Source organism: Marinicauda sp. Alg238-R41 (assembly GCF_947331485.1).
Classification (GTDB): Bacteria; Pseudomonadota; Alphaproteobacteria; order Caulobacterales; family Maricaulaceae; genus Marinicauda; species Marinicauda pacifica.
In genome coordinates this window covers 110,220-563,771 of sequence record NZ_CAMZOJ010000001.1, presented here as the reverse complement: position 1 = coordinate 563,771, position 453,552 = coordinate 110,220, and the positions used below count along the sequence as shown (strand labels likewise).

Annotated in this window: 408 protein-coding genes, 5 tRNA genes and 1 pseudogene; 219 read left to right on the top strand and 195 right to left on the bottom strand. The window is 65.1% G+C overall.

What is annotated here, in order from left to right; translation table 11 throughout:
- Positions 1–10: 10 nt before the first annotated feature.
- From PGP17_RS02625 to mnmE, 5 genes are all read right to left on the bottom strand, one after another.
- Positions 11–934 (bottom strand): ParB/RepB/Spo0J family partition protein, encoded by a 924-nt coding sequence (locus tag PGP17_RS02625; protein WP_270374140.1) that lies wholly within the window; start codon positions 932–934, stop codon positions 11–13.
- Complete coding sequence (locus PGP17_RS02620) at positions 931–1,761, bottom strand: ParA family protein (RefSeq protein WP_135945613.1); 831 nt, start codon at positions 1,759–1,761, stop codon at positions 931–933. The genes PGP17_RS02625 and PGP17_RS02620 overlap by 4 nt, the downstream gene beginning before the upstream one ends.
- Positions 1,754–2,389 carry a 16S rRNA (guanine(527)-N(7))-methyltransferase RsmG gene (gene rsmG / locus PGP17_RS02615; protein ID WP_270374139.1) on the bottom strand — a complete coding sequence of 212 codons (636 nt, stop codon included), beginning with the start codon at positions 2,387–2,389 and terminating at the stop codon, positions 1,754–1,756. Before rsmG ends, PGP17_RS02620 begins: the two co-directional genes overlap by 8 nt.
- 2 nt (positions 2,390–2,391) lie before the next feature.
- Positions 2,392–4,281 carry a tRNA uridine-5-carboxymethylaminomethyl(34) synthesis enzyme MnmG gene (mnmG, locus tag PGP17_RS02610; protein ID WP_270374138.1) on the bottom strand — a complete coding sequence of 630 codons (1,890 nt, stop codon included), beginning with the start codon at positions 4,279–4,281 and terminating at the stop codon, positions 2,392–2,394.
- A gap of 141 nt (positions 4,282–4,422) precedes the next feature.
- A complete protein-coding gene (mnmE, locus tag PGP17_RS02605) occupies positions 4,423–5,784 on the bottom strand; it encodes a tRNA uridine-5-carboxymethylaminomethyl(34) synthesis GTPase MnmE (protein ID WP_270374137.1) in 1,362 nt (453 codons plus the stop codon).
- A 141-nt stretch (positions 5,785–5,925) separates the two neighbouring features.
- On the opposite strand from mnmE, the gene PGP17_RS02600 reads away from it, so the two are divergent.
- Both PGP17_RS02600 and PGP17_RS02595 read left to right on the top strand, forming a co-directional pair.
- Positions 5,926–6,606 carry a dienelactone hydrolase family protein gene (locus PGP17_RS02600; protein WP_270374136.1) on the top strand — a complete coding sequence of 227 codons (681 nt, stop codon included), beginning with the start codon at positions 5,926–5,928 and terminating at the stop codon, positions 6,604–6,606.
- A gap of 23 nt (positions 6,607–6,629) precedes the next feature.
- On the top strand, positions 6,630–7,598 hold the full coding sequence (locus PGP17_RS02595) for a glycerophosphodiester phosphodiesterase family protein (protein ID WP_270374135.1): 969 nt from the start codon (positions 6,630–6,632) through the stop codon (positions 7,596–7,598).
- 60 nt (positions 7,599–7,658) lie between these two features.
- Here the strand turns inward: PGP17_RS02595 and PGP17_RS02590 are convergent, their stop codons facing one another.
- The 7 genes from PGP17_RS02590 to hemE form a co-directional block, all read right to left on the bottom strand.
- A complete protein-coding gene (locus tag PGP17_RS02590; protein WP_270374134.1) occupies positions 7,659–8,282 on the bottom strand; it encodes a glutathione S-transferase family protein in 624 nt (207 codons plus the stop codon).
- A 123-nt stretch (positions 8,283–8,405) separates the two neighbouring features.
- Positions 8,406–8,972 carry an HAAS signaling domain-containing protein gene (locus PGP17_RS02585; RefSeq protein WP_135945620.1) on the bottom strand — a complete coding sequence of 189 codons (567 nt, stop codon included), beginning with the start codon at positions 8,970–8,972 and terminating at the stop codon, positions 8,406–8,408.
- A complete protein-coding gene (locus tag PGP17_RS02580) occupies positions 8,962–9,303 on the bottom strand; it encodes a PadR family transcriptional regulator (RefSeq protein ID WP_270374133.1) in 342 nt (113 codons plus the stop codon). The genes PGP17_RS02585 and PGP17_RS02580 overlap by 11 nt, the downstream gene beginning before the upstream one ends.
- A 130-nt stretch (positions 9,304–9,433) precedes the next feature.
- Positions 9,434–10,690: a transcription termination factor Rho gene (gene rho / locus PGP17_RS02575; RefSeq protein ID WP_135945717.1), complete on the bottom strand. Its 1,257-nt coding sequence runs from the start codon at positions 10,688–10,690 to the stop codon at positions 9,434–9,436.
- A gap of 386 nt (positions 10,691–11,076) precedes the next feature.
- Positions 11,077–11,526, bottom strand: coding sequence for a protoporphyrinogen oxidase HemJ (gene hemJ, locus PGP17_RS02570; RefSeq protein ID WP_135945622.1), 450 nt, complete (start codon positions 11,524–11,526; stop codon positions 11,077–11,079).
- Between the two features lie 25 nt (positions 11,527–11,551).
- Positions 11,552–12,595, bottom strand: a complete 1,044-nt coding sequence (gene hemH, locus PGP17_RS02565) for a ferrochelatase (protein WP_270374132.1) — start codon at positions 12,593–12,595, stop codon at positions 11,552–11,554.
- Positions 12,596–12,634: 39 nt separating this feature from the next.
- The gene (gene hemE, locus PGP17_RS02560; RefSeq protein ID WP_135945624.1) at positions 12,635–13,666 is read right to left on the bottom strand and encodes a uroporphyrinogen decarboxylase; all 1,032 of its coding nucleotides are present in this window, start codon (positions 13,664–13,666) and stop codon (positions 12,635–12,637) included.
- A 504-nt stretch (positions 13,667–14,170) separates the two neighbouring features.
- Between hemE and PGP17_RS02555 the strand changes: the two genes are divergently transcribed.
- The 5 genes from PGP17_RS02555 to dnaQ are packed head-to-tail and all read left to right on the top strand — an operon-like array spanning position 14,171 to position 17,727.
- A complete protein-coding gene (locus PGP17_RS02555) occupies positions 14,171–15,007 on the top strand; it encodes a pyruvate, water dikinase regulatory protein (RefSeq protein ID WP_135945625.1) in 837 nt (278 codons plus the stop codon).
- A complete protein-coding gene (locus PGP17_RS02550) occupies positions 15,004–15,585 on the top strand; it encodes a Maf family protein (protein ID WP_135945626.1) in 582 nt (193 codons plus the stop codon). Before PGP17_RS02555 ends, PGP17_RS02550 begins: the two co-directional genes overlap by 4 nt.
- Entirely contained in the window at positions 15,585–16,445 is an 861-nt protein-coding gene (locus PGP17_RS02545; RefSeq protein WP_135945627.1) for a shikimate dehydrogenase, read from the top strand. The genes PGP17_RS02550 and PGP17_RS02545 overlap by 1 nt, the downstream gene beginning before the upstream one ends.
- A complete protein-coding gene (gene coaE, locus PGP17_RS02540) occupies positions 16,442–17,038 on the top strand; it encodes a dephospho-CoA kinase (protein ID WP_270374131.1) in 597 nt (198 codons plus the stop codon). The genes PGP17_RS02545 and coaE overlap by 4 nt, the downstream gene beginning before the upstream one ends.
- A complete protein-coding gene (gene dnaQ / locus PGP17_RS02535) occupies positions 17,035–17,727 on the top strand; it encodes a DNA polymerase III subunit epsilon (protein WP_270374130.1) in 693 nt (230 codons plus the stop codon). Before coaE ends, dnaQ begins: the two co-directional genes overlap by 4 nt.
- 173 nt (positions 17,728–17,900) lie before the next feature.
- Here dnaQ and secB read toward each other — a convergent pair whose 3' ends face one another.
- Positions 17,901–18,398 (bottom strand): protein-export chaperone SecB, encoded by a 498-nt coding sequence (gene secB / locus PGP17_RS02530; RefSeq protein WP_135945630.1) that lies wholly within the window; start codon positions 18,396–18,398, stop codon positions 17,901–17,903.
- Between the two features lie 193 nt (positions 18,399–18,591).
- Here secB and PGP17_RS02525 point away from each other — a divergent pair, with 193 nt between their 5' ends.
- The 5 genes from PGP17_RS02525 to PGP17_RS02510 all read left to right on the top strand — a co-directional run bounded on the left by PGP17_RS02525 (position 18,592) and on the right by PGP17_RS02510 (position 23,903).
- Positions 18,592–19,251, top strand: coding sequence for a Tim44/TimA family putative adaptor protein (locus tag PGP17_RS02525; protein ID WP_135945631.1), 660 nt, complete (start codon positions 18,592–18,594; stop codon positions 19,249–19,251).
- A complete protein-coding gene (gene mltA, locus PGP17_RS02520; protein WP_270374129.1) occupies positions 19,199–20,449 on the top strand; it encodes a murein transglycosylase A in 1,251 nt (416 codons plus the stop codon). The genes PGP17_RS02525 and mltA overlap by 53 nt, the downstream gene beginning before the upstream one ends.
- Positions 20,446–21,030: a Smr/MutS family protein gene (locus PGP17_RS14930; protein ID WP_135945633.1), complete on the top strand. Its 585-nt coding sequence runs from the start codon at positions 20,446–20,448 to the stop codon at positions 21,028–21,030. Before mltA ends, PGP17_RS14930 begins: the two co-directional genes overlap by 4 nt.
- Before the next feature lie 728 nt (positions 21,031–21,758).
- Entirely contained in the window at positions 21,759–23,114 is a 1,356-nt protein-coding gene (locus tag PGP17_RS02515; RefSeq protein ID WP_370371640.1) for an ammonium transporter, read from the top strand.
- A 93-nt stretch (positions 23,115–23,207) separates the two neighbouring features.
- Entirely contained in the window at positions 23,208–23,903 is a 696-nt protein-coding gene (locus PGP17_RS02510) for a TorF family putative porin (protein ID WP_270374127.1), read from the top strand.
- A gap of 73 nt (positions 23,904–23,976) precedes the next feature.
- Here PGP17_RS02510 and hslU read toward each other — a convergent pair whose 3' ends face one another.
- On the bottom strand, positions 23,977–25,281 hold the full coding sequence (gene hslU, locus PGP17_RS02505) for an ATP-dependent protease ATPase subunit HslU (RefSeq protein ID WP_270374126.1): 1,305 nt from the start codon (positions 25,279–25,281) through the stop codon (positions 23,977–23,979).
- An 82-nt stretch (positions 25,282–25,363) separates the two neighbouring features.
- Here hslU and PGP17_RS02500 point away from each other — a divergent pair, with 82 nt between their 5' ends.
- Positions 25,364–25,798 (top strand): VOC family protein, encoded by a 435-nt coding sequence (locus tag PGP17_RS02500; RefSeq protein ID WP_135945637.1) that lies wholly within the window; start codon positions 25,364–25,366, stop codon positions 25,796–25,798.
- 186 nt (positions 25,799–25,984) lie between these two features.
- Here the strand turns inward: PGP17_RS02500 and hslV are convergent, their stop codons facing one another.
- On the bottom strand, positions 25,985–26,533 hold the full coding sequence (gene hslV / locus PGP17_RS02495) for an ATP-dependent protease subunit HslV (RefSeq protein WP_135945638.1): 549 nt from the start codon (positions 26,531–26,533) through the stop codon (positions 25,985–25,987).
- A gap of 89 nt (positions 26,534–26,622) precedes the next feature.
- Positions 26,623–27,141 carry a L,D-transpeptidase family protein gene (locus PGP17_RS02490; protein ID WP_270374125.1) on the bottom strand — a complete coding sequence of 173 codons (519 nt, stop codon included), beginning with the start codon at positions 27,139–27,141 and terminating at the stop codon, positions 26,623–26,625.
- Between the two features lie 416 nt (positions 27,142–27,557).
- Between PGP17_RS02490 and PGP17_RS02485 the strand changes: the two genes are divergently transcribed.
- Entirely contained in the window at positions 27,558–28,241 is a 684-nt protein-coding gene (locus PGP17_RS02485; protein ID WP_270374124.1) for a response regulator transcription factor, read from the top strand.
- On the opposite strand, the gene xth is transcribed toward PGP17_RS02485, so the two are convergent.
- The 4 genes from xth to PGP17_RS02465 form a co-directional block, all read right to left on the bottom strand.
- The gene (gene xth / locus PGP17_RS02480) at positions 28,238–29,050 is read right to left on the bottom strand and encodes an exodeoxyribonuclease III (RefSeq protein ID WP_270374123.1); all 813 of its coding nucleotides are present in this window, start codon (positions 29,048–29,050) and stop codon (positions 28,238–28,240) included. The genes PGP17_RS02485 and xth overlap by 4 nt on opposite strands.
- Positions 29,051–29,076: 26 nt before the next feature.
- A complete protein-coding gene (locus PGP17_RS02475) occupies positions 29,077–29,706 on the bottom strand; it encodes a hypothetical protein (RefSeq protein ID WP_270374122.1) in 630 nt (209 codons plus the stop codon).
- Between the two features lie 327 nt (positions 29,707–30,033).
- Positions 30,034–32,100, bottom strand: coding sequence for a putative bifunctional diguanylate cyclase/phosphodiesterase (locus PGP17_RS02470; protein WP_270374121.1), 2,067 nt, complete (start codon positions 32,098–32,100; stop codon positions 30,034–30,036).
- A gap of 195 nt (positions 32,101–32,295) precedes the next feature.
- A complete protein-coding gene (locus PGP17_RS02465) occupies positions 32,296–33,309 on the bottom strand; it encodes an adenosine kinase (protein WP_135945642.1) in 1,014 nt (337 codons plus the stop codon).
- Positions 33,310–33,514: 205 nt separating this feature from the next.
- Between PGP17_RS02465 and PGP17_RS02460 the strand changes: the two genes are divergently transcribed.
- Positions 33,515–34,411 (top strand): ATP-grasp domain-containing protein, encoded by an 897-nt coding sequence (locus PGP17_RS02460; protein WP_270374120.1) that lies wholly within the window; start codon positions 33,515–33,517, stop codon positions 34,409–34,411.
- On the opposite strand, the gene PGP17_RS02455 is transcribed toward PGP17_RS02460, so the two are convergent.
- Positions 34,408–35,043, bottom strand: coding sequence for a hypothetical protein (locus PGP17_RS02455; RefSeq protein ID WP_270374119.1), 636 nt, complete (start codon positions 35,041–35,043; stop codon positions 34,408–34,410). The genes PGP17_RS02460 and PGP17_RS02455 overlap by 4 nt on opposite strands.
- 74 nt (positions 35,044–35,117) lie before the next feature.
- On the opposite strand from PGP17_RS02455, the gene PGP17_RS02450 reads away from it, so the two are divergent.
- The 18 genes from PGP17_RS02450 (at position 35,118) to infB (ending at position 52,628) form a co-directional block, all read left to right on the top strand.
- Positions 35,118–35,591 carry a universal stress protein gene (locus tag PGP17_RS02450; protein WP_135945645.1) on the top strand — a complete coding sequence of 158 codons (474 nt, stop codon included), beginning with the start codon at positions 35,118–35,120 and terminating at the stop codon, positions 35,589–35,591.
- 73 nt (positions 35,592–35,664) lie between these two features.
- Positions 35,665–36,225 (top strand): NifU family protein, encoded by a 561-nt coding sequence (locus PGP17_RS02445; RefSeq protein WP_270374118.1) that lies wholly within the window; start codon positions 35,665–35,667, stop codon positions 36,223–36,225.
- Positions 36,226–36,336: 111 nt separating this feature from the next.
- Complete coding sequence (locus PGP17_RS02440) at positions 36,337–36,987, top strand: malonic semialdehyde reductase (protein WP_270374117.1); 651 nt, start codon at positions 36,337–36,339, stop codon at positions 36,985–36,987.
- A gap of 26 nt (positions 36,988–37,013) precedes the next feature.
- On the top strand, positions 37,014–37,664 hold the full coding sequence (tsaB, locus tag PGP17_RS02435; protein ID WP_270374116.1) for a tRNA (adenosine(37)-N6)-threonylcarbamoyltransferase complex dimerization subunit type 1 TsaB: 651 nt from the start codon (positions 37,014–37,016) through the stop codon (positions 37,662–37,664).
- The gene (gene rimI, locus PGP17_RS02430; protein ID WP_233342176.1) at positions 37,661–38,110 is read left to right on the top strand and encodes a ribosomal protein S18-alanine N-acetyltransferase; all 450 of its coding nucleotides are present in this window, start codon (positions 37,661–37,663) and stop codon (positions 38,108–38,110) included. Before tsaB ends, rimI begins: the two co-directional genes overlap by 4 nt.
- Positions 38,111–38,266: 156 nt before the next feature.
- Positions 38,267–38,641, top strand: coding sequence for a Fur family transcriptional regulator (locus PGP17_RS02425; RefSeq protein WP_135945721.1), 375 nt, complete (start codon positions 38,267–38,269; stop codon positions 38,639–38,641).
- Positions 38,642–38,784: 143 nt separating this feature from the next.
- Positions 38,785–40,200, top strand: coding sequence for a tRNA (N6-isopentenyl adenosine(37)-C2)-methylthiotransferase MiaB (gene miaB, locus PGP17_RS02420; protein ID WP_270374115.1), 1,416 nt, complete (start codon positions 38,785–38,787; stop codon positions 40,198–40,200).
- Complete coding sequence (locus PGP17_RS02415) at positions 40,197–41,186, top strand: PhoH family protein (RefSeq protein ID WP_135945650.1); 990 nt, start codon at positions 40,197–40,199, stop codon at positions 41,184–41,186. The genes miaB and PGP17_RS02415 overlap by 4 nt, the downstream gene beginning before the upstream one ends.
- The gene (ybeY, locus tag PGP17_RS02410; RefSeq protein WP_270374114.1) at positions 41,186–41,653 is read left to right on the top strand and encodes an rRNA maturation RNase YbeY; all 468 of its coding nucleotides are present in this window, start codon (positions 41,186–41,188) and stop codon (positions 41,651–41,653) included. Before PGP17_RS02415 ends, ybeY begins: the two co-directional genes overlap by 1 nt.
- Entirely contained in the window at positions 41,650–42,528 is an 879-nt protein-coding gene (locus tag PGP17_RS02405) for a hemolysin family protein (RefSeq protein ID WP_135945652.1), read from the top strand. The genes ybeY and PGP17_RS02405 overlap by 4 nt, the downstream gene beginning before the upstream one ends.
- 2 nt (positions 42,529–42,530) lie before the next feature.
- Positions 42,531–44,114, top strand: a complete 1,584-nt coding sequence (gene lnt / locus PGP17_RS02400; RefSeq protein ID WP_333485394.1) for an apolipoprotein N-acyltransferase — start codon at positions 42,531–42,533, stop codon at positions 44,112–44,114.
- Positions 44,115–44,211: 97 nt separating this feature from the next.
- Positions 44,212–44,649 (top strand): helix-turn-helix domain-containing protein, encoded by a 438-nt coding sequence (locus PGP17_RS02395; protein WP_135945654.1) that lies wholly within the window; start codon positions 44,212–44,214, stop codon positions 44,647–44,649.
- Between the two features lie 82 nt (positions 44,650–44,731).
- Entirely contained in the window at positions 44,732–45,904 is a 1,173-nt protein-coding gene (gene metK, locus PGP17_RS02390; protein WP_135945655.1) for a methionine adenosyltransferase, read from the top strand.
- A 108-nt stretch (positions 45,905–46,012) separates the two neighbouring features.
- Entirely contained in the window at positions 46,013–46,702 is a 690-nt protein-coding gene (trmB, locus tag PGP17_RS02385; protein WP_270374112.1) for a tRNA (guanosine(46)-N7)-methyltransferase TrmB, read from the top strand.
- A gap of 177 nt (positions 46,703–46,879) precedes the next feature.
- On the top strand, positions 46,880–47,440 hold the full coding sequence (gene rimP, locus PGP17_RS02380; RefSeq protein ID WP_135945657.1) for a ribosome maturation factor RimP: 561 nt from the start codon (positions 46,880–46,882) through the stop codon (positions 47,438–47,440).
- Between the two features lie 23 nt (positions 47,441–47,463).
- Positions 47,464–49,239, top strand: a complete 1,776-nt coding sequence (nusA, locus tag PGP17_RS02375; protein ID WP_135945658.1) for a transcription termination factor NusA — start codon at positions 47,464–47,466, stop codon at positions 49,237–49,239.
- 23 nt (positions 49,240–49,262) lie between these two features.
- Positions 49,263–49,889, top strand: coding sequence for an RNA-binding protein (locus PGP17_RS02370; RefSeq protein ID WP_270374111.1), 627 nt, complete (start codon positions 49,263–49,265; stop codon positions 49,887–49,889).
- A 144-nt stretch (positions 49,890–50,033) separates the two neighbouring features.
- On the top strand, positions 50,034–52,628 hold the full coding sequence (gene infB, locus PGP17_RS02365) for a translation initiation factor IF-2 (RefSeq protein ID WP_135945660.1): 2,595 nt from the start codon (positions 50,034–50,036) through the stop codon (positions 52,626–52,628).
- A gap of 61 nt (positions 52,629–52,689) precedes the next feature.
- Here the strand turns inward: infB and PGP17_RS02360 are convergent, their stop codons facing one another.
- Both PGP17_RS02360 and PGP17_RS02355 read right to left on the bottom strand, forming a co-directional pair.
- Positions 52,690–53,538 (bottom strand): phytanoyl-CoA dioxygenase family protein, encoded by an 849-nt coding sequence (locus tag PGP17_RS02360; protein WP_135945661.1) that lies wholly within the window; start codon positions 53,536–53,538, stop codon positions 52,690–52,692.
- The gene (locus PGP17_RS02355; protein WP_135945662.1) at positions 53,535–54,170 is read right to left on the bottom strand and encodes a TetR/AcrR family transcriptional regulator; all 636 of its coding nucleotides are present in this window, start codon (positions 54,168–54,170) and stop codon (positions 53,535–53,537) included. Before PGP17_RS02355 ends, PGP17_RS02360 begins: the two co-directional genes overlap by 4 nt.
- A 138-nt stretch (positions 54,171–54,308) precedes the next feature.
- Here PGP17_RS02355 and PGP17_RS02350 point away from each other — a divergent pair, with 138 nt between their 5' ends.
- The 5 genes from PGP17_RS02350 (at position 54,309) to pnp (ending at position 58,920) form a co-directional block, all read left to right on the top strand.
- Entirely contained in the window at positions 54,309–54,770 is a 462-nt protein-coding gene (locus PGP17_RS02350; protein WP_135945663.1) for a DMT family transporter, read from the top strand.
- Positions 54,771–54,868: 98 nt separating this feature from the next.
- Positions 54,869–55,255, top strand: coding sequence for a 30S ribosome-binding factor RbfA (gene rbfA, locus PGP17_RS02345; protein ID WP_135945664.1), 387 nt, complete (start codon positions 54,869–54,871; stop codon positions 55,253–55,255).
- 2 nt (positions 55,256–55,257) lie between these two features.
- Entirely contained in the window at positions 55,258–56,211 is a 954-nt protein-coding gene (gene truB, locus PGP17_RS02340; protein ID WP_135945665.1) for a tRNA pseudouridine(55) synthase TruB, read from the top strand.
- 221 nt (positions 56,212–56,432) lie between these two features.
- Complete coding sequence (gene rpsO / locus PGP17_RS02335; RefSeq protein ID WP_135945666.1) at positions 56,433–56,702, top strand: 30S ribosomal protein S15; 270 nt, start codon at positions 56,433–56,435, stop codon at positions 56,700–56,702.
- Positions 56,703–56,793: 91 nt separating this feature from the next.
- Positions 56,794–58,920, top strand: coding sequence for a polyribonucleotide nucleotidyltransferase (pnp, locus tag PGP17_RS02330; RefSeq protein ID WP_270374110.1), 2,127 nt, complete (start codon positions 56,794–56,796; stop codon positions 58,918–58,920).
- A gap of 123 nt (positions 58,921–59,043) precedes the next feature.
- Here the strand turns inward: pnp and PGP17_RS02325 are convergent, their stop codons facing one another.
- The 3 genes from PGP17_RS02325 to PGP17_RS02315 form a co-directional block, all read right to left on the bottom strand.
- The gene (locus PGP17_RS02325) at positions 59,044–59,640 is read right to left on the bottom strand and encodes a hypothetical protein (protein ID WP_270374109.1); all 597 of its coding nucleotides are present in this window, start codon (positions 59,638–59,640) and stop codon (positions 59,044–59,046) included.
- Between the two features lie 48 nt (positions 59,641–59,688).
- A complete protein-coding gene (locus tag PGP17_RS02320) occupies positions 59,689–60,330 on the bottom strand; it encodes a hypothetical protein (protein WP_270374108.1) in 642 nt (213 codons plus the stop codon).
- Between the two features lie 400 nt (positions 60,331–60,730).
- A complete protein-coding gene (locus PGP17_RS02315) occupies positions 60,731–61,558 on the bottom strand; it encodes a LytTR family DNA-binding domain-containing protein (RefSeq protein WP_270374107.1) in 828 nt (275 codons plus the stop codon).
- Between the two features lie 216 nt (positions 61,559–61,774).
- On the opposite strand from PGP17_RS02315, the gene PGP17_RS02310 reads away from it, so the two are divergent.
- Positions 61,775–62,968 (top strand): acyltransferase family protein, encoded by a 1,194-nt coding sequence (locus tag PGP17_RS02310; protein WP_270374106.1) that lies wholly within the window; start codon positions 61,775–61,777, stop codon positions 62,966–62,968.
- A gap of 18 nt (positions 62,969–62,986) precedes the next feature.
- On the opposite strand, the gene PGP17_RS02305 is transcribed toward PGP17_RS02310, so the two are convergent.
- On the bottom strand, positions 62,987–63,811 hold the full coding sequence (locus PGP17_RS02305) for an enoyl-ACP reductase FabI (protein ID WP_270374105.1): 825 nt from the start codon (positions 63,809–63,811) through the stop codon (positions 62,987–62,989).
- Between the two features lie 284 nt (positions 63,812–64,095).
- On the opposite strand from PGP17_RS02305, the gene PGP17_RS02300 reads away from it, so the two are divergent.
- Positions 64,096–65,022 carry an acyl-CoA desaturase gene (locus PGP17_RS02300; protein ID WP_270374104.1) on the top strand — a complete coding sequence of 309 codons (927 nt, stop codon included), beginning with the start codon at positions 64,096–64,098 and terminating at the stop codon, positions 65,020–65,022.
- 122 nt (positions 65,023–65,144) lie between these two features.
- On the opposite strand, the gene fabB is transcribed toward PGP17_RS02300, so the two are convergent.
- The 3 genes from fabB to PGP17_RS02285 form a co-directional block, all read right to left on the bottom strand.
- Positions 65,145–66,359, bottom strand: coding sequence for a beta-ketoacyl-ACP synthase I (fabB, locus tag PGP17_RS02295; protein ID WP_270374103.1), 1,215 nt, complete (start codon positions 66,357–66,359; stop codon positions 65,145–65,147).
- A complete protein-coding gene (gene fabA / locus PGP17_RS02290) occupies positions 66,356–66,898 on the bottom strand; it encodes a 3-hydroxyacyl-[acyl-carrier-protein] dehydratase FabA (protein WP_270374102.1) in 543 nt (180 codons plus the stop codon). The genes fabB and fabA overlap by 4 nt, the downstream gene beginning before the upstream one ends.
- Positions 66,899–67,007: 109 nt before the next feature.
- Complete coding sequence (locus PGP17_RS02285; protein ID WP_270374101.1) at positions 67,008–67,571, bottom strand: SH3 domain-containing protein; 564 nt, start codon at positions 67,569–67,571, stop codon at positions 67,008–67,010.
- 114 nt (positions 67,572–67,685) lie between these two features.
- On the opposite strand from PGP17_RS02285, the gene PGP17_RS02280 reads away from it, so the two are divergent.
- From PGP17_RS02280 to PGP17_RS02265, 4 genes are all read left to right on the top strand, one after another.
- Entirely contained in the window at positions 67,686–68,588 is a 903-nt protein-coding gene (locus PGP17_RS02280) for an MBL fold metallo-hydrolase (RefSeq protein WP_270374100.1), read from the top strand.
- A 31-nt stretch (positions 68,589–68,619) separates the two neighbouring features.
- Entirely contained in the window at positions 68,620–68,778 is a 159-nt protein-coding gene (locus tag PGP17_RS02275; RefSeq protein ID WP_270374099.1) for a hypothetical protein, read from the top strand.
- Positions 68,778–68,996, top strand: coding sequence for a hypothetical protein (locus PGP17_RS02270; RefSeq protein ID WP_135945679.1), 219 nt, complete (start codon positions 68,778–68,780; stop codon positions 68,994–68,996). The genes PGP17_RS02275 and PGP17_RS02270 overlap by 1 nt, the downstream gene beginning before the upstream one ends.
- A gap of 105 nt (positions 68,997–69,101) precedes the next feature.
- On the top strand, positions 69,102–69,611 hold the full coding sequence (locus PGP17_RS02265; protein WP_135945680.1) for a hypothetical protein: 510 nt from the start codon (positions 69,102–69,104) through the stop codon (positions 69,609–69,611).
- Positions 69,612–69,770: 159 nt separating this feature from the next.
- On the opposite strand, the gene PGP17_RS02260 is transcribed toward PGP17_RS02265, so the two are convergent.
- Positions 69,771–70,523: a HesA/MoeB/ThiF family protein gene (locus tag PGP17_RS02260; protein ID WP_270374098.1), complete on the bottom strand. Its 753-nt coding sequence runs from the start codon at positions 70,521–70,523 to the stop codon at positions 69,771–69,773.
- A 134-nt stretch (positions 70,524–70,657) separates the two neighbouring features.
- On the opposite strand from PGP17_RS02260, the gene PGP17_RS02255 reads away from it, so the two are divergent.
- Entirely contained in the window at positions 70,658–71,959 is a 1,302-nt protein-coding gene (locus PGP17_RS02255) for an ATP-dependent DNA helicase (RefSeq protein ID WP_270374097.1), read from the top strand.
- On the opposite strand, the gene dut is transcribed toward PGP17_RS02255, so the two are convergent.
- The 9 genes and pseudogenes from dut to PGP17_RS02205 all read right to left on the bottom strand — a co-directional run bounded on the left by dut (position 71,956) and on the right by PGP17_RS02205 (position 82,481).
- Positions 71,956–72,420 (bottom strand): dUTP diphosphatase, encoded by a 465-nt coding sequence (dut, locus tag PGP17_RS02250; protein WP_135945682.1) that lies wholly within the window; start codon positions 72,418–72,420, stop codon positions 71,956–71,958. The genes PGP17_RS02255 and dut overlap by 4 nt on opposite strands.
- A gap of 70 nt (positions 72,421–72,490) precedes the next feature.
- Positions 72,491–72,964 carry a hypothetical protein gene (locus PGP17_RS02245; protein WP_135945683.1) on the bottom strand — a complete coding sequence of 158 codons (474 nt, stop codon included), beginning with the start codon at positions 72,962–72,964 and terminating at the stop codon, positions 72,491–72,493.
- A 68-nt stretch (positions 72,965–73,032) separates the two neighbouring features.
- A pseudogene (gene coaBC / locus PGP17_RS14925) lies at positions 73,033–74,240 on the bottom strand (bifunctional phosphopantothenoylcysteine decarboxylase/phosphopantothenate--cysteine ligase CoaBC).
- Between the two features lie 93 nt (positions 74,241–74,333).
- Positions 74,334–75,887, bottom strand: a complete 1,554-nt coding sequence (ubiB, locus tag PGP17_RS02230) for a 2-polyprenylphenol 6-hydroxylase (RefSeq protein WP_270374094.1) — start codon at positions 75,885–75,887, stop codon at positions 74,334–74,336.
- A gap of 1,189 nt (positions 75,888–77,076) precedes the next feature.
- Entirely contained in the window at positions 77,077–78,072 is a 996-nt protein-coding gene (locus PGP17_RS02225; RefSeq protein ID WP_270374093.1) for a hypothetical protein, read from the bottom strand.
- 91 nt (positions 78,073–78,163) lie between these two features.
- Positions 78,164–78,592, bottom strand: a complete 429-nt coding sequence (locus PGP17_RS02220; protein ID WP_270374092.1) for a hypothetical protein — start codon at positions 78,590–78,592, stop codon at positions 78,164–78,166.
- Between the two features lie 9 nt (positions 78,593–78,601).
- Positions 78,602–81,022, bottom strand: a complete 2,421-nt coding sequence (gene gyrB / locus PGP17_RS02215) for a DNA topoisomerase (ATP-hydrolyzing) subunit B (protein WP_270374091.1) — start codon at positions 81,020–81,022, stop codon at positions 78,602–78,604.
- Positions 81,023–81,031: 9 nt separating this feature from the next.
- Positions 81,032–81,652, bottom strand: coding sequence for a LysE family translocator (locus PGP17_RS02210; protein ID WP_270374090.1), 621 nt, complete (start codon positions 81,650–81,652; stop codon positions 81,032–81,034).
- A 64-nt stretch (positions 81,653–81,716) separates the two neighbouring features.
- Positions 81,717–82,481: a 2OG-Fe(II) oxygenase gene (locus PGP17_RS02205; RefSeq protein WP_270374089.1), complete on the bottom strand. Its 765-nt coding sequence runs from the start codon at positions 82,479–82,481 to the stop codon at positions 81,717–81,719.
- 189 nt (positions 82,482–82,670) lie between these two features.
- On the opposite strand from PGP17_RS02205, the gene PGP17_RS02200 reads away from it, so the two are divergent.
- Entirely contained in the window at positions 82,671–82,961 is a 291-nt protein-coding gene (locus tag PGP17_RS02200; protein ID WP_270374088.1) for a DUF2061 domain-containing protein, read from the top strand.
- Here the strand turns inward: PGP17_RS02200 and PGP17_RS02195 are convergent.
- The 3 genes from PGP17_RS02195 to PGP17_RS02185 form a co-directional block, all read right to left on the bottom strand.
- Entirely contained in the window at positions 82,958–83,428 is a 471-nt protein-coding gene (locus PGP17_RS02195) for a thermonuclease family protein (RefSeq protein ID WP_270374087.1), read from the bottom strand. The two genes, PGP17_RS02200 and PGP17_RS02195, sit on opposite strands and share 4 nt — an antisense overlap.
- Positions 83,429–83,521: 93 nt before the next feature.
- Entirely contained in the window at positions 83,522–83,881 is a 360-nt protein-coding gene (locus tag PGP17_RS02190; protein ID WP_270374086.1) for a hypothetical protein, read from the bottom strand.
- An 83-nt stretch (positions 83,882–83,964) separates the two neighbouring features.
- On the bottom strand, positions 83,965–84,171 hold the full coding sequence (locus tag PGP17_RS02185) for a DUF1674 domain-containing protein (RefSeq protein ID WP_270374085.1): 207 nt from the start codon (positions 84,169–84,171) through the stop codon (positions 83,965–83,967).
- A 96-nt stretch (positions 84,172–84,267) separates the two neighbouring features.
- Here PGP17_RS02185 and htpX point away from each other — a divergent pair, with 96 nt between their 5' ends.
- The 5 genes from htpX to PGP17_RS02160 all read left to right on the top strand — a co-directional run bounded on the left by htpX (position 84,268) and on the right by PGP17_RS02160 (position 88,418).
- Positions 84,268–85,218 carry a zinc metalloprotease HtpX gene (gene htpX / locus PGP17_RS02180; RefSeq protein WP_270374084.1) on the top strand — a complete coding sequence of 317 codons (951 nt, stop codon included), beginning with the start codon at positions 84,268–84,270 and terminating at the stop codon, positions 85,216–85,218.
- A 69-nt stretch (positions 85,219–85,287) separates the two neighbouring features.
- Positions 85,288–85,716 carry a DUF4149 domain-containing protein gene (locus PGP17_RS02175; protein WP_135945078.1) on the top strand — a complete coding sequence of 143 codons (429 nt, stop codon included), beginning with the start codon at positions 85,288–85,290 and terminating at the stop codon, positions 85,714–85,716.
- 105 nt (positions 85,717–85,821) lie between these two features.
- Positions 85,822–86,562, top strand: a complete 741-nt coding sequence (locus PGP17_RS02170) for an extensin-like domain-containing protein (RefSeq protein ID WP_270374083.1) — start codon at positions 85,822–85,824, stop codon at positions 86,560–86,562.
- A 78-nt stretch (positions 86,563–86,640) separates the two neighbouring features.
- Entirely contained in the window at positions 86,641–86,964 is a 324-nt protein-coding gene (locus PGP17_RS02165) for a hypothetical protein (RefSeq protein WP_270374081.1), read from the top strand.
- Complete coding sequence (locus PGP17_RS02160; protein WP_270374080.1) at positions 86,961–88,418, top strand: methyl-accepting chemotaxis protein; 1,458 nt, start codon at positions 86,961–86,963, stop codon at positions 88,416–88,418. The genes PGP17_RS02165 and PGP17_RS02160 overlap by 4 nt, the downstream gene beginning before the upstream one ends.
- A 68-nt stretch (positions 88,419–88,486) precedes the next feature.
- Here the strand turns inward: PGP17_RS02160 and PGP17_RS02155 are convergent, their stop codons facing one another.
- The 4 genes from PGP17_RS02155 to PGP17_RS02140 form a co-directional block, all read right to left on the bottom strand.
- The gene (locus tag PGP17_RS02155) at positions 88,487–89,032 is read right to left on the bottom strand and encodes a host attachment family protein (RefSeq protein ID WP_270374079.1); all 546 of its coding nucleotides are present in this window, start codon (positions 89,030–89,032) and stop codon (positions 88,487–88,489) included.
- Positions 89,033–89,239: 207 nt separating this feature from the next.
- Positions 89,240–89,731 carry a hypothetical protein gene (locus PGP17_RS02150; RefSeq protein ID WP_270374077.1) on the bottom strand — a complete coding sequence of 164 codons (492 nt, stop codon included), beginning with the start codon at positions 89,729–89,731 and terminating at the stop codon, positions 89,240–89,242.
- Positions 89,732–89,839: 108 nt separating this feature from the next.
- A complete protein-coding gene (locus PGP17_RS02145; RefSeq protein WP_270374076.1) occupies positions 89,840–91,015 on the bottom strand; it encodes an SO2930 family diheme c-type cytochrome in 1,176 nt (391 codons plus the stop codon).
- Positions 91,012–92,232: a parallel beta-helix domain-containing protein gene (locus PGP17_RS02140; RefSeq protein WP_375282682.1), complete on the bottom strand. Its 1,221-nt coding sequence runs from the start codon at positions 92,230–92,232 to the stop codon at positions 91,012–91,014. The genes PGP17_RS02145 and PGP17_RS02140 overlap by 4 nt, the downstream gene beginning before the upstream one ends.
- 308 nt (positions 92,233–92,540) lie before the next feature.
- On the opposite strand from PGP17_RS02140, the gene PGP17_RS02135 reads away from it, so the two are divergent.
- Positions 92,541–92,933, top strand: a complete 393-nt coding sequence (locus PGP17_RS02135) for a hypothetical protein (RefSeq protein WP_270374073.1) — start codon at positions 92,541–92,543, stop codon at positions 92,931–92,933.
- Positions 92,934–93,088: 155 nt separating this feature from the next.
- Positions 93,089–93,475, top strand: a complete 387-nt coding sequence (locus PGP17_RS02130; RefSeq protein ID WP_270374071.1) for a hypothetical protein — start codon at positions 93,089–93,091, stop codon at positions 93,473–93,475.
- Positions 93,476–93,508: 33 nt separating this feature from the next.
- On the opposite strand, the gene PGP17_RS02125 is transcribed toward PGP17_RS02130, so the two are convergent.
- From PGP17_RS02125 to acnA, 3 genes are all read right to left on the bottom strand, one after another.
- The gene (locus PGP17_RS02125; protein WP_270374069.1) at positions 93,509–94,105 is read right to left on the bottom strand and encodes a hypothetical protein; all 597 of its coding nucleotides are present in this window, start codon (positions 94,103–94,105) and stop codon (positions 93,509–93,511) included.
- Between the two features lie 40 nt (positions 94,106–94,145).
- Complete coding sequence (polA, locus tag PGP17_RS02120) at positions 94,146–96,920, bottom strand: DNA polymerase I (RefSeq protein ID WP_270374068.1); 2,775 nt, start codon at positions 96,918–96,920, stop codon at positions 94,146–94,148.
- A 154-nt stretch (positions 96,921–97,074) separates the two neighbouring features.
- Positions 97,075–99,750, bottom strand: a complete 2,676-nt coding sequence (acnA, locus tag PGP17_RS02115; RefSeq protein ID WP_270374067.1) for an aconitate hydratase AcnA — start codon at positions 99,748–99,750, stop codon at positions 97,075–97,077.
- 301 nt (positions 99,751–100,051) lie between these two features.
- On the opposite strand from acnA, the gene ccmA reads away from it, so the two are divergent.
- The 5 genes from ccmA to PGP17_RS02090 are packed head-to-tail and all read left to right on the top strand — an operon-like array spanning position 100,052 to position 102,882.
- Complete coding sequence (ccmA, locus tag PGP17_RS02110; protein WP_270374066.1) at positions 100,052–100,651, top strand: heme ABC exporter ATP-binding protein CcmA; 600 nt, start codon at positions 100,052–100,054, stop codon at positions 100,649–100,651.
- The gene (locus PGP17_RS02105) at positions 100,648–101,316 is read left to right on the top strand and encodes a heme exporter protein CcmB (protein WP_270374065.1); all 669 of its coding nucleotides are present in this window, start codon (positions 100,648–100,650) and stop codon (positions 101,314–101,316) included. The genes ccmA and PGP17_RS02105 overlap by 4 nt, the downstream gene beginning before the upstream one ends.
- 56 nt (positions 101,317–101,372) lie before the next feature.
- Entirely contained in the window at positions 101,373–102,125 is a 753-nt protein-coding gene (locus PGP17_RS02100) for a heme ABC transporter permease (RefSeq protein WP_442915129.1), read from the top strand.
- Positions 102,122–102,352: a heme exporter protein CcmD gene (ccmD, locus tag PGP17_RS02095; RefSeq protein ID WP_135945064.1), complete on the top strand. Its 231-nt coding sequence runs from the start codon at positions 102,122–102,124 to the stop codon at positions 102,350–102,352. Before PGP17_RS02100 ends, ccmD begins: the two co-directional genes overlap by 4 nt.
- Positions 102,349–102,882 (top strand): DsbE family thiol:disulfide interchange protein, encoded by a 534-nt coding sequence (locus PGP17_RS02090; protein ID WP_270374060.1) that lies wholly within the window; start codon positions 102,349–102,351, stop codon positions 102,880–102,882. The genes ccmD and PGP17_RS02090 overlap by 4 nt, the downstream gene beginning before the upstream one ends.
- Positions 102,883–102,904: 22 nt before the next feature.
- Here the strand turns inward: PGP17_RS02090 and PGP17_RS02085 are convergent, their stop codons facing one another.
- The gene (locus tag PGP17_RS02085) at positions 102,905–103,447 is read right to left on the bottom strand and encodes a MarR family winged helix-turn-helix transcriptional regulator (RefSeq protein WP_135945062.1); all 543 of its coding nucleotides are present in this window, start codon (positions 103,445–103,447) and stop codon (positions 102,905–102,907) included.
- A 122-nt stretch (positions 103,448–103,569) separates the two neighbouring features.
- Between PGP17_RS02085 and PGP17_RS02080 the strand changes: the two genes are divergently transcribed.
- A complete protein-coding gene (locus PGP17_RS02080; RefSeq protein ID WP_135945061.1) occupies positions 103,570–104,109 on the top strand; it encodes an NUDIX hydrolase in 540 nt (179 codons plus the stop codon).
- A 75-nt stretch (positions 104,110–104,184) separates the two neighbouring features.
- On the top strand, positions 104,185–104,913 hold the full coding sequence (locus tag PGP17_RS02075; protein WP_270374059.1) for a DUF1223 domain-containing protein: 729 nt from the start codon (positions 104,185–104,187) through the stop codon (positions 104,911–104,913).
- On the opposite strand, the gene PGP17_RS02070 is transcribed toward PGP17_RS02075, so the two are convergent.
- From PGP17_RS02070 to PGP17_RS02055, 4 genes are read right to left on the bottom strand one after another with little or no spacing between them, the layout of a single operon-like run.
- Complete coding sequence (locus tag PGP17_RS02070; protein WP_270374058.1) at positions 104,910–105,938, bottom strand: DUF4340 domain-containing protein; 1,029 nt, start codon at positions 105,936–105,938, stop codon at positions 104,910–104,912. The two genes, PGP17_RS02075 and PGP17_RS02070, sit on opposite strands and share 4 nt — an antisense overlap.
- Positions 105,935–107,779 carry a GldG family protein gene (locus tag PGP17_RS02065; RefSeq protein WP_270374056.1) on the bottom strand — a complete coding sequence of 615 codons (1,845 nt, stop codon included), beginning with the start codon at positions 107,777–107,779 and terminating at the stop codon, positions 105,935–105,937. Before PGP17_RS02065 ends, PGP17_RS02070 begins: the two co-directional genes overlap by 4 nt.
- Positions 107,776–108,516: an ABC transporter permease gene (locus PGP17_RS02060; RefSeq protein ID WP_270374054.1), complete on the bottom strand. Its 741-nt coding sequence runs from the start codon at positions 108,514–108,516 to the stop codon at positions 107,776–107,778. The genes PGP17_RS02065 and PGP17_RS02060 overlap by 4 nt, the downstream gene beginning before the upstream one ends.
- Complete coding sequence (locus PGP17_RS02055; RefSeq protein WP_270374052.1) at positions 108,513–109,283, bottom strand: ABC transporter ATP-binding protein; 771 nt, start codon at positions 109,281–109,283, stop codon at positions 108,513–108,515. Before PGP17_RS02055 ends, PGP17_RS02060 begins: the two co-directional genes overlap by 4 nt.
- Positions 109,284–109,675: 392 nt before the next feature.
- Between PGP17_RS02055 and PGP17_RS02050 the strand changes: the two genes are divergently transcribed.
- Positions 109,676–110,011 (top strand): DUF2794 domain-containing protein, encoded by a 336-nt coding sequence (locus PGP17_RS02050; RefSeq protein ID WP_135945055.1) that lies wholly within the window; start codon positions 109,676–109,678, stop codon positions 110,009–110,011.
- Positions 110,012–110,089: 78 nt separating this feature from the next.
- Here the strand turns inward: PGP17_RS02050 and PGP17_RS02045 are convergent, their stop codons facing one another.
- The gene (locus PGP17_RS02045; protein ID WP_135945054.1) at positions 110,090–110,851 is read right to left on the bottom strand and encodes a Bax inhibitor-1/YccA family protein; all 762 of its coding nucleotides are present in this window, start codon (positions 110,849–110,851) and stop codon (positions 110,090–110,092) included.
- Between the two features lie 176 nt (positions 110,852–111,027).
- Between PGP17_RS02045 and thpR the strand changes: the two genes are divergently transcribed.
- The gene (gene thpR / locus PGP17_RS02040) at positions 111,028–111,588 is read left to right on the top strand and encodes an RNA 2',3'-cyclic phosphodiesterase (RefSeq protein WP_135945053.1); all 561 of its coding nucleotides are present in this window, start codon (positions 111,028–111,030) and stop codon (positions 111,586–111,588) included.
- 3 nt (positions 111,589–111,591) lie between these two features.
- On the opposite strand, the gene PGP17_RS02035 is transcribed toward thpR, so the two are convergent.
- Positions 111,592–112,059, bottom strand: a complete 468-nt coding sequence (locus PGP17_RS02035) for a low molecular weight protein-tyrosine-phosphatase (protein WP_135945052.1) — start codon at positions 112,057–112,059, stop codon at positions 111,592–111,594.
- Complete coding sequence (locus PGP17_RS02030) at positions 112,056–112,685, bottom strand: histidine phosphatase family protein (protein WP_270374046.1); 630 nt, start codon at positions 112,683–112,685, stop codon at positions 112,056–112,058. The genes PGP17_RS02035 and PGP17_RS02030 overlap by 4 nt, the downstream gene beginning before the upstream one ends.
- Positions 112,686–112,849: 164 nt before the next feature.
- On the opposite strand from PGP17_RS02030, the gene PGP17_RS02025 reads away from it, so the two are divergent.
- The gene (locus PGP17_RS02025; RefSeq protein WP_270374044.1) at positions 112,850–114,313 is read left to right on the top strand and encodes an SLC13 family permease; all 1,464 of its coding nucleotides are present in this window, start codon (positions 112,850–112,852) and stop codon (positions 114,311–114,313) included.
- 2 nt (positions 114,314–114,315) lie between these two features.
- Here PGP17_RS02025 and PGP17_RS02020 read toward each other — a convergent pair whose 3' ends face one another.
- From PGP17_RS02020 to PGP17_RS02015, 3 genes are all read right to left on the bottom strand, one after another.
- Complete coding sequence (locus PGP17_RS02020; RefSeq protein ID WP_270374042.1) at positions 114,316–115,176, bottom strand: DUF4231 domain-containing protein; 861 nt, start codon at positions 115,174–115,176, stop codon at positions 114,316–114,318.
- Complete coding sequence (locus PGP17_RS14920) at positions 115,173–115,571, bottom strand: TIR domain-containing protein (RefSeq protein ID WP_442915116.1); 399 nt, start codon at positions 115,569–115,571, stop codon at positions 115,173–115,175. Before PGP17_RS14920 ends, PGP17_RS02020 begins: the two co-directional genes overlap by 4 nt.
- A 557-nt stretch (positions 115,572–116,128) precedes the next feature.
- On the bottom strand, positions 116,129–117,355 hold the full coding sequence (locus PGP17_RS02015) for an argininosuccinate synthase (protein WP_135945049.1): 1,227 nt from the start codon (positions 117,353–117,355) through the stop codon (positions 116,129–116,131).
- Positions 117,356–117,487: 132 nt separating this feature from the next.
- Here PGP17_RS02015 and PGP17_RS02010 point away from each other — a divergent pair, with 132 nt between their 5' ends.
- Complete coding sequence (locus PGP17_RS02010; protein ID WP_270374040.1) at positions 117,488–117,973, top strand: GAF domain-containing protein; 486 nt, start codon at positions 117,488–117,490, stop codon at positions 117,971–117,973.
- Between the two features lie 80 nt (positions 117,974–118,053).
- A complete protein-coding gene (gene glsA, locus PGP17_RS02005; protein WP_270374039.1) occupies positions 118,054–119,367 on the top strand; it encodes a glutaminase A in 1,314 nt (437 codons plus the stop codon).
- 8 nt (positions 119,368–119,375) lie between these two features.
- Here the strand turns inward: glsA and PGP17_RS02000 are convergent, their stop codons facing one another.
- Positions 119,376–120,074: an SdpI family protein gene (locus tag PGP17_RS02000; RefSeq protein ID WP_270374038.1), complete on the bottom strand. Its 699-nt coding sequence runs from the start codon at positions 120,072–120,074 to the stop codon at positions 119,376–119,378.
- Positions 120,071–120,355, bottom strand: a complete 285-nt coding sequence (locus PGP17_RS01995; protein WP_270374036.1) for a metalloregulator ArsR/SmtB family transcription factor — start codon at positions 120,353–120,355, stop codon at positions 120,071–120,073. The genes PGP17_RS02000 and PGP17_RS01995 overlap by 4 nt, the downstream gene beginning before the upstream one ends.
- A 54-nt stretch (positions 120,356–120,409) precedes the next feature.
- On the opposite strand from PGP17_RS01995, the gene PGP17_RS01990 reads away from it, so the two are divergent.
- The 3 genes from PGP17_RS01990 to pyrF all read left to right on the top strand — a co-directional run bounded on the left by PGP17_RS01990 (position 120,410) and on the right by pyrF (position 123,407).
- Positions 120,410–121,747: an alpha/beta hydrolase family protein gene (locus PGP17_RS01990; protein ID WP_270374034.1), complete on the top strand. Its 1,338-nt coding sequence runs from the start codon at positions 120,410–120,412 to the stop codon at positions 121,745–121,747.
- Between the two features lie 66 nt (positions 121,748–121,813).
- Positions 121,814–122,659 carry an SDR family NAD(P)-dependent oxidoreductase gene (locus tag PGP17_RS01985; protein WP_135945046.1) on the top strand — a complete coding sequence of 282 codons (846 nt, stop codon included), beginning with the start codon at positions 121,814–121,816 and terminating at the stop codon, positions 122,657–122,659.
- A gap of 61 nt (positions 122,660–122,720) precedes the next feature.
- Positions 122,721–123,407 (top strand): orotidine-5'-phosphate decarboxylase, encoded by a 687-nt coding sequence (gene pyrF / locus PGP17_RS01980; protein WP_270374031.1) that lies wholly within the window; start codon positions 122,721–122,723, stop codon positions 123,405–123,407.
- Between the two features lie 76 nt (positions 123,408–123,483).
- On the opposite strand, the gene trxA (PGP17_RS01975) is transcribed toward pyrF, so the two are convergent.
- The 6 genes from trxA (PGP17_RS01975) to tsaE form a co-directional block, all read right to left on the bottom strand.
- Positions 123,484–123,804: a thioredoxin TrxA gene (gene trxA / locus PGP17_RS01975; RefSeq protein ID WP_135945044.1), complete on the bottom strand. Its 321-nt coding sequence runs from the start codon at positions 123,802–123,804 to the stop codon at positions 123,484–123,486.
- A gap of 96 nt (positions 123,805–123,900) precedes the next feature.
- Positions 123,901–127,548, bottom strand: coding sequence for a double-strand break repair helicase AddA (gene addA / locus PGP17_RS01970; protein WP_270374029.1), 3,648 nt, complete (start codon positions 127,546–127,548; stop codon positions 123,901–123,903).
- Positions 127,545–130,601 (bottom strand): double-strand break repair protein AddB, encoded by a 3,057-nt coding sequence (addB, locus tag PGP17_RS01965; RefSeq protein WP_270374028.1) that lies wholly within the window; start codon positions 130,599–130,601, stop codon positions 127,545–127,547. Before addB ends, addA begins: the two co-directional genes overlap by 4 nt.
- Positions 130,579–131,325: a nucleotidyltransferase family protein gene (locus PGP17_RS01960; protein WP_270374027.1), complete on the bottom strand. Its 747-nt coding sequence runs from the start codon at positions 131,323–131,325 to the stop codon at positions 130,579–130,581. Before PGP17_RS01960 ends, addB begins: the two co-directional genes overlap by 23 nt.
- Positions 131,322–132,428: an aminoglycoside phosphotransferase family protein gene (locus PGP17_RS01955; RefSeq protein ID WP_270374025.1), complete on the bottom strand. Its 1,107-nt coding sequence runs from the start codon at positions 132,426–132,428 to the stop codon at positions 131,322–131,324. Before PGP17_RS01955 ends, PGP17_RS01960 begins: the two co-directional genes overlap by 4 nt.
- A complete protein-coding gene (tsaE, locus tag PGP17_RS01950; RefSeq protein ID WP_270374024.1) occupies positions 132,415–132,864 on the bottom strand; it encodes a tRNA (adenosine(37)-N6)-threonylcarbamoyltransferase complex ATPase subunit type 1 TsaE in 450 nt (149 codons plus the stop codon). The genes PGP17_RS01955 and tsaE overlap by 14 nt, the downstream gene beginning before the upstream one ends.
- Before the next feature lie 126 nt (positions 132,865–132,990).
- Here tsaE and PGP17_RS01945 point away from each other — a divergent pair, with 126 nt between their 5' ends.
- The 3 genes from PGP17_RS01945 to gdhA all read left to right on the top strand — a co-directional run bounded on the left by PGP17_RS01945 (position 132,991) and on the right by gdhA (position 136,057).
- Positions 132,991–134,214 (top strand): NAD(P)/FAD-dependent oxidoreductase, encoded by a 1,224-nt coding sequence (locus PGP17_RS01945; protein ID WP_270374023.1) that lies wholly within the window; start codon positions 132,991–132,993, stop codon positions 134,212–134,214.
- A gap of 70 nt (positions 134,215–134,284) precedes the next feature.
- Positions 134,285–134,605: a 2Fe-2S iron-sulfur cluster-binding protein gene (locus PGP17_RS01940; RefSeq protein ID WP_270374022.1), complete on the top strand. Its 321-nt coding sequence runs from the start codon at positions 134,285–134,287 to the stop codon at positions 134,603–134,605.
- A gap of 99 nt (positions 134,606–134,704) precedes the next feature.
- Positions 134,705–136,057, top strand: coding sequence for an NADP-specific glutamate dehydrogenase (gene gdhA / locus PGP17_RS01935; RefSeq protein WP_270374020.1), 1,353 nt, complete (start codon positions 134,705–134,707; stop codon positions 136,055–136,057).
- Positions 136,058–136,200: 143 nt separating this feature from the next.
- Here gdhA and PGP17_RS01930 read toward each other — a convergent pair whose 3' ends face one another.
- Positions 136,201–136,953, bottom strand: coding sequence for an SDR family NAD(P)-dependent oxidoreductase (locus PGP17_RS01930; protein WP_270374019.1), 753 nt, complete (start codon positions 136,951–136,953; stop codon positions 136,201–136,203).
- 105 nt (positions 136,954–137,058) lie between these two features.
- Here PGP17_RS01930 and PGP17_RS01925 point away from each other — a divergent pair, with 105 nt between their 5' ends.
- Positions 137,059–137,970: a LysR family transcriptional regulator gene (locus PGP17_RS01925; RefSeq protein ID WP_270374018.1), complete on the top strand. Its 912-nt coding sequence runs from the start codon at positions 137,059–137,061 to the stop codon at positions 137,968–137,970.
- Between the two features lie 112 nt (positions 137,971–138,082).
- Positions 138,083–138,724 (top strand): hypothetical protein, encoded by a 642-nt coding sequence (locus tag PGP17_RS01920; RefSeq protein WP_270374016.1) that lies wholly within the window; start codon positions 138,083–138,085, stop codon positions 138,722–138,724.
- A gap of 378 nt (positions 138,725–139,102) precedes the next feature.
- Here the strand turns inward: PGP17_RS01920 and rplT are convergent, their stop codons facing one another.
- The 7 genes from rplT to PGP17_RS01885 form a co-directional block, all read right to left on the bottom strand.
- Complete coding sequence (gene rplT, locus PGP17_RS01915; protein WP_135945034.1) at positions 139,103–139,459, bottom strand: 50S ribosomal protein L20; 357 nt, start codon at positions 139,457–139,459, stop codon at positions 139,103–139,105.
- 32 nt (positions 139,460–139,491) lie between these two features.
- Positions 139,492–139,695: a 50S ribosomal protein L35 gene (gene rpmI, locus PGP17_RS01910; RefSeq protein WP_135945033.1), complete on the bottom strand. Its 204-nt coding sequence runs from the start codon at positions 139,693–139,695 to the stop codon at positions 139,492–139,494.
- A 221-nt stretch (positions 139,696–139,916) separates the two neighbouring features.
- On the bottom strand, positions 139,917–141,746 hold the full coding sequence (locus PGP17_RS01905) for a hypothetical protein (RefSeq protein ID WP_270374014.1): 1,830 nt from the start codon (positions 141,744–141,746) through the stop codon (positions 139,917–139,919).
- A gap of 246 nt (positions 141,747–141,992) precedes the next feature.
- Complete coding sequence (locus PGP17_RS01900; protein ID WP_270374012.1) at positions 141,993–142,934, bottom strand: hypothetical protein; 942 nt, start codon at positions 142,932–142,934, stop codon at positions 141,993–141,995.
- A 144-nt stretch (positions 142,935–143,078) separates the two neighbouring features.
- On the bottom strand, positions 143,079–143,618 hold the full coding sequence (gene infC / locus PGP17_RS01895) for a translation initiation factor IF-3 (RefSeq protein ID WP_270375001.1): 540 nt from the start codon (positions 143,616–143,618) through the stop codon (positions 143,079–143,081).
- A 204-nt stretch (positions 143,619–143,822) separates the two neighbouring features.
- Positions 143,823–144,812: a glycosyltransferase family 9 protein gene (locus PGP17_RS01890; protein WP_135945031.1), complete on the bottom strand. Its 990-nt coding sequence runs from the start codon at positions 144,810–144,812 to the stop codon at positions 143,823–143,825.
- Positions 144,809–145,939 carry a glycosyltransferase family 4 protein gene (locus PGP17_RS01885; RefSeq protein WP_270374009.1) on the bottom strand — a complete coding sequence of 377 codons (1,131 nt, stop codon included), beginning with the start codon at positions 145,937–145,939 and terminating at the stop codon, positions 144,809–144,811. Before PGP17_RS01885 ends, PGP17_RS01890 begins: the two co-directional genes overlap by 4 nt.
- Positions 145,940–146,057: 118 nt before the next feature.
- Here PGP17_RS01885 and PGP17_RS01880 point away from each other — a divergent pair, with 118 nt between their 5' ends.
- Positions 146,058–146,825, top strand: a complete 768-nt coding sequence (locus PGP17_RS01880; protein WP_270374008.1) for an alpha/beta hydrolase — start codon at positions 146,058–146,060, stop codon at positions 146,823–146,825.
- On the opposite strand, the gene PGP17_RS01875 is transcribed toward PGP17_RS01880, so the two are convergent.
- Complete coding sequence (locus PGP17_RS01875) at positions 146,822–147,679, bottom strand: SDR family oxidoreductase (protein ID WP_270374007.1); 858 nt, start codon at positions 147,677–147,679, stop codon at positions 146,822–146,824. The genes PGP17_RS01880 and PGP17_RS01875 overlap by 4 nt on opposite strands.
- 82 nt (positions 147,680–147,761) lie before the next feature.
- Between PGP17_RS01875 and PGP17_RS01870 the strand changes: the two genes are divergently transcribed.
- Together PGP17_RS01870 and PGP17_RS01865 are read left to right on the top strand one after the other, a co-directional pair.
- Positions 147,762–148,424 (top strand): tetratricopeptide repeat protein, encoded by a 663-nt coding sequence (locus PGP17_RS01870; protein WP_270373995.1) that lies wholly within the window; start codon positions 147,762–147,764, stop codon positions 148,422–148,424.
- A 159-nt stretch (positions 148,425–148,583) separates the two neighbouring features.
- Positions 148,584–149,102: a CC0125/CC1285 family lipoprotein gene (locus tag PGP17_RS01865; protein WP_233342084.1), complete on the top strand. Its 519-nt coding sequence runs from the start codon at positions 148,584–148,586 to the stop codon at positions 149,100–149,102.
- 97 nt (positions 149,103–149,199) lie between these two features.
- Here the strand turns inward: PGP17_RS01865 and PGP17_RS01860 are convergent, their stop codons facing one another.
- The 4 genes from PGP17_RS01860 to PGP17_RS01845 form a co-directional block, all read right to left on the bottom strand.
- On the bottom strand, positions 149,200–151,458 hold the full coding sequence (locus tag PGP17_RS01860) for a TonB-dependent receptor family protein (RefSeq protein ID WP_270373993.1): 2,259 nt from the start codon (positions 151,456–151,458) through the stop codon (positions 149,200–149,202).
- A gap of 160 nt (positions 151,459–151,618) precedes the next feature.
- Positions 151,619–152,005, bottom strand: a complete 387-nt coding sequence (locus PGP17_RS01855; protein WP_270373991.1) for a hypothetical protein — start codon at positions 152,003–152,005, stop codon at positions 151,619–151,621.
- Positions 152,006–152,132: 127 nt separating this feature from the next.
- Positions 152,133–152,507 carry a hypothetical protein gene (locus PGP17_RS01850; RefSeq protein ID WP_270373990.1) on the bottom strand — a complete coding sequence of 125 codons (375 nt, stop codon included), beginning with the start codon at positions 152,505–152,507 and terminating at the stop codon, positions 152,133–152,135.
- A gap of 157 nt (positions 152,508–152,664) precedes the next feature.
- On the bottom strand, positions 152,665–153,438 hold the full coding sequence (locus PGP17_RS01845; RefSeq protein WP_135945023.1) for an SDR family NAD(P)-dependent oxidoreductase: 774 nt from the start codon (positions 153,436–153,438) through the stop codon (positions 152,665–152,667).
- Between the two features lie 146 nt (positions 153,439–153,584).
- On the opposite strand from PGP17_RS01845, the gene PGP17_RS01840 reads away from it, so the two are divergent.
- Positions 153,585–154,454, top strand: a complete 870-nt coding sequence (locus PGP17_RS01840) for an isoaspartyl peptidase/L-asparaginase family protein (protein WP_270373989.1) — start codon at positions 153,585–153,587, stop codon at positions 154,452–154,454.
- A gap of 16 nt (positions 154,455–154,470) precedes the next feature.
- On the opposite strand, the gene ptsN is transcribed toward PGP17_RS01840, so the two are convergent.
- The 8 genes from ptsN to PGP17_RS01800 form a co-directional block, all read right to left on the bottom strand.
- Positions 154,471–154,932, bottom strand: a complete 462-nt coding sequence (gene ptsN, locus PGP17_RS01835) for a PTS IIA-like nitrogen regulatory protein PtsN (RefSeq protein ID WP_135945021.1) — start codon at positions 154,930–154,932, stop codon at positions 154,471–154,473.
- A 28-nt stretch (positions 154,933–154,960) separates the two neighbouring features.
- Complete coding sequence (gene hpf / locus PGP17_RS01830; protein ID WP_270373987.1) at positions 154,961–155,593, bottom strand: ribosome hibernation-promoting factor, HPF/YfiA family; 633 nt, start codon at positions 155,591–155,593, stop codon at positions 154,961–154,963.
- A gap of 174 nt (positions 155,594–155,767) precedes the next feature.
- Positions 155,768–157,279 (bottom strand): RNA polymerase factor sigma-54, encoded by a 1,512-nt coding sequence (gene rpoN, locus PGP17_RS01825; RefSeq protein WP_270373986.1) that lies wholly within the window; start codon positions 157,277–157,279, stop codon positions 155,768–155,770.
- A gap of 8 nt (positions 157,280–157,287) precedes the next feature.
- On the bottom strand, positions 157,288–158,043 hold the full coding sequence (gene lptB / locus PGP17_RS01820) for an LPS export ABC transporter ATP-binding protein (protein ID WP_442915128.1): 756 nt from the start codon (positions 158,041–158,043) through the stop codon (positions 157,288–157,290).
- 210 nt (positions 158,044–158,253) lie between these two features.
- Positions 158,254–158,859 (bottom strand): LptA/OstA family protein, encoded by a 606-nt coding sequence (locus PGP17_RS01815; RefSeq protein ID WP_135945018.1) that lies wholly within the window; start codon positions 158,857–158,859, stop codon positions 158,254–158,256.
- Positions 158,856–159,545: an LPS export ABC transporter periplasmic protein LptC gene (lptC, locus tag PGP17_RS01810; protein WP_270373983.1), complete on the bottom strand. Its 690-nt coding sequence runs from the start codon at positions 159,543–159,545 to the stop codon at positions 158,856–158,858. The genes PGP17_RS01815 and lptC overlap by 4 nt, the downstream gene beginning before the upstream one ends.
- 90 nt (positions 159,546–159,635) lie before the next feature.
- A complete protein-coding gene (locus PGP17_RS01805; RefSeq protein ID WP_135945016.1) occupies positions 159,636–160,250 on the bottom strand; it encodes a ribonuclease D in 615 nt (204 codons plus the stop codon).
- 151 nt (positions 160,251–160,401) lie between these two features.
- Positions 160,402–160,824: an organic hydroperoxide resistance protein gene (locus PGP17_RS01800; RefSeq protein ID WP_270373982.1), complete on the bottom strand. Its 423-nt coding sequence runs from the start codon at positions 160,822–160,824 to the stop codon at positions 160,402–160,404.
- A 120-nt stretch (positions 160,825–160,944) separates the two neighbouring features.
- On the opposite strand from PGP17_RS01800, the gene PGP17_RS01795 reads away from it, so the two are divergent.
- The 7 genes from PGP17_RS01795 (at position 160,945) to PGP17_RS01765 (ending at position 167,357) form a co-directional block, all read left to right on the top strand.
- Positions 160,945–161,400 carry a MarR family winged helix-turn-helix transcriptional regulator gene (locus PGP17_RS01795; protein ID WP_270373981.1) on the top strand — a complete coding sequence of 152 codons (456 nt, stop codon included), beginning with the start codon at positions 160,945–160,947 and terminating at the stop codon, positions 161,398–161,400.
- 108 nt (positions 161,401–161,508) lie between these two features.
- A complete protein-coding gene (locus tag PGP17_RS01790; RefSeq protein ID WP_270373979.1) occupies positions 161,509–162,723 on the top strand; it encodes a hypothetical protein in 1,215 nt (404 codons plus the stop codon).
- A gap of 94 nt (positions 162,724–162,817) precedes the next feature.
- A complete protein-coding gene (locus PGP17_RS01785; RefSeq protein WP_270373977.1) occupies positions 162,818–163,897 on the top strand; it encodes a YaiO family outer membrane beta-barrel protein in 1,080 nt (359 codons plus the stop codon).
- A gap of 89 nt (positions 163,898–163,986) precedes the next feature.
- The gene (locus PGP17_RS01780; protein ID WP_270373975.1) at positions 163,987–164,364 is read left to right on the top strand and encodes a response regulator transcription factor; all 378 of its coding nucleotides are present in this window, start codon (positions 163,987–163,989) and stop codon (positions 164,362–164,364) included.
- Between the two features lie 13 nt (positions 164,365–164,377).
- Entirely contained in the window at positions 164,378–165,436 is a 1,059-nt protein-coding gene (locus PGP17_RS01775) for a HEAT repeat domain-containing protein (RefSeq protein WP_270373973.1), read from the top strand.
- Entirely contained in the window at positions 165,433–166,875 is a 1,443-nt protein-coding gene (locus PGP17_RS01770) for a glycosyltransferase family 2 protein (protein ID WP_206751083.1), read from the top strand. The genes PGP17_RS01775 and PGP17_RS01770 overlap by 4 nt, the downstream gene beginning before the upstream one ends.
- A gap of 101 nt (positions 166,876–166,976) precedes the next feature.
- A complete protein-coding gene (locus PGP17_RS01765; RefSeq protein ID WP_270373970.1) occupies positions 166,977–167,357 on the top strand; it encodes a response regulator in 381 nt (126 codons plus the stop codon).
- Positions 167,358–167,466: 109 nt separating this feature from the next.
- Here PGP17_RS01765 and PGP17_RS01760 read toward each other — a convergent pair.
- Positions 167,467–167,553, bottom strand: a tRNA-Leu gene (locus PGP17_RS01760).
- A 231-nt stretch (positions 167,554–167,784) separates the two neighbouring features.
- Between PGP17_RS01760 and PGP17_RS01755 the strand changes: the two genes are divergently transcribed.
- On the top strand, positions 167,785–168,783 hold the full coding sequence (locus PGP17_RS01755) for a complex I NDUFA9 subunit family protein (RefSeq protein ID WP_270373968.1): 999 nt from the start codon (positions 167,785–167,787) through the stop codon (positions 168,781–168,783).
- A gap of 70 nt (positions 168,784–168,853) precedes the next feature.
- Here the strand turns inward: PGP17_RS01755 and PGP17_RS01750 are convergent, their stop codons facing one another.
- A complete protein-coding gene (locus PGP17_RS01750; RefSeq protein WP_270373965.1) occupies positions 168,854–169,654 on the bottom strand; it encodes an undecaprenyl-diphosphate phosphatase in 801 nt (266 codons plus the stop codon).
- Between the two features lie 85 nt (positions 169,655–169,739).
- Here PGP17_RS01750 and PGP17_RS01745 point away from each other — a divergent pair, with 85 nt between their 5' ends.
- The 3 genes from PGP17_RS01745 (at position 169,740) to queG (ending at position 172,907) form a co-directional block, all read left to right on the top strand.
- Positions 169,740–170,750: a cation diffusion facilitator family transporter gene (locus tag PGP17_RS01745; protein WP_270373963.1), complete on the top strand. Its 1,011-nt coding sequence runs from the start codon at positions 169,740–169,742 to the stop codon at positions 170,748–170,750.
- A gap of 32 nt (positions 170,751–170,782) precedes the next feature.
- Complete coding sequence (gene fzlA, locus PGP17_RS01740; RefSeq protein ID WP_270373960.1) at positions 170,783–171,460, top strand: FtsZ-binding protein FzlA; 678 nt, start codon at positions 170,783–170,785, stop codon at positions 171,458–171,460.
- Between the two features lie 310 nt (positions 171,461–171,770).
- Entirely contained in the window at positions 171,771–172,907 is a 1,137-nt protein-coding gene (queG, locus tag PGP17_RS01735; protein ID WP_442915127.1) for a tRNA epoxyqueuosine(34) reductase QueG, read from the top strand.
- Here the strand turns inward: queG and recF are convergent.
- From recF to mutM, 7 genes are all read right to left on the bottom strand, one after another.
- Entirely contained in the window at positions 172,900–174,030 is a 1,131-nt protein-coding gene (recF, locus tag PGP17_RS01730; protein ID WP_270373955.1) for a DNA replication/repair protein RecF, read from the bottom strand. The genes queG and recF overlap by 8 nt on opposite strands.
- A 53-nt stretch (positions 174,031–174,083) precedes the next feature.
- Entirely contained in the window at positions 174,084–175,202 is a 1,119-nt protein-coding gene (gene dnaN / locus PGP17_RS01725) for a DNA polymerase III subunit beta (protein WP_135945002.1), read from the bottom strand.
- Between the two features lie 128 nt (positions 175,203–175,330).
- On the bottom strand, positions 175,331–176,773 hold the full coding sequence (gene dnaA, locus PGP17_RS01720; RefSeq protein ID WP_270373950.1) for a chromosomal replication initiator protein DnaA: 1,443 nt from the start codon (positions 176,771–176,773) through the stop codon (positions 175,331–175,333).
- Between the two features lie 523 nt (positions 176,774–177,296).
- The gene (gene rpsT / locus PGP17_RS01715) at positions 177,297–177,566 is read right to left on the bottom strand and encodes a 30S ribosomal protein S20 (RefSeq protein ID WP_135945000.1); all 270 of its coding nucleotides are present in this window, start codon (positions 177,564–177,566) and stop codon (positions 177,297–177,299) included.
- Positions 177,567–177,680: 114 nt separating this feature from the next.
- Entirely contained in the window at positions 177,681–178,457 is a 777-nt protein-coding gene (locus tag PGP17_RS01710) for an enoyl-CoA hydratase (RefSeq protein WP_135944999.1), read from the bottom strand.
- Positions 178,458–178,612: 155 nt separating this feature from the next.
- On the bottom strand, positions 178,613–179,557 hold the full coding sequence (locus PGP17_RS01705) for a TraB/GumN family protein (RefSeq protein ID WP_270373946.1): 945 nt from the start codon (positions 179,555–179,557) through the stop codon (positions 178,613–178,615).
- A 106-nt stretch (positions 179,558–179,663) separates the two neighbouring features.
- Positions 179,664–180,527 carry a bifunctional DNA-formamidopyrimidine glycosylase/DNA-(apurinic or apyrimidinic site) lyase gene (mutM, locus tag PGP17_RS01700; RefSeq protein ID WP_270373945.1) on the bottom strand — a complete coding sequence of 288 codons (864 nt, stop codon included), beginning with the start codon at positions 180,525–180,527 and terminating at the stop codon, positions 179,664–179,666.
- 131 nt (positions 180,528–180,658) lie between these two features.
- Between mutM and PGP17_RS01695 the strand changes: the two genes are divergently transcribed.
- The gene (locus PGP17_RS01695; protein ID WP_270373944.1) at positions 180,659–181,441 is read left to right on the top strand and encodes a class I SAM-dependent methyltransferase; all 783 of its coding nucleotides are present in this window, start codon (positions 180,659–180,661) and stop codon (positions 181,439–181,441) included.
- Here the strand turns inward: PGP17_RS01695 and PGP17_RS01690 are convergent.
- The 7 genes from PGP17_RS01690 to tsaD form a co-directional block, all read right to left on the bottom strand.
- Positions 181,438–181,824: a DUF302 domain-containing protein gene (locus PGP17_RS01690; RefSeq protein ID WP_270373943.1), complete on the bottom strand. Its 387-nt coding sequence runs from the start codon at positions 181,822–181,824 to the stop codon at positions 181,438–181,440. The genes PGP17_RS01695 and PGP17_RS01690 overlap by 4 nt on opposite strands.
- A 48-nt stretch (positions 181,825–181,872) precedes the next feature.
- Positions 181,873–182,859 (bottom strand): alpha/beta fold hydrolase, encoded by a 987-nt coding sequence (locus PGP17_RS01685; RefSeq protein WP_233342079.1) that lies wholly within the window; start codon positions 182,857–182,859, stop codon positions 181,873–181,875.
- Positions 182,856–183,797, bottom strand: coding sequence for an EamA family transporter RarD (gene rarD / locus PGP17_RS01680; RefSeq protein ID WP_135944991.1), 942 nt, complete (start codon positions 183,795–183,797; stop codon positions 182,856–182,858). The genes PGP17_RS01685 and rarD overlap by 4 nt, the downstream gene beginning before the upstream one ends.
- A 73-nt stretch (positions 183,798–183,870) precedes the next feature.
- Positions 183,871–184,206 carry a Rieske (2Fe-2S) protein gene (locus PGP17_RS01675; protein WP_135944990.1) on the bottom strand — a complete coding sequence of 112 codons (336 nt, stop codon included), beginning with the start codon at positions 184,204–184,206 and terminating at the stop codon, positions 183,871–183,873.
- Positions 184,203–184,508, bottom strand: a complete 306-nt coding sequence (locus tag PGP17_RS01670; protein ID WP_270373941.1) for a YciI family protein — start codon at positions 184,506–184,508, stop codon at positions 184,203–184,205. The genes PGP17_RS01675 and PGP17_RS01670 overlap by 4 nt, the downstream gene beginning before the upstream one ends.
- Positions 184,509–184,517: 9 nt before the next feature.
- Positions 184,518–185,519, bottom strand: coding sequence for an NAD(P)H-dependent glycerol-3-phosphate dehydrogenase (locus tag PGP17_RS01665; RefSeq protein ID WP_135944988.1), 1,002 nt, complete (start codon positions 185,517–185,519; stop codon positions 184,518–184,520).
- 38 nt (positions 185,520–185,557) lie between these two features.
- Positions 185,558–186,703, bottom strand: coding sequence for a tRNA (adenosine(37)-N6)-threonylcarbamoyltransferase complex transferase subunit TsaD (tsaD, locus tag PGP17_RS01660; protein WP_135944987.1), 1,146 nt, complete (start codon positions 186,701–186,703; stop codon positions 185,558–185,560).
- A 75-nt stretch (positions 186,704–186,778) separates the two neighbouring features.
- Between tsaD and hemC the strand changes: the two genes are divergently transcribed.
- The 6 genes from hemC to PGP17_RS01630 all read left to right on the top strand — a co-directional run bounded on the left by hemC (position 186,779) and on the right by PGP17_RS01630 (position 192,274).
- Positions 186,779–187,747: a hydroxymethylbilane synthase gene (gene hemC / locus PGP17_RS01655; RefSeq protein ID WP_270373940.1), complete on the top strand. Its 969-nt coding sequence runs from the start codon at positions 186,779–186,781 to the stop codon at positions 187,745–187,747.
- Complete coding sequence (locus tag PGP17_RS01650) at positions 187,737–188,459, top strand: uroporphyrinogen-III synthase (RefSeq protein ID WP_270373939.1); 723 nt, start codon at positions 187,737–187,739, stop codon at positions 188,457–188,459. The genes hemC and PGP17_RS01650 overlap by 11 nt, the downstream gene beginning before the upstream one ends.
- Before the next feature lie 69 nt (positions 188,460–188,528).
- Positions 188,529–189,872 carry a COG4223 family protein gene (locus PGP17_RS01645; RefSeq protein WP_270373938.1) on the top strand — a complete coding sequence of 448 codons (1,344 nt, stop codon included), beginning with the start codon at positions 188,529–188,531 and terminating at the stop codon, positions 189,870–189,872.
- Positions 189,869–191,425 (top strand): heme biosynthesis protein HemY, encoded by a 1,557-nt coding sequence (locus tag PGP17_RS01640; protein ID WP_270373936.1) that lies wholly within the window; start codon positions 189,869–189,871, stop codon positions 191,423–191,425. Before PGP17_RS01645 ends, PGP17_RS01640 begins: the two co-directional genes overlap by 4 nt.
- Positions 191,426–191,433: 8 nt before the next feature.
- Positions 191,434–192,156 (top strand): uridine kinase, encoded by a 723-nt coding sequence (gene udk / locus PGP17_RS01635; protein ID WP_270373933.1) that lies wholly within the window; start codon positions 191,434–191,436, stop codon positions 192,154–192,156.
- 42 nt (positions 192,157–192,198) lie between these two features.
- A tRNA-Thr gene (locus PGP17_RS01630) sits at positions 192,199–192,274 on the top strand.
- Between the two features lie 126 nt (positions 192,275–192,400).
- On the opposite strand, the gene PGP17_RS01625 is transcribed toward PGP17_RS01630, so the two are convergent.
- The 5 genes from PGP17_RS01625 to PGP17_RS01605 form a co-directional block, all read right to left on the bottom strand.
- The gene (locus tag PGP17_RS01625; protein WP_270373930.1) at positions 192,401–192,817 is read right to left on the bottom strand and encodes a DUF1330 domain-containing protein; all 417 of its coding nucleotides are present in this window, start codon (positions 192,815–192,817) and stop codon (positions 192,401–192,403) included.
- 91 nt (positions 192,818–192,908) lie between these two features.
- Entirely contained in the window at positions 192,909–193,655 is a 747-nt protein-coding gene (locus PGP17_RS01620) for an SDR family NAD(P)-dependent oxidoreductase (protein WP_270373928.1), read from the bottom strand.
- 48 nt (positions 193,656–193,703) lie between these two features.
- Positions 193,704–194,111: a response regulator gene (locus PGP17_RS01615; RefSeq protein WP_135944977.1), complete on the bottom strand. Its 408-nt coding sequence runs from the start codon at positions 194,109–194,111 to the stop codon at positions 193,704–193,706.
- 89 nt (positions 194,112–194,200) lie between these two features.
- Positions 194,201–195,133, bottom strand: coding sequence for a bifunctional methylenetetrahydrofolate dehydrogenase/methenyltetrahydrofolate cyclohydrolase FolD (folD, locus tag PGP17_RS01610; protein ID WP_270373927.1), 933 nt, complete (start codon positions 195,131–195,133; stop codon positions 194,201–194,203).
- Between the two features lie 22 nt (positions 195,134–195,155).
- The gene (locus PGP17_RS01605; RefSeq protein WP_135944975.1) at positions 195,156–195,467 is read right to left on the bottom strand and encodes a YggT family protein; all 312 of its coding nucleotides are present in this window, start codon (positions 195,465–195,467) and stop codon (positions 195,156–195,158) included.
- Between the two features lie 183 nt (positions 195,468–195,650).
- Here PGP17_RS01605 and PGP17_RS01600 point away from each other — a divergent pair.
- Positions 195,651–195,726: transfer RNA gene (locus tag PGP17_RS01600), tRNA-Ala, on the top strand.
- A 123-nt stretch (positions 195,727–195,849) separates the two neighbouring features.
- Here PGP17_RS01600 and PGP17_RS01595 read toward each other — a convergent pair.
- The 3 genes from PGP17_RS01595 to PGP17_RS01585 all read right to left on the bottom strand — a co-directional run bounded on the left by PGP17_RS01595 (position 195,850) and on the right by PGP17_RS01585 (position 197,871).
- Entirely contained in the window at positions 195,850–196,389 is a 540-nt protein-coding gene (locus tag PGP17_RS01595) for an alpha-ketoglutarate-dependent dioxygenase AlkB (RefSeq protein WP_270373926.1), read from the bottom strand.
- Between the two features lie 93 nt (positions 196,390–196,482).
- Positions 196,483–196,989: a CC0125/CC1285 family lipoprotein gene (locus PGP17_RS01590; protein ID WP_135944972.1), complete on the bottom strand. Its 507-nt coding sequence runs from the start codon at positions 196,987–196,989 to the stop codon at positions 196,483–196,485.
- A 78-nt stretch (positions 196,990–197,067) separates the two neighbouring features.
- Complete coding sequence (locus tag PGP17_RS01585) at positions 197,068–197,871, bottom strand: MipA/OmpV family protein (protein ID WP_270373924.1); 804 nt, start codon at positions 197,869–197,871, stop codon at positions 197,068–197,070.
- A 114-nt stretch (positions 197,872–197,985) separates the two neighbouring features.
- Here PGP17_RS01585 and PGP17_RS01580 point away from each other — a divergent pair, with 114 nt between their 5' ends.
- Entirely contained in the window at positions 197,986–198,426 is a 441-nt protein-coding gene (locus PGP17_RS01580; protein WP_135944970.1) for a hypothetical protein, read from the top strand.
- Between the two features lie 25 nt (positions 198,427–198,451).
- Here the strand turns inward: PGP17_RS01580 and PGP17_RS01575 are convergent, their stop codons facing one another.
- Positions 198,452–198,733: a 4a-hydroxytetrahydrobiopterin dehydratase gene (locus PGP17_RS01575; RefSeq protein WP_135944969.1), complete on the bottom strand. Its 282-nt coding sequence runs from the start codon at positions 198,731–198,733 to the stop codon at positions 198,452–198,454.
- A gap of 131 nt (positions 198,734–198,864) precedes the next feature.
- Here PGP17_RS01575 and PGP17_RS01570 point away from each other — a divergent pair, with 131 nt between their 5' ends.
- Together PGP17_RS01570 and PGP17_RS01565 are read left to right on the top strand one after the other, a co-directional pair.
- Positions 198,865–199,137: a histidine kinase gene (locus tag PGP17_RS01570; RefSeq protein ID WP_270373923.1), complete on the top strand. Its 273-nt coding sequence runs from the start codon at positions 198,865–198,867 to the stop codon at positions 199,135–199,137.
- Positions 199,138–199,204: 67 nt separating this feature from the next.
- On the top strand, positions 199,205–199,912 hold the full coding sequence (locus PGP17_RS01565) for an NAD-dependent deacylase (protein WP_270373921.1): 708 nt from the start codon (positions 199,205–199,207) through the stop codon (positions 199,910–199,912).
- Here PGP17_RS01565 and PGP17_RS01560 read toward each other — a convergent pair.
- On the bottom strand, positions 199,909–200,316 hold the full coding sequence (locus PGP17_RS01560; RefSeq protein ID WP_270373918.1) for a metallopeptidase family protein: 408 nt from the start codon (positions 200,314–200,316) through the stop codon (positions 199,909–199,911). The genes PGP17_RS01565 and PGP17_RS01560 overlap by 4 nt on opposite strands.
- Positions 200,317–200,430: 114 nt before the next feature.
- Here PGP17_RS01560 and mmcB point away from each other — a divergent pair, with 114 nt between their 5' ends.
- Positions 200,431–200,874 (top strand): DNA repair putative endonuclease MmcB, encoded by a 444-nt coding sequence (gene mmcB / locus PGP17_RS01555; protein ID WP_135944966.1) that lies wholly within the window; start codon positions 200,431–200,433, stop codon positions 200,872–200,874.
- A gap of 96 nt (positions 200,875–200,970) precedes the next feature.
- Here mmcB and PGP17_RS01550 read toward each other — a convergent pair whose 3' ends face one another.
- On the bottom strand, positions 200,971–201,522 hold the full coding sequence (locus PGP17_RS01550) for an ActR/PrrA/RegA family redox response regulator transcription factor (protein ID WP_270373914.1): 552 nt from the start codon (positions 201,520–201,522) through the stop codon (positions 200,971–200,973).
- 103 nt (positions 201,523–201,625) lie between these two features.
- On the bottom strand, positions 201,626–202,987 hold the full coding sequence (locus PGP17_RS01545) for an ActS/PrrB/RegB family redox-sensitive histidine kinase (protein WP_270373912.1): 1,362 nt from the start codon (positions 202,985–202,987) through the stop codon (positions 201,626–201,628).
- A gap of 339 nt (positions 202,988–203,326) precedes the next feature.
- Here PGP17_RS01545 and PGP17_RS01540 point away from each other — a divergent pair, with 339 nt between their 5' ends.
- Positions 203,327–203,974 carry an SCO family protein gene (locus PGP17_RS01540; RefSeq protein WP_135944963.1) on the top strand — a complete coding sequence of 216 codons (648 nt, stop codon included), beginning with the start codon at positions 203,327–203,329 and terminating at the stop codon, positions 203,972–203,974.
- A gap of 53 nt (positions 203,975–204,027) precedes the next feature.
- Positions 204,028–205,287, top strand: a complete 1,260-nt coding sequence (locus tag PGP17_RS01535; RefSeq protein WP_270373910.1) for a polyhydroxyalkanoate depolymerase — start codon at positions 204,028–204,030, stop codon at positions 205,285–205,287.
- Between the two features lie 39 nt (positions 205,288–205,326).
- Here PGP17_RS01535 and PGP17_RS01530 read toward each other — a convergent pair whose 3' ends face one another.
- A complete protein-coding gene (locus tag PGP17_RS01530) occupies positions 205,327–206,928 on the bottom strand; it encodes a hypothetical protein (protein ID WP_270373908.1) in 1,602 nt (533 codons plus the stop codon).
- A gap of 141 nt (positions 206,929–207,069) precedes the next feature.
- Complete coding sequence (locus tag PGP17_RS01525; protein ID WP_270373906.1) at positions 207,070–209,001, bottom strand: transglycosylase domain-containing protein; 1,932 nt, start codon at positions 208,999–209,001, stop codon at positions 207,070–207,072.
- Between the two features lie 176 nt (positions 209,002–209,177).
- Between PGP17_RS01525 and PGP17_RS01520 the strand changes: the two genes are divergently transcribed.
- Together PGP17_RS01520 and PGP17_RS01515 are read left to right on the top strand one after the other, a co-directional pair.
- Positions 209,178–209,396: a hypothetical protein gene (locus tag PGP17_RS01520; RefSeq protein ID WP_135944959.1), complete on the top strand. Its 219-nt coding sequence runs from the start codon at positions 209,178–209,180 to the stop codon at positions 209,394–209,396.
- Positions 209,397–209,493: 97 nt separating this feature from the next.
- Positions 209,494–209,730 carry a hypothetical protein gene (locus PGP17_RS01515; protein WP_270373905.1) on the top strand — a complete coding sequence of 79 codons (237 nt, stop codon included), beginning with the start codon at positions 209,494–209,496 and terminating at the stop codon, positions 209,728–209,730.
- Here PGP17_RS01515 and PGP17_RS01510 read toward each other — a convergent pair.
- Positions 209,727–210,302: a hypothetical protein gene (locus PGP17_RS01510; RefSeq protein WP_270373904.1), complete on the bottom strand. Its 576-nt coding sequence runs from the start codon at positions 210,300–210,302 to the stop codon at positions 209,727–209,729. The genes PGP17_RS01515 and PGP17_RS01510 overlap by 4 nt on opposite strands.
- 65 nt (positions 210,303–210,367) lie before the next feature.
- On the opposite strand from PGP17_RS01510, the gene PGP17_RS01505 reads away from it, so the two are divergent.
- Complete coding sequence (locus tag PGP17_RS01505; protein ID WP_270373903.1) at positions 210,368–211,378, top strand: glycerophosphodiester phosphodiesterase family protein; 1,011 nt, start codon at positions 210,368–210,370, stop codon at positions 211,376–211,378.
- A gap of 150 nt (positions 211,379–211,528) precedes the next feature.
- On the opposite strand, the gene ccoS is transcribed toward PGP17_RS01505, so the two are convergent.
- Genes ccoS through ccoN form a run of 8 tightly spaced genes read right to left on the bottom strand, consistent with a single transcriptional unit; the run spans position 211,529 to position 219,479 of the window.
- Positions 211,529–211,699 carry a cbb3-type cytochrome oxidase assembly protein CcoS gene (gene ccoS / locus PGP17_RS01500; protein WP_270373902.1) on the bottom strand — a complete coding sequence of 57 codons (171 nt, stop codon included), beginning with the start codon at positions 211,697–211,699 and terminating at the stop codon, positions 211,529–211,531.
- Entirely contained in the window at positions 211,696–213,876 is a 2,181-nt protein-coding gene (locus PGP17_RS01495; protein WP_270373901.1) for a heavy metal translocating P-type ATPase, read from the bottom strand. Before PGP17_RS01495 ends, ccoS begins: the two co-directional genes overlap by 4 nt.
- On the bottom strand, positions 213,864–214,358 hold the full coding sequence (locus PGP17_RS01490; RefSeq protein ID WP_270373900.1) for a FixH family protein: 495 nt from the start codon (positions 214,356–214,358) through the stop codon (positions 213,864–213,866). The genes PGP17_RS01495 and PGP17_RS01490 overlap by 13 nt, the downstream gene beginning before the upstream one ends.
- Positions 214,359–215,834 carry a cytochrome c oxidase accessory protein CcoG gene (ccoG, locus tag PGP17_RS01485; protein WP_270373899.1) on the bottom strand — a complete coding sequence of 492 codons (1,476 nt, stop codon included), beginning with the start codon at positions 215,832–215,834 and terminating at the stop codon, positions 214,359–214,361. It lies immediately after the preceding gene.
- Positions 215,835–215,883: 49 nt separating this feature from the next.
- Positions 215,884–216,843 carry a cytochrome-c oxidase, cbb3-type subunit III gene (ccoP, locus tag PGP17_RS01480; RefSeq protein WP_270373898.1) on the bottom strand — a complete coding sequence of 320 codons (960 nt, stop codon included), beginning with the start codon at positions 216,841–216,843 and terminating at the stop codon, positions 215,884–215,886.
- Complete coding sequence (locus tag PGP17_RS01475; RefSeq protein ID WP_270373897.1) at positions 216,836–217,042, bottom strand: cbb3-type cytochrome c oxidase subunit 3; 207 nt, start codon at positions 217,040–217,042, stop codon at positions 216,836–216,838. The genes ccoP and PGP17_RS01475 overlap by 8 nt, the downstream gene beginning before the upstream one ends.
- A gap of 5 nt (positions 217,043–217,047) precedes the next feature.
- Positions 217,048–217,809 carry a cytochrome-c oxidase, cbb3-type subunit II gene (gene ccoO, locus PGP17_RS01470; protein ID WP_270373896.1) on the bottom strand — a complete coding sequence of 254 codons (762 nt, stop codon included), beginning with the start codon at positions 217,807–217,809 and terminating at the stop codon, positions 217,048–217,050.
- Between the two features lie 11 nt (positions 217,810–217,820).
- Positions 217,821–219,479, bottom strand: a complete 1,659-nt coding sequence (gene ccoN / locus PGP17_RS01465) for a cytochrome-c oxidase, cbb3-type subunit I (RefSeq protein WP_270373895.1) — start codon at positions 219,477–219,479, stop codon at positions 217,821–217,823.
- A 226-nt stretch (positions 219,480–219,705) separates the two neighbouring features.
- On the opposite strand from ccoN, the gene PGP17_RS01460 reads away from it, so the two are divergent.
- The 10 genes from PGP17_RS01460 to PGP17_RS01415 all read left to right on the top strand — a co-directional run bounded on the left by PGP17_RS01460 (position 219,706) and on the right by PGP17_RS01415 (position 230,598).
- Positions 219,706–220,371, top strand: coding sequence for a sulfite exporter TauE/SafE family protein (locus PGP17_RS01460; RefSeq protein ID WP_270373893.1), 666 nt, complete (start codon positions 219,706–219,708; stop codon positions 220,369–220,371).
- A gap of 190 nt (positions 220,372–220,561) precedes the next feature.
- Positions 220,562–221,143 (top strand): polysaccharide biosynthesis/export family protein, encoded by a 582-nt coding sequence (locus tag PGP17_RS01455; RefSeq protein WP_270373892.1) that lies wholly within the window; start codon positions 220,562–220,564, stop codon positions 221,141–221,143.
- Positions 221,144–221,164: 21 nt separating this feature from the next.
- Positions 221,165–222,997 carry an O-antigen ligase family protein gene (locus PGP17_RS01450; protein WP_270373891.1) on the top strand — a complete coding sequence of 611 codons (1,833 nt, stop codon included), beginning with the start codon at positions 221,165–221,167 and terminating at the stop codon, positions 222,995–222,997.
- A 181-nt stretch (positions 222,998–223,178) separates the two neighbouring features.
- On the top strand, positions 223,179–223,607 hold the full coding sequence (locus PGP17_RS01445; RefSeq protein ID WP_270373890.1) for a hypothetical protein: 429 nt from the start codon (positions 223,179–223,181) through the stop codon (positions 223,605–223,607).
- Between the two features lie 114 nt (positions 223,608–223,721).
- Positions 223,722–224,957 (top strand): outer membrane beta-barrel protein, encoded by a 1,236-nt coding sequence (locus PGP17_RS01440; RefSeq protein ID WP_158291262.1) that lies wholly within the window; start codon positions 223,722–223,724, stop codon positions 224,955–224,957.
- A gap of 70 nt (positions 224,958–225,027) precedes the next feature.
- Positions 225,028–227,259, top strand: a complete 2,232-nt coding sequence (locus tag PGP17_RS01435; RefSeq protein ID WP_270373888.1) for a GumC family protein — start codon at positions 225,028–225,030, stop codon at positions 227,257–227,259.
- A gap of 121 nt (positions 227,260–227,380) precedes the next feature.
- Positions 227,381–228,097, top strand: a complete 717-nt coding sequence (locus PGP17_RS01430) for a sugar transferase (protein WP_270373886.1) — start codon at positions 227,381–227,383, stop codon at positions 228,095–228,097.
- A gap of 84 nt (positions 228,098–228,181) precedes the next feature.
- Positions 228,182–229,174, top strand: a complete 993-nt coding sequence (gene galE / locus PGP17_RS01425) for a UDP-glucose 4-epimerase GalE (RefSeq protein ID WP_270373885.1) — start codon at positions 228,182–228,184, stop codon at positions 229,172–229,174.
- An 85-nt stretch (positions 229,175–229,259) separates the two neighbouring features.
- Positions 229,260–229,538, top strand: coding sequence for a hypothetical protein (locus PGP17_RS01420; protein ID WP_135944939.1), 279 nt, complete (start codon positions 229,260–229,262; stop codon positions 229,536–229,538).
- A 241-nt stretch (positions 229,539–229,779) separates the two neighbouring features.
- Positions 229,780–230,598, top strand: a complete 819-nt coding sequence (locus PGP17_RS01415; protein WP_270373884.1) for a transglutaminase-like cysteine peptidase — start codon at positions 229,780–229,782, stop codon at positions 230,596–230,598.
- A gap of 14 nt (positions 230,599–230,612) precedes the next feature.
- Here PGP17_RS01415 and PGP17_RS01410 read toward each other — a convergent pair whose 3' ends face one another.
- The 3 genes from PGP17_RS01410 to amaB all read right to left on the bottom strand — a co-directional run bounded on the left by PGP17_RS01410 (position 230,613) and on the right by amaB (position 234,212).
- Positions 230,613–231,506 (bottom strand): tetratricopeptide repeat protein, encoded by an 894-nt coding sequence (locus PGP17_RS01410; protein ID WP_270373882.1) that lies wholly within the window; start codon positions 231,504–231,506, stop codon positions 230,613–230,615.
- 102 nt (positions 231,507–231,608) lie between these two features.
- Positions 231,609–232,598 (bottom strand): tetratricopeptide repeat protein, encoded by a 990-nt coding sequence (locus PGP17_RS01405; protein ID WP_270373881.1) that lies wholly within the window; start codon positions 232,596–232,598, stop codon positions 231,609–231,611.
- Between the two features lie 36 nt (positions 232,599–232,634).
- Positions 232,635–234,212 (bottom strand): L-piperidine-6-carboxylate dehydrogenase, encoded by a 1,578-nt coding sequence (gene amaB, locus PGP17_RS01400; RefSeq protein WP_270373880.1) that lies wholly within the window; start codon positions 234,210–234,212, stop codon positions 232,635–232,637.
- Positions 234,213–234,532: 320 nt separating this feature from the next.
- Here amaB and PGP17_RS01395 point away from each other — a divergent pair, with 320 nt between their 5' ends.
- From PGP17_RS01395 to PGP17_RS01380, 4 genes are all read left to right on the top strand, one after another.
- The gene (locus PGP17_RS01395) at positions 234,533–235,156 is read left to right on the top strand and encodes a helix-turn-helix domain-containing protein (RefSeq protein WP_270373879.1); all 624 of its coding nucleotides are present in this window, start codon (positions 234,533–234,535) and stop codon (positions 235,154–235,156) included.
- Between the two features lie 70 nt (positions 235,157–235,226).
- Complete coding sequence (locus PGP17_RS01390) at positions 235,227–236,300, top strand: dipeptidase (RefSeq protein ID WP_270373878.1); 1,074 nt, start codon at positions 235,227–235,229, stop codon at positions 236,298–236,300.
- Positions 236,301–236,508: 208 nt separating this feature from the next.
- On the top strand, positions 236,509–238,995 hold the full coding sequence (locus PGP17_RS01385) for a TonB-dependent receptor plug domain-containing protein (protein WP_270373876.1): 2,487 nt from the start codon (positions 236,509–236,511) through the stop codon (positions 238,993–238,995).
- A gap of 226 nt (positions 238,996–239,221) precedes the next feature.
- Positions 239,222–239,968: a metallophosphoesterase family protein gene (locus PGP17_RS01380; protein ID WP_270373874.1), complete on the top strand. Its 747-nt coding sequence runs from the start codon at positions 239,222–239,224 to the stop codon at positions 239,966–239,968.
- 46 nt (positions 239,969–240,014) lie between these two features.
- On the opposite strand, the gene PGP17_RS01375 is transcribed toward PGP17_RS01380, so the two are convergent.
- Both PGP17_RS01375 and PGP17_RS01370 read right to left on the bottom strand, forming a co-directional pair.
- Positions 240,015–244,685, bottom strand: coding sequence for an Ig-like domain-containing protein (locus tag PGP17_RS01375; protein WP_270373873.1), 4,671 nt, complete (start codon positions 244,683–244,685; stop codon positions 240,015–240,017).
- A gap of 732 nt (positions 244,686–245,417) precedes the next feature.
- Positions 245,418–246,440: a helix-turn-helix domain-containing protein gene (locus tag PGP17_RS01370; protein ID WP_270373870.1), complete on the bottom strand. Its 1,023-nt coding sequence runs from the start codon at positions 246,438–246,440 to the stop codon at positions 245,418–245,420.
- 213 nt (positions 246,441–246,653) lie between these two features.
- Here PGP17_RS01370 and PGP17_RS01365 point away from each other — a divergent pair, with 213 nt between their 5' ends.
- From PGP17_RS01365 to PGP17_RS01345, 5 genes are all read left to right on the top strand, one after another.
- Complete coding sequence (locus tag PGP17_RS01365) at positions 246,654–247,739, top strand: efflux RND transporter periplasmic adaptor subunit (RefSeq protein WP_270373868.1); 1,086 nt, start codon at positions 246,654–246,656, stop codon at positions 247,737–247,739.
- Positions 247,736–250,843, top strand: a complete 3,108-nt coding sequence (locus PGP17_RS01360; protein WP_270373866.1) for an efflux RND transporter permease subunit — start codon at positions 247,736–247,738, stop codon at positions 250,841–250,843. The genes PGP17_RS01365 and PGP17_RS01360 overlap by 4 nt, the downstream gene beginning before the upstream one ends.
- Positions 250,840–252,204 (top strand): efflux transporter outer membrane subunit, encoded by a 1,365-nt coding sequence (locus tag PGP17_RS01355; protein ID WP_270373865.1) that lies wholly within the window; start codon positions 250,840–250,842, stop codon positions 252,202–252,204. Before PGP17_RS01360 ends, PGP17_RS01355 begins: the two co-directional genes overlap by 4 nt.
- 154 nt (positions 252,205–252,358) lie before the next feature.
- Positions 252,359–253,582 carry an MFS transporter gene (locus tag PGP17_RS01350; protein WP_270373864.1) on the top strand — a complete coding sequence of 408 codons (1,224 nt, stop codon included), beginning with the start codon at positions 252,359–252,361 and terminating at the stop codon, positions 253,580–253,582.
- Positions 253,583–253,881: 299 nt separating this feature from the next.
- Positions 253,882–254,685, top strand: a complete 804-nt coding sequence (locus tag PGP17_RS01345) for a class I SAM-dependent methyltransferase (RefSeq protein ID WP_270373863.1) — start codon at positions 253,882–253,884, stop codon at positions 254,683–254,685.
- 181 nt (positions 254,686–254,866) lie between these two features.
- Here the strand turns inward: PGP17_RS01345 and PGP17_RS01340 are convergent, their stop codons facing one another.
- Both PGP17_RS01340 and PGP17_RS01335 read right to left on the bottom strand, forming a co-directional pair.
- Positions 254,867–255,622 carry a LytR/AlgR family response regulator transcription factor gene (locus tag PGP17_RS01340; protein WP_135944931.1) on the bottom strand — a complete coding sequence of 252 codons (756 nt, stop codon included), beginning with the start codon at positions 255,620–255,622 and terminating at the stop codon, positions 254,867–254,869.
- 3 nt (positions 255,623–255,625) lie between these two features.
- Complete coding sequence (locus tag PGP17_RS01335; RefSeq protein WP_270373862.1) at positions 255,626–257,362, bottom strand: sensor histidine kinase; 1,737 nt, start codon at positions 257,360–257,362, stop codon at positions 255,626–255,628.
- Positions 257,363–257,512: 150 nt separating this feature from the next.
- On the opposite strand from PGP17_RS01335, the gene PGP17_RS01330 reads away from it, so the two are divergent.
- From PGP17_RS01330 to PGP17_RS01320, 3 genes are all read left to right on the top strand, one after another.
- The gene (locus tag PGP17_RS01330) at positions 257,513–260,599 is read left to right on the top strand and encodes a TonB-dependent receptor domain-containing protein (protein WP_270373861.1); all 3,087 of its coding nucleotides are present in this window, start codon (positions 257,513–257,515) and stop codon (positions 260,597–260,599) included.
- 540 nt (positions 260,600–261,139) lie between these two features.
- Complete coding sequence (locus PGP17_RS01325; protein WP_270373860.1) at positions 261,140–261,634, top strand: anthrone oxygenase family protein; 495 nt, start codon at positions 261,140–261,142, stop codon at positions 261,632–261,634.
- Positions 261,635–261,728: 94 nt separating this feature from the next.
- Positions 261,729–262,991 (top strand): serine hydrolase domain-containing protein, encoded by a 1,263-nt coding sequence (locus tag PGP17_RS01320; protein WP_270373859.1) that lies wholly within the window; start codon positions 261,729–261,731, stop codon positions 262,989–262,991.
- Between the two features lie 147 nt (positions 262,992–263,138).
- Here PGP17_RS01320 and PGP17_RS01315 read toward each other — a convergent pair.
- Positions 263,139–263,215: transfer RNA gene (locus tag PGP17_RS01315), tRNA-Arg, on the bottom strand.
- Positions 263,216–263,305: 90 nt separating this feature from the next.
- Here PGP17_RS01315 and PGP17_RS01310 point away from each other — a divergent pair.
- Positions 263,306–265,264 (top strand): potassium/proton antiporter, encoded by a 1,959-nt coding sequence (locus PGP17_RS01310; RefSeq protein WP_270373858.1) that lies wholly within the window; start codon positions 263,306–263,308, stop codon positions 265,262–265,264.
- Here PGP17_RS01310 and PGP17_RS01305 read toward each other — a convergent pair.
- Complete coding sequence (locus PGP17_RS01305) at positions 265,261–265,632, bottom strand: hypothetical protein (protein ID WP_270373857.1); 372 nt, start codon at positions 265,630–265,632, stop codon at positions 265,261–265,263. The genes PGP17_RS01310 and PGP17_RS01305 overlap by 4 nt on opposite strands.
- 62 nt (positions 265,633–265,694) lie before the next feature.
- A complete protein-coding gene (locus PGP17_RS01300) occupies positions 265,695–266,666 on the bottom strand; it encodes an ABC transporter ATP-binding protein (RefSeq protein ID WP_135944924.1) in 972 nt (323 codons plus the stop codon).
- Positions 266,667–266,827: 161 nt separating this feature from the next.
- Between PGP17_RS01300 and PGP17_RS01295 the strand changes: the two genes are divergently transcribed.
- A complete protein-coding gene (locus PGP17_RS01295) occupies positions 266,828–267,064 on the top strand; it encodes a zinc-finger domain-containing protein (protein WP_135944923.1) in 237 nt (78 codons plus the stop codon).
- Between the two features lie 226 nt (positions 267,065–267,290).
- Here PGP17_RS01295 and PGP17_RS01290 read toward each other — a convergent pair whose 3' ends face one another.
- From PGP17_RS01290 to PGP17_RS01280, 3 genes are all read right to left on the bottom strand, one after another.
- Complete coding sequence (locus tag PGP17_RS01290; protein ID WP_135944922.1) at positions 267,291–268,064, bottom strand: DUF2189 domain-containing protein; 774 nt, start codon at positions 268,062–268,064, stop codon at positions 267,291–267,293.
- 143 nt (positions 268,065–268,207) lie between these two features.
- A complete protein-coding gene (locus PGP17_RS01285) occupies positions 268,208–268,687 on the bottom strand; it encodes a methyltransferase family protein (RefSeq protein ID WP_270373852.1) in 480 nt (159 codons plus the stop codon).
- Entirely contained in the window at positions 268,684–269,322 is a 639-nt protein-coding gene (locus PGP17_RS01280) for a cation transporter (RefSeq protein WP_135944920.1), read from the bottom strand. The genes PGP17_RS01285 and PGP17_RS01280 overlap by 4 nt, the downstream gene beginning before the upstream one ends.
- A gap of 76 nt (positions 269,323–269,398) precedes the next feature.
- Between PGP17_RS01280 and PGP17_RS01275 the strand changes: the two genes are divergently transcribed.
- Positions 269,399–269,800: a MerR family transcriptional regulator gene (locus tag PGP17_RS01275; RefSeq protein WP_174234999.1), complete on the top strand. Its 402-nt coding sequence runs from the start codon at positions 269,399–269,401 to the stop codon at positions 269,798–269,800.
- A 36-nt stretch (positions 269,801–269,836) separates the two neighbouring features.
- On the opposite strand, the gene hemN is transcribed toward PGP17_RS01275, so the two are convergent.
- Positions 269,837–271,222 (bottom strand): oxygen-independent coproporphyrinogen III oxidase, encoded by a 1,386-nt coding sequence (gene hemN / locus PGP17_RS01270; protein ID WP_270373850.1) that lies wholly within the window; start codon positions 271,220–271,222, stop codon positions 269,837–269,839.
- A 94-nt stretch (positions 271,223–271,316) separates the two neighbouring features.
- On the opposite strand from hemN, the gene PGP17_RS01265 reads away from it, so the two are divergent.
- From PGP17_RS01265 to PGP17_RS01210, 12 genes are all read left to right on the top strand, one after another.
- Positions 271,317–271,904, top strand: a complete 588-nt coding sequence (locus PGP17_RS01265) for a phosphoribosyltransferase (RefSeq protein ID WP_270373849.1) — start codon at positions 271,317–271,319, stop codon at positions 271,902–271,904.
- Positions 271,905–271,991: 87 nt separating this feature from the next.
- The gene (locus PGP17_RS01260; RefSeq protein ID WP_270373846.1) at positions 271,992–276,878 is read left to right on the top strand and encodes an alpha-2-macroglobulin family protein; all 4,887 of its coding nucleotides are present in this window, start codon (positions 271,992–271,994) and stop codon (positions 276,876–276,878) included.
- Positions 276,875–278,971, top strand: a complete 2,097-nt coding sequence (pbpC, locus tag PGP17_RS01255) for a penicillin-binding protein 1C (protein WP_270373843.1) — start codon at positions 276,875–276,877, stop codon at positions 278,969–278,971. The genes PGP17_RS01260 and pbpC overlap by 4 nt, the downstream gene beginning before the upstream one ends.
- Positions 278,972–279,094: 123 nt before the next feature.
- The gene (locus PGP17_RS01250; protein WP_270373841.1) at positions 279,095–280,540 is read left to right on the top strand and encodes a circularly permuted type 2 ATP-grasp protein; all 1,446 of its coding nucleotides are present in this window, start codon (positions 279,095–279,097) and stop codon (positions 280,538–280,540) included.
- The gene (locus PGP17_RS01245; protein ID WP_333485397.1) at positions 280,494–281,474 is read left to right on the top strand and encodes an alpha-E domain-containing protein; all 981 of its coding nucleotides are present in this window, start codon (positions 280,494–280,496) and stop codon (positions 281,472–281,474) included. Before PGP17_RS01250 ends, PGP17_RS01245 begins: the two co-directional genes overlap by 47 nt.
- An 81-nt stretch (positions 281,475–281,555) precedes the next feature.
- Positions 281,556–282,488, top strand: a complete 933-nt coding sequence (locus tag PGP17_RS01240) for a transglutaminase family protein (protein ID WP_206751081.1) — start codon at positions 281,556–281,558, stop codon at positions 282,486–282,488.
- A 93-nt stretch (positions 282,489–282,581) separates the two neighbouring features.
- Positions 282,582–284,624 (top strand): S9 family peptidase, encoded by a 2,043-nt coding sequence (locus tag PGP17_RS01235; protein WP_270373839.1) that lies wholly within the window; start codon positions 282,582–282,584, stop codon positions 284,622–284,624.
- A 166-nt stretch (positions 284,625–284,790) separates the two neighbouring features.
- Positions 284,791–286,836 carry a S9 family peptidase gene (locus tag PGP17_RS01230; RefSeq protein WP_270373837.1) on the top strand — a complete coding sequence of 682 codons (2,046 nt, stop codon included), beginning with the start codon at positions 284,791–284,793 and terminating at the stop codon, positions 286,834–286,836.
- 132 nt (positions 286,837–286,968) lie between these two features.
- Positions 286,969–287,745 (top strand): glucose 1-dehydrogenase, encoded by a 777-nt coding sequence (locus PGP17_RS01225; RefSeq protein WP_135944912.1) that lies wholly within the window; start codon positions 286,969–286,971, stop codon positions 287,743–287,745.
- Between the two features lie 13 nt (positions 287,746–287,758).
- Positions 287,759–288,982 (top strand): kynureninase/PvdN C-terminal domain-containing protein, encoded by a 1,224-nt coding sequence (locus PGP17_RS01220; protein WP_270373836.1) that lies wholly within the window; start codon positions 287,759–287,761, stop codon positions 288,980–288,982.
- 63 nt (positions 288,983–289,045) lie between these two features.
- Positions 289,046–290,107 carry an SMP-30/gluconolactonase/LRE family protein gene (locus PGP17_RS01215; protein ID WP_270373835.1) on the top strand — a complete coding sequence of 354 codons (1,062 nt, stop codon included), beginning with the start codon at positions 289,046–289,048 and terminating at the stop codon, positions 290,105–290,107.
- Between the two features lie 267 nt (positions 290,108–290,374).
- Entirely contained in the window at positions 290,375–291,856 is a 1,482-nt protein-coding gene (locus tag PGP17_RS01210; protein ID WP_270373834.1) for a methyl-accepting chemotaxis protein, read from the top strand.
- 43 nt (positions 291,857–291,899) lie between these two features.
- Here the strand turns inward: PGP17_RS01210 and PGP17_RS01205 are convergent, their stop codons facing one another.
- Positions 291,900–292,319, bottom strand: coding sequence for a MerR family transcriptional regulator (locus PGP17_RS01205; RefSeq protein ID WP_270373833.1), 420 nt, complete (start codon positions 292,317–292,319; stop codon positions 291,900–291,902).
- Positions 292,320–292,458: 139 nt separating this feature from the next.
- Here PGP17_RS01205 and PGP17_RS01200 point away from each other — a divergent pair, with 139 nt between their 5' ends.
- From PGP17_RS01200 to PGP17_RS01165, 8 genes are read left to right on the top strand one after another with little or no spacing between them, the layout of a single operon-like run.
- Positions 292,459–293,343: an SDR family oxidoreductase gene (locus PGP17_RS01200; protein WP_270373831.1), complete on the top strand. Its 885-nt coding sequence runs from the start codon at positions 292,459–292,461 to the stop codon at positions 293,341–293,343.
- Positions 293,343–294,953: an acyl-CoA carboxylase subunit beta gene (locus PGP17_RS01195; protein ID WP_270373830.1), complete on the top strand. Its 1,611-nt coding sequence runs from the start codon at positions 293,343–293,345 to the stop codon at positions 294,951–294,953. The genes PGP17_RS01200 and PGP17_RS01195 overlap by 1 nt, the downstream gene beginning before the upstream one ends.
- A 24-nt stretch (positions 294,954–294,977) precedes the next feature.
- Complete coding sequence (locus tag PGP17_RS01190) at positions 294,978–296,153, top strand: acyl-CoA dehydrogenase family protein (RefSeq protein WP_135944905.1); 1,176 nt, start codon at positions 294,978–294,980, stop codon at positions 296,151–296,153.
- Positions 296,146–296,943, top strand: coding sequence for an enoyl-CoA hydratase/isomerase family protein (locus PGP17_RS01185; protein ID WP_270373829.1), 798 nt, complete (start codon positions 296,146–296,148; stop codon positions 296,941–296,943). Before PGP17_RS01190 ends, PGP17_RS01185 begins: the two co-directional genes overlap by 8 nt.
- Positions 296,944–296,947: 4 nt before the next feature.
- Entirely contained in the window at positions 296,948–298,909 is a 1,962-nt protein-coding gene (locus tag PGP17_RS01180; protein WP_270373828.1) for an ATP-binding protein, read from the top strand.
- Positions 298,910–298,913: 4 nt separating this feature from the next.
- Positions 298,914–299,819 carry a 3-keto-5-aminohexanoate cleavage protein gene (locus PGP17_RS01175; protein WP_270373827.1) on the top strand — a complete coding sequence of 302 codons (906 nt, stop codon included), beginning with the start codon at positions 298,914–298,916 and terminating at the stop codon, positions 299,817–299,819.
- Entirely contained in the window at positions 299,779–301,572 is a 1,794-nt protein-coding gene (locus tag PGP17_RS01170; RefSeq protein WP_270373826.1) for an AMP-dependent synthetase/ligase, read from the top strand. Before PGP17_RS01175 ends, PGP17_RS01170 begins: the two co-directional genes overlap by 41 nt.
- Positions 301,573–301,587: 15 nt before the next feature.
- Positions 301,588–303,090: a flavin-containing monooxygenase gene (locus PGP17_RS01165; RefSeq protein ID WP_270373824.1), complete on the top strand. Its 1,503-nt coding sequence runs from the start codon at positions 301,588–301,590 to the stop codon at positions 303,088–303,090.
- On the opposite strand, the gene PGP17_RS01160 is transcribed toward PGP17_RS01165, so the two are convergent.
- On the bottom strand, positions 303,066–303,995 hold the full coding sequence (locus PGP17_RS01160) for an alpha/beta hydrolase (RefSeq protein WP_270373823.1): 930 nt from the start codon (positions 303,993–303,995) through the stop codon (positions 303,066–303,068). The two genes, PGP17_RS01165 and PGP17_RS01160, sit on opposite strands and share 25 nt — an antisense overlap.
- A gap of 65 nt (positions 303,996–304,060) precedes the next feature.
- Entirely contained in the window at positions 304,061–305,026 is a 966-nt protein-coding gene (locus tag PGP17_RS01155; protein WP_270373821.1) for an alpha/beta fold hydrolase, read from the bottom strand.
- Positions 305,027–305,113: 87 nt separating this feature from the next.
- Between PGP17_RS01155 and glpK the strand changes: the two genes are divergently transcribed.
- Positions 305,114–306,604: a glycerol kinase GlpK gene (glpK, locus tag PGP17_RS01150; RefSeq protein WP_442915114.1), complete on the top strand. Its 1,491-nt coding sequence runs from the start codon at positions 305,114–305,116 to the stop codon at positions 306,602–306,604.
- 218 nt (positions 306,605–306,822) lie between these two features.
- Here the strand turns inward: glpK and PGP17_RS01145 are convergent, their stop codons facing one another.
- The 5 genes from PGP17_RS01145 to PGP17_RS01125 form a co-directional block, all read right to left on the bottom strand.
- Positions 306,823–307,116: a GIY-YIG nuclease family protein gene (locus tag PGP17_RS01145; RefSeq protein WP_270373819.1), complete on the bottom strand. Its 294-nt coding sequence runs from the start codon at positions 307,114–307,116 to the stop codon at positions 306,823–306,825.
- Between the two features lie 269 nt (positions 307,117–307,385).
- On the bottom strand, positions 307,386–307,556 hold the full coding sequence (locus tag PGP17_RS01140; RefSeq protein WP_270373818.1) for a hypothetical protein: 171 nt from the start codon (positions 307,554–307,556) through the stop codon (positions 307,386–307,388).
- Between the two features lie 22 nt (positions 307,557–307,578).
- Entirely contained in the window at positions 307,579–307,863 is a 285-nt protein-coding gene (locus PGP17_RS01135) for a TFIIB-type zinc ribbon-containing protein (RefSeq protein ID WP_270373816.1), read from the bottom strand.
- Between the two features lie 79 nt (positions 307,864–307,942).
- Entirely contained in the window at positions 307,943–308,812 is an 870-nt protein-coding gene (locus PGP17_RS01130; protein WP_270373815.1) for a universal stress protein, read from the bottom strand.
- 14 nt (positions 308,813–308,826) lie between these two features.
- Entirely contained in the window at positions 308,827–310,332 is a 1,506-nt protein-coding gene (locus PGP17_RS01125; RefSeq protein ID WP_135944893.1) for a SulP family inorganic anion transporter, read from the bottom strand.
- A gap of 296 nt (positions 310,333–310,628) precedes the next feature.
- Here PGP17_RS01125 and PGP17_RS01120 point away from each other — a divergent pair, with 296 nt between their 5' ends.
- A complete protein-coding gene (locus tag PGP17_RS01120) occupies positions 310,629–312,806 on the top strand; it encodes an alpha/beta hydrolase (RefSeq protein WP_270373814.1) in 2,178 nt (725 codons plus the stop codon).
- 595 nt (positions 312,807–313,401) lie between these two features.
- On the opposite strand, the gene PGP17_RS01115 is transcribed toward PGP17_RS01120, so the two are convergent.
- Positions 313,402–315,468, bottom strand: coding sequence for a protein-L-isoaspartate(D-aspartate) O-methyltransferase (locus PGP17_RS01115; protein ID WP_270373813.1), 2,067 nt, complete (start codon positions 315,466–315,468; stop codon positions 313,402–313,404).
- A gap of 193 nt (positions 315,469–315,661) precedes the next feature.
- Between PGP17_RS01115 and PGP17_RS01110 the strand changes: the two genes are divergently transcribed.
- Positions 315,662–315,886 (top strand): hypothetical protein, encoded by a 225-nt coding sequence (locus PGP17_RS01110; protein WP_270373811.1) that lies wholly within the window; start codon positions 315,662–315,664, stop codon positions 315,884–315,886.
- Positions 315,887–316,417: 531 nt separating this feature from the next.
- Here the strand turns inward: PGP17_RS01110 and PGP17_RS01105 are convergent.
- The 4 genes from PGP17_RS01105 to PGP17_RS01090 are packed head-to-tail and all read right to left on the bottom strand — an operon-like array spanning position 316,418 to position 323,903.
- Complete coding sequence (locus tag PGP17_RS01105) at positions 316,418–318,328, bottom strand: acetyl-CoA hydrolase/transferase C-terminal domain-containing protein (protein WP_270373810.1); 1,911 nt, start codon at positions 318,326–318,328, stop codon at positions 316,418–316,420.
- Positions 318,325–320,379, bottom strand: a complete 2,055-nt coding sequence (locus PGP17_RS01100; protein WP_270373809.1) for a 3-hydroxyacyl-CoA dehydrogenase NAD-binding domain-containing protein — start codon at positions 320,377–320,379, stop codon at positions 318,325–318,327. Before PGP17_RS01100 ends, PGP17_RS01105 begins: the two co-directional genes overlap by 4 nt.
- Positions 320,380–320,388: 9 nt before the next feature.
- Entirely contained in the window at positions 320,389–321,693 is a 1,305-nt protein-coding gene (locus PGP17_RS01095) for an acetyl-CoA C-acetyltransferase (protein ID WP_442915126.1), read from the bottom strand.
- Positions 321,657–323,903, bottom strand: coding sequence for an acyl-CoA dehydrogenase (locus PGP17_RS01090; protein ID WP_270373808.1), 2,247 nt, complete (start codon positions 323,901–323,903; stop codon positions 321,657–321,659). The genes PGP17_RS01095 and PGP17_RS01090 overlap by 37 nt, the downstream gene beginning before the upstream one ends.
- Before the next feature lie 198 nt (positions 323,904–324,101).
- Here PGP17_RS01090 and PGP17_RS01085 point away from each other — a divergent pair, with 198 nt between their 5' ends.
- From PGP17_RS01085 to PGP17_RS01060, 6 genes are all read left to right on the top strand, one after another.
- On the top strand, positions 324,102–325,454 hold the full coding sequence (locus PGP17_RS01085; protein ID WP_270373807.1) for an OmpP1/FadL family transporter: 1,353 nt from the start codon (positions 324,102–324,104) through the stop codon (positions 325,452–325,454).
- A gap of 197 nt (positions 325,455–325,651) precedes the next feature.
- Positions 325,652–326,365 carry a 7-cyano-7-deazaguanine synthase QueC gene (gene queC / locus PGP17_RS01080; RefSeq protein WP_270373806.1) on the top strand — a complete coding sequence of 238 codons (714 nt, stop codon included), beginning with the start codon at positions 325,652–325,654 and terminating at the stop codon, positions 326,363–326,365.
- Positions 326,362–326,991 (top strand): 7-carboxy-7-deazaguanine synthase, encoded by a 630-nt coding sequence (gene queE / locus PGP17_RS01075; RefSeq protein ID WP_135944884.1) that lies wholly within the window; start codon positions 326,362–326,364, stop codon positions 326,989–326,991. Before queC ends, queE begins: the two co-directional genes overlap by 4 nt.
- Before the next feature lie 239 nt (positions 326,992–327,230).
- Entirely contained in the window at positions 327,231–327,740 is a 510-nt protein-coding gene (locus PGP17_RS01070; RefSeq protein WP_135944883.1) for a hypothetical protein, read from the top strand.
- A 35-nt stretch (positions 327,741–327,775) separates the two neighbouring features.
- On the top strand, positions 327,776–329,818 hold the full coding sequence (locus tag PGP17_RS01065) for a TonB-dependent receptor plug domain-containing protein (RefSeq protein ID WP_270373804.1): 2,043 nt from the start codon (positions 327,776–327,778) through the stop codon (positions 329,816–329,818).
- A gap of 131 nt (positions 329,819–329,949) precedes the next feature.
- The gene (locus PGP17_RS01060) at positions 329,950–331,653 is read left to right on the top strand and encodes a methyl-accepting chemotaxis protein (protein ID WP_135944881.1); all 1,704 of its coding nucleotides are present in this window, start codon (positions 329,950–329,952) and stop codon (positions 331,651–331,653) included.
- Here the strand turns inward: PGP17_RS01060 and PGP17_RS01055 are convergent.
- Positions 331,631–332,122 carry a hypothetical protein gene (locus tag PGP17_RS01055; protein ID WP_270373803.1) on the bottom strand — a complete coding sequence of 164 codons (492 nt, stop codon included), beginning with the start codon at positions 332,120–332,122 and terminating at the stop codon, positions 331,631–331,633. The genes PGP17_RS01060 and PGP17_RS01055 overlap by 23 nt on opposite strands.
- 281 nt (positions 332,123–332,403) lie before the next feature.
- On the opposite strand from PGP17_RS01055, the gene leuS reads away from it, so the two are divergent.
- A complete protein-coding gene (leuS, locus tag PGP17_RS01050; protein ID WP_270373802.1) occupies positions 332,404–334,932 on the top strand; it encodes a leucine--tRNA ligase in 2,529 nt (842 codons plus the stop codon).
- 53 nt (positions 334,933–334,985) lie between these two features.
- Here leuS and PGP17_RS01045 read toward each other — a convergent pair whose 3' ends face one another.
- The 8 genes from PGP17_RS01045 to PGP17_RS01010 all read right to left on the bottom strand — a co-directional run bounded on the left by PGP17_RS01045 (position 334,986) and on the right by PGP17_RS01010 (position 341,308).
- Positions 334,986–335,597 (bottom strand): sigma-70 family RNA polymerase sigma factor, encoded by a 612-nt coding sequence (locus PGP17_RS01045; RefSeq protein WP_270373801.1) that lies wholly within the window; start codon positions 335,595–335,597, stop codon positions 334,986–334,988.
- Positions 335,594–335,806, bottom strand: coding sequence for a NepR family anti-sigma factor (locus PGP17_RS01040; protein WP_135944876.1), 213 nt, complete (start codon positions 335,804–335,806; stop codon positions 335,594–335,596). The genes PGP17_RS01045 and PGP17_RS01040 overlap by 4 nt, the downstream gene beginning before the upstream one ends.
- A gap of 140 nt (positions 335,807–335,946) precedes the next feature.
- Positions 335,947–336,534 (bottom strand): sigma-70 family RNA polymerase sigma factor, encoded by a 588-nt coding sequence (locus PGP17_RS01035; RefSeq protein WP_270373800.1) that lies wholly within the window; start codon positions 336,532–336,534, stop codon positions 335,947–335,949.
- Positions 336,521–336,727: a NepR family anti-sigma factor gene (locus PGP17_RS01030; protein WP_158291274.1), complete on the bottom strand. Its 207-nt coding sequence runs from the start codon at positions 336,725–336,727 to the stop codon at positions 336,521–336,523. Before PGP17_RS01030 ends, PGP17_RS01035 begins: the two co-directional genes overlap by 14 nt.
- A gap of 120 nt (positions 336,728–336,847) precedes the next feature.
- Positions 336,848–337,960, bottom strand: coding sequence for a lycopene cyclase family protein (locus PGP17_RS01025; protein ID WP_270373799.1), 1,113 nt, complete (start codon positions 337,958–337,960; stop codon positions 336,848–336,850).
- A gap of 176 nt (positions 337,961–338,136) precedes the next feature.
- Positions 338,137–339,096, bottom strand: coding sequence for a GDP-L-fucose synthase family protein (locus PGP17_RS01020; RefSeq protein WP_270373798.1), 960 nt, complete (start codon positions 339,094–339,096; stop codon positions 338,137–338,139).
- A complete protein-coding gene (locus PGP17_RS01015; RefSeq protein ID WP_270373796.1) occupies positions 339,093–340,274 on the bottom strand; it encodes a glycosyltransferase family 4 protein in 1,182 nt (393 codons plus the stop codon). The genes PGP17_RS01020 and PGP17_RS01015 overlap by 4 nt, the downstream gene beginning before the upstream one ends.
- 44 nt (positions 340,275–340,318) lie before the next feature.
- A complete protein-coding gene (locus tag PGP17_RS01010; protein ID WP_270373795.1) occupies positions 340,319–341,308 on the bottom strand; it encodes an NAD-dependent epimerase/dehydratase family protein in 990 nt (329 codons plus the stop codon).
- Positions 341,309–341,455: 147 nt separating this feature from the next.
- Between PGP17_RS01010 and PGP17_RS01005 the strand changes: the two genes are divergently transcribed.
- The 5 genes from PGP17_RS01005 (at position 341,456) to PGP17_RS00985 (ending at position 346,417) form a co-directional block, all read left to right on the top strand.
- Entirely contained in the window at positions 341,456–341,716 is a 261-nt protein-coding gene (locus PGP17_RS01005) for a spike base protein, RCAP_Rcc01079 family (RefSeq protein ID WP_270373794.1), read from the top strand.
- Positions 341,713–342,432 carry a hypothetical protein gene (locus PGP17_RS01000; protein WP_270373793.1) on the top strand — a complete coding sequence of 240 codons (720 nt, stop codon included), beginning with the start codon at positions 341,713–341,715 and terminating at the stop codon, positions 342,430–342,432. Before PGP17_RS01005 ends, PGP17_RS01000 begins: the two co-directional genes overlap by 4 nt.
- 139 nt (positions 342,433–342,571) lie before the next feature.
- A complete protein-coding gene (locus tag PGP17_RS00995; protein ID WP_270373792.1) occupies positions 342,572–343,861 on the top strand; it encodes a hypothetical protein in 1,290 nt (429 codons plus the stop codon).
- Positions 343,858–345,180 (top strand): O-antigen polymerase, encoded by a 1,323-nt coding sequence (locus PGP17_RS00990; RefSeq protein ID WP_270373791.1) that lies wholly within the window; start codon positions 343,858–343,860, stop codon positions 345,178–345,180. Before PGP17_RS00995 ends, PGP17_RS00990 begins: the two co-directional genes overlap by 4 nt.
- Before the next feature lie 7 nt (positions 345,181–345,187).
- Positions 345,188–346,417 carry a polysaccharide pyruvyl transferase family protein gene (locus PGP17_RS00985; protein WP_270373790.1) on the top strand — a complete coding sequence of 410 codons (1,230 nt, stop codon included), beginning with the start codon at positions 345,188–345,190 and terminating at the stop codon, positions 346,415–346,417.
- On the opposite strand, the gene PGP17_RS00980 is transcribed toward PGP17_RS00985, so the two are convergent.
- The 5 genes from PGP17_RS00980 to PGP17_RS00960 all read right to left on the bottom strand — a co-directional run bounded on the left by PGP17_RS00980 (position 346,409) and on the right by PGP17_RS00960 (position 356,702).
- Positions 346,409–347,461 (bottom strand): glycosyltransferase family 4 protein, encoded by a 1,053-nt coding sequence (locus PGP17_RS00980; protein WP_270373789.1) that lies wholly within the window; start codon positions 347,459–347,461, stop codon positions 346,409–346,411. The genes PGP17_RS00985 and PGP17_RS00980 overlap by 9 nt on opposite strands.
- Positions 347,462–347,475: 14 nt before the next feature.
- Positions 347,476–348,270: a glycoside hydrolase family 16 protein gene (locus PGP17_RS00975; RefSeq protein WP_270373788.1), complete on the bottom strand. Its 795-nt coding sequence runs from the start codon at positions 348,268–348,270 to the stop codon at positions 347,476–347,478.
- Entirely contained in the window at positions 348,249–349,331 is a 1,083-nt protein-coding gene (locus PGP17_RS00970; protein WP_270373786.1) for a polysaccharide pyruvyl transferase family protein, read from the bottom strand. The genes PGP17_RS00975 and PGP17_RS00970 overlap by 22 nt, the downstream gene beginning before the upstream one ends.
- 27 nt (positions 349,332–349,358) lie before the next feature.
- Positions 349,359–351,539 (bottom strand): AGE family epimerase/isomerase, encoded by a 2,181-nt coding sequence (locus PGP17_RS00965; RefSeq protein ID WP_270373785.1) that lies wholly within the window; start codon positions 351,537–351,539, stop codon positions 349,359–349,361.
- Positions 351,540–351,785: 246 nt separating this feature from the next.
- Positions 351,786–356,702: an NAD-glutamate dehydrogenase gene (locus tag PGP17_RS00960; protein ID WP_270373784.1), complete on the bottom strand. Its 4,917-nt coding sequence runs from the start codon at positions 356,700–356,702 to the stop codon at positions 351,786–351,788.
- A 331-nt stretch (positions 356,703–357,033) separates the two neighbouring features.
- Here PGP17_RS00960 and PGP17_RS00955 point away from each other — a divergent pair, with 331 nt between their 5' ends.
- Positions 357,034–357,729, top strand: a complete 696-nt coding sequence (locus tag PGP17_RS00955; protein WP_270373783.1) for an SDR family oxidoreductase — start codon at positions 357,034–357,036, stop codon at positions 357,727–357,729.
- 502 nt (positions 357,730–358,231) lie between these two features.
- Here PGP17_RS00955 and PGP17_RS00950 read toward each other — a convergent pair.
- Positions 358,232–358,306 (bottom strand) — tRNA-Gly (locus tag PGP17_RS00950).
- A gap of 142 nt (positions 358,307–358,448) precedes the next feature.
- On the opposite strand from PGP17_RS00950, the gene PGP17_RS00945 reads away from it, so the two are divergent.
- The 5 genes from PGP17_RS00945 (at position 358,449) to PGP17_RS00925 (ending at position 361,395) form a co-directional block, all read left to right on the top strand.
- The gene (locus PGP17_RS00945; RefSeq protein WP_270373782.1) at positions 358,449–358,991 is read left to right on the top strand and encodes a prolyl-tRNA synthetase associated domain-containing protein; all 543 of its coding nucleotides are present in this window, start codon (positions 358,449–358,451) and stop codon (positions 358,989–358,991) included.
- Between the two features lie 95 nt (positions 358,992–359,086).
- Positions 359,087–360,040: a thioredoxin gene (gene trxA, locus PGP17_RS00940; protein WP_270373781.1), complete on the top strand. Its 954-nt coding sequence runs from the start codon at positions 359,087–359,089 to the stop codon at positions 360,038–360,040.
- Positions 360,041–360,134: 94 nt separating this feature from the next.
- Positions 360,135–360,770, top strand: a complete 636-nt coding sequence (locus PGP17_RS00935) for an LON peptidase substrate-binding domain-containing protein (RefSeq protein ID WP_270373780.1) — start codon at positions 360,135–360,137, stop codon at positions 360,768–360,770.
- A gap of 41 nt (positions 360,771–360,811) precedes the next feature.
- The gene (locus PGP17_RS00930) at positions 360,812–361,033 is read left to right on the top strand and encodes a Trm112 family protein (RefSeq protein WP_270373778.1); all 222 of its coding nucleotides are present in this window, start codon (positions 360,812–360,814) and stop codon (positions 361,031–361,033) included.
- Between the two features lie 2 nt (positions 361,034–361,035).
- The gene (locus PGP17_RS00925) at positions 361,036–361,395 is read left to right on the top strand and encodes a gamma-butyrobetaine hydroxylase-like domain-containing protein (protein WP_270373777.1); all 360 of its coding nucleotides are present in this window, start codon (positions 361,036–361,038) and stop codon (positions 361,393–361,395) included.
- On the opposite strand, the gene PGP17_RS00920 is transcribed toward PGP17_RS00925, so the two are convergent.
- Positions 361,392–363,164, bottom strand: coding sequence for a hypothetical protein (locus PGP17_RS00920; RefSeq protein ID WP_270373776.1), 1,773 nt, complete (start codon positions 363,162–363,164; stop codon positions 361,392–361,394). The genes PGP17_RS00925 and PGP17_RS00920 overlap by 4 nt on opposite strands.
- A gap of 142 nt (positions 363,165–363,306) precedes the next feature.
- Between PGP17_RS00920 and PGP17_RS00915 the strand changes: the two genes are divergently transcribed.
- The 4 genes from PGP17_RS00915 (at position 363,307) to PGP17_RS00900 (ending at position 366,426) form a co-directional block, all read left to right on the top strand.
- A complete protein-coding gene (locus PGP17_RS00915) occupies positions 363,307–364,011 on the top strand; it encodes a response regulator transcription factor (protein ID WP_135944841.1) in 705 nt (234 codons plus the stop codon).
- Positions 364,012–364,024: 13 nt separating this feature from the next.
- Positions 364,025–365,650 (top strand): stimulus-sensing domain-containing protein, encoded by a 1,626-nt coding sequence (locus PGP17_RS00910; protein ID WP_270373775.1) that lies wholly within the window; start codon positions 364,025–364,027, stop codon positions 365,648–365,650.
- 102 nt (positions 365,651–365,752) lie between these two features.
- The gene (locus PGP17_RS00905) at positions 365,753–366,157 is read left to right on the top strand and encodes a PTS sugar transporter subunit IIA (protein ID WP_135944839.1); all 405 of its coding nucleotides are present in this window, start codon (positions 365,753–365,755) and stop codon (positions 366,155–366,157) included.
- Positions 366,154–366,426, top strand: a complete 273-nt coding sequence (locus PGP17_RS00900; RefSeq protein WP_135944838.1) for an HPr family phosphocarrier protein — start codon at positions 366,154–366,156, stop codon at positions 366,424–366,426. The genes PGP17_RS00905 and PGP17_RS00900 overlap by 4 nt, the downstream gene beginning before the upstream one ends.
- Here PGP17_RS00900 and PGP17_RS00895 read toward each other — a convergent pair.
- The gene (locus PGP17_RS00895) at positions 366,423–367,916 is read right to left on the bottom strand and encodes a hypothetical protein (protein ID WP_270373774.1); all 1,494 of its coding nucleotides are present in this window, start codon (positions 367,914–367,916) and stop codon (positions 366,423–366,425) included. The genes PGP17_RS00900 and PGP17_RS00895 overlap by 4 nt on opposite strands.
- A 334-nt stretch (positions 367,917–368,250) precedes the next feature.
- Between PGP17_RS00895 and ahcY the strand changes: the two genes are divergently transcribed.
- From ahcY to PGP17_RS00865, 6 genes are all read left to right on the top strand, one after another.
- On the top strand, positions 368,251–369,669 hold the full coding sequence (gene ahcY / locus PGP17_RS00890; protein ID WP_270373773.1) for an adenosylhomocysteinase: 1,419 nt from the start codon (positions 368,251–368,253) through the stop codon (positions 369,667–369,669).
- 149 nt (positions 369,670–369,818) lie between these two features.
- On the top strand, positions 369,819–370,259 hold the full coding sequence (locus PGP17_RS00885; protein WP_270373772.1) for a TonB family protein: 441 nt from the start codon (positions 369,819–369,821) through the stop codon (positions 370,257–370,259).
- A 146-nt stretch (positions 370,260–370,405) separates the two neighbouring features.
- Positions 370,406–372,874: a sensor histidine kinase gene (locus PGP17_RS00880; RefSeq protein ID WP_270373771.1), complete on the top strand. Its 2,469-nt coding sequence runs from the start codon at positions 370,406–370,408 to the stop codon at positions 372,872–372,874.
- Between the two features lie 46 nt (positions 372,875–372,920).
- Complete coding sequence (locus PGP17_RS00875) at positions 372,921–374,228, top strand: hypothetical protein (RefSeq protein WP_270373770.1); 1,308 nt, start codon at positions 372,921–372,923, stop codon at positions 374,226–374,228.
- A gap of 60 nt (positions 374,229–374,288) precedes the next feature.
- A complete protein-coding gene (locus PGP17_RS00870; RefSeq protein ID WP_270373769.1) occupies positions 374,289–376,688 on the top strand; it encodes a DNA translocase FtsK in 2,400 nt (799 codons plus the stop codon).
- Positions 376,689–376,921: 233 nt separating this feature from the next.
- Complete coding sequence (locus PGP17_RS00865; RefSeq protein WP_270373768.1) at positions 376,922–378,106, top strand: hypothetical protein; 1,185 nt, start codon at positions 376,922–376,924, stop codon at positions 378,104–378,106.
- Positions 378,107–378,110: 4 nt separating this feature from the next.
- Here PGP17_RS00865 and PGP17_RS00860 read toward each other — a convergent pair whose 3' ends face one another.
- Positions 378,111–378,548: an acyl-CoA thioesterase gene (locus PGP17_RS00860; protein WP_270373767.1), complete on the bottom strand. Its 438-nt coding sequence runs from the start codon at positions 378,546–378,548 to the stop codon at positions 378,111–378,113.
- 206 nt (positions 378,549–378,754) lie between these two features.
- Here PGP17_RS00860 and nth point away from each other — a divergent pair, with 206 nt between their 5' ends.
- The 16 genes from nth to PGP17_RS00780 all read left to right on the top strand — a co-directional run bounded on the left by nth (position 378,755) and on the right by PGP17_RS00780 (position 397,337).
- Complete coding sequence (gene nth / locus PGP17_RS00855) at positions 378,755–379,441, top strand: endonuclease III (RefSeq protein WP_270373766.1); 687 nt, start codon at positions 378,755–378,757, stop codon at positions 379,439–379,441.
- A 446-nt stretch (positions 379,442–379,887) separates the two neighbouring features.
- Entirely contained in the window at positions 379,888–382,737 is a 2,850-nt protein-coding gene (locus PGP17_RS00850) for a hypothetical protein (protein WP_135944826.1), read from the top strand.
- A 78-nt stretch (positions 382,738–382,815) separates the two neighbouring features.
- On the top strand, positions 382,816–385,518 hold the full coding sequence (locus PGP17_RS00845; protein ID WP_270373765.1) for a TonB-dependent receptor domain-containing protein: 2,703 nt from the start codon (positions 382,816–382,818) through the stop codon (positions 385,516–385,518).
- 152 nt (positions 385,519–385,670) lie between these two features.
- Entirely contained in the window at positions 385,671–386,525 is an 855-nt protein-coding gene (locus PGP17_RS00840; protein ID WP_135944824.1) for a type II secretion system protein N, read from the top strand.
- Position 386,526: 1 nt separating this feature from the next.
- A complete protein-coding gene (gspD, locus tag PGP17_RS00835) occupies positions 386,527–388,545 on the top strand; it encodes a type II secretion system secretin GspD (protein ID WP_270373764.1) in 2,019 nt (672 codons plus the stop codon).
- Positions 388,542–390,038, top strand: coding sequence for a type II secretion system ATPase GspE (gene gspE, locus PGP17_RS00830; protein WP_270373763.1), 1,497 nt, complete (start codon positions 388,542–388,544; stop codon positions 390,036–390,038). The genes gspD and gspE overlap by 4 nt, the downstream gene beginning before the upstream one ends.
- A complete protein-coding gene (gene gspF, locus PGP17_RS00825) occupies positions 390,025–391,254 on the top strand; it encodes a type II secretion system inner membrane protein GspF (RefSeq protein WP_270373762.1) in 1,230 nt (409 codons plus the stop codon). Before gspE ends, gspF begins: the two co-directional genes overlap by 14 nt.
- 32 nt (positions 391,255–391,286) lie before the next feature.
- A complete protein-coding gene (gene gspG, locus PGP17_RS00820) occupies positions 391,287–391,739 on the top strand; it encodes a type II secretion system major pseudopilin GspG (RefSeq protein WP_270373761.1) in 453 nt (150 codons plus the stop codon).
- A gap of 25 nt (positions 391,740–391,764) precedes the next feature.
- Complete coding sequence (locus PGP17_RS00815) at positions 391,765–392,289, top strand: GspH/FimT family pseudopilin (RefSeq protein ID WP_270373760.1); 525 nt, start codon at positions 391,765–391,767, stop codon at positions 392,287–392,289.
- Complete coding sequence (gspI, locus tag PGP17_RS00810; protein WP_270373759.1) at positions 392,286–392,651, top strand: type II secretion system minor pseudopilin GspI; 366 nt, start codon at positions 392,286–392,288, stop codon at positions 392,649–392,651. Before PGP17_RS00815 ends, gspI begins: the two co-directional genes overlap by 4 nt.
- Positions 392,648–393,322, top strand: coding sequence for a type II secretion system minor pseudopilin GspJ (gene gspJ / locus PGP17_RS00805; protein WP_270373758.1), 675 nt, complete (start codon positions 392,648–392,650; stop codon positions 393,320–393,322). The genes gspI and gspJ overlap by 4 nt, the downstream gene beginning before the upstream one ends.
- A complete protein-coding gene (gene gspK, locus PGP17_RS00800; RefSeq protein ID WP_270373757.1) occupies positions 393,319–394,341 on the top strand; it encodes a type II secretion system minor pseudopilin GspK in 1,023 nt (340 codons plus the stop codon). Before gspJ ends, gspK begins: the two co-directional genes overlap by 4 nt.
- Positions 394,338–395,615 carry a type II secretion system protein GspL gene (gene gspL / locus PGP17_RS00795; RefSeq protein ID WP_270373756.1) on the top strand — a complete coding sequence of 426 codons (1,278 nt, stop codon included), beginning with the start codon at positions 394,338–394,340 and terminating at the stop codon, positions 395,613–395,615. Before gspK ends, gspL begins: the two co-directional genes overlap by 4 nt.
- Positions 395,612–396,115, top strand: coding sequence for a type II secretion system protein M (locus PGP17_RS00790; protein WP_270373755.1), 504 nt, complete (start codon positions 395,612–395,614; stop codon positions 396,113–396,115). Before gspL ends, PGP17_RS00790 begins: the two co-directional genes overlap by 4 nt.
- Positions 396,112–396,843, top strand: coding sequence for a type II secretion system protein N (gene gspN / locus PGP17_RS00785; RefSeq protein WP_270373753.1), 732 nt, complete (start codon positions 396,112–396,114; stop codon positions 396,841–396,843). Before PGP17_RS00790 ends, gspN begins: the two co-directional genes overlap by 4 nt.
- The gene (locus tag PGP17_RS00780; RefSeq protein ID WP_270373752.1) at positions 396,840–397,337 is read left to right on the top strand and encodes a hypothetical protein; all 498 of its coding nucleotides are present in this window, start codon (positions 396,840–396,842) and stop codon (positions 397,335–397,337) included. The genes gspN and PGP17_RS00780 overlap by 4 nt, the downstream gene beginning before the upstream one ends.
- 17 nt (positions 397,338–397,354) lie before the next feature.
- Here the strand turns inward: PGP17_RS00780 and PGP17_RS00775 are convergent, their stop codons facing one another.
- The 6 genes from PGP17_RS00775 to cysG are packed head-to-tail and all read right to left on the bottom strand — an operon-like array spanning position 397,355 to position 403,630.
- A complete protein-coding gene (locus tag PGP17_RS00775; protein WP_270373751.1) occupies positions 397,355–398,188 on the bottom strand; it encodes a ferredoxin--NADP reductase in 834 nt (277 codons plus the stop codon).
- A gap of 16 nt (positions 398,189–398,204) precedes the next feature.
- Positions 398,205–399,224 carry a cysteine synthase A gene (locus PGP17_RS00770; RefSeq protein ID WP_270373750.1) on the bottom strand — a complete coding sequence of 340 codons (1,020 nt, stop codon included), beginning with the start codon at positions 399,222–399,224 and terminating at the stop codon, positions 398,205–398,207.
- Positions 399,221–400,315, bottom strand: a complete 1,095-nt coding sequence (locus tag PGP17_RS00765; RefSeq protein ID WP_270373749.1) for a phosphoadenylyl-sulfate reductase — start codon at positions 400,313–400,315, stop codon at positions 399,221–399,223. Before PGP17_RS00765 ends, PGP17_RS00770 begins: the two co-directional genes overlap by 4 nt.
- On the bottom strand, positions 400,305–401,936 hold the full coding sequence (locus PGP17_RS00760) for a nitrite/sulfite reductase (RefSeq protein ID WP_270373748.1): 1,632 nt from the start codon (positions 401,934–401,936) through the stop codon (positions 400,305–400,307). Before PGP17_RS00760 ends, PGP17_RS00765 begins: the two co-directional genes overlap by 11 nt.
- Before the next feature lie 6 nt (positions 401,937–401,942).
- Positions 401,943–402,221 (bottom strand): DUF2849 domain-containing protein, encoded by a 279-nt coding sequence (locus PGP17_RS00755; protein ID WP_270373747.1) that lies wholly within the window; start codon positions 402,219–402,221, stop codon positions 401,943–401,945.
- A complete protein-coding gene (gene cysG / locus PGP17_RS00750) occupies positions 402,218–403,630 on the bottom strand; it encodes a siroheme synthase CysG (RefSeq protein WP_270373746.1) in 1,413 nt (470 codons plus the stop codon). The genes PGP17_RS00755 and cysG overlap by 4 nt, the downstream gene beginning before the upstream one ends.
- A gap of 110 nt (positions 403,631–403,740) precedes the next feature.
- Here cysG and PGP17_RS00745 point away from each other — a divergent pair, with 110 nt between their 5' ends.
- Both PGP17_RS00745 and PGP17_RS00740 read left to right on the top strand, forming a co-directional pair.
- On the top strand, positions 403,741–404,634 hold the full coding sequence (locus PGP17_RS00745; protein ID WP_270373745.1) for a LysR family transcriptional regulator: 894 nt from the start codon (positions 403,741–403,743) through the stop codon (positions 404,632–404,634).
- 137 nt (positions 404,635–404,771) lie between these two features.
- On the top strand, positions 404,772–405,266 hold the full coding sequence (locus PGP17_RS00740; protein ID WP_135944804.1) for a DUF892 family protein: 495 nt from the start codon (positions 404,772–404,774) through the stop codon (positions 405,264–405,266).
- Positions 405,267–405,302: 36 nt separating this feature from the next.
- On the opposite strand, the gene PGP17_RS00735 is transcribed toward PGP17_RS00740, so the two are convergent.
- Positions 405,303–406,502: an NAD(P)/FAD-dependent oxidoreductase gene (locus tag PGP17_RS00735; protein WP_270373743.1), complete on the bottom strand. Its 1,200-nt coding sequence runs from the start codon at positions 406,500–406,502 to the stop codon at positions 405,303–405,305.
- 119 nt (positions 406,503–406,621) lie between these two features.
- Between PGP17_RS00735 and PGP17_RS00730 the strand changes: the two genes are divergently transcribed.
- A complete protein-coding gene (locus PGP17_RS00730; protein WP_270373742.1) occupies positions 406,622–407,047 on the top strand; it encodes an OsmC family protein in 426 nt (141 codons plus the stop codon).
- Positions 407,048–407,209: 162 nt separating this feature from the next.
- Positions 407,210–408,421, top strand: a complete 1,212-nt coding sequence (locus PGP17_RS00725; RefSeq protein WP_135944801.1) for an ammonium transporter — start codon at positions 407,210–407,212, stop codon at positions 408,419–408,421.
- Here the strand turns inward: PGP17_RS00725 and PGP17_RS00720 are convergent.
- The 7 genes from PGP17_RS00720 to PGP17_RS00690 form a co-directional block, all read right to left on the bottom strand.
- Positions 408,418–408,696 carry a YrhK family protein gene (locus PGP17_RS00720; protein ID WP_270373741.1) on the bottom strand — a complete coding sequence of 93 codons (279 nt, stop codon included), beginning with the start codon at positions 408,694–408,696 and terminating at the stop codon, positions 408,418–408,420. The genes PGP17_RS00725 and PGP17_RS00720 overlap by 4 nt on opposite strands.
- 70 nt (positions 408,697–408,766) lie before the next feature.
- Positions 408,767–409,606, bottom strand: coding sequence for a 16S rRNA (cytidine(1402)-2'-O)-methyltransferase (gene rsmI / locus PGP17_RS00715; protein WP_270373740.1), 840 nt, complete (start codon positions 409,604–409,606; stop codon positions 408,767–408,769).
- 54 nt (positions 409,607–409,660) lie between these two features.
- Positions 409,661–410,008 (bottom strand): hypothetical protein, encoded by a 348-nt coding sequence (locus tag PGP17_RS00710; protein ID WP_135944798.1) that lies wholly within the window; start codon positions 410,006–410,008, stop codon positions 409,661–409,663.
- A gap of 14 nt (positions 410,009–410,022) precedes the next feature.
- Positions 410,023–410,316: a DUF883 family protein gene (locus PGP17_RS00705; protein ID WP_270373738.1), complete on the bottom strand. Its 294-nt coding sequence runs from the start codon at positions 410,314–410,316 to the stop codon at positions 410,023–410,025.
- Between the two features lie 97 nt (positions 410,317–410,413).
- Positions 410,414–410,554, bottom strand: a complete 141-nt coding sequence (locus PGP17_RS00700; protein WP_174234997.1) for a hypothetical protein — start codon at positions 410,552–410,554, stop codon at positions 410,414–410,416.
- A gap of 52 nt (positions 410,555–410,606) precedes the next feature.
- Positions 410,607–410,777 (bottom strand): DUF1328 family protein, encoded by a 171-nt coding sequence (locus PGP17_RS00695; RefSeq protein ID WP_135944796.1) that lies wholly within the window; start codon positions 410,775–410,777, stop codon positions 410,607–410,609.
- Positions 410,778–410,841: 64 nt separating this feature from the next.
- Positions 410,842–411,147, bottom strand: coding sequence for a hypothetical protein (locus PGP17_RS00690; protein ID WP_135944795.1), 306 nt, complete (start codon positions 411,145–411,147; stop codon positions 410,842–410,844).
- Between the two features lie 254 nt (positions 411,148–411,401).
- Between PGP17_RS00690 and selD the strand changes: the two genes are divergently transcribed.
- Positions 411,402–413,612, top strand: a complete 2,211-nt coding sequence (gene selD, locus PGP17_RS00685) for a selenide, water dikinase SelD (RefSeq protein ID WP_270373736.1) — start codon at positions 411,402–411,404, stop codon at positions 413,610–413,612.
- Here selD and mnmH read toward each other — a convergent pair.
- The 3 genes from mnmH to putP all read right to left on the bottom strand — a co-directional run bounded on the left by mnmH (position 413,593) and on the right by putP (position 419,558).
- On the bottom strand, positions 413,593–414,654 hold the full coding sequence (mnmH, locus tag PGP17_RS00680; RefSeq protein WP_270373735.1) for a tRNA 2-selenouridine(34) synthase MnmH: 1,062 nt from the start codon (positions 414,652–414,654) through the stop codon (positions 413,593–413,595). The two genes, selD and mnmH, sit on opposite strands and share 20 nt — an antisense overlap.
- 10 nt (positions 414,655–414,664) lie before the next feature.
- Complete coding sequence (ileS, locus tag PGP17_RS00675) at positions 414,665–417,823, bottom strand: isoleucine--tRNA ligase (RefSeq protein WP_270373734.1); 3,159 nt, start codon at positions 417,821–417,823, stop codon at positions 414,665–414,667.
- Positions 417,824–418,004: 181 nt separating this feature from the next.
- Entirely contained in the window at positions 418,005–419,558 is a 1,554-nt protein-coding gene (gene putP / locus PGP17_RS00670) for a sodium/proline symporter PutP (protein WP_135944791.1), read from the bottom strand.
- 344 nt (positions 419,559–419,902) lie between these two features.
- Between putP and PGP17_RS00665 the strand changes: the two genes are divergently transcribed.
- Complete coding sequence (locus tag PGP17_RS00665; protein ID WP_270373733.1) at positions 419,903–422,053, top strand: penicillin acylase family protein; 2,151 nt, start codon at positions 419,903–419,905, stop codon at positions 422,051–422,053.
- A 238-nt stretch (positions 422,054–422,291) separates the two neighbouring features.
- Here the strand turns inward: PGP17_RS00665 and PGP17_RS00660 are convergent, their stop codons facing one another.
- Entirely contained in the window at positions 422,292–423,815 is a 1,524-nt protein-coding gene (locus tag PGP17_RS00660) for an aminoacyl--tRNA ligase-related protein (protein ID WP_270373732.1), read from the bottom strand.
- Between the two features lie 385 nt (positions 423,816–424,200).
- On the opposite strand from PGP17_RS00660, the gene PGP17_RS00655 reads away from it, so the two are divergent.
- From PGP17_RS00655 to PGP17_RS00635, 5 genes are all read left to right on the top strand, one after another.
- Positions 424,201–426,321, top strand: a complete 2,121-nt coding sequence (locus tag PGP17_RS00655) for a M3 family metallopeptidase (RefSeq protein WP_442915125.1) — start codon at positions 424,201–424,203, stop codon at positions 426,319–426,321.
- Between the two features lie 150 nt (positions 426,322–426,471).
- Positions 426,472–428,175, top strand: a complete 1,704-nt coding sequence (locus tag PGP17_RS00650; RefSeq protein WP_270373730.1) for a carboxylesterase/lipase family protein — start codon at positions 426,472–426,474, stop codon at positions 428,173–428,175.
- Between the two features lie 127 nt (positions 428,176–428,302).
- Positions 428,303–429,820 (top strand): flavin-containing monooxygenase, encoded by a 1,518-nt coding sequence (locus PGP17_RS00645; protein WP_270373729.1) that lies wholly within the window; start codon positions 428,303–428,305, stop codon positions 429,818–429,820.
- Between the two features lie 99 nt (positions 429,821–429,919).
- Entirely contained in the window at positions 429,920–430,714 is a 795-nt protein-coding gene (locus PGP17_RS00640) for a thioesterase family protein (RefSeq protein WP_270373728.1), read from the top strand.
- Positions 430,715–430,803: 89 nt separating this feature from the next.
- A complete protein-coding gene (locus PGP17_RS00635; protein WP_270373727.1) occupies positions 430,804–431,883 on the top strand; it encodes a DUF2855 family protein in 1,080 nt (359 codons plus the stop codon).
- On the opposite strand, the gene PGP17_RS00630 is transcribed toward PGP17_RS00635, so the two are convergent.
- Positions 431,880–433,694 carry an ATP-binding cassette domain-containing protein gene (locus tag PGP17_RS00630; protein ID WP_270373725.1) on the bottom strand — a complete coding sequence of 605 codons (1,815 nt, stop codon included), beginning with the start codon at positions 433,692–433,694 and terminating at the stop codon, positions 431,880–431,882. The genes PGP17_RS00635 and PGP17_RS00630 overlap by 4 nt on opposite strands.
- Before the next feature lie 259 nt (positions 433,695–433,953).
- Here PGP17_RS00630 and PGP17_RS00625 point away from each other — a divergent pair, with 259 nt between their 5' ends.
- Positions 433,954–434,565, top strand: a complete 612-nt coding sequence (locus tag PGP17_RS00625) for a class I SAM-dependent DNA methyltransferase (RefSeq protein WP_135944782.1) — start codon at positions 433,954–433,956, stop codon at positions 434,563–434,565.
- 49 nt (positions 434,566–434,614) lie between these two features.
- Positions 434,615–435,280 carry a DUF599 domain-containing protein gene (locus tag PGP17_RS00620; protein ID WP_270373724.1) on the top strand — a complete coding sequence of 222 codons (666 nt, stop codon included), beginning with the start codon at positions 434,615–434,617 and terminating at the stop codon, positions 435,278–435,280.
- 45 nt (positions 435,281–435,325) lie between these two features.
- On the opposite strand, the gene PGP17_RS00615 is transcribed toward PGP17_RS00620, so the two are convergent.
- Entirely contained in the window at positions 435,326–436,525 is a 1,200-nt protein-coding gene (locus tag PGP17_RS00615) for a hydroxymethylglutaryl-CoA reductase (RefSeq protein WP_270373723.1), read from the bottom strand.
- 201 nt (positions 436,526–436,726) lie between these two features.
- Between PGP17_RS00615 and PGP17_RS00610 the strand changes: the two genes are divergently transcribed.
- Both PGP17_RS00610 and PGP17_RS00605 read left to right on the top strand, forming a co-directional pair.
- Positions 436,727–439,309, top strand: a complete 2,583-nt coding sequence (locus PGP17_RS00610) for a valine--tRNA ligase (protein WP_270373722.1) — start codon at positions 436,727–436,729, stop codon at positions 439,307–439,309.
- A gap of 7 nt (positions 439,310–439,316) precedes the next feature.
- Positions 439,317–440,039, top strand: coding sequence for a PepSY domain-containing protein (locus PGP17_RS00605; RefSeq protein WP_270373721.1), 723 nt, complete (start codon positions 439,317–439,319; stop codon positions 440,037–440,039).
- Here the strand turns inward: PGP17_RS00605 and PGP17_RS00600 are convergent.
- A complete protein-coding gene (locus PGP17_RS00600) occupies positions 440,036–443,005 on the bottom strand; it encodes a PAS domain-containing protein (protein ID WP_270373720.1) in 2,970 nt (989 codons plus the stop codon). The two genes, PGP17_RS00605 and PGP17_RS00600, sit on opposite strands and share 4 nt — an antisense overlap.
- A 146-nt stretch (positions 443,006–443,151) precedes the next feature.
- Here PGP17_RS00600 and PGP17_RS00595 point away from each other — a divergent pair, with 146 nt between their 5' ends.
- From PGP17_RS00595 to PGP17_RS00565, 7 genes are all read left to right on the top strand, one after another.
- Positions 443,152–445,008 (top strand): ABC transporter ATP-binding protein, encoded by a 1,857-nt coding sequence (locus PGP17_RS00595; RefSeq protein ID WP_270373719.1) that lies wholly within the window; start codon positions 443,152–443,154, stop codon positions 445,006–445,008.
- Positions 445,009–445,091: 83 nt separating this feature from the next.
- Complete coding sequence (locus PGP17_RS00590) at positions 445,092–448,076, top strand: M16 family metallopeptidase (RefSeq protein ID WP_270373718.1); 2,985 nt, start codon at positions 445,092–445,094, stop codon at positions 448,074–448,076.
- Between the two features lie 110 nt (positions 448,077–448,186).
- Complete coding sequence (locus PGP17_RS00585) at positions 448,187–448,888, top strand: FKBP-type peptidyl-prolyl cis-trans isomerase (protein ID WP_270373717.1); 702 nt, start codon at positions 448,187–448,189, stop codon at positions 448,886–448,888.
- Positions 448,885–450,039 carry an acetylornithine deacetylase gene (argE, locus tag PGP17_RS00580; RefSeq protein WP_135944774.1) on the top strand — a complete coding sequence of 385 codons (1,155 nt, stop codon included), beginning with the start codon at positions 448,885–448,887 and terminating at the stop codon, positions 450,037–450,039. Before PGP17_RS00585 ends, argE begins: the two co-directional genes overlap by 4 nt.
- Before the next feature lie 141 nt (positions 450,040–450,180).
- The gene (gene gap, locus PGP17_RS00575; protein WP_270373716.1) at positions 450,181–451,191 is read left to right on the top strand and encodes a type I glyceraldehyde-3-phosphate dehydrogenase; all 1,011 of its coding nucleotides are present in this window, start codon (positions 450,181–450,183) and stop codon (positions 451,189–451,191) included.
- A gap of 37 nt (positions 451,192–451,228) precedes the next feature.
- A complete protein-coding gene (locus PGP17_RS00570; protein WP_270373715.1) occupies positions 451,229–452,419 on the top strand; it encodes a phosphoglycerate kinase in 1,191 nt (396 codons plus the stop codon).
- 65 nt (positions 452,420–452,484) lie between these two features.
- Positions 452,485–453,516, top strand: coding sequence for a class I fructose-bisphosphate aldolase (locus PGP17_RS00565; RefSeq protein WP_270373714.1), 1,032 nt, complete (start codon positions 452,485–452,487; stop codon positions 453,514–453,516).
- Positions 453,517–453,552: the final 36 nt, after the last annotated feature.

Below are 453,552 nucleotides of genomic sequence, written 5' to 3'. Positions count from 1 at the left end.
TTTTCGCCGGTTACGACTTTGAGAGCTGGCTCAGTCGCCGGCACAACTCGTCGAGCTGTTCCAGCGTCGAGTAGCGAATGCGCAGCTCTCCGGCGTCGCCCTGGTGACGCAGATCGACCGCCAGGCCCAGGCGCTGGGAGAGATCGGTTTCCAGCGCGCGCGTATCGGGATCTTTCTCCGCGGGCGCTCCCCCCGTTTTCGGACCGGAGCCCGGCCGGGTCGATGCCCCGGCACTGCGTGCCGCCGCTTCGGTCGCGCGCACGGACAGACCTTCCGCGATGACGCGGCGAGCCAGTGCCTCGGGATCGGGCGACGCCGCGACGGCCCGGGCATGACCCGCGCTCAGCTCGCCGGCTTCAAGATGGGTCAGCACGCTGTCGGGCAGCGAGAGCAGCCGCATCGTGTTGGCGATGTGCACGCGCGACTTTCCGACCGCGCGCGCCACCTCGTCCTGGGTATGACCGAATGTGTCGATCAGCTGGCGGAAGGCCCGCGCTTCCTCCACTACATTAAGATCGGCCCGCTGGACGTTCTCGACAATGGCGATTTCAAGCGTTTCGCGGTCGGTAAATTCGCGCACGATGACCGGCACTTCATGCAGGCGCGCACGCTGTGCCGCCCGCCAGCGCCGTTCCCCGGCCACGATCTGGTAGCGCTCGGCACTACCGGGCATCGGCCGGACCAGGAGCGGCTGAAGCACGCCCTTGTCGGCAATGGATTCGGCGAGTTCGGATAGCTCGGCTTCGCTGAAGCTCTTGCGCGGCTGGCTGGCATTCGGTTCGATCAGCTCGACCGGCAGGCTGCGTACGCCCGTGCCGCCACCGCCCGAGCCGGACTCATGACCGCGGGCCGCATCGGCCTCGTCACCCTCGTCGAACAGGGCCGAGAGCCCACGGCCGAGACCGCGGGTGCGCGCTTCCTTCTCGCCACTCATGCGCTGACAGCCTCAGGCGTGCTGCGCTCCTGGCGCACGACTTCCTTGGCCAGGCTGATATAGGCCTGCGCGCCGGTGCACGCCATATCGTAGAGGAGGACCGGCTTGCCGAAGGACGGCGCTTCGGAAACGCGCACATTACGCGGGATCATCGTGTCATAGACCTTGTCGCCGAAATGCTCGCGCACATCGGCCGCGACCTGGCCGGACAGATTATTGCGCTTGTCATACATGGTCAGCACCACGCCCTGGATCTGCAGGTCCTTGTTCAGATTGGCGCGCACCAGCTCGATCGTGCGCATGAGCTGGGACAGACCCTCCAGCGCAAAGAACTCGCACTGCAGCGGCACCAGCACCGAATCCGCGGCGGTCATCGCGTTGACAGTCAACAGGTTGAGCGAGGGCGGGCAATCGATCAGCACGTAGTCGCACTGCGCCTGACGCGCGCTGAGTGCCCGGCGGAAGCGGTCGATCGCATGGCGCAGCCGGTAGGACCGGCGTGGCGCATTCGACAATTCCAGCTCCGCCCCGGACAGGTCGGCGTCGGACGGGATGATGGACAGGCCCGGCACCGCGGTATCGATCAGCGCGTCTTCCATCGCGCGTTCGGAGACCAGCACGTCATAGGAGGTCGCCCGGCGCGCGGCGCGGCCGACGCCCAGCCCCGTAGAGGCGTTGCCCTGCGGGTCGAGATCGAGGACCACCACCTGCTTGCCGATCGCGGCCAGCGCCGTGGCCAGGTTGATCGCCGTGGTCGTCTTGCCCACACCGCCCTTCTGGTTGGCGATGGCAATCACTTTGGGCGGGCCGTTTTTAAGATCAGACACGGGTCACATCCTCGATGCGCAGAATTGCGGCGTCAGGCGACGTCAGGCTGGGTATGACGTCCAGATTGAAGGTCCAGCTTTTACGGGCCTCGGTCAATTCCTCACCGTAGCGCGCCCCCTTGGGAAACAGACAAATCGCGCCGTTATCCACAAAGGGTTTCGCATACTCGATAAGGCGCGTCAGCGATGTAAGCGCACGCGCGGTTACGACTTGGTAGCGCGAATGCGGGTCCAGGCTTTCCGCGCGCACCGGCTTGACGATGGCCGGCGCCTTCGTTGCGTCGGCGACATCGCGCAGGAAGCTCGCCTTCTTCTGCACCGATTCCACCAGCGTGACGCTGCCCTCCCCGTCCCGCTCCATCAGGGCAAATGCAATGGCGAAACCCGGAAAGCCCGCACCGGCCCCGAGGTCGAGCCAGTGATCGGCCTCGGGCGCATGGGTCTGGATTTGCCAGCTATCGAGCGCATGGCGGTGCCAGAAATCGGGCAGGGTCGAGCGCCCCACCAGATTCATCACCGCGTTGCGCTCTTCCAGCATGGACCGCCAGGTCTCGTAGCGCGCCAGTGTTTCACGTGAAACACCGGTGCGTTCGCGAAAGCCGTCTGCGTCCAGTCCTTCGTTCAGCATCGTCAGGATACTTTCTGCCGTGAGGCACGTTTCAGGTGAGCCAGCAGCGCGGTCAGCGCCCCGGGCGTCACGCCCTCCACCCGGCCGGCCTGGCCCAGCGTCGCCGGGGCGGCCGATTTCAGCTTCTCGCGGACCTCGTTGGACAAGCCGCCCACCTCGCCATAATCGAAATCGCCCGGGATCCGGACTCCCTCATCGCGGCGGAAAGCCAGGATGTCGGCCTCCTGCCGGTCGAGATAGCCATGATAGACCGAGTCAATCTGGATCTGCTCGGCCACGGCCTTGGGCAAGGCGTCCAGCTCCGGCCAGATCCGCGTTATCTCGGCCCAGCCGACGCTCGGGTGGGCCAGAAGCTCGAAGACATTCCGGCGCCGGCCATCCTGGTTCACCGTCAGGCCGGCCTTGGCCGCCTCGTTCGGCGTCAGGGTCAGTTCGGTCGCGCGCGCCCGTGCCGCCGCCAGGGCCGTCTGCTTCTCGCGCCAGGATGTTTCACGTGAAACACTCGCAATCCCCAGCTCGATGGCCCGGTCGGTCAGGCGTTGATCGGCATTGTCGGCACGCAACGTCAGCCGGTATTCGGCCCGCGAGGTGAACATGCGGTAGGGCTCACTCACCCCCCGTGTCGTCAGATCGTCGATCAGCACACCGATATAGGCCTCGGAGCGGTCCAGGATGAAAGGCGCGGACTCGCCCGCCGCCCGCGCCGCATTGAGGCCGGCCATCAGGCCTTGCGCCGCCGCTTCCTCATAACCGGTCGTTCCGTTGATCTGCCCAGCCAGGTAGAGCCCCGGCAGGCGGCGCACTTCCAGCGCGGCGTTCAATTCTCGCGGATCGACATAGTCATACTCGATGGCATAGCCGTAGCGCTTGACCTTTGCCCGCTCCAGACCGGGCAGCGTCTTCAGAAAGGCGTCCTGCACGTCCGCCGGCAGGGAGGTCGAGATCCCGTTGGGATAGACCGTGTCGTCGTCCAGCCCCTCGGGCTCCAGGAAGACTTGATGGCTCGTCCGGTCGGCAAAGCGCACCACCTTGTCCTCGATGGACGGGCAATAGCGCGGCCCCTTGCCGGAGACATGTCCGCCATACACGGCCGACTGGCCTAGATTGTCGGCAATGATCTTGTGCGTCGCCTCGGTCGTCCGGGTAATACCGCAGGCAATCTGCGGCACGGTGATCCTCCCGGTCAGAAAGGAGAACGGCACCGGCTCTTCGTCCGCCGCCTGCATCTCCAGCGACGCCCAGTCGATGGAGGCGGAGTCCAAACGCGCGGGCGTGCCCGTTTTCAACCGGCCCATATCCAGACCCAGCCCGTACAGCCGGTCGCCCAGCCCGTTGGCCGGCGCCTCGCCATCGCGGCCAGCGGGAATCCGCTCCTCGCCCCGATGGATCATGCCTTTCAGGAAGGTCCCGGTGGTCAGCACCACTGCCCCTGCCCGGAACGCCCGACCCTGCGCGTCGACTGCCCCGGTGCACCGATCCCCCTCGACGATCAGATCCTCGACCGCCGCTTCGCAGATGGAGAGATTGGGGGTGGCGACCATTTCCGCCTGCATCGCCTCGCGATAGAGCTTGCGGTCCGACTGCGTGCGCGGGCCGCGCACAGCAGGTCCCTTGGACCGGTTCAGCAGCCGGAACTGGATGCCGGACGCATCCGCGATCCGGCCCATCACCCCGTCCAGCGCATCGATCTCGCGGACCAGATGGCCCTTGCCCAGACCGCCAATGGCCGGGTTGCAGCTCATCTCGCCAATCGTGGAAAACCGGTGCGTCAGCAGCAGCGTCGCCGCACCCGCGCGCGCCGAGGCCGATGCGGCTTCACAGCCGGCATGGCCTCCACCGATAATGATGACGTCCCAGCGCCGGGCTGAGGCGGTAGCTGCATCGAGAGTCATGGGAAAATCCGTCGACGGCCCAGGGCGCGCCCGCGGCGCGCATTCCGTTGGGGTTCAGATAAGCGAAGACGGGGCAAAAGTCGAGATGCCGCGCTGACCGCCTTCATGTTTCACGTGAAACATCCCGCGCGGCCGCGCCCCCTATTTCCCGATGCAGAACTGGCTGAACACCCGGTCCAGCACATCTTCGACATCGACCCGCCCCGTCAGGCTTTCGAGCGCCCTCACCGCCAGATGCAGATCGGCCCCCGCGAGCTCGGGATGCACGCCAAGTTGAGCCCGCGCCCGCTCCAGCGCTTCCAGGGCTTCGCCCACCGCCCGGCGATGGCGCGCCCGCGACAGCGCCGGGGTTTCGCGCGACCCGAGACGCTCGAACACGATCTCGTCGATCAGACCTTCCAGTGCGTCGAGGCCCGCGCTGGTCTTCGCCGAAACCCGAACCATCCGCGCCGCATCGGCATCGCTCAAACCGGCGCTGGCATCACCCGGCTCCAGATCCGCCTTGTTCAGGGCAATGAGATCGCCCGCCCGGAGTCTCGGCTGCAAGGCCCGCCATTGTTCGGCTGTTTCACGTGAAACATCGATCACCGCGATACGCAGATCGGCATCTTCGGCACGCGCCAGGGCCCGGCGCACACCTTCGGCCTCCACCGCATCGGCGGCCTCGCGCAGCCCGGCCGTGTCGGCCAGGATGACCGGGAAGCCGGACCGGACCTGGCGCACCTCTACCACGTCCCGGGTCGTCCCGGGAATGTCGGTCACGATCGCGGCCTCACGCCGCGCGAGCGCATTCAGGATGGAGGATTTGCCGGCATTGGGCTCGCCGATCAGGGCGATGGTGAAGCCCTCGCGCACCCGCTCCCCGCGACGCTCATCGGCCAGGTGATCACGCAGCGCCTCGATCAGCGCGCCCAGCGGCGCGGCCCCGGTGTGCGACAGCGCATCGGGAACATCGTCTTCATCGGGAAAATCGATCTCGCCCTCGATCGCGGCCAGTATGGTGATGAGCTGCTCGCGCCAGTCCTCGTAGAGGCTTTTCAGCGCGCCGGTCATTTGCGACAGGGCCTGGGCGCGCTGGCCTTCGGTTTCGGCATCGACCAGGTCGGCAAGCCCCTCCGCCTCGGTCAGATCCATCTTGTCATTCTCGAAGGCCCGCCGGGTGAACTCGCCAGGCTCCGCCGGACGCGCACCGGCGGCCAGAAGCGCCTCGCTCATCGCCGAGACCACGGCCGGTCCGCCATGCACGTGAAACTCCGCGCAGTCCTCGCCGGTAAAGCTCGCCGGTCCGGGAAACCACAGGACCAGCCCGCGGTCGATTATCGTCGCATCCGGCGTCGTCGCGTCCGGCGCGCGCAGATCGCGCAGGGCCGCAGCGCGCGGCGCGGGCCGGGTGCCGGATATCAGACCATCCAGAACGGCGCCGGCCTGCGGGCCGCTCACCCGCAGCACCGCGACCCCGGCGCGGCCGGGTGCGGAGGCGAGCGCAAAGATGGTGTCACTCATCGTCTATACTCTCCTGTATCCGGCCTCGAACCGGATACAATCGAATGGCACATGGCACAAATGGACCGGTCATGTGTTGTGCCCAGGGAAGGCATGGCCTTTCCCTTCGTCAGTCCGCAACCGATCACAGGAGAGTCCCGCATGGCTGGTCAGACCGTCACCATTACCACGCCCGATGGCAGCTTCGAGGCCTATCAGAACGGCACCGGGCCCGGCCTGGTCGTGATTCAGGAGATTTTCGGCATCAACCAGGTCATGCGCGATCTGTGTGACGACTTTGCGGACCAGGGCTACACGGCGATCTGCCCGGACCTGTTCTGGCGCATGAAGCCTGGCGTCGAACTGACTGACAAGACCGAGGAAGAATGGAATCAAGCCTTTGAATATATGAATAATTTTGACATAGACAAAGGCGTGGACGACATCGCGCAGACCATCGATTACGCCCGCCGGACGGGCACCGGCAAGGTCGGGGCCGTCGGCTACTGCCTCGGTGGCCTGCTCGCCTATCTCACCGCCTGCCGCACCGACAGCGACGCGACCGTCGGCTATTACGGCGTCAATATCGACAAATATCTCGACGAAGCCTCGAAGATCGAGCGCCCCCTCACCCTGCACATCGCCGCGGAAGACCGTTTCGTGGCCAAAGACCAGCAGAAGGCGATGATCGACGGGCTGGAAGATAATCCGAATACGACGCTTTTCCGGTATGAGGGCGTCGATCATGCCTTTGCACGCGAGGGCGGAGAGCATTATGACGCGGAAGCCGCCGGTCTCGCGAATACGAGAACGCGCAAATTTTTCCAGGATCATCTCGGCTAACCTGTCGCAAAGGCCCACCCATCATGACGTCTTCCTCCCTGCTGCGCTTGATCGCGGCCGCCCCGCTGCCCCTTCTCGGGGCGCTGACCCTTGCCGCTTGCGGGCCACGCGGGGAGAGCTACGAGGCCGCACGCGCCGAGACCGACCAGTCGGCCATCGAAACCCGCTGGCTGGACGGCGTGTCCCTGGGTCCCTGGCTCGATTGCACGCGCGAGAGCGGGGCGACTTTGGTTCAGGCCCATCGCGGCGGGCCGCGTCCGGGCTATGCCGAAAACGCGATCTCGACCTTCGAGCGTTCGATCGAGGACGGTGCGGTGTTTCTGGAAATGGACGTTGCGCGGACCCAGGACGGCGTCCTGGTGCTGATGCACGACGACACGGTGGACCGCACGACCACCGGGACCGGGCGGGTCGATGCGATGACGCTGGAGGAATTCCAGGCGCTGCGCCTCGTCGATGAGACCGGCCAAGCGCTGGACGAGGCCCCGCCCACCTTTGCCCAGGCCCTCGCCGCGCTCGACGGGATCGGAATCGCCCAGGTCGATCTCAAAGACATCACGCTGGACCAGGCCATCTCCGGACTGGAAGAGGGCGGCGCCATCGATCGCGCCGTCCTCATCACCTACTCGCTCGATGACGCCATCGCCGCGCACCGGCGCGCGCCCGAGCTGATGGTCTCGGCCGGACTGTTCAGCCAGGCCGATTTCGACCGGCTGCGCGAAAACGATGTCGACCTGACCCGCATCGTAGCCTGGCTCGGCCTCGGCAGCGGCGAGCCGGAATTCGACGCATGGCTCGCCGGGCAGGGCATCGAGACCAGCTTTGGCGACTTCCGCGCCGAGGCAGCCGGCACGGCCGATTATCTCGAAATGTCCGACAACGGCGCGGAGGTCATTTCCGTGAACGATGTCGAGGCCGCCGCCCGGGCCTTGCGCGCCGCACAGACCGCCCGCGGCGTCCTGGCCAGCTGCCCGCTGAGACGTTTCACGTGAAACATGACACGGCCGCCCGCGGACACTCTCCGGGGCGGCCGTTGCATGAGGGGGCTCGTCCTAATCGGTGCTGGCGGTCTTCCAGGCCGGGCGCTCCCGGATGCGGTCGAAATACGCCGCCACGCTGTCCGGCGCCCCGTCGAACTGCTTCACGATCTTCAGAAGGTAGAGCATGTAGGCCACCGACAGGTCTGCCGCGGTGAGACGGTCTGCGGCCAGGAAGCTCTTGCCGCCCTTCAGGCCGCGTTCGGCGATCATGTTGAGATGCTTTTTCACTTCCGCCTTGGCCCATTTGGCCAGGCCCGGATTGCGGTGCGCTTCCGGCAGCAACGTCGTATGAGCCAGCACCAGATTGGTGGCCATCGACATCGTCGCCTCGCCAAAATGCAGCCATTCGAGATAGGCCGCGTAGTCCGGCTCGTCCGGCGTCACCGCCAGCGGGGTCGGGCCGTACTTGGTGATCAGGTATTGCACGATGGCCAGCGATTCCAGGATGACCGTGTCGCCATCCTTGAAGGCCGGGATTTTCTGCAGCGGATTGACCTGGCGGAATTCGTCGCCGCCCACATCGCCGCGCGTGAACGCCACCGATTCCAGCGTGTAGGGCAGGCCCATCTCCTCGAGCGCCCAGCGCACGCGCACCGAGCGCGTCATCGGAGCATGGTAGAGCGTGAAGTCTGGCATGAAGCATCCTTTTCCCGAAGACAGGGCGCAGAGCCTATCCCGTTTGCGCGTCGAGAAAAGAGCGAACCGGCAGAGCCCGGGCGAAAAACGCCGCCCTGCCGGGTCTCAACAGCCCGGAGGCGGTCAGTGCTTGCGCAGCAGGTGCCGCACCGTGGCCTGCGAGATCGCATAGCCCAGCGCCAGAGCCAGCGGTGCGGCCACCAGCATGAGCGGGATGAGCGCGGGGCCGAGAAGCTCGGCCGTGTCCGGTCCGCGCGAGGCAGGATTGATGACGCCCAGCACGAACACGTCCGGGCCGATCCACATCCCGGCGAGATCGGGCCGGATGACTTCCACAGCGGCAATCAGCACGAACGCCCCGGCGAACAGATAGGCCACCGCCGCCAGCACGAAGCCGAAGCAGGCGGTCACACGCCGCGTCGCCTGCCCGAGCAGGACTCCGGCGAGTTCCAGCGGTCCGCCCCCCGCGCTCGCAGCGCGCAGGCGGTATTCGTCCACGAAGGCGCCGGCATAGGCTTCGGCCGGTCCGAAGGCGCGCAGCGCCGCCTCCACGCCCGCCTGACCGTCCGCCTCCTCGCGCTCGCGCAGATGAGAGCGGGTCTCGGCGAGGATTTCCTCGCGCTCGGCCTCGGGCAGGGACCTCAGGGCGGCACGAAGCCGGCGCAGGTAAAGATCGATGTCATGCGTCATGTGAGGCTCCCACAATTTCATCCATGCGTTGGCGAAAGCTTGTCCAGGCATCGCGCATGGCACGCAGTGCATCCTGGCCCTCGCCCGTGAGGCGGTAGTATTTGCGCGGGGCGGCAGCCCCGTCAGGCTCCGACCAGTAGGACTGGATCCGCCCGCCGGTCTCCAGACGCTTTAAAAGCGGGTAGAGCGCGCCTTCCGACACCCCCACCCCGTCCCCGCTCTCGATCGTGTCCAGTATGGCCACGCCGAACGCGTCCCCCTTGTCGAGGACCGCCAGGACCGCCAGCTCGGCAGCGCCTTTTCGCAATTGAGATTTCCACGCGTCGATCATGGGCACGTCCCTGCATAACCATTGACCCTGTTATGCATGGTACGACCCTGCATAGCAAGCCACCTTGCAAAGAAAAGCCGGCACGCTGGGAGCGCACCGGCTTTCAATCGTCACAAGGTATTGAACTTGCTCAGGTATTCATGCTGTCGAAGAATTCGGAATTGGTCTTCGTCTCTTTCAGCTTGCCGAGCAGGAACTCGACCGCGTCCTGCGCCCCCATCGGGTTGAGGATACGGCGCAGCACATAGGTCTTCTGAAGCTCTTTCTTGTCGACCAGCAGCTCTTCTTTCCTTGTGCCCGACTTGAGGATGTCGATGGCGGGGAAGACGCGCTTGTCGGCGACCTTGCGGTCCAGCACGATTTCGCTGTTACCCGTGCCCTTGAATTCCTCGAAGATCACCTCGTCCATGCGGCTGCCCGTATCGATCAGCGCGGTGGCGATGATGGTCAGCGAGCCGCCCTCCTCGATATTGCGCGCTGCGCCGAAGAAGCGCTTGGGACGCTGCAGGGCGTTGGCGTCGACACCCCCGGTCAGCACCTTGCCGGAGCTGGGCACCACAGTGTTGTAGGCACGCCCGAGGCGGGTGATGGAGTCCAGCAGGATGACCACGTCGCGCTTGTGTTCCACCAGGCGCTTGGCCTTCTCGATCACCATCTCGGCGACCTGCACGTGACGCGTCGCCGGCTCGTCGAAGGTCGAGGCGATGACCTCGCCCTTCACCGTGCGCTGCATGTCGGTGACTTCCTCCGGGCGCTCGTCGATCAGCAGCACCATCAGGAAGCATTCGGGGTGGTTGGTCTCGATCGCGCTGGCAACGTTCTGCAGCAGCACCGTCTTGCCGGTCCGCGGCGGCGCGACGATCAGCCCGCGCTGGCCTTTGCCGAGCGGGGCGACGATGTCGATAATCCGGCCCGAGCGATCCTTCACCGTGGGATCGGGCAGCTCCATGTTGAAGCGCTCGTCGGGATAAAGCGGCGTCAGATTGTCGAAATGGACCTTGTGGCGGACGTTTTCCGGCTCTTCGAAATTGACCGACGCCACTTTGAGCAGAGCGAAATAGCGCTCGCCGTCGCGCGGGGAGCGGATCTCGCCCTCGACCGTGTCGCCGGTGCGCAGGCCCAGCCGGCGGATCTGGGTCGGGGAGACGTAGATATCGTCGGGACCGGCCAGATAGTTGGATTCCGGGCTGCGCAAAAAGCCGAACCCGTCCTGCAGCACTTCCAGCGTGCCGCCGCCGTAAATCTCGGCGCCCTCTTCGGCCAGCGCCTTGAGGATGGCGAACATCATGCCCTGCTTGCGCAGCGACGAGGCGTTTTCAAGTTCCAGGCGCTCGGCCAGCTGAAGCAGCTCGGCCGGCGATTTTTCCTTCAGCTCCTGAAGGCTCATCCGTTCGACATTGATCGGATTGCGCTTTCGCACCGGAGCATCGGACTCGTCGTCCTGATCGAAATCGTCGTCATCGTCGTCGTAATCGTCGTCGTGTATGTCGGTCATGGGGAAAATTCGTTTTTTAAGGTCAGGGTGAACAGGGCCGGACAGGCCCGCCGCCGTCCTTCGCAAGGAGGGCTGGCGCGCCGCTTCAAAACTCGCTTGCTCGCGAGACTGCCCGTGTTCTGGTTATGAGTCGGACAGCTATGGACGTGTCTTGAGGGGTCCCGGCGCGCTCTATGGCAGGCGAACACCAGGATTTTTGGAGGGCTGTCCGCGAATGCGGACATCTCGGATAACTGCTGACACAAGCCGTCTTCGCCGTCAAGCGCGCTGGCGCCTGCTCAGGCGAAAGGTTTCAGGATGGCCAGCAGGACGATGGCGACCACCATCAGGGCGGGCCCCTCGTTCAGGATGCGCCAGAATCGCTCGGTGCGCGGACGCTCGCCCCTGGCGAATTTCTTCTGCGCCCCGGCATAATAGCCGTGAATGCCCGACAGCACGACGACCAGCAGCAACTTGATGTGGAACCAGCCCGCGCTGAACAGGCCCGGATTGGCGATCAGCATCAGCACGGCCAGTGTCCACACCGCAATCATGGCCGGATTGACGATGATCTTCAAAAGATTGCGCTCCTGGATCAGGAGCGAGCCTTCCAGCTCTCCGCCCGCCTCGGCCGTGTGATGATACACGAACAGGCGCGGCAGATAGAGCATCCCGGCCATCCAGAAGATGACCGCGATGATGTGAAACGCTTTCAGCCAGAGATAATGGGCGGCCAGAAAATCGATCATGTCGCGTCCTGCAAGGCGTGTGTGTCTAGTTGCCGGCCAGTCCGGCCTCGCGGCACGGGCAGCGGCCGAACTCGGCCGGGCAGATCGGGCGTCCGTTCGGCGGCTTCAGTCCCACCGGACCGTCCAGCGCGCCCAATGTCAATGATTTCAGCGCCTCGATGAAGCCCTCCGCAGCGCCAAGCGCGGGCACGCGTGTATATCCGACCGCACCGTGCTCTTCGGCCACCAGGCGGTATTCCTCGTCCAGCTCGACCAGCGTCTCGATGTGTTCGGAGACGAAGGCGATGGGCGACAGGATGATATGCCTGCCCTCCTTCGCGCTCTCTTCCACGACCTCCTCGGTGGACGGCTTGATCCATTCCAGCGGGCCGACCTTGGACTGGAAGCAGGTGATGTGATCGGCAATCTCGGGCAGGCTGGCGGTTACCGCGGCCACCGTCTGTTCGACCTGCCAGCGATAGGGATCACCGCGCGCAATGGTCACTTCGGGCAGGCCATGGGCGGAATGGAGCACGCGCACATTCTGCGGCCGGCCAGCCTCCTCCCAGGCCGTGCGGATCGCATCGGCATGGGCTTTGACGAAATCGGGCTGGACCGGATAGCAGCACACTGTGCGCGCCTCGCCGCCTCCGGCATCGCGCCAGGCTTTCAGCGAAGATCCGGTCGTCGTGGTGGAAAACTGCGGATAGAGCGGCAGAAGGATCACCTCGTCCGCGCCCCAGGCCTTGACCTCTCTCACCGCTTCCTCGGTGAAGGGATGCCAGTAGCGCATCGCCAGGAAGCAGGCGAACTCGTCGTCCGGGCTGGCCGCCTTCAGCGCGGCCGTCAGCGCATCGGCCTGGCGCTCTGTTTCGGGGATGATCGGCGAGCCGCCGCCCATCTTGGCGTATTCCAGCTTCGCCTTGGGGCCGCGCGTACGCGAGATTAGCTCGGCGATCAGCGGGCGCACCGGCCAGGGCGCGTAGATGATGGCCGGATCGTTGAACAGGTTGCGCAGGAAGGGCCGCACGCTCTCCGGCCCGTCCGGCCCGCCCAGATTGAACAAGACGACGGCAATACGACGGCTCATGGCCCTTTGTCCTTCTTCGCTGCGATCCGGCGCGCCTGCCTACAGGCCCCGCACCCGGTTGACGAGGCGGGTCACATGATCGGGCGGCACGTCCGGATTGATCCCGTGACCGAGATTGAACACATAGGGCCGCCCCGCCCACGCGGCGAGGAGACGATCCACCTCGCGGTCCAGCGCATCGCCGCCGGCCTTCAGCACCGCGGGATCGAGTTGTCCCTGCACCGGCATGTCCCGGGGCAGGGCCTTCACCGCCCAGTCGGTGTCCAGCCCGTGATCGAGCGCGATCGCGTCGATCCCCGTCTCCGCCGCATAGCGCGGCACCAGCGGGCCCGCGCCCTTGGGAAAGCCCATGATCGGCGCCGTGATTCCGGCGCCACGCACCTGGTCGACAATGCGGCGCGTCGGCGCGATCACCACGCGCTCGAACAGCGGCGCCGGCAGACCCTCGGCCCAGGATTCGAAAATCTTCAGCACTTCTGCCCCGGCCCGCGCCTGCGCGATCAGATAGCGCGCCGTGGCATCGGCCAGGACGTTCATGAAACGGTCGAAGGCGGCGGGGTCTTCCCAGGCGGCGGTGCGCGCTTTCCAGCGATCCTTCGATCCCCCGCCCTCGATCATGTAGGTCGCGACCGTCCAGGGGGCTCCGGCAAACCCGATCAGCGTGCACGCATCGGGCAATCCCGCGCGCACCAGGCGCAGCGTCTGGCAGACCGGGGCCAGGCGCTCCTCGACCCCGTCCACGGTCAGCATGCCGGCATCTTGCGGCCGCATCGGTTCCAGCTTCGGGCCTTCGCCCTTCACGAACCAGACCTTCTGGCCCAGGGCCCACGGGATCAGCAGGATATCGGCGAAAACGATGGAGGCATCGAAATCGTACCGGCGGATCGGCTGCAGGGTCACTTCACTGGCGGCATCCGGGTTCAGGCAGAAGGCGATGAAATCGCTCTGCCTGGCGCGGATCTCGCGATACTCGGGCAGGTAGCGTCCGGCCTGGCGCATCAGCCAGATGGGCGGCGGGGTGCGCGTTTCGCCTCGAAGAACCGCAAGAAGGGCTGTGTCTCGATCGGCCAATGAAATGCTCCGGTCAGATGAGGGGCTGCGATTGAAAGACCGGGCTTGTCCACCGCAGGCGGCGCTACCCGGTCATACCTCTATATTTCTATATATATAGAAGGAAGGAGTCGTCGAGGCGGGGATAGTGTGGATAGTCGGGTTGAAGGGCCGGTCATACCCGTTTTCCACGGGCCGGGAAAACTTAAACCCACATGTGAAGTGCACAGTTTCAGGACCCGTGGTTAATCTCTCGTTAACCATAGTTTATAAAGCATTAACGCGGTAACCCGGGCGTTCGCGAGCCGGAGTCCGGTGCCCGGCCGGCTCTCGATCGTCCACAGCGCGCCGGTTGTGAACACCGCTCCGGCCGTGCCGGGGGAGAGCGCGGGTGAACGCACCGCAGAACTTCTGCTTGACCGCAAAACCGTCCTGCGTCCCCGGGAAAACACGCCTGCTTATTCACAGAACTTCCCAGGCAAGCTAGGTCTTGTCCCAAGTGATTTGGATGGACCCCTCACCCTCATGACCACCCGCTCCTCCGATATGCGTGTCTTCTACCACGTCCACATGATCTCCGATTCCACCGGGGAAACCCTGATGGGCGTGATGCGCGCCTCGGCCGCCCAGTTCGAGCGCGCCGAACCGATCGAGCATCTGTTTGCGCTGGTGCGTTCGCCGCGCCAGCTCGAACGCGCGCTCGAACATGTCGCCGACTATCCCGGTATCGTCATGTTCACGATGGTCAATTCGGACATGCGCCGGGCCATCGAGGATCGCTGCGCGGACCTGCGCATCCCGGCCATCGCCGTGCTCGATCCGATCCAGGCCACGCTGTCGGGCTATCTGGGCGCGCCGCTCATGGGCAAGGCCGGGGCGCAACGCGCGCTGGACGCCGAATACTATGCCCGCATCGAGGCGATGAATTTCTCCATGGCCCATGATGACGGGCAGGGCGACAACCTGGCCGGCGCCGAGGTCATTCTTCTGGGCATCAGCCGCACCTCGAAAACTCCGACCAGCATCTATCTGGGTCACCGCGGCATCCGCACCGCCAATATCCCCCTCGTGCCGGGCGCGACCCTGCCCGAGGAGCTCTTCACCCTGAAGAAGCCGCTCATTGTGGGGCTGACCGCCTCGCCCGAACGCATCGTCCAGATCCGCCGCAACCGATTGCTCAATCTGAGGGAAGACCGCTCGACCGATTATGTGGACGAGGAAAACGTGCGCGACGAGATCGTCTACGCCAAGCGGCTCTTCGCCAAGCATGGCTGGCCCAGCATCGATGTGACACGGCGCTCCATCGAGGAAACCGCCGCCAAGGTCATCAACCTCCTTACCGAGCACCGCAACACGATATGAGTTTCATCCTGGCTTCGGGCTCGGCCTCGCGCCGCGCCATCCTGAACAATGCCGGCCTCGATTTCGAGGTCGATCCCGCCCACGTCGATGAGGACGCCCTGAAAGAGGGGTTTTCCGGCGATCTCGGCGATCTCGCCCTCGCCCTGGCCGAAGCCAAGGCGCTGGCGGTCTCGGCCAGGCGCGACGGTCTGGTGCTGGGCGCCGATCAGGTTCTCGATCTGGACGGCGAACTGCATGACAAGGCGCGCTCGGTTCAGGAGGCCGAAGCCAAGCTGCGCGCCCTGCGCGGGCGCACGCACTGGCTGAAGGGCGGTATCGCCGCGGCCCGCGGCGGCGAGATCGTCTGGCGCCACAAGAGCGCCTGCCGCATGGTGGTGCGCGATTTCACCGACGCCTTCCTCGACCGGTATCTGGACGAGGCCGGCGACATTCTCACCCAGGGGGTCGGCGCCTACGCGTTCGAAGGGCTCGGCGCGCAGCTCTTCGAGGAGGTCGAGGGCGATTACTACGCCGTGCTCGGCCTGCCCCTGCTTCCAGTGTTGTCCATGCTGCGCGACCAGAACGCGGCGCCGGTCTGATGCTGGCCGCCTCGCGCCTTTCCGGTCTTCTGCCTCTGGCCGGTGTCGCCGGCTATCCGGTCGCCCACTCGCTGTCTCCGGCCATGATGGCAGCCTGGCTCGAGACCAGCGGCCTGCCAGGGCGCTATACCGCCTTCGAGATCGCGCCCGAACAATTTGAGACCGCGATCCGGGCCCTGCCCGCCCTCGGCATTACCGGGCTCAACATCACCCTGCCGCACAAGCGGGCCGCGTTCGAGATTGCCGACACGCTCGGCGATGCTGCGCGCGCGGTCGGCGCGGTCAACCTTCTGGTCCGCAGGGATGACGGCGGACTGCACGGGGATAACACCGACGTCATCGGGATCGCCGCCGCGCTCCGGCAGGGCGGCGTGGACCGCGCCGAGGGTCCGGCCGTTATCCTCGGCGCCGGCGGTGCCGCCCGGGCCGCGCTCTACCAGTTGCGGCGCGAAGGCTATGACGACATCCGGATCGTGAACCGGACTCCCGATCGCGCCCGGCAGCTCGCCGAAGACTTCGAAATCGATGTTCTGGTCCGCAATTGGGACTCGGCGAACGGGGCGCTCGACGGTGCGGCGCTCATCGTGAACGCCAGTAGTCTGGGAATGGCCGGACAACCGAATCTGACATTGGATCTGTCGCCGAGTAGCCGCAACGCGCTGGTCTTCGACATGGTCTACGTGCCGCTTGAGACTCAGTTACTGCGCCAGGCCCGGCAAACGGGCCGCCGCAGCGTGGACGGGCTCGCCATGCTCATCGGCCAGGCGCGTCCAAGCTTCGAAGCCTTCTTCGGCGCCCCGCCTCCCGACACCGCCGCCGTGCGTGACCTGCTCGTGTCGATTCTGGAGATAAGGTCATGAAAATCATAGGCTTGACCGGATCCATCGGGATGGGAAAATCGACCACGGCCATGCTTCTGGCCGACGAAGGCGCGACGGTTTTCGACGCCGACGCGGTGGTGGCCGACCTCTACACGCATGGCGGCGCCGCGGTCGAGCCGGTCGGGAAGGCCTTCCCCGGCGTGGTGCGCGAGGGGCAGATAGACCGCGACGCGCTGAGCGCGGCCCTGCGGGCAAACCCTTCAGAATTCAAGCGGTTGGAAGCGCTCGTGCATCCGCTGGTGGCGGCCGCACGCGCGGATTTCTTCGCCCAATCCGAAGCGCGCGGTGCCCGGTTCGCCGTGCTCGACGTGCCGCTCCTTTTCGAGACCGGCCTGGACGATCATGTCGATGCGGTCATCGTGGTCACGGCGCCAGAAGACGTGCAACGTCAACGGGTTCTGGCCCGCGCTGGAATGAATGGCGAGAAGCTGGACGCCATCCTTGCGCGCCAGCTCCCCGACGGTGAAAAGAGGAAGCGCGCCGATTTCGTCGTCGACACTTCGCGCGGCATCGACGATGCCCGCAAACAAGTGCGTAACATACTGAAGCAACTGGAAGATCAGGCCCGATGAGAGAGATCATCTTCGATACGGAGACGACCGGCTTCCATGCGCTGGAAGGCGACCGGATCACCGAAATCGGCTGTGTCGAAGTGGTCGATCTGATCCCGACCGGGCGGGAGCTTCAGCATCTGGTCAATCCGGAACGCGACATCCCCAAAGAAGTCACCCAGATCACCGGCCACACCGTCGAGATGCTACGCGACAAGCCGAAATTTCGCGAAATTGCCCAGGAGTTTCTGGACTTTATCGGTGACGCGACGCTGGTCGCCCACAATGCCCGCTTCGACATGAGCTTCATCAACATGGAGCTTGAGCGCTGCGGCAAGACTCCCATTGCCGGCAACCGGTTCAAGGACACGGCCGTGATGGCGCGCGAGCGCTTCCCCGGCAGCCCGGCAAGCCTGGATGCGCTTTGTAAACGCTTCGATATATCGCTTGGCAGCCGCATCAAGCACGGCGCGCTGATCGACGCCTATCTGCTGGCCGAGGTGTATCTGGAACTCAATGGCGGGCGCGAGCAGGGCCTGTCCTTCGACGATCATTCCGGTCCCGGCCACACCGTCGTCTTTCCCGCCCGTCCGCCGCGTCCCGAACCGCTCCCGGCAAGGGTCAGCGAGGAAGAGCGCGCCGCCCACGAGGCCTTCCTGGAGACGATTGGCGGCGACAGGACGCTGTGGAAAACCCTGGGTCTTGTTTAGCGCTTGTTCTCCGGGGGGCAGCGGCGCGAAATAGCGCCGGCAAGCCTGCCAAGACAGTTCAAAGCAAGACGGCCGGGCCCTTTCAGGCCCGGCCGTTTCATCTCTGTTACCCTCACCCGGGCAATACAGCCTGATAGTGGTGGTAGTCGTAGTAGTAGGAGCCGGTGGTCCGCCTAGGCGGTACCGCCTTCGCTGGACCCCTGCTGTTGCTGCTGACGAGCCAGCTGCTGACGGTACAGGCCGGCAAAATCGACCGGTTCGAGCATGAGCGGCGGGAAGCCGCCGTCGCGGGTCGCGTCCGAGAGGATGCGGCGGGCGAACGGGAACAGGATTCGCGGGCATTCGATCATCAGGAAGGGATCGCGCGCGCGGTCGTCCAGATTGCTGAGCTGGAACAGGCCGCCATAGATCAGCTCCGCGATGAAGACCGTGTCCTGCTCGCGTTTGGCATTCGCGGTCAGGTGCAGCTCGACTTCATAGGCCCCGTCTTCGAGTGCGCGGGCCCGGACATCGATCCCCATGTCGATCTGAGGCTGGCCGCCGCCGCCGCGCAATGTGCCCGGCGCACCCGGGTTTTCGAAGGACAGGTCCTTCACATACTGGCCCATCACACGCAGCTGGGGCACTTGGGCGTTGCTGTTCGGCTCGGGGGTTGCGGGAGCGTCGGTCATTGAAGTCTCTTCCTGGATAAGTGGCGCACAGGCGCAGCAGGCTTGGCCTGCACGACAGAACAGGCAGCGGCGCGTAGCATGGGCCGCTCGCAACGGCAAGGCGAGGCGGCGCAGGAGAAAGGCTGACGCGAGCGCCGCGACACCCTATATATCGGTCAGTATCCCAATCGACCTCAGGCCGTTCGGACCCGTCATGCAAATTCTACAGATCCTGTTCTTTGCCGCCCTGGCCGTCTTTCTGGGAGTGCGGCTTTACATGACACTCGGCAAGTCCACCGGACGAACGCCGGAAGAGCACGCACGCGAGGCCAAGCAGTCAAAATCCCCATCCGAACCCGCACCGGTATCACAGCCGGCCGGTCAGTCGGCGGCTCCTGAGGCGATTGCCGCTCATTACGCCGGACCGGCGGGGCCTGGGCTCACTGATATTGCCGAGGCCGATCAGAGCTTCGACCCGGAAACCTTCATCCAGGGCGCGCGCCAAGCGTATCGCATGGTGGTCGAAGCCTATGCCAAAGGTGATCGCGAAACACTGTCGACGCTTCTCGGTCCGCGAGTCTACGACGCCTATGACCGCGCGATTTCCGAGCGGGAAGAAAAGGGCCAGACCCAGATCACCGAATTCGAACGTCTGCGCGAAGCCCGGATTGATGAAGCCTCTCTTAACGATAACCGGGCCAGAATAAAGGTGGCCTTCGCCGCCGAGCTTGCGACCGAAACGCGCGATGCCGAGGGTGAACGTCTTTCAGGCGACTTGTCTCGTCTGAAAACAGTCAGCGAGGTCTGGAGTTTTGAGCGCGATGTCACCTCTTCCGATCCGAACTGGAAGCTTGCGGGGGTCAAACCCGTCTAGCCTCCTTCTCGCGCTTCTTTTCTGTCTGGTCGCGGCTGGGTGTGCCAGTCAGGATACAGGCCCACGGCACTTGCCTGCGGTTAGTGTCGCTACGCCGGTTGCCCCTGCCCACTCTACTGCGACCACATTTGGCGCCCTGCCCGGGTGGTCGGGGACTGACCCGCGCGGAGCACTATCTGCGCTGGTACAAAGTTGCCAGCGAATCGCGGCCCGGCCCGACCACGCTCCCATGAGCGAGCGCGTGACCTATGCTGGGGCTGCCGGGGATTGGCGCGGCGTTTGCGCTGAAGCTGTGCGCCTTCACCAAAGTGCTACTACTGCCGCGGCGGCCCGGAACTTCTTCGAACGGGCTTTTACTCCGCTCGCCCTCTCGGGAACCGGCCAGCTCACGGCGTACTATGAACCCTTGGTCGAGGTGCGGAGCCGGCCGGATGAGGAGTTTTCCATGGCGATCCGGGCGCGCCCCGGAGACCTCCTGACCGGGGATCTGGGACAGTTCATTGCCGGGCTTGAAGGTCAGCGTATTGTCGGGCGCGCCAGCGCCGAGACTTTCGAGCCCTATCGCCCGCGCGAAGAGATCGAGCGCTATGACCTTGGCGTCCCGCTCGCGTGGGGACGTCCGGTCGATATCTTCTTTCTTCAGGTCCAGGGCTCGGGACGGCTTGTCTATCCGGACGGAAGCCAGGCCCGCGCGGCTTTCGCCGCCCACAATGGCTTGCCTTACGTCTCGATCGGGCGGGTATTGATCAATCGGGGGGCCCTCTCGCCTCATAACGTATCCAAGGACGATATCGAGGCCTGGCTCAACGCGCGCGGCCCACAGGCGTGGACCGAGCTTTTCAACGAGAACCCGCGCTATGTCTTCTTCCAGCTCCAGCCCCTTGGCGACAGCTCGGTTGGCCCAGCCGGCGCACAAGGCGCGCCGTTGACGCCGATGGCAAGCCTTGCCGTGGATCCTGCCTATCACGCGTGGGGTGTCCCCATCTTTCTCGACGCAGCGATCTACGGCGATCCTGATTGGTCGGGGCTTGTCGTCGCACAGGACGCAGGCGGAGCCATTCAGGGTCCGCTGCGCGGTGACCTGTTTGTGGGTTGGGGCGACGAGGCCGGATTCCGGGCCGGGCGTCAGAATGCTCAAGCGCGCTGGTTCGTGCTATTGCCAAACGCACTGGCTGCCCGGATTGCCCGCACGTCATGAGCCGGCGCGACCGAGGCCGCGGCTTGAACCCTGATGACGAGTCTGTCTGGCGCTCGGTCACGAGGACGGTACGGCCGCTGGAGGGTCGAACTGCTCCGCCTGAAATCAATTCCGTGCAAGGTCCAGCCGAACGTCCCGCGCCTACCGGCGTTTCACGCCAGGCTTTCGCACAGTTCATCGATCAGGGTCCGCCTCATGAAGCGCCGCGTCGTCCTGCTGAACGGGGAAATGAGAAGCGTGTCCGCCGGGGTCGTATCGAAGTCGAAGCGCGTATCGACCTGCACGGGATGACCGAAGCCTCGGCCCGCAGGTCGCTCCTTTCCTTCCTTCGCCGTTCTCGCGACGAGGGCTGCCGGACAGTGCTCGTCATCACCGGTAAAGGTGCTGGTCAGCGCGCGCTGGATGCGCGTCGTTTCCAGGCCTGGACTCCGGATGAGCGCAAATTGCCGGGTGTCCTGCGCCGCTCCTTCACCGGTTGGCTTGGCGAGTCGGCGTTCGCTTCCATCGTCTCAGGGTACGCAAGCGCAGCCCCCCGGCACGGCGGATCTGGAGCCTTTTACGTGATGCTGAGACGGCCTTAGAACACGGGATCTGCGGATATCGGGGTCGTACGCTCGTCTTCATGCGGTGCCACCTCAGTTTGGCGTCAGATTGTGTTGCTGCGACGCAACATAAATCTTAAGAAATTGCCTTCAAAGCGGCCGGATCCGGCCCGATTTTTCGTCGTGATACGGACGATCTGTGTAGGGAATAAAACTCTGTCGGGTCGACAAAAAGCCGAGATAACAAAGTATTGCCCCAAAAAAATCGGAACAGTTTAGGCTCTGTTGGTAATGCCCTTCAAACGAGACAACTCTATGCCAATCGATATATTTTTCTTGGCAGAATTAGATCGCTATGGAAGCGTCTAGTCGCGGCCGAATGGCTGTGTCTGGAACCTTTGGCGGCTCACGAGCCGCCATTTTTTTTGCCTATCCTAAATCACGCCATTGGCGCGGCCTGCTCTCGGATATTGTGGGTTCGCAGTTACAAAAGTGTAAGAAATTTGTTGCGACGCACAAATTTTCCTGCAACCGTTTACTCCGATGCCTGACGGGACCGTTCAGAGTCCCTAGGACCAGATACACGTCAAAGGCCGTCGCACCGCAAACGGGAGACGGTCATGATTGCAAGACAGCATCGCGGCGACGCGTCGATACCGGCGTCAGACGTCAGGCCTCCCCGTCCATTTTCAGCGTCATCCGGTTCGCGCTCACATCGCCTGCATGGACGACGGGCCGCAACCGCAATCGAATCTCGGGGGAGTTTCATGAGACATCGCGACCTCTTTCAATCTGTCCGGAAGCGGCCAGTCCTAACCGGCCTCATCTCGCTGAGTGCTCTGGGCGTCGGCGCAGCGCCGGCTCATGCCGCGATCGCGCCGGATGTGAGTTACGTTTTCAATACGCTGCTCTTTCTGATCGGCGGATTCCTCGTGATGTGGATGGCTGCCGGCTTCGCAATGCTTGAAGCGGGACTTGTCCGATCCAAGCACGCAGCGGTCATCTGTCTTAAAAACATTGGCCTCTACTCGATCGCCGGCCTCATGTTTTTCCTCATCGGGTACAATCTGATGTACCTCAATGTCGACGCCTCGGGAGGCTATTTCGGGGTCCCGATACCCTGGTCGCCGAGCGAGCTGACCGGAGACGAATCGATCGATTTGTCGACCGGTTATGCGAGCGCGTCCGACTGGTTTTTCCAGATGGTGTTCGTCGCAACGGCGGCGTCCATCGTCTCCGGCGCGGTTGCTGAACGTGTCAGAATTGCCCCTTTCTTCCTTTTCGTGGTGGTTCTGACCGGCGTGATCTACCCGATCCAGGGCTCTTGGGAGTGGGGAGCGGGCTGGCTCGATTCCCAGTTCGGGTTCTCTGACTTCGCCGGTTCCACTCTCGTTCACTCCACCGGAGGCTGGGCGGCGCTGGCGGGCGTGATTCTGCTCGGTGCGCGCACAGGCCGCTTCGTCGACGGCAAACCTGTCCCGATGCACGGCTCCAGCCTGCCCATGGCAACGCTCGGTGTATTCATTCTCTGGATGGGCTGGTTCGGCTTCAATGGCGCATCCCAGCTGGCCCTTGGAAGCGCAGCCGATGCGACAGCAGTGGCTCAGATATTCGTGAACACGAACATGGCCGCCGCCGCAGGTGTCGTGGTCGCCTACTTGCTGTCCATGGTGGTCAATAGGGGCAAGGCCAATCTGGTTATGACACTGAACGGCGCCTTGGCCGGCCTGGTGTCGATTACCGCTGAGCCGCTGACACCCACCGTGATCGAAGCGATCGTCATCGGGTCCGTCGGTGCGGCCATCGCCACCTACGGCACCATCCTCATGGAGAAAATTCGGCTCGACGACGTGGTGGGTGCGATCCCGGTCCACCTCTTCGCCGGAATCTGGGGCACGATGGTCGTTCCCTTTACGAACGATTCCGCGAGCTATTTCGGACAGTTCGTCGGTGTTGTCGCCATCGGCGCTTTCGTCTTCGCGACCAGCTTTGTCGTGTGGCTGGTGTTGAAGATGCTGCTTGGAATTCGCCTGGACCGGGCCAGCGAAGCGGCTGGCGGCGATCTCAGCGAGCTGGGCCATCCGGCCTATCCAGAATTCGTGGAACCAGAGCCGGCTGAATAGGCGGAGCGATTTGCCCGGGGTGTCACGCCACGTCACACCCCGGCGCCGCCAACACTAACAACCTTAGACACTTAAGTATGGGGAGTTTCAATCATGCGTACACATCTCGCACTCCTGGCGACAGCTGCCAGCTTCGTGCTTCTTCCGGCCGCTCAGGCCCAGACCGCGCCTGAGGTGGAAGCCAATGTCGCCTTCGTTTCCGACTATCGCTTCCGCGGTGTCTCTCTGAGCGATGAGACACTGGCGCTCCAGGGCGGGCTCGATCTCGGCTTTGACAGCGGCCTCTACGTGGGGGCCTGGGGCTCGAGCATCGAACCGGTCGGCGATTCTGAGGTAGAGATTGATCTCTATGCCGGATATGGCGCAGAGCTCACCGAAGGGCTCAGCTTCGATGTCGGCGTGCTGGCTTATGTCTATCCCGGCCAGGAAGACACGGCCTATGGCGAAGTCTACGCCAGTCTCACGGGCGCCACGGGTATCATGGAGTCCTCTGTCGGCGTTGCCTACGCACCGGAGCAAGACAATATCGGCAACGATGACAATCTCTATGTCTTCTATTCCGGCAGTGCCCCGCTGGGTGGGTCCGGGCTCGGGCTCGTCTTCGGCGTGGGGTATGAAACCGGCGCTTTCGGAGATCCGGACGGCGATGGTGACGACAAGATCGACTGGACGCTCGGGCTGACAGCCTCGGGCTACGGACTCGACTGGGGTCTTGCCTATGTCGACACGAGCGAAGAGGGCGAGGGAGTGGAATCCCAAGTCGTCCTGTCTGTGGGCAAATCCTTCTGATCGACGCTCTCGGACGGACAGAATTGGCGCAGCCGCTGGCTGCGCCTTTTCTGTTTCTCACCGCTGCCTGGAGCTAAAGAATGAATTTCGAGAGGTCGGCATTCTTGGCGAGGCTGTCGACGCGTTCGCGCACATAGTCGGCATCGATCGTGATCGTTTCACCGGCCCGGTCCGACGCGGTGTAGCTGATCTCTTCAACCAACTTTTCCATGATGGTCTGAAGACGGCGCGCGCCGATATTCTCCACGCTTGCATTCACTTCGGCGGCGTAATCGGCAACGGCATCGATGGCGCTGTCCTCGATGATCAAAGAGACCTCCTCGGTCTTGATCAGCTCGATGTATTGCGTAACGAGGCTGGCTTCAGGCTCCGTCAGGATGGCGCGGAAATCATCTCGCGTGAGCGCCTTGAGCTCGACGCGTATGGGCAGGCGGCCCTGCAGCTCTGGGAGCAAATCGCTCGGCTTGGTAACGTGGAACGCGCCGGAAGCGATAAACAGCATGTGGTCGGTTTTCACCGGTCCGTACTTTGTCGCCACGGTGGCACCCTCGATAAGCGGGAGAAGATCGCGTTGAACGCCTTCCCGGCTGACATCGGCACCGCGTCCTTCCGCGCGCGCAGCAATCTTGTCGATCTCGTCGAGAAAGATGATCCCTTCGTTTTCGGCCAGGCGTAGCGCCTCCTGCTGGATCTGGCTCTCGTCGATCAGCTTGTCGGCCTCCTCCGCGATCAGCGGCTCATAGGCCTGCTTGACCGTTGTGCGCAGCGTCTTCTTCTGCTTGCCGAAACCCTTGCCCAGAAGGTCTGACAGATTGATCATCGAGACCGAGCCGGGCATTCCGGGGATGTCGAGGCCGGGACCGCTGGCGGCGTCATCGGTGACCTCGATCTCGATCTCCCGGTCGTCGAGTTCGCCGGAAAGGAGCTTCTTGCGGAAGCTTTCGCGGGTGGACTCGCCGGCATTGTCACCCACCAGAGCCTCGATCACGCGGCGTTCGGCTGCCGAGTGAGCCTTGGCGCGAACCTCCTCCCGTTTCCTGTCGCGGACGATCCCGATGGACACCTCGACCAGATCCCGGGCAATGGAGTCCACATCCCGGCCTACATAGCCGACCTCGGTGAACTTGGTGGCTTCCACCTTGAGGAAGGGCGCGCCGGCGAGCTTGGCGAGGCGGCGGGAGATTTCCGTCTTGCCGACCCCGGTCGGGCCGATCATCAAGATATTCTTCGGCGTGACCTCTTCCTGAAGGGACTCCGGCAGGCGTTTGCGGCGCCAGCGATTGCGCAGGGCGATCGCCACGGCCTTCTTCGCCTCGTGCTGGCCGATAATGTGCCGGTCGAGTTCGTGGACGATTTCGCGCGGGGAAAAGTCGGTCATGGGTCAGTCAATCACATTTTCTGGCAAGGACGCATTCATGTAGTCTCGCGCTTCGCCGCACAAAAGACCGGAGCTGCCCCTTATGACGAACCAACCTGCCCGTCCCCGCTTCCACCTGGCCTTTCCGGTTCACGATCTTGAAAGTGCCAGGCGCTTCTATGCCGGGACGATGGGCTGCGAGACCGGCCGGGAAAGCGAGCACTGGATCGACTTCGATTTCTACGGCCATCAGGTCGTCGCTCACCTGTCTCCGGAAGAGTGCGGGCGCGGCGAGACCAATCCGGTGGACGGCAAGGCGATCCCGGTGCGCCATTTCGGCCTGATCCTGGACTGGACCGATTGGGAAGAGCTGTCGGAGCGTTTGAAGCGGGCCGGGGCCGACTTCCTGGTCGATCCGCATGTGCGCTTCCAAGACCAGCCGGGTGAGCAGGCTACGATGTTCGTGCGCGACCCCAGCGGAAATGCTCTGGAATTCAAGGCCTTTCGGGATGAGGGGCAGATTTTCGCCAGCGAGTAGCGCCCTTACGTGCCAATGCGTGAGAAAATTCCCTGGGCCGAGCCGATGCGACTCCTACTACTATCACGACTACCACGCCCCCTCAGCCCGGGCGGGTGATGCGCGTCTTTCCGCTGGCGGTTGGTGGGCTGTCCTGTCGAGAGTGAATAAGTCTACAGCCCGCACCGCCTCGGGTGGAGACATTCGCTACAATGTCTCCACTGTCAGGTTCTCGTTGGAGAAGACGCAGATTTCGGCTGCGATCTTCATCGCCTTGCGGGCAATGGTCTCGGCATCGGACTCGTAGTCCATGAGGGCGCGAGCCGCCGACAGGGCGAAATTGCCGCCCGACCCGATCGCGGCGATGCCATGTTCGGGTTCGAGCACGTCGCCGGCACCGGTCAGGATGTAGGTTTCATCCTTGTCGGCCACGATGAGCATGGCTTCGAGCCTGCGCATGTAGCGATCCGTGCGCCAGTCCTTGGCAAGCTCCACGCAGGCGCGTGCGAGCTGTCCGGGGTGGCTTTCAAGCTTGGCTTCGAGACGCTCGAACAGGGCAAACGCGTCGGCTGTGGTGCCGGCAAATCCGGCCACGACCGAGCCACCCGCCAGAGGGCGCACCTTGCGTGCCGTCGCCTTGACGATCGTATTGCCGATGGAGACCTGGCCGTCGCCCACCAGGGCAAGCGCCCCGTTCTTGCGTACGCACAGAATGGTCGTGCCGCGCCATCCGGGAAACTGGCGTTCTTCGCTCATCGCGCCTGTCCTTTTATCCTACTGTTTTCAAATGCCAGCCTCGATGTGGCCGGTCGCCGTGCCCGCTTCAAGTCGGACAAGCCCGGCTTTCACACCGTGATCTCGAGCCGGTCGCCGGGCGAAACCTTGCCCAGCACGTCGATCAGGTCCTCCTTTGCGAGCGCCACGCACCCCAGTGTCGGCGGATAGCCGGGCTTCGCACAGTGCAGGAAGATCGCCGATCCCAGCCCGGGTACCGGCGGATCGTCGTTATGACCGAGAATCACGACGATGTCGTAGAGCTCGTCCTGACGCTGGAGCGTCTCGCAACTGGCCGCATAGGGCAGGCGTACCGGACGGTTATAGGCGGGATCTTCGGGAGAATCGCACCAGCCATCCTCCGGCTGTGTCGGATCGATCACGAGCCGGGTATGGGGCCGGGCCAACCGATCGGGCCGGAAGAGCGCGCGCCGGATTGGCCAATGGCCGACGGGCGAGGCGCCATCGCCCTCGCGCTTGTCTTCGGCAGCGACCAGCCCGTTCTTCCCGAGTGCGCACCGCACGCGGGTCAGCTTATCGGGTGCGGGTCCGCATTCGAACCAGCCGTCTTTGGTGGCGCGCAGAATCATGAGCGACAGGCTTACACGCGCGCGTCCGGCAAGGCGAGATCGTAAGCTATGCCATTCGGCGGGTCTGGTCGCAGCGAAGTTTCAAAAAAGAAGAAGGAGACCGCGGTCCAGGCCTGCGCGAGCTGCCGCTCGCTCTTCAGACAGAGCGGGTCGGCGCGGGACGCCCGGCTCGCCGGCGCGAAACCGCCGATTCCGCGGATGTCCCGCCACCGCCCCCACCACGGGGTGTTGCCCTTTCACGATGGGCTCACAATCTTTTCAAGCAAGTCCGGGGCCGAGTTGGTGCTAGAAGCAGGTCTCGCATAATCGAGCAATTTGATGCGGCGCCATCCTCGACGCGGCAAGAATTGCCCGGCAATTTTGTCTCGACGGGAAAACTCTGCCTGGCCAAGGCCGGCAAGATCACAGGAGCTGACATGGCGGCCAAGCGAACGGTGCTGATCGTGGACGACGACGCGGACCTGCGCGACGCCCTGGCCGATCAATTTTCTTATGACGACGAGTTCGCCGTGCTGACGGCCGATTCGGCAAAGCCTGGGATCGAGCTGGCACAGGACGAACAGGTCGATATCGTGATCCTGGATGTCGGTTTGCCGGATATGGACGGGCGCGAGGCGTGCCGCATCCTGCGCAAGAATGGCGTGACCAAGCCGGTTATTCTCCTGACCGCGCAGTCGGGCGATGCAGATCACGTGCTGGGCCTGAGGTCGGGCGCGAGCGATTTCATCGCCAAGCCGGTCAGCTTTGTCGTCCTGCTGGAACGTCTGAACACGCATCTGCGCCGCCACGAACAGAGCGAGGATGCCGTGCTCCAGCTCGGCCCGTACCAGTTCAAGCCCTCCATGAAACTGCTCCTGGAGGGCGACCGGAAGGTCCGCCTGACCGAGAAGGAAACCAATATCCTGAAATATCTGTACCGGGCGGGCGGCGAGACGATCGCGCGCGAGGAATTGCTCGACAAGGTCTGGGGCTATCACCGCGAGGCCAACACGCACACGCTGGAAACCCATGTCTACCGGCTGCGCCAGAAGATCGAGCCGGAGGGATCGAAGGCCCGGCTCCTGGTCACGGAGAGCGGCGGCTACCGCCTGCAGCTTTAAAGGTGCAGGCGCAGCGTGACCGGGGCATGGTCGGACGGCTTTTCCCAGTCGCGCGTATGGTCCCAGACGGTGAAGGCCGATCGTCCCGCTGACAGCGCGGCTGCGCGGAGCGGCGGGGTCACCCAGATATGGTCGAGGCGGCGGCCGCGATTGGATTTACGCCAGTCGCGGTTGCGATAGCTCCACCAGGTGAAAATTTTCTCATCCTCGCCAGCAAGGGCGCGGGCCACGTCGATGAAATCAGCCGCCGCTCGAACCCGCTCCAGCCCTTCCGTTTCTACCGGGGTGTGGGAGACGACTTTGAGTAGTTGCTTGTGAGACCAGACATCGTTTTCGTGCGGCGCGATATTGAAATCTCCGACGGCGACGATGTCTGGATCCTCCCGGGAGCGGCGCGCAAAATAGGCTTCAAGCTTCTCCAGAAAATCCAGCTTGTGCGCGAAGCGCGGGTTGATCTCCGGGTCCGGCTCGTCGCCACCCGCCGGGATGTAGTAATTCTGGATCTCGATCCCCTGGACGCGCACGCGCTGGGCCCGGGCCTCCAGCCTGGAGCAGATCTCCTGACCGTCGAGCGTCTCCATCGGCAGGCGCGAGACCGTGGCCACGCCATGCATGCCCTTCTGGCCGGTGACGTGGACATGCGGGTAGCCCATCTGGGCGAATGCCTTGTAGGGGAATTGATTTTCCTGGCACTTGATCTCCTGCAGGCAGATCACGTCAGGATCGGCCTGCTCGGCGAAATTGGCGACGAGCGGCGCGCGCAGGCGTACCGAATTGATGTTCCAAGTAGCAATGGTCAGCCCGCTCACGACCGGCCTCCTTCTGGACTATTTGATCAGAGAATATTGAGGGTGGCGCCGGCCAGGCCCACCGGCCAGCGTCCGCGTACATAGAGACGCCAGCGCGCCAGGAAGGGGTGCGGGGGTTCCTGGTCCTCGGCTTCGGCCAGAAGCACGAGCACCGCGCCATTGGCGGCCTGGACCAGCCCGCCCGCTGCTGCGTTGATGACGGATTCGTCGAAGACGTCGTCAATTGCGCCGGCCGTCTCTGCGGCCTCGCGCGCTATTTCTCCGATCTTCGACGCCACCAGCATCTGCGCGGCCTGTAACGCTTCTTCGTCCAGCCGCGCCAGCGCGGCTTCGACAAGACCGGTGCGGATCATTTCTTCGGCTTCCCAGGCGCCGCCATCGACGTCGCCGGCTTCCGCGGCTGCGATCGCGTCCTCCCAGTCGCCCAGGCTGGCCGGCTCGGCCTCGGGAAAGCCCAGCCCGTCGAGATAGGCGCGGGCCAGTGTCACCTCGCGCCGGTCGAGCGGCTCGCCGAGGCGGGAAAAGAAGGCGGGGTCCTTGATGCTCTCGGCAAAGGCGCGAGCCTTGTAGAGCAGGGGTATTTCATCGAGCAGACGGGCCACGATGTCTTCGCTGCCCGCTGCGCCGCCGTCGCTGGAAGGGTCGAAATCACTCATGCCCGCTATGTAGCGTGCCAGATCGCCGGACCCTAGCGCAAAGCTGCGATCCTCGGCCGTCTGGCTTCGGGACGTCTTCTGCAAGAGCGCTTCAAGGGGGAGCGGGGTATGCCCGGCGGCGGAAGGGGGAGGCCCGCCGCCGGGCACTTTACCGCGAAGGGGATCGCGGCTGCGGGCAAAACATCTGAGCGCGCAGCGGGGGGACGGCGCCGCGTCAGAGCTTCAAGGCCTGCAGCGACATTTATGACACGGACCAGCGCGTTTGTTCAATTAAATTCGAGAAAGGATTTGTAAGTGTGATTTTTGACACAGGTGGCGCGCGTCGGCCTATTGCGCGATTCGCGCCGCCGCTGCGTTTTCCGGCTCGGCAAAGCGCACCAGGTCGGGCAAGGGCATCGGGCGTCCGAACAGATAGCCCTGGGCCAGGGTGGCGCCCTGTCCGCGCAGGAAAGCCAGCTGTTCGGTCGTTTCTACGCCCTCGGCAACCGTTTTCAGTTTCAAAGACTTGGCCATGGCCAGAATGGTTTCCACCACGATCTTCGCGTGCGGGTCGCTTTCCATGTGACGCACGAAGCTCTGGTCGATCTTGAACACGTCGAATGGCATGCGCGTCAGATAGGAGAGGGAGGAATGGCCCGTGCCGAAATCGTCGATGGCGAAGGTCACGCCCAGCTGGCGCAGCGGTTCGATCTGGTGAATTACGCGCTCGGGATCGCGCATCGCCGTGGATTCGGTCAGTTCCAGCTCCAGCAGGTGAGGCGGCAGACCGCTGGAGTTGAGCGCGTCGAGCACGGTGTCGGCAAAGCCTTCGCTCTCGAACTGCATCGCCGAAACGTTGACCGCGACCGGATAGGCCATGCCCTGCCTGTAGAGCTCGGCAAACTGGGTGCACGTCCGGCGCAGGACATAATCGCCGATTTCCCCGATCAGGCCGCACTCTTCGGCAGCCTGGATAAAGGCGCCCGGGGACAGCAGGCCCGCGGTCGGGTGCTGCCAGCGCACCAGCGCCTCGCAGCCGGCAAAGCGGCCGTCAGTCATGAAGACTTTGGGCTGGTAGTAGACGACCAGCTGCTCCTCGCGCACGGCTTCGCGCAGCTCGTTCTCCAGCACCAGACGCTCGAATGCGCTCTGGTTCATCTTAGATTCGAAGAATTCGTAGGCATTCCCGCCTGACCGCTTGGCGGTGGCCATGGCAAGATCGGCGTGGCGCAGAAGCGTTTCGGGGTCGGAGCCATCGCGCGGGAAAAGCGCGACACCGACCGACAGGCCGAGGAAGACCTGGTGACCGGAAATCTCGAACGGGCGGCGGATCGCATCCACGACCCGATGGGCAACCCGGGCCGCATCGGCCGGGTCGGAGAGGGTGGGCAGGAGCAGGGTGAACTCGTCCCCGCCCAGGCGCGCCACCATGGAGGGCTCGCGCCCCTCGCCGTTGGAAAGATCCCAGGCGCGCGCCGCTTCACGCAAGCGGCGGGCGACCGCTTCGAGCAGCCGGTCGCCCTCGCCGATACCCAGCGAGTCGTTGACCCGCTTGAACCGGTCGAGATCGAGGAAAAGAACCGCGCCGCCATCGGCATCGTCATCCTGGGCCTGCGCGCAAACGCGCTCAAGCTCCTTGCGGAAGCGTTCACGGTTGGGCAGCTCGGTGACCATATCGACATAGGCCAGACGCTGGATGCGCTTCACCGAGGCTTCGAGGCGGCCGAACATGCGGTTGAAGGAGTTTGCGAGCACTTCCAGCTCGTCGCCGGTATGCACGTCGATGCGCAGATCCAGCTTGCGCGAGGAGGCCAGGCGCGCCGCTTCGGTGAGCGTCTTGATCGGGCCGAGGGCCTGACGCACGGCCAGGGCGACCAGCGGCAGGAAGATGAGCATGGATCCCAGGCCGATGATCGCCTGACGCAGCAGGAGCTCGCCGGCGGGGCGGGCCACGGCTGCGATGGGAACGGTCACATGGGTCGCGCCAGCCAGACGGCCGTCGGCGAAGATGGGCGCGGCGACCTGAATGGTGCCGTCGGCGATCATCATGCGGCTGTCGACCGCGCCGATCGCGCTCTGCAACAGGTTCTCGCTAGCGCGCACGCCCAGCGCGGGCACACCCGGCCCGGCCGCGCCGATCACTTCGCGCATCGCGTCGACCACATAGACAGAGGCGACATCCTCACGTCCGGCAAATTCGCGCAGCCGTCCGTTGAGGCCGGCGCGATTATCTGCGCCCAGCTGACCGGAAATGCCGTTGGCGAACAACTCGGTGATCAGGCTCGCATGGACCTGGCTGGAGCGGTGATTGTCCCGCACCGTGGACTGGTACTGGATGACCACCAGCATCGAGATCGCGGCTATCAGGATAATCCCGCACAGCACCGTGAACTTCGCTACGAGTGAGCGCATCATCCTTGAAACGGCATGTCGAATCGGAGCCATGCAGGACCCATCGGGCAAGACTGGTTAGGACTGCACGGACGACAAAATCGGCCCACGCACGTCACGCTGGACGTGGACAATCGGACAATGTGCTGAAAATCGCGTTAAGGCTGGCGCTACCCGTCGTTAACACTTTGACGGGCACGCCAGATTCGCATTTCGAGCCTAGTCGAGGGGGGCGGGAATCTCGATCCCGTGCCTGGTGGCGAGCGTCTTCAATTCGACCTCGGGGCGCGCGCCCATGTGGGAAATGATCTCTGCTGCGGCGATCACGCCAAGCCGGCCGCAGGTTTCAAGATCGGCGCCGCGCGCCATGCCCAGAAGGAAGCCAGCGGCGAACTGGTCGCCCGCCCCCGTAGTGTCGACCAGCTGCGCGACGGGTTCAGCCGGGACCTTCACGGTCGTCTCGCCAGAGACGATGACGGCGCCCTTTTCAGAGCGCGTGACAGCGGCAACGGCAGCTTCCTCGCGAACGCGGGAGAGCGCGGTATCAAAATCGTCGGTCTCGTAGAGCGATTTGAGCTCGTCCTCGTTGGCAAACAGAATGTCGATGTGGTTGTCGACGAGCTGGCGGAAGCTTGCCCGGTGGCGATCGACGCAGAAGCCGTCGGACAGGGTCAGCGAGACCTTGCGGTTGGCCGCCTTGGCGATCTCAGCCGCGCGGACAAAGGCGCGCTTGGCTTCTTCCCGGTCGAACAGATAGCCCTCGAGATAGGTGATGTGGGCAGCCTCGATGCGCGACTTGTCGAGATCCTCGTCGGAAAAAAAGGTCGATGCGCCCAGAAAGGTGCACATCGAGCGCTGCGCGTCTTCGGTCACATTGACCAGACAGCGCGCGGTGGCCGCCCCGCCGACCAGGCGCGAGGTCTGGTAGTCCACGCCGATGGTCCGGATCTCGCGGTCGAACGTGTCGCCCAGCGCGTCCTCGGCCACCTTGCCGATATAGGCGCCGCGTCCGCCGAAGCTGGCGATGCCGGCGAGCGTGTTCGCGCCAGAGCCCCCGGAAATTTCGGTACCTTCGCCCATCGCGGCATAGAGCGAGGTCGCCTGGTCTTCATCGATCAGGGTCATGCCGCCCTTTTCGATGCCGTGCTCGACGAGGAAGTCGTCGGAGCAGCGGGCGATCACATCGACAATGGCGTTGCCGACGCCAAGCACGTCGTAGCGGGTCTCGGTCATGGTGGGTCTCGGTATCCTGACAGAAAGAAGGAAAAGGCGTGAAAGCGCAGCTGGACTTAGCGTGCTCCTTCCATGACCTCAACCGCACCGGTCCCGGCCGGGCTGTCACCGCGCGCATCGGATGGACGAAGGCGTTTGACTTTCAAGGCCGATTGCCAGAGCAAGCCGGGGCAGTTTTTTATCCTCGGTGTCCGGGAGCGTTGCGGTGACGCGTATTGCCTTTCTCATATCCGGCGACATGGTCGCGGGCCATGCCCAGGAGCGCGGCGACCAGTATGAATTCGAGCTCGAGTTTGCAGAACTCGAGCCGGCCTGCCGGGCCCAGGGCTATCACCTCGAGCCGGTCGTGTGGGACAGCGGTTTCGACGTGTCACAGTTCACGGCCATCGTCATCGGAACGGTGTGGAATTACACATCCAGGCCGGAAAAATTCCTGCGGGCACTAGGCGACTGGGAAAGCCAGTGCCGGGTGCTGAACAGTTCGCGGACCGCAGAATGGAATATGGACAAGCGCTATCTTCAGGCGCTGTCAGAGGCTGGCATTCCGGTCATCGACACGGTCTGGGCCGACCGTGCCGACGAGACGGCCATCACGCAGGCATTCGCGACGCTCGATTGCGACGAGATCGTCGTCAAACCGCTTGTGGGCGCCGGCGCCTGGCGCCAGGCTCGGATCAAGCGCGCGGACCCGCTGCCGCCGGCCGAAGACCTGCCGCCGCGGGAGGCGATGATCCAGCCCTTCCTGCCGAGCATTGCAGAGGAAGGCGAGTACTCGCTGATCTTCTTCGAAGGCAGTTTCTCGCATGCCGTTCTCAAACGGCCCCGGTCCGGCGATTACCGCGTCCAGTCGGTTTATGGCGGCGTAGAGCAGACCCATACCGCCACCCCGGATCAGATCGCGGTGGCAAGCGACATCCTGGCTGCCGCGCGCGAGCTCTGCGGCGAGCCCGGTTTTCTCTACGCCCGGGTGGACATGGCCCGCGGTCTGGACGGCTTGCTGAAGCTGATGGAGCTGGAGCTGATCGAGCCCTATCTCTACCCTGAACAAGGTCCGGGCATGGGCGCGCGGTTCGCTCAGGCACTCAAGGCCCGGCTGGGCTAGTCTGGAGATGCCCGACCGGCATCCGGCTCCGGCGCGCGTTCGAACCGGGCGATGAGCTGATCGGGATTGTAGGGTAGCGGTACCCCGGGCCGGAAGACCCAGGCCAGATAGCCGCCGATGACGATGAAGGGCAGAGCCGCCGCCGCCAGCATCGCACTTCCGGCCACACTCAGCATGTAGCCGGCAAAGACCACGCCGCCCGTTGCAAGGCTCAAACCTGCCGCGCCCATGATTAGCCGGAACCCCAGCGTCTGGCCTTCCACGAAGCGCACAGCGAGCTTTCTCGGCTGCAGCGCCTTGTGAAGCGCGAGAACCAGGCCGCGAAATTCGACCGCGTTATTCTGCCAGCTGCCCGGTCCCGACAGGCTCCGGCTTCCGAACACGATCTGTGTGGATTTGGAGGCGACCCGGCACACGACCTGAGTATCGCGGCCGGCCATCTCCACCGACATGCGAACCTGCGTCACGGAGTCCAAGCGGATGCGCTGAAGGCTTTCCCCAGGTTCGCAAACCTCGATCCGGTCGCCATAAAGGCGCACTGAGCGAGTCTTGCCGGTGAGGCTGCGCCGGTCTTCGAGTTTGGCCAGCGCCCGGTCTTCTGCGCCTGTCTCGTCCAAGGTTGGTGCGCTCATTGCAGCCTCGTTTTGCTCTTCGGTCTGCTTCGCGCCCTCTTGCAGAAGCGTCAAGAAGCAGTCACCGTCCCGTCATGGACGATATCCGCAAATTTCTGGTCATTGCCGACACCAGTGAAGAATCAGCCAACGCGGCCTACTTCGCGGCGCGCCGGGCCAAACATAGCGGCGGCCGGGTCACATTGCTGACCGTGGTGGAGCCGACGAATTTCGAGCACTGGCTGGGCGTTGGCGAAACGATGCGGCGCGAGGCGACCGACGCGGCCGAAGCCGCTCTGGAATCGCTGGCCGAGGACGTGGAGGCCGAAACCGGTACCCGGCCGGAAATGCTGCTGCGCGAGGGCGAGCTTCTGGTCATGTTGCGAGACGTGATCGAGGCCGATCGCCAGATTGCGGTGCTGATCCTGTCGAGCTCGAAAATCGATGACACGCCCGGACCGCTTATTTCCACAATGGCGCGCGGGCGGGGCTTGTTCACCGGACGCAAAATCCCGGTCACAGTGGTCCCCGGAACGCTGTCTCGTGAGGAGATCGACCGGCTGGCCTAACCTGCGCGCTTGAACCGGACGGTGAAAACCGCCACCTGAGGGACAAGGAACGATACAGAGAAGGCCCGGCCCCATGTTCATCCAGACCGAAGAAACGCCCAATCCGCACACGCTGAAATTCCTGCCTGGCCAGGACGTGTCAGCTGACGAGCCGCGCGACTTTCCTACGCCCGAAGATGCCGAGAACTCCCTGCTGGCCCGGGAGTTGTTCCGCGTTGATGGCGTCACACGCGTCTTTGCCGGCGCCGATTATGTGTCCGTGACCAAAGACCCCGCAGTCGAGTGGATTCACATGAAGCCGGCAGTTCTCGGCACGATCATGGATGTGATCCAGTCGGAGAAGCCGCTGTTCAGCCGCGAGGAGTCCGGCGGCCACACCGAATACACCGGTGAAGCGGCCGGGGTGGTCCGCGAGATCAAGGAAATCATCGACACGCGGGTGCGTCCCGCCGTGGCCCAGGATGGCGGCGACATCACATTCCACGATTATGACGAGGCGTCCGGGACGGTCCGCCTGACCATGCGCGGCGCCTGTGCCGGTTGTCCCTCCTCGACCGCGACCTTGAAACAGGGCATCGAGAACCTGTTGAAGCATTATGTGCCCGAGGTCAGCTCGGTCGAAGCGGTTCTTTAGACCGGCCGGTCCGGCTTCAGCCTGCAGCCACCCTTTCGCGGCCTGTTCGCTGTGCCGCGTCGACATTCAATCTATTCTTGTCCCCTGAACGGCTTGATCGAAGGAGTTCCCATGCCAGAAACCGCTCATGCAGACAGCGCCCCGCTCGCTCTGGAAGATCGTCACGGCGTCCTGCCCGACCATGCGCTCGACCAGCTGTTTCGCGGCGCGCGGACCTTCTATTCCTGGGAAGAACGCGATGTCCCGGATACAACGCTCTACGCGCTCTACGACCTGCTCAAGTTTGCGCCGACCAGTGCAAACCAGAGCCCGGCGCGTTTCGTCTTCCTGAAGGGCGAGAGCCAGGAGCGCCTGCGCGAGCACCTGATCGAGTCCAACGTGGACAAGACGCTGTCGGCGCCGGTGACGGTCATTGTGGCCTGGGACTGGACCTTCCACGAGAAGGTGCCCGAGCTCTTCCCCCATGCGCCTGAGGCCAAGGACTGGTTCGAGAGCGAAGATGCACGCTTTGAAAACGGCTTCCGCAATGGTTCTCTGCAGGGTGCCTACCTGATCATGGCCGCGCGTTCGCTCGGGCTCGATTGTGGTCCGATGTCTGGCTTCGACAAGTCCGGCGTCGACAAGGAATTCTTTGAAGGCGATCCGGAAATGGGAAGCTGGCGCTCCAACTTCCTGTGCAATCTGGGGTATGGCACGACCGAGAAGCTGTTCCCGCGCTCTCCGCGCCTCACCTTCGACGAGGCCGCCCGGCTGATGAAATAGCCGGCAGAGATGAGCACCATGACGCCATGACAGTTCTGGTGATCGATACCACAGGCCCGTGGTGCGCCGCGGGCCTCGTCGGGCCGGATGCAGCCTGGCACGAGGCTGGAGAACCGATCGGCCGCGGCCATGCCGAACGTCTGGCGCCAATGGTCCAGGCTCTGCTCAAGCAGGCCGGGATAGTGCCGGGTGCGCTGGACCGGATCGGTGTCGCAACCGGCCCGGGCAGCTTTGCCGGAACACGCGTGGGCGTGGCGTTCGCGCGGGGGCTGGCGCTGGCGACGGGCGCCAAGGCCCTCGGCATTTCCTCCCTGCAGGCCTGGGCGCGGCGGGCGGACCCGGATCGTCACTGGAGCGTCGCCGCCATTCACGATGCCCGCCGGGGCGACCTGCTGTGGCAGGTATTCACCGACGGGGCGCCGGTCAGCAGGGTCGAACGGGGCGGGGTTGAGGATGCGCGTGTGGCCCTGAGCGCCTATGGCGATATTCACATGACCGGCTCGGGGGCCGTCCTTCTGGGTGCGGACCCGGCTCATTTCATCGTGGAGCCGCCCCTGAAGGCGCTTTCTGCGTTGACCGGGGAGGCGTCGCATGACGCTCCGCCGCCGGCACCGCTCTACGCGCGCCCGCCCGATGCCAAGCTGCCGGGTGGACGCGATCCGGAACCGGTAGCGTGAGCGCGCCGGTGAAACCTTCATTCGACACCGGCCTTGAGGGTGCTGCCCTGCTCGCAGCGCTGCACGAGACCAGCTTCGACCGGCCGTGGAGCCAGGCCGAGATGCGCGATCTGCTCGCCTCGCCCGGCGTCAGGGCGTTGGTCATGAGCGAAGAGGGCGAGCCGGCCGGATTCGCGCTGGTGCGTGCCGTTGCCGGGGAGAGCGAGCTTTTGACCCTGTGCGTGCGCCCGCAGTTTCGCCGGACCGGGCTGGGCCAGTCGCTTCTGGAGGGGGCTGAAGCGTTTGCGGCGGCTCAAGGGGCGGAGCGGATTTTTCTTGAGGTTTCAGAGCGCAACAATGCCGCCATCAGACTGTACGAGGCTTGCGGCTACACCACGTGCGGGCGACGCAACGCCTATTACCCGGACGGGGCCGACGCCCGGATTCTCGAGAAGATGCTGGGCTGAACGAGGACGGGTGGCTGACGCGGCTATGGACAGAGCATCGCGCGTGCCGGTATCACTCTAAACCAATTGACGATCGGCGTGACGCCTGCCTGCTCTTCAACGGAGGACACCTTGCCAGACCGGATTGAGAAGCTCTGCATCGACAAGGGTCTGCGCATGACCGAGCAGCGCCGCGTTATCGCGCGCGTCCTGTCGGTGTCTGAAGACCACCCGGACGCGGAAGAACTTCACCGGCGGGCCTCGGCCGAAGATCCGCGAATCTCGCTCGCCACGGTCTACAGAACGGTGCGCCTGTTTGAAGAGGCCGGGATCATCGAGCGGCATGATTTCCGCGACGGACGCTCCCGCTATGAGGAAGCGACCGAGGACCATCACGATCACCTGATCGATCTGAAATCGGGCGAGGTGCTGGAATTCGTCGACGAGGAGATCGAGCGTCTGCAGGAAGCGATCGCCAAGAAGCTTGGCTACAAGCTGGTCGATCACCGTCTCGAACTGTACGGCGTTCCTCTCAAGAACGACGAGGCTTGAGCGCGGAGACCGCGTCTTGCACCTGCGCCCCCTTTCGCAGGACGCGCGTTATCGTTAGATATTGAGCTGTGGATAAGCCCGCGCGACCTCCGTGCGGGCTTTTTGGCCTTTTGACATGCCGGCAGGGAGGCCGGCCCGCACGCATGACCGATAGCTCGACGTCCGAACCCGAAATGTCCGCTGCGGCCCGCCCGCGCAAGAAGCTGTTCATCAAAACCTACGGGTGTCAGATGAACGTGTACGACTCAGACCGCATGCGCGATGTCCTGACCCCGCTCGGCTACGAGCCAGCGGACCGACCGGACGATGCCGACCTGGTCATTCTCAACACCTGTCATATCCGCGAGAAGGCTGCCGAGAAAGTCTATTCCGAGCTTGGCCGCCTGAAGCCGATGAAGGAAGAGAAGGCGGCGGCCGGATCTTCGATGACGGTCGCAGTAGCAGGTTGCGTGGCCCAGGCCGAGGGCGCGGAAATCCAGCGCCGGGCGCCTGTAGTCGATCTGGTGGTCGGTCCGCAAACCTATCACAAACTGCCTGAGCTCATTGCCAGCGTGCACCGTGGCCGGGGCGAGGGTCTCGATACCGAGTTCGAGGTCGAAGACAAGTTCGACGCGCTCGCCATTCCCGACCGCCAGATCGAGGGCTATTCAGCCTTCGTCACCGTGCAGGAAGGCTGCGACAAGTTCTGCACCTTCTGCGTGGTCCCCTATACGCGGGGCGCGGAGTGGTCGCGTCCGGTCGACCAGATCGTGGCGGAGGTGCGGGCCCTCGCGGCCAAGGGCATCCGCGAAGTGACCCTGCTGGGTCAGAACGTCAATGCGTATCACGGCGCGGCGCCGGGCGGCCGCGATGCCGAGGGTAGCTGGGGGCTGGGCCAGCTCGTGCGTCACCTGGCGCTGATCGGCGGTATCGAACGTATCCGCTTCACCACCTCGCATCCGCGCGACATGGATGACGACCTGATCGCCGCCTTCGCGGACGAGCCCAAGCTGATGCCCTACTTCCACGTGCCGGTGCAGTCGGGCTCGGACCGGATCCTGCGCGCGATGAACCGCAAGCACAGCGCGGCGGAGTATCTCGACGTGATCGCTCGCATGCGCGAGGCGCGCCCGGGCATCGCCATTTCCGGTGACATGATCGTCGGCTTTCCCGGAGAGACCGAGGCGGATTTCGAGGCGACGATGGATCTAGTCCGCCAAGTGGACTACGCGGCCTGCTTCTCGTTCAAGTATTCGCGCCGGCCGGGCACGCCAGCCGCCTCGCTTGGGGGTCAGGTGGACGAGGCCGTGGCTTCGCAGCGCCTGCTCCAGCTCCAGGCCCTGCTCAACGAGCAGCAGGAAGCGTTCAACCGGTCCACGATCGGCCGCACCTTGCCGGTCCTGTTCGAGCGCAAGGGCCGGCGCGACGGCCAGATCGGCGGGCGCAGCCCCTACCTGCAGGCCGTTCACTGCGACGGTCCGGCCGAGCTTATCGGCCAGATCGCCGAGGTCGAAATCGTGGCCGCATCCAGGAATGCCCTGGCGGGCCGCCTGTCGGGCGGGAAACGGAGCGCCGCGTGAGCCGTTCAGCCAAACCGCGCAGACCCCGCCGCGCCGCAGCCGAGACCGTGCACTTTGAGGACGGAGAGCAGGTGCGCGCTGTCGCCGGGCCCGGACACGAGAACTTCGCCATTATCGAGCGCGAGATCGGCATCCGCCTGGAGGCGCCAGGCGGCGGCCAGATCGTGATTACGGGCGACGATGCGCGTGCGCGCACGGAAGCCAAACGCGTGCTCAACGCGCTCTATGCCCGCGCCGGCGACGGTCTCCAGATCGACCCGGCCGAAGTGCGTGCCGCCACGCTGATGGGCGACGATGCGCCGGACAGCGAGATTGATGCCGTCATCCGCGTGCCGCGCGGAACCAGTTTTGCCGGCCGCACGGACGGGCAACGCGACTATATCCGCATGCTCAAGAACGAGCGGGACTACGATATGGTCTTCGGTGTCGGGCCTGCAGGCACCGGCAAGACCCTGCTCGCCGTGGCTTACGGCGCAGCCCAGCTGGCACTCGGCGAGATCGAGCGGCTGGTCATCACGCGGCCTGCGGTCGAGGCCGGCGAGCGTCTCGGCTTCCTGCCCGGCGATCTGAGCGAAAAGATCGATCCCTACCTGTTGCCGATCTGGGATTCGCTGCGCGACGCGCTTGGCCAGAAACTCTCCGACAAGATGCGCGAGGAAGGCCGGGTCGAGGTCGCCCCGCTCGCCTTCATGCGCGGCCGGACGCTGAACCGCGCCTTCGTCATCTGCGACGAGGCGCAGAACGCGACCGTGGCCCAGATGCGCATGGTGCTGACCCGGATGGGCGAGGGCTCGCGCATGGCGATCACCGGGGATCCCTCCCAGACGGATTTGCACCCCCGGGACCCGTCAGGCCTGGCCCATGCGCTGAACATTCTCGAGGGCGTGCAGGGCATTGCGATCCATCGCTTCACACGCAAGGATGTGGTCCGGCACGATCTGGTGGCCCGGATTGTCGATGCCTATGAACGCGCGGATATGAAGTGATGAGTGAGCCGCTGTGTGAGTTCGTGACCGACTACGACGCCTGGAGCGAGGTCGACAACCTCGAGGCGGTCTGCGAACGCGCGATCCAGATCGCAGCTTCACGCATGACGGAGCGGCGGCCGGGCACGGCGGTTATCCTGTTTACCGGCGACGAGACAGTCGAGGTCCTGAACGGTCAGTACCGCGCCAGGCCGCGACCCACCAACGTGCTGTCCTTTCCCGCGCCCGAGCGCGAGGGATATCCTGGTGATATCGCGCTGGCCTACCAGACCTGTGTTGCCGAAGCGGGCGCGGCCGGTATTGCGTTACGCGATCGTGCCGCCCATCTTGCTCTTCATGGTTTCCTTCATCTCAATGGGTATACCCATGATGAAGACGCCGCCGCAGAAGCCATGGAAGCGCTGGAGACAGCGGTCCTGGCCGAACTCGGCATTGCCGATCCCTATTTGATACCAGAACGACAATGAGTGACGACGACCCACAATCTCGAAGTTTGTTCGCCCGTTTCCGCGGTGCGCTTGGCGGCCGCAACGGATCGGGCGAAACACCCCTGCCAGCAGACCCTGCTCCGGTGACGGAGAGCGCCCTGCTGGCCAATGCGCAGGCTTTCGACCGGCTGCGTGTCAGCGATGTGATGGTGCCGCGGGCCGATATTACCGCGGTTGACGTCGAAACGCCGCTGCACGAGCTGGCCGTCATCTTCTCCAATGCCGCGCATTCCCGCCTTCCGATCTATCGCGATACGCTCGATGATCCGATCGGGGTGGCTCACATCAAGGATGTGATCACGCATCTGACGGGCGACGAGCACGGAAATCGGTCCACGAACTGGGCCGAGCTTCAGATTCTGCCGCAGATTCGCCGCCCCCTGCTCTACGCTCCGCCCTCTATGCGTGCGACCGACCTGCTGCTGCGCATGCAGAGCCGGCGGATGCACATGGCGCTGGTGGTCGACGAGTTTGGCGGCACGGACGGTCTTGTGACCCTCGAGGACCTGCTTGAGCCCATTGTCGGCGATATCGAGGACGAACACGACGAGACGCTGACTCCGGCGATCAAGGCCAAGGGCCCGGATGTCTGGGAGGCCGACGCTCGCGCTGCCATCGAAGATTTCGAAGAAGTGGTGGGGCGCGATGTCGCTAGCGAGGAGGAGGAGCAGGATGTCGATACGCTCGGCGGTCTCGTCTTCATGCTGGCCGGCAGAATTCCCGAGCGCGGTGAGGTGATCCGTCACCCGTCAGGTTTCGAGTTCGAGATTCTCGATTCCGATCCGCGCCGCATCAAGCGCCTTCGTGTCCGCCCCTACCAGGTCGAGACTGAAGCCGACCTCGTCGGCAAATAGGCGTGGTGTCCCCGGCCCAGGCGTGGCGGATAGGACGCGCCCGGCTGCGAACCCTGGATAGCCGTGCGTCAGGCGCCCTCCTCTTCCTGGCCGGCGCGGTCTCCTCCCTCGCATTCGCGCCCTTCCATATCCAGCCCGTGTATCTGGCCGGCCTGTGCCTGCTCATTTTCATGCTGGACGATGCGCGCACCAAAGCGCGTCCGGTTCGGTCGGGCCTGTATCGGGGCTGGATGTTCGCGGTGGGCCTGTTTCTCGCCAGCGTGTACTGGGTCGCCAACGCCTTTATCGAGCGCGGCGAACCCTACGCCTATTTCTTCTGGGTACCGCTTATCCTCATGCCGGCCGGGCTCGCCTTGTTCTGGGCCCTCGCCAGCGCAGCCTATGTGCGCCTATCGCGGCGGGGCCTTGGGCGGGTGGTTCTGTTCGCGGCTCTGCTGACACTCGCTGAATATCTGCGCGCGCACATCCTCTCCGGCTTTCCCTGGAATATTCCCGGCCAGGTCTGGATTGCTGGCGAGCCGATCAGCCAGACGGCAAGCGTGATCGGGATCAACGGGCTTTCGGCACTGACGCTTCTGATCCTTTCAAGTCCGGCCGCTCTGAGCGGGAGCGGCCGGACGCCGGTCCGCTTCCTCGTGCCTGCCGCTGCCGTGATTGCGCTCGCGGGCCTGTTCGCGTTCGGCGCAATCCGGCTGTCGGCGACCGAAATCGAGGAAACCGGGGCCGAGCTCAGGATCGTGAAGCTTGGCCTCGCTCAGTCGGAACGTGACTACGAGGCCCGGGCGGCGATCCTGGATGAGTATCTCGCCCTGTCCGCGTCACCGGGACTGGAACGCATGTCTGCAGTCGTCTGGCCGGAGGGTGCCGTTCCGGGCCTGATCCTGCGTGAGCCGGAGCTGGTATCGCGCATTGGCGAGACGCTCGGACCGGTTCCCCTGATACTGGGCACCGCGCGGGTAGAGACCGGTGCGCGTCCCTATCTCTACTATAACTCGCTCGCCGTTCTCGACTGGGTATCGGGTGAGCCGCGCCTCAGCGCCGTTTATGACAAGGCACGCCTTGTTCCTTTCGGCGAAGGCAATCCGATCCGGAATCTAACAGAAATTTTAGGTTTTACTTCGCTGTCTACAAACTCGCCTTTTTATACCCCGGGCGAGGGAGCCAGCGTGTTGGAAGTTAACGGTCTACCACCTCTCTTGCCACTCATTTGTTATGAGGTGATTTTCCCCGGGTTCATCCGCGGTGCACAATCAGAAGCCGCATGGTTGCTGAATATTTCGAATGATTCCTGGTACGGCCAAGCCTCCGGTCCATATCAGCATTTCAATATTGCCCGGTACCGCTCAATCGAGACTGGCCTTCCCATGGTCCGGTCAGCCTCAGCGGGAGTCTCCGGACTGGTTGATCCTCTCGGGCGAGGAACACAACTTACAGGACTTCAATCCAGCCAAGCGCTAGATATCCGGTTGCTTGCAGCGATAGCCAAACCGTTCTACGCGACCCATGGTGATTCACCTTGGGTTATCGCATTTATCGTAATGCTGCTTTTGATTCATGCGCCGCGGATTTACGCGCGACTTGGGTAACCTTGGCGCAAGGCGGTATCAACCGAGGCGCGTTTCAGGCGCCGAGACTTGTAGAGTTTGAGTCTTCGTCCAGATTGGTCACAAGGAATAGCCGATCATGAGCACCAATCCCCGCGGCCCGAATGCTGTCGACCGTCATGTCGGATCGCGCGTGCGCCTGCGCCGCCAGCTCTTGAACATGAGTCAGGAGAAACTGGGCGAGGAGCTGGGTGTCACATTCCAGCAGGTGCAGAAATACGAGCGCGGGGCCAATCGCATCGGCGCCGGGCGTCTGTGGAATCTGGCCCGCGTGCTCGATGTTCCTGTCTCCTTCTTTTTCGAGGGCGCCAGCGAGAATGCCGGCCAGTCGGGATTTGCCGAAGGCGACCAGACGCCGATTATCGACGATTTCATCCAGTCTGCAGACGGCGTTCAGTTGGCTCAGGCCTTCGCTCGTATCCGCGATTCCAAGGTGCGCAGGCGGATTCTCGAGCTTGTCAGAACCCTCGCGGCTGAAGAAGCCGAGGCCGGCGCGGACGAGAACGAAGAGGTTTAATCGCGTTCCGCCCTTGCTTTCGGGGTCACGAAAGGCTTTAAAACGGCCATATAAAGCAATCTTTATATGGGAGCCCGAAATCGTGGCGCGATCCAGCTATCTCTTCACCAGTGAATCTGTCTCAGAAGGACACCCGGACAAGGTATGCGACCGTGTCTCCGACACGATCGTCGATCTTTTGCTGTCCAAGGACCCGGTTGCGCGCGTGGCGTGCGAAACTCTGACGACGACCAATCAGATCGTGCTGGCCGGCGAGATTCGCTGCGCGGGCGACATTGATGACGGCGAAATCGAAGCGGCAGCCCGTCAGGCCGTCAAGGATATCGGGTACGAGCAGGATGGCTTCCACTGGAAGCATGCCCGCTTCATGAACCTGCTTCACGAACAGTCCGCCGACATTGCCCAGGGCGTGGACGAAGGCTCGGGCAGCTTTGAAGAAGAAGGTGCGGGCGACCAAGGCATCATGTTCGGCTTCGCGACCGACGAGACGCCGGAATTGATGCCGGCGCCGATCGTCTATTCGCACCAGATTCTCAAGGAAATGGCGCGCCTGCGCAAAACCGGCGAGCGCCCGGAGTTCGAACCGGATGCCAAATCGCAGGTCACGCTGAAGTACGAGAACGGCAAACCGGTTGCCGTGACGTCCGTGGTCGTCTCCACCCAACACCGCGACGGCGTGTCGCTCGATGATATCCGCGAGTTGGTCCGTCCGGTCGTTCAGCAGGTCCTGCCGGATGGCTGGTTTCCGCCGGAAGACGAGTTCTACGTGAATCCGACCGGCAAGTTCGTGATTGGCGGTCCTGATGGCGACGCCGGCCTGACCGGACGCAAGATCATCGTGGACACCTATGGCGGTGCGGCACCGCACGGCGGCGGGGCCTTCTCCGGGAAAGACCCGACGAAGGTCGACCGGTCGGCGGCCTATGTCTCGCGTTACCTTGCCAAGAATGTCGTGGCTGCGGGCCTGGCCAGGAAATGCACGATCCAGCTGTCCTATGCGATCGGGGTGGCCAAACCGCTCTCGCTTTATGTCGATACCCACGGCACCGGCGATGTGGATGAGGAAAAGCTGGAGCTGCGCCTTCGCGAGCTCGTCAATCTGTCGCCGCGCGGAATCCGGACCCATCTCCAGCTGAATCGTCCGATCTACGCACGCACGGCCGCCTATGGCCATTTCGGTCGTGAACCCGATGCAGACGGGGGCTTTTCCTGGGAAAAGACCGATCTCGTCGACGAGCTGAAGAAACTCGCCTGAACACAGCGTGTTTCACGTGAAACCGGCGGGCCGAGGCAGACATGCTTCGGCCCGTTGTGTGTAACTGTGCGCTTTGAAGACGCCCGCAACCTGCCTATACCGCGCGCCATGACTGATACCTCCCCTCCCGTGAAGCGGCGCCTGTTCGGACGCGCGCAGGGCCACAAGCTGGGTCCGCGCCAGCAGGCGCTGGTGGATTCGCTCCTACCAAAGCTCGGCTGGCCGGACGGACAGGCACTTGTCCCGGCCGAGCTCCTGCCTGGCCGTGGGCGCCATATTCTCGAAATCGGATTCGGTGCGGCCGAGCATCTCATCGGTCAGGCCCGGCACGATCGCGAGGCTGGTTTCATCGGGATCGAACCGTTCCTGAACGGGGTCGCAAAGGCGCTGAGCGGCATCGAGGATGAGGGGCTGACCAATGTTCGCGTCAAGCGCGGCGACGCGCGCGACGAACTCGAACGCATGCCCGATGCGGTATTCGACCGGGTCTTCCTGCTTTTCCCCGATCCCTGGCCGAAGGCGCGTCATCACAAGCGCCGCTTCGTCCAGACCGGCACGGCGGGGCATCTGGCACGGGTTCTGAAGCCGGGCGGGCGGCTTCGCGTGGCGACCGATGTGACGATCTATGCCGATCATGCCCTGCCCATCCTGCTCGCCACGCCCGGGCTGGAATGGACCGCGCGTTCAGCCGATGACTGGCGCAAGGCCCCGGTCGATCACATGACGACCCGCTACGAGCGGAAGAATCTGGGAGACTGCGCTCCGGTCTTCATGGATTTCGTGAAGCGCCATGCGTGATGTCCCGGCGAGCTTTGCCGCCACGCAGCACCGCCATTGCCTAAACGGGTTCGGGGGAGTATAAGCCCTCTCGCAAGGTTCGTAACGCCGGATGGCGTTTCGGGCGGCTCCTGAACGGGGGCCGCTTTTTTGTTGCCCCGATCGGGGCAATCCGGTCTCAGCATTCGAAGTGTTGGCGTGAAGACAAAAACTTCTCAGGACGAAACCCTTCTGGCCCTGGCCGAGCCCATCGCCCAGGAGCTGGGCATGGAAATCGTGCGCGTGCGCGTCCAGGGCGGAAAGCGTCAGATCGCTCAGATCATGGCCGAGCGCCATGATGGCCAGATGAATGTGGAAGACTGCGCCCGGCTGTCGCGCGCAATGAATGCGGTTCTCGAAGACGTCGACCCGATCAAGAGCGAGTACGTCCTTGAAGTCTCCTCGCCCGGCATCGACCGGCCGCTGACAACGCTGGCGCACTTCGCGCGCTGGGAAGGCTTTCACGCCAAGATCGAACTTGACCGGCTCGTAGAGGGGCGCAAGCGCTTCCGCGGCGAGCTGGCCGGCATCGAAGAGGATGCTGTCCTCATCAACATCGAGAACGAAGACGAGACCGCCGTCCTGCCGTTCGCCTGGATTGCCGACGCCAAGCTCATCCTGACCGACGCCTTGATGGATGCGAGCTTGAAGGCGAGTTCTTCGAGCGCAGCCGAGGCGGCGCAATCCGAGACTATTCCCGACACTGACGACGAACAGTAAACACGAAGACGAGGAAGCCCATCATGGCCATCGGGGTCAGCGCAAACCGCCTGGAACTCCTGCAGATCGCAAAAGCGGTCGCATCGGAAAAGATGATCGACGAATCCATCGTGCTCGGCGCGATCGAGGAGGCGATCCAGAAGGCTGCGCGCTCGCGCTACGGCGCCGAGCTCGATATCCGCTGCTCTATCGATCCCAAGACCGGTGAGATGCGCCTGACGCGCGTCACGACGGTCGCCGACGAGGTCGAGAACGAAAACCAGCAGATTTCGCTGGAGGAGGGCCGCAAGCTCGACAAGAACGCCGAGATCGGCACCGAATTCGCCGAAGAGCTTCCCCCGATCGAATTCGGCCGCGTCGCGTCCCAGACCGCGAAGCAGGTAATCACGCAGAAGGTTCGCGAAGCCGAGCGCCAGCGCCAGTACGAAGAGTACAAGGACCGCGTGGGCGAGATCGTCAACGGCATCGTCAAGCGGGTCGAATACGGAAACGTCATCGTCGACCTCGGCAAGGCCGAGGGCATCATCCGACGCAACGAATCCATTCCGCGCGAGAATCTGCAGAATGGCGACCGCGTACGCGCCTTCATCTATGATGTGTCCGAGCAGGTTCGCGGGCCGCAGATCTTCCTGTCACGCGCCCATCCCGACTTCATGGCGGCCCTGTTCGCCCAGGAGGTCCCGGAGGTCTACGAAGGCATTATCGAAATCCCGCGCGTGGCCCGGGATCCGGGTAGCCGTGCGAAAATCGCCGTGATTTCCAATGACAGCTCGATCGATCCGGTCGGGGCCTGCGTCGGCATGCGCGGATCGCGCGTTCAGGCGGTCGTGAACGAGCTTGCCGGCGAGAAGATCGACATCATTCCGTTCAATCCGGACCCGGCGACCTTCATCGTGAACGCGCTGCAGCCGGCGGAAGTCAGCAAGGTCGTGCTGGACGAAGACGACCAGCGCATCGAGGTTGTGGTTCCCGACGACCAGCTTTCGCTTGCCATCGGCCGACGCGGGCAGAATGTGCGCCTGGCAAGCCAGCTGACCGGCTGGTCGATCGACATCCTGACCGAGGAAGAGGAGTCGGAGCGCCGGCAAAAAGAGTTCGCCACACGCACGCAGCTCTTCACGGAAGCTCTTGATGTCGACGAGGTCATTGCCCAACTGTTGGCCACAGAAGGTTTTGCCGATCTTGAAGACCTCGCCTTCGTCGATCTGGAAGAGATCGCGATGATCGAAGGTTTCGACGACGATACGGCGGCCGAAATCCAGACCCGGGCGCGTGAATTCCTGGAGCGGCAGTCCGCCGAGATGGACACCAAGCGCAAGGAGCTGGGCGTCGAGGATGCGGTTCTGGAAATCGAAGGCGTGACGCTGCCGATCGCGGTGCGCCTGGGTGAAAACGACGTCCAGAGCGTCGATGATCTGGCCGGCCTCGTGCCTGACGACCTGCGCGGCTGGTATGAGACGCGGGACGGAGAGCGGGTGCGCGAGCCCGGTTTCCTGGACGGCATGAATGTCGGCGGTGACGAAGCTGAAGCCATGATCATGCGGGCACGGGTCGCGGCTGGCTGGATCGATCCGGCCGAGCTGGAACAGGCCGAGGACGACGAGACGTCCGAGGATGGCGCGGACGAGACCGAAGCGGAGTCCGAGGACGCACCGGCGGCAGAGACGGACAGTGAACCGAGTGAGGCTGACATCGCCGATCTCGACCTGTCCGATCTGGAAGCCGAGGCCGAGCGCCTGGGCGTCGATCTTGCAGATCTCCTCGCCGCCGATGACTCGGAGGACGAAGAGGAGAAGTGAGCCGAGGCGCCAGGCACGATCGGGTGAAGACACCGCGCGAACGGCGCTGCGTCGTTAGCGGGCAGGTTCGCCCCGAGGCAGAGCTGCTTCGTGTGGCTCTGGACCCTGACGGCGTTCTGGTTCCCGACGTGGCCGCGCGTCTTCCCGGGCGTGGCGGCTGGGTCAGTGCCGACCGGGCCAGTGTGGAGAAGGCTGTTGCCAAGCGGCTTTTTTCCCGCGCGTTCGAACGTCAGGTCGAGGCTCCGCCGGATCTGGCAGACCGGTTTGAGGCGCTTCTGGAGGCACGCGCGTTATCTCTTCTGGGGTTAGCGCGCCGCTCCGGGACGCTGGCGTCCGGGTTCGATGCGGTCCGCTTGGGCCTGAAAGCCAAGGCGCGGCCGGGATTGCGGATCGAAGCGAGCGACGGCGCTCGCGACGGTCGGGAGAAACTGGACCGGCTGGCCGAGGCCATCCATCCCGGCCTGTTGGTCGTGGACCGGTTCTCCAGCGACGCGCTGGGCGCGGCTCTTGGTCGCGACCGCGTGGTGCACGCGCTGATGGCCGAGGGCTCGGAAGCGCGAGGATTGCGCCAGACGCTCCAGCGTCTGGCTGGCTTTGCCAAGCCCGATCCCGATCGTGAGGATCGGCGTGAAGGCGCAGAGAACGGTTGAAACGGGCCTGAAGCTGGCTAGGTTAGCGAGCCTTCAAGTCCGGGTCTGGTCTTACCGGACCAGTATAGTCTTGAACAAGACGGCGATGGGCGCGCGGCCGCCCCTCGGCGACCCGTCGCATAAGAGCCGCGAACAAGGACGTGCATGAGCGACGCTGACGAACGCAACACTTCCGGGCGCAAGCCCCTCTCCCTGGGTGGCAACCGAGGCGGCTCCGGCTCAGGCACGGTGCAGCAGAGCTTTGCCCGCGGCCGGTCCAAACAGGTCGTTGTGGAGAAGAAGCGCAAGCGCACTGGCGGTCCCGGCGCAGACAAGCCGGTCCAGGATGCCAAGCCGGAGACGCCGCAGACCTCCAAGGACAAGGCGCGCGCCGCGCGCGCTGCGTTGTCTGCCAAGGCCAAGCAGCTCGGTTTGTCCGAAGAGGAATTGCTGAAGCGTCAGCAGGCGATCATGCGTGCTCGTTCCGAAGCGGCCGACCGTGATGCCAAGCGCAAGGCCGAGGCCGATGAGCTTGAGCGCCGCGATCGCGAGCAGCGCGAGGAGCTCGAGAAGCAGAAGCGCGCCGAAGATGAAGAACGCAAGGCGCGCGAGGAAGAAGCGGCCCGTCTGAAAGCCGAGGAAGAGGCGCGCATCCAGGCCGAGAACGCGGCTGCCGCGATGCCGCCTGAAGATGCCGACCGTGCCAAGCCCTCGCGCAAGCCGGAGAAGGACCGCGCGCCCAAAGAGCACGACGGCGATGCCGGCGGAGACGAGCGCAGCCTGCTCGAAGAGATGGGCGGTCGCGTGAAGAAAAAGGCTGCGGCGCCGGAGAAGTCGTCCGCGACCCGCTCCAAGGAGCCCAAGCGCCGCCAGGGCAAGCTCACGATCCAGAACATTGTCGAGGACGACTCTGATCGCCAGCGTTCGCTCGCCTCGATGCGCCGGGCGCGCGAGCGCGAGAAGCAGCGCCGTGCTCAACAGGGCAAGGGCCGCGACAAGGTTGCTCGCGAAGTCGTCGTGCCCGAGCACATCACTGTTCAGGAACTCGCCAACCGGATGGCGGAGCGCGCTGCCGATATCGTGAAATTCCTGATGCAGCAGGGCCAGATGGTGCGTGCCAACGATACGCTCGACGCCGATGATGCCGAGCTGATCGTGGAAGAATTCGGCCACACGGTGAAACGGGTGTCCGAAGCCGACGTGGAAACCGGCTTCATCTCCTCGGAAGATCCCGAAGAGAGCAAGCAGCCGCGTGCCCCGGTCGTGGCCGTCATGGGCCACGTCGACCACGGCAAGACCTCCCTGCTAGACGCCCTGCGGTCGACTGACGTGGCCGCGGGTGAAGCCGGCGGGATCACCCAGCACATCGGTGCCTATCAGGTTCAGCTCAAGAGCGGCGACAAGATCACCTTCCTGGATACGCCGGGCCACGCGGCCTTTTCCGCGATGCGTTCGCGCGGCGCCCAGGCGACCGATATCGTCATTCTCGTGGTGGCGGCCGATGACGGCGTCATGCCGCAGACGATCGAGGCCATTAATCATGCCAAGGCGTCCGGTGTGCCGATCATCGTTGCCGTGAACAAGGTCGACAAACCCGACGCCAATCCGGACAAGGTCCTGCAGCAGCTGTTGCAGTACGAGATCGTCGTCGAGCAGATGGGCGGCGAAGTCCAAGCCATACCGGTGTCCGCGCTCAAGAAGCAGGGCCTGGAAGAGCTGGCCGAAGCCATCACCCTGCAGTCGGAAATTCTCGAGCTGAAGGCCAATCCCGACCGGTCGGCCGAAGGTGTCGTCATCGAGTCCCAGGTGGACAAGGGCCGCGGCCCTGTTGCCACGGTCCTAGTCAAGCGCGGCACGCTGTCACGCGGCCAGATCGTCGTGGCCGGTTCCCAGTGGGGCAAGGTGCGTGCGCTGGTAAACGAGCGCGGCCAGCAGATGAAGGATGCCGGGCCGTCTTTGCCGGCGGAGATTCTCGGCCTGGACGGCGCGCCGGAACCCGGTGAACTCTTTGCCGTGGTCGAGAGCGAGTCCCGGGCCCGCGAGCTCGTCGACTATCGCCAGCGCCAGCGCCGCGACAAGTCCTCCGGCATGAGCTCGGGCGGAGCTTCGCTCGAGCAGATGATGGCCAAGCTCAAGGACAACGAGGTCCAGGAACTGGCCCTGGTCGTGAAGGCGGACGTGCAAGGGTCGGCCGAAGCGATCTCGAGTTCGCTCGAGAAGCTCGGCAACGAAGAAGTGCGCGCCCGCGTGATTCACGCGGCGCCGGGCGGCGTGTCGGAATCCGACGTTCTGCTGGCCAAGACCTCCGGGTCGCCGATCTTCGCCTTCAATGTCCGCGCCAACAAGCAGGCCCGAGAGCTGGCCGAGGCCGAGGGCGTGGAGATCCGCTACTACTCGGTGATCTACGATGTTCTCGACGATGTGAAGAACACGATGGAAGGCCTGCTTGCGCCTGAAAAGCGCGAAACCTTCATCGGCTATGCCGAAGTGCTGGAAGTCTTCAACATTTCCAAACTGGGCAAGGTCGCCGGTTGCCGCGTCACCGAAGGCGTGGTGCGCCGCGGTTCGGGTGTGCGCCTGCTGCGCAACGACACGGTCATCCACGAAGGCCAGCTGTCTACGCTGAAGCGCTTCAAGGACGAGGTCAGTGAAGTGCGCGCCGGGACAGAGTGCGGCATGGGCTTCGAGAATTATCACGACATCCAGGTCGGCGATAAGATCGAGTGCTTCACCGTGGAAGAGTTCAAACGCACGCTCTAGAGCTGCGATCTTCGCGAATGTCACGAAAAGGGCGGCTCCTGGCGGGCCGCCCTTTTCTGTGTCAGGTGCCCAAGAGCCGCCTGGGATGCATGCCGTCCACGTGCCCCATGAACGGAGGATGGATCTGGTAGCCCAGCAGGGAAGGCAGCGGCGGTTCGAGCCCGGCCACGGCGTTCGGCGGGACCGCCAGAGCCATGGCCTCCTGCGTTCGCAGCCACGGGGCGCAATATTGCGCGGTCAAGGCCAGTCGGCTCCGGCCGGTGACATTCTCACCGCCGGCGTGCCAGAAGCCGCCGTGAAAGACCAGCGCGTCGCCGGGGTCCATGATGGCGGTGACAGCAGGGTCCTGCGGGCCGGGCTCGCGGCCGGCCGGCCAGAGATGGCTGCCAGGCCAGCCGCACGTCGCGCCATTCTCCCGGGTAAACGAATCGAAAGCCCAGATCACGGAAAGGCCATGGCGGGCATCGGGCCGCATGTCAGGGTAGAAACCGTCGTCGGCGTGAGGTAGCTGCGATGATTCACCCGGGCCGATATTGATGGCCAGACAGGCGGAAAGAAGCGGATGCGCGTGCAGGCGCGCCTCAAGGAATCCAAGAATCTGCGGATGGGCGATGAGTGGATCGAGCGCCCGTGTCTTGGCTAGAAGCGCATAGGCGCGCTGGGTGTTGAACCCTTCGAAATTATTACGTCCGGTCGGGCCCAGCACACCGCGCAGGGCGTCTTCCGCGCGCTCGCGGACTTGCGTCTCGATCAGGCCCTTCAAAATCACGAATCCGTCCCGGTCGTAGAGCGCGAGCGTCTCGGGGTCCGGCGCGATTGTCTGGACAGTGGAGCGCCGGTGGGTGCCGGCGAGGTCGGCCGTAAACAGATCGCTGGAACGTTCGACCGTCTTGCCGCGCGGTTCGGTCATGACTTGCTCCCTTCTCTCAGGCCCAGACTTTGCGCAATAAGAATCCAGATGGCGCCGGCCAGCCGCTCGGGATCGGGCCTGATTTCCATAAGGAGGGCCGCGCCGACACTCTGGCGCAGGCCGCCCAGGACGAAGGCAGCGGCCAGGTGCGGATCGACCTGACGGGGCAGGTCCCCGTCTGCCTGCCCGCGGGCGATATTCTGGCTGCCGCGTTCGACCAGCCGGGCCATGCAACTTGCCTCGGCGTTGACAACCGGTGTCGAGCGGCCGAGCGGCCCGAACAGGGTCGCGGTGAACGGATCCTCGACGAGGAAGCGCACGCTGGCGCGTACGCGCTGTATTTCCCGCTGCGGCCAGCTTTCACCGCGATAGGTCGCGTTCGCCGTCCGGTCGTAGCGGGCGTAGAAGTCCTCCACGACAGCGGAGACGAGCCCATCCTTCGAGCCGAAGTGGTGATAGGCCAGCCCCGCAGACACACCGGCCCGCGCAGCGATCTCGGACATTTCGGCATGTCCCTCGCCACCAATGAGGACGCTCCGGGCCGCATCGATCAGCCTCTCCCGGCTCTCCCGGCCGCGGGGCCGGACACGCGGTGCGGCACCGGTCGGATGGGCGACTGGCGGACTCGTCATCGAGCTTCTCCCGTATTCTGGAATGAAACTGAATTGAATTCAATTCAGAGTCAACGCAGACAATGCGGCCAGACGCGGAACGCTCTTGCGCGGACCGGGTTTGCCTTGTGACGGACCCAGGAATTTGAAAGGGGTTTGATGAATCTCTCCCAGCTTTTTCCCATCTTGATGGTGACCCTCGCCGGCGGAGCAGTGGCGACCCAGCCCGCGTTCAACAGCCAGCTCGCGGCTCTCCTCGGTTCACCCCTGCGGGCCGCCCTTGTCAGTTTCACCGCCGGGGCGACTGTGCTCTTCGCGATTGTCGGCGCGCTCGTCATCCGCACCGGCTTGCCGAGTGCAGAGACAGTATCGCGGGTCCCGCCCCACCTGTGGATAGCCGGCGGCGTGCTGGGTGCGCTGTTCGTGTCCACCGCAGCCTGGGCGACACCCAAGATCGGCGCGGGCGCATTCTTCGCAACCCTGATCGCGGCGCAACTGACGCTTTCGCTTGTTCTCGACCATTACGGCCTTCTCGGGCTGGAGGTAAGGCCGGCCAACTGGATCCGTATTGCAGGAGTTGCGCTTCTTTTTGCCGGCGGCCTCATGGTGGTGCGCGGCTAGGGCTTGCCAGCTTGCAGCCGAGCGCGTATCACCCGCCCCCTTTCCAGGGGCGCTCCGGTTCGATCCCGGCCCGTCCGAGCGGAAACAAGGACACACCCATGAAGACCCAATCCCAGCGCCAGTTGCGCGGCGGTGAACTTGTCCGCCGCGCGGTTGCCGACATCATTGCCGAGGGTCATCTGCATGACCGCGCGCTCGATGGTGTCTCGATCACCATCACCGAGGCGCGCATGAGTCCGGACATGCGCCATGCGACGGTGTTCATCTCCGCCCTGGGTCTGGAAGACCCGAACGTCGTGGCGGCCGGCCTCAACCGGGCCCATGGCTTCATTCAGAAAGAGCTGGGCCGCCAGATCGAGATGAAGTTCACGCCCAAGTTGGTCTTCCGGCCCGACGACCGGTTCGAGGAAGCCCAGCATGTGGAAGAAATTCTCGACCGACCGGGCGTAAAGCGCGATCTCGAGGGCGATGGAGGCGAGAGCTAGCCATGGCACGGCGCAAGAAGGGCCGGCCGGTCCACGGCTGGATCAATCTGGACAAGCCGCTCGACATGACGTCGACACAAGCGGTGTCGGCGGTCCGGCGTATCTTCGATGCGAAAAAAGCCGGCCATGCCGGGACGCTGGACCCGCTCGCCAGCGGCGTCCTTCCCATCGCCCTGGGCGAAGCGACCAAGACCGTGCCATTCGCTCAGGAAGCGGGCAAGGTTTACCGCTTCACGGTGCGCTGGGGCGAGGAAACCACGACCTTCGATGCCGAGGGCGAAGTGGTCCGGGATAGTCCGGTCCGCCCGGACGAGGAAGCGCTGCGCGCCGCACTTCCCGCATTCACCGGCACGATCGAGCAAATTCCGCCCGCCTATTCGGCCATCAAGGTCGATGGCGAACGCGCCTACGATCTGGCGCGGGCCGGAGAAACGGTCGAGCTGCAAGCGCGAGAGATCGAAATCTCACACCTGCACCTCCTCGGCATGCCCGAGGCGGATCTCGCAGTGCTGGAGATGGGCTGTGGCAAGGGCGCCTATGTCAGAGCCCTGGCGCGCGATCTGGCCGCCGAGCTGGGTACGGTCGCCCATGTCGCGGCACTGCGCCGCGTCAAGGTCGGCCCCTTCGATGCTGCCAATTCGATCACCCTGGATGGGCTGCGCGCCCTGGCCGAAGAGGGGCGCGCCGATGAAGCCCTGCTTCCGCTGGAGACGGCCCTGGCCGAGCTGCCCAGTGTCGCTGTCACCGAGGACGAGGTTTTCGAGTTGCGCCAGGGTCGTGCCATCGTGCTGCTGCCGAACGCGGCTCAGTCCCTCAAGGCCGCCCGCCAGCCGCGCGAAATTGCCGGCAAGGACTATTCGCGCGCCGCACTGGCCATGGGCCATGACCGGGCTATCGCGATCGGCGAGGCGAAAGCAGGCAGATTCGCCCCCGTCCGTGTCTTCCAGTGGGGTTAGCGGCGGCCGCTGCCCCCCTTGGCAGCTACCGGGACACTGCCCATATAAGAATCGCGACACACGACAGGCTGAGGCCTGTAAGGGCCAGCGCCCGCGAAGGGTATTCTCCTTGCCTTCGTGCGCCCTTTCGTTGATAAGGCCCGTTCGAAGATGGACCCTGCTGGACGGTATCCCGGCCGGGCCTTTGACATCCACCCGACACCGAGACGAGACCGAAACACATGTCGATCACCGCTGAACGCAAAGCCGAACTGATCAAGGAAAATGCCCGCGAAGCCAACGACACCGGATCTCCGGAAGTCCAGGTTGCGGTGCTGACCGAGCGGATCGCCAACCTCACAGAACACTTCAAGACCCACAAGAAAGACAACCATTCCCGGCGGGGGCTCTTGAAGCTGGTTTCCCAGCGCCGCCGGCTTCTCGACTATCTGGCCCGTATCGATAACGATCGCTACAAGGCCCTGATCGCGAAGCTGGGACTGCGTCGCTAGACCGACCCATGCGAAACGCCGGCCGCCAACGGGCGCGCCGGCGTTTCACTATCCCGACACCGCCGGGATCCATCCGTACGTATGAGAGAACATGTTCGATATTCAAAAAGAGACGATTGAGTGGGCCGGCCGCGAGCTGACCCTGGAAACCGGCCGCATGGCCCGTCAGGCTGACGGTGCGGTGCTGGTCACTTATGGCGAGACGTCTGTCCTCGCGACCGCTGTTGGCGTGAAAGAAGCCAAGCCGGGCGCGGACTTCTTCCCGCTGACCGTGAACTATCAGGAGAAGTATTTCGCCGCGGGCAAGATCCCCGGCGGCTTCTTCAAGCGCGAGGGCCGTCCGACCGACAAGGAGACGCTGACGTCTCGCCTGATCGACCGGCCGATCCGCCCGCTCTTCCCGAAAGGGTTCAAGAACGAAGTGCAGGTGATGCTGACCGTTCTGTCCCACGATCTGGAAAACGATCCCGATATTCCGGCCATGATCGGCGCGTCTGCCGCGCTGGTCCTGTCCGGCCTACCCTTCCTGGGCCCGATCGGCGCTGCGCGCGTGGGCTACATGAATGGCGAATACGTCATCAACCCGAGCGTGGCCGATCTTGACGACAGCGAGCTCGATCTCGTGGTCGCGGGCACCGGCGATGCGGTGATGATGGTCGAATCCGAAGCCAAGGAGCTCTCGGAGGAGATCATGCTCGGTGCTGTCATGGCGGGCCACGAGGCCTTCCAGCCGGTGATCGACGCGATCATCAACCTTGCTGAAAAAGCGGCGAAAGAGCCGTGGGACTACACGCCGGAAGACCATTCTGATCTTGCAGCCAAGGTGAAGGACCTCGTCGGGTCCGACATCGAGAAGGCTTACAAGATCAAGGACAAGACCGCGCGTCAGGAAGCCGTCGGTGCCGCCAAGCAAAAAGCGATCGATGCGTTTGCTGCCAGCGAGGACAATCCGGATGGCGTCGACAAGGCGGTTCTCAAGGATGTGCTGAAGGGCGTTGAATCCAGCGTCGTTCGCGGCGGCATCATCAAGACCGGCAAACGGATCGACGGCCGCAAGCTGGACGAGGTCCGCTCGATCGTGTCCGAAGCCGGCATCCTGCCGCGCACGCACGGTTCGGCCCTGTTCACGCGTGGCGAGACCCAGGCGCTGGTCGTCGCGACGCTGGGCACCGGCGAGGACGAGCAGTTCATCGACGCGCTGACGGGGACGTACAAGGAGCGCTTCATGCTCCATTACAACTTCCCGCCCTACTCCGTCGGTGAAACCAGCTTCCGCCTCGCTCCCGGCCGCCGCGAAATCGGCCACGGCAAGCTGGCCTGGCGGGCCCTTCGCGCCGTCATGCCCGGTGTGGAAGACTTCCCGTACACCGTGCGCCTGGTCTCCGAGATCACCGAATCCAACGGATCGTCGTCCATGGCGACCGTGTGCGGCGGCTCGCTCGCCCTCATGGATGCCGGCGTGCCGATCGCACGCCCGGTGTCCGGCATCGCCATGGGTCTGATCAAGGATCCGGACGGGGTTGCCGTCCTGTCCGACATTCTGGGTGACGAAGATCACCTCGGCGACATGGACTTCAAGGTGGCCGGCACCGAGATGGGTGTCACCAGCCTGCAGATGGACATCAAGATCGCCGGGATTACCCAGGACATCATGCAGACGGCTCTGGACCAGGCCAAAGGCGGCCGGGCCCATATCCTGGACGAGATGAACAAGGCCCTGACCGGCGCCCGCGAAGAAGTCGGCCAGTACGCGCCGCGTATCGAGACCATCACCATCCCGGTCGACAAGATCCGTGACGTGATCGGTTCGGGCGGCAAGGTCATTCGCCAGATCGTGGAAGAAACCGGTGCCAAGGTCGACGTCAACGACGATGGCGTGATCAAGGTCTCGTCCTCGGACGGCGCCTCGATCAAGGCGGCGCTCGACTGGATCCACGGTCTCACCGCCGAGCCGGAAGAGGGCCAGATCTACAAGGGCAAGGTCGTCAAGGTCATGGACTTTGGCGCCTTCGTGAATTTCTTCGGTCCCAAGGACGGGCTGGTTCACGTCTCCCAGCTGAAGGAAGAGCGCGTCAACCATCCCAAGGATGTCGTCGCCGAAGGCCAGGAAGTCTACGTGAAGCTTCTCGGCTTCGACGATCGCGGCAAGGTCCGCCTGTCGATGAAGGAAGTCGACCAGGAGACTGGCGAAGAAATGGCCAAGGGCGGCGAAGGCTGATCCTCCAGCCTCCGGCTTTCAAAGCCTGAAACAAGAGCCCCCGCCAGCGATCGCTGGCGGGGATTTTGTTGCGATTCAGCGACGGCGGGCCAGTGCTGGCGGTTTGCCAGACATGCGGAGACGCTAGAACGCCGCCTGTACGCCGACGGCGATCACATTGGTCTCGGCGTCGGACTCCGACCAGCTTGTCCCGTCGGCAAAGTTGCCGCCAGACAGGAAGTTGAGCGGAACCCAGCCCCTGGTGTGGATGAGTTCGCCGAACAGATTGACGTTCGGCACCACGAAGTAGGAGGCCCCGAATACGTACTGGTCCTGGCGTTCCCATGGCGCGCCGTCGTCGCCGGAGATGAAGCGGCTGAACTCGGCGCTCAGTGCGAAATCGTCCTCGCGGTGAAGATTCATCCAGTAGCGCCCGCCCAGGGTGAACGACTCCGCCTTGACCGCTTCGAATTGGGAATAGAACGGCACCGGCGAGGCCGTGCCGGGCCACTCCTCGGTCGTGCTGCCATACTCGGCGAGAAGCTCGAACGCCCCGAGTTCGGCGCGCGAATAGACGGCCCAGGCCGGGTTGTTGTCGTCGCACGGGTTGAAGTGGAAGACCGGATAAGCCTGGCAATACGCGCTCGCATGGGTGTAGCTGGCCCCGACCATGACGCTGCCCGCATCGAGCGCTGCGGTGTAGTTGGCGTCGAACGTGAAATTGTTCACGCGGCTCGGCACGGCGGTGTCTTCGACCGGCGCGTTGTGAGCGCGGAACTGAGCCCCTCCCTAGATTGCCATGGCCCGCAGGTGGAGGCCATTATTGTAGTAGCCGGCGAGACCCCCATAGGCGAGGCCGGCAAAGGCATGCCAGTTCGTGGAGTTGGTGAACGGGCTGACCGTGTCGTTCAAGCCAAAGGGCGTGTCCATCTTGCCGACGGCGACGTAGACCGGGCGCTCGTCCAGATTGCCCCACATCACCCAGCCCCGGCGCAGCTGAATCTGGTTGCGGTTGAGATCGGTCAATGTGCCCGAGCCGAAGCTCTGCTCAGGATCGTAAAGAAGCTCGACATAGCTGGTGATGTCGTTCGTCAGCCGGCCGGTGACCGCGATCTGCACATTGTGAATCACGAACTCTGACACCGTCTCGCCAATCTGGTTGGCCGAGGTCGGGTGACGCATCAGCCAGCCGAATTTCGTGTTGGAATTGGATTCCTGATAGTCGGCCAGCACGGTGATCTCGCCACCGAGGGTGACCCGGTTGTTCAGCTCGCCGCTCTGGATCGCGCGCAGCTGGACAAGTTGCCGCGTATTCGTCGTCTCGGCGTGGTCGAGCATGGCGAAGGAATAGGCCGAGTTCATCCCGACGAACTGGTCGCCGAGCGTACGCGACGGCTCTGCGCCCGGCGCAGCTTCGGGACGCGTCAGCACTTCCGGGTCATCGGTCTCGCGCGCTGCCGTATGGGTCAGGTCGCGGGCCGGTGCAGCGGTCGCGGCTGGAGCGCGCGGGTCCAGTGCGCCTTGCGCTTCAAGATAGTCGAGCAGGCGGCGATTAGTCTCTTAAAGTTGCTCGATGCGCGCTTCGAGTTCGGCAATTCGATCCTCGCCGGGATCGCTCAGGGCCGGTGCGCCAACGGTCAACGCGAGCAGGCTCGCTCCGGTAATCATAGCAAGTTTCATGGATGTCCCTTTTGTCCCCGCAGGGGTGATAACCCTGCTCCGGGGAGGGCTTATACGGACGCTCACAACCAAATCCTAAACATTCTCCGTTGCCTGCGAGATTTCGCCTGTGGAAAAGAAGGCTGTCGCGGTATGGACGGTCGGGACGGGGTCAGCCCCTCAGACGGTCGCGAAAGCGCCGGCTGACCGGGATGCAGGCGCCGTCCTCCAGGACCGCCTCCGCATCACCGTCTGCGGCCGGGATGATCTCACGCACCGCCTGGCGGGCCACGAGATGGGAGCGATGCACCCGCACCGGGTCGCGGCCGGCCTCGTTCAGCAGCCGCTCCAGCTCGGTCAGCGTGATGCGGGCGAGGTGGCTGCCGGCGCGCGTGCGGATTTCAGCGTAGTTGCCCGCAGCCGCAGCTGACAGAATTTCGCCGGCCGGGAGGCGCAGTTCGCGCCCGCCGCAGCGCAGTGTGATGATATTCTCGGCCCGGGCATCCCTGCGGGCAGCGCGGGCCTGCTGCACCGCGTCTTCACGCGCCCGGAAGACCGCGAGAATTGCCAGGATCAGCGCATAGGACAGCACGTCCTTGCGGTATTCATAGACCAGTTCGCCCCAGAGCTGGCCGTCCAGCCCGTACTGCCGCCCGAAAAGAACCGGCCACAACACCGTGCGCATGGCGTTCATGGCCGCGATATGGACCAGGGAAAACACCGTCCCGCCCAGAAGATGGATAGGCAGCGAGGTGCGCCAGGAGTCCAGCGTGGCAGGGGCGCGGCGTTCAAGCAGGGCCACGGGCACGAACAGGGCGAGGATGGTCAGGTTGCTGGTGCCTTCGAGGACAAGAGCGCGGACCCAGCCCCCGGTCTCGCCGGCGCGGCGCCATTCCTCCGCCGCGGAAAGACCGTTGACCAGCCAGAAACCGACCGAGGCAATCGCGAAGAAGGCGAAGGCGTGGCGCAGGACGCGGTGTTCAAGATCGGGGGTCGTCATGGTCAGGATCGCAGGGGCGGTTCAAGAAGAGGGCGATCATGGCGGGTGTCGCCGTCTCCGCCTAGCGTCTCTGCACGCCGCTTGCCCCGGACATGCCGCCGATTGTCCCCGGCGTAGCACCGTCCATCCCGCCGGCCTTCCCCTCGTCCCTTCAGGCGTGCCGCCAGCGTCGAAACAGGGCCTCCTGAGCGCACGATCTGAGGAGAGACCCCGACCATGCCCGCCGGCACGCATTCTACCCGCCGCTACGATCTGGACTGGCTGCGTATCATCGCATTCGCCCTGCTGGTCTTCTACCACGTGGGCATGTTCTACACGCCCTGGGAGTGGCACGTGAAAAGCGTGCATGCAGGACCGGGCGCCGAGCCGCTCATGAGCCTGCTCAATCCCTGGCGCCTCTCGCTGCTCTTCTTCATCTCCGGGGTGGCGTTCGCCTATCTCCACGACAAGCAAGGGGGTGCATGGCGCTTTGCGCGTGAACGAATCGTCCGTCTGCTTCCGGTGATCGTGTTCGGCATGATCGTCGTGGTGATGCCCCAGACCTACTTCCAGCTGCGCGAGGCGGGCGAGATCGAGCCGGGACTCCTCGCGTTTTGGCCGCGCTACATCATCGGATGGGAGATAGCCGGGATCGAGGTCCCGACATGGAACCACCTCTGGTACGTCGTCTATCTCTTCGTCTACGCACTTCTGCTTGCGCCGGTCCTGGGACTGCTCAAACGGGTCGGGCGAGGCCCCGGTGCCGCGTTCGGCGCTCTGCTTGCCACGCGCCTTGGGCCGCTGGTGGCGCTGACCCTTCCTGTCCTGCCATTCCTGGCCTACCGGGTCCTGCTGGTTCCTCATTTCGAGACCACGCACAACCTGGTCGAGGACTGGGCCAATCACGCAATCAGCCTGACCTATCTGCTTTACGGGGTGTTCGCGGCGCGCAGCGAGCGCTTCTGGCAATGCGTGGACCGGACCCTGCCCTATGCCTTGACGCTGACACTTGTTCTTGGCGCCGGGCTCACAGTCGTCTGGCAAAACTGGGAAGCATTCACGACCGGCCCCGTCGAACTGTGGGCCGCGCGCTCCGGACGGGTGGTCTATGCCTGGACGGCAATCCTCACCCTGCTGGGAGTTGGCCGGCGTTTCCTCTCGGCGGACGGGCCGGCGCGGCGCTATCTCACCGAGGCGGTCTTTCCGGTCTACATCCTGCACCAGACGATCACCGTCGCCGCCGGCTACGCGCTGACGCGTACCGGGCTGGGGCTCTGGCCGGAATTCGCGCTTCTCACCCTCATCACCTTCGCCGGCTCATTGCTCGGATTTGAGGCGGCCCGGCGGATCTGGTTCCTGCGCCCGGTGATGGGCCTGAAGCCGAAACTCAGGCAGGAAAAGGCCCCCGCCGCTGAAACGAAGGGGGCCTGATGGACGCAGTGCGGCGGGCTATTCCTCGATATCGGGGACGCCGACCGCGTGGAAACCGGCATCGACATGCAGGACTTCGCCGGTGCACGACTTGCCCAGATCGGAGAGCAGGTAGAGGGCCGAACCCGCCACGCCTTCGATCGTGGTGTCTTCCTTGAGCATGGACCAGTCCTTGCCCGTCTTCATCAGGGTGCGGCCGCCGGAAATCCCGGCCATGGCCAGTGTGCGCATCGGGCCGGCCGAGATCGCGTTCACGCGAATTCCGAGCGGGCCGAGATCGCGGGCGATGTAGCGGGTCGAGGCTTCCAGGGCCGCCTTGGCCACGCCCATCACGTTGTAATTGGGCACGACGCGTTCGGAGCCGAGATAGGTCATCGAGATGATCGAGCCGCCGCCCTCATCCTTCGAGGGCATGAGCGCGCTGGCGCGGCGCGAGGCATCGACGAAGGAATACGCCGAAATGTCCATGGCGCGCCTGAAGCCTTCGCGCGTGGTGTTGTGGGTGAAGCTGCCCTGCAGCTCGTCCTTGCCGGCAAAGGCGATCGCATGGACCAGGAAATCCAGTCTGCCCCACTTGTCTTCAAGGGTCTTGAAGCAGGCTTCCATGGAGGCGTCGTCAGACACGTCGGCGGTCACCATGAAAGGCTCGTCGCCGAGGCTTTCAACCAGCGGACGCACGCGCTTTTCCAGCGCTTCGTCCTGGTAGGAGAAGGCCAGTTCCGCGCCCTGGGCATGCAGCTGCCGGGCAATCCCCCAGGCAATGGAGTTCTTGTTCGCGACGCCCATGACGAGGCCGCGCTTGCCCTTCATCAGATCGCCGGCGGGGAAAACGGTGTCGGACATGGAATGGCCCTCTTTGTCGGATATCCAGAACACAACGGCTTGGCGTTGCGTCCGCTCTGCGGCGGGACTGCCGCCCAATCTTCAACTCCCGTCTGGACATACAAGATGGACTTTCACGCGTCGAGCCACGCCTTGCGCGCTTGCGCAAGCTTTCAACAACAGGAATTGTGTTTCTGTAAGTGAGCCGTGCTCTTTTGAGCGCCGCCAGACCGTGAGACACTTCTGATCTGCCCCTGCCGAGGCCGTGCACTCCGCGGTCCCCGTCGACTAGGACTTGTCGTTCCATGAGCCGAACCCCAATCGCCCGCTCCCAATCCATCGAAAAGACCTGGGCCAACCTGAATTGGCCCAGCGTGTTTGCTGCCATCATCTATCCGCTGCTCGGCGTCGTCGGCGTCGTTGGCGCGATCGTCGCGGGCCTTGCCCTCGACAGTCTCGCCTTCTCCTGGTGGTTCGTGCCGCTCGCAATGGCCGTGGGTGCCGCCACGCTGGTCGTCTGCAATCTGGGTATCGGCGTCCTGCACCGGATCTGGCAGCACAAGGCGGGTGAGCTGAAATGGCCGGCCCAGATTCTCACGCTCGTGCATTGCCTCGTCGCCATGCAGGGCGAGATCAAGGACTGGGTCAATTACCACTCCCAGCACCACCGCCTGTCCGACAAGCCGGGCGATCCGCACAATCCGCACGAGAGCAAGGCCTGGGCCTGGATCGGCTGGCTGATCTGGCGCGACCGCAATGACATGAAGCGTCCCCTGGCGATGTGGCTGCGCGACATCCCGGGCGTGTCTTTCGTTGACCGCAACTACAATCTGATGAGCCTGCTGATCCACCTGCTCGTGCCGGCGGCGATCTACGCCATCGTGGCGTTGACGGGCGGCTCGCTGCTCCTGACCTTCCTGCTGCATGCCTCGGCCGTGACGGCGCGTGGTGTGCAGTTTCACGCCACAACGCTGGGTGTGAATGTGGTCGGTCACCTCAAGGCGCCGGCCTGGCTGGAATGGATGCTCGCGCTGCTGACCGGCGGAGAAGCCATTCACGGCCATCACCACGACTATCCGGCCAGCGCCCTGCACCTGCCGCGCAAGGGCCTGATCAACCGCATCGTCGACTATAACGGCACGGCTCTTCTGATTTTCGAAAAGCTGAACTGGGCCAAGAATTTGCAGATCGCGCCGATGTTCGCGGAGCCTGTCCGGGTGAAGGCGGAATAGGCAGACAAGTCTGTATCCCCGGTCCGCGCTCTTCGAGCGCGTCCGGGATTTTGGGAAACGTGACAAGCAAAAAAGGCCGCGGCGTAGCCGCGGCCTTTTTCATGCGCGTGTGAACGCCAGGCCTAGTCCGGCCGGCCCATGATCAGCGTCCCGTTCGTGCCGCCAAAACCGAAGGAATTGGACAGGCAGGTATTGACCTCCTGGTGCTTCGTTTCGGTGACGACAGGCAGATCGCCGATTTCCGGGTCCATCTCCTCGATATTGATCGAGGGCGCCACGAAGCCGTCACGCATCATGAGGAGGCAATAGATGGCTTCCTGGACGCCGGCGCCGCCGAGACAGTGGCCGGTCATCGACTTGGTGCCCGAGATGAGCGGAGGCTTCGCGCCAAAGACTTCGCGGATGGCGCGTGCTTCTGCGATGTCGCCGACCGGCGTCGCCGTGGCATGCGGGTTGATATAGTCGACCGTGCGGCCGCCGGCTTCATCCAGGGCGAGCTTCATCGACCGCGCGGCGCCTTCGCCGGACGGGGCGACCATGTCATACCCGTCGCTGGTCGCGCCATAACCCAGGATTTCGGCGTAGATCGTCGCGCCGCGGGCCTTGGCCCGCTCATATTCCTCAAGCACCACGATACCGGCGCCGCCGGCAATGACGAAGCCGTCGCGGTTCTTGTCGAACGGCCGCGAGGCCTTCTCCGGCGTCTCGTTATAGCCGCTGCTCATCGCCCCCATCGCATCGAAGAGGTTGGACAGCGACCATTCGAGCTCTTCCCCGCCGCCGGCGAAGACGATGTCCTGCTTGCCCCAGGCAATCTGCTCGGCAGCCGCGCCCATGCAGTGCAGCGAGGTCGTGCAGGCCGAGCTGATCGAATAGTTCAGGCCCTTGATCTTGAACGGCGTGGCGAGCGTGGCCGACGCGGTGGAGCACATCGCCTTGGGTACGGCAAACGGACCGATCCGCTTGGGACCTTTTTCGCGCGTGATGTCGGCAGCCTTGACGATCGCCTCGGTCGAAGGGCCGCCGGTGCCGACGATCAGGCCAGTGCGCTCATGGCTGACCTCATCGGGCGCCAGGCCGGCATCGGCAATGGCCTGCTCCATCGACATGTAGCACCAGCCTGAGCCTTCGCCCATGAAGCGATAGGCGCGCTTGTCCACATGCTCGGCCGGATTAACCGAAGGACGCGCGTGAACCTGGCACCGAAAACCGAGATCGGCATAGTCTTGCGCCTTGACGACGCCTGACTTGCCGGCCTTCAAGCTTTTGGCAACCGCATCGGCGTTTTCGCCAATGGCAGAAACGATCCCGATGCCCGTGACGACAACTCGCCTCATGCACTCGCTCCCGATTTCGACATTTCTTCCGGGCGGAACAGACCGACCCGCATGTCCTTGGCAGTGTAGATAACCTGCCCGTCAGCTTCCACGTGGCCATCGGCAATGCCGAGTACAAGCTTGCGCATGATGACCCGCTTGAGATCAATCACATATCGCACGTGTTTGACGCCGGGCGTGACCTGGCCGGTGAATTTCACCTCGCCCACGCCCAGCGCGCGGCCCTTGCCGGGCGCACCCGACCAGCCAAGGAAAAAGCCGACCAGCTGCCACATTGCGTCCAGGCCCAGGCAGCCCGGCATCACCGGATCGCCTTCGAAATGGCATTTGAAGAACCAGAGCTCCGGATCGATGTCGAGCTCGGCGACGATGTGACCCTTGCCGTGAGCGCCGCCATCCTGGGTTATGGTCTCGATGCGGTCGAACATCAGCATTGGCGGCAGGGGCAGCTGGGCATTGCCCGGCCCGAAAAGCTCGCCATGGCCGCAGGCCAGAAGGTCTTCGTAGGAATAGCTGTTCTTGCGTTCAAACTGGGTCAAGAGGGATGGGTCCTTGATTGGCTGGGCCATGAGCCGGCCCGGCGCGCCCCGAGGGGTGCTGTCAGCTCCTGTCTAGCATGGATCATACACGAGAAAAGAGGCAGGCGGACTAGTCGCTCAGCCCGGTGCTGTCGTCGATGCCTGCGGAGGTGCACTGCGCGGACGCAGGCGGCTCGGCGGCCGGATCGCGTTCATGCTCGTAGACGCCCCACAGGGCCCGGGCAGGAACCCAGCCGCGCTCTCCGCCTGCTTCCACCCGGCACCAGCCGGTCCGGCAACGTTCAAGCCAGAGAACCGCGCCTCCCTCGGCTTCGGCTTCGATGACCCCTTCGGTCTCGGGGCGGGCCCGAAGCGCGGTATCCTCCTGAAGCAGGACCGAACGGCGACCGGACAGCACACGCCGGTGCATCCAGGTCTCCTCGTCGCCCGGATCGCGAACCCGGCGCCAGTCGGCTGTCTCCGCCGTCACTTCCATGGGCAGGCCGGCCCGGACATATTCCCAGGCGATCGGATGGCCGAGCGAAGGTCCGGACCGGCCGTTCACGCTTTCGAACTTGAGCGAGACAAAGCGGGGAACGGGCAGTCCGGAATGAGTGTCACAGCTCTGCGCCATCGCCGGGGGAAGCCCGGCGGCGAGACTTGCCAGAAGGAGAATCACACTCAAAAGCCGCATGGCATCGAGTGTCGGGCGACACGGTGAATCGCAGGTTAAGGCGACAGTGCTGGACGTCGGCCCCGCACCGCCCCATCTTCGCCCTGCAGAGACAATCTGGACGGAGAGGTTTTCATGATCCGCACGCTTGCTACCGCGCTTGCCGTTACCACCGCGCTGACCGGCGCATCGTTCGCCCAGCAGGAGGTCGAGGTTGCCACTACCGATCTCGGGAACGGGATTTACGAGCTGCGTACCGACCGGGCCGGCAATGTCGGCGTGCTGATCGGCGAAGACGGGGTCTTCATGATCGACACGCAGATGGCGCCGTTCGCCCCGCTGCTGGACGAGGCCCAGAAGGCGCTTTCGGACGGCCGGGAGGTCGATCTGGTGCTGAACACCCATCTCCACGGCGACCATGTGCAGGGCAATGCCTATTTTGCCGAGCGCGGCGCCACGGTGATGGCCCATCCCAATGTCCGCCCGGCCCTGGTCGATCCGGTGACGTCGCAGCTCTCCGGAAACACCCCCGATCCGCTGTCCGGCGCTTCCCTGCCGACGGTCAATGTGGGTGAAGGCGACTTCGTCACGATGAACGGCCAGACTGCGCGATTCTATCACGCGCCGAACGCTCATACCGATGGCGACCTCTTCATCCATTTCGAGGATGCCAATGTGATCCACGCCGGTGACCTGCTCTTCTCCGGCCGCTACCCGTATATCGATCTGGACAATGGCGGGACGGTGCAGGGCTATATCGACGGCATGCAGATGATCGTCGATCGCGCCGAGGCCGACACGCAGATCATTGCCGGTCACGGCCCGCTCTCCGATGAAACCGATCTGGAAGCGAGCATCGACATGCTGACGCAGGCGCGCGCCCGCGTCGCGGAGCTGGTCGATCAGGGCATGGGCCTCGACGCCATTCAGGCCGCCAACCCCCTCTCGGACTTCCATGAGGACTGGGATTGGGGTTTCATCACGACCGAACGCATGATCTGGACGCTCTATCGGGATATCACTGGTGAAACAGAATAAATCGACTCTTCCCCCGCCCCGCGTCTTCGTGATGCTGATCGGCATCGCGGTGCTGCTGGGCGCCCTGTTCTCGATTCTGATGGGCAGCTGGCTCAGCGGCGCGGCCGTCGGGGTGGCATTCGCCGTCGCGTTCGCCGGTGTGCTGTTCCTGGCGCGCCGCGGTGAAAAGAAGGTCAGGAAACGCCGCTGATGGCGTCTGAAGGTCAGGGCACCCGAACACGCATCAAGGCGTTGATAGCCGGCTTTGCGGCCGGAGTTGTCGCGATGCCGCTGATCGCCTGGCTGGTGGGCAATATCGCCTATGGCGTCATAGCTGGCCTGATGACGGGCGCGGCACTGGCGGCGATCTTCCAGGACCGGGTGTCGCGGCGGCGTCCGCGTGACGCCAAGGACGAACCGCCGGAGTAGTCTCAGCGCATTTAAGTGGTTATAATTATAAATGCTCACGCTTGAGGCACTTCACACATCAAGCTCGAGACCGACTCGCGTGCTTGTAGATCGGGGGGCTGGGAAGTGGATAAAGGCCAGAAGCTCGCACTTCTGAAATCCGATTTTTTGCAACATCGTCAAACATTGCTCTCCCTCTTAGCTGAGCAAGAACGATCGTTTGATAAGGCTATCACGCTACTAAGTGGTGGCGCCGTCGCAGTTGTTATTTCATTGGCAGAGATTTTTGGTCGCTTCTCGCCCGTTATTTACTTCGCAGTAGGGTGCTTCGTCGTCACGCTTTTAGCCAACCTCTTATCTTACCTCGCTTCTTCTCAGCTAAAAAAGGCAGAAATTAATCAGTGGGATGAAGACTATCTTCGTAGAAAGGCCGAGATTGACGATGGCCAATTTGACGATACAAAAGAGCGCCGTGCGATTTCTCAGTGTAAATTCTACTCGATCACGACGAATCTGCTAAATCTAGCTTCTCTAGGAGCCGTGATACTTGGTCTGATTCTCGCAATCTGGGGCTTTAGTGCTCAAGCCGAGAATCTTAGCGCTACAACACACAACGAAGATTCTGAGGTTAATTGACATGCCCGATAGAAAGAGTGACGGCCCCAAATCACGTCCGCCTTCCGACAGACCTACAAAGGTTAACGAGAGTGGGTCGCCGAAAGAGTCCGGCGGCAGGGCTGGAAAGGCGACCGGCGGGACCTCGACTAAGCCCCCACCACCCAAATCACGCAAGAATTAGGAATTTCTATTTCCACAGACAGCGCAGGCCGGGTCCCTGGCCACGCGCACAACACGGGCCTCGGCCGCCAGCGTGTCCTGGATGTGCAACCGGCCCAGCAGCGGCGTCCCGGCCCCGGTAACCAGCTTGATGGCTTCCAGAGCCATGAGTGAGCCGATGACGCCGGTGAGGGCGCCCACAATGCCGACTTCGGCGCAGGTGGCTGCATCGGGCGGCGCCTCCGGCACGAGACATTGATAGCAGGGTTGATCGGGTCCCAGATGCGGCGCGAAGACGCCGACCTGACCGTCCCAGCGGCCGACGGCGCCCGAGATGAGCGGCAGGCCGGCGTCCGCCGCAGCCCCATTGACCGCGAAACGGGTCTCGAAACTGTCGCAGCCGTCCAGGACGAGGCTCATCCCGTCCATCAGGTCTGGCAGCGTCCCGGATGTCGCGCGCCCCACAACCGGTTCCACGGTCACATTCGGGTCGAGCGCGGCCAGCGTTGCCGCCGCGCGCTCGGCTTTCGAGGCGCCGACATCGCCACTGCGAAACAGGATCTGGCGCTGGAGATTGTCCAAGCTGACCGTATCGGGGTCGACAATTCGCAGGCGGCCAATGCCGGCGGCGGCCAGGTAGAGCGCAGCAGGCGAGCCCAGGCCGCCGGCGCCGACGATCAGAATCGATGCGCGGCCGAGCTTCTGCTGGCCGGGGCCGCCAATCTCCCTGAGCAGGATATGGCGGGCGTGGCGGTCGATATCGACGGACATGTCGGGCTCCAGGCGGGTCGAGCCGACTTTCTAGCATGGGCGCGATGGGAGGGGGACAGTTCGCGCTGTGGCGCGGACGGGCAAAGCGCGTCAAGCTGGCCGCGTCGCCTCTGTCAGCCAGGACATCCCGCCCCGTGAACGCTCCGCTTTCGCCTTCCCTGTCCGAAGAACAGGCCCGCCTGCTCGACTATATCGTCGACACAAGGGCGAATGTCTTCCTGACCGGGCGGGCCGGGACGGGCAAGACGACGCTGACGCGAGCGCTGCTGAAACGGCTCGGGCCGGACGCGGCGGTTCTGGCGCCGACCGGCGTGGCCGCGATGCATGCCGGCGGGCAGACCCTGCATTCCTTCTTCCGGCTGCCGCCGCGGCTGATCCAGCCCGGCGATGTGAAGCGGCTGAAGAATGCCCGCGCGATCAAGGCGCTGAAGGTGCTGGTGATCGACGAGATCTCCATGGTCCGGTCCGACATGATGTGGGCCATCGATGCGGCGCTGCGCATGAACCGGGATGTCTCCGCCCCCTTTGGCGGGGTGCAGATGGTGCTGGTGGGCGACCTGGCCCAGCTTCCCCCGATCGTGCAGGGCGAGGAGGCGGGCTATCTGGAGATGGCCTATGGCGGCCCCTTCTTCTTCCATACGCCGGCCTTTCGCGATGCGGGCTTCACCCTCGTGGAGCTCGAGACCGTCTACCGGCAGAGCGATCCCGATTTCATCGAGATCCTCAACGCGATCCGTGAGGGTGAGATCCGGCGCGAACAAGGGCGTACGCTCAATGAACGCGTTACCGGGCGCAGCGCACTCGAGGCCAGTGCCACCCACGTGGTCCTGACACCGACCAACGCCGCCGCCGCCCGGATCAACTCTGCCCGCCTCGACGCGCTGGTGGGGGAGCCGCGCCTCCTGCCCGGAAAGGTGGAGGGCGAGTTCGAGGAGAGGGTGCGTCCGACCGACGATCCGCTCATCCTCAAACCGGGCGCCCGGGTCATGCTCATCCGCAACGATCCGGCGGGCCGCTGGGTCAACGGGTCGCTTGGCGAGGTGGCGAGTTTCTCTGCCGAGGGGGTGCGGGTCCGGGTCAATGGTGACATCCACACCGTCGAGCCGGTCAAATGGGAACGCCACCGCTACGGCTTCGACGCCAAGACCGAGGCTCTGAAAAAGGAAACGCTCGGCGCCTTCGAGCAATATCCGTTGCGCCTGGCCTGGGCGATGACCATCCACAAGGCGCAAGGTCTGACGCTGGACCAGGTCTTTCTCGACCTGCCGGGGCGCCTGTTCGCCCATGGTCAGGCCTATGTCGCGCTGTCGCGGGCCCGCTCCCTGGAGGGGCTGGAACTGTCGCGCGGGTTGGCGCCGAGCGACCTTGTCGTCGATCCGCGGATTTTCGACGTGCGCAGCTATTGCGATCCGCTGCCGCCGGGTCTGCTGAGCTAGACGCCGGTGGAACCGAAGCCGCCTTCGCCGCGGCTGGTTTCGTCCAGCGTCTCGACGGCTTCGAGCCTGGCCTGGGTGACCGGGGCGATGATCATCTGCGCGATACGCTCGCCGCGCCGCACGATGAACCGTTCCCTGCCGTGATTGATGAGGTTGACGCGGAGCTCGCCGCGATAGTCGGCATCTACGGTTCCGGGCGTGTTCACGCAGGAAATGCCGAACTTGGCGGCCAGCCCGGAGCGGGGCCGAATCTGCGCCTCGTATCCGTTGGGCAGCGCGATGGCGAGTCCGACCGGAATCAGCTGCCATTCGCCCGGCTGGAGCACGACTGGCTCGTCTTCGGGTATCGCGGCCGGCAGATCCATGCCTGCCGAGCCGGGTGTCTGGTAGCGCGGCAGGTCGAGGCCTTCGAAATGGGGCAGCGCTTTAATTCGAACGGTGACGGGACTGGACTCGGACATGGGCACAACCGGGCTAGGACAGGACAGATACGCCCTCTCCTAGCCCGGTTCGCGCCATCACGTCAGCCGCTTATTGCGGTGTTTCGCCGTTGGCTTCGGCTTCCTGGGCGGCGAGATATGCGTTGATGGCCGCCTCGCCCTCGTTGAACCCTTCCAGCGCGGCGATGATCTGTTCGCGCTCATCGCCCTGCAGCTCGCCCTGGGGCATCTGAACGACATAATTGCCGTCTTCATAGCCGAGCGAGAGCATGCGCACCGTGTCGCCGTCGCCGGTCGTGCGAATGTAGAGCGGCAGGCTGTGGCGCAGGATCTCGAAATCGTTTTCCAGCGGCACGATGGTCGCCCGGTCGCAGAGCAGGCCAACCGTATCTTCGCCGACAGGCGGCGGGGCCATCAGGCCTTCGCGGTTGGACTCTGTTTCCAGAGAATATCCGTCAAGCGGGGTGGCTTCGCTTTCTGCGTTGATCGCGTAGCATTCGGCTGAGGCCGCGCCGGTGAAACCGAGGGCCGCCAGTGCGGCGCCGGTCAGGACAAGTGATTTCATCGCATCATCTCTTCTGATCGCTCCACGCGCTGGCCCGAAATGCCGGTGCGTGCTGGATGAGCGTCAGCCTAGCAAGAAGCCGGTGTGGAAAACAATCGTGCGATCCGGTCGGTCAGGCGCTGCGCGATTTCGCCCTTCGGCGCCCGCGGCCAGTGTTCGCTCTGCTCTTCGGTAATGAGCAGGGCCGCGTTCGCGTCTCCGCCCATCACGTCGCCGGACACGTCGTTGGCGAGAATCCAGTCGCAGCCCTTGCGCGTGCGCTTGGCGGCGGCCTCGGCCTCGACATCGTGGGTCTCTGCCGCAAACCCGATCACCAGGCGCGGCCGCCTGACCCCGAGATGGGCGATGGTCTTGAGGATGTCGGGGTTTTCGACCAGCTCGATCGCGGCGCGGGCGGTCTTCTCGCCCTTCAGCTTGCGCGAGGAGGCCTCGGCGGGGCGCCAGTCGGCCACGGCGGCCACGGCGATGAAGACATCGGCCGGCAGCGCCGACTCCACCGCGTCCAGCATGTCGCGCGCACTCTCCACATCGATGCGCTGAACGCCCTCCGGCACATCCAGCGCGGTCGGCCCTGAGACGAGGATGACGTCGGCGCCCGCATTGGCGAGCGTCTGGGCGATGGCATAGCCCTGCTTGCCCGAGGACCGGTTGGACAGGAAGCGCACCGGGTCGATCGGCTCCAGCGTGGGTCCGGCGGTGATGACGATGCGCTTGCCGGTCAGCGGCCGGGCGATCATGCCGACACCCGCGCCTCGATCACGTCGGCAATCCTGGCCGGTTCGGCAAGACGTCCCGGGCCGAATTCCCCGCACGCCATCTCGCCCTCGTCGGGATCGATGATCTCGACGCCGCGGCTGCGCAGCGTGGCGGCATTGGCTTGCGTCGCCTCGTGCTGCCACATGCGCACATTCATGGCCGGGGCCATCACGATCGCGGTGTCGGTGGCCAGCAGCGTCGTGGTCGCCAGATCGTCGCAGATGCCGTGAGCGGCCTTGGCCATCAGATCGGCCGTGGCCGGGCAGACCACGATGAGATCGGCCGAACGCGACAGCTCGATATGGCCCATCTCCGCCTCGTCGGTCAGGGAGAACAGATCGTCATAAACCTTGTCGCCCGACAGCGCAGAGACACTCATCGGCGTGACGAAGTGCTTGGCTGCGGAGGTCAGGATGGCGCGGCTGGCGATGGCGCGCCGCTTCAGCTCGCGGATCAGCTCCAGCGACTTGTAGGCGGCGATTCCGCCGCCGATGATCAGGAGAATGCGCTTGTCACTCATGGCCGTTCTTCAAATCCTTCGCGCCCCGGGGGGCTGCACAGCGCAGTGTTAGCCTGAAACCAGCGTCCGGTCACGGGGCGGGCCCGCGTCGGTCTAGAGCAGGATCGCGGCGGCCAGGACCGCACCGGCACACGCCGCGGCGCCGACGATCGCGGCGGTGATCCACAGCGGGCGCTGCTTCCTGCGCCGGGCGGCGCGTTCGGCGCTGCGCGCTTCCATCGCCACCACGGCATCGGCGGCCGCTTCCAGCGTTGCCAGCGTGTCGGGCAGCCGCCGCACCGCATTGCGGGCGCGTTTGAGATCCTCGACCAGGTCGAGCACCAGACCCTCCGGACCGAGCTCGCGGCGCATAAAGCGCTCGACCGAGGCCTCCGACGCCTTCCACATATTGTGTTCGCTCGACAGGAGGCGGCATACGCCTTCGGCCTGCACCATGGTCTTCTGCAACAGGACGAGCTGGGGCTGCAGACGCATGTCGAACAGATCGGTGATCTCGAACAGCTGCATCAGCACGCGGCTCATCGGCACTTCGCTCGCCTTCTTGCCGAAGATCGGCTCGGCGACGGCGCGCAGCGCGCTGGCGAAATCGGCCTTGGAATGGCGGCCGGGCACGTAGCCGGCGCTGAAATGGGCTTCGGCCGCAGCCTCGTAATTCTTCGTCAGGAAGCCATGCAGGATGAGGGCGAGATAGCGCCGCTCGGACGCTTCGAGCCGGCCCATGATGCCGAAATCGACCGCCCAGAGCTGGCCGGTCTCGGTCACGAACAGATTGCCCGCATGCATGTCGGCATGAAACACGCCCCGGTCGAGCGCCGTCGACAGGAAGGCGTCGGTAATGTCTTCGGACAGCTTGAGCGGATCGATGTCGGCCGCGCGGACCCGCTCGATATCGGTCAGGGGAATGGCGTCGATCCATTCGGTGACGAGCACGCGCCGGGTGGTCAACGCCCATTCCACGTCGGGAATGAAGAAATTCTCCGCCGCCGCCGCGGCTTCCTTCAGCTCGCTCGCAGAGGCGGCTTCGAGGCGGAAATCGAGTTCGAGGCGCAGCGAGCGGGCAATGGTTTCGACAAAGGCGCGCGGCTCCAGCCGGCGCGATTTTGGAAACAGTCCCTCGGCCAGTTTCGCGCCAAGCCGCAGGGCGGCAATGTCGCGATAGATGCGCGCCTCGACATCGGGCCGCAAGATCTTCACCGCGACCGTATCGCCATCGCGCGTGACCGCCTTGTGCACCTGGGCGATGGAGGCCGCCGCGACCGGCGGGCCGAACTCGGCAAACAGCGTCTCGACCGGCGCGCCAAGCTCGCTCTGCAGGATCTCGCGGGCACGCGCGTCGCCGAACGGCTCCATCCGGTCCTGCAGGCGCGACAGGCCGCGCGCGAACTCAACCCCGATCACGTCCGCGCGTGTGGCCAGGACCTGGCCGAATTTCACATAGGACGGACCCAGCTCCTCCAGCGCGCGGGCCAGGCGCTCGCCGGGATTGGACGCCCGGTCGCGAATGGCGATCAGGCGCGCGAACCGGCCGAGAACGCGCGCCGGAGCCGGCAGGCTCTGCTGGTACTCGGCCGGAAAGATCGCGTCGTGGCGCGCAAGCGTCCAGGCCGCGCGCATCAGGCGAGCGATATGTCCAAGTGTTTTAAACATGCGGTAGGAAGGTTTAGGGCGAGACCCCCCGCTTGGCGAGGGGCGAGGTCACAAATCGGGTGCGGTGCGCCGACGCGGGGTCCGGTGAGACTCCCCGGCCGGAAAACGCGGTGATCGCCTCCTACTATTACGACTATCACGGCGCCGGTTTTGGGGGCTCGCGGGGTGTTGCGGGTTCACACGTGAGAAAGAGCCTGGCGAGGGTAGGGCGTGTGACGCGGGAGGGGATGTTTTCTTCTCCCCCTTTCTGCCGCCTCGCTTCTTCTTTCCTGACGAAAGTCAGGATCCAGGAGAGGACGGGGTTCCGACAGACAAGGTCGTCATCCGATCCTTCGAGGGCCGCTGCGCGGCCACCTCAGGATGAGGGCGCAGGTGACATCTGACCCGGATATAGAAAATATATTTCAAAGTCATAGCCCCAACCCACTCCCCTCATGCTGAGGTGCTCGCCGTCAGGCGAGCCTCGAAGCATCGGACGGCAAACGCAGAGAGTTGCCCTTGCTCCCCGGCTTTCGCCGGGGAGCGGGAGCGGAGATGGAATGGCGGGGGTTCGGCGTGGGGTGTGCCAGGTGTATGCGCCCAGCACGTTCACCTGCGCCGGCTGTTTGCCGCGCAGGGATGAGAGACGGGGGACGCGGGAGGGATCGCGAACCGGTAGGAATAGTGCGCTGTATGGATAGGCCCACGGGCCTCCCGCGCCACGATGATTTTACAGCCGTCCAGACCCTTTGGCGTAGCGGATTTCCACCGGCCTGCCGGATCGTGTCCCGGACACTGCCGGGACGTCTGCGCGGGGTTTCCACCGGATCTAAAGCGGGGCAACGCGGCTCCCCGGCGGACCTTCACGCCTCCTCGATCCTGCCTGGCGGTATCTGGAATGCGGCCCTTTCAGACCGCACAGCACCACCGGCCGCTCTTTCATCCGCACGGGACGTTAGACCGCGCGAACTCGAGGCATCGCCCCCACCGCCACACACTTCGGACGCTCCGGAAGGCGCCCCCGTCAGTCACGGTGAGGTGAGAGCAGTATGGAGTGAAATGCGGGGAGGGGGATAAATGGGGAGATATTCCCCTCCTCTTTCCTGACGAGAGTCAGGACCCAGAGAGGACGCGCAGCGTCCTACGGTCTCTGGGTCCCAGCCTTCGCTGGGAAAGAGAGTTATTGTTTTTGTCATTACGTACGCAACAGTCAGATGTCGGTCGCCACGTCACGATCAATCAGACCGGAAAGGTCGAAAACCTTGTCGAACTCTGAGCGCCAAATGCTTTTCGGTTCAAATCCGTCGACGCCGACATAGTTGTTTACTACGAAGCCAGAAGTAAAATCATTTCGGTGGTTTTCAGACGCATGAGTTTTCAATACTTCGCTAAGGCCAAAGTGATTTGCTGCCTGAACAAACAATTCAAACGACTTGGCTCCGGCATTTAGAACAATATAATTTTCGGCGATCTTCCGATCGCATCCTTTTAGCTCTAACTCCTGAGCGCACATTTCATCCACCTCGATATGCTTGGCGCTGCTCAATATGTGCCAATCCTCCGGAGTTACTATCATGATGTATCGGGAGTCCGGCGGTAGGTCACGATCAAATAGGCCGGCGTGTTCACGCTCTGCTGCGATAATCGCTTGCGCCACAAACGAAGCATAAACTCCTAAATCCCGACGGATCGCTGCCTCGTTTGTCGGTTCAGTCTTGGAGTCGAGTAATGGTCGTCTAAACTTACACTCAATGAAGAGTGCAACGTCTGCATCAGCGACCAGCCAATCAGCAGAAGATTTTGGCTTCTTGCGGCCACTGACAGCTTCCTTGTATATATACCACGGCCTTGACGAAGCTGCAGTAATTACATTGCCAATGTATTGTTCGAATGCGTACCCAATATAATTTTTGAACTGATCGTGTTCAATGAGATCATAATATAAGCCATAAGTAAGCCTTCTTATGAGGTGGCCAACGAATGGGCACCAAATCTCAGGTTCTCCGATTTTTATAACTGTGATCGGCTTGCTCACAAACGTGGAAATGCGGAATTTCTCGGTGTTATCAACTAAGGAATGCTTCCTGCCCATAGAGCGATGATCTTGAATATCCATTGAGATTTTGGCGAATATCTTTGCAAGAATTCGAATATCAAGTTTTACACCATTTACCTTAGGCGGCCAATTGATAAAGATTGCATCCATGTAAAGCACGTATATAAGGAAAATATGATTAAATAAAGTTTTTACATCTGATCCAAAAGTGTCTACGAATGCCTCCTCTAATTGAGGATTTTCATATTTTGAAGAAAATCATAAAGTCATCGATATTTATCGGTCGTTGGTCGGGCATCTGTTGATATAAAATAGAAGACAGATAGCTCCAAATACTAACTTCTTCGAAGTTATAAGAGCTATTCATTGAGTATTCTCGCGCAAGCCCTATTGCTTGGCGTAATATTTTGAAATTAAGAAAAGAGCGTTGACCCAAGTAGGTGCCGTTGCAGATCACTGCTTCAGCCAATAGGTCTCTCTCCCATGGAAATCCAAAGGGAGAGTTCATAAATTTATACTTTCTTGGGCTTGGAAAGCCGGGGAGGTTCAATCTTTTTTGGAAATGTCGGAATCGATCAATCTTGCCCAACACCCCAAGACTGTCGCGAATTTGAAGCCCAGTGGTAGCTCTATTTAGTGCACCAATCTTATTTGATGGCTTTTCGATCAAGTTTCCACCCTAAACATCCACCTCCGCTTCCAGGGCGAATTCCTGGATGAAGTCGCGGCGCGGTTCGACGACGTCGCCCATGAGCTTGCTGAAGAGCTCGTCGGCGGTGTCGGCTTCCTGGACGGAGACGCGCAGGAGGGAGCGGGCGTCCGGGTCGAGCGTGGTTTCCCAGAGCTGGCTCGGATTCATTTCGCCCAGACCCTTGTAGCGCTGGATCTTCATGCCCTTGGCGCCGGCTTTCTGGACGGCGGTCACGAGACCCCACGGGCCGTAGATCACGGCCTCGTCGCCCTTGCGGCGGAAAATGGCCGGGCCGGTATAGTCGCGCGCCAGGTTCGCGGCGCGTTCGGACAGGCGTTTCGCATCGGGGCTGGCGAGGATCTTGTTGTCCAGGATCACGGTCTCGGTCACGCCGCGCACTTCGCGCTTGACGATGAGCGAGCCTTCCGGGGCCACCGTGCCGTACCAGTCCTGTTCGCCCTCGTCGGACGAGCGCGCCAGGCGGGCGGCCACATCCTCGGCCTGGGCCTGCGTCACGTCGGGATGGAGTGCGCCGGACAGGGCCGCCGCTTCCAGGGCGAAGGCGGGGGCGCGGGCGGTCAGGCGCTCGAGCGCCAGCACGACGCCGCGCGCTTCCTTGACGCGTTCGGCGAGATCCTGGCCGGTGAGGACTTCGCCGTTGTCGAGCTCCAGCGCGGCCTCGGCCGAGCCTTCCTCGATCAGCGAATTGTCCATCTCCGTCTGGTCGGTCATGTAGCGTTCGGACTTGCCGCGCGTGACCTTGTAGAGCGGCGGCTGGGCGATATAGAGATGGCCGCGCTCGATCAGCTCGGGCATCTGGCGGTAGAAGAAGGTGAGCAGGAGCGTGCGGATGTGCGCGCCGTCCACGTCGGCGTCGGTCATGATGACGACCTTGTGGTAGCGCAGCTTGTCGTAATCGATCTGGTCGCGCCCGATCCCGGTGCCCAGCGCGGTAATCAGCGTGCCGACCTGGTCGGAGCCCAGCATCTTGTCGAAGCGCGCGCGTTCCACGTTGAGGATCTTGCCGCGCAGGGGCAGGATGGCCTGGTATTCGCGGTGACGGCCCTGCTTGGCCGAGCCGCCGGCGGAATCACCCTCGACGATGAAGAGTTCGGATTTCGCCGGGTCTTTCTCCTGGCAGTCAGCCAGCTTGCCGGGCAGCGAGGTGATGTCGAGCGCGCTCTTGCGCCGTGTCAGCTCGCGCGCCTTGCGCGCGGCCTCGCGCGCGGTCGCGGCCTCGACGATCTTGGCGACGATCTGCTTGGCCTCGACCGGGTGTTCTTCCAGCCACTCGTTCAGCTTCTCGTTCATCAGGCCCTCGACGGCCGGACGCACTTCGGAGCTGACCAGCTTGTCCTTGGTCTGGGACGAGAATTTGGGATCGGGCACCTTGACCGACAGCACGCAGGTCAGACCCTCGCGCGCATCGTCGCCGGTAATGGCGACCTTGGCCTTGCTGGCGATCCCGGAATTGGCCGCATAGGTGTTGATGACGCGCGTCAGCGCGCCGCGGAAACCGGCCAGGTGCGTGCCGCCATCGCGCTGGGGAATGTTGTTGGTGAAGCAGAGCACGTTCTCGTGGTAGCTGTCATTCCATTGCAGCGCGGCCTCGACGGTCACGCCCTCGCGCTCGCCGGTGACCAGGACCGGTTCGGTGAACAGCGCCGACTTGGTGCGGTCGAGGTGTTTGACGAAGGCGGCGACCCCGCCCTCGTATTGCAGCACATCCTCCCAGATTTCGGTCTCGCGTTCGTCGCGCAGGACGATGCGCACGCCGGAATTGAGGAAGGCCAGCTCGCGCAGGCGGTGCTGCAGGCGGGTGCGTTCGAAGACGATGTCGGAGAAGGTTTGCTGGCTCGGCAGGAAGCGCACCATCGTGCCGGTCAGGGGCTTGCCGTTTTCGCGCATCGGCGCCTTGCCGACGACTTTCAGGTCTTCCCCGTTTTCCGGCTCGCCATGACAGAAGCGCATGGCATGCTCGTCGCCATTGCGCCAGATGGTCAGGTCCAGCCATTCGGACAGCGCGTTGACGACCGAGATTCCCACCCCGTGCAGGCCGCCGGAGACCTTGTAGGAATTCTGGTCGAACTTACCCCCGGCGTGCAGCTGGGTCATGATGACCTGCGCGGCGGAGACGCCTTCCTCGGTGTGGATCTGGGTCGGGATGCCGCGCCCGTCATCCATCACGCTGGCCGATCCGTCGGCATGCAGGCTGACAGTGACCTCGCTGCAATGGCCGGCGAGGGCTTCGTCGATGGCGTTATCCACGACCTCGTAGACCATGTGGTGCAGGCCGGAACCGTCATCGGTATCGCCGATATACATTCCGGGGCGTTTGCGCACGGCGTCCAGGCCCTTGAGGACCTTGATGGAGTCGGCGCCATATTCCTGATTCGTATCGTCTGACATGGGTTGTTTCTAGCGCAGGAGAAGCAGGAGGGCCACGCCTAGCATCACGAGCGCTGTGGCAAGATCAGCCCAGCGCCGGAAGCCGCGTGTGAGCAGGAAGTCGCGCGCCCGGTGAGCCAGGCCCACATAGGCCCCGGCGAAGAGTACGAACATGGCGAGCATGATGGCGATCATGGCCGCATAGCTGACCGGCGTGACCTGTGACAGGTCGAAGAAGGCCGGCAGGAAGGAGAGGTAGAACACGATCGCCTTCGGGTTGGAGAGCGGCATGGTGATGCCGACCAGATAGGTGGCGGCGAGGCCGCGCTTTGTCACCGCAGGAATCGGCGCCCCCGCCGGTTTGGGCTTGAGAAAGCCGTTAAAGGCGTTCCAGGCGAACCAGAGCAGCACACAGGCGCCGGCAAACTTGATGATCAGAGCCAGGCTGTCGAACTGGCTGGCGGCCGACAGACCGGTAATGGCGACGGTGAGCCAGAAGATGTCTCCGGTCAGGATTCCCAGCCCGTAGGCCACGCCATGGGCGGGGCCGCGGTCGAGCGTGCGCGCGATCATCGCGGCATTGCCGGGACCGGGGGTCATGAACAGGACAAAGATCGCGCCCGCGAACAGGGCCAGGGAATGCAGCGTCATGGCGCGAGCCCATAGCCTGCCCGGACGGGTGCGAAAAGCGCCGTATCAGGCGCGCCTGCCGGGTTCAGGCGCCGAGCGCGGGTTCGGCGCCTGCGCGGGCCCAGCCGGTGATCGCAAAGCGCGGGCCGGGCGCGAAGGGGGCCACCACGCTGACCGCATGGGGCTGGGGCACCTTGAAGACCATGAGCCGGTTGAAGCGGGGTACCAGGCCGCGCCGGACATCGCCCGCCTCGTCGAGCAGCTGCAGCTGGCCGCCATGATCGGCGCGCCAGCCCTCGGTCAGGTTGAGCACGAAGGCGGCACGGCGATTCTTGCCCGCCACGTCATCGTCATGCGTGGTCAGGAAATGGCCGGCGCGGTAGCGCGTCAGCTGGCAGTCGGTGAAGGCGATATCGTCCTCGCCCGACACCTCGCGCAAAAGCTGGAGAAAGGGCTCGCTGCGCACCAGGTCGAACGCGGCGCGCAGGACCGGATCATCCAGCGTGCCGTTGCGGCCGCCTTCATACAGGGCGAAATTCTCGTAGAGATACTGAAAGCCGGACACCGCCTCGCGATTGACCAGCGCGTGGAAGGCGTCCTTCTTGCTCTGGGGCACGGTCTCCATCGCAGCCGCGTCGAAGGAGCGGTGCTGGCCCTCGATATGGGTCACCAGCGCCCAGTAGGGCCAGGACTTGATCCGCGCGACCAGATCGCTCGCGCTGTCCGGGGCCAGCACGCCGTCCACGCCGGTATAGCCGTGGGCCTCGAAGTCCGCGCGCGCTGCGCCTGTGTCCAGGTCCGGGGCGAGCGTCAGGCGCGGAGAGGGCGAAGCGTGTTTGCGCGCAGCCATTGATATCGCAGTCCATCGTTGAAACCGGTCGGTCGCGGGTAAGCCTTGCACCGCGCCGCGGCAAATTAAAGACCGGAAAGATTCGCCGCCTCCCATAGACGCAGCCTTCACAGAGCATCGGAAGTCTTCATTGGCCAGATGCAAATTTGCGAACTATTCTCATTCGCACAACTGACGAGGAAAACCCCGATGTCCGATGCGATGCGTGAAATCCGGTCTGCTGCCTTCCCGCCGCAGCTGCGCCTGCCGCGCGGCGTGCTGAAGACGCTCTCCTATTCGCTCATGCATTTGAGCGTGGCGATGAGCGTGGCCTATCTGCTGACCGGCAGCTGGAAGGCGGCGCTCGCCATCGGGCTGATCGAGCCGGCGGTGCAGACGATCGCCTACACCTTCCACGAACGCGCCTGGGCGCGGGCCGGCGCGGCGGAGGGCGGATCGCCCGCGTGCGGCCATCGCTATCGGTGCGCCCCGCAGACCTAGTCGCGCGAGGCGGTGCCTTCGGCCGGACGCTCTGCCGGATCTTCGGCCGGGCACCAGCTCGACTGGCCATAGGGCTGCGCCAGGCCGAGCGCGGTCAGCTGCGCGGAGAGATCGCGGCCGTCCGCAGTCTGCAGCCGGGCGACGACCCGTCCAGCAAAACTGCCCAGCGACACGTCGGTCAGGAAGACGGTTGCGCCCTCGGGCAGCCAGCCTTGCACGGTGCGTGCGGCCAGCTCGCCCAGGGTGCGTTCGTCTGCACAGTCCGGCCCGCGGATTTCCGGCGTATCGATGCCGGCCAGCCTGACGCGGGTCTCCACGCTGTGACCCGGCCAGATATGCGCGCGCACCGCGATCGTATCTCCGTCGATCACGCGCACGATTTCGGCCGGAATCGGGCCGGGCAGCGCAGCAGGCTGGGTCAGGGCAAGAGCCGCAATCGCGCCAAGAGAGGACAGAGAGCCGAACATGCGCCGAATATAGGAAAAAATTCTTCGGTTGGGAAGAGAAGTCCCTGCCATCGGGCCTGGATCGGCTGCCCATGCCCGTCATCGCTCGGCGCGTCAGCGTGGTCCGATGACCCGGTAGGCCTGGCGTCCGGCGCCGGGTAGGACAAGCGGGCGTTCGCCGGCGCGATAGGGCCGGGTGTAGACATAGGACCAGGCCGGCCCCTGCTCGACGCCTCCGGTCAGGGTGACCAGCGCGACAGCATCGAGCGAGATCGGGTCGCCGGCGCGCACCGGCGCTGGCTCGGAGTGGTGATGCCGGTCGCCATGGCGGGGCGCGTATCGGGTCTCGTACCGGGTGTCGTGCGGGTAGGGCTCAACCAATGCCGTTCGCGTGTCAGCCTGATAGGCGTCGGCGCCGCCCGATGGGGCGCCGGCCAGACTCTGGGAAAGGGCGAGAAGTCCGGTAACCAGCATGTGTTTCAGGTTAGCACAGGGTTAACTGTCTGTCGCCTGCCGGATCGGCGGGGGCGAGGCGCGGCAGGCGCCGGGAACAGGCCCTAGAAATCGTAGGTAATGCCCTTCTTCTCCCAGTCGCCGAAGCGTGTGGGTTCGGGTCCGGCCGGGCCGTTGATCTCGGTTTCGCCCGGCGCGTTGCCGGGCCGGGGCTCTGCCGAACGCCGCGCCTCCGCTTCGGCCAGCGCGCGCTCGGCGGCGGCCTTCACGCGGGCGGCGCGCTCGTCCTGGCTATCCGGGGTCTCGCTCATCTTGCAGGCCTTTCTGCGCTTTCCCATCTAGATAGGCATGAAAACCGCCCGGGCAAAGCCGGGCGCGTGCGTTGGACACGAGGACATCAGCAGACCATGACCGCGAACGGGTTACGCACCTTTGTTCTACTGGCGGCCCTGACAGGCCTGTTCATGGGCGTCGGCTATCTGGTCGGGGGACTGACCGGGGCGCTGATCGCCTTCGTCATCGCCGCGGCGATGAACGCCTATGCCTACTGGAATGCCGACAAGATCGTGCTGCGCCTGTACAAGGCGCGCGAGATCGGGCCTGACGAGCGCGATCCGGCTCTGCTTCAATATGCGCGCGACGTGGTCGCGATGGCCGATGGCGCCCATATGCCACGCCCGCGCATCTTCGTGATCGAGAACGACCAGCCCAACGCCTTCGCGACCGGGCGGGACCCGTCCAATGCCGCCGTGGCCGCCACGAGCGGCCTGCTGCGGCGCCTGAACCGCCAGGAAGTCATGGGCGTGATGGCCCACGAACTGGCGCATGTGAAGAACCGCGATACGCTGACCATGACGGTCACCGCGACCCTCGCCGGTGCGATCGGCTTCCTGGCGAACTTCGCGCTTTTCTTCGGCGGCGGACGCGAGCGCGGCGGCATGCTGGCCGGCATCCTCATCGCGATTCTGGCGCCCATGGCCGCGGGCCTGGTACAGATGGCGATCAGCCGGGCACGCGAATACGACGCCGACAAGGGCGGTGCGGAAATTTGCGGCAATCCGCTCTGGCTGGCCAGCGCGCTGGAAAAGATCGAGCGGTTCGCCCGCGGCGGCGTCAACGACCAGGCCGAGCGCCATCCCGCGACCGCGCACATGTTCATCATCAACCCGCTCAACGGCCAGGGTGCGGACAATCTGTTCTCCACCCACCCGTCCACCGCCAACCGGATCGCCCGCCTGCGCGAGCTGTCCGGAGCGGCTCCGGCACCGTCCGCCGGCCCGTGGGGTCATCGCGGCCCCTGGGGCGGCAGCCTGGACGAGGACGAGTCCGAGCCGCCGGTGCGCGGCCCGTGGGGCTAGGCGCGGGATACAAATGCGCCGCCATCAGCTTATAGTGAGTCAGCGAAGCTGATTTCACAGGTGCCCCCCATGAACGAACAGAGCGTCTTTGCCCTCTGGCCCATCCTGGCCTTCCTGTCGATCGGCGGGGGAATCGCCACCATGGTCTTCTTCGCCGCCATCGTGACGCCGACCGCCTTCCAGAGTCTGGGCGAGGAAGCAGCCGGCCCGTTCGTCCGGGCCCTGTTCCCGGTCTACTACCTGTTCTTTCTGATCCTGGCGGGCCTGGCCACGTTGTTCGCCCTGCTCGCCCAGGCCGAGTTTGCCGCCCTGCTTCTGGCGCTGGTCACTGGCGGTTTCGCCTATGGACGCTTCCTGCTGACGCCGGCGATCAACACGGCACGCGAAAGCGAGGACCGCAGCGTGTACAAGAAGCTTCACCGGCGCGCGGTCATCGTCAACATCGTCCAGATCGCAGGCTTCGTCCTCGCAATCCTTCTGATCGCGGGCCAGTTCTAGAAACGGGTCCGCCACCGCTCACGAGCGCGGTCTACCGGGGGCGGCGCCTCTGCCTCGCCGCATTACCGACACGCGCACGGCACATGACGGGCCCATATACCGGTGATGGATCAACCCGACCCCGATACAGCGCATTCGCGTTGGCTTCACCGGCTGACCATACTGGCCTGGATCATGGCTGCGGCGTGCCTCGGCGCGCTCGTCGGGCTGTCGATCATGCTGACCCCGGACCGGTACAAGCCGTGGACACCGCTTACCCTGGACGTGCCGTCCGGCCCGCTGGTGGAAACCAAGCTGGCTCAGCTGCGCGGCGATTTCGACGCCTGCTTGACCACGCTCGAAAGCGGAACGCTGGGCTTCTCCATTGCAGAGGAGCGCGATGGCGCGGGCGCGTGCGGGTGGGAGGAGGCCATCGTGATCGAGGAAGCCTCGGCCCCCTTCTCCGCGCCGCAGCCCGTGGTGACGCGCTGTGCCCTGGCCGCCGCGTTCAATCTCTGGGAGCGAGAAACGCTATTGCCCGCGGCCGAACGTCATTTCGGCGAGCCGGTCACCGAGATCCTGCACTACGGCACCTATAGCTGCCGCCCGGTGAACGGACGCGAAGGCGCGCGGCTGAGCGAGCACAGCTATGCGAATGCCATCGATATCGCCGGGGTCCGCCTCAATGGGGGACGTGTCGTGCGGGTGCAAAGCGGCTGGAATGGCGAGGCCGACGAGCGCGCTTTCCTGCGCGAACTCCACGAGGGCGGGTGCGACGTCTTCCGCGGCGTCATCGGACCGGACGGGGACAACCGGCATCTCGATCACTTCCATTTCGACATGGGCCCCTGGGACTTCTGCCGTTAGGAGCCGGTCGACAACAAAGCGTTTACTTCAAACCGTCATAACAGGTCATTCACGATATAACCGACCGGGACGGGCTCCATGAAATCGACGCTTCTCTGGCCTCTGCTCGCCGGCCTCATGGTCATAAGCGTGCCCGCGGCCGGCGCGCTGCTGACACCGGCCCCGGACGGACAGGTCGCTGCGCTCTACCCGCCCGGATGGAGCCAGGCCCGCATTCTGACCGAGGCGGCGCGCGGGGAAGCCCGTATCGTCCGGTTTGGAAGCATCTCCAATATCGCGATCCTCGCACCCGGCCCGGGCGGCGCCAAAGCCCTGCGCGCGGGCGGCGCCCTGCTTGTGTTCGACCCCCTCATTCTTGGCGGCTGCCTGACCGGCGTCCGCCCCATCGGAGTTACGGCATGACCCGTCTTGCGCGCGTCCAGAACCAGGCTTCGGGCCTGCTTCTTCTGATCCTGGCTATCGGAACGGGATTATTCGCCGGTATTTGCCTGTTTGTGGCGCCCGACAAGGTGATCGCGGGCACCGCCATGCTCGCGGCGCTGTCGGGTGTGGCTTTCATGTCCTGGCGCAGCGCGCCCGCCAGCAGCGTGTCGCGTGCCACCATCGCGATCGCGATGATGGGACTGCCCGCCGTGCTGACCTTCATGATGAGCGGCCGCGCCTGGCAGCTCGACATGCACATGACCTTCTTCGCCAGTCTGGCGATCGTGACCCTGCTGTGCGACTGGCGTGCGCTACTCGCCGCCGCAGGTGCCACGGCCCTGCACCACCTGGCGCTGAACTTCTTGCTGCCCTGGGCGGTCTTCCCCGAAGGCGGTGATTTTGCCCGTGTCGTGCTCCATGCCGTCATCGTGGTGGGCCAGACCGCTGCGCTGATCTGGCTCTCGCACCGGATTACCGTGGCGTTCGAGGAAGCCGAGCAGGCCATCGTCACGGCGGAAGCGGCCAACGAGCAGGCGCGCGCCCTGATGGCCACCGAGCGCGAACGCGACTCCGAACGCGAGCGGGCGCGTCAGGTTGCCAGCGCGGCCGCCCGTACCTTCCAGGACGGCGTGAAGAGCGTCCTTGGCGAAATCGAGACGGCGTCGGCCGAGATGGCCGAGCTGGCCGGGAAACTGACCAATGACGCGCGCGAGACGCGCACCGGCGCCGACAGCTCGGCCAAGCTCGCCCAGGATACTTCTGCCCATGTCCAGTCGGTGGCGTCCGCGGCGCAGGAGCTGGCGGCATCGATTTCCGAAGTCGCTCGCGTGCTGGAGGGGGCGGATGCCATCTCCGAACGGGCAGCCGAGGAAGCCACCCGCGCGGGCAGCAGCATCCATGAACTCAATACCGCGGCGCGTGAAATCGAGGATATCGCGCGCCTGGTCGGGGACATCGCCGAGCAGACCAACCTGCTTGCCCTCAATGCCACCATCGAGGCCGCCCGGGCCGGAGATGCAGGCAAGGGGTTCGCGGTGGTGGCCAGCGAGGTGAAGGCGCTGGCCGATCAGACCGCAAAGGCCACGGGCAATATTTCCTCGCGCATCGAGGCGCTGTGCAAGGCGGCAGATGGCGCCGGGGAAGCCCTTGAGCGGATCGGCAAGACCATCGAGGAAGTGCGTCAGGCCTCGGGCAGCGCGCACGACAATTTCGCCGAACAGTCCGACGCGACGGGCGAGATCGCCCGGCTGGCGTCGAGCGCTTCGCAATCGACCGACCAGGTGGGTGCGCAAGCCAATACGGTGACGGCCGTGGCCCAGCGCACCGAAACGGCGGCGCGTCGGTTCGAGGCGGCCTCGGGCAATCTGCGCGAGGCGGCGGGCCGGCTGGACGAGACCCTGCAGACCTTCACGCGCCAGATCGACGCCGCCTGAAGCCTGGCAACGTGAAAAGGCCCGCCCGGAGGCATCCGGGCGGGCCTTGTTCTGTAGCTCGCAAGCTCCTAGCCCTGGCCCGGGCCGGAGAGTTCGCTGTGAGAGGGGCGCGGCTCGTCAATCGCATCGGCGAGCAGGGCCTTGATCCGCTTTTCCAGCTTGTCGACCGGCTCGTTGACCACATCGACATCCTCTTCGAGCAGAACCTTGTCCTTCAGCTTGTGAGAGTAATGCTCGCGGCCCTCGCCCAGTGCCGTACTCGGTGCGAGCAGGACGAGCTGGTCGAACGTGTCCACGCGCGCCTCTTCATTGAGCCGCTCGATCATGCGTCCGACAAAGCGCTCCTTCTCCAGCTCGTGGCGGTCGGTCTGTTCGACCGAGGAACGTCCGTGCGCTGCCTGCGCGTCGACGCCTTTGCCCTTCGACCCGCTGCCGGCATCCTGCATGCGCCCGGGCGCATCGGTGGTCTGTTCGCGGTCGGGGGGATTATCGTTGTCGAACGAAGACACGACCTTCAGGTCGGGCGCGTCGTAGAATCCCTGGTTTTCAAGGAACAGGGCCTTGCCGCCGTCAAAGGCGACCACCCAGAGCTTGCGGTCGGGCATCGGTCGCATGCGATATCCTCCTGTGTTCAGGGGTGTCAGATAACTGACAAACCCCGCAGTCAGGAGCGCGGTTCCGCAATGGAGTCAGGCCGGCAACGAAAAGCCCGGCGCGCCATCAGGCGTGCCGGGCTTTTCACTCGCGTCTGAGTACGGCGCTCTTGCGAGCCCCGCGTGGACAAGGCTAGGGCCTATTCGGGACCGGATTCAAGTGTCTTCTCAGCTGGATGAGGCCGTAGCGCTGAACGTGGACAGGCAAGCGTCTTCCAAATGCCACACGCCGTCGACTTCGACGAAGCGGCAGGCCGCGTGGTCGACCCCCGGCGTGCCAAGCGCCAGCTGAGACGGGCTGGCCGCCTGCAGCGCGTCGAAACGTCCGTTTGCAAAGACATAGGTCGTGCGCGCATTGCGCCCGTCGGCCGCATCGTAGAGGCAGAGCGGCGGGCGCATCAGCACCGTGCGCACCGAGCGGTCGCCCATGCGGCTGCCGAAGACCTGGGCTTCGAGCGCCGGGTCCAGGTTGCGCAGACGCGCGGCGGTGGCGCTGGCCGAGGGCGCCATCGCGCTGGCGACCGTTGCCTCGTCGTGGGCCACGATCGCCCCGAAAAGCTGGCGCTCGGCATCGGTCGGGGGGCGGCATTGCGGCGTGGTGGCGCAGGCGCTGGCCAGAAGGCCCGCGGCCATCGCGGGGAAGATGAAGCGGCGAAGCATGGCAATGACCTGTTCAGCAGAAGAAGCGGGACGCGCATCAAACTGCCCCGGATCGATGCGCACGCCAAGGGGCGTGTGCGCGCGTTAGCGCTTCTCTCCGGCCAGCGCTCAGGCGTCCTCGCAGGATCCGGCGAGCGAATCGATCCAGGCGGCGACCAGCGCAACGCCTTCGCGGTCGACAATCGACCGGCCGAGTTCCGGCATCATGATGTCGGCCCGGTCGCTTTCCATGCGGTGGACCAGGATGGAGGCGTGCGCATCGCCGGGGATGATCGAATAGCGGCGCCCGCCCGTTCCCCGGCCGGCGGCGATGGGCGGCTTGCAGAAGCCCAGATTCGGCCCGGATGGCTCGGCCCGCTCGAGATAGAGCCCGGACGTGTCGGCCGGGCCGGTACGTGAATGGCAATGCGCGCAATTGATATCGAGATAGCTGCGTGCCGCCGGCTCAAGCATGGCCTGGAGCGGCATCGCGCCCGACCAGGCCGTATTGGTCGGAGCCTCGCCAGCCTCCGGCCCGCCTGCCAGCAGGCCGCGGGTGCGCCACTCGGCGAGCTGGTTGGCCGGCCCCTGCGCATAGTCGAACTCGCGGTTGAGATGGCGGGCGGCCGGTCCGATCGGCCGGATGCCGCCGTCACCGGTGTCGGTCTCGTGGCAATTGGCGCACTGGTTCACATTCGGCACCATGTAGGAGAGCGGCTCGCGCGTGCCGCCGGCATCGACCAGCGTCAGGTCCACGAAGGCGCCCGAGCGGGACAGATGCGCCTCGCGCTGATCCTCGTCCCAGACATAGGGCAGCGCGTCCCATCCCGCGTCCCGGCGCACCAGAATGCGCGTTTCGATCAGGCGTACCCGGGAGAGGTCCAGACCCCCCTGCTCGAAATGGATCAGGGACTCGCGCGTGCGCGCCACGGCGTCGAAGCTCTCCCCGTCTCCCTCCCCGGCCCGGGGATAGTAGAAGGTCTTCGTGATGACCGTGCCGACGGGAAAGTCGAAGCTGTCCTGCGCGTCATAGGCAGCCGGCTGCGCGCCGTCGGGAAGCCAGACCGTGCGCAGCTTGACCGCGTAGTCTGAAAACAGCGCGGTGTTCAGATCGTAGGGCAGGACGCCCGGACCGGGCAGGAGCCGGCCATTCTCGATGGAGAGCTGGCCCCATTGCGAGAGGACCTCGGGGTTGGCGCTTTCGTGATATCGCGGCGCGGTTGCCTCGCCCCGGCAGGCCGCCAGCACAAGCAGCGTGGCCCCGAGGGCGCAGATCAGCCGCGCGGCATGGCGCGCTGACCTCAAAGTTCGAGCTCCACCGGATCGAGCGGCTCAAGCGTGCAGTCGAGCGTCAGGCGCTGGATGTCTGCATTGTCGTTCGGCCCGTCAATGTTCAGCGTCTCGGTGTCCGGTGCGCAGATACGCAGCGCGGCGGGCATCTCCCCGTCGACCATCTTGTCCGCGTCAACATAGCCGTCCCAGAGCACGTTCGGCAGGCGGCCTGTCGGCCCGGCGACGGCCAGCTTGAGAGCCTGCAGCTCCAGCCCGTCCGGGTTGCCCCCGCCGCCTTCATAGCTGTTGGAGTGGATGTAGATGCCTTCGGGATAAGGGTCGAAATCGTCACTGACGCCGAGTTCGGAGAAGCCGGCGCTGAACAGCGAGGAAATGATGACGTTCGCCGTGCGGTTATTGCGCAGCGTGTTGTTGAAGATTTCCACATCGTCATTGGAGTTCACGATGATGCCCGTCCCGGCCGGCACGCTGGCAACCGGCGTGCCCTCATGGCCGAAATTGGCGGTGTTGTTCTCGTAGACTTCATTGTCGTAGACGCGCGTCCCGGCGCCGGGGCGCGGCAGGTTGGGCATGTTGAAGACCAGGATGCCGCCGGTATTGTTCGTGGCGACATTGGCGTAGACGTCGGCGCGGTTGGAGTTCTCGATCTCTATGCCGGCGACATTGTACTCGGCCCGGTTGTTGCGCACGACGATCCGGTCGGACTGACCCACATAGATGCCGGCATCGGACGCCCCGATGGCCACCGAGTCCTCGATCAGAACATCGGTGGTCTGGACCGGGTAGAGCCCGTACGCGCCGTTCTCGGTCGCGGGACCGTTCGTCCATTCGACGCGCACGCCGCGGATCACGATATTGTCGCCGTCGGTGATCTTCACCGCGTCGCCGATCGTGTCTTCTATGGCGAGGTTTTCCAGTGTGAAATTGTCCGCCCCGGAGACCAGCAGGCCTTCGGCGCCCTGGCGCTGCTCGGCAAAGGAGAGAATGGTCTCCTCCATGCCCTGGCCGCGAATGGTCACATCGTCGACGGTGAGCGACAGCCCGCGCTCGATGACGAAGACACCGGCCGGGATTTCGATCACGTCGCCAGGCCGGGCGTCCAGCAGCGCCGTCATCAGCGTCTCCTGGTACTCGCGGTCGGCCTCGCTGACATCGCGGGTTTCGGTCTCGCCACCGCAGGCGGCCAGCCATAGGGCGGCCCCGGCCATGCTGATCCAAGCGCTACGCATCATACGTCCTCCCTGTCCCGTCGTGATTTCATGAACCACGTTCACAGGGAGCCTATGCCGGGAAGCGCCGGTCTGTCGAGAGGCTCGCCGGCCGACAGAATAGTCAAGGCCTTCGCCCGTGTCGCAGCGTTGTATTCGGCTGGCACGAAGTGGCATTAAATATTCATATCGGCCGGCGCGGTCCAGCGGGGAAAACAATAGGAATGTCAGCTATGCATTAATAGCGGTACTCACCAAGGAGTTGTAGGGTTAACACGTTGCTGACTTGAACAGTGAGCGGGGACTGCGTGTCTGGCAATATCAAGATCATGTACGAAAGAGCGACGGGCCTTGTCGTGGCAAAGGTCGCCGGCCGCTACGAGCAGTCCGAGGCAGAACGCCAATGGTCGCAGATCGATCTGGTCTGCAAGGCGAACCATACCCGGTTCATCCTCTTTGATGCGCGCGAACGCGACTACGATGTCGACCCGTCTCTGGCCTTTGCCGGCTTCGTACGGCTGGCCGAGCGGGCCGGCGGAAAGACGATCGCGACCGTGCACCGCGACGCGCACCGCGATATCGGTATGGCCGGCATGCTGGCCGGGGAATCGGTCTGGAACGAGGTACGGTTTTTTCTCGATGAGGAAGCGGCGCGGACCTGGCTTTGCCGGGAGGCGCGCGCCGGCAACTCTGAACCGCCGGCCGCGGCTGCCTGCGCCTGAGAAGACGGCAACTGAACCAGGCCGGCTCCGGCAACGTATTAAAACGCAGGGAATTTCCGCGCCGGCCATATGGTATTTTCTTGACAGTCAACGCGATGCGAAGTGCACCTTGTTCTTGCCGGACGGTCACAGCGAGGGCGGCGCAGGAGGACGGCATGCGAACCCATGAAATCTCATACGATGACGCAGCCCGTCTGGTCGTCGTACGCGTCTCCGGGGAGTGGCGCGCGGACGCGGCCGAGCAGCAGTGGCGCGAGACGATGCAGGCCTGCGCAGAGCGCGGTGTGTCGTGCATCCTGCTGGATGTGAGAGAGCAATCCTACCCGTTCGATGCCCAGGAGGCCTTCACCCTCTTCGCCAGCACGGTCAAGACCGTCCAGGGAAAACTGGTTGCGATCATGTGCCGGCCCGAACATGTGTCCTTCATCGCCGCCGGTCCCGCGGTCGGCGATGCAACCTGGAACCATGCACGCTTTTTCTTCGAGGAAGCCGACGCCAGGCACTGGCTTGAACAGACCCGCTCCGACGCTGCCGACGGCTAGGCGCCACGGCCAGGCCGAGCAGGCACGCCCCGGTCAGCGCCGGCGGCGCACTGCCTCGAACGCCGTTCCGCCATTGGCGTAGACCGGCAGGCCGGGCGGCGGCAGCAGAATATTGTTGTAGCGCGTATGAACCCGGCCGCGCTCGAACCGGGCAAGCTCGGCCGCCCGGTCCGGTGCGAGATCGGGCATGGCGGCATAGACAAATTCACCCAGCGAGCAGGCAAGCCAGGTTTCGGCGGTGAGGCCGGGGCCGTCGTAATACGGGTTGAGCAAGCCATCCGAGCGGATCAGCGCGGCGAAGGCGGCATGATCCTCGGCGTCAAAGCCATAGTGGCGTGTTATTGGCGCTTTGCCTGCTTCTGCCCGGTAGGCTGCGCGCAGGCTGTCGGGCAGATCGAAGCCTTCATGTTCGAGCGCGAAGCACGCCATGGCGGCTGCGGGGCGTTCGAGCACCGTGCCGGGGCGCTCGCCGGACCCGCCCCCGATCACGATCTGATCGGTGCGGCAGGCAAAATCTCCATCCCATCCGGTCTCGGTCGCGAAGCCGGGAATGTCCTCGAGCGGACGATACACCGGCACCGGCCCGAAATAGCCGACAAGCTCGTGAGGGTAGGAGTCGATATAGCTCACACACGCCTTCCTTCTTCCGACGCATCGAGGAGGCTTCGTCCTAGTGGGCCTGGCCCCAGGTCTTCGCCGCCTTGGCTTCGACGTCGAGCGGGACCGAGAGCTGGACTGCGGGCAAGGCGGCCTCGCTCATCACGGTCTGGGCCAGCACAATAAGCCGGTCGGCCTCGTCCTCGGCGCATTCGAACACCAGTTCGTCGTGCACCTGCAGCAGCATGCGGGCCTTGAGGCCCGCCTCCTGCAGGCGGGATTCCATCACGATCATGGCCCGCCGGATGATGTCGGCGGCCGCGCCCTGGATTGGCGCGTTGATGGCCTGGCGCTCGGCGAACTGGCGCACGGACGGGTTCTTGTCCTTTATGCCAGGCAGGTGGATGCGGCGCCCGAACAGGGTTTCGACGTGGCCGGTGGCTTTCACCGCCGCTTTCATCTCGTCCATATAGGCGCGGATTCCGGGAAACTTCTCGAAATAGGCGTCGATATAGGCCTTCGCCTCGTCGCGCCCGATGCCCAGATTGGCCGACAGGCCGAAGGCGGAGATACCATAGATGATGCCGAAATTGATCGCCTTGGCCTTGCGCCGGGTGACCGGGTCCATCTCGTCCATCGGCACGCCGAACATTTCAGACGCCGTCATGGCGTGAATGTCGTGACCGGCCTTGAAGGCCTCTTTCAGCGCGTCAATTCCGGCAATGTGCGCCAGCAGGCGCAGTTCGATCTGGGAATAGTCCGCCGCGACCAGGACATGGCCGTCCTCGGCCACGAAGGCTTCACGGATCTTGCGCCCTTCCTCGGTACGGATCGGAATGTTCTGAAGGTTGGGCTCTGACGAGGACAGGCGCCCGGTGGAGGTCGCGGCCAGCGAGAAATTGGTGTGAACCCGGCCTGTATGCGGATTGATCGCGTCTTTCAGCGCGTCCGAATAGGTCGATTTCAGCTTGGCGAACTGACGCCAGGTCAACAAGGCCTGGGGCAAGTCATGGCCTTCGGCGGCCAGCTGGTCGAGCACGCTGGCATCGGTCGACCAGGCCCCGCTTTTGGTCTTCTTGCCGCCGGGCAGACCCATCTGGCCGAACAGGATCTCGCCGATCTGCTTGGGGCTGCCGAGATTGAAGCGCGTCCCGGCCAGCGAATGGGCCGCTTCCTCGCTCTCGGCCATCTTCTGCGCGAAATCGGAGGACAGGCGCGAGAGCTGGGCCACATCCACGCGAATGCCGGCAAGCTCCATGCGCGACAGCACGGCGGGCATGGGCCGCTCGAGCGTCTCGTACACGGTCGTCAGCTTGCGCTGGGCGAGAGACGGCTTGAGCAGCTCGTAGAGGCGCAGCGTGATATCGGCGTCTTCGGCGGCGTACTCGGTCGCGCTCTTCAGGTCGCATTGCCCGAAATGCTTCTGCGATTTTCCCGAGCCGCACACCTCCTTGAACGTGATGCAGGTATGTCCCAGCAGCAGGTCTGCGAGCTCATCCATGCCGTGCCCGTGAAGGCCGGATTCCTGCACATAGGACAGCAGCATGGTGTCATCATAGGGCGCCACCGCGATGCCGTAGCGGGCGAAGACGGAGAGGTCGTACTTGAAGTTCTGGCCGACCTTGAGAACGGACGGGCTTTCCAGAAGCGGCTTGAGATGGCCCAGCGCGGTGTCGAAATCGATCTGTTCGGGCCGTCCTCCGCCGTCGGCCAGGTCCCCGCCCTCATGGGCAAGCGGAATATAGCAGGCCTGGCCCGGTGCGACGGCGAGCGAAATGCCGACCAGATTGGCGCGCGTGGCCGACAGCGCGTCGGTTTCGGTATCGACTGCGACGACGCGGGCTTCGCGGGCGCGGGCAATCCAAATTTCGAGCTGAGCCAGCGTCTGCACGGTTTCATAGACGGACCGGTCCACCGGCGCGGTGGCATCTCCGGTCTCGTCGGCCGGCCCGGCGCCCAGCCCTTCTTCCACCCGGCGCGTCAGGGTGCGGAACTCCATCGAGCGAAGGAAGGTCAGCAGGCGGTCGGGATCGGGATCGGCGGTGCCGAAGGCATCCATCGCTGCGACGTCGGCCACATCGGTCTTCAGCGTGACAAGCTGTCTGGAGATGCGTGCCAGCTCGGCATTCTCGATCAGTTTCTCGCGGCGCTTGGGTTGCTTGATCTCGTCGGCGCGCGACAGCAATCTGTCCAGATCGCCGTATTCCTCGATCAGCTGAGCGGCGGTCTTGATCCCGATGCCGGGAACGCCGGGGACATTGTCCACGCTGTCGCCGGCCAGGGCCTGTACGTCGATCACGCGCTCGGGGCCGACGCCGAACTTCTCGCGTACCTCGTCCGGTCCGATCCGCTTGTTCTTCATCGGGTCCAGCATGGTCACCTGCCCGTTGACCAGCTGCATCATGTCCTTGTCGCTGGTGGCGAGCGTCACGCGCGCCCCGGCCTCGACGGCGAGGCGCGCATAGGTCGCCATGATATCGTCGGCCTCATAGCCCTCCATCTCGATGCAGGGAAGGTCGAAGGCGATCGTCGCCTCGCGGATGAGCGAGAATTGCGGCACGAGATCCTCGGGCGGCTCGGGCCGATGGGCCTTGTAGTGCTCGTAGATCTCGTTGCGGAAGGTCTTGGCCGAATGGTCGAAGATCACCGCCATATGCGTCGGCTGATCCTCGCCTTTGAGGTCCTCGAGCAGCTTCCACAACATGTTGCAGAAGCCCTGGACGGCGCCGACGGGCGTCCCGTCCGAACGCGTCAGGGGCGGGAGCGCGTGGTAGGCGCGGAAGATATAGGCCGACCCGTCGACGAGATAGAGATGAGAGTTCGCGTCGAGCGCACGAGTGACGGCCATGGGAAGGTCTCCGGGGGAGTGATCGCGACTGGAGCGGCAAGGTAGTGGGCCGTGCCGGGCGGGGCAATCGGCCAGCCTGCGTCCGGGCAGGACTCACAAAAAACCCCGGTCCGCCTGGCGGACCGGGGTTCTTGAAGGCGGGCGGTAACAGGCCTTAAGCGGCGCGCTGGCGCAGCACGTAGTGCAGGATGCCGCCATTCTTCAGGTAATCGAGCTCGTTCTCGGTATCGATGCGGGCCTTGAGGTCGGCCGTCTTCGTCGAGCCGTCCTCGAACTCGACCGTCATCTTCACCGTCGCGCCCGGTGTCAGGCCTTCGATGCCGTCCAGGCTGACGGTTTCCTTGCCGGTAATGCCGAGGCTCTCCCAGCTGTCATCGCCCGTGAAGACCAGCGGGGTCACGCCCATGCCGATCAGGTTGGAGCGGTGAATGCGCTCGAAGCTCTCTGCGATCACGGCTTTCACGCCGAGCAGGCGCGTACCCTTGGCCGCCCAGTCGCGCGAGGAGCCGGTGCCGTATTCCTTGCCGCCGAAGACGACCAGCGGAATATCCTTTTCCTGGTACTTCATGGCGGCGTCGTAGATCGGCATTTCCTCGCCGGACGGCTGCAGCTTGGTCACGCCGCCTTCCACACCGGGAACCATCTGGTTCTTGATGCGGATATTGGCGAAGGTGCCGCGCATCATGACCTCGTGATTGCCGCGGCGCGCGCCGTAGGAGTTGAATTCGCGCGGCTCGACGCCGTGCGCCTGCAGGTATTCGCCGGCCGGGCTGTCAGCCTTGATCGAACCGGCCGGGGAGATGTGGTCGGTCGTGATGGAGTCCGCGAACAGGCCGAGGATGCGGGCATCCTTGACGTCCTTGGGCGGGGTCACGTCGGTCGACATGCCCTCGAAGAAGGGCGGGTTGGCCACGTAGGTGGAGTCCGGCCAGTCATAGGTCAGGCCCCCGGACGTCTCGACCTTCTGCCAGTCCTCGTCGCCCTTGAACACGTCGGCATAGCGGCTTGCGAACATCTCCGGCGTGACGGCCGATTTGACCGTTTCGGCGATTTCGGCCGAGCTCGGCCAGATGTCCTTCAGGTAGACCGGCTCGTTCTGGTCGTCATAGCCGATCGGGTCCTCGGTCAGGTTGATGTTCATCGAGCCGGCCAGCGCGTAGGCCACGACCAGCGGCGGCGAGGCGAGATAGTTCGCGCGCACGTCCGGGTTCACCCGGCCTTCGAAGTTGCGGTTGCCCGACAGGACAGAGGTGGCGACCAGATCGCCTTCGGTGATCGCCTTGGAGATTTTCTCCGGCAGCGGTCCCGAATTGCCGATGCAGGTGGTGCAACCATAGCCGACCAGGTTGAAGCCCAGCGCGTCGAGATCGTCCTGCAGACCGGCCTTGAGCAGGTAGTCGGTGACGACCTGGGAGCCCGGCGCGAGCGAGGTCTTCACCCACGGCTTGACCTGCAGGCCCTTCTTCAGGGCGTTGCGCGCCAGCAGGCCCGCGCCCAGCATCACCGTCGGGTTGGAAGTATTGGTGCACGAGGTGATCGCGGCGATCACGACATCGCCATGGCCGATGGAATAGTCCTCGCCTTCGACCTTCACGCGCTTGTTGCCGTCGTCGAGCTTCTTGAACTCACGGTCGAGCTCGGTGGCGAACGCGTCGGCGGCGTCGGTCAGCAGCACCCGGTCCTGGGGACGCTTGGGCCCGGCGATGGCCGGCACGACGTCATCCAGGTTGAGATGCAGGGTATCGGTATAGACCGGCTCGGTCGTGCGGTCGGGACGGTACATGTCCTGCGCCTTGGAATAGGCCTCGACCAGTTTCACGCGAGACGGGTCGCGCCCGGTGGCGGTCAGATAGTCGATCGTGGCGTCGTCGACCGGGAAGAAGCCGCAGGTCGCGCCGTATTCGGGCGCCATGTTGGCGATGGTCGCCACGTCTTCCAGCGAGAGGTGGTCGAGGCCTTCGCCGTAGAATTCGACGAACTTGCCGACCACGCCCTTCTCGCGCAGCATCTGCGTGACGCGCAGGACCAGGTCGGTCGCCGTCGCGCCCTCGGGAAACTTGCCGGTGATCTTGAAGCCGATGACTTCCGGGATCAGCATGGAAACCGGCTGGCCCAGCATGGCCGCTTCGGCTTCGATGCCGCCCACGCCCCAGCCGAGCACGGCCAGGCCGTTGATCATGGTGGTGTGGGAGTCGGTGCCCACCAGCGTGTCGGGATAGGCGTAGGTCTTGCCGTCCTCGTCCTTGGTCCAGACCGTCTGCGCGAGATATTCCAGGTTGACCTGGTGGCAGATGCCGGTGCCCGGCGGAACGACGCGGAAATTGTCAAATGCGCTCGCGCCCCATTTGAGGAATTTGTAGCGCTCGCCATTGCGCTCGTATTCGCGCTCGACATTCTTCTTGAAGGCCTGGTCGGTGCCGAAGACGTCGACCATCACCGAGTGGTCGATGACCAGGTCGACCGGAACCAGCGGATTGACCGATTTGGGGTCGCCACCGAGCTGCTTGGTCGCGTCGCGCATCGCGGCCAGATCGACCACGGCGGGAACGCCGGTGAAGTCCTGCATCAGCACGCGCGCCGGGCGGTAGGCAATCTCGTGATCCGACTTGCCGGTCTTCGTCCATTTGGCAATGGCTTCGATGTCGGCCTTGGTGACCGACTTGCCATCTTCGAAGCGCAGCAGGTTTTCCAGCAGGACTTTCAGCGTGTAGGGCAGCTTCGAGACACCCTCCAGACCGTTCTTCTCAGCCTCGGTCAAATCGAAATACGTGTAGGTCTTGCCGTCCACATCCAGGTCGCGGCGGCAGTTGAAGCTGTCCATTGAAGCCATGAGAATTCCTCGTTCGATCGATCGGGCGGAAACAGGGGGCGTTTCCAGAGAGTGGCGGCCTTGCGTCGCCAGGGACGCTGCGGCGCATCATTTCTTGTCGCGCGTTTTAGCCTTCACCGGCCCGGCCTGCAATAAGCGGGACATCGAAGCCCCTGTTTTGCAAATGAGAATAACTCTCACATGTCCAAACCAGCCCGGTCCGCGCGTGTCGCCGGTCCAGCTCCTTCCCGCGGGGGCCGGTCCCGGGCTGCGGCTTCCTGACCGTTTGCCCGCCCGATCAAGATCGCGTAAGCGGACGGTCATGAGCACCGGTGGCGCGCCCTTTCTCATATCGGTCAAGGACCTGACGCTGGACCGCGGCGGGCGCCGGCTGGTGACCGGGCTCGCTCTGGGTGTGCGTTCCGGCGAGGCTTGCGTGCTTACCGGACCTAACGGCTCGGGCAAGACAACGTTCCTTCGCGCGCTTGGTGGCCTGGTTAATCCCGCTGCCGGTGAGATCGAACGGCCGGCACCGGAAGCGATTGCCTTCCTGGGCCATGCCGATGCGCTGAAACCGGGCGAGACGGTACGCGACGCATTGCGGTTCTGGGCTGCCTTCCAGGGCGGCGCCGAGATGAGGGTCGAGCACGCATTGTCCCGTTTCGCCATCGCTCATCTCGAGCGGCGCGCCTGCGGCCGACTGTCGGCCGGCCAGCGGCGCCGCGTTGCCCTGGCGCGCATTGTGCTCTCTGGACGCGCGCTCTGGCTGCTCGACGAACCGGCCGCCCCGCTCGACACACGCGGGCGCGTCCTGCTGGGCGAGGCCGTGGAACGCCATTGCGCCGCCGGGGGCGCCGTGATTGCCGCGACCCACGTGGATCTGGGCTGGCCCGGCGCCCGGACGCTGGAGTTTGGATCGTGAGTGCGCTGGCCGCCCTTTTCCGGCGCGAATTCGCCCTTGCCTGGGCCGGGGGCGGCGGCACGGCCGGACCGGCGGCGTTCAATCTGGCCGCCCTCGCCCTGGCGCCGCTGGCGATCGGACCGGCGCCGGATATCCTGCTGGCCGCGGCCCCCGGCATCATCGCCTTCGCCATGCTGCTCTCCACGCTGCAATCGGCCGAGCGTCTGTTCAGCGAGGACGCGGGCGACGGGACGCTGGAGCTCTACGTGCTGTCGGAGCAGAGCTTCGCGCTGATCTGCCTGGTCAAGAGCCTCGCCTTTGCCCTGGCCGTGTTCTGGCCGGCGCCCCTGATCGCGCTGCTGGCCGGCATCGCCTACGGCATGAGTGGTGAGGCCAGCCTTGTGCTCGCGCTGGCGCTCGGTCTCGCCGCGCCCGGACTGGCCCTGGTCGCCGGCTTTGCCGGGGCTCTCGCCGCGGGCTTGAAGCGGGCCGGCCTGCTGATCGCGCTGATCGCCGCCCCGCTCCAGGTGCCGGTGCTGGTCTTTGCCGCCGGCGCCGGTCGCGCCGCCATAGACCAGACGGGGACGGCAGGCGCCAATCTCCTCTTGACCGCGGCCTTTTCGCTCGCCGCTTTGGTGCTGGCCCCGGCCGGAATCGCGGCGGCGCTCAAGGCGCGTCTGGAATAGGTGCGGCGTACTGACGCTTGTCCAAATCGTCCCGCGGGCTTAAGTCGCTGGTCCTGATGCTGAGCTATTTTGCCAATCCCGAACGCTTCGACCGGCTGGCCCGCACACTCATCCCGTGGGGCTGGGGCCTGACGCTGGCGCTGCTGGCCGTCGGCCTGCCCTGGGCGCTGGTCGTTTCGCCGCCCGACTACCAGCAGTCGGAGAGCGTGCGCATCATGTATGTCCACGTTCCCGCTGCGTGGCTGGGGCTGTTTGCCTATGGCGCGCTGGGTGTCTCCAGCTTCGTTTTCTTCGTCTGGCGCCATAACCTGGCCGACCTCGCCGCACGCGCCATCGCGCCTTTCGGCGCGGCCTTCACCGCCCTGTGCCTGGTCACCGGCGCGCTGTGGGGCAAGCCGACCTGGGGCGCGTGGTGGGTCTGGGATGCGCGCCTGACCTCCATGCTGGTGCTGTTGCTGCTGTATCTGGGATACATGGCCTTGCGCGCGGCCCTGGAGGACGAGCGTCTGGCTGCCCGCAGCGGCGCGATCCTGGCCATGGCCGGCCTCGTCAACCTGCCGATCATCAAATTCTCGGTCGACTGGTGGAATACGCTGCACCAGCCGGCCAGCGTGTTCCGCTTCGACGGGCCAACCATCCATGCCAGCAAGCTGTGGCCGCTGGGCGTGATGGCGCTGGCCCTGACGATCCTGTTCGGCGTTCTGGTGCTGACGCGCATGCGCACGCTGCTGCTGGAAAAGCGCGCCGACGCGCTGGAGCGCGCCCGCGAACGCCGGCTCGAAGCCGAATCCAGGGAGGCCAGCCAATGAGCGATTTTCTCTCGATGAGCGGCTATGGCGCCTATGTCTGGGGCAGCTATGGCCTCACGCTCGCGGTGATCGGCGCGCTGACCTGGTGGACGCTGGCCGGTCGCCGTGGAGCCCGGGAGCGTCTGGCGCGGATTCAGGCGCAGACCGCCGAGGATTCCCGCTCCCCACATGACTCCCTGCCGCGCGGAGACGCGCCGCGCAGCGACGAAACGGGCTATACGCTATGAGCCGCGTTCTGCTCTGGGCGCCGCTGGGCTCGATCGCGCTATTGATGGTGGTCTTCGCCGTCGCGCTGCTCGGCCCGGGCCGTGACGCGGCCGATCCCCTGCAGGGCGAGGCTCTGCCCGAACTTCCGCTGGAGACGTTCGATCCCGCCATGCCCGGCTTCGACCCGGAGGCGGTGGAGGGCCCGTATTTGCTCAATCTGTGGGCCAGCTGGTGCGCCCCGTGCCGCATCGAGCATCCGGTCTTCATGGACCTCGCCGCGCGCGGCATTCCGATCTATGGCGTGGTCTACAAGGATGATCGCGCGGATGCGCGCGCCTTTCTGGCCGAGCTTGGCAACCCGTTTGCCGGTTTCGCTGCCGACCCGGAGGGCCGGGCCGCACTGGAGCTGGGCGTGACCGGCGTACCGGAAACTTTCCTGATCGACGGATCGGGTGTCGTGCGCGCGCGCTGGCGCGGCGCGGTCAGCGAGCCGGTGTGGGACCGCCAGTTCGAGCCGGCCTGGCAAGCGGCAAGAGAAGAAGAGAACTGACCCGCAGCGTCCCGGCGCCGGGCTATTTCTTCTTTTTCTTCTTGTGCTTCTTCTTGTCCTTGGCGTCGGCCTGCTTCTCGACGGCCTTCTTGGCCTTCTTCGCTTCCTGTTTCAGCGCCTCGGCATCGAGCTCGATCGTGCGCGCGATCCGGGTCAGGCTTTCCACGAAGTTCGCGCGCTTGCCCTTGGGCAGGGCGGCGAGAATGGCCTCGTCGGCCGCCTTCGCGCCGGCCAGCGCCGTCTCGTAGAGCTTGCGGCCCTCATCGCTGAAACGCACCGAGTTGGCGCGGGCATCGCCGGGTGCCTTCTCGCGGATCAGAAGGCCCTTGGCCGTCATCCGGGCGACCAGCTCGGCCAGGGTCGAGCGGTCGATGCCGGTGGCCTTGACCAGCTGGGTCTGGGTCAGACCCTCCTCGTCGGACACGGCGGTCAGGACCGCGAACTGGCGTTGGGTGATCTGGACCCCGCCGGTGGCTTCATTGAACCGGTCGGCGGCAAACTGCTGCGCGCGATGCAACAGATGGCCCGGCGACAGGCGGAGGTCGAAAAGCGCTTCCTCGGACATAACTACCCCTCTGTCCGGCAACGGATGGATCGACAAGCTAACTGCTTATTGTCACGATTCAATGTCAATTTATCTGCGCACGGAAAACAAAAGGACGCGTTGTTTTTAAAGGATGATTAGCGATGAGTGATCACTCGTTTGATTTCGCACACAAAATTCCCGATGGCGATGACCGCGAGCGCCGCGTGTGTCAGACCTGCGGCTTTGTCGACTACATCAATCCGAAAATCGTTGCCGGGTCGGTCATTGCCGACGGGGAGGGGCGCATTCTGATGGCGCGGCGCGCCATCGCTCCGCGTATCGGCTACTGGACCCTGCCCGCCGGTTATATGGAAGAGGGCGAAAGCGTCGACGCGGCCGCCCGGCGCGAGGCGTGGGAAGAGACGCGCGCGAAAATCGAAACGACCGACCTACTCGGGATCTACTCCATTCCGCGGATCAGCCAGGTGCAGATTTTCTTCCGCGCGCGCCTCACCGAACCCGGGGTCGCGGCCGGTCCGGAAAGTCAGGAAGTCGCCTTCCTCGCCTGGGAGGATATTCCGTGGGGCGAGCTGGCTTTCCCCAGTGTCAAATGGGCCCTGGACGATCATCGCGAGCGCCTCGGCCAGAACCGTGCGATCCCTGCCATGCGCAGCCAGGACGAAACGGTGAAACCCTACTGAGCCTTGCGCGCCGGGGGCCCGCATCTGACGCGCCTGTGATTTCCCAAGCCCGGCTGCCGGGCGTAGAAGGGATACATGACCGCGCTCGCCCTCCTCCTCCTTCTGGCTGCCAGTCCCGACCCTGCGGAGCCGCGCCGCAACCTGGTCGTCGTCGAGCTTTTTACCAGCCAGGGCTGCGGACTGTGCCCGGATGCCAACCGCCTGCTGTCCGAGCTCGGCGCCCAGGAGGATACGCTCGCGCTGGCGTTCAACGTCAGCTACTGGGACATGTACGGGTGGACGGACCAGTTTGCCCGGCCTGAATTCAACCAGCGCCAGCAGGACTATGTCGATGCCGGGCCGGCCCATCGTGTGTACACGCCCCATTTCGTGGTGAACGGCGCTCCACAGACCCTGCGCTTCGATCACGGGCAGATTCTCGGCGCGGTCCGCGGGGCGGAGCCGGTCGCCCTTCATCCATCGCTCCTGCGCACGCCGGACGGTCTTCAGGTGCGCCTGAACGGCCCCGCGCGCGAACAAGGCGCTACCGTCTGGCTGGCCGCTTACGAGACCGGTACGATCGAGCGGACAATCGAGGCCGGCAGCAATGCAGGGCTCGACATGGTTCACTTCAATACGGTGCGCCATCTCACCGCCCTGCCCGGGTGGAGCGGCGCCGAATATACCGTGACCGCAGAGCCTGCGGCCTGCCCGGACTCGTTGTCCTGCGCGGTTCTGGTTCAGGCTTCGCGCGGCGGCCCGATCCTTGGCGCGAGCCGTATCCCGGCCGTCAACCGGGAGCCCGCGCATCAAGCGGGCGATTAGAACCGTTCTGCGATCTGGTCGAGCGGCCGGGTCAGACGCTCGTAGGCGTCGTCGCTGACCTCGAACGCCCAGCCGCGTGCAACCGCGTCCAGGCGTTGCGCCCGGGCCTCGGCGTCGTCGGCCGCTGCCGTGATCTCCAGCCTTGCCCAGTGGCGTCCGCCCTCATCGAAGACCGTGTAGGAATAGGCCAGGCCATCGAAGGTCACTGCCGCATGGGCCGCGACGGGGGCGCCGATCAGGCTCTCTTGCGGTCTGACATCGCGAAACCGCATCCGCGCTCCGGCGACCGCCACGCCGTTCGCCGCGCCCGATGTGATCAGGCGCCAGCCGCGCGGTTCGCGAAGCTCGAAATTGCGCGCGCTCATCCCGGCCTTGGCCAGCGCATAGGCCTCACCGGTTTCGGGCTGGATGCGCACGCGCGCCACGCTGGCCGGATCCAGGTTGAAGAAATCGAGTCCCAGCCAGTGATCGACCGCGTCCAGATCGGGCAGACGGCCTTGCGCTGCATAGGCCCGGCCGCTTCCGGGAATCCGCATGAAGAGCCCGTCATCACCGCGGTCCGCACCGATGATCAGATCGGCAAGCCGCGTATCATCTGCACTCCGCACGGTCAGGCGCACGCCCTGCCCGCCCTCGGCCGCTCCGACCAGGCCCAGTCGGGAGAATTTGTCCGGGTCCTGCGTCATCGCGGCGCTGTAGGACAGCTGCGACAAGGCGGCATCCAGCTCGGCAACACGCTCGGGCGGCACCGGATAGCCGCCCCGGTCGGACATGACCCAGCCGCTTTGCGACGCCGGCCCGCGTTCCAGGCGGAGCGATCCGTCAGGCCCCTCGATCTCGATGACACGGGCCTGTGCCGCGTTCTGCTGCCAGTCGGCCAGGACCGGTCCCGACGCGTCGGGACGCGCATCCAGGCGCGCATCGCGCCAGACCGCATAACTGCCCACGGCCAGCACAAGCAGGCCGGCCAGCGCGATCCCGGTTGCCAGACGGGCGCGGCGGCGCGCCGATGTGTGAGCCCTCATCTGCGCCTCCTGCGCCGGATCACCAGGAATAGGACGGCGCCCAGGATGACGAGCAAAGGCGGCACCCAGACCGTCCACACGATCAGGGAGCGCTCCAGCGCATCGATCTTCACGCGGAAGCCACGCTCGATATCGCGCAGACGCTGGCGCGCATCCACGATTTGAGTCCGAAGCGCGCTGGCGCGCGCCGTTTCGTCCGAGCCGGCGCCGGACAGCGCGGAGGCCTGGCCCTGTCGGTTCAGGTTTGCGAGTTCTTCCTCGGCTTCCGCCAGCTCGGCAGTCAGGCCCTCCTGAAGCTGGAGATAGCGCGCCTCGGCCTGGCTTCTCAGGGTCTCGACCCGGGTCATCGGGCGCGCCGAACTGGACCGTGACCGCAAGGAGACCAGGGCAGGATCGCCGGCGAGCGCATCGGCGAAGTTCAGCGCCAGAGACAGGTTGTCGGCCACGACCTGGTCGCCCTGGACCGGATCGGGATTGATGTAGAAGGCCGGATCGAGCCAGTCGGCATCCGCGATCACGATGATGTCGGCGTCGCGCGTGCTCCGGTCGAGATGGGCTGTGGCATCGAAGGCGATTTCGCCGGCTGGCGGACCGTCGGGAAACGCCGTGGCAAGCGGCCCGGACAGGCGTGCGGCGATGACCAGGGGCGCGTCCGGCGCCGGCTCATAGCGCTGGGCCAGCTCGTCGGGGGAGGGCGATCCCGATGCGATGTCGGCGTCGAGGCGCGCACCTTCTGCGCTGGTCGAGAGGATGGGCGCGAAGGCCGTGGTGGCGCCCTCGACCGGCGCCAGCAGCCCGGGAGAGCCAACATTCACCCCGCGCGACAGGGCTGCGACGGGCGGGAATTCCCGGTCCATGCCCGCTGGGGGGATGGAAAACCAGAGCGGGTAGGCGCGCATGCGCGCACGTCCGCCTTCGGAGATCTGCACCGGCAGGCCGTGGGCGCGGTCCATCGCGGTGACGGTGGGATCGTAGCCCGCCCCCCAGCCGGAAAGAAGGCGGGGCAGCGCGCTGTCGCGCTCGGCGCGCAGCGGGGGCAGACCGTCGGGTCCGGGCTTGAGGGCCACATGGGCCATCGGGTCGAGCGCGGCCAGGACACGGCCCTGCGACAGCGCGAACTGGTCGACCAGATAGGCCTGACCCTCGCTCAGCTCGGGCGGGTGAAGCAGGAAGAGCGCGTCCGCGTCGGGCAGGGTGGTGAATTCAGGGTCGAGCCAGATCAGCTCGAAGGCGCTCGACAAATCGTTCACGATCCGGTTGCCGGAGCGGCCCTCGGCGTCCGGCTCGAAAGGCAGGCTGGAGATCACCGCCAGGCGCGGCTGGCGCGCCCGGTCCAGCTCCGCGATCACGCGCACGATCTCGTATTCCAGCCGCGCTTCGCCGGCCGGATCGAAAAACGCGATTGTGGCCCGGTCATCGATCGTGTTGCGCCCGATCAGACCGAAGAAAAGCTGCGTGCCGTCGTCGGTGGGAATGGGGTCGAGGCCGGCAGCGATGGCGGCGTCTTCCGCGGCGGAAAACGGTTCGGGATCGATCTCTTCCAGCCGGATCATGCCGTCGGACTCCGCCGCGAGACCCCGCAGCATCTCGCGCACGCGCGCGCCGTAGGCGCGGATCGCGGGATAGCGTGCCGCCTCCTCGCGCGAATAGATGAAATCCAGGCTGATCGGCTCGTCCAGGCGCTCCAGCACATCGCGCGTTCCAGGGCTCAGCCGGTAGAGGCCGCGCTCGGTGAGATCCACGCGCCAGGACTCCAGCACCGCGCCTGCGGTCAGGTTGAGCCCGGCAAACAGGGCCAGCAGGCCGGTCACCATGACGAGGAGGAAGCGCGGCGCACTCATCGTCCGCCTCCGCGATGGGTGTCGACAAGAGTGATCGCCAGCGACAGGCCGAGGCCGATCAGGCTGAAGAAGTAGACCAGGTCTTCCACCGACAGCACGCCGCGGCGCAGGGAGTCGAAGCGGGCCAGCGCCGAAAGCTCGGCCAGCGCCTCGGCGAAAGCGCCGGGCAGGCGCGCCGACAGGGCCTCCAGCACGAAAGGCAGTCCGGCAATCGTGATGAGGAAGCACGCCCCGACCGCCAGCACGAAGGCGACGACCTGGTTCCCGGTCACCGCCGACAGGGCCTGGCCCAGCGCCAGATAACCTCCGGCCAGCAGCAGCGTGCCGATATAGGCGGTCGCGATGGCGGCATTGTCCGGGTCGCCGAGATAATTCATCGCGATCCACATCGGCAGGGTCAGCGCGATGGCGAGGGCTGCGACGCACCAGGCGGCCAGGAATTTGCCGCCGGCCGCCGCCCAGAGCGGGATCGGCGAGGCGAGCAGCATTTCCAGCGTCCCGCTATCGCGCTCCTCCGCCCAGGCGCGCATGGCCAGCGCCGGCATCAGGACCAGGAGGAGCCAGGGCATGTAGTCGAACAGGGGGGCGAGATCGGCGCGTCCTGTCTGGAACAGGCGCCCGACCTGCCAGGCAAAGCTCGGCGCGGCCACGGCAAACACGACCAGGAAGACATAGGCCAGGGGCGTCTCGAAATAGGCGGCAAGCTCGCGGCGCAGAACCGCAATCATGGGTGTCATTGCGCGGCTCCCGTCGGCGGGGAGGAGGTGTCGCGCGCCTCGATGCTTTCATGGGCCTGGCGCGTCAGGGTGCGGAAGGCCGCGCCGATATTGCTCGCCCCGCCGAGCGCGGCCAGTCCCTGCGGCGTCTCGTCGGCCAGGAGCCGGCCGTCGGCAATGACCATGGCCCTGGTGCAGATCGCTTCGACCTCATCGAGCAAATGGGTGGAGATGATGATGGCCTTGTCGCGCGCCATCTCGCGAATCAGCGCGCGGACCCCGTCCTTCTGGTTGGGGTCGAGCCCGTCAGTGGGCTCGTCCAGGATCAGGATGGGCGGGTCGTGCGCGATGGCGGCCGCCAGCGCGGCCCGGCGCTTATAGCCTTTCGAGAGCGCCGAGATCGGCTTCTCCGCCGCTTCGCCGACACTGGCCAGATCGAGCGCGCGCCGCTCCGCCTCGCGCAGCGCGTTGCCGGAAAAGCCCCGCGCCCTCAGGTGGAAGCGGACGAAGCCGCGCGGGGTCATCGCGGGATAGGCCGGCGCTCCCTCGGGCAGATAGCCGAGATGGCTCTGGGCAGCCCGCCGGTCGAGGCTGGAATCGTGGCCGGCGAGGCGCGCTGCGCCCGAATCAGGCTCCAGGCATCCGGCCAGCATGCGCATCGTGGTCGACTTGCCTGCCCCGTTGGGTCCGAGAAAGCCGAGCACTTCGCCGCGCTTGACCGTGAAGGACACCCGATCGACCGCCAGGTGGCGGCCAAAGCGTTTTACCAGCGTGTCTGCAACTATCATGGAGAGGCGTCACCCACTTGCGTTTGCGACTTGCCGGAGCCCCGGACATCTCAAGCGATAGCGGGAAACGCGCCCGGACACCACAGCCCAGTCCGGCGCGGAACGCGAAAGCCGGTCTGGAACGCACAAGGCGTGCCGAATCGAGGGGCGGCACGCCTTGGCGAGGGGGATATATGAGCGTCGACCGGTCCAGCCGCTCGATCCGGGGGGCTGGGGGGGCTGTGAAACCAGGATCAGAGCGTTTGGGTTACCAAACCGGCCGACGAGTGGCAGACTGGATTTGGGTTTGGGCGTTCGGGAGGCCAGATTATGACCGGATTGGGGCACTACATGAACTCTTGGTCATTTCCGGCATAGACCAGAGTCAGGAATAGAGGCAGGGCACGTACGGCATGCAGTCAGTGACGACGGGACGAGGCGCCGATCAGGTCATGTTCGACCGGGCAGAGCTGGAATCCATCCTGCGGGTGTACGGCTTCATGGTCGCGTCCGGCGAATGGCGCGACTACGCGATTGACGGGCTGCGCGACCGGGCCGAGTTTTCGGTCTTCCGTCACAGTTCCGAGATGCCGATCTACCGTGTGGTCAAGACCCCCGCAGACGCGCGCCGGCAGGGGGCCTACAAGGTCGTCGCGGCGACCGGCGCCATCCTGAAACGCGGGCAGGACCTCAAGCAGGTGCTCAAGGTCTTCGATCGCCAGCTTCTGCGGCTGGCCGGCGGGCACTGACAATTAATCGCTCCAGACATGAAAACGCCCCGGCCGTGACGGCCGGGGCGTTCTGCTGTGAGCTTGTGAAGCCAGGCGCTACTCGCGATTGCCCATGAACATCAGGATGATCTGGAACATGTTCACGAAGGCGATGTAGAGGTTGAGCGCGCCGTAATACGTCATCACGGCCATGGAGCGTTCGTCGCCCGCAATCTCGCTATACATCAGCTTCAGCCCCTGGGTCTGCCAGGCGACGATGCCGGCCATCAGGCCAAGCACCGCGAACTGGATCAGCCATTGCAGGCCGGAGGACTCCAGGAAGAACATGTTGATCAGGCTGACGATCACCACGCCGATGATCGCCATCACCAGGAAGGAGCCGATCGGCTGCAGGTTGCGCTTGGTGGTGTAACCCCAGAGCGACAGGCCGAAAAAGGCCGCCGAGGTTGCCACGAAGGCCTGGGCGATCGTGCCGAAGGTGATGGAAATCGTGCCGGTCAGTGTCTCGGCCGATTGTCCGCCCACCGCCATGAGCACCCATACGCTGAGGCCCGCGCCGATCAGGGAGACGACGGCCCAGTACAGGACGGCCGCCCCGATGGGCGACGGATTGCGCATGAAGAACATCGAGCCGAACAGGAGCACGATGGGACCGAACTGGACCACATAGAGAAGCGGTGTGTTGAAGAGCGCCTGGGTCAGCGGTGCGATCGTACCGAAGGCGTAAGCCAGGACAGCCGAAAGCAGGAGGCCGAGGCCCATCTTGTTGTAGACGCCCAGCATGAAGCTGCGCAGGCCTTCGTCACGCGAGGTGTCGAGCGACTGCGCGCCATAGGTCGTACGCTGAGACTGGTTCATCGAAGTTTCATACCCGTTGGTTGAGCCCGCACGATGGCAGGCGACAGCCTTCAATATCGGGGTAGAACAGGGCGATTTCAAGCGAATCCGGCTGCGCGGGCGCGATACCCGGCCGCGGGTGAGCACCACCTGCGGTCCGGCTTGACTTCCCTAGGCGGTCATGCCGGGCTGAAGCGATGTCGCTTCGTGTCTTTTCCGCCCTGCCGATCCCCGATGAGGTGGCCGATATCGTCGATCCGCTGCTGGACGGCGTCCCCGGCGCGAACTGGCGCCCGCGGGAGAATTTTCACATCACGCTGAGCTATTACGGCGAGCTGGAAATCCCTGCCGTCGAGGAGCTCGATCACGAACTCGCGCGCATCGAGATGGCGCCGTTCGAGCTGGCGCTCAAAGGGGCCAATCATTTCGGCAAGGACGAGCCGACCGCGCTCTGGCTCGGCGTGGAGGCGCCGTCCGCGCTGGCCGATCTCGCGGCAAAGACCCGGCGCGTCGCAGCCCGGCTCGGCATCGCGGTGGAAAAGCGCAACTACCTGCCGCACCTCACCGTGGCCTATATCGACCCGGGCGAAATCGACCTGGTCAAGCTCAAACGGTTCGAGCAGCAATGGAATCTGCTGGAAACCCCGCCCTTCATCGCCGACCGCTTCTACCTCTATTCGAGCCATCAGCGCCGCAAGGGCCCGAACGACTATCAGGTCGAGGCAGAATATCCGCTCTTCCACAGGCGCATGGCCTGAGAGTCATGCGCGCCGGACCAGGCCCTCGACGCCCCGCTCGATCAGATCGAGGGCGTGTTCGAACGCATTCTCGTCGGCATAGTAGGGATCGGGTACATCGGTGCCCGCCCTGCCTACCGACCAGTCCATCAGCAGCGAAATCGGGCGGTCGGGCAGGGACCGGCTGGTCCGCGCATTCACCAGCCAGCGCCTGTGGCCCTCGTCCATCGCCACCAGATGGTCGAACAGACTGAAATCCTCACTGGTCACCGCGCGGGCGCGCTCATGAGCGATGTTGTAGCCACGCCTGGCCGCCGCCTCGACGGCCCTCGGGTCGGGCGCCTCGCCCACGTGCCAGTCGCCGGTCCCGGCCGCATCGAAGGTCAGGCGCGAGCGACCGAAACGGTCGGCCATCGCCATGGCGACGCCCTTGGCCATGGGTGAGCGGCAGATATTTCCGGTGCAGATGAACAGGATACGCTGCGTCTTCATTGAGACGCCTCGACGTCGAACGCGTCATCGAGCGTTACCAGATGCCAGTCACCGTCGAGGCGATGCAGCCAGAATATGTCGCCATAGGCGCTGGAGGGCAGGCTCCCCTCCTCGCAGGCACTTCGGGCGTCCGGCGCAAAGGCGGCGATCCAGGTGCAGACCGTGTTGGAATGCTCCACGACCAGGGTCCAGCGCGCCCGGCTTTCCTCGGTCTCAAGCATGGCGATCGCGCGCGATCGCGTGACAGGCTCGTCGCTGCCGCAGGCCTGATCCAGCCCGGGGGCGGGCTGGTGCTGGACCACATCCGCATGCCCGGCGCGTGCGGTCAGGACCGTCCGGCATGCGCTCGAGGCCAGAACGGCGTCCATCGGACGCGGGCCGAGAAGCGCACCGAGCCGGTCGACCATGGCGTTTCCACGCGCGGAGAGTTCGCATTCCAGACCATTGCATGCCTCGTCAATCTTGCGCGCATGGCGCACGACGAGAATGTGGCGATCGGCCTGGCGCAACGCATCGAGTTCGTCTTCGGGCGCAGCCTGCAACAATTCAGACCGGTCGAACCGGTCTCCGCATGCGGACACTGCCAGCAGGGCGAGGCAGGCGGTCAAGAGGCGCAACCAAGTCATCGAACTCTCCAGATATTGAGGTTTCCACCTTGCCACGCAGGGGTAAAGACCGCGTAAGCAGGCTGGAGGCCAAGGCGTTTCTTTCCGGTCCGATAAGGCTTGCGCGCGTGTGATCGGCCCGCGTAGCGTGGCCCGGTTGTGCCAGGCACAGGGGAGGGGTGCACGTGAATTCCAAACGGATCGGATTTGCCGCCGGGATCGCGCTGGCGCTGATCATCCAGCTGATTCCCGTGCCCGCGGGGCTGTCGCGCGAGGCCTGGATCCTTGCGTCCCTCGCCGTGCTGATGGCGGCGTGGTGGGCCACGGAGGCGATCCCCATTGCGGCGACGGCCCTGGTACCGCTCGCGACCTTTCCCCTGTTCGGCATCGCATCGGCCGGCGCCACGGCCAGCCCCTATGCCAGTCCGATCGTCATGCTGCTGCTGGGTGGCTTTATAATCGCCCTCGCCATCGAGCGCTGGATGCTCCACGCGCGCATTGCGCTGAATGTGGTGGCGGCGTTCGGATCGCGCCCGTCCGCGATGATTCTCGGCTTCATGGCCGCGGCCGCCCTGCTCTCGATGTGGATCTCAAACACGGCGACTACGCTGATGATGATCCCGATTGCCTTGAAGGTGTCCGAGGCCGTCCAGAAGGAGGGCGTGAACGCAAAGATGTTCGCGCCGGCCCTGGTGCTGGGCATCGCGTATGCGGCGTCAATCGGCGGGCTCGCGACGCCTGTGGGCACACCGACCAATCTGATCGGCATCGGCTTTCTGGAAAACAGTTTCGACCGCACGATCGGCTTCGTCGACTGGATGGTGATCGGTGTGCCGTGTGCCCTGGTGCTCGTCCCGGCCGCATGGCTGATTCTCACCCGCTTCGCCTTCAAGGTCGACACGCGTATCGCCAGCGAGACCGGGCACCAAACCGTGCTCGCCGAATTGAGGGCGCTGGGCCCGATGACCACACCGGAGCGGCGCGTGGCGGGTGCCTTCGCGATTGTCGCCCTGCTCTGGATGGGTCAGCAATATGTCTGGAATCCGGTCCTGACCTGGCTGTCACAGGCGCTCGACCTGCCCATCCTGCTGTCCGTCTCCAACATGCAGATCGCGATGATGGGCGCGGTCGCGGTCTTCCTCATCCCGTCCGGGAGGGAAGACGGCGAGGCCCTGATGGACTGGACGTCCACGGCACGGCTGCCATGGAGCGTGGTCGTGCTGTTCGGCGGCGGGCTGTCGCTGGCCGCCGCGATCCAGGCGACGGGTCTGGCCGGCTGGCTCGGCTCGAACCTGACCATCATCGCGGACCTGCCACTGCCGCTCATCATCCTGATCGTCAGCCTCCTCGTGGTCTTTCTGACCGAGCTGACCAGCAATGTCGCTTCGGTCTCCGCCATTCTGCCGGTCCTGGCGGCCCTCGCGAGTGCGGTCGGAGTGGCGCCCGAGCTGCTCATCGTGCCGGCGGCACTCTCGGCGAGCTGTGCCTTCATGCTGCCGGTCGCCACCGCGCCCAACGCCATCGTCTACGCCTCGGGGGAGGTTTCGATGGCGCAGATGATCAAGGCCGGGTTCCGCATCAATCTGGTGGCCGCGCCGGTGATCGCCTTGCTGGCCAGCCTGGTGGGACCGTGGATGTACGGGGGTTGACGCTATACCATGTCTCGCCGGGCAATCCATTGAGTGTGTTCGCGAGAAAATGCGAGCTCAGCCTCATTGACGAATTCAGAGAATTTTTCTTCGGTACTTATCTCGGTAGACGCAACCCGGATCAGGCCTATTTCGTGAGCAGCTAAATTATAACTAGCGGCCAGCTCATTGTGTCGTTTCATTTGAACCCAACCGAGCATCGATGTCGCTAGGACAATTAATGGCGATAAAGTATATCGGTATACTGCTTCGGCGAAAAATCCCGTGCCGGTGGCCACAATAATTGCCGCATAAGCAATCAGTATAATTGAAACCCAAGCACGAAATGCACGCCTGTTAAACACCGACTTCTTTGCGTACCATTTCCTTTGTTCGTCAATCCTATTTTCTACATAGAAGTTAATCCGATCGACTAACTGGCCTTGTCTGGTCCGCATCATTTCAGGCGTTACTTGATCACCCTCATCCGGTGTTAGCTCTTGAGCCACCTTTTCATTGTGACGCAATATCTCTCGAAGCAAGTTACGAAATTCTCGTCTTGGAATGTCAACATCGCTTGCATCTTCGAAGGGGTGTGCTCGCATCATAAACCTCCAGCTGGACGTTTTGATCGACTCCGCTAGTGCGCGGCACCGATACCATTCCTGTTCGGGGTTCTTGATGACCTTAATAATGAATATCACGGCTAAGAAAGAAACGCTTAATAAAATTAATAGATACGGAACCACGCCATAGAACAAAGAAAGTAGTGCTATAATAAATAGCAAAATATATTCAATTCTAATCATAGCAACAAATCTATTTTGTGATAATATCGACGCTTTATCTGCACTTTTGTATAAGTTCGGATAGGTATTTGTCATGAAATTGACCGCACGCCTCTTACAATAGAATCAGAGTTCCAGTTTACTATAAAATTCGCCTTCTGTGTTATGGCTACCGGCATTCGCTGCGCACCCCTCGGGCGCACGCCTAAAATCGGCTTTCCTATGCTGTGGGCAAAATCCAGTTCGAACTGGATCCAATCGCTATGGCTTGTCCACATTCCGCCAATTATAATTACACAATGAACTGGACGTATTTGTTGTCTAAGGCCTTCTTTTAATTTGTATTGACTGGTCAGTCCGAAAGCCTTCGTTTCCGGTACAGAGAAGTTTTTGAAACTAAAATATGGCCGATTGGCCAGCAAGCGAACCATCGATAGATAGGGTTCACTATACGTCCATGAGTGGCTGATAAATAATCGCTTTTCGTACATATTCTGGCAACAAAAACCTAGGTGGGAGGTATAGGCTAAGCTGCTGTTGAAGCGCGAGCAATAAGAATGCGTCGAATTGCGACTCAAGCAGTCAAATTTCAATCGCCGGTGCCGCGCTGATCTTGAGTGCTAGCCGATGACAGAGTGACGCTCATTGTGGCCCCGGGTTTGCCGAGCTAGCTGTGGGTCAAGTCGAGACTTTGGGGTAGCCTATGTCTTGGCTGCTGCGCGTTGATTGGAAGGCATGTCGCGCCCCCCTAATTTTATATAACATCGGTCTAGGACCTCGGAAAGCTGGCCCGAGGCTAAGCCCCCATTTTATCTGCGCCATGGCGCAGAACGGGATGACACGCCTGCAAGCTTCGTCAGGCTTTGCTCGCACCCTCTCGTCTCTCCCCGCCCCGGTCGGCAGGGCGTAACCTCGTCAGGCTCTTTCTCAGGCGTGAAAACCCAGACCTCAGCGCCGCCCGGATACGAGCGCCGTGATAGTCGTAGTAGTAGGAGGCCAGCGCCCGGCTTTGACCTGCGGAGTCTCACCCGGCCGGGCGGAGACCCGGCTAGTCGTTTTCGCCGAGGCGCTGCTTGCGCTCCGCAATCAGGCGCAGACGCAGCGCGTTCAGGCGGATGAAGCCCTCGGCATCCTTCTGGTCGTAGACCTCGTCCTCCTCGAAGGTGACGTGGGCCAGCGAATAGAGCGAGTTCGGGCTGGAGCGCCCGACGGTGAGGGCGTGGCCCTTGTAGAGCTTCATGCGCACCTCGCCGGAGACATAGCGCTGGGAGTGGTCGATGGCGGCCTGGAGCATTTCGCGTTCGGGGCTGAACCAGAAGCCCTCATAGATCAGCTTGGCGTATTTCGGCATCAGCTCGTCTTTGAGGTGGGTGGCACCCCGATCGAGCGTGAGCTGTTCGATGGCGCGATGCGCAGTCATCAGGATCGTGCCGCCGGGCGTCTCGTATATGCCGCGCGATTTCATGCCGACAAAGCGGTTCTCGACGAGGTCGAGACGCCCGATGCCGTGCTTGGATCCCAGCTCGTTGAGCTTGGTCACCAGCCCCGCCGGAGACAGCGCCTGGCCGTTCACGCTGACTGCGTCGCCGCGCTCGAAGCCGATCGTGATGTATTCGGCCTTGTCCGGCGCATCTTCGGGATGGCAGGTGCGCAGGCAGACCTCGTTGAAGGCTTCCTCGGACGGGTCCTCGAGCAGCTTGCCCTCGCTGGAGGTGTGCCAGAGATTGGCATCGACGGAGAACGGCGCTTCGCCGCGCTTGTCCTTGGGTACTGAAATGCCGTGCTGTTCGGCGTAGGCGATCAGCTTGGTACGCGAGTTGAGATCCCATTCGCGCCAGGGCGCGATCACTTTCAGGCTGGGGTCGAGCGCGGCGACAGCCAGCTCGAAGCGGACCTGATCGTTACCCTTGCCGGTCGCGCCGTGGGCCACGGCGTCGGCGCCGGTTTCATGGGCGATTTCCACCAGCCGCTTGGAAATGAGCGGACGCGCGATCGAGGTGCCGAGCAGGTATTCGCCCTCGTAGACCGCATTGGCGCGGACCATCGGGAAGACGTAGTCGCGGATGAATTCCTCACGCAGATCGTCGATATAGATCTGCTTGATGCCGGCTTTCTCCGCTTTCTCCCGCGCCGGGCCGAGTTCTTCGCCCTGGCCGAGATCGGCCGTGAATGTCACGACCTCGGCCTGGTACGCATCCTGAAGCCATTTCAGGATGACGGAGGTATCCAGCCCGCCCGAATAGGCAAGCACGACTTTCTTGATGGATTTGCTCATGGCTTCATTCCTGCAATCGGCACGGTCGGAAAGGCGGGTCTCCGCATCGCTGCAGTGTGTATGGCAGAATTAACCTGACGTCAGCCCTCGGCTGCGACAATCGGTGCACGTCCTGTCTGAACAGAGACCCCAATGCCCATCTCGACCGACCCACCAGCGCAGGAACCGTTTCCCGCCGATTACGAAGCGCTCAAGATCCGTATCCGCCGGGCGCGGCCGCATCTCGAGCGCGTCCTTCATGTGGCGGCACACGCGTTCGACGCGGGCGCAGCTGTCGTCTCGCTCAGCGGCAATGACGAGATTTCGTTCGTGGTGCGCCACGGCGCCCCTCATTTTTCTTTGCCTTATCGTGTCGCATTCTGCAGTCACGTCATCGACTCGGGCGCCATGCTGGTGATCGAGAACGCGGCGAGCGATCCGGTTCACGGGCAGAATCCGCTGGTGAAGGATATGCCTTTCCTGCGCTTCTACGCCGGTGCTCCGTTCACGGCGCCTGACGGACGGGTGCTCGGCGCCGTGGCCGTCATCGATACCGAGCCGCGCTTCCGCTTCAGCGAGGGCGACCGCGAGGCGCTTGCCCACCTGGCCGCGATCGCGAGCCACCTTGCTTTTTCCTGAGGCAGAGTCCGGTTGCTGCACGGGGCAACCAGTGAGACGGTGAGCGCGTTGTTGCAGCTCAACTCGCTTCGGGACCGATCTTGACCCAATCCCCACCCGACAAGGTGCCCGCGCGGCCCATCAGCGCTTTCACGACCCGCCCGGCCCAGTTCGAGCGGGCGGAGGCTGGTGAGGAGGCTCGCCAGACTGCTCAGGATGCCTTCGCGGCCATGTCCAGGACCGGTCCGGTCACGCCGCGACGCCTGGCCGAGCGTCTCGAATCTCAGGGTCTGGAGCGTGACGATCCCCGCCTGAAAGGGACTTGGGCCGCACTGGGACGGGCGCCCGACACGCCGTTCGACGCATCAACCTTTTGCGACTGCCTTCCTCGGGATGAATGCCATCTGGTCGGCCGGGCCGTTGCCGGAGCCCTGGTCACCGGGGAGTTCGGCCCGTTTCGTCAGCGCGTCTACGACCTCTTCCACTACGCCTCTCAGGAGACTGGCGGGCAGGTTGCGGCCTATATCCCGGAACTGGCCAAGGCGGATCCGGATGCCTTCGCGCTCGGCGGTTGCACGATTGACGGCCAGCGCCTGTCGATCGGTCTGAACGAGGGCGACGAAACGCGCGAGTTCTGCGTCCAGTCCGTCATGAAGCCCATCAATTATGCGATCGCGCTTGAATTGCTGGGCGAGGAGGTGGTCCACACCTATGTCGGACGCGAACCGTCCGGGCAGAGCTTCAACGAGATCACGCTGGATCGGCTTCGCCGGCCGCACAATCCGATGATCAACGCCGGGGCGATCATGACGAGCGCGCTGATCCGGCCGACGCACGACATGAATTCACGGTTCGATTTCGTCCAGCGCGTCTGGCGCTCGGCGTCTGGCGGTGAAGCCCCTGGCTTCGACCGGGCGACGTTCGATAGCGAGAGCCATCACGCCGACCGCAATTACGCCCTTGCCTACTTCATGCGTGAGCACGGGGGCTTTCCCGAAGAAGCGGACCTGTTCACGACGATGGAGCTGTATCTTCGCTGCTGCTCCATCCAGACCGATGTCCGCCGCCTCGCGGCCGTGGCGGCCACGCTGGCCAATGGCGGCGTCAATCCGGTGACCGAACGTCAGGTCTTCCAGCGTGAGACGGTCAAGGACGTCCTGTCCCTGATGCTCTCGTGCGGCATGTACGATTTCTCCGGCGAGTACGCCTTCACCGTGGGCCTTCCCGCCAAGTCGGGAGTGTCCGGGACGATGATGATCGTGGTCCCGGGTGTGGTGGGCCTGGCCCTCTATTCGCCGCGTCTGGGCGCACAGGGCAACCCGGAGCGCGGAGTGGAATTCTCGCGTCAGCTGGTGCGCAGCTTCCCCTGGCATGTCTATGCGCCGATCGTATCCGACCCGAATATCGGGCAATGACGCTCCGTCTAGGCCTCTCCGCTCTTGTCGGCGGAGAAAGTCTCCCGGTTCGGGTCGCGGCGCCATACCAAGTAGGACAGGATCACCGCGCCCACGGCTGACAGCCCGGCTCCGCCAGCGAGAACGGCGAAACCGGTCCCGGTCTGTCCAAACGCGAACAGAAGCAGCGCAACGAGGCCGACAAGGACAAAGGCCCGGCCTGTCCATCGATGGGTCACGTCCCATGACACGTCAGATGACAGGGTCCAGGGCGAGCGCACCCCCACGAACCAGTTCGGCCGGGCCTTTCCGAGCACATTGCCGACACCGACCAAGAGAAGGGCGCATGCGCCACCAACCACAAGTGCGGGCGTGCGAGAGGAAGGGGCGAGGACACCCACCGCTGACAACGTAACGAGAGTCTGCACGCAGGCCAGAACGACAAGCGAGCCGATCCAGCCGGTCAGGAAGACGGAAGGCGAGCGGGCCAGATTGCGCCCGCGAGGGTCAATCAGCGGGGCGATAGCGAACAATCCGGTCAGGGCTATCGCGATGCCGGGCAGAATGAGGAAGGCCTCGACCTTGCCGCCATAGCCATCGACGTCGCCCGCGCTGTTCCAGTGTACGGGGATATGCACCCCTTCTGGCGTCATAATCCAGCCAAAGCCTGTCAGCCCTGAGATCACGGCGAGCACGGGCAAAGAAAGCAAAAGTCCAGCTCTGATCATCGAGAATCCTCCTTTTTGGTAACGCTTCGCCCGAGCAGCTCCATCACGGCGGCAAGCGCCTCGTCGGCGACGGTGACATTGAGCCGGTACCGGATCGATGTGCCCGCACGTTCAGCCTGGATCAGGCCGGCGTCCTTTAGCGTGGCGAAGTGCCGGGACATGGTCGGCTTGGAGACGGGGAAAGCCCCGGCCAGGTCTCCGGCGCTCATGGGTCCGGCGCGCAATCGGCGCAGGACAGCCCGGCGAACGGGATGAGCGAGAGCGGTGAAAACATCGGTCATTGCCAATTATTAGTTATTTTGCTAATTAGCGTCAATGCTAAATAATGGAGTTGGATGATGCGCCTGCTTGTTCTTGTCCTCCTGTCTCTCGGTTGGACTGGTTCGGCTTTCGGCCAGCCGCTTTCCGGCGTCTGGCACGGCCGACTGGAGGCGGGTTCAACAGATTTGCGCATGGAGCTCGAGCTGCTTGCGCAAGATGAGGGACTTCAGGCTTCGCTCATTTCCCTTGATCAGGGCGGGGCCCGCATTCCGGCGAGCGCCGCTGAACGGGACGGGACCCGCCTTCGCCTAACGTTCAATTCCATCGCAGCGCGCTACGAGGCCGAGGTAATGCAGACCCGTCTGAGCGGTGTCTTCGTTCAGGGCGGGAGAGAGTTCGATCTCGAATTCGTGCGGGGGCGGTTTGATGGAGAGCGCGCACCCGGGGCCGTCATGGATCGTCCTGGCGATGATGTATTCGTCGACGGCGCCGTAAGACTGGCCGGGACGTTGCTACGGCCGGACACGCCCGGCGCGGCGCCTGGCGTCGTCTTGTTGAACGGATCGGGTAGCCAGGATCGCGACTCTACAGTGGCTGGCCAGCCGGGGTTCGCCCTTCTGGCGGAGGCTCTGGCTGCAGAAGGCATTGTCACGATCCGGATGGATGATCGCGGCGTGGGTCAGTCTGATCCGGTGCCGCCGGACAGTCCGTCAGACCTCGCCCGCGATGCCGCGCATGCCTTGACGTTCCTGAGGGGGCGGCCGGGCGTCGACCCGGCTTGTACCGGCTTTGTCGGCCACTCAGAAGGCGCACTCATCGCCTTCCTGGCCGCCGGACAGCATAGCGATCCCGCCTTCATTGTCTCGCTCGCGGGCATGACAGGACGTTTGCAGGACATTTTGGTAGAGCAGGGTGAGGCACTGAACCGGGCCATGGGCGCAACTGAACAACAGATCGAGGCAAACCGCGTGATGCAGGAAGCTGTTTTTGCGACCATTGAAAACGCCGCGCCGGGCGAGGCCGGCCAAGAAATCGAGCGAACCATGCTGGCGAATGGCGTCGCTGCGCAAGTCGCTGCCCAGCAGGCGCGCATCTGGGGTCAAACCTATGTGGTCGAGCATTTCAAGCTTGAGCCTCGGGCTGCTTTCGCGCGCTATGAGGGGTCTGTTCTTGCCTATTATGCCGAGCACGATCTTCAGATTCTACCTGGCCCGAACCGGCGGCGCTTGGAGGCAGCGCGTGAGGGTCTGCCCACTCGGATCGAGATATTGCCCGGCCTGAACCATCTGTTCCAGGAGTCCGAGACCGGTCTTCCCGCCGAATACGCGACCCGGGGCCACGCCATGGCGCCGACCGCGCGCGAGACGATCAGCCAGGGCGTTGCGGCCTGGGCCCGGCAGGCGTGCGACTAGCCTCCGCTGGACAAGCGGGCGGTGTATCTTCACCTTCGTGTTCAAAGCGAACAGAAGGAATCCGCCATGTCCCGCCGTCTCTGTCTTGTTACTGGCGCCAGTTCGGGAATCGGCGCGGCACTTGCCCGTGAGTTCGCCAATCATGGCTGGGACCTCGCCCTCGTCGCGCGGCGCGAAGACCGGCTGGGCGAACTGGCCGAAGAGCTCAAGGCCAAATACGGCGTGGACAGCCTGATCATCGCCGACGACCTGTCCGAACCCGGTGCGCCCGAGCGCATCGTGAAGGCCGTCGCCGATGCCGGGCGCCAGATTGACGGTCTCGTCAACAATGCCGGCGCCGGGCAGCCCGGCATGTTCACCGAGACGGACTGGACCGATCAGGACCGGTTCCTGCAGCTGATGGTGACCAGCTATCTGCACCTGGTCCACCTGATCGCGCCGGGCATGAAGGCGCGCCGCTTCGGGCGTATCATCAACGTCTCGTCGGTCTCTGCGCTTCTGCCGAGCGCGAAGGCTCACACGCGCTTCTCCGGCACACTCTACCCCGGAGCAAAGAGCCTGCTGATCAAGCTGTCCGAAGCCCTGGCGCTCGAGCTTGAAGACGACAATGTCCATGTGACCGCCTTGTGCCCGGGCTATACCTGGTCGGAGTTCCACGACGTGAACGGCGCCCGGCAGACGGTCTCTAACCTGCCCAAGTTCTGGATGCTGACAGCCGAGGATGTTGCGACGGCCGGATATGATGCCGTCTCGCGCGGTGTCGTCACGCGCGTCCCGGGTGCCTGGTACAAATTCCTTGTGGCGGTTGCCAAAGTTCTGCCGGACCCGGTCGGCCGTGCGCTGATGCGAATGCAGGAAAAACGGATGGCGGCGCAGGCAGGGGCAGCGGCCGGGACGTCGTCGGCGGGTTGAATTGCGGGACGCGCGCGGCAATAAGCGCGCCGGTGACTTGCCGCTTTTCCAGGAGTTCGCCGTGTCCGATCCCCGCCTGATTACCGCCCTCGACCTGCCCACGATCGACGAGGCCGAGGCCCTGGTCGCCACGCTCGGCGAGGTCTGCGTGCACTACAAGATCGGGCTTCAGCTCCTGCCGGTTGGCGGTATGGACCTGGCTGCCAGACTCAAGGCGCACGGCAAGCAGGTCTTTCTGGACTACAAGTTGCACGATATTCCGGCCACGGTGGAAAAGGCAACCCGGTCCATCACCGCAGCCGGCGCCGATCTTCTGACCGTGCACGCCGAACCGCCGGTGATGCGTGCGGCGCACGCGGGCCGGGAAGGGTCGGATCTCAAGATTCTTGGCGTCACGGTGCTGACCGCCTATGACGACGCGATGCTGACCGAGATGGGCTATGGCAGCGGCGCGCGCAATCTGGTGTTGCGCCGGGTCGAACAAGCACTCGAATGCGGTCTGGACGGGGTCGTGGCTTCACCGCAGGAGGCCGAAGAGATCCGCGCGCAGTTTGGCGAGGGCTTTCTGATCGTGACGCCCGGCGTCCGGCCGGCCGGGACGGATGCGGGCGACCAGAAGCGCGTGGCGACACCGGCAGAGGCGCTGCGCGCGGGTGCCAGTCATCTGGTGATCGGGCGTCCGATATCGGCGGCCCCGGACCCGAAGGCGGCCGCGACGGCGATCCTGGCGGAGATGGCACGCGTCTGACGCATACTAATAAAAATGCCGGTGAAGGCTGAGCCCGCACCGGCATCTTGTCGTCGAAAAAAGAGTGCCGAAGCGCCTAGAGCGTTTCGTTGATCCATTCCTCGATCTTGCCCTTGGCCATCGCGCCGACCTTGGACGAGACCGGCTCGCCATTGCGGAAGATCATCAGCGTCGGAATCCCGCGCACGCCGTACTTGCCCGGCGTCATCGGATTGTCGTCGATATTGATCTTGGCGACCGTGATTGCATCGTCCTTTTCAGCGGCAATCTCGTCGAGCGCCGGGGCGATCTGCTTGCAGGGCCCGCACCACTCGGCCCAGAAGTCGACAAGAACCGGCCCGTCCGCCTTGAGGACGTCGGAATCGAAGGATTCGTCGGAAACGGCTTTGATCGCCATCGGGCTTTCTCCTTGAAAGTCAAAACCATGGCCGGCCCATGGCGAGCCGGGGGTCGAAACAACTTGCTACAGACCTAGGAAGCCGCCGCATCCCGGTCAAGCGTCTGGCCGCCTTGATGAGCGCGTCAGCGCATCATCAAGAAGCGCATCCGGCAGCGCCATCAGACGCGGCCCGTCGGTCCACAAGAGCGCGCAGTGCACAGGCTTGCCGGGGTGGAGCGCCTTCAGGAGCGCGCGATAGGCCGCCATCTGGCCAAGATAGACCGGGGCGACGTCCTCAGGCTGTGCCGGCGGCGGGCGGTTGGTCTTGTAGTCGATGATCAGCACGTCGCGCTCGGTCACGACAAGACGGTCGATCTGTCCGTTCACGGTGACGCCGGGGGGAAGGCCGGGAGCCGATCCGGTGATGGCTACCTCGGCGCGCGACCCGGGACCGAAGATGGGCGCGAAGCGGGAATCGGAGAGGACGCCCAGGGTTTCGGCCAAAATCTCATCGCGCTGCCACGGCTCCAGATCCTGACGCGATTGCAGATAGCGCCGGGCAGACTCCTGACGTCGGTCGGGCTCGATGTCAGGCAGCGTCTGCAGGAGCTTGTGGATGACCGCGCCGCGCCGGAAGCGGGCCTCGCCGCCGGGCGACAGGGGCGATAACGAGGCGGGGGCAAAGTCTTCGCCGTCCTCTTCGACAAGCCGGGAGGGCGCGACCGAACGCGGCGCCTGAGGCTCCTCGGGTGCTTGCGCCGAGGTCCATGCGGGCAATGGGGCTGGCAGCGTCTCGCCGCTGCGATCCCGCTTCACGGCGGGCGGCGCATCGCCGAGACGCCGGGCCGGCGGCGCCTCCCACTCATAATCCTCCGCAATGTCGTGAATTGCCGTGCGGACCTCTTCCCAACCCGGCCCGGTCCAGGCGTGAGCCAGGCGATCGAGCCAGGAGCCCGGATCGATCTTTCCGCCGATGCCGTGAGTGTGGCCGCAGACGATCAGCCGGTCGCGAGCGCGCGTCAGAGCGACGTAGAGCAGGCGCGTGTACTCGCCGTCCGCACTCAGCTCGTCTTCCTCCTGCAGCTCACTGACCAGCTCGGGTGCATTCTTGGCGTCTGGCGCCCACACCAGTCCGGCCTCGTCATGAACGAAGAGCGAAGCGCCGCGCGCTTTGGGGATCTGCGTGGTGTCGGGCAGGAAAACGATGGGGGCTTCCAGCCCCTTGGCGCCATGCACGGTCATCACGCGGATCTGCCTGCCTGCCCCTTCCATCTCCCGCTTGATCTGCGCCGAATCGGCGTCCAGCGAGGCGATGAAGCGGGTCAGCGAGGGCGCGCCTTCTCGTTCATGCGACAGCGCCCGGTTCAGGAGTTCGTCCAGCGGGTCTCGCGCCTCTTCGCCGAGCCGCGCGAAGAAGCGCGACACACGGGATTCCCCGGTCGAGGAGACCTCGCCCAGGAAGGTCGCAAAGAAGGCGTAGGGCGCATCCCGGTCGACACGCGCCCGGGCCCGGTCGAGCGCATCGCGCGCCTCCAGGAAGCGGGGATCGTCGCTATTGCGCATCTTATCCCAGAGCCGGCGCTCGGGCCGGCGGCTGAGGTCGAACAGCGCGTCGTCGTCGATCACCGGCGCCGCCCCGATCGGATGGAAGGCCGGGCTCTTGAGAATCTCGGCGAGCGACAGATCGTCCTCGGGCAGGAGCGCGAAGCGGGCGAGCGACACCATGTCCTCTACCGCGAGCTGGTCGGTCAGCGTCATCCGGTCGGCCCCTGCCACGGGCAGATCCTTGAGTTTCAGCCGGCGGATGATCTCGTCGAAAAGTCCGCTGCGCTTGCGGACCAGAATGAGGATATCGCCCGGTTCGGCCGCACGCGGCTGCCAACCATCGGACCCCTCCTGCCACACCCGGTCACCGCGGCCGAGAATGGCTTCGATCTCGCGTGCCACGGCTTCGGCCAGCTGATTGCGGGCCGAGTCGGTGCGGCCGGTGTCGACCGGGGTCAGATCGATGGACTCCTCCTCAGGCTGAGCCGGCTTCGGCACGGGGGGCCAGATTTCCACACATCCCGGCGTGCCCACGCGTGCGGCCCGGTGGCCGGCATAGGCATGAAACGCGATCGGCTGCCGCTCGCGCGCCGTTTCGGGCGCTGACATCAGGAATTTGACTTCCAGCGAGCCGCCTGCCTGGCCTGTCGGCACGCCGAGCGCGGCCTCCTCCGCGCTGAAGGCGAGATCTACGGCGCGCAGGACTTCCGGGCTGGACCGGAAGGAGACATCCAGGGGCGGGCGGGCGAAGCCGATCCCGGCTGCTTCGGCCTGGGCGTGGAGCCGGATGCCCTGAGCGATGAACAGGCGCGGATCGGCGTCCTGAAACGAGTAGATGGACTGCTTCTCATCGCCGACGCAGAACACGGTGCGCACGACGGTGTCGCTGGTATCGCCTTCGCCGGCGAAGAATTCTTCACTCAGCGCATCGACCACGGCCCATTGATCGGGCGCGGTGTCCTGGGCCTCGTCCACAAGGATGTGCTGGAGCCCGCGGTCGAGCTTGTACAGTGTCCAGTCCCGCGCGTCGGAATCGGTCAGCAGTCCGCGGGCGCGCACGACCAGATCGGAGAAGTCGACCTTGCGACGCTGGACGAGCTGGGTTTCGTAGTCTTCCAGCAGCGCGGCGCCGAGCCGGATGGCGGCGCGGCTGAGCGTGTTGGTACTTGCGGCCCGAACCCGCGGCAGCACCTCGTCACGCATGCGGTGGATTTCCGAGCCTTCCTCGCCGTAGAGCGTGCGCAGAATCGTGTAGGTTTCACCGAGCTTCTTTGTGAAGAAGCTCTTGCGGAACTCGCCTTTGCCGGTCAGCAGGAAGTCGCAATAGGCGTCGAACCCGTGCACCGGGTGGAGCAGCGCGGCCGCCAGAGCCACGGCAAGCCGGTCTCCGCGTTCGATATCCTGCGTCGAGGTCGCGGCCGAATAGGCGCTCTGGGCCGCTTCCAGGTCGCCGGGATCGGTCTCCATCCAGCCATCGGCCTTGGCCGCCGCCTCGCTCAGGCTCGGGGGCACGCCGAGTGCGGCGCTGACCCTGTCCATCAAGGCCTCGGGCGAGCCCGCCTGCGCAAGCGCCTGGCCGAAACGATGGCGCTTGGCGGTCACGAACCCGGCGAGGGTCTCCGGCCCGGAGGGCCCGGCAAGGTCGAGCAAGGTCGCGATCGCGCGCGCGATCTCCCCGCCCGGATCGGCAGACGCCCGAGCATACAGCCGCGTCAGACAGGCGCGCTGCAGTGCGCGCGCTTCGGACTCGTCCTGAGTCTCGAAGCCCGGCGGCAGGCCGGCCTCCAGCGGGAACTGCCGCAGCAGGCGTTCGCAATAGGCGTGCAGCGTCTGGATTTTCAGCCCGCCCGGTGTCTCGAGCGCGCGGGCAAACAGGCGCCGGGCGCGCGCGAGCCGGTCGCGGTCGCCGGCCATGGCGGGCTCGAGGCTTTCCAGCTCGGCCGAGAGGGCAGGGTCCGAGAGGGTCGACCATTCGCCCAGTTTCTTGAAGAGACGGGTCTGCATCTCTCCCGCCGCGGCCTTGGTGAAGGTCACGCAGAGTATGCGCTCCGGCTCGGCGCCCTTCAGCAGCAGCCGTGCGACGCGGTCGACCAGAACGCGCGTCTTGCCCGATCCCGCATTGGCTTCAACGAAGACGCAGATATCCGGCGCTGCCGCGGCGCGTTGCGCGTCGCTGGCAGACTTCACGATGGCCGGATCGAAACCGGGTGCGCTCATCCTCCCGCTCCCTCGTCGCCCGCTTCGGGTGCGCTCGCCCATTCCTTGCGCCGGGCCAGATGGTCGTACTCGCCATAGTCGTGGGTGTATTTCGCGCGCGGCTGGCTGGGATAGGTGCGGGCCGGGTCATCGAATTTCGCGACCCAGTCCTGCAGGCGCGAAAGCGCGGTCTCGGCCAGTTCGATGGCCTCGGTCTTGCCCACGGCGGAGGCTTCCATGCCGGGTTCGCGCCCGCCTGAGATGCGGACATAGAGCAGGTCTTCGCTCTCGTGGCTTGGCGCGTCGGCAAAGCCGCCATGGGCCGCGATCGCGGCCTCCAGCGGCAGCTGCGGTGCGAAGCCGACCTCGACCTCCTTCTTCCCCGGAATCCGTCCCGTCTTGAAGTCGATGATTTCCAGAGCGCCGGTCTGGTTCATGTCGATCCGGTCCGCGCGTGCGGTCAGGGTGAAAGGCCCTGCGAGGCTTTCGAAGGTCAGACTGCCTTCGCATTCCAGCGCGACGGGCCGGATTTCCATCTCCCGCCGGTCCGTCTCCCACTCGGTGATGAAGCGGGCGACGCGGGCAAAGCGCGGCAGTTCCAGGCCCAGCTCCGCTTCGCTGAAGCCGGCTGCGAGCAGGGCCTCGCGCCCGGTCTCGACCAGGCGTTCCACGGCATCGCCCGGCAGGACCTCGGAGTCGGGCAGGGTTTGCGTCCAGCGGTGGAGGGCGTCGTGATAGGCCGTGCCGCGTTCGGGCGGACCGGCCGGCCGGTCCAGCGGATCGAGTTGCTTCAGTCCCAGGATATAGCGCGCGTAGATCGAGTACGGATCGCGAATCCAGGTCTCGATCCGGGTCACCGAAAGCTGGCGAGGCCGGGCCTCGACCGGCGGTGCGGGCTCAGGCGGCCGGATCGCGGTCCCGAGATCGCGCGAGGGCGTGTCGGTTCGACGGGCGAAACCGCAATAGTCGACTGCCGGCGCCAGGGCGCGCTCGGCCTCTTTGCCCAGGGCGCCGCGGGCCAGCGTCTGCAGGCGCCAGAGCCAGCGCGAGGCCACTGCCGGTGCACCGTCGACGCGGCGCGAGCGGGTGAGGATCACGTCGGAGCCCATGGCCAGCTGCGCAAAATCGTGGGCGGCCAGACCGAATCGGCGTTCGGGCGCGGACAGGCCGACCGCTGCGCGCATACCGCGTGACATGAAGGGATCGACCTTGGCGCGCGGCGGCCATCCGCCTTCGTTCAGGCCGGCCAGGATTACTCTGTCTGCGGAGACCAGGCGCGCTTCGAGCGGTCCGAGCAAGGCGAGGCGGGGGTGAGTGCCGAACCGCGGCCGCACGCGCCGTGTCCGCGCGGTCTCCAGCAGGGCGCGTGAGAAATCGCGCAATCCCATCTCCGGCAGGATCTCGGCTTCTCGGAGGAACTCCCGCATCAGCTGGGCGGCCGATTCTCCGGCCTCCCCGGCCCACAACCGATCCGCCCCGGAGCGGGTCTCGTCCGCGCTCAGCGCTTCACCGGCGCGCACCAGCGCCTCGGCCCAGCGCGCAGCCGGTTGGTCCCCGGAGAGCTCCAGCAGCGGGGTGAGGGCGTCTTCGACGGCTCCGAGAAGCGACTGGGGAGAGGGGCGACCGGTGACTTCCTCCGGGAAAGCCTCCGCAACCCGCTGGCGCACATCGGAAAAATTCTCGCCCGGGCGTCGTCCGCGCAAGGCCCGGCGTTCGATCAGGCCAAGCTGAGGGCGCAGCGTAGCCCGCTCGCGGCCCAGTGTGAAAAGAGGAGAAGAAAACATCGCGGCCAGAGCCAGGGCGGATCCCGGGTCCAGCGCGACATCGAGAATCCGCATCAGGAACGCGCCCGATGCCGTGTCGGAGAGCGCCTCCCCGGCCGAGTCGTCCAGCGGGACGCCGTAGCGGCGCATCTCGGTGGCGATCCGGCGGGCCAGGGCGCGGTCGGGCGTCACGACGATGGCGGTCCGGCCCGGGGTCTCCAATGTCTCGCGCAGCATGAGGGAGATGGCGCGCGCTTCTTCGGATTCGCTGCCTGCCTCGACAATGGACAAGCCGTCGAAGGCATCTTCGAACACGCGCTCGCCCCAGCCCTGACGCAGATCGTCCACGCGAGAGACCCAGTCCGACGTCGCCTCGGCGGCCCGCAGGGCTTCGCCCATGACCCGGGCGCGTGCCGCCGCTTGGCGCCCTGTCGCAACGCCCGGCCAGAGCCGCACATCGCTGCGGCCCAGCCCCATCTGGTCGAGAAGGCTCTTCATCGAGCGCTGGGGATGGGAGTCGTCGATCGCGTCCCAGCCGGCCTGGTCCATCTCGTGATCGAGGCCGGGCAGGATGACCGCGCCCCTGGGCAGGTTGGCGACTGCGACCAGAAGCTCGGACGCGGCGGGAATGGAGCCGGTCGAACCGGCTGCGATTACAGGCGCTTCGGGCGGATGATCGCGCCAGCGACGCGCCAGGGCCTTGAGCAGGGCCGAGCGCCGGGCCGCCGGGTCGGTCACGCCCAGCTCGTCCAGCCGGGCCGGCCAGGCGGCCATGACGATGTCGAGAAACATCGCCGCTTCCTGCATGTGCGCAGGCAGCACGCTGCGCACGGTCTCGTCGAGCCGCGACAGGTCGGCGATCTCTTCGGTGGCCATGTCGTCGATCAAGCCGGCCAGATCGTCCGCCAGCGCAAGCGCCGCGCCGACCCCCATCGAGCGCCGGCTGGCGCTTTCGCGCTTGAGAATGAGGCTGGCCAGCTCGAACCGGCGCCGCGCGGGATCGACCGCGGGCGGTGCGATATCGGCCAGTTCGCCAGGTTCGAAAGGCGGTTCGTCGGCATCGACGTCGCCAATGGGGCGAATGGCCGGCAGAAGCGCAACGCCTGCACCGGTTTCGCGAGTGCGCGCAAAGGCTTCGGCCAGGGCGCGTCCGGCACGCCGCGTGGGAACCAGAACGGCCAGCCCTGCAAGGGCGTCCGGGTCGGGAAAGGCCCGGTTCAACGTGCGGGCAAGCGCGTCCAGAAACCCGGCCGAGGCGGGAAGGGTGAAAACGCTGGGGCGCTGGGGGTCAAACAGGTCCGGAGATGTCATTGCGAATCAAGCCTAGACGATTTTGCGCTTCGTCTCTCGCCTGAGGGTCGCCGACATGCATCCAGAAGGCCTGCATGGGCGTGCCGTATACCCGGCCCTTCTCGAGGGCTCTATCCCATAAACGGTTGGTGGAAAAGGCTTCCTGCGGCTGGCCCTGCAGCACACGCGGATGCATGACCTGAACCCCGGCATAGGCGTGCAGCGGTCCGCTGCCCTGGCCCCGGCGTGCGACCCGGCCGTCGGCTTCGAGGTGGAAATCGCCCGCGCCGGGGAAGCCCAGATTCTGCCCGATGGGAGACAGCAGCAGCCGGAAATCCATGAGGTCCGGGTCGAAGCCGCTCGCGAGCCGGTCGAGCTCCGCCTCGTCTTCGTCAATCCAGAGGGCGTCGATGTTAGCAACGAAAACAGGGTCTTGGCCAAGACTGGGCGCAGCCTTGACGAGGCCTCCGCCCGTGTCGAGCAGACCCTCGCGCTCGTCGGAGATCAGAATGCGCGGACCGCGCCGGCGCGCTTGCAGATGCGTTTCGAGCCGGTCGGCGAAATGGTGGACATTGACCACCGCCTCCTCGACGCCTGCTGCATCGAGCTTGTCGAGCGTCCAGTCGATCAGGGGCCGGCCGGCGACCTCCACGAGCGCCTTGCACCGGTCGTCGGTCAGCGGGCGCATGCGCGTCCCCCGCCCGGCAGCCATGACCATGGCGCGTTTCGGCCTTGGGGCGCTCATGGCTGGGCCTTAAGCGCATCGGGCACATAGCGCTCCACGAAGGCCCGCACGTCCGCGAGCGCCGGATGGGCGAGGTCGCGATTGAGATGGGCCGACATGCGCGGCAGGAGCGGCAGGTATTTCGGCTTGCCATCGCGCACCGCACTACGCACGCAGAAGCCGTAAATCTTCATGTTGCGCTGGGCGCCGAGGATGGAATACGCGGCCTCGAACCCTTTCGTATCTGTCAGGCGCGCCTTCTCGACGAAGCGGTCCTTCAGCGCCTGGTGCAGGCCCGGACTGACATCGCGCCGCAAATCCTCCAGCAAGGAAACCACGTCATAGGCCGGGTGGCCGAACAGCGCATCCTGAAAATCGAGAAGCCCGACCCGGGCAAGCCCCTCGCGCTCGGGCAGCCAGATCAAATTCTCCGCATGAAAATCACGCAGCACCAGGCCGGGTTCGGCCGTGCGGCTCTGCGCCAGCGCGTCACGCCACAGCCCGCGCCAGTGATCGCGCATGTCGTCGCTGACCGTCACGCCCGCGCGCTGGGCCGCGTACCAGTCGAGAAACAGTTCGCTTTCGGCAATCAGCGCGGTGTCGTCATACTCCAGCACATCCCAGCGCCCGCCTTCGCGCCAGTGAACCGTGTCGGGAAAACTGGAACGATATAAAGCGGCCAACGCATCAATGGCAGCGGCGTAGAGTATACCCTCGTGCGCCGCGTCGGGGATAAGGCGGGCAAACAAACCGTCGCCCAGATCCTCGATGATCGCCAGTCCGGCGTCGAGATCGGCCGCTTCGATGCGGGGCGCGGAAAACCCGCGCTGCGTCAGCGCTTCGGCGATCCCGGCAAAGGCGGCGATGTTGTTTCCCGCCAGCCGCGCCGTCGCCGTATAGCCAAGCTGGAGCCGCTCCTCCACCGAGGCGCCGGGCGGGCAGCTCGCCGTTTCGCGCGCCGCCGGGGCATCCATCAGGATGGCCTGCCGGGCCCCGTCATCCAGCCGGAAATAGCTGCGCGTCGACGCGTCGCCGGGAAAGGGGATGACGCGCGCATCGCCCCAGCCATGGGCCTGCAAAAAGTCGTGGCGAGCCCCGCCGCGATCGTTCTCAGATGTCGTCAAGACGGGTCTCCCATCCGCCAAACCCGCGCAGAACGGCGCGCCGTCCGCCGGGGGTGAATTCCAGCTCGATCTCGATACGGCGGTCGGGATACTCGACCAGCCGATCGGGCCATTCAATCAGGGCGATACCCTCGCGCCAACTCTCTTCCAGGCCCAGCTCATCGAGTTCGTCGGGGTCCTCGACCCGGTACAGGTCGGCGTGCGCGAGCGGGATGCCGGAGCGTGTCTCATAGCTCTGGATCAGTGTGTAGGTGGGGCTGGGAATGTCGGTTTCGCCGGTCAGGGCCTCGATCGCGGCGCGCGCCAGCGTGGTCTTGCCCACGCCCAGCTCGCCCGAGAGCAGCACCGCATCGCCCGCGCCGAGCTGCGTGGCGAGCCGGCGCGCGAAGGCGGCGGCGGCGTCCGGATCGGGCAGGTCGAGAATTCGCGCGCTCATGGCTTTCGCTGATAGGACGCGGCGCAAGGCCCTGCAAGCGGTCAGCGCGGCTTGACTTCCTCCCGGCCGGGCGCTGGCATGGCGCGGACGTGAAGCGGCACCAGAAAACCGGGAGATCACAGGCGCATGGGCGATCAGGCAGGGGTTGTCATTGTCGGGGCCGGACAGGCCGGCCTGTCGGCCGCTGCAGAATTGCGCAAGCGCAAGTATGAGGGTCCGGTCACGCTGATCGGGGACGAACCGGCCCTACCCTACCAGCGCCCGCCTTTGTCAAAGGCCTATCTGTCAGGCGAAATGGCGCTGGAGCGGCTGTGGCTGAAGCCGGAAGCCTGGTTCGCCAAAGCCGATGTAAGTCTTCGTAAAAACACACGAATCAAGGCCATCGACCGCAGCGCGAGCGCCGTGCTGACCGACGATGGAAGCCGGATTGCCTACGATCATCTGATTCTGGCGACCGGGGGACAGGCGCGCCGGCTTCCCTTGCCGGGCGCGGACCTTCCCGGCGTCTATGTGCTGCGCAACCTGGCCGAGGCCGACCAGCTCTCCGAGCATATGAGCCGGCTCAAACACCTTGTCATCGTGGGCGCGGGCTATATCGGGCTGGAGGTCGCGGCCTCGGCGCGAAAGCGGGGGATAGATGTCACCGTCATCGAGGCTGCCGAGCGTCCGATGGCGCGCACGGCCAGCCCATTACTCGGGGGCTGGTTCGGTGCAATCCACCGCGGTTATGGCGTGGATGTGAGAGTATCCTCATGCGTGGATTCCATTACCGGCGGTGATTTCGCTACAGGTGTCCGCCTGACGGACGGCAAGACGATCGACGCCGACGCGGTGCTGATCGCGGCCGGTCTGGAGCTGGAAACGAGCTTGGCGGAGGCGGCCGGATTGACGGTCGATGACGGCATCTGCGTCGACGGTCAGGCGCGCACCGGCGACCCGAACATCTATGCGGCCGGAGACGCCGCGCGCTTCTACTCGAAACGCTATGACCGGCATCTGCGTCTGGAATCGGTCCAGAACGCGATCGAGCAGGGCAAGGCCGCGGCCCAGTCCATCCTCGGCATCGAGGCCGAGTACGATCCGGTGCCCTGGTTCTGGTCGGACCAGTACGAACTCAAACTGCAGATCGCCGGCCTGATCGAGGGCGCCGACACCATGATACGCCGCGGCGATCCCGAAGAGGGCTGTTTTTCCCTGTTCCACCTGCGCGAGGGGCGTCTGGTGGCGTGCGAGGCGGTCAATTGCGGACCCGAATACATGGCCGCCCAGCGCATGATCGCGGCGGGCGCGACGCCCGATCCTGAACGTCTGCGCGACCTGAGTGTGGCGATGCGCGACTTCCTGTCCTAAATAGGCGCCAGCACCCATTCTTCTTGCCGCGCGCTGCGCGCACCTTCTGCGACAGGACATTCCAGAGCCCATGGCGAAAATCACCTATATCGAGCATGACGGGACCGAGCATGTGGTCGAGGCCGAGACCGGCCTGACCGTGATGGAAGCGGCGATCCGCAACATGGTCCCCGGCATCGACGCCGATTGCGGCGGCGCGTGCGCGTGCGCGACCTGTCACGTCTATGTCGACGAAGCCTGGACGGAGAAGACCGGCGAGCGCGCCTCGATGGAAGACTCCATGCTCGATTTCGCGACCGACGTTCAGGACAATTCGCGCCTGTCCTGCCAGATCAAGATTTCCGACGCGCTGGACGGGCTGGTGGTCCGCCTGCCCGAAGAACAGGGCTGAAGACGCCCGCCTGCCCGATTTCAGGAACGGCTCGCCCAAGTGACCCGTTCGGCCTAACTCGCCCCTTAGCCAATCAGCGACCGGAGGGAGAGAGTGGCGATGACCGGCACGCCGTGCGATCTGGACATGTTCATGGACTGGGTGAGCGCACGCTCGCCGGGCGAAGACACCTACCATCAGGCGGTGCGCGACGTGGTCCGCGATGTCCTGCCCCTGGTCGAGGCGAACGAGGCCTATGGCAGGGACCGCGTGCTGGAGCGCCTGGCCATCCCCGACCGGGTGATCGCCTTCCGTGTGGTCTGGCAGAATGACGAGGGCGGGACAGAAGTCCATCGCGGCTGGCGCGTCCAGGCGTGCAACGCGGTCGGTCCCTACAAGGGCGGGCTGCGCTTCCACCCCGAGGTCACCCTGTCGGACCTGAAATTTCTTGCCTTCGACCAGACGCTGAAGAATGCGCTGACCGGATTGTCGCTCGGCGGCGGCAAGGGCGGATCGGATTTCGATCCCAAGGGCCGCTCCGACAGCGAGATCATGCGGTTCTGCCAGGCCTTCATGGGCCAGCTCTGGCATTTCACCGGCCCGCGCACCGATATCCCGGCCGGCGACATCAATGTCGGCGAGCGCGAGATCGGCTATCTGTTCGGCGCCTACAAGAATTTGCGCAACGAGTTCGAGGGCTCGATGACCGGCAAGGGCCTGTCCTATGGCGGCAGCCGGCTTCGCACCGAAGCGACCGGGTATGGCCTGGTCTATTTTCTCAAGGCGATGCTGGAGGCCGAGGGACGGGCGCTGGATGGGCAGCGCGCCGCGATCTCCGGCGCCGGCAATGTGGCGATCCATGCTGCCGAGAAGGCCATCGAGGCCGGAGCGCAGGTCATCTCCCTGTCCAATTCCGACGGGACGCTGGTGATGGAGGACGGCTATACGCGCGAGGATCTGGCCTGGCTCAAGACGCACACGCTCGATGACGGCAAGCGCCTGGCCGACTATGCGCAGGACTGCGGACGCGGCGACTGGCGCGCCGGCGAGCAGCCCTGGGGGCTCGCCTGCGATGTCGCGCTGCCATGCGCCACGCAGAACGAACTTGGCGCGGACGCTGCCGGCTCGCTGATCGATAATGGCGTGACGGTCGTGGCCGAGGGCGCGAACATGCCCTGCACGCCGGAGGCGGTGGAGCGCTTTGAGGAGGCTGGCATCCTGTTCGGGCCGGGCAAGGCCGCCAATGCCGGCGGCGTGGCCGTATCCGGCCTGGAGCTACAGCAGAACACCCAGCGCCAGTCGCGCGAACGCGACACGCTGGACACCTCGCTGCGCGAGATCATGACGAGCATCCACGCCAAGATCTGCAGCGAGCGCAAGACCTCTGCCGGGAAGATCGACTACTCGGCCGGCGCGAATATTGCCGGTTTCCGCCACGTGGCCGATGCGCTGGTCGCCCAAGGGCTGGTGTAGGGTGCCGCGTGCCTTTCCGATAACCAGACCCCTCTTTCCTGACTTTCGTCAGGAAAGAGAGGCAGTTGTGTTCTCCCGAGGCCCCGGCTCGGCCTTTGGCCGGCCGGGGTTTCAGGTCTCGGTTTTATCTTGGCCAGGCGTGCCTAGAGGAACATGCCGCCGGAGGCTTCGATGCGCGTGCCGGTGATCCAGCGCGAGTCCGGCGAGCACAGGAAGGCGACGACGCCGCCAATGTCCTGCGGCACGCCGACACGGCCGAGCGCGGTCTGCTGGGCCAAGGCCTCGTTCAGCTCCGGCATGTCGCGCACGGCGCCGCCATTGAAGTCGGTCTCGATGGCGCCGGGGGCGAGCACGTTGACCCGGATGCCGCGTTCGCCGAGCGATCTGGCCATGTACTTGGTCAATGTCTCCACCCCGCCCTTCATCGTGGCGTAGGCGTCATATCCCGGATAGCTGAACCGGGTCAGTCCGCTGGAAATATTGACCACGCCGCCGCCATCGTTGAGCAGGCCGAGCGCGCCCTGGGTGAGGAAGAAGGCCGACTTGAGATGAATATTCATCATCGAGTCGAATTGCTCCGGTGTGGTTTCGGCGAACGGCGCGTGAAGGCCGGACCCGGCATTGTTGACGAGATAGTCGATGGACTGGGTCCCGAACTGCGAGGCCAGTACGGTCCGGAGCTGCTCGAAGAAATCGGGAAAGGCGGCGCTGTCGGCGACGTCCAGCGCGAGCGCCGCCGCCTTGCGGCCCCGCCCCCGGATCGCCTGAACGACCGCTTCGGCCTCGCCGGCCTGGCTGCGATAGGTGACGATCACGTCATGGCCGGACTGGGCGAGTTTCAGCGCCATGTCGCGTCCCAATCCCCGGCTTGCGCCTGTCACAAGTACGATGCCCATCTGTTGGCTCCTTTCAAAAGCTGACGGATGGACACCTAATGCGTTCGACTTTTACGAAACAGTCACGCAGATTTGCCAAGACTTGTCGAAAAGGGCGAACAATCTATGGACCGGATCCGGCAGTACGAGATTTTCATCCAGATCGTGGAGAGCGGGAATTTCACGCGCGCCGCCGAAGCGCTCGGCCTGCCGCGCTCCACGGTGTCGACGGTCCTGCGCGCGCTGGAGGACCGGCTTGGCGAGCAACTGCTCCATCGTACGACGCGCCAGGTTCGTCCCACCCCGCAAGGCGAGCAGTTTCTCGAGGTTGCGCGCGAGCTTGCAGACTCGATGCGGAGTGCCGAATCCCTGTTCGACAGCCGGAGCGGGCCGGTCAGCGGCCGGTTGCGGGTCAACATGACGAGCCAGCTCGCCACCCGGATCGTGCTGCCAAACCTGGCGTCGTTTCAGGCCCGGCACCCGGACCTGGAACTCGAACTGGGCGCGAGCGACCGGCTGATCGATCCGGTCCAGGATGGGGTGGACCTGGTCGTGCGGGCCGCGGAACTGGCCGATTCTGAACTGATCTGCCGGAAGATCGGCGCCATCGCGATGGCCAGCTGCGCGTCCCGCAGCTATCTCGATACCCATGGCGTCCCGGAAAACCCGGACGACCTCTCGCGTCATTTCATTGTGGGGTACGGGCCGTGGGGCGCACCCGATACCCATGTCTGGGAAGGTCTGGGGCCGGAGGGGCTGATCCGGCGCACGCTGAAGAGCCGTGTCACCGTCGACAATACCGAAGCCTACTGGACGGCCGCCCGCCATGGCCGCGGCATCGTCCAGATCCCGCGCTATCATCTGGCGGACCGGGCCGAGGCGGGTCAGGCGCTGGTCGAGGTCCTGGCGGACTTTCCTCCACCTGATCTGCCCCTGTCCTTCGTCTATCCGCGCCGCCGGACCGCCTCGCCGCGCCTGACGGTCTTCATGGACTGGCTGAGCGATCTCGTCCGGGCGGAGGGCTTCCTGGCCTCCTGAGGCGGGTTACCGGCAGAGGCCGCCAGCCGTTTCCCCTGCCCTTGCCTGTGTTTGCAGTTTCGCTTGCCCGGGCAACAACCAGGGGTATATGGTCAAGTCCAGGGTGGGTGCCATGATCAGAACAGTTGCATACCTCATCGCCGGTGGACTTCTGGTGACAGGCTGCCTCAGCCGGGACGCCGCGGGCGCGAAGATCGGGCGATACGAGCTTGTCATCGACGGCGAAACCGCCGCGGTTCTGAGCGGTCAGCGCTATGACAGCCGCCGCCCGGTGCGGGCGAATACGCTGGTTGCGTTGCTCATGACCGAAGGTGCGTCCGAGGCGAGTGCGCGTGCGCTCGCCACGGCCATGCTGCTCGCCGCCGACGAGCATTGTGACGCCTATTTCGCCAATCTGACGCTGACCGACACAGTCCTGACCGGCAGCCTGTCGACGGGACAGGTGGTTGCCAGTGGCGTGGGGTCGTTTGCCGAGGCGAATGCGAACGCCTGGTCCGGCGTCTCGACGATTTTCGGCGGCACCCGCGATGCCCTGCGCCGCGATCTGCTGTCCGAGCAATCGATGCCGATCATCCTCCAGGCGGTCTCGACCGCCCGCAACGAGATCCGCGCGGATATCACCGCCGAGCTCGAGGAGTCCGACATCGACCTCCCCACGACCGCGGCCCGGATCTCGGACTATCACCGTGAATGCGGTGTCTCGGCCGGCCTCTCGCGCCTCTCTGCCGCGCTGGCCGAAGACACGGAAGAGTAGGCGGCGAGCGTGCGTGACGACCCGGATGACGGCCTTTTCTCTTGCCAGCTGTCCTCCCTGGGTTCCGGGTCTCGCTACGCTCGCCCGGAATGACGACGGTCCGAGAGATTTCAAACCCTTACAAGCTTCGTCATCCCGGACTTGATCCGGGATCCCGAGAGCGTGGAGCGCTGTCATCCGATGCTGCCGCCCCGTCCTCTCCTGGGTCCTGACTTTCGTCAGGAAAGAGAGGCAGCTCTGTCCGCCCCGAGGGCCGGGATCGCCCGCGGCCGTCCGGGGTTTCAGTGGGTTCGGCTGGATCGGCAGAGGCCCTAAAAGCAAAAACGCCCGTCTGCGCGGGGCAGACGGGCGTTTTTTAAAAGCCGTGAAACGCGTCGCTTATTTCAGCGCGTCTTTCGCCTGGGTGGCCAGGGCGGCAAAGGCTTCCGGCTCGCGGATCGCGATGTCGGACAGGACTTTGCGGTCCAGCTCGATGCCGGCCTTGTTCAGGCCGTTCATGAAGGTGGCGTAGGTCAGGTCGTTCAGGCGCGCGGCCGCGTTGATGCGCTGGATCCAGAGCGAACGGAAGGTGCGCTTCTTCGCGCGGCGGTCGCGATAGGCGTACTGGCCGGCCTTCTCCACCGCCTGATTGGCGATGCGGAAGGTGTTCTTGCGGCGGCCGTAATAGCCTTTGGCGGCCTTGATGACCTTGCGGTGACGGGCGTGGCTTGCAGGGCCGGTAGAAACTCGAGCCATGATAGGTCTCCTTTAAACGCTACGCGTCAGCCTTAGCGGCTGTACGGCAGGTAATGCTGCTTCACGATCTTGGCGTCGGGGGCCGACAGCGTGTCGGTGCCGCGCTTCTGGCGGATCTGCTTGGGCGTCCGCTTGATCATGCCGTGACGTTTGCCGGATTGGGCCGCCAGGACCTTGCCCGTGGCGGTGACCTTGAAGCGCTTCTTGGCGCCGCTCTTGGTCTTCAGTTTCGACATTTTGCTCTCCATTTTGCAGTCCCGCGCCGAAACGAAGGACGAGGCTTCAAAGGCCGCCCGGCATGTCGTGGGCCGGGTAGGCCCGCTCAATTCAAGACGCGCGGTTATACGCGTCCTCGCCAGCAATGCAAGCCCGCTACGGCAGGTGTCGGGAGCGAGAGCCCGACAAAAAACGCCCCGGCCGGAGCCGGGGCGTTCCTGTCGTGCGGCGTGTGAGGGGTCTAGTAAGCGCCGGCCGGGAGACCGCCCTCGGAAATGACCAGGGACGTCGGCACCGTGTCCCCGCCAAAACTGCCGACATAGATGTCGTACGTGCCCTGCGCATCGCCGGGAATACTGAGCCCGGCGTTCAGCGAGCGCCCGCCATCGTCGTCGCAGGCCCAGCTGCCGTCCGGCAGGTTGACGGCCAGCGTGGTATCGCCATCGCCTTCGGTATAGATGGCCAGCGGTCCGGAGCCGGAATAGGCAAGCTCGACGCTGGGCGCCTGCGTCGCGTAGCCGGCACAATATTGATCGGTTTCGATTCCGCTGGAGACCGGTTCTTCCCCGCCCGCCTGGAGGTCGATCACGTAAGGCGACGGCGTAAAGCCCTCCGCCAGCTCGATCGTGGCGAACACCGCGTCGAGCGAGATGTCGAGCGGCTCGCCTTCTTCCTCCTGCCAGTCGAATTCGTCATAGGTGTCGTGGGTTTCCGGGGTGTAGTCGCCGGTTGCGCCGAAGCCGAGTTCGGAGATGAACAGTTCGGCGGGCACCAGCGTGTCGGCCTGAGAATACGTCCCGACATAGATGTCGTAGATGCCCGGGCGGGCGTTTTCGAAGACAAGGCCAGGATTGACGCCCTCGCTGCCGTCGTCGTCGCAGAACCAGGCGCCGTCGGGCGTGTTGACCATCAAGGTCAGGTCCTGCTCGCCGGCCGCGGAGATGTAGAGCGGCAGGTCGCCGGAGGTAAAATCGAGTTCGACCGCGGGTTCGCGGGTCACATAGCCGGTGCAGTAGCCGCCCGCGACGAGCTGGCCGGCGGTTGCCAGATTCGCCGCGCTCGCCCCGCCCGCCTGAATGGCGACCGTGTGAGGATCCTCGGGGAAGCCGCCGGTCAGCGCCACATCGCCGTGGCGCGCGGGCAGGGACAGATCGAGCGAGCTGTCGACGCCCGAAAAACCGATCTCGGAGACCAGCACGGTGCCTGGCTGGGCCGGACCCTGGCCGAGCGTGCCGTACCAGATCGCATAGCGCCCGCTCTCCGGCTCGCCGATCGCGATGCCGGGATTGAGATCGCCCGCGCTGTCGTCGTCGCACAGATAGCCGCCGGACGGGGTGTGAACGGCGAGCACGCCGTCGAAATCGCCCTCCCCGGTGATGAAGAGCGGCAGGTCGCCGGCCGAATAGTCGATCCACACATCGGGCGCCTGGGTGTCCTGGCCGTAACAGCCGGTTCCGCCGGAGGCGAGCGACTGATTGCCGCCTGCGCTCACCTCATAGCGGCGCGGATCGTTGCGGAAGCCGGCGCGCAGCCGGTCGCGTTCGGCCGGAGCCATGTCTGGCTCGATCGTGCGCGAGTAGGGGTTGCTGCTATGAAAGCCGGTCTCGGAGATGTGCAGCATGGCCGGCGGGAGGCCGACGCCGGCCCCGTAAGTGCCGACCCAGATCGCATAGCGCCCGCTCTGCGGGTCTTCGATATGGATGCCGGGATTGAAGCCTTCGCCCGCGCCATCGTCGTCGCAGATCACGCTGCCGTCCGGCGCCGAGACCGCCAGCATGGTGTCCTCGTCGGAGGCCGCGGACAGTAAGAGGTCATAATCGCCGGCCTGGTATTGAAGAACCGCGTTGGGCGCTTCGTTGATATAGCCGTAGCAGCTGCCGGCGAGCGCCTGGGCGTCGAACGGGCCGCCTGCGCGTACACCGATGGAATGGGGATCGTCGGCGAAACCGGCGCGAAGCTCGGCCGACCCCTGCGCCGGCGGCAGATCGGCAGACTGGGCGCCGGCCGCAGCCGCGAAAACCAGAGACAGTGCCGTTCCGGCGGCGAGCGTACCAAGACAATTGCGGACCATATCGGCCTCCTGAAATAAGTCTGGACTATATGGGCTCTGAAATTTCAGACCCGTGCAGCGCGGCCAGCTTCAGGCGACGCTTCGGGCCATTATTACAGCGGTGTTGTCCGGGCGGAAATGGGGCATCGGCCCGGGCGCGAAAATATCTGCGCTCAGCGAGACCGGGACAGGGCCTGAAACGCAAATGCACGCGGACCGGCCGGTCCGCGTGCATCCTTGCAGGCTCTCGAAATTATCGCGCGAGACCTAGTAGCCCATCTCGATTTCGGAGACGTTCAGCGTGACATTGCGCCGGTCGCTGCCATAGGTGCCGACATAGATGTCGTACACGCCGCCGGAATTGCCGTTGAACTCGAGGCCGGCATTCACGCCGCTGGCGCCGTCGTCATTGCAGACCCAGCTGCCGTCGGGGCGGTTGATGGCCAGCACGGTATCCGCATCGCCAGTCGTGTAGATGTAGAGGCTGCCGCTGCCGTTATAGTTCAGCTCGACGCTCGGATTGGACGAGATGTAGCCGCGGCAGCTGGAATTGACGGCGTCATCGGCGCGCAGATTGCCGCCGGCGGTGACGTTGCGCGTCCACGGGTCGGGCAGGTAGCCGCCGTTGAGCGTGACATTGCCGAACTCGGCCGGGGCCGAGATGTCCACGCCATACCCGCCGCCATTGTATCCGCCGCCATTGTTGTAGCCGCCATTATAGCTGCCTTGCTCGGTCTGTTCGCCGAGTTCGGAGATGAAGAGCGTGGCCGGGGCGGAGCGTCCCGAGGAATAGGTGCCGACCCAGATGTCGTACTGGCCGGACGGCGGATTGCTCCAGTAGAGCAGCGGGTTCAGCGCTTCGTCCGCGCCATCGTCATCGCAATACCAGCGCCCGTCCGGGCCGTTGACCACGAGCGTGGTGTCGGTATCGGAATCCACGTTGAGATAGAGCGGCAGGCTGCCGGCGCTGTACTGGAGCCGGTAATCGGGGGCATCGGCGATATAGCCGCGGCAGTCGGAAAAGCGGTCCTGGGCGCGGATCGAGCCGCCGGCGCTGAGGCGGACCGAATGCGGGTCGGGCGTGAAGCCGGAGGAAAGATAAGTCTCCCCGTAGCTCGGGCTGGCCTGCCAGTTCTGGGCCGAGGCGGTGCCGGACAGGGCCAGGGCCACAGTCCCGGCGGCAAGGGCAGATTGGATGATGCGTGTCATGATTGAGCGTCCCCTAGAATGTTTCAGCGCGGGAAAGCTAGATCAGCGAAGATGACCGCTCAATGAATTTCACGACAGGTATGAAATAAAACGCGCGGGCCTTCCGGCCCGCGCGTTCACGAATATAACAAAGGCCCGCGAGGACTAGCGCGGCGCCATCACCATCGTCATCTGCCGGTTTTCCAGCTTGGGCTCGAACTCGACCTTGGCGACGCTGGCGAAGTCCGCCTTGACGCGGTTCATGACGTCCATGCCGCGATCCTGGTGGGCCATTTCGCGGCCTCGGAAGCGCAGCGTCACCTTGACCTTGTCACCGTCCTCGAAGAAGCGGTGCATGGCCTTGGTTTTGACCTCGTAGTCGTGCTGATCGATGTTCGGACGCATCTTGATCTCTTTGACGTCCTGGGTCTTCTGCTTCTTCTTCGCCTCGGTCTTTCGCTTCTGCTCCTGGTATTTGAGCTTGCCGTAGTCGATGATCTTGCAGACAGGCGGGTTCGCGCCTGGCGCGACCTCAACGAGGTCGAGACCGGCTTCCTGGGCGGCTTCGAGCGCGGATTCGATCGGAACCTCGCCCTGCTTCTCCCCTTCAGCGTCGATGAGCAGGACCCGCGGCACGCGGATCTCTCGGTTTACGCGCGGGCCCTCTTTTTTGGGCGGCGGCGCGGCATGCGGACGTCGTGCTATGCGTATTCTCCCTGGTAACTGCCTTGGATGGTGACACGATACGATAATATCGCACGTCTGGCTTCTCAAAAGAACGCGCCGATTTCAATGTGGTTCGAGCGCGGCTGCGACTTTCAAGCAGATCAGGCACGCCAATATCGTAGGCGCGGGCCATAAATCAAGCGCCGATACCGGGCGAGGGGTGCGCAGCGCAGGCCCGCGCGCTCACGCCGCTTCGGGCGCGTTGGCAAATCCGCCCGCGAAACGCATTGCCTGGACGGCCTCGGCCACCGAGATCTGCGCCAGGGTCGGCGCGTGCATGAGCAAGGTGGGATGGCGTCCGCGCGGCGCGTCGAAATGGGGGGCGTCCTCGCCGGGCGAGAACATCACGGCCGGAGCCCCGGTCGCGACGATCAGGTGGAGCAGGCCGACATCCTCGCCGAATGCGAAATTGGCCTTGCGTCCGAGCCCGGCGAGCTGGACCAGGTTGGCGCGCCCGGTCAGGTCGCGGGCGCCGGGCGCCACATGGGCGATATAGCGCCCCACCTCGCGTGCATTGGGTCCGCCGATAATGGTCGGCTCGATGCCCGCTTCGAGAATCTGGTGGGCCAGCGAGGCCCAGCGCTCCTTCGGCCAGCGCAGGGCCGGCTTCACGTCGTCCCCGGCCGGGGTGAACAGGGCATAGGGCCCCTGAAGACCGAAATAGGCCGGCTCCAGAGTACGCGAGCGCTTGGCGACGAAATCGATCCAGTCCACTTCCGGGCCGGGCGCCTCGCCGAGCGCGTAGTGCGTCTGTCCGAGCCCCGCCTCGCCCAGGCGTGCCGCGACGAGATCGAGCGGATGACCGCGGCCCGCCGGCTCGGGCAGGGCCCGGATCCAGCGCGTGGAGGAAAAGCTCAGCGCGCGCCGCACCTTCTGGGCCGCATCGCCGCCATCAAGATCGTAGACAACATCGAACTGGCTCGCCCTGGCCAGTTTGCGCCGCTCGAAAAAGCCCTTCTGGGCCAGATCGGGCAGGGTCGGCTCGACCGCGTTGAAATAGACGCAATGCTTTAAAAGCCCCTCGAAATCGGGGCCGCAAAGCAGGGTGACGCGGGCCTTGGGATGATAGGCGCGAATGCGCCGGGCCGCGGCGAGCATGCGCACGGTCTGCGTCAGGTCGCCATCATGCAGGATCAGGACCTGCTCCTTGGAGGGCATGTCGTCTGTTGTCATGACCGGCAGTCTAGAAGCTCGCGATAGACCCGCAAGGTCTTCTCTTGCAGCGCGCGTTTGGAAAACATGTCGATGACGCGCTCGCGCGCGGCGCGGGCCATGGTGTCGCGCGCTCCCGGCGTCTGGCCGAGCGCCGTGGCGATCGTGTCGGCGAGCACCTGATCGTCGCCAGGCGGCGCGCGCCAGCCGGTGACGGCGTGCTCGACCACTTCGCGCGCCCCGCCATGATCGGCGACGATCACCGGACGCCCGAGCGCCTGCGCCTCGGCGGCGCTGCGCCCGAAGGCTTCCGGCTCGATGGAGGGGTTGAGCACCAGATCGGCCGCCGCGTAGGCGGTCGCCATATCCTCGACATGGCCGGGCAGGCGCAGTGCGATGCCGGCCGCTTCGGCTTTCGTGCGCAGGGTCTCGGCGTAGTCGCTGCGCCCCTGCGCATCGCCGGCGCAGACGAGGACCGCGTTCGAGGTCTGGTCGGCAATCAGGGTCAGCGCGGCGATGGCATGCTCCTGGCCCTTCCAGCGCGTCAGGCGCGCGGGCAGCAGGATCAGGATCTGCTCCGGCTCGACGCGCCATTTCGCGCGCAGCGTCTGGACCGCCCTCTGATTGATGCGGGCCGGGTCGAAGCGGGCGAGATCGACGCCCCTGGGGATGACGGCGAGCCGGTCAGCCGGTACGCCATGTTCGCGCGCGACATGCTCGCCGATGAAGTGTGAATTGGCGATCACCCGGTCGCCGCGGGCCATGATCGAGTTGTACCAGCGCTTCAGCCCCGACCGGGCATTATAGGTGCCGTGATAGGTCGTCACGAAGGCGGCGCCGGTGCGCTTCGCGGCCCAGAGGGCGCTCCAGGCAGGCGCGCGCGAGCGGGCATGGATGAGGTCGATCTTGTGTTCGCGGATGAGGCGCGCCAGGCGGGCGGCATTCCTCCAGATGGTCCACGGATTTTTTGACTTCACCGGCAGATGAACCAACTCTCCGCCCGCGGCAGACAGTTCGCGCTCCAGCCGGCCGCCCTGGCTGGCGACGAGGGCGCGACCGCCTGCTGCCGTGACAGCCTCGGCGATCTCGATCGTCGTGCGCTCCGCGCCGCCGGCATCGAGTTCGGGTATGACCTGAAGGATGTTCACCAAGAGGGGTCCCTGACGGGGTTCGTGTAAAAATGCCGCGCGCCGTCTCGCCCCCGTCTCATACCCGCCGCGTCTTCCACCCGCAATCACAGCAACCGCCCGCAGCCAGAGGACGATCATGAGCCAGGATGTCGAGTTTCTTCAGCGCGACCCGGAGACGCGGCTTGCCGTCAGGCAGCGCGCGGGTGCCGGCCCAGGCGACGGCCCCGGCGCCGGTCCGGGCCTGGTGTGGTTCAGCGGGTTCGGCGCGACGATGGACGGCAACAAGGCGCGCGCGCTGGATGAATGGGCGCAGGCCAAGGGAAGGCCACTGACCCGGTTCGACTATTCGGGCACCGGCCAGTCGGGCGGGAGCTGGGACCGGGCCACGATCGGGCAATGGCGTACCGACGCGCTGGACGTGCTCGACGAGATCACGGCCGGCCCGCAAATCCTTGTCGGGTCCTCGCTCGGCGGCTGGATCGCCCTGCTCGCGGCACTGGCGCGCCCGGGCCGGGTCAAGGCGCTGGTCCTGGTGGCCCCGGCCGCCGACCTGACCGAGACGCTGATCTGGGACGCGCTGCCCCAGCATGCGCGCGAGGCGCTGATGCTGGACGGGCGCTGGACACTGCCGGGCAGTGGCGGGGAAAAGACGGAGATTACCCGCACGATGATCGAGGAGGGGCGCAACTGGCTGCTGCTCGACGAGCCCATCGCGATCGACTGCCCCGTGCGTATCCTGCAGGGCTGGCAGGACCGGGACGTGCCGTGGTCGCACGCCGTGCGCCTGATGGAGTCGCTCAACGCGTCCGATGTGCGGCTGGAGTTACTGAAATCGGGCGATCACCGCCTGACACAGGCCGGCGACCTGGAGCGGCTCTTCTCGCTTATCGAGGATGTGAGCTAGCCACCCGCTTCCAGCACGGCGGGCAGGCCTTCGTGCCAGCTGGGATATTCGAGGCGCCAGCCGAAGGCGGCCTTGGCGCGGGCGTTCGAAACCCGGCGGACCTCTTCGTAGAAGCTGCGGGCCATCTCGCTCATCTCCGCCTCCTCCAGCGTTTCGCAGGGCGGCGGATCGAGGCCGAGCAGGCGCGCCGCCCCCTCGACGACCTCGCTCTGGGGCGAGGGCCAGTCATCGCACAGATTGAAGGCGCCGGTGCGTTCCGGCCGCTCCATCGCCAGGCACAGGCACGCCGCGATGTCATCGACATGGATGCGCGAAAAGACCTGTCCGGGGCTGTCGATGCGCCTTGCCCGGCCTTCGCGCAGCCGGTCGAAGGCCGACCGGCCCGGACCGTATATGCCGGAGAGCCGGAACAGGCGGGCGCCCAGGCCCGTCCAGCCCCGTTCGGCCTCGGCCCGCCGGACCGAGCGGTCCTGGCCCGGCGTGGGCGTCTCCCATTCGAACGCCCAGCCGCCCTGCCGGTCGCCATAGACGCCGGTCGTGGACAGATAGCCGATCCAGGCATGGTCCGGCGGCGCGTCGCTCAACGCGGCCAGCACCGGATCGCCGCCGCGCCCCGGCGGGACCGAGGAGACGATGTGGGTCGCCTCGCGCGCCAGACTGCGAAGGGTCTCGGCGCCCTGCGCCGTCGCCGGATCGCAGACGGCGGGGGTGAAGCCGGCCGCGTCGATTTCCCGTGCGGTGTCATGACTGCGCGTGGTCGCGATCACCCGCGCGCCGTGGCCGGATGCCGCGCGCGCTGTGGCCCGCGCGACATAGCCATAACCGATGAGAAGCAGTGTCACAGTTTCTTTCATGGACCCCTTCGTCCGGCATGGCCTAAGATCGCTACCGCAAGACCCTGCGGTCTGAGGGGCGGTCTGAGGGAGGGACAGTTTCATGACCCATTTCGTGCGTCCAGTGATGCTCGCGCTTGGCCTGTCCGCTCTGGCCGCGCCGGCCTTCGGGCAGTCGATCCGGGCGGTCGACCAGGACCGCTACGAAGCCTGCATCGCCGAGATTGACGAGAATGCGCTGTCCGCCTTCGAGACCGGGCTGGCGTGGCAGGCCCAGTCGGGCGGCTGGCCGGCCAATCACTGCATCGGGCTGGCCATTGTGGCGACGGGAGATTTTGCCGAAGGCGCCCGGCGTCTTGAAATCAATGCCGAGGGCGCGGTGGCCGCCGGCGACTATGCGCGCGCGGTCATGTTCGGACAGGCCGGCGATGCCTGGCTTGCCGCCGGCGAACCGCACGACGCGCTGCGCGCCTTCACGCGCGGCCAGGAATTCCTGCCCCGCGATCCGGGTCTGGCGCTGGGCCGGGCCGAAGCGGCCATCGACGCGGGCTTGTGGGAGGTCGCCGAGACCGCCGCGCAGGAGGCCGTCCGGCTCGATCCGGACGCGGCCGAGGGCTATCGCCTGCGCGGGCGCGCCCGGCTCGAACAAGGCCAGGTCGGCGCAGCCGAAGACGACATGGAAATGGCTCGCGATCTCGATCCCGACAATATCGAGGTCCTGCTCCTGCGCGGCGACATCAACGAGGCCCGGCGCAGCGAAGGCTAGAGCGCTGGCTCGAGGCCCGGCCGGGGCCCGGCCGGGGCCGCGATGTGGAACCCTTCGAACCGGAGGCCCGTTCGCAGGAGTCTGAAGACACTGCCCTTTGCGCGAACCGCGTGCTAGTCTCACCGCGTGCGCGAGGGCACACAAACAAGGAGTTTCGCGATGATGAAACGACTGGCTATCGCGATGACGGGCGCCGCGCTGTTGCTGGGCGCCTGCGCCCAGTCCACGCCCTATCAGGCCGCTGACGGCAGCCGGTATGGCTATGACGAGCAGCAGATCGAGTCCGATCGCTTTCTCGTCACCTTCACCGGCAATTCACTGACCGACCGGCGCACGGTGGAGACCTTCCTGCTCTACCGCGCCGCCGAGCTGACGCTGGAACGCGGATACGATCATTTCACCGTGGTGCGCCGCGATACCGAAGAAGACACGCGGCTCGTGGGCTCGGGCGGCTATGACGCCTTCCACGTGCGCTACCGCTATTACCACCCGGCCTATGGCTGGTATGGCTGGCGGGACCCGTTCTGGAACGACGCCACCATGCGCGAGGTCAATCGCTACGAAGCGATCGGCGAGATCGTGATGGGACGTGGCCCGGCGCCGGCAGACCCGGACGCGTTCGATGCCAGCGAAGTCGTGGCCAATCTGGGCGATGCCGTGCGCATGCCGGAAGGCTGATCCGGCTTAGTTGCCGTCAACACGCATGCAAAAGGGGCTCCCGTGCGGGGGCCCCTTTTTATGGCGCGTGCCGGAGTGCCGGCGTGTGCGGGCCGCGCTAGAAGTCGAAATTGACCCCGACCGTCACCGCACGCGGAGCACCCGGGCGCAGGCCTGCAGGGCGGCGGGCCACCGCGTAGGTCTCGTCGAAGAGATTGCGCACTTCACCGCGCAGTTCGACGCGCTCGGTGAGCGTGTACCACAGAGCCAGATCGGCGACCCAGCGGCTCTCGATGAGCGCGTTGCCGGGGATTTCGCCCTGTCCGGCGACGCTGCGCACGTCATCGACCCAATTGGCGGCGATCTGCGCGCCGGCCCGGTCGAGGACGAGGCCCGCGGACAGGTAGAGCTGATGCTCGGGGATGTAGGGCAGCGCATCGCCGGGCTCGACGACGCCCCAGGGCTCGAAGTCGGAGTTGAAGCCGGTGGAGAACTCGGCGTCGGTATAGGTGTAGGCGGCGCGTATCGGGAGTGTGAAACCGGTATCGAACGGCGCCCCGAGATCGGTTTCGGCCACGATTTCGACCCCGCGGACCTCGGCTTCGCCGCCGTCGAACTGGTCGCCGACCGTGCAGCTGCCACCGGTGGACAGGGTGCAGCTTCCCAGAATGTTGTCATAGTCATTGAAGAAGCCGACCAGCTCGAACATGCCGATTTCACCGGCATAGCGCAGGCCGGCTTCGTAATTCGTGCCGTCTTCAGGTTCAGCCGTGGTCGAACCGGGCGCCGGCGGCGCGTAACCGCGATGGATGCCGCCGAACAGCGACAACCGGGGCCCGATCTCGTAGCGCGCGCCCAGGCCCGGGGCGACCCAGTCGACGGAATTCTCCCGCACGGCTAGATTCGCTCCGGTGCGCTGCGGGTCGGCCTTGCCATAGTCGCGGCGCGTCAGCTCCACGCTCTCGTAGCGCAGCCCCGGCACGAGCGTCAGCGCCCCCCAGCTCATCTCTGCCTGCGCGAAGACGGCGGCGGCCTCGGCCGACTCGATGCGGTTGGACTCGGTGCCCGGCACGTCGCGCCCCGTCAGGACGATGTCGCCATCGTCCGCGGCGAAGCGCTCATACCACTGGAAGCGGTCCATTTCGTCCTCGTGCAGGCGCGCGCCCACGCGCCAGCTCGCCTGCCCGCCGGGAATGGCAAGGTCTCCGGCCAGCTCGCTCTGAATGCCTTGCGCGAAGTAGGCGCGGTTATTGTGCTTGAGCAGGAGGGCATCGTCGGCGGAGACGAAGCCGGCCGGCGCGCGCAGAACGGCAAACTCGTCCGAGTAGCGGACCGGATCGGCCAGAATGGCGCTGATACCGACTGCCCCGCCCGGGCCGCTGCCATCGAAATCGACGCGGTCGGTCTTGAACCAGTCGCGTTCGAAATCGGTGCGGTAGATCACGCTGGACCATTCCAGCCCGTTGCCGAAGAGGGCCTGGTGGCGGAGAGATATCTCGCTGTGATCTGCGTCCATCTCGTCAAACTGCGAGGCCGCATAGCGCCGATAGGGCGAGGCCGCGAAATCGGCGTCGGTCAGGCCGAGATAGGTTTCGTTCGACAGCTCGCTGGACACCTGACCTTTCAGTTCGAAGAGGTGGTCGGCGCCCGCGGCGCGGGTTTCGAACCGCAGCTTGCCGACAAAATCGCGGATGTCGAAGCCGGTCCCGGTCCCGGCGGCATTGTCGATCGTCTTGAAGCCGTCCGAATGCGAGGACAGGACCTCGAACAGGCCGCCAAGACGGCTGGTGTCGCCGATATCGCCCATGCCGCCGAACCAGCCATGGACGCTGGCGCTGTTCTCCTCGCCGATGCGCAGGTCGAGCGCGCCGGACAGATCGTCCGGCACCGGCGTGGAAAGCAGGTTGATCGAACCGCCCTGGGTTTGCGGACCGTAGCGGACACCGGCCGCGCCCTTGATGATTTCGACGCCGGCCATACGGGCGGCATGCGGGAAGTAGTAGGCCGCCGGGGAGGCATAGGGGGCCGGCGCGATGAGCACGCCGTCTTCCATCAGCGTGATCTTGGCCGAACGGTCCAGCCCGGTGCCGCGCAGCCCAATATTGGGGCGTAGCCCGAACCCGTCCTCTTCCTGGAGGTAGATTCCCGGCACCTGACGCAGGATGCGCGTAATGTCGCCATAGCCCTGGATATCGAGATCTTCCGGCGAGATCACGGCCGCGGAGCCGGTCACGTCGCCCGCGTCTCCGCTGAGGCCGATCACGGTCACGATTTCAGGCAGGGCGGCGGTTCCGGCCGCATCGCCTTCACCGCTGTCGGCGAAGGCGGCGCTATAGCTCAAAATGCCCGCGGCGGAAGCGAGGAGAAGGTGTTTCATCGTGCAGGACCCGGTCTGGCGTGCGCGCGGACCGCATCGCCCTGTCGGGCTTGCGGTCGGCACTGTGTCGGGCCGCATCTACAGGACGGGTTCCGGCCTGTCGAGCTTCGTGAGAATGATTTTCATCGGCAGTTGCAGCGCCGCACGCGCCGCGCAAGGTTCAGGAATTGCTGTCGTCCAGCCAGGCGCGCGCTTCGGCTTCGATGGTGAACTGGCGCACCATGTTCCAGCGAACCGCGCCGAGCGTTTCCAGGATCAGGCCCATCTCGCGCTGGGCCTCGGTGACGATGACAGCAAATTGCAGGCCCTGCGCGTTCGGGGCGATGCTGGCAAAGCCCTCGATCCGGCTCTGCTCGGGCAGATCGTATTCGGCATCGCGAACGTCGAGAAGCGTGCGCGAGGTGCCATGCTTGCGCATCAGCTCAAGGATTGCGCCAAAACCCGCCGTCGTGATGTCCAGCGAGCGCTTGCCGTGCGTGCGCACAACGATCGCGTCGAGCTCTTCATCGTAGGAATATTCGATTCCAGGGATGCCCGGTTCCAGCACGCTCTCACCCTTCAGCTTCCGGCGAAGTATTGGAGCACACTGTCTCCGGCTTGAGTTGTCAATTGATTTCGGGGGTTTGGTAATAATTCATACGCGAGACCGGTCCGGACGCGCAGGTTCGCCGGGGTCAGCTGTCCAGCCAGTCCACCGCTTCCTCGATGGAGGTGTGCAGCGCGGCCTCGTTCCAGAAAGCGCGCGTGGCCGTCTTCATGACGATGCCCACCTCGCGCTGGTCCGGGCGGATGACGATGGCCAGCGCCAGGCCCGTCAGCGGGGTGGCGACACGCACGAAGACGTCTATCGCCGTGGTCAGGTCGAACTCGTAATGGGCCGATCGCACATCAAGGATCATGCGATGCGTGCCGTGTTTCTTGAGCTTTTCGATGATGGGCGGCCAGACGACATCGATATCGCCGGGTTCGCGCCGGCCTTCGATCGTGACGAGCACGGCATCGATGTCTTCAAGATAGGTCCGGTCAACCCGGCTCTGGGATTCGGTCATGCTCACCCGCGCTGACACCGCCGGCCCGGCAGACCGTCAACCGGCTCCCGCACAGCCTCGGCGGAATTCGACGTTAGCACCGAACCCCGCCTTTTCAAGAGCTTTCGAGACCCGGATCGGAACCCGGACGGCGGCCGCCGCCCGGGTCCGCGCCGTGCTATTTCGGGGGCATGCGCGCGCCGGCGTCCAGGCGGACGCATTCGGCGTTGATGTAGTCGTTGCCGACCATGAAGGCGACGAGGTCCGCGTATTCTTCCGGCGTGCCGAAGCGCTGGGGAAACTGCAGATGGCTGGCCAGGTTCTGCTTCACCTCCGGCGGCATCTGCTCGTAGATCGGGGTCTCGAAGAAGCCGGGCAGGATGGTGTTCACCCGGATGCCCTCGCGCGCCAGATCGCGCGCCATCGGCAGGGTCATGCCGTAAATGCCGCCCTTGGAGGCGGCGTAGGCGACCTGGCCGATCTGGCCGTCCTGGGCCGCGACCGAGGCGGTGTTGACGATGATGCCGCGCCCGCTCTTCGTCGGGTCCAGGCTGAGCATGCCTTCGGCAGCCACGGCCGCGCAGTTGAACGAGCCGATCAGGTTCACGGTCACGACGAGCGCGAACTTGTCGAGCTGGTGGCGCACGATGTCGCCGGACGAGGAGCGGCGGGCCGTCTTCTCCGCCCAGCCGATGCCGGCGCAATTGACCAGAACGCGTTCCTGGCCGTGCGCCTCGCGCGCCTTGGCAAAGCCGGCCTCGACGCTGTCCACGTCGGCCACGTTGACCTTGCAGAAAATCCCGCCGAGTTCCTTGGCGACCGCTTCGCCGCGCTCCTCGTTCAGGTCGAACAGCGCGACTTTCGCGCCCTCGGCCGCCAGGCGGCGTGCCGTGCCTTCGCCCAGACCCGACGCCCCGCCGGTCACGATCGCTGCAACATCTTTCACATCCATGGCGCTCTGGCCTCCCCGTTGAGATTCATACCGGACCGCCCTTGCCGGCGGCGTGTGCAAGCGACATAGCGCCTTCGCGGTTGGGTGAAAAGGACCGCGGTGGTAAGAGGCCGGTTCGACCGACCCAATTCTTGTTGAGGCTCCTCATGGCTGCGAAATCGAAAACCGCCCTCGTTCTGCATGGCGGAGCGGGGCTTCTGGCCGACCGTTCCTACGCCCAGGAAATCACCCATATGCGCAGCCTGGCCGAGGAGGGCCGCGAACGGCTCAAACATGGAGAGAGCGCGCTGGATGTCGTGGTCGAGATCGTGCGCAATCTGGAAGCCTCCGGCTTCTATGTCGCCGGCAAGGGCACGGCGCCCAACGCGGCCGGGCGCTACGAGCTCGATGCCGCGGTGATGAAGGGCGATACGCGCGAGGCCGGGGCGGTGAGCGCGCTGGAAGGTTTTCTCTCGCCGATCCAGGTGGCGCGCGCCGTGCTGGAACGCACGCCGCACGTCCTCCTGTCCGGCGGCGGCGCGGCCGAGTTCGCCCGCGAGGCGGAGCTGGAGCCGGTACGCGACCCGGTCGGCTACTACGTGCCGGCAGCCGTGGCCGACGACCGGGCAATCGCCACGGGCACGGTGGGATGTGTGGCGCTCGACAGCGAGGGGCGCCTGGCGGCGGCCACCTCGACCGGGGGCACGCTGCGCAAGCGCTGGGGCCGGGTCGGGGATACGCCGATCATCGGCCACGGCACCTGGGCGGACGAGCGCGTCGCGGTGTCCTGCACCGGCCAGGGCGAAATGTTCATGCGGGCCTGCGCGGCGGCCGACGTGTCCGCGCGCATGCGCTACGCCGGAGCGGACCTGAAGTCGGCGGTCCAGGGCGCGCTGGACGATGTGAAACGCCTGGGCGGGGATGGCGGCATCATCTCGGTCGGCGCGGACGGAGAGATCGCCGCGCTCTACAACTCGCCCGGCATGAAGCACGCCATCGTGCACCCGGACGGTGAGATCACCGCGGACGTAACCTAGGCGCGGACGTCCGGTATCAGGCCGCGTTGACCACAGAGCCGTCGAGAATGGCGTAGGCCGCGTCGGCATCCGGCGCGGCGCGCAGGGCCCGGCGGATTTCCTCGCGCCGGAACATCCGCGCCACGCGCGCGAGCGCCTTGAGGTGCTCGGCCCCGCTGTCCTCGGGCGCGATCAGCATGAAGACCAGATCGACCGGGTGGCCGTCGACCGCATCGAAATCGACCGATTGCTTGAGCCGGGCGAAGAGGCCGCACGTGCGCTCGACGCCGGGCAGACGGGCATGAGGAATGGCCACGCCATCGCCGACCCCGGTCGAGCCGAGCTTCTCGCGCTCCATCACGGCTTCGAGCAGGGGACGGGCGGGGATATCCAGGCGGCGATGGGCCAGCTCGCTCAGCGCGTGAAGCGCCTGCTTGCGGCTGGTCGCTGCAAGATCCACCGCCACCCCGCCGGAGGGGATCAGGTCTGAAAGGGTCATGGACGGCCTTCGTTCAGCCTGCGGCGGACTACTCCGCCGCTTCGCCGGGGCGCTCTTTAGCCCCTCGAGCCGGATCAATCCACCCCACATTTCCGTCCGGCCTGCGGTAGACGATGTTCACGCCCTTGTTCGCGGCATTGCGGAAAACCAGGAAGGGCGCGTCGATCACGTCCATCTCCAGCACCGCATTGCTGACCGACATCGTGCTGAGTTCGCCGGGCGCCTCGGCAATGATCACCGGCTCGTCGCCACCCTCGGCGCCGCCATCGTCCTCGGCCACGTCATCGTAATTGTCAGCCGATTTGCGTTCGCCGCGCAGCACGACGATGGAGGTCTCTTCGGCCGGGAGGGCGGTCTTGTTGTCGGCGTGATGGTCCTTCAGCCGGCGCTTGTAGCGGCGCAGACGCTTCTCAAGATGTTCGACGGCTGCCTCGGCGGCGGCATAGGCATCCCCGGCCGTGCCAGAGGCCTGGAGAAAGGCGCCCGAGGGCAGGTGAAGCGAGCAGTCGACCTTGAAGCCGCTGCCTTCCTTGGTGGCCACCACGAAGGCCTCGCCCGGGCGGCTGAAATACTTGCCGGTACCGGATATGACGCGGTCCTCGATACGCTCGCGCAGCGCCGGCGAGACGTCGATATTCTTGGAAACGAACTGGATATGCATGGGACCTCCATCTGCAGTAAACGAGACCCGCAGACAGGCCGACCCATGTCATGTGGGCGGGCCTGATTGCGAGTAATCCGCTCGGCCACCCCTCCCTTGTCGAACCGGTCAACGGTAGCGGCGAAACGCGGTGAGCGTCAATCGATGTTGGTAGGTCCGGCAGTGGAGATGTGGTCAGCCCGTGCGCTTGAGAATGCGCCTGCGCTGCACCGATGAGGGGATGTTCATCGCCTCGCGGTATTTGGCCACGGTGCGGCGCGCGATCTCGATCCCGTCGGCCAGCAGCCGGTCGACGATCTTGTCATCGCTCATCACGTCGTCGGCGGTCTCGTGGTCGATCATGGCCTTGATGCGATAGCGCACGGCCTCGGCCGAATAGGCCTCTCCCCCGTCGGCGGACGCGATGGAGGAGGTGAAGAAGTATTTCAGCTCGAACAGGCCGCGCGGCGTCGCGACATACTTGTTCGAGGTGACGCGGCTGACGGTCGATTCGTGCAGGCTGACCGCGTCGGCGACCGTCTTCAGGTTCAGCGGGCGCAGCCAGGCCACGCCCTTGGCGAAGAAGGCATCCTGCTGGCGCACGATTTCGGAGGTCACCTTCAGGATGGTCCGGGCGCGCTGATCCAGGCTTTTGACCAGCCAGGAGGCGCTCTGCGAGCATTCGGAAATGAATTCCTGGGCCTTGGCATCCTTGCGCGCGGCCCCGGCGATTTCCGCCGCGTAGTGATTGTTGATGAGGACGCGCGGCAGCGTCTCGGTATTCAGCTCGATCGACCAGCCCATGTCGGGGCGCTCGCGCACGAAGACATCGGCCTGGATCGCCCGCGTGCTCTCGCTGCCGTAGGCCAGCCCCGGCTTCGGGGTGAGGCGGCGCAACTCGGCCACCATTTCGTCGAGTTCCTCGCCGTCTACGCCGCACGCGGCCTGCAGGCCATCGTAATCGTGCTTGGCCAGCAAGGGCAGATGATCGATGAGCGCCGCCATGAAGGGGTCGAGGCTGTTGGCCGCGCGCAGCTGCAGCGCGAGGCATTCCTGCAGCGTCCGGGCCATGATGCCGGCCGGTTCGAAGGTCTGCAGCTTGTCGAGGATGGCTTCGAGCTCGCAGACGGTAACGCCGAGGCGCTGCGCCGTTTCGCCAAGGTCGGCGCGCATATAGCCGTCATCGTCGGCCAGATCGATGAGATGGGCCGCCATCAAGCGATCGGCGGGCTTGAGCGCGAGTTCGGAAAGCTGGTCGTGCAGATGCTCGGACAGGGTCTTGGCACGAGAGCTGTTGGCGCCCGGATCGTAATCCTCGCCGTCAAAGCTACCGCCCTTGCCCGCGCGCGACCAGTCGACCGGCCCGGCGGCGCTGTCGCTGCCGGACCCGGCCATGTCGGACCGGGAATCCGAATACATCGTCTCGCTGTCGGCATCGAGGGCTTCGCTCGCCTTGGAGGCCTGCGCGCCGTCGAAGCTCAGCTCCTCGCTGGATTCGGCCGACTTGGCGGGGGGCTCGTTCTCCTCACCGCCGGCCTCGGAGCGCTCGTCGCGTTCGAGCAGCGGATTGCGCTCCAGCTCGGCCTCGACAAACTCGTTCAGTTCCAGATTGTTCATCTGCAGCAGCTTGATGGCCTGCTGCAGCTGCGGGGTCATGACCAGACCCTGTCCCTGACGGACTTCGAGTTTTTGTCCCAGGCCGGCCATTCTGCCCCCTAGCTGAAGCTTTCTCCGAGATAGACCCGGCGCACATTGGCGTCCTGGCGTACCTCGTCGGGTGCGCCCTCGAAGAGGACTTCCCCGTCGTGAATGATCATGGCGCGATCGGTGATTTCGAGGGTCTCGCGCACATTGTGATCGGTGATCAGAATGCCGATTCCGCGCTGCTTAAGGTAAACAATCAGTTCGCGGATATCCGCGATGGCCAGCGGATCGATGCCGGCAAAGGGTTCGTCGAGCAACATGAAGCTCGGCTGCGCGGCCAGGGCGCGGGCAATCTCCACGCGGCGGCGCTCCCCGCCGGACAGCGCCAGCGCGGGCGACTTGCGCAAATGGTCGATGCGCAGCTCGCCGAGCAGCTCGTCGACGAGCGTCTCGCGGGCTTTGCGGTCGGGTTCGGCAATCTCGGCGACGGCGGCCACATTGTCTTCCACCGACAGGCCCCGGAAGATCGAGGCCTCCTGCGGCAGATAGCCGATGCCGAGACGCGCGCGCTGATACATGGGCAGATTGGTGATGTCGCGCCCGTCCAGCAGGATGCGTCCGTGGTCGGCCGAGATGAGCCCGGTGATCATGTAGAAGCAGGTGGTCTTGCCCGCGCCGTTCGGCCCGAGCAGCCCCGCCACCTCGCCGCGCTGCAGCGACAGCGAGACGGATTTCACGACTGCGCGGCGTCCGAACACCTTGCCGATCCGCTCCACCTGCAGGCCTTCTGCGGCGGGCGTGGCAAAGTCAGGCTGCTTGATCTGCATCGTTTCCATATCGCTCATCGTTAGCGGTCCATGCCTAAGATTTGGTGAAACACGCCAACTCGGCGCGATTATTGCAAGAGGTCATTCCCGCGCGCCGCCTGCATGAGGCGATTCACACGGGCTCGCTCCGACCGTGCAGGCCAGGGCAGTGGGCCGGACGTGGTTTGGCAGGCAGCCGGCACAGGGGCGCTAAGGGGCCCGGCCGGGCCCCTAGCCCTCTTCGAAGGGCTGCGGACCGTCGCCTGGGATCTCCGGTACCGGGCAGTCTTCGCGCACGACAGGCTCGGCGCCCTCTTCCTCCTCGCTATCGGGGAAGAAGACACTGCGCACACGCGTTTCACCGGCCTCACCGGTAGCGCCGGCCAGCTCGGACACGCCGGTGGCGAGGTTTGCCGTCAGGCGCTGGCCGGTGGAGACGTTGCAGCCTTGGGTGAGCACGACGTCGCCGATCAGCACGATACGCTCGTCGGCGATCTCGTAGAGTCCCTCGTCGGCGCGGGCGATTTCTGTGGCCGTCACGTAGAAGACATCGCCGGTTGCGCGCATGCGCTGGACGGCGCCGAAGCCGGTGCCGCCGCCGGGCTCGAAGAAGACCTCGATCCGGTCGGCGCGCAGGCGCGCGGTGCCACGGATCGCATTCACGTCACCGCTGTAGACCACGCGGTTCTCCTGGTCGAAGACCTCGAGATCGTTCGCGCTGATATCGAGCGGGCCGTCGCCGGGCGAGCCCAGCGCGCCGACCTGGGCGCTGGCCGGGGCAGCCGCGGCAAGCGCCAGAAGGGCCGGGAGAAGGGCAGGCAGGAGGGCAGATTTCATGGACCAGTCTCCGTATCGCGTGTCTCGTCGGACCGCTCGTTCAGGTATAGCCGCGTCGTGACGCCGTCAGTGAATATGACACGCCGGCCTTCCTCGTGCACCTCGAACCCGCCCGCCCGGATCGCGCCCCAGGGCGCCTCGCCATAGACCGGCTCCTCGCCCACGATGCGCGACTCGGGCAGCTGGATGGTCGCGCTCGGGGTCTCGAAGCGGTAGCCGGAGCGCGTGGACAGGTTGACGGCCTGGTTCAGTTCAAGGCTGCGCGTTTCTGGATTGTAGACGCCCAGATTGGCGAGAACCGCGCCGGGGCCCGCTTCCAGCCCCTCGCCCAGCATCGAATAGTCCAGACGCGGGTTTTCAAGTTCGGTCAGGCCGACAATGCTGCCTGGACGGCGCACGGCGCTGTCGGCAGTCACCACGAAGGGCGTGCCGTCCTCGTCCCGGCCGATGAAGCGCGGATTGACGATGCGTTCAAGCTCGCCCGTGGGCTGTTCCGGCGTGCCGCCGGAGACATCGGGTGCCCGCAGGATGTTCTGCAGCACGATGTTCAGAGCGATGAGGCCGATGCCGGCCAGCAGGGCGATGCGCAGGCGGCGCACGAAGACCGAGCGCCGCTGGGCGGCGGCGAAAGCGTCGGCCCGGCGCGGGGTCAGGCGTTCAGCCAGCATGTCGGCGGTATGGGCCATCGTCAGCCTGCGGCTTTGAAAAACTGTGCGCGCCCGTTGTGACCGGACCCAGCGGCAGTTTCAAGGCGCACGCGGCGGTACGCGGCGCGCCTAGGAGTGCGCAAAGATGTCGGTATCCGGCCAGCCGGCCAGATCCAGCCGGGCGCGGTGAGGGAGAAAATCGAAACAGGCCCGGGCCAGTTCGCTGCGCCCCTCGCGGCCGAGCATGGCGCTCAGCCCGTCGCGGATGGCGTGAAGGTGAAGCACGTCGGAGGCGGCATATTGCAGCTGGGCCTCGCTCAGCTCCGCGGCGCCCCAGTCGGAGCTCTGCTGCTGCTTGGAGAGCTCGACGCCGGCGATCTCGCGCGCGACGTCCTTCAGACCGTGCCGGTCGGTATAGGTGCGCACCAGCTTGGACGCGATCTTGGTGCAGAAGACCGGGGCGAGCGTGACGCCGAGATATTTCTCGCACATCGCCACGTCGAAGCGCGCGAAGTGCAGAATTTTCTGGATCGCGTTGTCGGCCAGCAGCGCCTTCAGATTCGGACAGTGATAGCTCGACCGGTCGAGCTGGACGATATGCGCGTCGCCATCGCCGGCCGAGAGCTGGACCAGGCACAATTCATCCCGCACGAGCGAGAGACCCAGTGTCTCGGTATCCACGGCGACCGCGTCGCCAAAATCGATCCCGGTGGGCAGGTCCCCGCGGTGAAGGTGAATGGTCATGCGCGCCGCTCCGTCGCCTCTGTCTCGAACAGGAAAATCAGCGCCCGGTATCGGCCGTTTGCGCAAAAGCGTCAATGCGACGCCCCCGCTGCAGGACCTTCGCGGGCGCCAGCGCGCACTGGCACCCGCGGGGGTCGGGACGCGTTTCTCGCTATCCCGCGACGTTGAGCACTGTGCTCACATTGCCGCGCGTGGCGTTGGAATAGGGGCAGACCTTCTCGGTCTCGTTCACCAGCGTCCGGGCATCCGGCTCGGGAAGGCCGGGCAGCTCTGCAGTCAGGGTGACGCCAAGACCGAACCCGCCGGCCTCGCGCGGACCGATGCCCACCTCGGCGTGCACGCGCGCCTCGACGGGCAGCTTGATGCCGGTCTGACCGGACACGAGCTGCATCGCGCTCATGAAGCAGGCGGCATAGCCTGCGGCGAACAATTGTTCCGGATTGGTGCCGGGGCCGTCGTCGCCGCCGAGTGCCTTCGGCGTGGACAGGCCGACGTCCAGACGGCCGTCATCGCTGACGGCGCGGCCCTTGCGGCCCTTATCGGCGGTTGCCTTGGCGGTATAGAGCGGGGTCATCGGGAGTTCCTTCAAAAGAATCGTGAGCGAAAAGATCGTGCACGATATAAAGAGCCGGGCCTGTTCGTCGTCAAGGTATGGCGATATAATCGTGCACGATAAAAATGAGGACACACGCCCATGTCTGCGCCAACCGGCCGGCCCGGCACGCTCGACCAGCAGCTTTGCTTCGCGATCTACTCGGCGAATGCGGCGATCCACCGGATGTACCGGCCCCACCTGTCAAAGCTGGGCCTGACCTACCCGCAATACATCACTCTGCTGGCCTTGTGGGAGCGCGATGACGTGACGGTGGGCGAGCTTGGAAAGCGGTTGTTTCTCGAGACAAACACGCTGACCCCGCTGCTCAAGCGGCTCGAGGCGGTGGGGCATCTGACCCGCACCCGCGATCCGCGCGACGAGCGCGTGGTCCGCGTGCGGGTCACACAAGGCGGGCGGGCGCTCCAGGGCGAGGCGTCCGACGCGCTGTCCTGCATTCACACCCTGGCCGAGGAGGCGGGCACCGATCTCGATGTCTGGATCGAGGCGCTGGCCGCCCTGCGCGAGCAGGCGCTCGAAGCGGCCAAGGCGACCTGACCGGCCGTCCGCTGCGGGCCCCAAGTCCGGGTTGTGCCGCGCTCAGCGCGTCAACGAATCTGCAATCTTCCGGACCGATTGTTGAGGTGACGCCTGAAACAGGCGAGGATGATCCGCAGAAGCCAGGGATGTTTGATGCGCGACACGGCGATAGCCGGACTGTTGTTTGTTCTTGCCATCGCAGGGGCGGAGACGGGCATTGCCGAGGCGCAGGAAGAGATCGAACCCGAGGCCATCTGGTCCGGCGCGGTACCCGAGGCCGAGCCAGAATGCGTCGCCAGCATCCATCTCTATCTCGGCAATCCCCGCGAGTCCGGAGGCGCTTACGGACACGCGGAAGTCGGCTCGCGCCGGTGCGCGTCGCCTGAATTGCCGGCACTCGCAGGCGCCGCGACGGAGCCAGGCGAGATGTCCACAGAACGCGTGCGCGGCGCCTGGGTCTGGCGTGAAGCCGTCTGGGCCGAAGATCCGGCAGCCCTGATCGAGAGCGCCCAGGCCGCCGGGCTGTCCGTACTCTACATCGCCGTGCCCATCCGTCAGGGCGCGATCGAGCGGCCCGATGCGCTATCCCGTCTGATCCGGCGCGCCAATGCGCGGGGTGTGGCAGTTCACGCCGTCGAAGGCGATCCGCGCATGATCTCCGGCTACGGTCTCGAGCATGCCCGTCAGCGTGCCCAGGCGCTGGCCCATTTCAATGCCGCCTACCCGCGCACGCCGCTGTCCGGGCTGCAGTACGACATCGAGCCCTACCTGCTGGATCAGTATGCGAGCGCCCCGGTGCAGACCTTCGCGCAATGGGCGCAGGCATTGGCCGCGCTGAGCGCGGCCTATGGCGAGCCGGTCGAAATCGTGGTGCCGTTCTGGATCACCGCCGTGCCGGGCGGTGCGGCGGCGCTCGCTGCAGCCGCACCGAGCGCGACCCGCCTGACCGTAATGGCCTACCGCACAACGCCAGAGGCGATCCTGCAGGCGGCCACGCCGTTGCTGTCCTGGGGCGATACCTACGGCGTGCCCGTCGCTGTGGCCCTGGAGATGGGCGCTTTGCCCGACGAAACCGCGGAGGTCTATCGCAGGGAGGACAGCGGCGAGCTCACACTTGCAGACACCGGCGAGGCCGCAAATGCCAGACTGCACGGCCACACGGTGCTGGGCAGGGAGGGGCAACCCGCCTTTACCTACAGCCACTCGGTGACGATTCCGGCGAGCCGTATCAGCTTCAGCGGCGACTATGCCGCACTGGCCTCGGCAGCGGAGGCGGTGGAACCGCGCTTTCTCGATTTTCGCAGCTATGCCGGTCTCGTCATTCACGGCCTGATCGAGTAACGCACCCGTTCGACGTTTTGCGCGGCCTGCTTGCCGCGCGCCGGACCCCAGACCGTCCGATTCTCCCGCGGCCACGCGAGGCATCTTCCTCCTCATGACTATTTCCGGTTTTCTTTTGTCTGCAGCGCTGGTTCTGCAGGCGCCGACCTACGAGACGGGCGTGGACGCGCGTCTCGACGGACGTTTCGAAGAGGCGGCCGAAATCCTGGCGGAGGTGGCGCAACGCGAACCGGCTAATGCCGACGTCTTTCTTCAGCTGGGCCTGACCCTGTCCGCGCTGGGCCGGTTTGATGAGGCCGAAGCGGCATTGCAGCGCACGCTCGATCTCGCGCCGGATTACACCGATGCGCATATCGCGCTTGCACGGCTTGCCTATTACCGCGGCGACCTCGACCGCGCCGCCGAGCTGGCCGCGGCCCTGCCCGACGATCAGACGCCCCCCGACTTGCGCGCGCGGATCGACGCGGCTCGCGAAAGTCCGGCCCGCTCGCCCTGGCGTACCGATGTGTTTGCCGCCTACAGCTCCCTGTCCGGACCGCTCAGCCCGTGGCGCGAGGCCGGTGTGGCGCTGGGCCGGCGCATCGGCGAGGAAACCAGCCTGACCGGGCTAGCGCACTGGAGCCGGCGTTTCGACGACGAGGATGTCTATCTCTCCCTCACCTATGCCCGCGGCCTGCCAGACAGCGGCCTGGCCTACGTCACGCTCGGTGGCGCGCCGCAGGCCGACTTCCGGGCGCAGGCCGCCATCAGGGGCGGTTACGAGAGCCCGACCGCGCCCGGTGGAGACGGCGTTCAAGCCACGGTCGAGGCCTCGGCATCGCGGTATGGAGTGGGGGATGTCTTCGCCGTGCAGCCCGGCGTGCGCTATCTAGCGCGTTCGGATGGGCTGCGGCTGGGTCTGCGCGCGATGATTTACCTTGACGAAACCCGTGCCCTGCAGACTGGCTGGGAAGTCTCCGGAGAGCTGCGCGCGTCCGACCGGGCGCGTCTCATCGCGAGCTATACCGATGCCCCAGACACCGAGAGCGGGCGCACGAGCGAGGTGCAGTCGGCGGCGCTGGGCCTGCGTTACCAGCTGACCGACCGGCTTGGTCTCCAGGCCGGCCTCGTTCATGAATCGCGCGAGGCTTATGACAGGACCGAGATCACGATCTCGGCCAATCGCCGCTTCTAGCCGGCAAGCCCGGCATCCGGTCTGCCTTCCGGATGCATCCGGCCTCCCCAGGCGCCCGATCCAGCCCTCCCAGACGAGGCCGCACGACTATGACCCAGCCCCGGATAATGATTGCCGATGACAATCCGCTCATGCTGCAGATCGCTCAGTCGCGGCTCACCGATGCCGGCTACGAGGTCCTCACCGCGCGCGACGGGATGGAAGTGCTCGATCAGGCGCACGCCTGGTCGCCCGACCTCATCATGCTCGACCTCATCATGCCCGCCCTGGACGGCTTTACCACGCTGAAGCGGTTGAAGGCCGGCCCGCTGGGTTCCATTCCGGTGATCATTGTATCAGCCCTGAAAGACGAAGCCGACATCGCGCGTGCCCTGAATGCCGGCGCGGCCGATTACCTGACCAAGCCTTTCGCGCCCTCCGAGCTTGTCGAACGTGCCGCGACGCATCTCGCGCCGCCGGCATCCTAGGCGTTCCCCGGCGATGGTGGACAGTCTCTTCATTGCAATCTGGACCGGGGCGCTTCTCCTGGCGGCCGCAGCGCTGAGCCTGTTCGCCGCGATGCTCGTGCGCCGCTGGCTCGGCGGCTACTGGGCCAGGCGGTCGACCCGTCTGGCCATGGAACTTGCCGAGACGCTCATCGTGCAGATGGAGGCCGGTGCCTTGCCCTCAACCCGGCTCCGGGCGCTCATCCGCCATCCCAGACGCACGGCGCTCGCCGTTATCGAGCTGTCGGCGCTGGTGCGCGGGCGCGACTTCGAACGCGCCATGGTGGCCCTTCGCGAGGTCCGGGCCGCGCGGCGCATCTCCCGCCTTCTGGACAAGCCCGGACTGGACACAAGACTCATGGCGATCGAGGCCATCGGAATTGTCGGCGGCGCGGGAGCCCGCCGCGCGCTTCAGCGGGCGTTTGAAACCTGTCCGACCTTGCGCGAAACCGTTGCCGCCGCGCAGGCTCTGCATGGTATCGGGATCACGCCCGATCTCGACCGCCTGCTCGAGCGGGTCTACGGGCATCGGCGCGGTGCGCCGGCCGAACTCGCCAATCTTCTGCTGGACATCGCCCGGGCCGACCCGCTGCGGCTGTCCGGCGCGCTCGACACCGGCGCGCTGCACCCGTCCCTGCAGATCCAGCTTGTGGAGGCCCTGGTGCGGGCCCGCGCCGTTTCAGCGATCGAGGCCGTGCGGCGCAGCGCCCGCGCCGACGACCTTGCCGTACGCGCGGCCGGGATCAAGGCGTTGGGCGTGCTGGGCGGGCCGGGAGACAGCGACATACTGGACGAGGCGGCCCGGGACGGCGAACCGGACATTCAGGCGCTGGCGGCCGAGGCAATCGGCCGGCTGGGCCTGATTTCCCTGTCCTCCAGCCTGGCGGAGATGCTGGAAGCCCCGCACTGGGAGGTCCGCTTTCAGGCCGGATGGGCGCTGGCCCAGCTCGGCGAGGCGGGGATTGGCCGGCTCAAACAGATTGCAGCGCGCGAGGGCGGCCAATCGGGGCCCCATACCGCGCAAATGATCCTGGCCGAGCGGCAGGCCGCATGATGGACGCACTCTTGGGTGGCGGCATTCTGGCCGCACAGGCGATATCGCTGGTGATCATCACGTCGGGCGTGCTGCAGAATGCGGTACAGCTGATCCAGTTTTCCGTCGCCGCGCGATCGCTGAGCCGGGACAAGCCTGTGGAAAGCGCGGCGCTGCTGTGGCGGCGCTACGGCAATCTCGTCCCGCCGGTCGCCATATTGGCGCCCGCCTATAACGAGGAGCTGACCGTCGTTGAGAGCGTGCGCACCATGCTCGCCCTGCGCTATCCGCGATACGAGATCATCGTCATCAATGACGGCTCGTCGGACAACACGCTGAACAGGCTAATCGAGGCTTTCGCACTGGAACCCTCGGTGCGCGCGCATGAAACAGTGCTTCATCATGCCCCGATCCGGGCGGTCTACACCTCGCGGGACTTTCCGAGCCTGGTGGTGATCGACAAGAAGAATGGCGGCAAGGCCGACGCGCTCAATGCCGGCATCAGCCTGGCGCGTGCTCCGGTTTTCTGCGCCATCGATGCCGACACCCTGCTCGAGCCCGATGCCCTCCTGCGCGCCGTGCGTCCGATGATCGAGGATCCCGCGCGCGTCATTGCGGTGGGCGGAAGCATCCGCATTGCCAACGGCTGCCGCTTCGAGGCTGGCCGCATCACCGAGATCGGCTTGCCGCGCAACCTGCTCGCCCTGTTTCAGACGGTCGAGTATCTGCGCGCCTTCCTTGTGGCCCGGCTGGCCTGGAGCAAGGCCGGGGCGCTGACGATCATCTCCGGCGCGTTCGGCGTGTTTCGCCGGGGCCTCGTGATCGAGGCGGGCGGCTACCGGACGGATCTGGTGGGCGAGGACATGGAGCTGGTCGTGCGCCTGCACCACCACATGCAGCGCAGCGGCAAGGCGTACCGCATTGCCTATCTGCCCGAGCCGCTGGCCTTCACCGAGGTGCCCGAGACCCTGCGCGCGCTGGCGAGCCAGAGAGCGCGATGGCAGCGCGGCGCACTGGAAAGCTATTTTGCCCACAAAAGCATGACGCTCAATCCGCGCTATGGCCGGGTCGGACTGCTCGGCCTGCTCCATATGCTGCTGGTCTATGTGGTGGGGCCGCCCCTGGAAGTTTGCGGCTATATTCTCATTCCGCTGCTCTGGCTGGGCGGATTCCTGTCACTGCCCTGGTTCCTGGCCTTCCTGGCCGTGACCTTCGCCTTTGGCGTAGCGATCAGCGTGGCGACCTTGCTGCTTGCCGAGCGCCAGCTGCGCCGGTTCCCGAAGATCAGCCAGCTTGCGCTCCTGCTGGCAGTCGCGGTGCTTGAAAATTTCGGCTACCGTCAGCTCAACACGATCTGGCGCCTGAAAGGCTGGTGGCAGTTTGCCCGCAAGCGCGGCGAGTGGGGCACGATGACGCGCAAGGGATTTGCGCCTTCTTCCCCGGACCGCAAGTCGCAATAGCCGGCTGCAACGGCGCCGCTCGCGCTGCGGCACCGTATGTATCATTACCTTCCCGTCATGGTAGAAAAACTCGGGAAGCAGATCATACGGGACGTGAAACCATGTCAGACGAGCCGCTGGGCATTCTTGTGGCGGAAGATAATCCGCTGATCGCGATGGACGTGACCGTCGTCGTGGAAGAGTGCGGGTGCGTGGTGATCGGGCCGGTGCGCGATACGGTCGATGCCGCCAGAGTTCTCGACGATTCATGCCCCGATGGCGCCCTGGTCGATATCCACCTGCAGGACGGGGCGGCCTGGTCGCTGGTGGAAGAGCTGACCACCCGCAACATCCCTTTCATCCTGACCAGCGGTTCGGACCGCCGAACCGTGCCGGAGGCCTGGGCGGCCGCGGCCTTCCTGGCCAAGCCCTTCATGCCGGAGGATCTGCGCGAGGCGCTCGGCCAGATCGGCGTGTCCGGCTGCCCGACCGACGCGGCCTGATTCAAGCCGGGCGCCCACAGCGCGGGCGTCCCGCCCCGGCCCGGGCGGACAAAGAAAAAGCCGCGTCAGCGCGGCTCCTGTGTGTCTGGAGGTCCTTCAGGACCGGTAATGGTGCCCAGGAGAAGACTCGAACTTCCACTCCCTTTCGGGAACTGGCACCTGAAGCCAGCGCGTCTACCAATTCCGCCACCTGGGCAAGTGAAGGAGCGGCTGAAATATTGAAGGACGCGGCGCGTGTCAACGCCGCTTGGCTGTCAAAGCCGGCGCCGGGGCGGCGGTCTGCAGCGCACCTGCAGCGTATCGGCGCATGGACAGGGGCGAAGTTTTTTGGTCTATCGCGCCATAGCCCTATCTTGAAAGCGGGTCGGGCCGGTTCGAGCTGCCGGCCCGGTCGGCTGTTCATCCACGCTCAAAGGCGAATGACGACATGCTGCGCGATGAAATGATCACGGTTTTCGGCGGGTCCGGCTTTATCGGACGCTATGTGGTGCGCGAGCTGGCGCGCCAGGGCTACCGGGTGCGCGTCGCGACGCGGCGGCCGAACCTAGCCTACGAGCTGAAACCGATGGGCGTGCCCGGCCAGATCCAGCTCGCCCAGGCCAATCTGCGCAACAAGGCCAGTGTCGCGCGCGCCGTCGAGGGGGCGAGCGGGGTCGTGAACCTGGTTGGCATTCTCTACGAGAGCGGCGGACAGACTTTTTCCGGCCTGCAGGAGCGCGGCGCGCGCACCGTGGCCGAAACCGCGAGCGAGGCCGGGGTCAAAACCCTGGTGCACATCTCCGCCATCGGCGCCGATCCCGACAGCCCTTCCCAATACGGCCAGACCAAGGCCAGAGGCGAGCGTGCGGTTCGCGAGGCCTTCAGCGGCGCGACGGTGCTGCGCCCCTCCATCGTGTTCGGGGCCGAGGACGAGTTTTTCAACAAGTTCGCCGACATGGCGCGCTTCGCGCCGGCCCTGCCGCTGATCGGCGGCGGCAAGACGCGCTTCCAGCCGGTTTTCGTCGGCGATGTCGCCGAAGCGGCGGTCAAGGTGCTGTTCGATCCGGCCGCCGCCGGGCGCACCTACGAACTCGGCGGACCGTCGGTCTACACCTTCAAGCAATTGATGGAATTCATCCTCCGCACGATCCGGCGCCGCCGTCTGCTCCTGCCGGTGCCGTTTCCGGCGGCCGGTGCGCTGGGCCTGCTGGGTGAAATCGCGGGCAAGCTGCCTTTCGTGCAGCCTTTCCTGACGCGCGACCAGGTCGAATTGCTCAAGAGCGACAATGTGGTCGGCGCGACCGATGAGGGCCATCCCACGCTGGCCGATCTCGGCATCGATGCGGAGACCATCGAGTCGGTGGTGCCCAGCTATCTGATCCGCTACCGCAAGGGCGGCCAGTTTGCGGACAAGGATTACGAGACGGTACGCGAAACCCGCGCCTAGACGCGATCATCGTCACGCAGAAATGGACCAACGCCCGGAGCCTGCGCCCCGGGCGTTGGTGTATGTGCGCTCAGATCAGCCAGATCAGGATGACGCCGGCCAGCAGGACGCGGTAGATCACGAAGGGCAGGAAGCCGACCCGTTCGACAATGGCCATGAGGGCGGCAATCGCCAGGAAGGCCGAGCCGAATGAGAGCGCGGTCACGAGCGCGCCGTCCACGAGCGCCACGCCGGCCATTTCCCCGGTCGCCAGCTCGGCAATGGCCGACAGGCCCAGAACCGCAATGAGCGGAATCGACATCAGCATGGAAAAGCGCGCCGCCTCACTGCGCGTGAGGGCGAGCGCGCGCCCGGCCGTCATGGTGATGCCGGACCGGCTGACACCGGGGATGAAGGCGATGGCCTGGGCGAGGCCGATGAGGATGGCGTCGCGCCAGGTCAGCGTCTCGCTGGTCTTGACCTGCGGGCCGTAACGGTCGGCGAGCCAGAGCGGCAGCGCGAAAAGAAGCGTGGCCCAGGCGATCACAGCCGGGGAGCGCAACAGGTCGACCCAGCCGGTCAGGTAGAGCACGCCGCCGACGATGACGGCGGGCGGCGTGGCCACAGCCACCATCAGGAAAAGCCGTCCGCCCGGCGTCATGCGTCCGGCCAGCAGGGCCGGCGCGCCGGAAAGGACGGCCATCACGTCGCGGCGAAAATAGAGCAGGACGGCGAGCAGGGTACCGACATGGGCCATCACGTCGATCAGCGCGCCCTGGTCGTCCGATCCGGTCAGATAGGGCGCCAGGATGAGGTGGGCGGAGGAGGAGACGGGAAGAAATTCGGTGATGCCCTGAATGAGAGCGAGAATGAAAAGCTGAAAGAGAGTCATTTGCCGCCTGTTCCCTTGCGCCGGCGCGTTATACTTGCGAACGGACAATGGCACGGTGCTGCAGCGCAGAACAGGTCTTACCTCCATGGCCCATGACGGTCTCGACACAGGCGGACCGGGCAAGCTCGCCCCGGCCAAGGCCCGCAAGATCACGAGCCGGGTGACGGCGCTCTCCGTCGGCGTGGCGAGTACGCTGGTCGTGGCCAAGCTGGTGGCCTGGTGGCTGTCGGGATCGGTCGCGATGCTGGCCTCGCTGGCCGATTCCGCGCTCGATCTCGCCGCTTCTCTGACCACCTTCTTTGCGGTGCGCTATGCGGCCTCTCCAGCCGATCGCGAGCACCGGCACGGCCATGGCAAGGCGGAAGCTTTCGCCAGCCTGATGCAGGCCCTGCTGGTCCTCCTCTCGGCCGGGCTGCTGATGCGGGAATCGGTGCTGCGCTTCCTTCAGCCCCAGCCGATCGAGGCGGGCGGGATCGCGCTCTCCGTCATGGTCATGTCCATCGTCCTGACGCTGGTCTTGGTCTGGGCGCAGAACAGGGCGGTGGCCCAGACAGGCTCGCTCGCGGTCACCGGCGACCGGGCCCATTACTTTGCCGATCTCGGCGCAAACGGCGTGGTCATTGCCGGCCTGGTGCTGGCCAGCGGCTTCGGCGTTGTGCGCGCCGACCCGATTGTCGGCTTTGCCGTCGCCCTGTGGCTGGTCTGGACGGCGTGGGGGGTCGGCTCGGCCGCTTTCGAGAGCCTGATGGACCGCGAACTGCCCGACGAGGAGCGCGCCGCCATCCTGAAGATCGCGTCCGACGATGCTGCCGTTCTGGGCGTGCACCAGCTGCGCACGCGGGCGTCCGGGCCGTTCGTCCATATCCAGATGCACATGGATCTGGCCCCCGACCTCACCCTGTCGCAGGCGCATGAAATCGTGGTGGCGGCGGAGAAGCGCATCATGGCGGCCTATCCGGCGGCCGATGTGCTGATCCACCCCGATCCCAAAGGAGAGGCGGAACCGCACGGCAACGCCTATTTCAAGGCCGAACGCGGCGAAGAGAGCGATGGCGGGGATGAGTCCGGCGCGGCGCGAGCGGACAATCCGGCTTAAACCTTACCGCGAAGCAGGCTAGCGTCCCGGACATGCGCACGCTCTACCACTGGCCTCTCGATCCCTGGTCCCGGCAGGTCCGCATTGCGCTGGCTGAGAAGCAGCTTGCCTTCGAGCTCCGCTTCGTGCGGCCCTGGGATGCGCCGGACGAGCTCATGGCGCTCAATCCGGCCGGCCTGACCCCGGTTCTGGTCGACGACACCGCGCAGGGGCGGGTGGTCGCGGTCGAGGCGCGCGCCATCCTGGAATATCTCGAGGAGGCCAAGGCCGAACCGGCCCTGCTGCCCTCGGGGGCGGGCGAGCGCGCGGAGGTGCGGCGCCTGTGCCAGTGGTTCGACCGCAAGTTCGATTCCGAGGTGAATGCCTTCCTGCTGCACGAGAAGCTGGAAAAGCGCCTGCAGGGGCTGGGCGCACCCGACATGGAAGCGATCCGCGCCGGGCGCGATTTCCTGCGCTGGCATCTCGACTATCTGACCAATCTGCTCGATGTGCGCGAGGGGCTGGCCGGACCGCGCTACACGCTGGCCGACATCGCCGCGGCGGCGCACCTGTCCTGCATCGACTATCTCGGCGACGTGCCGTGGGACGAGTTTCCCGCGCCGAAAGCCTGGTATGAGCGCATCAAGTGCCGGCCCAGCTTTCGCGCCATCCTGGAAGACCGCCTGCCCGGCATGGCCCCGGCCAGCTGGTATGCGGATCTGGATTTTTAGGGGCTGTCTCTGCGCTCGCCATCCGATGCTTCGAGGCTCGCTTCGCTCGCGCCTCAGCATGAGGGGAGTGGGTTGGGCCTAAGTGCTATAAAATTACTTTTAATTCAATAGCTTAATTCCGCCCCACCTCACCCTGAGGTGCTCGCGCAGCGAGCCTCGAAGGGTCGGATGACGGGCTTCACCCGGTAACCTCGCCCTGTCCTCTCTGGGTGCCGGGTCTCGTTGCACTCGCCCGGAATGACGAGGAAAGGAGTGGCGGCCCATGGCGCAAACCCTTGACCTCACCTCCCGTCGTCCCCACTCCACAGCCATGACGGCCACGCTGACCGATACCGATGCCATGAAGACGCTCGCCCGCGAGATCGGGTTCGATGCGGTGCGCATAACGCGGGCGGACGAGGCGTGGGAGGCCGGGGATCGGCTGCGCGAGTATGTCGGCGAGGGCCGGCACGGCAGTATGGCGTGGATGGAGGAGACGCTCGACCGGCGCGTCCATCCCAATGCGATGTGGCCGGAGGCGAAATCGGCTGTGGTGGTCGGTCTCAATTACGGGCCGGATCACGATCCGCTGGAGATTCTGGAGCAATCGGACCGGGCCGCCATATCGGTCTATGCGCAAAATCGCGATTATCACGACCTCATCAAGAAGCGGCTGAAACGCCTGGCCCGGGCCTTCCACCAGGAGACCGGCCACGGCGTGAAGGTGTTCGTGGACACCGCCCCGCTGATGGAGAAGCCGCTGGCGCACAAATCGGGGCTTGGCTGGCAGGGCAAGCACACCAATCTTGTCAGCCGCGAGCATGGCTCCTGGCTGTTCCTGGGTGTGATGCTGACCGAGGCGGCGCTGGAGCCGGACGAGACCGAGACCGACCATTGCGGAAGCTGCCGCGCCTGCCTGGACGTCTGCCCGACCAACGCGTTTCCGGCGCCCTACCAGATCGATGCGCGGCGCTGCATCTCCTACCTGACCATCGAGCACAAGGGGCCGATCCCGCGCGAATTCCGGGCGCCCATGGGCAATCGCATCTATGGCTGCGACGACTGCCTGGCGGTCTGCCCGTGGAACAAGTTTGCCAGCCGCACGCAGGAGACGGCCTTTCACCCGCGCGAGAGCCTGACCGCGCCGCGCCTGGCCGATCTCGCTGCGCTGGACGATACAGCCTTCCGCGAACTGTTCACCGCCAGTCCGATCAAACGGATCGGACGCGATCGCTTTGTGCGCAATGTGCTGATCGCGCTCGGTAATTCGCACGGTCCGGAAAGCCTTACCGCCATTCGCGCGCGGCTGGACGATGACAGCGCGCTGGTGCGCGGGGCGGCGGTCTGGGCGCTCGGCCGTCTCGACCCGGAGGCGTTCGAGGCGCTGAAGACGGAGGCGCTGGCGCGCGAAGAGTCAGGCGAAGTGCGCGAGGAATGGCAGGCCGGTGCGCAAGGACAGCTCAGCTGACCGCACCCGCCCGGCCGTTATCGACTTCGATATATTGCGCCTGCGCGCCGAAGGGCTCGAAGAGCTGGCGCTCCACCCCGGTGAACCAGGCCTGCGTCCCCACCTCCAGAATGGCCGCGGCCAGGCCCTCGCGCCGGGCTGCATCGAGATGGGCACAGGCCTCGTCCAGGATGAGCACGGGGGCCGCGCCGCGCGCGCGGGCCAGCGCCGCGCACTGGGCCAGCGCCAGCCCCAGCAGAAGCGCCTTCTGCTCGCCGGTCGAGCAATCGGCGGCGAGCTGATCCTTGGCGCGGTGGCGGGCGGTCAGCTCGGTACGGTGCGGTCCGGTCAGCGAACGCCCGGCGGCGGAATCGCGCCGCCTGCTGCCGGCCAGCGCCTCAAGAAACCGATCCTCGGCCTCGCTCGCATTCAGGCCCTCGGCGAGCCAGGCCTCCAGCGTGCCTTCCAGCCCCAGATCGGCCTTCGGAAAGCGGGTCTCGGGCCGCTCGTCGATCTCGCCCTGCAGACGCACGAGCGCATCGAGGCGGCTTGCGGCGAGCGCGGTGCCGGCGCTGGCCATTTCACGTTCCAGGGCATGGACCCAGTCGGGATCGAGACGGCCGGTCTCCGTCCACTGGTCGAGCAGGCGCTGGCGCTGGCGCATCGCCTTTTCATACGCGATGGCGGTCTGGCCGTGATGAGGCTCGCCGGCTAGCACGAGACGGTCGAAGAAACGCAGGCGGTCGGCGCGCGGCCCGGCCCAGAGACGATCTTCTCGCGGGGTCAGCCACATCATCGGGAAGAGCCGGGCGAGCTCGCTCTGCGTGGCCGCGGCCCCTTCCAGCCGGGTGCGGCGCCGCGCCGGATCGGCCGGGTCCGCGCCGGTGGCCAGGCTCACCGGCCCGTCGCGGGTCAGCGCCTCGGCATAGACCGCCCAGATATCCGCCGGGCCTTCGGCCATGTGGCGGCGGACCGCATCGGCCCCGGCGGCGCGCAGTCCGCGTCCCGGTCCGAGGAAGGAGACGGCTTCGACCAGGTTCGTCTTGCCTGATCCGTTCGCTCCGAACAGGCAGACCGGACGGGCATCGAGAGACAGGTCGAGTTCGGCGTAATTGCGGAAATTGGTCAGCTTCAAACGCGTCACGGCCGCGCTTGCGGGCGCGGCCGTGGAAGGCGGGGTGTCCGGACCGGCTGCGCTCACACGCGCAGCGGCATCAGCACGTATTCCGCATTGGGGTCGCCGCTGTCGGTGACGCGGGTCGGAGAGGCGGAATCGGCAAATTCGAAAATGGCTTCGTCGCCGACAATCTGCCCGGCGACATCGAGCAGGTAGCGCGCATTGAAGCCGATGGAGAGCTCTTCCGATGAGTAGTCGGCCGACAGCTCCTCGCTCGCCGTGCCGCTCTCGGGATTGTTGACCGCCAGCACGAGGTTGGAGTCCGACAGCGACAGCTTCACCGAGCGCGACTTCTCCTGGCTGATCGTCGCCACCCGGTCCACGGCCTGGGCGAAGGGCGCGCGATCGACACGCATGATCTTGTCGTTGCCGCGCGGAATGACGCGCTCATAGTCAGGGAATGTGCCGTCGATGAGCTTCGAGGTCAGGACCGCCGCACCGAGACGGAAGCGGATCTTGCCTTCGGAGACGCTCATCTCGATGTCGTCGTCGAGGTCCTCGAGCAGGCGCCGCAGCTCGCCGATCGGCTTGCGCGGAATGATGACGGCCGGCATTTCGCTCGCGCCGCCGGGCTGGTCCGCTTCGGCCAGCGCCAGGCGGTGGCCGTCCGTCGCGACCGCGCGCAGCACCTTGCGGCCATCGCGCTCGGCGGGGTGCATGTGGATGCCGTTGAGATAATAGCGCGTTTCTTCGGTCGACACGGCAAAGCGGGTCTTGTCGATGAGGCGCGCCAGGTCTTCGGCCGGGAGCGAGAAGCTGACGGCCAGATCCTCGGTCGGCATGACCGGGAAATCGCCCGGCGGCAGGCTGGGCAGGTGGAATTTGGAGCGGCCTGCAGACAGGAAGACGCGCGGATCGTCCCCGCCGAGCTCCAGCGTGACATCGGCCCCGTCCGGCAGCTTGCGGGCGATCTCGTAGAGCGTGTGCGCCGGGGCCGTCGCCTGGCCGTCGCGCTCCACCCGCGCGGGCGCCTCCTCCACGATCTCCATGTCGAGATCGGTGGCCGTCAGGCGCGCATGGTCGCCGCTCGCCTGGATCAGCACGTTGGACAGGATCGGGATCGTGTTGCGCCGCTCCACGACGGACTGGACGTGGCCGAGGGCCTTCAGGAGCACCGCGCGCTCGATTGTGAGCTTCATCGCTGTCGCCTCTTAGAGGGGGACGAATCAGAAAACGGATTCGCCGGTCAGATTGGCACAAACCATAGACCAAAGGAAACGGCGGCAATAACCAGATTGCCGCCGTTTTGCACTGAGGGGCGTTGAGGCTAGTTGCGCAGGCGGCGTTTGACCGCCTCCACGTCTTCGGCCAGCACCGCGTCGGCGGGCAGGCGCTCGGTGATCTTGTTGACCGCGTGGATCACCGTGGAATGGTCCCGGCCGCCGAACCGCTTGCCGATATCGGGCAGGGAGCGGGTCGTCATGGTCTTGGCCAGATACATGGCGATGTGGCGGGGACGGACCACCGACTGGGTCCGGCGTTTCGACAGGATGTCATCGACGGACAGGTTGAAATAGGCGGCGACCGTCTTCTGGATCTCGTCCACGCTGACGCGGCGCTCCGCCTTGAGCGGCAATTCGGTCAGCGCCTCGTCGACGGTCTCCAGCGTCACCGGCCGGTCCAGATAGGCAGTGCGCACGATCACGTTGTTGAGCACGCCTTCCAGTTCGCGGGCCGAACTGGTCACGCGTGCGGCCAGGAAATCACGTACCGCTTCGGGGACTTCCAGGTTCGGGCAGTGGCTGCGCGCCTGGGCAATCTTGCAATCGATGATCTTGCGGCGCAGGTCCAGGTCCGGGCCGTGCAGCGGGCAGGCAAAGCCGCCGCGCAGAAGCGATTTGAGACGCGGGTCGGAAACCTGCAGCTGGTCGGGTGAGGCGTGGGAGGCGAGCACCACCTGCTTGCCGTCTGCCATCAGGGCCGCGACCGTGTGCAGGAACTCGTTCTCGGTGCTGGTCTTGCCGGCGATGAAATGGACATCGTCGATCAGCAGCACGTCGCAATTGCGCACCTGATCCTTGAAGGGCTGGACGTCCCGCGCGCGCAGGGCGGACTGGAAGCCGTTGAGGAATTCTTCCGCCGTCAGATACAGCGCCTTGCGCTTGGACTCGCCCAGGCTGACCGCGTGCGCGATGGCGGCGAGCAGGTGGGTTTTGCCCACCCCGTAATCGCCATGGAAGAAAGCCGGGTTGAACGGCGGCGGGCCGGAATTGGTAATGGCCTTGGCCGCGGTGGCGGCCATGACGTTGGCCGAGCCGACCATGAAGGTGTCGAAGGTGAAGCGCACGACGGCCGCAGAGGGGCCGCCGGTCGCGCGCGGCGCGTCCAGAGTAAGCTGGGCCTCCGCGGCGGCGGCCATGCCGCCGGACGGCCCGTCAACCGGGCGCAGCGCCGCGTGGCTCACAGAGGCGGCACTGGCGGCGCGCACCGAGCGCGCATGACTGGCGCCCGCGCCGCTCTCGGCCAGAATGAGAATATCGCGCGGCTGGGAGTCGAACGCCGCCCACAGCGCGCGCAGGCGGCTGCCCAGATTGTCCTCGGCCCAGGCCCGGCCGAATTCGGTCGGGCAGATGATGCACACGCGTCCCGCGCTGTCCTCTTCCACACGCAAGCGTGCAATGTCGGACGCGTAGACAAGGTCTCCATATTCCTGACGCAGGCGGGCACGCACCTCGCGCCACGTGACAGAAACAGGTGTCGCGTGAGTCATGCTTTGATTGTTTCCGGAAGCGGCGAAAAGCGCCGAATTATTCAGCCCCATAGTCCCCAAACCTCAGTTTCGCGCTGCAAGTTAGTCTTGCAGTCAAGTACTTGTATTCAGGCGCAGTTCTCCCGCTCTGAGGTGCGCCTTTTCTTGGCGGCCCCAGTGTTTTAATCTCGTCCGTATGGAGAAGACTTGCGCTAGGAGGCAAAGAGTACCCGGACGCGGGATCGAATCAACCGCATAAACCGGTGCCCGGACCCCTTTTTGCGCTTGACAGAGAATTTCCCTAAGCGCGCTTTGGCGTTGGCCGGAAAATTTTTTTCACGCGATTTTTTTGTTCTCAAAGCGTTCGTAAATCTACCGGTTGCAGCCTCGTTTTGGCACACGCCGCGACCCCGCCGCCGAACGTCCGGTTGCCCTTCCCATGCAGGTCATCCGGGCAATCGCCGTCTACGTGTATAACACGAAAAAAGGCCTGCGCGGAATATCGCGCAGGCCTTCAATCAATCTTCCGAACAATGACGGAGTTTTACTCGGCCGTCATCGTTTTGACGCGGGCCGACAGGCGCGAGACCTTCCGCGAACCGGTGTTCTTGTGGATGATCCCCTTGCTCACCGCAGACATCACTTCTGACTCTGCCGTGCGCAGCGCATCGCGGGCCTGCTTCTGGTCGCCGGCGGCAATCGCGTGCTCGACCTTTTTCACATAGGTGCGCATGCGCGTGCGGCGGGCTTTGTTGATCGCGGTGCGGCTCGCGAGCTTGCGCACCATCTTTTTAGCGGAGGCAGTGTTCGCCATGGATGAAGCCTTGTCTGAGTAACGGCGCGCTGAAAAGGGCGGCGCGCACGTGGAAACATGAGGCGCGGCGTATAGCGGCGGTACGCTGCGCCGTCAACCGGCAATGCCTGTACTCTAGCGGTGCTTGAAGTGCGCCGCGCGCTTGTCGGCAAAGGCGGCCATGCCCTCGCTCTGGTCCTCTGTCGCAAACTGCGAGTGGAAGACCCGGCGTTCGAACCGGATGCCTTCGCTCAGGCCGATCTCGAAGGCCCGGTTGATGGACTCCTTGGTCATCATCGCGATGGGCAGCGATTTCGAGGCGATCGCCTCGGCCGCTTCCATGGCGACGTCCATCAGGTCGTCGACGGGCACCAGGCGAGAAACCAGGCCGGCGCGCTCGGCTTCCTCGGCATTCATCATGCGCCCGGTCAGGCACATATCCATCGCCTTGGACTTGCCGACCGCACGCGGAAGCCGCTGGGTGCCACCGGCGCCCGGCATCACGCCGAGATTGATTTCAGGCTGGCCGAACTTGGCGTTCTCCGCCGCGATGATGAAGTCGCACATCATCGCGATCTCGCAGCCGCCGCCGAGGGCGTAGCCGGATACCGCAGCGATGATCGGCTTGCGGAAGCGCGCCACGGATTCCCAGGTCTTCGCGAAGGGATCGTTCAGGTAGAGGGACACGAAGTCCTTCTCCTGCAATTCCTTGATGTCCGCCCCTGCGGCGAACGCCTTGGTCGAACCTGTCAGGACGACGCAGCCAATGTCTTCGTTGGCCTCGAACTCGGCGAGCGCGTCGGCAAGCTCACCGGTCAGCTCGTCACACAACGCATTGAGCGCCTTGGGGCGGTCCAGCGTAATGACGCCGACACGGCCCTCGGTCTTGGTCTGGATCGTTTTGTAGGCCATCCGGCCCTCCGCATCTGAAGCCACCCCTCAGGGGGTTCCTTGAGTTGGCAAACGCAAGTTGGCCGGAACCCATACATGAAGCCCGGCTCCGGGTCGACACCCCGGAGCCGGGCCTGTGTGCTCTCAGCGCAAGGCGGCTATGCGTCGCTGGCAGCCTATTGTCGGGTGACGTCGTGGCCGGCATCGCGCAGCAGCGCGATGAGGCCGTTCTCGCCCGGCATGTGGCCGGAACCGACCGCCACGAAGGCCACGCCCTCGCCGGCGACGATCTCCTCGACCAGCGGCACCCAGTTGCGGTTGCGCTGTACGATGATGCGCTCGTAAAGCTCCGGCGAGGTCTGGCGCATCTCGGTGTTCAGCAGGGCATCGAGCCGGCCCATATCCCCTTGCGCCCAGGCCGAGACCAGATCGCTCAGCTGATCGGGATTCTCGACGGCCTGTTCCAGACCAATTTCGAGATCGGCAAGCTGGGTCTCCATGGGCAGTCCAGAGAGGAAGCCGATCTGTTCCTCGGCGGTTTCGAAATAGCCGAACGATTTTCCGGCCTCGGCGGCGCGCTCGGCCAGATGCTTGTCGACGCCGGAATTGGGATCGTAACCTGCAGCCTGCATCTGAGCGACGGCCAGCTGAAGGCCGGCCAGCCAGGGCTTGAGGGGGTCGATCCCGGCGCGGATCGTTTCGGACGGGGCGCCGAGACGTCCGGCGATGACGTCGAGATCGGCCAGGGCCTCATCGCTCATTTTCGACGTCAGGCTTTCGCCCTGCGGCAGCAGGCCGACCTGCGGGATCATCGCCTGCATTGTGGCCTGCGCCTCGGCGCTGAAGACGTCGGCTTCCATATAGAGCGTATCGGCCGACGCAAACGCCGCCTCGACCTGGGGCGTCATCCAGTCGAGTTCCGGGCGCAGGATATGGACCGTACCGAACAGATAGACGGTGGAATCCTCGTCGCTGACCACCCACAGGGCGGGATCGGCGACCTCGACTTGGCGAACCGGCGCGGGGTCGGCCTGCGCGAAGACAGGGCTTTGTGACAGGGCGGCTGCGGCCAGGATGGCGCCGCCGATGATGACTTCTTTCCAGATGCATGAAAACCGCATGACGGTGTCTCCTTTTGATCGACCAGCTCCGCGCGGCTTTCCTGCGCGCGGTGTAAAGGGACATTTACATAGCGTTCGGGTGTTAGTCAAGCATCCTTGACTAAGATCATCGTTGGCACTCTGGGCAGAAAAATGTCGACCGGCCCGACTGGACGAGGCGCTGCACGCTTCCTGCGCAGGCCTCGCGCCTGCAGGGCTCGCCCTCGCGTCCGTAAACGTCGAAGCGATGCTGGAAATATCCCAGCGCCCCGTCGGCGCCGGCAAAGTCGCGCAAGGTGGACCCGCCCGCCTCGACCGCCTCGGCAATGACGGTGCGCACCGCCGGCGCCAGCCGCTCGGTGCGTGCTCCGGCCACGGAGCTTGCCAGGCGCCGCGGACTGATCCGCGCGCGCCACAGCGCTTCACAGACATAGATATTGCCGAGGCCGGCGACGATTTTCTGGTCGAGCAGGGCCGCCTTGACCGGCGTGCGCCGGCCCTTCAGCGCACCGGACAGATACACCGCCTCGAAGGCGTTGGAGTCCGGCTCCGGCCCCAGCCCCGCCAGGAAAGGCTGGGTCGCCTCCTCGTCCGTGGCGAACAGCGTCATGAAGCCGAAGCGGCGCGGATCGTTATAGGTGACGGTCACGCCGCCCTCTAGCGCGAAGACGACATGGTCGTGCGCCGGATTGGCGCCGGGCGCGTAGACGAAGTCGCCGGGCTGCTGGGCGATGCTCTCGGCCTCCACGGTAAAGCGCCCGCTCATGCCCAGATGCATCAGCAGCGTCTCACCTGAATCCAGCCGGGCCAGCAGGTATTTCGCGCGCCGGTCGAGGCAGTCGATGCGCGCGCCCGTCAGCCGCTCGGCAAAGCGTTCGGGAAAGGGAAAACGCAGATCCGGCCGCCGGTTGACGGCGGACACGATATGACGGCCCTCCATGGCCGGACGCAGGCCCCGGCGGACGGTTTCGACTTCGGGCAGCTCGGGCATGGTGTTTCCTGGATCGGAGGCATCAGCCCGGGATGTAGCGGCGCGCGGGCCTGACCGCCAGTCCGGGCGCGGCCCTTTCGCGCAGGGTTTCAGGCTGGCAAGCCTGCGCACGGGCGGCTATGTAGTCAGGCATGACCGACACGTTCCAGACTTCCCGATCCGACGACACGGCTTCCTTCGGTTTCAAGGAAGTACCCCGCACCCAGAAGCAATCGCTGGTACGCGGCGTCTTCGACCGGTCGGCGCGCCGCTACGACCTCATGAACGATGTGATGAGTCTCGGCATTCACCGGGCCTGGAAGGACATGACGATCACACGGGCCAATCCTCGTCCGGGCGAGGTCCTGATCGATGTCGCGGGCGGGACCGGCGATCTGGCGCGCGCCTTTCTCGACCGCGCCGAGGAGCGCCGCGCGCGCAATGGCGGCGAACCGGCCCGCGCCGTTGTGGCCGACATCAATTACGAAATGCTCAAGGCCGGGCGCAAGCGGGGCGATGACGAGCGGCTAAGCTGGGCCTGCGTCAACGCCGAATGCCTGCCCTTCGGCGACGCGACCGCCGATTGTGTGATGATCGGCTTTGGAATCCGCAATGTGACCGACCGGGCCAGGGCGCTGGCCGACATGCACCGCGTGCTCAAGCCGGGCGGGCGTTTCCTCTGCCTGGAGTTTTCCCACCCGACTACGCGCGCCCTGTCGCGGGTCTATGATGCGTGGTCGTTCAACGCGATCCCGCGGCTCGGCCAGCTCATCGCGAAAGACCGCGACAGCTACCAGTATCTGGTCGAATCCATCCGCCGCTTCCCGAACCAGAACGATTTCAGGCGCGAGGTGGAAGAGGCCGGCTTCAAGACTGTGTCGGTGACCAATTATTCGGGCGGGATTGCCGCGCTGCATACCGGCTGGAAGATTTAGGCGGCCTCGACGGCGCGTCTGAGGCGGTCACGCACACTCGCCGCGATCGAGCTGAGCGCATCATTGCCGACCGCCTGCATGGATTCGACCGGGTCGATCGCCGCAATCTCCACGCCGTTCTCAGTCTTCTGCACAATGACATTGCAGGGCAGCATGGTGCCGATCTTGTCCTCGGCCTGCAGCGCCTTGTGAGCAAATTCCGGATTGCAGGCCCCGAGAATAAGATAGGGCCGGAAGTCCGCGTCGAGCTTCTTTTTCAGGGTTTCGGCGACATCGATGCGGCTGAGCACACCGAAGCCTTCGTCGGAGAGGGCTGCGGTAATGCGCTCCTCCGCCTCCGCAATCTCGTCGGTATCGAGCGTGCGGGCGACATAATAGGCCATGGCCGTATCCTCTTTGACTAAGTGCTGAGGAAATGCGTCCGGCGAAGCTTACGTTCCCCGCCGAGCCGGAAAGCGCCGTCCGAGCCAGCTTAGCAGGTGGGCGGTGAGCATCTCGGGCTCCTCATACTGCATCCAGTGGCCGCTCTCCGGCACGATGTCGAGATCGAGATCGCGGCACAGGACGGGCATGAACTGGGTCAGCTTGGGCGGCAGCATGAAGTCGCATTCGGCGGCAATCATGCGGCAGGGCATGGCGAGGCGGTGATCGACCCCGCCCATGCGTTCCCAGTTCGCATCGAAATTGCGATACCAGTTGAAGCCGCCGCGAAATCCGCTGTGCTTGTAGGCGTCGACATAGCGCGCGCGGATATCGGGCGGCACGACGCAGTCCTCCCCGCTTTTCAGTCCGCCGCGTTCCAGCCAGGTCTCGAACCGCTTGGGCAGATGACTGACCGAGGGGGGAAGCTTGTCCAGATCGCCGCTCGGCGGAGGCGGCTGGAAGATGAATTCGAAGAATTCCTTCTCGCGGCCGACCCAGAAATCGTCGAACGCCTCGTCCTGCATGCGGATGATGTAGTGCTCGTCCCCGGCGCGCTCGCGGAAGACCTCGGTCGGCGGTGCCGCGCCGCGGGGCAGGTGCGGCGTGCACACGCCTACCGCGCCCAGAAACCGTTCCGGCACCAGGCAAGCGGCCTGCCACATCAGGATGCCCCCCCAGTCATGGCCGACGATGACCGCCTTTTCCAGATCAAGCGCGTCGAGCAGCCCGGTGACGTCGCCGACCAGCCGATCGAGCCCGTACGCCTCGACCTCATGGGGCGCATCGGACTGGCCGAAGCCGCGATTATCCGGCGCGATGACGCGATACCCGGCTTCGCTCAGATCCTCGATCTGCTGCGCCCAGGACAGGGCCAGTTCCGGCCAGCCATGCAGGAGAAGAACCGGAACGCCGTCCGATGGCCCGGCTTCGTGAACGGACAAGTTCACCTCGCCCACATCGATCCGGCGGGCGGGCGGCATGTCTGGATGGGTCATCGGGCTTTCTCGCGGCGTTGCTTGCGGGAGAAGTTTAGAAGATCGATGACGAAGACGGCCAGCCCAGCCCAGATCAGCACGAAGGTGATCAGGTAGAGTGGGCTGAATGGCTCACCGGTTGCGAGCCCGATCGCAAATTGCAGGCTCGGCGCGATGAATTGCAGCACGCCGAGCGTGGCAAAGTGCAGCCCGCGCGCGCCGATCACGAAGAGCAGAAGCGGGGCGACGGTCATCGGCCCGGTCATGATCAGTCCGAGCGCCTGCCAGGGGCCGTCCAGGAAATGGCCCGCGCTGGAGGTCTCCAGAAAGCTCAGCGCGACGATGGAGGGTATGGCGATGATCACCGTCTCCCAGAACAGGCCTATGCGCCCGTCCGTCGTGATCGTCTTGCGCAGATAGCCGTAGAGCGTGAAGGTCCCGGCCAGGAAAAGCGCCATGACCGGCACGGCGCCCACAATCAGGATCTGGTTGAGCACGCCGAGGGCCGCCAGACCCACCGCGACGCCGCGGAGCGCGCCGAAGCGCTCGCGCGCGATGAAGACGCCGACAGCGACATTCATCAGCGGGTTGATGAAATAGCCCAGCGAGACTTCCAGAACCTGGCCGGAATTGATCGCGAAGATGAAGATCCACCAATTGGCCCCGATCAGCAGGGCAGTGGCGACAAGGGTGGCCATGGCGCGCCGGTCGGCGAGCAGGCGCATCGCCGCGCCGAAGCGTTTGCCCATGACCAGAAGAAGCGCAAGGAACGGTACCGACCAGAAGGCGCGATGGAGCACGATCTCGGTCGCCCCGGCATAGCTGATCAGCTTGTAGAACAGGGCCGAAAGGCCCCAGATGAGATAGCCGGAAAAGGCTGCCGCGCCGGCGCGGACCGGATCGAGGCGTCCCGGTTCGGGCGGGCCGCTCTGGGCGGGGGCGGAACGTTGAGGTGCCATGCCTCCCGCTTACTCCGCGCCGCGCCCGGCGTCATGTCCAAAAACTGCACTCGCCCGCTGCGTGCAAACCGGGCTAACGCGCGCGCACCTCGCCCTCGATCACCTCGATCGCGACCGGCTTGAGCCGGGACTTGCCGGCCGGGCCGCCGGCGCAGGCCCCGGTGCCGAGCTCGAAACTGGCCCCGTGGAAGGGACAGATGACATAGCGCCCCTCGCTGACCAGCGTCTTGCCCGAGGGCAGGCTCAACGGACGCCCGGCATGCGGACACACATTCACATAGGCGCGCACCGTATCGCCGGACCGCAGGACGATAATCGGCAGGGCGTCGTAATCGGCTGGCGCGCCGCCGGGGTCGGGGATCTCGTCCAGGCGTTTGAGGACGGTGCCGGGGGCCGGCTCGCCGCTCATCGGGCCGGACCGCCGAGATCTGCGGGCGGTTTGACCGTCCACTTGAAGGGGGCATAGGTCACTTGCGCGAACAGACCGGCCTGCGCGTACGGGTCGTCCTTCATGAAGGCTTCGAGCGAGGGGCCGTTCTCGGCTTCGACCACGAGCAGGGACCCGACCGGGTCTCCGGTCTCGTCCAGCAGCGGTCCGGCCATCTTGACCGGGCTGTCCTTCACGTTGGCCCATTCCAGATGGGCCTCCCGGTTCTCCTGGCGCAGGGCCAGATGGCCGGGGCGGTCCTGACAGGTGACGACAAACAACATGCGGATTCCTCAGGCGTTCTCGCTGGTAAAGGGGCGGGAGAGCAGGGCAGCGATGGCTTCGTCAACCGTGCCGGCGCCGGAGACGACGGAGTTGACGGCCTCGCAGATGGGCATTTCCACGCCGTGCCGGCGGGCAAGCGCGACCACGGCCGGGGCGCTGGCAACGCCCTCGGTCACCGAATTGCGCTGGACCATGATGGTTTCAAGGCTCTCGCCGCGCCCGAGCGCCAGCCCGCAGGACATGTTACGCGATTGCGGCGAGGAGCAGGTCAGGATGAGATCGCCCAGGCCGCACAGTCCGGCCAGGGTCTCGGCTTTCCCGCCGAGCGCCACGCCCAGCCGCGTCATTTCCGCAAAGCCGCGCGAGATCAGCGCCGCATGGGCCGACCGGCCCAGCGCCTTGCCGTCCACGATGCCGGCCGCGATGGCCAGGACGTTCTTGACCGCGCCGCCCACCTCGGCGCCGATCACGTCGGGCGCGTAGTAGGGCCGGAAGCTGGCCGATCCGATCGTGGCGATGATGTCCTCTCCCAGACCCCGGTCGGCGCACGCCAGCGTGACGGCGGTGGGAAGCCCGCGTGCGACATCGGCCGCAAAGGACGGTCCCGACAACACGGCCGAGCGGGCATTGGGAATGGTTTCGGCGAGCACTTCGCTCATCAGCTTCAGCGAGCCCTGCTCGATGCCTTTCGAACACAGGACGAGTGGGGAGCCGACGCGGAGATGGCAGGCGAAATCCTTCAGCGTCGCGCGCATGTGCTGGGCGGGCGTCACGATCAGCACCATCTCGGCGCTGGCCAGCTCGCCGAGATCGGACGTTGCGTGGATTGCAGGATCCAGCGCGACACCGGGCAGGAAGAGCGAATTCTCGCAGCGGTCGTTTATGGACTGGACAACCTCGGTCTCGCGCGCCCAGATCGTCACCTGGGGGCCGGTCTTGGCCACGGTCTGGGCCAGGGCCGTGCCCCACGCGCCGCCGCCGATGACCCCAATCTTGTGAAACGTGTTCATCCCGCCCTCGTCCCCTGGAGTTCTTGCCGTCCTGGCCTCTAGGCCTTCGGTCCCTTGCGCCCCGCGCCGCTCGCCGGGTTGGCGGCGGCCGAGGTCTCGTCCAGCGGCCAGCGCGCCCGTGCGGGCGCATCCAGGCCGTCGATCCGGCCCAGCACGAAGCGTTCCGCGCCGGCCAGGGCGATCATGGCCGCGTTGTCGGTGCAATATTTCAACGGCGGCGCTATCAGGGTAAAGCCTTTTGAACCGGCCATAAGTTCCAGCGCGTCGCGGACGGCGCCGTTCGCGGCGACGCCGCCGGCGACGACGAGGGTCAGCCCTTTCGCGTTTTCGCCGGCTGAGTCAGCAAAGATGTCCATGGCCCGCCCGGCGCGTTCGGCCAGGTGCCGCGCGATTTCGCGCTGGACCCCGGCAGCCAGATCGGCCTTGTCGGCCTGCGTCGGCGTCTCAAGACTGTCGAAGGCGCGCTTGGCCGCGGTCTTCAGGCCTGCGAAGGAGAAGTCGCAGCCCCTGTCGCGCGACAGCATGCGCGGAAGCGCGAAGCGCTGGGGGTCGGTCGAGGTCCTGGCCAGGGCCTCGACGGCCGGGCCGCCGGGGAAACCGAGCCCCATCACCTTGGCAGTCTTGTCGAACGCCTCTCCGGCTGCATCGTCGATCGTGGACCCCATCCGCGTCATCTCGCCCACGCCGTCGACCCGGACCAGCTGGGTATGGCCGCCCGAGACCAGGAGCAGCAGATAGGGAAACTCAACCGTGTGGGTGAGCCGGGCCGACAGGGCGTGGCCTTCGAGATGATTGACCGCGATGAGCGGCTTGTCGGCGCCGAGCGCCAGGCCCTTGGCCGTCATCAGCGCGGCCATCACCCCGCCGATCAGTCCCGGGCCCGAGGTTGCCGCGATCGCGTCCATGTCGGCCAGCGTCAGCCCGGCCTCGGCCAGAACGCCGGCAGCAAGCGTATCCATGCGCTCGGCGTGGGCCCGCGCAGCAATCTCCGGCACCACGCCGCCGAACGGGGCATGCTCTGAATTCTGGCCGATCACGGCGTCGGCCAGGATATCGACACTGCCGTCGCCATGACGGCGCACGATCGCCGCCGCGCTGTCATCGCAGCTGGATTCCAGACCCAGCACGGTCACCGTGCGGCCATCGCGCGCTTGCGCGTCTCGGGTGTCGTGGTTTAACGCCATCACCAAAGCTGGTTAGCGCTGCTTGATCCGGCTGACAACGCCACCTGCCACTCGCCTCACGCCCAGGAGCCCGCCTTGGCCCTCAAACCGCAAATCATCGCGACCCGGACGTCGCCGCTCGCCTTGGCCCAGGCGCGCATGCTGCAGAGCCAGCTGGCCAAGGCGAACGGCGCCAGCGACCCCGATGCGGCCTTCCCGATCCTGGGCCTGACCACGACCGGCGACCGGATCACCGACCGCGCCCTATTGGCGGCTGGTGGCAAGGGCCTGTTCACCAAGGAGCTGGAGATTGCCCTGCAGGGCAAGGAAGCGAGCTTCGCGGTGCATTCCATGAAGGACGTGCCGACCCGGCTGCCGGACGGGATGGAGATTGCGTGCATTCTCGAACGCGAGGACCCGCGCGATGTGCTGCTGACCGAAACCGGGGCGGCCCGCGTGATGGACCTGCCGCAGGGCGCGGTGCTCGGCACAGCCTCGATCCGGCGCCAGGCCCAGGCGCTGACGCTGCGTCCCGACCTGAAGATCGTGCTTCTGCGCGGCAATGTGGACACGCGCCTGGCCAAGGTGCGCAGCGGCGAGATCGACGCGACTTTCCTGGCGCTGGCCGGGCTGAAACGCCTCGGACGCGAGGAAGCGAGCCGGCCTGCGGTGGAGCTGCACGAGATGCTGCCTGCCCCGGCGCAGGGCGCGATCGGCATCGAGATCCGCAGCGATGACGGCGCGGCGCGCGAGGCGCTGGCCGCGCTCGACCATGCGGAGTCCCATATCTGCGTCCTGGCCGAACGTGCTGTGCTGGCAGCCCTGGACGGCTCTTGCCGGACGCCGATTGCCGCCCATGCCAGCTTGCGCCACGGCACGCTCTCGCTCGCCGGCGAGGTGCTGAGCCCGGACGGGACGCATCGCTGGGCGCAATCGGTGACGCTGCCGCTGGAGGGCGATCCGCGTGCAGCCGCAGCCGAAATCGGCACGCGCCTGGGCGAGGCGGTCCGCCAGAGCGGGGGCGAAGCGCTGGAAGCAGCCCTGGCGTCGGCCGATGAGCACTGACCGGATTCTCATCACCCGGACCGAACCCGGCGCGAGTAAAACTGCAAATCTCGCTACTCAACGCGGCTATTCTCCCGTTGTCTCGCCATTGGCGCGCGTCGAAATGCTGCATGCAGACCTGTCTCTGGATGCAATTGACGCCGTCGCGCTGACCAGCCCGAACGGGGCGCGCGCGTTCGCGCATCTGACCGACGAGCGGAGGCTTCCGGTGCTGGCCGTCGGGGGCGCCACGGCCGAGGCGGCGCGCGAGGCGGGCTTTACAGAGATCACCGACGCGGACTCCGATGCGGCGGGCCTCGCGCAGCTGATAAGTGATCGGATGATGCCGGGGACACGCATCCTGCATGCCCGGGGAGAAATCGTGGCGCGTGACCTGTCCGGCCTGCTGGCCGGGCACGGCATTCTGGTTCTGCCCCTGATCGTGTACCGGACCCACGCGGTTTCGAGTTTCACCGAGGCGGCACGCGCCGCCCTGCAGCAGGGGCCGGTCATCGCCACGGTGCATTCGCCGGGCGGCGCGAACCGGCTTGTCGCGGCGCTGGAGGCGCTCGGCGGTATCCCGGCGGGACTCTTCGCCGCAGCGATAAGTCCCGCCGCGGCGGAACCCCTGCGCGCGGCAGGCATTGCGCCGGTAGAGATTGCAGACGCGCCGACCGATGCCGGGCTTCTGGACGCGGCCGACCGGCTGGGCGGCGAGCCAGAGGGCCAGTAGCGTTCATCGCCGACGCGGCCTAGACTCACAGCCGATTTTCAGATCAGCCCGACAGCGACGAGGACGTCCATGGCCGGCCCCGACGACAAAGACACCCAATCCGGCGAGCCCGAGCCGGTCGACGCCGAGTTCGAGCCGGTCGACCGCGAGGATGACGCGAAGGCCAAGCGTGAAAAGCGCGGCGGGCCGGGCTGGTTCGCCCTTGTGGTCCTGGTACTGCTGACGGCCCTTATCGCGGCGGCGGTGACCTGGGCGCTGACGCGCTATGCCGTGCCGCGCCTGGAAGAGCAAAGCGTGGGCGCTCTTGAGGCCCGCATCGCCGAGCTGGAAGCGCGCGATCCGGCGGCCGGGGCGGTATCTGCCGAGACCGTCGAGGCCCTTGAGGCGCGGGTCGAGGCCCTGAGCGGGCTGGAGCCACAGGTCGAAGAGCTTGCGGCATCGGTATCGGGGCTGGAGGACAGGATCGAGGTGCTGGGACGCCGCGCTGCCTCCTCGCAGAGTGATGACGGAGACACGCAACCCGGAGGCGGCATCGATCCCGATGCGCTCGACGCCTTGCGCGAGCAGGTCGCAGGACTGGCTGAGCGCACCGAGAACGCCCTGGCTGCCGCAAGTACGGCGCAAGATGACGTCGAGGATCTGCGCGGCCAAGTCTCGCAAGACTCCGCGCCCGCCGCCAATCTGCAAGCCGTCGAGGATATTCAGGACCGCCTCGCCGCGCTGGAAACGCGCGTCGGCGAGCTGCGCGACAGCCTGGCCAGCGAGGACGAGCGCCTCGGCGAGCGTGTCGACACGGTGCGCGAGGGCCTGTCCGGCCTGGAATCGGACCTGTCGGCTCTCGACGCGCGCATCGAGGAGGCCACCGAACTGGCCCGGTCGGCCCAGACCGGCCCGGGCAGCGATAACGACGCGCTGCGTACGCTTTCGGCGCGGGCGCTCGGACTGGCCGCGCTTTCCGATGCCGCCTCGCGTGCGCAGCCCTTTGAGGCGGAACGCGCCGCGCTGGCGCGCGTCTGGCCGGGCAATCGCGACCTCTCCGCGCTGGAATCGGTCGCCCGCTCCGGCGCGCCGACCCGCACCGGGCTCGCCGAGCGCTTCCCCGCCGAGGCCATTCGCGACGCGGCCGGCACGCGCCGGACCCTGTTCGGTCTGATCGAGGTGCAGGGCCCGGAAGCCAGTGCCGGAGAAGGCGAAGAGAGCCCGCGCGAGCTTGTGAACCGGGCCGAGTCCCGCCTGGCGCGTGACGATCTTTCCGGCGCGGCCGATGCGGTGTCCAGCCTGCAGGGCGCGCCCGGCGAAGCGGCCGCCGACTGGCTGCGCGGGGCGCGTGCGCGCCTGGAGATCGAGACGCGGCTGGACGCCCTGCGCACCCAATTGAGTGAAGCGGCTGCTGAAAACGAGGCCCGCCCATGATCCGCCTGATCATCACGATTGCCCTGTGCGTGCTGACCGCCATCGCCGCGGTCTGGCTGACGCTCAATCCGGGCACCGCCAATTTCGAATTCCTCGGCTGGCAGGCGCAGACCAGCTTTGCGCTGGCCATGGGCATCCTGCTGATCGCGACCTTCCTTCTGGTCGTGGTGTGGTGGCTGGTGGTGAAGATCTGGACCGCGCCGGACAGCTTCCGCAAATTCCAGCTGCGCCGCCGCCGGGAAAGCGGCTTCGATGCGCTGGAGCGCGCGCTCATCGCCTCGGCGGCCGGCCAGGGCGAGCTGGCCGTGCGCCAGGCCGCGCGCGCCGACGCCCTGCTCGACCGTCCCGCCCTGTCGCGCCTGCTGGCGGCCCGCGCGGCGGAATCGGCGGGCGATCTGGAAGGCGCACAGCGCCATTACGAACTGATGCTGGAGGATTCGCGCACCCGCCTGGTCGCGCGCCGGGGCCTGGCCTCGATCGCCGAGGCGCGCGGCGACCACCAGCTGGCCATCACCCATGCCAGCGAGGCGTTCGACGAGTCCCGCACGCGCTGGGCCTTCGACTCCCTGTTCAATGCCCAGGTCGCCGAAGGGCGCTGGGAAGCGGCCCGCAAGACGCTGACCGAGGCGGAAAAGCGCAAGGATATCGCGCCCGACCGCGCCGCGCGCCGGCGGGCCGTCCTACTGACCGTGGAGGCGATCGAATGCGGCGAGGCGCAGCCCGACAAGGCGAGCGAACTCGCCGAACGCGCCGCGTCCGCCTCGCCGGGCTTTGCGCCGGCGGCAGCGCTGGCTGCCCGCTTCCTGGCCGAGCGCCGGCGTCACCGCCGCGCCGCAGAGCTGATCGAAACCGCCTGGCAGGCCAATCCGCACCCGGCACTCGCGCGCGTCTATGGCGATCTGCGCAAGTCAGACACCAAGGCCAAGCGGGCCGAGCGCCTGCGCGCGCTGGCCGCGCTCAACCCCGAACACCGCGAGGCGCGCCTGCTCAAGGCTGAAGTGGCGCTGGAAAACCGCAATCTGGAAGCGGCCCGGTCCGCGCTGGCTCCGCTGATGGCCGAGCGCGCCAAGACGGCCCGCCTGTGTGCGCTCGCCTCGCGCCTGGCCCGGCTCGAGGGCGACGAGGAGGCGGCGCGTCGGCTGATGGCGCGTGCGGCCCACGCGCCGGTGGAGGCCAACTGGTCGGACATGGATCAGGACGGGCAGGTTTTCCCCTACGCGCCCGAGGACTGGAAGCGCATGGTGTTTGCCTGGGGCGACGAGGCGCGCCTGATCCACCCGCGCTATGAACGGTTCGAGGATCTCGCCGAGGCTGTGCCGGAAACCGCCCTGCTCGAAGCGCCCTCTGCGCGCCGCGCGCCGGACACGCCTTCCGGCCCGCCAGCCACTCCGCCCGCCACTCCGTCGTCCACCCCGCCGGCCCGACCTGCGTCCAACAAGAGCGGGGCGACTGACACCGGGGCGCAATCGGACGAAGACAAGCGGGCCTCGCGCTATTATGAACCGGGCCGCGCCCCGGATGATCCCGGGGTGGACGAGGACGGTCAGACCTAGGGCAGATCATGGCGAAGCGGATTCTGGTGGGCGTGAGCGGCGGCTCGGCCTCGGGCAAGACCGAGGTGGCGCGCGCCACCGCGCGGGCGTTGACGGGCCTGTCCGCGCTGGTCATCGCCGAGGACGATTATTACGGCGATCACGGCTCGAAGCCCGATTTCGACCCGTCCATCTATAATTTCGACCATCCAAAATCGCGCGACCATGCCCTTCTGGCCCGCCAGCTCGGCCAGCTTCGCGCGGGCAAGGCGATCAAGGCGCCGATCTACGATTTCACCATTCACCGGCGCCGCTCCGACACGCGCAAAATAGACCCGGCCGATGTCATCCTGGTCGAGGGCATCCATCTGTTCTGCACGCCGGATCTGCGCGATGCATTCGACCTGCGCGTCTATGTCGACGCGCCCGACGATATCCGCCTCTCGCGCCGCCTCCTGCGTGATGTGAACGAGCGCGGGCGTACGGCCCATTCGGTGGTCAACCAGTATCTGGGCACGGTGCGGCCCATGCATCACGAATGGACCCATCCAGGGCGCATCCACGCCGATCTGACCATCCGCAACGATGCCGCGGCGGCGCGTCCGGCCGACCATCTCTCGACATTTTTCGACCGCCTCGCCGAGCCTGCCGTGGCTGAAATCCAGCGCCTGCGCGCGGGCGGAAAACCTCATGCCCGGCCCACCGAAGATCAGCCGCAAACGGCGCTTGCGAGCGGATCGAAGCTCGGTTAGTTTCCGGCGCCTTGAAACGAGGCCGTCACAGGCCCGTCCGGAGCCGCTTTAGCTCAGCTGGTAGAGCAACGCATTCGTAATGCGTAGGTCGCGTGTTCGAGTCACGCAAGCGGCACCACTACTCCCTGTTCTCCCTCGCTCCGCTCGGTCGATCCTCGCTAAAGCTGCGGGCGCGCGGTCGCGCTTGCGAACCTTTCAGGTTCGAGGGAGCCTGGCTTTAGTCGGGTGGGGGCAGGCCCGCCTCTCACCCGAACTCGCTCAACCCTTCCAGGGGTTTGTGGCGCAGGAGGCGGCTGTCTTCGACGGCGGCCTGGCGGTGGGGGACGGCGTCGTTGTGGTAGACTTCGTCCTTGACCATTTCCAGAAAGGCGTTGGCGCTGGGATAGCGGGCGATGAAGGCGAGGTCCCAGCGTTCGTCGGCCGGGCCGATCAGCAGGAGTTGCGGCCGGCCGCGCCAGATGATCGTGCCGCCGACGCGCGAAAAGATCGGGCCGGACGTCTTGCCATAGGTCTTGTAGGCCTCGAACCCGGTGACGTCGCGCCCGTCGGGATAGGCGGCCTTGTCGCGCAGGCGGATGAGGTTGAGCATCTCGATGGGATGGTCGCGGTCCAGTCCCTTGAAGGCTTCGAAGGCGTCGCGTTCCGGATCGATATGGCTCATGAGGGGGCTCCCGTCTGACAACTGCTGTGCAAACGCCCAGCGAAGCGGGATTTTGTATCGATGGCAAGGCGGGCGGCGCGATTTTCCCCGCTCAGGGAAGGACTTCCTCGCCGGCCCAGTCGAAGACGCGCCCGCTCTGGCCGGGGTCCAGCCCGTCTATCACGCTGAGCAGGCATCCGGCCGAGTAGGCCGGCGTGAACAGCTTTTCATCGGGCACATTGCCCTGAAACGGCTCTGACAGGCCGGTATCGACGGTGCCGGGGTGCAGGCCGGCAATGACGGCCGTGTCCGATTTGCGCGCCAGCTCGATGGAGAGCGTCTTCAGGATCTGGTTCAGCGCCGCCTTGCTGGCGCGATAGGCGTGCCAGCCGCCGAGCCGGTTGTCGGAGATGGACCCGACGCGGGCCGACAGCGCCGCAAAGACGCTGCGCTCATCAAGCGCCATCGCCTTCAGCGCATGCTTGGCAAGCAGGGCGGGGCCGATGGCGTTGATCCGATAGGCGGTCATCAGAGCGTCACCGTCGAGATGGCGCCAGGTCTTCTCCGGCGAGATGTCTTCGGCGTGCAGGAAGCCGGTCGCGGCAATCACCAGATGGAGCGGGCCGCCCTCGCGCGCGGTGGCGACCGCGTCCTCGATGCTGGTCTCGTCCGTGAGGTCCAGGGTGAGGGCGTGCGCCTTGTCATGGCCGGGGCCAGGATCAGGACCGGTGCCGCGGCGCGAGGCGGCATAGACCGCGGCGCAGCGCGTGTCCTCACACAGGGCGCGAGTCAGCGCGGCGCCGATGCCGCCTGTGCTGCCCACGACGAGGGCGCGGTAATCGGAAGGAAAATGGCTCATCTCTGTCATCGGACAGGAGCTAGAGCGCAGGCCGGTCCGGGAAAGGCCTCAGACCAGAAGCGCACCGCCGACGGCCGCGCGCACATACCCGGCGAGCCGCTGCGTGCGCAGCGGGTCCTTGCCGTGGAAGAACTCGTTCTTGTCCAGCAGGTTGATATGCGGGCCGATCACGTCGCCGTCGATAATGGCCGAACCGGTCAGGACCAGCAGGGGCGTCGCACCGGCATGCTGCTCGGCGGTGCGGATCGTGTCTTGGGGATTGACCGAGTCCGGCAGGCGCAGATCGAGAATGACCAGGTCGTAGGGGTTCCGCTCCAGCTTCCAGCGCGCATCGTGCAGCGTGCGCACCACTTCGAGCTCCAGGTCGTCGACACCGGCATCGAAGAGCGAATGCTGAAGCAGCATGGCATCGGCAAAATCGTCTTCGACATGCAGAACTTTAAGTGCAGTTCCCATCGTCCGTCTCCACCCCCGCGAAGGCTGCGGTTATACGGGCAAAGTGATTTACACTCGGTTAAGTTCTCGCCGCAAAATACGAAAAACGCCTAGAGATCAGCCACCGCAGCGGGATAGTCGAGGCCCGAACGCGCGGCCGCGGCACGCACCGTATTCACCAGCAGGAAGCCGATCGTCATCGGTCCGACCCCGCCGGGCACCGGCGTGATGAAGGCGGCCTTCTTCGCGGCTTGTTCGAAGTTCACGTCACCGACGAGCCGGGTCTTGCCTTCGCCGCGCTCGGGCGCATCGATGCGGTTGATGCCGACATCGAGCACCGTGGCGCCGGGCTTGATCCACTCACCCTTGACCATTTCAGGCCGGCCGACTGCGGCGACCAGGATGTCGGCGCTCGCGCACAGGCCGGGCAGGTCCCGGGTGCGCGAATGGGCGAGCGTGACGGTGCAGTTCTGCTCCAGGAAGAGCAGCCCGGCCGGTTTGCCGACCAGGATGGAGCGTCCGATCACCACGACATGAAGGCCGGAGAGATCGCCCAGCGCCTCGCGCGCCAGCCAGACACAGCCGGACGGCGTGCAGGGGCGAAGGCCGGGCGCGCCCTGGACCAGACGTCCGGCAGAGGCCGCGGTCAGACCGTCCACGTCCTTGTCCGGGTCGATGGTCTCGATCACGCGGCGCGAGTCGATGTGATCGGGCAGGGGCATCTGGACCAGAATGCCGTCCACGCCCGGGTCCGCGTTCAGGTCCTCGACGATGGCGACCAGCGCGTCCTCGGAGAGATCGGCCGGCTTCTTGATCTCGATCGAGCGCATGCCGGAGGCTTCGGTGCGCTTGACCTTGTTGCGGACATAGACGTGGCTCGCCGGGTCCTCGCCGACCAGCACGACGGCCAGGCAGGGCGCGCGGCCGAGCGGGCCGGACAGCGCCTCGACCCCGGCCTGGGCACGGGAATCGATCAGCGCGGCGGCCGCCTTGCCATCGAGAAGGGAGGCTGCGCCGTCGACGGACTTGATGGCGTCGCTCATGCGGTTTCTTTCCGGGCGGACCCTAGCCGAACAGGCGCCACAGCACCTGGCCGACAATATAGTTGCGGACAAAGGCGATCAGCAGGAGCAGCACGATCGGGGACAAATCCATGCCGCCCAGCGGAGGCAGGATGCGGCGGATCGGCGCGAGCAGCGGGGCCACGATGGCCTCTGTCGTCTGCCAGACCATGCGCACGAACTGGTTGTGGGCGTTGACCACGTTGAACGCGACGAGCCAGCTCATGATCACGTTCACGAACACGACGATGGTGAGAAGGGTCAGCAGCGGGCTGACGAAATAGGCGAGGATCGCCTGACCGAAAGTAAGTTCCATCTCGTGCCTCACGCTGGAAGGGAGTTTTAGAAAACGCCCCCGTCCTGTAGACGCGCAAGGGCGGTGCGATCAAGTCCTCTCGACGGCGCAAAGGCGCGGCGCAGGCGCGCATATGAACGCGCCTGCTTGACAGGAGAAGGGCTGAGCCGTAGGTCAGCGCTCTCGTTTCGACACGGGATTTGTGGGGCCGTAGCTCAGTTGGGAGAGCGCGTCGTTCGCAATGACGAGGTCAGGGGTTCGATTCCCCTCGGCTCCACCACTTTCTCCCAAATCCTCCCTCGCGTCCGCTCGGTCTCGTTCCTCGCTGACGCTGCGGGCGGGCGGTTGCCCTTGCGAACCCTTTCAGGGTTCGGGGGCACCCCTCCATCACCTTCTCAGATGATCAAGGTTCGCGGATGACGGTGCGGAAGGTCAGCGACACGCGGCGCGTGCGCGGGAGGCGCATCCCGTCAATCGTGTCCGAGCGGCGCGCGGGTATTTCGTGCGTCCAGTCATAACGCGCCTCGCCGGTCAGAACGAGAAGGCTCAAGGGTGGCAGGACCAGGCTCGCGCTTTTGTCGCTCTGGCGGTGTCTGAACACCATCTCCACCGCACCGCCGAGACTGAGTGACGCAATGGCCGGCCCGAAACAGGGCTCGCAGTCGACATGGGCGGATATGCCTTGTCCGGGGCAGTATTCATTGACGATGACCTGGTCAGGCACGCGCTCGAACTCCGGCCGGTCGCCGATAGTGCTTGCCAGCGGGGCGAGCCATGCCGGCAAGGGTCCAAGGCGCAGCGCGTGCGTGATTTTCCGCGCCCGGTAGTCGTAGCGCCAGCCATAATGCTGAACCCGGCGTTTCAGATCATCGCGCCATGGCCCGCCATCCAGCAGGTCGCGCAGACGCGGGGCGTCCCCGGCCGGGAGGTAGTCGAGACACAACCGTGCTCCGCGGGGCAATGGCGATCCGCCCCTGGACCTTCCCGCCGGGCTTTCCCTCGACGGCGGCCTGGCGCTCTCGCTCATTCTGCGTCCCTACCCCTCTCGCGTCTCCGGGATGTAGCGCGGTGCGAGGTCATTCCAGATCGCGTCGACGCTCATCATGTAGACCCGCTCTTCGGCCGGCAGATCGTCGTACTCGGCTGGCGTGAAGAACAGGATGCGCGCGTCGGCGTGCGGGGTGCGGTAGCTCGAGGTCGACGGGCCGGTGACCGTGCCCTCGGTCTTGCAGGATCGGCCATAGCAATCGGTCGTGGTCGAGAAGGTCTCGGTATTGTCGGTGTAGAGGTGTTCCTCATACCCGCTGGCTTCCGACAGGGGCGTGAAGTGGGAGAAGCCGTTGGCGCGGCCGATCTCGGCGGCGCGCAGATAGATGTAGTCCTCGATCTGGGTGAGGTTGGCGAAGGCGCTGCCGTTCGAGCGGATGTCCCACATGCGTTCGCCGATCTGGCGATCGGAAACGCCCCCGGCCAGGCCCATATCCCCATATGACGTGCAGCTGACCGCGATGGCGGCCAGCGCGATGGTCAAAATCCGTTTCATCTTGCCCTCCCACAGGTTGGGCAAGTTCTATCCGCGGATCATGCCGCGGCTCAAGCGATTATCGAGATTTTCCGCCGCCTAGAATTTCCGCCCGAGACCGATGCCGGCGAAGACCTGGTCGGGGCTGCCGCGCTCGGCGACGATGGGCGAGTCGGCAAAATCGCCCAGGAGGCGCGAATAACCGAAAATCGTCGTGACCGACCAGTCCGGCGTGATGGCCTGGTCCCAGATCGCCGTCAGGCTAACATCGCGAATACCCGACCCGGCCTGGTAGACGGGCAGGCCGGAGGCGGCCGCGCCCGCCGGGTCGATGGAGAAGTGAAGGTCGCCGTAATCCTCGCTGACACCCGTCACCGACAGGCCGATGCCGGCGAAGGAGGTGCGCGACAGCGGCGTGCCGTACTGGATCTCGCCGCTCCAGATCGCGCCGCCGAACGTGCCGGTAACGTCGCCGCCGGCGCGCGCGGTGACGCTGACCGAATCGTAGTCCGAGAGGAGGCCACGCGCGAGGTCGGCGCGGGCGAAGGCGCCAATCACGGCAGCGGTGTCGATTTCGGGCAGGCGGCGCATGACCGCGTCGTCAATGTCGTCGTCGCGGCCACCATAGGCACGCGCATAGACGCCAAGCTCGACCGGACCGGACTCGTAGAGCGTGGCCGCGAGGCCCGGGCCTTCGGTCTGCAGCGTCACCGACCCGATCTCCACGCGCGCGGCGGCGAAGGGCAGAAAGCGATACTCGTCCGAGCCGGTGTAGTCGGGCAGCACCGCGACGCCGGCGGACACGAAATCGCGCGGCGCGACGGCGACCGGGCTTTCCGGCTCCTGCGCGAGGGCCGGGGCGGTCAGCCCGAGAGCGAGCAGGCCGGGAAGAAGTCGGATCATGTCAGTCTCCATAAAGCTCAGCCACGCAAGGACGGCACGGGACACGGGCAGTGGCGCGCAATTTCGCGCGGGTCCCAACCGGTTGTTTACGCATTCGCGCTAGGGATGGATGCCATGACCCGCATGTTTTGTCTTCTCGCCCTGCTCCTTGCCTCCCTGCCGGCCGCTCACGCCGGGGGCGGTGCCCCTGCGCCTGCCGCGGAAGAAGCACCCAGCCGGGGCGGGCGCTCCATCACTCATGTGGAAAGCTATGTGCCCTTCGATCCGATCCTGGCGGCCGTCCAGTCGGACATGCGCCTGCGCGGCGTCATTCATATCGAGCTGGGTCTGAATACCGAGGATGCCAGCCTGCGCGCGAAGATCGAGCAGCGCATGGCCCGCCTTCGCAACGCCTACAACTCGTCCATCGCGGTCTATACCGGCGTGCATTACCGCTTCGGCGAGATGCCCGATCCCGAGCTGATCGCGTCCATGCTGCAGCGCGCGACCGACGAGACGCTCGGCCAAGACGGCGCCGAGGTGCTGCTCAGCCTGGTCATGGTGAACGGGCGCTAGAGCGGCACCCCCGCGGAGGCAGGCCCTAGCCCGCGATCTTGTCCATGAAGGCGGCCATTTTCGTGTCCTTGTCGGTCACGCCGCCAGCGTCGTGCGTGGTCAGGGCGACTTCAACCGTATTGTAGACATTCGACCATTCTGGATGGTGGTCCATCTTGTCGGCGAAGATTGCCACGCGCGCCATGAAGCCGAACGCCTCGTTGAAATCGGCAAACTTGAACGTCTTCTCGATGGCATCGCGGTCTTGCGCCGCGCTCCAGCCCGACAGCGTTCCGGCCGCGCGCTTGGCGCCGATTGTCTCAGCCATTATGGCCTCCTTGTCCGATCGATGGGTGTAGTGCGCAGTTTGCCCTTCGCGCGCCGGTCTTCAAGGCGTTTACCGAATAATGACGGGTTTCATGTCAGACTTGTTCCTCAATCCTGGAAAGGAGGCGTGTCATGACGCACTTTCTCAAATCGGATTCCAACCCGGACGGGCGCCGTCTGGAGGATATCCTGATCGAGCTGCGGGCCGATGTGCTCGTGCGCTGCACCAAGATCTCGGGCGATCTGCGTCCTGAGGCCCTCAAGGTGCTGTCCAACAACATGCAGGTGCTTCAGCACCTGACGGCCGCAATCGAGCTGGCGCAAAGCTCGACCACGATTCTCGACCGGGCTTTCGGGCCGCCGGAATCCGGCGGCGATGCCGAGCCGCGTATCGGCGTGGCCTGACACCCACGTCTGGGCAGGACTGCCTGAACCGCCTACCCTGCCTGACAGGACAGGGAGAGCGGGCGCCATGGCCGAAAACATCGTCATCCTCACCGGAGCCGGCGTGTCGGCCGAAAGCGGGCTCGGCACCTTCCGCGATACGCACGGAGTGTGGGCGAAGTTTGACCCGATGAAGCTGGCGACGCCCGAGGGCTTCGCGGCCGATCCCGACACCGTCCACGCCTTCTACAATGCCCGCCGGGACGGCCTCGCCGCCGCCCGGCCCAATGCCGCCCATACCGCGCTGGCCGATCTTGAAGCGCACTGGCGCGAGCATGCGCGCGGCGAATTTCTCCTCGTCACACAGAATATCGACGATCTGCACGAGCGCGCCGGATCGCACGCGCCGGTCCATATGCATGGCGAGCTTCTCAAATCGCGCTGCAATCATTGCGGCCATCTGTTCGGCCACGATGACGCCTTGTCGGTCGACCGCGCCTGCGAGGCCTGTGCGCGCACAGGCGGCTTGAGACCCCACGTGGTCTGGTTCGGGGAGATGCCGCTCGATCTCGATGCGATCTATGACGCCCTGGCGCGTTGCGATGTGTTCGTCGCGATCGGCACGTCGGGGACGGTCTATCCGGCCGCCGGCTTCGTGCAGGAGGCCCGCCTGGCTGGCGCGCGTACGGTGGAACTGACGCTGGAGCCCGGCGAGATCAGCCCCGCCTTCGACGAGGCCCGTTACGGCCCGGCGACGGAAGTGGTGCGCGACTGGGCCGAGCGCATGAAAGCCTAGTCGGCTGCATCCTCGATGGCATGCATGTCGTCGTCCGAGAGGCCGAAATGATGGCCGATCTCGTGCACCAGAACATGGCTGACCAGATCCTTCAGCGTCACGTCGCCGCGCTCGCACCATTCCAGCAGGATGGGCAGGCGGTAGAGGAAGACATAGTCCGGCCCGCCCGGATCGACACTGGATTTCTGGGTGAGGTCGACGCCGTGATAGAGGCCGGACAGCTCGTACGCACTCTCCATCCCGAAATGGGCGAGCGTCTCCTCGTCGGCAAAGTCGACCACCTGGATCACGACATTGCCGCACATGCGCCGGAACGCCTCCGGAAGCGCCTCCCAGGCCTGTTCGGCCAGGGTCAGCATCTCTTCCTGGGAGGGGGCGAGTTCGGGCGCGGAGGTCTGGGTCATCGTCGTGTCCGGTCTGAGTGTCGTCAGCAGATAGTCGCCGTGGCCGCGCCGGGCAAGCGCCGGTCGTGAACCCGACCGCTTGCGTGTGGAACAAAGTTTGAACATATTGACTCGATGACCCGTGCCAGCCTCGCCTCCGCCACCAATCCGGCCATTGACGACGCGCATGCCCTGATGCGCGGGACGGCCCGTCTGCTTTACGATCTCGGGATTAATGCCATCCCCGAATTCACCCTGCCGTGCGGGCGCCGGGCGGACCTGGCAGGTCTCGGGCCGAAGGGCGAGATCGTCATCGTCGAGATCAAGTCGGGCATCGCTGATTTCCGCACGGACCAGAAATGGCCGGATTATTTCGACTGGTGCGACCGCTTCTTCTTCGCGGTCTCCGACCGGTTTCCCGCTGCCGTCCTGCCCGAACAGACCGGGCTTATCGTCGCGGATGCTTTCGGTGCGGGGATCGTGCGCGAGAGCCCGGTGGACAAGCTCGCTCCGGCCCGGCGCAAGGCCCTGACCCTGCGCTTCGCCCGGCATGCGGCGGAAAGACTGCTGAGGGTGTAAACGCGAAACCGGTTCCCACTTTCGCTGACAACGCGCGGTTCTTGGTGGTCGCGTTGTCGAAGCGCGAAACCGGTTCCCACTTTCGCTGAAAACACTTCAGCGCGGCGCGCGCTTGGCCAGGATGCGCTGCAGCGTGCGGCGGTGCATGTTCAGGCGGCGGGCGGTCTCGGAGACGTTGTGATCGCACAGCTCGAAGACGCGCTGGATATGCTCCCAGCGTACCCGGTCCGCGCTCATCGGGTTGTCCGGCGGCGCCGGCTTGGCGTCAGGCGCAGCCAGCAGCGCCTTGGCGACATCGTCGGCATCGGCCGGCTTGGACAGGTAATCCACCGCGCCGGATTTCACGGCAGCGACCGCGGTCGCAATATTTCCGTAGCCGGTCAGCATGACCACCCGGCAGTCGGCGCGATGGCTGTGCAACGCCTTGACCACCTGCAGGCCGTCCCCGTCGCCGAGCCGCAGGTCGACAACCGCGAAGGCAGGCGGGTTCTTGCCGGCAATCTCGAGCGCTTCAGCGACGCTCGCCGCCTCGACGACCTCGAAACCGCGATGCGTCATCGCGCGGCCAAGCCGTGTGCGGAACGGCGTATCGTCGTCGAGAATGAGGAGGGATTTATCCTCGGGCAGGTTCAGCTCTGCATCGCTCATGGCTCGTATCCAGTCTCAAATCACTGATGGGCTATGACAGGGATATAGACTGCGTGCGCGCGGCCTCAAACCCCCCGCAGGCGGGTGGGTGAGATTGCAGACCTTAGGACAGCGTCCCGGGAATCTCTTCTTCCTCGGCCTCCTCCTCCGGGTCGGCGGGGGCGGCCAGCGCCTCGCGTGGCCAGGTCAGCAGGACGCGGGCCCCGCCGCGGGCGGTACTGTTTGAAAAGTCGACATGTCCGCCCAGGCGCTCGGTCAGGGTGATCGCGATGAAAACGCCGAGCCCCATGCCGCCGCTGCCCTCGCGCCCGCGCCGGGTGGTGACGTAGGGCTCGCCCAGCTTGGCCAGGATGTCGGGCGGGAAGCCCGGTCCGTCATCCTCGATCTCGACCATGATGCGCTCGGGGTCCCAGCGCCCGGTGATGTCGACGCGGGTGTGGGCGTAGTCCACAGCGTTTTCCACGAAATTGCCGACCGCGTAGAGCATCTCCGCGCTGCGCCGGATCAGCGGCGGGTCCAGGCGGTCTTCCAGCGCATTGAGGTGGATGCCGATCTGGGCGCCGAGACCGCGCAGCGGGGCCGCCGCCTCCTCCAGCGCATCGCCCAGTGCCAGCCGGTCGTGCATCCTGTCGCTGGCTTCCTGGGTCTGGGACAGGCGTTTGAGGATGTCGCGGCAGCGCTCGGCCTGGCTGACCAGCAGCGCGGCGTCCTCGCGCACGCTATCGCTTTCGGCAAAGCGCAGCATCTCCTTGGCGGTCACCTGGATCGTCCCGAGCGGCGTGCCCAGCTCGTGCGCGGCCGCGGCCGACAGCGCGCCGAGCGCGGACAGGCGCTGCTCGCGCGCCAGGACAGTCTGGGTCGCCGCCAGAGCCGTGCCCATGCGCTTGGCTTCGCGGCCCACCCGCCAGGCATAGACGGCCGTGAACGCGATCGTGATCGCCATGGCGAACCAGATCGCGGCCTGGTAGATCGACGGCAAGGTGACCGGGAAGGCGCCCTGCCAGGGCAGGGGCAGGTGCCACAGGCTGATCGCGATGGAGCCGGCGACCGCCATCCCAGCCAGGGGAATCCACAGCCGCGGCGGCAGCGACGCCACCGAGATCACAAGCGGGGCGATCATGATGATCGCGAACGGGTTGGTCAGCCCGCCGGTGAGCGCGAGCAGAACCATGAGCTGGATCAGGTCATAGCCGAGCTGGGCTGCCGCTTCCCAGTCCTTGGCAAAGCGCTGGGTCGGCTGGGTGACGGCGAGCGAGACGTTGAGCACAGCGCTGGCCGCGATCACGCCCAGACAGGCTGCGAGCGGCAGGTCGAACCCCATGACCAGATTGACGCCGAGCACGGTGGCGGTCTGACCGGCCACCGCCAGCCATCGCAGCATGATCAGTGTGCGCAGGCGCACGCGGCCGAACATCGGCGACAGGGACATCTCGCTGGCCACGGCGTGCCATTCAGGATCGTTCATCGGATGTCGCTCGCCTGCGGGGGTCGGGGCCGGAACTGCCGGCTGGAAAGACTGTGCCAGCCCAGAGAGAAGCAGAGTCCGGGTCAAGGCGAAAGGGACCGAACGCCGCACCGGACGATCCGGGGTGTGGACATGGCAGGTGTTGCGCTGCAGCATGCGCCTCGACCCCGCGACCTTCCTGCATCTCGCCGGTCGCGCCAACATCGTGTATAGGGGGCGTCCTTGATGTGGGGCGGCCTTGTGTGCAGCCGCACACGCCCCGAGATCGCCCGGCGTCTCGCCAGGATCGCGCCAATAGCCGGCGCGCCGGCTATTGGCCGGCCACAGTGAGGAAAGTCTATGCAGAACCGTCCTGTCTGGCTCCTGCCGGTGCTGGCGACCCTTCTGGCCCTCGTGGCCGTGTTTGCTCTGCTGGTCGTACGCGGCGCGGGGGGAGACGGTCGGAGCCTGCCGGCCACGCGCACCTCGGGCGAGGCCCAGGTGGGCGGGGACTTCACCCTGGTCGACGAGACCGGGGCGACCGTCACGAACGCCGATTTCGAAGGCCAGGCGATGCTGATCTATTTCGGCTTCACCTACTGCCCGGACATCTGTCCGTTCAGCCTGCAGATCCTCGCCGACGCGCTGTCGCGGCTGAACGAAGAGCAGCGCGCGCAATTCCAGCCGCTCCTGATCACCGTCGACCCCGAGCGGGACACGCCCGAAGTGCTCGCCGAATATGTCGACTCGCCGGCCTTCCCGGACCGGCTGAAAGGCCTGACCGGAACGCCCGAGCAGGTCAGCCAGGCCGCCCGCGCCTACCGCGTGTACTATGCGCGTGCCGAAGATCCCCAGACGACCGGGGGATACACCATGGACCATACGAGCCTCATCTATCTGATGGACAGAGAGGGCAGGTTCGTCGACGTCTTTCCCCATACGGCCGATCCGGAAACCATCGCCTCGCGGCTGCGCCAGTTTCTCGCCAATGACGCGCGTGCGTCCTGATCGTCCTTGACCCGAGCCTGCGCCGTGTGCGCGCAGGTCAGGAGACCTGACCCATGCTCTACTCTTTTCTGGAAATGAGCCGTGCGGCGATGATGCCCTGGCGCGCCGCCGCCAACGCGACCCGCGAGGCATTGCGCGACCCGCACAATCCGGTGGCCGATACGCTGGCCGGCCGGGCCATGGCCGCGTCCGCCGACGTGTTCGAGAGCCTGACGCGCCAGTACGGCAAGCCGGACTGGGGGTTCGACTGCACCCGCGTGAACGGGCTGGACGTGCCGGTCGAGATCGAGACCGTCTGGTCGAAACCCTTCTGCTCCCTGGTCCATTTCAAGCGCGACCGGGAAGCGCTCGCCAAGGTGCGCGGTGTGGCGCCGGAGGCCATTGACGATCCGGTCGTGCTGATCGTCGCGCCGATGTCGGGCCACCACGCGACCCTCCTGCGCGGCACTGTGCAGACCTTCCTGCCCGATGCCGACCTCTACATCACCGACTGGGCCGATGCGCGCATGGTGGCGGTGGACGAGGGCGCGTTCGATCTGGACGATTTCGTCGACTATGTGCGCGCCATGATCACCGAGGTGGGACCGGGCGCCAATGTCGTGGCCGTGTGTCAGCCCGGGCCTGCCACCCTGGCAGCCGTCGCGCTGATGGCCGAGGACGAGGATCCGGCCCGCCCGGCGACGATGACTTTCATGGGCTCGCCCATCGACACGCGCAAATCGCCTACCGTGCCCAACAAGCTGGCCGAGGAGCGGCCTTATTCCTGGTTCCGCGACCAGCTGATCCACACCGTCCCGGCCGGCTATCCCGGCGCCCTGCGGCGCGTGTATCCCGGCTTCCTGCAGCTGACCGGCTTCATCAACATGAATCTGGACCGCCACGTCGATGCGCACTGGCAGTATTTCAACGAGCTCGTCGCCGGGGACGGGGACAGTGCGGACAATCACCGCGCCTTCTACGACGAATACCTGTCGGTGATGGATCTGACCGAGGAATTCTATCTGCAGACCATCTGCGACGTGTTCCAGGAGCAGAAGCTGGCGCGGGGAAACATGACCGTGCGCGGGCGCCCGGTGCGCCCGGATGCGATCCGCGATGTCGCCCTTCTGACCGTGGAAGGCGAGAATGACGATATCTCCGGCATCGGCCAGACCCAGGCGGCTCACACGCTGTGCACGGGGCTGAGCGACAGCCTGCGCGAGGATTACGTGCAGCCGGGCGTCGGCCATTACGGCGTGTTCAACGGCTCGCGCTTCGCGGACGAGATCGCGCCGCGCATGCGCGCCTTCATGGCGCGCCACGCTCGCAAATAGACCACCCAGGCCGGCTTGTCCGGCCCGGACTCTTCCGGCCTACTCTTCGTTTTCGCCCTCGTGCCGGACGGTGACGTTGAGCATGGCGGGATCGAAACGGCCCTCTTCGGAGGCCTCGATGATCCTGCCGATGGAGACCGGCTCTTCGGGATCGGCGCTGATGACCACCGTTCCGCCTTCCTGGAGGAACAGGGTCAGCGCCTGTGAGACCGAACCGACAAGCGGGCGGGGAATTTCAGGCGGCGCCATCATGACCCCCATTCCCAGCATGCCGATCATCTGGCTGCGCACGGTGGCCGGATCGACATTCTGGCGCGTCGCAGCGGCGTCCAGGGCCCGGTCCAGCAGCGAGCGGTCCTCGATCGCGATGCGCATCCGGTTCAGCATCAAGGGCTCATAGGCGGCCTTCAGCGCCGGATCCATCTGGGCCGGGCTGAGCGCGTCGGGCGTCTTGGCGCCTTCGGTCTGGTCGAACATGTCGGCCATGGCCGCGCCATAGCGCTCCATGTAGGCCTCGATCCCGGAGAAATCCTGATCGAAGCGGATCTCGAACCCGTCTTCCAGGCGCAGATAATTCTCGCCGCGCGTATACATACGGTCGGCTTCGGCGTCGTAGACGCTCTCCCCGCGCATGGAAAAGTCGAACGCCTCATAGCCCAGCATCTCCAACGCGCCGGCCACCTGATCGCCGGCCTGGGTGCCCTCGCGCGCCGCGACGCGCAGAAGCGGCATCTCCGAGACCTGGACAAGCTCGCCGCCGCGTTCGCGAGAGGTGCCGGTCAGCTCTTCCATGGTCACCACGACCCCATCGGCATCCACGTTCAGCCCGCGCAGCGCGACGCTGGAATACAGGTTGACCGGCAGCAGCATGTCGCTCATCGGCTCCATGCCGCTCTCGCCGCCCTCGAACAGGGCCTGGACGAGGCCAGCCTTCAGGCCCTCGGCGCGTACCTCGTCGAGCGAAAAGCGCACCGGCTGCGTGGCGTCCTGCGAAAACGCCGCGAAATCGTCCATGACGAAAGAGGACAGGGTCTCGCCGTCGAACGAGTCCATGGCCAGGGCGCCGAGCCGGAGCTGAAGCGGGGTCTCGTCCTCGACGGTCGTCATCGAGACGGAGTCCACGCCGAGACCGTCAAAGCTGTACTCGGCGATGTCCTGGAAGGGCGCGGTATAGTCTTCGGCATCCGCGCGTCCGCTGATCACGTCGCCGATCAGCGCGGCGAGGCCGGGGCCGGGCGCATCGATATAGACCCGCGCGATCTGAACCTGATCCGGGCCCTCCGCGTCACCGGCAATCCCGGTGGCATTCAGCCGGTCGAAGGCGACATGGCCGGCCTCGGTCACGCGTGGGGCGGCGATGACCAGCTCCTCGATCGTGAAGCCGCGTTCCTCGGCATCGGCCGGCGCGTAAGTCAGATTGGTGAAGGTATAGACCCCGTCCTCGAAGCTCTGCTCCTCCCAGCTCAGCGCCTCGTTGGCGACCAGGTTCAGGGCCGCCAGCCCGTCTTCGGCCTGGCTGAGCGTGACTTCGGTCGGTGCACTCTCGCGTCCCGGCGTCCCGGTGTCGCCGGAGCCGCAGGCGGTCAGACCCAGCGCGAGTGCCAGCACGCTCGCCGAGCCAAGAGCGGATACCTTCATCATGTCGTGTCCTCTTGCTTGAGCTATGCGCACAACGCAGCCGCGCGCCGTTGCGCTCCAGACTAGCGGCAAATCGGGCGGAAATGCGAGCCTTTGGCGAGCCGCAGCGCACGAACGCGCCGCACGCCGGGGCCTGACCGGCCGCTACTCGCCCGAGCCGAGGCGCTGGAGCAGCGCGCCGATGGCATCGTTGCCGGCGGCCGGCGAGACGGACGCATCGGCGTCAGGCCCGGCCTCGGCAGGACCAGGCTCCGCGCGGGCGCCAACCATCGTCGTCGACGGCGCGCCGACCGCCGGAGCATTGGTCACGAAGCGCGCGAAGATCCGGGCCGGCCCCGCACCGCCGACCGCATGGTCGGTGGGCGAGCCATCGTCATTGCCCGTCCAGACCGCGGTCAGGAGCCCGTCCGACCAGCCCACGAACCAGGCATCGCGATTGTCGTTGGTGGTGCCTGTCTTGCCGCGCACAATGCGTCCGGGGACGGCCGCGTTGCGGCTGGTCCCGCGCGCGACCGAGGCGGCGAACAGACGGTCCATGTCGCTGCGCACGCGGGCGGCGAGGACCAGTTCCGGCGCCGGGGTCTCGCGTTCGAACACGGTCTCGCCCGCCGCTGTCTCGATCCGCGTGATGGCATGGGGGTCGACGCGCAAGCCGCCATTCATGAAGGGTGCGTAGGCGCCGGCGAGCTCGAGCGGCGTGACCTCGTAGGCCCCCAGCGCAACCGCGCGCGTATTTTCCATGGGGCTCTCGATCCCCATGCGCTGGGCGGTACGCAGCACCCAGCCGCGGCCGGTCGCTTCGGACAGCTGGACGGCAATGGCGTTCGACGAGGTGGCGAAGGCCTCTTCCAGCGTCATCCGGCCCTCATAGCGGCCATTATAGTTTTCCGGCGACCAGGTGCCGTAGCTGACCGGCGCGTCGTCGAACACATCGTCGGGCGAAAAGCCGCCCTCGAAAGCGGCAGCATAGACGAAAGGTTTGAAAGCCGAGCCGGGCTGGCGCCGTGCGTTGATGGCGCGGTTGAAGGGTGAGCGCGTATAATCGGTGCCGCCGACAAGAGCGCGCACCCCGCCCGCGCCATCGAGCGCGATCAGCGCTCCGGTCTGCGCGCCGCGGGCGATCTCCGGGTCGGCCAGACCCTGTGTCAGGGCGAGTTCGGCGGCGCGCTGCGCATCGACATCGAGCGTGGTGTAGACGACCAGGTCGGTGTCGCGCACCGAAGTCTGCTCACGCACCTGGCCGACGACCCAGTCGGCGAACCAGCCCGCACCCGGGCTGGACAGTCCGCGCGAGACGCGGATCGGCACTTCGGCGGCGGCCACGCGTTCGGCCTCGTTGATGGCGCCGGTATCGTGCATGAGGTCCAGGACCACGGTGGCGCGCACGGCCGCGCGGCGGGCATCGCTGGCCGGCGAGTAGCGTGAGGGCGCCTTGAGCAGCCCGGCCAGAAGCGCGGCCTCGCCCCAGCTCAGATCGTGCACTGACTGGCTGAAATAGCGCTGGGAGGCCGCGTCCGCCCCCCAGGCCCCGGCGCCGAAATAGACCCGGTTCAGGTAGAGGGCGAGGATTTCATCTTTCGAATAGCGATGCTCCAGCATGAGGGCGAGCATCATCTCCTGCGCCTTGCGCCGGTAGGTGCGCTCCGGGCTCAGGAACAGGTTCTTGGCCAGCTGCTGGGTGATGGTCGACCCGCCCTGGACGACGCCGCCCGCGCGCATATTGGCCAGCGCGGCGCGGCCGGTGCCAATGAGGTCGATCCCAAAGTGCGAATAGAAGCGCCGGTCCTCCACTGCGAGCACGGCCGTGACCAGGCGCTCGGGCAGGTGGTCGGCGGTGATGGCCACGCCAACGCCGCCGCCGCGCCGCGTGATGACCCGGCCTTCGCGATCAAGAAGCGTAATGGCGCCGGTCCGCTCGGCGGGGGCGAGCTGTGTCGTGTCGGGCAGGTCGCGCGCCAGCCAGATCACCAGCCAGCCGGCCGCCAGCGCGCCGACGACGGCAAGGCTGAGCGCGCCGCGAAGCAGCAGCGTCCAGCGGGATCGTCTGGAAGGCGGGGCGGGTTTGCGGCGGGCCATGGGCGGTCTTGCGTCTTTCCAGATCGGGGCGTCACGCCTGCAGCGTGCGCGCTCGCTCACGAAACACGATCGGGCGTTAAGGCCGCGTGAACCCTGTTGGCGCGCGGCGCGCATTTTCTGCGCTTGCTCCATGGCCAAACACGGACAACACTGGGGCCAATTGAAGGGGGGCTGTCATGCTCGCAGAGATCGCCGACCGCCGTACGCGCACGGGTCTGTTCATCGCCATGCTGGCTGCGGCCGGCGCGCTCACGGCCTGTGTCAACCTGCCCGAAGGCGACACGGTCTGCCCCGATCAGGGTCCCAATTCGGATAGCTGGCCCTATTGCGGCCAGGCGGATCCGGGCGGGCCGGGGCCGGTCGACGACCCGATCGACCCCAGCGGGCCCTATTGAGGCCAGGCTGAACGCCGGATGAGCGCGCCGCTCAGCGCGCGCTCAGACTGGACCGGTCAGGGTGGCCATCGCGTGCAACAAGCGTGGGGAGCCCGTCATGTCCGCCGTGCCCGATGAAATCATGATCGCCGCCATCGCCCTGGTGGCCAGCCTGTCGCTTGCCATCCCGGTGCGCCTGGTCGGTCTGCGTGAAACGGTCTCGGCCATGGGGGCCATGCTGGCGGCGCTCAACCGCCGCAAATTCACCCTGCTCCTGCTCGGCGTGATCGGGGCGCTGGCCGGGCTCTGGCGCTTCGACCAGGTGCGCGCCCTGTTCTTTGGCTGGTTCTTCTAGGGGGCTTCGGGTGCCGGCGGGGCCTTGGCAGCCTCTTCGCGTTCGAGGAAATCGAAGCCGATTCCGCCGCCCCCGCCGTATTCGCCGTGCTCGTAGCGGCGCGACTGGTCATCGAACCAGTCGACCAGGTGCTGGACCAGATGGGCGAAGAAGGCCTGCATCACAGCGTCATTGCGCGGTGTCTCGAAGCTGTATGTCTTCCCGCCGTCGATATGGATGTCCATCACGGTGCCGTTGGCGGCGGCAATCAGCACGACGCGCATCCAGTCGCCATTCCGGCTAACGCGTACGCCCAGGCCGAACCGGATCGGGGCGAGGGGCAGGAAATGCTGGCCGGACACCGAGAAGGCGCCCGACTGGTGATCCTGCGGCGTCCATGCGCCTTCGGGCGGGACCAGATAGCAGCAGCGGGCCTCGGGCCTGCCGCCGAGATACTGGCAGAAGCCGTTGCTGATCGCCTCGGCCAGCGAGCGCACGCGCGAATAATTCTCCAGGCTCAGCGTCCCGTAGCGCTCGGCCGCATCCGCCAGCGTGTCGAACGGGGACGCCGTCTTCGGGTCAGTGTCGCTCAATTGTCATTCCTCTCCGTTATGGCCTCAGACTAGAGAACGCGCGCGCTCAAAGGGAGGGTATTATCATGCGAAAGATCACGGCATGGACCGCGATCGCGGTGACAGGAATGACGATGGGGATCGCGACGGGAATGACGGCAGCGCAGGCGCCCGGGGCCGGATGGGCCACGCTGGACGGGACGCCGCCCCTGGTGATTGCCCACCGCGGCGCGAGCGGGCTGCGTCCCGAACACACGCTGGCCGCCTACGAGGTGGCGCTGGAGCAGGGCGCCGACATCATCGAGCCGGACCTGCAGATGTCGCGCGACGGCGTGCTGATCGTGCGGCACGACCCCTATCTGTCGAGCTCGACCGATGTCGCCGACCGGCCCGAATTTGCCGATCGCCGCGCCGAGCGCTTCGGGCGGGAGGACTGGTGGGTGGCCGACTTCACGGCCGCCGAGCTTCAGAGCCTGTTCGCGCGTCAGACCATGGAGGATCGCAGCGACGCGCATGACGACCGGCATCGCGTGCTGAGCTTCGAGGCTCTTCTCGATTTCGTCGAGGCGCGCCAGGCCGAGTGCGGCTGCCGCGTCGCGATCGAGCCCGAGGTCAAGCTGCCCGCGCAATACGCCGCGCTCGGCCTCGATCCGCTGCCGGCCCTCATCGCGGCGCTGGACGCGCGCGGTCTGAACGCGGCCGATGCCCCCGTCATCGTCCAGTCCTTCGACCCGGAATTTCTCCGGCGCCTCGACGCGGTCAGCGATGTGCGCCTCGCCATGCTCTATAGCGGACCGGAGGAGGCGGACGCGAATGCGGGCGGGCTGACGCTCGAAGAGATCGCCGCCTTCGCCGACGGCGTCGGCCCGTACAAGGCCAATCTCATGACCCCTGACGGCGACTCCACCGGCTATGTCGAGGCGGCTCATGCCGCCGGCCTCGTTGTCCACACCTGGACGGTGCGCGACGACCGCGCGCCGCTCGTTGGCGAAACCGTCGAGGACGAGCTGCGCGCGCTCTACGCGCTCGGCGTCGACGGCGTCTTCACCGACTTCCCCGCCACCGCAGTACGGGTCCGCGCACAGATGAGCGAATAGCGATCGCGCGGGGGAGGCTTTCCCACCTCCCTCGTCCTTCCTGACTTTCGCCGGGTAGGAGGCACTGCGAGTGCCGTCCGATGGGTCAAATGCTCTGAAATCCCGGGCGAAGCGCAGACCCAGGAGCCCGTGGACAGAAAGAACCAGAGCCTACCGCTCCTCATCCTCGTCCACGATGGGGCCTTCGTCATCGATCAGGATGCGTTCTGCGGCACCGTCGAGATCCTCGTACTGGCCCGAGCGCACGCTCCAGAAGAAGGCGGCCAGTCCGGCTACGCCGAGGCCAAGCGCAATTGGTATGAGCCAGAGCAGGGCCGTCATTTGCGCATCAGCCTCATCGCGTTGGCGGTGACCAGGAGCGAGCTGGCCGACATGGCGATCGCGGCGACCAGCGGCGTGACGAAGCCGAACACGGCCAGCGGCACGGCGATGCAGTTATAGATCACGGCGAGACCGAAATTCTCGAACACGCGCATCCGGGCGGCTCGGGCCACATCGATCGCGACGGGGATCGCCGACAGCCGGTCGCCCTGGATCACCAGATCGGCCGCCGAACGCGAGATTTCCGCCGCCGATCCCATCGACATGGAGACATGGGCGGCGGCCAGCGCCGGCGCGTCGTTCAGCCCGTCGCCGACCATGAGCGGGTTTTCGCCGGCCAGCGCCTCGATGCGGGCGATCTTCTCGGTCGGCTTCAGCTCGGCCGAATAGGTGTCGATCTTCAGGTCGCGCGCCACCGCGGCGACGGGACCCTCGCGGTCCCCGGACAGAAGCTCGCTCGTCAGACCGCGCGCGCGCAGGCCCTGCACTGCCTCGGCGGCATCCGGCCTCAGCGCATCGGAGAAGACGAAGCGCACCGGGGCCGCGTCGCCGCGCTGGAACCAGGCTTCCATGGCATGGGCCTGGGGACCGGAGGAGTCTGAGTCCACGCCGAGCCAGCCGGCCGAGCCGAAGCGCAGGCGCTCGCCCTCATAGTTGCCCTGCAGCCCGCCTCCGGCCACCTCTTCGATATCGCTCGCCGTATCACCCATGCCGGCGGCGTCGGCCACGGCGCGCGAGAGCGGGTGGTGGGAGCTGCGCGCCAGCTTGGCCGCGAGCTCGATGGTTTCCGGCCTCAGCGCATGGGGGTTGAGCAGTTTGGGCTTGCCGAGCGTCAGCGTGCCGGTCTTGTCGAACAGTACCCGGCCCGTCGTCGCCAGCCGCTCCAGCGCGTCGCCGGACTTGACCAGCACGCCTTCGCGGTAGAGCCGCCCGCAGGCCACGACCTGAACCGCGGGAACCGCCAGCGCCAGCGCGCACGGGCAGGTGATGATCAGTACCGCGATGGCGTTCAGGATGCCCGCATGCACGCTGCCGCCGATCACGACCCAGCCGATCAGGGTCAGGGCGGCCAGCGAGTGGACCATCGGCACATAGAGCCGCGCGGCCCGGTCGGCCCAGCGCACATAGGTGGACCGGCTCTGCTCGCCGGCTTCGACCAGGCGCGCGATCTCGGCCAGCAGGGAATCCTCGCGCGCTGCCGTCGCCGTGATGGTCAGCGTGCCCGACAGCGAGACCATGCCCGAATACACGTTGTCGCCCGGTTCCAGGTGCAACGGGCGCGTCTCCCCGGTCACCAGCGAGGCGTCGATCTCGCCGCGTCCCTCCACGATCTCGCCGTCGACCGGCATGCGGTCTCCCGCCGCCACGACCAGCCGGTCGCCGGGGACTACCTCGCGCGCCGGGATCGCCTTGACCTTGCCGTCCGCGTCGATGCGGTGCGCCACGCTCGCCTGCAGCGCCGCCAGCTGGCGCGCCGCCTGACCGGCTTTCGCGCGCAGGCGCGAATCCAGATAGCGCCCGATCAGGAGGAAGAAGAGCAGCATGACCGCGGCGTCGAAATACGTGTCGCCGTGACCGATGAAGAGCTCGTAGAGCGACAGGCCGAGCGCCAGGATCACCGCCAGCGAGATAGGCACGTCCATGTTGACGCTGCGCGCCTTCAGCGCCCGGAACGCGCTTTCAAAGAAGGGCCGTCCGGCAAAGGCGGCTGCCGGCAGGGCGATCACCGCGGAGATGTAATGCAGCAGGAGCAGGGTCCCGCTGTCCATCTCCCCCTCTCCGGCCCAGACCGAGACCGAGAGCAGCATGACATTGGCCGCTGCAAAGGCCGCCACCGCGAGCGCGCGCAAGAGGCGGCGCTCTTCGGATTTTCCCGGATCATCGCCGGTTTCCGGCTGGAAGGGGCTGGCCGCATAGCCCAGCGCCTTGACGGTCTTCACAATCGTGCGCGCTTCCTCGTCCGCGCCAGCAAATGTCACCGCCAGCCGTCCGGTCGACAGGTTCAGCCGCGCGCTTCGCACACTGTCCAGGCCGTTCAGCCCGTTTTCGATCTTGGCGATGCAGCCCGCGCAATGGGCGCCCTCTACCGCCAGGTCGAGCGCCTTGACCTCGCCGGTCTCGCGCACGAAGGCGGTCGGGTCGTCACTCCGAATATCGGCGGCGTCTAGCGGCGCCATAGCCTGTGCTCCATTTCGAACGGGCGCGCCCCGTCCACCTGCGCGGTCAGGATCCACACGCCCTCGGGCAGGTCGCGGGCCTCGGCCACATAGACGCCCGGCTCGCGTTCGTGAAAGGCCAGCGGCCGGTCGAGCGCGGTGTCGGCCGGGTGGCGCAGGCGCCCTTCCAGGAACACGCCGGAGACCGGCTCGCCGTCGGCCGACTCCAGGGCCACGAAGACCTGCTCGTCCTCCAGATTGACGGCCGCCTGCCAGCCGATCTCGGCCTGCATGCGGCGCGCCTCGATGACCTCGTTATACTCCAGCCCCTGCACGTAGGAGCGCGGCGTGTCCTCTCCGGAAAACGTGCGCAGGGCCAGGGTGATGAACAGCACGTTGACCGCAATCGTCACGCCGAAAAACCCGATCAGCGCAAACAGCACGTGATGGCCCTTGATCACGAAGCGCGGCGGCTCACGATCTACATAATTGTCGGTCGTCATCTATCGGCCTCCGGCCTGGAATACGGTCTGGGTTTCGGCCCGTTCCCCGCTCGCCGGGTCTTCGACCACGAAAGTCACCGGCTCGCTGGCGCTGTCGATCGCGCCGGGCGGCAGTGTTAGAAATACCCGGAAATCGCGCGTCTCGTCGGCATCCACCGTCAGCATCTCGCCGGTCTCCTGGCCCAGCACACGGACCTCGAACGCCGGGTCGCCCTCGACCGACAGGACAAAATCGCGCTCGGTCCCCGCCTTGTTCAGCACCTTGACCGTATAACCGTTTCGCACCGATCCGTCCGACAGCATCACATAGTTGGGGTTGCGGTCCCGGTCGGCATTCAGTTCCAGCTCGGTGCGGTTCAGCAGACCGGCCAGCATGATCGCGGCCACGATCAGCGCGGTGATCCCGTAATACAGCGTACGCACCCGGATGAAGCGGTAGCGTGGTGTCTCACCCTTCAGGCGCCGGTCGATATTGTCGTCGGTCTCGTAGGCGATCAGCCCGCGCGGACGCCCGACCTTGTCCATGATGTCGTTGCAAGCATCGATGCATAGCGCGCAGCCAATGCACTCCAGCTGCGGCCCGTTACGGATGTCGATGCCCATCGGGCAGGCCGCCACGCACGCCTTGCAGTCGATGCAGTCCCCGCGTCCCTCCCAGCTATCGCCGGCCTTGTGCGCGCCGCGCGGTTCGCCGCGATCCACGCGGTAGGCGACGTTCAGGGCCTCGCGGTCGGTCATCGCGGCCTGGATACGCGGCCACGGGCACATATAGGTACACACCTGCTCGCGCATTGTGCCGGCCAGCGTATAGGTGGTGAAGGTCAGCAGGGCGAAGAAGACGTAGGACGTCAGTTCCGCCTCGCCGGTGAGGAAATTCTCCACCAGGTCGAAAGCGTCGTGAAAATACAGAATCCAGGCCCCGCCCGTGGCGGCCGCGATGACCAGCCAGACCGCGTGCTTGGAGATTTTCTTGCGGGCCTTGTCAAAGCTCCACGGCGCCTTGTCGAGCTTCATGCGCTTGTTGCGGTCGCCCTCGAAAAAGCGCTCCACGGCGATGAACAGGTCGGTCCACACCGTTTGCGGGCAGGCATAGCCGCACCACACCCGGCCGAACAGCGCGGTCGCCAGGAAGAGCAAGAGCGCAGCCAGTATCAGGAGGCCGGTGATGTAATAGACTTCCTGCGGCCAGATCTCGATGAAGAAGAAGTAGAAGCGCGCATTGGCAAAATCGACCAGCACGGCCTGGTCCGGCGCGTTTGGACCCCGGTCCCAGCGCACGAAGGGCAGGACGTAATAGAGCCCCAACGCCAGCGCCATGAAGATCCATTTGAAACGCCGGAACGGACCTTTCACCAGCTTGGGATAGATCGGTTCGCGCTTCTGGTAGAGCTCGCGCGTGTCCTTGTCGTTGACCGCCTCGGCATCGCTGCGCGCGATGCCGGGGGCCATTTGCGGACGTCGGTCGATCAGATTCATGACGTGGGTCTCCGGCAATCTGCCGGAACGCGGGGTGGTGAGGGACCGGCTACTGGCCAGCCTCCCCGCCCGGATCGCGGTCCAGCAGAGCCGCTTCTGCAAACTCGTCCGGCTCGCCGCCGCCGAGAAGATAAACGTAAGCTGCCAGCGCCGTGATGGTGGGGTCGTTCAGACGCTCACCCCAGTTGGGCATGACGCCGAACGGGCCGCGCCAGATCGAATTGACGATCTGCTCACGCTCGCTGCCGTATAGCCAGTAGTTATCGACCAGGTTGGGCGCCCCGACCATGCGGTCTCCGGTCGCATCAACACCGTGACAGGCGGCGCACTGGAACTCGTAGATTTCGGCCCCGGTGGTTTCGCCCGCCTCGGTTGGCTCGATCAGGCCGGCCAGCGTCATGACATGGTCGGCCACGGCGTTGATTTCCTGACGCTCCAGCAGGCCGTCCGCGCCATAGGCGGGCATCTGGGAATAGCGCGCCTCGGGATGATCGGACCGGATGCCGACTTCCAGCGTGTGGCGGATCTCGTCGAAAGTGCCGCCCCACAGCCAGATATCGTCGTTCAGATTGGGATAGCCGATCGCGCCCTGGCCGCCATCGCCGTGACAGGTGGCACAATTATCGCCAAACGCCGAGCGTCCGGCCGCGAGGGCAAAGCGCAACAGCTCGGGATCGGCCTCGATGGCATCGATACCGCCCTGCGCCGCCGCCTCCTGCAGGCGCGCGAATTGCGGCTCGCGCGCGGTCTGCAGCTCGGCCAGCGCATTGTGCACATTCTCGCGCTCGGTGTGATCGCGCAGACCGGGCGTGTAGCCCTGCATGCCCGGCAAGGCAGGAATGGCCGGCATGAAGATCATGTAGATGACCGACCAGATGATGCTGGCGTAGAACACCCACAGCCACCAGCGCGGCAGCGGGTTGTTCAGCTCCTTGATGCCGTCCCATTCATGGCCCGTGGTCTCGACGCCGGTGTGGGCATCGATATCCTTCTTGTCGGTCTCAGCCATTGGTCTTGTCCTTGTCCTCGCCTGGCGCGCGCTCCTCGGCGGCGGCCGGCTTGTCGTCGTCTTCCAGCGGCACGCGGGCAGCCTCGTCGAACTTCTTCTGGTTCTTCGGCCAGAGCGCGTAGACGAGCACGCAAGCGAAGGTCACCACGAAGAAGAGAAGCCCCCAAGTCTGCGCAAAGCCTGCTAGCGCGTCATACATGGCCGCTACCTCAGATTCTCGTCGGCGGAGGCTTCATAGGTGGAGAAGTCCACCATCGTGCCCAGAATCTGGAGGTAGGCGATCAACGCATCCAGCTCGCTGACCATGTCCGGATTGCCGTCGAAATCACGCACCGGCGCGCCGGGATAGCGGGCCAGGAAATTGTCGTAGTCGGACGCGTACGGGTCGAGCTGGGTTTCGATGTCGTTCGCCGCATTGGCAATCATCTCGTCAGTATAGGGCACGCCGAGGCGCGCCAGCGCTCTCATCCGGCCTTCGACGACCTCGACCTCCAGCGGCGTGTTTTCCAGCTGGGCGTAGGGCGGCATGATGGACTGGGGCACAACCGAGCGCGGATCGCGCATGTGGTCGCGGTGCCATTCGTCCGAATACTTGCCGCCGACGCGGGCCAGGTCCGGCCCGGTCCGTTTCGAGCCCCACTGGAAGGGGCGATCATACATACTCTCGGCTGCCAGCGAGTAGTGGCCGTAGCGCTCCACCTCGTCGCGCAGCGGACGGATCATCTGGGAGTGGCAGTTGTAGCAGCCCTCGCGGATGTAGACGTCCCGGCCCATCAGGGCGAGCGGGGAATAGGGCCGCACGCCCTCGACTTCCTCGATCGTGGTGTCGAGGTAGAAGAGCGGGGCGATCTCCACCAGGCCGCCAATGGCGACCGTACCCAGAATGCCGACGGTCAGAACGATGGAGTTCTTTTCCAGGACCTTCTTGTGCCAGCCCCAGACGGGATTTTCGCGTTTCTTCGCCATGAGTCTTCCCCTTACTCGGCCGGCTGGATCTTGTGGGACTGGGGCTGAGCCACGTCCTCGGTGCTGCGCACATCACCCTTGATCGTCTTGTAGACGTTCCAGGCCATGAGCAGGGCGCCGGCCAGGTAGAGTACGCCGCCGAGCATGCGGATGATGTAGTAGGGCTGCATCGCCTCGACGGTTTCCACGAAGGAGTATTCCAGGAAGCCGAGCGAGTTGTAGGCACGCCACATCAGGCCTTGCATGATGCCGGACACCCACATCGAGGTGATGTAGAGAAGGATGCCCAGGGTCGCGACCCAGAAGTGCCACTCGATGAGGGCGCGCGAGTACATGCCCTTGCGCTTCCACAGCCACGGAATCATGCAGTAGAGCGCCCCGAAGCTGATGAAGCCGACCCAGCCCAGCGCGCCGGAGTGCACGTGGCCGATGGTCCAGTCGGTGTAGTGGCTTAGCGAGTTGACCGCGCGGATCGACATCACCGGGCCTTCGAAGGTCGACATGCCGTAGAAGGCGACCGAGATCACCAGCATGCGCACGACCGGATCGGTACGAAGTCGGTCCCACGCCCCGGACAGGGTCATCAGGCCGTTGATCATGCCGCCCCAGCTGGGCATCCACAGCATGATCGAAAAGGTCATGCCGAGCGTCTGCGCCCATTCGGGCAGGGCCGTGTAATGGAGGTGGTGCGGGCCGGCCCAGATATAGATGAAGATCAGCGACCAGAAGTGGATGATCGAGAGCCGGTAGGAATAGACCGGCCGATCCACCCGTTTCGGGATGAAGTAGTACATGATCGCCAGGAAGCCCGCGGTCAGGAAGAAGCCCACCGCGTTATGGCCGTACCACCACTGGGTCAGCGCGTCCTGCACGCCCGCGAAGGCGGAGTAGCTGCGCGAACCGAGCAGGCTGGCCGGCATGGCCAGATTGTTGATGACGTGCAGCATCGCGATGGTCACGATGAAGGCCAGGTAGAACCAGTTGGCCACGTAGATGTGGGGTTCCTTGCGCTTGGCCAGCGTCACCAGGAAGACCAGCAGGTAGACGACCCAGACCAGGGTCAGCCAGATATCGGCATACCATTCCGGCTCGGCATATTCCTTCGACTGGGTGATGCCCAGCAGATAGCCCGTCGCGGCGATCACGATGAAGAACTGATAGCCCCAGAAGACGAACCAGGCCCCGGCATCGGATGCGATGCGCGTGCGGCAGGTGCGCTGGACGACATAAAAGCTCGTCGCGATCAGCACGTTGCCGCCGAAGGCGAAGATCACGCCGGAGGTGTGCAGCGGCCGCAGGCGTCCGAAATTGAGCTGCGGAAGGGCGTCCCAGCTCAGGAGGGCCGGAAAGGCCAGCTGGGCGGCAATCACGACCCCGACCAGGATTCCCACCACGCCCCAGAACATCGAGGCAATGGCCCCGGCCTTCACGACGCTCTCATTGTATTCGGTGGGTTCGGTCTTCACCCCGCCTTCGCCGTAAATCCCGACGATTGCGAGCAGGCCGAACAGGAAGCCGGCGCCGATTAGCCAGGACTGCGTGCGCATCGCGGCGTCCGCCCCGTTGGCCGCCGCGAGAATGGACCAGACGAGTCCCAACAGGCACACGGCGGTCATCGCCATGGCGCTGGTATCGAAGCCGGACCGCTTGGGTTGAGCGAGTGCGCTCATAAGCCCCTCCGTACGAATATGAATTTCCCCACCCGTATTGCGGTTAAAAGACCTCAATGCAAGTAGGGCAATATGCCTCAGTTCGCGGCAGGTCAGCTCGGGTCTAGGAGTTCATCCCCTCAGGCGTTACGCAGGGGACCGGACGATCACGACACCTGGCCTGCCGACAGGCGGCGTGGGCGAAAGGGAGACCGGCGTGGATCACGCGGGACACAGCCTCCACTTTATGTTGTCCCAGTGCGGCGATGGCACTTTGGGGCTGGTCAGCGGATTTGTCGCAGGTGTCGCCTCCAGTGTCCACTGCCTGGCCATGTGCGGCGCGATTGCAACGGCGATTTCGATGCGGGGCGCACCCGCTGGATCGACCGGCGGTGCCGTGCTGGTTTCGCGTCTGAGTTTTCTCATGCAGGCCCAGATAGCCCGCATTGCGCTGTATACGGCGCTTGGCGCCGCAGCAGGCCTCGCCGGCGCCAGCCTGACATTCGACACGGCCGGCGGCCTGGCGGTCCTGCGCTGGCTGTCCGCGCTGGTGCTGGTTGTCATGGGCCTCTCGATTGCCGGATGGTCGCCGATGCCGGGCCTGGGCGCGCGTCTGGCCTCGCCGGTCCTGAAGCGCCTCCATTATCTGCACCGGGTCGGCGCAGTGGGCACCGGGCTCGCCTGGGGTCTGATGCCCTGTTCGATGGTGTGGCTGATGACCGGCTATGCCGGGCTTACCGGTAATCCTGGACAGGGCGCGCTGGTCATGGCCGGATTCGGTCTCGGCACGCTGCCCGCCCTGACGGCCGCGGCGACTGGCGCCGGCGCGCTCGCCAGCCTTGCGCGCCAACCCGGCCTGCGAATTGGCGCCGGCCTCCTCCTGATCGCCTTCGCCGTCGTCAGCCTGCTCTAGCCAGGCGCCGGTGTCGGGTCCTGATGCACCCCGAGGCTTTGGTGCCAATGAGTAACCCGTTGAGAGGCTGCAGCCAAAGCTGGCGGCTTCCGTGCCCTCGTCTTGGCCGCGCTGATCTGGAACAAAAAGCTCCCGCGTGCGGCAGTACTCATGTTAAGAGAAGCTGATGTTTGACGCATAGGGGTAGAAAATGGTGCTCACTCGACTGTTGGCCGGGCTTCTGGCGCTTGTCCTGACCGCGTGTGCGTCCACGTCCGGTGCGGCGCCCGGTGTCGATCCCGGGACACAGACCGAGGCGGCGACCGCTCAGCGAGTTGAATACCGGCTGGATACGGGCGATCAGCTTCGCATCATCGTGTTTGGCGAAGAAGAATTGTCAGGCGAGTTCGTCGTGGACAGTTCCGGCGGCGTCTCCCTGCCTCTGATCGGACAGGTCGACGCGGAAGGTCTGACGTTGCGCGAGTTTGAAGGCGCTGTGCGCCAAGCGCTGCAGGAAGGCTATCTCAACGACCCGCGCGTGAATGCCGAAGTGCTCAACTTCCGCCCCTACTATATTCTCGGCGAGGTTCAAGAGCCCGGCGAATACCCCTATAATTCCGGTCTCACGGTCATGAACGCCGTCGCCACCGCGGGAGGCTTCACCTACCGGGCAAACACCCGTGTGGTCTATATCAAACGCGCCGGGTCGACTCGCGAGCTGGAATTCACGCTGACGCCGGAAACGACTGTCAATCCGGGAGATACGGTCCGGGTCGCAGAGCGGTTCTTCTAAACGATCCGCCGGGCGGTCCTCGTGGTTCGGCTCAGCTCCTCAGCCCGGCTTGTTGGCCCCGGCCTTGGCCTGGTCTTTCTATTTGCCGCATCCGGTTTTGCATTCGGCGCGGATTCTGCTGCGGCCAGCCTGGTGATCTCCGCCCTCATCCTCGCACTCGCCGGGATCGGCTTGATCGCGGGTGTGATCGACCTTCCCCGCGTCAGCTTCGTCCTGGCCGGCGCTTACCTCGTCTTCCTGCTGATCGCAGCCTGGCGGGGGTGGCTGGTGAGCGGCCTCGGCGAGTACGCGAGCCTGGCCGCAGCCGGTGCGGTGGTTCTGATGGCGCGTAGCGGCGCGGTCAAACTCGAGCAGGGGCGCCGCCTCTGGTCGTGGACACTGATCCTGGGCGGTAGTCTGGCGCTGATCAGCATCCTGCAGTTTGCCGTCGAGCCCGCCGCCTGGTTCGGACAGACACGGCCCTTTCACACCAACCGGCTGGCAGGTCCGTTCCTCTCGGCGAATACCGCGGCAACCTTCTTCGCCATGATCGCCCTTCTCGCGCTCGCCTCGTTCTGCCAGCAATGGCGCCGGATAGAGGGCCCCGGCGCAAAGCGCTGGGTAGAGACCGGCCTGGCCGGACTGACCTTGCCGCTCAGCGTCTCGGTCCTCGCGCTGGCCTGCGTCCTGATGAGCGCATCGAGGGCGGGCGTGCTTCTGTGCCTGGGAGCAGGCTGCGCTCTCCTCATCTGGGATACGCTGCGTCAACCGCTTAAATCCGGCAAAGAACGCCGGTCCTGGACGCCGCGCCTGACAGGGCTGGGGCTTGGCCTGACGGCGCTCGTCCTTCTGCTCCCGTTGACCGAAGTGCTCGGTGTGCGCCTCGAGCGTGTCGGAAACGATACCGCAACACGCTCATTGATGTTTTCTGCGTACTGGGACGCGACCGGATATGCGGCCTTGTTCGGCCACGGCCTTGGCGGGTTCCGGTTCATAAATGATCTAGTAGCCGACGCGCATACCGCGCCCACGCTTGTGCGCCAGAGCGCCGCTCACAATGTCTACCTTCAATGGCTGCTTCAGGCCGGCGGGCTGGGCGCGCTCGTCATGTTCGGCACCGTGGCCGGGATGATCGCCTCGATCTGGGCCGGGCTTGCTAGGCGCCGCCGCGGCCGCACCGAATTGCGCGCCGTTCTCGCCGTGACCGTTCTGGTCGCCGCCCATGGGCTCGTCGACTTTGCTCTCGAGATTCCCGGTGTGCTCTGGCTTTTCGCCTGGATCCTCGGACTGGGTCTCGGCTTTGCCCGGAGTGAACGCGAGGCGGCTGCAAGCCGGCCGGCCCCTGCCTGGCGCTTCCTCGCTGTGCAGTTCGGGTTCGGCCTGCTTGCCCTGGCGGTGGTCTTTGGCTGGAACGGCATCAACCATGCCCGGGCAGGCCAGGTGATGGGACTGGACGAAGCAGGCCTGGCACGGATCGCCGAGACCTCGCACGCCCGGCCCGGCTTCCTGGCACGACGCCAAGCCTTGGCCGACCGCGCGCTTCAGCTTGGTATTGAGCCCGAACTGGCTGCCAGCCTGTACGAGGATGTTCTCGCGGCCGAACCGAGGGATGGAGACAATTGGGCAAGACTGGCCTATGCCCGCTTCCTGGCGGGTGAAAACGCGGCAGGAGTCGATGCCGCGCTGGCCCAATCCTACTGGCGAAAGCCCTATGCGAACGCCGCCTTTCGCCGCTGGCGCCTTGCTTTCGCTAGCCAGGTCTGGCGTCAACTGAGCCCATCGACCCGGGCCGCTGTGCTGCGCGAACTCCGCCTGGAGCCAGAAGCGCGGCGCGCCCGCTGGATGGAAACACTTGTCCGCGCTTCACCCGATTGACGCGGCGCACAAAATGGGTCGCAATTCGTCAGGATAGACAGTCTGCATGGCTTGTTGCTCCGCAGCAACGTCATTAAGAATCCATAAATCTCCTCTTCCTCTACGCGCTAGGATTGTGTATCTTGGCGCCAGTTTACCAGTCTTCACCTGTTGGGGACGGAACTTACGAGAGGGGATAGCTGTGGCGATCCAATTGAAAATCCTGGCCGTAACAGGCCTTGCTGCCTCCAGCCTGTTCGCGGCCGCTCCGGCCATCGCGCAGACTGACGAGACGGCGATGACGACCGCCGAGCAAGTCGAACAGCTTGAAGCGGTCATCGAAGCAGCCATCGATGCCCTGCCCGAGGATGCGACCGAAGCGCAGATCGAGGCTGCAATCCTGGCGGCTGTGGCAGGTGTCGATCCGGTCGTAGCTCAGGCCGCGATTGTGGCAGTAGCCGCACGATCGAGCCGGCCCGCGGTCCGCGCAGCCGCGAACAGCGCTGCTCAGACGGTAGCCGCGACGGGTCAGGGCTCCGGCCCGACGGGTGGCGGCGCCACCGGTGGCGGGACGCCTCCGGCTCCGGCTCCGCCTCCCCCGCCGGGTGGTGGTGGCACCTCCGACTATTGATGAAATCGGAATAAGGCCCGGTAACACCGGGCCTATTCTCTGGCTTAGACATGGTGACAGGTGGTGGGACAAATGCGTGCTCGGCTAGTGTTGATTTCTGGACTTCTCATGGCGATGAGTGCGCCGTCCGCGCTGGCCCAGGTCGGCAGCGCCGGGGAAGGCATGTTCGCACGCGACAGGAATGAGAGTGTGCTGCAGCGTCCCCGTCCGGAATATGACTCCGGTGGGACGCAAGTCGGTGCCTTCATCTACAAGCCCTCTGTCGTTGTAGGCCTGGAGTATACCGACAACGTCTTCGCAGCCTCCGATCAGGAACAGGAGGACGTTGTTGCGGTCTTCAATCCATCGATCGCCGCGCAATCGACCTGGTCGCGTCATGGCTTCTCCGCCGATGCCTCGGCGACGCGTCGCGAGTATCTCGATTTCAGCGACGAGAGCGTCTGGAATTACGATGTCGGGGCGCTGGGGCGTCTGGATTTTGTCCGAAACACCTTCGTTGAGGTCGCCGGCACTTATGCCCATCTGACCGAGCCCCGCACGTCCGCAGGCGCAGCGGGTCAGGCTGCCGAACCGATCGAGTACGATACCGGCCTGATCGGGGCCGAGTTCCAGCGCACCGTTAACCGCATCCGCCTGCAGGCCGGGGCGGACTGGTCCACACGCGATTATGATGATGCCGTATTGTTCGGCGGCGGCGTGGCGGATCAGGACTTCCGAGACCGCGACCAGATGCTCTATCAGGTTCGTGGCGATTATGCGGTCAGCCCGGATACGGCTCTCTTTGCCCGTATCAAGTATAATGACCGCGATTACGATCTCAGCCCGCCGAGCGTGCCGCTGCTGCGCGACTCTGAAGGCTATGTCGCTGAAGTCGGCGCAGACTTCGATCTCGGTGGGGTCGCGCGCGGCGCGGTGGCAGTCGGCTACCTCGAGCAGGACTACGAGAGCGCGGCCTTCTCTACGATTGACGGTATCAGCGTGGACGCACTCGTCGAGTGGTTTCCTACCCAGTTGACCACGGTAACCTTCCGGGGCGGTCGCAGTGTTGAAGACGCCGCGATCCAGGGCGCGGCTGGCTATCTCAGCACGAATGTTTCCGCCACGGTGGATCACGAACTGCGCCGCAATCTGATCGTATCAGCTACCGTACAGCTGTCCGAAGACGACTATGACGGCATCGACCGTACCGACGAGCGCTTCAATGCCGAGTTGGCGGCGACTTACTTCCTGAACCGGAATATCGGTGTTCGCGCCAGCGTGAACCATTTCAGGCAGGATTCTTCGGGAGCGGTCGGCAATCAGGACTACGAAGTGAACCGCGTCGCTGTCAGCCTGGTCTGGTCTCTGTAATTTCAAATGCATCATGCATCTGGACCGCGTATATTGCGTACGCGGTCGTAGGTGTTTTTAGGGGACTGGAATGAACGACGCCGATCACCGGGTTTCGCAGGATTCCGGCGAAGAGTTGCTCGACTTGCGCGGGCTGATAGAAACCTTCCGCCGACGCATCGGGCTTTTCTTTGCGGTTGCAGCTCTTGTTCTCCTGACTGTTGTTCTCTTTACACTTCAGACGACCCCCCTCTACACGGCGTCTTCCAGTGTCATGATCGAGAACCGGGAATCTCCTGGAATCGACTTCGAAGCCGTCATGTCCGGCCTGCCGCCTGATTCTGCCGTGGTGGACACTGAGGTCGAGATCATCGAGAGCCGGTCCCTGGCAGAAGCCGTGGTGCGCTCGCTCAACCTGACGGCGGTGCCCGAGTTCAACCGGGAGCTTGAAGACCCTGGATTCTTCGGCGGACTGGTCGATGGCGCCAAGTCCTTCGCGAAGGGATTGATGCCCGGCGAAATCAACGGCCCTGACGCGTTCGACGCCGAGCAGCTTGCGTTCGAGCGCGTGACTGCCCGGCTGATCGAAGCGACCGATGCACGCCGCGTCGGGCTGACCTTTGTAGTCAATATCTCGGCGACGTCGCGCAATCCAAGGCTCGCGCGCGATATCGCCAATGCCTTCGCGGACCAGTACCTGCTCGCCCAGCTGGAGGCCAAGTTCACAGCAACCGAACGCGCCAATGAATGGCTGGCCGGGCGCGTGGAATCCCTGCGCGAGGACGTTCGCGCCAAAGAGCGGGCCGTTGCCAATTATCGCGCCCAGGAAGGGCTGCTGGACGCACAAGGCTCCTCGCTGACCGAGCAGCAGATCTCGGATCTGAACTCCCAGCTCGTGTTGCAGCGGGCGGAGCTGGCGGAGGCCCAGGCACGGCTCGACAACGTGCGCCAGCAGATCGATCGCGGCGTCTCGCCGGACTCCATCGGCGAAGTCCTGCGATCGGACGTGATCCGCGATCTGCGCGCGCAATACTCGGCCGCTATCAGCCGCCGCAGCGAGCTAGCCTCGCGCTATGGCGAACGTCATCCCGAGCTCGTCACCGTCAATCGCGAGATCGCAGACATCGAGACCCAGCTTGAGCAGGAAGTGGCACGGATCGTGATGAACCTGGAGAACGAGGTCAATGTCGCCCGCAACCGCGTCGCGTCGTTGAGCGGTAGCCTCGGACAGCTCCGCAGTGAGCTGGTGGAGAATAACAGCGCGCTGGTCCGCTTGCGCGAGCTGGAGCGGGACGCCGAAGCCAGCCGCGCATTGTTCGAATCCTTTCTTGGCCGATTCCGCCAGACCGATGAGGCAAGTACGCTCACCGACGCGGACGCCCGGATCGTCGCGACCGCTTCGGTCCCGGTTTCTCCGAGCGCGCCCAACGTGATGCTGAACCTGGCGCTCGGCGTGGTTCTGGCCGGCCTGGCGGGCATCGGGGCCATTTTCGTGCTGGAAATGATGGATAACGCACTTCGCACCGAGGCAGACGTGGAGCGCGATCTCAATCAGCCGCACATTGCCTCAATTCCGCGGCTAAAGGCCGGTCCGTTAAGCCGCTTTACCGGGCGCGAGGCGCCTAATCCGGCACGCTTCGTCGTGGACAAGCCGCTGTCGAGCTTCGCCGAGGCGTTCCGGACCATCCGTTCCGCTATCCGCATGTCTGGCATCGATACGCCGCTGAAGACGGTCGCCATCACGTCGGCATTGCCCGGGGAGGGCAAAACCACCACGACTCTGGGTCTTGGCCGCGTTTCGGCGATGGCGCAGACGCGGGTCGTTGCCGTGGACTGCGACCTGCGACGGCGTTTGCTCAGCGCTGTGGCTGCCCCGGACTGCACCACCGGGCTCGTTCAGGTGCTGAGCGGTGACGTCTCGCTGGACAAGGCCATGGCCCGCGACACCGACACGACGCTTGATATCCTGCCACTTGCGGAGACGAACTTCACGCCACGGGACCTTTTTGAATCCGACGCATTCGCTCAGCTTCTGGAAGAGCTTAAGACGCGCTACGACCTTGTGCTGCTCGATACCGCACCCATCCTCGCGGTTGCCGATACCCGCACGATCGCGCGGTTGGCCGATGGCGTCGTGTACGCGGCCCTCTGGGGCAAGAGTTCGGCCGGAGTTGCGCGCACCGCGATTCAGGCGCTCCAGTCGGTTCGCGCGAACATTCTCGGGGTCGTGTTGAACAATGTGGATATGAATGCTCAGCGCCACTACGGCTACGCGACGTCGGGATACTACTATCAGGCCTACCGTAAGTACTATTCGGAGTAGGCCGCGCGCCGCGTTATGCTGCGTTGCAGCAATGACACGCCGAGCAACAGATTGATGAATCCCGAGCGCAGCCGCTATAAACTGTCGTGGAATTCGCGTATAAGTTGCCCTAGTGGAATAGTTGCTTTCCTTTGTGGGCTTGGAGGCTGGGGTGAATACGAATATCGGCGGCGCCGGCCTCACTGATGCCCAGCTCATGGGTGAGAACCATATCAAACAGCTCCCGCGAAACAGCGTGGCCAAACGCGTTCTCGATGTGACCCTCGCATCGCTCGCGCTGGTCTTCCTCGCTCCCGCCTTTCTTCTTATCTGCCTGCTGGTCAAGCTTGGCGACGGCGGGCCGGCGATGTTTGCCCACCGCCGATACGGCGTGCACGGGCGAACCTTTCAGTGCCTGAAATTCCGCTCGATGGTGGTGGATGCCGAGGATCGCCTGCGTCAGCATCTGGCCGACAATCCTGATGCGGCGGCCGAATGGGCCCGGGACCACAAGTTACGCCACGACCCGCGCATTACCCGCGTCGGCGCCTTCCTGCGCAAGACAAGTCTGGACGAGCTTCCCCAGCTCATCAATATCTTGCGCGGCCAGATGTCCGTTGTCGGGCCCCGGCCGATCGTCCACGAAGAGGTGATCAAATACGGTGATCGCTTCAAGTACTACGCGGCCACCCGTCCCGGGCTGACCGGCGCATGGCAGGTCTCCGGCCGCAATCATATCGACTACGACACCCGGGTGGAGATGGATGCCGACTATGTCCGCACCTGGTCGATCTGGAGCGATCTCCGGATCATTCTGCTGACGGTGCCGGCCGTGCTGCTGCGTCGGGGCGCCTTCTAGGATACACCCCTTCCCCAATAGGCCCATTGACCGCGGCCCCGGGCTCGGCTCCGTTGCCGCATGCAGGCAAGTCAGGAGACCATGATGAGCAAGGCGGCCAAGACAGTCCTGGTGGTCGGAGGGGCCGGATATATCGGCGCCCATATCTGCAAGGCGCTTGCGGCCCGGGGAGATAGGCCGGTCGTCTTCGATAATTTGTCCTCCGGACATCGCCGCGCGGTCAAATGGGGTCCGTTGATCGAGGGCGATATCCGCAGCCGCGCGGATCTGGACAGCGCTTTTTCCCAATATGCGCCCGATGCCGTCATGCATTTCGCCGCGTTTATCGAGGTCGGCATCGGCGAGCAGCGCCCGCTCGACTTCTGGGACAATAATGTCGGCGGCGTGATCACCCTGCTCCAGGCGATGAAGTGCGCGGGCAATGACAAGCTGGTCTTTTCCTCCACCTGCGCGACCTATGGCGAGCCGGAGCGCTTGCCTCTGACCGAAGCCGAGCCCCAGACCCCGGTCAGCGTCTACGGGCGCACCAAGCTCGCTGTGGAGCAGATGCTGCGCGACGTCTCGCGTGGCGAAGGCTTGCGCTACGCGGCACTGCGCTACTTCAATGCGGCCGGCGCCAGCCCGGACGGGGAGATCGGAGAGGAGCACGATCCCGAAACCCACCTCATCCCCAACGCCCTGAGGGCCGCGGCGGGGCTGGGGGGCCGCATGAAGCTGTTCGGAGAAGATTACGACACGCCGGACGGGACCTGCATTCGCGATTATGTTCACGTGATGGATCTGGCCGATGCCCACCTGGCCGCGCTCGACCGGCTGTTCGAGGTCGAAGGCGGACTCGCCTGCAATCTGGGCACGGGCAATGGCTTTTCGGTGCGCGAGATTCTCGATGCGGTGGAAACGGTCACCGGTCAGCGCGTGCCTCACGACGTTCATCCCAGGCGCCCGGGTGATGCCGAACGCCTGCTCGCCGACACGACACTCGCCCGTGAGGTTCTAGGCTTCGCCCCTCAACGCTCTGACCCGCAAACTATAATTACCGATGCATGGCGGTTTCATGCCCCACGGTGGGGGGTGTGACGCCTTATTAAGCATAGTGCTTAGCGAAATTTTAGCTGGCCTTGCCCTATAGACTCACTCAAGGGTTGCCGAAGGGGAAGAAGCCATGGCTGCACGGCTGAAATCATTTGATACCACATCCATCACGCCGTTGAGCGAGATCAAGGATGCGCGCCCCGAATTGACGACTGACCTTTCCGGCGCGAGCTATGCACCATCGCCCGCGCTTGCGTTGCAAGACACGCTCAGCCGCTCGCTCTACGCACCCACGCACAGCACGCCATGGTCGGCCAGGCAGACGACGGCCCTGCTGATCGGCGCCTGCACCGCGTTCTGGGCCGCACTCGGCGGTGCGATCTACGCGCTGATGACGATCGTCGGCTAACATCTCCAGACTCACCTAGAAATATTGGATAGACGCCGCTGCCAATTGCAGCGGCGTTTTCGCATGTGTACAACGTTACCATGTATTAACCATATATTTTACGACTCTGTTATCAATATTGAAGATATTCAATATAGTTGTTTATTACGTTTTTAACGTTAATTACGGTTCACTATATATCATAATTCAAGATTAGTACTTGCAGGTCTTTCATTCCCCCAGAGAAGCGGGAGTGAAACCGATGTCCAAACCGGTCGCCAGAACCATTTCCAGAATTGCGCGTTCGGCGTCGCGTGCGAGCCTTGCACTGACCGGGCTCATGGCGCTCGCCGCCTGCGCAACGACCAGCCCGACCTCCACCTCCATCGCCCTGGGACCGAGGGTCGATGCGCCGACCGGCTTGCAGGTATTCTGCGTTGCGACGCCGGAGGCGTGCGGGGAGCACTCGAGCCGCAGCCAGCTCGAACAAACAGACGGTTCGATCTCGACACCGGCCACCGGGGGCGGCGCCAACGCAACCAACATGACCGACATCAAGATCGCGGCGCCTGCCGGCGTCTATTCCAAATCGATCCTTGCCGGCGCGGCGCCGGCGACCGTCGAGCCGGATATTCTGGCCGAAGCACGGACTGTCCAGCCCGCTCGAAACGACGCGAAGCGGCTGGAGGCGACACCTGAACTTTTCGCCCAGCTGGCGCGCGTGAACCGTGTCATCAATGGCCGGATTCGCTGGGTCCCCGACGAAGAGAATTACGGGCTGAGCGAGTACTGGGTGATGCCGTTGCGCGAGAACCGCGCCCCGGTCGGGGACTGCGAAGACTTCGCACTGGAGAAACGCGCCATGTTGCTTGAGGCCGGTCTGCCGCAGGAGGCGCTGGCTCTGGCAACCGCGCACTCCAACGCGACCGGCATGCATGCCGTGCTCATTGTCCGCACCAGCGCCGGTGACTTTGTCCTGGACAATACCTCGCCCTGGGTGCGCGGCTGGGACCAGACCGGCTATACCTGGCTCACGATGCAGGCGAGCGCGGATTTGCTCGACTGGCGCCGGATTAGCTAGGTTCGGCGAAGGGCCTACTCGCGCAGGCGCACTATCTCTGCCTCTGCAGGCCAGAAGCCGAGCGGACTGGCCGTGACCAGCTCGACCAGGTGAGCTTCAGCCCGTTCAGTCTCGCCTGCGAAAACAAGCTGCATCGCCCCGGCGAAGCGCTCCAGGGGCCCCGCTGCATCGTCGAACGGGTCAAGTTCGCCCTTGAAGACACGCACACCGCGATAATAGTGCTCGTTCTCGATCAGGGAGAGGTCGTCGGGCACGGTTGCCAGCACGGCTTCAGCCTCGCGTGCACGCCCCATCTTCATGAGCGCGATGTAGCGCCAGTAGGCCGTTGGCGGGAGGAGGTCATCCTTGTAGAGCAATATCGGTGCATGCAACGCTTCGATCATGCCCGCATTCATTTCTTCATAGTCACCAACTGCAAAGCTCGTCTGCGCGAGATAGTATTGCAGGTTCGACCGATAGGTGCCCAGCGGCCAGGCGCGCGCGTTGATGATCCCGTCCGGCTCGAACGTATCCGGTTGCCCCTCCATCAGCTCAAGCCCGCGACGGTAGTCGGCGATGGCGGCGTCGAATTGTCGGCTGCGAGCCAGATGGCGCGCCCGGAAACGGCGAAGCTTGTAGCTCTCCGGGAAGCGCTCGATGCCCTCGGAGAAGACGCCGATTGCCTCGCCATACCGGCCAAGATAGCCCAGCCGGCGGCCCAGCCAGATATAGGAGTCTTCGCGTTCCGGCGCGATCTCCATCTGGGCCCGGGCGATGGCCAGATCGGTCTCGAGACGTTCGCGGGCTTCGGGCGAGAAATCAGGAGACGAGAGCGGTGTCCCGATCAGGGTGCGCCCGGCTACTTCGTCCTGGGCTGGTTGGGAGAGGGCCGCGAGCGCAACAACGCTCAAGGTCGCAAACAGTGACATGATGTGCGCTCGTCTCGTTGAGTGTCAGGAAACAGGGCGCCGGTCCGCCGCGAGGGCAGGTGGGGAATCGCCGCAAGGCGGACCGGCGTACCGGGATCCGCCTTACGGCGTTTCACCGGGGAAAAGGGCCTGCCAGTCGGCTTCCGCCTGGATGCGGGCGAAGTAGCTCCAGCCATCGACATTGATGGCCCGGCGGTACCATTCCTTGGCTTCTTCGCGCTGGCCATCGAGCAGGTAGTAGTTTGCCAGGGTGAAGGCGGTCGAGGAGGTGATACTCGAGGAATCAGAGAATGCCATGCCGGTCCCTTCGGTGCTGAAGAAGGAGCCAGGTTCACGATGGCCTTTGAACAGCTGGATACCGTCGAAGTAAAAATTGCTCTCGATATTGGCGCTCAGCTCGGGAAGCGTCATGTCGAACTCGTCCAGCAATTCGAGCGCGTCTTCAAAGCGTCCGGCGCGTCCGAGCGCCAGAAAGCCCCAATACGTGCCCGCTGCGACACCCGGTGCATCGCGAGTCCAGCGCGACACGTCGCGCGCCTCGACAAACCAGCGAGCGGCATTCTCATAATCGCCCGTCGCGAAATACGCCTGTCCCAGATGGTAGTAGAGGTAGAACTGGACAACGTCCGGCGTGCTCTGGAAGTAATCCGGACCGAGCTTTTCGCGTTCGAGCGGCTGACCGTCGTACAGCTCGACCGCGCGCAGCCCTTCTTCAATGGAGTCCTCGAACCGGCGAAGGGTGAAGTAGCGATGCGCGAGATGGCGGCGCAGTTTGGCGTTGTTCGGGTACTCGCGCAGGCCCTGCTGGTAAATGTCGATCGCTTCGCGGTAATAGCCCTGATAGGACAGGACCCGGCCATACCAGGTCGCGGTGTCCGGAGTGATATTCTCCTCGAAATCGGCGCGTGCTTCAGCGGTGACGCGCTCGAACGTCTCCTCCGAGGCGAGATTTCCCGCCGCGCTGACATCGGCATAGAGGCGCTCACCAAAGAGAGAATCGGTCTGGTAGGTGTTCCCCTCCGCCTGCGCGAAGGCCGGCAGGGACAGGGCAGCAGCAAGGGCGCAGCTGGCAAGCAGGGTCTTGATTGTCATCTTGAATTTCCTTGTCTTCAGGTTGGGCTTGACCACTCAGGCCGCGCCGAATTCGAGGCCCTGAGCCAAATTCAGCTCTGAGGAATAGTTCACCGTGTTGGTACACCGGCGCATGTAGTTCTTCCACGTGTCCGAGCCGGAAGCTCGGCCTCCTCCCGTCTCCTTCTCGCCGCCGAACGCACCACCGATCTCCGCGCCGCTGGTTCCGATATTCACATTCGCGATTCCACAATCGCTGCCCAGGTGGGACAGGAAGCGCTCGGTTTCACGCATGTCGTTGGAGAACAGGGCCGAGGACAAACCTTGGGGCGCGGCATTGTTCATCTCAATCGCCTCGGAAAGGTCGTGGTAGCGCATCGCGTAAAGGACCGGCGCGAAGGTTTCGGTCAGGACGATTTCGCTCTGCGCAGGCATTTCTACGATTGCCGGCCTGACATAGAAGCCGTCCTCGGGGCAGCCTTGGGTAACGCGCTCCCCGCCCCAGACCACGCCCCCCTCGCGCTTGGCACTTCGGAGCGCAGCCTGCATAGCCTCATAGGCCGCTTCGTCGATCAGCGGACCGACATGGGTATCTTCATCGAGCGGGTTGCCGATACGCAGCTGGTTCGCCGCGGATTTGAGGCGGGCCAGGAACGCATCGTACACATTTTCGTGCACAATCGCCCGGCGCATAGTGGTGCAGCGCTGGCCGGCCGTTCCTGCTGCCGCGAAAACGCTTCCCGCAACCGCCAGATCGAGATCGGCGCTGGGAGCAACGATCGCCGCATTGTTCCCGCCCAGCTCGAGGATGGATCGGCCAAGCCGTGCGGCGACCCGCTGCGAAACATCGCGTCCCATGCTCGTGCTGCCTGTAGCGCTGATGACCGCGACCCGCTCGCTCTCGGCCAGAGCGCGTCCGACATCCGGACCGCCCACAAGAAGCTGAGCGAGATGATCCGGCGCGCCGGGGAAGGCGCGAGCAGTCTTCTCAAGCAAACCTGCGCAGGCGAGCGCGGTGAGGCTGGCCTTCTCCGAGGGTTTCCAGATAGTCGCATTACCGCAGACCAGCGCGACCATGGTTCCCCACGACCACACCGCGGCCGGGAAGTTGAACGCGCTGATCTGGGCAAAAACCCCGATCGGATGCCAGGTTTCCGACATGCGGTGTCCGGGCCTCTCGCAGGCAATCTGTAGCCCGAAGAGCTGGCGCGACAATCCGACGGCGTAGTCACAAATGTCGATGACTTCCTGAATCTCACCGCGAGCCTCGGCAATCGATTTGCCACAATCGATCGAGAGGATTCGCGAGAGCGTCTCCTTGTGCTCGCGCACCGCCTGACCATAAAGACGGATCAGCTCTCCCCGCCGCGGTGCAGGAACATCACGCCAGGCCAGAAAGGCAGCCTGGGCACGAGCGAGGGCATCGTCCACGTCGGATCCGCCGTGCATCGGTGTGCGGGCGATCGTCTGGCCGTCGATTGGCGTGACCGATACAAGGCCGTTCGAGTCTGCCTCTGGCAGGTCGACGCCGAGCCTGGCGAACAGGCTTCTGGCTAGATCGGCGTAGCTGAGCGGCCCTGCCTTGTCTGCCGTCCTGTCATTGCTCGGGCGCTCTCGCTGCGTAAGGTTGGCCATCCTGGAAGTTCCCCCTGTCTCGGCTGCCGCACTTCGAATCGGGCGAGGTGCGGATCCCCTCGCTCATTCAATCTCAATCGAAGCAATAAATTTCCTATTGGAAACAAATTTGACGGTCAAGGAATTATTTTAGTTTGGGTCTTGCACTTTCTGCCGAAACCTTGCCGAATAATTCCCCATTGCCTTGACTCCCGAACGCAGACGTCAATTAACAGGTGTATAAGCTCTCCAAATGGGCGCTGACGCATCAGAAAAAAACATCCCCATCTTATGGATCGCCCTTCGAGGGAAGGGCGAGTGATCGAGAGGGTATCCGCCCGATGCCGGAACAGTACAACGACCCGAAATCCCTCATCACCAGCGCGCGCGGCGGCTCACCTTCGCGGCGTGCGCCAGTGGAGCTGGGCGAACGCGTGCGCGCCATTCGTCGAGCGCGAAAATGGACGCTGGAAGAAGCCGCGCGCAGAACCGGCCTTGCCGCCTCGACGCTCTCGAAGATCGAAAACGACCATATGTCCCCAACCTTCGACGTGGTCCAAAGGCTCGCATCCGGCTTCGATGTCGACATCACCGAGCTATTCGCCGCGAGCTCCGGGGAGCGGCCCAGCGGCCGGCGTAGCATCACCCGCGCCAACGAGGGCCGGGAGATGGAGACTCATGTTTACGCCCACAAACTCCTGGCAGCCGAGCTCGTTCAGAAACGCATCCTGCCCTTCGTGACCACGGTCAAGGCGCGCTCGATCGAGGACTTCGACGAATGGAAAGGCCACGAGGGCGAAGAATTTGTATATGTGCTGGACGGTGAGGTGCTCTTCTTCACCGAACACTACGAGCCCGACCGATTAGGGCCCGGCGACTGTATCTACATCGACAGCGGGATGAAGCACGCATGCATCTCGGTAAGCGAGCAGGATGCGCGGGTCCTCTGGATCAATACGGGCTGACCAGGCTTGCGAAACTCTCCCAATCCGGTATAAATTTTCCTTAAGGAAAATTATTGAAGGGGAGAGTTTCATGTCACTCGATCGAAGAGGGTTTCTGACAGGCAGCGCGGCAGTTGGGGGGCTTGCGATGAGCGGGGCAGCCCGCGCCCTGGCATCCACGCCGTCCGAGGCGCTGGTGTTTGATGCCATGGGCGAGATGCGTCTCACCTATGATGCAGATCTGGTCGACCAGATCCGGCAGAGCGGGCTCAATGCGATTACTGTGACGCTGACCGATCCGAAGGTCACAGGTCAGATTGCAACAGATGAGGCGCTGGACGCGGTCCTCGCACACGACGCGCACATCGAGCAGCACCCCGACCTGTTCTTGAAGGCGACGCGGCCGGAGCACGTTGAGCAGGCACGCCGCGAAAACCGCATTGCCGTGTTCTACCTCTTTCAGAACAGCACGCAGTTTCAGCGCGACCTCGATCTGGTCGATATGTTCTACCGGATGGGAGTTCGCTCCAGCCAGATCACCTACAATTATCAGAACTGGGCAGGTGCAGGCTGCAAGGAGCGCCGCGATGGCGGGCTGAGCCGGTTCGGTCGCGAGTTGGTCGAAAAAATGAACGATGTCGGCATGCTTATCGATCTGTCGCACTCGGGCATGACGACGATCACAGACACGGTGGAGCACTCCACGCAACCGGTTTGCATTTCCCACACCGGGGTCATGAGCGTCTTCGAGAATGAGCGCAATACCACTGACGAGGTCATGCGCGCCGTTGCAGACCGCGGCGGCTTTATTGGCATCTGCCAGATTCGGCCTTTCCTGACCCACGGCCGGGAAAATGCCCTGGACGCCTATTTCGATCATATTGAAAGAGCGATTGTAGTGGCAGGGGTCGAGCACGTGGCGATTGGCAGTGATCGCGATCATCGCATCATCGAGATGACAGACGAATATCTGGCCGAATTGCGCGCCGAGGAGGGGGAGAATTTCAACCCCGACGAATGGCCATTATTTATCGACGAGCTGAACGGGCCGCGCCGGATGGAAGTCATCTGGGACGGACTTGCAGCGCGCGGCCACAGCGCCGGCGATCTAGAAAAGGTTATGGGCGGCAATGTGATGCGTGTTTATCGCGACGTGCTCGGGTAACAGCGCTCTTCACCCAAAAATTTCCGATTGACCCCTAGGGGCCGGCATTGCCGGCCCCTCTTTGTTTTGCGTCGAACCGGACGAAATGCCGCTAAAGAAAAAATTTTCCGATCGTATTGCCTTAAACAAATTTTATGATAGGAAATAAATTGCTGAAAGAAGAAAGCCAATTTTCTGGCTCGCAGAGCCGTCCAAACGGGGGACAACCATGAGGAAAATGCTTCTTGCATCCATTGCCGCAGCGCCGCTGGCGTTTTCGGTCTCGGCCGCGGGCTTTGCCCAAACCGTATCTGGCGAAAGTCAGGCGGAGGCCCGCTCGGCGCAGTCGGGCGGTCTGGCTCCGGCCGCCGCGTCCGAAGAGGACAACATCGTTGTTGTCGGTACGCGCCGCCGCGGCCGTACGGACGACCAGAGCCTGGTGCCGATCGATGTTATCCAGCCGGACATCATCGGGTCGACTGGCTACTCCGACCTCAACGACGCCCTGCGCACCCTGGTCCCGGCATTCAATGTGAAGCGCCTGCCGCTCAATGACGGTTCGTCCTTCGTGCGCCCGGCCACGCTTCGCAGTTCACCGGCCGATCACGTACTCCTGCTTCTCAACGGTCGGCGCCGGCATCGTTCCGCAACGGTCCAGATCGGCACCGGGCACGCGACGACATCCGGCTCGCAGGGACAGGACTTCAATGTTATCCCGCCGATCGCACTCAGCTCGATCGAGGTCCTGCGCGATGGCGCCTCGGCCCAGTATGGCTCTGACGCGATCGCCGGCGTCATAAACCTGACCCTGAAGAGCGCGCCTGAAGGAGGAAATATCTCCTTCGAGACCGGCCAGTACTTTGACGATGGCGGAGAAACCGCCGACCTGCAGGTCAATGTCGGCTTGCCGCTGACCGATGCCGGCTTCATCAATCTGAGTGCCCAGTACATCTCACAAAATGAGACGATCCGTGCGGGCACGCACGTCGGAGCCCAGGCTCTGCGCGACATGGGCGTGCCCGGCGTGCCGACCCCGGCGATGAATACGGGCGATCCGCAAACCCAGGCGCTGAAGACTGTGTGGAATGCCGGTCTCGACCTTGGCGGCGGTCGCGAAGCCTACCTCTTCGGCAACTATATGCAGTCAGATACCGAAGTCGGCTTCTTCTATCGCCAATCCCAGGCCGCCGGCGGTCTGGGCCAGCACGCCACCTATGCGGACTCCGCGTTTGACGGCACCCCGGCTCACCCGGAAATCTTCAATCTCGCTTCAATATACCCGGGTGGTTACACGCCGCTCTTTGGAGGCGAGCAAACCGATTTCTCGACCGTGCTGGGTCTCTCTCAGGAAGAGACGGACTTCATCGGGTGGGACGCGTCCTTCCGCTGGGGCAAGAACAAGATCGACTACACGCTCGAAAATTCGATTAACGCGTCGATGGGCGTCGAGTCGCCCACATCGTTCGACCCGGGCTCGCTCGCCCAGCGCGAATACGAGTTGAACCTTGAAGCGTTCAAGTCGTTCAACGTCGATGCCTTTGCTAGCGATATCTTCCTTTTCGGTGGGCTCAGCTATCGAAACGAGGAGTATACGATCGGCGCTGGCGACCGCGCGTCTTACGTGGCAGGGCCGCTGATTGACCTTCCCGTCGGCTCCAACGGCTTTCAGGGTTACAGCCCGGATGTTGCAGGTGAGTTCGAAGCAGAAAGCTATGCCGGCTATCTCGAGGCGGAAGCCGATCTGACCGACCGCTGGACGGTCTCGCTCGCAGGCCGCTACGAGAATTACGAGGCGTTTGGCGACAATGTCAGCTACAAGTTCGCCACCCGCTACGACTTCAACGAGAACTTCGCAATCCGCGGCGCCATGAACTCAGGTTTCCGCGCTCCGGCGGCCGGCCAGCTCTTCGGGACTTCCCAGACGTCTCAGATCAGCCCGACCGGCGATTTCATTCTCGATGCGGTGCTGGTGCCCGGATCGGATGCCGCTCAGATCTTCGGTTCTCAGGAGCTTGTCGCGGAAACCTCGGAGAACCTCTCGGCCGGTTTCGTCGTCTCGCATGACCGCTTCACCGCCACGCTGGACTTCTACCAGATCGATGTGGACGACCGTCTGCTGCTTTCCGACCAGATTGCAACGACGCCGGGAGAGCGTGCCGCTCTCGAGGCAGTCGGCTACCCCAATGGTATCGGGGTTCAGACGGTCCGCTTCTTCCAGAACAAGCTCGACACGCGTGTGCGTGGCGCTGACCTGGTGACCACGTTCACACAGGATTGGAACAACAATACTTCCACAGACTTCAGCCTGGCGGCGAGCTATAACGAGCAAACCTTGCGCAGCGACCCGACCGGCGTGTTCACACCTGACAAGGTGCTCGAGTTCGAAGAGGGTATTCCGAGCTGGCGCGGGACCTTCTCGGCCACGCATCATATCGGCGATTTCGATATTCTTGGCCGTGCCGTCTACTACGGCGAATGGACCCGGGTTGATCTGGACTATATCCGTACCCGCGATCCGGAAATCCTCTTCGATGCCGAGATCGCCTATAACGGCTTCGATGGCTTCACTGTGGCCATGGGCGCCCGGAATCTGGCGAACACCTATCCGCCCCCACGCCGTCCGATCTACGAGCTGTTTGGTGTCCAGTACGACAACCATTCTCCCTTCGGGCTCAGCGGCGGGTACTACTATGTTAGCCTCGACTACGAGTTCTAGCATCTAGACCCCCGCAGGAACGGCAACGCCCCGCGTCGAGAGACGCGGGGCGTTTGTCTTCCGCCCGTGACTTGCGTTCGCACAAGGGTGACGATGTGTGCATCCGGCTCGCTCTACCTCACGCCAAGTGCTTCATTGCCCGGCGCTTCCCGCTTGCGCTCCGATCGCCTAGATCTCAAGGTCAAGCGCGCAGACCTGCATTCCTGAGGAAGTCTGGTTCGTCCTGGTGTTACGAAAGCTCCTAAAGACCCTGACCGGAGGGATAGAACGTCCCGCTCCGCCCGTCGGCCGGATTTACGCGGTCGGAGACATTCACGGACGCAACGACCTGCTCGCCCGCCTCCTGTCGGTCATCGAACACGACGCCAAGAGTGAACCGGCCGAATTCATTTTTCTCGGCGACTATATCGACCGCGGCGAGGATTCGCGCGGTGTCATTGAGCGCTTGATCGAGCTTGCCGCGCAATCGCCCCATCGCACGACTTATCTAAAGGGCAATCACGAGGCCACGCTGCTCGATTTCCTGAGCGATCCCGGCGTCGGCCCGGTCTGGGCGCGGTTTGGCGGGCTCGAAACGCTGGCCTCCTACGGAGTGACGCCGCCTCGCACCAACGAGCCGGAGGCTTGGATTTCAGTCCAGAATCAGTTCCTGGACGCCCTGCCGAATGCCCATCGCGAATTTTTCGAGGGCCTCCATCTGAGTGCCGAGCGCGGCTGCTATCTCTTCGTTCACGCGGGGGTCGATCCGGCGCGCCGCATCGACCAGCAGAGTGAGGAGGACGTGCTCTGGATTCGGGAGGTGTTCCTGAACGATGACCGCGCCCTGGAGCGCATCATCGTCCACGGCCATACGCCTGAAGAGAGACCGGTCAATGATGGCCGGCGCATTGGTCTCGACACCGGCGCATATATCACCAACCGCCTCACCGCGGCCCGGCTGGAGGGTGCCAGGGTCGCCTTTCTGTCGACCTGACGCCAGCCGGGTCGCCTGCGCCGCAGGGCGGGCGATAAAGGTAAGTTCAAGGGGCGGAGCCGCAACTCCTCGGCTGGCTCCGCTGGTAGATCTGTTCGAAGCCACTCCGTCCCGGTGCATTGCAATTGCCGGTCAGCCCCGCGCGGCCTCCTCCGGCGAAGCCGGCCCTGGCGGCGGTCCCGCCACGACTTGGCGCGCCGAACGGTATGCGGATTTCGAACCGTCCCGTGGTGGCGTGGAAATCCCCGACCCCCAGTCCTGAAATGCCGGCCCCCAGGCGCATCGTGATGCCGCCGGGCAGCCGGCTGGAAATTCCGAAGCTTGCATCGGCGCGCAGGTTTTCGTCCCCCCCGGCCAGTTCACCCGCCTCATTGAGGAGTTCCGCGGTCTGGTAGTCCCAGACCGCGCGAAGGCTGGTATTGAGTTCCAGCCAGCCACCCCCTTCGCCTTGGTGACGCCAGGCGATCTCCGGCCCGGCGCGGAAGCGGCCGATGGCAATGGACTGATCGGGAATGAGGTTGCCGAGACTGTCGGTATAGGCGTTCTGGGTTTCCTCGAAATGCGTGACCCCGGCCTGCGGCCGTACCCGCCATGGGCCGACTGCGAATTGGCCGGTCAGGTTGGCGCGCAGCATGAAGCGGTCCGTTTCAAATTCATCCCGGTAGAGGCCGAGCGGATCGACACGGCTGTCGGACCCGCCATACATCGCCAGGGCATCGAACACGAGCGAGTCCTGGATGCGCCAGACCGCGTAGGGGCCCGCCATCCAGCCGTCTCCTTCGACGCGGGCGCCGCTGATCGCGCCCGCCTCCTCGACGATCTCCCGGGCGCTTTCGTCCATCCAGTCATACTGGGCGAGCAGGCCGAGAATCACGTCCTCGCCCATGCGGTAGTCGATACCCAGCTGAGCGACGCCGAAGTCGCTCTCCGCGTCTTCGCCAGCCCGGTCGTCGCTGACCCCTGCCACCTGGGCGGCGAGCCATATATCCCAGCCGTCCAGGAAGGGCCGCTCATAATTGGTGACGCCGGCAATCTCTGGCGTCTGTGCCGCTGCGGCGTTGCGCATTCCAGATAGCGAGCCTGCGAATGTCAGCTGATAGCGTCCGGACCCGTCGACATCCGCACCGAACGTCCCGCGCCCGGTCGCGGAGCGCTCGGCGAACCGCCGCGAGAGAGCGGGTGCCGAGGCAATCAGCCGATCGGCCCGGCGGATCATGAAATTGCGGATGGCGCGCTGGGTGGCGATACGGACCGCATCCTCGTCACGCACATTCTCGAAGGTGCAGACGAGGCTCTCACCGGGATCGAGGTCGATCGTCGCTCGGGCAGTCTCGACATCGAAGGTCGAACCTGAATCGGAGTCACCCGCGCACTCGATGGACTTCACGCGCCAGCCCGCCGGCAGGTTCTGGGTGATCGTGTAGGCCCCGTGCCTCACGTCCGGGACGGACGCACTTGCCCGCCCGGCCGAGGGGGTAAGGATCAAATCCTGGAATGCGGCAAGATCGGACGTGTACGCGAACGGCGTGTCGCTGCCCGGAGCTGAAGGCGTGGTGGCTACCAGCGTAAGATCGCCGTTGCGGACCTCGACGCTCACCGAAACCGCGAACTCAACGAGCACCGTTCTCCCGGCCGCAGCCCGCCCGAGCGACGCGGGACCCGCAGGCCCTGCCTCCCCGCTTTCGGTAATGGTGATCGTGGCCGTGTGGTCGCCCGGCTCCAGCTCCTCGGCGAGTGCATTGAGCGCGATCTTGAGATCTACTGCCCCGGCAGACGGAATCGTCCCGTAGAGAGGATCGATATCCAGCCAGGCTGCGTCCGTGCTGGCTTCAAATCTCAGCGGGGCGCGGCCGGGATTGGTCAGCGTGGCGGTGCCCAGCACCGACTCCGGATCGTCCACATCCGATGCGAGTGTCAGCGTGATCTCTTCGGCGGAGGGCACGGCCTGGATGCTCGCCGAGGCCTCGCCATTGGCATTTCCCGCGGCATCGGCCGCCGCGCCCGCCCTAACGAATAGGTCGACCCGGCCCACTGTGTCCGGCGTCACCAGGACGGTGTACTCCGCAGCCGAGCCGGAAAAGTCGCTGACCACCCCGTTGACGACTTCGATGTCGCCCGCTTCGAAGCCGGTCACATCCTCTGAGAAGGACAGGCTCGCCGTGAAAGGCCCGGATATCTCGGCGCCGGGAAGCGCAATCGTCAACTCGGGAGCGGAGCCGTCGGCTTTCCGAGCGAGGATGTTCGAGGCGGCGTTTCCATTGCCGGCCCCGTCCTGCACCGCATTCACCGGCAGGGCGACCGTGACCTCGCCGTCGGCGACGGGCGTCACATCAACCGTGTAGCTCGTCCCGTTGCCGGCGAGATTTTCCGCACTCGCGTTGACCAGGCTGAGGTGCGTCAGCTCGAGGCCGCTCACCTCCTCGGAAAACTCAATCGCGACCTCGAAAGTGCCGGAAACCGGGTCCGGCGCATTCGAGGTCAGCGTCACGGCGGGCGCACTCGTATCGAGCTCGCGCGTGATCGTATTCGAAGCGGAGTTCGCGTTTCCGGCTCCGTCGACGACCGCGGCCGCCGGAAGGTTCACGCTCACCATGCCATTCTGGTCCGGCGCAATATCTACGGTATAGCTCTTGCCAGCGCCGTTCAGATTACTGGCTGTCGCGTTGGTGAGAGCGAGATCGGCTAGTTGAAGCCCGCTCACGCCTTCGGAGAAAGCGATTGAAACCGAGAACGGTCCGGTTACGAAATCGGGGGCACTCGTGCTGAGCGTAACCGCCGGCACGGTCTTGTCGACCGTGCGCGAGAGCGTGTTTGAGGCCGAGTTTGCATTGCCGGCGACATCGGTCGCCGCGCCTGCAGGAAGCTCAACCATCAAAGACCCGTCGGCAGACGGCGTGATCGTCACCGTGTACACCGCGCCGGTGCCGGAGAAGGCGGAGGCGGTCGCGTTGGTCAGCGACAGGTCGCCGGCCGCAAAGCCGGTCACGGATTCAGAGAAAGTAATCGTCACCGGGAAGCTCCCCGAGACAGGATCGGACGCGGTCGAGCTCAGTGTCACACTCGGCGCCGTTGCATCGGCCGTCCGGGTGAGATCGGTCGCGGCGGTGTTCTGGTTACCGGCCCCGTCCTGGGCCACATTCGCCGGCACGCCAACCGTCACCTGGCCGTCGGCAGACGGCGTGATCGTCACGGTGTAAACCGCACCGGTACCGGAGAAGGCCGAGGCCGTCGCGTTGGTCAGGGACAGATCGCCGGCGGCAAAACCGGTTACGGATTCAGAGAAGGTGATCGTCACGGGGAAGCTCCCCGACACCGGATCGGACGCGGCCGAGCTCAGTGTCACGCTTGGCGCCGTGGTGTCGGACGTCCGGGTGAGATCGGTCGCGGCGGTGTTCTGGTTACCGGCCGCGTCCTGGGCCGCATTCGCCGGCACGCCGACCGTCACCTGGCCGTCGGCCGACGGCGTGATCGTCACCGTGTAGACCGCGCCGGTGCCGGAGAAGGCCGAGGCCGTCGCGTTGGTCAGGGACAGGTCGCCCGCGGCAAAACCGGTGACCGCTTCAGAAAAGGTGATCGTCACGGGGAAGGCCCCCGACACCGGGTCGGACGCGGTCGAGCTCAGTGTCACACTCGGCGGCGTCGCATCGGCCGTCCGGGTGAGATCGGCCGCGGCGGTGTTCTGGTTGCCGGCCCCGTCCTGGGCCACGTTCGCCGGCACGCCGACCGTCACCTGGCCGTTGGCCGACGGCGTGATCGTCACCGTGTAGACCGCACCGGTGCCGGAGAAGGCGGAGGCGCTCGCGTTGGTCAGCGACAGGTCGCCGGCCGCAAAGCCGGTCACGGATTCAGAGAATGTGACGGTCACGGGGAAGGCCCCGGACACCGGATCGGACGCGGTCGAGCTCAGTGTCACACTCGGCGCCGTTGCATCGGCCGTCCGGGTGAGATCGGTCGCGGCGGTGTTCTGGTTACCGGCCCCGTCCTGGGCCACGTTCGCCGCCACGCCAACCGTCACCTGGCCGTCGGCCGACGGCGTGATGGTCACCGTGTAGACCGCGCCTGTGCCGGAGAAGGCCGAGGCGGTCGCGTTGGTCAGGGACAGATCGCCGGCCGCAAAGCCGGTCACGGATTCAGAGAAAGTAATCGTCACGGGGAAGGCCCCGGACACCGGGTCGGACGCGGTCGAGCTCAGTGTCACACTCGGCGGCGTGGTGTCGTTCGACACCTGGTAGCTGGGCTGGTTGGTCCCCGTCGGGGCCGTATTGGTCAACGTGTTGCCGGCGCTGTCCTGGATTCCGTTCGGCAGTACGGAGAGTGTGACCGTCCCCTCGAGAGAGGCCAGGTCACCACCGGAAGCCGTCACATCATAACGGTTGCTGCCCTGGTCTGTGACGCTCGCAATTGTGGCGGTCGTTCCTGAAACGGAGAAATCGGCATCACCGACACCCGTCACCGTCTCGTCGAACGTTACGCGCCAGGTCAGGGCGTCGGCATCGGTGGTCTCGGTCGCAGGCGAATGACGAACCAGGCTGGAAATCCGCGGCGAAACCGTGTCCGGCACGCCGAGACCTGTGGCCCGGGCGTTTCGAAGCGTGGTCGGGGTTGCGGGCAAGATATCGAACTCGACCGTGACATCGTCACCATTACTCTGTGCATAGGTATATGTGACCGCACAGGACCCGTTTGCGCTAACACAATAGCTCCTGCCCGTCGTCATTGAGCCGCAACCTGCGCCTGTGCAGGACGGCGTATTACGAAGAACGGAGGAATTAATCCAATGATAGACACTAAATTGCTCGCTATCATTGTAACGGATGATAGCAAATCCCTCTCCTCCAAGTGAGCCTCGAGAACTGCCGCTGCACTCGACCGGAGTTGGTCTGGCGTACCCGTACACAGTCGGATCATTATCGGGGCAAGTCACCACCTGTGCTTCGGCGTCAGCACCCGGCATTACGTATACGACAAGAAGAGCCAATGCAGGGACCATTCGGGCCCAGCTTCCGAAAAGCCGGCGGACGAGTTCAGGGCGGGCCGAACGCCCCGCCGAGCTGTTCGCTCCTGTCGACACACGTCCATCCAGTAAAGCGTTCAGGAAGGTTCTCATGGATTTTGCCCCTCGCGCAGTGAGCTGAACGCCCGTCCCCCGGGGCATTTCTCACCATCATTTCATTGGCTTTTGCACGCTCGCAGGTGTGCGGCGACGTCATTATATTGTTTTGATGACGAAGCCCCGGGCGCAGACTTGTCGTCGCGTCTCTTTGGCTTGGCGATCCGTCTCAGCCGTGCAGGCAGCTTACATGTCGAGTATCGGGGATCGCGCACTGCGTCCCGCTCTCGGCATCGGCCGATAGCCTGCCACGCGGCACGAGAACGCCTCTCGAGCGCGAGGACGCATGGGTCAAAGAAGGGGTGCGCAATAGGCCCGGCTCAACCGGGGCATTCGGACTTAGCCGATCGACGCGATCCATGCCTCATAGGACCGGTCCAGGGCACCGGAGCCTGCATTCAGGCTGTGTCGCGCGTGGCTGCTCATACGCGCTTCACTCGGACTTATCCCGAACCGCGCCCTGAACGCGCGCGCGAACGATGCGGGGTCGGAAAACCCCGATCGATAGGCGATCTCGGCAATCTGGTAGTGAGCCTGGCTGGGGGAGACCAGATCGGTGAAGCATCGCCTGAGGCGCTTCTCGCGCAGCGTTTCCATGACTCCGCCTGTATTGGAGAAAGCTCGGTAGAGCCTAGCTCGCGACACTCCGAGGCGCTTCGCAATGTCCTCGACCCCCAGATCGGGGTCATGCAGGCGATCACGCATCACGGTCCTGGCATTCACCAGGATCGTTTGGTCGGCCCAGTCGGGCGGGTCAGTGTCCTCGATGTCGGCGGCGTTGAATGCCATCGAGATGAGGCGGAGCAAGACGTCTGCCGTGACGGCACATTCCGCCTCCTCCATCTGCGGCGCTGTCTGATATATCGACCTTAGGTAGTCGGCTAGTAAGCGCCCGGCGCCCGCGCCGGTGTCGATCATGTTCCCGTGCAGGCTGTCTGGATGGGTCAGCAGCGGCGCAAGACGCCGCCTCGGGATGAAAAGACTCAACACGTCGAAGTCGTCATTGGCCGAATCCAGCACATCGGCGAGATCGAACCCGATAACCGCACCGGCTCGCGCGCGCAGTGTCCGCCGGCCGCGGGACATGGTTACCCCGCCGTGCAGGAGTAGCTGGATCATGTAGTGATCGAGTCCGTCCGCAGCGAAACGGGAGACAGGACGATCGAAGGATTGTGCTCTGGATTGACAGCGATTCATGACCAGACCGTCGAACATCAGGCTCTCGACGCGAGCATCGAACTCCTCCGGCGCGTAGGTCTGGCCCGGATTGACGTCAAATATGACGCCGATGCTCTCTCTCCATGCGCCAAAGCGCTGGGAGGCCGCAATCACGCGTGTGTCGAATAGCGAACGTGCGGCCACATTCCCCCCTTTAGCCTTCGCTACTTCCCTTATCGCCCAATGGTTTAAAGTTTAACATTTTTCGCTAGCGAGAACAAATTACGAGGATTGATCTGAAGCCGGAATGCCGCCGGTTCGTTGGAGCAAACGCCGCGCGCTGAAGGGGCCGGGTTTGGTCCGCGGCGCGCCCGGCCTATCTTGCGCAGCGCTCCAGTTGAAAGGACGTCCTCGCCGATGGTTTATCGCGCCGGCCCCAAGCAGCTCGTACGCCTCGCCCTCCTGGGATTTTTCGCCGGACTCACCGCGTGTGCGGAAGAGGAACCGGCGGCGCGCGAGCCCGAGGACGTGCGCATCGTTCCCCATGAGATCGGTTACCGCCAGGAAGACCGGCGCATCGAGGTTGTCGGGAGCGCACGGGCCCGGCAAAGCGCAATCATCTATCCTGAAACGAGCGGGGAGGTGACGCGCGTCGCCTTCGAGGCCGGCGACTATGTCGAGGAAGGCGAGACGCTGGCAGAGCTCGACAGCGAGGAAGAGCAGCTGGCCGTGCGCCTGGCGCGCGTCGCCGTCGCTCAGGCCGAGCAGCTCCTCGAACGCTACGAGAGAATTGAGGGCACAGGCGCAGTGTCCGCGGCGCAGATCGATCAGGCCCGCACCGCCCTGGATTCGGCGCGCATCGAGCTCGAACAAGCCCAGCTCGCTCTGCGCAAGCGCACAGTCCGCGCACCGTTTTCCGGCCATGTCGGGCTGACCGATATCGATGCCGGGGTCCGGATCACATCCACGACCGTCATCACCCGGCTCGACGATCGGTCCGTTCTCACGGTCGATTTCGCCGTTCCCGAAGAGGTCTACTCGCAGATTTCGATGTCTGACACGGTCCAGGCCCGTCCGTTTTCCGGGCCGGACCGCTCGATAGAGGCCGAAATTCGCGCCATCGACTCCCAGATCGACCCGGTTCAGCGCACGTTTGCCGTGCGCGCGGCCATTCCCAACACCGACGATCTGTTACGGCCCGGCATGAGTTTCCGTGTCGGCTTCTCCATTCCGGGCCAGTCCTATCCTGCCATCCCGGAGGCCGCGATCTTGTGGGGCGGCGAAGGCTCGTATGTCTGGGCAGTGCGCGACGGGCAGGCCCATCGCGTTCCGGTCACCATCGTCTCACGCGAACAGGGTTACGTGCTGGTCCGCGGTGAACTCGAAGAAGGCTCGTTGATCGTCGATCAGGGCGTGCAGAAAGTGCGTGAAGGGACGCCGGTCACGCCGGTCTCCGACGACGGCTCACCCGTCCTGAATGCAACCGGGGAGGCCTCGCAATGAAGACCGGTCTTTCCGACCTGCCCGCACTGGCGGTCAAGCGCCCCTTGCTGGCCGGGGTGATGAATTTGTTGATCATCATCGCGGGCCTGGCAGCGATTTTCGGTATCGAAGTGCGCGAATTGCCCGATGTCGACCGCCCGGTCGTATCGGTGGATGCGACTTATCCAGGCGCCGCCCCGGAAACGGTGGACTCCGAAGTGACCTCGCTCCTCGAAGGCGCCGTGGCCCGGGTCTCCGGAGTTCGCGAAATTCGTTCGGCCAGCGAAGAAAATAGCTCGCGTATCCGTGTAGAATTCAATCCCGGTATCGACCTCGATACAGCGGCGTCGGATGTGCGCGAAGCCGTCAACCGCGTTGAGGAGGATTTGCCCGACCGGGTCGACGAACTGGTTGTCGTCAAGGCCGACGAAGATGCCTCCGCCATCATGCAGATCGCTGTGCTGGCCGACGAATACGATGTCCAGGCCCTGACCGAGCGCATCGAGAACGACATTGTCCCGGAATTCCTGGCCATAGACGGTGTGGCCAGCGTCAATCTGTTCGGCACGCGTGAACGCCAGCTTCGTGTCGTCATCGATCCGCTGCGCTTGAACCGGTTTGGCCTGACCGTCACCGACGTCGCCGATGCGCTGCGCCAGGCGCCCTACGATGTTCCCGTCGGCAGCTTTGCCTCCACTCAGCAATCCCTGCTTGTCCGGGCCGAGGCCACGGCTGGCACCCCGGAACTGATCAGGGAGGTTCTGATCCGTGACGAGGTGCGCGTGGGCGATGTCGCCGAGGCTTTCTTCGCCCCCGCCGACGCCACGAATTTCGTGCGGCTGGATGGCAGCCCGATCATCGGGCTGGGCATCGTGCGTCAGGCCCAATCGAACACCATCGAAATCTCCAACGCCGCCAACGAGATCGTCGGCGAGCTCAACGCGCGCTTCGACGATCTGGAATTTGTCGTGACCTCAGACGACGCGGTCTTCATCAAGCAATCGGTTCGCGAAGTCCTGATCACACTCCTCATCACCGTGGCCATCGTGATGGTCACGATCTGGATCTTTTTCGGCAAGGCGCGCGCCACGCTCATCCCCTCGACCGCCATTCCGACCGCCCTTATCGGCGCCGTGGTGGGTATCTGGGCCATGGGGTTCTCCATCAACCTTCTGACGCTTCTCGCCCTGGTGCTCGCCACCGGGCTGATCGTGGACGATGCCATTGTCGTGCTGGAGAATATCCAGCGTCTTCAGAGGCAGGGGATCGGGCGCAAAGCCGCTGCGGTGCTGGGCACGCGGCAGGTTTTCTTTGCGGTCGTCGCGACCAGCGCCGTGCTGATTTCGGTCTTCGTGCCAATCTCCTTCCTGCCATCGACGGCAGGGCGGTTGTTCCGCGAATTCGGCTTCACGCTCGCCATTGCCGTCGCAATCTCCTCCTTCGTCGCTCTGAGCCTGGTGCCGGCACTGGGCGCGCGCCTGACCCTGTCGGGCGAACCGAAAGGCGTTGGCAAGCGCCTCGACCGGGTCGGCAGCTGGCTGAATGCGCGCTACGCATCCGTGCTCTCGCTCGCCCTCGGCCGGCCCTGGGCGACCACGGCGATCGCGGTTGCGCTTGCGGCCGGGGCTGTCGCGTGCGTCTTTGCGCTCGAGCGCGAGCTGGTGCCTGAGGAGGATCGCGGCCAGATCAGCGTGTTTGCGACCGGGCCGGACGGGGTTGGCCTGGATTACATGGAGCAGGAAGCCGTCGAGATCGAGGCGGTCCTCCAGCCCTATCTCGATAGTGGCGTGATAGAGTCCGTATTCACCGTCATCGGGCGCTATGATCTCAACCGGATCGGCATGACCGTGCGCCTGGCCGACTGGGAGTCGCGCGACATCTCGCAGCAGGACTTGATCGCGGAGCTGGAAGAGCCTCTCTCGCGGATTCCTGGCTCGCGAGTTTCGGTGTTCGGGCGCGGCAGTCTGGATGTCGGCGGCGGGCGCAGCGGGCTGGAGGTCGCCCTGACCGGAGCCCAGTATGACGAGATCTACACGGCGGCCCGCGCCCTCGTCACTGCGGTCGAGACACAATCGGATATCCTGTCCAATCCCGAGCTGTCCTACCAGCCGACACAGCCACAGATCTCGCTTCAGATCGACCGGCGCCGGGCAGCAGATCTCGGCGTGTCGCTGGAGGATTTGGCCGCAACGCTGCGTGTGATGGTCGACGGCGACGACCTGGTCGACCTCAACGTTCGCGACCAGGCCATCCCGATCTATCTCCAGTCGGTTACCGGCGCGATCCGCAGCCCGGCAGACCTGCGCAATCTGTACGTTCGTTCGCAGAACGGAGACCTGGTCCCGATCTCCAGCCTCACCACGATTGTCGAGCAGGGCGTTGCCGCCGAACTTGATCGCACCGAACAGCGCCGTTCGATCGAGCTGGAAACCGACATTGCGAGCGGGACAGCCCTCGCCGATGCGGTCGCGGAGATCGAGCGCCTGGCCGGAGAGACATTGCCCGAAGACATCGAAATGCTGCTGCAGGGCGAGGCGGAGACGCTGGGCGAGACGTCGCGCGACTTGTTGCTCACCTACGTCTTCGCGCTCGTCATCGTCTTCCTGGTGCTCGTTGCCCAGTTCGAGAGCCTGACAAGCCCGATCGTGATCGTTTTCACGGTGCCCTTCGCCCTGGCCGCAGCCGTTTACGCCCTCCTGCTGACCGGGACGTCGCTCAACATCTATTCCCAGATCGGTCTGGTCATGCTGATCGGGCTGATGGCCAAGAACGGCATCCTGCTCGTCGAGTTCGCCGACCAATTGCGTGCGGACGGCAAATCGGTGCGCGAGGCGATCGAGGAAGCCGCGCGCGTGCGCCTTCGCCCGATCGCGATGACGCTGATTTCCACCGTGCTTGGCGCAGTCCCGCTCATCGTCTCCGGCGGCGCGGGGGCCGAGGCGCGCGCCGCCATCGGTTGGACCATCTTCGCCGGGCTGGGCCTGGCCGGATTGTTCACCCTCTTTTTCACCCCGGTGGTCTATCTCGGCCTGGCGCGTTTCAGCACGCCGCGCACCTTCGATCTGGAAAAGCTCAAGACCCAGCTTGAAGAAGCTGAAGACACGCAAGGAGCGCCGGCTCAATGACGTCCTCCCGTCTACTCCCGGCTGCCGCGGCAGGGTTCGCGGTAGCAGCCTGCACTGTCGGTCCCGATTACGAGCGGCCGGACTTCGCGTGGCCCGACACGTATTCGGTCGAGATCGACGAGACCGGGCCGGGGCCGACCCCCTGGTGGGCCGGGTTTGAAGACCCGGAGCTGGATACGCTCATGCAGGCCGCGTTCGAGGAGAATCGCGAGATCGGCGCGGCGCTCGCCCGCCTGGATGCCGCCCGCGCAATTATCCGGGCCGAACGCTCCAGCCTTTTTCCCCAGCTGGACGGCGAGCTGAGCGCCGAGACATCGGGCGAGCTTGATGGCGATGCCGGCGAAGACTCCGCCACGGTCACCGGTGTCTTCGCCTTCACGCCCGATCTGTTCGGACGCCAGCGGCGCGCTGTGGAAGCCGCCCGCAGAACGGCGCAGGCGCAAGCCGCTTTCCTGGTCGATGTGCGCCGCCTTACCGGCGCAGCTGTGGCCAATCAGTATGTCGAGCTGACGCGTGCGAGGGCCCGCCTCGACCTTCTGGAAACCTCCTTGGACCTGCAGCGCCAGACGCTGGAGATCGTACAGCAGCGCTATGAGGTGGGACTGTCGGCCGAGCTTGAAGTGCGCCGTGCGGAAGCCGATCTCGCGCGTACCCGCTCCCAGCGCGGCACGCTGGACATTGCGGCCGCCGACGCAGCCAACGCGCTGGCCGTTCTGACCGGGGCGCGTGCCGGCGTCTGGTCGCCGCCGGACACCGAAGAAATCCCCACCTACTCGGCGTCGGTCGATGTGAGCGTCCCGGCAGCACTGATCCGGCGCCGGCCCGATATCCGCGCCGCCGAAGCCGAGCTCGCGGCGGCAACAGCCGAAATCGGGATCGAGACGGCAGACCTCTATCCGAGCCTGGCCCTGCCAGGAAGCATCAGCGCGCATCTCGGGGATGCAGGTTCGCTCGGAAACAATGCCGTTGCCCGAATCGCCGCGATACTGGACATTCCGCTTCTCGATGCAGGCGGCCGGCGCGCGGATATCGAGGCGGCCGAGGCGCGCGCAGCCGCGGCATTGGCCGATTACGAGCAGACCCTCCTCCTGGCCCTGAGCGATGTGGAAACCGCGCTCGTCACCATCCGGGCGCTGGAAGCGCGCCGGGCCGAACTGCTTCGTGCCGTGGAGGCCAGTGAGTCCGCTTTCAACCAGCTCAATGCCCTCTATCGCGAGGGTCTGGCCACCTTCATCGACATTCTCGACGCGCAACGCACGCTCATAGACAGCCGGGAAGCCTATGTGAATTCGCGCGCAGAGCTGGCCAGAGCCGTCATCGCCCTGCAAACCGCACTCGGCGTCAATCACACGCCCGTCTGACGAGACGCCACGACAATTTTACCAAGACCCTCCCAGTGTGAGCGGTATGGCTCGACGCATCGGTCGGATCGCAATCGATTTGGGGTGCCGCAAGGAAAGGGATCCTGATGCAGACTGGTGACCTGAAATCCCGATTCGGGCAGGCGGGCTTGGCATGATCGCGCCGGAAATACTTGTGCACCGCCGGGTGCTTGTCTTTGCGCTTCTCTGCGCCTTCCTCTCCAGCCCCGGACAGACATTTTTCATCGCGGCATTCACCAGCTCGATGGCACAGGCTGCGGGTATCACTGCAGGCGAACTCGGACTTGTATACATGGCGGCGACTCTCGGCGCTGCCGGCCTCCTGCCTCTTGCGGGAAGCTGGATCGATCATCTCGAACTGAAACGCTACACGGCGCTATCGCTGTCGGGGCTCACGGTTGCCTGCATCATTACGGCGCTGGCCCAGGGACCGCTGATGTTGCTCCTTGGCCTCCTTTGCCTTCGCCTCACCGGCCAAGGGCTCATGTCGCATATTGCCGTAACCTCGACGGCGCGCTTCTTTACAGCGTGGCGCGGGCGGGCACTGGCGCTCGTCGCGCTCGGCTTTCCACTCGCGGAGGCGCTGACCCCGGCGGCAGGAGTCGCCATGATTGCCGGGTTCGGGTGGCGCCAGAGCTATCTTCTGGTGGCTTTAGGCGTCCTCCTGATCGCAACCCCAGCGCTGCTAGTCCTGCTCAAGGACCAGCAGCGCTTCTGTGCGCCCCCGAACGTCACTGCCACCGAACGCACAGGCCGCGGCGGACTGGCCAGCGCAGCCCACATCCTGTTTTCGAGCGCGTATTTCTGGCTGGTACTGCCGGTGGTGCTGTACCTGCCCTTCGCGTCGACGGGTCTGATTTTTCACGTCCAGACCCTGGCGACTTCCAAGGGATGGCCCATCGGCCTGATCGGCCCGGGATTTCTTGTCTTCGCCGGAGGTCATGTCCTGGGGCTGATCGTTTCAGGCCGGATCATCGACCGCTTCAACGCGAAGGTCATGCTTCCGGCAATGAACCTGCCATTCTTCCTCGGGCTGGCGGGCCTCGCTACCGCTTCTGATCCGGTCATGCTGGCAGTATTCCTCGGCCTTCTGGGTGCCTCGGCCGGGCTATCCCAGACGTCGGTAGCGGCTATGTGGGCAGAAGTGTATGGCGTTGAGCGCATGGGTACGATCCGGTCGCTTGCAGTCATGCTGATGGTGGTGGGAACCGCATCGGGCCCAGCCGTTGTCGGCGGCGCATTCGACGCGGACTTGGGGGTAGCCACGATTGCCGCAGTCATGGGCCTCGCAGGCCTTGCCGCGTCCGCCCTCTCGCTCGTGGCGCTCATGTTCAAGACTGCGCCGAGCCCAGGCTGATATCCGGCCCGGGTCGGCTCGCCGATCAAGACGGCATTCTCCAACACGATTGTCTGCTTCAGGCCGGGGTCGCGCCGGAAGAAAGTACGCGTTGCCGCCCGGACACGCATCGGCCGGCCTGCATGGGCGCAGTAGAAGGCGCCATTCCATCGAACCATACCGTCTGCTAGGAGTAAGCGCAGAGCGATCTGATCGGTACGCGCCGGCCAATCGCACGCGGACGCTCTTCTTGCGCCAAAGACGCTCTGTTCGTCCGCGTCACACCGTCACCTCTCCCCCGTATCGCGAAGGAAATCCCCGTGATCACGAATGAAAACGCCACGCGCGCCTGTCCGGTCTGCAACTCGGAAGGCTACACCGCGGAACGCATCTCTCGTGATCCCTGGCGGGTGGCGCGATGCGGATTCTGCAGCTTTGTCTATCTGCAGAATCCGCCTGCCCTCGAACAGCTGATGGCCGAGTTTAGCTGGGACAAGACAGTCGAAACCGAATCGGTGCGACGCAAGGCCGAACAGCCGGTGCTTCAATGGTTCGACCGAAAGACGCGGTGGCGCTTGCACATGTTCGAGCGGCCTGAAAGCCGCAAATTCCTGGAAAAGGCCATCGGGTCAGGAAATGTGCTCGATCTCGGTTGCGGGGACGGCCGCCACGCGATGGCCCTCTCCGAAGCCTACACGCCATTTGGCGTCGAGATCGCGCCGGTCCTTGCCGAGGCGGCCGACAAGGCGTTTGCAGGACGGGGCGGTCATTGCGTTTCCGCCGATTCCTTGTCGGGTATCGGGACGTTCGAGGACGGCTTTTTCGATGGTGCAATCCTGAACTCCTACCTCGAGCACGATACCCGCCCCCTCGAAGTGCTGGAAGCGCTCCAGCCGAAAATGAAACCCGGCGCCCCGGTCATCGTGAAAGTCCCCAATTACGGCTCGTGGAACGCCGCGGTGATGGGACGGGGCTGGTGCGGTGTACGCCTGCCCGATCACGTCAACTATTTCACCTGGGACAGCCTCGCCGACATGGGCGGCCGGGCCGGATACTCGGTCCAGGGTGTGCCGAGCGCCAATCTGCCGACGAACGACAATATGTGGGCGATCATGCAGGCGTAGCCAGTTGCGCGCACGCTCTGCTGGCCCGGCGTCGTTCATCGCATCTGAGTGGCCTCTTGCCGCAAAGTGCGTGCGCCGCGCCGGGGCAAGGCGCAGCGTGAGTGCATCGATCGACCCCAAGATCGATAAAATCCCAACCCGGGGGACGGCGGTTGGCAACAAGGCCGCCGTCCCCCACCTGTCATCGAGTTCGGGCCAGCGCCTCGGCAACCGATTTCTCGTAGGCTCTCCCGATACGGACCTGCGCCCCGCAATCGAGATGAAGGCGCTTTGCTCCGCCAGCGTCGCACGACAGACGTTCAATCCTGCACAAATTGACCGCAGCCGAGCGATGCACGCGAATGAAAAGGCGGCGGTCGAGCGTCTCGAGAAGACCCGTCAAGGTCGCTCGATGGAGCCAGGATTGCGCCCCGACATGGAGACGAACATAGTCTCCTTCTGCCTCCAGCCAGTCCATTCGAGCGGGATCTATGCGCACCCGGCCACTACGGTCCTTCACCCAGAGCGCCGCCTCCTCGCCGCGCAATGTATGTACAAGCGCCTCGAGCTCGTCCGCCCGGGCCTGAGCATCGCGTGTGGCAAGGTTCTGGCGGGCGCGGCCGAGCGCCTGGTCGAGCCTGTCAGGCTCAACCGGTTTGAGCAGATAATCGGAGGCATTCGCCTCGAAGGCACGCACTGCGAAGACATCGTAGGCAGTGACGAACACCACTGACACCGGATTGCCGCGCCGGGATATCAAATCGGCGAGCTCCAGGCCGTCCAGCCCGGGCATCTGAATGTCGAGCAGCACTGCATCTGGCGCGAGCGTCTCAATCGCCTCCAGCGCCGACCGGCCGTCGCGAGCACTACCGACCACTTCGACCCAGGCACGGCGCGAGAGAAGAATCTCAAGGCGGCGGCAGGCAAGCGGTTCATCGTCGGCGATCAGGACGCGCATGGCTCAGCTCTCCGCGGCTTCGGAGACGGTGACGAAAGGCAGCACGATACGGGCAATGAAGCCTCCACCCTCCATTGGGCCGGAGTCGAGCATGCCTTCAGCCCCGTAGATCGTACGCAGCCGCGCTGCCACGTTCGCGAGACCGACACCGCCGCCCGAACTCACGGGATGCGCGATCCCGCCCCCGTCATCGGTCACACACAATTCAAGGCGGTTTGCATCAATTCGGCGCGCGCACACACGCACATGAACCGGGCGTGTAGAACGCGAAACACCGTACTTGACCGCATTCTCCAGCAATGGCTGCAGGATCAGGGTCGGCACCAAAGCAGGCAGGCAACCGGCTTCCACATCGAACTCGATCTGGAGCCGTTCTTCGAACCGGATCTGTTCGATTTCCAGATAGAGCCGCTGCGCAGCGATTTCGTCCTCCAGTGTCGTTTCATCGTCAGGCAGGACTTCGAGCGCGAACCGAAGGAAGCGGGCGAGACGGCCGAGCATCGCGTCGGCATCCTCGGTGCGCTTGTCCAGCAACAGGCTGGAGACCGCATTCAACGTATTGAACAGGAAGTGCGGGTTGAGCTGAAAGCGCAGCATCTTCACCTGCGCATCCTTGGCCAGCATCATGGACTCGTAGAGCCGCTTCTCCTGCGCACGAAGCCGGCGGGCGCTGTCCAGCGCCAGATAGAAGCCCGACCAGCCGACGAAGACCGGAAAGTTGAGGAACATCCACCGCGGCGCCGACATCAGCAAGAATTCCAGCCTTGTGATCTCGCCGGTCGCCAGCGACGGAGGCCCCTCGACCGGGGCGATGATGAAATAGGAAACGAAAATACCCAGCACATAGGCCGCGGTGGTCGCAACCGAGACTGTAAGCGCGAGCGCGGCGCGTCGGCCCAGCGACCACAAGCGGCTCGGACGCAGCAAGGTGTAATGAGCCAGTCCCGTCACTGCGAAGCCGCCGGCCTCGGCGAGGAGGATTCGCCAAGCCTGGGTCGGGCTGTCGCCAAGATTGATCGAATTGGCGATTGAGAACAGCGCAAGTGCCGACCAGAACGCGGTCTGGAAGGTCCAGAACCAGCGCGCGTCGAGGCCAGGATAGCCCTCTTGTGAGCCCAGCCGGAGTGTCTCGGCAGCCGCCGCTGAAGCCCCGCCCATGTTCCGAGGCTCTTCCTGGTCGAGGAGAAGGAAGAACCCGGCGTAGGCAGCGAAGACCCAGACATGCAGGGAGGCCATACGAATCAGCCGCGCCCCGAAACCAGCCTGGAGGAAGCTGGGCCCGGCGAGCGGCTCGATGAGGCCGATCGAGACGAACGAGAAGATGACGGAGGCTGCAAGGCTTGCCGCAACTGCCGTGACCGCGCGTGCCAGGATGGAGTAGCGCCGCAATCCGGCAAGACCGAATGCGGTTGTCGCGCTCAATACGGCGCCGAACACATCTGCCGTTATCGGACGCCAGATCAGACCGACCGCAAGATCCTGAGCCTGGATCGCGTGGAGCGAGCCGAGTACCGAGAGTGCGACCATCGCGCCCCAGACCACAGCGGTAAGGATCGCAATTGTCCGCCAGCGTGCGACTGCCCCCTGCGAGGCTGTGCCCGGCGAGCGTTCATATGGGAGGTCCAGTGTTGTCATATCGACACTATAGACGCGCGACACCGGACCTTGGGAAGGCGCCTGCTTGCTGTTGGTCGCGCGCCAGGCGCGGTTCATCGCAAGAGCCGGCACGAACTCAGCCAAGCGCGCCGTTTGTCGCGCTCGGCCAACGTCCTGCCGCAAGACCCGCGCGGTTCGCGACACTCCCGTGACAGTTTCAGGACACGGACGGCGGGCGCCGTCCCGCGGCGCATGCGCGCTGCGCCTTATGTCAAGAACGGGGGACTGAATACGATGCAATCCTTATTTGAGAAGCGGGGCCTGCGGGCCATCCTGCTCGGCGGAGCCGCAGCCGCGAGCCTTGCCGCCGGGCACGCCTACGCCCAGGAAGCCGAAGACGGGGAGGAAAGCGCCAACGCGTCCGACCGCATTATCGTCACGGGCTCGCGGATCGTGCGCCAGGACTTCGCGGCGGACAGTCCGGTTGTCACAATCCAGGGCGACGCGCTGACCGCGAACGCCGATATCACCGTGGACACGTATCTGAACACGTTGCCGCAGGTGAACCCGGCGGGCACCACCACCTCTAACAACCCCGGCAATGGCGGCCAAGCAAATGTCGACCTGCGCGGCTTCGGGGCCAACCGCAATATCGTCCTGCTCAACGGCCGCCGCATGATGCCGTCTGCCGCGAGCCTGACGGTCGACCTCAACACAGTCCCCGCCGCCCTGATCGACCGGATCGAAGTGGTGACCGGCGGCGCAGGCGCTGTTTACGGCGCCGACGCGGTGGCCGGGGCAGTCAACATCATCCTCAAGGATGATTTCGAGGGCATGGATCTACGTGTCAGCTATGAGAACTCTACTGAATACTGGGATGCAGAGGAGTATTCGGTCTCCGGCGTGGTCGGCGGGAATTTTGGCAGTGACCGGGGCAACGCCGTGCTTGCGATCGAGCGGTCTGTGCGTGAAGGGATGATCAAGAGCCAGCGTCCATTTGCCGAACAGGCCACGTCTACCACCAGCTTCTTCCCGGAGGGCTCGCTGCTGTTCGGTGCGGCGAATGCGCCAACCGAAGCGGCGGTGGACGCGGTTTTCGCCGGATATGGCGTCGCGCCGGGCGGGGTATCTGCCGGCAATCGCTTTGGATTCAACCTGGACGGCACGCTTTTCTCGGCCGGTGTCTTCAACAACCCGTCCGATGTCGAGAACTTCCGGTACGATATCGACGGCAACGTCAACCAGAACATCTTTCCGGACGCCTACTCATACAATTTCGACTTCGTGAATTTGCTTACCCTGCCGCTGGAACGCGACAGCTTCATGGGGCAGGCCGAATACCGCTTCGACAACGACGTCGAAGTCTTCGGTAACGTGACCTATAGCCAGTACAGCTCCGCGCAAGCGCTCGCACCGACGCCGATTCCCACCGTGAGAATCCGTCCGCCGGGGGAAAATAGCGCGATCGAGGCGGTCTCCGCGCTGATAGAGCCGGGCCGGTCGGTTGCCAACCAGCTGATCATTCCGGTCACGAACCCGTTCATTCCCGCCGACCTCGCGCTTATCCTGGCGAGCCGGACCGGCGACGATCCCAATCTCGTGGGATCCGGGGCAGACGAGCCGTTCCAGATGCGCCAGCGCACATTGTCGGCCGGACTGCGCCAATCCAATTTCGAGAACACGGTCAGCAATGTGACCTTCGGCGTTTCCGGGCCGATCGGTGCGTCGGGGTGGCGCTGGAACGCTTATGTCTCCGAAGGCGACACCGAGATCGACCGGACCCAGCAAGGCAATATCGATACAAACCGGCTTCAGATACTGCTCGAAGCGGCCGACGGCGGAGACTCCATCTGCTCGGGCGGGTTCAACCCGTTCGGCCGGCAACCGCTATCTCAGGAGTGTATCGATTATCTGGAGGTGAGCTCGACCGCCACGACCGAGTTCTCCCAGACTGTCGCTCAGCTCTACGTGACCGGCGATTTGCTGGAACTGCCTGCCGGTACGGTCTCCACTGTGCTCGGTGCAGAGTATCGCGGGTTCGACTTCTCGTTCGACCCGGGTTCGGGCGGCGGTCCGATCTCCGGCTTCAACGCCCAGAATCCCAATTCGGGCACCAACAGCTTCGAGGACATCTTCGGCGAGGCCCTCATTCCGCTCGCCAGTGATCAGCCTTGGGCGCAGAGCCTGGAACTCACGCTGGGCTACCGCTTCTCCCGGTCCGAATTCACCGACGGGATCACCGGTGATACCGGCGGCAGCGAAGACAGCGCTTACAAGGCTGAGCTGAGCTGGACGCCTCTGGACTATGCGCGGGTCCGTGCCAGCTACCAGCAGGCCGTACGGGCACCGAACTTCGGTGAATTGTTCGGCGGCGGCGGCGCAGCTCCGCAGTACTTCGACCCGTGCTCAGTCACCACCCAGGCCCGGACTGGCGCGGATAGCGCCCAGGTTCGCGCGTTGTGTGCGGCAACAGGCGTGGCGGCGCCGGATCTCTATGCCCAGACGCCCGGTACCCAAGCCTCCGTCACGACATCGGGCAATACCAACCTCGATCCGGAATCGGCTGATACCTATACGCTCGGGGTCGTGTTCTCCGCGCCGGTCCAGAACCAGTGGACCGAGCGGTTCCAAGGCTCGATCGACTACTGGTATATCGATATCAGCTCGCCCATCCTGTCGCCGGGGGTGAACCAGCTCGTCGCTGATTGCTATAACTACTATGGCAATAACCAAGCTTATGACGCCGGCTATTCAAGCTGCCAGACAATTGTGCGCGGTGGCGGGGATATCTTCTTCCTGGTCGATCCCAACGATCCGAACGGTCTGTTCCCCGGGGTTAATGGCGGCACGCAGCAAGCCTCAGGGCTCGACTTCCAGTTCAATTACGGCTTCGACCTGAACTGGATGGGAGCACCCGACTGGGCCGGTTCGATCCAGACCCAGCTGCTCCTGACCCATCTTCTGGAGTGGAACCAGCAGGAATTGTCCGACCTTCCGGTCCTGGATTTCTCCGGCACGGCCTCCTTCTTCGGCGAGGGGCTGGGCACGTCCTTCCCGGAGTGGAAGGCACTGTGGAACACAAGATGGTCGGTATCCGACTTCGAGTTCGACTTGCGTGGCCAGTACATCAGCTCGATGGAGAACCGCGCGAACGTGATCTTCCCGGGTGAAACCTCGTTCACCGGAACCGACGCGATCTGGTACTGGGACGTAGGTGCAACCTGGAAAGTCACCGAGGGCGCATCGGTCCGCCTCGGGATCAACAACCTGTTCGACGAGCAGCCCCCGGAATATGCGCCGAACGTGCAGTCCGGCACCGATCCGTCCCTGTTCGACGTCGTGGGCCGGCGCGTATTCGGTCAGATCGTCCTGCGATACTGAGCGCCTGACTGCCTCACCACAAAGGGGGCGAGGGTGGGAACGCAAGTTCCCACCCTTTTTTTACCCGCTCGCCCCGGCAGCCTGCGGATCTGCGTATCGTCTTCGGTCAAATCATCGAAGAGGACCATGTGGCGGGTTTCAACACCCCTTCCGGGCCGTCTGACGGGCCGGTAGTCGTGATCGGCGCCTCCGGCAAGAGACTGGACGCCGCGTTGCCGAAAGGCTGCGGGCCAGCGGCTGCACGGTCCGGATCGGTTCACGTTCCAGCATGCCCGCCTTCGACTGGGCCTGCGAGACACGCTGAACGGACGATCGTCCGGGCAAGCTGGTTCAACCACAATCCCCAGGGGCCCGCGCAAGAATAGCGCCGGCCACCCGGAAATGCGGCATTTCTCTATTCAGACATTGTGCTTTACAATGCTTGTCCTCCTGTCACGAGACTCGCAGGGGAGCGGGTTCGCCCCTCCGGCAGCACCGATCTTACCGGCCTTAGATGTTCGCGTTGCGGCCGGTCGCGCAGCCCAAGAAGGATATTGCGCCATGACCGATGACTGGCCGGTCCATTTCAGTCTCTTTCTTGCGCTCTGGACCGCCGTCATTGCAGGCGTGTTCTCCGCCTTTTCCGAGTTTGTGATGCGCGCATTGTCTCGCGCCGCGCCGGCAAGCGGCGTGGATGCGATGCAGCAGATCAACGTTTCCGTTCTCAGGACACAATTCGTCGCGGGCATTCTCTTGATCCCGCCCATATCGATCGGCTTCGCGATCTACGGGTTCGGCGCGTTCGACGGCCTCGCGCGCATCTCCTCCTTCGGCGCCGCGCTTGTCTACACAACGATGGTCTTTCTGGTCACGGTCTTCGGGAATGTACCGATGAATAACCGGCTTGCCGGCCTGGACCCCCACGCGGGCGAGACCGAGGCATACTGGTCTGAATACGGACGGGTCTGGACGCGGCTGAACCACATCCGCACGCTCGGCAGCCTGTTCACCGCCGGCCTCTACCTGGTCACCGGCGTCGCGCTGCTGACGGAATGAAAGAAAGCCGGGATCTCGCGACGACATTACGCGACCGCCTCGATCGCTGCGCCGCCACGACATAACGCACTTATTAGACGAATAGGAGACTTCCATGCTCAGGCTCATATTTCTCGCGGTCGGAACCCTTGTGGCTGCCCTCATCTGGGCGGTCCTAGTGTTCTTTTCCGTGAGTGAGGGCTGGATCAGAACGCCCCTCGCCAGCTCGGACACGCCCGACGCCTTCGTCGCGGCTGCCCGGCGCCTCGCCGAGGAGGAATCGGTCGGCACTCTCAGCCTCATGCTGATCGAAGACGGCGACCGGGCGGGTGGTTTCGACATTTCGGCCGGCGCGCCCGTCGATGAAGACAGCGTGTTCCAGGTCGCCTCGCTGAGCAAGTGGCTCACCGCCTGGGGTGTGATGGTTCTGGCCGAAGAGGGCGCGGTCGATCTCGACGCGCCGGTCGAAACCTATCTGACCCGCTGGACGCTTCCCGAGAGCGAGTTCGATCCTTCCGGCGTTACGCTCCGGCGGCTGCTCAGCCACACTGCCGGGCTTTCAGACGGGCTCGGTTATGACGGTTTCGACAGCGCCGGCGACGTGCAGTCACTAGAGGAGTCCCTGACGCGCGCCGAAGACGCCTCGCCCGGCAATGACGGGGCAGTGCGTATCGGCGCGGAGCCCGGCTCGGGCTGGGACTACTCCGGCGGAGGCTACACGCTGATGCAGCTTGTGATCGAGGAAGTCTCCGGGGACGCGTTCAGCGAGTTCATGGAGGCGCGCATCTTCGAGCCCCTGGGAATGAACCGCACGACGTTCGACTACGCGCGGGCGCAGGATCTGGGTTTTGCGGAGAACTACACGCCTGAAGGCGCGACCGAGCCCTATCGCCACTATACAGCGTTGGGCGCGGCTTCGCTCTTTACCACGACCGCGGACATGGCCCGATTCATTGAGGCTCAGACGGACGAGGACGGCCAGGACGTGCTCTCCGAAGAAACCCTCGAACTCATGCGCACGCCGCACGCCTCGCAACTGGGCGCGGACATCTGGGGGCTCGGCGTGATGCTTTACGCCCCCAACGGACACGGCGGCCATATCATCGGCCACGACGGAAACAACGAACCCGCCATCAACACCGCGGCCAGGTTCGACCCGGCCACCGGCGACGGGATCGTCGTTCTGGAAACGGGAAGCCGGCTCCTCGCAACCCGGCTCGCCGGAGAGTGGGTCTTCTGGAAAACCGGGAAGGTGGACAATCTGATGTTCGCACTTGCCATCGAGCGCATGCTGCTCTGGATCGCGGGCGGCGCACTGCTCATCCTGATTGGCGGCGCCTGGATCGGCTGGCGTGGCTCGAGGAAGCCCAGGGCTTGAAACGTCAGCTGAGTGCAGCGCGGCCCGTCCATTTTCGAGGGCGGGCCGCCTAGAGCCGGATCGGCGCGTGGCCCCGGTGCGCGCAGTTCGCGCACCAGCCGATCGCCGATCCGCGCCCTGTCGAAAACTATACCCGAAAGAAAAATATGGCGCACCCACCAGGATTCGAACCTGGGACCTCTGCCTTCGGAGGGCAGCGCTCTATCCAGCTGAGCTATGGGTGCAGCGATATAGGCGAGTGTCTTACAGGCGCACGCGGCAAGGTTCAATCATCCCTTTCGGTCCATGGGCAGCGCAGGCCATAGTGCGCCGCGATGGACAATGCCGATTTCATTCTTCTGGCCGCCACGGGCCTGGTCTTGCTGGCGGTTGCCGGCGCTGCGGCCACGAGCCGGGCAGGGGCGCCGCTCCTGCTGGTCTTCCTGAGCCTTGGCATGCTGGCCGGGGTGGAGGGACCGGGGCAGATCGACTTTCACGCGCACGACCAGGCCTATCTCTTCGGGTCGCTGGCGCTTGCGCTCATCCTGTTCGACGGGGGGCTGGGCACACGCCTGCGGGGCCTGCGCATGGTCCTGCGCCCCGCGCTTTCCCTGGCCACGCTCGGCATCCTGCTGACTGCGGGACTGACCGCAGTGGCGGCCCATTTCCTGTTCGGCCTTGGCTGGGTGGAGTCCCTGTTGATGGGGGCTATCGTGTCGTCTACTGACGCCGCAGCCGTGCTGGCCCTGATCGGCAATCGGGAGATGCAGGCACGCCAGCGGGTCGTGACGACGCTGGAAGCTGAATCCGGGTTCAACGATCCGGTCGCGGTGATTCTGGTTACGGCCTGCGTCCAGGTTCTCACCACAGAAGGCGCGGCCAACATTGCTGTGATGGCAGTCTCCATCATCTGGGCGCTGGCCGTCGGTGCGGCGGTGGGCTGGTTCGGCGGCCGGGCGATCGCGCTGGTCGAACGGCGCGTCCATCTTCCCGAAAGCCTCTATCCGATCTTCTCGGTCACGGCGGCGGTCTTCCTGTTCGCCCTGGCCCAGTCGATCAGCGCGTCCGGCTTCCTGGCCGCCTACCTGGCCGGCGTGTCCCTGCGCAGTGTCAGTGCGGGGCCGGCCAAGGCCGCGACGGAGCGGTTTTCCGACGGTCTGGCCTGGCTGTCGCAGATCGGGCTCTTCCTGATGCTTGGCCTGCTCGTCGTGCCCTCCCATGCGGCGGCGGTCGCCTTGCCCGCGATCGCGCTGGCGCTGGTGCTGATCTTCATTGCGCGTCCGGTGACCGTGCTTCTCCTCCTGCTGCCCGAACGCTTCCGGATGAATGAGCGGGCCTTCATCGCCTGGATGGGTCTGCGCGGCGCGGTCCCGATCTTCCTGGGCAGCTTCCCGGTCATCGCGGGGGTGGAGAACGCCAATCTCTATTTCTCCACGGCATTTGCGGTGGTGCTGGCCTCACTGGTCATCCAGGGCTGGACGGCCGGACCGGTCACCCGCCTGTTCAAGGTGGCACCGCCCCGGCTCGCCGGCTCACGCCGGCACGCGGTACGCGCCTTCGGCATTGCCGCCGGGGGGTTCGTGGCGATGGCCGCCGCGATGTATATCGGGGCCGGCATTCTGGACCAGCGCGGCACGGTCATCGAAGCCGAGACGGTCGGCGAGCTGCGCCAGGCGCTCGCCCGGTCCGATCTCGAGGCCGGCATCCGCGTCGAGCGCCTTCCCGGCGACTGGCCGGACCTGCCCCTCGAGGAGCGCCGCCCGCTCTTCACAGACCTCGTATTGCGCCTGATCGCGGCGGAGAACGCCCAGATCCGCGAAGACCGGACGGCCCTGCGCCGTCTGATCCAGTGGGAGGCCGAAGGCCGGGTGCTGTCCCTGTCCGAGCAGGCCGAGCGCGAGCAGCTCGCGCGGTCCTATGGCGGCCGGTATGACGACCTCGATGCCCTGCTGACCCGTGTCGACATCATCCCGCCGCGGCTGGCCGTGGCGCAGGCCGCGCTGGCGACCGGCTGGGGCAGCAGCCGGGAGGCGATCGAGCGCAATGCGCTGTTCGGGCAAGCCGGCGGGCTGGACGGTTTTGCCACGCTGTCGCTCTCCACCAGCGACTATGCGCAACTGCTCAACACCCATCCCGATTTTTCCGCCTTCCGCGCGCAACGCGCCGAGATGCGGGCCGGGCCGGGTCCGATCGAGGCTGAAGCTCTGGCCGGGACGCTGGGCGCCTATGCCGCAGACGGGCCCGCCTACATCCAACAGGTGCGCGCCGTGCTGGACTCCGTTCCGGCTGACTAGAGCCCTGCCCCGGTTCCTGCCCCGGTGGGATCGTCACCCGCGTCACCCCCGCGCGAGCCGGCCGCGGCATCCATATCCTCGTCCCCGTCGTCCCGCCGGCGGCGCGACTGGCCCGCCGAAGCGCCGAAGGCCAGGCCCGGCGCGTAACGATCCTGTCCGTCCGGCGAGACCATGCCGGGGGCAAAATCGCTGCCCATCAGCGCGCGGTAGGCATAGAGGCTGCCGGCGACGGCACCCAGGAACAGGACCGCCAGGAGGACCCAGCCGCCGAGCGAGGCCGGTTCGAGCTGAAGGATCAGGAAAAGCGCGACCGCGAAGGTCACAAGCGCGATCGTGAAAGCAGCCAGACGGCGGAAAAAGCGTGTCATGACCGGGAGTCTGCGCGCCCGATGGGGCAAAAACAAGACAGGAGGCCCCGCCACGCCTGGCGTCAGGCCGCCGTGTCCGGCTTGGCGCGGTTATAGGTCAGCGACAGGAAGACATCTTCCAGGTCGGGTTCCTCGGTGCGCAGATCGTTGATCCGGTTGCCGGTCTCGCGGAAGCGCTCGATCAGGTCGGCGACCGAGACCTCGCCGAACTTGTAGGTGATGGCGATGGCCCCGCCCCGCATCGAGACCTCGGTATGGGGCAGCCGGGCGAAAACCTCGGGGACCTCGCTCAGCGCATTGACCGGTTCGATCACCAGCGTCTTGCGGTCGAGCCGGCGCAGGAGCTGGTCCTTCGGCTCGCAGGCCACGACCTCGCCCTCATTGATGATGGCGATCTCGTCGCACAGCTCCTGGGCTTCTTCGAGATAGTGCGTGGTCAGCACGATGGTCGTCCCGGCCTTGTTCAGCTCGACGACATATTCCCAGAGCTGGCGACGCAGCTCGATATCGACCCCGGCCGTCGGCTCGTCGAGCACGAGGACGGGCGGATTGTGGACCAGTGCCTTGGCGACCAGCAGGCGGCGCTTCATCCCCCCCGACAGCATGCGCACATAGGCGTCGCGCTTGTCGGCCAGGCCCACCGCCTCGAGAATTTCGTCCGTGCGCCGCTCGCTCTTGGGCACGCCGTAGAAGCCGGCCATCAATTCCAGGGTCTCGAACGGCGTGAAGAACACGTCCATGTTGATTTCCTGCGGCACGATGCCGATCGCGGCGCGCGCCTGGCGCGGCTGGCGGTCGATATCGATGCCCCAGATGCGCCCGGTGCCGCTCGACTTGTTCACCAGGCCGGCAAAGATGTTGATGAAGGTCGACTTGCCCGCCCCGTTCGGTCCCAGAAGGCCGAAGATGGAGCCGCGCTTCACCTTCAGGTCCACGCCCTTGAGCGCGTGTTTGGGCGAACTCGACTTCGACCCCGCATACGTCTTCTGCAGGCCCTCGGCCTCGAGCGCGTAATCGGGCGGGGTAGAAGACATGGCGTGTCCTTTGAACGGGTCTGAGAAGTGGAAGCGGAAGAGCGCGCACGCGTTGACGCAGGCGCGCAGCCGACCTAATCACGAGGGTGAACTTAAGGGGCGCGGCCAGCCGCGTCCATGGCCCGCACACCCTGGCGAACATGAAGAGCACGGCCCCTGTCATGAGCAAGCTGCCCACCGATCCGAACCTTGAAGCGCGCGCCCGGGCCGCCGGAGCGACCGGCTTTCCGGCTCCGGAAACGATCTACACGCGTGACCATCGCGTGATGTGCGACGGGGGCGGTGGCGCGCTCGGCCATCCGCGCGTCTATTACGAGATGGGCGATGACGGCTTTGTCGAGTGCGGCTATTGCGACCGCCGCTTCATCCTCGAAGCCGGGCCCGCCGACGAGCGCTGAGCGAGACCGGACTCTCACGGCTTTACCGACTCCTACTACTACCACGACTCTCATTCTGCCCCGGCTCGTGCGCGAGAAGCGGGAAGCAACCGGCGCGCAGTATGGAGCGTGACAGCACGGCGGGGATTAAGCACGGCAGCCCCGTCGCGCGCGATGTCCGCCGTCTCCGAGATCCTCAGGTCTTCGCTGCGCTCCGCCCGGGGTTTCAGGCGGGGTGCTCGGCGCCTTACCCGTTCACCGCGCTGGCGCCCGGTTCGGGTCTGGGGTTGAAATCCTTGTAGGCGTGCCAGCTGGCGTGGGCGAGCCAGGGGAAGGCAATGGCGAGGCCGATGAAGAAGACCACGCTGCCGACGGCCACGAAAAAGGCGATCAGCCAGGCCCAGGTGATCATCACGAAGGGCTTGGCCAGGACCGATTTGACGCTGGCGACCACCGCCGTGACCGCGTCGACGTCCTGATCGGTCAGCATCGGAAAGGCGAGGGCGGAGACGGCGAATGTCACGAAAGCGAGCGCCGCGCCGATGAGCGTTCCGACGACAAGCAGGGCAAGTCCGGTCGGATCGGTCAGGACAAATTGCAGGAATTGCCCCGGCGGCATGGTGTTGCCCACCGTGAAGGCGGCGTAGAGAAATTGCGCCAGACGCGCCCAGGTCAGGAAGAAGACCAGCAGCAGGACGCTGAGCAGGGCCAGCTGGCCGATGCGGCCGGGCGGCAGGCTCCAGAAATCGAGCAGGCGCGGCGTCTGACCGCTCTCGCGTACGTGGTTGATACGGTAAATGCCGACCGCGAAGGCGGGCGCAATCAGCGCGAAACCGCCGGCGAGAACCGGCACCATCGCGGCCTGACCCACCGACCAGAGGCCGGCGGTGATGAGGAGACCGGTCACGGTGAAGGCGATCCCGTAGCCGATGGAGATGACCGGGCTCGCCATCATGTCGGCGAAGCCGGCCTTGAGCCACGCCCAGGGCGCGTCCCGGCGCACGCTGTCCAGAGTAACCATGATGCTCCTCCCCATATGTTCTTATCCCTACAGGATGTGCGGGAATGGGCGGAGCGTCAATTCGCCGGATGCGCACGGCGCGTCTCGTCCGGGAACGATCGATCGGACGCGAGCGGATCGCAGGCCTGGGCTGTGTGTCGGCCCTATCCGGCCAGGCGCGGCACGAAACGGCCGGTGCGGCGGCGATAGGCCGGGTAGCTGTCGGGAAACCACTCCTCCATCAGAGCCTCCTCGTGCCCGATGACGAGATGGGCGCCGGCATGGGCCAGCACCAGCGTCGCGAGATAGGCCGGGTGAGCCAGCACAAGGATGAGGGCGGGAGCAAGGATGGACAGGAAGGCGGCGTAGAGCGGATGGCGAACGAAGCGGAACGGGCCGCCGGTGACCAGTGCCCGCCCGCGTCTTTCAGGCGTGAGCGTGCGCACGCTCCATGCGATCAGGCCCGCGCCGAGGCCGAGTGCCAGGACCAGAATGCCGACACGCATCGCAAAGGGGACAGGCAGGGAGAGCCCCGGCGTCAGGCGTGCCAGCCCACGTCCGATCAGCAGGGCGCCCGCGCCGGCTAGCGCGATGGCCGGACCGGAACCGAAGATGCGGTTATAGGCGGCGGTAAACCGGGTCATTGCGGTGCCCCGGTGCCCGCGTTGCGGGGATCGCGCAACTCGCCTAAGGCCTGCACGGCGATGGCGGCCCCGGAGCGCAGGAACAGACCGGCGAGTGCGAAGGCGACCAGCAGGTCCGGCCAGACCGATCCGGTCAGGGCCACCAGCCCGCCCGCGCCCATGACCGCGACATTGCCGATGGAGTCATTGCGCGAGCACAGCCAGACGGAGCGGACATTGGAATCGCCATCCTTCCAGCGCAGCAGGATGAGAACGCTCACCAGATTGGCGGCCAGGGCCAGCAAGCCGACAAGGCCCATGATCTCTGCCTGCGGCGTGCCGTCCGAGAAGAGGCGTGCGATGGAGGACGCGACGATGGCGAGCGCCAGGACGCCGAGCGACAGCGCCTTGATCAGGGACGCGCTGGCGCGGATCGTGACCGCCATGCCGATCACGGCCAGGCTGATCGCATAGGTCGCGGCATCGCCGGCAAAATCGAGGGCATCGGCCTTCAGGGCCTGCGATCCGGCTGCGAAGCCGGAGACACCTTCGACCAGGAACATGGCCGCATTGATGGCGATGACCGCCATCAGGGCGCGCCGGTAGGCGCGCGACTGACCGTCGAAAACGGCCGGGTCGCATCCGCATCCACTCATGGGTGCGTCTCCTCTTTCCAAAATCCGGTCGCCACCCTAATTTCTACAGTGGCTGTAGATTCAAGGGGAAATTTTCATGGTGCGCGAGATGACGATTGGCGCCCTGTCGCGCGCGACCGGGGTGAAGGTGACGACGATCCGCTATTACGAGACGATCGGCCTGATGGCCCGGCCCGCCCGCACCGCGAGCGGACACCGGCGCTACACAACGGCAGAGCGCGATCAGCTGGCTTTCATCCGGCAGGCCAGACGGCTTGGCTTCGAACTGGATGCCATTCGCGAGCTGCTCGAGCTTGCCCGCTATCCCGAGCAGTCCTGCAGCAATGCGGACTCGATTGCGCGCCGCCAGAAAGCGGAGATCGAGGCGCGCATTCGCCGGCTTGAAACGCTGGACGCCGAGCTGGCCCGCATGATCGCCGATTGCGAAGGCGGGCGGACTGCCGATTGCCGCGTGCTGGAGGCGCTGACCGGCTCCTGAGCCGGGGTCTGCTCAATACGTGACGGCAGTCGCGATTCAGACAGACACCGAGTGCCTGGCGCTGCTGCCCGTCAGATAGGTGTCGAAGGCGGCGGCGGCCAGGCGCGCGAGAGGGCGGTAATCGGGATGGATGGCGAGATGGGATCCGGTGCGCGTCACGATGCCGGCCGCTTCGAGCTCGCTCAGATCCACATCGGGCACGGGGCGGGCATGAATCTGGCTGACCGCGTCGAGATCGACCGACAATTGCGTCATCAGCTGTTCGATGATGGCGCCGCGATACCGGTCTTCGGCGCTGAGCGCGACGCCGCGCGCGACGGGCAGTTCGCCCTTGTCCAGGCTGTCGCGCCACATCCGTACGCCGGTGTGATTTTGCACATAGCCTGAGGGCGTGCGCGAGATGGAGGAGGCGCCGATGCCGATCAGGGTTTCGGCCCGGTCGGTCGTATAGCCCTGGAAATTGCGCCGCAGCGTGCCGGCCCGGCTGGCGAGCGCCATGGCGTCATCGACGCGCGCGTAATGGTCGATGCCGACCCGCTCGAACCCGGCGGTGCAGAACACGTCATCCATCACATCGGCCTGGTCCAGGCGCTCGGCCGGGCCGGGCAGCGTCTTGTCGGGGATGAGACGCTGATGCGCCTTCATGTGGGGCACGTGGGCATAGCCGAAGACGGCCAGGCGCGAGGGCTCCAGCGAGAGCACGTCCTTCGCGGTGGCTTCGCTGGACTCACACGTCTGGTGCGGCAGGCCGTAGAGCACGTCGGCATTGATGTCAGCGATGCCGGCTTCGCGCAGCCGGTCGAAGGCGCGCCGTGTGATGTCGAGCGACTGGATGCGATTGATGGCGCGCTGGGTTTTCAGGTCGAAGGTCTGAATGCCGGTGCTGGCGCGCGTCACGCCGTGCGCGGCGAGGGCCGGGGCAAGCGTGGTGTCAAACTCGCGCGGATCGATCTCGATGGAGATTTCGGCGCCGGCCTCCAGATCGAAGCGGGCGTGGAGGCGCGCCATGATCCGGTCCAGATCGCGTTCGCTGAGGATGGTCGGCGTGCCGCCCCCGAAGGCGAGGTGGGAGACGCGCATGCGCGCGGGCAGGCGGTCGGCAATGCGGTCGATCTCGGCCAGCAGCGGATCGACATAGGCCGCGATGGGAGCGCGCTTCTGGGTCGCGGTGGTATTGCACCCGCAATACCAGCACAGGGTGTGGCAGTAGGGAATGTGAAGATAGAGCGAGACCGCCTCGTTGGGGGGCAGCGCCTCCAGCCAGCCCGCGACCGTCTCCCCCGTCACGCCGTCATGAAAATGGGGCGCGGTCGGGTAGCTGGTATAGCGCGGGCTGTGGCGCGCCGCGAAGCGCAGCAGCGTCTCACGGCGATGACCGGAATCGCGGGACGGGGCGGGGCGAAACTCGATAACCTTGCTCATGGTGCGGGTTTATCCGCGGAAAAAAGCAGCGCGAAGGTGACAGGGTGTCGCGCGGCATCTTGTGTTCGCACCGTGAGCCGTCGCATATGGCGCCATGGTTGACGACAAGCTCTTCCTGAGCGCCGACGACTTGCTCGCCGATGCGTTCGCCCTCGCCCAGATCGTGCTGGAGAGCGGGTTCGAACCCACGCACCTGGTCGGCGTCTGGCGCGGCGGCGCGCCGGTGGCGGTCGCGGTGGAAGAGGCCTTCCGCTATCACGGCATCAAGGCGGACAATATCGCGGTGCGGACGCGGGCCTATGCCTCGATCGACAAGCTGCGCCGGGAAGTCTCCGTACACGGACTGGAATATCTGGCCGACTGCCTCACCCCGCAAAATCGCCTGCTGATCGTGGACGACGTGTTCGACCGGGGACACAGTCTTGAGACGCTGATCGGGCGGCTTCGCGAAGTCTGCGGACCGGCGATGCCGGGCGAGGTAAAGACGGCCTGCGTCTGGTACAAGCCGGCGCGGCGCGAGACCGAACTGGCGCCGGACTATTACGTGCACGAGACGGCGCGCTGGCTGGTCTTCCCGCACGAGCTGGAAGGCCTGACGCCGGACGAGATCGCACAGCACAAGCGTGTGCCGGCCGGATTCGCCGACGCGGCGGAGCGCCGCCGCCGGATCGCCCGCAAATAGCCCTTAAAAAATCTCTAATTGGCACGTGTGTTGGGCCCGCGCGCATGCCAGTATGCACGCCTGAGTCACGCGACAGGGAGACGTGCCATGCTTCGCTCTATTCATCTGGCCCTGTGGGCTCTGGCTGCCGGACTGGTGCTGGCATCCTGCGGATCGGGCGACGACGCGGACACAGGAAACGGTAACGGCTCTGGCCGCCAGGCGAACAATGGCGACCTGCTGCAGCCGCGCGACGAGGATGCGCCGCGCGCCGGGGCCGAAGAGGCAACAGAATTTGAATATCTGCGCTATTCGGCCGAGCTGAGCGGGCAGCAGCCGCGCCTCTGCCTGGCCTTCTCCGGCGCGCTCGACCCCGAGGTGGACTATTCCGCCTATGTCAGCGTGGACGAGCCGGTCGCGCTCAATGTGGAGGGCTCGCGCCTGTGCATCGGCGGCTTGAGCTTTGGCCAGACGCGCACTGTAACGCTGCGCGAAGGGCTGCCGAGCGCGGACGGGCGGGAACTGTCCGCCGAAGTTTCCGAGACGCTGTCCTTTGCGAGCCGCCCGGCCTTTGTGGGCTTTTCCGGCGACGGGGTGATCCTGCCGCGCATCGAGGCGGACGGCCTGCCGATCGAGACGGTCAATGTGGACGAGGTGCGCGTGCGCCTGACCCGCGTCGACGACCGCGCGCTCGCCTTCCGGTCGATCACCTCGGGCTATTCGGCCAGTGCCGGCGAGTGGGAATGGCTGCCCGAGAACGAGGAGCCGGGCGAGGCCGGGGTCACGGTCTGGGAAGGGCGCATGGACACGCCCGGCCCGGCGAACACCGCGGTCGTGACGGTGTTTCCGCTGGCCGAGACCATCGGGACGCTGGAGCCGGGTGCGTATTTCGTCGAGGTCGACGATGTCGCCGGGCTCGATGACGGCAGCTATAACGAGCCGGCGCGCGCGCGGCGCTGGCTGATCGTCACCGACCTGGCGTTCACCGCCTATCGCGGCGATCACGGGCTGGAGGCCAGCGTGCGCTCGCTGCAGACCGCCGAGCTTCAGCGCGGGGTCGAGGTGCAGCTGGTCGCGCGCTCCAACGAGGTCCTGGCCAGCGAGACCACCGGGTCTGACGGGCATGTGTCCTTCTCGCGCGCGCTGATGAATGGCGAGGACGGCAATGCGCCGCGCCTGCTGCTGGCCTATGGCCGGTCGGGCGATTTCGCGCTTCTGGACCTGACGCGCGCGCCGGTCGACCTGTCCGACGAGCCGGTCTCGGGACGCGCGCGTCCGGGCATTTTCGACGGCTATATCTATCTCGACCGCGGCATTTACCGGCCCGGCGAGAGCGTGCATGCGTCCGCGCTCCTGCGCGACGGGCAAGGCGATGCGCTGACCGGGCGGGCCGGGACGCTGACCCTGTATGCGCCCAACGGGCTGGAGCAGGCGCGCTACCGGTTTGACGGTGCGCCCAATGCGGGCGGCCTGACCCATGAGTTCGAGATTCCCGAGGCGGCCGCGCGCGGCAGCTGGCGGCTGGAGCTGTCGCTGGACGGATCGGGCACGATCGCGACCGAGAGCTTCAACGTGGAGGACTTCGTGCCCCAGCGCGTGGCGCTGGAGCTGGAGGCGGACACCGAGACCGCGCTGGAGCCGGGCGAGGCGCGCCTGATCGAGGCCGATGTGCGCTTCCTGTATGGCGCGCCGGGCGCGGGCCTGCCCATCGAGGGCCGGGCGCGTATCCAGCGCGATCCGAGTCCGTTCGAGGCGTATGGCGAATACAGCTTCGGACTGCATGACGAGCAGTTCGCCGAGGAATTGTTCGAGCTGCCCGCCAGCACGGCCGACGGGTCGGGCCAGGCCTCCATCCCGCTCGATCCGGGCACGCGCGGGGCGGACTCCCGCTTCCCGCTGCGCGTGCGTGCGGTAATCAGCGTGCAGGAGCCCGGCGGGCGGGCCGTGAGCGACGACGTGATCCTGCCCTACCGTCCCCAGGACCGCTATGCGGGCCTGCGCCAGCAGGGCGAAGGCCGGGTGGAGCGCGGCGAGGCGGCCCGCTTCGACGCGATCGCGCTGGACCGGCAAGGCGATCCGGTCGCGGCCGATCTGTCCTGGCGCCTGGTGCGTGTGGACTGGGATTATGACTGGTATCGCAGCGAGGGTTCGGACTGGCGCTGGCGCCGGACGCGTCGCGTGGTGCCGCTGGAAACCGGGCAGATCTCGCTCGACGGCGAGGCGCCTGCCTCCATCGTGACGCGCGAGCTCGATTGGGGCGAGCACGAGCTGATCCTGCTGGACGGCGAAACGCCGGTGGCCAGCACACGCTTCCAGGCCGGTTGGGGCGGTACGGGCTCCGAGGGCGTCGAGGCGCCCGACCAGGTCCAGGTCTCCGGCCCGGCGACCGCGCCGGAAATCGGCGACCAGGTGCGCATTGCGATCAACGCGCCCTATGCGGGCCTGGCCGAAATCGCCGTCGCGACGGATTCGGTGATCGAGACGCGCAGCATCGAGGTTGGTGAGGAGGGGACGCAGATCACCCTGCCCGTGACCGAAGACTGGGGCGCGGGTGCCTATGTGATGGTGACTGTCTACACGCCGCGCGATCCGGTGAGCCAGCCGCGGCCGCGCCGCGCCGTCGGCGTCGCCTATGTCCCGGTCAATGTGGAGGAGCGCCGCTTCGACCTCGAAATCGAGACGCCCGATGTGGCCGAGCCGGACCAGACGCTGGACGTCGTCATCGACGCGACCGGGGGACCGGTCAACGAAGAGGCGTGGGTGACGCTGGCCGCGGTCGACGAGGGCATCCTGCTGCTGACCGGATTCCAGTCGCCGGAGCCGGCCGACTGGTTCTTCGGCCAGACCCGCCTCGGCGTCGACCTGCTGGACGATTACGGACGCCTGCTCGACCCGAACCAGGGCGCTGCGGCGCCGGTGCGCTCGGGCGGCGACCAGATCGGTGGGGCGGGGCTGTCGGTCGTGCCGACGCAGACCGTCGCGCTGTTCTCCGGGCCGGTTCGGCTGGACCGGCAGGGGCGCGCGACCATCGCGCTGGACCTGCCCGACTTCAATGGCGAGCTGCGCCTGATGGCGGTGGCCTGGTCGCGGACCGGGCTGGGCTCGGCCTCCGAGCCGCTGACGGTGCGCGACGACGTCACCGCCGAGCTGATCCTGCCGCGCTTCCTGGCGCCGGGTGACGAAGCGCTGGCGACCGCCACGCTGGACAATGTCGCCGGCGAGCCGGGCGATTATGCGATCACGGTCGAGGCCACGGGTCCGGTCCGGGTCGAAGACGCCTCGCAGAGCGTGTCCCTGGACGCGGGCGAGCGCAGCGACAGCGCGGTGGCGCTGAACGCCGCGCAGGAGGGCATTGCGGAAATCTCGCTGTCCGTCGAGGGCCCGGACGGGTTCCAGGCGTCCAGCGCATATCCGATCCAGGTCCGCTCGCCCTATCTGCCGGCGAGCCGGATCGACACCGGCGTGCTGCAGCCGGGCGAGAGCTACAGCCCCGATCCTGCCCTGCTGGAGGGCTATGTGGACGGGTCCGGCGAGCTGCAGGTCAGCTTCTCGCTGACCCCGATCAATGTCTCGGCGCTGTTTACGTCGCTCAGCCGCTATCCCTATGCGTGCAGCGAGCAGATCGTCAGCCGGGCCTTCCCGCTGCTCTATGCCGATCAGCTCGCGGGGCTGACCGGCGAGGAGTCAGCGGACGATGCGGTGGTCGACGTGCAGTCCACGATCCAGACGCTGCTGGCACGCCAGAGCGCAGACGGGGCGTTCGGCCTGTGGCGGGTCGGCGACCAGGATGCGAATGCCTGGCTCGGCGCGTATGCGACCGACTTCCTGTGGCGCGCCGAACAGGCCGGCTATCCGGTGCCCGACGCCGCGCTGGAGCGCGCGCTGTCCGCACTGCTTCCGGTCATGCAGGGCGAGCTGTGGCGCGCGAGCGGGTATGAGTACGACTATGTGAACCAGCCCTGGAGCCGGGACACGAGCGAGCATCTCACCCACCGCTCCTCGGCGTATGCGGCCTATGTCCTAGCCCGGGCCGGGCAGGCCGACCGGTCGCGCCTGCGCTATCTGCACGACGAGCTCCTGAGCGAGATCGACAGCCCGCTGGCCCGCGCCCATATCGGCGCGGCGCTGGCCGCCATCGGCGACCGGGCGCGGGCAGCCAGCGCGTTCGAGGCCGCCATCGACCGGCTCGGCTACGTGAATGAAGGCGACTGGTATCAGACGCCGCGGCGCGATCTGGCCGGTGTGCTGGCGCTCGCCGGGGAGGCGGGCCTGAACGATGTGGTGACGCAGCTGGCCGACCGGGTCGCGCGCGACCTGCCCGAACCGGCGCGCCTGACCACGCAGGAAAAGGCCTTCCTGATCATGGCCGCCCGGGCGCTGGCCGGCGATAACGAGACCATCCCGGTTGCGTATTCGGGCGAGGCGCAGAGCCCGGCAAGGGTCACGTTCGATCAGACGGGCCTCGAACAGGCGGGCCGGTTCACCAATACCGGCAACGGGCCGGTCTGGCGCACCAGCCTGGCGACGGGCGCCCCGGCCTCCGCGCCCGCCCCGGCCGAGAGCGGGCTGACCATCGCCAAGCGCTTTGCCGGGCAGAACGGCGAGGGCATCGATCTCGCCCGCGTGTCCCAGGGCGACCGCGTCGTGGTGGTGCTGACCCTGCAGTCGAAGACCAGTCAGAGCCATCCGGTGGTGATTGCCGACCTCCTGCCGGCCGGGTTTGAGATCGAGGCGATCCTCAACCCGTCCGATGCCGGAGAGACCGGGGCCTATGGCTGGATCGGCAACCTGTCGCGGACCGATGTCGCCGAGGCGCGCGACGACCGCTTCGTGGCCGCGCTCGACGTGACCGACACCGATCCGCGGCGTCTGGCCTATATCGTGCGCGCCGTGACGCCGGGCGAGTTCGCCTATCCCGGCGCGGTGGCCGAAGACATGTACGATCCGGCGGTCTTTGCCCGCTCGCGGGCCGGGCGGGTCACGATCCAACCGTGAGCGAAGGGCGTTCCTTCACCGCAAGGTTCGCGCTGACCCACGCGGGCTGGCGGCTGGGCGCGGGGATTGCCATCGGGCTGGCTGTGGTCCTTCTGACCGTGGCCTCGCTGGATGCGCTGTTTCCGCCGCCCATCGAGCGGGGCCAGGTCGTATCCACGGTCGTGGCCGACCGGGAGGCGCGCGCGCTGCGGGCCTTTCCGGTGGAGGACGGGCGCTGGCGTCTCGCCGCCGATCTCGACCGGATCGATCCTGACTTTATCGAGGCCCTCGTCGCGGTCGAGGACGCGCGTTTCTACCGCCATCCCGGCGTCGACCCGCTTGCGGTCGGCCGGGCGGCCGCCAGCGCCGTCGGTGCCGGGCGGATCGTGTCGGGCGCGTCGACGATCACGATGCAGACCGCGCGCCTGCTGGAGCCGCGCCCGCGTCACCTGGGATCCAAGCTCATCGAGATGATGCGCGCGGTTCAGCTCGAGCGTCGCCTGTCAAAGCGCGAAATCCTTGAACTCTATCTGACGCTCACGCCCTATGGCGGCAATCTGGAAGGCGTGCGCGCGGCAAGCTGGGCCTGGTTCGGACGCGAGCCCGACGCCCTGACGCCCGACCAGATCGCGTTGCTGATCGCTCTGCCGCAGGCGCCCGAAGCGCGCCGGCCCGATCTGCGCCCCGATAACGCGATCGCAGCGCGGGCCAGAATTCTGACGCGGATGACCGCCTACGGGCTGATCGAGGCGAGCCGGGCAAGCGAGGCGGCAGACGAGCCTGCGCCGGTGCGTCACGCCTTCCCCTTCGATGCCTGGCATGCCAGCGACACCGTCCGCGCACTCGACCCGGATGCGGCGGAGCTGAGGTCAACGCTCGACCGGCGCATGCAGAGCGAGCTGGAGGGCCTGGCGATGTCGGTCGCCGAGCGGGCCGGGCCGGGCGTCCAGGTCTCGCTGCTCGCCGTGGAGATTGACGGGCGGGCCGTGCGCGCCGCGGTCGGGTCGGCGGGCCGCGACCGGGCGGGCGGATGGATCGACCTGACCGACCGGGCGCGCTCGCCGGGTTCGACGCTCAAGCCGCTCATCTATGCGATGGCCTTCGATGACGGCATTGCCGCGCCGGGCACGCGTATCGAGGACTTGCCGCGCCGGTTTGCCAGCTACCGGCCGGAAAACTTCGATCGGACCTTTCGCGGCGAGGTGACCGTGGCCGAGGCGCTGCAGCATTCGCTGAACGTGCCGGCGGTGCATCTGCTGGACGTGGTGGGCGCGAACCGGTTCGGCGCTGCGCTGGAATTTGCCGGCGGTCATCCGGTCCTCCCTGACAGTCATGGCACCGATGTCGGCCTGGCGCTCGCGCTGGGCGGGCTCGGCCTGTCGGTGCGCGAGCTGGCCGTGCTCTATGCGGCGCTGGGCGATGAGGGTGTGGCGCGACCGCTCTCCTGGACGCAAGACGCGGCGGAGGCGCGGCGTGGCGAGGCCGGCGCGCGCCTGGTCTCGAGCGAAAGCGCGCGTGAAGTGTTGGATATCCTCTCAGATGCCCCGGCGCCGCCCGGCCGGATGCCGGCCGGCCTGTCCCTGGATGCCCCGCGCATCGCCTTCAAGACCGGCACCTCCTACGGGTTTCGCGATGCCTGGTCGGCCGGGGTGTCGGGCGGTTATGCGATCGTGGTCTGGATCGGGCGCCCGGACGGCGCGCCGCGCCCCGGCGTGACCGGGCGCGAGGCGGCGCTGCCGGTCCTGTTCGATGCCTTCGATATCGTGGCCCGGCTTGACCCCGGCTTTGACCGGGCGAGGACCGGGCCGCACGACACCCCCGCCGCGCCGGTTTCGCTCGCGCGCTTCCAGCCCGGAGCGAGACCGCCGCAAATCCTGTTCCCGCCCGACGGGGCGGAGGTCTGGATGGATGGAGAGGAGCGCGGCTTCGTCCTGTCGGCGCGCGGGGATGGCGCGCTGTCCTGGTATGTGGAGGGCGCGCCGGTTGCCCGCGATGCCGGCGGTGCACCGGTCTGGCTGCCCGAGGGTCCGGGCTTCTACGCAGTCAGCGTTGTCGATCCGGCCGGGCGCGAGACGCGAGCGCGCGTGCGCGTGCGTACACCGGGCCAAGGCTAGCCAGCGTTTCGGAGTCACCTGTTCGGGCAGGGAACTTTCGGCGCTCGCGACCCGTTTTATTCTTTCATTCACATTTTCTTCACGGCTGTGCTAGCGTTGCAGTGCAGCAATCAGGATGGGCGAATGCCATCATACAAGTCGCTTTTTGACGACTATGGCGTAGAGGACGGATTTTGCGAGGTGACCGGGCGCAATGACGACCCGGACGTATCGCGCCTTTTTCTCAAGCGGCTCGCGAGCCGCAACCTTCGCACCCTGGCCCGGCGCCAGAAAGGCGCGGAGGCAGAGCTCTACAATCTGGGCATTACCTTCACCGTGTATTCCGGCGACAAGACGATCGACCGGATCCTGCCCTTCGATATCGTGCCGCGTCCGATCACGGCGGCCGACTTTGCCGAGCTTGAGGCCGGCGTGATCCAGCGCATCAAGGCGCTGAACCTGTTCCTGCACGATATCTATCACGATCAGAATATCCTGAAGGATGGCGTCGTGCCGGCCGATCTGGTCACGGGCAACAAGTATTTCCTGAAGGAAATGATGGGCGTGGACCTGCCCCAGGGCACCTACACCCATATCTGCGGAACCGACCTGATCCGCGATACCGATGGTAAATTCCTGGTGCTCGAAGATAATTGCCGCTCACCGTCCGGCGTCTCCTACGTGGTGGAGAACCGCCATCTGATGATGCGGCTCTTCCCCGACTTGATGGAGGGGGCCAAGGTGCGTCCGGTCTCCGACTACGGCCAGCGTCTGCGCGAAAAGCTGTCGGAAACCGCGCCGGACGGTGTGGGCGATCCGCGCATCGTCCTGATGACGCCGGGCATCTACAACTCGGCCTATTTCGAACACGTCTTCCTGGCGCGCGAGATGGGCGTGCCGCTGGTTGAAGGCCGCGACATGTTCGTGGACGAAAACGACCAGGTCTATATGCGCACCGTGGCCGGCCCGGAGCCGGTCCACGTCATCTATCGCCGCATCGACGATGCTTTCCTCGATCCCGAAGTCTTCCGCGAGGATTCCCAGCTGGGCACGCCCGGCCTGATGCGCGCGCTGAAGGCGGGCAAGCTGACGATCGCCAATGCGCCGGGCACCGGCGTGGCCGACGACAAGGCGATCTATGCCTACCTGCCCCGGATCGTTCGCTACTATCTCGACGAAGATCTCAAGCTGGGCAATGTCCATACTTACATCTGCCGCGAGAAGGACGATCTGGCCTATGTGCTCGATCATCTCGACGAGCTGGTGGTCAAGCCGGTGGGGGAATCTGGCGGCTACGGCATCGTTGTGGGCCCGAAGGCGAGCCGCAAGGAGCTGGATGAGGTCGCCGGGGCGATCAAGGACGATCCCTCCAACTATATCGCCCAGCCCATGATCAATCTGTCGGTCTGTCCCACGCTGACCAGCGAGGGCCTGTCGCCGCGCCATGTCGACCTGCGCCCCTTTGCGCTCACCGGAAAGGACACCTGGGTCATGCCCGGCGGTCTGACGCGGGTGGCGCTGCGCCGCGGATCGATCATCGTCAATTCCAGCCAAGGGGGAGGGTCGAAAGATACCTGGGTCCTCGGTTAATCTCCTCTCACGCTTCGCGGAATATTCGTTCTGGCTCGGCCGCTATGTCGAGCGCGCGGAGAATCTCGCGCGCCTCCTCGCGGTGACAGAAACGCTGTCGGCCGACAGCGAGGACCGCGACAGCTGGATCTCGCTGGTGCAGACCTTCCAGGACGAAGAGGCCTATCGCGAAACCGGCAAGCCGCAGACCGGTTTGCTGATCGCGCGCTGGTATCTGATCGACCGGGATAATCCCAACTCGGTGATTTCGGTCCTGACCATGGCGCGCGAGAATGCCCGCGCCTTGCGCCATCTCATACCAACCGAGATGTGGCGTCATATCAACATGCTGCACGCCGAGGTCGCCAGCCTGACCGCCCGCAAGGTGACGCTGGTGCGCCTGAACGAGATCTGCGAGCAGGTCCGGCTCGGCTGCCAGGCCCATTTCGGCGTGGTGGATTCCACCTGGTATCGCGACGAGGCCTGGCTGTTCCACAAGCTGGGCTGCGAGATCGAGCGCGCCGACGAGACCACGCGCCTGATGGATATTTCCAACTACAAGCTGATGGCATCCGACAATGCCCTGCTGCCCACCAAGAGCTGGTGGAACTGGCTGCTGCGCCAGGCCTCGGCCTACCAGGCCTTCCGGCGCAAGCACCAGATCAATGCCGAGCCGGCCGATGCGGCGGCCTTCCTGCTGTTCGATTCCGACTTCCCGCGCTCGGTACGCCTGTCGGTGCTGCAGGCCTTCTCGCGCCTGGACGAGCTGGAAACCGATTATCAGTCTGCGCCGGGCCAGAAGCTTCTGGTGGCGCGCACCGCACTGTCCTCACGGTTGAAGAACCGTCCCGAGCCGCTGGCGGGAGAGACATTGCATGCCTATCTAGATGAGGTGCAGAAGGACCTGATCGCGTTTGCGGACGCGATCGCCGACCGTTATTTTGACGGAGGCTGAACACAGCACCTTCCCGCTCGTTAGGAGACCAGAATCGCCACACAATCCTTGCCAACGTCCCTCCCATCAGGCGAGTTTGATGTGACCGAGGCTTCCCGCGTGCGGACCGACCTGTTCCAGGTTCGCCATACAACCCGTTATCACTACAGCCGTCCGGTCGCGTTCGGTCAGCACCGCGGCATGTTCCGCCCGATCGATTCCCCGGATCTGCGCCTGTTGTCGATCCGCTTCGACACGAAGCCGGAATCGGCGGTGCACTGGGTCCACGACGTGTTCTCCAACGCGGTGACCGTGTTCGATTTCATGGGCGAGAGCGAGACGCTGGAGGTCGACTGCACCTTTCAGGTCATCCGCTCGGCGGTCGACGAGCCGCAATTTCCCATCGACGAGCATGCCCGTCTCTACCCGTTCGAATACAATCCCGACCAGCAGGTCGATCTGGCCCCGTCCATCATGTCCCACTACCCGGACCCGGACGGGACGGTGCAGTCCTTTGCGCGCCGTTTCACCGCGCAGGGCGGCGGCGAGACCTGGAAGATCCTGGAAAACCTGAACACGGCGATCCACTCCGAATTCGACTACCAGCGCCGCGAGGAGCATGGCGTGCAGCCGCCGGCCGTGACGCTGGCCCAGCGCGCGGGATCGTGCCGTGACTATGCGGTGCTGATGTGCGAGCTGGCCCGCCGGCTCGGCTTCGCGGCCCGCTTCGTGACCGGCTATCTCTACGATCCCTCGCTGGACAGCGATCCGGCGGCCAAGGACAAGGCCATTCTCGGCGCCGGGGCAACCCATGCCTGGGTGCAGATCTTCGTCCCCGGCGCGGGCTGGATCGAGTTCGATCCGACCAATGGCGGCGTGGCTTCCGGCGCGTTGATCAAGACCGGCGTCGCGCGGACCGCCAGCCAGGCCGTGCCGCTGGCCGGCAGCTTTGGCGGCAGCGCCACCGATGTGGCGGGCATGGACGTGAAGGTGGAAGTCACCCGCCTCGTCCCGACGCTGACCAGCGGACGCTAGGCGTCGCGCCTTAGCCTGGCCGGTCCCGGCTGGCCGCGGCGTGCGTGCGGGTGTAGCCTGCCGGAAAAACCAGACATCTCACGAGGAAACTTCATGACACAGACATTCCGGAAACTCGGCGTGGCCGGCCTTGGCGCCGCACTCGCCGCCGGCACGCTGGGCGCGGCAGAGGCCCAGCGTCCCATGCAGCTGGAAGATTTGTTCGACCTGTCCAGCGTCGGCTCGATCGCGGTCCAGCCGGGCGGCGATCAGGTCGCCTATGTGCGCTACGAGATGCGCGATGTGGTCGAAGGCGAGGCGGACGGAACCCCGGTCAGCTCGCTTCATGTCGCGTCCGGCCCGAACACGTCGCGCCTCTTCATCGAGGACCGTTCGATCGGTGGTCTGGACTGGCGCGATGGCGAGCGGCTGACCTTCACCTCAAGCCCGGAGGACGGGCCGACCGCGCTGTTCGAAATTCCCGCCAATGGCGGCGAGGCGCGCGAACTCTTCGCGCACGACACCGCGATCCGCGCCTATGCGTTCGCGCCGGACGGCGACACGCTGTTCTTCATCGCGCCCGACGAGGGCGGCGAACATGAGGAGACGCTGCACGATCGCGGCTTCCGCGCGAATATCTACGAAGAGGACATGACGTATAGCCGCGTGTGGCGGGTCGATCTGTCCGAGGATGAGGCCGAGGCGGTGGTCTTCGAACTCGACGGCCATGCCGGCGATCTCGTCGTCAGCCCGGACGGCGAGCATCTCGCCGTGGCCCTGTCGGCCACCCCGCTGGTCGACGATCTCTACATGGAGACGCGCTGGAGCATCGTGGATGCCGCGAGCGGCGAGGTCGGCGCGACCTTCGAGACACCCGGCAAGCTGGGCCAGGGCGCGTTCTCGCCGGACGGGGATTATTTCGCCTTCATGGCCGGCGTCGACCGGGCCGATTCGGTCGCCCAGACGGTGCATGTCGGCAATGTCTCCAGCGGCACGTTCGAGATTCTGGCCCGCGATGCGGAGCAGCATGGCGTGGACCTCGCCTGGCAGAACGACAACAGCCTCGCCGTGCTGGTCCATACCGGTCTTCAGAGCGCGCTGGTCGAATACCGCCGCGATGGAAACGAGACGCGCCGCACGGTGTTCTCCGACTTCGTTGCCCGTTCCATGGACCGCGATGCGCAGTCGGGACGCCTGGCACTGGTCGCCGATGCCCCGACCCATCCCGGCGAGCTGTTCGTCTCGCGCCGGCGCGATTTCGAACGCTGGACCAACTCCAATGACTGGCTTGGCGAGATCGCGTTCGGCGATCAGCGCGGCTATTCGTTCGAGACGCGCGACGGCGTGCGGGTCGAGGGCGTGCTGGTCACCCCGCGCGGCGAGGCGCCGGACGGCGGCTGGCCGCTCATCATGACGGTGCATGGCGGACCTGAAGCCCACGATTCCAATGGCTGGATGACCGGCTATTCGCGCCCCGGCCATATTGGCGCGGGCAAGGGCTTTGCCGTCTTCTATCCCAATTACCGCGGTTCCACCGGACGGGGCGAAGCCTTCATCGAGCTCGATCACCAGGACGGGCCGGGCGAGGAGTTCAACGATCTGGTCGATGCGATCGGCGCGCTGTCCGAAGACGGGATCGTGAATGCGAACAAGGCCGGCATCACGGGTGCCTCCTATGGCGGGTTTGCCTCGGCCTGGGGCGCGACCATCGCCTCGGAACATTTCGCGGCCTCGGTGCCCTTCGTGGCCCTGACCGATCTCATCAGCTTTTTTGGCACGACCGAAATCCCGGTCGAGATGGTCGATGTGCACTTCATGGAATATCCGTGGCAGGCATGGGAGAGCTATCTCGACCATTCCCCGATCCGCCATGCGCAGGGCTCGACCACGCCGACGCTGATCCTGCACGGGGAAGCCGATACCCGGGTCGATCCCTCCCAGTCCTACGCGCTCTACCGCTATCTGAAGATGACCGGCGAGGCGCCGGTGCGTCTGGTAACCTATCCCGGCGAGGGGCACGGCAACCGCAATGCGGCAGCCCAGTACGATTACGGCCTGCGCATGATGCGCTGGTTCGAGCATTATCTGCAGGGCGAGGGCGGCGAGCCGCCGGCCCATGAGCTGCCCTATGGCGAGCTGCTCGGCCTGGACGACTAGAGAGCGGCCTCACCGAGACTGCAAACTGCAAGAGGGCCGGGCGGGCAACGCCCGGCCCTTTTCGCTTCCAGGCGTGCTGCCGCGCCCGGGCTTGCCGGCAAGGGTGGCCCGGGTCCTTTGTCACGGTATAACCTGATCCCGATACCCGAAACCGGAGGAGCTCACGATGAAAACCTCACGCATTATCGCCGGCGCGGCCGCGGGCCTGGCGCTGGCCGGAGGCGCGGCGGCGCAAGCGCCGCTGGAGATTGCGGACCTGTTCGAGATTTCACAGGCCGGCTCGGCCGTTCTGTCCCCCGATGGAGGCCACATCGCCTACACGCTGAGCGATCCGCGCAACGTGGTCGAGGGCGAGGAGAACGGGCCGCCGGACGTCCATCTGTGGATCGGCGAGGCCGGCGGCGGTGCGCGTTCCTACGTTTCGGGCCACATCTCGGTGTCCGATATTGCCTGGCGCCCCGGTGCCGGCACGGTGACCTTCACCGCCAAGCGCGGCGATGACGAGCACAGCGCGCTCTACGAAATCGACCCGACCGGGGGCGAGGCGGTCCGCCTGTTTGCCCACGACACCGCCATTTCCGGCTATGTCTGGGGACCGCAGGGCGAGACGCTCTATTTCGTCGCCAAGGCCGAAGAGGACGAGGAGCCCTATACCGACCAGGGCTTCAATGCGCGCGTCTACGAGGAAGATGTCGAGCCGGCCCATCTGTGGACGGTCCAGCCCGAAGCCGGGACCGAGCCCGAAGCCGAGCAGGTCGAGCTGGACGGCCATGTCAGCGCGCTGTCCATGTCCCATTCCGGCGACCTCATCGCCGTCGCCATCGCGCCAACCCCGCTGATCGACGATCACTACATGAACCGGCGCTGGCATGTGGTCGACACGCAGAGCGGAGAGATCCGGTCCACGCTGGAGACCGAAGGCAAGACGGGCGGGGTGAGCTTCTCGCCCGACGACCGGCACCTGGCGCTGATCGCCGGGGCGGACCGGCATGATCCGACTGCGGGAACGCTGGCGATTGCCGACGTGCGCAGTGGCGAGTTTGCCCTGGTCGCGCGTGCCGCCGAACAGCACATTCAGGACATGGCGTGGATCGACGACGAGTCGGTTCTTGCCCTCGCCCATGTGGGCACGGCCAGCGCGCTGGTGACCTATACGCTCGACGGCGAGGAAACGGCCCGCAGCGTCCAGGACGACGTGGTCCTGCGTTCCCTGGACGGGCAGGCCGGCGCCAGCCGCTTTGCCGCCACCGCGGATGCGCCGACCCATCCGCGCGAAGCCTTCTTCGTGAGTGCCGACGGCGCTCTGGAGCGGGTTCACAATCACAACGAATTCTTGTCCGCGCGCACGCTGGGCGACCAGCAGGTCTTCCGCTTCGAGGCGCGCGACGGCGTCGAGATCGAAGGCGTGCTCATCACGCCGCCGGGTGACGCGCCGCGCGGCGGCTGGCCGCTCATCCTGACCGTGCATGGCGGTCCGGAAGCCCACGATTCCAATGGCTGGCTGACCAATTATTCCGATCCCGGCCATATCGGCGCGGGCGATGGCTATGCGGTCTTCTACCCCAATTATCGCGGCTCCACCGGCCGCGGCGAGGCGTTCGCCAAGGCCCACCAGAACGACTATGCCGGGACCGAGTTCAACGATCTGGTCGACGGCGTGGATGCGCTGGTCGAGGCCGGGATCGTCAACCGTGACCGGGTCGGGATTACCGGCGGGTCCTATGGCGGCTATGCGTCCATGTGGGGCGCGACGGCCCTGACCGAGCACTTTGCCGCCTCGGTCGCCTTTGTCGGGATTTCCGACCAGATCTCGAAATTCCTGACCACCGATATTCCCAACGAGGCCTATCTGGTCCATTCGCGTGAATGGCCGTGGGAGGACTGGCAGAACCTGCTCGAACGCAGCCCGATCTTCCATGCCGGGGACTCGCAGACGCCGACCCTCATCCTGCACGGCGAGGACGATACACGGGTCTATCCCGGCCAGTCGCTGGAGCTCTATCGCAGCCTGAAGCTGCGCTCGGATGCTCCGGTCCGGCTGATCTTCTATCCCGGCGAGGGTCACGGAAACCGCAAGGCGGCGGCCCAGTTCGACTATGCCCACCGCATGATGCGCTGGTTCGATCATTATCTGCAGGGCGAAGGCGGCGAGCCACCGGCGTCCGACCTGCCGTTCAGCGAGCTGATCGAGTCCGGCGAAGACAGCGACTAGGCGCAGGTTGAGCCACGCATGCGGCGGTTCGTCTGAGACGAGGCGGGCCGCCGCATTTGCATGCCGGGCCGGTCTCGCCACAGGCAAACCGCCGGGCTAGGGTCTCGCCCAACCAATCGGAGGAGGAAATTCATGTCGGAAAAAGATCTGTCGCTGGACGGCAAGGTCGTGCTGGTCGCCGGGGCCAGCCGGGGTATCGGCGAGGCCACGGCGAAGCGTCTGGCGCGCAACGGCGCGATGGTCGTCGTGTCCAGCCGCAAGATTGCCGATTGCGACCGCGTCGCCGAGGAGATCCGCAAGGAGGGCGGCAAGGCGCGCGCGATGACGCTGCACCTGGGATCGGCCGAGGATCGCGCCAAGGCGCTGGAATCGATCAAGTCGGAAGAGGGCCGGCTCGACGTACTGGTCAATAACGGCGCGACCTCGCCCTATTTCGGCGCTGCCGCCGATACGCCGGAAGACGCCTGGGACAAGACGTTCGACGTCAATCTGAAGGGGCCGTTCTTCCTGTCCAGCGATGCCATCAAGCTGATGAAGGAAACCGGCGGCGGATCCATCGTCAACGTGGCCTCGATCAATGGTGTGCGTCCGGGCTTCTTCCAGGGCGCCTATTCGATCTCGAAAGCCGCGATGATCTCCATGACACATGTCCTCGCGCAGGAGCACGGCGCGGACGGTATTCGCGTCAACGCGCTCTGCCCGGGCCTGACGGAGACCAAGCTGGCCTCGGCGCTCACCTCCAATCCGGAACTTGCCGACATGATGAAGCGCAATTTCTCGCTCCAGCGCGTCGGTCAGCCTGAAGACATGGCGGCCGCCATCCACTTCCTGGCCAGCGATGCATCCGCCTACATGACCGGGCAGTCGCTCGTCATTGATGGCGGCATCCTGACTCGCGGCCCGCTCTGAGGACGATTTGATCATGAATGCCCTGCCCGATGCGGCTGAGCTTGCCCGCCTGGACGCGGCCGATCCGTTGCGCGCCGCGCGCGACCGTTTCGCCCTTCCCGACGGCATCATCTATCTCGATGGAAACTCGCTCGGCCCGCCGCCCAGACGCGCGCTGGAGCGCCTCGAAGAGGCGGCGCGCGAGGAGTGGGGGCAGGGTCTCATCAAGTCCTGGAACGATGCCGGGTGGATGGAGCTTCCGCTCGCCACCGGGCGCAAGCTGGCGCCGCTGATCGGGGTGGACGGCGACGAGGTGGTTTGCCTGGACACCGTCACCATCCTGATCTTCAAGCTGGCTTCGGCCCTGTCGCGCAAGAAGCCGGAGGCGGCGATCGCCGTCGAACGCGGCGATTTCCCCACCGACGGCTATGTGCTGGAGGGTCTCGCGGCGCTGACCGGCTGCGCCTTCAAATATGTCGAGCCCGGCACATCGCCGGCTGCGCTGGATCCCGAGATCGGCGTGCTGGTGCGCAGCGCGGTCCACTACAAGACTGCGGAGATCGCCGACATTGCGCGCTGGGAGGCCGAGGCGCGCGAAACCGCGCTGGACATCATCTGGGACCTCTCCCACGCCACCGGCCTCGTCGACCTGAAGCTGAAGCGGGACGGCGCGCGCTTTGCGGTCGGGTGCGGCTACAAGTTTCTCAATGGCGGTCCGGGCGCGCCGGCCTTCGTCTATTGCCGGAGCGACGAGATTGCCGGCATCGACCACCCGGTCACCGGCTGGCTCGGTCACGATACGCCGTTCGACTTCGTGGACGGCTACCGCCCGGCCGAGGGCATTCGCCGCTTCATCACCTCCTCGCCCTCCATCCTGGCGATCACGTCGCTCAATGCTGCACTCGATGCCTATGACGCCATGGCGCTGAGCGAGGTCGAGGCCAAGGCGCGCGCGCTGGGCGACATTTTCCTCCAGGCCGGGGCGCAGCTGGGTCTCGACACGATCTCGCCCGGGATCGGGGCGCGGCGCGGCGGTCATGTGTGCCTGCGCCATGAGCACGGCTACGCCATCGTCCAGGCGCTGATCGCACGCGGCATTATCGGCGACTTCCGCGCGCCCGACCTGATGCGCTTCGGCTTCAATCCGCTCTACCTGTCCTATCGCGAGGTTGGAGAGGCGGCGCGCCAGATGGTCGAGGTCGTCGAAACGCGCGAATACGAGCGGCCCGAGTTCAACGTGCGCAAAGCCGTCACCTGATCGCGCCTTGCCAGCCTGAGCGTTCGCCCGCACTCTGCCCGGCATGAAAACGGGGAGGATGTGATGGCCTGGATTGTTCGGATTGTCGTCGTGCTGGGCGTGCTCGCGCTTCTGGTCTGGGGACTGTTGTACGGCCCCGGCTCGCTCGATGCGCAGTATTTCGATCCCCCGTCCACCGACCCCGAGCTCGACGCCCTGTTCGCCGAAGAGCAGAGCCCGGAGCTGCACGAAGCGGGCTGGTATGGCGCTGAGGATTTGGAACCCGGCCCCGACGGGCGCCTGTATTCGAGCCTGGCCGACGGGCGCATCCTGGTGCGTGAAAGTGCGCCGGAGGGTAGCTGGTCGGTGTTTGCCGACACCGGCGGGCGTCCGCTGGGCCTCGCCTTCGGCCCGGACGGCACGCTGTTCGTGGCCGATGCCTTGCGCGGGCTGCTGCGGCACACCGGCTCCGACTTCGACGTCTGGCTTGCCGACGAAAGCGAAGGCGGGCCGCTGGTCTTCACCGACGACCTGACCGTCCTGGCCGATGGCCGCGTCATCCTGTCCGATGCCTCGCGCCGCCATGGCTATGGCGAGTACATGACCTCCTTCATTGAAGGCGAGCAGACCGGCGTGATCTATACAGTGACCGGGCCTGGCGAGTACGCGGTGCTGGCCGAGGGCTTCGGCTTCGCCAACGGAGTGGACCACGATCCGGCGACGGGCACGGTCTATGTCAACGAGACCTGGGCAGGGCGGGTCTGGACGCTCGACCCCGATACCGGGGAGCGCACCGTGCTGATCGACGGGCTGCCGGGCTATCCCGATAACCTTCATGTCGACGAGGAGACCGGTCTGGTGTGGATCGCCCTGCCGTCGCGCCGCAGCGCCGAGCTGGAGCCGCTGCACCCGCGCCCGCGGATCAAGCGCCTCGCCTGGCGCTGGATCCAGGTCGCGGGCCTGCCCGAACTGCCGCCGCGCCCCGTCATGGGTCTGGCCGTGACGGGTGAGGGAGAGCCGGTCTACGCGCTCTACGGGCCGGATGATCAGGATTTCGGGATCACTACGGTTGTGCCCTGGCAGGGACGGTTGTGGACGGCCGGCCTGGAGCGAGACGGATTTGAAGCTTATGAATTACGACAGTAATCACACCTTTTCGAAGAATAGAATTTAGTATTATCCCCTTATAGGAGAGTTTGACTGTGTTCATTGAAGGTGGATTTCGAAATTAATCAATCGTCAGGCATGTTCGTCCGAAGAGAGGTATAAATTATTCAAGTTATTCATCGCGAATACTGGAAAAGATTAGGAGCTGATTAAGGGTGTTTCCTCAGTATCGCCCCGAACACGAGGTCAGGGGCGGTGCGCTCGACCTTCAACCCCTTCTGGTTCGACCGCTGAGGTGCATGATTTATGTTTACCCGATCCGCCTCTTCCGACCCGCGCGCCATGCTTGAGGCGCTCAACCAATCGCATGCCATCATCGAGTTTGCTCCCGATGGGACGATCCTCACGGCGAACGAGAGCTTTCTCTCGCTGATGGGATACAGGCTCGATGAAATCAAAGGCCGCCATCACTCCACCTTCGTACCGGACGACATCGTGAAATCGGCCGCGTATACCGAGTTCTGGAAGTCGTTGGCCTCGGGAACTCACCAGACGGCGCAGTTTCCTCGCCTTACTAAGTCCGGCGGTCCGGTCATCATCCAGGCGACCTACATGCCCGTGAAGAACAAGGCGGGCCGGGTTATGAAAGTGGTCAAGTTTGCCAGCGACGTGACCGAGCGCGCGCTGCGCGATCGCGACCTGAGCGGTCAGGTCGACGCCATCCGGCGTTCCCAGGCCGTGATCGAGTTCGAGATGGACGGCACGATCATCACCGCCAACGACAATTTCCTCAACGCGATGGGTTACACGCTCGAAGAGATCAAAGGGCGCAAGCACGCCATCTTCATGGACGAGGCCGAGCGCGGCTCACCGGAGTATGCCAGGTTCTGGCAGGCGTTGAACGACGGCGAGCCTCAGTCAGCCGAATTCACGCGCATCTCCAAGACCGGCTCGAAAGTCTATATCCAGGCCAGCTACAACCCGGTTCTGGGTCCGGACGGCACGCCGTACAAGGTGGTCAAGTTTGCGGTGGACCGGACATCGGCCGTGCGCGAGCGTATGCGCCGTGAACAGATTCTCCAGGACATGGCCGAGCAGATCGCGACCGTCGCGGCGGCGGCCACCCAGTCGAGCCAGCAGGCTTCCAGCGCGGCTGCGGCGACCGGCGGCGCGACCGAGAACGTCAACGCCGTGGCGTCGGCATGCGAGGAGCTGGCCAGTTCCATTCAGGAAATCAGCCGCCAGGTCGCCGAATCCAACACGATCTCGAGCCAGGCGGTAACGCAGGCGCGCGAGACCGGCGACACGATCGACGAGCTGGAAACCGCCGCCCAGGCCATCGGCGAAGTGCTCAAGCTGATTACCGACATTGCCGAGCAGACCAATCTTCTGGCCCTCAATGCCACCATCGAGGCGGCCCGGGCCGGCGAAGCGGGCAAGGGCTTCGCGGTCGTGGCCAGTGAAGTGAAATCGCTCGCCAGCCAGACCAGCAAGGCGACCGACGAAATCGCGCAGCAGATTCAGGCGGTCCAGAACGGGACCGGCGGCGCGGCCAAGGCCATTCGCTCCATCGCCGAAGTGATCGAGAAGATCTCCGACATCTCCAGCGGCATCTCTGCCGCGGTCGAGGAGCAATCGGCGGTGACCCAGGATATCTCGATGAACATGCAGACGGCAGCCGGCGGCGTGACGTCGGTCAACGACTCCATTTCCGATATCGCTCAGACATCGGAGTCTGTTGAAGAGGCTGCAGGCCGTCTCAAGGCGCTGGCCGAGCAGGTCGCCTGAGGCTTCATCACTCGAACCTTGTGCCCAGGGCGCAGGCGGTCCTTCAGCGAGGCTGACGGGCCGCCAGTCGTTCCTTCGCGCCGGAATGGATCACGCGCAGTTCAGACAGCGTGGTCTCGATCTGGTCACGCTTGTCTTCCAGCTCGGCGATCTTTTCTGCCGTCTTGTCGATCACGAAATTGAGCTGGCGCTCGCGCCCCTCGCCTTCCCGGCCATAGAGATCGAGGAAGGTCTTGATCTCTGAAATCTTCGATCCGATCGTCTTGGCGCGCAGGATCAGGCCCAGCCTTGTCTTGTCCGCCTCGGTATAGACGCGCTGCGTGCCCACCCGCTGCGGATGCAGCAAACCCTTCGATTCATAGAAGCGGATCGTGCGCTGCGTCACGCCATAGGCGCGCGCCAGCTCGGCAATGCCGTACAGCGTCGTCTCCGAGGCCGGGTGCGGGGCGTGGGTATCGTCCATATTCCGACCAATAGCGAAGCTGACTTCCTTAAACAAGAGCCTCTTGACGTATACGTCAGGCGGGGAGATGGTCGCCCGTGCGAGAACGATCCGGCAAAGAGACCGTCTCGTGCCAGTCTGGGAGGAGACGGACTTCGTGATGAGCGAACGCGCGCGCTATGACAGCATTTTCCGCGACGATCTGTTCAAGGGGCAGACGGTCGTGGTGACGGGCGGCGGGTCCGGCATTGGCCGGTGCACCGCGCACGAGCTGGCGCGTCTGGGCGCGCAGGTGATTGTGACCGGGCGCAATCGGGACAAGCTCGAGGCCGTCGCTGAGGAAATCACCGGCGATGGCGGCAAATGCGCGACCTCCGCTTTCGACATTCGCGACGAAGCGGCCGTTCAGGAGGCCGTGGCGGCGCTGATTGCGGCGCACGGGCCGATCCACGGCCTGGTCAATAACGCCGGCGGGCAATTCCCCGCCGAGCTGAAGGATATTTCGCTCAAGGGCTGGCAGGCGGTTCTGGCCACCAATCTGACCGGCGGCTTCCTGGTCATGCGCGAGGTCTTCAAGGCCTCCATGCAGGAGACGGGCGGGGCCATCGTCAACATGACGGCCGACATGCATAACGGCATGCCGGGCATGGGGCATTCGGGTGCGGCGCGTGCCGGCATGAGCAATCTGACGATGACGGCGGCCTATGAATGGGCGCGCTACGGCATCCGCGTGAATGCGGTCGCGCCCGGCTGGATCGCGTCATCGGGCATGGATACCTATGGCGGTGCGGTCAAGGCGATGATCCCCTATCTGCGCCAGCACCTGCCGGCCAAGCGGCTGGGGTCGGAGGCCGAAGTGTCTGCGGCCATCGTCTTCCTGCTGAGCCCGGCGGCTTCCTTCATCACCGGCGTCACCCTGCCCATCGATGGCGGCGCGCCGCTTGGCAATTCGGCCTTCCCGCTGGAGGATCACGACCGGTTCGATGTCTGGAACGGGTTTCACCGTGCCGTCGAGCCGGATGTTCTGCGCGGGGAGGGCGGCTGATGCCGGTACTAAGGTCACGCCTGTCGCCGGAGGGCGCCGACTTCAAGACCAACGCCGAAGCGATGGGCGAGAAGCTCGCCGCGGTACGCTCGGCTGAAGAGACGGTACGCGCCAACTCGGCTGCGAAGAAAGACAAGTTCGACGCGCGCGGCCAGCTTCTGCCGCGCGAACGCGTGGCGCGACTGGTCGACCGCGATGCGCCTTTCCTTGAAGTCGCGCCGCTTGCCGGGCTGAACATGCATGACGATGATGGCGGGCGCGGCGCATCGGGCGGCGGTTCGATCATCGGCATCGGCACGGTGTGCGGCAAGCGGGTGGTGGTGTCGGCCAATGACAGCGCCATCAAGGGCGGCACCGTTGCGCCGATGGGGCTGAAGAAGGCGCTGCGCGCGCAGGAAATCGCCCTCGCCAACCGGCTGCCGATGATCCACCTGGTCGAATCCGGCGGCGCGAACCTGCTCTACCAGGCCGAGATATTCGTCGATGGCGGGCGCAGCTTTGCCAACCAGGCGCGGCTTTCGGCGGCGGGCCTGCCCCAGATCGCCGTGGTGCACGGCTCGTCCACGGCGGGCGGAGCCTATCTGCCGGGCCTGTCGGACTATGTCGTGCTGGTGCGCAAAAAGTCGAAAATCTTTCTGGCCGGTCCTCCGCTGGTCAAGGCGGCCATCGGCGAGGACGCCGACGAGGAAGAGCTGGGCGGGGCGGATCTGCATGGCGAGGTCACCGGGCTTGGCGAATACGTCGCCGAGGATGACGGCCAGGCGCTCGCCTATGCGCGCGAGATCATGGACAAGCTGAACTGGGACGAGGTCGCCCCGGATGCAGAGGCACCGGCCCCGCTCTATCCGCGCGAGGAGTTGATGGGCGTCGTGCCGGCCGACGAGCGCACGCCCTATGACGTGAAAGATGTCATCGCGCGCATCGTGGACGGGTCGGACTTTCTGGAATTCAAGGCGCGCTACGGCGCCGAAACCGTGTGCGGCCATGCCCGCATCGGCGGCCGGCTGGTCGGCCTGATCGGCAATAACGGGCCGATCCAGCCGCAGGGTTCGACCAAGGCGGGCCAGTTCATCCAGCTGTGCGATCAATCGAACACCCCGCTCGTCTTCCTGCAGAACACGACCGGCTACATGGTCGGCAGCCGCGCCGAGCGCGACGGCGCGATCAAGCACGGGTCGAAGATGATCCAGGCGGTGGCCAATGCACGGGTGCCCAAGATCACCATCGTGCTCGGCGGCTCCTATGGCGCGGGCAATTACGGCATGTGCGGGCGCGGCTTCGACCCGCGCTTCATCTTCGCCTGGCCGACTGCGCGCACGGCGGTGATGGGCGGCGCACAGGCGGCCAAGGTGATGGAGATCATCACGCGCGCCAAGAATGAGCGCGCCGGCGTGGAGACCGACGAGGACTCGCTTGCCCAGATGAGCGAGATGATCCGCACCTCGCTGGACGATCAGTCCCAGCCTCTCTTTGCCACGGCCCGGCTGTGGGATGACGGCATCATCGATCCGCGCGACACGCGCGCCGTGCTGATCGAGACGCTCTCGATCTGCGCAGACGGCGATGCGCGCGCCCTGAAACCCAACACGTTCGGCGTGGCCCGTCTCTAGCGGCGCGCAACAGGAGAACCAGCTATGCAATTCACCGAGCAGCACGAACAGCTTCGCGAGACGGTGGCCAAGTTCGTCGAGAAGGACATCAATCCGTATGTCGACGAATGGGAGGCGGCCGGTCAGTTCCCCGCCCACGAAGTCTTCAAGAAGATGGGCGATCTGGGTCTGCTGGGTCTGCGTTGGCCGGAAGAATATGGCGGAGCCGGGCTGGATTTCTCCTATTCGCTCGTGCTGGCCGAGGAGCTCGGCCTGATCAATTGCGGCGGCGTGCCGATGGCGATCGGCGTTCACACCGACATGTGCACGCCCGCGCTCGCACGCTATGGCTCGGACGCGCTGCGCGAGCAGTTTCTCGCGCCCGCAATCGCCGGCGACATGGTGGGGTGCCTGGGCGTGTCCGAGCCCGGCGGCGGTTCGGACGTGGCCGCGGTCAAGACCGTCGCGCGTTCCGATGGCGATGACTACGTGATCACCGGCACCAAGATGTGGATCACCAACGGGCTTCAGGCCGACTGGTGCTGCCTGCTGGCCAACACGTCCGAAGGCTCGGTCCATTCGAACAAATCGCTGATCATCGTGCCGATGGATTTGCCGGGCATCGAGAAGCAGAAGATCGAGAAGATCGGCATGCATTCCTCCGATACCGCGCAGCTCTTCTTCGACGAGGTGCGGGTCCCCAAATCCAACCGGATCGGGGAGGAGGGCGCAGGCTTCCTCTACCAGATGCTGCAATTCCAGGAAGAGCGCCTCTACGGGGCGGCCTCCTCGCTCAAGGCGCTGGACAAGCAGATCGACCTGACGATCGAGTACTGCAAGGAGCGCAAGACATTCGGCAAGCGCCTTCTGGACAACCAGTCCATTCATTTCCGGCTGGCAGAACTTCGCACCGAGGTCGAGGCCCTGCGCGCGCTGACCTATCGCTGCACCGAGCAGTTCATCAATGGCGAGGACGTGACGCGTCTGGCGTCGATGGCCAAGCTGAAGGTCGGGCGCCTGTCGCGCGAAGTGTCCGATTCCTGCCTGCAATACTGGGGCGGAATGGGCTTTACCGCCGAAAATCCGATCAGCCGCGCCTATCGCGACAGCCGTCTGATCTCCATCGGCGGCGGCGCGGACGAGATCATGCTGGGCATTATCTGCAAGCTGGAAGGCACGCTGCCGGAGAAGCCGAAGAAGGCACAATCCGGCAATGCCTGAGTTCGAAACCCTCCTGGTCGAGCGCTCTGCCGGGATCACGCACGTGACGCTGAACCGGCCAGAACAGCGCAACGCCATGTCGCTGAAAATGGTCGACGAGCTCCTGGCCGCGCTGGAGACCGCCGAGACCGACGGGTCGCGTGCCATCGTACTCGCGGGCGCGGGCGGGCATTTCTGCTCGGGCGGAGACGTGAAGGACATGGGCGCTGCCCAGGCCCAGCCGGACAATGGCGCCGATCCCATCGCCGGGGTCAATGCCCGTTTCGGCGAGCTATGCGCAGCCTATGCGGCCTCCGGCCTTCCGGTAGTCGTCGTAGTAGAAGGCGCCGTCATGGGCGGCGGCTTCGGACTCTCATGCGTCGCCGATGTGGTCATCGCGCGCGAAACGGCGGTGTTCCGCCTTCCCGAAACGGGGCTGGGGCTGGTCCCGGCGCAGATCGCACCCTTCCTGGTCGAGCGCCTGGGCTACTCAGAGGCCCGGCGCCTTGCCGTGACCGGCGGGAAGGTCGAGGCGGCCGCTGCCCTGCGCCTGGGGCTGGTTCATGTCGTGTGCGAAGGTGCGCATTCGTGTGCGGCGGCCCTGTCCCAGATCCTCGCCGACATCAAGCGCGGCGCGCCGAACGCGATTGCCGAGACCAAGGCGCTGATCCGCCGCGCGCGGCTGGAGCCGGCCGGCGATCTGATCCACGACGCGGCGAAGAGCTTTGCCCGCGCCGCGCGCAGCGACGAGGGCGCCGAGGGCCTGACCGCCTTCCTGGAAAAGCGCGCCCCGCGCTGGGTGGAGGGCTAGAGCCATGAACGCCCGGCCCTTTTCCTCAGTCCTGGTCGCCAATCGCGGCGAGATCGCCCTGCGCGTCATCGAGGAAGCGCAGCAGCGCGAGTTTACCGCGATCGCGGTTCATTCGAGCGCGGATGCGGACATGCCTTTCGTGCGCGCCGCCGATCTGTCGGTCTGCATCGGGCCGGCCCCGGCGGCGCAGAGCTATCTTAATATCGAGGCCATTCTGGATGCGGCCCGGCGTACCCGCGCGGAAGCCATCCATCCGGGTTATGGCTTCCTCTCGGAAAACGCGGCCTTTGCCCGCGCCGTCCTCGAGGCCGGCCTGGTCTGGATCGGCCCGCCGCCGGATGCCATTGAGGCGATGGGCGACAAGGCGAAGGCCAAGACGCTGATGATCGAGGCGGGGGTGCCGACCCTGCCCGGCTGGCAGGGTGAGGATCAGTCGGAAGGCCAGCTCAAGGCGCGCGCGGACGAGATCGGCTATCCCTTGCTGATCAAGGCGGTGGCCGGCGGGGGCGGGCGCGGCATGCGTGTGGTGCGCAGCGCGGACGGGTTCGAGGACGCACTCGTATCCGCCCGGCGCGAAGCGAAATCGGCCTTCGGCGATCAGACAGTGCTGCTTGAAAAATATGTCGAGCGGGGCCGCCACGTGGAGGTCCAGGTCTTTGCCGACACCCACGGCCATACGATTCATCTGGGCGAGCGCGACTGTTCCGCCCAGCGCCGCCGCCAGAAGGTGATCGAGGAAGCGCCTTCGCCGTCGGTGGACGAGGCGCTGCGCCAACGCATGGGCGAAGCGGCCGTCGCGGCGGCGAAGGCGGTCGGTTATGTCGGTGCGGGCACGGTGGAATTCCTGCTGGACGAGTCCGGCGCCTTCTATTTCCTGGAAATGAATACGCGGCTCCAGGTGGAGCATCCGGTCACCGAATCCGTCGTGGGATTGAACCTGGTCCAGCTGCAGTTCGACGTCGCGGCGGGTGCGCCCCTGCCGCGTGAACAGGGCGATATCGAGTTTCACGGACATGCCATCGAGGCGCGGCTCTACGCGGAGGACCCCTCCAACGGGTTCGCGCCGCAGAGCGGGCCGATCGCCCTGTTCGAACCGCGCACGCCGTATGAGGACCGCGTCGATGCCGGGGTCGAGACCGGCGATGTGATCGGGACCGACTACGACCCGATGGTCGCCAAGTTCATCTCCTGGGGTCAGACGCGCGAGGAGGCCATCGACCGGCTGCGCGCCAGCCTCATGGCGCGTCCCTTGTTGGGCGTGAAGACCAATCGCGATTTCCTGCTGCGGCTTCTGGACAGCGAGGCCTTCCGCACGGGCAAGGTCTGCGTGGCCGATCTCGACCAATGGTCGGAAGCGGGCAGCGGGCCGTTCGCCGCGGCCGAACCGCCGGACATGGCGCTGGCGCTGGCCGCACTGCTCATGGCGCGCGCGCCCGGCGAGGCGATGCGTGCGCACTCGGTGAGGACGTTCGGCCTCGATCTGGAGCTGAACGGACAGGCGTCCCCGGTTCTCGTGACACAGGCCGGGCCTGACACCGTCGAGGTGACGGCCGGAGAGCAAAGCTGGCAGGCAGAGTATCTCGGCGGCGAGGGCGCGCTGATCGACTGGCGCCTGGATGGCATCGCGCAGAGCACGCAGGGCGTGCGCCTGGCCGATGGCGGCTGGTGGCTGGCGCTCGGCGAGCAGATCGTCACCGTGCGCGAAGCTTCGCCTTGGGCGCCGGACGCCGAGACCGACCCGTCCAAGATCACCGCCCCGGTTTCCGGCACGGTCGTCGCCGTCAACGTAAAACCGGGCCAGGCCGTCAAGGCCGGCGACGTGCTGGCGGTGATGGAAGCGATGAAAATGGAGATGCGCCTGACCGCAGAGGCGGACGGGGTGGTCTCTGAAGTTCATGCCAGCGAGGCGAGCCAGGCCGCCAGCGGCACCATTCTGATCGAACTCGATCTGCAGACACAGGACTAGACCCATGGACAAGGCCGTACTGACTTGCGCGCTCAACGGGGTGCTCACCAATCCGAAGACCCATCCGGTCCCGGTCACGCCCGAGCAGATGGCCGCGTCCGCGCGCGAGGCCTACGATGCCGGGGCGAGCGTGATGCACGTGCATTTCCGCATGCAGGACGAGGGGATGGGTCATTTCCCGAGCTGGGACCCCGATCTGTGCGAGGAGGTGGTCGACGCCATCCGCGCGTCCTGCCCCGGCGTGATCATCAACCAGACCACCGGCGTCGTCGGCCCGGACGTGTCCGGCCCGATCGCGGTGATCAAGCGGATCAGGCCCGAGATTGCCGCCTGCAATGCCGGGTCGCTGAATTATCTGAAACTGAAGAAGGACAAGAGCTGGGCCTGGCCGCCCATGGTCTTCGACAATCCGGTCGAGAAAATCCAGAAGATGCTGGACGCCATGGACGAGACCGGCGCACACCCCGAGTTCGAGTGCTTCGATGTCGGCATTGTGCGCTCGGTCAACATGTATATCGAGAACGGCATGGCCCCGGCCGCCCACTATAATTTCGTGATGGGCGTGGCTTCGGGCATGCCGGTGGATGCGAAGCTTCTCGAGCTCCTGCTGGGTTACAAGCGCGAGGGCGCGCCCTGGCAGACCACGCTGATCGGGCGTCAGGAAATCTGGCCGGTCCATCAGCGCACGGCCGAACTTGGCGGGATGCTTCGCACCGGACTTGAGGATACCTTCTATCTGCCGGACGGCGAACGCGCCGGCGGCAACGGGGTCTTGATCGAGGCCCTGGCACAGTGTGCGCGCAATGCGGGACGCGATGTCGCGTCGCCCGCAGACGCGCGCGCCATCATGCAGCTCGGGGAGGAGCAACATGGATCAGACGGCGTGGACCACACTTCCGCGGCTCGGTAAGGAGAAACGCTTCGCGTCCACTCCGGCCTGGCTGATCGAGCAGGGCCGGAAACGGCCGGAGGCCACCGCCTATCTGGTCCATGACGGATCGGACTGGATTGAAGCCAGCTGGGCCGACTATGCGGGCATGGCGCAACGGGCTGCGCGTGCGCTTGTCTCGCTGGGGGTCAATGCGGCCGACTCGGTTGCCATTCTGGGGTTCAACCGGCCGGAATGGACCATCATGGCCAACGGTGCGATGATGATCGGCGCCCGCCCGGCGGGAATCTACTGGACGAGCGCTCCGCCCGAGAGCGCCTATATCCTGCAGCACTCCGAAGCGCCGGTCCTGCTGATCGAATCCCTCGCACAACTCGAAGAGCTCGACAGCGTGCGCGGCGACTGCCCGGACCTTCGCACCATTGTGGTCATGGACGGCGAGCCGGCGCGCGAGGGCGTGCTGTCCTGGGCGAGCTTCCTGGCGCTGGGCGAGGAGGGCTTCCAGGGGAGCGTCGATGCGCGGTTGAACGCGATCGAGCCGGCCGATATCGGGTCGCTGATCTACACCTCCGGCACGACCGGCCCGCCCAAGGCGGTGATGCTGTCGCACGGGGCGATTGCGTGGACGGCCGATCTCCTGACCCGGTCCTTTGGCGGCGACGAGAACGGGCGCGGCCTGTCCTACCTGCCGCTGGCCCATATTGCCGAGCAGCAGGCCTCGCTGCACTGCCACCCGATCCGGGGCAATGCGATGTATTTCGCGCGCTCGATGGAGACGCTGGCCGAAGACATCCAGCAGGCCCGGCCGACCATGTTCTTCGGTGTCCCGCGGGTGTGGGAGAAGATGGCCGAAACCCTGAAAGGGCGCATGAAGCAGGCGAGCGGCCTGCAGAAGACGCTTCTGGACTGGTCGGTGAAGGTCAATCGCGACTGGCATGCGGCCAGGCTCGAAGGCCGGTCGCCGGGTGCGGGCAATTCGCTCCAGCGCGGGCTGGCTAACACGCTGGTTACCCGCAAGATCAAGGCGGCGATGGGCCTGGACCAGGCAGACACCTTCATCTCCGGCGCGGCGCCGATCTCCCCGGAAGTCCTGCGCTTCTTCACCGGCATCGACATGGTCATCCTGGAAGGATACGGCCAGTCGGAAACCTCGGCACCCACGACGGCCAACCTGCCCGGCGCCACGAAGCTCGGCACGGTGGGCAAGGCGTTCGACGGGATCGAGACCAAGGTCAGCGAGGAGGGCGAGCTTCTGGTGCGCGGGCCGGGCCTGTTTTCCGGCTACATGAAGAATAACGAAGCGACCGCGGACTCCTTCACCGAGGACGGCTTCCTGCGGACCGGCGATGTGGTGAAGGTGGACGAGGAGGGCTTCGTCACCATTACCGGCCGGATCAAGGACATCCTGATTACCTCCGGCGGCAAGAACATCACGCCGGCCAATCTGGAAACCGACCTGATGAATATCGACCTGGTCGAGCATGCGGTCGTGGTCGGGGACGGGCGCCACTACCTGACGGCGCTGATGACGCTGAGCGCGGATGCGTTGAGTGCGTTTGCCAAGGCCCACAAGCTCGCCGATCCGGGACCGGAGCATCCGGCCGTGATCGAGGAGGTGCAGCGCGGCGTGGACGCGATGAACCAGCGCTATGCAAGGGTGGAGAATATCCGCAAATTCCGCCTGCTCGGCGCGCCGCTGAGCGTGGACACCGGCGAATTGACACCGACCATGAAGGTCAAGCGCCGCATCGTGATGAGCGCAACAAGGCTCTGATCGACGCCATGTACGATGAGGACTGAGAGGGCGGAAGCGCGTCCGCGCCCGGCTCCGGCCGCCCCGCCGGACCGCGTGGACGTTCTGGTGATCGGGGCGGGCATGTCCGGCCTCGCCATCGCCTATCAGCTCAAGCGCCGCGGCATCGACGATTTCGTGATCGTGGAGAAGAGCGGCGGGGTTGGCGGTGTCTGGCGCGATAATCAGTATCCCGGCGCGGGATGCGATGTGCCCAGCCATCTCTACTCTTTCTCCTTCGCGCCAAAGGCCGACTGGAGCCGGAAATTCGCGCCCCGTGACGAGATCCTGGACTATTTCGAGGATGTCGCGCGCAGCTTCGATATCGTCGGCCATTGCCGGTTCAACACAGCGGTCACGACACTCGAATTCGATGCGCAGGCCGGACGGTGGATCGTCACGCTGGCGGACGGGAAGCGTGTCAGCGCGCGCAGCGTGATCAGCGCGGTGGGCCAGCTGTCCGAGCCCTTTACGCCCGACCTGGCCGGGCTCGACCGGTTCGAAGGCCGGGTCATGCATACCGCGCGCTGGGACCGCTCGGCCGACCTGACAGGTCAGCGCGTGGCGGTGATCGGCAATGCGGCGAGCGCCATCCAGCTCATCCCCATCGTGGCCGATCAGGCAAGGACGCTGAGCGTCTTCCAGCGCACGCCAAACTGGGTGATCGAGAAGCCGGACCGCACATTCACCCGGGCCGAGCACTGGCTGTTTGGCAATTTGCCCGGCTATCGCCGGCTCTACCGCACGGGCAGTTTCCTGATCCACGAGATGCGCTTTGCGGCCTTCCGCCAGGGCTCGCTCGCCGCGCGCTTCACCCGCTGGCAGCTTGAGCGCAAGATCAGAAAAGCCGTGCCCGATCCGGCGATGCGCGAGACTCTGACCCCGGATTACGCGCCCGGTTGCAAGCGTGTGCTGCTGTCCAACACCTATTTCCAGACGCTGGCGCGCGAGCATGTATCGCTGGTCAGCGACCCTATCTCGCACCTGGAGGCGGACGCCATCGTGACGGCAGGCGGCGACCGGATTGACGCCGATACGGTCATCCTTGCGACCGGGTTCAAGGCCACCGAATTTCTGTCCACCCTGAGCGTGACCGGGCCGGATGGGCGCACGCTGGCCGAGGTCTGGGGCGCCTCGCCCTCGGCCTATCGCGGCGTGGCGGTTGCCGGGTTTCCCAATCTTTTCATGCTCTACGGGCCGAACACCAATCTGGGGCATAACTCCATCATCTTCATGACCGAGCGCCAGGCCGAATATGTCGCCGCCAAGGTGGAGCGCCTGCTGTCGCACGACCTGAAGAGCTTGAGCGTCCGGCCGCAGGCCCAGGCCGCGTTCGATGCGCGCGTCCAGAGGAGCCTCGCCGGCACTGTCTGGGCCGGGGCGTGCCCGAGCTGGTACAAGACCGAAGACGGGCGCATCACCAATAACTGGTCCGGACTGGCGAGCGCCTTTGCGCTGACGCTCGCCCGGCCCGATCAGTCGGCTTGGGAGGAAAGATAGGGCGCGGCCCAGTCGGGCACGCGCTTGATCGCCTTGTATGCCTCGGGAAGCAGCGGGGCGAAGAGCTGGAAGTCGTGCCAGAGCTTCTCCCAGATCTCGCATTTCACCGCGACACCGGCCTGGACGAGCTTTTCCGCCAGACGCACGGAATCGTCGAGCAGGATTTCGTCACTGCCGACCTGGATATAGGTGGGCGGCAGGCCGGTGAGGTCGCCAAAGAGCGGCGAGGCGTCGGGCGATTGCCCATCCGCGCCATGTAGATAGAGTTCCGCACCCTTGTGAAGGTACGAGGTTTTGAGCATCGGATCGATGCCGTCCTTGGTGCGCGCGGAGTTCCCCGACATCGTCAGGTCGACCCAGGGCGAGAGGAGGTAGAGCGCATCCGGCAGGCGGTCGCCATCGCCCTTCAGGCGCAGCGTGGTCGCCAGCGCCAGTCCGCCGCCGGCGGAATCGCCCGCCATCAAGATCGGCCCCTGCGTGTCGCTGCGCAGTGTGCGGTAGGCGGCCAGCGCGTCGTCAATGGCGGCCGGGCAGGGATGCTCGGGCGCGAGGCGGTAGTCGAGCGAGATCGCCTCCAGACGCAGGGCGCGCGAGAGGTTGGAGACAAACGGCTTGTGGCTTTGTGCCGAGCCGCGCGAATACCCGCCGCCGTGCAGGAAAAGCAGCACGCCATCGCGTGCGCCTTCCGGCACGAAGCGCAGGGCGGGCCGGCCGGCATACTCGATCCGGCTGACCTCCACGCCGCTTGCGGTCGGCAGGGCGTCGCCAGCCTTGTCCATACGGGCGCGCTGCACCTCGGCGGGCTGGTTCGGGGAGAGCGAGGTCCGCCCGGCCTTGCGGGCCATGCGCCGGGCCAGCCAGCGCCGGGGCGAAAGGCCGGGCCGCGCCGGAATATGTTCGATCATGAAGGAGGCTCCCCGATTGGACATTCAGCGTTCGGGGGCAGTCTGCCACTTTTTTGAACGACAGTTCAATTATTTAGGGGTGTTTCGCCCGGCGCTGCCTGAGCCACGACGCGCTCGGCCCATTCGGCGAAGTCCTCCATGGCCTGTTCGTAGCCGAGATCGTTCAAAGTCTCGTGCCGGGCCTGGGGGTCGATGCGCAAGGTGATGTCGGTAAAGCGGTCTGCTTTCAAACGGCTAGCCAGGGTGCGCATGGCCTTGGCCTTGTCCGTCGCAGGGTCCTGGCCGCCGCCGGCCAGATGAAGGGGCAGGTCACGGCGCATGCGCTCGATCCGGTCGCTGGACTCCGCGCGCTCGAACCCGGTCACCAGATCCTTCCAGAGCGAGATCGAGGCGCGCCAGCCCGAATCGGGATCGGCGATATAGGCATCGACCTCTTCAGGGATTCGCGACAGCCAGTCGGACGGGGTGCGGGCGTCTTTCACCGTCTTGCCGAACTGGGAAAAGGTCAGCGTATTCAGCCACGTGGCAGTGGCCGTCTGAGGTTTGAACAGGCCTTCCAGCCACAGCACGGCGCGCATGAGACCGGTCATGCCGCCCAGAACCAGGTTGGAATTCCAGACCGCAACCCCGGACAGACGCTCGTACTCCTGCTGGGCATGGTTCATCGCGACGACGCCGCCCATCGAATGACCGAAAACGATGACCGGCAAATCACCAAAGCGTTCAGTGAGATAGCCACGCAGGAAGAGGGCGTCCTGCATCACCTTGTCCCAGCCATGATCCCCGGCGAAGACGCCGCGCGGCGCGTCCGGAGCGGTGGTCTGGCCGTGACCGCGATGATCGTGAGCGCAGGCAATGAAGCCGCGCTGTGACAGGAAGCGCGCGAAGCGGGCATAACGTCCGGCATGCTCGGCCAGCCCGTGGTGGATCATGACGATGGCCTTGGCCGGTCCCTCGGGTTCTTCGATGCGCACCGCCAGGCTCGCCCCGGTCGGACTCTCCACGTGCGTGATCGCAAATTCCTCTGTCATGCCAGCCCCTTCATTGTCGTCTTGCGCCTTGCGCTTCAGCCCGGTGATGGGCAGCCTAACCCGCTATGACAGTGCGCACACCATGAGATGCATGTGACCGATACCACCGCCATTCTCGCCATAGACCAGGGGACAACCTCCAGCCGGGCCATCGTGTTCGACCGGGCCGGAGAAATGGTTTGCCTCGCCCAGGAGGAGTTCTCCCAGATCTATCCCCGTCCCGGATGGGTCGAACACGATCCCGAAGTGATCTGGGCGACCGTGTTATCCACGACCCGCAGCGCGATCCACGCCGCCGAACGCAAGGGCTTCCAGATCGCCTGCCTGGGCGTCACCAACCAGCGCGAGACCACGCTGGTCTGGGACCGCAAGACCGGCCGCCCGGTCCATAACGCGATCGTGTGGCAGGACCGGCGCACGGCGGGCACGACGGCCAGGCTGGAGCGCGAGGGTCATGGCGCGGACGTGGCGGCGCGCACCGGCCTGGTCCTGGATCCGTATTTCTCGGCCACCAAGCTGGCTTACATCCTGGACACGGTCGACGGTGCGCGAGAGCGCGCGGCGCGCGGCGAGCTGTGCTTCGGCACGGTGGAGAGCTTCCTGATCTGGCGCCTGACCGGCGGGCGGGTCCATGTCAGCGACGCGACCAATGCCAGCCGCACCAGCCTGTATAATCTCGCCGCGCAGGACTGGGACGATAACTTGCTCAAACTGTTCGACATTCCGCGCGCCCTCCTGCCGGAGATCGTCGATTGCGCGGGCCGTTATGGCGACAGCGATGCGGGGCTTCTGGGTCAGAGCTATCCGATCACCGGGGCGGCGGGCGACCAGCAGGCCGCGGCCATCGGCCAGGCCTGCCTTGTCCCCGGGGAGATGAAGTCGACCTACGGGACCGGCGCCTTCATGCTGCTCAACACCGGATCGAGAATAGTGGCCTCGCAGAACCGGCTCCTGGCCACCACGGCCTGGCGCCTGAACGGACATTCAAGCTATGCGCTGGAAGGCTCGATGTTGTCAGCCGGAGCGAGTATCCAGTGGCTGCGCGACGGACTCGGCATTATCTCGCACTCGCGCGAAGTCGAGCCGCTGGCCGCGAATGCGGACCCGGAGAGCGAGATTTACCTCGTGCCGGGATTCACCGGACTGGGCGCGCCGCACTGGGATGCGGACGCGCGCGGGCTGATCTGCGGACTGACGCGCGGGGCCGGCCGGGCGGAGATCGCCCGCGCGGCGCTGGATAGCGTCGCCTACCAGACCGGGGATTTGTTGACGGCCATGGCCGCCGACGGCGCGGATGTCGCGCGGCTGAAAGTCGATGGCGGCATGGTGGTCAACGATGCGCTGATGCAGCGCCTGGCCGATTTGTGCAACACCGAGGTCGTCCGCCCGGTCAATGCCGAAACGACGGCCTGGGGCGCGGCCTTCCTGGCCGGGCTCGGGGCGGGCCTGTTCTCGGGACTTGAAGACGCCGCGGCAGTCTGGCGCGCCGACCGGCACTTCACCCCGCAGATGGACAGCGCGCGCCGGGACACGCGGGTCGCCGGCTGGCGCAAGGCGGTGCAGCGGGCGCGGCTTTAGGGGCCTCGGGGGCAACCTCTCTGAGGTCCCGGGTCTCCGCTGCGCTCCGCCCGGGATTTCAAAACTTATAATATGGTGAAACCCCGGCCGACCGGAGGGAGCGCCGGGGCCTCGGTGTGATTAGCCTCTGCGGGGGTCCCGGGTCTTCGCTTCGCTTCGCCCGGGATTTCAGGGAGTGTGATTTTGCCGGAAGGGCGATCTTCGCTGCGCCTGGGGCTTCAAACCGTGAGGTCCTCGTAGAGATCGCGCCAGTCGAGGTTTATCGACTCGATGAGTTCGATCTTCCAGGCGCGATGCCAGCGTTTCATCCTGCGCTCGCGCTCGGCGGCGAGGGTGACGTGATCGTGAGCCTCGTAATAGACCAGCCGCGTGCAATTGTGTTTCGCCGTGAAGCCCCGGATCGCCTTCGTCCGGTGCTGCCAGATTCGCCGGATCAGGGTCTCGTTGCACATGCCGGTATAGAGAACGCCATGCGGCTTGTTCGTCATGATGTAGACGAAAGCGCGATACATTTTTTTCTCCCCTTGGGGGAAATATGCGCAGGCGTGTGCTTCGTGGCAACGAAAAGTTGATAGGTTCACCCGGGGGTGGCTAGCGTCTGCGAGGTCCTAAGGTCGCCGCTTCGCTTCGCCCGGGATTTCAAGACCTATAATATGGTGAAACCCCGGCCGACCGGTAGGGAGTGCCGGGGCCTCGGGGTGATTAGCCTGTGCGGGGTCCCGGGTCCCGGGTCTTCGCTGCGCTTCGCCCGGGATTTCAAGGATGGCAAAACTGGGCGCCTCTAATCCTCCAGCGCGCTGCGCGCCCAGTCGAGGGCGCCCGATTTCAACGGGGCGGCATGATCGAAATAGCCGTCCCAGGGATCGGATTTCAGGCTGGAGAGGCGGCGGGGCAGGGTTTCGACCGTGTAGTCGTGGCCCGAGCTTACGCGTGACAGCTCGTCCCAGCGCAAGGGCGGGGCGCCGCGGCGCCGATCAGAAGATGTCGAAGATCTCGCCGAGCAGGCTTTCGCGCTTCTTCGGCTTGTGCCCGCCATAGGAGCCGGACCGGCTGTCTTCACGGCCGCGCTCGTCCCGGCTGCGCTCGTCATACCCGGCGCGCGGTGCCGGGCCGCGTGCCTCGGCGGCCGCGCTCTTCTCGATGATCTTGTCGAGTTCGCCCCGGTCGAGCCAGACGCCCCGGCATTTGGGACAATAGTCGATTTCCACGCCCTGGCGTTCGGTCATGACCAGGGTTTCATTGTCCACGGGGCATTGCATCGCGCGTCTCCTGCATTGGGGATGTGACCGCTCTGCAATTAGGAGATCGCGGGCCTTCATCAAGAGGTCCGCGCCCCGATTATCCGAGCGTTTCGGGCCGGAAGAGCAGGACCGGCACCAGGCATCTCTGGATCATCTGCGTCGTGGTCGACCCGATGATGAGCCGGCGGATGCGCGAATGGCCGTACGCCCCCATCACCAGAAGGTCGGCCTTGCCCTCTCCGGTCTCGCCGGCAATCACGGTTTCCGGTTCGCCGGAGACAATGGAGGTCTCCACCGTATAGCCGGCTGCCTCCAGCGTGTTGGCCGCTCCATCCATCGCGTCGGTGATGGCGCGCGATTCCTCACCGGCATGCAACAGGTGCAAGGTCATGCCCTTGAACAGCTGGCCCTTGGCGATGTGATCGACGGCCTTGGCCACGCTCGGCCCGGTATCGAAGGCGATCAGCGCGCGCTGCGGCGTCTTGAAGGCGCGCGAGGCGACCAGGACCGGCGTCTTGGCCGCGCGCACCACCCGCTCCAGGTTCGAACCCAGATGCATGGAGGCAAAGTCGGCATGCTCGCCGCGCTTGCCGATCACGATGAGGCGCGCCTCGTCTTCCAGCTCCTGGACCGATTCCAGCAGCCCCCCGGTGCGCAGGCGGGTGCGGACCTCGCCCGCGCCGGCCGACTCGGCCTGGGCCTTGGCCGCGTCGATCAGTGCCCGCCCGCGCTCGCGCGCCAGCTGCGCGGCTTCCTCGTCATGGCGCGACAGCTTTTCCAGAAGCTCGGAACGCGCGCCCAGCGTCAGATTGCCGGTCAGGTTGATCGGCGCATCCGCACTTGGCCGGTGCGGCACGACGTGCAGCAGGTCGATCCCGAAGCCGGTCTTGCCTGCGACCCAGGCGGCATGCTCGATCACGCTCTTTGAATAGGGCGAGGCGTCAATCAGTGCGACGATACGGTCCATAATGCGTCCTCTCCCTAATGGCCCGACAACATGTCGTCGGCGCCCGGCTCGTTATGACGGCCCAGCTTGTCGACCAGCGTCTTGCTCGCCTCGTTCATGCCGACCAGGGCGACCTGCGTGCCCTCGCGGCGGAATTTCAGTACCGCCATGTCGATGGCCTGCACGCTGGAAATGTCCCAGATATGCGCCCGGCTCAAGTCCAGCGTGACATGGTCGACGGCTTCCTTGAAATCGAAGCTCTTCAGGAAGTCTTCGGACGAGGCGAAGAAGAGCTGGCCCTCCACCGTGTAGACCCGGGCGCGCTCGTCTGCGGTCAGCACCGAGTCGATGCGGAACAGGTTGGACACCTTCCAGGCGAAGAAGAGCGCGGACAGCAGCACGCCGATCAGCACGCCGATCGCCAGGTTGTGCGTCACGATCACCCCGGCCACGGTCGCGATCATCACCACGCTGGAGCTCCACGGGTGGGTGCGCAGATTCTTCACCGACGACCAGCTGAACGTCCCCACCGCGACCATCAGCATGATGGCGACCAGAGCCGGCATCGGGATCATCGCGACCCAGTCGCCCAGCACCAGCACCATGAAGAGCAGGAACACGCCGGCACTGAAGGTCGACAGCCGGCCGCGTCCGCCCGACTTCACGTTGATGATGGACTGGCCGATCATCGCGCACCCGCCCATGCCGCCCAGAAAGCCGGTGACGATATTGGCCGACCCCTGGCCCATGCATTCGCGGTTCTTGTCGCTCGGCGTATCGGTCAGATCGTCGACGATCTGCGCGGTCAGCAGCGACTCCAGAAGCCCGACGACCGCCACGGCGGCCGAGTAGGGCAGGATGATCATCAGCGTCTCGAAATTCAGCGGAATGTCCGGCAGCAGGAAGACCGGCAGCGTATCGGGCAGCTCGCCCATGTCCCCGACGGTGCGGACATCCAGGCCGAAGGCGACGGCGATCCCGGTCAGCACCACGATGCAGACCAGCGGGGAGGGGACGGCCTTGGTGATCAGCGGCAGGCCATAGATGATCCCCAGCCCGGCGGCGACCATCACATAGGTCAGCCAGGTCACGTTGATCAGCTCGGTCAGCTGGGCCATCGCGATCAGGATGGCGAGCGCGTTGACGAAACCGGTCAGCACCGAACGCGATACGAAGCGCATCAGATTGCCGAGCCGCAGCGCGCCGGCGCCGATCTGCAGCACGCCGGCCAGGATGGTGGCCGCGAACAGATATTGCAGGCCGTGTTCCTTGACCAGCGTGATGAAAAGAACCGCCGTGGCAGCCGTCGCTGCCGAGATCATGCCCGGCCGCCCGCCGGTGAAGGAAATCATCACGGCGATCGAGAAGGAGGCGTAGAGGCCGATTTTCGGATCGACACCGGCGATGATCGAGAAGGCGATCGCTTCGGGTATCAGCGCCAGGGCGACCACCAGGCCGGCCAGCAGATCGCCGCGCACATTGCCGATCCAGTCGCGTTTCACATGGCGCAGCAATTGATCGGTATCCAGGGAAAGGCTCATCAGGTTCTCATCATTGCGCCGGCGCGCAGGACGCACCGGTCTCGCATCAAGTCTGGGCGGACACAGGAATAGGTGGAGGAGCGCGTACGCCACCGTCCGCCGGGAGACAAGGTCTGGGTGTGGGTTGCACGGCGGCTATGCGGTATTGCAGGCCGGGTTGTTGCTGCGCTGCCGCATGGTACGGGCACAGGCCCTCGTTCTGGCGAGCTTCGAGTTTCCCGTTGCGCTCTCGCACCGGTTTTCCCATGATCGCCGAAGGGGATGCGCACGCGCATCGGGTCTTGGGGGACTATTCAATGCGCATTTTGATGACGGCTCTGGCACTGGCCACCGGATTGGCCACGGGATTGTCCTGTGCTGGCTCGCCCGCTCTGGCTCAGGACGGTGAAGAGGCCGGGTCCCAGACCCCGGCCGGGGCGGCGCTGGAAAATGCCGCCGAGACTCTGTCTCCCGACACCGACATCGACGCCGGCCCCGGTCCCGGTCTGGACGCCGCAACCGCCGAGCCGCGCGCCTGGCAGGACCTGCCCGGACCGGTTGCCCTCGTCTGCCCGTTCCGCAGCGAAGTCGATTACGAGCCGGGCGAGATCGAGTGCGGCTTCATCACCGTGCCTGAGAACCGCTCCGACCCCGACAGCCGCCTGATCCGCCTGCATTACGTGAAGATCGCCGCGACCGGAGAGGATGACGCCGGCGACGCGGCAGAGACGCGTGACGATCCGGTCATCTATCTGACCGGCGGCCCGGGCGTGGGCGTGACCAGCTATGTGTCGCGCCTTCGCGAACATGACCTCGTCCGCCATCGCGATCTTTACATCCTCGAGCAGCGCGGGATCGGCGCGAGCGGCAATCTCTGTCCGTATTTCACCGACACCAACCGGGCCGCCCTGTGGACCGAGAGCGTCTACGAGGCCGAAGTCGAGGCCGCCGAGCGCATGCGCGCCTGCTTCCAGACGGCGGCGGCCGCCGGCATCGACCTGTCCGGCTACAACACGATCGAGAATGCGCGCGATGTGCGCGCCCTGCGCGAGGCGCTCGGCTTCGAGGCGTGGAATGTCTGGGGCATTTCCTACGGCTCGCATCTGGGACAGATGCTGGTGCGCGAAGACCCGGACGGGATCCGCGCCATCGTTCTGGACGCCATCGTTCCGAACGATATCGGCGATCTGATGCGCATGGGCCGCTGGGGCGGCCTGGTGCTGGAGAATGTGTTTTCCACCTGTGAGGATGCGTCGGTCTGCAACGATCTGGAGACGCGCTTTGCCGCGGCGCTGGAGCAGGCCAAGGCCGAGCCGGTCGTGGTGGAGACGGACAATACCGAGCTCTACCCGGAGGGCCGCGTACGCTTTGGCGGGGAAATCCTCGCCTTCGCGCCCTTCATGATGATGTACGAGCAGGATGAGCATCCGGCCATCCCCGCGGTTATGGACACGCTCATCACGGCGGTCGAGACCGACGACATGACGGTCTACGACCTGCTCGCCTCCGGTGACATGGGCGGTGCCGCCGGCATGTCGATCTCGCTCGGCATGGCCAATGCCATCCGCTGCAATGACGGCTACTACGCGGCCTCGGCCCGGGTGGCGGAAAGCGATCTTGAAGAGAACCCGCACTTTGCCGGTCTCATCTTCACGCCGGAAGGCGCCGCCTATCAGGCCCAGGTCTGTGTCGATGAAGGGCTCGGCCCGCGCAATCGCGACGCCTACGAGCTGGTCGAGACAGACATTCCCGCCCTGATCGTGAACGGAGCCTGGGACCCGGTTACGCCGCCGCCGCTGGCCGAGCGTGTGGCCCGGGGCTTCTCCAATGGCCGCTATATCGAAGTGCCCTTCGCCGGGCACGGTCCGACCCGCTCCATGAGCGAGTGTGCCGGCGCGGTTCTGACCGATTTCTTCGACAATCCCGACGCCGCCGCGCTCGACGCCGCGTGTCTGGAGGAGGGGGTGGACGCCCCCGTCTATCTCGACCTGTTCGAGACCAGCGCCGTGCGCCGCGCCGGCATCATGGCCACTGACGATCCTCAATCGCTGGCCGGACCGGGGGCGTGGGCCGGGGTGTCCGTCCTGGCCCTGCTGATCGCCGTCTTCGCCTTTCCGCTCGGATGGATCGCGCGCGCAATCGATCGCCGCCCGGCCAGCGAGCTCAGGGCCGAAACCGGCGGCGCCCGGTGGCTGGCCGTTCTCGCTGCCGCCTCGGGGCTCGGCTTTGCCGCCCTCATCGCGCTCGGCGGCTACCAGGCGAGCGAGGTCTCACTGTTCGCCCTGCTGGCCGGCTTTGCCGCTCCGGCCGGGGCCGGGGCATGGCTCGTGCTGATCGCGGGCGTGCTGGGTCTGCTGGCGATTGTCCAGGTCTGGCGCGCCCGCGCCGCCCATCACGGCATGCGCATCGGGACGCTGGCCGGCATCACCCTGACCGGCCTGGCCGCAATCTCGCTGACCGCCTTCGCCATCGTATGGGACCTCGCGCCGTTCTAGGGCGGCGCGGGCTCCATCTGATGTCGCCCCACACCCTCACCCTGAGGTGCGAGCGTAGCGAGCCTCGAAGGGTCGGATGACGCGCGTGGGCACCCTGTCCTCTCTGGGTTCCGGGTCTCGCTTTGCTCGCCCGGAATGACGAAGGGTTCGGGTTTTTCGAACCCCAACGAACTTCGTCATCCCGGACTTGATCCGGGATCCAGAGAGCGTGGAACGCTGTCACCCGATGACGGCGCCCGGTCCTCTCCTGGGTCCTGACTTTCGTCAGGAAAGAGAGCTTGTACCGACCCGAGGCGCCGGCTCGCCTGCGCAGACCTAAGGATTTTCCAAGGGGTATTTGCCCTCCGATGCTTCGAGGCCCGGCTGTCAGCCGGGCACCTCAGCATGAGGGAGGTAGAATGGTCTTAAGGTTTTGATATATAGATGGTTTGCGTCACTCGATGTCGCCCATCCCCCTCACCCTGAGGTGCGAGCGTAGCGAGCCTCGAAGGGTCGGATGACGCACGTTGGCACCCTGTCCTCTCTGGGTTCCGGGTCTCGCTTTGCTCGCCCGGAATGACGAAGGTTTTGGTTTTTCAATACTCTCCAACGCTCGTCATCCCGGACTTGATCCGGGATCCAGAGATCGTGGAGCGCTGTCACCCGATGACGCCGCACCGTCCTCTCCTGGATCCTGACTTTCGTCAGGAAAGAGAGCTTGTACCGACCCGAGGCGCCGGCTCGCCGATTTGGCCTCGACGGCCCGTGTGACCGCGAACCAGACCCAGGCATCGAACTGGCTGGCCAGGCTGGCGCGGAAATAGTGCGAGGCGCGCTCGGTCTCGGGCCGGTAGATCACGCCGATGGCGCGCTGCAGCTTGGGCTCGGACAGGCGCTGGCGCTGCGTCTCGTCCAGCGCGCCCAGATCCAGCAGGAAGCGGCCGATGCCCGTGCGGAAGGCATGATCCTCGTGTGCATCTTCCAGTGCCGGACGAACCGTCTTGACGCGCATCCGGCCGTCCCAGTCATCGGCGGCGGCCACCTCGCCCTCATGGGTTGAAAACCCGATCAGGGCGCAGTCATCGCCATATTTTTCGCGCACCAGCTGGCCGATATTGTGCTCGCCGCGAATCCAGCCCATCTCCGTCTGGGACGCATCGCCGATATGGGAGTTGTGCGCCCACACGATGGCCTTGGCGTCCGGCCCGCGATGCTCCAGCAGGCGGTCCAACGTATCGGCCATATGGCTGTCGCGCAGATTCCAGCTATTGGCGTCGCCATAATACATGGTGCGGTAGTATTTCTCGGCCTCCTTGACGATGCGCGCATTCTGCTCGGCATCGAACAGGCCTTCCCCGTTCTCGACGCGCTCCTTGAGCAGCTCGGTCAGGACCGAGACCACCCGGTCCTCGCATTTGCGGAAGCCGTTCCCGATGCGCATGCGGGCATAGCTGCCCGGTTCGCTGCAATACGGGGTCAGGCAGCCATAGCGTTCGCGCGCGGCATCCGCGAGGTTGCTGTCCTCGCCTTCCAGAAACTCGATGACGGCCTCGATCGAGGCGCACAGCGAATAGACGTCGAGCCCGTAAAAGCCGGCCTGGTATGTTTCCTCGCGGCCGCGATTGATCTCGCGCAGCCGGCGGACCATCGCCCAGGTCTCCTCATTGCGCCACATCCAGCGCGGGAAGCGGGTGAAGGGCTCTGCGGCGTGCTGGCGCTCGCCCGCGCCTTCGCGGATCGCCTTGTCGTAGATCGCCGCGTCCGGCCAGTCGGCCTCGACGGCGACGATGTTGAAGCCGTGCTCGCGCACCAGATGCTCGGTGATGGCTGCGCGGGCCGAATAGAACTCGCTCGTGCCATGGGTGGACTCGCCAAGACAGACGACCTTCCGGTCGGCGAAGCGCTCCGCCATCCTGGCCAGGTCCTCGTGGGTATCGAAGGGCTCGGCGGCGTCGGCCATGACGGAGGCAAGGTCGGGCGCGCTGTGGCCGGGCCGGGTCGCGGTAGGCGTCTTGTGGCCGGGCTGCACATGGCCCGGCTTGTCCGGGTCGGCGACCAGGGGCACGAAGCGGACCGCGTCGTGCTCGATGGTTTCATACTCGTCTTCGTCGATGCGGCGGATCTCGGTCAGCACCTGGTGGCCGTCGACCGAGAGCGGGATGATCAGGCAACCGCCGATCGCGAGCTGGTCTTTCAGCGCGGCGGGCATGTCGCCCCCGGCCGAGACGATGATGGCATCGAAAGGCGCCTCGCCGGGCAGGCCCTTCGTGCCGTCGCCGTGAATGATGCGGACATTGCCGTAATCGAGTTTCTCGATGACTTTCCGGGCATGTTCGGCCAGTGCCTTGTGGCGCTCGATGGCGTAGACCTTGTCGGCGATCTTGCCCATGACCGCGGCGGCATAGCCGGAGCCCGCGCCGACCTCCAGTACGGTGTCGGACGGGTCGAGGCCGGCCAGCTCGATCATCCGGGCCACGATGAAGGGTTGGGAAATCGTCTGCTCCTCCGCGATGGGGAGAGGAGAGTCCTCATAGGCAAATTCGCGCAGATCCTCGGGAATGAATGCCTCGCGCGGTACGGCCTTCATCGCGTCCAGCACGGCGGGCGTGGCGATGCCGCGCCGCGCGAGCTGGAAGGTCACCATCGCGCTGCGGTCGTCGCCGTAGAAGTCGCGCTGGGCCATGGCTGTCTCCCGTCTGTCGCTCTGAGAAAGCGCGGACGGCGGCATGGCGAGCCGGAACCGTCCCGCTCGATGACAGCGAAACGCGCCCCGGTTCTGACGTGTTCCCGATGGGCGCGGCCGTACCGGCCGGGAACACGCGCGCGGGCGAGCGGGTTTCGTCAGGAGGACACACGAAAAAAAGGAGGCTGACTCCATGGCCCGGTGCGAACAGTGCGGAAACGATTATCACTCGCCCATCGAGATCACGATGAAGGGCAAGTCGCACACTTATGATTGCTTCGAATGCGCCATCGAACAGCTCGCCCCGCGTTGCGCGAAGTGCAGCACGCGCGTGATCGGCCACGGGCTGGAAGCGGACGGCGCGGTCTATTGCTGCGGCCATTGCGCCAGCGAGGCCGGCGTCCAGGCGAGCGCGTGATGCCCTGAAAATTCCGGTCCCCCTGAAATCCCGGGCGGCGCAGTGCCGACCTAAGGACCTCGCAGGGGTATTTGCCCTCCGATGCTTCGAGGCCCGGCTGTCAGCCGGGCACCTCAGCATGAGGGAGTGGGTTGGTCTTAAAGATTTGATATATCGATGACTTGCGTCACTCGATGTCACCCATCCCCTCACCCTGAGGTGCGAGCGGAGCGAGCCTCGAAGGGTCGGATGACGGCGCCCGGTCCTCTCTGGGTTCTAAGGTCTCGCTTTGCTCGCCCGGAATGACGAAGGCTTTGGTTTTTCAATACTCTCCAACATTCGTCATCCCGGACTTGATCCGGGATCCAGAGAGCGTGGAACGGTGTCATCCGATGACGGCGCACCGTCCTCTCCTGGGTCCTGACTTTCGTCAGGAAAGAGGTATCCCCGAAGCCCCGGCTCAGCCTGCGGCGCCCCGGGTTTCGCCCATCACACTCTCTGAAATCCCGGGCAGAGCGCAGCGCAGACCTGAGAACCTGAGAGAATAGCCCGTCACTCGGTCTTGCGGGTTTCGGTCACGGCGAGGCTGATCAGCATCTGTTCGATCTTCTCGCCCGGTCCCGAGACCCGGTCGAGCTTCATGCGTTTCAGACACGACCTCAGACCGTTCGGCGGGTTCCAGTATTTTGCCGCCCGCGCCACTGTGCGCGCCCGGTCCAGCTTGGTCGCGGTATGCTCCTTCAGCCATTCCAGCGCGAGCTTGAGCGCCTGCTCCTCGCCGGTGAGGTCGCTGCCGAACGGATAGTCGGGCAAATGGCCGGCTTCGCGCGCCGTCTTCAGCGCTGCCTTCACGCGATCCGGCGTGTTCTGCCGGGCCTCGTCGGGCAGGGTGAAGCCGGCCTCGACCTTGCCGGCCGCCCGGGCCGCGTCCAAGAACTCGTCCTGAAACCGGCTGTCGCAGATGCGGGCCAGGCGCACCGCGACCTCGCGGTCGGTCTGGCCGCGCAGGTCGGCAATCCCGTACTCGGTCACGACGATGTCGCGCAGATGGCGCGGCACCGTCACCTCGCCGCCGGTCCACACGATATTGGACTGCACCTTCCCGCCCGACGACCGCGTCGCGCGCACCAGGATGACCGAGCGGCCATCTTCCAGCGCATGGCCCATCGCGGCAAAATTATACTGGCCGCCGACGCCCGACACCACGCGTCCGTCCTCCAGCGTATCGGACAGCGCCGCGCCGCGCCCGTTCACCCGCATGGCCGAATTGAAGAAGCGCGCGTCGCGCCGGTCGCGCCTCGACTGGGCTTCGTCGCCGAACAGGTCGTTGATGAAGGAGATCCGGGTCATCGACAGGGCCTCGCGCAGCTCCGGCTCGAGATCGCGCAGGCGCTCGTACAGGCGCGCGGGTCCCAGATAGAATCCGCCATGCAGGCTGATGCCGTTTTCGGCCTGGCGACGCACCACCCCGTCCTCGAACAGGGTCAGCAGCCCGTCGGTGACCATTTCGCTGCAGGCGTAAAGTCCGGTTGCGAAGGGCTCCACACCGCCGAGCCGGTCGCGGACGGCGCGGTCCTGCGGGCTCTGCAAGGCCAGCAAGATCCGCTTGAAGACCGCATTCTCGCTCTCGCGCAATCTCAGGGCATGGCTGACGGCATCCGACAGCGCGCCTATCCCCAGTTGCAGTGTTCCGCCGTCGCGCATCAGGCTCGCCGCGTTCAGGCCGATGGCGTGATCGGCCGCGCTGACCGACGGCGCGGGAACCGGGAAGAGCGTGTAGCGCCCCGCGTCGTAGATAGCGTCAAACCAGTCGCGTTCGACACGGGCTTCATGTCCGAGGAATGGCAGACTAGCGTTTATTTCTCCGAGGATAGCGACGTTATCGCCGCGCGCAGCGCGCCGTCTGAGCTCCGGAACCAGGTCCAGGGACAGGTCCGGGTTGCAGGACAGCGAGAAGCCTTTTCCCCCGGGTTCGGGGGCGACCATCTGGGCGATCACGTTCAGCCCGGCATCGAGGATATCGCGAGCCGCCATCGTGTAGTTCGAGCTGACATAATTGCGCTGGGCATAAGCGTTGTTCAGAAGCGATCCCGGCGGCAGGAAGAACTCCTTCACCGTGACATTGTCCGGCAGTGCGTTGCGCGACCTGTCGCGGGCGTAGTCCAGCTCGGGATAGCCCTCGTAGAGCCGCTGCGAAATCGGATCGAGCAGGCGGGCGGCCAGGGCGTTCGGGGCCCGGGGCGCCTGCAATGTCAACGCGGTATAGATGGTCAGGTCGATCGAGGCATCGGCCCTGGCGCGCTGGTAGAACGCATTGGCCAGGTGATTGGCCTTTCCCAGAGCCAGCGGCAGGCCGAGCACGATGCGCGAACCGACATGGGCGATGGTCTGCTCGACGACCGCGTCCACGTTCGTGAAGTGCGAGCGTCCCTCGGGCAGGGTGAAGGCGGCAGGCGCGCTCATGCGGTGAGAGATTTCCAGCCATCATCCGGTTTGAAACGCGCGGCCTCGTGCTCCTTCTGCAGCGCTTTCAGGGAGGATACGACCGTTTTCACGCCCCGCTCCCTCGCATACGCGATCGGCCCGCCCCGGAAGGGCGCAAAACCAGCTCCGAAAATCAGTGCAGCGTCGATTTCGTCGGAGTCCGATACGACCTCCTCGCGGATCAGCGCTGCACAGGCATTGAGCAAGGGCAGGATCAGCCGGTCGGCCATGGCGTCGAGACTCTCCGGATCGCATTCGTCGTCATCAAGGTCGTCCTTCTCCGGCTCGCCATCCTCATAGGTATAGAAGCCTCGGCCCGATTTGACGCCGAAATGTCCCTCTTCCACAAGGTCGCAAATACGTTGCGGAATTTCGCCGACCTGTTCGGGAAAGGCCTCCTTGAGGTGGCGGGCGACATCAAGCGCAATGTCCAGACCGACATGGTCGGCGACCTCGACGGGGCCTTGTGCCATGCCGAAGCGTTCTGCGGCAGCATCGATCAGCTCCGGCTTGTAGCCTTCCTCGAGCATGCGAGCCGCTTCAAGCAGGTAGGGCGTGAGCGCGCGATTGACGATGAAGCCTGGCGAATCCGCGCACGAGACCGCCGTCTTGTCGATCGCGACGGCAAAGGCGGCGGCCTGTGTCATGGCGCGCTTGGTGGTGCGCCCGGCCTTGACCACCTCGACCAGCGGCATCTTGCGAACCGGATTGAAGAAGTGCAGCCCCACAAGGCGCCCCGGCTTCTTCAGCGCGCCGGCCATGTCTTTGAGACGCAGGCTCGACGTGTTCGTCGCGATCAGCGCCGTGTCCTTCATGCGGCCTTCCAGCTCGCCGAAAACGTCGCTTTTCAGCTCGAGCTTTTCCGGCAACGCGTCGATGACGAGATCAGCCTTCTTTACCCCGTCCCCGGCCAGGTCGGCGATGAAACGGTTGCGCGGTGGACGCAAATCGCCGCGCGACTTGATTTCGTCGTCCTCGGTCTCGAAGAGGCGATGCGCCTTTTGCACGGCCTTTGCCAGAACGTCCCTGTCGATGTCGGTCAGGGAGACCTCGAATCCCTTCAGCGCCGCCCAGGCCGCGATCTCCGCGCCCATCTCCCCGGCACCGATCACGTGGACATGGCCGATCTCCAGCTTGCCGGGAGGCAGCTCGGCCTGATGCTTCATCTTCTCGCGCAGCATGAAGACGCGGCGCAGATTTTTGGAGGTTTTGGTCCGGGCGAGGTCTACGAAGAGATCGGTCTCCTCCTCGAGAAGATCGCGGCTGACCCCGTACTCCTCGAACGCGTCGATCATTCTGAACGGTGCGGGGTAGTGCTCTTCGCGCAACTTCTCAGAGGTCTTCTTGCGCATCTGACGGGCGGTAAGAGCGCGCGCCGGCCGGGTGTCCAGCGCCCCCTCCTTGAAGGATTTGTGCGCCTTCTTCCCGCGCTTGCCCTTCCTGATTGCGGCACGAGCGGCCGTGCGCAGATGGCGTTCCGGGACGACCTCGTCGAACAGGCCGGCCGATCTTGCGGTTTCGGCATCAAGGGTCTTGCCCGTGAGCACGAGTTTCATGCCCTCGGCCGCGCCCAGGAGAGCGGGCAGGCGATAGCTGGCGCCAAGACCGGGTATCAGTCCCAGCTTGACCTCGGGAGACCCGGCCTCAGCGTCGGTGCGTGCCACACGACGGTCGCACGCCAGAGCCACTTCCAGGCCGCCGCCCAGGCAGTGGCCGTGGATCATCGCAACGCTTGCGCATGGCAGCGCCTCGAAGCGGTCGAGCAAGGCTTTGCCGTCTTCGAGCACGCCGCGCAGCACCTCTTCTTCAAGTTCGCCCAGCATCTCGATATCGGCGCCGGCAATGAAGCCCGCTTCTTTCTTCGAATACAGCACGATCCCGTTGGGCGGATTCTTCTCGAAGCCGGAGATGACGGTTTCAAAGGCATCCAGAACCTGACGGTCCAACGTGTTGGTACTCTTGCCGGGGGCATCGAGCCCGACCCAGGCGATGCCTTCATCGTCGCGTTCGATTGTCCACATATCGGCCATCGGGTTTCCTCAAAGGCTGCTGACAAGCATGGCGCCGCCCTGGCCGCCGCCAATGCACTCAGTCGCAATGGCACGCTTGCCGCCCGTGCGCTTCAGCGCATTGAGAGCGTGCAGCACGATGCGGGTTCCGCTCGCTCCGACCGGATGGCCGAGACTGATGGCCCCGCCATCGATGTTCAGCTTGTCGCGCTTGATCGTGCCCAATGCGCTGTCCAGGCCGAGGCGGTCCTTGCAGAATGCCTTGTCCTGCCAGGCCGCCAGACAGGCGAGTACCTGCGCGGCGAATGCCTCGTTGATTTCCCAAAGGTCGAGATCGTCCAGCGAGAGTCCGTGCCGCGTGAGCACGGGCGTGGAGGCAAGCACGGGGCCAAGGCCCATGCGCTTGGGGTCCAGTGCCGCCCACTCGCTGTCCTCGATCACGCCCAGCGGTTCGGCGCCAAGCTTTTCGGCGGCCTCCTCGCTGGCCAGGATCAGCCAGGCCGCGCCATCCGTGACCTGGGAGGAATTGCCCGGGGTGACCTGGCCGTGGGGCGGCTCGAAGGCAGCGTCCAAACTTGCCAGCTTGTCCATCGATGTGTTCGGACGCACGCCGTCATCACGGTCGTAAACCTTGCCGTCGGGAGAAAAGAGCGTGACGACCTCTTCTTCCAGCCAGCCCTCGTCCTGCGCCCGGGCCAGTCGATTGTGGCTGCCTAGCGCGTAAGTGTCGGCGGCCTCTCTCGTAATCTGCCATTCATGGGCGAGAACTTCTGCGGTTTCGCCCATGCCGAGGTCGACGACATCGTCGGTCAGACCCCTGATCAGACTGACGACCGGCTCGGCCATCCGCGGGCGAAACTCGGCAGCGACCTTCAGGCGTTCCTGCGGTGATTTCGCGCTTCTTAGATCGGCCAGCCACCCGGCCGTTTCCGATTTCAATTCCAGCGGCGCATGCGAAAGGGCATCGGTTCCGCCCGCCAGGATCACGTCGGCCCGGCCGTCCGCGATGTATTTGTAGCCGGTATCGATCGACTGCATGCCTGAGCCGCAATTCCTCTGCACCGAGAACGCCGGGATGTCGTCGCCCAGTCCGATGCGCAGCGCGGCCACGCGCGCCGTATTCGGCGCTTCGGAGGTTGGCGCCCCGCAGCCCAGTATAACCTCCTCAACCGCGGCCATGGCCTCGGGTTGGCGCAACATGAGCGCCTGTCCGGCTGCCACGGCCAGATCGACCGGCGAGAATGGCCCCGGCCGGCCCCGGGCCTTGATGAAGGGTGTGCGCGCGCCGTCAATGACGACTACGCGGCGTCCTGATCCTTGCGTGCGCTGGGCGATAGTGTGGCTCCCTGAAGTTCTTCGGGTTCGAAATCGTCCGTGACAAGCACATCACGGATGAGGCTGTCCGTCCGATCAATCTCGGCGCGCTGTTCCTCGGTCAACACGCCGTTTTCCACGGCGGTATCAAGTTTGACCCCGGCCTTCTTCACCTTCTTCAGCAATTCGTCGCGCTGGACGACTGCCGCGAAGGCGGCTTCGATCCGGCCCAGCGGCTCGTCGGGTTTGCCTACGAAAACACCCCGGGTCAGCCGGTCGCGCGTGGCGCACGGCGTGGTGATCAGGTCCGCAACCTTGTTCATGAGTTTGTCGGAGGGCGGGCTGCGATGCATCCCCACCGGGGCCAGTATGGCCGAGGTAAGCATGCGCCAGTGGAGGCCGGGGAAGTTCCGCACGACGCTCTGGAGGCGCTCCTGAATCCGGTAGAGTCCGTCTTCGAAGCACCAGTCGAGGAGTGGCCGGTCGGCCTCGGGCCGGCCATCGGCTTCAAATCGCTTAAGAGCGCCGGACAGAAGGTAGATCTCGGCCAGAACGTCGCCTAGCCGCGCAGACAACGTCTCCTTGCGCTTGAGGGCGCCGCCTAGCACGCTGAGTGCCGTTTCAGACATCACCGCCAGGCGCACGCTCGCGTGCGAAAGCGCGCGGTAATAGGACGCCAGGTCGTCTGCGCCTTCCGGCGCGTAGGCAAACCGGCCGAATGTCAGGCCGTGCGCCACACTCCGGGTGAAGTTCTTGACGTCATGCCAGACATGGGCAAACAGCAGCTTGTCGAAGTCTTTCAGGCCTTGTTCGCGGTCCGTGTTGGCGACCGCTTTCATCTCGTCGAGAATATAGGGATGGCACCGGATCGCGCCCTGACCGAAGATGATCAGGCTGCGGGTCAGGATATTGGCGCCCTCCACGGTAATCGCCACGGGGATGGACTTGTACGCGGTCGACAGGTGATTGCGTGGCCCCTCGCAGATCGCCTTGCCCCCATGGATGTCCATGGCGTCGTTAACCGCCATGCGAAGCCGCTCGGTGGCATGGTATTTCATGATTGCGGAGACCACGGCGGGTTTCTCGCCCGCGTCGATCCCGGCTGTTGTCAAAAGGCGTGCGCCATCCAGCAGGTAGGCGGTCCCGGCGATGCGGGCCAGCGGTTCGCGGACCCCCTCGAATGCGCTTACAGGCAGTCCGAACTGATGGCGAATGCGCGCGTAGGCGCCGGACGAATGCGCAGCGACAGCGGCGCCTGCACAACTCATGGATGGCAGGGAAATGCCCCGGCCCGCTGCGAGAGCGCCCATCAGCATTTTCCAGCCCTGGCCGATCTGGTCACGGCCACCCAGGATCTGGGTCAGGGGCACGAAGACCTTCTCGCCGCGCACCGGCCCGTTCATGAACGAGATGCCCGAGGGGAGGTGTCGCCGGCCCGTGTCGAGCCCGGGCGTATCGGTGGGCACCAGAGCGACCGTGATGCCCAGATCCTCCTCACCACCCAGAAGGCCGTCAGGGTCAGACATCTTGAAGGCGAGGCCGGCAATCGTCGCGACCGGGGCCAGCGTGATGTAGCGCTTGTTGCAGGTGATCTCGACGCCGAGCGTCTTTTCGCCGTCAACCTCGCGCTCCACCACGACGCCGAAATCGGTCATCGCGGATGCATCCGAGCCGGCTTCGACCCCTGTGAGGGCGAAGCAGGGTATTTCCTCGCCGCTGGCCAGGCGCGGCAGGTAATGATTCTTCTGTTCCTTCGTTCCGTAGAGCATCAGCAACTCGCCCGGGCCGAGTGAGTTGGGCACCATGACCGTGACGGCCGCGGTGATCGAGCGCGTGGCGATGGTGCGCACGATCTCGGAGTGGGCATAGGCGGAGAAGCCCTTGCCACCGTACTCGGTCGGGATGATCATCGCGAAGAATCCGTTGGAGATCAGAAACTTCCAGACCTCGGCGGGCAGGTCGCGCTGCTCATGCTCGATTTCCCAATCGTCCAGCATCGCGCACAGGGTCTGCAGCGGGCCGTCGATGAAGGCCTGCTCGGCGTCGCTCAGCGTCCCGACGGATAGTTTTTGCAGATACTCCCAGTCCGGTTTTCCGGACATGAGTTCACGATCCCACCAGACGGTGCCGGCCTCGATGGCCTGGCTTTCTGTGTCTGACATTTCGGGCAGCACGCTTGCGTACCACTTCATCAGCGGCTTGCTGATGGTATTCGCACGCCAATTCGACATCGAAGGCCCTCCCAACTGAGACCGGAACTTGTTCCTCGTGGAACGCAAGAGTTAGGAGCGCAGTTCCTTCGACGACAGGGCGGCAAGGCGACGCACGCGTGCATTTTGCTGCGCTGCAGCTTTGCCAGCGCTCAGCTTTGTCCGCCGTGCTTCGCAGGCGCAAAAACCGAACATACGCTTCTTCAGGACAATGATACCATGGCTCTCCCCCTCCGTGCCTTTTCAGTTTCGGCTTCCCTCGCCACACTTGCGGCGGCCAGCGCAACGGCGCCGGCGCTCGCCGGCGGGTTCCAGATCAAGGAATACTCCGCACGCGACCTCGGCCTCGCACAGGCCGGCAACACCACGCTGGCTGCGGACGCGACCACCGTTTTCTCCAACCCGGCCGGAATGACCAAGCTGGACGGGCTGCAGGTCAATGGCGGCCTGCAATATATTATCGGCGACGGCGAATTCTCGAACGGCGGCTCTGTCGACGCCCTCGGCAATCCGCTCTCGGGCGGCGATGGCGGAGATCTGTTCCAGGACACGGCTGTCCCCAGCCTCTACATTGCCGCGCCGATCAACGACCGCTTGTGGGTTGGCGCATCGGTGGCGGCACCCTTTGGTCTGTCGACCGACTATGAGCCCGATTGGATCGGACGCTATCATGCGGTCGAATCCAATCTGATGGCGGTCGATCTGAATGCGAGCCTCGGCTACCGCGTGAATGAATGGCTGTCCCTCGGTGGCGGTGTGAGCGCGCAGTACGCCGATGTGGAGCTCAGCAACGCGATTGATTTCGGCGCGGTCTGTCTGTCGCAGGTCGAACCGGGCGCGCCTGGAACGTGTTCCGCCATAGGTGCTCTGCCCCAGCAGGCTGACGGGTTTGTCCACCTGGAGGGCGATGACTGGTCATTCGGCTGGAATCTGGGCGTGCTGCTCGACGTCAGTCCGGGTACCCGGATCGGTATCGCCTACCGCTCTGAAGTCAGCCACGACCTGGAGGGTGAGGCGGACTTCACCGTCCCCACGGCTATCGGCCAGATTATCGACCCGGCGTTTACCGATACCGGCGCGAGCGCGCCGCTGGACCTGCCGCAAACTGCCTCTATCGGCATCCGCCATCAGCTCAACAGCGAATGGGCCGTAATGAGCGATGTGAGCTGGACCGGTTGGGAGGGCAATCTTGAAGCGCTCGAGGTCAACTATGCCAACCCGGCGCAGCCCAGGACGGTGGAAGAGCTCCGCTACCAGAACACGTTCCGCTATGCCATCGGCGCCGAGTACAGCCGCTGGGACGATCTCACCCTCCGCGCCGGTCTCGCCTACGACAAGAGCCCGTCCGAGGGCGATTTCCGCTCTGCGCGCACCCCGGACGCGGATCGCGTGATCGCAGCCCTTGGCCTGTCCTGGACGCCGCGCGAGAGCGTAACGGTCGATGCCGGTTACCAGCATCTCTTCTTTGCCGATGCCCCGATCGATCAGGCCGGAAACTCCGGAGACCGGCTCGTCGGCGAGTTCGACAATTCGGCTGATATCGTCGGCGTTTCGCTGAACTGGCGTATGTAGGCGCCAGCGTCAGATCAGGACCATCTGCAGGCCCGGGCCCAGCCCGGGCCTGTTTCATATTCAGGCGCTCGACAGAGGGTTCACGCGATCCCATATCGCGGCTACTCGCGCACGGCTTTTGCGCCCGCGATCCAATGCGCGTATGGAACGGCGCCTCATCTCCTTGGTGAGCGCACTCTCAGGCTCTGGAGCACACCATGACTGAAACAGACTCGTCATCGGCGCTCGTCCTTTTTTCCGGCGGCCAGGATTCTGCCACCTGTCTGGCCTGGGCGCTGCAGCGCTATGAGCGCGTGGCGACGATCGGCTTTGATTATGGGCAGCGCCACGAGGTGGAGCTTCGGGCCCGGGAGCGCGTGCGTGAGCAGATCGTCCAGATTAATTCGGACTGGGCGGTCAGACTTGGTGACGACCTGCTGGTCGATCTTTCTGGATATGGTCGCCTTGCAGAGAGCGCGCTGACAGCCGAGCGCGAGATCGAGATGGGCGAGAAGGGGCTGCCGACCACCTTCGTGCCGGGACGTAACCTCGTCTTCCTGACCGTGGCTGCCGCGCATGCCTACCGGCGCGGCACCGCGGTGCTTGTCGGCGGCATGTGCCAGACAGACTATTCCGGTTACCCCGATTGCCGGGCCGACACCCTCGCAGCCCAGGAACGCGCGCTGGCCCTGGGTCTGGACCAGCCGATCAAGATCGAGACGCCGCTGATGGACCTCACCAAGGCCGAGACGTGGCAGCTGGCCCAGTCGCTGGGCGGGGACCGGCTTGTCCGCCTGATCGTGGAGGAGACCCATACCTGCTATCGTGGCGTCCGGGGCACGCTCCACGCCTGGGGATACGGGTGCGGAGATTGCCCGGCCTGCGAGTTGCGCGCGCACGGCTGGAATGGATTCAGCGGCGGCGCCTCATGACCTATTCCGTCAAGGAAGCATTCCTGACCGTTCAGGGGGAGGGTGGCCAAACCGGGCGCCCTGCCGTGTTCCTGCGCTTTGCCGGTTGCAATCTCTGGACCGGTCTGGAGCGCGACCGCGAAACGGCGATCTGCCGGTTCTGTGACACTGATTTTGTCGGCACGGACGGGCAGAATGGCGGCAAGTTCAAGACGGCCGAAGCGCTGGCCGAACATGTTCTTTCCTTCTGGCCTGGAGGCGGCCGACCCCTGGTCGTCTGCACCGGCGGGGAGCCCCTGCTCCAGCTTGACCCTGCCCTGATCGACGCGCTGCATGCGCGCGGCTTTGAAGTCGCGGTAGAAACCAACGGCACAATTGCCGCGCCCGCCGGACTGGACTGGATTTGTGTCAGCCCGAAATCAACCGCGCCTCTCGTGCAGACCCGCGGTCACGAACTCAAGCTTGTCTTCCCCCAGGCTGATGCGCCGCCGGAAGCCTTCGAGCATCTCGATTTCGAGACCTTCCGGCTTCAGCCCATGGACGGCCCGGAGCAGATGGCGAACGCAAAACAGGCGTTTGAGTATTGTCTCCGCCACCCGAAATGGGCGCTGAGTCTGCAAACGCATAAATGGATCGGCGTCGATTAACTGATTGCGACAATCATTCTCACTATCTCGCAAGACGTGAATAAAAAATTCTACACAGGTTTGGTTGGGCAAAATTACAAAAATAGGCCAATTAAAATAGCCATTTAGTGAACCCACTCAGTGAGCAGGTAATAATTTTTAATAACCTACTGATATCGTAGTAACGATCTGGAAGCATTCTCGGTCCCATGAAGCGGCCTCATCAACCCAATTGATGCAGGATCTCACGGGACAGATACATGAAACACACCCTTTTCTTAGCGCTTGCAGGCGGTCTGCTGATGGCTGGTACAGCGCACGCTGAAACGACCCAGCGCGACCTCGAAGTCATCGGTCGCGCGGTATCATTCATGCAGGGCGGGAGCGGAAGCGATCGCACCGTGGCCATCGTCTACGACGCGGCCAGCGCGGCAGAGGCGGAGGCGCTGCACGCGCTGATGTCCGGTGGCATGTCGGCGGGTCGGGTGACGCTGACATCGCGCCTCGTTCCTGCAAGCGATGCGTCCTCCGTCGCTGGTGCGGATGCCGCGATCATGCTTGGCGCCGCCGCCTCCAGCCCGACCGCTACGGCCGTGACCTCGCAAGGCGTCCTCACGGTCTCGACCGACCTCGGTTGCGTTCAGAGCGGCGCGTGCGTGATGGGCGTGCAAAGCAGCCCGGCCGTACGGATTCTGCTGAACCGCGGCGCGGCCAGCACAGCCAACGTCAGCTTCGAGACCGCATTCTCGATGATGGTCGAAGAACTCTGACCCTTCCAATACATATCTCTATCAGGATACTCCCCATGAAAACCGTTCTTCTCGGCTCGGTCGCCGCCCTTGTTGCGGCCGCCTCCGCCTCTGCACAGTCCATCGACTACGCCACCATGCAAGACATGTTCGGCGAGCCGGTCACGCTCGGCGCTACCGGCGCCCCTCAGCGCGCGTCCGAAGTGCCCGCCACCATGATCATCATCACGCGCGAGGACATAGCTCGTTTCCCGGCGCTTGATATCGCCGACATTCTTGGCCGCTATGCTGGTGTCGATGTGGACCGCTACACGCGCGGCCAGGCGGACGTATCCATCCGCGGATACAATCAGCCGTACAACCCGCGTCTTCTGGTCCTGATCGACGGACGACAGGTCTATCTCGATCACTATGCCTACGTGAACTGGTCGGCTCTGCCCGTGCAGCTGGATGAGATTCAGCAGATCGAGGTCGTGAAAGGCCCCCAGGCAGCCCTATACGGGTTCAACGCGGTTTCCGGTGTGGTGAATATCATTACGCGTGACCCGAGCCAGGATGAATGGGCGTCCGTAACGGCAAGTGCAGGGAGTGGCGAGTACCGTGAAGCCTCGGGCGTGTTTGGCCGCCAGCTCGGAGAGCGGTTCGCCGTTCGCGCCAGTCTCGGCGCCGGAAAAGCCGACGAGTTCGACGGGGGTGTGCGCGGTTCGGAGGAAGGCTACACTGCGAACGAGCCTTGGGATCGTGTCCGCGGCGCACTCGAGCTCCAGGGCCAACTGACTGACTCGATCCGCTTCAGTGCAGAAGCGACCTATGCACATACGATCCAAACGGAATTGCTGCCATACTACCAGCTTGGCTATACCGATACCCAGCTTGCCTCCTACAAGGGCGAGCTTGAGGCCGATACCGGACTCGGGCTCCTGAGCGCCCGTGTGTACCGCAACGACGCTTATGTTGGTTACTCGACCACCTCGGCGCAGAGCGACAATATCCCGTTCGATAACTCCGTTACGGTCGGGCAGCTCCAGCTCCTTTCGAAAGTCGGAGCCAACAATACGCTTCGCTTTGGGGCGGAGTACCGGCATAACGAGCTGGATCCCACGCTCTCAGCTTCTGATGGTGTTACCGAGTACGATGTCGCCTCCTTGTCGGCGATGTGGAATCGTACGCTGACCGCCACACTCGAAGCAACGGGTGCCGTTCGTTTCGACTCATTGAGCCTTTCGCGTACGGCCTCTCCCAATCCGGCCCTGTCGGTCTTTGACCAGGCTGACTACGATCGCACGATCGAAGAGTTTGGATATAATTTTGCACTCGTCTGGATCCCGGCCGCCGGCCATACGGTTCGTGCGAGTACGGCACGAGGGGTCCAGGTCCCGAGCCTGGTCGAGTTCGGCCTGGCTCATTCCACCAGGGTTTCGACGCCGTTCGGCACGATACCTGTGGGTATCTCCGGAGACCCATCGATCGAGCCTGCGATCGTGACGGCTTACGAGCTTGCCTATGAAACAGGCTTGGGCCAGTCGGCACGCTTCCAAGCGGCGCTCTTCCGGACCGAGACCGCAGACTACAAGGGGATTTTCGGCACCGCCCATGATTTGCTGCCGCCAGCCGCACCGACGCTGCAATTCCTGTTTTCTAATCAAGGCGATACAACCGTCAATGGTCTGGAGCTTAGCCTTGAGGACGCCAATCAAGCCGATGCTTGGCGCTGGCGTCTGAGCGCTACGGCTCTGGACGTCGAGGACGACCTGACGGTCAACCAGGTTGCCTTTGTGTATCCTGTGGACTTCGAAGCGAGCACCCCAAGCTATCGTCTAAAGGCCGATCTGGGCTGGACCCAGGGTCGCTGGAGCCTTGATGGTTTTGCGTCTGTGACCGATGAGCACACCGCAATCCGGCAGGCGCAGTTCGGACTTATCACGCGCGAGGCGATTGACAGCCAGATCGAACTGTCCGCTCGAGCTGCATTTGCGCTGACTGATCAGCTCACCGTTGAAGCCAATGCCGCGCAGCTGAACTACGGCGGCGGCGAACGCGTCAATGCTGGACCCGAGCTCGAGTCCCGTTTGTGGGCGTCGGTGACAGCCTCCTTCTAGATCCCGCGTCGCCCAGACCGGGTGGCACTTGGCCACCCGGTCTGGCAGCGCTTTGTTTACCAAGGCGACTTTAAAGACAGAAATATTCGGCATCGTTTTCGGGACAGGTGCCTGTACGAGAGAGAACGTCAATGACGCACCCTAATCGCTTTGCTTTCCGCAACTGGCCCTTCCTGATCAAGTTTGCCTTTGCCCCTGCGCTGGCCGTCCTGGTCCTTCTGGGTGTGGCAACGCTGGGTGTCGCTACGCTGAACTCGGTTGCCGAGATGAAGCAACGCACGGTCAGCCAGATGGACGCCTCTCTCGAGCTGGTCGAACTGGTTGGCGCCCTGGAGGCCATCGACGCTGACGTCTACCGCTTGTTGACCCAGCAGGCCGCCGGTCGGGCCGCGGACGTTGCCTCCAGCTTTGACAGGCTCATGAACCGGGTCTCGGTGCTTCGTGAAGAGGTCGCCGCGCTTCAAACCGAAGCGGCCACCCCAGACCGTCAGGCTGTCCTGGCGCGCATTGTCGAACAACTCGAACTCTATGAGGGCGGGCTGGAAGTCGTGGGTTCGATGCTCGAACTCGACTTCGCCAGCGCGGTCGGCTTCCTTGATCCGTTCAACGAGGTTTTCGATACCCTGAATGCCGACATCACCGTTCTCACGTCGAGTGCTGCGGTTGAAGCTGAGCAGACCGCAACCGAAGCAGACCGTGCGAGCAACCGGGCAACGCAGATCTTCGCAGCGGTCATCATTGTGGCCGCACTGGCCCTGGCGGCCTTGACCTGGGGCTTCGGGCGGGCGGTGGGCCGGTCGGTTCGCGGCATTGCCGAGGCGACCGAGAGCCTCGCCGCGGGCCGGTTCGATACCGAAACCGGTCATCTGGCCCGCTCGGACGAGCTTGGCGCCATCGTGTCCAGTCTCGCCACGTTCCGGGCAAACGGCCGTCAGGCGGAGAGCCTGAAAGCCGAGCAGCTTCAAGCCAGCGAAAAGCAGGCCCAGCGCGCCCGCCAGATCGAAGCCCTCGTTCACGAATTTGAAGTCGTGGCCAAGCGTGCGCTCGAGAGCGTGACGCGGTCGGCCGGCTCCATGAACGCCGCCGCGCAGGAAATGCTGAGCCATTCGGGTGAAACCGAAGGCCAGGCCAGCGACGTCGCCGGTGCGAGCGAAACGGCGTCCGGTGCCGTGGCGACGGTCGCGTCTGCCGCTGAGGAACTGTCTGCCTCGGTCTCCGAGATCGTCCAGCAGGTCGACCGGTCCTCGAGCGTGTCGCAGCGGGCCCTCGACCGCATCAACCGCGCGGGCAGCGAGATGGCCCAGCTTACGACGGCATCGAATCAGATCAGCGAAGTGCTCAAACTGATTTCCGACATTGCCGAGCAGACCAATCTTCTGGCCCTCAATGCCACCATCGAGGCGGCCCGGGCCGGCGAAGCGGGCAAGGGCTTCGCGGTCGTCGCCAGCGAGGTCAAGACGCTCGCCAGCCAGACGGCCAGCGCGACAAGCCAGATTTCCAACCAGATCGCCCAGATGCAGGGTGCAACCCAGTCGGTCGGTCAGGCGGTGGAGGAAATGCGCAGCGTCATCGACGAGCTGAATGCCGTCAGTTCGGCCATCTCTGCAGCGGTCGACCAGCAGCGCGGCGCCGCCAACGAGATCGCCTCCTCGGCCCAGAGCGCGGCCGGCGATACCCGGCGCGTGTCCGAGAGCATCCAGCGTGTGACCCGGTCAAGCCAGGAGACCGGCCAGAAGGCGCAGTCCGTGGTCGAGATCTCGACGTCGGTAGAACGTGAAACGTCCGAGCTCGATGCTCAGACCAGTGAGTTCCTCAACCGCGTGCGCGCTGTTTAACGTCCAGCCAATCGATCAGGTCCGGCGCGTCCTCCGGGGCCGCGCCGGGCCCGCTTCGCTCTTTGAGGCGTAGCCACTCGGTCGCCTCGCGGGCGTCATGAAAAGACGCATAGGCACCGCCAGCAGCGACGAAGGCCGTACCCAGCGCCTCCATGCTCTGAAGGCCCTGTTCGCAGACGAAGGCAAGACGTTCGACCCCGGCCGACACCAAAGCGGTCCCGGTGTCGTCTTGAAGGGGCGGCTCAGCGCAGCTCTTGCTGCACAGGCGCGGCCCGCTGGCGATCATGACGCCATAGGGCTTGACCTCAGGACACATACTGACGAGTTCGCAAATCCCGTTGACCAACATGTCGGGCGTCCTGCAGTCCTCCAGAACGACAACCAGCATTCCGTCGTCTATTTTCCAGTCCGAGATAGAGATCGCCTGATCCTCCAGAAACGGTCGCAGCCTTGTTCGGCTACGCTTCACGCGTGTAAATACAGCGATTAGATGCAATCAAAGACTAATAAGATATTCAGCGTGTGTGCTTGGATGGAGCGTGGCGCCAGGGCCGCGTTACGTGCAGCCGCGCGTGAGGTATGGCCGCGAAGGCAGCATTGCCTTGAAATTTGACTGGCGAAGCGATAGCGCTCAACGCTGATGAGGGTGCCTGCATCGCCGGGTGTCCGTTTTTCAACAAGAGATGCGCTGGACGGGCTGCCCGCCCCGCAGTGACGGGCAGGCGCTCAGACGCCATACGAGGACGTTTCATGGCTTACGATGCCGGCGCGATTGAGCCGAAATGGCAGGATTTCTGGGAAGAGAACGAAGTCTTCAAGACCGAGATGGATCTCTCCAGGGAGAAAATCTACGTCCTCGACATGTTCCCGTACCCGTCTGGCGCCGGCCTTCATGTCGGCCATCCCGAGGGCTACACGGCAACCGATATCTACTCGCGCTACAAGCGGATGCGCGGATTCAACGTGCTTCATCCGATGGGGTGGGATGCCTATGGGCTGCCCGCGGAGCGCTACGCAATGCGCACGGGCGTTCACCCGGCCGTGACCACGAAGAAGAACATCGCCACCTTCCGCGGCCAGATCAAGCGACTGGGCTTCTCCTATGACTGGAGCCGCGAGCTCTCGACCACCGACCCCAAATTCATTCGCTGGACGCAATGGATCTTCCTCCAGCTCTACAAGAAGGGTCTGGCCTACCAGGCGGAGGTGCCGGTCAACTGGTGCCCGGCGCAAGGCACGGTGCTGGCCAATGAAGAGGTGAAGGACGGCAAGTATGTCGAGACCGGAGACCCGGTCGAGCAACGTCTGATGCGTCAGTGGATGCTGAAGATCACCGCCTTTGCAGATCGCCTGCTGGAGGACCTCGAGGACGTCGACTGGCCTGAAGGCATCAAGGCGATGCAGCGCAACTGGATCGGCCGATCCGAAGGCGCGGACATCACGTTCGAGATCGAAGGCGCCGGCGAGCGCTTCACGGTCTTCTCCACTCGTCCAGATACGCTCTACGGCGCGACGTATGCAGTCCTCGCGCCGGAGCACCCCTTGGTCGATGCGATCATGACCGACGAGCAGCGCGAGGCGGTTTCAGCCTATCGGAAGAAAGCTGCCGAAAAGGATGAAGAGGAGCGCACCGGCGAGGACGCGGGCAAGTCCGGCGTATTCACAGGCGCTTACGCCATAAACCCGGTCAATGGCGAGCGCCTTCCGATCTGGGTCGCGGACTATGTGCTGATGGGTTACGGCACGGGCGCCATCATGGCGGTCCCGGCCCACGACACGCGCGATCACGAGTTTGCCAGGCTCTACGACCTGCCCATTCGCGAAGTCGTGCAGTCGCCTCCGGGCCACGACATCCAGGCCGAGGCCTGGACAGGCGACGGCGTGGCGGTCAACTCCGGCTTCCTGGACGCGATGACCGTGAGCGATGCCAAGGCGAAGATGATCGCCTGGCTCGAGCAGGAGAAGCTCGGCGCGGGCAAGGTCCAGTACCGGCTGCGCGACTGGCTCTTCTCGCGTCAGCGCTATTGGGGCGAGCCCTTCCCGATCCTGCACAAGGCCGACGGGTCTATCGTTCCGGTCCCGGAAAACAGCCTGCCGCTGCTGCCGCCGGAACTCGACGACTACAAGCCGACCGAGGACGGCCGTCCGCCGCTCGAGCGCGCCGAGGACTGGGTGCGCACGACCGATCCCGAGACCGGCGAGCCGGCCCTGCGCGAGACCAATACGATGCCGCAATGGGCCGGGTCTTGCTGGTACTATCTGCGCTTCATCGACCCGGACAACGAGTCCATGCTCGTCGACCCGGAAAAAGAAAAATACTGGATGCCCGTCGATCTGTATGTGGGCGGGGCTGAACACGCAGTGCTTCACCTGCTCTACGCGCGTTTCTGGCACAAGGTGCTCTACGATCTCGGCGTCGTGTCGACCCGCGAACCGTTCCAGCGCCTGTTCAACCAGGGCATGATCCTGGCCTATTCCTATCGCGACGACGCGGGCAAGTATTACGAGCCGGGCGAGATCGAGGACCGGGACGGCAAGTATTTTGCCGGAGATACCCCGGTCACGCGCAAGATCGATAAGATGAGCAAGTCGCGCTACAACGTCGTCAATCCTGATGACGTCGTGTCTGAATATGGCGCGGATTCGCTCCGCCTCTACGAGATGTTCATGGGCCCGCTTGATGTCACCAAGCCGTGGCAGACCAGCGGGGTGGGCGGCATGAAGCGCTTCCTGTCGCGTGTGTGGCGGGTGGTGCTGAACGACGAGGACGAACTCGATACGCTCAAGGTCGGCGATTTTGCCGGCCGGGAAGACTTGGTTCGTCTGCGCCACAAGACGGTCCGGGCCGTGACCGAGGACCTGGAAGGGCTCAGGTTCAACACGGCGATCGCCCGCCTGATGGAGCTGACCAACGCGCTGACCGGCACCGAGGAGCGCCCGCGAGAGGTTGTCGAGACGCTGGTTCTGCTACTGGCCCCGATGGCTCCCCACATTGCCGAGGAGCTCTGGAGCAAGCTGGGCCATGAAGAGACGCTGGCCTACGCCCCGTGGCCCCAATTCGACGCCGATCTCGCCAAGGACGACCTGACCGAATACGTGGTGCAGGTGAATGGCAAGGTCCGTTACAAGATTGACGGAGCGGCCAATCTCGACAGGGAGGCGCTGATGGCATTGGCCAAGGCCGATGCGCGCGTCCAGACGCTGCTTGCGGAGAATACCGTGATCAAAGAGATCGCGGTTCCCGGCAAGCTGGTGAATTTCGTGGTGAAACCGAAATAGGCATGGTGGGCCGGGAGACCGGTCCGCCGGCCCACCCGGCGTAGATCCGGACTCTAGCTGGAGGCCAGATCGGCTGAGAGATGCTCGACTTCACTCAGGATCTTGTTCAGTGCCCCCCGGCCGTTCGCGCTCTTGTCGCGGTAAGTCTCGGTTGAGTTGACCGTCTCGAGCAGGGTCGCGCGGGCTCGGCTGACCCGGCTCTTGATGGTGCCGACGGCGCAGGCACAGACCTCTGCGGCCTCCTCGTACGAGAATCCGCCCGCTCCCACCAGGATCAGCGCTTCACGCTGATCGGCCGGGAGCGTGTCGAGGGCCTCGTAAACTTCGGCCAGCGCGATCGCCGAGTGCTGGCTGGCCTCACGAGCAGTGGAGACGCCGGCGTCCTCGTCGCAGACTTCATTCTTGCGCCAGGCGCGGCGCTGTTCGGAATAGAAGTGATTGCGCAGGATCCTGAAGGTCCAGCCTTTCAGATTGGTCCCGGCCTGAAAGCTCATCCGGGCCTTCCAGGATTTGAGAAGCGTCTCCTGGGTCAGGTCATCGGCTTCGGCCGCATTCGAGCAGAGGCTGCGAGCAAAGGCGCGAAGGTATGGCACGAGCTCGGCAAGCGCGTTCTTGAATGCCGTCGGATCGCTGGGGTCGGGCCCCGGAGTGGTGTGCGTCTTCATTCATCGCCCTCCCACTTCTCATCGAGTTTGTCGAGAAGCTCGTTGAAGCTGTCTGGTATCGGTTCTGCCAGTGTCTGATCGAAGAGATTTTTCAAACCCTTGGTAAAGGCGTCGAGCGATTCGCTGATCCTTTCCTCAGGTTCGCCTGCTTCGGTCGCACCGAGATTGGCGCCCTGCGACGGCTTCAGGTCTTCGGGAAAGTCGTTCATTATTCACCGATCGAAATATTAAAATCATAATACACCAGTCATTGAACATATAGGTGTCCGGCTCGCCGCGTAAAGCGCCGGGTAGACGAATAATCAGGTAAACAAAGCAGATTTCACGAAGAGCGTGTGGGCCGGGACGGTCATTTCGGCTCGCGTTCACCGGCACGCGTGGCCGCTTCCTGCATCAGCGTGTCGATGACCGAACTGGTATGAGGTGTCTTGTTTTTCAACTGCTTGCGTTCCAGCAGTTCAAGCAGGTTGGCACGCGCACGGCTTACGCGGCTCTTGATCGTGCCGACGGCGCAGTCGCAGATTTCGGCCGCTTCCTCGTAAGAAAACCCGCCAGCGCCGACCAGGACCAGCGCCTCGCGCTGTTCTTCGGACAGGCTGTCGAGCGCCTGGCGCACTTCCTCGAGCTGGACAGAGGCATCCTGAGCGGCCGTGGCCGGACCGGGGCGCTCGATATCCTTTTCGGTGGAGACCTCGTTCTTGCGCCACGCCTTGCGGCGTTCGGAATAGAAATGATTGCGCAGGATCATGAAGACCCAGGCTTTCAAATTCGTGCCGGGCGTATAGCTTTCGCGGGCGCGCCAGGCCTTGACCAGCGCTTCCTGCGCGAGGTCGTCGGCCTCGGCCGCGTTGTGGCAGAGACTCCGGGCGAATGCCCGCAAATGCGGGATCAGTTCGGCCAGCTCCGTCTTGAACGCCGAAGAGTCAGCTTGCGCCATCGGAGCGCCCGTTACTGTTGTCGTCCAGCCTGTCGAGCAGAGACTTCATCTCGTCGGGAATCGGCTCGTCGACCGTGTCCTGATAGATTTGCCTGAGCCGCTTGCCGAACTCGCCAAGCTCGGCGTCGCCCGCCTCCGCCTTGGAGCGCCTGGCGTGCCCGTCGGTGTCGTGCGCTTTTGAATTCTCCGCCAAAGCAGGCTCCAACCCTTTGCCCTCGATGCCGTAAGAACTCCCGCGGCGGCCCGGAGTTCCGTTCCGGGCATGCGGTTTCGCAAGCCAATGCAGCTGGTTGGCCTGGCCCAAGCGCGCGGCTCAGGACGTGTCGGCTCGCGCGCGCAAATGGAGCATGAGCCGGGCGCTGTCGCGCACGCCGGGATTGCCTGTCATGACATGCACCAGCGTGGCGGGGGGCAGGGACCCGGCCAGGGAGAGCACGGTCCGGTCCATCGCCGACGGGTCGCGGGTCAGGGCAGAGAGCAGGCGCCGGCTGGCCAGTCCGGCCACCAGGCCGGGGCCGTGAAAGGCCGGCGGCGCGCGCCCGGCGAGCAGGCGGCGGGTGACGGTTCCGGCCCAGTTTTCCAGTCTCAGCAGGCTTTGACCGGCCCCCGCCCGCCAGCCGCCCGCCTGCATCCGGGCTGCGACCAGGCCGCGGACAGGGTGCTCGCGAGGGGCGGGAAGGCCGGTGGGCAGGACGCCGTAGCTGACCGGTCCGGCCCTGGTCCAGCGGCGCCGGGAGAGCAGCTCGTCAAGCTCGGCTTCAAGCCGGGCGCGTTCAAGCGGGACCGGGCTCCAGCGCACGGTCTCGGTGCGGACGCGGCCGTCGCCGAGCGGCAGGACATAATCGAAGGCGAGACCGGCACTATCGCACCGCATCCGCGTCATGATCTCCGCGCACGGGGACGCGGTCCCGCCGCCATCCTGCGACAAACACCCTGCAAAAGACTGGTACATGACCGGTATCTGAGACGATGACGCGGAAGCCGGCCGCGTGTCGATCACATGGCGCGCCCGCAGGCGGCCGGCATTGGTCTCGACGAAGACCGATCCGCCGCTATGCCCGGTCTGGTGCGCGGTTATCCCCGTCTCCAGCCGGATGTGAGGCGCGTCGCCGATCCGGTCGCGCCGCCGGGCGAAAAGCGGCCCGCTCTCCACCAGCTGGTAGGACAGGCCGGGGATAGCGTGCTCTGCGCCACCTCCGCCGTCGCGCGAAAACGACCAGCGCGTCCACCGGGCGTTCACAAAGGGGGATAAGGCATGACGGGCCGGAGCCCACAGGCCCCAGGCGCGGTTCTGGGCAAAATCGTCGCGCGGTTCGATGATCCGGACCTGGAAGCGCGCCCCGCTCTCGATCAGGCGGTTGGCGAGCGCCATGGCCGCGAGCCCGCCGCCGATGATCAGTAAATCGGTATCTATGGAGTCGGACACGGGCAACCGGTTTGCATTCGCTGTTTCAACCGGTGCAAGCGTGGCCCGAAACGGCGCGGCTGCAAAGGCCGCACGGCGCTTCTGACTGCGGCTTTCTATTGGCGCGGCCATCGGGAGCGCCCGATCACCGGATGCCGGACCCGGCGGGTCTCCCGCCCTGGCAGAACGAGCAGGCTCTAGGCTTCACCGTAGCGCGCGCAGAAGTCGCGATACGCCGACGCCAGCCCCTCACGCAACCCGATCGAAGGGTGCCAGCCCAGAGCCTGGAGCGTCCGGGTATCGAGCAGGCGGCGCGGGGCGCCGTCAGGCTTGCTCCGGTCGCATACGAGGGCCCCGTCCAGCCCGACCGTCTCCATGACGAGCGCCGCCAGTTCCGCGATCCTGACATCGGCTCCGCTGCCGACATTGACCGGCGTTTCGCCCGAATAGCGTCTCGCCAGGTGGACCAGCCCATCGGCACAATCGTCGACATGAAGGAAATCGCGGCGCGAGGCGCCGCTGCCCCATATCTCCAGATCGCGCTCCCCGCGCAGGCGCGCTTCGTGCGCCTTGCGGATCAGGGCCGGCACGACATGCGCATTTTCAAGGTCGTAGCTATCGCCAGGCCCGTAGAGATTGGTCGGCAGGACCGAAATGAAGTCGCAGCCGAACTGGGTCCGGTAGGTCTCGCACATCTTGATGCCGGCGAGCTTGGCGAAGGCATACCCGGCATGGGCCGCTTCGAGCGGACCGGTCATCAGGGCGCTTTCGGTCAAGGGCTGGGCGGCATCGACCGGATAGACGGCGGAGGAGGCGACATAGACCAGCTTTTCGGCCCCGGCCCGGAAGGCGGCATCGATCACGTTGACCGAAATCAGCGTGTTATCTCTCAGGAAATCGGCCGGGTAGGTCATGTTGGCGCGGATGCCGCCCACAGTCCCGGCCGGGACGAAGACGATCTGGGGCTTCGTGTCGCGGGTCCAGGCCAGGACGGCGCCGGGATCGCGCAGGTCCAGCGCGTCGCGGGTTGCGTGAAGCAGCTCGGCCGGGCTCTCGCCCGCCAGACGGCGCATCAGGGCCGAGCCCAGCATGCCGCGGTGGCCGGCCACCCAGATGCGCTTGCCGGAGAGCGTGGAGTGGGCGCCTGCGTGGGTCACAGTGCTTTTTCGATGACCTGCTCGAACCGGTCCGCGACCGTGTCCAGGTCGAAATTGGCTTCCGCATAGGCGCGACCGGCCCGGCCCGCGCGTTCGGCTGCGATGGGGTCTGTGAGCAGGTCGCGTACCGCACTGACGAAACCGTCATAGTCGCGGGGCTCCACGACCCGCCCCGCACCGGCCTCGACGATAATGCGCGCGGCGAGATTGTCGGCGGGCGCGGACAGCACGATCGGCCGGCCCGCGCACAGATAGCTGAGCACCTTGGAGGGAACGGAGAACTCTCCGGCCTCTTCCTCGATCACGGCGAGCAGGACGTCGGCGCTGGCCAGCACGTCGGCAAAGCGCTCGAAGGGTTGAAGGCCCAGCAGGCGAAGCTTCGCCAGTCCGCGCTTTGCCTTCGCCTCCTCCAGGGCTGCGACCCCGACGCCGGCGGCGACCACGACGGTTTCGGCCAGGTCGGCTTCGGCGAGCGCCATCAGCAGGCCGGGATCGTGCTTCATGGCGAGCGTGCCGGTGTAGAGCGCGACGCGCTTGCCGGTCAGATCCTGCTCGCGCGCCCAGTCATTGTCCTTGGGGCGCACCGGGATCTCGTCGATCGCGCCCCAGTTGGCGATCACCGACACGCGATGATCCTCGATGCCCCAGGCGTGGGTCTGGGCGCGGAAGGCGTCGGTGATCAGGATGACGTGATCGGCGGCGCGCATCTGCTGCGCATCCAGGCGGCGATACCACGCGCCGACCAGATGGCCGGGACCGGGCAGGCGCTTTTCCAGCAGGCGCGATGCGGCGATCGAGTAGAAGTCCTGACACCAGTATATGAAGCTGCAAGGGGCTTTTCGGCACGCTTCGACAATGGCCTGTTGCGCCTCGGTCGGCGTATTGCCCGAAATCACGACATCGGGCCGGTGCGCGCCGATCAGGCGCGCGACGGCCTTGCCGTAGGCGAGGTCGCCGGCCCGGCGCTTGATGAAATTGGTCTTCGAATAATCCGTGCCGGGGTCGACGGCTTCGAACTGCAGGCAGTCCGGGTCGCCGGCCTCGCGCTGCATGCGTCCCTTGGGACCGAGATCCGCGCCGAAATAGGCGTGGATCACGGTGTGACCGCGGCTGGCGAGTTTTCGGCTGAGTTCAGCCTGGAAGGGATGGCCGGCATAGTCGTGAAGCAGGATTTTCATGGCCGGAACCCGGACTGGCGGCGCAGTCTCTCCACTCGGCGCCGCTACTCGGCGGCCATGCCTTGATTGTGCTGGCGCTGGATTTCGCCGGTGATCCAGGCATAGGTCTTGTCCATGCCGGTGCGCAGGCTCTGGGACGGGGCCCAGCCGAGCTTCTGCCGGATCAGGCGGTTGTCGGAATTGCGTCCGCGCACGCCCAGCGGGCCGGGAATATTCTCGATCCCGACATCCTTGCCGGAAATCTCGATCACCATCTTCGCCAGACCGTTGATCGTGATCATCTCTTCGGAACCGATATTGACCGGGCCTTCGAAATCGGACCGCAGGAGGCGCGTCGTGCCCTCCACGCACTCGTCGACATAGAGGAAGGAGCGGGTCTGCAGACCGTCGCCCCAGACCTCGATCTTGCCGCCCTCGGGCGCCCTGGCGACCTTGCGGCACATCGCGGCGGGAGCCTTCTCCTTGCCGCCCTGCCAGGTGCCTTCCGGTCCGAAGATATTGTGGTAGCGCGCGACCCGGTTCTGCATGCCGTAATTGCGGTTATAGGCCAGATAGAGCCGCTCGGAGAACAGCTTCTCCCAGCCGTATTCGCTGTCGGGATTGGCCGGATAGGCGGAGTCTTCGGCGCAGTTGGGATTGTCCGGGTCGAGCTGGTTGTGCTCGGGGTACATGCAGGCCGAGGAGGAATAGAAGACGCGCTTGATGTTGCGCTTGTGGCAGGCATCCAGGACGTTCAGGTTGATCGTCGCCGAGTTGTGCATGATGTCGGCGTCGTTTTCCCCGGTGAAGATGTAGCCGGCGCCGCCCATGTCCGCGGCCAGCTGGTAGACTTCGTCAAAGCGCCGGTCGACCACGTCGCGTACGATGAGCTGGTCGCGCAGATCGCCGATCACGAAATCATCGGCCTCGGTTTCGGCGTGCTCGTTGAATTTCAGATCGACGCCGCGAACCCAGAAACCCTCTTGTTTCAAGCGTTTGACCAGGTGTCCGCCGATAAAACCGCCCGCGCCGCAAACCAGTGCCGTTTTTGTCATCGTGCTATCCCCGTACTCGACCCGATCTTGATGCCGCATCGCAGCATAGCCGTCAATCACAAGTAGATGACGGTGCGGGCTTTTATCCCCGCCCTGTGGCCGCGGCTCTACGCTCGGCGCCTGTCGGTTGAGAGAGGACGTCCTGCCATGAGTGACTTCGATGCGCGTGCCGCCGGGCTCGACAGCCCGCCCGCCTACGCCTTTGCCATCGTGCCCGATGACGGCGCGGAGCTGGCCCGGCCCACGCGCGGCCTGATGGTGGCCGGAGAGGGCGATGTCGCGGTCCTGACCGTGGGCGGGGACACCGCCGTGCTGCCCGGCCTTCTGCCCGGTATCCAGTATGCCATTCGCGCGCGGCGTGTCCTGGCCACGGGGACGAGCGCGAGCGGCCTTGTGGGGCTGGCATGAGGCTGGGCCTGGCCACCGGCCTGCCGGCCGTTGCGGCCGACCGCCTCGCCCCCTGCCTTGAAGGGATGTCCGGGCCGCGCGCCCTGCTGCACGAGGCGGCGCGCACCGGCCTGGTGCTGAACTTCACCGGCGGGCGGGACCGGCACGCGGTACGCGGCCGGGTCTACGACACCATCGCCGACCTGCCCGGCGCAGTCCTGGGCGCCGCCGCGCCGCGCCTGACGCCGCAGGGCCTGCGCGTGGACGGGCCGGAGGACACGATCTCGCTCACCGACCTGCCGGCGCTCGGCTTCGACCCGCTCCAGCCCTTCACGCTCATGGTGGAATGGAATTTGCCCGTCCTCACCGGACTTCAGGCCGCCCTGACGATCGACGACGGCACCACCAGCAATCGCTGGCCCCAGATCTGGGCCCACAATGCGGGCAATGCGCAGGTGTTTACCACTTCGACCGCCGGCACCGATCAGGGCACGATCGCCTTCCCCGCCAGGGTGGGGGCTTCAAGAATCGTGGCCGGTATCGAGACCGATAATTTGTGGGCTCAGCGAGATCGGGAGGAAACGGGACTCGATGAAACCGCCGCGCTACCCGGGACAATTAACGCGATACGTTTGGGGACCAGAGTTCTTGATAGCTATCTTATGGGCGGTCTATCGATAATCGCAATCTGGCCGAGGCGGTTAAGTAGCGAGGATTTTTTTAGCGGGAGCCTTTAGCTTTCGGATTGCCAACCCCTGTTGTCTGCCCGATACATTCGCGCGGTTTAGCGATATCGGGGATCGGGATGGCAAGACTCTTGGATGCGCCGCTGAGCCAACGCGAACGAGCTGTTTCCCTTTGCGGGGAAGGCTCAGAATGAGCAATGCCGTCTCTAAAAATATGCGGTCCGTATTTCGGTTCGCGCTCTTTGGAGTGGGGCGGTTCTCGGGAACAGGTCTCCAATTCGCCGTTCTAGCTCTGATTGGATACCTGCTCGGAGACTCTGCGCTCGGCGTCTTTGCCACGGGCCAGAGCTTGGTGGTCTACGCTGGCACGCTCGCGAGCCTGGGATTGCCAGCGTTCATTCTGCGGCGAAGCGCGACAAAGAAGTCACTGAAGTCTCCACCAACCGCAGTTTGGCTGAGCGTTACAAACACACTCTCACTCGGCGCAGCAGTTATCTTGAGCTGCCTTTCCGTAACTTACTTCATTTTATCAGAAGATAACGCAATCGGCGGTCTTCCTGCGTCGGTAGTTGTCGGACTGTGTCTTGGCGCCGGGGCGTACGCGATTGTCCGGACGTATGCCGAGTCCTTAAAAGGGCAGCGTAAATTGATCGCCTCAACATCGGTTGAGTTTATATTCCCCTTCGTGATCGCAATGCTGGGGGTGATGCTCGTCGCATTCAAACCTACAATATTTGTACAATACATAGCCCTAACGTTGGCATTGGGATATGTTTTTTCGTCTTTATATTGTATTTTTATATGCGGGTCCCGGCCCCGATTTCTGTCTCTGCCTAGGTCTATTCGAAGGATAAGATACAATATCGGCGAATTAATTTCGCTGCATTTGGTTCAAGTTGGAAATCAATCCTTATTGGCGTTGCCAGTAATTTTAGCTGCCGCCCTTCTGACCTACAGCGATGCCGCCGTCGTAGGCGTGGCGCTGCGACTAATCGGATTAAGTGCGACCGCGACCGCTCTGATTATCGGCTTCTGGGCAAAGGATGTCGTGATGTCTGTTCGTTCAAGCGATATCCGGAAGCGCCGCCAAGTTTTCTTCAAGTTATACATTTTCAACTTTATGTCCCAAGCGTTGGTCCTGGGTACCGTGGCTGCATTTCCTCAATTCGTTCTTAGTCTCTTTTCGATCGACGTTGCAGTGACGAGTGCAGAAGCCTCGGCTGTCCGGGTTCTTGCGTTGCTTCGCCTAGCCCGGGGCTTCTTTGGAACGCCGGAAATCTTCCTTATCAATGCAGGCAGAAGCGGCTATGACCTTATTAGCCACGTGCTGGCATTAACCGTGTTCGGATTAATCATTGTCTTGTCTGGAAGCTCCTTGTTCACGATAGCTCTGGCAGCGGGTGCCGCAGGTTTGGTACGCGGGGGAATATCCGCAGGTCTTGTCTCGGCCCTGGTCTTGTTTCCTAGGGTGGAGAGATGACCTACATTCTTATAATTTCGATTTTAGCCATTGCTTTAGCGGCTGGATTCCGCGTTGGCATTACATCGGCAATTTTCTTATTCGGAGTACATTTGGTATTAGGTCTTTTATTCCGACTATTTGTTGTCAGAAATTTTGATGTCCCAAGTTATTTTTATTGGTCGTTATTAAGCAATAATTTTCACATCCCTATTGATTTGATTGTCTTCCAAATTTGTGTCGCAATAATTTTTACTTTGATGGGGTACTTTCTGCTAGGGCATCGTGGGACAAAAAATGCATCCATTAGATTCGCTAATTTTATAGTACCCGAGCACGATACAAGGCTATTTAAAATTAGCCTGATTCTCTTTCTGGCGTGTTGGTTAGTTTTTATTGTCGGATTGGCATCGCTATACGGCGGCATTGGACAGGCATTTGTAGCGCTCCAGAGAAGAGCCTTAACATTCGGTAGCTCAGTTACAATTTTGCGTATATTTATTACCGTTGCTTTTGCGCCGCTATTGATAATGATTTACGCTAGCCTCGAATCCAAGCGCCGATTGGGGCCGGCCGCTTTGATCGCGACGTTCGCTCTTCTCTGTCACATGATTGGGGTGTTCCTCACTGGTGGCCGAGGCGCCATGCTCACCCAGCTCTTTGTCGCCTTAGCCACCGCGGGCGTTCTGGTGAACCGGAGGCACTTGAAACTAACCTTTAGCTCGTTGGTGGGAGCGGCGGCCGCAATTGTACTTGTGGGCGCCGTAATTGTTGGGGGATATGCTATGCGAATTAGTGCCCAGCAATCGATTCCGTTAGGGGTTGCGCTTCGCCAGGCGTTGCCGGATGGGCTACTGATCGTCAGCGGGACATTTCCCTTGCTGGACCTCTATAGTGGGGCCTACGTCCTGACCCGCGATGAGGGTCTCTCCTACGGCGAAAACCTCGTGAACATTGCTGGTCGTTTCGTCCCGCGAGATCTGTGGCCGACCAAGCCCGATATCCTTGCGATAGAAATCCGGCAGCACGTATACGGCGACCGTTTGTCTGGCGCCCCGCCGACTGTTTACGGTGAGTTCTATCACGCCTTCTCCTGGCTTGGCTTGGTTGTTGGTGGGCTGTTCTTCGGAGTGCTGCTCAGATTGACGGATTCGCTGCGAGACTATGTGCTGCGTGAACCTCTGGTTGGTGGCTTCTATTTTTATGTCGTATTTCAGTTGTCTTTTGGTGTTTTGAAATCAGGATTAGAAAACAGTCTTTTTCACATCATCTATTTTTCTGCAGGGCTTTTGATAATCAAATTTTGGGTGCGGTTTTCAGGGCAGAAAAGGGCCGCCTGAAATGCGAGTGACAATTTCGAATGTGTTTGGCTCCAGCAATCGTGGCGACGCGCTCCTTGTCGAGGCGCTCCATGCTGCTATCCTCGAAGGGCTTGGCAGGGAGACCGAAGTATCGGGAATCGCTCATTTTCCAGAGCTGGAGCGCGAGCATCTGCCGAGTGTGTCATGGAGCCCTCCGCCTGCAAGAAGCTACGCACCGGTTGCTTGGCAGCGTCGTGCAATGAATGGCTTGCGGTTAACCGGCACCCACCTGTTCGCGGCGTCTGGGGCCCCTAAAGTCTGGCCAATCGGTCTGCCGCCGAGGGCGCAGCGAGAGAGTGTTTACGCCATCAAAAACGCGGACCTGGTGATCAGTTGCGCCGGTGGCTTTCTCCTCGACGTCAATGCGTCGATTCTTGGCAATCTGACGCAGTTGCATCTTGCCAACCACTTTAAAACGCCCGTGATTTTAGCTCCGCAGACAATCGGGCCGATCCGAAGCAAGAGTTTGCGGAATCTCACGGCGCGGGTTCTGGGTAAGGCGAAGCTGATCTGCGCTCGTGAGCGCTTCACGTACGAATTTTTGATCGATGATTTGGGTCTGCCAGAATCGAAGGTGCTTCGTACAACAGATATTGCATTTGAGCACGGTGAAGTGGATCGCGTTGGCGGTGTGGCGGCATTGCGAGAACTTGGAATTTCTATTGACGATAAGTTTATTGGAGCGACGATTGTTGACTGGCCTTTTCCATCGTCAAGCGACAAAGAAAAGTCGAGGTCAGAATATAAGGAAAAGATAGTTTACTTGTTAAAGAGGCTTTACGATAATACTGGGCGGCGCATTGTTATATTTAATCAAGTGAGTAGCGATCTTCGATTGAGCGAGGAGATTGCATATCTGTGCGGAAAGGCAGTCGTTCACGATGGAGCCGATCGCTCAACGGCGGTGATGCGTGGAATGTTGGAGCGGGCCGATGCATTTATCGGATCGCGTTTTCACTCTTGTGTGTTCGCGCTGCTTGGTGGTGTTCCTACGGCAGCACTCGCGTACACATACAAGTCCACCGGTATAATGGAAGATCTCGATCTTTCAGAACAAGTCTGGGATATCGACCAATTCGTTCCAGAAAACATCGAGGATTTTATTTATCATGCTATCGAACACCGTGAAGCTGAAAGCTCTAAGGTTCGTGCTGCAGTGACTGGCCTGAAATTCCCTAGGTTTTCTGAAGTACTTAAATCAATCGACCTATCTTAGCATTTGCTCGGAAAGCGCCTGAAGCTCTTTCTGTGCCATTGCTTGAGCCTCAACCCAAACGCTGCATCCTAGATTGGCAGCTTGCTCAAATTCACCATCGCGTTTCGCCCAGATTTCAAGCAAGTCGCCTGCGGATGCGACAAAGCACTCCTGATCGAAGACCCATTCGCTTGGAAGCTGATCGGGAATGCACCCACGGTCGGTCGCTAATACCGGACATCCGACAGCCAGGGCTTCGTAGATTGTAACTGGCTGCGCTTCATTGCGGTATTGGCTGGGAAACAGGAGAGCGTCGATGTCCTGGTAGAACGCTGCCTTGTCCTCCCCATAGACAGGACCTCGGTACGAACGTCGCTCGGGAGCCTCCGCGATGAATGCATCGACCTCAGACCGGATTTCAACGTCTGAGATGGGACCGGCGATGATAGCGCTCAGGGTGATATCCCGGTCTTCCAGAACCCGCATGGTTTCGAGGAAAAGCAAGATACCCTTTTCCCGCGTAATATTGCCGAGGAAGCCAACCGAGTTGAGCGCTCGGGCGGGTGATCTTTGGGCCTCGGAGGGGGCAATGAACGCGGCGTTAGAGAGCACGCTCGTCCTTACAGAGTCGCCATAGAGCCGCTTCAGCTTGTCCGCCATACACGGGCATAGCGTGATATGCAGCGTCTCGGCAGGCGCGACAGCAAAGACAGATCGTGTGGCCAGCGTAGAGGCTTCCACGTAGGAAAATACGTGGTGGTGGATGATCAGAGGGACGCCGTTCAACTTGGCCAGAAGGACGAGCACCAGACTTCCCCACGCGCCTTGGCCAGCGTCCAGAACAATATAAACAGGCGCTTTCTGCGGATCGGAAAAAATCGCGCGTGTAAGCTGGCGTAGGAGCGCAAGATGCTTTCTGAAACTCCAGAAGCGCGCTTTTCCATCTGTTTTGCTTACAACGAAGCGCCGAACGTCAATTGTCTCTGAAAGCCGCTCCGCAATCGCCTTGGTGACATGCGTCATCCCTGTGGTGGGCGGCGGAAAGACTGCGACGATCTTCAGCATCCCCCGCGCGCCCATCACTCTGTCTCCCACACGCGGACATAGTCGATCTGCATGGCGGTGCCGTCCAGGGCGTCGTCCGGGGTGTCGAGCCAGCTGGCGGTGGCGGTGGACAGGCGCACGGTCAGCGGCCCGGCGCAGGGCGCTTCGGCGCGGCGCACGATATGGCCGTCGCGCCGCCAGATCAGCGTCTCACCGTCCCGCTCGATCGAGAGCACCATGAAGCGGGCCGAATTGGGCTCCGGCGCGCTCCACGGATTGGTCAGGCGGTAGATGTCGCGCGCAACCTCCTGCGTGCCGGCGGTAAAGACATGCAGGTTATAGGTCATGCGCGCGGGGTGGGTGGCCTCGATCACGTCGATCTCGCACGCGGTCTCGCCGGGCTGGAGGCCGAGGGAGGCGGGATGGCGCGCGGGGAAGAGCCAGAAGGCATTGTTCAGCCCGGCCTGCGGCGCGAGTTTCAGCCGCGCCTCGAACACGCCGTCGCCGAAGGTCCGGTGCGTCCAGACATGGCCGGTCGTCCAGCTGCGGGCCTCGTTATCACTGGAGTCGCGGGCCTCCTGGCGCGTGACCAGATGCAGGAGGCCGCCGCGCACCTCCACATTCTCCGGCCAGCGGCTGGAGGTGATGTGGCCGGGCGCGCCGGACTCGATGGCCCAGACGGCCGGATCGAGGGTCTCGCCCTCGAACCTGTCCTCGAAGACGAGCGTCCACGCTGCGCCCGCGTCCTCCAGTCCGGCCGGAGCGGGAGAGGCGGCGGGGGCGGGGGAGAGCGCGAGCCCGGCCGCGATCAGATGTGCGAGCGGAGCCATGCCACCTGCTGTGTGCGTTCGTTCTCTAGCCAGTCCATGTCCAGCTGGACGGGGCGGGTCTTGATCTCGCCGGCGCCGACGCGGGCGAACAGGGCGGCGCGCGGGCTGGGCGTGAACAGCATGGCCGGATTGCCGTAGGCCAGCGTCGCGACACAGGCATGCACCCGGTCGGCCAGGGTCAGGGCGGAGTTGGCGTAGATCGTGAAATACGTCCACGGCTCGTCCGAGCAGACCGCATTGGGATGCTGGTAGATCTTGTAGGTCATATGCGGATTGGTGCGGTGCTCGGGCCGGATCACCAGGCGTCCGTTCAGCTCGGCGGGCAGCTTGCGCCGGTCGAGCAGATGGCCGAGATAGGCCTGCACCTTGGACCGGTGGGCCAGGCGCGAGGTCAGGTTCGGCGTGGTCAGATTCCAGCGCGTGCCGTCGGCTTCGAAGCTGAAATCGGCCTCGGGGTCCTGCGCGCCCAGCGTGATGGTCGGCTCGGGGTAGCGGTCGAAGTTGAAGGCGTAATAGCGCTCGCCGGCGACCTTGAACGGGGTATAGGCCTTGGGCGCGAAGAAGGCGCTGTCCATCCCGTCATAGAGCGGGACGCCCAGGTCCCAGCCGCTCAGGATGGCGTAACTCTCGCTGTCGCGCGTGGAAATCAGCGCGGGCTTGTATTCGTCAAGGAAGCTGCGCGCGGCTTCGAACTCGCTGTCGCGGAACTTGAAGAAGGCCGCACCCAGCAGGATGATCTTGGTGCCGCGTGCGGTCAGCGCCTTGAAGGTCGGCTCCCACAAATGGCGGAAGCCGGTGGTCAGGAGCGGGCCCTGCAGCACGATATAGTCGAGATCGAGCAGGCGCAGATACTCGACATCGTTTTTCGGATTGCCCTTCAGCTGATCGTGAAAGGTTCGGTAGCCGGGCTGGTCCTGGATGAACTCGACCTCGCCCACGCCGAACACCTGCTCCAGGATCCACTTGCCGCCGATATTGAAGAAGGCGTTGCCGACATTCTGGCCCCAGAAGCCGGAAACCAGGGCCACCCGGGGGGCACGCACCGTATGTGTGTCACTCATTCAACAAGCTCCATGGGGCGCGGGCGGTCAGGCCCTGGCCGGATCGATGACCGGCGCGAAGGCGGTCATGAGGTGATAGACTATGCTGGCGGGAACGGCGTCACTTTTCGCCTTGCCGTCCGCGTCGTACTCGTCGATCCACAGGCCGGGACCGGCATCGCCCAGATAGGTGTCGAACAGCGCCGCGATCAGGGCGTCCGCCTGGTCCACGCCGGTCACGCCAGGCACGACCAGGCGGGCGCGCAGCATCTCGGTCTGCGGCCAGAGACGGCGCCCGCCATCGATCGGCGTGCCGTCCGGCGCGACGCAGTTATAGGCAAAGCCGGTGCGGCGGTCGCGCCCGATCCGGTCCGCCCCGGCAATCAGGCGCCGGACCCAGCTGGTCAGGTCGCGCCCCGAATGGCGTTCGAACCGGGCCAGCAGCACGGCCCATTCATAGGCATGGCCGGGCTCGATCCGGTTGGCGCGCTCCGGGTCGGGCTGCCATGTGCCGGTGAAATGCTCGATCACGCAGTCATGGACGGGGTCAAAGAAATACCGCTCGAACAACTCCACGATGGTTTGAGCGCGCGCCAGCCAGTGCGGCTCGCGCCGCGCCTCGTACAGGGCCAGACAGGCTTCCAGCAGATGCATGTGCGGATTGGCGCGCAGGCCTGACTCCGGCGCATCGCTGTCGCGATAGCCGCCGAAGCCGGTGGCCAGACGCGTGTCCAGCGTGTCCAGGACCTGCCCGGTCCAGTGGTCGAAATCGAACGCCACTCCGGCGCGGTGGGCCCAGGCCATCGCGGTCAGGACGAAGGCGTGGTCGTAGGTGTCGGCCCGGCCGTCGACGATGCGGCCGGTACGGTCGAGACGATGGGCAAAGCCGAGGCCAGGCTGCCAGGCCCGGGTCAGCAGATAGTCGAGCCCTTGCGCGGCGCGGTCGCGGCCCGGTCCGCTCCAGCCCAGGATATGAGCGTGGGAGAAGGCGTAGATCTGGCGCGCCTGCACACGCACGCGCCGGACCTGCGCATGCTCCTGCGACGGAGTGTCGAGTGTCAGGTCTTCCCTGAAGCCGCCATGGGTGTCGTCCCAGCCATGGCGATCCCACACGGGCAGCATGCGGTCGAACACCCAGTCGCGCACCCGGCTCCTTGTGGCCTCCGGCAACAGGTCTGCAAAGCCGAAGCCGCGCGCAGCCTCGGCCATGTGCCGGACCTCCTGGGCGCGTGATCGATGCGTGACCAGGACCGCTTCGCGGCAGGCGATCACGGCCAGGTCCTTGACCCCGATCACGGCCAGGTGCGGTCCGTCCGAATAGAGCGAGCAGGCTTCGGTCTCGCGCGTGCGCACCGGCCCGCGTTCAAGATTGTCCGGCGCCCGGGCCATCGCCTCGTACAGGGCGTCGTGATCGCCGAGATCGCTCCAGTCCATGTCCACCGGCACGACGCTGACCTGGCCCTCTGCACTCAGCGGTTCCATCACCGCATAGTCGATGGAGATGGAGGGCGCCTGGCTGAACGCCTCCTTGTCGAGTACGCGCACACCGCCGCGCGCCTCGCCCAGCGCAAGGCGCGCCTGGGTGAGCACCTCCGGTGCGCAGCGCTCCAGCGCCCGGGCCATGACCCCGGCCTGGAACAGGAAGATGCCGGCATTCCAGTAGAAGCGCCCGGTCTCCAGATAGCCGCGCGCGGTCTCCGCGTCCGGTTTCTCGACAAAGCGCAGGACCGGACGCACGGGCGTGTCGCCGCCGCCCGCCTCGATATAGCCATAGGCCGTCGCCGGATGGACGGGCTGAATGCCGAAGGTCACGATCTGGCCGTCTGTGGCTGGCCCGACGGCCGCCGAAATCGCCTTGTGAAAGGCCGCGACATCGCCGATCCGGTGATCGGCCGGCAGGACGAGCAGGAGCTCGTCGTCGTCTGCCAGCGCCACGGCCGCGGCGATCGCGGGTGCGGAATTGCGTGCGACCGGCTCGAGGATCAGCTCGCAATCGCCCAGGCAGGACTGGATCAGCTCACGATTGTTCAGCGACCCGACAATGAGTGGAGGCGAGAATGCGGGCGGATTCGCTCCGCCTCCGGCTGGCGCAGCGACGCGCAGTGCGGTCTGCTCCAGCATCGAGACCGGCCCGGCAAGGGGCTGGAACTGCTTGGGGCGCAACGCGGTCGACAATGGCCACAGCCGGGTGCCGCTCCCACCGCACAGAATGACCGGCCTGATTGGCATATTGCGCTTGTCCCCACTGCCTCTTCGCGTATGCAGCAAAGGCCGGCGAATATCAATCTAAGATTAGAGGCCGCCCGGTAAATATCTGGACGGGTGTGGTCGAAAACCGCCGCCTGAACCCGGCTGCAGCGCCCCGCTTCGCGCTTTCTTCTCTGTGCAAGGACGATTGTTCTGCCTGTCTGCGCCTGCACCGGCAGCGCCATTTCGCCGCCGCCGGGCCTGCGCAAGGACGATGGCCTGTCTGGATCATCGCCCCTGAACCGCCAGTTCACGTAGCTGCGTGGAGGCGATGGCGACTTTCGACAGCGTCCAGGCTCCCGAATTGGTCAGCTCCTCCACGGCGCCATCGGCCCGGTCGACCTCGGACTCGTTCTCCGTCTGCCACGCGTCGACCACGGCCGAGGCCCAATCGCCATCGGGCGCTTCGGCCCCGGCGGAGAGCTGGCCGCCCGATTTGCGGGCGTGCGCGATCATTGCCGAAACGATGGTCTGCTGGCTGGCATAGAGGTCCTCGATCAGGCGGCGCATGGCCAGCCGGTCCCAGTGCAGGGTGGAGGAGAGCTGCGAGCCGACGCCGCGCAGCCGGTCGAAGCTGAACCGGCGGCCCACGGCGTGGTAGAGCCGCGCGACCGCTTCCAGCGGCCAGTCCTGCGTCAGGGCGAGGTCGATCACATCCGATGACGAGGTCAGCGGCCGCAGGCGGGCGACGTCCATCGCCAGGTCCTCCGGCGCTCCTTCCTCGACATAGGTTTCGTAGCGCGCTTTCACGCCCTGGGTCTCGTGGTCGGAGATGATATCGGCGACCCAGGTCTTCAGCGAGTCCACGCCGGGCTGATAGGTCGCGACCACATCGTCGATATTGGCAGCATGGCTGGCATCCACCCCGCGGCCGCGGCGCGCCAGCCAGTAGGTCTGGCGGCGCATCAGACGGATGACCTCGTCATACAGGGCCAGCTGGACACTGGCCGGGGCCTTGTTGTCGAGCTCGTTGATGCGCTTGATGTAATCCTTGAAGCGGAAGATGTGCCGCCCCGCCTCGAAGGCCCGGGCAATCGCATCGACTTCCGCGCCGGTGGATTCCATGGCCCGGTGGACGAAGGTCGGTCCGCCCAGATTGACCATGTCATTGGTCAGGCGCGTGGCGATGATCTCGCGCTTGAGCCGGTGGCCCTGCATGGCTTCGGAGAAGTCTTCCAGCTGCTGCGGGAAATAACTGACCAGCGTGTGCTCGAAATGGGGATCGTCGGGCACGCCGGATGCCACCAGGCGGTCGAACAGCGACAGCTTGGCGTAGGACAGGAGGATCGCGATCTCCGGCCGCGCCAGACCCAGCGACTGGTCCTTGAACTGACGGATGGCCTCGGGCGTGGGCAGACCTTCCACCTTGCGGTCCAGGCGTCCGGCCTTTTCCAGCCGCTCCATCATGCGCTCGTGCGCGTCGACATCCTCGCTCGCGTGCGCCTGCGCGATCGTCAGCGCCAGCGACTGGTCGTAATTGTGCTGGAGCACATGGCGCGCGACATCGTCGGTCATGCGCTCGAGGAGTGCATTGCGGTCGGCCAGCTCCATCCTGCCTTCCCGGACCATCGGGTTGAGCAGAATCTTGATGTTGACCTCGTGGTCGGAGCTGTCGACACCGGCGGAGTTGTCGATGAAGTCGGCGTTGCACCGGCCGCCCTTGCGCGAGAACTCGATACGCGCGGCCTGGGTGACCCCCAGATTGGCGCCTTCCCCGATGACCGAAGCTCTCATGTCCTTGGCATCGATGCGCAGGGCATCGTTCGCCTTGTCGCCGACTTCCCAGTTCTGCTCGGTGGACGCCTTCACATAGGTCCCGATGCCGCCGAACCAGATCAGCTCGACCTTCATCTTCAAAAGCGCGGAGATCAGCTCGGCGGGCGAGACCGCCTTCTGCTTCAGGCCCGTCAGCTTGCGGATTTCATCGGTCAGCGCGATCGACTTTGCCGAACGCGAGAAGATGCCGCCGCCCCCGGAGATCAGCGTCTGGTCATAGTCCTGCCAGCTCGAGCGCGGCAGCTCGAACATCCGCTTTCTTTCCTCCCACAGGCGCTCGGGGTCCTGCGGGTTGGGGTCGATGAAAATGTCGCGATGGTCGAAGGCCGCCACCAGCCGGATTTGCTTGGACAGCAGCATCCCGTTGCCGAACACGTCGCCGGACATGTCGCCGACGCCCAGAACGGTGAAGGGCTCGGTCTGGATATCCTTGCCCATCTCGCGGAAATGGCGCTGGACCGAGACCCAGGCACCTTTCGCGGTGATGCCCATCTTCTTGTGGTCGTAGCCGGCCGAACCGCCCGAGGCGAAGGCGTCGCCGAGCCAGAAATCGTACTCGGTCTGCGCCACCGAGTTGGCAAGGTCGGAAAAGGTCGCCGTGCCCTTGTCGGCGGCCACGACAAGATAAGGGTCCTCATCGTCCCAGCACACGACATCGTCGGGCCTGTGCACGGCGTCGTCGACAATGTTGTCGGTGATATCGAGCAGGCCGCGCAGGAAGGTCTTGTAGGCTTCCTTGCCCTCGGCAAGCCAGGCCTCCCGGTCGCCGCCGCGCGGCAGCTGCTTGGGATAGAATCCGCCTTTCGAGCCGACCGGCACGATCACCGCATTCTTCACCTGCTGGGCCTTGACCAGTCCGAGCACTTCGGTGCGGAAATCCTCGCGCCGGTCCGACCAGCGCAGACCGCCGCGCGCGACGGGACCGAAGCGGATATGGACCCCTTCCACACGCGGGCTCCAGACGAAGATCTCGCGATAGGGCTTGGGCTCGGGCAGTTCGCGAAGATCCTTGCTGGCGATCTTCAGCGAGATCCAGGGTTTGGGCTCGCCCTCTTCGCCGCGCTGGTAGAAATTCGTGCGAAGCGTGCCTTCCAGAAGTCTCAGCATCCGGCGCAGCGCCTTGTCGTGGTCAAGGCTGGAGACGTCCTCGAGCGCCTTGCGCACCGAAGCCGCGATCTCCTTGGCCCGCTCCTCGCGCGCCTTCATCTCGAGGCCCAGCGACGGGTCGAAGCGTATCGCCGCATATTCGAGCAGGTGGCGCGCAATCGTGCTGTAGAGCGTCAGCGCCTCTTCCTGGATGACCTGGGAGGGATCAAGGCCGGTTTGCTGGCGATAGCGCGCGCAGGTCCGCAGGAAGGCCGCTTCGCGCCAGGAAATACCGATCGACAGGATCAGACGGTTAAACCCGTCATCTTCCGCACGTCCGTCCAGTACGGCCAGGATCGCATCTTCCAGCCCGCTGGCGACCGACTGGACATCGGTGACGGGGCCGAAGTCGGAATGCATGTCGAATTCATGCACCCAGACCGTCTCGGTTTCGCCATCCGCGCCCGTGCGCTTGACGCCGTAGCCGGCTTCGGCCTCGACATGCACGCCGAGATTTTCAAGGACGGGCAGAACGGAGGACAGCGAAACCGGCTGGCCGAGCCGGTACAGCTTGACCCGGATCTGCGTGTCGCTGTCGCTGGCGAGCCGGTAGGCGCGCGCGGCCGTGCGCATCTCGCCGGAAACCAGCTCCATGCGCTCTATGTCGGCCAGCGCCTCGTCCGGCGCGAAACGCTCGCGATACCCGGCCGAATACCCCTGGATATACCGTTTGACGGCGCTGCGGATATCGCTGTCGGCGTGGTCCCAGGCCGCCGTCTCCAGCTCGTCTTCCCAGGTGCGCGTCAGCGCGGCGATGGCCTGCTCCAGCTCCAGCGGATCGGGTTCGGGATGCTCGAACGGCTCCAGCCCGATGATGAAGTGAACGCGGGCCAGCGGGCCGTCGCCGAAATTGGGATAGAAGGCCGACAGCCGGCCGTCGAAGGCCTCGCGCAGCACCTCACCGGCCAGTTGCCGCACGCGCGAGCTGTAGCGCTCGCGCGGCACGAAGAGCAGGCAGGAGACGAAGCGGTCGAACTGGTCGCGGCGCAGGAAGAGCTTGGTTCGCGGCCGGTCGAACAGGTGCAGGATGCCCAGCGAGATTTCCAGCAGGTCTTCTTCGGTGGTCTGGAACAGCTCGTCGCGGGGATAATTCTCCACGATGTTCTGAAGCTTCTTCGCCGAGTGGCTGCCCGGCGTCTTGGCGGCCTTCTCCAGGACCCGGCGCACCTTGCGCCGGATCAGCGGCACGTCGCGGGCCATCTGGTCGTAGGCTTCGGCGGTGAACAGGCCGACAAAGCGGGTCTCGCCCAGTACGACGCCATCCTCGCGATAGCGCTTGACGCCGATATAATCCATGTAGACGCGCCGGTGCACGCGGCTCTTGAGATTGGCTTTCGCCACGATGACCGGGGAGGGCGCGCGCAGGAAGGATTCCACCGCCTCGCTGATATGGGACGGCTCGGCGGACTTGCGCAGAACGTGCACATCGGGATCGCGCAGCACCCCGCGCCCGGTCTCGTTCAGAACGATCGGCTCTCGCGAGCGAAGCTGGCCGGACTCGTCGACGTCAAACTCAAAGGCCCTGCAGCCCAGGAATGCGAAATGGTTGTCGCGCAGCCAGGCCAGGAAATCGAGCGCTTCATCGACTTCCTCGCGCGGCGCCTTCGTATTGGCGTTCTTGAGATGATCGATGGCCTCGTCCATCTGCGCACGCATGTCGTTCCAGTCGTCGACCGCCGCGCGCACATCGCTCAGCGTGGCCAGCACACCGTCGGTCAGTTCGGCGCGGCTCGCCTCATCGAGCGGTTCGAGATGGACCTGGATCATGGATTCCGCGATCACCCGGCCGCCCGAACCCACACGGCCTCCATCCTCGTCGCGCCGGATCTGCACGATCGGGTGGAACATGGCCCGGACGTCCAGCGCCATGGACGAAATCTCACCCATCACCGAGTCCACAAGGAACGGCCGATCGCGGCTGACGACCTCAAGAATATCGCGGCCGATCGCGTTGCCCTCGGCGTCTTCCGCCGGGCGCACGCGAACCAGAATCTTGTCCGACGGGCGCTGCGCGGCAAAGGTCCAGAACTGCTCGGTCATGTTGAGCAGGTCGCCGAGCGCGATCTGTTGCAGGTCCTCGGCCAGCGCGTCGTTCCAGATTTGGGTGAGGAAGCTTTCCGTCTCCGGGCCAGGTTCGCCGAAGGCCACCTTCCAGCGTTTGCGTGCCTCCTTCAGGAAGGTCTCCCGCTCATAGGCGTGCGCGACGCTGACGACGGCATTCATGGAGTCGGCTCCGAGTTTTTTGTGGCCGGGCCCGCGCGATGCGGCCCTGCGGTTTTCGAATGCCGCGCAGCCTAGCGCGCCCGTTATTGCTTTCAAGCGGCGCGTCAGATGGTGCAGCGCGATAAGTCAGCTGGGGGGCTTGGCGCGCGCGACCGGCCTGGCAGCGCGGCGCGGGGATAAGACGGTGCATCCGTGTGGCGGCAGGCTATTATCACCCGCATGATACCCCTCTATTGATTGTCACCGACTTCCATGCGCTCCCGTCTGGACCCCATTGCCTGGCATGTGGTTCGTTTGTGCGAGCGCACTTATGCTTGATGGAGACCACACCATGCCCACCGCCCTGATTACAGGCGCCAACCGGGGAATCGGCCTCGGACACACCCGTTCCCTGCTCGAGCGCGGCTGGAGCGTTCATGCGGCAGTCCGCGACCCGAAAGGGGCCAAGGACCTCTTGGCGCTGGGCAAGGCGGGTTACGATGGCGAACTTGTCGTTCACAGCTACGATGCGCGCGAAGCCGATGCGGCAAAGAAGCTCGCGCGGGACGTCACCGGTCCGCTCGATATCCTGTTCGCCAATGCCGGCGTGATGGGGCCGAAGGCCCAGGGGTTCGGCGATCTCGATTTCGACGCGTATCTCGATGCGCAGCGCGTCAATGTGATGGCGCCGCTCGCGCTCGCTGAAGCCTTTGCCGATCAGGTCGCGGCCTCCGCGCTGAAGGTGATGGCCCTGCAATCGAGCCGCATGGGGTCGATCGCGGACAACGATTCAGGGGGGCGCTATGCCTATCGGGCCTCGAAGGCGGCGCTCAACGCCGTCGGGAAGTCTCTCAGCGTCGACTTGAAGGACAAGGGCGTGATCGTTCTCATCCTGCATCCCGGCTGGGTGCGCACCGATATGGGCGGCGATCAGGGCCTGCTGACGGTGGAGGAATGTGTCGAGGGCCAGCTCGATCTGATCGCGCGCGCCAACCCGGCGATGAGCGGACGCTTCTATCACGTCAACGGCCAGGACCTTCCCTGGTAGGCGCGGTTGTGCACGGACTGAAATGCAGAACGCCCCGCGGACAGGATCCGCGGGGCGTTCGTTTTGGGTCACCGGACGGGGACAGGAGAGTCCGGTGACCCGACAGGTCTCATTGGCAGGCTGGGGGGACGCACAATTGAGACCTGATTATCTAACGAATTCATCTCGTCGAATCCGTTCATCCAATCATGTAGAGCCCGTCCGAGCCGCTGCAAGCGGCGACGACTGTCGCAAGCGCTAAAATTGCAGCCGCGAGAGCGAGAGACACAAACCGAACCATTTTTCCAATCCGTCTTCTTTCTTGCCGCGCTGCGCCAATCCGCCAGGCGGTGATGGATTTGCATATGGAGCCGCATCCGGGTGAATGCCACGGCGCGCGCTTCACAACAGCGTGAAAACTCTGCTTCCGGCCCGGAAGTAATCGCTCAGGGTGAGGTGAACGGGACGCGCCGGGCGCAGGCCCGACCGCGTGATAGTCGTGGTAGTAGCAGCAGGAGAAGAATGGAGCGGGCGATGAGATTCGAACTCACGACATTCACCTTGGCAAGGTGACGCTCTACCCCTGAGCTACGCCCGCTCAATCATTGGGGTGCCGGCTTGCGCCGGGAGGCCGGGTATATCGCCCATCATGACGGGTTTGGCAAGCCTTCGCGCAGCCCGCTTTCAGCGGTTTTTTCAGATGACTTGCAGGCGGCGTCCCGAACAGGCAGGAAACGCCCATGACCGATCCTGCTTCCCGCCCCGTGCCGCCGGCGCCGCCGGTCAGCCGCGATGCGCTGCTCTCCTATCTCGATGCGCTCGGCCTTGCCACGCGGACCCACGATCACGCGCCGGTTTTCACCGTGGACGAGGGCGAGCACATCAAGGCGGCCCTGCCCGGCGCCCACACGAAGAACCTCTTCCTGAAGGACAAGAAGGACAATCTGGTCCTGGTTTCGGCCGCCCAGGACACGGTCGTCGATCTGAAGACGCTGCACCGGCGCCTGGGACTGGGGCGGTTTTCATTCGGTTCCGCCGAGCGGCTGGAAGCGGCCCTCGGTGTGACGCCGGGGTCGGTGACGGCTTTCGCCATCATCAACGACCCGCACAAGCAGGTTCGGTTCGTGCTCGATGCCCGTCTCATGGAGCAGGCGCTGGTCAATTTTCATCCGCTGCGCAATGACGCCACCACCGCGATCGCCAGCGCCGACCTGCTGCACTTTGTCCGCGCGCTGGGGCGCGAGCCCGAAATTCTGCCGCTCGGTCCGGATGAGGCCGAGTGACGCCAATCGCCGGGACGGGGCTTGCGCCGCCGCGACGCTCGCGCCAACTAGGGAGCGAAGTTTCGTTCCGTCAGACACGATCAAAGGGTCATGCCATGTCGATTCTCGGTCCTAATGGTGAGCCGCAACCTGTCCCGTCCTCGACCGGCGAGGACGCGGCTCCTGCGGCCGCTTCCGCCGCGTCCCTGATCTCGGAGACGACGGATCAGAATTTCGTCCAGGATGTCGTGGAACCCTCGAAAGAGGTGCCCGTTCTGGTCGATTTCTGGGCGCCCTGGTGTGGCCCGTGCCGCCAGCTCGGGCCGATGCTCGAGGCGGCGGTCACCAAGGCCAACGGCGCGGTGCGCCTGGTCAAGATCAATATCGACGAAAATCCTGGCATCGCCGGCCAGCTGCGCATCCAGTCCATCCCTGCGGTGATCGCGTTTCAGAACGGTCAGCCGGTCGATGGCTTCATGGGCGCGCTGCCCGAGAGCCAGATCCGCGATTTCATTGCGCGCCTGTCCGGTGACGTGAACGGAGAGGAAGTCGAGCAGCTTCTCGAGCGCGCCGAGGCGGCCCTCGGCCAGGGAGATCTCGGCGGTGCAGCGCAGGATTTCGCCGCCGCTCTGCAGATGGATGGCGACAACATGACGGCAGTGGCCGGGCTGGCCCGTGTGCACCTGGCCTCGGGCGACAGCGATCAGGCACAGGCCATCCTGGATCAGGTGCCGGAACCGAAGAAGAGCGATCCGGCCATCGCCAGTGTTCGCGCGGCCATGGAACTGGCCGGCGAGAGCGGCGATGCGGGGGATCTGTCGGCGCTTCAGGAGCGGGTCACGAACGAGCCGGATAGCGCCAAGGCGCACTTCGAGCTTGGACGGGCCCTGATCGGCTCCGGCGATCTCGATCGTGCGGCCCGTCATCTGCTCGACAGCATCGAGCGGGACAGGGAGCACGCAGACGGCGCGGCGCGCCAGCTTCTGCTCAAGATCTTCGACGCCGCTGGGCCGACCTCCGACGTTGCCAAGTCCGGCCGCCGGCGCTTGTCCTCGATCCTGTTCTCCTGACGCGCAATTGCCGGGCGTTCCAGGTCGACACGGCCTGTTCGCGACCTAGCTTCATGCTTCGACGTCAACACCAGAAGCGGCCACAGGACCTTCCATGACGCACGGCATCCAGCCGCCAGCGCAGATACCGCTTTTCCCGATCCGCGGATGCATTCTGCTGCCCGGAGAGCACCTGCCTCTCAACGTCTTCGAGCCGCGCTATCTGAACATGGTCGACGATGCGATGGCCGGCGATCGGTATCTGGGTATCGTCCAGCCCTCAAATTCAGGTCCGCGCGAGAAGCCGGAACTGTGCTCGATCGGCTGCGCCGGCGTGATCGCGAGTCGCAATGAGACCGAAGACGGGCGCTACCTGATTGTCCTGCAAGGCGTGATCCGGTTCGACATCTCGGCGGAAGCCGAGCCGCTGACGCCCTATCGGGTTGCGCACGCCAACTATGCGCGCTTCGGCGGGGATCTGACGCCTCAGGCGCTCTCGCCCGAGGTCGACAGGGAGAGCTTTTTAAGCCTTCTGGCGCGCTTCTTCGATCACATGGGTCTCGACGCAGACTGGGAGTCGCTCGCCCAGGCGCCGGTATCCACCATTGCCGACAAGGTCGCGATGGCGGCGCCCTTCGATGCCGATGCCAAGCAGGCCTTGCTCGAAGCGGTCGATCCGCCTGCGCGCATTGCCACCCTGGCGTCGATGATGAGCCTGACACTGGACGCGTCCGGCGACCCGCCGCGGTAAGGGGCTTGGCCTTCTCACCGCCAGTCCGTAAGAATGGGATCATGACAACACCTCAAGACCCTTCCCAAACGAAAGATCGTCCGCGCGCCAGCGAGGTCGATCCCAAGCTGCTGGAAATCCTCGTTTGCCCGGTAACGCGTGGCACGCTGGAGTATGATCGCGAGGCTGGCGAGCTGATTTCCCGGTCGGCCGGCCTGGCCTATCCGATCCGCGAGGGTGTCCCGATCATGCTGCCCGAGGAAGCGCGCGAGCTGAGCGATTAGGCATGGCTGAACGCGCCTGGCCGATCCAGCTGATTTTCAAGTCTGCCGAGCGCGAACTGCGCGTCACGTTCGAGGGCGGTGAGGAGCGGCGAATTCCGTTCGAGCTACTGCGCGTGGAAAGCCCCTCGGCCGAGGTTCAGGGGCACGGTCCGGGCCAGAAAAAATGGCTGACCGGAAAAGACGCTGTCGAAGTGACGGCCGCGGACCCGGTCGGGCGCTACGCGGTCCGCCTGACGTTTTCGGACGGGCACGATTCCGGCATCTTTTCCTGGGACTATCTCTACGAACTCGGCGAAGACCCCGAGGCGCGCCTGGCCGAGCATCATGACGCTGCCGCGAACGCGATAGGCCGCTCGCGCTAACCGCCAGTGCCGGTCACAGGGACTTGTGACGCGCCGGCCGAGGCATCCTCATTGCCGATCTCTTGCGCCGCCGCCTCAGCCTCCTCCATTTGCGGTGCGATCTGCACGAGCAGACGCTGGATTTCCCCGAGGCGGGCGGCGCCATCAGGCCCGGCCGCTTCCTGGCGTCCTTCGGGCGAGGCCAGAAGTCGCATGGCGCGCGCGTGGGCATCTTGCAGGCAGCGACCCTTGGGCAGGACGTTCTGCGCAGCCAGTTTCAGCAGGGCAGATGCGCGGGCCAAGGCCGGTTGGCCTGAAGAGGCAATGCGCTCCACGATCTTGGTCGACTCAAGCACCTTCAGCCCAAGCTCATCGAAGGCCTGGGCGGTTTCGGTCTTGTCGGCCTGGGGAAATGTTCCGGCGAGTGTTCGCGCCTGGAGCTGGGACAGCTTCGACAGGCGCTCCAGCGGTTGCCCGGGCCCTCGCGAGTACCAGGACTCGGCCGAGTTCGCCCTGAGTTTGGTCCGGACATAGCTTGCCAGCTTCTGCTTGTTCATTTCCCCGACGAGATTGTCCTCCATGGCAAGCAGGCGCATGATTTCTTCATGCGGGCTCGCCGAATTCTTGAGGGCTTCGTCAATCGCATCGGGCGATAGCAGGCGCGCGGACCGGTGGGTAAAGGCCTCGACCAGCGAGTCCGGGTGCAGGTCCGGTCCCGACGATGCAATCAGCCGCATGGCGAGGGAGCGGGCCAGCTTGATCTCGTCCATGACGCTGTTGGGCTTCAGCCGCTTGGGACTGCGCAAGGCCGTCAGAATCCGGGCCGCGACCTCGGCCTGTGTGGCCGGCAAGCCCTTGGCCTTGAACTTCCGCGCAAGGCGCCGGGCCGTCTCGGGCGCTCGGGCGAGGTCCTCTGCATCCGCCTTGCCTTCATAGATGGTGGTGAGGCGGACGATCTCCTCGCCCCCGTCACGCGGCTCCCCAAGCAGGCCGCGCAAAGCCCGGTCGAAAGACAGCATTTCGGCCAGGAACGCATCGGCCTGGCGCGAGGCAAAGACGCGCGCTTCGGGGTCTTCGGGCAGGTCGTCGAGCATATCCAGAAGCTTGGTCGCTTTGGCGGTCATGCTCGTGCAATCGGAGATCTCGTCGGCGATCGCGGTGCGCAGGCGCTTTTCCGGGCTCCCCTCTCCGACGATTTTCTCGGCCAACTGGGAGAAATTCGCCGCTTTGGGGGTTTTGGCCTTGCGTTGCGCTTCCCTGCGCGCCTGATCGATTGCCCGTTGCACCAGGTCGGTGAGAAGGCGCACATAGGCATGAACGGAAGCGTCGGAATTCTGCGCGCGCGCCACCGCGATCTTCTGGATCGCATGCTGGAGATCGGTGTCAGAGGAATCCAGCTTCTCCACCATATCCGGCCGGTAGAGTAACTCCATCGGGCAGATCTGATGGCGTTCCAGCCAGGGACCGAGCACGCGCCGGGTCGTTTCGCGTGCAGCCGGGCCGGCCAGATCGGCCGGCGTCACGCACGGAATCTTGGCTTCACCCTTCTTGTCCTTGGGGTCGCTGTATTTTTCAGGTCCGGATTCGAAAATGGCGATGGATCGAAACGCCCGCGTCGTATCGTCATAATCCTCGCGCGTGACGCGGATCGACCCTGACGGGTTCATCTTCTTCAGCTGCTCACCGAGCGCCAGGGCGTCCTCGCGCTTCGGGCGCGCTTCAACCAGCGTCCAGGACGCCAGCTTGCTTTTCTTGAGGAAAACCTCGAAATGCGTGTCCTGTCCGGCCATCAGGTCCAGGCTCCGTCCCCATTTTTGGAGCGCTAACTTGGCCGAAACATACTTAAGCTTGCGTCAACAAGGCTTTGCCTATCGACCTGCCGCCGATAAGGTCACGTGAATCCACCCAAGACGCACAAGATCCGGAGTAGGCATGACCACGATCGCTTTGGTCGATGACGACGAGAACATCCTGACCTCGGTTTCCATCTTCCTGGAAGGCGAAGGCTATAATGTGCGGACCTTCACCGACGGGGCCGCTGCATTGACGGCTCTGAGCGAGACGCCGCCGGATCTGGCCGTGTTCGATATCAAGATGCCGCGCATGGACGGGCTGGAGCTTCTGCGACGGGTCCGGCAGAGCTCGAACATGCCGGTGATCTTCCTGACTTCCAAGGACGAGGAATTCGATCAGGCGCTGGGCCTCGATCTCGGCGCTGACGACTACATCACCAAGCCGTTTTCGCACCAGTTGCTGGCGAAGAGGATCAAGGCGGTGCTGCGCCGCAGCCAGCCTGAGGGCGCCGCCGGAGCAGGCTCTTTTGAGAATGATCAGAAGATCATCACGCGGGGCTCGCTCACCCTGGACCCCAACCGGCATGCCTGCATGTGGAATGACCGGCCGGTGCGCCTGACTGTCACCGAGTTCCTGATCCTGCAGTCGCTGGCCAGCCGGCCGGGCTATGTGAAAAGCCGCGACAATCTGATGGATGCCGCGTACGACGATCAGGTCTATGTCGACGACAGGACGATCGACAGCCACATCAAGCGCATCCGCAAGAAATTCCGTCAGGTCGACGATACGTTTGACGCGATCGAGACGCTCTATGGGGTTGGTTATCGTTACAAGGAGTCTTGAACGCCTCGGTCGAATGACCGGTCAGTTGCGCGCCCAGAGCTGGACGCTGCTGACCTCGCGTATCGGCTGGAAGATTGCGGCCTTTCACATCCTGGCGCTGGTCGTTCTGATCGCCGGCATCTTCGTGATCGCGGAAAATCGTCGCGGCCTGGTGCAGGCCAAGATGGACTCGCTTTCCGCTCAGGCCACCCTCATCGCCAACGTGCTCATCGAAACGGCGGTGGAGACCGCACCGGAACCTCAACTGGAAGCGGAGGCTGCGCGCACCGTGCTGCAGCGCCTGAGCCGCGTCTATGTTCCCGAAGAGACCCGCGCCCTCATCTATAATCAGGAAGCCCAGCTTGTCGCGGACAGCCGGCTGATTGCCGGAACGGTCGAGGTGGAACCCCTGCCAAGGGCGGGTGAGGCAGGGTTGGGCCAGGAGGCCCGGAGTTTCGTCCAGACGGTCTGGACGTCGTTTCAGAATCTGAACCGGTCCCGGGAAGAGCGGGCGGCGCTCAGCCGCACCGCGCTCGACGACGTCAGGATGGCGATCGAGGAGGGGCGGATTGTTCGAGGCGTTCGCCGCGCCCCGTCCGGAGAACAGGTCGTGTCGGTCACGTTGCCGATTCAGCCCATCCAGGCGGTCGTCGGCGCCGTGACCTTCGAATCATACGACCTGGATCTCCTTGTGGCCGCCGAACGCCGCGCCATCCTGCCCTATATCGTGGCGGCGACACTGGTCATGCTGGTTTCGGCACTGGCGCTCACCATCCAGGTGGCCTGGCCCATTCGCCGGCTGGCCGACAATGCGCGCGAGGTCCGTCTGGCCGGGGGGCGCCGGATACCGCTTATCCGCCTGCCTGAACGGCGCGACGAGATCGGAGATCTGGGGCGGGCCTTCGCGGACATGACCACTGCCCTTTATGACCGGCTGGATGCGATCGAACGCTTCGCGGCCGATGTCAGTCACGAGATCAAGAATCCTCTCACCTCGATCCGGTCGGCGGCGGAAGTCCTGCCCAAGGCTCGCGATGAGCTGCGCCGCGACCGGCTGATCGAAGTCATTCAGCACGATGTCAAACGTCTCGACCGGCTCATTACCGATATTTCGAACGCATCGCGCCTCGATGCCGAGCTGGCGCGCGACGATCTTGCGCTCGTCGATCTGGACCGGCTGGCCCGGGACCTGGCCCGCACCTATCAGAGCGAGCGCTCGAATCAGCGAGGGGTGACTGTCGAGGTGACCGGGGAGTCGCGCCCGGTGCTCGTTCGCGCCCATGAAGGGCCGATCAGCCGTGTGCTCTTCAATCTCGTGGATAACGCCATCACCTTTTCTCCGGAAGGCGGACAGGTCCGGTTGACCCTCGTCCCGAGCGCGTCCGCACGCATACAGGGCGGCCGGAGCCTTGCCCGCCTCATTGTCGACGATGACGGGCCGGGGATCCCGCCGGCCAATCTCGATACGGTTTTCGACCGGTTCTACACACAGCGCCCCGAAGGCGCGGCCTTCGGCAATCATTCCGGCCTCGGCCTCTCAATCTGTAAACAGATCGTCGAGGCCCACGGAGGACGAATCCGGGCCGAGAACCGGCCTGATCGCGACGGCGAGGTGGCCGGGGCGCGCTTTATCGTGGAACTGCCTCGGGCCGAACGCTGACGACACGCGTCGTTCGACAGCTTTGGGGGCTAGCCGGACCGCTTCATTCTCGCTTAGATGCCCGCTCAAGGGGTTTGAATTTCGAAGGGGCCTACCGCGCTTATGATCGGCATCGTTGTCGTCACCCACGGCCATCTGGCCGATGAACTCGTCGCCGCGACAGAGCATGTCGTCGGTCCGCTGGACGCATGCAATGCCATCTCCATCGGTCCGGATGACGACATGGAGAAACGGCGCGAGGATATTCGCGAGGCGGTCGCCGATGTGGACCAGGGTGACGGCGTCGTCATCCTGACCGACATGTTCGGAGGGACGCCGTCCAACCTGTCCATCTCGCTTCTGGAAAAGGACAAGGTGGAGGTGATCGCGGGGGCGAACCTTCCGATGATGATCAAGCTCGCAGAAGCTCGCTCGGATACCGGGTTGAAAGCGCTTGCCGAGGCGGCATCCGAGGCCGGACGCCGCTATATTGCCGTTGCATCCACCATCCTGGACGGCAACGCGTGACGGCATCGCGCGCGGTCACCATCTGCAATCGGCGCGGCCTGCATGCACGGGCCGCCGCCAAGTTCGTCGCCGCGGCCCGTGCCTATTCCTCCGAGATTTCGCTCAGCAAGGAGTCAGAGAGCGTGCGTGCGACGTCGATCATGGACTTGCTGATGCTGGCGGCCGGCAAGGGCACGCAAGTCACCATCACCGCCGACGGTGAGGACGAACAGAAGGCCGTCGAGGAGCTCGCTGCGCTCATCGACTGCGGCTTCGAGGAAACCGACTAGCTCCTGTCGTCCTGATCGGGCGCTTTCTCATCGGACGGCGGCAATCCGGCATGTGTCAGGGGCGCATCCGGCTTGAGCGCTTCGGTGGCTTTCGGCATGGGTGGCGGCGGCGGCAGGGAAATGTCGCGTGACGCATGACGCGGATCTTCGGTGGCAGGCTCGGCTTCATGCTCCGTGCGCGAGGCTTCGCCGGTGAGCGGCGCCTCGCCCTCATTCCCGCTTTCGCCAGTCTCGCCCTCAGCGCCGTCTTCGATGGCGGGTGCCGGCTCGCCGGCGTTCTCCAGCGGCTCAGCCTCGTCCGACGCGCGTTCGGCAAGCGTGTCATCTGCCGGGTTGCCGGCGACGGGCGTGTCCTCGTCCGTCTCGTCACCGTGTCCGGCTTCGGCTGCCGCGGCGCCAGCGTCGATCTGGGAATAGGGGCCGTCGGCGGCAAGCGGAGCGTCTGGCGCGATGTCTTCGCTGCTCACGGCCTCCTCGGCCACGACATCCGCGCCGGTGTCATTGGCCGCATCGGCGTGTGAAGATGTCTCTACATCCGCCTCGGTATCGATATCGGTCCCGGCCTCTGATGACTGAGCGCCGTCTGTCTGTTCGGCCCCGCGGTATCCGGAGGCATAGCTGGCCGTTACCATCTCTTCGGGCGGGTGGCGCAGCAAATGGTCGGCCAGCCGCGAGATCCGCTTCTCCAGCCGCCAGACGTCCCGGTTTCGGTTGATCAGGCCGCCGATAAGGAAAATGCCGGCCACGCCCGTCAGCGCACCTGCGGCCGGGGCGGCCGCCTGTTCGACCCCGGAAAGCCCGACCGACAGCGCCCCGATCACAGCGATCAGAATCGGCACCCACAAGAGCCGCCAGGAACGCGCGAAGTAGGTAATGACTGCGCCCCCGGCAACCAGGGCGGCGAAAATCAGGACGGCGCCATAGCCCGCCAGGATCGGGAGCGCCTGTTCCGCACCCTCGATCAGAGAGCCGAAGCTCGACTCGATCCGCCAGGATGCCAGGTCGGGTGCCGCCGCCGCGATCTGTACGAAGACGTCGAATTGCGGAAGGACAGACGCGCTCACGGGAAAAAACTCGACGGCGAAAGCGCGCAGCTCCGGCCAGAAAAGCACGGCAATCGCCAGCAGGAAGGTGAGCATGGCCAAGGCCCAGTTCACATTGCGTGCCACGCCGGTCTTCGAGAGCAGCGTGCGAGCGTCCGGCTGGGTGCGTGTCCAGGTCTTCGATGAGTAATTGATCACCGCCACCGGCCGCGACTTGTGGGACGGGCCGGACTGCGCTCGCAGGACGGCCGCGAGATCGCCGGCGTCCAGGCCGAAGTCGCGGTCGCTCAGGCGGACGGCATGACGCGCGCCGTCCATGTCCTGAATGCGGCGTTCGTCCGAACGCGAGCGCGGGTCGGACCCGGTGACCTGTCCCGGAGCAGCGTAGAAATCGATGGTCCTGTGGCCAAATGACTGGCTCGCATGTGCCGTCGGCAAGTTCGACATGAGCTTAGCATCCCCTCAAACTTCGAGTGGCCGGACCCGCAACCCCCTTGCGTCTGATCCGACCGGCGCCTGTCCGCCCCCTTCGAAGACGCAGTGTCTCCGCGTGGCACGCCCGGAAGCGTTACCAGAACGTTTATACAAGAACGAGGCCGGGAATCGAATCTTTGCGCCGAGCGGGGCGAAGATTTTATGCCACCGTCACAATCGCGGCGCGGACGGTCGTGGTCACCGCTTCGTTTGCGACCTCGAGGGCAAGCGGGTATACCCGGCACGTCACTCCCTGGGCGGCGCGTGTCGCGCCTGATGTCCTGACAAAGCGGAAAAAGGTTTATCCATGACTCTTCTGAACGATGCAGCGTCCAAGAATGATAATTTCATCAAGGACATCTCCCTGGCCAAATGGGGCCGGACCGAGATGGAGATGGCCGAGATCGAAATGCCCGGCCTGATGTCGCTGCGTGAAGAATACAAGGACAGCCAGCCGCTGAAAGGCGCCCGTATCGCCGGCTCACTGCACATGACGATCCAGACTGCGGTGCTGATCGAGACGCTGGTCGAGCTGGGCGCGGAAGTGCGCTGGGCCTCCTGCAACATCTTTTCCACCCAGGATCAGGCCGCTGCGGCGATCGCCGAGAAGAAGATCCCGGTCTTCGCCTACAAGGGCGAAACCCTCCTTGAATACTGGGAGTTCGCCGACGCCATCTTCCATTGGCCGAACGGTGAAACGGCGAACATGATCCTCGACGATGGCGGCGATGCCACCATGTACCTCCAGCTCGGTACGCGCGCGGAAGAAGATCCGTCCGTGCTCGGCGAGCCGAAATCGGAGGAAGAAAAATTCCTCTTCGAAGTGATCCGCCGCCGGATCAAGGCGACACCGGGCTGGTTCAAGAAGGCCAAGGACGCGATCAAGGGCGTGTCCGAAGAGACCACGACCGGCGTTATGCGCCTGTATCAGATGGCCAAGCGCGGCGAGCTGGCCTTCCCCGCGATCAACGTCAACGATTCCGTGACCAAGTCGAAATTCGACAACCGCTATGGCTGCCGCGAAAGCCTCGTCGACGCGATCCGCCGCGGCACGGACGTGATGATGTCCGGCAAGACGGCCGTGGTCTGCGGTTATGGCGATGTCGGCAAGGGCTCGGCGGAATCGCTGGCGCAGGCCGGCTGCCGGGTTTCGGTGACCGAGATCGATCCGATCTGCGCCCTGCAGGCGTGCATGGACGGGTTTGCCGTTGTGCGCCTGGAAGACGTGATCGAGGATGTCGACATCGTCGTGACCGCGACCGGCAACAAGGACGTCGTCACCGTCGATCACATGCGCACCATGAAAAACATGGCGATCGTCTGCAATATCGGCCACTTCGACAATGAAATTCAGGTCGAGGCGCTGAAGAACTTCCAGTGGACCAACGTGAAACCCCAGGTCGATCTGGTCGAGTTCCCCGACGGCAACAAGATCATCCTCCTGTCCGAAGGCCGCCTGGTGAATCTGGGCAATGCCAACGGCCACCCGAGCTTTGTCATGTCCTCGTCCTTCACCAACCAGGTGCTTGCCCAGATCGAGCTCTGGACCAAGGGCGACCAGTACAAGAACGATGTCTACATCCTGCCCAAGCACCTCGATGAAAAGGTTGCGGCGCTGCACCTGCCCAAGCTGGGGGCCCGGCTCACCGAGCTGTCGCCCGAGCAGTCCGACTATATCGGTGTCGAGCAGAAAGGCCCGTACAAGGCCGAGCACTACCGCTACTAGGCGTTGAAACCCCGGGTGCGCCGAAGGCAGGGCCCGGGGCTCGCGCCAATGCGACATCAGAAACCCCGCCGGTTCGCGCCGGCGGGGTTTTTGTTTGTGTTGCACCTTGCGTCTTGCAGCGCGACCCGGCCGGAGCCACTCTCGCGCCCATGCGCTATCTTCTGATCATCCCGCTTGTTCTCGCCGCCTGCGCGCAGGTGGAGGCTGTCAGCCCGCTCGCCGACCCGCGTGAGCGCGGGCCCTTCATTGCGCGGTCGGATTTTCCTAATCCGCCCAATGTCGAGCGGGCCGCGTCGGGGGCCGGCTGTTCGGGCGAGCCCTTGCGGGCCGTTGCCGCGCCCATGCCCGAATATCCCGCACGCGGATGGAGCCGGGGACTGCAGGGCTGGTCGATCGTGCAGTTCGATGTCGCGCAGGCCGGCACGGTCGAAAATGTCCGCATTGCCCGCGGCGTGCCGGGGGGGAGTTTCGACCACGAGGCGCAGCGTGCCGTCGAGGGCTGGCGGTTTCAGGCCTTGAGCGAAGGCGCATACCTGTCCGGCTGCGTCGTTCTTTTCGAGTTCAAGATGGGCGAGGTGACCGTGCGCTGAACGGCTGCGGGTTAAAACGTCCTCTCCCCGTCGCCAGATGATTCACCTTCCGGTAAAGTTATGATTCGTTAATCGGGCCGATCTCCTTGCGGAGGCTGGCGCGATGCGCGGGACCCGCGTCAGGGGCGAAGCAGGGGAAACCATCCATGGCCGTGGCCGAGCCCGTCCAGCTCGCGACCTTCATCGTGACCGTCGGCTCCGTGGCGTTCGGTGTCGCGGCGGCTTTGTGGGCGTTTCGCCTGACCGCCGGCGTGCGCCGCGCACAGGCTCAGTGGCGCCGCCGCGTTGGCTGGCTGGAAGACCGGCTGTCGGATTCAGACAGCATCTTCAGTGCTCACCCCGGCCTCGTGATCGTGTGGGACTCCCCGCCCGACGTCGATGCGGGAAACTGGGCGAAGCCGAAAGTCTACGGCTCTCCGACCGCGCTGGCTGCCATGTTGAAATTCGCCGATCTCGGCGGCACGCCGGGCGGAGATGAAACGGTTGCGGCTGCGCTTCTGGACGGGTTCGCCGATTTCGAGGCACGCTCTGCAAGCGGCGAAGACACGACCCTGCGTCAGCGTATGCGCACGCTGATGGAGAGCGGTCAGCCGTTTTCGCTCACCGTCGCCGGTCCCTCGGGGCGATTTATCGAGGCCGACGGCCGCGCCGCCGGCGCCCAGCTGGTGCTCTGGCTCTCCGATGCCACCATTCGCGGGCTCGAGGAGTCCGGGGCCAGGGGGCGGCTGGAAGAGGCGCGCCGGACCGTGTCCGAAGATCCGCTGGCCTTTCTCGACATGCTCGGCCGTGCGCCCTATCCGGCCTTCCGGATGAACGCGTCCGGCAAGCTGGAATGGGTCAATCCGGCCTATGTGCGCGCCGTGGGTGCCAAGGATGCCGCTGACGTTCTGTCGTCGCAGATCTTCCTCGACGTCTCGATCCGCGAACAGGGGCGCGAGGTCCTCGCCTCCGGACAGGCGCGCCGTTCGATCAAGGCCGCTGTCGTGGAGTCGGAGCGGCGCGTGCTGGAACTGGCTTTGTATCCTGTTTCGGGCGGGATTGCCGGTCTGGCCCTTGATATCACCGAGGGCGAGGGAGCCAAGGACGAGCTTGAGCGGCTGGCCGAAGCGCATGACCAGACGCTCGACCACATGGCCGAGGCGGTCGCCATTTTCGACCGGTCGCGCAAGCTCAGCTTCTATAATCGCGCCTTCGCCCGGCTGTTCCGCCTGGATGAGGCCATGCTCAACGAGCGCCCCGGCCATGGAGCCCTGCTCGACCGGCTACGCGAAAAGCGCCTGCTGCCCGAGCAGGCCGACTACACGGCCTGGCGTGAGGCGGAACTGAGCCAGTACGAAAACCCGCCTGCCGACGAAACGCCGGACGAGTTGTGGTCGCTGCCCGATGGCCGGACATTGAGGGTGGCGCGTCAACGCCATCCCCATGGCGGCCTGTTGTTCATCTTCGAGGACATGACCGACCAGCTCACCTTGCAGGCGCGCTATACGACGCTGATGAAGGTGCAGCGGGCAACGCTCGACCGCCTGAACGAGGCGGTGGCTGTGTTCGGCTCCGACGGCAAGCTGAAGCTGTCCAATGCGGCCTTTGCCAAGGTCTGGAATCTCGACGCCGAAGCGCTGGAGAATGCGCCGTTCGAACAGGTCGCAGACGCCTGTCACGCGCTCTTCCCCGATCCCGATCGCTGGAACGAGCTGAAAGCGCGCATCACCGATCCCGGTCCCGACGCGCGCAAGGCGACCACCGGGGAAATCCGCCGCTCGGACGGGACGGTCCTGACCTGGCTCACGCGGCCGCTGCCCGATGGCGCGACGCTCATCGCCTGGGACGACATTACCGACTCTCGCCGGATCGAGGCGGCCCTGCGCGACAAGGCCGAAGCCCTGGAAGCCTCCGAGCGGATCAAGACCGAGTTTGTCAAACATGTCAGCTACCAGCTGCGCACACCGCTGACGACAATTGGCGGCTATGCCGATCTCCTTGCGGCCGGTCTGGCCGGCGAGCTCAATGACGGTCAGAAGGACCACATGTCGGCGATCCAGAGCGCCTCCGGCCAGCTGGCCAAGCTGATCGACGATATCCTGGACATTGCCGCGATCGATGCCGGGCAGCTCGAACTCGAACTCGGGGATGTTCGCCTGGACGAGATGGCCGAAGAAGCCTGCAACCTCCTCGCCAGCCGGGCGGAACACGAAAGCATCAGGCTGAACCTGGCCTTCGCCGAGGAGGGGGCGGCGATCCGCGCGGACTCCAACCGGATCAAGCAGGTGCTCTACAATCTCATCACCAATGCGATGGATCATGTGGACGCCGGCGGCGAGGTCGAGATCGGGGCGCGCATCGAAGGCAATGACGCCTGTCTCTGGGTCAATGATGATGGCCGCGGTATTGCACCGGAGCGCCAGGCGAAGATTTTCGAGCGGTTCGAAAGCGGTGAGGGCGGTGGCGCGGGTCTCGGGCTGGCGCTGGTGAACGACATCGTCCGCCTGCATGGCGGATGGGTCGAGCTGGAAAGCGAACCGGGTAAAGGCACCACGGTGATGTGCCACCTGCCGACCACCGCCTCCGGCGATCACTCCGCACCTGAACTCGAACTGAAAGGCTCCCGGGGGGCCTGAACCGCAACGCGGTTGCCTCGCACCGGTGCTTGATTTAAGTGGTCGTATGACAATTAAAGTAATTGCCCTTCTTCTCGCCCTGTCTTTCGTTGCCCAGCCGGCCGCAGGCGCGCAATCCGAAGAGGCGCCGGCCGGGGTTCTCGACCTGTCGCGCGACCTGCGCGACGTCACACGCGAGGTTGCGGGACAGTCCGATCTTGTGCTGGCCCGGCGCTCGAACGAGGCAGCCCTCGCCCTGCAACCCGGTCATCCGGGCCTTCTGAACAATGCACTCCTTCTGAGCGGGATGGCGGGCGATCTCGAGGGTCAGCTCCAGGCGCTGGAGCGGATCGCGCAGGCCGGTCTGGCTTTCGACCTCAACGGGCTCGATACACTGGCGCAATTGCAGGAGACCGCACCGGTCCGGCTCGCCGCGATCCGCAGCCGCCTTGATCGACATGCGACCGCGCAGGGCCGCGCCGAAACCCTCCTGACTGTCCCGCTCGCCGACAGCCTGATCGAGGCGATCGCTGTGGACATCGAAACCGAGCGCGTTTTCCTGGGCGGCGTGGCCGACCGCACCGTCTACGTTTTCGAGCATGGCAGCAGCGAACCGCAGGTCTTCGCCGGCCCCGAGGACGGCTTGTATTCGGTCTTCGCCCTGGCGATCGACGGACGAAACAGGCTGCTTTACGTGGCGTCGGGCAGCCTGCCACAGACCCCGCTGCGGGACGGCGAGGCGCCGGGGACTGCCTTGTTCGCCTTCGATCTGATGACCGGCGGGTTGATGACGCGTCACGAAATCGAGGGTGCCGGGCGGATCACGGACGTGACGGTCCGCGATGGCGTCGTCTACGCGGTGGATGGCGGGGCCAACCGAGTCTACCGCCTCCGCGGTCCTCTGGCCGAGCCGGAAACGGTGGCGACCCATCCCCATTTCGGATCGCTGCAGGGGATCGTCGTCACCGGCGGTGCGATCTGGGTGGCCGACTACGCGATGGGGCTGTGGCGCATCGACCCGGATACCGGGAGGGCACAGCTTGTGCCCGCGCCCCAGGCCAGTCTGATCGGTCTGGACGGCCTGGCCACGGGACCAGACGGAACGATTTACGCCGTTCGCAACGGGGCAGAACCCATGGGCGTTTTTCGCATCGCGGTCGAGCGTGGGTCCATCCGTTCGGTCGAGCCGGAGCTGACCCTGCATCCCGCGTTCGGCGAGCACGGCGAACCGACGACCCTGAATATCGAGAACAATCGCGCCTTCCTGGTCGCCAATGCCCAATGGTCCCTCTTTCCCGAAACCCGGGACCCCGCCGCGGAATCCAGTCGCGTCCCGCCCGTGGTCCTGACTTGGCCTGTAGGGCCGCTGCAATGAGCGGTCGAGGGTTAACGCGCATTTACGACCTTTGAAGACTCTTGCGGCAATGTCCCTGACATGAGCCGCAAAACCTCCTCTTCCAGGCCGGTTGCCGCTGAGCGCTTCAGCGTTCTGTCGCGTGTGCGCACGGCGTTGACAGGCGTCGCCATGGTCGCTCTGGGCAGCTTCCTGCTCGTCGCGGCGATCAGCCATCACCCGCTCGATGCCAGCCTCAACGTCGCTTCCGACGGCCCGGTGCGCAATCTTGCCGGCGCCTGGGGCGCCGTCGCTTCCGATCTACTGCTCCAGACGCTCGGCTGGAGCGGACTTGCGCTGGCGCTCATCGTGTTGGGATGGGGGCTGATCCTGCTCTGGACCGGTCCGCGCCGGCGGCCCGGCTCGGTGGTCGGATTCCGTTTCCTCAGTGCCATGATCGGGATCGCCGGGTTCGCCGCGGCGCTGTCTGCGCTCCCGCTTCCGGTCAACTGGCCCTTTGCCGCGGGCCTGGGCGGCCTTGTCGGCGATACGTTGGTACTCAGCGCAGCGCACGGCCTGGCTTCTTTGAATGTGCCCGCCAGCCTCTTCATCGCGGGCGGGACCGGGCTGGCGATCGCGATTGCCGGCACAGTGTTCTGCTTCGGCCTGACGGCTCGCGACCTGAGCGCGGCGACCGAGGCGGCTGAAGTCGGCTGGGTTACGCTGCGCGTCTGGACCGATCAGGTCGTCGGCCGCATTCCGCGCCCCTGGCGCCGCGACGCCGCAGAGCTCGCGGCACAGCCCGTCGCAGAGGGCCGCGCGGAGACCGCTCCCGCCTTCCTCAAGTCGCGACCCGAACGTCCCGCCCGGGCGCCGCGTCCCCGTCGCGAACCGCCGGCCCCGTCCGAGCGCGTGACGCCCACCGTGACGGCGAAGAAGAAGCCCAAACCCTCCGACCGCGAAGCGCGCGAGGCGCAGGGCGCGTTGCCGTTTGCCCAGGCCGAGGGCTTCGAGCTGCCCCGGCTGGATCTGCTGAACCCGGCCCAGCCCCGCTCGGAAATGGCAGACCCCGATGCCCTGGCGCAGAACGCCGAATTGCTGGAATCGGTGTTGTCCGATTTCGGCGTGAAAGGCGAAATCACCGAAGTGCGTCCCGGTCCGGTCGTCACGCTCTACGAGCTGGAGCCCGCTCCCGGAGTAAAGACCAGCCGTGTCATCAATCTCGCCGACGACATCGCCCGCTCCATGGCGGCGGTGGCCTGCCGGGTGGCGGTGGTACCCGGACGCAACGCCATCGGCATCGAACTGCCCAACCAGACGCGTGAAACGGTCTATTTGCGCGCCCTGCTTTCCTCGGTCGGCTTCGAGAAAGCCAAGGCCGAGCTGCCCCTGACCCTGGGCGAAACGATCGGCGGGGAGCCCTTCTTCGCCGATCTGGCCCGCATGCCTCACCTGCTGATCGCCGGTACGACCGGGTCGGGCAAGTCGGTCGGGATCAACGCAATGATCCTGTCGCTGCTCTATCGTCATTCGCCGAGCGATTGCCGGTTCATCATGATCGACCCGAAAATGCTCGAGCTGTCGGTCTATGACGGCATCCCGCATCTTTTAAGCCCGGTGGTGACGGACCCCAAGAAGGCCGTTGCGGCGCTGAAATGGACGGTGCGCGAGATGGAGTCGCGCTATCTGAAAATGTCCAAGGTCGGCGTGCGCAACATGGACGGCTTCAACGAAAAGGCGGCCAAGGCACGTGCCGCCGACGAGACGCTGGAACGCACGGTCCAGACCGGCTTCGACCGCGAGAGCGGCGAGCCGATCTACGAGACCGAGATCATCGAACCCGAGCACATGCCGTATATCGTCGTGGTGATCGACGAGATGGCCGACCTGATGATGGTCGCCGGCAAGGAGATCGAAGGCGCAGTCCAGCGTCTGGCCCAGATGGCGCGGGCGGCCGGCATCCATCTGATCATGGCGACCCAGCGCCCGTCGGTGGACGTGATTACGGGCACGATCAAGGCGAACTTCCCTACACGGATCTCCTATTCGGTCACCTCGAAGATCGACAGCCGGACGATCCTGGGCGAGCAAGGCGCCGAGCAGCTGCTCGGCATGGGCGACTTGCTCTACATGGCAGGCGGTGGACGCATCCGGCGCCTGCACGGTCCTTTCGTGTCCGACGGTGAAGTCGAGGAAGTGGCCAAATTCCTCAAGTCACAGGGTACGCCGGAATATCTCGATGCGGTCACCGAAGACATCGACGAAGAGGGCGGCGACCTGTTCGGCTCGGACGGGGGCTCGGGGGACGATCTCTTCGACCAGGCCGTTGGAGTGGTGGCGCGCGACCGCAAGGCGTCGACCAGCTATATACAGCGCCGGCTGCAGATCGGGTATAACCGGGCCGCCAGCCTGATCGAGCGGATGGAAGACGAGGGCATGATCGGTCCGGCCGACCATGCCGGCAAGCGCGAGATCTTCCTGCCCGAGCGCGAAGACGTCTGACCCGTCAGGACTGAGACACGGCTCCCGCCTCCTACTACTACGACTATCACCGCGACGCAGGACCGGCGAGGCCTTGCGGGCTACCGAAGGCCGGGAAGGCTGACAGCCTGGAGCATCGGCGCAAGCACGGGCAATTAGCCGATTTACGCGTTAAGCGCGAATTTACCGTGATTTCTAATACGATATTCATTCTGCATCGCCATTCTGAGAGGTCAGGATGAGGCGGACACTGCATGGCGCTGCAAAAGCCCTATGATCTGAGCAGACTGGTCCGGCGCGGATGTTCGCCGCGCGTGCTCGATCTGTGCAGTCTGCACGAGCGCTATCCCGATCTTGAAGACAGCAGCGCGCCGCTCTTCTTCTCGCCCCGGCTGAACCGGTGTTTCGTGGTCAAGCACAATCTGCGCCGCCACGAGTTTCATCTTGCAAATACCCGGCGCCCGATTGCGACCAAGCTGGTCCTGCCCATAGACCTGACGGATCTGCGCGCGGGCGCGTTCTGGCTGTTCATCGAATCCGGCGACATGGAGAGCCGTCTGGTCGAGTTTCTCGGACGTCTCGGCGGCACCGGCGACCAGGTCTTCGAAGCCGATCTGGAAACGCTCAAGCTCCTCTCCTCAAGCCCGTCCTTCGACCCGTTTCTCCTGTCGGCACGGTTCAGCGGCCGGCGGATCGATCAGCGCTTCTTTGCGATGAGCGAGCTCGACGAGCGAGTGTTGCGCAAATACGTGCTCGAGCACATGGATCAGATCAGCCGGCTGGCGCTGGGCCGTGACAAGGCCAGCAAGCGCTCCGAGCGGCTGGCCGCAGTCTTGTTCGGCGAGGCGGAAAGCCAGGCCCGCGATGCGCTGCGCGAGGCCTTGCGCATGAGCGACGAGGAGTTCGAGCAGGGCGTGTATGGCTGGAAGGGCATGCTGTATTACGACTGGTCGGCCGGAAAGCTGACCGGCGGGCTGACCCGCTTCCTGAGCGATCTGGCCGATCTCGAAATCGTCGACCGGCAATACCGTCACCGGCCCCTGCAGCCCGTGCTCGGTCGTCTGCGTCATGCGGTGAAGTCACGCTGGGATGAGCTTGTGGCCTCGCGGCACCGGTATTTCGATGCGGTGGGCGCCTTCATGAATGAAGGCGATGCCCTCGCCATGAAAGATTTTCTGCTGCAGGTGCCGGGCCTGTTCACCCGGATCGGCGACGACATGGCGGCGCTGACCCACATGACCAGCTACTGGGACTACTGGAAGGACCGCAACGAGACCCGCCAGGTCAGTCATGAGGAGGCTCTGGCCATCCTGCCCGATCTGGCCGGCGCTGTTGTGAGGGAGTCAGAGCTCAGCCGGTCAGCCTGGTCGCGGTCGGTCTCGGCGCGCACGGCCGGTCATGTTCAGCACCGGGTCGATCCGGCACGCGCGGCCGAATAGGCGCCTACCCGCCGCGAAGGCGATATTGCTCCAGCCGGGCGACCCCGTCCGCGGGAAGGGGTGCCGGTTTCTCGCCGTCCGTGTTGACCATCACCGACTCCGATGTGCCCACGCACACGCCGTTTTGAAACAGTCCGAGCGCCACGGTGTAACTTGACCGGCCGATGCGCAGCACGCCCGCTCCGACCTCAAGATCTCCGGGATAGTGGGCCTCCGCCAGATAGGCGATATGGGTATCGGCAATCAGCAGGCGCATCGCGTTCGCATGCCGGGTTTCGGCAGGAAAGGCGGTGCGATTGAGATGGGCGCGGCCTTCCTCGTAGAAGCTGCCGATGGCGACATTGTTCAGATGACCCAGCGTATCCAGGTCGCGGAACCGGCTCGGAACCGTTGTAAATAGAGGGTAGGTGTCGGCACGCAGCCGCGCGGGATCGGGTTTCATCGGGAGGGCTTTCCAGACACGCTTCGACCAGGAAGCCTGGCGAGTTGCAGCGCAGTAATATGACGTGACCGGCGCAGGATAGTCAGCTTGTCGACGATCTTGAAGCCATATGACTGAGACGGAAGACGGACCAGCGGCGCGCCGCCCTGAGTTATCAGATCGATCGCCGGCTTGCTGACCGGCCCGGCCCCGGCTAACTCAACGCCATGGCCAGCACTTCGAAATCAAAATCCAGCCGCCGCCCGCCCGGACTGAACAAGGAAGCGGCCGAGGAAGTCTTTGCACGCCTGGCGGAAAAGCTTCCCGATCCCAAGACCGAGCTGGACTATTCCAACCCGTTCACCCTTCTGGTGGCGGTCGTGCTGTCGGCGCAGGCGACCGACAAGGGCGTGAACAAGGCGACCGCGGCCCTGTTTGAAAAGGCCAAGACCCCGCAGGCCATGGTCGCGCTGGGCGAGGACGTCATTCGCGAGCATATCAAGACGATCGGACTGTTTCGCAACAAGGCGAAGAATGTCTACCTGCTGTCCAAGCAGCTCATCGAGACTCACGACGGTGAAGTCCCGCGCTCGCGAGAGGATCTGATGGCGCTACCGGGCGTCGGCCGGAAGACCGCCAATGTCGTTCTCAACGAGGCATTCGGCGAAGAAACCATTGCGGTCGACACGCACATCTTCCGCGTGTCCAACCGCACCAGGCTGGCGCCGGGCGACACCGTGGACGAGGTCGAGGACCGGCTCGAGCGCATTACGCCCAAGGCGTACCGGCGGGGCGCCCATCACTGGCTAATCCTGCACGGCCGGTATACCTGCAAGGCAAGAAAGCCTCAGTGCTGGGAGTGCGCAATCGCCGACCTTTGCAAATTCCCCGACAAGACGCCGGCGCCCAAGTAAGGACCGGTGACCGCCGCCGGGCGGTGCCGGACCCGCTCTTCGTCACGGTGCGTGGCGGCAGGGGAGGCTGCGACTCAGACCGACCGACGCCGGTCGGCCCGCACCCGCGGTTGAAGACCCTCTTCACGGGGGTTCCGGGGCTGGCTGCTTCCCCAATCCGGGTGGATGCGAAAAAATCCCCGCCGGGCGATCGTCATCCGGCCAGCTGGTCCGGGATGGCGCCATCGAGTTGAATCCAACCAAGGAACTCATCCCCCGGCGTCTGTGGCGGCGATGCCACGGAAAGGTGAAATCGCTCCCGACCCCCTCCGTGTCACGACTCTGTCACCGATCTGCGATGTGGCTGTCGTGATCTTCCTGTTGTTTCGCCCCCTAGCTGCAGTCGGGTCCAAAACCGGCTGCCGTGTTCGCTTGTTCTGAGCCACCGCGTCTTTTGGGGGATCCCGATGCCAACGAAGTCTTTCGCGCAATTCCTGCTTATTGGTGCGTCTTGCGCCGTTCTTGCCGCGTGTTCCGGTTCGTCCGTCAACTCGCCGGGCGAAGAAAACCAAGTTCCCCCGCCCCCGACTGGCGGCGGCGGTGGCGGCGGCGCCCAGACGCTGAACCTCATCCCGTCGGCCGGCTGCCCGAGCGGCACCACGTCGTCGACCGAAGCGGTCTCCTTCAGCGGCGGCTCTGCCGACGTCACGGCGTGCCGTCTGACCGGTAACCTGACCAGCGACGTCACCGTCCCGGCCAATGCGACCGTCTTCCTCTCCGGCGCCGTTTTCGTTGGCTCCGACGCAGGCGCCACGGGCGGCAATAACGGCCCGACCCTGACGCTCGAGCCGGGCGCCACGGTCATGGGTCAGTCGGGCGGCGACTACATCGTCGTGCCGCGCGGCTCCTCGATCGACGCGCAAGGCACCGCGACCAACCCGGTCGTCATGACCTCGGCGCAGGACATTGTCGAACAGCGCCTCGGCACGCCGCGCGAGTTCTTCTCCGGCGTCCGCGGCGAATGGGGCGGTCTCGTCCTGAACGGCCGCGCGCCGATCAACGCCTGCATCGACGGCACGGCCGCCGGCGGCACCGCCGACTGCCAGAAGTCGGGTGAAGGTTCGTCCGGCCTGTTCGGCGGCGGCGACCCCGCCGACAGCTCGGGCACGCTGAGCTACGTGCAGGTCAAATATGCCGGCTTCCGCGTCAACAACACCGACGAGCTGAACGGCATCGCCTTCCAGGGCACCGGTTCGGGCACCACGGCCGAATTTATTCAGGTTCACAACAATACCGACGACGGCATCGAGATGTTCGGCGGTGCGACCAACCTGCGCAACGTCGTGCTGACCGGCATTGGCGACGACTCGCTCGACTACACCGACGGCTGGACGGGCAATGTCCAGTTCGCGCTCGTCGTTCACGCCCCGGACGATTCCGACCAGGGCTTCGAGTTCGACAATAACGGCGACGACAACGACGCCCTGCCGCGTTCGAACCCGACCATCTCCAACTTCACCCTGATCGGCCAGCGCGCTTCCTCGGCGTCCGACGCCGGCATGCTGCTGCGCGAAGGCACGGCGGGTACGCTGGCCAACGGCATCGTCGTCGACTTCAACGAGACCTGCCTGGACATCGACCAGGCCGCCACCTTCGATCAGGCTGCCGCGGGCAATCTCTCGCTGCAATCGACCCTGTTCGACTGCCCGACCAACTTCGGTGACGAAGCCGGCGACCCGGCGGCCAACACGCCGTCCGCCTTCTTCGCGAAAGACCCGAACAACGTCGCGACGACCAACACGCTCGCCGACACCTACTTCCCCGGGCCGGCCGAGCTGGCGGTCACGCCGGTCGATCCGACCACGCTGGGCTCCTTCTTCACCGCCGCCGACTACATCGGCGCCTTCTCCCCGTCGGAAAGCCCGTCCTCAAGCTGGGCCGCCGGCTGGACATTCGGCCTGTTCGCAGATCCCGATTGCCCGACCAACACCACGGCGACCGGCGAACTCATCAACGGCCAGGAAGTCTGCCGCCTGACCGGGACGCTGCTCGACGACACCACGCTGACCGGCGGCTTTGCCTATGAGCTTGTCGGCGCGGTCTTCGTGGGCCGCGATGCGGGTGCCGATCCGGCCAGCCCGACCGCCAATGCGCGTGAAGTCAACCTCACGATCGAGCCGGGTGCGACCCTGTTCGGTTCGTCGGGCGGCGACTATCTCGTCGTGACCCGCGGCTCGTCGCTCAACTCGAACGGCACTGCCAACCGTCCGGTCGTGATGACCTCGCGCGCCGACATCGAAGGCACCCAGCCCAACCCGCTCACCGCTCGCGGCGAGTGGGGCGGCCTGGTCATCAACGGCCGCGCGCCGATCAACGCCTGCATCGACGGCACGGCCACCGGCGGCTCGGTGAATTGCGAGAAATCGGGCGAAGGTTCGTCCGGCCTGTTCGGCGGCGCGACCGCTGACGACGACTCCGGTTCGCTGTCCTACACCCGCGTCCAGTATGCCGGTTTCCGCGTCAACAACACCGACGAGCTGAACGGCATCGCCTTCCAGGGCGTCGGTTCGGGCACGGACGTGAACTTCATCCAGGTCCACAACAACTCCGATGACGGCGTGGAATTCTTCGGCGGTACGGTCAACGCCAAGCACATCGTGCTGACCGGCAATGCCGACGACTCCATGGACTACACCGATGGCTGGACGGGCAAGGTCCAGTACGTGATCGTCCAGCACGCCGTCGACGACGCCGACCAGGCCTTCGAGTTCGACAATAATGGCGATGCGAACGACGCCCTGCCGCGTTCCAACCCGACCATCTCGAACTTCACCCTGATCGGTCAGCGGGCCTCCTCGTCCTCCGACTACGGCATGCTGCTGCGCGAAGGTACCGCGGGCCGCCTGATGAACGGCATCGTCGTCGACTTCAACGACGCCTGCCTGGACATCGACCAGTCGGCGACCTTCAACCAGGCTGCCGCCGGCAACCTGGGCCTGGAGAGCACCTTCTTCGATTGCCCGACCAACTTCGAAGACGAATCCGGCGACCCGGCCGCCACGCAACCGTCCGCCCTCTTCGCGGCCGGTGCCAATAACGTGACCGGGACGACGTCGCTGGAAGGCTTCTCCTTCATCACCGACATGTCGGCCAACAATGCCAGCGGTGTGGTGCCGGCCCCGGCCGGTCCGGAAGCGGGCGTCACCGCGATCGACCCGTCCACCGTCGACGCCTTCTTCGACAGCGTGACCTATATCGGCGCCGTCGAGAACGCTGCCGACACCTGGTACCAGGGCTGGACGCTCCAGCAGCAGTAAGGGCGCGCCGGGTCCGGCCTGAGCCTCAGGCCGGACCCACGCTCTCGCGTTAGCGATGCAAATTATTTGGGGAATATCATGAAAGCGAACCGCATCGCGCTCTCGGCGGCCCTGCTGGCAACGACCTCGATGGTCCCTGTCAGTGCCGCCTGGGCGCAAGACGCCGCTCAAGGCTCTTCGCAGCCGGACGACGTCATCACCGTGCGCTACCAGTACGTGCCCGATGAAAAGCGCGTGACCTCGGAAGTCTCCAGCGTCGTGGACGCTGCCGACATCCAGATCACCGGGGACTCCGATATCGCCTCGGCGCTGGGCCGTGTCACCGGCCTGTCGATCTCCGACGGCCGTTTCGTCGTGGTCCGCGGTCTGAACGAGCGCTACTCCAACACCCTGATCAACGGCTCGCCGCTGGCGAGCCCGGAACCGTTCCGCCGCGCCGTGCCGCTGGACCTGTTTCCGACCAGCCTGATCAGCAACATCACCGTCCAGAAAACCTACTCCCCGCAATTCCCGGGCGAGTTCGGTGGCGGCGTCGTCGAGATCGAGACCTCGGCCCTGCCGCAGGAAGGTTTCATCGAGATCGGCGTGAGCGCTGCGGCCAACACGCAGACCACGGCCGAGCATGGCCTCACCTATGATGGCGGCGACCAGGACTGGCTTGGCTTCGACGACGGGATCCGCGAATTCCCGGCCCAGTACAAGGACATCTTCAACGGTTCGGAAATCGGGCCGTCGGAGCAGGATCCGACCACGCTCGCGGAAATCGGCCGGTCGCTGGAAAACTCCAGCCTGTGGCTCCTGCAGCGCGACGATCTGATCCCGGCCGACCTCGGTGGCGAGATCACCATGGGCGACCGCTACGATTTCGACGGCTTCTCCGTCGGCGTGCTGGCCTCGGCCGGTTACGACAATAGCTGGGAAACGCGCATCGGCCGCCGCGCCAAGGCGCGCGTGACCGGCGACACGCTCTCGCTCAGCCAGGACTATGAGCGCACGGCGACGACCAACACGATCGAATCCAACGGTCTGCTCAATGTCGGCGTGGAAGCGGGCAATCACTCGGTGCAGGCGCTGGCTCTCGTGCTGCGCTCGACCGAGAAGGAAGCCAACCGGCTTCTGGGCATTGATGCCGACCTCGACGCCCTGTCGCGCCGCGACCGGACGGCCTGGTACGAGCGTCAGGTCTACACGTACCAGCTGTCGGGCGATCACACGTTCGAAATCGGCCAGGGGCTGGACGTCGACTGGCGCTGGTCCACCGCGGACGCGTCGCGCAATGCGCCGAACCAGCGCAATGCGGACTATGAGTGGAACGGCACGACCGCCCAGCTCGAAGCCGTCGGCGACAATTACGGCCTGCTCGATTTTGCGCCCTTCAACGAAGAATTCCTTCTGCGCAACTCCGGGGACGGCAATACGATCTCCTTCTCGCGCGTGGACGAAACCACGGACGAGTACGGCGTCGACTTCGCCCTTCCGGTGATGATGCTCGGCAATGAGTGGACCTGGTCTGCCGGCTACGGCCATCTCGAGCGCGAGCGTACGGCGTTCAACCGCGAGTTCCGCTTCACCGGCACGATCCCGCAGGATCTGCGCGGCAGCCGCATCGACTACATCTTCGCGGATCAGAACATCCTCGACACCCGCTTCCGCCTTCAGGAGACGGGCGGGATCCTGACCCCGGAAGCCTATCGCGGCGAACTGGAAGTGGAATCCTTCTACGCGGGCACCGATGCCCAGCTCACCGACTTCCTGCGGGCCGCCGTCGGCGTCCGCTTCGAAGACGGCGAACAGACGCTGGACACGTTCGGCTTCCCGGCCGAGGACCCGACCGATGTCGGCGACAATGAAGGCTTCATCTCCGAAGATTACGTCCTGCCGGCAGCAACGCTGACCTGGACGTTTGCCGAGAACATGCAGCTGCGCTTCGGCTACTCGGAAACCATCGTGCGTCCGCAATTCCGCGAACTCGGCTTCACCGAGTTCTTCGATCCGGACATCGACGAACGTTTCCGCGGCAACCCGTACCTGGTGAACTCCGAGCTTCAGAACTTCGACGCCCGGTTCGAATGGTATTTCGGCCGCGACCAGTTCTTCACGGTCGGCATGTTCCACAAGAAGATCGAAAACCCGATCGTGGAATACATCCTGCCGGACGGGGAATCGCTCTCGACGTCGTTCATCAACGCGCCGGAAGCCTCGCTGACCGGTTTCGAGATCGAATTCGAGAAGCGCTTCGATTTCTCCGACCGCTTCGACGGCGAGTTCTGGGACAATGCCGAGTTCTTCCTGAAGTCGAACTACACCTACATCAGCTCGGAAATGACGGCGAGCGACACCGATACGGTGATCACGGCCCAGCCGAGCTCGGGTGCCGAGCCGCAGCCTTCAGTGGGCCCGGCTCGCGGCTTCATCGCGGACGGCGACCCGCTTCAGGGTCAGTCCGAGCATCTGGCCAACATCCAGGTCGGTTGGGAAGACGCCAATGCGCAGACGCGCACGGCGCTTCTGCTCAACTATACCGGCGAGCGCAGCCGGGCCCTGGCCAACGTCTCGGTCGGCTTGCCGGCCGTGATCGAAGAGCCGCCGATCCTGCTCGATCTGGTACACAGCCGGGCGTTCGACCTGGCTGACGGCAACACGTTCGATGTCCGCTTCGCGGTCCGCAACCTGCTGGGCGAAGACTATGTCGCCACGCAGTCGGCGGGCAGCAGCTCGGTCGTTGTCGACAGCTACGAGCTCGGAAGCACCTTCTCGATCTCGGTCTCGCGGACCTTCTAAGTCCGGTCTCACGAGACATGACGTCATGCGAGCAGGCGGGCCTTCTTCAACGGGGGCCCGCCTTGCCCGTACTCAGACAGACAAATTCCGGCACACGAAATCCGGCACACGAATTTCTTGACGCAAACCCGGTCAGAGCCGAGTAAGCTCCCATGAGCCCAGTTCTTCGCACCCCATGGCCCGCCAGGGCGGCGACCCGCAACGGCCGGGCCGTCGCGATCGCGCGCGCGGTGGCGGAGGCTGCGCTGGCCGCGCTGATTGCGTTGATCCTCGCGCGGGCGATCTGGTTCGTCGCCTATGGCGCGGAAATCGACCGGTTCGATCTCGATCCGTCGCTCATTCCTCAAACCGCGTCCGCGCGCGAGGAGACCGCCGACCTGACAGTGCTCACCGAAGGGCGCCTGTTTGCCGGGTCGGCGGGGCCAGCCGCCGCGGCGGTAGAGGACGCCCCCGAGACCCAGCTGGACCTGACGCTTCACGGGGTTCGCCGGGGCGGCGACGCCCAGTCGGGCGCCGCCATCATCGAGGCGCCCGGTGAAGGTCAGCGCACCTTGCCGGTGAATGCCGAGATTGCGCCCGGCGTGACCCTCGAAGCGATTTATCCCGACCGCGTGATCATCAATCGCCGCGGCGTACGAGAGAGTCTCTACCTGCGCGAAGAGCGCGCGCGGCGAACCTCTCTCCTGCGCGCCAGCGAGGCGCCCGAGGCCGTCACCAGCACGGCAACGCCGCCGCCCGAGCCGCTGACGCGCGAGGACTGGACACGCGGACTCCGTCTCCGCCCAGCCGAGGATGGCTCCGGTTACCGCGTGCTCGCCGACAGCGAGCCGCGCCTTCTCGAACGGGCCGGCCTTGAGGCCGGCGATCTGATCACCGCCATCAATGGCCGGCCGCTTTCAGGCCCTGCCGATGCGCTGGATGCCCTGGCGCGGCTTGGCCAGGGCGGGCGTGCCCGCTTTACTCTTCTTCGCGACGGTGACGCGCGTACAATCGAAGTGGATTTGTAAGATGACAGGCTTGTTTCCCGCCCGCGCGTGCGCCGCACTCGCCCTCGCCGCCGCGATGGTGCTCGGCCCGCTTCCCGCCGCGGCGCCGTTCCAGGCTCATGCCCAGGAACACACGCTGAATTTCCGCAATGCGGATATCCAGGCCTTCATCGACGACGTCTCCATCGTCACCGGCTACACCTTCATCGTTGATCCAGACGTTCGCGGCACGGTGACCATCACCTCGCAGAGCCCGCTGACAGAAGCCGAGGTTTTCCAGGTTTTCCTCGCGACGCTGCGCACACACGGCTTCGCGGCGGTGCGCACCGCCCCGGGTGTCTTCCAGATCGTGCCTGAAGCCGACGGCCCGCGGGCCGGCCCGCGAGCGGGCGGCGAGCGCGAGGGCGACATCTTCCTGACCTCGGTCGTGCGCCTTGAAAATGTCAGCGCGCGCGAGGCGATCCGCAGCGTCGGTCCGCTCGTCAGCCCCAGCGGCGCGGTGAACGCGTCCGAAGCGGGCAATCTGGTCGTGATCGTCGATTACGGATCGAATGTCAGCGCCATCGAGGATGTGCTCGTGGCGATGGACCGCGATACGTCGGTCGTGGAAATGGTCACGCTCGACAACGTATCCGCGGAGGAAATGTCCCGCATTCTCGACCGGATGCGCGAAAGCCTGGTGACCGGCGAGGACTCGCGCAGCGCGTCGGTGAACATCGCTGCCGTGCCGGCGTCCAATTCCATCCTGCTGCGCGGATCCCCGGACTCGGTCGCCCAGATGATCTCGCTGGCCCGGCGCGTCGATGCGGTCAGCCAGTCGAGCCAGACCTTCCGCGTCATCTATCTCAACCATGCCGATGGCGAGACGCTGCTGCCGATCCTGGAACAGTTCGCGCGCGCCATCGATCCGGCGGCAGGTGCCGAGGGTGCAGGCGCGGCCCGCTCGGGTACGTCCATCGCCTTTCACCGCGCGACCAATGCGATCATCGTCAACGGCGATCCGGAGGTCCTGCGCGAACTCGATCTCGTCATCCGCCAGCTCGACATCCGTCGCCCGCAAGTGATGATCGAGGCGATCATCGTGGAGATTTCCGACGGGGCGGCGCGCGATCTCGGGGTGCAGTACATCCTGGCCGGGGACGGGGACGATGCGGTGCCCTTCTCTTATTCGCGCTTTGGCGACAACCAGGTCGACCTCTTGGCCCTGACCGGAGCACTGGCCGGTGTGGACTCGTCCGATGACGACGATACGGCCAACCCCGTCTCTCTGCGTCAGGCGGCCATTGCCTCGCTTCTGGGCAGTTCGGGCGGGCTCATCGGGATCGGCGGCCAGACCGATGACGGCACGCTGTTCGGCCTGATCCTGAATGCGCTGGAGACCGACACCGACTCCAACGTGCTGTCCAAACCGTCCGTCATGGTGCTCGACAACGAGGAAGCCTCCATCCTGGTCGGTCAGGAAATCCCGATCACGACCGGCGAAGCGCTGGGCTCCAACAACACCAATCCGTTCCGCACGATCGAGCGCCAGGATGTCGGCGTGCAGCTCGACGTGACCCCGCAGATCAATGAGGGCGACACGATCCGCCTGACCATCCGCCAGGAAGTCTCCTCCATCGCCGGTCCGGTCAGTGCCGGTTTCAGCGAACTGATCACCAATCAGCGCGAAATCCAGACCACGGTGCTGGCCGACGATGGCGAGATCATCGTGCTGGGCGGGCTGATCGAGAATGACGACCAGTATCGCGACGAATCCGTGCCTTTCCTGGGCGATATCCCTGCGCTCGGCCGGCTGTTCCGGTATGAAAGCCAGAGCCAGCAGCGCCGCAATCTGATGGTGTTCATCCGCCCACAGATCATCCGGTCGGCGCAGGACATGCGCGGTGTGACCCGGCAGAACTACACCACGATGACCGCGGCGCAGAACGCCGCCACGCGGGGCAATGGGTCGAGCCTGGACCAGATCGTGGACATGATGCTGGACGGCCAGGACCCGTTTGATCGCCCGCTTCCGGCCCAGCCGGCTGAAGGACCGCAATGACCGCCCGGACACCGATCGCCTACAGCTTTGCGCGCGAACGCGGTGTGGCGCTTCGCACCGGGGAGAGCCCCGTCTTCCTGCTGCGAGAAGACGCCGATCCGATGGCCCTGGTCGAGGCGCGCCGCGCGGCCGGCCGCGCGTTCGCCATCGAGCGCTGCGACGCCAAGGCGTTCGACCGCGCCTTGTCGGAGCTGTATTCCTTCGACGGTCTGGCCGCGGGCCTGAACGAGGAAGCCGATGACGAAGCCGGCGCCCAGAGCCTGTCGCGCCTGATCGACGAGATCCCGAAAACCGAGGACTTGCTGGACAGCGCCTCGGATGCGCCGATCATCCGCCTGATCAACGGTCTGATCGCGGAGGCCGTCCGCCTGTCCGCGTCCGATATCCATGTCGAGCCGTTCGAGGATCGCGTCTCGGTCCGCTTCCGCGTCGACGGTGTGCTGCAGGAGACGGTTTCCCTGTCGCCGCGTGTCGCACCGCCGCTGGTCAGCCGCATCAAGGTGATGTCGCGTCTCGACATTGCCGAGAAGCGCATCCCCCAGGACGGACGTCTGACCCTGTCGCTGGGCGGCAAGGGCATCGATGTACGTGTCTCCACCCTGCCGTCGCGCTATGGCGAGCGGGTGGTGCTGCGTCTTCTCGACAAGGAGAGCGCGCGCTTTTCGCTCGACCAGCTGGGCATGGAGCCCGGCGCGCTGGCCGACCTGACCCGCGCACTCTCCCAGCCGAACGGGATCGTGCTGGTCACCGGCCCGACCGGCGCGGGCAAGACCACGACGCTGTATGCCGGGCTCAACGGCCTCAACGACCAGACCCGCAATATCCTCACGGTGGAAGATCCGGTCGAATACGCGGTGCCGGGCATCGGCCAGACCCAGGTCAACACCAAGGTCGGCATGACGTTCGCAGCCGGCCTGCGCGCGATCCTGCGCCAGGATCCCGACGTGGTCATGGTGGGCGAGATTCGCGACCGGGAAACCGCGGAGATCGCGGTCCAGGCCTCGCTGACCGGCCACCTGGTCCTGTCGACCGTGCACACCAATTCGGCCGTCGCGGCCATTGCGCGCCTGCGTGACATGGGCGTGGAGAGCTATCTTCTCGCCTCCACTCTCTCGGCCATCGTGGCCCAGCGCCTGGTGCGCCGGCTCTGCCCGAGCTGCAAGCAGCCCTACCAGGCCGACCAGGCCGAGCTGGAGCTTCTGGGTGCCGGCCCGGACGAGGCGGTCACTCTGTGGCGTCCGGCCGGGTGCGAGCATTGCAAGGATCTCGGCTATGCCGGCCGGCGCGGCGTGTACGAAGTCGCCGTGGTCGATGAAGGCCTGCGCACGCTGATCCACGACGATGCGCGCGAGGGCGATCTGGCCCGCCATGCCTTCAAGGGCCGCGACACGCTGTATGCGGCGGGGCTGAAGCTGGCGCGCGAGGGCGAGACGAGCCTGGCCGAGGTGCTGCGCGTCTGCCGCGACGAGGGCGAGCGACATGCCGGCGTTTGAATACGAAGCGCTCGATCCCGCAGGTAAGCGCACCAGGGGATTACTCTCCGCGGATTCAGAGCTCGCCGCGCGCCGCGAATTGCGCCGGCGCCGCCTGGCGCCGCTCAAGCTCGCGCGTGCGGGCGAACGGCGCGAGGCTTCCGGGCTGAGCCTGCCCCGTCTCGCCAGTCCGGCCGGGCTGAAGACTGCCGACCTGATGAGCATCACGCGCCAGCTGTCCACGCTGATCGATGCCGGCATGCCGATCGAGGAGGCCGTCGGTCTGGTGGCCGACCAGGCTGAGACGACGCGTGTACGCCGTACCCTGATGACGGTTCGCGGACGGGTGACCGAGGGCGAGCGCCTGTCCGACGCCATGGCCGAACATCCGGAAAGCTTCCCCACGGTCTACCGGGCCATGGTCTCGGCCGGAGAGAGCTCGGGCGGGCTGGGCGCCGTGCTCGAACGCCTGGCCGAATACCTGGAAAAGTCCGAGGCGCTCAAGCGCCGGGTCGGCGTCGCCCTGATCTATCCTGGGGTGCTGGGCGTGCTCGCCATCCTGGTGGTGGGCGTGCTCATGGTCTTCATCGTGCCGCGCATCGCCGAGCAGTTTACCAGCCTCGACGTCACCCTGCCGCTGATTACCCGGATCATGATCGCCCTGTCCCAATTCCTGCAGGCGGCTTGGCTGTGGCTGCTGGTGGGAATTGCCGCGGCCGCGCTGGCCGCGTCGGTCCTGCTCAGGCGGCCCGCAGTGAAAGCGGCGCTCGATCGCACGATCCTGCGCGTGCCCGGCCTCGGCGGTTTCGTGCGCAAGATCGAAAGCGCGCGCTTTGCCCGCACCATGTCGATCCTGATCGCCTCCGGCGCGGTGCTGCCCGATGCCTTGCGCGCCGCGAGGCGAGCGAGCGCGAATACGCGATTCCAGTTCCTGCTGGCCGGCGTCATCGAGCAGGTCGAGCAGGGAAGGGGCCTCTCCGATGCCTTGCGCACGACCGGCTGGTTCCCGCCGCTTGTCGTCTACATGGTGGCGTCCGGCGAACGCTCGGGCCGGATCGCGGACATGTTCGCGCGCGGCGCCGAGCATCTCGAGGCCGAAGTGGACAGTGCGGTCGGTGCGGGGCTGTCGCTGCTGGAGCCTGGTATCATCATCGTGATGGGCGGGCTGGTGGCCGGGATCGTCCTCTCCATCCTTCTGCCCATCCTGCGTCTCAATACCCTGGCCATGGGCGGCTGACCGCCCGGCCCCAACCTCAAGGAGAGCTCGCGATGAGCCTTCGCAAGCTGCTGACCCGCAAACGCAAGAGCGAGCGCGGCGTGACCCTGACCGAGATGATGGTCGTGATCGTCATCATCGGGCTGTTGTCCACCATCGTCGTGGTCAACGTGCTGCCGCTACTGGGCGGTGCGCGCGAGGACAAGGTGCGCGCCGACCTGGCGACGCTGGAGGGATCGCTGACGACCTTCTACGCGACCTATGGCCGTTATCCGTCTACGGACGAAGGGCTGGAGGCGCTGGTTAATCCGCCGGAGGACGACCGCGTCTCGGCACGTTATGCCGAAGAGGGTTTCATCCAGCGCCTGCCGGACGACCCCTGGGGTAACCCGTACCAGTATCTCTCCCCCGGCGAGCACGGGCGCTTCGATGTCTACTCGCTGGGCGCGGACGGACGTCCGGGCGGTGAGGGGGACAACGCCGATATCGGAAACTGGGAGCTGTAGGCGCGGCCCTGCGCCTGCGGGTGGAATGATGCGCGGTTTGGACCGATCGGGAGAAGCGGGCGTCTCGCTGGTCGAGATGATGGTGGTCGTCGCCATCATCGCCATGATGGCCAGCGTGGTGACGCTGAGCGTGACCGGGCGCCCCGCGCTGGTCGAGCTGGAGGCCGAACGCCTGCTGGCACGCTTCCTCGAGGCCCGGGAAACGGCATTGGTCACCGGGACGCTGGTCGGCTTCGCGCCCGACCCCGATGCGGGCGGCTATCGCTTCGTGACCTATCGCGGCGGAAGCTGGCAGGACCTGCCCGATCACCCGGCGCTCGCGCCGCGCAGCCTCGCCGACACGGTCCGCATCACCCTGGACGGTCCCGCCGCGCGCAGTGACGCGGGCCGCAGCGAGGCCGACGACGACCCGGTCCCGCACCTGTGGTTCGACCCGACCGGGCTGGACATGCCCTTCACGATCCTGCTGCAGGACGCGCGCCGGGATGTGCGCGTAGTGCGGACCGGTGAGGGGGCTTTGCGCATCGAGTCCCGCGGAGCCCCGTCATGATGCGGCGCGCGGACGGATTTTCCCTGGTCGAGATGCTGGCGGCGCTGGCCATCCTGTCGATGTCGGGCCTGGCACTGATGAGCGCGGTCACCTCGGCCGGGCGCAGCGCGGTGCAGACGCGGGAGCGCGCGCTGGGTGCGATTGCGGCCGACAACATCCTCAACATGGCGATCCTGGAGGCTCCGCCCACGCGCGGCCTGGTCGACGCGTCGGGCGAGTATGAATTGGCCGGCATTGTCTACGACTACGAAATCGACGTGGAGGACACCGCCGATCCGGGCCTGCGCCGGGTGACGCTGCTCGTCTCCGACCGGCATGGCCCGCTGTCCGAGATCGTCAGCTTCTTGCGGAGCCCGTCATGACGGCCATGCATGCTCCTCGCGGCCGCGAAGCCGGGTTCACGCTGACCGAAGTCCTGGTTGCGGTGATGATCTTCGCGATGATCAGCGCCATTTCGCTCGCCATGCTGACCGCAGCGCTGCGCAGCGAGCAGACCTACGAGACCCAGCTCGACCGTATCGCGCAGGTCCAGCGGGCGCGTACGCTTCTCCGCGACGATGTGGGCCAGCTCGTGCTGCGCGCCTATCGCGGCGAGGAGGGGGTGTCGGAAGGCCGGGCTCTTGCCGGCAATGTCGAAGGGGCCGATCCGTTCGAACCTGCACGGGCCGGCGAGGAACGCGAAATTCTTGTGCTGACGCGCCGCGGCTGGGCCAATCCGGGCGGCGCGGCCCCGCGATCTTCGCTCCAGCGCGTGGCCTGGCTCTATGACGGGACCACGCTGAAGCGCCAGGCCTGGACCTATCCCGATACGGCGCGCGGCAGCGAGCCGGTTACCCTGACGGTGATCGAGGAGGCGGCCGACCTAAGCCTGGAATTTCTGGTGGGAACAGCCTGGCGCCCCGATATTCTCGCGGTGACGGACGGAGAGACCCGGCCGGCCATGCCGCGTGCGGTGCGCGTGCGATATACCTTGCCCGGTCTGGGCGAGATCGAGCATGTCGTGCTGACCCCGGTGCCGGAGCTGGTGCCATGAGACATTGGCTCGTGCGCAAATTCGCCGACCGGCGCGAGGAGGGCACCGCGCTCCTGACCGCCATCCTGATGACGGCGTTCATGGCCGTCATTGCCGTGTCGCTGATCGACCAGACGCGATTTGCCCTGTTCCGGACGGCGAACATGGACCGGCGCGACCAGGCCTACTGGTACGCGATGGGCGCGCGCGATTTTTCGGAGAGCATCCTGCTTCGCTCCGGCCCGGCCGACCGGCTCGTCATGCGGCCGCAGGAGCCCTGGCTGACCGGCCCGCGCCAGTTTGCCATCGAAGGCGGTCAGCTGCGGGGCCATGTGCGCGACGGCAATAACTGTCTCAACGTCAATGCGCTGGCCGGCAATGCAGGCGCTGCCCCCGAAGCGCCGGGCCGGGGTCTGGACATGCGGTCGACCCAGCTCATGTTTTCAGCCCTGCTCGACCGGCTCGGCGTCGCGCCGGACCGGATCGAACCGCTCAAGGCCCAGATCGTCGACTGGATCGACGCCAACACGTTTCAGGAGGCAGGCGGCGCAGAAGACCAGACCTATCTCGGCTTTGAGCCGCCGCTGCGAGCCGCCAACCAGCCCATGGTCGAGCTTGAAGAATTGCGGGTTCTTCCCGTGGTCACGCCGGCGCTGTATGCGCGTATCTCGCCCTATCTGTGCGTGCGCGACGAGCGCACCCAGCCGCCGCTGAACGTCAACACGCTGCAGCCCGACCAGGCGGTGCTGCTGAGTGCGCTCTTTGGCGGCCGCCTGAGTGTCGGCGATGCCGAAGCGGTCCTTTTGCAACGCCCGCCGACAGGCTATGAGGCAGCGGCAGAGCTCTTCGATCACCCGCTGATTGCGGCGCTCGAGCCCGATCTGGCGCTGCGGGACGCGGTCACTGTGCGCACGCAATGGTTCGATATCGAGGTCGAGGTCGAACTGGGCGAGACCGCGTTCTCTCTGAGCGAGCGGGTCGAGCTGACACAGGACGGGCGCTTGCGCAGGCATGCCCAGCGGTTTGGAGCGGTACAATGAGCATTCTGGTCCTCTCTTTGCCGCCGGGCGGCGGCGGTGCGGACATCCGGGCTCCCTGGGCGCTGGTCGGCGAGGCGGGCGATGTCCAGGCCGAGGGCTGGGTCCTTCCCGGTGCCGCCGCGGAGATTCCACAGGGTCTCCCCGTGCAGCGCGTGGTCGCCCTGATGCCGGCCCAGGACGTTTTCGTCCGGTATCTCGCAATTCCCGGCCGCAGCGACCGCGAAGCGGCGCAGGCTGCTCCCTTTCTGATCGAGGAGGACCTGGCGGCCCCGCTCGACACCCAGCATGTGGCTATCGGCGCGCGAAGCGAAACCGGCGAAGCCTGGCTCTTCGCCACCTCGAAACATATCCAGTCGAGCTGGCGCGATTATCTGTCCGGGCTCGGCCTGAAGCCGGTCTACGCCCTGCCGGACGCGATGCTTCTGAACGGGCACGGGGGCGACCTGACGCTCGCTGCGGTCGATGGCGTGATCCTCTTCCAGACCCGGGCCGGCGATCTGATGCGCCGCGCGACACTGGAAGGCGATGCGGCCCGGGTGGCCGAGACCGATCCGATCTGCGGCGGTATCGATGCCGGCCTCGCCGAAATCGTGCTGCCGGCGCTGGGCCAGCGTATGGAGCCGCGCCGGATGCTGATCTCTCCCGATATCAATCCCGGCATCGTCGCTTCGGATGGCATGCCGGTCGCGCTGAAGCGTCAGCCGGCCCCGGACCTGCGCGAGGAAGCGAGCCGTGCCGGTGAGGCAGTGCTGGCCGGTTTGCCGGCCTTCTTCGGGACCGGCCTGGTCAGCGCGCTGGACTGGAAGGCGATGCTGGGTCCGTGGGTGCGTCCGGCCCTGCTGGCCGGAGCCGCGATCCTGCTCGGCGTCGTGCTTCTGCTGGGCGAAGGCATCTATTACGGCCAGCGTGCCGACACCTATTACCAGGCTGCCCGGTCGGTGTACTCGGCCGAATTCGACGAGCGGGCGACCGATCCGGCGGCCCAGCTGCGCGTGAGGCTGCGGGCGGCCGGCGGCGGGCCGGACCAGAGCGCCTTCCTGGACCTCGCCGCCGGGTTGGCGGCGGTCATGGAGGAAGTCGATACCGTGGCCATTCAGTCGCTTCGCTATACGTCGGAACGCGGCGGGCTGTCTGTTACTGCGACCTATCCCGATTTCTCGGACTTCGAGACCTTTCGCGCCGCCGCCCAGGCCCGCGGCCTCGTCATCGAGGAAGGCGGCGCCCGCCAGGGCGACGAGGGCGTGACAAGCGATTTCCTGGTGAGGCGCTCATGAAGATGGATATGCCGATCACGTTTGTCCGCGGGCTCTGGGCCCGCCAGACGCCGCGCGAACAGGTCCTGCTGGCGGTATGCGCCGGCCTGATGCTCGCGGCGCTGGTCTGGTTCGCGCTGGTCTCGCCCGCGCTCTCCTACCGCAATGCCATGCGCGCCGGCTTCGAGGCCCAGGTCGAGGATCATATGGCCGTCATTGCCGGTATCGAGCGCTATCGCGGTCTTCAGACGGCCAGTGCCACCCAACAAGGCCAGGACCAGCCGCTGCGCACGCTGGTCGCCAACCGGGCGCGGGAGGCGGGGATCACCATCACGCGTGTCCAGCCCCTGGAGAACGGCCAGCTCAGTGTCTGGGCCGAGCAGGCGCCCGAAGCCCAGCTGATGGCGCTTCTGGTGGCGCTGGCCGACCGCGACAATGTGCATGCGAGCCGGGTGAGTCTGGACCGCGAGGCGTCCGGGCTTGTGCGCGCTCAACTCGTGCTGGGGCGGGGCGGGGCATGAGCCGGACCGCCCTGCTTCTCATCGGCCTTGCCAGCCTGCTCGCCGCGGCGATCGCGGTTATGCCGGCAAAGCTCGCCGCCGACCTGCTGCTGCGTCCGGCCGGTGTGACGGCAGATCTGGTAACCGGCAGTGTCTGGGACGCGCGGCTCTACCGGATCCAGGTCGGAGGCCAGCGCTTTGCCACCGGACGCCTGCAACTTGCCTTCTGGCCTCTCCTGACCGGTCGCGCGCGGGCGCAGCTCGCCCTTGAGGACGAGACCGCCTCGGCGCGCGGCACTGTGGTCGCCAGCCCCGGGCGCCTCGAGTTTCGCGATGGCCGCATCGCCTTCGAAGCGCGCCGGGTTCCCGGGCTGCGGGCCCTGCCGGTGCCGCAGACAGAACGTCTGTATGCTGAGCTTGATCGCATCGTGTGGCGCGATGGGATCTGCGACGAGGCCTCCGGCGACGTCACGACGCCGCTTCTGTCCCGGCTCGGCCAGCGCCATGACGCGGACCTGCCCGAGCTTGACGGAACGCTGAGCTGTGCGGGGGAGGCCGTGGCCCTTGGCTATGACGGCCAGAGCGAGGCGCTGACGGTCACCGGATCGGTGCGCGCGACCGCGGAGGGGTATCGCTGGGTCAGCGAGGCGTCGACCGGGAATAGCGATATTGTTGCCCTGCTGATTGCGTTAGGTTTCGAGGAGACCGGACAAGTCTGGCGCGCCGAAGGCGAAGGGAGCTATCGATGAGACCGAGTGTGATCGTGTTGGCCGGCCTTGTTCTGGCAGGATGCGCGACCGCGGTCCCTGCGCCACAGGCACCGGTTCGCGCAGCGAGTCAGGAAAGCGGCCGAATCGATGCGTTGCCGCCGCAGAGCCTGCCGGACGGTGAGTGCGGCCTGTTCTTCTGGACCAGCGCCAGCCCCCACCGCTTCATCCTGTACGAGAATGAGTCCCGGCGCGCCGTGAAGCTGGTCCATGACGGCGAGATCATCGAGCTCGGTGTGGTCGCCCAGACCGTCGACATGATCGTGGGCGACAGCTTCGAGCGGCTCTATCCGGCGCCCTCTCACAATCTGGTATTCTCTGTCACCGGAACGATCGGGGAGCGGACCCGGTCGGGCACGCGCATCGAACGCGCCTTGCTGCGGGTCGAGCAACCGTCGGGTGCGGAAATCGTGCAGCCCGTGCTGGGTTTGCGGACCTGCCGGACCGGCAGCCCGGTGGCGCCCAGCCCGCGCTAGGCGCCGCCTTCGTCCGATCAGATGCCTTCGCCGGAGAAGGCCTTCTCGACCACGAAATCGCCGGGACGCGCGTTCGAGCCTTCCTCGAAGCCGCGCGCTTCGAGCAGGTGTTTGAGATCGTTCAGCATCTCGAAAGAGCCGCACACCATGGCGCGGTCGCGCGACGGGTCGAGCGGCTCGCGCTCCAGCATCTCGAACAGCTTTCCGGTGTCGATCAGGTCGGTGATCCGGCCCATGCGCGGGCCCTCTTCACGCGTGACCGAGTTGAAATAGACCAGCTTCCCGTTCGCGAACTCGCCCACCAGCGGGTCCTGTCTGACCGTCTCGACCAGCTGCTCGGTATAGGCGAGCTCGGCCAGGGTGCGGCAGGTATGGGTCAGGATGACCTCGTCGAACCGCTCATAGATGTCCGGCTCGCGGATCAGGCTGGCAAACGGCGCGGCGCCGGTCCCGGTGGAGAACAGGTAGAGCCGCCGGCCCGGACGCAGCGCCTCGCTGACCAGCGTGCCGGTCGGCTTCTTGCCCAGGAGGATCCGATCGCCCGGCGCGATGTTGCGCAGGCGCGAGGTGAGCGCGCCGTCGGGAACCTTGATCGAGTAGAATTCCAGCGCCTCGTCCCAGGTCGGGCTGGCGATGGAATAGGCCCTGAGGACGGGCTTCTTCTCGCCCTCCAGACCGATCATCACGAATTCGCCGGCGCGGAAGCGGAAGCTCTGCGGCCTTGCGGTCCGGAAGGAGAACAGTGTCTCGGTGTAGTGCTGGACCTCGAGCACTTCCACCTCGAAGAAGGCGCCTTTTTCTTCGATATGGGGCAATGGCGCGCCGTCCTGGCGCAGAGCGGTTTCGGTCATGGGGAGTATCTCTTTTTCAGACGGCGGTGGACAGGCCCGCATGCGCCTGGCTCCAGGGCGGAACCGGCAGGTTTCGGGCGGCCAGATAGTCGGCGTTGTAGATCCGGTTCGCATAGCGCGCCCCGGCGTCGCAGAGAAGGGTGACGATGGTTTTTCCCGGTCCCAGATCGCGCGCCAGGCGCATGGCCCCGGCAATGTTCACACCGGCCGAGCCGCCGAGCGACAGGCCCTCCGTGGCGACGAGGTCGAACAGGATGGGCAGGAAGTCCTCGTCCTGGATGCGGTAGGCGTGATCGACAGCGAGGTCTGTCAGCTGGCCGGTCAGACGCCCGACCCCGATGCCCTCGGTGATCGACGAACCCTCGCTTTTCAGCTCGCCCTCGGTGAAATAGCTGTACAGCGCCCCGCCGGCGGGGTCGGCGAGCGCGATCGCGACGTCCGGCTTGCGGGCCCGGAGCGCCTGGGCCACGCCGGCCAGCGATCCGCCCGTGCCGGCCGAGGCGATGAAGCCGTCGATCCGGCCGCCGGTCTGTTCCCAGATTTCCACACCCGTCGTGCTGGCGTGAAACGCCTTGTTGGCCGGATTGTCGAACTGGTTGGCCCAGTAGGCGGCACCTTGCGTCGTGTTCAGCTCTCCGGCCAGGCGCCGCGAGATGTGCACGAAATGATGTTCGGAGGAGAATGGCGCGGGATCGACCTCGATCACCTGCGCGCCTGCGGCCAGAAGCGCATCCTTCTTCGCCGGGCTCTGGGTGCGCGGCATCACGATCAGGCTCTTGTATCCGAGCGCGCCGGCAACCGTCGCCAGGCCGATGCCGGTATTGCCGGCCGTGCCTTCCACGAACGTCCCGCCCTTCGCGATCAGGCCGCGCGCCTCGGCATCGCGCACGATGCCCAGTGCGGTGCGGTCCTTGACCGAACCGCCCGGGTTTAAGAATTCGGCCTTGCCCAGGATCTCGCAACCCGTCGCGCGCGACGGGCCGTCGAGACGGATGAGCGGGGTGTTGCCGATCAGGTCGAGAATGGGTCGGTTCATATCAAACGATAGCTGGCCTGACGCGCGCGGGTCGTGCGCGCGGAATCGAAGATGCCGCATTCTGTACGGTCCGATCCAGCCCAGCGACCATCGCGTGTGCTGTTTCCTTCGGCCGGGGCCGTGCAGGGCCAGCAGCCGACCGAAGGATAGCCCTGCGCCACCAGCGGATGCGCGGGCAGGTCCAGCGAGCGGAACAGCGCCGCGAAGGCCTGTTCGCTGAGCGAGGCAAACGGGTTCACCTTGATGCGCTCGCCGTCGAACTCGAACGGATCCAGGCGCGCCCGGTCGCCGCCATGATAGCGTTTGCGCCCGGTGATCAGCACGTCATACCCGTTCAGCCCGCGCGCCAGAGGCTTGACCTTGCGGATGTCGCAGCACGCCAGGGAGTCGCGCTGGTAGAGCCGGTTGTCGGCATCGAGCCTCGCCTCGTCTTCGGGATCGGGTTCCAGGATCTTGACCTGTTTCAGGCCCAGCGTTTCGATCAGCTGGTCGCGATAGCTCAGCGTCTGGGCAAAATGGCGCTTGGTATCCAGAAACAGCACCGGGGTATCCGGTGCGCTGCGCGCCAGAAGCGCCAGCCCGGCCGCAGACTCCGTGCCGAACGAGGAGAGCATGGCGATGCGGCCGCGAAACTCTGCTTGCGCGGCGGCCAGGATCTCGTCCGGCGAGGCGTCGCGATAGCGCTGGTTCAGCGCATCCACCTTGGCCTGGCGCGCAGCGAAGGCGCGCTGGCGGTAGGCCGGCGCGGCTCCGGCCGCATCCGGCTGGTAGGCATGGGAGAAGCCGGTTCGCTGCCAGCGCGGGTCGTCGGCCTTGTCCGGGGTCACCGCGTCGAAGCCGGACCGTGTCAGATGGTCGATCTGGTCGGGCAGGAGGTCGCCCACGGCGCGAAGCTGCCCGGCATAGCCACGCGCGCGCAACACCGCGGCCAGCGAGAACCCCCGCCCGTCCTTGAAGGAGGCGAAGCGGATATCGACCGCGTCCTGGCCTGAGGCCGCGTCCAGAGCCTCGTCCGGGCTCGTCGCGGTATCGATCTCGACGCGTTCTGCCGTGTCCAGATCGCCCGGTTTCAGCGCCACGTTAATGGTCATAGATCGACTCCTTGAACGGTTCGAGCCCGGTGCGTTTGAGCGTGGCCACGAAACTCTCGCCCGCCTCGCGATGGGTCACGTAGGCGCGAAGGCTCGCGATCACACCCTTGACCGCATCGTCGGCTGACAGGGCGCGCCCGGCGATTTCCCCGATGGCCGCCTCGCCATCGGCCACGCCGCCCAGCGTGAGCTGGTAGACTTCCTCGCCCTTCTTATCGACGCCGAGAAGGCCGATATTGGCGACGTGGTGATGGCCGCACGCATTGATGCAGCCGGAAATCTTGATCGAGACCTCCCCGGCGGCTTCCTCGAGGCCGGAGGCCTCGATCGCTCGCGAAATCTCCTGCGCGATCGGGATGGAGCGCGCATTGGCCAGGTTGCAGTAATCAAGCCCCGGGCAGGACACGATATCGCCGGCAAGCCCGGCGTTGGCCGTGGCCAGACCCGCATCCTTCAAGGCCTCGAACACTGTCGGCAGGGCGGCAGCATCGATATGGGGCAGAACCAGATTCTGCTCCTTGGTCACACGGATTTCCGACAGGCCGTAGCGCTCGGCAATGTCGGCCACGGCCTCCATCTGCTGGTCGGTGGCGTCGCCCGGCGTGCCGCCGACGGGCTTCAGGCTGATGACCACGATGGCGCGATCGGCCACCTGGTGCGGCTTCACATTCACGCTTTTCCAGCGGCGATAGTGGGGATCGATCAGGGGTGCGGCCTCGCCGGTGCCCGGCCTGACCGGGGCGAAGAAGGCCGAGATGCGCTCGACCTCTTCATGGGGCACGGCCAGCTCGCCGCCCTTCAGCGTCTCGAACTCGGCCTCGACATCGCGGGTGAACGCCTCCGCGCCCATCGACTCCACGAGGATCTTGATGCGCGCCTTGTACAGATTGTCCCGCCGGCCGGCGAGATTGTAGACGCGCAGGATGGCGGTCAGGTAGGCGAGCAGGTCGCGCCAGGGCAGGAAGTCGCGCAGCTTGGCGGCGATGCGCGGCGTGCGGCCCTGGCCGCCGCCGGCATAGACGGCAAAGCCCAGCGCGCCCGCCTCGTCGCGAACCAGCCGCAGGCCGATATCGTGCACGCCGATGGCGGCCCGGTCGGCCTCGCTGCCGGTTACCGCGATCTTGAACTTGCGCGGCAGGAAGGAAAACTCGGGATGGAAGGTGGACCATTGCCGGATCAGCTCGCACCACGGGCGCGGATCGGCCACCTCATCCGCGCTCGCCCCGGCGAACGGGTCGGTCGTCGTGTTGCGGATGCAATTGCCCGATGTCTGGATGGCGTGCATCTCGACCGTGGCCAGCTGGTCCAGGATTTCGGGAATATCGACCAGGGCCGGCCAGTTATACTGGATGTTCTGGCGCGTGGTGAAATGGCCGTAGCCGCGATCATAGGTGCGCGCGATATGGGCGAGCATGCGCAGCTGGTCGCTGGACAGCACCCCGTACGGAATGGCCACGCGCAGCATGTAGGCGTGCAGCTGAAGATACACGCCATTCATCAGGCGCAGCGGCTTGAACGCGTCCTCGCTCAGCTGGCCGGACAGACGCGCCTCGACCTGCTCGCGAAACTCGTCGGTACGCTGCTTGACCAGGTCGGCATCGATCTCGTCGTAACGGTACATGGGATTCTATGCGCTTTCTGCGGATCGGGTCGTGCCGGCGCTCGAACCGGTGAGGCGGATGGCTTCGCGCACGCGCGCCCGCCCGGCCGGCTCGGCATCGACCACGTCGATGAGGTAGGGGCCGACCACGGTGAGGATGTCGCGCAGGGCGCCGTCCAGCGCCGGCTGGGCGCTATCGTCGTCGGGGAAGACTTCCGCCGCTTTCAGGTCGGGCGTCCAGCCTGCGTCGGCGCGCCGATAGACGACACGCCCGTCGGTCAGGCGGTTTGCAGTGATGGCTTTCATGCCGCTTGCCTTTCCTTCAGTTCGCGGGCCAGCGCCGGAACCTGTTCGGGCGCCCGGCGCACCACGTCGCCGATCACGATGATGGCAGGACCGGTCAGGCGAGCGCGCTCCACCGTCTCGGCCAGCGTGGCGAGTGTCGCGATGAAGCTGCGCTCGTCCGGGCGCGATCCGTTCTCGATGATCGCCACCGGGGTCGCCGCGTCGCGCCCGGCCTCGATGAGGCGCTGCGCGGTCGCCGCAGCCGTTCTCACGCCCATATAGATCACCACTGTGTGCGTGGCGGCGGCCAGAGCCGCGTAGTCGAGCTCGGGGCCGCCCGCCTTGGGCTGTCCGGTCACGAAGGTCACCGCCTGGGCGTCGTCGCGATGGGTGAGCGGGATCTGGGTCGACGCGGCGCAGGCGAGCGCCGCCGAGATGCCCGGCGTCACTTCGACCTTGATCCCGGCTGCACGCACGGCTTCGACTTCCTCGCCGCCGCGCCCGAAGATGAAGCTGTCGCCGCCTTTCAGGCGCACGACGCGCTTGCCCTGGCTGGCGTGTTCGATCAGCAGTTCGATGATCTTTTCCTGCGGCACGGGATGCTGGCCGCGCGTCTTGCCGACATCGATGCGCAGCGCGTCGCGGCGCGCACGGTCGATGATCTCGGAGGAGACGAGGCGGTCATGGATGATCACATCGGCATCGCGGATCAGGCGCGTTGCGCGCACCGTCAGAAGTTCGGGGTCTCCCGGTCCGGCACCGACCAGATGAACGATGCCTTCGGCCTGCGCCTCGCCGTCGCGGAACCGATCCAGCGCCTCGATGAGGGCGCGGCGCGTGCCGGCTTCGTCCCCGTCATCGGCGACGCGCGCCGCCGGGCCGCGCAGGGCGAATTCCCAGAAGCGGCGGCGGTCGTCCACGCCGGGCGCCACCTGCTTGACGGCATCGCGCAGCGAGCGGCCGGCCGATGCCAGCAGGCCGACGCCTTTGGGGATGACGCTTTCCATCGCCGAGCGGATGTCGCGCACCAGGATCGGTGCCGCGCCGCCGGTCGACAGCGCGATCGTAACCGCGCCGCGATCGATCAGAGCCGGGGTGTAGAAGTCGCACAGCGCCATGTTGTCGACGACGTTGACCAGCGCTCCCGCGCGGCGTGCCGCGTCCGCGAGCGGACGGGCGACCGCCTCGTCCTCGATCGCGATGAACACCAGGCGCGCTCCGTCAAACGCCGTCTCCGGAACCGGGCCGGACACGATTTCGGTAGCGGGCTTCAGGTCGGCGGGCGCGGGCGCCTCGCGGTCCAGCGCGTACCAGACCAGCGCGCAGGGAGATGTACGGAACAGGCGCAGCTTGTTTTCCGCGGCCTCGCCCTCGCCGATGACGACAACGCGCGCGCCCTTCAGGGCAATGGCGGGCATGAACTGGTCCATGGCGAACCTCCTCCAGACTGAAGCTTGGAGATGGCCCACATGGATTCTTTTCTCAAATGACCTTATCTAGCCTGTGAAGAAAGAAAAACTTTGCACTAGAAGGAGCGGTCATGTCCGCCTTGCCCCCGCTCAACGCTCTTCGCGCCTTCGAGGCGGCCGCCCGGCGCGGCAGCTTCGTGGCCGCCGCCGAGGAATTGAACGTCACCCCGGCCGCCATCGGCCAGCAGGTCCGCCAGCTCGAAGCGTTGATCGGCGCGCCGCTTTTCGTGCGCGAAGGGCGGGGCGTGCGCCTGACCGAGCGCGGCGCGGCGGGAATCGACCGGCTGGGCCGCGCGTTCGAGCTGATGGGCGAAGCCTCCAGCGCCATGCGCGAAGCGTCCGGCGAGGTGGAGCTGGTCATCGGCGCGCCGGCCGATTTCGCGGCGGCGTGGCTGGCTCCGCGCCTGGCGACGCGCGAGGAGGGCCTGCGTAAGGTCTCGGTGATCACCGGCCCGCCGGAGGCAGTCTTCGAACGGGGTGCAGAGCTGGCCATCGCCTTCGCGGCGGCTGCCCCGGCCGGCTATGAGAGCCAGTTGCTGGCCCGTGAAATCCTCGCCCCCATGGCGACGCCGGAACTGGCAGCGCGCATCGGTGAGGTCGAGGCCCTTTCAGAGGTGCCGCGGATCGAAGAGGCGGGCCTCGATGTCGATTGGCGCGCCTGGCTTGCCCGGCGCGGTGCCTATGGCCTCGATCCGGCCCCCGCTCTGAAGGCGCAGGACGGTCTGATCGCTCTCAGCCTTGCCGAAGCGGGCGCCGGCGTCGTGCTCGCCCGGCGCAGCCTGGCCGGACCGGCGCTGGCGGCCCGTCGTCTGGTCCCGGTCTTTGCCGATGGCGACCATGTGATGGACGCGGCACATTTCCTGATCACGCGGCGTGGCCGCCGTCTGTCGGCGCCCGCCCAGGCCGCGCGCTCCTGGCTGCGCGCGGAGGGCGCGCGCGCCGAGGACGCAGCCGACGAATTATAGCGTGGGAGGACTTGGGAAAGGACCGGGTGAGCGCGGCCCGGCCGGACTTGGAACGCACGACCGGGTGAGACCGTTATTCAGGCAACCCCGCCGGCAAGAGCCGGCATTCCCGTCCCGCATTCCAATGGAGGCCTTTCATGGCGCTTTCTTCGCTCAAGGACGTCTATATCGACCAGCTGCAGGATATCTACAGCGCGAACAAGCAATCGCTCGAAGTCACGCGCCTGCTTGAAAACGCCGCCAGCAGCCAGGAGCTGACCGATGCGCTGAGCCGCGGCGTCAAAGGCATCGGCGAAGGCCTGGAAACCATGTCCAAGCTGGTGAAAAGCCACAATGAAGACCCGACGGAGGAATTCTGCCGGGGCATGCAGGGCCTGGTCAAGGAAGCCAAGGCGCACGCGCTCGATGCCGAATTCAGCGATGACGATGCGCGCGACGCGATGATCATCTCGCAATACCAGCGCATGGTTCACTACGCGATTGCCGGCTATGGCTGCGTCGCCGCCTATGCCCGCCGTCTGGGCTATGACGATGATGCCAAGGCGATCCAGAAATGCCTCGATGAGACCGCCGAGGGCGACAAGCAGATGACCAAAATCGCCGAGACCAAGGTCAACAAGCGCGCGGCCTGATCGCAGCGCGTTCGACCAGACCGGCGAACCAGAACTTCAGAGCGCCGCGGCACACGCCGCGGCGCTTGCCCATGCCCACTGGAAATTATAGCCGCCGAGCCAGCCGGTCACATCGACGCATTCGCCGATGAAGTAGAGACCCGGCCGATGACGGCTTTCCATCGTCTTTGAGGACAGGCCGGCGGTGTCGATACCCCCGGTCGTCACCTCCGCAGTACGCCAGCCCTCGGTCCCCGCCGGGCGTACGTCGAAGCATTGAAGCTGGCTGGCGATGGTCTCGAGCTCGCGATGACCGGTATCGGCGAGCCGGCCGGTATTCGACACCCGTCCGCTCTCCACCAGATAGTCGACCAGGCGCCGCGCAAAGCGCGTTTCCAGCGCTCCGGCCAGCGACTTCATCGGGTGTTCCGCCTTGAGCTCTTTCAGGATGCCCGCCCCGTCGGCTCCGGCAAACAGGTCGATGCTCACGCTCGCGCCCTCCTGCCAGTAGGAGGAGACCTGGAGCATGGCCGGTCCGGACAGGCCGCGATGGGTAAACAGCATCGCCTCGGTAAAGGCCGGGCCGTCCGCCCGGGCCGTCACCGGGGTCGACACGCCGGACATCGCCGCAAAAGCCTCGCGCGCCTCGCCCTCCATCGTGAAGGGCACCAGGCCGGGGCGCGGCTCGACAATGTCGTGGCCGAAGCGGCGCGCCAGCTCGTAGGCAAAGCCGGTCGCCCCCATTTTCGGGATGGACAGCCCGCCCGTGGCCACGACCAGGCGGGGCGCCGTCAGGCGTCCGCGCGGCGTCTCGACCTCGAAACCGTCATCGTTGGCGGTGACGGCCTCGATCGCGGTGTCCAGCCGCAAATCCCCGCCGCCGGCCTCCAGTTCGGCCAGCAGCATGTCGATAATGGCGCCCGATTTCTGGTCGCAGAAAAGCTGGCCCAGCGTCTTTTCGTGCCAGGTCAGGGCGTGGCGTGTCATCAGGTCGAGAAAATCGCCCGGCGTGTAGCGTGCCAGTGCGGACTTGGCGAAGTGCGGGTTCTGCGACAGGAAACGCTCGGGCATTGTGTCGATATTGGTGAAATTACACCGTCCGCCGCCCGAGATCCGAACCTTCTCGGCCGGCTTGCGCGCGTGGTCCACGACGCAGCAGGACAGGCCGCGCTGTCCCGCCCGGCCCGCACAGAACAGTCCGGCCGCCCCGGCTCCCAGGACGATCACGTCATATCCCTGCGCGGAAGGGTCGGGCATGAGCGCCGCCATCCTGTTCTGGTCTCGCCGAATGTCAGCTGTCACGAACCTTTGGTAGGTCCGGCTGCGTTGTTCAGAGACAATTGATGGCCTCATCAATCAACAGGAAAGGACACATCATGAAACGTCATGCCTCTGCGGTCTGGAGCGGCGATCTCAAATCCGGCAAGGGCCGCCTTTCCACCCAGTCCGGCGTCCTGGACGGAAATAATTACGGCTTCAAGACCCGGTTCGAGGATGAAGCCGGGACCAATCCGGAAGAATTGCTCGGCGCGTCGCATGCCGGTTGCTACGCGATGGCCCTGTCCATGATCCTGGGTCAGAAGGGCCTGACGGCGGACGTCATCAACGCCAAGGCGGTCGTCACGCTTGACGAGGTCGAGGGCGGCTTTGCCGTCACCAGATCGGCGCTGACCGTCAGGGCCAAGGTGCCCGGCGCCAGCGAGGACGACTTCAAGGAGGCGGCCGAGGCGGCCAATACCGGTTGCCCGATCTCCAAGGCGCTCGATATCGAGATCACCCTGGACGCCGCGCTCGAAGACTAGGCGTCTGCGTCCGACGTGTTTGGCACGCCTGCCCGCGAACCGGGCAGGCGTGCTTTTTTATGCGGCAAGTTTGTGCAGTCGCGAACAAGAATCGCGGCTTTGCCTTCCCGGCCTGTCCACTCTGCCTAGGCTTTGCTCGTTCGATTGACGAGGAGCGAGCCCATGGAAACGAGTGCTTTTGCCGCCGGAGACGTCGCGTGGGTGCTGACCGCCTGCGCCCTGGTGCTGATGATGACCGTGCCCGGTCTCGCGCTCTTCTATGGCGGGATGGTCCGGCGCAGTAACGTGCTTTCCACGCTGATGCAGTCGCTGACGGCGGCAGCGCTCGTGACCCTGGCCTGGGTCCTGATCGGTTATTCGCTCGCGTTTGGCGGAGAAGGCATTTTCGTGGGCGGGCTCGCCCGGCTCGGGCTGGCGGGCATGACCCCGGACTCGGCCTCTGGCGGGCTGCCCGAAAGCGTCTTCGTGCTGTTCCAGATGACGTTCGCGATCATCACCGTGGCGATCATTGCCGGGGCCGCGGCGGAGCGTCTGAGCTTCAAGGCCTGGGTCATCTTCGTGCCGGTCTGGCTGATCGCCGTTTACGCGCCCATCGCGCACTGGGTCTGGGGCGGCGGCTTTCTGAGCGAAGCCGGCGTTCTCGACTTTGCCGGCGGCGCGGTGGTCCACATCAACTCCGGCGTGGCCGGCCTGATCCTGGCGCTCAAGCTCGGCCCGCGCCGGGGCTGGCCGCACGAGGGCCAGCCGCCGCACAATCTCGTGCTCACCGTGATCGGGGCGGGCCTGCTCTGGGTCGGGTGGTTCGGATTTAACGGAGGGTCGGCGCTGGCTGCCGATGCGCTGGCCGGTCACGCCGCGCTGGTTACCCAGATCGCGGCGGCCTCTGCGGCGCTCGGCTGGGCGGGCCTGGAATGGGCGTTGCGCGGCAAGGCGAGCGTGCTGGGCGCGGCCTCGGGCGCCGTCGCGGGCCTGGTCGGGATCACGCCGGCGGCCGGCTTCGTCTCGCCGGGCGCGGCCGTCGCCATCGGCCTGCTCACCGCAGGCGGGACGTACGCAGCCGTCAACCATCTCAAATCCGCGCTCAAGTTCGACGACAGCCTGGATGCGTTCGGCCTGCACGGTGTGGGCGGCTTCATCGGCGCCATTCTGACAGGCGTCTTCGCCAGCAGCGCGATCGGCGGCACGCCGGGCCTGATCGAAGGCAACGCCCTGCTGGTCTGGACCCAGACCTGGGGCGCGCTGGCCGCGGCGGCCTACTGCGCGGTCCTGACCTTCGCGATCCTGTGGGTGATGGAGCGCTTCATCAAGCTGCGGGTCGAGGAAGAAGACGAAGTCACCGGTCTCGACGTGGCGCTTCATGGGGAGAGCGCCTAGTCGGGTCGTGCAGGGCGGGACGGCCTACCTCGCCGTCCCGCCCGGCCCGGCGCACCGGAGCCGGAGTTCCAGTATTTGACCGCCATATTGCCGGCCGCACCGATCAGCATGAAGAGCGACCCGACAATGAACAGCCAGACGCCGACCGTCTTGTAGGCCTCCAGGGCGGGCAGGAAAAACAGGCTTCCGGCAAAGAATGCGGTGTTGCCGAGCACACCGATGCCGGTATGGATCCAGCCGTATTCGTGGATCAGAACATGAAGCGGGTGAGCCATCGCGATCCTCCGGTCTTGCCTGACCGGGCAACGCGGAAATCCGGCGCCATGTTTCGTGGCAAGCCGGATTTCAGTTCGTCTGCGTATCGGTATCCGCATCACGGCCCGCCGCGGCCTTCCTGGCCTCGGCGGCGGCCTCTTGCTGGGCGAGTCGGCGTTTGCCCTTGCCCTTGCCCTTGGTCCTGACCGGCTTGGCCTGAGCGCGCACGGCCTCGATGTCGACCGGCTTGATCGTGGCGCCGTCGATCACCACCATGATCTCCCCGCGCGGCGGCCCGGCGAAGCGCTCAACGAGCTCATCCAGCGTGCCGCGCACGGTTTCTTCGTAGGTCTTGGTGATTTCGCGGCACACCGCCGCGTCCACATCGCCGCCATAGACCTCGCGCGCGTCGCGCAGCAGGTCGGGCAGGCGGTGCGGCGCCTCCATCGCGATCAGCGTGCATTGAAACTGTGCCGCTTCGGCCAGCCAGGTCTTGCGCTGGCCTTCCTTGCGCGGGGGAAAGCCCAGAAACACGAAACGGTCGGGAGCAAAGCCTGACAGCACAAGGGCCGCCAGTACTGACGAAGGGCCGGGAACCAGCTCGATTTTCAGGCCGGCCTCGCGCACAGCCTGGACCACGCGGTATCCCGGATCGTTGATGACCGGCATGCCGGCGTCGGAAACCAGAGCCACGGTTTCGCCGCGCTCGACGAGCGCGGCGATCCCCGATGCGCTGGCGCGCTCGTTATGGTCGTGGCAGGCGATGAGGCGTTTGGGCTCGATCTTGTAATGGTCGAGCAGCTTGCGGGTAACGCGCGTGTCTTCGGCTGCGATCGTGTCGGCCTCGGACAGGATCCGGACCGCGCGATAGCTCATGTCTTCCAGATTGCCGATCGGGGTGGCAACGAGAACCAGCCTGCCTTCATTCATGACCGGTCTTCTAACCCTGAAAGGGCCGGGCGAACAGCCGCGCTCTTGCGGTGATTACAGAACTTTCTGGATCACCTTCATGAGCAGGTCGGGCCGGCGTCCCAGCACGACACCGACCGCCACCATCGCGCCGACCGTCTCGACCGGCTTTTTCTGGATGGAATCTTCCAGAAGGCCGATGAGACCGGCAATCGGGGCGGGCGGCTCCTCCTTCTTCTGTTCCTGGCGGAACAGGAAGGTAATGGCGGCCGCAGATGCGAGCAGCAGATAGGCACCGGCCACAACGGCGCTGGCGATCGACACCGTCCAGGTGACGGCCAGCCAGTACCACAGGGCATGTGTCCCGAATATCAGCGCCACGATCGGTCCGAGCGCGGCGACGATCAGAAGTAGGATTCGCAACAGCTCACCTATTCCTATTTGCGCATGAGGAGTGCGGCAAGAAAGCCCACGCCTACGGCTGCGCCACACGCTGACAGCGGATTGTCACGGATATAGCCGCGCACATCGTCAGTCGTCTCTTCGATCTCGTCGGCCGCATTGCTGGCGGCCTTGCGCGTGCGCTTGACGCCTTTGTCGGTTTCCTGCTGGGCGATCTTGGACAGGTCGCTGACCAGTTGGTTCACGTCCTTGCGCAGGGAAGCAATATCATCTTTCACGGTGTCATACTCCACGTCATCAGATTTCGGGGTGGTCGTGCGGGTAGCCATAGGGCACCTCCTGATGCTCAAGGTCTTTCAAACCTCAGGCGGCCGCCCGGACGAGTCCAAGCGGCCGCCTTCGAGGTGTGGCCGATAAGCGTGCGGCCTAGCCGTCCAGCTCATCGCCGGCATCTTCGACAGCTTCGTCGACGTTTTCGCCGGCTTCTTCCATCGGGCCATCGTCTTCACAGGCGGCCAGAAGACCGATGCTCGACAGGGCGGCGACAATAAATGCGGTACGTTTCATGGATTTCGTCTCCTAGTGGTCACTTATGGTGATCGTGTGAGCGGGTGTTCGGTCAGGGCCTGCGTCCGCGAAGGGCGCCAGCCAGAAGCGCGACGACGAACAGAATGACAAAGATAAAGAAGAGCCATTTGGCGATGGTGGCGGCGCCGGCGGCGATGCCACCGAAACCGAACACCGCCGCAATGATGGCGATGATGAAAAAGGCGAGGGCAAGTCTCAGCATATCGGTCCTCCTGCAAACCTGGTGCTATGGGCGTTACAGGGCTTCAAACGAGCCGGGTGGATTATTAGTTCCCAACTGCGACGCGCGAGCGAGGCCGGGTCCAGTCGATGATCCGGCGCGGGCCCGGCGGCAGCGGGCGCGAACACGCCGTCATCGCCTTGTCGAACCAGCTGTAGCACTCGCGCGTCTCGCGGATCTTGCGGCGGGTATAGGCGCTCACCGGAATCAGCATCGCAAAGCCGAACGCCACCATGAACGCGCCGAGCGGAATCGGTGTGACGGCCAGCGCTGCCCCGGCGACAATCAGGAAGATTGCCGAAGCGCGCGTGATCTCGCGCCGGATGAGACTTTGCGGGTATGTCGCACGCATGGTTCTTGATCCTTGTTGGCAACCGCCGCGCCCGACAGGAGCGCGGCGTGCAGGATAGAGAACGTGAGGGTATGAGGCCGGTTCCCGGCGTGCACTGCTGGCCAGGCGAAGGTGCGCCGCCCCCGCGGGGCTGGCTCAAACGCCGGCCGACGGCGCATCACGCCACCGGGCAGACCGCTCGCGATCGCGCGAAAACCCACTGCGGTCTGTCAGCTTTGTTTCGACCTCGCCCCGGCTTCGGCTAAACCTGCCCCATGCAGACTGCGGCACCTCACACGATCGATCTGGTTCTGGCGGGCGGCGGCCATGCGCACGCTGTCTTCCTGCGGATGTGGGCGATGAAGCCGTTGCCCGGCGTGCGGGTCACCCTCGTCAATCCGGCTCCGACCGCGCCCTATACCGGCATGCTGCCCGGCTATGTCGCAGGCCACTACACCGCAGACGAGGTCGAGATCGATCTGGTGCGGCTTGCGCGCTTTGCCGGGGCGCGGCTCATTCTCGATGAGGTCACCGGGCTCGATCCTGAATCCAGCCGCCTGCGCCTGGCCGGGCGCCCGCCGCTCGATTTCGACGTCTGCTCGATCAATATCGGCATCACCTCGCGCTCGGGTCTGGCAGAGGGTGATGGTGCGCAGCGGGTCAAACCGATGCAGCCCTTTGCCGAGGCCTGGGACGACTACATACATGCGGTCGCTGAAGGCCGCGCTGAACCCGACGCCGCGGTGATTGGCGCGGGGGCAGGCGGATGCGAGCTCGCGCTCGCCATGCATCATCGCCTGAGCGAGGTCTCCGGGCAGCCGGTCCGGGTCAGCGTCGTCGATCGCAATGAGACGGTGATGTCGCGCGAGCATCCCGCTCTGGCGCGGCAGCTTCGCACGCAGCTCGACCGGTGCGGCGTCGCCGTACTGACCTCGCATACCGCCGAACGCGTGACGGCGGAGGGGCTTGTGCTGGACAGCGGCGAGACGGTGCGGGCCGGCTTCGCCGCCTCGACGGCGGGCGCCCGGCCGGCAGACTGGCTGGAGGCGTCCGGCCTTCAACTGGAAGACGGTTTCATCGCCGTGGACGAGACGCTGCGCAGCCTCAGCCATCCTCATATCCTGGCCGCAGGCGACATCGCCCATCTCTCCCATGCGCCGCGTCCCAAGGCCGGGGTCTATGCGGTGCGGGCGGGCCGGGCCCTGCACGCCAATCTCACCGCCATCCTCTCGGGCGGTGACCCTCGCGCCTTCCGGCCGCAGCGCGACTATCTCAAACTGGTCAGCCTGGGCGAGCGGCGCGCGGCCGGGGAAAAATGGGGCATCGCGCTGTCGGCGGGCTGGCTCTGGCGCTGGAAGGACCGGATCGACCGCAAATTCATGGCCCGCCTGAGCGACCTGCCCGCCATGACAGGGCCGGACGCGGTGCGCGGGCCGGTCGCGCTGGGCGTGCGCGACATGGAAAGGCGCGACATGCTGTGCGCCGGGTGCGGGTCGAAAATGGCGCGCTCCGCCCTCGACGACGCGCTTGGCGCGCTTGCCCCGCCACGCCGTGCAGACACGGTGAAGGGCGCAGGCGACGACGCGGCGGTGCTGCGCTGGGGCGAGAGCGGCGAGCAGGTGGTCACGACCGATCATTTTCGCGCCTTCACCGACGACGGCTACGTGCTCGGGCGCATCCTCGCCGTGCATGCGCTGGGCGACATCTGGGCCATGGGCGCCGCCCCGCAGGCCGGGCTCGCCTCGCTCACCCTGCCGCCCCAGTCGGCCACGCTCCAGTCGCGCACCGCGCGCGAGGTGCTGGCCGGAATGCAGAGCGCGCTGGAGCCGGCCGGGGCCGATCTGGTGGGCGGACATACTGCGCAAGGCGCCGAGTTCACCGTGGGCCTGACCGCCACCGGTCTGGTCCCGCGCGGCGGCGCGATCGGTCAGGACGGCCTCCAGCCCGGCGATGCGCTCATTCTGACCAAGCCGCTGGGCACCGGCACATTGCTGGCCGGCGAGATGCGGCAGAAAGCGCGCGGCCGCGATGTTGCCGCTGCCTTCGCGATCATGCAGCAGGAAAGCGGTGCGGCCGCCGCCACGCTTGCCCCTCACGCCCGCGCGATGACGGACATCACCGGCTTCGGCCTGGCCGGTCATCTGGGCGCGATGCTTATCGCCTCCCGGGCCGGGGCCGTCATCGACCTCGATAGGCTGCCGGTGCTGGAGGGCGCGCTCGACCTGATCGCCGCCGGCGTCGTCAGCTCCATCCATGGCGATAATCTTGCGGCTGCCGGCGGCGTGCTGGACCGGTCGGCGAAGCCGCTCGCCTCGCCGCGCGGCCAGCTCCTGTTCGACCCGCAAACGGCCGGAGGGCTTCTTGCCGGAGTGCCCGGCGACCGGGCCGAAACCTGCCGCGCCGCGCTCGAAGCGGCAGGCTATGCCGCGGCCATTATAGGCCGGGTCGTCCTCGGCCCGCCCACGATCACGTTCGGACCGCTTTGACTTCGTCGGCGATCCGCCGCGCCAACGCCTCCAGCCCCGACGCGTCCAGAGTGTCAGCCTCCAGCGTGGCGAGGGTCTCTCCGCCGATCCGGGCGCGTGAGCGGGCATAGGCCGGGTCGTAATGGTGTTCGATCAGCCCGGCGGCGAGGGCTTCGAACGCCCCGGCTTCGGCCAGATCCTGCCACTCGGCGACGCGCGCCTTGCCGGCATGCTCTTTAAGCGCCAGCAGGCAGGCGTCGAGCCGCTCGCCGTTGGCGCACAATTCTGGATAGGCCTCGACCAGGTGACGGGCGCGCGCGGCGACCGGCGCGCGGACCTCGATGCGCGGGGCCGCCTCCATCGCCTGCCACAGCACGGGGGGAAGTGTGCGCAGGCCGACCTTGCTGGATTCGGCTTCCACGATGACGGGCCGCTCCGGGTCGAGCCGTGACAGGGCATGCCATAGCGCGCTTTCAAATCCCTTCTGGCTCGGCTGGGCGTCGAGGCCGAGCCCGCCGAAGATCGACCCGCGATGGCGCGCCAGGCCTTCCAGGTCCAGCGTCTGGACTCCAAGCGCGTCCAGAAGCGGCAAAAGCGCGGTCTTGCCCGTCCCCGTATTGCCGTCCAGCAGGATGACGGGCGGCAAAGGCATGTCGCCATAGAGCGCGGTCTGGATGTGGCTGCGATAGGTCTTGTAGCCGCCCTTCAGCGTGGCCGCGGGCCAGCCCACCTGCGTCATGATCAGTGCCATCGAGCTCGAGCGCTGCCCGCCGCGCCAGCAATAGATGAGCGGCGTGTATCCGGCCGGTCTGTCCGCCAGCGCGGTTTCGAGATGACGGGCGATATTGCGCGAGACCAGCGCCGCGCCCATGCGCCGCGCCTCGAAACGGGAGACCTGCTTGTAGGTATAGCCGACCTTCGCCCGCTCCTCATTGTCGAGCACGGGCAGGTTGATTGCGCCCGGCACGTGGTCCTCGTCGAACTCGGCCGGGCTGCGCACGTCTATGATGTCGTCGAACCGCTCGATCAGGGAGGCGTCGAAGCTGTCGACCGGATCGCGCATCGCGTGTGGGTCAGCTCCCCGCCGGGGTGATGGACAGGCGCACCGTCTCGCCGCCAAGCTCCACGCTGCGCGTCGCCGACAGTCCCTGCTCGCGCACGATCGCGGTCGCCAGCGCTTCGGACTTTAAGAACGCGTTGTGGCTCTCGATGATCTGCGCCCAGCGGTCGGAGGCATCGTAGGAAATCGCGATACGCTGGCTGAGATCGAGGTCCATCTCCTTGCGCGCGGTCTGGATTTCCCGGTTCAGGTCGCGGGCGAGGCCCTCATGCTCCTGGTCCTCGTCCACCGAGATGTCGAGCACGATGGCGCCGGTGCCCGCGAAGGGTTCGGCGGCGCTGCCGTCCGGGGTCACCACCCGCATCTCGAACTCGTCGGCGGAAAGCGTCTCGCCGGCCACGCTCGCCGTGCCGTCGTCATTCAGCGTGAACTCGCCCTGCCTGGAGGCGGTCATCACCGTCTTCATCGCCGGGCCGAGACGCTTGCCGATGCGCGGATCGACCTTCAGCTCCAGCGAGCCGTGCGCGCCCAGATCGGTGGACAGGCGCACGTCGCGCACATTCAGCTCTTCCGCGATCAGGTCGGTGAAGGGCGCCATGTTTTCCGCGTCGGCGTGAACCAGGGTCAGCGATTTGAGCGGCAGGCGCACGCGCAGGCGGAAGCGTTCGCGCACGGCCAATGCCGCCGAGCACGCGCTGCGCACCAGGTCCATGGAGCGCGACAGCGCATGGTCCTGGGCAAAGGCGTCCGCCGTCGGCCACAGCGCCAGGTGCACCGAGCGCTCGCCGGTCAGGTTCTTGTAGATCTTCTCCGCGACGATCGGCATCAGCGGCGCCATCACCTTCGCCGTCTGGACCAGCACGGTGTAGAGCGTGTCGAAGGCGCCATTGCGCGAGGCCTGCTCGGTCGTGCCCCAGAAGCGGGCGCGGCTGCGGCGGATATACCAGTTGGTCAGCGCGTCGAAGAAGCTGGAGGCTTCGGCGTGCGCGCGCGGGATGTCGAACGCGTCCAGCGCGCCGGACACCGACTGGGCGAGCTCGCCCGCCTTGGTCAGGATATAGCGGTCGAGCGCCTCCTCGGCATTCTCGATCAGCCGGGGGCGGCGCTCTTCCAGATTGGCGTAGAGCGAGAAGAAGGAATAGGCGTTCAGGAAGGGCTGGATCGCCTCGCGCCCGACCGCCGCGATCTCGCGCGATTCCTTGGGCACCAGGAGGTTGCCGCCCTGCAGCACCGGCGAGGAGCACAGGAACCAGCGCATGATGTCCGAGCCGTAGGAATCGAAGAATTCCAGCGGGTCGGGATAGTTGCGCAGGCGTTTGGACAGCTTCTGCTTGTTCTCGTCCAGCACCACGCCGTGACAGATCGCGTTCTTGAACGGCGGACTATCGAACAGCATCGTGGACAGCACCATCAGCGTATAGAACCAGCCGCGCGTCTGGGCGACGTATTCCACGATGAAGTCGGCCGGGAAATTGGTCTCGAACCAGTCCTTGTTCTCGAACGGGTAGTGGACCTGGGCAAACGGCATGGAGCCGGAATCGAACCAGACGTCGAACACTTCGGGCACGCGGCGCATGGTCGACTTGCCGGTGGGATCGTCCGGGTTGGGCCGGGTCAGCTCGTCGATATAGGGCCGGTGCAGATCGGTGATCTCGACCCCGAACTCGGCTTCCAGCTCTTCGATCGAGCCATACACATCGACGCGCGGATAGTCCGGGTCGTCGCTGACCCAGACCGGGATCGGCGTACCCCAGAAGCGCGAGCGCGAGATGTTCCAGTCCTGCGCGCCCGCCAGCCAGTTGCCGAAAATGCCGTGCTTGACGTGGGAAGGCTCCCAGTTGATCTGCTCGTTCAGCTCGACCATGCGCTCGCGGAAGTCCGACACGCGCACATACCAGCTCTCCACCGCCTTGTAGATCAGCGGCTCGTCGGTGCGCCAGCAATGGGGGTAATTGTGGTCGTAGGTGTCGTGGCGGAAGAGTTTTCCCTCTTCCTTCATGCGCTGCATGATCGGCTTGTTGGCGTCGAACACCAGCATGCCCTCATAGTCGGGCACCTCGCTGGTATAGCGCCCGGCCGCATCGACCGGCACGACCACGCCGATGCCCGCCGCGCGGCAGGCGGTCAAATCGTCCTCGCCAAAGCCGGGGGCCATGTGCACGATCCCCGTGCCGTCCTCGTCGGTGACGAAGTCGGCGAGCAGGATCTGATGCGCGTTCTCGAACCGGCCCTTGAAATAGGGGAAGGGCGGATCGTAGCGCAGGCCTTCCAGTTCGCGGCCCTGTACGCTGCCGGTCTGCTCATAGCCTTCGAGCTGCTTCTTGTATTTTTCCAGCGCGTTGGCCGACAGGATCAGGCGCTCGCCATCCTTTTCCATGATCGCGTAGGTGATGTCGGCTCCCGCCGCGCACGCCAGGTTGGACGGCAGGGTCCAGGGCGTCGTCGTCCAGATCAGGAATTTCGCGCCGGACAGATCGCCCTGGCCCGCCTCGATCTCGAAGCCGATCGTGACGGCCGGATCGGTGCGGTTACGGTAGGAGTTGTCGAGCCGGGTCTCGAAGTTCGACAGCGGGGATTCCACCGCCCAGCTATAGGGCACGACGCGATAGTCCTTGTAGACCAGCCCCTTCTCCCAGAGCTGCTTGAACGCCCACAGCCCGCTTTCCATGAAAGTGGTGTCGAGCGTCTTGTAGTCGTTCTCGAAATCGACCCAGCGCGCGGCGCGGGTGACATATTCCTCCCACTCGGCCGCGTACTTCATCACGCCTTCGCGCGCCGCCGCGTTGAACTTGTCGATGCCCATTTCCACGATGGCCTTGCGCCCGGAAATGCCCAGCTCCTTCTCCGCGGCCAGCTCTGCGGGCAGGCCATGGGTGTCCCAGCCGAAGCGGCGCTCGACCCGCTTGCCCTTCATGGTCTGGTAGCGCGGGATGATGTCCTTGGCGAAGCCGGTCAGGAGGTGGCCGTAATGGGGCAGGCCGTTGGCGAAGGGCGGGCCGTCATAGAAGACGAACTGGTCGTTCTCGGGCCGCTCGCTGACCGAGGCGCGGAACGTGTCGTCCGCTTTCCAGAATTGCTGAATCTCGCGATCGATCGCAGGCAGGTTCACCGGGCTGTCGAGCACGGGAAAATGGGTCTTGGATTTGGACTCCTGCGAGGATGATCCGCTCATCGCGCATACTTTCTTTATTACGTCGTTGAAGTCCCGCGCGCCGGAGCGGCTGCGGGCGGCAAACTGAACCTGTGTGATTATTGATCCGCACCGGCGATTGCAAGGCTGGGGCCCTTAACGGCAAACAGCCGCCCCGGTATGGCCGGGACGGCTGCTGCAGTCGCGATGAAGGCTTGCGGGCCTAGCTCCGCATCTGGCCTTCGACATCGGCATGGGTGTCCATCACGCCGGCCTTGGGGCCGGGGGTGATCAGGCTGACACCGAGGATGGTCAGCGTGCTCAGGATGAAGCCGGGCACGATGGAGTAGAGCGCATCGTTGAACGGGACGAGACCCGCCTCGGTCGGCATCAGCGGCACATAGGTCCAGACCAGAACGGTGACGGCGCCGGTAATCATCCCGGCCAGCGCGCCCCAGCGTGTCATGCGGTTCCAGAACAGGGACAGGATGACAAGCGGGCCGAAGGCCGCGCCGAAGCCGGCCCAGGCATTGGACACCAGCGTCAGCACGTTGGAGTCCGGATCGAGCGCCAGCAGGCAGGCGACGATGGCGACCACGACGACCGCGATGCGTCCAACCAGCACCAGCTCTTTCTGGCTCGCCCCGCGGCGCAGGAAGATCTTGTAGAAATCCTCGGTCAGCGAGCTGGACGAGACCAGAAGCTGGGAGGAGATCGTGGACATGATCGCCGCCAGGATGGCCGCCAGCAGGAAGCCGGCGATATAGGGATTGAACAGGATCTGCGAGAGCACGATGAAGATCGTCTCCCCGTCGAATGCCCCGTCGACCAGATAGTTTTCCGGGGTACCGTTCTGGAGAACGTAGGCCAGGCCCACCAGGCCGGTCGCCAGCGACCCGACGATGGTAACGAGCATCCAGCTCATCCCGATATTGCGCGCAGTCGGGATGTCCTTGTGCGAGCGGATGGCCATGAAGCGCACGATGATGTGCGGCTGGCCGAAATAGCCCAGACCCCAGCTCATCGCCGAGATGATGCCGACAATGCCGACCCCGCCCATCAGCGAGAAGGACCAGGTGTCGGCGAGACTGAGCTCCTCGGCCCTCGCCGGGTCGATATTGTTCAGCGTGTCGCTCAGCCCCTCGAATCCACCAATGCCGGTCAGGGCCACGATGGGCACCATGACCAGGGCGATGAACATGATCACGCCCTGCACGAAGTCGGTCATGGACACGGCCATGAAGCCGCCCAGCAGGGTATAGAGCACGACCACGCCGGCGGTGACGGTCAGGCCGAGCGTGTAGGGCAGGCCGAAGGCGGAATCGAACAGCTTGCCGCCGGCCACGACGCCGGACGAGGTGTAGAGGGTGAAGAAGATGATGATGACGATGGAGGAGATGACGCGAAGCAGGCGCGTCTTGTCGTCGAACCGCTTCTCGAAATAGTCCGGAATGGTGATCGCGTCGCTCGCCGTCTCGGTATAGACGCGCAGGCGCGGCGCCACGATGAGATAGTTGGCCAGCGCCCCGAGCAGCAGGCCGATCGCGATCCAGGCCGCACTCATGCCGGTGACGAACATCGCGCCGGGAAGGCCGAGCAGCATCCAGCCGGACATGTCCGATGCCCCGGCCGAGAGCGAGACGACCGCCGGTCCGAGCTTGCGCCCGCCCAGCAGATATCCCGAGGAATCGTCGGTGGATTCTCTGAAGCCGTAGAGCCCGATCCCGATCATGATGAGAAAATAGGCGGCGAGCGAAACGCCCGTTCCAAAATCCATGTCTGTGTCCGTTTCCAATTCACAAAACTGATCGAACCGGCGAAGTGCCAGCCAGCGCTCTTGCGCCATGGCCGGGTCGAGGACCCTGTGTGCGTGCTCGCCTCGTCAGGCCGTCCGGCCGTGATGAGGCGTGCGAAATGAGAGCATTTACCCCCGCAAAAGCCGCGCAGAGCCAACACGGGGGGCGCGCAAAGGTCAAGGGTGATCCCCCGCGCGGCGATTTCAAGCCGGTTCGGACCTGTGCTGCCGCCGTGTCTTGCGAAAGTTGTGAACATTGTTCGCTTGCCTGTTCGGGCTGTGCGCCTAACCTTGCGCGATAAAAATCCAGCGGGAGGAAAATGGGCATGCTTCGATTTGTCGGATTCGGGCTGGCGGCCGTGCTCGCCGCCGCCCTCGTCGCCGCGTTCGCCCTCGGGCTGCGCCTGACGCCGGGACTGGAACGCGACTTCGATCCCGAGGCCGCCCGCGAGATGGCCGCCGGCTATTCTGCGGAGATCGTGCGCGACGAATGGGGCGTGCCGCGCATCATCGGGGTCAGCGACGCCGATGCCGCCTTCGGGCTCGCCTACGCTCATGCCGAGGACGATTTCGAGACCATCCAGGCTTCGCTGCGCGCCGGTCTCGGCGCGGGGATGATCGCCGCGAACGAGGAGGAGGCGCGCACCAGCTATCTGGTCCAGCTGCTTCGCATCCGCGAGGATGTCGAGGCGGGTTATGAAAGCGAACTGTCGCAGGAGGCGCGCGCCTTCGCCGAGGGCTATGCGGCCGGGCTCAATCTCTACGCGGCCAATCATCCCGGCGAGCGGGTCTCGCGCGATCTCTTCCCTGTGACCGGACAGGACGTGGTCGCGCTGTCGTCCTTCTTCAGCCCGCTGTTTTACGGCTTCGGCGACACCGTCGCCGAGATCATGGCGCCGCAGGCCGAGCGCGACCCCGCGCAGGGCCAGGCGCTGCAGGTGTTCTTGCAGGAGGGGTCGAATGTCGCGCTGGGATCGAACGCCTTCGCGATTGCCCCGTCGCGCTCCGCGGATGGCGCGACGCGCCTGATCGTCAATTCCCACCAGCCCACCGACGGTGCGCTGGCCTGGTATGAGAGCCATCTCATCAGCGGCGAGGGCCTGAACTTTGCCGGCGGCCTGTTTCCCGGCGCGCCCGTCCTGCATCTGGGCACCAACCCCGATCTCGGATACGCCGCCACGGTCAATTATCCCGACCTGATCGATGTCTACGCGCTGACCGTCTCCGAAGATGGCGACAGCTACGAACTCGATGGCGAGATGCGCGATTTCGATCGCCGCACCGCGCGCATGACGGTGCGCCTGTTCGGCCCGTTCGCCTGGCAGGTCACGCGGCCCGCCGACTGGTCGGCGCATGGCCCGGTCCTGCACGCCGACCACGGCAGCTTTGCGGTACGTCACGCCACGATGGGCGATATCCGCTTTGGCGAGCAGGCCTTCGCGATGATGAAGGCGCGCACCCTGGCCGAGTTCGAGAATGCCCTTGAGATGGGCGCGATGGGCAATACCAATCGCATCGTCGCCGACCGGCAGGGGCGCATCGCCCGCTTCTATGTCGCGCGCATGCCCGATCGTCTTGCCGATGCCGGTGTGGACTGGACCGGCGTTTTGCCAGGCGACCGCTCGGACCTGATCTGGGATGATTTCGCGCCGGTCTCGGCCCTGCCGCACATGATCGAGCCGGACGCGGGATACGTGCTGGACGCCAATCATTCCCCGTTTGAGGTGACGCTGGGCGCGGACGATCCCGATCCGGCCGACTACCCGGCCGAGTTCGGGATCGAGACCAACATGACCAACCGGGCCCTGCGTGCCACTTCGCTTCTGGCCAGAGATCCGGACGGGCGGACCACGCAGGGCGAGCTGATCCAGATCAAATACGACGACGCCTACGACGAGGAGAGCCTGGCCGCGCAATTGCGCGACGCGATTGCGTCCACGCCCTTCGAGGACGCCGCAGTGCGCGAGGCCGCGGAACGCGCCGGGGCCTGGACCCTCTCGGCCTCGCGCGAAAACCGCGGCGCGGGCCTGGTCCTCATGACCTACTACATGACCGAGGGCGAGGACGTGCTGGCCGAGCTGGAGACCGCTTTCCCGCGTGCGGTCGAGTGGCTGACGGCCCATCACGGGCGGATCGATCCCGAATGGGGCGAGATCAACCGGCTGATCCGCGGCGAGGTGAATCTGCCGCTCGATGGCGGGCCGGACACGCTGCGCGCGGTCTATGGCCAGCCTCGCGAGGACGGCACGCTGCGCATGGTGGCCGGCGACGGGCTGACCTACATCGTGGAATGGCGCGAGGACGGCACACAATCGGTTCTGGCCACGCACCAGTACGGCGCATCCAACCGCCCCGGTGCCGATCACTACACCACCCAGATGGAGATGTTTTCGCGCGAGGGCCTGCGCCCCGTGCCGATGAGCGAGGCGGCGGTGCGCCGCGCAGCGGTCGAGATCTACCGGCCCGGCGAGGAATAGGCGCGCGGGGGACGGAACGCGACAGGCGGGGCCGATCGCTATCCCCGGGTCAGCCGCTCGTCTTCTCCCCGTCTGTCCGTAGAATTATAACCGGACGGGCGCCACGGAAACCGTCACGGGGGTAACGGTCTGAGGTCATGGAAACAGTGGACCGATATGCGCGAATAGCGGACTCATCGCGGCTCTGCGCACGGCGATCATGCCGGGATAACATCGCATCTGCGCCGTCCTTCGGACCTCAGTAGGACTTGGCGACGATGATGTTCTCCACGGCTTTGTCGCCGGTGAACACGCAGCTGCCGCGAATCTCGCCCTGGTCGAACGGGGCGACGCGTACGGTCAGCTGATGGTCCTTCAGGCGCTTGATGACGGTTTCCAGCGCGTCGCCGGTCGGCCGGCTCCAGGCCAGCTTGGCAAAGGCGGGCTCACCTGATTTGAACAGGGCAACCATGTCCTCGAAGCTCTCGACCTGGTGGGTGTGCTCGGCCAGGAAAGCGCTCGCCCGGTCATAGAGGGCGGTGTGAATCTCGGCCAGTGCCGCGGCCGCCATGGCCGGGAAGTCCGCACGTTCGACGATCTGGCTGTTGATTTTGCCGTCCTCGGTGCGCAGCGCATCGCGGCGCAGGAAGGCGACCTTGCCGTTCTCAACGTCGCGCGCGCCGATCTCGCAGATCAGCGGCGCCCCCTTCTTGACCCAGCGCCAGCGCTTGTTCTGGGCCTTGTCGGCGTCCAGGTCGACGCGGACCCGCACCGGTTCGCCAAAGACCGATTGCGCGCGAAGCGCCTCGGCCAGCTCCTGGCAGTATGTTTTGATCGCCTCGTCGGCGTCCCCGCCCTTGAGCATGGGCACTAGAATGACTTGCTGAGGGGCGACACGCGGCGGCAGGCGAAGACCGTCATCATCGCCATGGGCCATGATGACAGCGCCGATCATCCGGGTGGAAAGTCCCCAGCTCGTCGTGTGCGCGTGTTTCCATTCACCCTGGTCGTCCTGGAACTGGATGTTCTGCGCCCTGGCAAAATTGGTTCCGAGATAATGCGAGGTTCCCGATTGCAGCGCCTTTCCGTCCCGCATCATCGCCTCGATGGTCAGGGTTTCTACCGCACCGGGGAAGCGTTCATGCTCCGGCTTATGCCCGTCTATCACCGGCAGGGCGAGCGCGTGGACCGCGAAATCTCGGTAGACGCCGAGCATGCGCTCGGTCTCGGCCATCGCGTCGGCCTCGTCGACATGGGCGGTATGGCCTTCCTGCCAGAGAAATTCGCTCGTGCGCAGGAACATGCGCGGGCGCATTTCCCAGCGCATCACATTGGCCCACTGGTTCAGGAGTAGCGGCAGGTCGCGGTAGGAGCGCACCCACCGGCTCATCGCCGACCCGATGATCGTCTCCGACGTCGGGCGCACGATCAGCGGTTCTTCGAGCTTGGCTTCAGGATCGGGCTGAAGCTTGCCGTCGATCACCTTGAGCCGGTGGTGGGTGACCACCGCCATCTCCTTGGCGAAGCCGTCCACGTGCTGGGCTTCCTGCTCGAAATGCTTCAGCGGAATGAGCATCGGAAAGTAGCAGTTCTCGTGCCCGGTCGCTTCGATCGCACCGTTCAGGATCGCTTTCATGCGCTCCCACAGCCCGTTGCCCCAGGGCTTGATGATCATGCATCCGCGAACGCCGGACTCCTCGGCCAGGTCCGCCTCACGCACGGCAGCCTGATACCAGGCAGGGAAGTCTTTGGTTTGGGACACGTCGAGAGCGGAACGGGACACGGCAACACGCCTCAGGGTTTCAAGCGGTGGAAGGATGGACGCCGGGCATGGCGCCCGGAGCTTTAGCCCAACCACATCGCCGCAGGCAAAATGTCAACGAAACTCTGTAGCGAGGGCTCGTCTTTCCGCCGCGCGGTTTGCCGCCTTGAGGCAGAACCTTGTGAAATGTTCATATGACGGGGCGCCAAGGCCACACTAGGCTGCCGCGTTTCGAAGACATCGACCTGCGTTGTCAGAAAGGGGAGGGCCAATCATGCGCCATCTGTTGATCACAACCGCGAGCCTGCTCGCACTTGCCGCGTGCGCGCCGGAAGCCGAAGGGCCGGCCGAGGACGCAGATGCGGCTCAAAGCGAGGCTGCGACGGGCAGCGAAAGCACCGGCGCAATGGCCGGCAACGGCGAAATCGAAGGCGAATACACGACTGCGGAAACCAATCCGCTTCTGGCCGAATGGGATGGCCCGCATGGCGGCGTCCCGGCGTTCGACCAGATGGAGCTGGTCTATCTGAAGCCCGCGCTGGAAGTCGCGATGGCCCAGAACCTCGAAGAGATCGAGGCGATCGCCAGCAATCCCGAACCGGCGACGTTTGAAAATACGATCGTGGCGATGGAACGGGCCGGTGACACGCTGGGCCGGGTCTTCACCTATTACGGCATCTGGTCGTCCAACCTGTCCTCGCCGGAATTCCGCGAGATTCAGCAGGAAATGGCGCCGAGGCTGTCGGCCTACTTCACTCAGATCACGCAGAACAAGGATTTGTTTGCGCGGATCGAGGCGGTCTACAACTCGGACGAAATGAGCGAGTTGCGTCCCGACCAGCAGCGTCTGGTGCAGCTGACCTATGACAATTTCGCGCGCGACGGTGCGACGCTCGAGGGCGAGGCGGCCGAGCGCTATGCCGCGATCGACCAGCGCCTGGCCGAGCTTTACACCCAATTCTCCAACAACGTGCTGGCCGACGAAGAGAATTACGTTCTCTACCTGTCGGAAGATCAGCTCTCCGGCCTGCCGGACTCCTTCGTCGCCTCTGCGGCCTCCCTGGCGGCCGAGCGCGGTCATGACGGCGAATATGCGGTCCTCAACACCCGCTCTTCCATGGATCCGTTTCTGACCTATTCGGACGAGCGCGAGCTGCGTCAGCAGGTCTGGGAAACCTACTACTCGCGCGGCGACAACGCCGACGAGTTCGACAATAACGCGATCATTGCCGAGATTCTCCAGTTGCGCGACGAGCGGGTCGGACTTCTCGGCTACGACAATTACGCCCAGTGGCGCCTGGAAAACCGCATGGCCGGAACGCCGCAGCGGGCGATGGAGCTGATGGAAGCCGTCTGGCCGGCCGCCGTCGGACGCGTCGAGGAAGAAGTCGCGATGATGCAGGAAATCGTCGACGCCGAGGGCGGCGATTTCGAGATCGCGCCATGGGACTACCGCTATTACATGGAGAAGGTCCGGCAGGAACGCTACGACCTCGATTCAGAGGAAGTGAAGCAATACTTCCAGTTGGATAACCTTCGCGAAGCGATGTTCCATGTGTCCGGTGAGCTGTTCGGCTTCGCCTTCGAGGAAATCACCGATGGCTCCGTGCCGGTCTTCCACGAAGACGTGCGCGTCTGGGACGTGACCGATCGCGAAAGCGGCGAGCATATCGGCCTGTGGTATCTCGACCCGTTCGCGCGTCAGGGCAAACGGTCGGGCGCGTGGGCGACCAGCTATCGCGGTCACACCACGTTCGATGGCGAGGAAACCCCGCTCACCTCGAACAATTCCAACTTCATCCAGGGCAGTCCCGGCGAACCGGTCCTGATCTCGTTCGACGATGCGGAGACGTTCTTCCACGAGATGGGGCACGCCTTGCACTCGCTTTCGTCCAACGTCGCCTATCCGACGCTGAATGGCGGCGTTCGTGACTATACCGAGTTCCAGTCCCAGCTTCTTGAGCGCTGGCTGCTGACCGACGAGGTGATCGACGGCTATCTGCGTCATGTGGAGACCGGCGAGCCGATGCCGGACGAGCTGGTCGAGAAGCTGAATGCGGCGTCGACCTTCAACCAGGGCTTTGCCACGACGGAGTATCTCGCCTCCGCGCTGGTCGACATGTACTATCACACGACCGATCCTGAAGGCATCGACCCGGACGCGTTCGAGCGTGAGACGCTGGAAGAGCTGGGCATGCCGGACGAGCTGGTGATGCGTCACCGTTCCCCGCATTTCGGTCACATCTTCTCCGGCGAAGGCTACTCGGCGGGCTATTACGGCTATATGTGGGCTGACGTGCTCACCTCCGATGCCGCAGAAGCGTTCGACGAGGCACCGGGCGGGTTCTATGACCCCGAAGTGGCCGAGCGCATGGTTTCGACGCTCTTCGCCCCGCGCAACTCTGTGGATCCGGCTGAAGCCTATCGCGAGTTCCGTGGCCGCGATGCCGATATCGCCCCGCTGATGCGTGACCGCGGCTTCCCGGTCCCTGAGGACCTGCAAGAGGGCGGCGAGAACCAGGAGTAGCAGACACGTTGCGCCATCGTGTTGGCGCACGCGCCTCGTCTCCGGAAACCCCGGCCGTTCAGGCCGGGGTTTCTTTTTGTGTGTTGCCGAGTTGCCCGGTCACCGCCTAACCTCTCGAACCAGGTTCGCGAAATAAGCGGGGAGGCTTTCATGCGCGGCGCACTCATTCTTCTGATCGGCCTGATGCTCGCGGCCTGTGGCGCCGATGATACGCCCGCTCCGCCGGTGCCCGACGAGGCGACGGCGCGCACCATCGCTCAAGGCGAACTCATTGGCTTTACAGAGACTTCCACCGGAGCGCAGGTCTGGCGTGGCATTCCCTTCGCCGCCGCTCCGGTTGGCGATCTGCGCTGGCGCGCGCCGCGACCTGCGCCCGCCTTTGAGGGACGGCTTGAGGCATTGGCGTCTTCGGACCGGTGCGCGCAGATGACGACACCGCTCGACCAGGGCCAGGGTATCGAGCCAGGCCTGCTAGTGGGCCGCGAAGACTGTCTCTATCTCGACATCTACGCACCGGAACAGGCAGCCGAGGGGGGCGACCTTCCGGTCATGGTCTGGATCCACGGGGGCTCCAATGTCTGGGGCTATGCCGCCCAGTACGATGCCAGCCAGCTTGTTGCCGACCAGAATGTCATCGTGGTCGTCATCCAGTACCGCCTCGGCCCGCTCGGCTTTTTCGCCCACGAGGCCATCCGTGACACAGCCGGGACCGATCTCGACCGCGGTGCCAACTTCGCCCTGCTCGACCAGACGGCAGCGCTCGAATGGGTGCAGGCCAATATCTCTGCCTTTGGTGGCGATGAGGATCGCGTGACCATATTCGGCGAAAGCGCGGGCGGGTACGACGTGGCCGGCCTGCTCGTCTCACCGCCGGCCCGCGGCCTGTTTCACCGGGCCATTATCCAAAGCGGCGGGCTCGACACGGTCGCGCTCGAAGCCGCTGAACAGGGCGGTGAAGCCATCGTCAATCCGTCCCGCGAGGCAGCGGCCGAATTCGCTGGTGGGCAGACAGCTGAAGCTCTGCGCTCGGCGTCTTTGGAGGAAATCTTCGCGACCTATCACGAGGGTTTCGCCTTCGGCGTTGAGCTGCCGAGGATGATCGCAGATGGCGTGACCTTGCCCGCCGAGGGTATTCGCGAAGGCCTGACCGATCCGGAGTGGTTCAACGACGTGCCGGTTATCACGGGCACGAATTTCGAGGAGATGAAGCTGTTCAACTTCCTCGATTCCCAGCTCGTCCGCTCCTGGTTTGGCGTGCTCTATACCGCCCGAGACGCCGACTTCTACGATGCGCTTGCGCAATACCAGTCACGTGTCTGGCGCATCAATGCGGTCGACAGCATGGCCCTGAGCCTGGTGGACGACGGTCACGAGGATGTCTGGGCCTATCGGTTCGACTGGGACGAGGGAGGGCGCTTCCTCTTCATGGATCTGGGCCAGTTGATCGGTTCCGGCCATGCCGTCGAAATCCCGTTCGTGTTCAATCGGTTCGAGTTCTTTGGCCGACTCGATGGAGCCTTGTTCACCGATGCCAATGCGGAAGGGCGCGAAAGCCTCGCCGCGGCGATGGGCGGATACTGGGCGGAGTTCGCACGCAGCGGAAATCCGGGCGCGGGCGGGGGTGATTTTCCCGAATGGCCGCGCTGGGACGATGGCGGACAGCTGATGCGCTTCGATACGCCGCAAGCCGGCGGGCTCGAGGTGATCGAGGGTGTCGCAACGTTCGAGCAGCTCGGTGAAGATCTCGCGACCGATCCGCGTCTGACGCCGGAACAACGCTGCGAGATCGTGGTGCGTATCGAGCAGTGGGACCGGTCCGCCGCGCAGCGTGTGCGCGAACAGATAGACTGCTGACACCCTTCGCCTGGCCGCGCCGGTCACGCGCTTTCAAGGCTGCACCGCCCACTTGCCGAAAATTTTTGAACGTTGTTCGCTTTTGTGAGACGCTTCGAAGAAGAGCCTGCAAGCGGGAGGACGCGCCATGGACATGACGACACCGGTGGAAACGCACACGGATGTATTGATCGTCGGTGCGGGAATTTCAGGTGTCGGCGCCGCGCATCACCTCCAACAGCGCTCGCCCGGCAAGAGCTACCAGATTCTCGAAGCGCGCGAGGATCTGGGCGGAACCTGGGATTTGTTCCGCTATCCCGGCATCCGGTCGGACAGCGACATGTACACGTTCGGCTTCAACTTCCGCCCCTGGACGGACGGCAAGGTGTTTGCCGACGGGCCCAGCATCAAGCGCTACGTGACCGACACCGCGCGCGAGGCGGGCATACTGGAGCATATCCGCTTCCAGACCCGAGTCGTGCGCGCCGACTGGGACAGCGCCAGCGCACGATGGATCCTGGAGGCCGAGGTCGGCGAGCGGCGCGAGCGCAAACGCTTCAGCGCCAGCTTCCTGATCCTGTGTTCGGGCTATTATCGCTATGACCACGGCTACATGCCCGACTTTCCGGGCATGGCCGAGTTCAAGGGCGACATCATCCATCCCCAGCTCTGGGATGAAGACTACGATTACACGGGCAAGAAGATTGTCGTGATCGGGTCGGGCGCGACGGCGGTCACGCTCGTCCCGGCGATGGCGGGACGCGCAAGCCACGTAACTATGCTCCAGCGTTCGCCGACCTATATCGCCAGCCGCCCCTCACGCGATGCGATCGCGGACTGGCTGCGCAAGGTATTGCCGGCCCGCGCAGCCTATTTGCTGACGCGGGTCAAGCAGATCGGGCTCGGCATGTTCTTCTTCAACCTGTCACGGCGTCATCCGGACTACGTCAAGAAAGGCGTGCTCAAGGAAATCCGCAACCAGCTGGGCGACGACTTCGATGTCGAGACCCATTTCTCGCCGTCCTACAACCCCTGGGACCAACGCTTCTGCCTGGCCCCGGACGGTGACTTCTTCGAGGTGCTGAAGTCCGGTGAAGCGTCAATCGAGACCGATCATGTGGAGCGCTTCGATGCGACCGGCATCCAGTTGAAATCCGGCAAACATCTGGAGGCCGAGCTGATCATCCCGGCCACAGGCCTTGAGATGCTGATCGGAGGCGGCATCGAGATTGTCATCGACGGAGAGCGGTTTAACGCGCCCGCTCATGTGACGTATCGCGGCATGATGTTGTCCGGTGTGCCCAATTGCGCGCTCGCGTTTGGCTACACCAATGCGAGCTGGACGCTGAAGATCGACCTGACCCATGAGCGAATCTGCCGATTGCTCAACCACATGGACGCCAAGGGCTACGATTACTGCGTTCCCGAACCGCCGGCCGATCTCGAGACCCGCGACCTGCTCGACTTCTCGTCCGGCTACGTCCAGAGGGCACTGGCCACCCTGCCCAGGCAGGGGACCAAGGCACCCTGGAAGACCTATCAGAACTATATCATGGACATGATGACCATCCGGTTCGGACCGATTGAGGATGGCCATATGCGTTTTGCCAAGGCTTCCGGCCAGACGCAGCCTGCGTCCGGTGAGCTGCTGGAGTCGGCGCGTTAGGCGCGGCAGCGAAGCTTTGCACCGTCGCCGCTCTTGGCAGGCCGGGCAATGTGTGCTCAGTCGGATGTAAACGCTGTTCACATCCTGACGGAGCCTGTCATGTCGCTGTCCGACCTGTTTGACGCTGTTAAATCGACGGATCGAGGATTGCAGGTCGAGATAGGCCCCGACTGGACGCAAGGACGCACCTCCTACGGCGGCGTCACAGCCGCGCTTTGTCTAATGGCTGCCCGGCGTCTGGTCGATGAGCGTCGTCCGCTGCGCAGCGCCATGATTTCCTTTGTCGGGCCGAGCGCTGGCCAGGTCAACGTCGAGGCGGAGGTGCTGCGCGAAGGTCGCACGGCATCGAGCGTTCACACACGCCTCTCGGGACCGTCCGGCATAGGAGCCGATGCGACATTCACCTTCGCGGCGGCGCGCGAAAGCAATCTGAACCTCGCTCCGCCAGCCGCGCCGGCCTCGGCGATGCCGTTTCCTGGGCCCGACGCCACCCCCATGGTCTTTCCCGGCGGCGTTCCGTCCTTCACACGCCAGCTCGAGTTCGTGTGGAAGAGTGACGGCGCGCCCTTCACAGGGGGCGGCCAGACCCGTGAACTCAGCTGGGTGCGTCTGCGCGACCTGAAATCCCGGGCCCACAAGCTGAGCCTGATCGCGCTGGCCGACGCGTTGCCGCCGGCCGTCACGCCGGCCCTGAACGGGGCCGCCCCGTTATCGTCGATGACCTGGATGATCGACGTTCTTGTCGATACCCCCCGGACCGAGGAGGGGTGGTGGCTTCTGGAAGCCAGCGCCGACCACGCGAGGGACGGATATTCGACGCAGGATATGACCATCTGGAATGCGCACGGCGAGTGCGTGATCAAGGCGCGGCAAATGGTGGCGATCTTCGCCTGACCGGCGTCTTCGTCATGGTCTTTCACAAGCGCTTGTAAAGTCTGTCGCGAGCCTTGAGGCTGCAGATCGAGCGAGACGGGAGATGTTTGATGAGCTGGGTGCTATCGATCGACAAGAATGATATTTCCACCGCCGCGATTAGCGAGGTGCCATCGCGCCCGCTCCAGGAAGGTGAGGCGCGGTTGCGCGTCGACCGTTTCGCACTGACGGCCAACAACATCACCTACGCAGCCTTCGGCGAGGCCATGCGCTATTGGGATTTCTTCCCAGCCGGAGAGACTACGGGCCATCTGCCCGTCTGGGGCTTCGCAGAAGTCGAGGAGTGCCGCGCCGCCGGTGGTCTTGAGGTCGGCGAACGCATCTACGGCTATCTTCCGGCCGGAGCCGAGCTGATCGTGAAGCCGGGCCGGATCGAAGCCGGCAGCTTCATCGACACCAGCGATCATCGTGCAGGCCTGCCGTCGGCCTATAATCGCTACACGCGCTGCGCTTCGGATCCCGGGTATCGCGCCGATCTCGAGGCGGTGCAGATGGTGCTGCAGCCCCTCTTCATCACGTCATTCCTGATTGACCTGCATCTACGCGATACCGGCTTTCTGAGTGCAAGGCGCGTCAGCCTGACCAGTGCATCGAGCAAGACCGCAATCGCGCTGGCTTTCCTTCTTGATCGCGATCGCAGTCACGGCATCGAGATTGAGGCTATCACCTCGCCGGGAAATCGCAGGTTTGTCGAGGCGCTCGGCTATTATAACCGGGTGGCTCTTTATGATGATGTGGCCGACATGGAAGCCGAACCTTCGCGTCTGGTCATTGATTTCGCTGGTGACAGCGCGGTCAACAAGGCGATCCACTCACGGCTCGGCGATGCGCTCGCCGGCAATATTCGGGTCGGGGGTGCTCATTGGGAGAATTCAGCGCCGCCTGGAGCGATGCCCGGACCGAAGCCGGTCTTCTTTTTTGCTCCCGATCATGTGCGCGACCGGATCAAGGAATGGGGTGCTGGCGAATTCGGACGCCGGTATGGCGAGGCATGGCTGGCCTTTGCTAGCGAAGGCCGTGGCCTGTTCGAGTTCGAGGAGCGTTCGGGCGCCGAGGCAACACTGGCCAGCTATCGCGCCCTGATTGATGGCAAGGTGCCGGCAAAGCAGGCGTTGACCCTTCGGGCCTAACCCTCGATCTCTTCGCGCAGCATCTCCAGCTCCAGCCAGCGCTCCTCCTTCGCGGCCTTTTCGGTAAGCGCATCAGCGTGTTCCCGGCTGGCCGCGTCGAAACGCTCCGGGTTGCGCGAGAATAGGGCCGGATCGGCCATCTCGGCTTCCAGCGTCTTGATTCTGGCGCTGAGGGCCTCGATTTCACCCGGGAGCGTCTCGAGTGCGTACTTGTCCTTGAAGGAAAGCTTGGCCCGGTTCTTGGCGGCTGTGATGCTTGTCGACGCAGGGGCGGTCTTGGCGGCGCCAGCTTTCTTCTCTTCGGACTTGCGCGCTTTCACCCCTTCTCCGCGTTGGGCGAGCATGTCTGAATATCCGCCCGCATATTCCTGCCACTTGCCCTCGCCTTCGAACATCAATGTGGAACTCGCGATGCGGTCGATGAAGTCACGGTCGTGGCTGACGAGGATCACGGTTCCCGAATAGTCGGCGATCATGTCCTGGAGCAGATCGAGCGTCTCCAGATCGAGGTCGTTCGTCGGTTCGTCCAGGATGAGCATGTTGGATGGCAGGGCGAGCGAGCGCGCCAGCATCAGGCGCGCCTTCTCTCCGCCTGACAACACCTCTACCGGTGTCCGCGCCTGTTCCGGACGGAAGAGGAAATCCTTCATGTAGGCCATGACATGCTTGGTCTTGCCGGCAACCTCGACCTGATCGCCGCCGCCCTGGGTCAGGGCGTCGGCGAGCGTCCAACCCGGCTGCAGGGCGGCGCGCCGCTGGTCCAGCGTGGCAACTGCCAGATTGGTCCCGAGCTGGATCGTCCCGCTATCCGGTTGGAGATTTCCGATCATCAGGTTGATCAAGGTTGTCTTGCCAGCACCGTTCGGCCCGACGATTGCCAGCCGGTCCCCCCGGCTGATCCGAATCGACAGGTCCTCGACGATGCTCCGGTCGCCGAAGCGCTTGGAGATATGCCTGGCTTCGACCACGCGCTTGCCAGACGTGTCTGCTTCACTCACTTCGAGGCTGACCTGGCCCTGAGGGCCGCGATGCGTGCGACGCTTGTCTTTCAACGCCCTGAAATCGGCGAGGCGGCGCTGATTGCGTTTGCGCCGGGCCGTGACGCCGTATCGCATCCAGTCTTCTTCGCGCGCAATCTGGCGGTCGAGCTTGTGCTGCTCGGTTTCTTCGGCCGCGAATACCTCGTCACGCCAGTCTTCGAAATGAGCAAAGCCCTTGTTGAGCCGGCGGGTCGTTCCCCGGTCGAGCCAGACGACCGCTCGCGTCAGGTTCTCCATGAAGCGGCGATCGTGACTGATCAGAACGATCGCGCCCTGGCGCGCCTTGAGCTCGCTTTCCAGCCATTCGATTGCCGGCAGGTCGAGATGGTTGGTCGGTTCGTCCAACATAAGGATGTCTGGGTCGGGTGCGAGCGCGCGCGCCAGCGCAGCGCGGCGCGCCTCGCCTCCTGAAAGCCGCGATGGCGCCTCTTCGCCGCTGAGTCCGAGTGCCTCGAGCAAGTAGGTCGCCCGATAGTCCTCGTCGCCCGGTGCCAGCCCGTCTTCCACGTAGTCGATGACCCGCTTGAAAGAGGACAGGTCCGGATCCTGTTCCAGATACCGGATCGTAGTGTTGGGTTGGAAGAAGCGCTCGCCATCATCCGGTTCGACGAGGCCGGCTGCAACTTTCATCAAGGAGGACTTTCCCGAACCGTTGCGTCCGACCAGGCAAAGCCGGTCTCCCGCTTCGATACTCAGCTCCGCTCCGGCAAGGAGGGGAGAGGCACCGAAGGTGAGGTGAATATCCTGGAGCGTGAGAAGAGGCGGAGCCATGTCAGTCCTTGTTGGCCGGTGCGGCGTAGCCCTGCGTTAGCCCAGTCGGTCCCTGGCTGTCATCCTGCTTTTGGAGTGAGGCGCACGACACGAGCACGGGGTGTAGGGGCCCGCATTCCAGGCCAGAATTCGTTCGTGGCCGGAGCAAGTCGGGGGTGCCTACGGAAGAATAATGGGGTCAAGGTTTTGCGCTGCACCGCAGTATGCGTTAATAAGTAAGTCGTCTTTTCTCAAAATCGCAGAGGTCACCACACGAGTCATGGCACACGAAAACGAGATTCTCGACCGCATCTATAATCTTAAAGGCGGTGTGGATGAATGCCGTGATACTTACAAGGACTGGGCAAAGTCCTACGATAAGGACACGGTCGAGGGCATGGGCTATGTCGCTCCGGCGATTTCTGCCGACAAGCTGAAGTCGCTTGTGGCGACCGATACCGTCGTTCTGGACGCCGGGTGCGGGACGGGCCTGGCCGGCGTGGAGCTCGCGACCCGGGGCTTCACCACGATCGATGGCATGGATCTGTCACCGGATATGCTCGACATTGCTCGCGAGAAGGGCGCTTATCGTGAGCTGCAGGTCGAGGACATGACCCAGCCCTTGTCCTACAAAGATGATGCCTACGGAGCGGTCATCTGCGTCGGGACGTTTACCCATTCTCATGTGGGACCGAAAGGCTTCAACGAACTGGTGCGGATCACGAAGCCAGGCGGGCTCATCGTTGCCACGGTGCACAATGATGTCTGGCCTGAGGGTTACGAGGCTCATTTCTCAGCCCTTGAGAAAGACGGTCTTGTGGCCATTCGCGAAATCGAAGAAACCGACTACCACCTCGACAAGTGCCGCCTGTGCGTGCTTGAGGTGAAATAATTCCGCGCGTCCGCGAGGCGGCGCGCTCCCGCCGCCTCGCAGGACCGCCATGGACAGCGTTTACTTCGGCCTGATCGGTTTTCTGCTGATTGCAGGCATTTATTCCTTCATCGTCGACCATTCCCCCCTGTCGCGGCATACGCTTTCCACGGCGATGAACGAGGAGCGCCGACAGTGGATGCGCGCGGTCGCGGCCCGGCCGGTGCGCATCATGGATACGCAGATCATTGCCGGGCTTCAGAGCGGGATCGCGTTCTTCGCGTCGACGGCCCTTCTGGGCATCGGCGCCGCCTTCACGATCCTGACCGCGCTAGAGACGATCATGCTGGCCATGGCCGATCTGCCCTTGCTGGCGCACACCTCGCGTACGCAGTGGGAGATGATCAGCCTCGGGCTCCTGGTGATCTACGCCTACGCCTTTTTCAAGTTCGGCTGGACTTACAGACTGACCAACTACTCCGCGGTCCTGCTTGGTGCAGCGGCCGAACGCGACAATCCCGAGGCGGCGCTGGCCGCGTGCGGACGCGCGGCCGAGATGAACCTGGTTGCCGGCCGCCAGTTCAACCGGGGTATGCGCACCTTGTTCTTTTCTATCGGTTACCTGGCTCTCATTGCCGGTCCCGTCGCCCAGATCAGCACGACGTTGCTGATCGTCGGCATCTTGGCCTACCGCCAGTTCGCCAGTCCGGCCCTGAAGGCGCTAGAACCGCGCTGACGAATGCGGGGGCCGCCCGGTTCGAGGCTCCGGTGTGCCGAGAGCTCATCGCTTGCCCCTGTTGCGGCCGAGCTTTTCATGACTGTCCACCCAGTCGCCGGCCACCACGGCTCCGGCGAGGGAGACCTCCCCGGCCAGGACGGTCGCGGCGCAGATCTCGATGAAACGACCGACCTTGCCCGGGCCGCGGCAGGACAGGATGTCGAGGCATTCGGCCTGCGTGGGCAGTCCCGTGCCGCCGCCAAAGGTTGCGACTATGAGGGAGGGCAGGGTGATGGACCAGTAGTAGGTCTCCCCATCGTCCTCGAGCCGGACATAGGTTATCGCCGCATGGCTTTCGGCCACGTTGGCGGCATCCTGGCCGGTGGCGATAAAGAGGGCCGCGAGCGCGTTGGCGGCATGCATGCCGTTATTGGCCGATCCTGCCATGACCGATCCGGCAAAGGAATTGAGACGCGCGCGAAACAGGGTTTCGGCAGACGCGCCGACCCTTTCGCGCAGCAGCGCACTGGGAATGCGCACCTCGGCGATGACGCGCGCCCCGCGCGAATGAAGCACGTTGAGCTGGCTATGCTTCTTGTCGGTGTCCATCGCGCCGGAAAGCGTGTAGCGCGCGCCGCCGGGATGATTGGCCGCGATCCACTCGCATGCCGCGTAGGTCGCCTTTCCGGCCATGTTCTGTCCGGCCGCATCCCCGGTTTCATAGTTGAACCGCAGGTGCAGCATCGGGCCCACCGCATAGCGCTCGATGTGAGAAAGCTTCGCGATCGAAGATGAGGCTTCGGCCGCGCCGCGAATGTCTTCAGTCCGGGCATCGATCCAGGCGGCAAAATCGCGCGCGCCCCGGGCATCGTCGAAGTGAAAGACCGGCGCGCGCTGCATGAAACGCTCATGGATCGTGGTGCGCACGCCGCCCGCCTCGGTCAGGATACGCATGCCGCGATTATAGCTGGCCACGAGCGTGCCCTCGGTGGTTGCCAGCGGGACGTAGACGTCCTCGTTCACGTGCTCGCCATCGATGCGCAAGGGGCCGGCCAGGCCTACCGGCACCTGGGCGACGCCGATGAAGTTCTCGACATTGCCCCGGGTGATTTCCGGGGTGATGGAGAAAGAGCCGGTATGGGTCAGATCCGCGCCGGTCCGCCGCGAAATGAAATCCCGGCGGATCCGAGCGGCGTCGAGACTGTAGTCATTCTCCGTGTCACGAGGGACGGAGAGACGGGTATCGTTGGGTCGCTGGGTCATCGCCCTCAAGCTTAAGCCGGTAGTCGCCACGCGCAAGACGCCCCAGAGCGCGCCTGGATGAGAGTCCGCAAGGGCCGGCTCCGGGCCTGGGTTGGGGTTGAAGCGGTCGGACACCCGCTCTGTCGTTCGCCTTTTGCGGCTGGGCAAAATCGGTTAAGACCGGCGCTTTCCCGACCCTTTGGAAGTGACGGCGCGCATCTCATGAAAGAGTTTCCCAACAAATACAAACCCGCCCAGGCAGAGAGCGAGTGTCTCGACCGATGGGCCAAGGACGAGGCTTTCAAGTGGGATCCGACTGCGCCGGCCGACTCTGACTATGTCATCGACACCCCACCGCCCACCGTGTCGGGCGCACTGCATATCGGACACATCTACTCCTATACGCAGGCCGACATCCTCGCGCGCTACTTCCGGATGAGCGGGCGCAATGTCCTGTATCCGATCGGCTGGGACGATAACGGTCTGCCGACCGAGCGCCTGGTGGAGAAGGTGAAAAAGGTGCGCGGCGGGACTATGGCGCGCGAGGAATTCGTGGCGCTGTGCCGTGAGGTCATACCCCCCTACGAGCAGCAATTTCGCGACCTGTTCGGCCGTATTGGCCTGTCGGTCGACTGGAGTCGGGAATACCAGACGATTTCCGATGAAAGCCGGACGATCTCGCAGATGTCATTTCTCGATCTCTACGAGAAAGGACTGCTGGAGCGCCGTCTCGAACCCACATTGTGGGACCCGGCCGACCGCACTGCGATCGCCCAGGCCGAAGTGGAAGAGATCGAGCGCGAAGGCAAGCTGAACCAGATACCGTTCCAGATCGAAGGCGGCGGCGAACCGGCTGTCATCGCGACCACGCGCCCCGAACTGATCGGCGGCTGCGGCGCGCTGATGATCCATCCCGAGCATTCCCGCGCCAAAGAGCTGGTCGGAAAGCGCGCGATTAGTCCGCTTTATAACGTGCCCGTCCCGATCATCGCCGACGAGGCGGTCGATCCGGAGAAGGGAACCGGCATCGTCATGTGCTGCACCTTCGGCGACGTTCAGGACATCAACTGGTTCCGCGCGCACCGTCTGCCCTTGCGAGTCGTGATCGATCGCGCGGGCAAGATGAAGGAGACTCTTGAAATCGGCAGCGATGACTGGCCGACGCTCGACCTGGCCAGGGCGCAATCGACCATCGAAGCGCTCGCGGGGCTGAAGGCGGAGAAGGCCAAGGCGCAGATTCTCGAGATTCTCAAGGACGAGGGCCTGCTTCTGAAGCAGGACACGACCCATCAGGTCGTCCCGGTTGCCGAGCGCTCGGGCGCGCCGCTTGAAATTATCGTCACGCCGCAATGGTTCATCAAGACGCTGGAATACAAGGACCAGATTCTCGAGAAAGGCCGCGAGATCACCTGGCGCCCCGAATACATGCGCCAGCGTTTCGAGAGCTGGGTGGAGGGGCTGAAATGGGACTGGTCCATTTCCCGCCAGCGGCATTTCGGGGTGCCGCTTCCGGTCTGGTATTCCAAGCGCGCGGGCGAGGAGGGCAGGATTATCGTGCCCGGAGCCGATGAACTGCCCGTCGACCCGACCACCGATCTGCCCAAAGGCTATGAAGCCCACGAGGTGGAAGGCGAACGCGACGTCATGGACACCTGGGCGACCAGCTCGGTTTCCCCGCAACTCAATACGCGGGCGATCAGTGAGACGTACGCGGTCGGCGATTATGAGACGCACAAGCGGCTCTTCCCGATGGCGCTGCGTCCCCAAGCCCACGAGATTATCCGGACCTGGGCGTTCTACACGATCGTGAAAGCGCTCCACCACGAGCGTGCCATACCTTGGAAAAATATCGCGATCTCGGGCTGGTGCCTGGCCAGCGACGGCTCGAAGATGAGCAAATCCAAAGGCAATGTGATCGACCCCATCAAGTTGCTGGACGAGCATGGCAGCGACGTGGTGCGCTACTGGACGGGCACGTCGCGCCTCGGTCACGACACGGCGCTCTCACCGAACACGCTCGGCCAGGGCAAGCGCCTGGTCAACAAGCTGTGGAATGCGGTGAAGCTCGCGCATATGTCCTTGTCGGGCACCAGCATCACGCCGACCAGTGCACGTGCGGACCTGGAGGCGGGACACATTGTCCATCCTCTCGACAAATGGTTGCTTGGCCGGCTTTCCGAGACCGTAAAACGCGCGTCGGAGGCGTTCGAAGATTACGAGTATGCCCAGGCGCTGCGGGTCGCCGAGGATTTCTTCTGGCGGACCTATTGCGACAATTACCTGGAGATGGTGAAGCATCGCACCCGTTTTGAAGGCGAACCTGACGCCGGCGAGCGGTCTGCCCTCTACACGCTGCACCACGCCAGTGTGACTCTGATCCGCCTGTTCGCGCCGTTCACGCCCTATGTGACCGATGTTCTGAACGACATCATGCTCGGAAACGACACCACGGATCCGCGAACGGTGCATGCGCGCGGCGAGTGGCCGAGGCAGGACGATCAGATCGATCCGGACGCCCTGCGCGCCCGGGGTGACACGTTCGTAGCGATACTCGCCGCGGCTCGCAAGGTGAAGTCAGAGCTTCAGGTGTCGATGCGCGCCGAGGTGGAGACCCTCACGATTTCCGGGGGCGAAGGTGACATCGAGACTCTGATCGGTGAGACCGTGGAGGATCTCAAGGCCGTCACCAATGCGCGGCAGATCCTCAGGGCTGAACACGCGCCCGATGGCGCTCCCAGTGCACTTTCGCCGGACGAGCGGTTCACTGTCACGCTGACCATGGTGCCAGCCGCCGAAGAGGGATGAGTCGGACATGATTGCTGTCACGCGCTGGGCGGTGCGCATTCACAAATGGCTCGCGCTGATTGTCGGGCTGCAGATCCTGCTCTGGGTCCTTGGCGGTTTCGTGATGAGTCTGCTGCCCATCGAGGCAGTACGCAGCGAACACACCATCCCGGCGGCTCGGACCGAACCACTCGCGCTGGATACGCTTCTTGCCCCCGGATCCGCGGCCCGGGAGGCGGGAGTGAGTACGGTGCGCGGCGCCGTGCTCGGTTATTGGAACGAGCGCCCGGTCTACCGATTCCAGACCCCGCGCGGCGTCGTCATGGTCGATGCGCAATCGGGCGCTCGTCTTTCCCCGTTGGACGAGGCGGCGGCAAGACAAACGGCGCAAGCCAACTATGCCGGTGTCGCGCCTGTAAAATCACTGACCTATTTCGAGACCCCGACCTGGGAGTATCGGCGGTCGGGTCCGGCCTGGCGCGCCGAGTTTGACGACGGGGAAGGCACGCGTCTCTACATCTCGCCGGACAGTGGAGAGGTGACGGCGCGCCGGAATGACCGCTGGCGAGTTTTCGACTTCTTCTGGATGCTTCACGTGATGGACTACAGGGAGCGGGAAAACTTCAATCACCCGCTTCTTATTTCGATGGCTGGACTGGCGCTGGCGACCGTCCTGGCCGGGCTCGTCCTGCTCGTCATCCGGGTCAGACGGTCGATCCTCGTTCAACGTTCGAAGGGCCGCGCCGCCTAGTCAGGCACGTCTTCAGCGGTCCCGGTAGGTAACGTGAAGTAGAAGCTGCTTCCCCGGCCCGGTGCGGAGTCCACCCAGATGCGTCCACCGTGGCGCTCGGCCGCCTGTTGGCAGATTGCGAGGCCAATCCCGGTACCTTCGTAGTCGCCGCGCGCGTGGAGGCGCTGGAAAGGGTCGAAAATCTTGTTGAAGAACTTTCCCTCGATCCCGATTCCGTTGTCCATCACATGAATTCGCCAGCTATCGCCGGCGCGGACAGAACCGATCCGGATATAAGGCGCATCCTGGCCGCGATACTTGATCGCGTTTGTGATCAGATTCTGAAACAGGAGGCGCAGGAGCGTTGTGTCACCGTAAACCGCCGGCAGAGCGTCGATCTCGATGATGGCCCCGGTCTCCTCGATCAGGACGCCCAGCTCTTTGAGCAGCGCTTCGACCACGGATTCCAGTTCGATGCGTGATGTCTTCAGGGGGCGGCTTGAGGCGCGTGAATAGCCCAGAAGGTCGTCGATGAGCGTTCGCATGCGGCCCGCAGCATCGACCAGGAAATCCAGACTGCTCAGCCCGTCCTCGTCCAGCCGGTCCTGATAGCGCCGTCGCAGAAGGCCGGAGAACGCGGCGATCTTGCGCAGGGGCTCCTGCAGGTCGTGGGAGGCGACAGTGGCAAAGCGATTGAGCTCCCGGTTTGTCCGCTCGAGTTCTTCCGCGCGCGCCTCGAGTTCCTTGCGCGCGGCCTGAATGTCGGTGAGATCCTCGAACACTGCATGGGCGGCGCGCGGCGTGCCGGAGAGATCGTATTCGGCAAAAGCGGAAATCCGTGTCTCCAGCACCTCCCCCTGGCTCGTGACAAGACGGACAGGCTCGCGAACCAGCTCGCCTTTCTCGAGGGTTTGCGGCAACAGCGTCCTTGCAACCCGCTCACGGTCGTCGGGATGGACCACGATCAGGCCGGGGCGGCCAATAACCTCGTCCTCGCGATAGCCGAGGCGGGCCACCCAATGACGGTTCACCATCAAGGTGTTGCCATGCTTGTCCATTGTGTGGAGCAACGCGGGTGTCTGCTGGTAGATTGAATCCAGTCGCGCCTTCTCGAGCGCCAGGTCCTTCTCCAGTACGCGCCGCTCGGTAATGTCGGTTATGAATCCCGAGAGCCGGGTAGGGGCGCCGTCCGGGCCGACCTGCGAGACTCCGCCGCGCAGGTTGATCCAGCGATAGTCGCCATCGCGGGTCCTGATCCGGACCTCGAAGTCCTCCTGGTGATCCGGCGCAAGGCGGCCGAGCCCGGACAGGAGGCCATGAAGATCGTCCTCGTGAATGGCCGAACGCCAGTCTTCCGCATCCAGCACGAGACGCGTTCCGCCGTCACTGAAGGCCTCAGCGAGCTCGATCGCGGGACATAACGGACCTTCGAGTGTCAACCGTCCGGTCGCGATTTCATGGAACCACGCCGTAATGTTGGCCGCCGCCGCCGCCTCCGCGCGGGCGCGCTCGGTGACAGCAAGTTGCTCGCGCAGGTGTTCGACCTCGTCCGTTTCGCTCAGCACCCCGGCCAGGGTCAGGACCTGCCCGTCAGGGGTTTGCTCGCTGACTCCGCCCCTCGCACGTACGTGAATATACTGCTGGTTCTTGTCGCGGATGCGATAGTTGATCTCCCCGTTGGGCGCTGTCTCAAAGTTGCTGCGGCACAGGTCAACCAGGCGCGGCCAGTCGTCTGGATGCACGCAGTCTTTCCATTTCGAGAAAGAAAAGCTGCCATCGACCTGATCAAGATCGAGGCGCTCGCACAAAGGGCCGCTGATCGTCATGCGGTCGCTGGTCATGTCGCGGGTCCAGGCCGTTATCGACGCGACCCGCATGGAACGCGCCGCGGCCTGATCGACGGTATTGATTTCCGGCGTGCTCGCGACGGCCTCTGCGGACGCGGACTCAGCCAGGCGGGTGAAGCCATAGGCCTGCCCGGCACTGTCGCATGGCTCCGCATAACAGACATGGGTCTGTTCGCTGCCGGTTTCGTCCCGAATGCGATAGCGCTCTTCCATGGTGGCGCCGAACTGAAGGGCGAGAAACGCCGCACTGACCCGGCTGCGGTCATCGGGGTGCACGCGGCTACGCCAATCGGAATAACAGAACGGTCCTTCCTGGCCGGTATGAAGCCTTCCTGTGGAGTGGCCCTCGTCGGCCTCGAAATCATAGCTCCAGGCACACAGATCGGCGGCCTGACAGGCCAGGCGAAGGCGGGGATCGGTCTCAGGACCGGTTGCCGCCGTCCGCGTCGCGTCATGAACGATACCGCTAAACGCCAGGGGCTGGCCGCGGCGCCCGTGGGTGAGAACGCGAAACTGATGGCGCATCTGGCGCCAGGCACCATCGTGCCGACGCATCCTGCACTCGAAGGCATGTACGTCCAGCCGGTGCCCGGACACCGCCCTGAGGCGATCCTTGATGCGGGCACGGTCGGTCGCGTGGATCGCCTTCAGCCACGCCTCGACAGAGATCCTCCCGTCTCGTGCCCGGCCTGTGAGAAAGTGTTCGAGCGCCGGAGAGACGCGAGCCTGGCGATGGGCGAGATCGAGCCGGTATGTGCCACTCAAGCCGTGGGCCTCTTGCGTCGGGGACGCCGGCGAAGCCCTCGGTGTCACGACCAGCAGCCGACAGTCAGGCGAGGACGGCAATAGTCGTACGTCAAGCGTGACGGGTGCTGGCGCGCCATCTGATCGCGAGATCAGGCAGGACAATCCGGAGAGGGGACTGCCGGTGGACAGGCTCGAGCGGACAAGACCAATGTCGAGCCGATCCGCAAGCAAGGTATTGAAGCCGAGACCGGTGAGTGCCTTCGCGCTCCGGCCGGCAAGGCTGCAGAGCGCAGGATTGGTTTGCAGGATGCGCAGGTCGGCGTCGACAACGGCGCAGGCCTGAGGAAAGGCGTCAAACGCCTCGAAGATGACGCTGCGCGACATCTCGGTCATGCCGTTTGCCCTTCTGCTTCTCCAAGCAGGAAGGCTAGGCGCGAATGGTTACCAGCGGGTGGACTGCCCGATGGTCTGGTCTTCATCGGGCCAGTAATTATGCTGCGCGGCCGCGCGCCGGGCGCCCGATCAAGGAGACGCTGAACTTGAGTGATGCCAAGTCCCCCATCCTGCAGGTCCGCGACCTCAATATCCGTTTCGGCACGCCCGACGGTGACGTTCACGCCGTCCGCGGCATTGATCTCGAAATTCAGCCCGGCGAATGTCTTGCCGTGGTCGGAGAGTCCGGATCGGGCAAAAGTCAGACTTTTCTCGCGGCGATGGGGCTTCTGGCGTCGAATGGCAGAGTGCAGGGCTCGGTCCGCTACCGGGGCGAAGAAATTCTCAACCTGCCCCCGCGCAAGCTGAATCAAGTGCGCGGCAAGTCCATGACCATGATCTTCCAGGACCCGCTGACATCGCTGACGCCCCACATGAAGGTGGGCCAGCAGCTCAAGGAGGTTCTGGACGTTCACATGAATCTCACGGGCGCAGCTGCCGAACAGCGCTGCATCGACTGGCTTGAACGTGTTCGCATCCCCGAAGCCCGCCGCCGGATGAACCAGTATCCCCACGAGCTCTCGGGCGGCATGCGTCAGCGTATCATGATCGCGATGGCCATGTTGTGCGAACCCGACCTGCTGATCGCCGACGAGCCGACCACCGCGCTGGACGTGACGGTCCAGTCCCAGGTGCTCGATATCATGGACGAACTTAAGGCCGAGACCGGCGCGGCAATTGCGCTCATCACGCACGACATGGGCGTGGTGGCCCGCATGGCAGACCGGGTGCAGGTCATGGAACAAGGGGCGTATGTGGAAACCGGGAGCGTCGATGCGATCTTCAACGCGCCGGCACATGAATACACACGCATGCTGCTGGACGCGATGCCGCGTATCGACCAGCCCGACAAGCCCGGTCAACCCACGCCGGAGCCCTATGAGGCAATTCGGGACAAGACGCCCGTGCTGACGGCGCGGGATGTGAAGGTCTGGTACCCGGTGACCGTGGGTGGCGGGCTATTTCCCAAGACCCGTCCGCTCAAGGCTGTGGATGGGGTCAGTTTCGATCTGCGTCCCGGCGAGACGCTGGGCGTGGTCGGCGAGTCCGGGTGCGGGAAATCGACACTGGCCCGGGCTGTCCTGCGGCTGGTGCCGGCAAGTGCCGGACAGGTCAGCTGGATCGGCAAGGACTTGCTGTCGTTGCCGAAGGAGAAGATGCGCGAGGCTCGCGAAGACCTTCAGATCGTCTTCCAGGACCCGCTCGCCTCGCTCGATCCGCGCATGACGATCGGCGCCTCGATCGGCGAACCGCTCCTGACCTTCCGCAAGCTTATGGGCCGGGTGGAACGCGAGCGCGAGATCAAGGCGATGATGGAGCGCGTGGGGCTCGATCCGAACATGATCAATCGCTATCCGCACGAATTGTCCGGCGGGCAGAACCAGCGTGTCGGAATCGCCCGCGCCATGATCCTGAGGCCGAAGCTGGTCATTTGCGATGAAGCGGTGTCGGCCCTTGATGTGTCGATCCAGGCTCAGATCATCCACCTCTTGATCGACCTGCAGAAAGAGTTCGGCCTCTCGCTGATCTTCATCTCTCACGACCTGTCTGTCGTTCGCGAGATTTCGCATCGCGTGATGGTGCTCTACCTGGGACGGGTGGTTGAACTGGCGGACCGCAAGGCGATCTACGAAGATGCGCGCCATCCCTACACCCGGGCCCTGATCTCGGCGGTGCCCATCCCGGATCCGGAGATCGAAAAGAGCCGCGAGCGCATCAGGCTGACCGGCGACCTGCCCAGCCCGATGGATAGCCGCGCCCCGCTGATCTTCATGAAGTCGAAGCTGATCGACGACGAGACCGCGGAACAGTACCGGCCGGAACTGATCGAGGTCGCACCCGGGCACTGGGTTGCCGAACACGATCCGGCATCCGACGAGCCGCACGGCGCACGTGCTGTCTGACCGGGAATTCACTTGCAGGCAGGCGTGTCTGGCTTACCTTCGCACCGCAACACGGTTCTATCAGGAAAGGCCCGCCTCCCATCATGACGTCGGCGTCCAGGTTCTCGCTCTTCCTCGTTCTCGCTTTCGGGCTCCTCTTGCAGGCCTGCGGTCCCGACCAATCGGACACGCCGGATGCGCAGACCGAGACCCGATCGCCCGAGGCCGAGCAGGACGAGGCGCTGCGGGCGGCCTTCGAAGCCGCGGACTGGCCGCATGAGGCAAGCGACCTGCCGGCCGACGACGACGTCCGGTACGGCGTGCTCGACAACGGCATGCGTTACGCCATTCTGGTCAACGATACGCCGACCGACGCAGCGGCGCTGCGCCTGATCTTCGATGCCGGGTCGCTGGCCGAAGCCGATCACCAGCGCGGTCTGGCTCACTTCATCGAACATATGGCCTTCAACGGCACGACGAATGTGCCTGAAGGCGAGATGGTCCCGCTGCTCGAGCGGTACGGGCTGGCCTTCGGGCCGGATACCAATGCCTTCACCGGGCGGGACGTGGTCGGCTATCAGCTCGCGCTCCCCAGCACGGACGACCAGATCGTCGAGACCGGGCTGTTCCTGTTGCGCGAGACGGCATCGGAGATGACGTTCGATCCCGAAGCGATCGATCGCGAGCGCGGCATCGTGTTGAGCGAGGAGCGCTTTCGCAACACGCCGGTGCGGCGCTTCTTCAATGCCTACTACGAATTTCTCTATCCCGAGACGCTGATTGCCGAGCGCGACGCGATCGGCACGACCGATGTGATCGAGAACGCGCAGGCCGAGGCGTTCGCCGACTATTACGACAACTACTACACGCCGGAGCGCGCCCTCCTGGTCGTCGCGGGGGATGTCGACCCGGATGCGATCGAGGCGAAGATTCGCGATGGGTTCGACTATTCGGTACCAGGTCTGGACGTCGACCATGTCGCGAGTTTTGCCAGCTGGGAGCAGCCCGACGACGCTCGCGGAGATCCCGACATCGGGATCGTGCCTCCCGTCACCGACGCCTCATTCGGCTATTTCTACGACCCGGAAGTGTTCACCTTGATCAGTGTGGACGTGATCGAGCCGGGGGCGGGCGATGTCGACACCATCGCCAACAGGCAGCGGGCGCTGCGCGTCCGGCTGGGCAACGCGATTGTCCAGCGCCGGCTCCAGAGCCTCATCAATTCGGGCAACTCCCCGCTGGTCCAGGCCAATCTGTCCTATACGAGCGATTTCGACCTGGCGCGGCGGGCCAATCTTCTCGCGGTCTCCTCACCCGAGAACTGGGCGGAGGGCCTGGGCGTCGTCGAACAGGAACTGCGCCGGGCGCTGGAGCACGGCTTCACGCAGGCCGAGCTCAACGAGCAGATGGCCAATCTGCACACGGCCTTGCGGGATTCCGCCGAGCAGGCTGGCACGCGTGACAGCGCCAGCCTGGCTGATTCTTTCTGGCAGGCTTGGCAGTCGGGCGACGTTTTCACGACCCCGGCCTATGATCTGCAATGGTTCGAGACCTATCGCGGCGATATCACGGTCGAGGCGGTCGAGGCGGCATTCCGCGAGGTCTGGACCCAATCGCCGCCACAAGTCTACGTCGCTGCCAACCAGGAGGTCGATGCCCCTGAAGAGACCGTGCGTCAGGCGTGGCAGGCGAGTGCCGGCACCGAAGTCGAACCGCCGGCCGAGACAGGCGACATGGCGTTCGCCTATACCGAATTCGGCGAGCCAGGCGAGGTTGTGTCGCGCGACCGGATCGAGGATCTGGGCGTCGACCAGCTGGTCTTTGATAACGGCGTCCGGCTGAACGTGAAGACGACCGATTTTGAAGACAATGCGATCCGCGTTCGAGTCGAGTTCGGCGCCGGGGATCTGACACCGCAGCCTGTCCCGGCGGCGGGAACCATTCTAGGGGCGGTGTTCGGCGGGGCCGGGCTGGAAGCCCACAGCCGCGACGAGCTCCAGCGCATCCTGGCGGGGCGCTCGGTCGGCTACGGGCTGAATGTTTCCGAGGACAGCTTCGTGTTTTCCGAGACAACCACGCCAACCGATTTTGAACTGCAGATGCAGGTGATGACCGCCTTCATGACCGCGCCCGGCTGGCGTGCCGACGGGCTGAACCAGTTCCGCGCCATCGCCGAGGAAATCCGGCGTGGCATGAATGCCCAGGCGGTCCAGGTGGCCACCAACCGCGTCGCGCGCATGCTGCGCAGCGGCGATCCGCGCTGGGGCTTCCCGACGGAAAGCGAGATTGCCGGCTTTTCGATGGAGGCGGGTCGCGAATTCCTCTTGCCGGCGCTTGAAAGCGCCCCGGTCGAGATCACCGTGGTTGGTGACATCACGACCGAAGAAGTCGTTTCCGTGATCGCACGGACCTTCGGGGCGCTCCCCGAACGCGAGAGCGATTGGCCCGCCTATGACGAGAATCGCGATGTCGAGTTCCCGGCAGCCACTGAAACGCCTGAAGTTGTCCGCTTCAACGGACAGGACTACCAGGCCATGGCCAACGTGTACTGGCCGACCGATGACGGGATGGACATTCGACGCGCCCGGGTGCTGACCTTGATGCGCGCAGTCTACGACCTGAAGGCGACGGATCGCTTCCGCGAGCAGGAAGGGGCGACGTATTCGGCCATCGTGTCGAGCACACAATCGGATGTGTTCGAAGACTACGGCTATCTGTGGGTCGGTCTCGACGTGGAATCGCGCGAGATTGACCGCATGTACGAGATCGCCGATGAGCTGGCTGCCGAACTGGCCGCGGGCGATATCAGCGAAGACGAGATGCTGCGGGCGCGCCAGCCCATCCTGGAAAGCATCGAAGAGGCGCGGGAAACCAATCCTTGGTGGCTGCGTGTGCTGTCTCGGGCCCAGCGCGAGCCCGACCGTCTCGACGAGATTCGCTCCATGATGGAAGACTACCGCACGATCGGCGCCGACGAGATCGCCGAGGCGGCAGCCCGGTATCTGCAGCCGGACCGCGCCTTCCGCGTGACCATCCTGCCCCGCTCCGGCGAGAGCGCAGGCGACCGCCCCGAAGGTGCAGGCCGGTAGCGCGCCGGCAGGCGGGCTCGACTGGCTGAAACGGCCTGCTAGAGTGCGCCGCAACACCCGGCCGGGTCAGAGCCCGGCCAATACCCATTGTTTGTCATAAGGATTGGCCCGTGACCCGTTTTCTTCTTGCTTCGTCATTCCTCGTCCTGGCCGCCTGCGGCGGCGGCGCGTCCGATGAGGGCCAGAGCGACGCGGAAGCGCGCGCCGGGGCTCCCGCCGCCGATACAGAAACCCGCGAGGTGCTGGCCGAGGCCCGCGCCTGCGAGGGTGGCGAGCCGGGCGAGTTCGAATTCTCGGTCGAGGGGCTGACGGCGCTGGGCGATCCGCTCGTCTTCAACAGCACCATGTCGCAGGCCTTCATGGAGGCGGCGCGCGCGCAGACCTGTGTCGTGACACTTCAGTCGGGCCTGTCCCTGCGCATCGACCGGGCGGTCGGCGATGATTCCGCTCCGAGCCCGGCCAGCGGGGACCGGGTGACGGTCCACTATGAAGGCCAGTTGATGGACGGCCAGGTCTTCGACAGCTCCTATGCGCGCAACGAACCGGCGACCTTCCCGTCCGACCGCCTGATCCAGGGCTGGGTCGAGGCTCTGCCGCTGATGCGCGTGGGCGAAGCCTGGACACTCTTCATCCCCGCCGAGCTCGCCTATGGCGAACGGGGCACGCCCGGTGGACCGATCGGCCCGAACCAGGCCCTGATGTTCCGCCTCGAACTACTGGACCTGCCGGTGGAAGAGGCCCAGCCCGAGACGCCCGAAGATGCCGCCGACGAGGCCGAGGGAGATGCCGGGGCGGGCGACGGTAACGAATGAGCCCGAGCGACGCGCGCGCCATACTCGAGACGCTTGTCGGTTTCGACACGACGTCCCGTAATTCCAACCTTGTCCTGATCGACTGGGTGGAAGCGTATCTGAGCGGGCTCGGCGCGCGCATCGAACGCACCGCTAGCGCCGACGGCAGCAAGGCGAACCTCCACGCCATCCTCGGGCCGGATGTGGACGGCGGTGTGGTCCTGTCCGGCCACACTGACGTCGTGCCCGTCGATGGGCAGGACTGGACCAGCGATCCGTTCGCGGTCGACGAGCGCGACGGGCGGCTCTACGGGCGCGGCACGTGCGACATGAAGGGCTTTATCGCCTGCGCGCTCGCGGCCGCGCCGGAACTGGCCAAGGCCGATCTGAAGCGACCGGTTCATTTCGCCTTTTCCTACGACGAGGAAGTCGGCTGCCTCGGCGCTCCGGCGATGATCGAGAAGATGGTCGCCGGACAACCGCGCCCGGCTCTCGTGATCGTGGGCGAGCCCACCGACATGCGGGTGGTGACGGGCCATAAGGGCCTGTTCTCCATGCGGGTCGAAGTCCATGGCAAGGAAGCTCATTCCAGCCTGGTCAATGACGGCGCGTGCGCGGTCACCCATGCGGTCGAGCTGATGCATTTCCTGACCCAGGAAGCTGAAACGATGAAGCAGGCTGCGCCTGCCGACAGCCCGTTCAACCCGCCTTACGGCACGCTGACCATCGGCCAGATGGGGGGCGGCACGGCGGTGAACATCCTGGCCCGGCACGCCTGGTTCGCCTGGCTGATGCGGCCTGCGCCCTGGGATGACGGACCGGCGCTCGGCGAACGCCTGCGCCAGAAGGCTGCCGAGGTCGAAGCCCGCATGAAGAAGGCCGCACCGGATTCGCGTATCGTGGTCAGCCCGAGATCGAACGTGCCGCCGCTGCGCCCCGAAGAAAACGGACCGGCTGAAGAGCTCGCGCGCGCCCTGACCGGCGACAATTCTCCGCGAACGGTCGCCTACGGGACCGAGGCGGGCCAGTTCCAGGATGCCGGCCTGTCGGTCGTGGTATGCGGACCCGGGTCGATCGAGCAGGCCCACCAGGGCGACGAATTCATCGAACTCTCCCAGATCGACGCCTGCATGGAGTTCATGCAGAGACTCAAGACCCGTCTGGAAGCTTAGCCTGGTACGGCGTGGCGGGCTGAGGGTGGCGCGGGCTATGGACCTCGCAACCGGAAGCGGCTAAACCGCCGCGCAACTGGGAAATGCCGTGCGCGCGGGTCATCGTCCCGTTGCGTTTCACACCATCAAAGGAGCGGGTTCATGGCCCTTCGTGTTGCGATCAACGGGTTTGGCCGGATCGGTCGTCTGGCGCTGCGCGCGGTGCTCGAGCACAAGCGCTGGGAAGAAGTCGAAGTCGTGGCGATCAACGATTCCGCAACGTCGGAAACCAACGCCCACCTGCTCAAATACGACAGCGTGCATGGCCGCTATCCCGGCGAGATCGAGACCGGGCCGGACTGGTTCGATGCCGGTTTCGGCCGGATTCAGAAGGTCTCCAACCGCGATCCTTCCCAGCTGCCCTGGAAGGATCTGGGGATCGACATCGTTCTGGAATGCACCGGCAAGTTCAATTCCAAGGACGCCGCGATGGCCCATATCGCCAGCGGTGCAAAGCGCGTGCTGTGCTCGGCCCCGGCCAAGAATGCCGACAAGACCATCGTCTTCGGTGTGAACCACGAATCCCTGACGGCCGACGATGTCATCGTGTCCAATGCCTCGTGTACGACCAACGGTCTGGCGCCGGTCGCGAAGGTGCTCAACGACGCGATCGGCATCGAGCGCGGCCACATGACCACGATCCACGCCTATACCGGCGACCAGCCCACGCTGGACCGCAACCACAAGGATCTGCACCGCGCCCGTGCCGCGGCGATGTCGATAATCCCGACCACCACCGGTGCGGCCAAGGCCGTCGGCGAAGTCCTGCCCGAGCTGAAGGGCAAGCTGGACGGCGCTTCGGTCCGCGTCCCGACCCCGAACGTCTCGCTGATCGACCTGGTCTTCACCCCGTCGCGCGAGACCACGGCGGAGGAAATCAACGCCGCGATCAAGGCGGCGGCTGAAGGCGCCATGAAGGGAGTGCTCGGCTTTGACGAGATCCCGCTGGTCTCGATCGACTATAATCACGATGCGCGTTCCTCGATCGTGGCCATCGACAAGACGAATGTTGTCGATGGCAGGCTGGCGCGCGTCATGACGTGGTATGACAATGAATGGGGCTTCGCCTGCCGGATGATCGACACTACGGTCGCCATGGGGCGCACGCTCTAGACCCGTCCGACCCTGCTGCCTGACAAAGGGACCTGCCATGTTGCGCCGAATCGAAGACGCCGAGGTTGACGGGAAGCGTGTGCTGGTGCGCGTCGATTTCAACGTGCCCATGCGCGAAGGCCAGGTCACCGACGATACCCGGCTGAAGGCGGCGCTGCCCACGATCGCGTGGCTGCGGTCGCATGGCGCAAAAGTCATCCTGGCCGCCCATTTCGGCCGGCCCAAGGGTGCGCGCGAGCCGGAAATGAGCTTGCGTCCGGTCCTGGCCCCGCTCAGCGAGCTGCTCGCGACCAAGGTCTTGTTTGCCGAAGACTGTGTCGGCGAAAGCGCGGAGCGGGCCGCCAAAGCACTTCAGACCGGCGACGTCCTGCTTCTGGAGAATACCCGCTTTCACGCGGGCGAAGAGGCCAACGATCCCGAGTTTGCGGCCAGACTGGCGGGCCTGGCCGATCTCTACGTGAACGACGCCTTCTCCGCGGCCCATCGCGCGCACGCCTCCACCGAGGGCGTGGCTCATCACCTTCCTGCCTATGCGGGCAAGGCGATGGAGCGCGAAATCGACCATCTGACCGCGGCCCTGGAAGCGCCGACGCGCCCGCTGCTCGCGGTCGTGGGCGGCGCTAAAGTCTCCACCAAGCTGGATTTGCTGAAGAATCTGGTCTCGAAAGTTGACCGGCTCTTTGTCGGCGGGGCGATGGCCAACACCTTCCTGGCGGCCAAGGGCCATGATGTCGGCGCATCGCTGCACGAGGCCGATCTGTTGACGACGGCGCGCGAGATTCTGGACATTGCGGGCCAGTCCGATTGCGACATCCTGCTGCCGGTGGACGGGGTTGTGACCAAGGAATTCAAGGCGCACGCCGAACGGCGCGTGGCCCAGGTCGACGATATCAAGTCTGACGAGATGATGCTCGATTGCGGTCCCGACACGGTCGACCGGCTGGCCGACGCCATCGCGGCCGCCCGCACTTTGGTCTGGAACGGGCCGCTGGGCGCGTTCGAAACGCCGCCCTTCGATACGGCCACGGTCGAAGCGGCGAACTTCGCGGCCGGGCGCGCGCGCAACCACAATCTGGTGGCCGTCGCCGGCGGCGGCGATACGGTCGCGGCGCTCAATCACGCTGGCGTGGCCGAAGACTTCACCTTCGTGTCGACGGCCGGCGGGGCCTTTCTGGAATGGCTGGAAGGCAAGACACTGCCTGGCGTGGCGGTCCTGAAAGAAGACTGAACGTGCCTGACGATCGACGCGACCGGCCTTTTATGCTTGAGATTTTGACCTTGTTGGGGGACTGAATGGATATCGACCAGCTCTACGAAACCGCGCTTCGCATGATGGCCCCGGGCAAGGGCATTCTGGCCGCCGACGAAAGCACCGGCACGATCGGCAAACGCTTCAAATCGATCAATATCGAGAACACCGAAGACAATCGCCGCGACTGGCGCGAGATGCTGTTCCGCACCGAGCCGGCCATGAGCGACCATGTCTCCGGCGTCATCCTGTATGACGAAACGATCCGCCAGCTGGGCAAGGACGGGACGGCGCTGGTCAAGCTGATCGAGGACGCCGGCGCGGTGCCGGGCATCAAGGTGGATGCCGGTGCCAAGGACCTGGCCGGCTCGCCGGGCGAGATGATCACCGAGGGCCTCGACGGGCTGCGTGGCCGTCTGGCCGAATATTACAAGCTCGGTGCGCGGTTCGCCAAATGGCGGGCGGTGATCAATATCGGCGGCGAGGACGACGACCTCATCCCGAGCCCGTATTGCATAAACACCAATGTCCATGCGCTCGCACGCTATGCGGCGCTGTGCCAGGAAGCCAATATCGTGCCGATCGTGGAGCCCGAAGTCATCATGGATGGAAGCCACGATATCGAGCGCTGCTACGAGGTGACCGAGTTCACCCTGAAGCGCCTCTACGAAGAGCTGTTCGAGCAGGGCATCATGCTGGAAGGCACCATTCTGAAGCCGAACATGGTGATCTCCGGCAGCACCTGTCCGGAACAGGCGAGCCGCGATGAAGTCGCTGAAATGACTATACAATGTCTGAAGAATGCGGTCCCAGCCGCGGTGCCGGGCATCGCCTTCCTGTCGGGCGGGCAAAGCGACGAGGACGCGACCGCGCACCTCAACGCGATGACCTCCGGCTTCGACCTGCCCTGGCCGATGACCTTCTCCTACGGGCGCGCGCTGCAGGGAGCGCCGCTCAAGGCCTGGGGCGGCAATGACGTCGAGGCCGGCCAGAAAGCCTTCAATCACCGCGCCCGGATGAATGGTCTCGCCGCGCTCGGCGAGTGGTCGCCCGAGCTGGAGAAGACGGGCGCATAGCCTGCGCCTACCCTGACACAGCCTCCATGCAGGCAG

Excerpts from the sequence above, each read along its gene's own strand:
- PGP17_RS01645 (WP_270373938.1), top strand. The coding sequence starts at position 188,529 with ATGGCCGGCCCCGACGACAAAGACACCCAATCCGGCGAGCCCGAGCCG.
- PGP17_RS02045 (WP_135945054.1), bottom strand. The coding sequence starts at position 110,851 with ATGAACCAGTCTCAGCGTACGACCTATGGCGCGCAGTCGCTCGACACC.
- PGP17_RS02225 (WP_270374093.1), bottom strand. The coding sequence starts at position 78,072 with ATGGATGCAATCTTTATCAATTGGCCGCCTAAGGTAAATGGTGTAAAA.
- PGP17_RS02625 (WP_270374140.1), bottom strand. The coding sequence starts at position 934 with ATGAGTGGCGAGAAGGAAGCGCGCACCCGCGGTCTCGGCCGTGGGCTC.
- truB (WP_135945665.1), top strand. The coding sequence starts at position 55,258 with ATGGCACGGCGCAAGAAGGGCCGGCCGGTCCACGGCTGGATCAATCTG.
- PGP17_RS01670 (WP_270373941.1), bottom strand. The coding sequence starts at position 184,508 with ATGTTGTTTGTCGTCACCTGTCAGGACCGCCCCGGCCATCTGGCCCTG.
- PGP17_RS14930 (WP_135945633.1), top strand. The coding sequence starts at position 20,446 with ATGAGCCGGCGCGACCGAGGCCGCGGCTTGAACCCTGATGACGAGTCT.
- PGP17_RS00885 (WP_270373772.1), top strand. The coding sequence starts at position 369,819 with ATGCGCTATCTTCTGATCATCCCGCTTGTTCTCGCCGCCTGCGCGCAG.
- PGP17_RS01225 (WP_135944912.1), top strand. The coding sequence starts at position 286,969 with ATGTCGGAAAAAGATCTGTCGCTGGACGGCAAGGTCGTGCTGGTCGCC.
- PGP17_RS02165 (WP_270374081.1), top strand. The coding sequence starts at position 86,641 with ATGAAATCGACGCTTCTCTGGCCTCTGCTCGCCGGCCTCATGGTCATA.
- mnmH (WP_270373735.1), bottom strand. The coding sequence starts at position 414,654 with ATGCGCGATCCGGTCGACAGCTTCGACGCCTCCCTGATCGAGCGGTTC.
- PGP17_RS01930 (WP_270374019.1), bottom strand. The coding sequence starts at position 136,953 with ATGGGCATCGTACTTGTGACAGGCGCAAGCCGGGGATTGGGACGCGAC.
- gdhA (WP_270374020.1), top strand. The coding sequence starts at position 134,705 with ATGACCGGCACGCCGTGCGATCTGGACATGTTCATGGACTGGGTGAGC.
- gspD (WP_270373764.1), top strand. The coding sequence starts at position 386,527 with ATGACAGGCTTGTTTCCCGCCCGCGCGTGCGCCGCACTCGCCCTCGCC.
- gspJ (WP_270373758.1), top strand. The coding sequence starts at position 392,648 with ATGACGGCCATGCATGCTCCTCGCGGCCGCGAAGCCGGGTTCACGCTG.
- PGP17_RS01100 (WP_270373809.1), bottom strand. The coding sequence starts at position 320,379 with ATGGCCGATATGTGGACAATCGAACGCGACGATGAAGGCATCGCCTGG.
- PGP17_RS01210 (WP_270373834.1), top strand. The coding sequence starts at position 290,375 with ATGTTTACCCGATCCGCCTCTTCCGACCCGCGCGCCATGCTTGAGGCG.
- PGP17_RS01525 (WP_270373906.1), bottom strand. The coding sequence starts at position 209,001 with ATGGCCCGCCGCAAACCCGCCCCGCCTTCCAGACGATCCCGCTGGACG.
- PGP17_RS01515 (WP_270373905.1), top strand. The coding sequence starts at position 209,494 with ATGTCCGCCGTGCCCGATGAAATCATGATCGCCGCCATCGCCCTGGTG.
- PGP17_RS02585 (WP_135945620.1), bottom strand. The coding sequence starts at position 8,972 with ATGACGCATGACATCGATCTTTACCTGCGCCGGCTTCGTGCCGCCCTG.
- PGP17_RS01960 (WP_270374027.1), bottom strand. The coding sequence starts at position 131,325 with ATGAGCGCCCCAAGGCCGAAACGCGCCATGGTCATGGCTGCCGGGCGG.
- PGP17_RS02140 (WP_375282682.1), bottom strand. The coding sequence starts at position 92,232 with ATGCGTAGCGCTTGGATCAGCATGGCCGGGGCCGCCCTATGGCTGGCC.
- PGP17_RS02020 (WP_270374042.1), bottom strand. The coding sequence starts at position 115,176 with ATGACAAATACCTATCCGAACTTATACAAAAGTGCAGATAAAGCGTCG.
- PGP17_RS01280 (WP_135944920.1), bottom strand. The coding sequence starts at position 269,322 with ATGAGTGGATGCGGATGCGACCCGGCCGTTTTCGACGGTCAGTCGCGC.
- folD (WP_270373927.1), bottom strand. The coding sequence starts at position 195,133 with ATGAGCGACGCCATCAAGTCCGTCGACGGCGCAGCCTCCCTTCTCGAT.
- PGP17_RS01905 (WP_270374014.1), bottom strand. The coding sequence starts at position 141,746 with ATGGTCCGCAATTGTCTTGGTACGCTCGCCGCCGGAACGGCACTGTCT.
- PGP17_RS01215 (WP_270373835.1), top strand. The coding sequence starts at position 289,046 with ATGGCCTGGATTGTTCGGATTGTCGTCGTGCTGGGCGTGCTCGCGCTT.
- PGP17_RS01755 (WP_270373968.1), top strand. The coding sequence starts at position 167,785 with ATGCTGCGCGATGAAATGATCACGGTTTTCGGCGGGTCCGGCTTTATC.
- hemJ (WP_135945622.1), bottom strand. The coding sequence starts at position 11,526 with ATGATCGATTTTCTGGCCGCCCATTATCTCTGGCTGAAAGCGTTTCAC.
- PGP17_RS02010 (WP_270374040.1), top strand. The coding sequence starts at position 117,488 with ATGCCCATCTCGACCGACCCACCAGCGCAGGAACCGTTTCCCGCCGAT.
- PGP17_RS02550 (WP_135945626.1), top strand. The coding sequence starts at position 15,004 with ATGAGTTTCATCCTGGCTTCGGGCTCGGCCTCGCGCCGCGCCATCCTG.
- nusA (WP_135945658.1), top strand. The coding sequence starts at position 47,464 with ATGGCCATCGGGGTCAGCGCAAACCGCCTGGAACTCCTGCAGATCGCA.
- PGP17_RS01000 (WP_270373793.1), top strand. The coding sequence starts at position 341,713 with ATGAGGCTGGGCCTGGCCACCGGCCTGCCGGCCGTTGCGGCCGACCGC.
- PGP17_RS00640 (WP_270373728.1), top strand. The coding sequence starts at position 429,920 with ATGTCGCTGTCCGACCTGTTTGACGCTGTTAAATCGACGGATCGAGGA.
- PGP17_RS01160 (WP_270373823.1), bottom strand. The coding sequence starts at position 303,995 with ATGATCGAACATATTCCGGCGCGGCCCGGCCTTTCGCCCCGGCGCTGG.
- PGP17_RS01285 (WP_270373852.1), bottom strand. The coding sequence starts at position 268,687 with ATGACCCGGTTTACCGCCGCCTATAACCGCATCTTCGGTTCCGGTCCG.
- PGP17_RS01805 (WP_135945016.1), bottom strand. The coding sequence starts at position 160,250 with ATGACCATTCACCTTCACCGCGGGGACCTGCCCACCGGGATCGATTTT.
- PGP17_RS01185 (WP_270373829.1), top strand. The coding sequence starts at position 296,146 with ATGCCTGAGTTCGAAACCCTCCTGGTCGAGCGCTCTGCCGGGATCACG.
- hemN (WP_270373850.1), bottom strand. The coding sequence starts at position 271,222 with ATGAGCAAGGTTATCGAGTTTCGCCCCGCCCCGTCCCGCGATTCCGGT.
- PGP17_RS01440 (WP_158291262.1), top strand. The coding sequence starts at position 223,722 with ATGAGTGCGCCGTCCGCGCTGGCCCAGGTCGGCAGCGCCGGGGAAGGC.
- PGP17_RS02195 (WP_270374087.1), bottom strand. The coding sequence starts at position 83,428 with ATGTTCGGCTCTCTGTCCTCTCTTGGCGCGATTGCGGCTCTTGCCCTG.
- thpR (WP_135945053.1), top strand. The coding sequence starts at position 111,028 with ATGTCGCTTCGTGTCTTTTCCGCCCTGCCGATCCCCGATGAGGTGGCC.
- PGP17_RS01355 (WP_270373865.1), top strand. The coding sequence starts at position 250,840 with ATGACGTCCTCCCGTCTACTCCCGGCTGCCGCGGCAGGGTTCGCGGTA.
- rho (WP_135945717.1), bottom strand. The coding sequence starts at position 10,690 with ATGAGCCTTCAGGAGCTGAAGGAAAAATCGCCGGCCGAGCTGCTTCAG.
- PGP17_RS01275 (WP_174234999.1), top strand. The coding sequence starts at position 269,399 with ATGGTGCGCGAGATGACGATTGGCGCCCTGTCGCGCGCGACCGGGGTG.
- PGP17_RS01330 (WP_270373861.1), top strand. The coding sequence starts at position 257,513 with ATGCAATCCTTATTTGAGAAGCGGGGCCTGCGGGCCATCCTGCTCGGC.
- polA (WP_270374068.1), bottom strand. The coding sequence starts at position 96,920 with ATGGCCGTCACTCGTGCGCTCGACGCGAACTCTCATCTCTATCTCGTC.
- lptC (WP_270373983.1), bottom strand. The coding sequence starts at position 159,545 with ATGGCCCATACCGCCGACATGCTGGCTGAACGCCTGACCCCGCGCCGG.
- pnp (WP_270374110.1), top strand. The coding sequence starts at position 56,794 with ATGTTCGATATTCAAAAAGAGACGATTGAGTGGGCCGGCCGCGAGCTG.
- PGP17_RS00610 (WP_270373722.1), top strand. The coding sequence starts at position 436,727 with ATGAAAGAGTTTCCCAACAAATACAAACCCGCCCAGGCAGAGAGCGAG.
- ccoG (WP_270373899.1), bottom strand. The coding sequence starts at position 215,834 with ATGAATCTGATCGACCGACGTCCGCAAATGGCCCCCGGCATCGCGCGC.
- PGP17_RS01550 (WP_270373914.1), bottom strand. The coding sequence starts at position 201,522 with ATGAGCGATGCAGAGCTGAACCTGCCCGAGGATAAATCCCTCCTCATT.
- ccoP (WP_270373898.1), bottom strand. The coding sequence starts at position 216,843 with ATGGCTGAGACCGACAAGAAGGATATCGATGCCCACACCGGCGTCGAG.
- PGP17_RS00935 (WP_270373780.1), top strand. The coding sequence starts at position 360,135 with ATGACGCACGGCATCCAGCCGCCAGCGCAGATACCGCTTTTCCCGATC.
- nth (WP_270373766.1), top strand. The coding sequence starts at position 378,755 with ATGGCCAGCACTTCGAAATCAAAATCCAGCCGCCGCCCGCCCGGACTG.
- PGP17_RS02445 (WP_270374118.1), top strand. The coding sequence starts at position 35,665 with ATGTTCATCCAGACCGAAGAAACGCCCAATCCGCACACGCTGAAATTC.
- PGP17_RS01230 (WP_270373837.1), top strand. The coding sequence starts at position 284,791 with ATGAAAACCTCACGCATTATCGCCGGCGCGGCCGCGGGCCTGGCGCTG.
- PGP17_RS00735 (WP_270373743.1), bottom strand. The coding sequence starts at position 406,502 with ATGCCCGACCCTTCCGCGCAGGGATATGACGTGATCGTCCTGGGAGCC.
- PGP17_RS01060 (WP_135944881.1), top strand. The coding sequence starts at position 329,950 with ATGACGCACCCTAATCGCTTTGCTTTCCGCAACTGGCCCTTCCTGATC.
- PGP17_RS02205 (WP_270374089.1), bottom strand. The coding sequence starts at position 82,481 with ATGGCTGCGCGCAAACACGCTTCGCCCTCTCCGCGCCTGACGCTCGCC.
- PGP17_RS00850 (WP_135944826.1), top strand. The coding sequence starts at position 379,888 with ATGCCAACGAAGTCTTTCGCGCAATTCCTGCTTATTGGTGCGTCTTGC.
- gspK (WP_270373757.1), top strand. The coding sequence starts at position 393,319 with ATGAGACATTGGCTCGTGCGCAAATTCGCCGACCGGCGCGAGGAGGGC.
- PGP17_RS02355 (WP_135945662.1), bottom strand. The coding sequence starts at position 54,170 with ATGACGAGTCCGCCAGTCGCCCATCCGACCGGTGCCGCACCGCGTGTC.
- PGP17_RS01800 (WP_270373982.1), bottom strand. The coding sequence starts at position 160,824 with ATGACCCCGCTCTATACCGCCAAGGCAACCGCCGATAAGGGCCGCAAG.
- PGP17_RS01850 (WP_270373990.1), bottom strand. The coding sequence starts at position 152,507 with ATGACCGAATCCCAGAGCCGGGTTGACCGGACCTATCTTGAAGACATC.
- PGP17_RS01455 (WP_270373892.1), top strand. The coding sequence starts at position 220,562 with ATGGTGCTCACTCGACTGTTGGCCGGGCTTCTGGCGCTTGTCCTGACC.
- PGP17_RS01010 (WP_270373795.1), bottom strand. The coding sequence starts at position 341,308 with ATGACAAAAACGGCACTGGTTTGCGGCGCGGGCGGTTTTATCGGCGGA.
- ccoN (WP_270373895.1), bottom strand. The coding sequence starts at position 219,479 with ATGAGCGCACTCGCTCAACCCAAGCGGTCCGGCTTCGATACCAGCGCC.
- gspF (WP_270373762.1), top strand. The coding sequence starts at position 390,025 with ATGCCGGCGTTTGAATACGAAGCGCTCGATCCCGCAGGTAAGCGCACC.
- PGP17_RS00615 (WP_270373723.1), bottom strand. The coding sequence starts at position 436,525 with ATGACCCAGCGACCCAACGATACCCGTCTCTCCGTCCCTCGTGACACG.
- PGP17_RS02545 (WP_135945627.1), top strand. The coding sequence starts at position 15,585 with ATGCTGGCCGCCTCGCGCCTTTCCGGTCTTCTGCCTCTGGCCGGTGTC.
- PGP17_RS00695 (WP_135944796.1), bottom strand. The coding sequence starts at position 410,777 with ATGCTGAGACTTGCCCTCGCCTTTTTCATCATCGCCATCATTGCGGCG.
- PGP17_RS00605 (WP_270373721.1), top strand. The coding sequence starts at position 439,317 with ATGATTGCTGTCACGCGCTGGGCGGTGCGCATTCACAAATGGCTCGCG.
- dnaA (WP_270373950.1), bottom strand. The coding sequence starts at position 176,773 with ATGACTCACGCGACACCTGTTTCTGTCACGTGGCGCGAGGTGCGTGCC.
- hslV (WP_135945638.1), bottom strand. The coding sequence starts at position 26,533 with ATGAGCGAAGAACGCCAGTTTCCCGGATGGCGCGGCACGACCATTCTG.
- PGP17_RS02590 (WP_270374134.1), bottom strand. The coding sequence starts at position 8,282 with ATGCCAGACTTCACGCTCTACCATGCTCCGATGACGCGCTCGGTGCGC.
- PGP17_RS01575 (WP_135944969.1), bottom strand. The coding sequence starts at position 198,733 with ATGGCTGAGACAATCGGCGCCAAGCGCGCGGCCGGAACGCTGTCGGGC.
- PGP17_RS01170 (WP_270373826.1), top strand. The coding sequence starts at position 299,779 with ATGGATCAGACGGCGTGGACCACACTTCCGCGGCTCGGTAAGGAGAAA.
- PGP17_RS00995 (WP_270373792.1), top strand. The coding sequence starts at position 342,572 with ATGAGCAATGCCGTCTCTAAAAATATGCGGTCCGTATTTCGGTTCGCG.
- PGP17_RS02000 (WP_270374038.1), bottom strand. The coding sequence starts at position 120,074 with ATGATCAGAGCTGGACTTTTGCTTTCTTTGCCCGTGCTCGCCGTGATC.
- PGP17_RS02135 (WP_270374073.1), top strand. The coding sequence starts at position 92,541 with ATGTACGAAAGAGCGACGGGCCTTGTCGTGGCAAAGGTCGCCGGCCGC.
- PGP17_RS01625 (WP_270373930.1), bottom strand. The coding sequence starts at position 192,817 with ATGAGCCATATCGATCCGGAACGCGACGCCTTCGAAGCCTTCAAGGGA.
- PGP17_RS02190 (WP_270374086.1), bottom strand. The coding sequence starts at position 83,881 with ATGCTGGTTACCGGACTTCTCGCCCTTTCCCAGAGTCTGGCCGGCGCC.
- PGP17_RS00790 (WP_270373755.1), top strand. The coding sequence starts at position 395,612 with ATGAAGATGGATATGCCGATCACGTTTGTCCGCGGGCTCTGGGCCCGC.
- ccmD (WP_135945064.1), top strand. The coding sequence starts at position 102,122 with ATGAGCGATTTTCTCTCGATGAGCGGCTATGGCGCCTATGTCTGGGGC.
- lptB (WP_442915128.1), bottom strand. The coding sequence starts at position 158,043 with ATGCAGATCAAGCAGCCTGACTTTGCCACGCCCGCCGCAGAAGGCCTG.
- PGP17_RS02030 (WP_270374046.1), bottom strand. The coding sequence starts at position 112,685 with ATGACTTGGTTGCGCCTCTTGACCGCCTGCCTCGCCCTGCTGGCAGTG.
- PGP17_RS01585 (WP_270373924.1), bottom strand. The coding sequence starts at position 197,871 with ATGATCCGACTTCTTCCCGGCCTGCTCGCTCTCGGGCTGACCGCCCCG.
- PGP17_RS01115 (WP_270373813.1), bottom strand. The coding sequence starts at position 315,468 with ATGGCCCAGCGCGACTTCTACGGCGACGACCGCAGCGCGATGGTGACC.
- PGP17_RS00720 (WP_270373741.1), bottom strand. The coding sequence starts at position 408,696 with ATGGCTCACCCGCTTCATGTTCTGATCCACGAATACGGCTGGATCCAT.
- PGP17_RS02275 (WP_270374099.1), top strand. The coding sequence starts at position 68,620 with ATGCTGATCGGCATCGCGGTGCTGCTGGGCGCCCTGTTCTCGATTCTG.
- PGP17_RS01260 (WP_270373846.1), top strand. The coding sequence starts at position 271,992 with ATGCTTCGCTCTATTCATCTGGCCCTGTGGGCTCTGGCTGCCGGACTG.
- PGP17_RS01860 (WP_270373993.1), bottom strand. The coding sequence starts at position 151,458 with ATGAAACACCTTCTCCTCGCTTCCGCCGCGGGCATTTTGAGCTATAGC.
- PGP17_RS02465 (WP_135945642.1), bottom strand. The coding sequence starts at position 33,309 with ATGACCGAGACCCGCTACGACGTGCTTGGCGTCGGCAACGCCATTGTC.
- PGP17_RS02350 (WP_135945663.1), top strand. The coding sequence starts at position 54,309 with ATGAATCTCTCCCAGCTTTTTCCCATCTTGATGGTGACCCTCGCCGGC.
- PGP17_RS01110 (WP_270373811.1), top strand. The coding sequence starts at position 315,662 with ATGGCCCGGTGCGAACAGTGCGGAAACGATTATCACTCGCCCATCGAG.
- PGP17_RS01045 (WP_270373801.1), bottom strand. The coding sequence starts at position 335,597 with ATGAAGACGCACACCACTCCGGGGCCCGACCCCAGCGATCCGACGGCA.
- PGP17_RS01105 (WP_270373810.1), bottom strand. The coding sequence starts at position 318,328 with ATGAGCGCGCCTGCCGCCTTCACCCTGCCCGAGGGACGCTCGCACTTC.
- htpX (WP_270374084.1), top strand. The coding sequence starts at position 84,268 with ATGACCGCGAACGGGTTACGCACCTTTGTTCTACTGGCGGCCCTGACA.
- queC (WP_270373806.1), top strand. The coding sequence starts at position 325,652 with ATGACTGAAACAGACTCGTCATCGGCGCTCGTCCTTTTTTCCGGCGGC.
- PGP17_RS01505 (WP_270373903.1), top strand. The coding sequence starts at position 210,368 with ATGCGAAAGATCACGGCATGGACCGCGATCGCGGTGACAGGAATGACG.
- PGP17_RS02440 (WP_270374117.1), top strand. The coding sequence starts at position 36,337 with ATGCCAGAAACCGCTCATGCAGACAGCGCCCCGCTCGCTCTGGAAGAT.
- mnmG (WP_270374138.1), bottom strand. The coding sequence starts at position 4,281 with ATGACTCTCGATGCAGCTACCGCCTCAGCCCGGCGCTGGGACGTCATC.
- PGP17_RS00870 (WP_270373769.1), top strand. The coding sequence starts at position 374,289 with ATGAGCCGCAAAACCTCCTCTTCCAGGCCGGTTGCCGCTGAGCGCTTC.
- PGP17_RS02485 (WP_270374124.1), top strand. The coding sequence starts at position 27,558 with ATGGCGGCCAAGCGAACGGTGCTGATCGTGGACGACGACGCGGACCTG.
- PGP17_RS01015 (WP_270373796.1), bottom strand. The coding sequence starts at position 340,274 with ATGAAAATCCTGCTTCACGACTATGCCGGCCATCCCTTCCAGGCTGAA.
- PGP17_RS02130 (WP_270374071.1), top strand. The coding sequence starts at position 93,089 with ATGCGAACCCATGAAATCTCATACGATGACGCAGCCCGTCTGGTCGTC.
- PGP17_RS01875 (WP_270374007.1), bottom strand. The coding sequence starts at position 147,679 with ATGAAAGAAACTGTGACACTGCTTCTCATCGGTTATGGCTATGTCGCG.
- PGP17_RS00645 (WP_270373729.1), top strand. The coding sequence starts at position 428,303 with ATGGACATGACGACACCGGTGGAAACGCACACGGATGTATTGATCGTC.
- PGP17_RS01570 (WP_270373923.1), top strand. The coding sequence starts at position 198,865 with ATGACGCACTTTCTCAAATCGGATTCCAACCCGGACGGGCGCCGTCTG.
- PGP17_RS01865 (WP_233342084.1), top strand. The coding sequence starts at position 148,584 with ATGATGAAACGACTGGCTATCGCGATGACGGGCGCCGCGCTGTTGCTG.
- PGP17_RS00725 (WP_135944801.1), top strand. The coding sequence starts at position 407,210 with ATGGAAACGAGTGCTTTTGCCGCCGGAGACGTCGCGTGGGTGCTGACC.
- PGP17_RS01890 (WP_135945031.1), bottom strand. The coding sequence starts at position 144,812 with ATGACAACAGACGACATGCCCTCCAAGGAGCAGGTCCTGATCCTGCAT.
- rsmI (WP_270373740.1), bottom strand. The coding sequence starts at position 409,606 with ATGAATGAAGGCAGGCTGGTTCTCGTTGCCACCCCGATCGGCAATCTG.
- PGP17_RS00700 (WP_174234997.1), bottom strand. The coding sequence starts at position 410,554 with ATGAAACGTACCGCATTTATTGTCGCCGCCCTGTCGAGCATCGGTCTT.
- PGP17_RS01410 (WP_270373882.1), bottom strand. The coding sequence starts at position 231,506 with ATGTCACTGTTTGCGACCTTGAGCGTTGTTGCGCTCGCGGCCCTCTCC.
- queG (WP_442915127.1), top strand. The coding sequence starts at position 171,771 with ATGACGGCCACGCTGACCGATACCGATGCCATGAAGACGCTCGCCCGC.
- PGP17_RS01365 (WP_270373868.1), top strand. The coding sequence starts at position 246,654 with ATGGTTTATCGCGCCGGCCCCAAGCAGCTCGTACGCCTCGCCCTCCTG.
- ybeY (WP_270374114.1), top strand. The coding sequence starts at position 41,186 with ATGAGTGAGCCGCTGTGTGAGTTCGTGACCGACTACGACGCCTGGAGC.
- PGP17_RS01920 (WP_270374016.1), top strand. The coding sequence starts at position 138,083 with ATGATCAGAACAGTTGCATACCTCATCGCCGGTGGACTTCTGGTGACA.
- PGP17_RS02100 (WP_442915129.1), top strand. The coding sequence starts at position 101,373 with ATGCTGAGCTATTTTGCCAATCCCGAACGCTTCGACCGGCTGGCCCGC.
- leuS (WP_270373802.1), top strand. The coding sequence starts at position 332,404 with ATGGCTTACGATGCCGGCGCGATTGAGCCGAAATGGCAGGATTTCTGG.
- PGP17_RS00915 (WP_135944841.1), top strand. The coding sequence starts at position 363,307 with ATGACCACGATCGCTTTGGTCGATGACGACGAGAACATCCTGACCTCG.
- PGP17_RS00705 (WP_270373738.1), bottom strand. The coding sequence starts at position 410,316 with ATGGCTACCCGCACGACCACCCCGAAATCTGATGACGTGGAGTATGAC.
- rpmI (WP_135945033.1), bottom strand. The coding sequence starts at position 139,695 with ATGTCGAAACTGAAGACCAAGAGCGGCGCCAAGAAGCGCTTCAAGGTC.
- PGP17_RS00780 (WP_270373752.1), top strand. The coding sequence starts at position 396,840 with ATGAGACCGAGTGTGATCGTGTTGGCCGGCCTTGTTCTGGCAGGATGC.
- PGP17_RS01840 (WP_270373989.1), top strand. The coding sequence starts at position 153,585 with ATGGCTGCGAAATCGAAAACCGCCCTCGTTCTGCATGGCGGAGCGGGG.
- PGP17_RS01035 (WP_270373800.1), bottom strand. The coding sequence starts at position 336,534 with ATGGCGCAAGCTGACTCTTCGGCGTTCAAGACGGAGCTGGCCGAACTG.
- PGP17_RS01195 (WP_270373830.1), top strand. The coding sequence starts at position 293,343 with ATGCCGGTACTAAGGTCACGCCTGTCGCCGGAGGGCGCCGACTTCAAG.
- PGP17_RS01290 (WP_135944922.1), bottom strand. The coding sequence starts at position 268,064 with ATGGTTACTCTGGACAGCGTGCGCCGGGACGCGCCCTGGGCGTGGCTC.
- PGP17_RS01295 (WP_135944923.1), top strand. The coding sequence starts at position 266,828 with ATGAGCAAGCTGCCCACCGATCCGAACCTTGAAGCGCGCGCCCGGGCC.
- hslU (WP_270374126.1), bottom strand. The coding sequence starts at position 25,281 with ATGACCGACTTTTCCCCGCGCGAAATCGTCCACGAACTCGACCGGCAC.
- PGP17_RS00655 (WP_442915125.1), top strand. The coding sequence starts at position 424,201 with ATGGCCGGCAACGGCGAAATCGAAGGCGAATACACGACTGCGGAAACC.
- trmB (WP_270374112.1), top strand. The coding sequence starts at position 46,013 with ATGACTGATACCTCCCCTCCCGTGAAGCGGCGCCTGTTCGGACGCGCG.
- PGP17_RS00955 (WP_270373783.1), top strand. The coding sequence starts at position 357,034 with ATGCCCACCGCCCTGATTACAGGCGCCAACCGGGGAATCGGCCTCGGA.
- PGP17_RS02475 (WP_270374122.1), bottom strand. The coding sequence starts at position 29,706 with ATGAGTGATTTCGACCCTTCCAGCGACGGCGGCGCAGCGGGCAGCGAA.
- PGP17_RS01775 (WP_270373973.1), top strand. The coding sequence starts at position 164,378 with ATGGTGGACAGTCTCTTCATTGCAATCTGGACCGGGGCGCTTCTCCTG.
- PGP17_RS01090 (WP_270373808.1), bottom strand. The coding sequence starts at position 323,903 with ATGTCGAATTGGCGTGCGAATACCATCAGCAAGCCGCTGATGAAGTGG.
- PGP17_RS01535 (WP_270373910.1), top strand. The coding sequence starts at position 204,028 with ATGCTCTACTCTTTTCTGGAAATGAGCCGTGCGGCGATGATGCCCTGG.
- PGP17_RS01405 (WP_270373881.1), bottom strand. The coding sequence starts at position 232,598 with ATGACAATCAAGACCCTGCTTGCCAGCTGCGCCCTTGCTGCTGCCCTG.
- PGP17_RS01695 (WP_270373944.1), top strand. The coding sequence starts at position 180,659 with ATGACCGACACGTTCCAGACTTCCCGATCCGACGACACGGCTTCCTTC.
- PGP17_RS01540 (WP_135944963.1), top strand. The coding sequence starts at position 203,327 with ATGCAGAACCGTCCTGTCTGGCTCCTGCCGGTGCTGGCGACCCTTCTG.
- dnaN (WP_135945002.1), bottom strand. The coding sequence starts at position 175,202 with ATGAAGCTCACAATCGAGCGCGCGGTGCTCCTGAAGGCCCTCGGCCAC.
- PGP17_RS01360 (WP_270373866.1), top strand. The coding sequence starts at position 247,736 with ATGAAGACCGGTCTTTCCGACCTGCCCGCACTGGCGGTCAAGCGCCCC.
- PGP17_RS01390 (WP_270373878.1), top strand. The coding sequence starts at position 235,227 with ATGTCACTCGATCGAAGAGGGTTTCTGACAGGCAGCGCGGCAGTTGGG.
- PGP17_RS02280 (WP_270374100.1), top strand. The coding sequence starts at position 67,686 with ATGATCCGCACGCTTGCTACCGCGCTTGCCGTTACCACCGCGCTGACC.
- PGP17_RS01790 (WP_270373979.1), top strand. The coding sequence starts at position 161,509 with ATGATCCGCAGAAGCCAGGGATGTTTGATGCGCGACACGGCGATAGCC.
- PGP17_RS00770 (WP_270373750.1), bottom strand. The coding sequence starts at position 399,224 with ATGAACCGACCCATTCTCGACCTGATCGGCAACACCCCGCTCATCCGT.
- PGP17_RS01770 (WP_206751083.1), top strand. The coding sequence starts at position 165,433 with ATGATGGACGCACTCTTGGGTGGCGGCATTCTGGCCGCACAGGCGATA.
- PGP17_RS01250 (WP_270373841.1), top strand. The coding sequence starts at position 279,095 with ATGCCATCATACAAGTCGCTTTTTGACGACTATGGCGTAGAGGACGGA.
- mltA (WP_270374129.1), top strand. The coding sequence starts at position 19,199 with ATGTCACCTCTTCCGATCCGAACTGGAAGCTTGCGGGGGTCAAACCCG.
- PGP17_RS00565 (WP_270373714.1), top strand. The coding sequence starts at position 452,485 with ATGGATATCGACCAGCTCTACGAAACCGCGCTTCGCATGATGGCCCCG.
- PGP17_RS01340 (WP_135944931.1), bottom strand. The coding sequence starts at position 255,622 with ATGCGCGTCCTGATCGCCGACGATGAACCGCTTGCCTGCCGCCGCCTT.
- PGP17_RS00930 (WP_270373778.1), top strand. The coding sequence starts at position 360,812 with ATGACAACACCTCAAGACCCTTCCCAAACGAAAGATCGTCCGCGCGCC.
- PGP17_RS01040 (WP_135944876.1), bottom strand. The coding sequence starts at position 335,806 with ATGAACGACTTTCCCGAAGACCTGAAGCCGTCGCAGGGCGCCAATCTC.
- queE (WP_135944884.1), top strand. The coding sequence starts at position 326,362 with ATGACCTATTCCGTCAAGGAAGCATTCCTGACCGTTCAGGGGGAGGGT.
- PGP17_RS01685 (WP_233342079.1), bottom strand. The coding sequence starts at position 182,859 with ATGACCCATCCAGACATGCCGCCCGCCCGCCGGATCGATGTGGGCGAG.
- amaB (WP_270373880.1), bottom strand. The coding sequence starts at position 234,212 with ATGGCCAACCTTACGCAGCGAGAGCGCCCGAGCAATGACAGGACGGCA.
- PGP17_RS01435 (WP_270373888.1), top strand. The coding sequence starts at position 225,028 with ATGAACGACGCCGATCACCGGGTTTCGCAGGATTCCGGCGAAGAGTTG.
- ccmA (WP_270374066.1), top strand. The coding sequence starts at position 100,052 with ATGAGCACCGGTGGCGCGCCCTTTCTCATATCGGTCAAGGACCTGACG.
- gyrB (WP_270374091.1), bottom strand. The coding sequence starts at position 81,022 with ATGTCAGACGATACGAATCAGGAATATGGCGCCGACTCCATCAAGGTC.
- PGP17_RS02175 (WP_135945078.1), top strand. The coding sequence starts at position 85,288 with ATGAACGAACAGAGCGTCTTTGCCCTCTGGCCCATCCTGGCCTTCCTG.
- PGP17_RS02360 (WP_135945661.1), bottom strand. The coding sequence starts at position 53,538 with ATGACCGAACCGCGCGGCAAGACGGTCGAACGTTCCAGCGATCTGTTT.
- PGP17_RS01785 (WP_270373977.1), top strand. The coding sequence starts at position 162,818 with ATGACTATTTCCGGTTTTCTTTTGTCTGCAGCGCTGGTTCTGCAGGCG.
- PGP17_RS00630 (WP_270373725.1), bottom strand. The coding sequence starts at position 433,694 with ATGGCTCCGCCTCTTCTCACGCTCCAGGATATTCACCTCACCTTCGGT.
- PGP17_RS01900 (WP_270374012.1), bottom strand. The coding sequence starts at position 142,934 with ATGACACGCATCATCCAATCTGCCCTTGCCGCCGGGACTGTGGCCCTG.
- trxA (WP_270373781.1), top strand. The coding sequence starts at position 359,087 with ATGTCGATTCTCGGTCCTAATGGTGAGCCGCAACCTGTCCCGTCCTCG.
- PGP17_RS02470 (WP_270374121.1), bottom strand. The coding sequence starts at position 32,100 with ATGATGCGCTCACTCGTAGCGAAGTTCACGGTGCTGTGCGGGATTATC.
- PGP17_RS02490 (WP_270374125.1), bottom strand. The coding sequence starts at position 27,141 with ATGATTCTGCGCGCCACCAAAGACGGCTGGTTCGAATGCGGACCCGCA.
- PGP17_RS00905 (WP_135944839.1), top strand. The coding sequence starts at position 365,753 with ATGATCGGCATCGTTGTCGTCACCCACGGCCATCTGGCCGATGAACTC.
- PGP17_RS01375 (WP_270373873.1), bottom strand. The coding sequence starts at position 244,685 with ATGACGACGGGCAGGAGCTATTGTGTTAGCGCAAACGGGTCCTGTGCG.
- PGP17_RS02600 (WP_270374136.1), top strand. The coding sequence starts at position 5,926 with ATGGCTGGTCAGACCGTCACCATTACCACGCCCGATGGCAGCTTCGAG.
- mutM (WP_270373945.1), bottom strand. The coding sequence starts at position 180,527 with ATGCCCGAGCTGCCCGAAGTCGAAACCGTCCGCCGGGGCCTGCGTCCG.
- PGP17_RS00620 (WP_270373724.1), top strand. The coding sequence starts at position 434,615 with ATGGACAGCGTTTACTTCGGCCTGATCGGTTTTCTGCTGATTGCAGGC.
- PGP17_RS01565 (WP_270373921.1), top strand. The coding sequence starts at position 199,205 with ATGGCCGAAAACATCGTCATCCTCACCGGAGCCGGCGTGTCGGCCGAA.
- PGP17_RS02260 (WP_270374098.1), bottom strand. The coding sequence starts at position 70,523 with ATGTCCGTCGATATCGACCGCCACGCCCGCCATATCCTGCTCAGGGAG.
- PGP17_RS02595 (WP_270374135.1), top strand. The coding sequence starts at position 6,630 with ATGACGTCTTCCTCCCTGCTGCGCTTGATCGCGGCCGCCCCGCTGCCC.
- ubiB (WP_270374094.1), bottom strand. The coding sequence starts at position 75,887 with ATGTTTAAAACACTTGGACATATCGCTCGCCTGATGCGCGCGGCCTGG.
- addB (WP_270374028.1), bottom strand. The coding sequence starts at position 130,601 with ATGACATCTCCGGACCTGTTTGACCCCCAGCGCCCCAGCGTTTTCACC.
- mmcB (WP_135944966.1), top strand. The coding sequence starts at position 200,431 with ATGACCCGTGCCAGCCTCGCCTCCGCCACCAATCCGGCCATTGACGAC.
- PGP17_RS02285 (WP_270374101.1), bottom strand. The coding sequence starts at position 67,571 with ATGCGGCTTTTGAGTGTGATTCTCCTTCTGGCAAGTCTCGCCGCCGGG.
- coaE (WP_270374131.1), top strand. The coding sequence starts at position 16,442 with ATGAAAATCATAGGCTTGACCGGATCCATCGGGATGGGAAAATCGACC.
- PGP17_RS14920 (WP_442915116.1), bottom strand. The coding sequence starts at position 115,571 with ATGTACGAAAAGCGATTATTTATCAGCCACTCATGGACGTATAGTGAA.
- PGP17_RS00760 (WP_270373748.1), bottom strand. The coding sequence starts at position 401,936 with ATGTACCGTTACGACGAGATCGATGCCGACCTGGTCAAGCAGCGTACC.
- fabB (WP_270374103.1), bottom strand. The coding sequence starts at position 66,359 with ATGAGGCGAGTTGTCGTCACGGGCATCGGGATCGTTTCTGCCATTGGC.
- PGP17_RS01165 (WP_270373824.1), top strand. The coding sequence starts at position 301,588 with ATGAGGACTGAGAGGGCGGAAGCGCGTCCGCGCCCGGCTCCGGCCGCC.
- PGP17_RS00745 (WP_270373745.1), top strand. The coding sequence starts at position 403,741 with ATGTCCGCCTTGCCCCCGCTCAACGCTCTTCGCGCCTTCGAGGCGGCC.
- PGP17_RS00635 (WP_270373727.1), top strand. The coding sequence starts at position 430,804 with ATGAGCTGGGTGCTATCGATCGACAAGAATGATATTTCCACCGCCGCG.
- PGP17_RS01530 (WP_270373908.1), bottom strand. The coding sequence starts at position 206,928 with ATGATGAAGGTATCCGCTCTTGGCTCGGCGAGCGTGCTGGCACTCGCG.
- PGP17_RS02035 (WP_135945052.1), bottom strand. The coding sequence starts at position 112,059 with ATGAAGACGCAGCGTATCCTGTTCATCTGCACCGGAAATATCTGCCGC.
- tsaB (WP_270374116.1), top strand. The coding sequence starts at position 37,014 with ATGACAGTTCTGGTGATCGATACCACAGGCCCGTGGTGCGCCGCGGGC.
- PGP17_RS01995 (WP_270374036.1), bottom strand. The coding sequence starts at position 120,355 with ATGACCGATGTTTTCACCGCTCTCGCTCATCCCGTTCGCCGGGCTGTC.
- PGP17_RS01665 (WP_135944988.1), bottom strand. The coding sequence starts at position 185,519 with ATGAACACGTTTCACAAGATTGGGGTCATCGGCGGCGGCGCGTGGGGC.
- gspE (WP_270373763.1), top strand. The coding sequence starts at position 388,542 with ATGACCGCCCGGACACCGATCGCCTACAGCTTTGCGCGCGAACGCGGT.
- PGP17_RS01845 (WP_135945023.1), bottom strand. The coding sequence starts at position 153,438 with ATGGATGTGAAAGATGTTGCAGCGATCGTGACCGGCGGGGCGTCGGGT.
- PGP17_RS01880 (WP_270374008.1), top strand. The coding sequence starts at position 146,058 with ATGAGCCAGGATGTCGAGTTTCTTCAGCGCGACCCGGAGACGCGGCTT.
- PGP17_RS00860 (WP_270373767.1), bottom strand. The coding sequence starts at position 378,548 with ATGAAACCCGATCCCGCGCGGCTGCGTGCCGACACCTACCCTCTATTT.
- PGP17_RS02090 (WP_270374060.1), top strand. The coding sequence starts at position 102,349 with ATGAGCCGCGTTCTGCTCTGGGCGCCGCTGGGCTCGATCGCGCTATTG.
- PGP17_RS00925 (WP_270373777.1), top strand. The coding sequence starts at position 361,036 with ATGGCTGAACGCGCCTGGCCGATCCAGCTGATTTTCAAGTCTGCCGAG.
- PGP17_RS02185 (WP_270374085.1), bottom strand. The coding sequence starts at position 84,171 with ATGAGCGAGACCCCGGATAGCCAGGACGAGCGCGCCGCCCGCGTGAAG.
- hemH (WP_270374132.1), bottom strand. The coding sequence starts at position 12,595 with ATGAGCCGTCGTATTGCCGTCGTCTTGTTCAATCTGGGCGGGCCGGAC.
- tsaE (WP_270374024.1), bottom strand. The coding sequence starts at position 132,864 with ATGAGCGCGCGAATTCTCGACCTGCCCGATCCGGACGCCGCCGCCGCC.
- PGP17_RS00650 (WP_270373730.1), top strand. The coding sequence starts at position 426,472 with ATGCGCGGCGCACTCATTCTTCTGATCGGCCTGATGCTCGCGGCCTGT.
- PGP17_RS01070 (WP_135944883.1), top strand. The coding sequence starts at position 327,231 with ATGAAACACACCCTTTTCTTAGCGCTTGCAGGCGGTCTGCTGATGGCT.
- PGP17_RS01560 (WP_270373918.1), bottom strand. The coding sequence starts at position 200,316 with ATGACCCAGACCTCCGCGCCCGAACTCGCCCCCTCCCAGGAAGAGATG.
- ahcY (WP_270373773.1), top strand. The coding sequence starts at position 368,251 with ATGACTCTTCTGAACGATGCAGCGTCCAAGAATGATAATTTCATCAAG.
- rpsO (WP_135945666.1), top strand. The coding sequence starts at position 56,433 with ATGTCGATCACCGCTGAACGCAAAGCCGAACTGATCAAGGAAAATGCC.
- PGP17_RS02245 (WP_135945683.1), bottom strand. The coding sequence starts at position 72,964 with ATGAAATCACTTGTCCTGACCGGCGCCGCACTGGCGGCCCTCGGTTTC.
- PGP17_RS00920 (WP_270373776.1), bottom strand. The coding sequence starts at position 363,164 with ATGGCCGGACAGGACACGCATTTCGAGGTTTTCCTCAAGAAAAGCAAG.
- infB (WP_135945660.1), top strand. The coding sequence starts at position 50,034 with ATGAGCGACGCTGACGAACGCAACACTTCCGGGCGCAAGCCCCTCTCC.
- PGP17_RS00865 (WP_270373768.1), top strand. The coding sequence starts at position 376,922 with ATGGCGCTGCAAAAGCCCTATGATCTGAGCAGACTGGTCCGGCGCGGA.
- PGP17_RS01205 (WP_270373833.1), bottom strand. The coding sequence starts at position 292,319 with ATGGACGATACCCACGCCCCGCACCCGGCCTCGGAGACGACGCTGTAC.
- PGP17_RS02085 (WP_135945062.1), bottom strand. The coding sequence starts at position 103,447 with ATGTCCGAGGAAGCGCTTTTCGACCTCCGCCTGTCGCCGGGCCATCTG.
- PGP17_RS02425 (WP_135945721.1), top strand. The coding sequence starts at position 38,267 with ATGACCGAGCAGCGCCGCGTTATCGCGCGCGTCCTGTCGGTGTCTGAA.
- PGP17_RS02200 (WP_270374088.1), top strand. The coding sequence starts at position 82,671 with ATGTCCGATGCGATGCGTGAAATCCGGTCTGCTGCCTTCCCGCCGCAG.
- PGP17_RS02270 (WP_135945679.1), top strand. The coding sequence starts at position 68,778 with ATGGCGTCTGAAGGTCAGGGCACCCGAACACGCATCAAGGCGTTGATA.
- PGP17_RS01005 (WP_270373794.1), top strand. The coding sequence starts at position 341,456 with ATGAGTGACTTCGATGCGCGTGCCGCCGGGCTCGACAGCCCGCCCGCC.
- dnaQ (WP_270374130.1), top strand. The coding sequence starts at position 17,035 with ATGAGAGAGATCATCTTCGATACGGAGACGACCGGCTTCCATGCGCTG.
- PGP17_RS01145 (WP_270373819.1), bottom strand. The coding sequence starts at position 307,116 with ATGTATCGCGCTTTCGTCTACATCATGACGAACAAGCCGCATGGCGTT.
- addA (WP_270374029.1), bottom strand. The coding sequence starts at position 127,548 with ATGAGCGCACCCGGTTTCGATCCGGCCATCGTGAAGTCTGCCAGCGAC.
- dut (WP_135945682.1), bottom strand. The coding sequence starts at position 72,420 with ATGTCCGAGTCCAGTCCCGTCACCGTTCGAATTAAAGCGCTGCCCCAT.
- ccoO (WP_270373896.1), bottom strand. The coding sequence starts at position 217,809 with ATGGCGAAGAAACGCGAAAATCCCGTCTGGGGCTGGCACAAGAAGGTC.
- PGP17_RS02395 (WP_135945654.1), top strand. The coding sequence starts at position 44,212 with ATGAGCACCAATCCCCGCGGCCCGAATGCTGTCGACCGTCATGTCGGA.
- PGP17_RS01765 (WP_270373970.1), top strand. The coding sequence starts at position 166,977 with ATGTCAGACGAGCCGCTGGGCATTCTTGTGGCGGAAGATAATCCGCTG.
- PGP17_RS00570 (WP_270373715.1), top strand. The coding sequence starts at position 451,229 with ATGTTGCGCCGAATCGAAGACGCCGAGGTTGACGGGAAGCGTGTGCTG.
- PGP17_RS00845 (WP_270373765.1), top strand. The coding sequence starts at position 382,816 with ATGAAAGCGAACCGCATCGCGCTCTCGGCGGCCCTGCTGGCAACGACC.
- PGP17_RS02555 (WP_135945625.1), top strand. The coding sequence starts at position 14,171 with ATGACCACCCGCTCCTCCGATATGCGTGTCTTCTACCACGTCCACATG.
- fzlA (WP_270373960.1), top strand. The coding sequence starts at position 170,783 with ATGCGCACGCTCTACCACTGGCCTCTCGATCCCTGGTCCCGGCAGGTC.
- PGP17_RS00730 (WP_270373742.1), top strand. The coding sequence starts at position 406,622 with ATGAAACGTCATGCCTCTGCGGTCTGGAGCGGCGATCTCAAATCCGGC.
- PGP17_RS01990 (WP_270374034.1), top strand. The coding sequence starts at position 120,410 with ATGATGCGCCTGCTTGTTCTTGTCCTCCTGTCTCTCGGTTGGACTGGT.
- PGP17_RS00990 (WP_270373791.1), top strand. The coding sequence starts at position 343,858 with ATGACCTACATTCTTATAATTTCGATTTTAGCCATTGCTTTAGCGGCT.
- PGP17_RS01395 (WP_270373879.1), top strand. The coding sequence starts at position 234,533 with ATGCCGGAACAGTACAACGACCCGAAATCCCTCATCACCAGCGCGCGC.
- gspI (WP_270373759.1), top strand. The coding sequence starts at position 392,286 with ATGATGCGGCGCGCGGACGGATTTTCCCTGGTCGAGATGCTGGCGGCG.
- PGP17_RS02055 (WP_270374052.1), bottom strand. The coding sequence starts at position 109,283 with ATGATAGTTGCAGACACGCTGGTAAAACGCTTTGGCCGCCACCTGGCG.
- PGP17_RS02450 (WP_135945645.1), top strand. The coding sequence starts at position 35,118 with ATGGACGATATCCGCAAATTTCTGGTCATTGCCGACACCAGTGAAGAA.
- PGP17_RS00880 (WP_270373771.1), top strand. The coding sequence starts at position 370,406 with ATGGCCGTGGCCGAGCCCGTCCAGCTCGCGACCTTCATCGTGACCGTC.
- PGP17_RS01590 (WP_135944972.1), bottom strand. The coding sequence starts at position 196,989 with ATGAAACGGATTTTGACCATCGCGCTGGCCGCCATCGCGGTCAGCTGC.
- PGP17_RS00740 (WP_135944804.1), top strand. The coding sequence starts at position 404,772 with ATGGCGCTTTCTTCGCTCAAGGACGTCTATATCGACCAGCTGCAGGAT.
- gspG (WP_270373761.1), top strand. The coding sequence starts at position 391,287 with ATGAGCCTTCGCAAGCTGCTGACCCGCAAACGCAAGAGCGAGCGCGGC.
- ccoS (WP_270373902.1), bottom strand. The coding sequence starts at position 211,699 with ATGACGGCCCTGCTCTGGCTCATACCAATTGCGCTTGGCCTCGGCGTA.
- rpoN (WP_270373986.1), bottom strand. The coding sequence starts at position 157,279 with ATGGCCGGCCTGGGACAAAAACTCGAAGTCCGTCAGGGACAGGGTCTG.
- cysG (WP_270373746.1), bottom strand. The coding sequence starts at position 403,630 with ATGGACCAGTTCATGCCCGCCATTGCCCTGAAGGGCGCGCGCGTTGTC.
- gspN (WP_270373753.1), top strand. The coding sequence starts at position 396,112 with ATGAGCCGGACCGCCCTGCTTCTCATCGGCCTTGCCAGCCTGCTCGCC.
- PGP17_RS00965 (WP_270373785.1), bottom strand. The coding sequence starts at position 351,539 with ATGCCAATCAGGCCGGTCATTCTGTGCGGTGGGAGCGGCACCCGGCTG.
- trxA (WP_135945044.1), bottom strand. The coding sequence starts at position 123,804 with ATGGCGATCAAAGCCGTTTCCGACGAATCCTTCGATTCCGACGTCCTC.
- mnmE (WP_270374137.1), bottom strand. The coding sequence starts at position 5,784 with ATGAGTGACACCATCTTTGCGCTCGCCTCCGCACCCGGCCGCGCCGGG.
- PGP17_RS01325 (WP_270373860.1), top strand. The coding sequence starts at position 261,140 with ATGACCGATGACTGGCCGGTCCATTTCAGTCTCTTTCTTGCGCTCTGG.
- PGP17_RS00945 (WP_270373782.1), top strand. The coding sequence starts at position 358,449 with ATGACCGATCCTGCTTCCCGCCCCGTGCCGCCGGCGCCGCCGGTCAGC.
- PGP17_RS01745 (WP_270373963.1), top strand. The coding sequence starts at position 169,740 with ATGGCCCATGACGGTCTCGACACAGGCGGACCGGGCAAGCTCGCCCCG.
- PGP17_RS02300 (WP_270374104.1), top strand. The coding sequence starts at position 64,096 with ATGAGCCGAACCCCAATCGCCCGCTCCCAATCCATCGAAAAGACCTGG.
- PGP17_RS02455 (WP_270374119.1), bottom strand. The coding sequence starts at position 35,043 with ATGAGCGCACCAACCTTGGACGAGACAGGCGCAGAAGACCGGGCGCTG.
- PGP17_RS01705 (WP_270373946.1), bottom strand. The coding sequence starts at position 179,557 with ATGCGGTTTTCATGCATCTGGAAAGAAGTCATCATCGGCGGCGCCATC.
- PGP17_RS01220 (WP_270373836.1), top strand. The coding sequence starts at position 287,759 with ATGAATGCCCTGCCCGATGCGGCTGAGCTTGCCCGCCTGGACGCGGCC.
- PGP17_RS01305 (WP_270373857.1), bottom strand. The coding sequence starts at position 265,632 with ATGACACGCTTTTTCCGCCGTCTGGCTGCTTTCACGATCGCGCTTGTG.
- selD (WP_270373736.1), top strand. The coding sequence starts at position 411,402 with ATGCAGACTGCGGCACCTCACACGATCGATCTGGTTCTGGCGGGCGGC.
- PGP17_RS01300 (WP_135944924.1), bottom strand. The coding sequence starts at position 266,666 with ATGTCTTCTACCCCGCCCGATTACGCGCTCGAGGCCGAGGGCCTGCAG.
- PGP17_RS01125 (WP_135944893.1), bottom strand. The coding sequence starts at position 310,332 with ATGAGCCTTTCCCTGGATACCGATCAATTGCTGCGCCATGTGAAACGC.
- PGP17_RS01175 (WP_270373827.1), top strand. The coding sequence starts at position 298,914 with ATGGACAAGGCCGTACTGACTTGCGCGCTCAACGGGGTGCTCACCAAT.
- PGP17_RS02515 (WP_370371640.1), top strand. The coding sequence starts at position 21,759 with ATGAGACATCGCGACCTCTTTCAATCTGTCCGGAAGCGGCCAGTCCTA.
- PGP17_RS01580 (WP_135944970.1), top strand. The coding sequence starts at position 197,986 with ATGACCCGCATGTTTTGTCTTCTCGCCCTGCTCCTTGCCTCCCTGCCG.
- PGP17_RS00875 (WP_270373770.1), top strand. The coding sequence starts at position 372,921 with ATGACAATTAAAGTAATTGCCCTTCTTCTCGCCCTGTCTTTCGTTGCC.
- PGP17_RS01945 (WP_270374023.1), top strand. The coding sequence starts at position 132,991 with ATGGGCGATCAGGCAGGGGTTGTCATTGTCGGGGCCGGACAGGCCGGC.
- glpK (WP_442915114.1), top strand. The coding sequence starts at position 305,114 with ATGCATGTGACCGATACCACCGCCATTCTCGCCATAGACCAGGGGACA.
- PGP17_RS02060 (WP_270374054.1), bottom strand. The coding sequence starts at position 108,516 with ATGACACCCATGATTGCGGTTCTGCGCCGCGAGCTTGCCGCCTATTTC.
- PGP17_RS01130 (WP_270373815.1), bottom strand. The coding sequence starts at position 308,812 with ATGGACCGTATCGTCGCACTGATTGACGCCTCGCCCTATTCAAAGAGC.
- PGP17_RS00590 (WP_270373718.1), top strand. The coding sequence starts at position 445,092 with ATGACGTCGGCGTCCAGGTTCTCGCTCTTCCTCGTTCTCGCTTTCGGG.
- acnA (WP_270374067.1), bottom strand. The coding sequence starts at position 99,750 with ATGGCTTCAATGGACAGCTTCAACTGCCGCCGCGACCTGGATGTGGAC.
- PGP17_RS01460 (WP_270373893.1), top strand. The coding sequence starts at position 219,706 with ATGTTGTCCCAGTGCGGCGATGGCACTTTGGGGCTGGTCAGCGGATTT.
- PGP17_RS02080 (WP_135945061.1), top strand. The coding sequence starts at position 103,570 with ATGAGTGATCACTCGTTTGATTTCGCACACAAAATTCCCGATGGCGAT.
- PGP17_RS00600 (WP_270373720.1), bottom strand. The coding sequence starts at position 443,005 with ATGACCGAGATGTCGCGCAGCGTCATCTTCGAGGCGTTTGACGCCTTT.
- PGP17_RS01750 (WP_270373965.1), bottom strand. The coding sequence starts at position 169,654 with ATGACTCTCTTTCAGCTTTTCATTCTCGCTCTCATTCAGGGCATCACC.
- PGP17_RS01690 (WP_270373943.1), bottom strand. The coding sequence starts at position 181,824 with ATGGCCTATTATGTCGCCCGCACGCTCGATACCGACGAGATTGCGGAG.
- PGP17_RS02155 (WP_270374079.1), bottom strand. The coding sequence starts at position 89,032 with ATGCGACCGATGCCCGACCGCAAGCTCTGGGTGGTCGCCTTTGACGGC.
- galE (WP_270373885.1), top strand. The coding sequence starts at position 228,182 with ATGAGCAAGGCGGCCAAGACAGTCCTGGTGGTCGGAGGGGCCGGATAT.
- PGP17_RS01495 (WP_270373901.1), bottom strand. The coding sequence starts at position 213,876 with ATGGCGCCGCTAGACGCCGCCGATATTCGGAGTGACGACCCGACCGCC.
- PGP17_RS00895 (WP_270373774.1), bottom strand. The coding sequence starts at position 367,916 with ATGTCGAACTTGCCGACGGCACATGCGAGCCAGTCATTTGGCCACAGG.
- hpf (WP_270373987.1), bottom strand. The coding sequence starts at position 155,593 with ATGCATATCCAGTTCGTTTCCAAGAATATCGACGTCTCGCCGGCGCTG.
- PGP17_RS00625 (WP_135944782.1), top strand. The coding sequence starts at position 433,954 with ATGGCACACGAAAACGAGATTCTCGACCGCATCTATAATCTTAAAGGC.
- PGP17_RS01265 (WP_270373849.1), top strand. The coding sequence starts at position 271,317 with ATGGTTGACGACAAGCTCTTCCTGAGCGCCGACGACTTGCTCGCCGAT.
- putP (WP_135944791.1), bottom strand. The coding sequence starts at position 419,558 with ATGGATTTTGGAACGGGCGTTTCGCTCGCCGCCTATTTTCTCATCATG.
- PGP17_RS01520 (WP_135944959.1), top strand. The coding sequence starts at position 209,178 with ATGCTCGCAGAGATCGCCGACCGCCGTACGCGCACGGGTCTGTTCATC.
- miaB (WP_270374115.1), top strand. The coding sequence starts at position 38,785 with ATGACCGATAGCTCGACGTCCGAACCCGAAATGTCCGCTGCGGCCCGC.
- PGP17_RS02500 (WP_135945637.1), top strand. The coding sequence starts at position 25,364 with ATGACGAACCAACCTGCCCGTCCCCGCTTCCACCTGGCCTTTCCGGTT.
- PGP17_RS01640 (WP_270373936.1), top strand. The coding sequence starts at position 189,869 with ATGATCCGCCTGATCATCACGATTGCCCTGTGCGTGCTGACCGCCATC.
- udk (WP_270373933.1), top strand. The coding sequence starts at position 191,434 with ATGGCGAAGCGGATTCTGGTGGGCGTGAGCGGCGGCTCGGCCTCGGGC.
- PGP17_RS01675 (WP_135944990.1), bottom strand. The coding sequence starts at position 184,206 with ATGAGCGGCGAGCCGGCCCCCGGCACCGTCCTCAAACGCCTGGACGAG.
- secB (WP_135945630.1), bottom strand. The coding sequence starts at position 18,398 with ATGACCGACGCTCCCGCAACCCCCGAGCCGAACAGCAACGCCCAAGTG.
- PGP17_RS01065 (WP_270373804.1), top strand. The coding sequence starts at position 327,776 with ATGAAAACCGTTCTTCTCGGCTCGGTCGCCGCCCTTGTTGCGGCCGCC.
- PGP17_RS01615 (WP_135944977.1), bottom strand. The coding sequence starts at position 194,111 with ATGGGAACTGCACTTAAAGTTCTGCATGTCGAAGACGATTTTGCCGAT.
- PGP17_RS02170 (WP_270374083.1), top strand. The coding sequence starts at position 85,822 with ATGGATCAACCCGACCCCGATACAGCGCATTCGCGTTGGCTTCACCGG.
- PGP17_RS01235 (WP_270373839.1), top strand. The coding sequence starts at position 282,582 with ATGACACAGACATTCCGGAAACTCGGCGTGGCCGGCCTTGGCGCCGCA.
- PGP17_RS01350 (WP_270373864.1), top strand. The coding sequence starts at position 252,359 with ATGATCGCGCCGGAAATACTTGTGCACCGCCGGGTGCTTGTCTTTGCG.
- PGP17_RS01925 (WP_270374018.1), top strand. The coding sequence starts at position 137,059 with ATGGACCGGATCCGGCAGTACGAGATTTTCATCCAGATCGTGGAGAGC.
- PGP17_RS01815 (WP_135945018.1), bottom strand. The coding sequence starts at position 158,859 with ATGAAATCTGCCCTCCTGCCTGCCCTTCTCCCGGCCCTTCTGGCGCTT.
- PGP17_RS01620 (WP_270373928.1), bottom strand. The coding sequence starts at position 193,655 with ATGAGCCATTTTCCTTCCGATTACCGCGCCCTCGTCGTGGGCAGCACA.
- PGP17_RS01940 (WP_270374022.1), top strand. The coding sequence starts at position 134,285 with ATGGCGAAAATCACCTATATCGAGCATGACGGGACCGAGCATGTGGTC.
- PGP17_RS02315 (WP_270374107.1), bottom strand. The coding sequence starts at position 61,558 with ATGACGACCCCCGATCTTGAACACCGCGTCCTGCGCCACGCCTTCGCC.
- PGP17_RS01085 (WP_270373807.1), top strand. The coding sequence starts at position 324,102 with ATGGCTCTCCCCCTCCGTGCCTTTTCAGTTTCGGCTTCCCTCGCCACA.
- PGP17_RS02510 (WP_270374127.1), top strand. The coding sequence starts at position 23,208 with ATGCGTACACATCTCGCACTCCTGGCGACAGCTGCCAGCTTCGTGCTT.
- ptsN (WP_135945021.1), bottom strand. The coding sequence starts at position 154,932 with ATGACCCTTTCAGACCTGATCCCCTCCGGCGGGGTGGCGGTGGATCTT.
- PGP17_RS00975 (WP_270373788.1), bottom strand. The coding sequence starts at position 348,270 with ATGGCTCCGCTCGCACATCTGATCGCGGCCGGGCTCGCGCTCTCCCCC.
- PGP17_RS01190 (WP_135944905.1), top strand. The coding sequence starts at position 294,978 with ATGCAATTCACCGAGCAGCACGAACAGCTTCGCGAGACGGTGGCCAAG.
- PGP17_RS01415 (WP_270373884.1), top strand. The coding sequence starts at position 229,780 with ATGTCCAAACCGGTCGCCAGAACCATTTCCAGAATTGCGCGTTCGGCG.
- PGP17_RS01135 (WP_270373816.1), bottom strand. The coding sequence starts at position 307,863 with ATGCAATGCCCCGTGGACAATGAAACCCTGGTCATGACCGAACGCCAG.
- rsmG (WP_270374139.1), bottom strand. The coding sequence starts at position 2,389 with ATGCTGAACGAAGGACTGGACGCAGACGGCTTTCGCGAACGCACCGGT.
- PGP17_RS01870 (WP_270373995.1), top strand. The coding sequence starts at position 147,762 with ATGACCCATTTCGTGCGTCCAGTGATGCTCGCGCTTGGCCTGTCCGCT.
- PGP17_RS01490 (WP_270373900.1), bottom strand. The coding sequence starts at position 214,358 with ATGACGACCGACAATTATGTAGATCGTGAGCCGCCGCGCTTCGTGATC.
- rarD (WP_135944991.1), bottom strand. The coding sequence starts at position 183,797 with ATGGCACCTCAACGTTCCGCCCCCGCCCAGAGCGGCCCGCCCGAACCG.
- PGP17_RS01795 (WP_270373981.1), top strand. The coding sequence starts at position 160,945 with ATGTCTGCGCCAACCGGCCGGCCCGGCACGCTCGACCAGCAGCTTTGC.
- PGP17_RS01985 (WP_135945046.1), top strand. The coding sequence starts at position 121,814 with ATGTCCCGCCGTCTCTGTCTTGTTACTGGCGCCAGTTCGGGAATCGGC.
- PGP17_RS00970 (WP_270373786.1), bottom strand. The coding sequence starts at position 349,331 with ATGAGTGACACACATACGGTGCGTGCCCCCCGGGTGGCCCTGGTTTCC.
- PGP17_RS00815 (WP_270373760.1), top strand. The coding sequence starts at position 391,765 with ATGATGCGCGGTTTGGACCGATCGGGAGAAGCGGGCGTCTCGCTGGTC.
- PGP17_RS01310 (WP_270373858.1), top strand. The coding sequence starts at position 263,306 with ATGGACAATGCCGATTTCATTCTTCTGGCCGCCACGGGCCTGGTCTTG.
- PGP17_RS01200 (WP_270373831.1), top strand. The coding sequence starts at position 292,459 with ATGAGCGAACGCGCGCGCTATGACAGCATTTTCCGCGACGATCTGTTC.
- argE (WP_135944774.1), top strand. The coding sequence starts at position 448,885 with ATGAGCCCGAGCGACGCGCGCGCCATACTCGAGACGCTTGTCGGTTTC.
- PGP17_RS01180 (WP_270373828.1), top strand. The coding sequence starts at position 296,948 with ATGAACGCCCGGCCCTTTTCCTCAGTCCTGGTCGCCAATCGCGGCGAG.
- PGP17_RS00960 (WP_270373784.1), bottom strand. The coding sequence starts at position 356,702 with ATGAATGCCGTCGTCAGCGTCGCGCACGCCTATGAGCGGGAGACCTTC.
- rbfA (WP_135945664.1), top strand. The coding sequence starts at position 54,869 with ATGAAGACCCAATCCCAGCGCCAGTTGCGCGGCGGTGAACTTGTCCGC.
- PGP17_RS02525 (WP_135945631.1), top strand. The coding sequence starts at position 18,592 with ATGCAAATTCTACAGATCCTGTTCTTTGCCGCCCTGGCCGTCTTTCTG.
- PGP17_RS01155 (WP_270373821.1), bottom strand. The coding sequence starts at position 305,026 with ATGACAGAGGAATTTGCGATCACGCACGTGGAGAGTCCGACCGGGGCG.
- PGP17_RS02210 (WP_270374090.1), bottom strand. The coding sequence starts at position 81,652 with ATGACGCTGCATTCCCTGGCCCTGTTCGCGGGCGCGATCTTTGTCCTG.
- PGP17_RS01320 (WP_270373859.1), top strand. The coding sequence starts at position 261,729 with ATGCTCAGGCTCATATTTCTCGCGGTCGGAACCCTTGTGGCTGCCCTC.
- PGP17_RS02075 (WP_270374059.1), top strand. The coding sequence starts at position 104,185 with ATGACCGCGCTCGCCCTCCTCCTCCTTCTGGCTGCCAGTCCCGACCCT.
- PGP17_RS02305 (WP_270374105.1), bottom strand. The coding sequence starts at position 63,811 with ATGTCCGACACCGTTTTCCCCGCCGGCGATCTGATGAAGGGCAAGCGC.
- PGP17_RS02160 (WP_270374080.1), top strand. The coding sequence starts at position 86,961 with ATGACCCGTCTTGCGCGCGTCCAGAACCAGGCTTCGGGCCTGCTTCTT.
- PGP17_RS02065 (WP_270374056.1), bottom strand. The coding sequence starts at position 107,779 with ATGAGTGCGCCGCGCTTCCTCCTCGTCATGGTGACCGGCCTGCTGGCC.
- PGP17_RS00910 (WP_270373775.1), top strand. The coding sequence starts at position 364,025 with ATGACCGGTCAGTTGCGCGCCCAGAGCTGGACGCTGCTGACCTCGCGT.
- PGP17_RS02050 (WP_135945055.1), top strand. The coding sequence starts at position 109,676 with ATGCAGTCAGTGACGACGGGACGAGGCGCCGATCAGGTCATGTTCGAC.
- PGP17_RS01385 (WP_270373876.1), top strand. The coding sequence starts at position 236,509 with ATGAGGAAAATGCTTCTTGCATCCATTGCCGCAGCGCCGCTGGCGTTT.
- PGP17_RS02150 (WP_270374077.1), bottom strand. The coding sequence starts at position 89,731 with ATGCTTCGCCGCTTCATCTTCCCCGCGATGGCCGCGGGCCTTCTGGCC.
- PGP17_RS01650 (WP_270373939.1), top strand. The coding sequence starts at position 187,737 with ATGAGCACTGACCGGATTCTCATCACCCGGACCGAACCCGGCGCGAGT.
- PGP17_RS00775 (WP_270373751.1), bottom strand. The coding sequence starts at position 398,188 with ATGACCGAAACCGCTCTGCGCCAGGACGGCGCGCCATTGCCCCATATC.
- PGP17_RS02405 (WP_135945652.1), top strand. The coding sequence starts at position 41,650 with ATGAGTGACGACGACCCACAATCTCGAAGTTTGTTCGCCCGTTTCCGC.
- PGP17_RS01545 (WP_270373912.1), bottom strand. The coding sequence starts at position 202,987 with ATGAACGATCCTGAATGGCACGCCGTGGCCAGCGAGATGTCCCTGTCG.
- PGP17_RS02310 (WP_270374106.1), top strand. The coding sequence starts at position 61,775 with ATGCCCGCCGGCACGCATTCTACCCGCCGCTACGATCTGGACTGGCTG.
- PGP17_RS02580 (WP_270374133.1), bottom strand. The coding sequence starts at position 9,303 with ATGATCGACGCGTGGAAATCTCAATTGCGAAAAGGCGCTGCCGAGCTG.
- PGP17_RS01605 (WP_135944975.1), bottom strand. The coding sequence starts at position 195,467 with ATGGAACTTACTTTCGGTCAGGCGATCCTCGCCTATTTCGTCAGCCCG.
- tsaD (WP_135944987.1), bottom strand. The coding sequence starts at position 186,703 with ATGGCGTTAAACCACGACACCCGAGACGCGCAAGCGCGCGATGGCCGC.
- PGP17_RS02015 (WP_135945049.1), bottom strand. The coding sequence starts at position 117,355 with ATGAGCAAATCCATCAAGAAAGTCGTGCTTGCCTATTCGGGCGGGCTG.
- PGP17_RS01420 (WP_135944939.1), top strand. The coding sequence starts at position 229,260 with ATGGCTGCACGGCTGAAATCATTTGATACCACATCCATCACGCCGTTG.
- PGP17_RS01475 (WP_270373897.1), bottom strand. The coding sequence starts at position 217,042 with ATGTATGACGCGCTAGCAGGCTTTGCGCAGACTTGGGGGCTTCTCTTC.
- rpsT (WP_135945000.1), bottom strand. The coding sequence starts at position 177,566 with ATGGCGAACACTGCCTCCGCTAAAAAGATGGTGCGCAAGCTCGCGAGC.
- PGP17_RS00690 (WP_135944795.1), bottom strand. The coding sequence starts at position 411,147 with ATGCGTGCGACATACCCGCAAAGTCTCATCCGGCGCGAGATCACGCGC.
- PGP17_RS00840 (WP_135944824.1), top strand. The coding sequence starts at position 385,671 with ATGAGCCCAGTTCTTCGCACCCCATGGCCCGCCAGGGCGGCGACCCGC.
- PGP17_RS01710 (WP_135944999.1), bottom strand. The coding sequence starts at position 178,457 with ATGGCCTACAAAACGATCCAGACCAAGACCGAGGGCCGTGTCGGCGTC.
- PGP17_RS00755 (WP_270373747.1), bottom strand. The coding sequence starts at position 402,221 with ATGAAAGCCATCACTGCAAACCGCCTGACCGACGGGCGTGTCGTCTAT.
- ileS (WP_270373734.1), bottom strand. The coding sequence starts at position 417,823 with ATGAGCGGATCATCCTCGCAGGAGTCCAAATCCAAGACCCATTTTCCC.
- PGP17_RS01120 (WP_270373814.1), top strand. The coding sequence starts at position 310,629 with ATGCGCATTTTGATGACGGCTCTGGCACTGGCCACCGGATTGGCCACG.
- gap (WP_270373716.1), top strand. The coding sequence starts at position 450,181 with ATGGCCCTTCGTGTTGCGATCAACGGGTTTGGCCGGATCGGTCGTCTG.
- PGP17_RS00665 (WP_270373733.1), top strand. The coding sequence starts at position 419,903 with ATGCTTCGATTTGTCGGATTCGGGCTGGCGGCCGTGCTCGCCGCCGCC.
- rplT (WP_135945034.1), bottom strand. The coding sequence starts at position 139,459 with ATGGCTCGAGTTTCTACCGGCCCTGCAAGCCACGCCCGTCACCGCAAG.
- gspL (WP_270373756.1), top strand. The coding sequence starts at position 394,338 with ATGAGCATTCTGGTCCTCTCTTTGCCGCCGGGCGGCGGCGGTGCGGAC.
- PGP17_RS00980 (WP_270373789.1), bottom strand. The coding sequence starts at position 347,461 with ATGCTGAAGATCGTCGCAGTCTTTCCGCCGCCCACCACAGGGATGACG.
- PGP17_RS00765 (WP_270373749.1), bottom strand. The coding sequence starts at position 400,315 with ATGACCATTAACGTGGCGCTGAAACCGGGCGATCTGGACACGGCAGAA.
- PGP17_RS01780 (WP_270373975.1), top strand. The coding sequence starts at position 163,987 with ATGACCCAGCCCCGGATAATGATTGCCGATGACAATCCGCTCATGCTG.
- PGP17_RS02070 (WP_270374058.1), bottom strand. The coding sequence starts at position 105,938 with ATGAGGGCTCACACATCGGCGCGCCGCCGCGCCCGTCTGGCAACCGGG.